Raw genomic sequence first — 461,373 nt, forward strand, 5'->3', positions numbered from 1 at the left:
TTTATCAAAGGCATGAGTGAATCCATTCAAAAATGGCCAAATACCATTGGAGCTAGAATGCTTGGAGATATGAAATTTAAGCCTACTCGGCAGTGGTGTGGACAAAGCATGAGTCAAAATGCGGCTATGGCTTTGTTGATGCATGGGAATATTAAGATGGATTCTCAGATTATGCATGGCTGTCAACCTGCAAGTGCTTACCATAAAGTAACCGCAGTAAAGGGAGCTAATATTTTGGAATTGGACCATAAACCGGCTTTAGAAGTCGTGGGGAAGATTCTGGGGCCTGATCTAATGGAGAGACCACAGGAATTAAAATTTTTTGTAACCCTCGGAAAAAACGTGGGGGATAAATGGGAAGCTTTCAATCCGGGGAATTACATCAACAGAATGTGTGTGGGAGTGGATACTCAAGGGAAGGGGATATACATGGCGGAGATGGATATTGAGACCGGGATGGAAGTCCAATTGATGCGTAGAAGTTTTGAAATGGAATATGTTTCAGTAAGGACTAAGAAATTGATCCAACGAGTGAAATCCCAAAACCGGAGGATTATTTTTGGGTTATATATTAATTGTTCTGGTAGAGCTGCAGCCTATTCTAATCATACGGACGAAGATGTAAGGTATGTGCAAGAGGCAATAGATGGGGAGTTCCCGCTGATGGGAATTTACGAAGCAGGAGAATTAGCAATGATTGGTGAAAAGCTTCAGGTACTGGATTGGACAGGGCTCTTTTGCATTTTTAGTGAGGAAATAAACTAACCATAAGTAAAAGATTGGAAGCTAAGGATAAACATATCGAAGAGCTGCAGCGGCAAGTTGACTATTACCGAAAACTCTCGGATGAAGTAGCAGGTCAAAATATCCGTAGTGACTCTCAAATATCCTTGTTAAAAAGAAAGCTGACTCAAAAAGAAAATGGCTTTACCATCTTGTCAGCTTTACATGATTCTTTTGGGCAGCAAATTTTTGAAGATGAGTTTTTTAATAACACCTTGATGTTGATCAATACCACCCTAAAGATGGATAAGACAGTGGTGTTGTGGAAATCCCCAAATAACTTTGATTCTTTCATCCCAAAATTCAATATGGGCTTTAATAGAACAGAGGTTGAGAAGCTAAAGCAAATCGAAATTGATTTCCAGCAAGAGGAAGAAGTAATCCAAAGACCATTTATTAAAAACAAAAGGTTGGTGCCCAATGAGGTGTCAAAAAAGATTAGTGCCAAAATTCAGATTCCCTATTTCATTGCTGTACCGATTCGTACCCATGGAAAAATAGTTGCTTGGATCATATCTGGAAGAGAGAAAGAGGCCTGGCCTTTTTATCCCACTTTGGACGAGGGAGATTTGGATACGATGGTGTCAATATCCGGTTTTTTGGAAGCGGGGATTTCGAATGCAAACCTTTATTATAGCTTGGAAAAAGCAAATGAAGAGTTGGAGGCATACAATCAGGAACTGGAAAAAAGGGTGGCAGAACGCACCAAAGATTTGAGGATCAAAAACCAAGAACTCACGGTAGAGAAAAAACGATCAGAAGATTTACTTCTCAACATTCTTCCTGAAGAAACAGCTGAGGAACTAAAAAAATATGGTTTTGCCAAAGCTAAGCTCCAGGAAAATGCAACAGTCATGTTTACTGATTTCGTGAACTTTACCAAATTTTCATCTAGTATTTCCTCGGAGGAATTGGTGTCTGAGTTGGATCATTGCTTCAGGAATTTTGATGCGATTACGACCAAATATCGATTGGAAAAAATTAAAACAATAGGTGATGCCCATATGAGTGCCTGTGGAGTTACCGGAGATGGTGGGGATGTGGCTGATGTAATTCGAGCGGGAATAGAAATGCGTGATTTTGTTCAGTCTTATGCTAAAGAAAAACCCAAACATCTCCAGGAATATTTTCAGATTAGAGTGGGTATTAATACAGGCCCTGTGGTGGCAGGTGTGGTGGGGTTAAAAAAGTTCTCATTTGATATTTGGGGAGACACTGTCAATACTGCAGACCGGATACAATCAGGGTCAGTTGCAGGAAAAGTAAACGTTTCGGAAAGCACCTATTTGTTGACCAAAGACCTTTTTGACTTTGAAAACAGGGGCAAAATTTCTGCAAAAAACAAGGGTATGATTCCCATGTACTTTGTAGAAAATCTGAAAAAGGATTAACTACTAGGTTTTTTCTCAAGGACCACCCGAGTTTTTGGTAAGCTATCAGGGTAATTTTTCTGAATGAATTCAATCATTTTTTCCCTAACATAAACTCTTAAATCCCAAGCGATAGGAGAGTTCCTGGCGCTGACCAAAATTCTTGTTTCTACTGTAAACTCCTTAGCATCACTGACTTGTAAGACTTTCACTTTCTTGTCCCAAAGATCTGTAGTTTCGAGAATTCTATCGAGTTCTTTTCTAAGTTCATCGAATGGGATTGTATAATCTGTGTACAGAAATACGGATCCTAATAAATCTCCTGATGTCCTCGTCCAATTTTGAAATGGAGTTTCTAAAAAATAAGTTGTAGGTAAGACCAGTCTTCTTAGATCCCAAATCCTGACAACAATGTAGTTTAAGTTGATTTCTTCTATCCAGCCCCATTCACCTTCTACTACAACGGCATCTTCTAATCGAAAGGGTTGTGTAAATGCTATTTGAATACCTGCTATTAAGGTTCCAATGGCTTTTTGGGCAGAAAAGCCGATGATAATACCGGCGACTCCAGCTGAAGCAAAAAACCCTACACCTACTTTCCTGACAGATTCAAATGACAATAGTACTAAGCCAATTGCCAAAAGAATAATGATGAAATTGGCGATTTTAACAAGGATATTAATCTGTGTGTAGACTTTCCTAGCCCTTAAATTATCCTCTTTTGAAATGTCGTACTGCTTCAAAAACATACTCTTGAGGATTTGCATTGAAGCAAGAAGACACCAAGTAAAACCACTGATGATTAACACGGTATTGATGTGCGGGATATAAGCCATCAAGCCCTCCCATTCTTTTGCCTGAGCTCCAAAATAGAACTTAGAAAATCCCAATATTAATGTTACCAACAAGGGTAAAATCAGTCGTTTATAATATTTCATGATCTTAGGAAAAAAGAGTTCGGAATAAACAGATCAGCTTTGGCTAATCATTCAAAAAGGCGACTTTGGGATTTATTAAGATCAGAAATTAGGTATTTGAAAGCAGAATGTCAAAAGTAAGAACCTACAAATCACATGGAACAGGACTGAGTTCATACGAATTGCTGTAATCCAAAGAGTCTAAATTTACCTGAACAGGCACTCCATCGACCACCTTCATTTCTCCAAAACCTTCTTCCCATCCTTCAGTAGTTTTTTTGAAAACAACCTGTCGGGTAGAACTATCACCTTCAGCCAAATAATTGTATTCAGCTATCAGTAAATTATCTCTTACCTCACCTTGGATAGTACCAAAGGTTTTATCTTTTTCATAGAATAGGTAGTCTAGGGTTCCTGTTACGCTCGTTCCATCAATTTCTGTACTTAGTTTGATAGTATCTTGATCGTTTACGTATTGGAAGCAGTTGATATTCAGATCTCTTTCGGATTCTGGGGAAAATGCTTCTTCTATTGGGGAATCTTTTTTCACTCCGTTGCAGGCTACTAGTAATAAAGCAACGAAGAATAGTGTATAATGTCCTTTCATAGCTGATTTATAGTTAGTTATAGTATTATAGCGCAAAAAAACCGCCAGTTTCCTGATGGATTTGCAGATGTTTAAAATAACTCAACTAATTAAGGGATAATATATAGGTTTGGATACCGTTTTTTCTTCACACCCAAAGTATCTTTTCTATAGATAGGAAAGAGCTGTAGGAATCAAATAAAAAAATCAATTATAGTTTTAAGGCTTCATCAGCTAAAAATTCAAAAATTTAGTTTGGAGTTTTTATAATATAAAATCTTTTCATATTGATGTCCAGTGATTTGTATTTATTTTATTATCCGGAATCTTGCCAGTGCCCAAAATTTCTTTGCTCAACTTGCCAGTAGATAGAAGACAGAAGCAGGCAAAATTTTTATAATCTCATTATCATATGATGCTTTTGAATACTTACTAGTAAAAATTGGTGATACATACAATTAATTAAGAAATTCTAGACCCAATTGGGGTCAAAGCTTCATTACCCAGGGTTTCAACCCTGGGTAATAATGGATTAGATTTCTCCAAGCGCTGGCCAGGGATTTTATTTCTGAGACAGATCGTTTTGCCAGCAAGATGGAACCAAATCTTATAATGTTTTTGGATAATTACTGGAATAAAAGCTGATTTTTATATTATTTTATTTCTAAATGAAAAATCCAGCTGCATTTAATACAGCTGGATTTCAAAAAAAGGCTAGGACTTTAAAGTCTTTATTGGATAGGGTTAGCTTCAACTCCCTCGAATGTCATTTTGATTGGTTTGATCGTTCCGTCTTCATTAAACTCCATTACATCAATACTTGTGACACGGTGATCTCTTCCTTCGTTAGGAATAGGGCGGCGATGATATACCATGTACCAATCATCTGATCCAGGCTTTTGGAAGGCCGAATTATGTCCAGCTCCAGTGGCAATGGTGGTATCTGACTCTAGTATAGTTCCGATTCTTTCCCAAGGCCCTGTGATTTGGTCAGACATGGCATAGGCAACTTTATAGCTGTCATTGGTCCATCCACCCTCAGACCACATAAAATAGTATTTTCCATTTCGGATAAATACAAAGGGTCCTTCTACATAGCCTTCCGGAGTAATTTCATGAAATAATTCCCCATCTTCCCATGGCTCGAATCCGGTAAAATCATCGTTCAGTTTGCCAATATTACAGTGACTCCATCCACCATAGAGCATGTAATAGGAACCATCGGTATCCTTAAATACAAATTGGTCAATGGGTTGGGCATCGTTATAGAAATCATCAATGAGAGGCTTGCCCAAATAATCCTTAAATGGGCCACCTGGATTATCTGCCACAGCGATACCAATCCCACCATAATGATTGATGTCATTATCTGGATCCCATCCCGGTCTGCTTGGTCGCTGTACATCATTCGCTGCAAAAAAGAAGTAATACTTACCGTCTTTCTCTATTGCTGCTGGAGCCCACATGGCTTGTTTTGCCCATTTGATAGCTGCTGTATCCAAGATGTTTGCATGCTTTTCCCAGGTTACGAGATCCTTGGAAGAAAAGGCATCAAAGTGGAGCTGGTCTGTATAACCTGCCGAATAGGTTGGATAAATCCAGTATTCATCGCCAAATACGATGCCCTCTGGGTCAGCATACCAGCCTTCAAAAATGGGGTTCCCGGATAGTTCAACAACCTCTTCTTCCTTTGTTTCTTTTGGAGATGAGCAGGCAAAAGCCAGAGCTAGCGCTCCGAATAGTAATTTATGATTGAGTTTCATAAGTTGACATAATTGAATGAAATCGAAAAATAAGAAGTACTTAAGTAAAGTTCTTGCTATTGATGTAAAACTGATAAACAAAATCAATAAAAGAGACCTTTAATGGGAAATAGAACATCAATCGAGTCTGTATTAATAGGAGCTATGGAGAATTCAGGTTTTGAAGAAAGTATACTGTTAAAGCATTTTTTCCCTTTTACCCTCCCAAAAAGGGGGATTTCTCCTATCTTTGTGCCTGCTTTTGAGGAGGATGCTTCCTAGAAAGTGATGTGGATGAAATGGTATTTATTTTGCAAAGCAAAGTAAATCAAAATAGCATCCCCGCTTTGCGTTTTCTATCAAAGCGATCCCAGAAATAAATGAACACCTACTTGCCCCCAAGAAAGGATATTGTGAAGACATATAAAGAGTTTAAACAGGTTGATTACCCCGGAATAGGGGAAGATGTACTTCAGTATTGGAAGGACAAAAAGATATTTGAGGAATCCGTTGCTAATAGAGAAGGAGCAGAAACCTTCACTTTTTTTGAAGGTCCACCTTCTGCCAATGGTACTCCAGGGATTCACCATGTGATGGCGAGAACTTTGAAAGATATTTTCTGCCGCTATAAAACCCTACAAGGATATCAAGTTAAAAGAAAAGGAGGCTGGGATACGCACGGGTTGCCTGTAGAGCTTCAAGTAGAAAAAGAATTAGGCATTACCAAAGAGGATATTGGTAAGAAAATATCCGTTGAGGAGTACAATAAAAAGTGCCGCGAAACGGTCATGCGCTTTAAAAATGAGTGGGATGATCTGACTGAGAAGATTGGGTATTGGGTAGATTTAGATGATCCGTACATCACTTTTGATTCCAATTACATTGAAACCCTTTGGAGCCTTCTCAAAAGATTATACGAAAAGGGCCTACTTTATAAAGGATACACAATCCAGCCTTATTCTCCGGCAGCAGGTACGGGGTTAAGTTCTCATGAATTAAATCAGCCGGGTACCTATAAAGATGTAAAAGATACCTCCATCACCGCTCAGTTTAAATTGAAAGGTGAAGAGAATACTTATATCATCGCCTGGACGACGACTCCTTGGACATTGCCTTCAAACTCAGCTTTAGCAATAGGTGAAAAACTGGATTATGTAAAAGTAAAGACCTTCAATCCTTACACTCATGATCCATGTTTTGTGATCTTGGCAAAAGCTAGAATGAATGCCTATCTCAACCCAAAAGCAAAGGATATCAAGTTGGAGGATTATACTCCTGGAGATAAACTGATACCTTTTGAAGTGGTGGATGAGTTCAAAGGAAAAGATATGCTGGGCTGGGAATACGAGCAGCTATTTCCAATTGCAGATTTAGCTTTACCGAACCCGGCTTTCACCGTAGTGTCTGGAGATTATGTAACCACAGAAGATGGTACTGGAATCGTCCATCTCGCTAAGGCTTTTGGTGCAGATGACTTTAGAACTTTGGTTCAAAATGATGTTCCTGGAGTTTTCGTAAAAGACGAAAAAGGAAATGAAATTCCAGTTGTAGATAAGCAAGGGAAATTCCTCCCTGTAGTAGGAGAATACTTGGTAGCAAAAATGGAAGAGCATTCCATTACTGCTCATAAGACTTATTCTGCTAACGATTTCTTTGTTAAAAACTATCTGGAGGATGATGAAAATGCCTCTGATTATAAGAATACGGATGTCATTATTTCGATCATCCTCAAAAATGAAAACAAGGCTTTTAAAGTAGAAAAATACGAACACAGTTATCCGCACTGTTGGAGAACTGATAAGCCTGTACTTTATTATCCTTTGGAAAGCTGGTTTATCAAAACCACTGCTTACAAAGACCGCTTAGTAGAACTCAATAAAACCATCAATTGGAAACCAGAAGCGACAGGAACTGGACGTTTTGGTAACTGGTTGGAGAATTTGGTGGACTGGAACTTGAGTAGATCGAGATTCTGGGGCACACCTCTTCCAATTTGGAGAACTGCCGAAGGAACAGAAGAAAAGTGCATTGGTTCTATCGAGGAACTTCAGGCTGAAATTGAGAAGTCTGTTGCCAAGGGCTTCATGGAAAAATCACCCTATGAAGGAAAGGAATTAGATCTTCACAGACCATTTGTGGATGATGTAGTTTTGGTTTCTGAAAGCGGTGAAAAGATGTTCCGTGAGCCTGATTTGATAGATGTGTGGTTTGATTCCGGAGCAATGCCTTATGCACAATGGCATTATCCATTTGAGAACGAAGATATCTTTAAGGCTAACTATCCAGCAGATTACATTGCGGAAGGAGTGGATCAAACCAGAGGTTGGTTCTTTACCCTTCACACGATTGCAGTCATGTTATTTGATAGCATTGCATTCAAGAATGTCATTGCCAATGGTCTGGTTTTAGATAAGAATGGAAACAAAATGTCTAAGCGATTAGGCAATGCAGTAGATCCATTTAAAACCATCAAAGAATATGGGCCAGATGCTGTTCGTTGGTATATGCTTAGCAATGCTAATCCTTGGGATAATTTAAAATTCAATTTAGAAGGAGTAGCTGAAGTCCAAAGAAGATTTTTTGGAACACTTCAGAATACCTATAATTTCTTTGCCTTGTATGCAAACTTGGATGAGTTTGTCTATGACAAATCAAAGGTGGTTCCAGTCTCTGAAAGAGCAGAACTTGACCAATGGATTGTTTCTAAGCTTCAATCCCTGATTGTCGAGGTGGAAGAAGCCATGGATAATTATGATGCAACCAAAGCAACAAGGGCTATCATGGGCTTTACGGTGGATCAGCTATCCAACTGGTATGTAAGATTGGCGAGAAAACGTTTCTGGAGAGGTGAAATGAATGCGGATAAGCAAGCTGCTTATGAGACGCTTTACGAATGTTTATTGTCACTTTCTCAGTTGATGTCTTCTTTTGCGCCGTTCTATTCTGATTGGTTGTATCAAAACTTAACAGAGGCGAGCCAGGATGGAAAAATTTCTGTTCACCTAACAGACTGGGCTAAAGGTAACAGCAGCTTAGTGGATACGGATCTTGAAGAAAGCATGGCTTTGGCACAGACCATTTCCTCTCTTGTACATTCATTAAGAAAGAAAGAGAAAGTCAAAGTTCGTCAGCCGTTACAGCGTATTTTGATTCCTATCTTGAAAGAAAAAACCAAAGAGCAGATCAAACATCTTTCTGAGTTGATCAAATCTGAGGTTAATATCAAGGATATAGAGTTTATCGATGATGCCTCTGGAATCCTTGTTAAAGATGTAAAGCCAAATCTTCCAGTATTGGGTAAGAAATTAGGCCCAAAAATGCGTTTTGTTGTTGCTGCTATCAAAAGCTGGGGACAAGAACAAATTGCAGAAATCGAACGTGAAGGAAAAATCAGCGTAGATGTGGAGGGTGAGCCTTTGGAATTGCTGCTTGAAGAAGTTTTGATCAGTTCACAGGATATCCCAGGTTGGTCTGTAGCTTCCGATGCTGGAGTGACAGTAGCCTTGGATGTGACCATTTCAGATGAATTGAAGCAAGAAGGTGTTGCAAGAGATTTGGTCAATAGAATTCAGAACCTCAGAAAAGATATGGGACTGGAAGTTCAAGATAAAATCAATATCTCTATTGCCGCTGGGATCGATGTTGTTCAAGCTTCTGTTGAGAGCTTTGGAGACTATATCCAATCAGAAACACAAGCATTGAGTTTGCAAATTGTTCCAGAGTTAGAAGGTGGTTCATTATTAGATATGGATGATTTTGAAGTCAATTTAAAAGTGGAAAAGGCCTGAGGGCGAAAAGGAAAGAATGAATAAATACATCAAATATTTTGGTATTGCCTTCTTAGTGATTTTGATTGACCAAGCGGTGAAAATGCTCGTTCATTTCGAAATGGATTTTGGATCCCCCGGGCAAATAAAAGTTTTTGGCGATTGGTTTAAACTACATTATACAACGAATCCTGGGATGGCTTTTGGGATGGAAATTGGATCGGAATACGGGAAACTTATTCTGACTTCTTTTAGATTAGTAGCCATGGCCGGTATAGGTTATTATTTATATACGATCATTAAGGCTAAGAGTCATCCGACTTTCATTGTATGTATTGCCATGATTCTAGGTGGAGCTATTGGTAATTTGGTAGATTCTATCTTCTATGGAGTTTGGTTAAATAATGCACCTTACAATGCACCATCTCCTTGGTTCCACGGGCAAGTAGTAGATATGTTTTACTTCGATATTTGGGAAGGGTATTTGCCTGATTGGCTTCCTATATGGGGAGGTGATTATACTGCACTTTGGCCTATCTTTAATGTGGCTGATGCTTCTATTTTTATTGGTGTTGCTATCATCTTGATATTTCAAGGGAGCTTTTTTCCAGATCCAAAACCTAATCCCAAAGCTGAGGAAAAGGAGGATGAAAGAATCGAAACCCCGCAGGAAAGTAACTAATTAAAAGGCTTCATCTTATATTTTTAGGTTGGAGCCTTTTTTATGGGATTATGATTTTTTGTCACATTTTTTGAAAAAAAAGGGCTCTAAAACTCCTTTCTGAGCAATTTTTATGTAATTTTCAAACTGCATTCATCGCAAAATGTGATGATCATGTCACTTTTGGTCACTTTTAAGAATTTCTTTTTTAAGAAATGACCTTTCATTATTCTAGTACCTTTTATGATAGTTGATCCAGAAAAGCCATTTGAGATAATTTATTCCCTTTTTAGCCATGAGTATTTAGGATTGCTGCTAGATTCCTATGTTATCCAACTGGATGAACAAGGAAGGCTTTCTTTAGCCAATCAAAATATCAGTTCTGTCAATGCCCATGAATTCTCTTCCAAATTGGATAAAGCTGATTTTGAGCTGATCAAGTTGATGGATAGCATGCAGCAGGATCAGGTGGTCAAGAAATACAATAAGCGAAACCTAAAGCCAAAAGAATTCCTTAGAAAAATCTATGAGGGTAAAGGTGTGAATGAATCCATTCAGAAATTGATTGAGGAGAATCTGGAAATCACACGATCAAAGATTTTTCCTTTGTTGAAAGGGAAAAGGTTTTTTGAAATGGGGAATGATGGCAATCCTATTTGGAAAGAAATAGAAGTGGCAGATGAAAAGGCAACTGTCCTTTTCCACTTTCGCAAGAATGAAGAAAATACGCATTACTTTCCTACGATCAAGTATAAAGGAACGAAGCTGGAATGGCAATACAGGCATGGCTTTCTAGTTTGTCATAACCCTGCATGGCTCGTGGTAAATAATATGCTGTTCAGCTTTGCAAAAGGTATCGACGGTAATAAGTTGAAGCCATTTTTAAATAAGAAATTCATTGTGATTGATAAGCGTTTTGAACGCGAATACTATCGAAAATTCATCACACAGCTTTTATCGGTTTTTGATGTTTATGCAGAAGGTTTTGATATCAAAGTAGAACGTGGAAACCCACAACCGATCCTGTGTATAGCAGATCTTCCCGGGAATTTAGGGGTTGATATGTTTGGGGATGCTGTAGAAAATAAAGTGGAGGACCAAGTCGTATTTTCACTGAAATATCAATATGGAGATTACACATTTGACTCGGCCGAATCCATCAATAATTCGGTAAGGCTGGAAGAAAATGGTGAGCATTATATATTTCATAAAGTCATCCGAAGCAAGGAAAAAGAAAAGGCCATCATCAAATACCTAGAAGAGAGAGGACTTGATTTTGATCATGGAAAAAGGGGGATGTCCAAAACAAAAGCTTTCGATTGGATCAGCCAACATTTGGATAGGTTGGAAATCGAAGGATATAAATTTGAGCAGAAAGAAAGTCCAAGAGGAAAAGTATACCATATTGGACAAGCACAGATTTCTATTGAAGTTCAAGAAAATATTGATTGGTTTGATGTCAATGCACAGATTAAGTTTGGAATATATTTAGTCCCATTTGCCAAGCTTCGGAAGCTGTTAGTTCAAGGGAAAACAGAGTTTGAGCTCCCAAATGGTGAGTTTGCAGTGATTCCAGCCTCTTGGTTTGTCAATTACTCTGAGCTATTCTCTTTCTTAGAGGATAAAGGAAATACAGGGCAGCTAGTGATGAGAAAGCATCACTTGGCTTTGGCGAAGACCTTAGAATCTGGAAACTTGGTTCAGTTAACACTCAGTAGAAAACTGGAGCAACTTCGAGATTTTGAAAGTATTGAAGACTACGAGATTCCAGGCAAATTTGCTGGGACCTTACGTCCTTATCAGCATGCTGGATTCAATTGGCTCAGGTTCTTAAACGAATTCAAATTTGGTGGCTGTTTGGCGGATGACATGGGTCTGGGTAAGACGGTACAAACTCTTGCACTTTTGGCCCATGAAGCGGAAGTTAATCAAGGTCAAACATCGCTTTTGGTAATGCCTACTTCCTTAATTTATAACTGGGAGTTGGAGGCAAGGAAGTTTACGCCAGATTTGAAAATCCTAGTCTATACCGGCACCCAGCGAGTTAAAGACCCCTATCGATTCAGTGATTACGATTTGGTTTTGACATCCTATGGAATCATTCGTCTGGATATCAATATTCTTAAGGAGTTCTTCTTTAATTATGTGATTTTAGATGAGTCTCAGGCAATCAAAAATCCAGGAAGTAATATCGCTGCAGCTGTGAATCAGCTAAAGAGCAAGCAAAGGCTGATCCTTACCGGTACGCCTGTGGAAAATGGTACGATGGATCTTTGGTCTCAAATGAATTTCATCAATCCAGGGCTCTTGGGAACGCAGCATTCTTTTAAAAAGCAATTCCTGCTTCCAATTGAGAAGCAAAACGATAAGAATAAAGCACAGAAGCTTCATTCGATGATTAAGCCATTTATCTTAAGAAGGCTTAAATCTCAAGTAGCAACAGATCTTCCAGAAAAAATCACCAATGTGAAGTATTCTGCCATGACGACAGAGCAGGAAAATGTATACGAAGAGGTGAAGAATTATTACCGGGAGAAGATTATTTCCGATATCAAGGCGACAGGAAGAAATACGCAGCAGTTTACTTTGCTAAGAGGTTTAACTCAGTTAAGACAAATTGCCAATCACCCTAAGATGGTCAGAGATGACTATGAAGGTGAGTCAGGAAAATTGGAGGATATTACCTATATGCTTCAGTCCACTATTTCTGAAAATCACAAGGTGTTGGTGTTTAGTCAATTTGTCCGTCATCTTTCCATTGTTAAGGAATACCTGGACAAGGAAGGAATTCCATATTCTTACCTAGATGGGTCAACAAAAGATAGACAAGCTCAGGTAGAAGCATTTCAGGAGAATGATGACATTAAAGTATTCCTGATATCCTTAAAAGCAGGTGGTGTTGGTTTGAATTTGACCAAAGCAGAATATGTGTTCTTATTGGATCCATGGTGGAATCCAGCAGTTGAGGCTCAGGCAATCGATAGAGCACATAGGATCGGTCAGGAGAATAAAGTGATCATCTATAAGTTTATTAGTAGAAACTCGGTAGAGGAAAAGATCATGGCGCTTCAAAACAGGAAGTTGGCTTTGGCTGGAGAGTTGATTGGAACAGAGGAGAGTTTTATGAAAAGTTTGGATCAGGATGATATTGCTGCATTGCTTGCTTAATTTTTGAACTAGAAAAGGAAAAAAAGGATAGGAATTCGATTTCTATCCTTTTTTTATTGACTTGATTGTCAAACAAATAGCTGAATCAGGTCAATTGTTAATCATAATTTATTGTCAAAAGAGAGGCAATACAAACAATATTTTTCTAAATTATACTAACTCAGTACCATTAGAACCTACCACGCGCATGCCAAGAGCAAAAGCCGATAAAGATCGGAAAATCTTTGTGCTGGATACATCAGTAATCCTTTATGCACATAACTCCATTATGAATTTTGCCGAACACGATGTGGTCATTCCGATCACAGTTTTGGAGGAACTAGATCAGTTCAAAAAAGGCAATGACACCAAAAACTTCGAGGCGAGGGAATTTATTCGATTGCTGGATAAGCTATCCAAAGATCAGATGATTCATAACTGGACTCCACTGAATGGGAAAACGAAAGGGAACTTTCGGATCCTGATGAATCCAGAGAATCAGATCAATGCCAATGAGATTTTTGGGGAGGAAAAGAATGATCATAAAATATTGAATGCCGCCCTCTACCTCAAGCAGCATGAAAAAAACCGAAAGGTCATTCTGGTTTCCAAGGATATTAATCTCCGATTGAAAGCCAAATCTTTGGAGCTCCTTGCGGAAGATTATGAAACTGGGAAGATCAAGAATATCACTGAACTTGAGAATACAGGGAAGTATTACTTGGATAACATCGACCCTGATTCTATTAATAAACTGTATGAGCAAGGCTTTATTGAGGCAAAGGCCGTATTGGGGACAAGGAAAAGAAAGGCAAATGCTTATTATATATTAAAAAGTGATAAGAATTCTGTCTTGGCTTATTTCAACCCTGAGGAAAATATACTGGAAAGGGTTGATAAAAAGCTTGCCTACAATATTAAACCAAAAAATGCTGAGCAGACTTTTGCCCTCAATGCCATTACCAACCCAAGAATACGCTTGGTATCAATACAAGGTGTAGCAGGAACTGGGAAAACACTTTTGGCATTAGCTGGAGCGCTAGAACAACGCAGGGATTACAAGCAGATTTTCTTGGCAAGACCGATCGTGCCATTAAGCAATAAAGATATCGGTTACCTACCAGGGGATATTAAGTCCAAATTGAATCCGTACATGGAGCCACTTTGGGATAATCTGAAATTTATACAAAATCAATACAAAGAGACTGATAAAGAATTCCAGAAAATTACGGAGCTGGTCAACCAAGAGAAGCTCGTCATTCAGCCTTTGGCCTATATTCGAGGTAGATCGCTGTCGAATATCTTCTTTATCGTGGATGAAGCCCAGAATTTGACTCCGCATGAGATCAAGACGATTATCTCAAGAGCTGGTGAAAACACCAAAATCGTATTTACTGGGGATGTTCACCAGATCGATACGCCTTATTTGGACTCGCAATCCAATGGACTTTCGTATTTGATTGATCGAGTAAAAGATCATCCTCTTTATGCGCATATCAAGCTTGAAAAAGGAGAAAGATCTGAATTGGCAAACTTGGCCAATGAATTACTGTAGTATTTTATAAAAAGTTGAGGAAAAAAGAAAGGTAGGCTAGTTTTTCTAGCCTACCATAGAATTCAAAGGATAGGTAATTCTTGAATTGATTTTTTAAACTAGCCTAGTGTTTTTTCATCTCAAAGTTGGACACCAATGGCCAGCGAATTGATCCAATGATAGCTGGCTTTTTCATAGGTGTAAGAAAGAACTAAAGGTATCTTTATAGGTATAATATATCCTAATCTTAAACCAAAAACTTCTTGACCATGATCAGTAGTATTATACTGTAACACCTCCCCATTCCCGTCTATTTAAGTAGCCTCATTTCTTTCAAACCCTACCCGCCTATAGCGGAGTTGAGCCATAAAAGTATCTTTAGACTTGATTTGGATCGTTTTGGAAAGTCCGATCCCCATCCAATATCCATTTTGAAACCATTCTGAATAACATATTGAACAATCAAGCAATTTTTCATATCCAATTCCACCTAAGCCATCAAGTCCGATTTTTTTAACAATAGGAAATCGGTACTCAACTCCAAGCCCTACTCCGGCATCAGAAAATCCCCTTAATCTACTTTTTACTTGTTGATAGCTTAAGTTGACCTGAAATCGCTCTTAGTTGTAACCTGAAATTATAAGTCTATTTGTGAATATTTAGACTTCTATACTCCATGGAATAAATCAGTAAGGTTGTCATTTTACACCTTTTGAAGATCGATCCTAAAATTTAGCAACTCCTTTTATTTCCTAATTTCTGCTAATAAAAGGTTAAATCTTGCATTTGTCTGTAACCAAATTTTGTATTGTTTTTTGTCCGACCCTGACTTTTATGTGTACGGAAGTGGACAGGTGTAAACTGTGAAAAGTACCTCTAATGCGAAATCAGGCTGTTTTTTCAGTTTGGGTCACTTTTTGGCATATACCTATCACGAATTTAAACCAATTATTTACTGCCATGATAGCTACATACTTATCCCAAAAAAACATTTGTGCTGTACTTGGCTTACTAATGGCTTTCACCATTGTTTGGAAGGCCAAAACAGAAGCAAGTTCTTACACACAAGATCATACTGCCCGATTTGAAACTACTAAACCAACGAAGTCTATCGGACAAAGCGAAGGTGTATATCACCTTAATCAAAAAACAATAAAGCCTGAAATCTCAAGCGAAATGCTGGAACTCAGGCCTGTAAAATCTTAAAGATAATTACTCGTAAGGGTTAATTTGGTTGATTGTTTGGTTATTCAAAAGAGGTGGGTTTTGCCCACCTCTTTTGTTTTGATCAACTCTCTGTAATGGTGTTCAGTTTCGCTAAGAAACTGTTATAATATTGTCGACCTACTTGGACGATAGCCCCACCTTTGAGGGTGATTTCTTTGGTGGTGAAGTGTTCTATCTGTCCAAGATGGACAATGTAAGATTTCTGTACTCTTAGGAAAATATGGGATGGAAGGATTTCTTCGATTTCCTTCATGGACTTACGGATGCTATAATCCCGGTTTTTGGTATAAATAGTCACCATATTACCATTCGCTTCTACATAGTAAATGTCCTCATAAGGTACTTTCTCAAATGCATTGTCTGCCTTGATAAATACCGCGTCTGTTACTAGGTATGGGCTGTCAGTAGTGTTATTAACGACTGCTGTATCTGTACTTGGTTTTGTCCTTTTATTATAAAGAACAATCTCCACGATCGCATGGATATCATTGGTGTTGAATGGCTTCACAATGAACCCTGCTGGGTTTATTCTCTTAGCTCTCTCGATAATGGTAGGGTCGCTGTAAGAAGTAACATAAACTAATGGCGCATCTACCATTTGCTTCACAATCTCCCCGAGTTCAATTCCATCTTTATCTCCTTTGAGTTTGATATCCATGAAAATCAAATCCGGTCTGAATTTCTTGATTACTTTGATACACTGATTGGCCGAGTTGGCTATATCAATATTTGTGTACCCTAGGAGTTCAAGAATTTCCTGGATGTTTTCAGCGATGCTTAATTCATCTTCGACTATTAATATCCGCTCTTCTCTCATAAGTAGCTTTAGGCAATCATTAAAGGTTTGACAAGCTCCAGTTTAAATCTAGAACTTTAGTATACACTAATTACAGAATTTAATTCTGGAAATCAAATGCTTTTTAATGGATACGAAATATTTTAATCCTTAAAGACTCATCATTTCCTTAAATCTAGCAGCTTGTCTTCTGCTGACTTCTATCCTATCTCCACCTTTAAGAGTCACTACAAGACCACCATTAAACCAGGGTTCTATACCTTCAACCCAACCTAAATTGATAATGTGTTTTCTACTTGCTCTAAAGAATGATTTCTCGTCCAATCGCTCGTCCAAAGCATTTAAGGATTTATGGATCATAGGCTTAAAGTTGTCAAAATAAACCTTAATGTAATTACCATCAGATTCAAATAACCTCACATTAGAGAGCCTTACAAACCAGCAGCGATCCCCGTCTTTGACAAATACTTGATCTTGCAGGGTTAATTTTTTTTGATTGACAGGAAATTCTTCCTCTTCCTTTTTAGCAGACCCATCAATTTTGGCAGTGAGTTTTGTAATCGCCTCCTCTAATCTCTTTGGCTCAATTGGTTTTAATAAATAATCCAAAGCATTTACTTGGAATGCTTTTAGGGCGTATTCATCATAGGCTGTGGTGAAAATCACGTGAGGAACATTGTCCAGTTCTTCAAGTAATTCAAAACCTGTCTTTTCTGGCATTTGAATATCAAGGAATATGACATCCGGGCTTAGCTGATCAATTTTCTCTTTTGCATCGTCCACATTCACTGCTTCTCCTACAACTTCAACACTTTCCAATTGATTTAAAAGGGTGATTAGCTCCTTTCGAGCTAGTCTTTCATCATCTATTACAATCGCTCGCATTTTTATATATGGATTTTGTTATTCTAAGTTAACTCTGTTCTTAGGAATTTTTATTTCAGTGATCACATACTGTGTCCCAGAGTTAAAGATACGTAAAGTGCCTTTATCTCCATAAATAAGTTTTAACCTTTGTTGGGTGTTACTAAGGCCATGTCCTCCTTCACCTTTGGGCTGAAGGCTTGGTTGGGACAACAATCGACCACTGTTTTTGACTTGGATGTATAAATCATCATCTACTCCTTCTCTACATTTGATCTCTATGATTCCCCCTTTGAGGAGGTTAGAAATACCATGTTTGATGGCATTCTCGACAATTGTCTGAAGCATCATAGGAGGTATTTTATAACTATAGGCCTCATCTTCTATGATGTAAGAAACCTGTAGCCTTTCTTCAAAACGAATGGATTCTAGAGCAAGATAGTCTTTGACAGTATTCATCTCATCATTGAATTCAATGACCTGCTTTTTGTCCATCATTAAGGAAAAACGAAGAATATTAGAAACTCTGGTAATTGCAGATTTTGCTTTGGCAGGATCCTCATCTACTAGAGCACGAACGCTATTGAGCGCATTGAAAATAAAGTGAGGATTCAATTGACTTTTGAGGTGATTTAGCCTGATCTCGTTGATTTTAGCCTCGTATTTTAATGAAGTGTTATAGTTGTCCAGGAAATGAAATAGAAAATAAGACAGGAACCAGATGGCATAAAACAGGAAACTCAGGAATAAGTTGGCGAAAATCACCAAAAACTTAAAGTCTTCCTCCGGGTTCAATGTGCCAAAGGCAATATTAATAAAGACTTGGGCAATGGTATTGATAAGGCTGAGCGCCAAAAGGGCTATTAATGCCTGAAGAAGTAATTGGGGGATTTCTAATTTAAACCATCCATAGCTTTTGACTATAAATCTTAAGAAATGGGTGGAAATCAGGTAAAAAGCCGACAAGACCACAAATGCCCAAATCTGCACTGGAGATAGACCTCTGGAAAGCTCTGCAAAGAAAATATTGACAAAGGCAAAGAAGCCCCAACCCAATATTTGTAATATCCAATATAGACTGAATCTGTTCATTCAATGCCAAAGATAGCTATCAACAATAATTGATATTCTTTAATGTGATAAATGGAATAAAGCCTTGATTATGATACAGATCGTTAGTTTAACTCCAACCGAAGGAATTTGGCAGTATGGCTCTCTTGGTTCTTGGCTACTTTTTCTGGGCTGCCTTGATCGACAATATTTCCACCTTTATTTCCTCCTTCTAAGCCAAGGTCTACAATATAATCGGCCATTTTCACGACGTCCATGTTATGCTCAATGATCAGGACTGTATTGCCTTTGTCTACCAATCGATTCAATACCAACATCAATAAATCAATGTCCTGAAAGTGTAATCCGGTAGTAGGCTCATCAAGGATATAAAACGTCTTCCCAGTATCTTTTTTAGATAGCTCGGTTGCGAGTTTTACACGTTGAGCTTCTCCCCCTGAAAGTGTAGTGGCATGTTGACCTAAAGTGATATAACCAAGGCCAACGTCGTTTAAGGTTTTGATCTTCCTAAGAATCTTGGGTTGATTTTCAAAGAAATCTACCGCCTGCTCCACAGTCATATCCAATACATCTGCGATAGATTTACCTTTGAAGCGTACCTCCAAGGTTTCTCTGTTGTATCGTTTCCCTTTACAGGTTTCGCAAGGAATATGTACATCAGGCAAGAAGTCCATCTCGATCAATTTCATTCCCGCTCCCTCGCAATCCTCGCATCTTCCTCCTTTTACATTGAAAGAAAAGCGACCGGGTTTATATCCCCTGATTTTGGCTTCAGGAAGTTCTGTAAATAATGTTCTGATATCTGAAAAAACACCCGTATAGGTGGCAGGGTTAGATCTAGGGGTTCTGCCTATAGGAGATTGATCCACTTCGATTACTTTGTCCAATTCTTTCAGCCCATCGATACTCTTAAAAGGCATAGGTTCCTTTTTTGATCGATAAAATTCACGATTCAAGATGGGATAAAGGGTTTCGTGTATCAAGGTACTTTTACCGCTTCCTGACACTCCTGTGATACAAATCATAGTGCCCAGAGGTAATGTGAGGTTTACGTTTTTGAGGTTATTCCCCGAAGCCCCCTTAAGAACCAAGTTCTTTTCTTTGCCTTTTCTTCTAGTGCTTGGGACAGGCATACCTATTTCTCCACGCAAATAACTAGCAGTGGTGCCATTGGATTTCAAGATTTGCTCAGGTGTGCCAGCTGCCACCACATGACCTCCATGTCTACCTGCGCCAGGCCCCATGTCTAGCACATAGTCAGACTCTAACATCATATCTCGGTCATGTTCTACAACCAAGACAGAATTGCCCAAGTCTCTTAGGCTTTGCAAGGCTTTGATCAATTTCACATTATCTCGCTGGTGCAATCCAATGCTAGGCTCATCCAAAATATATAAAACCCCCACTAGTTGGGTCCCTATCTGTGTGGCAAGTCTGATTCTTTGGGCTTCTCCACCAGAAAGCGTTCGTAAGGGGCGGTTTAAGGTTAAATAGTCAAGGCCAATGTCCAAAAGGAAACCTATTCGCTTACGTATTTCCTTCAGCACTTCTGCGGCAATAATATTTTGTTTGTCAGTAAGTCGACTTTCTATCCCTTCAAACCATTCTCCTAAAGCTCTGATGTCCATCTGAGCCAACTGACCAATATGCTTATTGTCTATCAAAAAATGGAGAGATTCTTTTTTAAGACGATATCCGTCACAATCTGGGCAGACTTGCGTGGTTGTAAATTCACTTACCCATTCCTGAATTTTATCTGAACTACCTTCTTGATATTTAGTGAGGAAATTGATGATCCCTTCAAAAGTAGTGTGCCATTTAGTTCCCGGATGTTTGATCGAATCGACAGCAACCTCTATTTTATCTCCATGTAATAGTATATCAATTACTTCCTCAGGAAGGTTTTTAATAGGAGTGCTTATGGAGCACTTATAATGTTTGAGAATAGCCTCTATCTTTTTGAAGATCCAAATGTTTCTGTATTCTCCAAGTGGAGCAATTCCTCCTCGGGTAATACTTAACTCTGGATCAGGAATGATGCTTTCCCTAGTGATTTCTTCTGTGATTCCTAAGCCGTTGCAGGTTTGACAAGCACCATAAGGACTATTAAAAGAAAAGTTGTTTGGAGCAGGTTCATCGTAAGAAAGGCCAGTTTCTGGATCCATCAAGTATTTGGAAAAATGATGGATTTCACCTTCTTCATCTCTAATCATTATGACGCCTTTTCCATGCTGAAGAGCAGATTTTAAGGATTGTGTAATCCTAAAACGATCTGATTCGTCTGCGACAATCCTGTCTATGACGATTTCGATGTCGTGTATTTTGTATCGGTCCACCTGCATTTTAGGTACCATCTCCAGAACCACTCCATCCACTCTTACTTTTGAGAAGCCCATTTTTCGGATTTGCTCAAAAAGCTCCCGATAATGCCCCTTTCTACCTTTGACTACAGGAGCAAGTATGTAGAGTTTTTTATCCGAAAACTTGGCAAAAAGCTGATCAATGATCTGATCTTCTGTCTGCCTTATCATTTTAGCCCCTGTCATATAGGAAAATGCTTCACCGGCTCTTGCATACATCAAGCGCATGAAATCATAAATCTCGGTGACGGTTCCTACTGTTGATCTTGGGTTTTTGGAAGTCGTTTTTTGCTCAATCGCGATGACTGGAGAAAGTCCATTGATTTTATCAACGTCAGGTCGCTCCATTCCCCCCAAAAATGATCTTGCGTAGGCAGAAAAAGACTCCATGTAGCGTCTTTGGCCTTCCGCATAGATTGTATCAAAAGCGAGAGAACTCTTTCCACTCCCACTCAGGCCTGTCACTACCACAAGTTTATTTCGTGGTATTTTCAGGTCTAGGTTTTGAAGGTTATGCTCGCGCGCACCAAAAATTTCAATAAATTCTTCCTGATGAGAAGTAGGCTGACTCATAAATCATTAGGCAAATTCAATCGGCAAAGGTATGAAATTTAGAGGGTAAGAGGTAGGTGAATTCCAAAATGGATTCAATGTTTATTCAAAACCGAAAGAAATATGACAATTACCCTCTCATATTTTTCAATTTAGAATTTTTTCAATCCTAAAACCTTCTGAAAAACCATAGAACTCTTGAATTGTTCATGGATTCAAAGCACTTCCCAATTTATTGAGGAAGTACTATTTGGTATGACTTACCTCTTTTCACATTAAGGTCCCTATCTCTCAGCCAAGGATTGTATAATTTTAGCTCCTTATAGCTACTGCCATTTTGTTTTGCCCAAGCGGCCAGGTTTTTAATATCATCATCCACTTCTATGGTTTTAAGTGGAGGGTTTTGATAAAAATCACTCTCTTTCAGGTGAAAGCCAAAGGCTCCGGGATTTTCAAAAATGACTTTAAAAGCTAAAATCCGAAACATGTATCTGCTTGTTTCATCATTGAGGTATAAGTCGTAGTAATTGTCAATTAATTGCTCGGATTGTCTTCTGCTAAAACCAGTTTGACCCATATTGTAACTTGCTGCAACTGCAGTCCAGTCTCCGAATTTTGCATGAGATTTATTCAGGTATTTGGTAGCTGCCAAAGTAGCTTTCTGCAGGTGATACCTTTCATCGACGTCCTTGGAGACTTCTAACCCATATTCCTTTCCGGTAGAGGATAGAAATTGCCAAAAACCCTTTGCTCCTGCAGGAGAGGCAACATTCATTAAAGCAGACTCAGCCATAGCTAAGTATTTGAAATCATCAGGAACCCCATTTGCTTTCAGGATTTCCTCTATTTCTGGGATGAACTTTGACGAACGCTTCATAAGGAGAATCATATTGGATTGCCAATAGGCATTCACATATATTTCACGCTCCAGTCGCTCTTTGACATCCGCTATTTCTAACGGGACTTTTTCTCCTGCAAAAGTCAATTCTGCGGGTATATCAAATAACATGACCGAATCTCTCGAGGGTCTAGGCATGCTCTGAAGCATTTCCTCACCAGCCACTGGATTGGCTAATGGGGAACTTGTTGATGGAGATTTGAAAATCGCATAAGCGGACATCCCAATACTCAAAATCAAAAGAAAATAAATAAGATAAAAATGGGTGTTCTTCATTAGAAATTAGGGCTAAGCAAGTATTTGCTGTAGAATTCATCAATAACTTTTACGGCTTCTGTTGCATCTTCTACGATACAAAAAAGGTCTAAGTCTGTCTCACTAATATATTGGTGTTCCAAAAGCGTGTTTTTAATCCAATCCAGCAAACCTGTCCAATAATCTTTTCCTACTAAGACAATCGGGAATCGGCCAATTTTATTGGTTTGAATTAAGGTAAGTGCTTCAAAAAACTCATCCATGGTACCGAATCCTCCCGGGAGGACGACAAATCCCTGAGAATATTTCACAAACATCACCTTTCTCACAAAGAAGTAATCAAAGGTCATGAGTTTATCCCTGTCAATGTAAATATTGTTGAATTGTTCGAAAGGCAGCTCAATGTTTAATCCAACAGATTTACCACCTTCCGAATGAGCTCCTTTGTTACCGGCTTCCATGATTCCTGGTCCACCACCGGTGATGACCCCGTAGCCATGCCTAACTAGCTTGGCAGCAATTTCTTCAGCAGTTTTATAATGTTTATGATCTCTTGCAGTTCTTGCCGACCCAAAGATGGATACACAAGGACCAATTTTCGCTAGTTTTTCAAAACCATCAACAAATTCAGCCATCACTCTAAAAATCACCCAGGAATCTGAGCTTTTTATCTCATTCCAATCTCTTTCTTTAAAAGCCTGTCGGATTCTTTCTTCCTGTTTTTGTTCTTCCTTATTGCTCATATCATTCTTCATTTACTTAAAGAAAACGATCTCTATTGAAAAAAGGATAGTTTCAGTATAGATATCTGGCTTTTTGATAATCTAAACAGCTGAAATTCAGCTGGAAAAATATAAATGGCACTAAGAGAATCTTATGTGAATCCTTTGTCTACCTTCGCAGGAAATTTACATAGGGATGAATCTAGCTGATAAGTCTCAGGCCGTTCTGAATTTATTCGGAGACCTTGAGGAGGAATCAAAATTATTTACCTCCAAAAGTGGCTTAGGCTGTCTGAATGGATGTGGTGCGTGTTGTTCCAAGCCTGAAGTTTCGGCGAGCGCATTAGAATTTTTACCTCTTGCTTTTGATTTATATAAGAAGGGGTTGGCTGAGTCCAGCTTAGAATTGTTAGATAAAGAAGGGGAGGGTGCTAGTTGCTTAATGTATAAGTCCCATTCTTTGGATGGGAAAATGGGCTTTTGTGGCAACTATTCCAACAGAGGGATGATCTGCAGACTTTTTGGAGCTTCCTATCGGAAGAATAAATATGGTCAGAAAGATATAATCACCTGTAAAATCCTGAAGGAAAATAAAGAGGAAGCATTTTTAAAGGCCAGTATCTCGATAAATGATGAATTGCCAATACCAAATGCCACTAAATATTACATGCATTTAGAGGAGATAGATGAAGCCTTATGTAGGCAGGTTCCCATTAATCTTGCTATTGGTAGAGCTTTAGAACTTGTGCTTAGGTTTAAGTTTTATGAAGAAGAAGAAATAGAGGTGCTCACCTAATTTTTTTGGTCCTACGATTTGAAGTATATTGTGATTCAAATTTGAACCAAATTTTACTATATGTTAAATATTGGAGATATAGTTCAGACAGTCAAAGGAATTGTTGAGACTAAAATCGATATTGTTAAGCATGACATTCAAGAAGAGTTTCTAGGAATTATTTCCAGACTATTGCTGCTTTTCTTTATGGCAGCAATCTGTTTACTAGTGCTTTTGTTTTTCAGCTTTTCACTTGCTTTCTATCTCAGTCAATTTACCAACACGCCTTTCATGGGCTTCTTGTTAGTAGGTCTGATTTACTTGGCAATTTTAGGCTTTCTTTACGTTAGTAGATATTCTAAAAGTATTCAGAGAAATATTCAAAGTGGTATGAAGGTATTCATTTTCAATGCCCGGAAGATTAAGAATAATAAAGATGAGCAAGGAACTTGAAGACAAAGCTGAGGAGTTAGAGCAAACGCTTTCAAAGCAGCTTGACTTATTAAAGAAGGATTCTGAACAATGGGTGAAAATAGGCGCAGTGGCTCTTGCCGGTGGCTTGATAGCCTTTGCGATTACCAGTAGAAAGAGTCGTAAAAAGAACCGGGATACTGAAAAAGCAATTGCAGTTCTGGAAAAAGAAGGCCTTTTGACTGAAGAGCTTGAGCATAAATTAAAAAGCTCGAATAAATCTGGAGGGTTTTGGCCTAGCTTAAGCCAAAGGTTAATGATTCTGGGACTAGCCATGGCCAAAGAAAAGCTATTGCCAAATTTATTTAGTAACCCCTCAGAGGATGCTGAAGAAATCGAAAAAGGTAAGTAAACTCCTCAAGGATCTGCACCAGTCGAAAAGTAAAGGTTTGGCTTGGTTAATAGATCCTGATAAATGGCAGGGAACCGATCATTTTCTAAAAAATTTCTCTTGGGTTCAAGAGTCAGGTTTAGATCTGATATTGATTGGGGGAAGCCATTTAGAAAAGAATAATTTTGATAAGGTAGTTTCTACTATTCGGCAACATACTGGTAAGATTCCGATTGTTATTTTCCCAGGATCTCAAATGCAGCTTTCGGAGGCTGCAGACGCTATTTTATTTTTATCTCTAATCTCAGGTAGAAATCCAGAGTTTTTGATTGGTCAGCAGGTAGCGGCAGCTCCCCTTGTAAATTCTATGGGGTTGGAAGTGCTGCCAACAGGCTATTTACTTGTTAATGATGGTGAGATTCACAGTGTTCATGCAGTAAGTCAAACCTTGCCCATCCCTAATTCTAAATCGAAGCTGGTAAAGGCCACCGCTTTGGCAGGTTACTTTTTGGGAATGAGGTATTTCTTTTTAGATGCTGGAAGCGGTGCTCAAAAGCCTGTTTCAAGTCAAGTGATCGAAACCCTCTCAAAAGCCATTTCATGCCCTTTGATTATTGGTGGAGGTATTGATTCTCAGGAAAAAGTAAGAGAAGCCTATGAAGCGGGAGCTGACTTAGTTGTGCTTGGTAATAGCATAGAAAAAGACCCCGACTTTTTAGCCGAGGTCTTAAATTTTAAGGCTTGGTATAATTCTACGTTAAACGTTAATTAAGGATTCTCTCCTTCTCATTTTACCAGCTGGTACTCCGTACATCATTTTAAAACGTCTACAGAAGTAAGCGGTATCTTTATAACCAACCTCTTTCCCGATATCCCGGATTGATTTCTTGGTTGTTCTCAAAAGCTCAACTGCAGCCTCCATTCTTTGATATTCTATGTAATCCTGAGGATTAATACCTGTTAGCATCTTGAAATATTGACCTACGTAGTCCTCGGAAACATTGGCAACTTTGGCTAGAATCTTATTTGAAAGGTCTCCGCCAAGGTTGGTCTTGATGTAATTGAACAGGTCTATTAATCTAGGATCTTTGAAGTAGGTAGAATTGGTGGACAATTCCTCAAGAAATAATCTATTTTTGAGAATATGTCTCAATAATTCGATGACCAATAATTCAGTTTGTGATTTTAAAGCGCGTTCTTTTCCAACATTGCTTTGCTCCATTTCCTTCATCAAATCTTCTATGATCGTAGCCAAACGATCGTTGAACCTAATGATGAAAGGAGGGATATCAAGAGAGTTGAAGAAATTAACAACATCAAACACTTTAGATTCAAAGCTGACCATAGAAATACAGTCATCTTCAGTGTTCTTAATCTCTCTGAAACTTAAACTTTGAAGGTGCTTTCGCTTGGATTCCGTAAACTGATCTAAGCTCATTTCGCTTTTTTTGGCGCTTCCGCCAAAAGTCAGAACAGTTTTCTGGCCTCCAGGTAAGAAAAGTACTTCGCCTTCGTTAACTAATTCTTGGTCTTCACCAAATTTCAAAGAACCATGATGAAGCAGGACTAGCGTATTTTCAGGTTCCTCGTAGTTAACTATTGTTGCAGGCTTTTCCACCTGATAATTATTGCCCTTTAAAAAGCGGACATTAATCGATTCAATAACTTTATTGTAGTATTCCATTAATTTTTTGAAGAAAAACCAAAAATCAAAAATATGATTTTTCTTACTTAATTACTAAAAAATTTGATAAATGGTTATAAAAAATAAAAAAAGGCGTAATTTCTTGTAATTATACCTGTTCAATAAAGCTTGAAACTGGATTATCTTAATAAACTTCTGGATATTACTATTTTTTGTATCTCTGAAGTGCCCTCGTAGATCTGAGTGATCTTAGCATCTCTCATTAATCTTTCTACGTGATACTCTTTGACATAGCCATAGCCTCCATGAACCTGAATCGCTTCTACTGTGACATCCATCGCAACTTGAGAAGCATATAATTTTGCTATCGCCGAAGCTTGAGAGTAATCTTCGCCTTGATCTTTGGTCCAAGCGGCTTTGTAGACTAACAGACGAGCCGCTTCAATTTGGGTTGCCATATCTGCAAGTTTAAATTGAATGGCTTGATGTTTACTGATGGGTTTGCCAAAAGCTTCGCGTTCTTTTGAATAAGCCAAAGCCAATTCATAGGCTCCTGCAGCAATTCCAAGAGCTTGAGCAGCAATGCCAATTCTGCCTCCATTAAGTGTTTCCATGGCATAAGTAAAACCAAAGCCTTCTTCTCCAATTCTATTTTCTACAGGAACTTTGACATCGGTAAACATGAGTGAATGGGTGTCAGAGCCTCGAATTCCTAGCTTATCTTCTTTTTTACCTACGACAAATCCATCCCACTCTCTTTCTACAATAAATACAGAAATTCCTTTATGGCCTAATTCCGGATGAGTTTGGGCAATGACCAAGTATATACTGGCAGAATTGCCATTGGTAATCCAATTTTTCGTACCATTTAAAATGTAATGATCTCCATTAAGTTTGGCCTCTGTTCGCTGGGAGGTGGCATCCGAACCAGCTTCTGGCTCCGATAAACAAAAAGCTCCTAAAACTTCTCCTGATGCCAAGGGTCTTAAGTATTTTTCTTTTTGGGCTTCGGTCCCATATTTTTCAAGTCCCCAGCAGACCAAAGAGTTATTGACAGACATGGCTACTGAAGCAGAAGCATCAATTTTGGACAGTTCCTCCATGGCTATCACATAGGATAAAGTATCCATTCCGCCGCCATTATTTTCAGGCTTGACCATCATTCCCAAAAATCCCAGTTCCCCCATTTTTTTGACCTGTTCTTTTGGGAAAATCCCATGGGTATCTCTTTCAATTACACCTGGTAAAAGCTCAGTTTGGGCAAATTCTCTGGCCGCTTCTTTTACTGCAAGATGCTCTTCTGTCAATTGAAAATCCATAAAATACTTGGTTTATTGTAACTATATGGAAGATATGGCAAAAAAAGAAGAGGGACAAAAGCTTGCCCCTCTTCTCAATTCTTATTTGATCTGTATCAATCTCTTCCTCCGAAAAACACCATGATATAGTATGCTAAAGTGGTGATAGAGGCTAATGCCGCAACCACATAAGTCATGGCAGCCCATTTAAGAGCATCTTTAGACATCTCATACTCACTAGGCGTTACGATGTTTCGGGTTTTTACCCATGCCAAAGCCCGGCTACTTGCATCAAATTCCACAGGAAGCGTAACGATGGTAAATAGTGTGATGACACTATAGGAACCAACCACAATGTAGCCTATAAAAGGAATGGGGAGTCCCAAAGCAAAACCTCCAAATAGGGAAGCGATCAAGACAATATTTAAAATCTTGCCAGCACTATGCTGAATTGGAACTAGGGTAGACCTCAGGTTTAACCAAGTGTAAGAAGTTGCATGCTGCACCGCGTGCCCACACTCGTGCGATGCAACTGCTGCAGAAGCTGCATTTCTACCATAATAAACATCTGGGCTCAAGTTGACTGTTCTGTTTGCTGGGTTGTAATGGTCTGTTAATTGACCTTCCACACAAACTACCTGAACATCTGAGATGTTATTATCTGCCAACATTAATTTGGCGATTTCAGCCCCTGACAGGTTTGCCTGCAAAGGAGTCTGAGAATATTTTTTGAATTTGCTTTTTAGCCTTGAACTGACCGCGAAACCGGCGATGGCAAAAAGGATTACAATGACAAAAATCATAGCTTTATTGTTTGCTTGTTGATAACGTATTAATGACTTTCAGGTTGTTTATAGGTCGGTAATTTCATCATGGTTAACCAACTTATTAAACCTAATACAATAACCAGAATTAACTGTGTTCCATGGATGATGGCTGCGAAAATTTTACCATCCACTTCTGATACTCCAAATTGGATCAAAATAAAGGCCACAAGTGCGTGAAAGGTACCAATTCCCCCTTGAACAGGCGCTACCATGCCAATACTTCCCATAACCATGACTAAAAGGACTTCTCCACTGGACAAATTGGCAGTGCTACTTATACCCAAAGATACAAGATACATGGTCATGAAATAAATGATCCAAAGCACAATTGATCCTATCCAAAAGCCCCATGGATTATCCATCTGGCCAATTCTTTTTAATCCTCCACCAATTTCCCGAAAGAAGTGTTGGATTTTATTAATGATACCATGATCAGAAAACCTTTTGAAGATTAACCTGAGAATTAGGATTAGCACTAATAATCCTCCAAAAACAATGGGCAAATTGGATTGTAAGCTTGCTAAAAGTGAATCTATATTCACTAATTGGCCTGCTAGCTCAATAAATAATTCGTTTTGTAAGATGAATGCTAGAAAAATGGTAGCAATAAGGCAAAGCAAATCTACACTTCGCTCTAAGATGACGGTGCCTAATAAATGTCCTAAAGAAACCCCATTCGTTCGCGTTAACACCCCGCATTTTGCAACTTCACCTGCTCGAGGAATAAGTAAGTTTACCAAGTACCCAACCATGGTGGCATGATAACCTCGGTTGGGAGTGACTTTCTTTCCTTCCACCTCATGAATCAATAAAGTCCATCTCCAGCCTCTTAAATAATAGCCAAAAAAGGAGATAAATATAGAAGCTCCAATCCATAACCAATTACTGGTTTTAATTTGCTGAATCAGGCTTTCAATGGCAATATCTTTATATAAAAACCAAAAAATCCAGACGGCTATCCCTAAGGAAATGGCCACCTGGATCCATTGTTTAAGCTTTTGATTGTTCATCAAATGATTTTGTTATTATCGTCTGGGAAGATAACGATAGGTTTATGTTGCTTGGCTTCCGACTGCTCCATGCCTGCATAAGAAATAATGATGACTACATCCCCAACTTGTGCCTTTCTTGCGGCTGGGCCATTTAAGCATATCTGTCCGCTACCTCTCTCGCCAGTAATCACATAGGTTTCTAATCGTTCCCCATTATTGATATTGACAATTTGAACTTTTTCATTCTCGATCAAATTGGCTGCATCCATTAAGTCTTCATCAATAGTTACGGAACCTACATAATGTAGTTCTGCCTGGGTTATTTTAACTCGATGGATTTTAGATTTTAATACTTGGATTTGCATTGCTTGAAATTTGCCGCAAAATTAAGGAATTATTGGAAGGTTATCTATTAATCTGATATTTCCAATATAAGAAGCTACACAGATACTGGAAGCTTTTGACTGTGCAATGGATTCAATGACTTGAAAATTATCTGGGTTGATAAGCTCAAAATACTCTAAATTGGCCAGTGGCTCATCCTCAAATTTTTGCTGAATTTGGTTTCGAACTGCCAACCAATCTTTACCAGCTAAAAGTTCATTTTTAGCAAGATTTAAACTTTCTATCAGGATTAAAGATGCATCTCTTTCTTCTTTACTAAGTCTCAAGTTTCTGGAGGACAATGCTAAGCCGTCTTCTTCCCTGCGAGTGGGCACAGTGATAATTTCTGTCTGAAAGGAAAGGTCTTTAACCATTCTTTTGATTACAGCCACCTGCTGTAAATCTTTCTGACCAAAGAAAGCCTGATGAGGTCGGATAATATTAAAAAGTTTAGAAACGATAATGCCTACCCCACTGAAATGTCCCGGTCTAAAAGCGCCTTCTAAAACAGATTCCAAGTCACCAAAATGCATGCTTAGAACTGGTTTTTCAGGGTACATACTTTGGGGATCGGGAAGGTAAACTACGTCCACATTTTCTTTCTCCAAAAGGGCTAAATCCTCCTTGATTAGGGATGGATAATTGTCAAAATCCTCTTGATTATTGAACTGAATGGGGTTTACGAAGATAGAAACTACTGTAATATCATTTGATTTCTTGGAGTTTCTAATCAGATCTAAATGCCCTTCATGTAAGGCGCCCATTGTAGGTACGAAACCGATGATTTTCTGGCTTTGGAGCGATTGGAGCCATATTTTTTGCCATTCTGCTCCCGTTTTTAAAACCTGCACGGAATAGGGGTATTTAATAGGTAAATAGCAGCAAAACTAGATTAATATTTAGAAAAACAAGGCTTATAAGGCTTTTTTTATTATCTTTGTGCCGTTGTTTATCACCATAATAACGATAAAATCCAAAGAGCATGTCTAAACTACGTATCCTCTACGTTGCAAGTGAAATCAACCCTTTTCTCCAAACTTCCGAAGTAGCCAATTTCCTAAGATCTCTTCCTCAAGCGATGCAAGAGAAAGGAATGGAAATTCGAATTTTGGTGCCAAGATTTGGTTTGATCAATGAAAGAAAAAACAGACTTCACGAAGTAGTTCGTCTTTCAGGAATCAATATTGCAGTGGGAGAAGAAGAAAAACCTTTAGTAATCAAAGTGGCTTCCATTCCGAATGCGAAATTGCAGGTCTACTTCATAGATAACGAGGATTACTTCCAGCGTAAGAGCGTGTTCCATGACAAGCAGCAGAAATTTTACGAAGATAACGACGAAAGAGCGATCTTCTTCTGTAAGGGAGTTATAGAGACTGTTAAGAAATTGGGTTGGGCTCCTGATATCGTGCATTGTAATGACTGGATGACCAGTTTAATTCCAATGTATTTGAAAACGACCTACAAAAACGAACCTTTATTTAAAGATACTAAATCTGTTTTTGCTATTTATAACAACGGATTTTCTCATACCTTTGGCGACGATTTGTTAAACAAGGTTAAGATGGTAGACATAGATGATACTATTTTAGCACCTTTGAAAAGCAAAGACTTTGAAGGCTTTATCAGCATGGGAATGCAGTATGCAGACATGGTGGTGAAAGGCGGAGAAGTGTCAGATAAATTGAACCAACTAATAGAGGATTTCTCAAAAGACAAGAAGTTTGAAATCAGCATCGAAGCAGAAGAACAGGCTCATGAAGAGCTCTACGGCATTTACACAACACTCGCCGGCTAAATTGGCCCTATGGGCCCTCTTGTCCATCATTTTAACTAATTCTTGCAGCGACCCTGCTACGGTGGGTATCGAACTTGCTCCGGGAAACAACCAGATTGGTACGTTTTTCGAAGAGTTTGAATTACCTGCTGAGGTTGTGTTAATCGATTCATTCAATACCACCAAGAGAGGTAATCTCGTGGTGGGTATTGAGCAAGATGATTACTTTGGCCGTACTGAAGCAACAGGATACACTCGTTTACACGTGGATGTAAATAAAGAGCGACCAACTCCTGAGGCATTTTTGGACTCCATGTTTTTTGACGTGAGAGTGATCAGTGTGGATGGGGAAAATTTGGATGAAGGAAAAACCTTAAATATTTATCGCTTAACTGAGCCTATTTTAGATACGGCTTACTATAGCTTTGATAAGTTAATGTTTGAGGAAAATCCTATCGCCACAGGAGAATTTACTTTTGGTGAAGTGAAAGACACCATTATTTCCTTACCTCTAAATGAAGAATTTCGTGAAGATTTCTTTGGGAAAATGAAGCGTGGGCTTGAGTTTCAAGACCTGTTTTTATTTAGAGATTATTTTCCTGGTGTAGCTTTTAAAGGAAAAGAAGGGGATAATACCACTCTTGGTATTGCTCTAAATACCGATACCAAAATCGCTACTTATTATCATTACCCGGGAGATACAGCGTCAACTTTATATGAAGTAAGTACTGCGGTTTCTACTGCAGCCTCCTCAAGATATTTTACTGGAATTGAAAGTGATAGAACAGGTACTCCAACTGCCGTTGTCACAGAGCCATCAGAAAATTATTCAACAGGCCCCAAAGTAGGCTTAAAAGCTGGCCTTGGCATGATGATCAAATTGGATACTAGTCCAATAGATAGCTTTCTCGACACCTTGCCTGGAGTAACGTTCAATCAGGTAAATATTATGATTGGAGAAGTGGATGAATACCCAGAAGGACAAACAGCCCCACAGAAACTATCGTTATATTTTACTGATGACTCCAATCAGTTTATAGAAAGTGGAACGTCCGTTTATTTTACGGTTCAGGCCGATGGCCAATCTCAGGTCTTTACCAATGAGGATGGTGATGAAGTGCCCAACGTTTCTGCTCCAGCAGCAATTAATTTTGATTCGGAAAAAGGTTCTTATAACCAATTGATAACTTCTTACTTGAATGCGGTTTATCGGGGTCAATTACTTCGAAAAGATTGGCTAGTTTATGGTGGTTTTGTAAGTAGTCCCATTGCTTCGGGCCAAGACCCTTTTAGACAATCTTTACGACAGTTTATAGTAGATAAAAATAAAATTAAACTTCAGGTAATCTATTCTAAGGTTAGATAAAGCCAGATTTATAAAATCAGATTTAGCCCACTTATTAAATTTTAATAAGTGGGCTATTTTTTTTGGCATGAAACCTGTTTCTTTACGGAAGTTCTAAAAAAGAAACAGAATTTTTAATTATGTGTGGAATTGTCGCGTATGTGGGCCAGCAGGAAGCTTTGCCTATCATCTTAAAAGGACTCCGAAGATTGGAATATAGAGGGTATGATAGCGCTGGAGTCGCTTTATTAAACGAAAAGGGTTTAGGAGTATATAAAAAGAAGGGAAAAGTCTCTGAATTGGAGAATTTTTTGAGTTCCAATGAAGGCCTAACTTCCAAAATTGGAATTGGCCACACTCGGTGGGCGACTCATGGAGAACCAAATGATGTCAATGCACATCCTCATTATTCTTCTTCTGAAAAATTGGCAATTATTCACAATGGGATAATTGAAAATTATGAAGTACTAAAAAAAGACTTAGAGAAAAGAGGCTATCAATTCCAAAGTGATACTGACACAGAGGTTTTTGTCAAGTTTATTGAGGATATCTACGTCAACAATGACTGTAGTCTGGAAGAAGCCCTAAGACTTGCTTTACATAAAGTAGTAGGTGCATATGCGATTGTTTTGATCAACAAAGAAGAACCTGATACCTTAATTGCCGCTAGAAAAGGATCTCCTTTAGTGATAGGAGTTGGAGAAGATGAGTATTTTTTAGCTTCTGATGCTACACCGATTATTGAGTATACTAATAAAGTGGTATATCTAGATGATTATGAGATTGCAGTGATCAGAAATAATAGGCTGCAAGTCAAAACTATTGAAAATATTGAGACCAGTCCTTATATCAATCAGCTTGAACTAGAGCTAGAGGCCATAGAAAAAGGTGGGTATGAGCATTTTATGCTCAAAGAAATTTACGAACAGCCAAAATCAATAGCTGATTGTCTTCGAGGTAGGCTAGATGCTAAATCAGGAAGATTGGTCTTAGGTGGATTGAGGGATTACATGAATAAATTCCAAAATGCAGAAAGGATTATCATTACTGCCTGTGGAACTTCCTGGCATGCCGGATTAGTAGCAGAGTACCTTTTTGAAGAATTTGCTAGAGTTCCTGTGGAAGTAGAATATGCTTCGGAGTTTCGATATAGGAATCCAGTGATCAATGAAAAAGACTTTTTGATAGCAATTTCCCAATCTGGTGAAACTGCAGATACCTTGGCTGCCATAGAGCTGGCGAAATCTAAAGGAGCCACCATTTTTGGAGTTTGTAATGTGGTAGGTTCTTCTATTCCGAGGGCAACGCATGCGGGTTCTTATACTCATGCTGGGCCGGAAATAGGTGTGGCTTCAACCAAAGCATTTACTGCTCAAATATCCGTTTTGGCAATGATGGCCTTGAAATTAGGATATCAAAGAGGAACGTTGACAGAAAGTAAATACGTTCAATTGCTACATGAATTGGCTTCGGTACCATCTAAAGTGGAAGAGGCATTGACTAGTAATGAAGCAATTAAATACATTGCTGAAGAATATAAGGATGTTAGAAACGCGCTTTACTTGGGAAGAGGGTATAATTTCCCGGTGGCACTAGAAGGTGCATTGAAATTGAAAGAAATTTCTTATATCCATGCGGAAGGGTATCCGGCAGCAGAAATGAAGCATGGACCCATTGCTTTGATTGATGAGGAAATGCCGGTGATTTTCATTGCTACTCAAGACAGCTCTTATGAGAAAGTGGTCAGCAATATTCAAGAAGTAAAAGCAAGAAAAGGGAAAGTGATCGCTGTAGTGACTAAAGGGGATACACAGGTGAAAAATATGGCAGACCATGTGATTGAAATACCTGCAATCCATGAAGCATTCGTGCCGCTGGTAGCAGTGGTGCCTCTACAATTGCTTTCCTATCACATTGCCGTTATGAGAGGCTGTAATGTAGATCAGCCTAGGAATCTGGCAAAGTCTGTTACGGTAGAATAAAATCAATAAGGCCACTTCAATTTGAAGTGGCCTTATTGATTACAAGCTCCCTCTGTCCAAGAAAGGAGTCCAGAGGTTTCTGCTACGCATGAATTCCCATATGTTTGACCATCACAGCCGCAGACAGGTTGGTATTCCATGGTGCATCCATCATTGCTAATTTTTTCTGGATCGATGCAGGTTTTTATTGGTTCTTCTTTTTCACAACTGCTTGCAGCTATCCAAACCAAGAGAAAGGTTGCTGTTTTTATATAGTTCATGATCTATGGACGAGACTTCTATGGTAAGCGCTACTAGTCTATGGATTATTACCTCGGGCGGTGGGTCACAGACCGAAATCTAATTCCAATTTATAAAGAGTTCTGTATTCGAGTTTACTAGGTAAAGGGTTTAGCTGGCGTTGTTTCTGAGTTTCTCGATCATGGTTTGTTCCTGACTGTCCGAAAGCTGTTCTCCACATCTCGTTGTCCTGCTTCTCTAGAAGCAGGACTATCCATTGTTCACCTTCATCTTGCTGGCGAAATGTTCTCGCCTCCAAATGACGATCCCGGGCCAGCGCTGGGGGATTCAAGGTTTTTATTTACCTGGCATTTCAGCCTTCCTTCCTCAGGCTTTCATACCAGGCTATAAAGCTTTGACCCCGATGGGGTCTGTCGATTAATCCTCACTTGGACTATTTGCCATTGGGTATATGAGGTTTTTGGTGTGCCGTCTGGACCGTTAAAAAAAATCGGCTAGCTCGCGAGCTTCGATTGAGATCCGCCGATTTTTAGGTAAAGACAAGCTCCAAAAATCAAATCGGTCGAAAATCGATTTGTTTTCTCATAATAAAGACAGATTTGAAGCATAGACGCTGGCAAGAGGTTTTGCCTGCCTGCCGGAAGGCAGGGGTACTTTTGCCTTTCAAAAGTACCAAGAAGATATTCCTGTTTCTATCTTGCTGGCGAAATGTTCTCGCCTCCGAATGATGATCCCGGGCCAGCGCTGGGGAAAATACTGCATCTTATTACCTAGGGTTGAAACCCTGGGCTAGGCTAAAAGCTTTGATCCCGAAGGGCTTTTCCAACTAGACGTCACTTGAACTAGTCGTGATTGATTGTTGGAGATTTTTTTGGTTGATTCGTGAGACAGGAGTCAGAGCGATTGGAGAATGTGGAAGATAATCATGAGTCACAAAAAATTATTAAATCTATCTGCTTTTACCTTAAGAAGGGCTTGGTAGTCTTTGAATTTTTATCATTATATGGATTATTTCCGCCTTCTAAAAAATTGGTACTACTAGTACTGTTGGAATGGGACGATTTAATAATTGTATTGGGTTAAGCTACTACTTCTGATTTTCGAGTAATAATCCCTATTTTTGCATCGCAAAAGTTTAATTATGCTGGATAAATTACAGGCCCTAAAGGAACGTTTTGAGGAAGTTGGGCAACTGATCATCCTGCCGGATAGTATGGCAGATATGAGTAAGTACGCAAAGCTGACGAAGGAATATAAGGATCTTGAAAAAATCGTAAGTGCTTACGATGAGTATAGCTTGGTATTGCAAAATATCACAAGCTCTAAGGAAATGCTCGACAAAGAGAAGGATCCCGAGTTCAGAGAAATGGCCAAATTGGAAATAGATGAGCTTCGAAGTAGAAAGGATGAATTGGAAGAAGAGCTCAAGCAGCTATTAATTCCTAAAGATCCCAATGATTCCAAAGATTGTATCCTGGAAATACGTGGTGGATCCGGTGGAGATGAGGCATCTATTTTTGCAGGAGACTTATTCAGAATGTACGAGAGGTTTTGTGAAATGCAGGGCTGGAAACTGACAGTTCTGGATTTAACATTTGGATCAGCAGGTGGATATAAAGAGATCATTGCTACCGTTTCTGGAGCAGATGTTTATGGTATGCTGAAATATGAGTCGGGAGTACATCGAGTGCAGCGGGTTCCCGCTACTGAATCCCAAGGAAGAGTTCATACTTCTGCAGCTTCTGTGGCAGTTTTACCCGAAATGGATGAAGTAGAGGTTCATCTTGATATGAATGATGTCAGAAAAGACACTTATTGTTCCTCTGGTCCAGGTGGACAGTCTGTCAATACCACCTATTCTGCTGTTCGTTTGACTCACAATCCTACTGGATTGGTAGTTACTTGTCAGGATGAAAAGTCTCAAATTAAAAACTTCGAAAAAGCCCTGAAAGTACTTCGGTCCAGATTGTATGAAATCGAACTGGCAAAACATAATGAATCAGTAGGTGCCCAAAGGAAATCCATGGTTGGAAGTGGAGATCGTTCTGATAAAATCAGAACCTATAATTATTCCCAATCTAGGGTGACTGACCATAGAATCAATAAAACGGTTTATAACCTACCTGATGTCATGGATGGACACATTGAGGAATTTATCTCCGCATTGAGACTGGCTGAGAACCTAGAAAAAATGCAAAACAGTGGTTTAGCAGAATAGGCAAGCTATTTGTCTGAATTATTTTTCGCAATTTTATACATTCTGAAATAAGCCTATTATCTTAAGGGATTAACCAAAGGACTTTTATGATCATCGCAGGAGAAAGAGCAATTAGTTTAGTGACTTGGAATGAGTCGCATTTTCATCAACTCTATCCTCTCGCTAATAATCCAAAAATTGCCATGAATTTAAAGGATAGCTTTCCGCAGCCTTATACGATTCATGATGCACGTTATTGGATTGAACACAATCAAAAATTTAATCCGCCTCAAAATTTCGCAATTGAGTTTGAAGGAAAGCTTGCTGGAGCCATTGGTTCAGATAGAGGGAGCGATGAACTTCGAACTAATATGGAATTGGGGTTTTGGATAGGAGAACCCTATTGGGGGAAAGGTATTGCCTGTGAGGCCGTAAAGCTTTATACCAAGTTCATTTTTGAAAAATTCGATATTCAGCGGATTTTTGCTCAGGTATATGATTTTAATGGGCAATCCATGAATGTTTTGGAAAAAGCAGGTTACATACCTGAAGCAATCTTAAAGAGAGCCTTTATTAAAAATGGAGTGATTGGAGATATTTTCCAATATGTAATCGTAAGAGGAGAAGACGGAAACTAACTTTTTCCCTTACTTACTTAACGATCACTTTTCTAATTTGAATTCCTTTTTTACCTTTTAAAACAACCATCCAAAGACCTTTGGGCATTTCTGTGAAATTCACTTCTCTTTGCCCTTCAAGTATCGTCTTTTGCATGACTTCTTGACCTAGCGCATTGACTAGATTAATCTCTTGATAGTGGGATAAATTCTCAGAGGATATAGTTATCGAACCCTGGCTTGGATTTGGAAAGATTTTGAGATTAATATCCGCAGCTGGTTCCAGCCCGGTAATAATATTTACATTAACCGCTATCTCCCTTGATTCTCCATCATTACATTGGTTTTGGGGCGTTACACTGATAGAAAAATCCCCTTCTACCAGCCATTCCACCTGTATTTTGGAGTTCCCCTGACCAGAAATAATTCTTCCTCCTTCGCCAATTTCCCATTGATAATCTACCTCTGAAACTTCTTCTACTTCATAGAAATATTCTCCAATTCCTACTTGAGCTTCCCCTATAATTGGACTTGGCTGCATTGGAGGAGCATTTACCAAAACCGGCATCACAATTTCTGAGGACTGTCCACAGCTATTTGCCAAAATTACTGAAAGAGACGTTTCACCTTTTTCTGCCCAAAGTACCTCAATTTCAGCTGTACCTTGTCCAGAAATAATTTCTCCACCTTCTACTGACCAAGTATAGTCGGTAGCCATTTCACTTTCAATCGTGTATGTTGATTGCTGATCTATGCAAACCGAACCTTGACCATCGATTTCCAAGTCACTTGAAGGTATTTTGGATACTAGGACTTCCAAAGCCGAAGTTTCTCCATTTCCACAAAAATTCTGTCTACTGACAAAAACCCCTTGTCTTCCTTCCTTGGTCCAGTTGATCTGTATGCTATTGGTGCCTTGCCCGGAAATGATTTCTCCTCCATCCACTCTCCATACAATTTGAGACCCTTCGCTTGAATCGTCTATAATTGAATAAGTACTTTCTCCCAAACAAACATTTTCGTTTCCTGAAATCTCGCTTATTCCAGATGGGGGCACGCAGTCATATTTTAAAATGGTCCCATCATCACCCACTGTAAAAGCCACTAAGGAATTACCCATGCTCACACCATATAAATCGCGTGTCGTACCACTATTTAGTTTAAACCAGTTTTCCCCTCCATCTTTGGTGAGAATGATATGCCCTCCTTTTCCCACTGCCATTCCCAAAAACTCATTCCAGAAATCTACATCTAACAAATCCGTGTCAAATGGCGTATTGATGGCTTTCCAGGTTTGGGCTTTATCCTCAGATTTTAAAATAGCCCCTTTGTTTCCTACTATTACAGCCGTATTGGAGTCTAGTTTTGCTAATGCATTTAAATTGCTTTCCGTTAATTTTGGAAGGTTTTCCCAGGTATTTCCTCCATTGGTCCAGCTAATTTGTCCATTATCTCCCATGGCAAAACCTACCTGAAAATCGTAATATGTGACATCATCTAAGTTTTCATTGGTATTGGTGACAATATCCGAATCCCAAGTTCCTCCTGAATCAAAAGATCTTGCGATATAACCATTGGTTCCAGTGACATACAGCACTGATGGAGCAAAAAGATACATTCCTGTAATGGTCTCAGGAGTTTGAGCTGGCACAGAAACCCAGGCACTTCCTGCATTGCCTGTTCTGAAAATTTGTCCATTTGCTCCAGCGGCATAGCCAAAACTTGTGTTCCAAAAATCCATGCCTTTTATATCCATTTCTACCGGTAAGGATCTGTTGACCACTGTTCTTGCGCCATTTGTGGTGATATAAAAGCTTCCTTTTTCACCTCCAATAAAGCCTCTGGCATCTGATTTAAATTCAGCTTCTCTGAAATTTGATCTTATTCCAGCTAAAAGAGTACTCCAAGTACTCCCAGCATTATTGGATCTTATGAGATAACCATCTTTTCCTACAGCAAATACCACATTTTGGTTCGGGGAAAAATTTAAACCATAAACATCTCTTGAATTCCCGTTGCCCAAATTGGCTTTGCCAAAGCTACTTCCTGAATTGGTAGACCTTAAGGCAACTGCCTCCCTACCCACTACGGTAACCAGGGCAGGGTTGATTGGGCTAATAGCAATGGAAGTCAATTCCGAATTGACCGTAGAATTAAGAGCTGCCCAATTCTCACCCCCATCTTCCGTCTTAATAATGATTCCATTGGCTCCAACGGCATAACCTATCTCTTCTGAGCTAAAAGCCAAACTGTTAAGATGAGTCGATGTACCAGTACTTAGTTTCTCCCAGCTTGTCCCTTTATCCTCACTTTTTAATATGCTTCCATTGTCTCCAGCTATATAAATGAGTTGCTCGTTGAGTACTGAAATAGACCTTAGATCATTTGTTATTCCAGAAGATATTTGGGTCCAATTTCCCCCCTGATCCTTAGAATGAAGTATTTTCCCCCCTTCAGCTACTGTTAAAAGGCTGTTTTCACTTATGAATTTTAGGTCGTAATAAGTAGAGGGAACCAAATTGCCTAAGGCTTCCCAGCTTTTACCCCCATCATTGGTTTTTATTAAGGTGCCTTGATTTCCCAACGCGATCCCCTGATTTTCATCCCAAAAGTCAATAGCTTGTATCCTATTAAAGTCAGGGGTTTGAATTTCTTCCCAAGTTATTCCTCCATCTTGGGTTCTTATCAATAAATTTTCACCTGCAGCAATGCCAGTTTCAGAGTTAATCCAATGAATAGCATGAAGGTCTAGGCCCCAGCTTTGCATTCTTTCCCAGCTTTGAGCAAATAGGGAATTGCCTGAAAGGAAAAGTAGTAAAAAGAAGCAAAAAAGCTTTCGCATAGCTAAAGGCATTGTTCAAACAAAAATACGTGAATTCCTTACTTGACAAAGAGAAGTATAATTCAATAGTTTGCCTTTCTCAGTTTTTCAAGAGAAATAAAGGAATGATTCGTAATTTTAATTATAAAGAAAAAGCTATGGAAAGAATAAGCATATATGCCTGGGTGTTCACTTTGTTGGTCTTTTCCTGTGGACCTAGAGAGAGAATCCCAAAAGAGGCTTTTGAAGAAGTGAACAAGAATATGGAGATCAAGAGGATTTCTGAAGTAGAAATTTTGGAGAGTGCCATGGAATGGGGGGATTCATTGACGACCAAAGCGCAGAAAAATTTAATTGAGAATTTGCAACAGGCAATTGCTGATGGGGGCTTTGGAGAGGCAATCAAATTTTGCAAAACCAATGCAACAGAATTGGAGAATGAGCTATCCGGAAATGAAGAAATTCTTATCCGTAGAGTTTCTACCAAACACCGCAACCCCAGCAATGCTCCGACGGAAGAAGAAGCTATGATTTTGGAGGCCTATGCCTACAATTCTGAGCAAGGTTTAGAGAGTGATCCCAATATTCAAAAAATAGAAGGTGGAGAGGTGTTTTTGTACACCAAGGCAATCATATTTCCTGGTGGTTTGTGCAATAATTGTCATGGAAAACCTGAGGTGGATATTTCAAAGTCAACATTAGAGGTTATTAGTTCAAATTACCCGGAAGATATGGCAACGGGATTCAGAAAAGGAGATTTGAGAGGTATGTGGTCAGTCAGAATTCCGAAGAAAGAAGTGGTAAAACGACTATAATTCTGCTCAAAAAAAGGAAAAGCTAATTTTCATTCGAGAAAAATAATTTAAATAAAATATTATCAATATTTAGAAGGGAATATTAAGTAATTAATAATAAATGTTAGGGATTATTATTTAATCCAAAATGATCAAATGAATAAATTGATAGTTTGTTATAATTTTTCTTTAAATAATTCAATAAAACCAGATATTTTGCTAGTGCAATCGATTGAATTGAGCAAGATTCAGTCAGTAAATAAAATGATTCAGTAATAAATTGGTTAGATTTATCGAGAATATTGATTGTTAAATTTTATTAATGCAACCCAAACCAATAACCGCGTATGAAAAACTCTACTCGATTTAAGCTTTTTGGCTTAACATTTTTAATGTACTTGGGCTTGATGAGCTCAGTATTGGCTCAGACCCGGGAGGTGTCTGGTGTCGTAATTTCAGGAGAGGATAATTTGCCGCTCCCAGGGGTTTCCGTCTTAGTGAAAGGTACCACTGTAGGTACAGTCACGGATGTTGACGGGAAATTTGCAGTTAATGTAGATGGATCCGATGCTACATTAGTTTTATCATTTATCGGATTTACAACTCTTGAAGTTCCTGTTGGTGATCGAAGCACATTTGATCTTACTTTATTACCAGACACCAAATCTTTGGAAGAGGTAGTTGTCGTAGGTTATGGTGAGCAAAAGAAAGAAACCATTACAGGTTCGGTAGCAACCGTAAAAGGTAAAGACCTTGTAAAGTCTCCTGCAATGAACCTTTCCAACTCCCTTGCGGGACGTATGGCGGGTGTAGTTGCAGTAAACCGTAGTGGTGAGCCTGGTTACGATGGATCTGGTATTCGGATTAGAGGTAGTAACACCTTAGGTAATAATGATGCATTGGTAGTAATTGATGGGATCCCTGCAAGAGCGGGTGGTCTTCAGCGTTTGAATCCAAATGATATTGAGAACATCTCTGTATTGAAAGATGCATCTGCTGCTATTTATGGTTCTCGTGCTGCAAACGGTGTAATTTTGGTAACCACCAAAAGAGGATCTACAGGAGCACCTGAATTGACATTTCAAGTGAATCAAGGATGGGCTCAACCTACTGTAGTTCCAGATTTGGCAAATGCAGCACAGTATGCTGGTATGCTAAATGACTTAAGTGTTTATGAATTACCAACAGAAGAGTGGGCAGCAGCAAATGAAGCTTACAAGCAAAATGGTGAATATACTCGACCAAATGGACAAGTAAGATCTGCTCCTTACACTCCAGATGAGTTAGAACTTTATAGAAATGGTTCTGACCCATGGTATTATCCAAATACTGATTGGTATGGAGAGACTTTAAAAACTTGGTCTCCACAGAGTAGATATAATTTGCAATTAGTAGGTGGTAGTGAGAATGTGAAGTATTTGACTTCTCTTGGCTATCAAAATCAGGATGCCTACTATAAAGATGCCGCAACTGGTTATAAGCAGTATGATTTCAGAATCAACTTAGATGCAAATGTCAATAAGTACGTAAAAGTAGGATTGGGTATCTTGGCGAGAGAGGAATTTAGATTCTTCCCAACAAGAGGTGCCGGTGCTATTTTCCGTATGCAAATGAGAGGTAAGCCAAATCAGCCAGCATATTGGCCAAATGGATTACCAGGTCCTGATATCGAAAACGGTGAAAATCCTGTGGTAATTACTACCAACAAAACAGGATATGATCGTGACAAAAGGGATTACATCCAAACTACTGGTACATTGGAAATCAAGATTCCTGGAGTGGAAGGCTTGAAATTCACAGGTACTGCAGCGATTGATAAGTACATTCAATATCAAAAAAGATGGGAGATTCCATGGACTCTTTATGAACTAGGAAATGGTTTTGAAGCCGATGGTGTTACTCCTCAATTGGTAGGTACTCAAAGAGGTCCTGCAGAACCAAGATTGAGAGAAGCAAATGCGCAACAGTTAAATATCCTATTAGGAGGTGTAATTAACTATGACAAAACTTTCAACGAAGACCATACAGTTAACATTGTAGCAGGTGTAAACCGTGAAACTGTAGAAGGCAACAACTTTAATGCTTATAGAAGATTCTTTATCTCTACTGCAATCGACCAGATGTTTGCAGGTGGTGACTTGCAAAAAGATAATGGTGGAGGTGCCTTTAATAGAGCTCGTTTGAACTACTTCGGTAGAGTTGCCTATAACTACAAGGAGAAATACCTTGCAGAGTTTCTTTGGAGATATGATGGATCTTACATCTTCCCTGAGGACACACGGTTTGGTTTCTTCCCAGGTGTGATGTTGGGATGGGTAGTTTCGGATGAAGGTTTCTGGAAAAATTCTTTGGGATCTACATTTGATTTCTTCAAGATTAGAGGTTCATGGGGTCAGCTAGGTAATGACCAGATTGGTGAATACCAGTTCTTGTCTACTTATGGTTTTAGCTCTTATATTATTGGAGGTGCTCAGACGAAGACTCTTTATGAAACTAGAATTCCTAATAGAGATATTACGTGGGAGATTGCAAATAATTCCAACTTAGGATTTGAAGGTCAGTTCCTTCAAGGAAAAATATTCTTCGAATTTGATTTGTTCTATAATAAGCGTACTAACATCCTTTGGCAAAGAAATGCCTCTGTACCACAAACTACTGGTCTTTCTCTTCCAGCAGAAAACATCGGTGAAGTGGAAAACAAAGGTTTTGACTTGAACTTAGGAGTAAGAGGTGGAAAAGGAGAATTCCAATATTCTATCTCTGCAAATGGTGGATATGCTAAGAACCAAATCCTTTTCTGGGATGAGTCTCCTGGAGCTCCAGAATGGCAACAATCTACTGGTAGCCCAATGAACACTTTCTTGGTTTATCAGTATGACGGAGTATTCCCTGATCAGCAGTCAATTGATGCGGAAACTTTGGACTACACTGCGATCACGAATAATCTTCGTCCAGGTGATATGAAATACAAGGATTACGATGGCGATGGTGCAATTACTCCAGATGACAGAGTGCGTATGGATGAAAATAACATTCCAACCTTCCAAGGTGGTGTAAATATCTCTGCAAATTGGAAAGGATTTGATTTAGCAATCCTATTTCAAGGAGCAACAGGCGCAAGACAGTACGTAAGTGCTGGTGAGTCAGGAAACATTGGTAACTATTTCTTAGACATCTATGAAAACAGATGGACCATTGATAATCCAAGTAGCACTCACCCAAGAATTGCTAATAGAAATGATCAGTATTATTCTGGTGGAAACACTTACTGGTTCAGAGAAACAGACTACATAAGATTGAAAAACTTAGAGATTGGTTATAACCTTCCTGCAACAATTACAGAGAAAGTTGGTATCAGAAACGCAAGAATTTACGTAAATGGTTTAAACCTTCTTACTTGGGATAAGTTAGGAGTAATGGATCCAGAATCAAGTAATTCTACTGGACAGTATTACCCACAGGCTAGAGTAATCAATACTGGACTTTCTGTTTCATTCTAAAAAACCCGAAATAATGAAAAGAAATATAAAACACTTATTTGTCATGTTGGCAGCTTGCTTTACCATAGCAAGTTGTAATAGCGACTTTCTAAATACAGAACCATTGGGCGAGATTTCTGAATCTGCCGTATGGTCTGACCCAGCACTGGCGGAAGCCTTTGTTACTGGAATTTACCAGGGATTTGGTATGGGTGGATTTGATGAGCAAATGCTTGCTTCCCTTACTGATGAAGCGATATTTACACACCCTGGACGTGGTATTACGACCATTACTGAAGCTAGATCAAACCCAGCAGATATTGGATGGGTTAACTACTCTCACGAATGGGGTAATATGTATAGCTACATTAGAAGAGCAAACCTAGCGATTGAAAATTTATCCGAGCCACAGTTTGAAAATGATGGTGGGATCGTAGATCGATTGATGGGTGAAGCTAAATTCATGAGAGCTTTCTATTACCACCAGTTAGCAAGATATTACGGTGGTGTACCAATCGTAGATCGCCCATATGAGCTTGGTGAGGAGTCATATGATATCCCGAGAGGAACTTGGGAAGAAACAATTGATTTTATTGTCTCAGATTTGAATGATGCTGCATCTCTTTTAGAAGGGAAATCTCTTGCAGATGGAAGAGCTACAGAATTGGCAGCTTTGGCATTAAAATCTAGAGTTTTATTATATGCTGCAAGTGATCTGCATGATGCTGGTACTGCACAAGCAAATTCTTCCGTATTGGCTGGATATCCTAATATTGAGTTAGTAGCCTATACAGGAGGAAGTCAAATGGATAGATGGCAACAAGCACAAGCTGCTGCTAAAGCAGTGATTGACAAAGCTTCTGGTAACCTGTATGGACTTTCTGAGCCAGTTTCTCATGAAGAAGGTATTCAAAACTATATCAATAATTCGCTTTCCAGAAATGGTGGAGAGAATGAATTGATTATGGCTAGATACTTTATCAATGCTAATCAGGAAAATGGAGGTCGTCAAGGTCTTTACAATGGTCCAAACGGTTATAATAACTGGGCAGGAAATAGCCCGGTTCAATTGCTTGTTGATGACTATGAAATGATGGACGGAACCAAATTTGACTGGAACGATCCAGAGCAGGCAGCAAATCCATATGAAAATCGAGATGCAAGATTCTATGCTTCTATCCTATATGATGGATCTCAATGGAAGCCAAGATCTACTGCAAACCAAGCAAAAGATCCATTAGGTCAAATTCAAACTGGTACTTATGAGGTGATAGATGCTTCTGGTGCTGTAGTTCCTCACTTTGGTTTGGATACTAGAAACAGTTCTATTGAGGATTGGAATGGTAGTTATACAGGATATTATATCCGCAAGTTTATCGATCCAGATCCAGCAATTGTAGATCAAAATACTTGGCAAGAGGTTCCTTGGCCAATCTTAAGATATACCGAGGCAGTCTTGAATTATGTTGAGGCTTCTCTGGAATTAGGTCAGGAAGATGAAGCCAGAAATTGGTTGAATCAAATCAGATTTAGAGTTGGGCAGCCAGCTACCACAGCTTCTGGTGATGAATTGATGGAACTGTATAGAAATGAGAGAAGGATTGAAATGGCATATGAGGAGCAAAGATATTTTGATGCTCGTCGTTGGATGATCGCGGAGGAAACCCTTGGTCGTCAGGCAAATGTCATCAATATCACGGGTACTTTGAAGCCTGGAGCTTCTGTTTCCATCTATAGATATGATCCTGATTCTTATAATTATGTGTATAAGGTTCAGCCAATCGATCCAGGTAAGGAAAATAGACTTTGGTTAGATAAGATGTATTACATCCCAATTCACCGAAATGAAATAAATAGAAACGCTGCTTTGGTCCAGAATCCTGGATTCGAATAAGTTTCTTGAAATAAGTTTCTTAAATTTCCAAGCCACCCATTTTTTGGGTGGCTTGTATCTTTAATACCATTATGAAAAAACTAGTACCCAGCATAGCCCTAATTACCCTTACATTTTTTTCTTGTTCAGAAAATGGAGAAACACCTGAATCAAGTCAAACTACACCCCCTCCTCTTTTTAATTTAGTTAAGTCTCAAGAATCCGGTATCGATTTTCAAAATAAGCTAGACGAGTCCCTCAATCTAAATGTCCTGATGTATGAATACCTCTACAATGGAGGAGGTGTCGCTACAGGAGATTTAAATGGTGATGGATTAGAAGATATTTATTTTTCAGCTAATGTTTCCGGAAACAAACTCTATCTGAATAAAGGAGGTTTTAAATTTCAAGATATCACAGATCTTTCAGGAGCATTAGGAAAACCAGGGCCCTGGAAGACAGGAGTGACCATGGTAGATATCAATGGAGATAAAAAAATGGATATTTATCTTTGCTACTCGGGTAATCTTCCCCCAGAAAAACGTCAAAATCAACTTTTTATTAATCAAGGTAATAACGCTGAAGGTATTCCACAGTTTGAAGAAAAAGCTGCTGAATATGGAATTGCATCCGGATCCCCTAGTACCTCGGCTAGTTTTTTTGACTTTGATAAAGATGGGGATCTTGACCTGTTTCTTTTAAACCATAATACCAAGTCCACCCAGATTTTGGACGTTTCAGTGACTAAATCACTGATGAAAGAAAAGCATGAAGCTGGACCTCAGTTGTTCGAAAACGTGGATGGTAAATTCGTCGAAGTAACGCAGAAAGCAGGTATTTCTAGTTCCAGTCTCTCTTATGGGCTAGGTTTGGCGATATCAGATATTAATGGAGATGGCTGGCCAGATATTTATATTGGAAATGACTACACGATTCCAGACTATCTTTATATCAACCAAAAAGATGGCACATTCAAGGATCAAATTCTTGAGATGATGGACCATGTTTCCAATTTTTCTATGGGGAATGATATTGCTGATATCAATAATGATGGATTGGTAGATATCATGACTTTGGATATGATGCCAGAGGATAATACCCGTCAAAAACTGCTCTTGGCTCCTGACAATTACGAGGTATTTGACTTAAATGTCAAAAAAGGGTTTCATCATCAGTACATGAGAAATATGCTCCATGTGAATAATGGTGATGGGACATTTTATGAGATTGGGCAAGTTGCTGGAATCTCAAATACAGATTGGAGCTGGTCTAGTTTGTTTGCGGATTTTGATAATGATGGATGGAAAGACCTTTTTGTCAGCAATGGTTATTTGAGAGATTATAACAACATGGATTTTCTCAAATACATGGACAATTACGTCAAAACTGCCGGAGGTAAACTAAAGCGGGAAGATTTACTTAGCATGGTAAAAAACATGCCATCCTCCAACCTGACCAATTACATGTACAAAAATGATAACAACCTTACGTTTGAAAATGCTACAGAAAATTGGGGACTAAGTCAACCAGCAAACAGTAATGGTGTTGCTTATTCCGACTTAGACAATGATGGGGATTTAGATTTAGTAATCAACAATATAAATGCGGAAGCATTTGTCTATAAAAATCTTGCTGTCGAGCAAAAGAAAGGAAATTACCTCAAAGTTCATTTAAATGGTTCTGATAAAAATAGCATTGCTTTAGGTGCAGTTGTCAAGTTATATGCCAATGGATACACTCAACTTTTAGAGCAAAATATTTATAGAGGTTTTCAATCTTCTGTCAGTCCGGTTTTACATTTTGGACTTGGAGATGCTAACAAGGTGGATTCCCTTGTAGTTACTTGGCCTAATGGAAATCAATCCCGACAAGTAGATATTTCTGTCAATCAGGATTTAGTCTTGGATCAATCAGATGCCATTAGCCCTAAAAATTATAACACTGAGAATGAAAATGTATTGTTCACTTCAACTCAGGATTTACCTATTAGAGGTGAAAAAACCATCAATGATTTCAAGCGTCAACCTTTACTGACAAATGCAATTTCCGGGAATGGGAATGCAATGGTTGCTGCTGATTTCAACGGTGATGGAAGAAATGATCTATTTGTAGGTGCAGGACCGGGAGCAAGCGGTAGAGTATATTTTCAAAATTCCAATGGGGAATTTAGCTATTCTGATTCTACAGCATTTATGGCTGCAATGCAATCTGAGGATGCAGTAGCCTTGGCTTTTGATGCCAATGGTGATGGAGCAATGGATTTATATGTAGGAAGTGGAGGAGTTTATAGCTTCCCAGAAGGAGCACCTGTTTTTGCTGACCGACTTTACCTAAATGATGGCAAAGGAAGATTCTCTTTAAGCAATGGAAGTTTGCCAAGAGAATATTTTTCTTCTGGAGCAGTAGTAAGCTTGGATATCAATGGAGATAGTTTTCCTGATTTGGTGGTAGGAGGTCGTGTCGTTCCAGGGCAATACCCACTCTCTCCAGGTGCAAGAGTCTTGATCAATGATGGGAAGGCTTCATTTTCTGATCAAACTGATGAAATAGCTCCAGAGCTCAAAAATCTAGGTATGATTACAGATGCTCAGGTTGCCGACTTAGATCAAGATGGAACAGAAGAGCTTATAATAGCGGGAGAGGCAATGCCTATCCAAGTGTTCAAAATCATGAGTGGAAAATTGACTGAAGTGACTGATCAATATTTTTCTCAACTGGAGGTAGGCTTTTGGAATCATTTAGAAATTGATGATTTCAATGGAGATGGTCAATTGGATATTTTGGCTGGAAATTTGGGACTGAATTCTCAATTGAAAGTATCTGATGAGAGACCAGCAGAGCTACTCTACAAAGACTTTGATAATAATGGGTCTATAGATGCGATCTTGAGCTCCTACATTGGAGAAGAAAGATATCCTACTGTCAGTCGAGATGAGCTTTTAGGTCAGGTGAATTATTTGAAAAAAAGATACCTGGATTTTAAATCTTTTGCATCTGTCAAGACAGACGATATTTTCACCAGTGAAGAACGAGAGGGAGCTAAAAAAATCTACATAAATAGACTAAAATCTACCCTATTTGTAAGGAATGAAGAAGGTATGTTTGAGGAGCAAAAGATGCCAATTCAGTTGCAGTTTTCTCCGGTTTTTGCATCTCAGTTTTTAGATGTCAATGGAGATGGAATCAATGACATTGTTTTGGCAGGAAATATGAATCAAACCAAGCTCAGGTATGGTAAATATGATGCAAATCACTCCATGGTTTTCTTGGGTGATTCTACTGGTAGTTTCCGATACCTTTCTAAAACGAAATCTGGCATTTCAGTGAAAGGAGATGTAAGGAATATCCTTCAGGTTGACAATAAGCTTTTGTTTTTGGTCAAAGGAGAAGGAGTTAAGTCCTTTGCCTTCCGTTCATCAAAAGGCGAGCTTTAAAAATTTTAATTATTAGTATTTTAACCTTTCAAAGTTTTTACCGATTAACATGAAAAAAGCAATTGCGCCAATTATTCTAATTGGAATACTGGCCTTTTATAATTTACAAAAACCAGCTTTTGAAGCTTATACTCAAAATATTCCAGGGTCTCCGGTGTCTTTTGATATGACGCCAATTGAAGGAGGTACCTTTGATATGGGATCTGCCAATGGGAATGAAGATGAAAGCCCAGTACATGAAGTTTCCATAGAACCTTTTTGGATGGGAACTCATGAAGTTACCTGGGATGCGTTCGAAATGTTTCTAGATAAAAACTATGAGCTAGCCATTTCAGAAGGTCCTATTGGCGAGGTAGTGGATGGGTTGACAAGACCTAGTATTCCATACCTTGATATGACATTTAACATGGGGAAAGAAGGTAAGCCAGCCATTGGAATGACTCAGTATGGAGCAATTCAATTTTGTCATTGGCTATACCTAAAAACCGGGATATTTTACAGACTTCCCACAGAGGCAGAATGGGAATATGCTGCAAAAGCAGGAACAGAAACTCCCTATTTCTTTGGCTCTGATGTTTCACAAATGGATGAGTATGCATGGACTCAAGAGAATTCAGATGAGTTGACGCATATTGTTGGCAAGAAAAAGCCAAACCCTTGGGGGCTTTATGATATTTATGGAAATGTCTTAGAATGGACCTCTGACCAATATGATCCGGATTTTTATAGTAGTTCTCCAGCAGAAAATCCAAGCAACCCATCTACAGAGCTTTATCCTAGAGTAGTTAGGGGTGGGAGTTATGATACTCCTGCAGAAGAAATTACTTCTTCGAAAAGATTTGTAACAAAATCTGATTGGAAGAGGATTGACCCTCAAATTCCAAAAAGCCAATGGTGGTTTCCAGAAGCTCCATTTTTAGGGATGAGGCTGGTAAGACCACTCAATCCCCCAAGTCCAGAAGAAATTAAAGCGTATTATACCGCTGCACCTATAACTGATTATTAAACCTAAAAACAACCAAAATATGAAATTAGATAATACTAGAAGAGACTTCATCAAAGCTTCTGCCTTAGCCACTGGCGGATTGATGGCATCTTCATTTGTAGTACCTGGTGCTTATGCTGCACCAGTAAACGAATTAAAACTAGCACTGATCGGCTGTGGTGGCCGTGGAACAGGTGCTGCTTTTCAAGCTTTAAACACAGGGCATAATATTAAGTTGGTGGCTATGGCCGATGCTTTTAGAGATAGGCTTGATAACAGTCATAAACCACTTTTGGAAAAATATGGTGCTGACAAAATTACTGTAACTGAAGACAAGAAGTTTGTTGGTTTTGATGCGTACAAGCATGCTATTGCCGAAGCTGATGTGGTTATTTTAGCGACACCTCCTGGGTTTCGTCCTATGCATTTCGAAGAGGCTGTGAAGCAAGGAAAACAAGTTTTTATGGAGAAGCCAGTGGCTGTAGATGCCGCAGTATTCGAAAGTATTAAAGGCAGCTGAAGAAGCAAAAGCGAAAAAGCTAAATGTAGTAGTAGGTTTACAAAGACATTATCAAGCGAACTACGTGGAAACAATTAAGAGAATCCACGATGGTGAAATCGGAGATATTATCAATGGACAAGTTTATTGGAATGACGGTGGAGTTTGGGTAAGAGAACGCCAACCAGGCCAAACAGAAATGGAATACCAAATGAGAAACTGGTATTATTTCAACTGGCTATGTGGTGATCATATCAATGAGCAACACGTCCACAATATTGATGTCGCGAACTGGGTGAAGCAGGGACCACCTGTGAAAGCTGAAGGAACTGGTGGTAGATTGTTAAGAACCGGTAAAGAAAACGGTGAAATTTTTGATCACCACGTGCTTACCTTTACCTACGCTGATGGTTCGGTGATCCATAGTGAATGTCGTCATTTCCCTGGTGCACAAAACCGTGTAGATGAAAGCTTCCAAGGAACAAAAGGAACAGCCTACTTGAGTGCAGGTAACTATGGAACATTGAAAGATTGGAAAGGGAATGTATTATATGAGCATGATCGAAAAGATCAGCCAAACCCTTACCAGGTAGAGCACGATAGACTTTGGGAAGCGCTATTTAATGGTGATTATAAGTTTGCAGATGCTGAAAACGCGGCAAACAGTACTATGACTGCCATCATGGGTAGATATGCTACTTATTCTGGAAAGCCATTGACATTTGATGAGGCGATCAATGGAACTGTTGATTTGATGCCAGAAACTTTGGCTTGGGATGCTATGCCTAAAATAGTGCCAGGACCTGATGGATATTATCCACATGCTATTCCTGGAAAAACCAAAGTTATATAAGCTATGGAAAGAAGAGGATTTATTAAGAAAATTGGCTTAGGAAGCACCCTTTTAGGGGCTTCCGGTGCTATGAGTATTCCTTCGTTTGCAGCTCAAAAAGCGGAACCAACTTTCAATATGGACTTTGCTCCACATTTTGGGATGTTTAGAAATTCTGCTCCTGATGGAGTAGTAGATCAGTTGAAGTTTATGGCTGATCAAGGTTTCAGATCTTTGGAAGATAATGGAATGCTAGGCAGATCAGTGGAAGAGCAGACACTAATTGCTAAAACCATGGAGTCTTTGGAGATGAGAATGGGAGTATTTGTCATAGACGGAGGAGAAAACTGGAAGGTGTCTTTGACAAGTGGCAAACAGGAGTTTATGGATAACTTCTTAGCAACCTGTAGAAAGTCTGTTGAAGTGGCTAAACGGGTAAATGCAAAATGGATGACCGTTGTTCCAGGGTATTTTGAAAGAAACCTACCGATTGGCGTTCAAACGGGAAATGTCATTGAAGCATACAAGCGTGCAGCCGAGATATTTGAGCCACATGGTTTGGTTATGGTTATGGAACCATTAAGTGATAACCCTGATCTTTTTCTTAGACATGCCGACCAATCTTACATGATCTGTAAGGCTGTGGATAGCCCTGCTTGTAAGATTCTTTATGATATCTACCATATGCAGAGAAATGAAGGTAATTTGATTGCGACCATGGAAAAGACCTGGGAGGAAATTGCCTATATCCAAATAGGAGATAATCCTGGAAGGAAAGAACCTACTACCGGTGAAATCAATTATTCCAATGTTTTCAAGTATATCCATGATAAAGGGTTTACAGGAATTTGTGGAATGGAGCATGGAAATGCCAAGCCCGGAGTAGAAGGGGAAAAAGCTTTGATTGAAGCCTATAGAAAAGTAGATATATCTTAAATTCGCCCATGCGAAAAATCTTATACTTGTTGTCTCTTGGAATCTTATTTTCCTGTCAGACAACTGAAGAGAAAGCTCCTGAAAGCCCTCTGGGTTGGGAAGTTTTTGAAACTCCAGTGAAAGCCTCCCTTAGGGGGCTTTCGCCTGTTACAGCTGAAATTGCCTGGGCTGCCGGAAGTGGTGGTACTTGGTTGCGTACCATAGATGGAGGACAAAATTGGGATTATGGTGTTGTAGCTGAGCTAGATACCGTAGATTTCAGGTCTATTCATGCATTTGATGCCATGAAGGCAGTGGTAGTTTCTGCAGGCCAACCATCTGTAATTTATAAAACAGAAGATGGAGGGAAAACCTGGAAGCTAAAACATCAAGAATTAGACGAAGCAGCATTTCTTGATGGAATCACTTTTACAGATGAGGAAAATGGATTTGTCATTGGTGATCCATTAGATGGAAAGTGGACGATTTTGAAAACAGCTAATCAAGGGGACTCTTGGTATTCTTTATTGAATTTACCGGCTGCAGAAGATGGTGAAGCGGCTTTTGCTGCAAGCGCTACTTCTTTGATTGCAGATGGAATGGAACTTTGGCTAGGTACTGGAGGAGTGGTTTCTAAACTTTATTACTCTCCAGATCTCGGAGAAACTTGGGAAGAATGGAAATCTCCATTCATGCAAGGTGAGTCCACCAAAGGTATTTTTTCCCTAACTAGTTTAGGTAAAGGTGAAGTTTTTGCCGTGGGAGGAGATTATGTGGAAATGGCAGACACCACTTCCACTGCAGCCTCTTTTGTTTTAGAAAAAAAGGAGTGGGTATTACCAAAAAAATCGACCAAAGGTTATCGATCAGGAGTGGCTTACTTTTCAAAACTCCATTGGTTGGTGGCAGTGGGTCCTACAGGGTCTGACTATTCTAAAGATGGAGGCATGAGCTGGGAGAATTTTCCGAAGTGGGTTTCATTCGGTTAAAATAGGCCATACAGATGCGGCAATCTGGGCCTCAGGATCGGAAGGTCGAATCGCCAGGTTAATGTTTTAAAATTTAATCTTTTGAGATGAATTAATCCAGAAGAAAATTAAAGTATAAATCATTTTTGCCAATAGAGAAACTGTATTCTGTATTATCTTTAAGGAAAATTCGGTATACTAACCAATCAATTTTATTATATTCTATTCTATGTTTGAAGTTATTCCATCCATTTGGCTCATTAATGGGAAGTGCGTTCGCCTAAAAAGGGGGGATTTTGCTACTGAGGAGGCCATTTCTAATAACCCTTTGGAAATTGCCCAAGGGTTTGAATCTATTGGAATCAAAAGACTCCATTTGGTAGATTTGGATGGAGCCAGACGTGGGGAGCCAAAAAACTACCATATTTTAGAAGCAATTGCTGGGTATACCAATCTCCATGTTGATTTTACAGGTGGAGTTACGACTGATGGTGACGTGATTAAGTCTTTTGAGTTTGGCGCAAAAACAGTGACTATTTCATCTGCTGCGGCTAATTACCCAGAACGTTTCAGTCAATTTATCCTGTCTTATGGTAGAGAGAAAATCAATCTTGCTGCTGATACCAATCCAGCAGATAGGAAAATAAAGATTCGAGGATGGCTTAAAAAAACTGAAATAGACCTATATGATCATATTGAGTTTTTCTATGATAGAGGTTTGAAATATTTGAAATGTTCTGACGTGACAAGAGACGGAGTAATGGTCGGTCCTAATTTCGAACTTTATGCAGACTTGGTAAAAAAGTTTCCAAACTTAAATATTGCAGCGAGCGGTGGGGTGAGATCTATTGAAGATTTTAAAGAGCTAAAGAAACTTGGAGTAAATGCAGCTGTTTTTGGAAGGGCCTATTATGAAGGCATGCTTAAGTTGGAAGATTTAGCTGATTTTATTTCCGAAAAGTAAGGTTTGGGAATTTTTATAAGACATAAAAAAAGAGGCTATCAGCCTCTTTTTCTTTTTAGTATGTATTTGCCTTAATCGGCTTTAAATTTATCAACGATATAAAGGAAAATGTTGAAAGACAAAGTAGAAGGAGTTGCCTCTTCTTTCTTAGAATCTTTTTCTACTCCTCCGGCTGGAAGGTCTCTTTTTACAAGAGTTTTTTGTTGAGAGTTAGCTTCAGTCTTCGGAGTCAAAATTTTTGGAGATAAATTACTGGAATTTGGAGTTGAATCCTCCAAAATTGGTTTATCTACACGTTTTGCATTTTCCAAATCGACTCTTTCTTGCTCGCTTTGGCCAAAAGAATCTTCTGCATAAAAGCACATTGCCATTACTGCAATAGTACAAATGCCGAATTTTTTGAATGGAAAAGAAGATGTCATAAATTTCGCAGAATTATATTCTAACCTTATTAACCTTTTTTATTCCAAAAGGTTCCTAAAATTATAAAAAAATTTGTCTATGCAAACGATTGATCCAGAAGAATTCTACAAAATTGAATTAATAGTAGGGACAATAATACGTGCAGAAGTTTTTGAGAAAGCCCGTAAACCGGCCTATAAAATTTGGATTGATCTTGGTGCAGATCTTGGTATCAAAAAGTCTTCTGCACAAATCACTCAACATTACTCCACGGAAAATCTAATAGGAAAACAGGTCCTTTGTGTTTGTAATTTAAAGCCAAGACAAATAGCAGATTTTATGTCAGAAGTATTGGTGACTGGTTTTTCATCTTCAGATGGAGGGATAATACTTGCAGGAGTAGATGGACCTGTAGCCAATGGATCTAAACTTCATTAAGGTAAAATTATTTCCAATCCATTTTCCTTGAGTTCGGTCCTGTAGATTTCTAAATCTCCGCAAGACCCAGCTTTGACATCTCCCGTGTTTAAATCAAATCGGTAGTGATGAAGTGGGCATATTATTTCTCCCCGTTGGTTAAAGGTGCCTTCTAAAAGTGAAGCTCCTCGATGTGGGCAACTGGCTTGAAATGCATGGAAGTTATCTTCTATCCTTAAGAGGGCAATCTTATGTTCTCCCACCAATACTTTTTTAATCGATTGTTTAGGAATCATGTTAAGCACTTGTTCTTTAGAATTTCCTAAAGTGAATTTTTTCATCTCATCTACCGAATTAATTGAGTGCGTCGAAATTTCTTTCGCTCTTTGAATTGATCCTTGTGTATTGCCTTAGGACATGGCCTAGCTATCATGCAGCCTTCAATAAAATAAACAGCTCCTTAAATAGCAATAACCTTAAAAATGATTGGTTTTTTGGGAATTCTTAGTGAATTTCAGAAGAAAGAAATTTTTAACCCATCAAAACCATGAAAAAATTTGTACTAATACCTCTTTTGATGATTTTATCTTGGGGCTATGCACAGGATTTGGAAGGCTCTTGGAAACTAACACATCAAAATGGAGCAGAAGTGACCGATGAAGAATATATCAAAATCTACGAAGACGGTTATTTTTCATTCGGGGCAAAAAAAGTGGCTGACAATCATTTTATCAGTGCTGGAGGTGGTCCCTACGAATTTAAAGATGGCAACTATTATGAAACGCTTGATTTTTTTACCCTTGATCCATTTCAAGTTGGGACAACCAACAAGTATAAATTGGATTTGACCAATGGGAAAATGGTTATCAGCTCAGAAATTAATGGACGAATGCTTGTCGAAATCTGGGAGAGAATATCAGATGAGGACAACGCCTTAAGTGGAAACTGGGTGATTACAGGAAGGAAAAGGAATGGTGAGATATCCAGGTCTACGCCGGGAGCTAGAAGGACGATCAAAATCCTGGGCGGCGGAAGATTTCAATGGGTTGCATTTAATTCGGAAACCAAAGAATTTAGTGGAACAGGCGGAGGTGTCTATACTGCCGAAAATGGAAAGTATGTAGAGAATATTACATTTTTCTCTAGGGATGATAGTCGAGTGGGAGCAAGTCTAGGATTTGATTTTGAAGTGGTTGATGGTGAATGGCACCACAGTGGGCTCAGTTCCAAAGGAGATCCTATCTATGAAATTTGGACTCCGTATGCTATTGGCTATAAACCTGCTGAAAAAATGGCAGAAAAGGATTGATCAATTTTGAAATAACATGAAATAAAAAAGGAGCTTTTTAGCTCCTTTTTTTATACCTGCTGTTATGTGCAGCAAGTCTTCAGACTTATAACTATAAAGTCTTTTTTTATGCCTCTACTGTATATAATTCTTTCAATTTTGAGATGGTGTAATCGACTTCCTCAATGGTGTTATATCTGCTAAAGGAAAATCTTACAGCGTCCCTTTCAGGCTGATGGTTCAACGCTCTTAAGACATGTGAACCCACTGTAGCTCCTGAGCTGCATGCGGAGCCTCCAGACGCTGCGATGCCCTCAAGGTCAAGGTTGAATAGCAACATGCCTCTGTTAGGCTCAGAAGGCGGCATACTAGCATTCAGCACCGTGTATAAGCTTTGATCCATATCTCCGGATAGTCCATTGAATGAAACTCCCGGAATGGCTTCTTGAAGTCCCTTTATGAAATGCTTTTTAATGGAAGAAACATGATTATGATGATTCTCCATCTCAGAATATGCCAATTCTAAAGCTTTGGTAATCCCTATAATGCCAATGACATTTTCAGTACCACCCCGCATATTTCTCTCTTGTGCCCCTCCGTGAATAAACGGATGGATTTTTTTATCTTTTCTGACATATAAAAAACCAGAACCTTTAGGTCCATGGAATTTATGGCCTCCTGCTACAATAGCATCTACGGGAAGTGATTTCAAATCATGGACATAATGCCCCATGGTCTGAACCGTATCAGAATGGAAAAAAGCATTGTATTCTTGGCATAGAGAACCAATTTTATGAAGGTCATTAATGTTACCAATCTCATTGTTTGCATGCATAAGCGAAACAAGAGAATTTGGATTGTTTTTCAATAAGTCTTCGAGTTGGGCTAAGTCCAGTTCGCCTTTTTCATTTACATCCAGTTTACTCAACTGGATCATTCCTTTCTTCTCACAAATTTCAAGGGTGTGCAAAACTGCATGATGCTCCAAAGGGGAGGTGATGGCATGTTTGATGCCATGACTTTCAATTCCACATACCAAAGCGGTGTTGTCCGCCTCGGTGCCCCCTGAGGTAAAGAAAATCTCTGCTGGCGTGGCATTTAGTAATTCTGCTACTTTCTTTCTTGATTTTTCAATCGCAGTCCTTACCTCTCTTCCAGGACTGTGAACTGAAGAAGGATTGCCATAATGAGATTTCATAAATGGGATCATCGCTTCAATGACACGTTCATCCATGGCCGTAGTGGCAGCATTATCTAAATAAACTTTCATCTTGTGGTACTATTATACTTGGGGTTATATACTAGATAAGAGACTCGCTGACGATCTCTTTGATATCCTGCATGATTTTCTTTGCCAGATGTTCTGCAGTCGCTTCAGACTCAGACTCTGAGTATATCCTGATAATCGGCTCAGTGTTAGATTTTCGCAAATGTACCCATTCTTTTTCAAACTCGATTTTTACACCATCGATATCGTTAATGGGATGCTTCTCATATTTCCTCTTGATCTTATCTAAAATCCTGTCTACGTTGATTTCTGGAGTAAGCTCAATTTTGTTTTTGGAGATGTAGTAATTAGGATAGCTGGCTCTCAATCGGGAAATGGTCTTACCAAAATTTGCCAGGTGAGTCAAAAACAAGCCAATACCTACCAAAGCATCTCTTCCATAATGTGAGGTAGGGTAAATAATCCCACCGTTTCCTTCACCACCAATGATTGCATCTACTGCTTTCATTTGGTTTACAACATTTACTTCCCCAACTGCTGAAGCAGTGTAAACTCCCCCATGCTTTTCGGTTACATCTCTCAATGCCCTGGTCGAACTTAAATTGGAGACAGTATTCCCATTTGTTTTAGAAAGCACATAGTCTGCCACTGCCACTAAGGTGTACTCTTCTCCGAAAGCTGAGCCATCTTCATTGATAAAAGCCAGTCTATCTACATCAGGATCTACCACGATCCCGAGGTCAAAACTTCCTTTATCCAACTTCTGAGAGATGTCTCGAAGGTTTTCAGGTAATGGTTCAGGGTTATGAGGGAAATGCCCATCAGGCGTACAGTACATTTCTTCTACCTCAGTTACTCCTAAAGCCTTCAGTAATTTCGGTACAGCTATCCCTCCTGTGGAGTTGACAGCGTCTACCACTATTTTGAAGTTTCTGGCGGCAATGGCTTCCTTGTCCACTAACTCTAAATCCAGAACATGTTGGATATGACGGTCTATGTAGTCGTCAATCTGAGTGTATTCGCCTAATTTTTTTACTTCTGCAAAAGTGAAATCTTCTTTTTCGGCTTTCTCCAAAATGCTTTTTCCTTCAGCATCCGAGATAAATTCGCCTTTCGCATTTAAAAGTTTTAATGCGTTCCATTGAATTGGATTGTGGCTGGCAGTCAAGATGATGCCACCGCCGGCTTTTTCCAGTGGAACAGCAAATTCCACGGTTGGGGTAGTGCTCAATCCCAGATCTACAACATGAATCCCCATCCCTTGAAGGGTGGCGGAAACCAACTTTGAAATCATCTCACCAGAGATTCTCGCATCTCTTCCGATAATGATTTTTGGATTACCGGTGTTTTCCAGTACCCAAGAACCATATGCTGAAGTGAATTTTACGACATCTAAGGGAGTCAGACCTTCTCCTGCTTTACCTCCTATTGTACCTCTGATCCCAGAGATAGATTTGATTAACGACACGTACGGTAATTGATTTAGTTGATATTAGAAAAACTGATTCTTAGGCCAGAAAATTTATTTGAATTTAGCCATTACTTTATCCACCTCATTGTCTGGATTTCCGCAGCTACTATTTGCATCTACGGTTTTTCCACAATAACTGCAGGTTTCTCCATCTTTATTTAAATATGGGTTTTGCGAAGCACAAGTGCCTTTAAATTCTCCATTTTTAAGGAAAATCAGCCTTACTGACATCAAAATGAAGAATAATGCTACGAAACCAAGGGTTAGATATACTGTTGCCATAACGGATTAATTTGCGCAAATTTAAAGCTTTACTTCGAAAACGTCCATAAATCCAGCATAGTTTCCTTAAGCATGTCTAATTTGAGTACCAGAGCCGAAAAGCTTGAAGCATTTGACCGATTATTAACCATCATGGATGAGCTTCGTGCTCAATGCCCTTGGGATAAAAAGCAAACTACTGAAAGTCTGAGGCATTTGACAATCGAAGAAACCTTTGAATTATCCGATGCGATATTGGAAGGAAATCCGGAGGAAATTAAAAAAGAGCTGGGAGATATTCTCTTGCACATTGTCTTTTATGCCAAGATTGGTTCCGAAGAAGAGACCTTCGATATCAAAACGATGATCGATTCTCTTTGTGAAAAATTAATCAGGAGACATCCGCATATCTATGGTGACGAATCTGCAGAAAACGATACTGAGGTCAAACAGAATTGGGAAAAGATAAAACTGAAGGAAAAGGGCAATGTTTCTGTACTAGGAGGCGTTCCAAAATCACTTCCAGCTTTAATAAAAGCCATGAGAATTCAGGATAAAGCGCGGGGAGTAGGATTTGACTGGGAAGAGAAAAGTCAAGTTTGGGAGAAGGTCGAGGAGGAAATGCAGGAATTTAAAGAGGAGTTTAATGTAGCAGATAATGCTCCTATTGATAAAGCCAAGGCTTCGGGTGAGTTTGGTGATCTCCTATTTTCTTTGATCAATTATGCTCGCTTTATCGAGATTGATCCAGAAGAAGCCTTAGAAAGAACCAATCTCAAGTTTATCAAGCGATTTCAATATTTAGAAAGTGCTGCGAAAGAAGCAGGAAAAAATTTAGCTGATATGACTTTGTCCGAAATGGATGTGTTTTGGAATGAAGCAAAAGCAAAGTGAAAAGATTACCAATTTAGAATTAGAATAATACCCATGGCAAATCAGATTATTTACACAAAAGAAGCTCCTGCTCCTATCGGACCCTATTCTCAGGCCGTATTGGCAGGAAATACCCTTTATGTTTCAGGCCAAATCCCCTTGGACCCTGATACCGGTGAATTGATTAATGAAAACATTACCGAAGAGACACATGCGGTGATGAAAAATCTCGAGGCAGTGTTGAGGGCGGCAGGTTTTTCCTTTTCAGATGTGGTAAAATGCACGATTTTTATCAAAAGTATGGATGAGTTTGGTACGATCAATGACGCTTATGGGCAATACTTCAAAACAAACCCTCCGGCCAGAGAAACAGTTGAAGTAAGTAAGCTTCCAAAAAATGTAAATGTGGAAATATCCTGTATTGCAACTAAATAAATCGATTTGAACCTATTGCCCTACCATAGTGAAACACTAGTAAGTGCCCTTTCAAAACCTGAGGTCTTGGGGCATTTAATTCGGGTAACAGCCGAGGTTAATTACCTGGATGTAAGGACTCGTGGGGATCATACTATCTTATTTAATGGGATGGTGGGGCAAAAAGGCTTTAGAATTTCAAGAAAAGTAGATAAAGGAGATACCTTCCTTCCTTTGGTGCTGGGTCATGTGGAGGAAACCCCTAGAGGGAGCATCATTTTTTTGAAGTATAGATTGTTCCCCGGAGCCATCTTTTTTCTGGCTTTTTGGAGTTTGGTTTTATTGAGCTTCACTGGCTATTATTTTGGAGTGGATCAAAACTATTTCTATGGAGGTATTTGCTTATTGTTGGCCATTCTTAATTATGGATTGGCACTTTATTTTTTTAATAGGCAGTTGAAAGCTTCCCGAGCGATTTTTTACAAATTGATCAATTTCCAGTTAAAGGATTAATCTCCTGCTTTCAAGGAAAAAAGCCGCTAATAGCTTAATTTAGCGCCCGATAACCAATAAAAAATTCCTAAAATAATGAGCATACGTATCGAGAAAGACACGATGGGGCCTGTAGAGGTGCCTGCTGACAAATACTGGGGCGCCCAAACTCAGAGATCTATCAATAATTTCAAAATTGGTGGAGAAAAAAATCAAATGCCCATCGAAATTATTCGTGCTTTTGCAATATTGAAAAAAGCTGCTGCTTTTACCAATGCAGAGCTTGGCGTTTTAGATTCCACAAAAGCTGATGCAATTGCTTCAGTTTGTGATGAAATCCTGGAAGGTAAATTAGATGATCAGTTTCCACTAGTTGTTTGGCAAACTGGTTCTGGTACCCAGTCTAATATGAATACCAACGAAGTGATTGCTTATAGAGCTCACGTGAAATTGGGTGGTTCTCTTGAGGATGCCAAAAAGAAAATCCATCCCAACGATGATGTAAATAAATCTCAGTCTTCCAATGATACTTTTCCAACGGCCATGCATATCGCTGCCTACAAAATGGTTGTGGAAACCACATTGCCAGGAATGGAGAAGTTGAGAAACACGCTTCAGTCGAAAGTTGAATCTTTCCAAGAGGTGGTGAAGATTGGTAGAACGCACTTCATGGATGCTACACCTCTTACTCTAGGACAAGAATTTAGTGGTTATGTAGCTCAACTTGATCATGGAATCAGAGCGATCAAAAACACCTTATCACATCTTTCTGAGTTAGCTTTAGGAGGTACTGCAGTGGGAACTGGTTTGAATACACCCGCCGGGTACTCTGAATTAGTGGCTAAAAAGATTGCTGAAATTTCGGATCAGCCATTTGTTACAGCACCTAATAAATTTGAAGCACTAGCGGCTCATGATGCTATGGTAGAAACTCATGGTGCGCTAAAGCAAGTTGCTGTTAGCTTGATGAAAATTGCCAATGACATTAGAATGCTTTCTTCAGGACCTAGATCAGGAATCGGTGAGATCTTGATTCCTGAAAATGAGCCGGGTTCTTCTATCATGCCAGGAAAAGTAAATCCTACTCAGGTGGAAGCCTTGACCATGGTGGCAGCTCAAGTAATGGGAAATGATGTAGCGATTACTATTGGTGGAGCGACAGGACAATTTGAATTGAACGTATTTAAGCCATTGATCGCAGCAAACTTCTTACAGTCTGCAAGATTGATTGGAGATGCTTGCGTTTCCTTCAATGATAATTGTGCTGTGGGTATTAAGCCAAACATGCCGATGATCAAAAGACATCTTGAGAATTCCCTGATGCTTGTAACAGCATTGAATACTCATATCGGATATGAAAATGCAGCAGCTATTGCCAAGAAAGCGCACAAAGAAGGGACAAGTCTTAGAGAAGCAGCGATCGCATTAGACTTGTTAACCTCTGAGCAGTTTGATGAGTGGGTACGTCCAGAAGATATGACTGGAAGCTTGAAATAAGTGATTTCAATACACGAAAAAAGCCTGGTTCTGAATAGAGCCAGGCTTTCCTATTTTTTATACTAGTGTGGTCTATTGATTGGGGGTCAATGGATTAGACTTTCTGATTAATCCATCAGGAAGTTCTCCTTCTGTGCTTGCCACGATGGTACAAACCGTCGCATCTCCAGTAACATTTACGACCGTTCTAAACATATCCAATATTCTATCAGGAGCAATGATCAGGGCAATGCCAGCCGCTGGGACACCAATAGATTCAAGAACAATGATTAGCATAATCAATCCTGCTCCAGGCACACCTGCAGACCCAATGGAAGCTAAAGTGGCTGTTAATACGATCATCAATTGCTGTGTAAGGGTCAAGTCCATTCCTAATGCCTGAGCAATGAATACTGCTGCAACACCTTGATAGAGACTTGTACCGTCCATGTTGACGGTAGCTCCCAAGGGAAGCACGAAACTTGAAATCTCTTCAGAAACTCCAAGCTCTTCTTCTACCTGCTTCATGGTCACGGGTAATGTTGCAGAACTTGAACTTGTGGAAAACGCCAATAGTTGAGCTGGGCGAATTGCTTTGAAAAAATCCTTGTATTTCACTTTGGTGAAAGACATTAAAATGGAAGGATAAATTACCAATATCATGGTAAATAACCCTGCTACCACGACCAAGCTATATTTCAATAAAGCTAGAAGCAATTGAACTGCAGATTCTGGATTATCTCCAGCAATCTCCACTATTAGTGATGCCATCAAAGCAAAAACACCATAAGGGGCAATCAGCATGATGTAATTAACTATTTGTATGATCACATCATTCATTCCGTCGAAGAATGCTATGACGGGTTCTGCTTTGGATTTCTGAATCTTCAATAAGGAAACTCCGACGATAATTGCAAAGAAAACAACCTGAAGCATGGCTCCATTGTCTGTTGCTGCTTGGAAAACGTTTTGTGGTACAATATCTACCAAAGGCTGTAATGGACTTTGCTGTTGTAGTTCGGCTGCCTGTCCTACTCTAGAACCAGCATCCCCCTCATACAAAGTCATTAAGCTTTCCCTGGTTTCTGGAGGTAAGCTTTTACCTGGAGCAAAGATATTTACCAGAATTAGACCGATGGAAATAGCTACCACCGTAGTCAGTAAATAGGTTAATATCGTTTTACCACCAATTCGACTTAATTTTGAAATATCTCCTAAGTTGGAAACCCCTACAATCAGTGAGGCGAAAACCAAGGGAACAGCGATCATTTTCAGGGAGTTGATAAAGATCGTTCCTATAGGTTTTATGTAATCCAGAGTGAATGAATTAGGGATAGCAGTTTTGATCACCACTAATCCAAAGATTAAACCCAGGACTAGGCCTATGATGATTTGAGTGTGTAAGGGTATTTTTTTCAACATGTATTAGGCTTTTAAAAACTTACAGTTTATTGCTTTTTGCCAATAATATATAATCAGCTATTACCAAGGCCGCCATTGCTTCCACAATCGGTACCGCTCTTGGCACTACACAGGGATCATGTCGACCTTTACCCGAAACGGTTACAGATTCTCCAGACTCATTGACAGAGTCCTGATCTTTCATAATCGTTGCCACTGGTTTGAAAGCCACACGGAAATAAATATCTTCTCCGTTGGAAATTCCACCTTGGATTCCGCCAGAATGATTCGTCGCTGTTTTGATATGGTCACCCTCTTTGACAAAAGTGTCATTATGATCTGAGCCTCTCATTTTCACACCCTCAAAGCCACTGCCGTATTCAAAACCTTTTACTGCATTGATGCTAAGCATCGCTTTGCCTAGTTCGGCATGTAATCGATCAAAAACAGGCTCTCCAATCCCAGCAGGAGTATTTTGGATTACACAGGTAACGACACCGCCTATGGTGTCCCGATCAAGTCTTACCGAATCAATCAACTGGATCATTTTGTCTGCCATCTCAGGATCTGGGCATCTGATAATATTATCTTCTGCTGAAGCCAAGTTCATTTCCTGATAGGGTTTCTCTAGTTTGAGTTCGCCTACCTGAGTGACAAATGCTTGTAAATTGATGCCATAATGATCTAACAATTGCTTAGCTATTGCTCCAGCTGCTACTCTGGCTGCAGTTTCGCGAGCACTACTTCTTCCTCCACCACGGTAATCTCTAATCCCATACTTTTCAAAATAAGTGTAATCTGCATGGGAGGGACGAAATTTATCAGCAATATGAGAATAGTCTTTACTCTTTTGGTCTGCATTTCGGATGACAATCCCTATAGGTGTTCCAGTTGATTTTCCTTCAAAAACTCCAGAAAGCACCTCGATTTCATCCTCTTCTTTTCGTTGCGTAGTGATTTTGGATTGTCCAGGTTTTCTCCTTTGCATTTCCAGACGAATCTTCTCTTCATCAATAGGAAGTCCTGCCGGACAGCCTTCCAAAATTACTCCTAAAGCTACTCCATGAGATTCACCAAAAGTGGTGATCTTGAATAGCTTACCAAATGTATTACCCATTATTTCTTTCTTATGATCAAAATTGCCAATAAAATGACGGCTGCTAACAAAAGCATGTTGATCGCTGTGGTAAAATAGTATTTATATTGCTCGTTTAAAAACCGATTATCTTCAACATCGATTCGATCATATAGCCCTCCTAATCGTTGATTGGATAAGGCTTGGTTTACTTTACTTTCTCCTACAACCTTAATTGCAGCTTGGGGTCTCAGCGTATCATACACAGCTCTTGCTGGGTCAAAATAAATCCATTCAAAATGATCTGCCAAATTTACATCACCTGCTTCATTGATTGTGATGTAATAATTAAACTCCTTGATTCCAGAAACTCGCCCATATCCACGGTTGATTTGTTGGCGGACATTGGGGTCATAAGTATTTAAATTGGTGGTAGAAATCTTTCTGGGAGCTTGAATCGCATTGATATTCCCTACACCGCTGATTCCAAAGCTGTAGTCAAAACCCTGTCCAGTTTCCACTTCAATGTTTTTGATGTTTTCCCTGATTTGGTACTCACCAACGCTTACATCATTCTTAAGAGGATGTGGAGGTAGAGGTTTTACTTTGATTTTTTTAGCGCTGGAATAAAAGGTCTTGAAATCTTCCTGACGATTGGCACCAAAGAAGGTCGGGTTTTTAGCCACTTTGTACTTTATCATTTCCCAGGAAATCGGAGGAACTTCGATTTCACCTTCTGAAAATGGGAAAAATGTAGCTTCAAATACTTTGTATCGTACCCAGCGTTTTCCATTGATGGTTACCTGCTCAGGCTCGATATTGGTGATATTATAATTTTCCTCCCAAACTTCTTTTGGTTTTACTTTTTTGAGAATCTCATCCAATTGCCTGCCGGGCTCATAAAATTGAAATGGGGCTTGGTTCGTTTCAGACATATAAAATGCCAAAGTGAGGTTAAATCCTTCACCTACATAAACCTCCTCTTTATCTACTGCCAAAGAAAAGAAAGCATCGTCATCGACTTCTACATACTCAGGTTCCTCCACTGCAGACCTACCAAAGAAATCTGCAAAAGGATCCTGGGCTCTGCTTGCAGAAGACTGAGCATCTCCTACGGTAATGGTTTTCCCTTGAGATGAATAGGCTTGTCCATTTATTGTGACCTCAAATGAGGGTAAACTGAAGTTTCCTTTTCGAGTAGGTTTATAGTATTGGATAATACTGTTGGAACTACTCATTTGTCCATTGATCAGGTTCATGGAAGAAGATTGCGAAATCCCCTGCTTTTGAAAGCTTGGTATTTCAGGAAACTGATCGTAGGATTTTATTTTGTCATTTGATAAGGTTACTTTAATAGTAAATGTTTCATTCAATCCAATTTCATCGGGGCCCAGTTCGATTTGAACATCCTGGGCATGGGCTTTACTAAAAAATAGTAAAGTCATGCATACCAAAGTTGTTTGAAGAATCGTTTTTATCATGGTTGCGAAATTAGGAAATATTCTTTTTTAAGATGTCTTAATTAACGTAACAAACGGAGAAAACCATCCGTACTTCTAGATAATTTCAGTTAATAAACCCTAAACTCTTTAAACTATGATAGAATATGTGAAGACCATCCTACAAAAAGTCAGCTTTAGTACATATTTGTTTGAGCGTGAATTGAGGAAAGGCCTGAAGCTTATTTTACCTGATGAGCTAGAAGATTTTAGAAATTGGTGCTATGCTAAATTTGGTAATGTGCACCAAAGTACGCTCAATCGATGTTTTGTTCCAGCTTAAAAATGATAAAAGCCCCATTCCATTAAAGGTCCGGGGCTTTTCTTTGGTTGGTGGTTTGTGGTAGTATTATTTTTAATCTTTTGTTGAAAAGTCAGGATAAGCACTCATAGAGTGTTCATTGATATCCAATCCTTCGGTTTCTTCATTTTCAGGGACTCTAATTCCAATGGTCTTTTTCAAAGTGAAGAAAATGATCCAGCTAAAGGCTACACAAAATACTCCTACAGCTGCAACCCCGATTAATTGGGAAACAAATTGACTCATTCCTGCAAGGTCACCGAAGATGCCTACTGCTAAAGTTCCCCAGATACCTCCTACCAAGTGAACAGAGATGGCTCCTACTGGATCGTCAATTTTAACTTTGTCGAAGAAAACAACCGCGAAGACGATCAATGCTCCTCCAACGAATCCGATGATAGCAGATTCTCCTACGCCCATTTGATCAGCACCTGCTGTAATTCCTACAAGGCCTGCAAGAATACCATTAAGTACCATGGTGATATCATAGGTCTTAAACTTCAAATAAGAAATTATTAATGCTCCGAAAGCTCCTGCTGAAGCCGCGATACATGTGGTCACAAATACTTTAGAAACTAAGCCAGGGTCTGCACTTAATACAGATCCACCGTTGAATCCAAACCATCCAAACCAAAGCAAGAATACGCCTACTGTAGCCATTGGGATGTTATGTCCAGGGATAGCTTTCATTCCTCTTTCTGTGTATTTTTCAATTCTTGGACCTAATAAGGTAGCTCCAACCAATGCTCCCCAACCACCGACAGAGTGGACAATTGTGGAACCTGCAAAATCGTAGAATGGGGTAGAAAGCGCATCAAGGAACCCACCTCCCCATTTCCACATGCCCACGATAGGATAACAGATCGCTACATATAAAATGGAGAAAAAGATGAATGGGCCTAATTTTACACGTTCTGCTACCGCACCTGATACAATCGTAGCTGCAGTAGCCGCAAACATGGCCTGAAAGATAAAGTCTGTAAAGAAGGTGTAACCTTCATTATAATTGCTGGTGTCCCAACCTTCAGGAAGAGGAAGTCCAAATCCTGCAAATCCAAAGAAGGATCCTGCATAATCAGATCCTGGGTACATTAAATTAAACCCTACAAATGCGTAGGTTAAAAGTCCGATTGCTGGAATAATCGTGTTTTTAAATAGTATGTTAACCGTGTTTTTTTGCCTTGTCAAGCCAGCTTCCAAACTGGCAAATCCCAAGTGCATGATAAAGACCATCGTAGTGGCCACCATCATCCAGAGATTATTGACGGTAAATAATTCTTGCATAGGTTTGATTGTCTTTGAGTGAAAATGATAGAATTAAAGCGCTTGTTCGCCTTGGTCGTTATTTCGGATTCTATGAGCTTCCAAAACATCATAGACAAAGATTTTCCCATCACCAACCTCTCCAGTTTTACCTTCTGTTAGGATGCAGTTGATTACGGGTTCTACCAATTCGTCTACAGTGACTATTTCCAATTTGGTTCTTGGAATGTAGGTTGGTTCATAAGCAACACCTCTATAGGTTTGCTGCTTTGCATGCTCCAATCCCATCCCTTTCACTTCATAAAAGGTCAAGAACTTCACGCCCAATCCTGCCACGCAAGAATGGATCTGCTCAAATCGTGAAGTCCGAATGATTGCCTCGATTTTTTTCATTTTTCACAATGGGTTTAGTGGTTTATTGAAATATCGGCATGAAGGTAATAGAAAAATTAAATCTAAATCAATACCAAGTTATTTTTTTAACTGAGAAAATCAAAAGAAACATAATTCAGGAAATTTGTGGGTTAAAAAACTTAGTGATGAGCGTTTAGAAGTGATTTTTTTTAAAATTCAGGGTGTTTCAATAGCTGCAATTAATGAAAATGATGATTTTTTGAATTTGTGTCCCGTGAATAAAAAATTATTTTTGCCATCAGATTATTAATTAACTATGATTCAGAAACCAACACTTTTAGTACTTGCTGCCGGAATGGGGAGCAGATATGGAGGCGATAAGCAGATCGATGGCTTTGGACCTAATGGAGAAACTATTCTTGAGTATTCTATATACGATGCAATCAATGCAGGCTTTGGAAAAGTAGTTTTTATCGTCAGGAAGGAGATCCTTGAAGAAGCTAAGGAGATGTTTATCCCAAAAATGGCAGATAAGATTGAGCTTGATTTTGTCGTTCAGACACTGCAAAGTCATGTTCCAGAAAACTTATTACAAGCTGACAGGAAGAAACCGTTTGGGACAGCACATGCTGTTCTTTGTGCCAAGGATGCAATCAAAGAGCCTTTTGCAGTGATCAATGCAGATGATTTTTACGGGAAAGAAGCATTCCAAGAGATCGCTAAATTTTTGATGTCAGAGGTTAAGCCCGATCGCCATGCAATGGTTGGTTATGCTGTGCAAGATGTACTTTCTGAAAATGGGACTGTTAGCCGGGGAGTGTGTGAAACCAATGAAAAAGGCCAGCTAATTGGTATGGTAGAGCGAACATCCATCGCAAGAGAAGACGGAAAAATTCTAAGTAGAGGTGAAGGGGAAGTTTTTGAAATCCCTGAAAACACGCCTGTTAGTATGAATTTCTGGGGATTTCATCAGGATGTATTTTCTGATATTGAAAAGATGTGGAGTGAATTCCTACCTGCCAATATGGAGAATTTGAAATCTGAATTTTATATCCCTACCGTTGCCAACAACCTGATCCAATCAGGCGAGGCTGCTTTTGATATCCTCAAAGGTGGTAAAATATGGTTTGGAGTAACTTACTCAGATGATAAGCCAGTAGTGATTAAGGCATTAAAAGAGTTGCATGAACAAGGAGAATACCCTTCCAAACTTTGGTAGGAAATAATAAAGAGGCTTCGGCCTCTTTTTTTATTTAATCACATTCCCTTTTTCCAGTTCAAAGAAAAAAACTTCGCTATCCAATTGGGATAGTATTTTTTGTGAGCGTTCCGGTCGGGCATCTGTTAGGAATATCTGCCCAAATGTATGCTGGGAGATCAGTTGCATCATCTGCGCAATCCGAGTGTCATCTAACTTGTCAAAAATATCATCTAATAAAAGAAGTGGTTTTTCACCTTTAGCATTCTCGAAGATTTGAAATTGCGCCAACTTCAAGGAAATGATGAAAGACTTTTGCTGGCCTTGACTTCCAATCTTTCGAATGGGATGATCACCTATTAAAAAGCTATAATCATCTTTATGGATACCGGCATTGGAATTTTTGGTGATAAAATCCTTTTTTCTCAGACTGGAGAAGTAGTTAGAGAAATCTTCTCGCAAGGCTTCAGTTTCATAAACAATGGTCACTTTTTCCTGCCCTTGAGAGATTGCAGCATAATGGGACTGAAGCATAGGAGCCACTTCCTCTAATAATTCAGCACGTCTTGTTGCAATAGCTTTGCTCAAGATGATCATTTCCTCGTCATAGCTTCCTAGAAGCGTGAGATCTCTTCTTCCTGTTTCTGCAAATTTTTTCAATAGGGCATTTCTTTGCTTTAAGAAATGATGGTACCGGATCAGTTGATTTAAGTAATTTCGATCCAATTGGGATAATAAGCCATCAAAGAATTTTCTTCTTCCATCACTTCCTCCTCTAATCAAGTCGGTATCATCTGGAGCAATCAATACTAAGGGAAGGAGACCTACATGTTCGGAGGTCTTGTCAAGTGCTTTGCCATTTTGAAAGATCTGCTTTTTCTTGCCTAGCTCCACAGTACAGCGAACTTCTAAAGGCTTGCTTTCGATTTCAAAATGTCCTTTGATAGCAAAGAAATCTTTATCATGCAGCACATTTAAACTATCACTGGATTGCACTGCACTTTTTGTCAAAGACAAGTAATGTATACCGTCCAAAATATTGGTTTTACCACTGCCGTTGAGGCCTACGATGCAATTGATCTGGGGTGAAAACACCAGTTGGGTCTTCTCATGATTTTTAAATTGTAAGAGATCCAGAGACTTGAGGTGCATGAGATTGGGGAATTATTTCGGCGGCAGCCTGATTTTTAGGTCGGGATGATTATATTTGAGGCCTAAAATAGCATATTTTGATCATTACGATATGGCAAAGAAAACTGCAGCGACCAAGTCTAAAGTAAAATATTCGAAAGAAACCTATTCTTATTGGTATGAGAGCATGCTCTTAATGAGGAGGTTTGAAGAAAAAGCTGGACAACTTTATGGTCAACAAAAAATCAGAGGATTCTGTCATTTATATATTGGACAGGAAGCATGTGCATCCGGAGCGATCACCGCATTGGAAAAAGACGATAAGTGGATAACTGCTTACCGTTGTCATGCCCACCCATTAGGGTTGGGGACTGACCCAGGTGCTGTAATGGCTGAACTTTTCGGGAAGGCTACGGGTACCACCAAAGGTAAAGGAGGGTCCATGCACATTTTTGATAAAGAAAAAAACTTCATGGGAGGCCATGGGATCGTAGGTGCTCAGGTGCCAATGGGTCTCGGGATTGGTTTTGCTGAAAAATACAAAGGCTCCAAAAATCTATGTATTTGTTACATGGGGGATGGTGCTGTTCGTCAAGGAGCTTTTCATGAGGCAATGAACCTGGCGATGCTTTATAAAACTCCTGTGATCTTTGTGATTGAAAACAACGGTTACGCAATGGGTACTGCTGTGAAGCGTTCTTCTAATGTAGATGACCTTTCTACGCTAGGTGAATCTTATGATATGCCTTCTTTCGCAGTTGACGGAATGAATGTAGAAGCTGTTCATGAGGCAGTAGCAGAAGCAGCTGATCGAGCAAAAAGAGGTGACGGACCAACATTGCTTGAAATGAGAACCTACAGATACAAAGGACACTCTATGTCAGATCCTCAAAAATATAGAACCAAAGAGGAAGTAGAGGAGTACAAGCAGCGTGATCCAGTAGAACAGGTCTTGAAAACAATTCAGGATAACAAGATTCTTTCAGAAGATGAGATTAAAGAGATCGTAGATAAGGTTAAGAAAAAAGTAACCGATGCTGTGAAATTTGCTGAAGAATCTCCTTGGCCTGATGGACAAGATGCATTTAAAGATGTTTACGTTCAGGAGGATTATCCTTTCGTAATGGAATAGAGATATAGTTGAACTTCCAAAAAGCCATGAAGTAAGGCACTTCATGGCTTTTTTATTGGAAAAATTATAAAATCTATTATCATAAAAGTACATTGCTAACACCCTGTTCCACATAAAATCACCTTTTAGTAGTTAGTGAAGCACTAGGTTTTACTTGATAATGTGAAACTTAAGCATTTCTGAGGCCTTGATATGGGCTATCTCAAGATGAATGTTTTATTAATCTTTGTGGAATTCATAAAAAGCGTATATTTGCGGTCGAAATTTGAGTATCATGGCAACAAAACAATCCAAAAAAGCAGAACCTCATCATCAGTCTGATCTTCTGGAAAAACCAGAAGAGATCGCAGACAGATTGACCCAAGGGGAAGTTTTTTTAAAGAAAAACAGTAAGGTATTGGGAGGCGTATTGGTCGCCGCGATCATTTTGATCGGAGGGATTCTGTTTTTCCAGTACAATACAGCGAATAAAAACAAAGAAGCCCAAGCAGAAATGTTTCAGGCAGTGTACTTCTATGAGCAAGATTCAACAGATTTTGCTTTGAATGGAGACGGAATCAACCAAGGCTTTTTGTCTATTGTGGATGAGTATCCAAACACTGAGGCTGCTAACTTGGCTCACTTCTATATTGGATCGATCTATTTATCTGAAAAGAATTTCGATAATGCGATTAACCATTTAGAGCAGTTTTCTGCAGATGACTATTTAATCCAGGCTCAAGCATATGCCTTGACGGGTGATGCTTATTTGGAGCTGGGAAATACAGATAAGGCGATTTCCTTATTTAGTCAAGCAGCATCTTACGAACCAAATAAATATTTTACTCCAAGATATTTGACCAAGTTGGCTATTGCCTATGAAAAAGCTGGTCAAATTCAAGACGCGATTGATGCTTATGCTGAAATCGAGGAGAAGTATTTTGAATCTTACGAGTTTTCTGCAGCACGAAAACACAAGGCACGATTAGAAGGCCTTGCCGCTAAGTAATGCTGCTTATCAAAGCATACTATGAAGAGTAAGGCCAAAAGTCTTACTCTTTTTTTGTTTAAACCTCTTTAATAAAAGACCAATATGGCAACTTCCTTAAAAAGCCTCAGCGCCCATTCCTCAAAAAACGTAACCGACATGGGGTCCAAGACTTTTGGAATCATCGTTTCAGAGTGGAATGAAGAAGTAACAGAAGCTTTATATTCTGGCGCATTACAGACATTGCTTGAAAATGGAGCCAAGAAGGATAATATCATCCGTAAAAATGTTCCAGGCTCTTTTGAGCTTACTTTAGCAGCTCAGTGGTTGGCACAAGAGGAAAGCATTGACGCAGTGATTTGTTTAGGCTGTGTGATCCAAGGAGAGACGAAGCATTTTGATTTCATCTGTGATGCCGTAGCTCATGGGATTACCAATGTCTCATTGAAATATAATAAGCCTGTGATTTTTGGAGTGTTGACACCCAATACTCAGCAGCAGGCACTAGACCGTGCTGGTGGAAAGCATGGCAACAAAGGTGATGAAGCAGCGATCACTGCTGTGAAAATGCTTGGATTTTAATACGCTTACAAACCTATAGAATAAACCTATTATGAAAATCATGAAATTCGGTGGGACCTCCGTGGGTCGCCCCGAGCGAATGCATCAGGTAAAGGACCTGGTGACCATGGGAGATGAACCCAGAATTGTTGTCCTTTCTGCTCTTTCCGGTACGACCAATGCATTGGTTGGAATTGGTGAAGCTTTAGCAGCAGCTGATAAGGAATTAGCAAAACAGAGAATTGATGAGCTCAATGCTCATTACCTGGTTTTTTATAAGGAGCTTTTGAAATCTGATGAAGCGAGAGCTAAGGCTGAAGGGATTATCAAAGAGCACTTTGAGTTTTTGAATATTCTTTTGAAAATTTCTTTCAATGAAGCTATCAACAGAGATATTTTGGCTCAGGGAGAATTATTATCAACCAAGCTCTTCTACACACTTTTAGAAGAGCTTCAGATTCCTGCAGTTTTCCTTCCAGCTCTGGATTTTATGAGTATTGATGAAAACTCAGAGCCGGAGTTAGGAAAGATTTCTGAAAAATTGAAGAGTATTTTGGCGGATTATTCTGATGAAACTCTTTTTGTCACACAGGGATATATCTGTAAAAACCATAGAAATGAAGTGGATAACCTGAAGCGAGGAGGAAGTGATTATACAGCTTCTTTAATAGCTTCTGCAATTCAGGCTTCTGCATGTGAGATTTGGACGGATATCGATGGAATGCATAACAATGATCCACGAATTGTAGATAAAACTCGGCCAATTGCAGCACTGTCCTTCGATGAAGCAGCGGAGTTGGCTTATTTCGGCGCGAAAATTCTACACCCAGCTTCTATTTGGCCTGCTCAACTATACAATGTGCCGGTGAAGTTGTTGAATACCATGCAGCCTGAAGCTCAAGGAACCCTAATCAAAGCGGAGGTAGATGCGATTGGTGTCAAAGCTATTGCTGCTAAGGATGGAATCACAGCTATCAAAATCAAATCAAGCCGCATGTTATTGGCTTATGGATTCCTGAGAAGGGTTTTTGAAATATTTGAGAAATATAAGACTCCAATAGATATGATTACGACCTCAGAGGTCGCAGTATCTGTTACGATTGATGATTTAACTCATTTGGATCAAATCCTGGGCGAATTAGATGCTTTGGGGTCTGTAGAAGTAGATAAAAATCAAGCCATTGTTTGTATCGTGGGAAATGAGATTTCGGAAACGAAAGGTGTGATCAAGGCTGTAATGGATGCCTTAGAAGATATACCGGTAAGGATGGTGTCTTATGGTGGAAGTAGACACAATGTTTCTCTTCTGATCGATGCGAAGTACAAAAATGAAGCTTTACAGAAATTGAATACTGATTTATTTTCTTGGTAAAATAAAAAGCCGGCCTTGTGCCGGCTCTTTTATTTAGATTCATTCTATTACTTTTGCATATGCCAGAACCAAAAGACCGCAAAGGATTCTTAGAAAGACTTCAAGCCAAGTGGCAATTGAATAGTATTTTCCAAGTAGTATTGGTTTTGGTTGTTTTTGCTTGTACTGGATTTACCATACTTTTTATCAAAGCCCCGATATTGGATTTCTTTGGTGTGGAAAAAGGAGGTTTTTGGAATACCTTTCTTTATCTCTTATTGGTGCTGCCTCTTTATCAGATTTTTTTGCTGATTTATGGTTTTATTTTTGGGCAATTTAGCTTCTTCTGGGAGAAGGAAAAGGCAATTTTTAGAAGGATTGCAGGCTTGTTTTCGAAAAAGAAATAAAACTTGACCTGATATATTACCTATTAGATTTTAAATAAAGGTGAAACTCAATTTTTCAATTTCTATGAAATCCTACTCCAATTCACAGCTGTTTTCTTCTGCTGCTTTACCTGTCTAAGAACCGGAGCGTTTTCGGGTAAACTCAAACTTGCATCTTTTGCCAACAACTGCTGTGCTGCATCTCTAGCCAAAGTCAAAATTGGAGCATCTTTGCTCAGGTCTGCGATCAATAAATCTGTAATACCACTTTGTTGAGTTCCCATCAGATCTCCCGGTCCCCTAAGCCGTAAATCTACATCGGCAATCTCAAAACCATCATTGGTTCTAACCATGGTGTCAAGACGAATTCTACCTTCTTTAGAAAGCTCGTATTTGCTCATTAACACACAATAACTCTGTTCTGCCCCTCTACCTACTCTTCCTCTAAGCTGATGCAGTTGAGATAGGCCAAATCGCTCTGCATTTTCAATGATCATCACAGAAGCATTTGGCACATTGACCCCTACCTCAATCACAGTAGTAGCTACCATGATTTTGGTTTCCCCTTTCACAAAACGCTGCATTTCATAATCCTTATCTTCAGCCTTCATGTCACCATTGACGATGCTCAATGGATATTGAGGAAAGGCCCTAGCGATACTTTCGAAGCCATCCATGAGGTTTTTTAGGTCAAGTTTTGCTGACTCCTGAATCAATGGATAGACTATGTAAACTTGCCTTCCTTTTTTGATTTCTTCATTGATAAAGCCAAAGACTTTTAGCCGGTCCTTGTCATAGCGATGCACCGTTTGAATGGGTTTTCGCCCTGCTGGGAGCTCATCGATTACTGATACATCAAGGTCTCCATAGAGAGTCATGGCCAGTGTTCTCGGGATGGGTGTTGCAGTCATGACCAGGACATGTGGGATAAACTCTTTGTTTTTGCCCATAGTTTTGCTCTCTGAGCTACTCCAAACCTATGCTGCTCATCCACTATAGCTAGCCCCAAGTTTTGAAACTGAACAATATCTTCCAAAAGGGCATGCGTTCCAATCAATATTTTCAGTTCTCCAGAAAGAAGCTTTTCGTGAATGACTTTTCGCTTGGACTTTTTTACTGAACCGGTTAGAATATCAATTTCTAAACCCATCATATCTGCAAACTCTTTCAAGCCTTCATAATGCTGATTTGCCAGGATTTCAGTAGGAGCCATCAAGCATGCCTGAGCTCCGGATCCAATAGCAATCAGCATACAAATAAAGGCAACCATGGTTTTCCCACTGCCCACATCGCCTTGGATCAGTCGGTTCATCTGCTTACCAGACTTCAAATCAGCGAAAGCTTCCCGAATCACCCTTTTTTGAGCATTGGTAAGTTCGAAAGGAATGTGATTTTGATAGAATTCAGTCAGTAGTTCTGTATTACTCAGGACCTGTCCTTTGAACTTTTCGGTTCTTGTGACTTTCATCATCAGCAACCTCAGTTGGAGAAAAAAGAATTCCTCAAATTTCAACCGCTTTCTAGCTCTTTGCAGTAGATCAGGTTTTGTAGGAAAGTGGATTTGTCGAATGGCCTCTTGTTTACCGATCAACTGATATTGCTGGAGGATTTCTAATGGAAGTGTTTCATGGATTTGAGAGAAACAGGCATGCAAAAGCACCTCCATGATTTTAGAAATTCCTCTGGAATCCAGGAATCGAGCCCGGAGTTTATCTGTTGTGGAATAAACAGGCTGAAAATTATTTCGCTTCTCGTTAGCAGAGCTCAGGGGTTCCATTTCGGGATGGGCTATGCTCCATTTACTTCCAAATCTTGCCGGCTTCCCAAAAAAGATATAAACTGCCCCTGTGGGTAACTTTTTCTGAACCCATTGGATTCCTTTGAACCAGGTCATTTCCATCTCCCCAGTTTCGTCTCCCACATAAGCAACAAGCCTACGCTTATTGCCCATTCCAATTAATTCTACTCTTTTTATTTTGGCGACTATCTGAACGTTCTCAAGGTTGGGGGCAAGTTCCTTGATCTTAAAAAATTGCGTTCTGTCCTCGTAGCGAAAAGGGTAATGCTGAAGAAGCTCCCCATAGGTGAATATATTCAATTCCTTATTGATCAGAGCGGCTCTTTGAGGACCAACTCCTTTAAGAAACTCAATTTTAGTATCAAATATTCCAGGCAATGGGCTTGAGGTTAGTGAAGAGCAAAATAAAGCCTGCCAATTCAATTGCCAATAGAAAAGACAGGAAATGTCTCAATTCAGTTTTCCAGACCTGTGATTTTTTTCCAGATGGATTCTAGAGCTTCCGCTTGATTTTGCTGGCTCTCAAGAAATATCATTTGGTTTTTAGCTCGATGGAAATTTTGCTCTGGGTATTGAACCTTATAATACACATTGCCTTGAAGATGGTCGGTCAAAAATCGCAATCCCATGATACAGGTCATCACTTCGCCCGCGATCAATAATGATTTGGCTTCCTCTTCTGTTGCCATTTTGGAAACCCCTTCCCAATAGCCTTTTAGAAGTATTTCAAAAATTTCAGGTTTTAAAGATAAATTGTCCCAGTTTTGACTGGTCTCGGCCTCTGAACAAGCTACGGTCCTAACTAAGTCTCCAAAATCGAAAAGTAACAGTCCGCCCATCAAAGTGTCCAAATCAATGACTGCGGCAACTTCGTCTAAACTTTCTGAAAAGATCAAATTATTGATTTTGGTGTCATTATGGGTGATCCGGAGTGGGCAAGTCTGGGAGAAATGAAGGTATTTCTCTACCAAAGGCTTTTGTGACAGGTAGAAATTTAGAAGTTCCTGCTCTTCCTCATTTAAACCTGAACTATCCTTAGCCGCTTTCTCCAAGTTTTCAAATCTCCAGTCCAGATGATGGAATTTTGGAATTGACTCCTGTAGTTCTTCCGCTGGAATATTTTTCCCCCATTCTGCAAAAATCCCATAGGCTTTGGCCGCTATGAAGGCCTGATTAGGAGTATTAATTTCTTGAAGTGTTTCTCCTTTGACAAAGTCGAAAAGTCGGAATAGCTTATCTTCAATTTGGGTTAAAGAGTTTCCTGTTTTATTGAGTCTCGGGAGGGGAAGTGCAAAGGGAAGCGTGGAGGAATTACCTTGTTTACTTAAAATAAGGTGATTATGCGCTATCCTCTCTGGATACCAAAATACGGAATTGTTAAACTCTTGAAGGATATACTTTCCCTGTGTCGTTTCGATTAAAAAAGTGCCATGAATCAATCCAGACCCGAATATTTGAAATTCGAATTCTTGACCTTTTAAAAAATCGTATTGATTCAATATTGTAGAAATGTACTCCTTGTTCATCCTGCAAAGCTAATTTTTAAAGCAAGATTTATCCAAAACTTGTGAAAAAAATAGCTTTCTCATTCGCGTCATTCAAAAGGTTTTGAAGCATGGATGCTTTTCAAGAAGTCCATTCTTTGTTTCCTTAGAATAAACCTATAATGAAGTGAATATTTTTTCGTCGAAAAGAAAAATTATAAAAAATTAGCTTTAAACTACCTAGCCATTTGAAGATGAGGCTGTAAGCGACTGATAATCTTTGTAAAGAAAAGTCATTGCTTGAAGTTTCTTTCTTAGTATTTGGGTAATATTCGGAATTCCACCTTTTGAAATAGGTGAATTGTCCGGAAGTCAAAAGAATGATTTGGAGATGGAATTCTTGAGCTTTTATGCTTTATTCTGAATATTTTCCTCACAGTTAAAAAAAAATAAATACTTTAGTGAAAAATATTAATTAAGTTTCTTTCATTATTTAAAAAAATGAAGAAAATAAAGTTTAAAAACCCGACCCTATGAATGTAACGGCCTTAGACTGGGGCATCATTGCCGCTTTCTTTGTTATCTCACTGTTAATTGGACTTTTCACCGCCAAAACTGCAGGTAGTTCTGCAAAGGAATTCTTTTTATCTGGAAGAAATATGCCATGGTGGTTGCTAGGCGTATCCATGGTGGCAACAACATTTTCTGCAGATACACCAAACTTGGTGACTGATTTTGTAAGAAAAACCGGTGTAGCTGGAAACTGGGCATGGTGGGCGTTCTTGCTTACTGGTATGATGACGGTTTTCGTGTATGCAAAACTTTGGAGAAGATCAGAGGTAACCACAGATTTAGAGTTTTATGAATTAAGATACTCTGGAAAAGGAGCTGCATTCCTAAGAGCATTTAGAGCCATTTATTTGGGGGTGTTCTTTAATGTGGTCATAATGGCCTCTGTATCACTTGCTGCTATTAAGATCGGTGGAGTCATGCTGGGATTAAGCCCTGTGCAAACACTCTTGATCGCTTCCGTCGTGACAGTGATTTATAGTTCCTTGGGTGGATTGAAAGGGGTTCTTCTAACAGACTTTTTTCAATTTTTCATAGCAATGATCGGTTCTTTTGGAGCGGCTTATTTTATACTTGACTTACCTGAGATTGGATCTTTAAGTAATTTATTAGCTCATGAAAATGTGTCTGATAAATTGAATTTCCTTCCGGATTTCGAGGATCCTAACGTCTATATTCCATTATTCATCTTACCTATTGCCATCCAATGGTGGGCAACTTGGTACCCGGGTTCTGAGCCTGGAGGTGGCGGTTACATCGCTCAGCGTATGCTTTCTGCAAAAGATGAGAAAAATGCTATGGGCGCTACCTTATTTTATAATGTTGCTCATTATGCTTTAAGACCTTGGCCATGGATTATTATTGCCTTGTCATCTCTTGTACTTTATCCGAATATTTCAGATTTACAGGAGGCTTTCCCAAATATTCCTGTAGATAAATTGGGAGATGATTTAGCTTATTCAGCCATGTTGACCTATTTGCCAACAGGTTTGATAGGGATTGTTTTAGCTTCCTTGATTGCGGCAGTTATGTCCACGCTTTCTACTCACCTCAATTGGGGTTCATCTTATATTGTGAATGACTTTTACCTAAGGTTCATTAAGCCAGAGGCTACTGATAAACAATTGGTAGCAGTAGGTAGAATTTCCACGGTTGTCTTGATGACCTTATCAGCAATTTTGGCTTTGGCACTATCATCTGCCATTCACGCCTTTAATATTTTGCTTCAAATAGGTGCGGGAACAGGTTTGATATTTATTCTAAGATGGTTTTGGTGGAGAATTAATGCGTATACAGAAATTTCTGCAATGATCATTTCCTTTGCCGTTGCAATTTTCTTTGAAGTCATTAATCCTAATCTGGAGTTGATAGCCATTCCTGAAGAACAGTCTTATCTAAAGCTGATCTATAGTGTAAGTATTACTACAATCGGTTGGTTATTGGTGACCTTTTTCACACAGCCAGAAAAAGATGAGGTGCTTCTATCTTTCTATAGAAAAGTAAAGCCTGCTGCTTATGGATGGAAGAAAGTATTGGATAGATTCCCTGCCGAAAAGCAAGAAATTGGTCAGTTGCCAAAGGAAATTGGACTGATGTTGGTCGGTACAGTGATGATTTACTCAGCTTTATTCTCTACAGGATTCTTTATCTACAGCAACATGCTGGGAGGAATAATCGGGGCTGTAATCTCGATCATCTGTACGGTAATCATCGTTAGAGCCTGGAAAAATCTTAATTAATTTTGAAATTTGACGGAATTCATCAGGTGGGCTAAGTCCACCTTGATGTATTCTATCACAGGAGCAAGCGAATCATTTTTTACGGCTGTATTGAAGTATAAAGCTCCCCGAAGGAAATTATCCGTAGAATCAGTAACGAAAAACTGAAATTGACTGGGAACTTCGCCGGTAAGTTCTGCTACCACTCCAGAATACCCATTAGGAGTAATCGTCACAGCCTCTTGGATACCATAGGCCTTCACTTGATGTTTGGAAGTAAGCTTAAAGGCGTCTTCTGATAAGGCTCTAAAAGTTACATCTCCACCAATCTTTTTATAGGTCAAATGAACTTTGGCGCCGAAGTCAACATAGTGCAAGTTGATCCAATCTTCTTCAGCCAAGTTAAATGAATCAGCCTCTACCCGGCTGTATTTTGAATAATCAAGGGTGTATGGATATCCTTCCTGTAATTCATTAAAGTCATGTGGAGGAAGGTCAATTCTATTATATCCGGGAGGTTTTGGCAAGTAAGACTCTTGACAAGAAATCAGAATAAAGAAGATTGGAAGCAACAAATAAATTTTCCGCATGGCTTAAAATTAGGTATTAGGTTTGAAATGATCTGAGAATAGTTGAAATTTAACAGACAAATCAAACCCTAAAGTCGATGAAAAATATAATACGATTATTTTCAGGTGCTGCCTTTGCAACTTTTTTCTTAATGATGACACAAGTTGCTTCCGCTCAAACTACAGTGGAAGAATTTATGATGAAATGGGATAATAGCAAAAAGTATACATTAGATGTATTAGCAAAAATGCCTGATTCAGGAATGGATTATAAGACAGATCCAGAAGCAATGTCCTTTAAAGAGCAAATCCACCACATTGGTAATGCCATCGTAGGAATTTCACAAGGGTTTTTAGGAGGTGGAGATCCAGGTTTTACCATCAACCTAGAATCTGCAAGTAAGGCGGAACTAGCAGAATACGTAGGAAAATGCTACGATTATGGTAAAGGTGTCATGTCTGGACTGAGCCCAGAGCAAATGGCTGAAAAGAAAGATGTATTTGGAAATAACGTGTCTGGAAGACAAGTGATGGCTTTGTTAATGGATCACAGCACACATCATAGAGGTACTGCTATTGCTTATCTTCGTGTACAAGGAGTTGAGCCTCCAGCATTCGTAGGTTTCTAATTTTCAAGTAGTAAAAATTCAAAGGCCGGTCATTGACCGGCCTTTTTTGTTATTCAGTTATCCAAGCTACTTTTTCATCCATCGAATCTCTTTTGCCTGCTGGCCAATTCTCTATGGCGGGCTTTGCAACATAAAAGAAGCCCATTAACATATCTTCTCCTTCAAGTCCGAAATCTTCTTTTGCTTCAGGCCAGAACGTAGGTCCGCCTGTTCCCCAATACCCCGCTAATCCATGAGCAGATGCTGTCAGGTACATGTTTTGAACAGCCATCGCTACTGCCGAAATCTCCTCCATTAAAGGGATCCCTTCAGATCTCTTCATTAAAATCGCGATTACATGAGAGGCTTTCTGAGGATTGTTTAGAAACTTATCATAGGTAGCTTCAATAAATGGGGTTCCATTTTTTTCAGCTCTCTTTTTATATAGTTCTGCCTGGTATTTTCCAAAAGTCTTTAGGCCTTCTCCCTTGTAAACAATAAACCTCCAAGGTTGCGTAAGCTTATGAGTTGGTGCCCATCTGGCATTTTCTAACATTTCTTCAATGATCTGATCATCGATAGGGTCATTCTCCTTGAATTGTGCCACAAACATGGATCTACGCCCACGGATTATTTTATTGACTTCTTCAATATTGAAATCAGGTCTCTGCATGTCTATTATATTTATTCTTTACCTCAAATCGGTTTTTAGGGTATAAAAGTTCAGGGAAATGGAAAGATTTTTATGGGATTAACTTCGAAATAAATTCTCTGATATCTTTTGCTAAAGCATCAAAATCCTCCTGGTGGTTGTACATCATGTGACCTGCTTCATAATAAGTCATTTGAATCCTGTCTTGAGGGAAGTCATGCCTTGCAAAGGTGTACTCTGCATCAAAGAATGGAGTGATTAAATCATAGTATCCATTGGCAACCAAAACTTGCATGGCCGTATTTCTGTGCATGGCCTCACTTAATGATCTTGCCGTACTCACATAGCTTGGCTCCCAATAGGATCCATCAGGAACAGGTTTCCAATTCCAATTTCCACCCATTCCTACGGCTGAAGAATAATAAGGTCTATCCATTTCTACTCCGAGTTCGCTTCGGAGGTAATCATTCCAGACTGCTGTATAGGCAGCTCCAGTCATATAACTACTAGGATCTCCCAAGACAGGGCCTTCGGAAGATTGATCTGTCTCAGTAGCTAGGTAGCGTCCATCAAGAGTCCCGATTGCTTTTCCTTCTTCTCTAAGTAGCTCTTTTTTGAATCGATGCATTAAAATTTGATTGTCAGATCGGAGAATATAATCCTTATCAAGTCCTGTGAAATAGGCTAATTTATCGGCAATAGTAGATTTTTCAGCGGCAGTTTGTAATTCTCCTTTATATAGTGCGGTAAGGTAATCTCCATAAGCAAACTCACGCGCTTCAGCTACAAAGTCTTCCAGCTCTTTCCCTTCGCCTGCTTTATTATGATACCAAGCAGTGGCAGCCATGGAAGGCAAATAAGTGAAAAAGGAAGTCAAATTATCGGCCCATGAGGAGGAACCTGCATAGTCCAAAGCCTGCGAAATCAAAATGATGCCGTTCAATGCCATGGTTTGTCCACCACCTTCCAATACCTCTGCAATTTTTGCTGCACGGGTGGTGCCAAAACTTTCCCCTGCAATAAATTTTGGAGCCTGCCATCTACCATGTTTTGTGACCCAAATTCTCATAAACTGAGCAATAGATCTCGCATCTTCATTCAATCCCCAAAAATCCTCATTCTTACCAACTCCTTCTACCTGGCTAAAACCTGTTCCAATAGGATCAATAAAGACAAGATCGGTGATATCTAACAGTGCCTGTGGATTGTCTACAAATGTGTATGGTGCAGCTCCATCATCTATTTTGGCATCACTGTCAGTTTTTACCACTTTCGGCCCAAAGAACCCCATATGCAACCAAACGGAAGCTGAGCCTGGACCTCCATTGAAAATAAAGGTGACGGGGCGCTTGGAGGATTCCACTCCTGTTCGAATATAAGAAGTACTCCATAGCCCCGCAGTAACCTCTCCTTTGGAATTGCGAAGGAAAGTTTCCCCCATCACAGACTTATATTCTATATTTTGACCGTTGAATGTGCCTGAAAATGTTTTTTCAAATTGAATAGGTTCCCTGTTGACTTTTGGAACTTCAGACCCTTCCTCCTGTGCAAAGCAAGGGAGGGTGATAATAAATGCTAAAAGAAAATAGGTGAAAACTGATTTCATGTTGGCTGGCTTTAAATGAACTTAGAATTTACACTTAATAATTGAATGCTGCTTTGATTCCTCCATACCAATTGCTGGTAGGTGCAGGCTGGTAATACCTGCCTCCAAATGGATTTAAATCATTTCCTAAGGAGTAGCTTTCATTCAGTAAATTGTCCACTCCTCCGAAAACTTCCAGCTCCCATGATGTTCCAAGCCATTTGGCCCATCCAAACCTAAGATTCACCAAATTATAAGCGTCTTGATAAACCGTATTAGAATCATTTAATGGGATTTCATCTGTGAACTGGTGGGTGAAATTGAGATAAATCCCGGGTTTGGTTCTCAAATCCAGTCGAGTAATCAAGTTATTAGGAGGGACTCCCGTCAAATCATTTCCGGAATAGTCATTGTCATTATTCTGGTAGTCTTTGAATTTGAAATAATGCCCTGTAAATGCTGTGCCTATTTGCAGGTTGCTGAAGAAAGAATCCGAGTTTTGAATCAGTGTATAATCCAAAGCTAGTTCTATTCCTTTTTGATCCGTGGCTCCAGCATTTCGGAAGAGTACGACTCCCTGCTCATTAGTATAAGTTGTGATGGTCTGTTTGAGCTGAAAGTAAAAAACCGTAGCGTCGACATTGAGGCGATCCTTACCAAGTCGATAACCAAGCTCAGAATTTAATCCTTTTTCGGCCTCCAAGTCAAGGTTTAAACTTCCCTCATTTGTTCGTACTTCATCAATTGTTGGTGGTGAAAACCCTGAGCTTATGGAAGAATACAGGGAGGATGACTCATTGATGCGGTAGTTAAAAGCCAATCTAGGCACCAAAATAGGATCAAAAGTTCTTTTCTGTAGTCCAATTGGCCCTCCAGAGGCATCAATTTGTCGGTCTATTTCAAAACTTGAGAAATTTTCACTTAAGCCTAGTGTAATTAGTAATTCTTTGCTGCCTTGCCATTCCGCTTGTTGGAATAGGAAGCCTTGACTTGCTTTAAGTTTGTCAGCAAATCGGATGGTGTCTGCGACTCCACCCCGATTCCCGAAATTTTGGGCTTCCGTTCTGCTTGTTTGATATTCAGCACCAGCGATTAATCTTAAGTCTTTACCTCCTAGCTGGGTGTTGATTGTGAATTTGGTTCTACCACCATAACCATAGCTAAGCTCCTTTTTATAATCCAGGTTAAATGGATTTTCGAAGTCAGTAGTAGTAAGGTAAAGAGTGGTGTTATTAGATGTGGCATTAGAGAAGTGGTACAAATGTCCCAAAGAAGCATAAACTGATTGCTGGGCTATGGAGCTGTTTTGTTCTACAGACCCAGGTCTGGCCTGTGTAGGGTCTTCAGCTACCTGATCCGCATTGAGGCCTCCAGGGATTTGATAATTCAAATCTGAAATCAAAAGTTGGGTTCGGATTTCTTGCGCTTCAGATGCTTTAAATAATCCTCCCAACTGAAATACTTTTCTGTCCATGGCAGATTGCTCCCGGTACCCATCCGATTTTTGGCGAACATAAGAGGCCTCTATCCCTCCATTTCCAATGGGCTGATTCAGCGCTAATCTATAGCGGCTTAGGCCAAAACTACCCGTCATCAGGTCTGTGCTTATTTTTCCTCCTTGAGGCTCGGCTTGACTTCTCAAATCCACTACTCCGCCATTTCCTGCTCCATAAATACTTCCTGAAGGACCTTTGATGATTTCTGCCGCCCGAATATTACTAAGATCAAGAAGGTTCAATGGTGTGGTGCCATCTGGAGCGGTGAAAGGGACATCATTCCAATATACTTTCACATTTCTGACGCCGAAAGGAGCTCTCAGGGAGCTTCCTCGAATGGAAACCCGGTAAGAAGCTGGAGCTCTTTCCTCGATTCGTATTCCGGGTTTGGTATTAAAGGAATTGACAATGGAAGTTTCGTTGAATCGGTTAAAATCTCGCTCAGTGACGATTGCTATTGCTGAGGATTGCTCTAATAAGGGTCTTTCTGACTCAAAAGCAGAAACCGTGACAGAAGCTAGGTTAATGCTAATAGGGGTCAAGTGAACCTCATGATCACCGGGCTCAAAATTTCTTGACAAGGTCTCATAACCTTCTAAAGCAAAGATGATTTCTGTTGATTCAGTAAAGTCTAAAGTTATTTTACCTTCTGAATTTGAATTGACAATTGGAGAATTTCCTGCCTTTACACGCACGTTTTTCAGCGAGTTTCCGGTCTGTTGATCCACCACATGGATATTTATTTGAGCATGAACCTGAAAAGCCAGGAACAGGAAAACCAATGGTAAGAGTTGTTTCATAATGGAAAAATAAAAGGAATCTTGGAGAGTAAAGCCAGATTTTAAGACAAAGGTTTCATTCAGACTTCTTAAATAGGTTGTCAAGAGTGTAAATTGAAGCGGGATGAGACTAATTGTTTGGAAAATAGGGTGAAATAAGATACTTTCTATGGGTTTTTATACTGAGATAAAATTTATTGGTATAAAAACCTATTCGACCCAAAATATCCAGTTTGCCGATGAAATCTACCTTCCTATGTTTCTTAGGATTTACATTCTTATTTGCTTGCCAACCTAAAGAGCAAAAAGAATACGATCCAGATTCCTTCATAGACCCCGAACTTTTCAAAGATCATATCCGCGTTACGGATTATCAGACACCTGAAGAGGAAATGGCAGGATTTCATTTGCCCCCTGGATTTGAAATAAACCTCTATGCTTCCGAACCGGATATTACCAAGCCTATCAACATGGAATTTGATGACAAAGGAAGGCTTTGGGTGACCCATTCAATTGAATATCCTTATGAGGCTTCTACAGGTTCGGGGACGGATAAAATCACAATTTTAGAGGATACAGATGGTGATGGGAAAGCCGATAAATTCACGGATTTTGCCAGTGATTTAAACATCCCAATTGGCATCATGCCAGTGAAAGGTGGAGCAGTCGCATACAGTATTCCGAATATTTATTTTTTCGAAGACAAGGATGGAGATGATCGATACGATGAGAAAAAGGTGCTTTTGGGACCTTTTGGGCACGAAGACACCCATGGGATGATCAATAATTTTATGCGGGGAATCGATGGTTGGATCCATTCTTCCCACGGTTTTCGAAATACCTCTCATATCGCAGGAGCAGATGGGGATAGTATTCATATGACTTCAGGGAATACTTTTCGATTTAAGATTGATGGGAGCAGAGTTGAGCAAACTACCTATGGCAGGGTTAATCCCTTTGGCTATGCTGTAGATGATTTAGGATATATTTATTCAGCGGATTGCCATTCGATGCCGATTTACCAAATTATCAATCAAGGCGATTATCCTCATTTCGGCAAAAAATCTCCTGGACTTGGTTTTGGTCCGCAAATGATGGATTACCAAATTGGGTCTACGGCACTTTCAGGCTTGGAGTATTACACGGGGTTGGATTTTCCAGAGGAGTATCGCAATAGTTTCTTTTCTGGCGATGTGGTAGCATGTCGAGTGAGTAGAAACTCAGTAGAATACATTGGTTCTACACCTCAGGCGATCAAGGAGAAAGATTTTTTGGTCAGTGAGGATCCTTGGTTTAGACCTGTGGATATCAAAATTGGTCCTGACGGAGCCTTATATATCGCGGATTTTTATAACCGCATTATTGGGCATTACGAAGTGCCTTTAGACCATCCGGGAAGGGATAGAAAAAGCGGAAGAATCTGGAGAATCACTTACAAAGGTGAGTCGGGAGATAAAACGGATTGGTCTCAGGCAACCATAGATGAGTTGGTAGAAGGATTGGGAAGTGAGATTTTTCATCATCGAATGTTGGCTTCGAATCGTTTGGTAGATTATTCTGGCCAAGACGCCATTGCGCCGACGAAAGGAGTTTTGGCAGATTCAAAAACCAATTCCAAACAGAAAGTCCATGCACTTTGGGTGTTAAAAAGGTTGAATAATTTAAGTTTTGATGAGTTGAGAAAAGCAGCAGAAAGTCAAGATCAAGAGTTGAGAGTTCATGCTTTTCGGATTTTGGGTGAGTATCCTACCTTGGGAGAGGACTATAAAAAGCTGGCTTTAGCAGGACTTAAAAATTCAGATCCGCATACGCAACGTGCGGCGGCTGATGTGTTGGTCAAGCATCATGATCAGATGGATATTCAGCCATTGATAGAAGCAGTGGAAAAAACTCCGATGAGTGATACACACTTGAAGTACACCTTATTGATTGCCTTGCAGGAACATCTTAGGGAGAATGATATTTTGGATCAGACCGTTACTCAAAACTGGAGCACTGAAGATGCTTCGGTGTTGATGGATGCTATGACTGATGTGCCATCGTCAAAGGCTTCAGAGTTTATTTTCGCCAATCTGAAAACTCAAAATCCAAGTCATGATCGTACCGTGGCATATCTGGAGCATGTGGGAAGGTACATTCCAGAAGCACAGCTAAATCAAGCTATCTCTTTTATTCGGGAGAAATTTAAAAACGATCCTGCCGCTCAGTATTCATTATACCTAACCATTCAGTCAGGACTAGGGCAGCGTGGAGGAAATGCAGGCAATAATCAAATGAAAAATTGGGCAATATCTTTTGCAGGAGATTTTCTAAAAAATCTGGAAAATAAGCCTACAGCCATCAAAGATCAGCCTTCGGCACATGCAGATGAAGAATATGAATACTATGAGGAAATAGCGAGACAGCAGGAGTTTGCGACCCAGATTGCAAAAGAGAATAAGCTGGATTCCTACGAGCCTGGTCTTCGGGATTTATTAAATTCTTCCTGGGCAAAAAACCGTCCCAGGGCGATGGCTGCTCAAGCTCTTATGGAGTTGAATCCTTCAGGGAATGCGAGTTTGGTAGAAAGTAAACTTTTGGACAAGGATTCGGATCCTGCTTTCCGGGAAGAATTGGCCAAAGCGATTGGAGCTTCGTCTTATTCAGGAAGTTTAGCCATGCTAAATGAAGCCCTTCAAGAAGCCCCAAATGGCTTACAAGTAGCAATAGCTACGGTATTTGTCAACTCTAATCCGGGAAGAAATAGCTTGCTTCAAGCTGCACAGGAAGGGATGATTTCACCTAGAGTGCTTTTGGATCGACGCGTAAATGAGCAATTGCTTTCGGAAATGAACCCTGCTCAAATTCAATCCTATGAAGCTTTGACTGGAGGAATGGCTTCTGTTGTTGAAGAAAGACAAGAGCTGATTGATGCTCGTTTGGCTAGGTTTGTCCCTAAACCAGACATAGAAAAAGGAAAAGCGATTTTTATCAATACCTGCACGGTTTGTCATCAAATTGAAGGTCAGGGAGGCATTATTGGTCCGCAACTGGATGGAATTGGCAACTGGGGAAGAAGGGCGTTGACGGAAAAGATTTTGGATCCGAACAGAAATATTTCTCAGGCATTTAAAACCTATACCATTACCACAAAAGATGGCAAGGTGCTCAGCGGCTTGTTTAGAAGAGAGGAAGGTGAACAGGAGATTTATGCAAATGCTGGGGGGCAGGAGTTTTCAGTTGCCAAATCAAATATCAAAGAGAAGAAAGTATCTCAATACACTTTGATGCCTGATAATTTTAATGAGACCATTTCAGAAGAGGATTTTGACGCATTGATTGGGTTTTTATTGACTCAAAAATAAAGTGAACAGTAGGCAGTCTCAGTACCCAGTCAAAGTGTCATCTCAATTAAAAAACTATTGAATATCACGGACTCTTTACCCAAAAACCATGAGAAAAAATCAAGTTGTTTTCCTGATATGTTTAGGATTTGGTATAAGCCATTTCTGTGAAGCTCAATTGATGGCCGATCGAGATAAAAGTCAGGATATTCCTTTCAAAAAAACCATATTATTCTCTGATTTTGTATCCGAGGGAGTTGCTGTGGGAGATGTTAATAATGATGGGAAATTAGATGTGATGGCTGGGCCATTCTGGTTTGAAGCGCCCACTTGGGAAAAGCATGAGATTTATGAGCCGAAATTATTTGTGGCTGAAAAAGAATGGAGCAACTCGATGTTGAATTTCGATCTGGATGTAAATCTTGACGGTTGGGTTGATTTGATACGGGTGGACTTTCCTGGGAAAGCAGTGTATTGGCATGAAAATCCAAAGGGAATGGAGGGTCATTGGAAAGTTCACATGATCCACGAAACCGTCGGGAATGAGTCCCCGAATTTTGTGGATATAGATGGGGACGGAAGGAAGGATATTCTTTGTGGAGATGTGGCCAATAAACAAATGATTTGGCTGAAAGCTCCTACAAAACCAGGAGAAACAGAGTGGGAAAAATATACAATAAGTCAGCCGGGAACACCGGGAAGTGAGAATTTTTCACATGGTCTAGGTTATTCAGACATGAATGGAGATGAGAAACCTGATGTGGTTATCCGTGAAGGATGGTGGGAAAACCCAGGCGATCCAACTCAAAAGGATTGGAACTGGAACCTATCCAATTTGGGTGAGCCTGTTTCACACATGTATTCGTTTGACTTCAATCAAGACGGTTTCATGGATGTATTTGCCGCTTCTGCTCATGAGCGAGGAGTTTGGTGGTACGAAAATGTAGGGGATGGTTCCAATCAAAAATTTGATAGGCATTTGCTTACTGAGGAGATGTCTGAAACCCATGCTGTCGCCTTTGAAGATCTAAATGGTGATGGTCAAAAAGATTTCATTACAGGCAAACGATTTTATGCCCATATGAGGGAAGGAACCGGGGCTTTGGAGCCAGCTTATTTGTATTGGTTTGAGTATGAACTTGGGGCAAACCCGAGGTGGGTAGCCCACCAAATTGATGATGATTCAGGTGTGGGGCTGAATGTGGTGGCGCAAGACATCAATGAAGATGGATTGCTGGATGTGGTGATTGCCAATAAAAAAGGAATCTTTGTTTTTGAACAAATGGGGAACTCATCAAAATAATAGGGCAGGTAAAATCGTATTCTCAAAGATAAAGAAAGTGCAAAAACTGAAAAACTAATTTCTTTTATTATTTTTTCGAAAAACTATCTCGCTCTTCTTATATTTTTTTCTTTATTTTCTAAGGTATTTTAGGTAGTATGCTCCCTCAAAATCAGAATTCATGAAAAAGTATGTCTGGCCATTTTTGGCATTGGTATTAAGTTATTGTCAAGAAAAAGGCACTCCCCCAGCACCTGTTGAACCCACTCCAGCACCTCGTCAAATTGCATGGCAAGAACTGGAATATTACGGGTTCCTACATTTCAATATGAATACTTTCTCTGATCGGGAATGGGGTTTTGGGGATGAAAAACCGGAACAGTTTAACCCTACTGAGCTAGATGCCAGACAATGGGCAAAAGTAGCCAGTGAAGCAGGTATGAAAGGCTTAATTATCACGGCAAAGCACCATGATGGTTTTGTGCTTTGGCCTTCAGCATACACAGAACACTCTGTGAAAAACAGCCCATGGAAAGATGGAAAGGGAGATTTGATCAAGGATTTATCGGAAGCTTGTAAGGAATACGGGTTGAAATTTGGGATTTATTATTCCCCATGGGACAGAAATCACCCCGATTACGGGAAGCCAGAATACATTACTTACATGAGAAATCAGTTGACCGAGTTGCTGACGAATTATGGAGAAATATTTGAAGTCTGGTTTGATGGAGCCAATGGAGGTGATGGGTATTATGGTGGAGCCAATGAAACCAGAAAAGTGGATAAACTGACCTATTATAACTGGCCGGAAGTCTATGAACTAGTAAGAGAATTACAGCCAAATGCTGTGATGTTCAGTGATGGTGGTCCAGATGTAAGATGGGTTGGTAATGAGCATGGAGAGGCCTTTGAAACGAACTGGGCTAATTTGATGCGAGATTCTGTCTATGCAGGGATGCCTGATTACCCTCAGAAATATGCACCTGGTCAGGAAAATGGGACGCATTGGGTGCCTGCTGAGACCAACGTTTCGATTCGTCCGGGATGGTATTACCATACTTATGAAGATCATAAGGTCAGAAGCTTGGCCAACTTGGTCGATATTTACTACAATAGTATTGGGCGAAACACTTCTTTGCTAATCAATTTCCCGGTCGATACTCGTGGGTTGATTCATGAAAATGATGAGGAAGCTATTTTGAAATTGGGAGAAAAGATAAAAGAAGATTTTGCTGTGAATTTGGTCTCCCAGGCAGTTGTCACTGCTTCAGTTGAAAGAGGATCAGATTATCAGGCAGAAAATGTTCAAGATGAGGCTTATGAAACTTATTGGTCTGTTCCAGATGGTCAGACTTCCGGAGCAATTGAAATAGATTTTGGTAAACCAACTGTTTTCAACAGGCTTCTGATTCAGGAATATGTTGTTTTAGGACAGCGCATCAAGGCTTTTTCTTTAGAAAAAGAAGTAAATGGAAACTGGGAGAAAATTACAGAAGCCACAACAGTAGGGCATAAGCGGATTTTGAGATTTCCAGATGTGGAGGCTCAAAAAGTCAGAGTTAATTTCTTAGATGCAAAGGATGTCCCTGTAATTGCTGAGGTTGGGATTTACCATGCGCCAAAATTGTTACTCCCTCCCACGACTAAGCGTTCAACCTCCGGTGAAGTGACTTTGACTGCTCCCGATACTGATTTGGAATTGTATTACACCTTAGATGGCAGCACTCCAACCAAAGAAAGTCAAGCCTACAGTTCCCCAATTCCTGTAAATCAAGCTACCACTTTGCTGGCAAGTTCTTATGATCCTGCCACGGAGAAAATGAGTGACCCAGTTCGTTTGGATTTGGATTTGCCAAAAGCAGGCTGGAAGGCAATAGGAACAGCTGATATGAAGGCCATTGATGAAAACTCCAACAGCTATTTCACAAGTGAAAATGGCATGCTGACGATTGATTTGGGGCAGACTATAGAAATCCAAGGCTTTAGTTATATGCCGATGCAGGCGCGTTATCCAAGTGGTATCATAACCAATTTCCAGTTCCAAGTGAGTCAAAACGGAAGCAATTGGGAGACCATGGCTTCTGGTGAATTCTCTAATATCGTGAATAGTCCTATCGAGCAATTGGTAAGATTTGACCCAGTAAATACCCGGTATATTCGGTTGAAGGCGACCAAAACAGCAGATGGAAACGGGGCGACTTTCGGTGAGCTTGGAGTTTTGACGAAATAATTTTTCTTGGTGAGGAAGGCGAATTTTACCTTAAGTCATAAATGAATAGAATTATTATGGCTTTTTGGTTACATTATTTGCCCGAAAATACCTCACCCAAAATAATAGAATTATGAACAGAAGAATTGCGCTCAGGCATTTGGCGTTAATCTCAGGAGGCTTAGCTTTTATCCCTTCCTGCGATTTTAGCTCGGATGATATCCTGGCTGCCTATAAAAATTTGCAAGTTACCCAGTCTCAAAAGCAGTTATTGGGGGAAATCTCAAATACCATTATCCCAGCAGGTGAAATCAAAGGTGCTTTGGATATAGAAGTTCCTGATTTTATTTTGGTCATGGTCAATGACTGCATGAATTCAGAACAGCAAAAGCAATTTACCGAAGGCTTAAAAAATTTCCCTTCCTATGTGAAAAGCGCTCAGGGAAACAATTTCACATCCCTTGCCACAAAAGAAAAAGAAAGCGTAGTCCTTTCAGGGCAAGCCTTAGAAGGAGATGAAACTGAAGAGGGGCTAAAAAACAAGGCAATCTCTTATTTCCTGAATACCACCAAGCGATTTACCATTCAAGGCTACATGGCCTCAGAATACATTCAATCCGAAGTAATACCCTATTCTTTAATTCCAGGTGCCTACAATGGTTCTGTGTTGATTTCGGATATTCAAAAACCAAGAATCAATGGCTAATTTAAATATCAAAGATAAACAGGAACGTACTTACGAAGCCATTGTGATTGGTTCAGGAATCAGTGGTAGCTGGGCAGCAAAAGAACTCTGCGACCTTGGGGTGAAAACCCTGATGCTGGAGCGAGGTAGAAATGTCGAGCACAACAAAGATTACCCGACAACCAATATGCTTCCTTATGAATTTGAACACCGTGGGCAAATTACCCAAGCGGAAAAAGAAGCAAATCCAGTAGTCAGTAAGTGTTATGCCTTTCGTGAAGATGCCAAACATTTCTTTGTCAAAGATGCCGAGCATCCTTATGTGCAAGAAAAACCATTTGACTGGATCCGAGGCTATCAGGTAGGAGGAAAGTCTTTGCTTTGGGCCAGACAGGTTCAGCGCTGGTCAGATTTTGATTTTGAAGGACCGGCAAGGGATGGGTTTGCAGTGGATTGGCCGATTCGATACAAGGATATTGCTTCTTGGTATAGCCATGTGGAAAAATTCGCAGGAGTTTCAGGTAACAAAGACGGATTACCGAATTTGCCTGATGGGGAATTTCTTCCGGGATATGATCTAAATATAGTTGAGAAGCATTTTCAGGAGCAGTTGAAAAAAACTTATGGTAACGACCGTCATTTGATTTCTTCTCGATGTGCCCATATTCATGAGGCTAGACCAGAATTTACAGCGCAAGGCAGAGCTTTTTGTCAAAACAGAAACTTGTGTCAAAGAGGATGTCCATTTGGAGGTTATTTCAGTTCCAATTCATCTACCATTCCATGGGCTCTGAAAACAGGGAATCTGACATTGAGACCCGATGCGGTGGTTCATTCCATTATTTATGATGAGCAAGCAGGAAAAGCAACCGGAGTAAGAATCATCGATGCGCATACCAAGGAAATGGAAGAGTTTTATGCACCGGTGATTTTCTTGAATGCGGCCGCTTTGAATTCCAACCTGATTTTGATGAATTCCACTTCCAATCGTTTTCCAAACGGTTTAGGAAATGACAATGGATTGCTTGGCAAATACGTGGCATTCCATAATTACCGTGCTCAAGTTTCTGGTCAATATGAAGGGTACCAAGAATACACGACTTCCGGAGGAAGACCAACCAGTGGATATTTTCCAAGATTCCGAAATGTGTACAAACAGGAAACGGATTTCTTGCGGGGTTATGCCGCTGGTTTCTCAGCAAGCCGAGGCGTTAGACCAAATACGGAAGGCGTCGGAATGGATCTGAAAAACAACTTACTGAACCCAGATCAATATGGGCCTTGGTATGTGGGGTCGCATATGATGGGAGAGACTATTCCTAAGGAAAGTAATTATGTGGCTTTGGATCCTGACCTAAAAGACCCTTACGGTATGCCACAGCTAAAAATTAGCGTGGATTATGATGACAATGACGAAAAGATGATCAAGGATTATCAGGAGCAGATGTCAGAGATGTTTGAGAAAGCAGGATTTACGAATATCCGTGTGAATGACGATCATCGTCAGCCGGGATTGGATATCCATGAGATGGGCGGCGTAAGAATGGGAAAAGACCCGAAAACTTCCTTGTTAAATGGGAATCATCAGCTTCATGCGGTCCCAAATGTCTATGTGACAGATGGAGCAAGTATGACTTCCACTTCTACGCAAAACCCTTCTTTGACTTATATGGCTTTTGCAGCGAGAGCAGCCCATCATGCGGTTGCGGAAAGCAAAAAGTAAAGTCAGAATTCTAAAGTATGAAATCTGAAAATGGGCCCAAGTCGAGAGATTTGGGCTTTTTTGTTAATTTAAACTATGATTTATAAATACAGAACTGTAGAAGTTGGGCTGAAAATTCTCAAGAATCAATCCATAAGATTTTCTTCTCCTAGCGAATTTCCAGATACAATGGATGTTGCACCTTTATTGATAGATTTTCAGTTCAGGTTGAATGATAAAATTGGGGATGAACAAAAAAAGGATTTGGAGATTCTTTTTGAAAAATGGCCCGCCTTGAAAATAAGAAGCATAAATAATGAAAGATTAATAAGTGATGCTTATCAAGACATGCTACTTAAAAAAAATAAAATTTTAAAGATTTGTTCTTTTTCGACAAACGGAAATTCCAATCAATTATGGAAAAATTATGGTGATTCTGAAAAAGGGATTGTTTTAGGTTTTGAGCCAGATTTGCAAAAAAAATTTCTTATAGAGTCCCCCGAGTTCTTTTTTGGAGGACTAGTAGAATATGTTGATGAGTATCCAACTATAAAGTACCAGGAATCTCCCAAGGAAGAAATTTATTCTTCTTGGGTAAGAACTAAGCTCAAAAAGGAGTTTGATTGGGAAGAAGAATATCGAATTGGATTTTTTAAAAATGATTTGTCCCTTTTAAATGAGAGAAACATTGAAGTAAAATTTGATCCTACTTCACTCCTAGAAATTAGATTTGGGAAATTGATAAGTAATGGTGATAAACACCAGATTTTATTTCTATTGGAAAAAAAGGGCTGGAGCCATATTAAATTGATTGGATGACCATTTTCAAAACGGCAACTTCCCTAAATCTACATTTCCACCAGAAAGGATAATCCCCACTTTTTTTCCAGCAAATCGATCCTGATTCGCTAATAAAGCTGCCAAAGGTACGGCGCAAGAAGGTTCGATTATCTGCTCTTCGGGATTTGTAATCCCGAAGTTCTTTCCGAAGATTTTTAATCTTCGATTCGAAATCAGCTTGACCCTGAACATCCTATTAGCTATAAAAAAAGGGATTAATTTACTTATTTAGGAAAAGCTAGAGCGCATTTGAAATCCTATGATCTCAAGTTCAGGATTGCATCCTCGATATAAATCGGGACCTGAACAGCTAGAAGACTCTATCGGACAATTAAATAGAGAGTTTAAATATGGAAATAAAGGGACAAAGTGTAATTAGAACAATTCTATTTTCAGTCTTTATTTTATGTTCAAAAGCATTATTAGCACAGGAACTTCCAAACCCAAGAATTATCAATGAGGAGAACTTCATTAAGTCAATGCGAGTAAATACCCCTCGGATTTTTGCGATGAGTCCTCTCGGTAATATAGATAGTGTAAAGTATGAAGGCTACTATGCAGTTTTAAAGATAAATAATAGAAAAGTCAGCGAAATAGTTTACCCAACTGATATAGAGCCTTTAATTTCCAGAATGAGCGATTTTGCAAAAAAAGATATCAACGAAAGGATTGGCTTAGGAGAATTTAAGTTTTTGAATATTGATCAGATCATAGTTCCTGCAATAGTTGAATATATTCACTTTGAAACTGAAGACCTCCGTTTGGATGTGGTATTGGAAAAAATACTCCCTAAAATAGGTTTTACACCAAATACTTATGTTTTATCTCCTGTCTTTATGCAGGTTGGAAACCCAAAACGATAGCAGTTTTTAAAAAATACAGAATCAATAGAACACCGATGAAAATACTTCTAAAAGTTAACCTTGCATTTAGTGTTTTATTTGGTTTAATGGCATGCTCCAGTCAAAAAGATGTTCAAAGTAAAAGCGACGAATATGACTTGATCAATTATTTAATAGAGCAGGATGATAATTATAAAGTAAGTCAAGATTTTCTAAGTTGGGAAGAAAATAGCTATTCGACTTATCATGATTTTAATCCTTCCGAACTTGAAGAAGTTGACTTTTTGGCAATCAATAAAGAGCTTGATTTAGACACCTTACTTACATCTGATGAATTAGATCAATTGAAAAGTAAGATTGCTTCAGTAAAGCCTAAAAAGCTTAAAAAAAGTGGAGTTGTAGCATCATCAAAATTAGTTAATAATAAAATGGATGTTATTTACCCCGCTTCCATAATGGGAGTTGCTTATCCTTTAATTATTCATGTGAATGGTGGTGAAACTTTTGGGTTTATTTTATCTGTTTTCAGTGAGAAGGGTACCTATTATTCTATTTATAAAAAGGAGGTTAGTGGTGATTGGGAAATAATCCATAAAGCAATGATTTCAATTCAATAAAAGAATTATCCCAATTGTTTTGAGTTCAGCTCTTCGGGCTTGCTGAAAGTAAGTTGTGACGGATGAAGTCTAAAGCCTGCCTACCGGAGGTAGGTGAAAAGTCAAAAAAATAGAAAACCCTCCTGGAAGAGATTCTGGGAGGGTTTTGTGTTATAGGCTCTTGGGTACTTAGAATCAAAAATCCCCGAGAATTTCGGGGATTTTTGGGTATTTAATTTAAAACCTTCGGGGAGATCTCTCCTCTTGTCGAGATGACACCCCAAAGGTTGGATCGTTTATAGCAATTCTACGCTTCTTTTTACAAAGGCAGTCAGGTCTTTACCAGTTAGTAAGCCTTGGGAAAGTAGCGCTAGATCAAATGATTGCTTCGCTAAGCTGATTTTTTCCTCTTCAGACTCCGCTTTCAATACCTTATCTACCACAGGGTGGTTTCCATTGATCGCTACTTTATAGGCATCTGGAAGCTGGCCATAGAAGCCCATTCCTCCGCCACCAGTGGCAGCCATGTCCTTCATTCTACGCATAAATTCTTCCATGGTGATCGTCACAGGAAGTTCCTCTGGGCTCAATCCTTCTACTTCCACTGAGTAAGTTTTATTATTAATCGCTTTTTCGAAGATTTCCTTCACCTCTTTACTTTGATCTTCAGTAAGTAGGTTGTCATAAGTATCTTCCTTTTGGATCAATTTTTCTGCTACGTCCGCATCCACACGCTTCAGTTGGGTTTTCTCCAGCTTAGATTCCAAGTTTTGGATAAAATGGCTGTCGATTGGAGAATCCATTACCAAAACATCATAATCCTTTTTATTGGCAGACTGGATAAAGGAGTCTTGTTTTTCTAAGTCAGTAGCATATAGAATGACAGTTTGCTCATTCTTATCTGTCTGATTAGGCTTTACTTTCGCTTGATATTCTTCTAGCGTAAAGTATTCTCCATTGGTGTTTTTAAGTAAAGCGAAGTCTTTTCCCTTTTCGTAGAATTTATCTTCAGAGATCATTCCGTATTTCACGAATAGCCCGATGTCATCCCACTTCGCTTCATAACTTGTTCTGTCCTTCTTGAATAGTTCGGCAAGTTTATCCGCCACCTTTTTGGTGATGTAAGAGTTGATTTTCTTTACATTTCCATCTGCCTGTAAGAAGCTTCTGGATACATTCAAAGGAATATCTGGAGAATCAATCACACCATGAAGCAACATCAAGAACTCAGGAACAATGTCTTTTACCTCATCGGTAATAAATACCTGACGAGAGAATAACTTAATCTTGTTTCTCTGAAGTTCGAATTCGTTCTTCACCTTTGGGAAGTAAAGCACACCAGTCAAATTGAATGGGTAGTCTACATTTAGGTGAATCCAGAAAAGTGGATCCTCAGACATAGGATAAAGCTCCTTGTAGAAATTTAGGTAATCCTCATCTTTCAAATCACTGGGTGACTTAGTCCAGATGGGCTCTGTGGTATTGATGAAGTTTTCGACCTCAACAGATTTCCATTTCTTTTCACCTTTGTCATCCACTCCATCTTCTACAGATTCGGTTTTGGTTCCGAATTTAATTGGCACTGGAAGGAATTTGGCGTATTTGTCAAGGATACCCTGAAGCTTAAATTTATCTACAAACTCTTCTGAATCTTTGTTGATGTGTAAGATTACATCTGTTCCGCGTTCTTTTCTTGAACCTTCAGAAATTTCAAAAGAAGTGGAACCGTCACAAGTCCATTTGGCTGGTTCAGCACCTTCCTGGTAAGAAAGTGTATTGATCTCGACCTTGTCTGCCACCATAAATGCCGAGTAGAAACCTAATCCGAACTTACCAATGATTTCATTGGCATCTTTGGCGTCTTTGAATTTCTCTACGAATTCTTCTGCGCCAGAGAAAGCAACTTGGTTGATGTACTTTTTGATCTCCTCTGCAGTCATTCCAAGACCTTTGTCAGAGATGGTGATCGTTTTTTTCTTTTCGTCAAAGCTTACTTCTACCGTAGTGTCACCAAGCTCACCAGTATACTGACCTAATGTCGCCAGTCTTTTGATTTTTTGCGTCGCATCGACAGCATTTGATACAAGTTCTCTGAGAAAAATCTCATTGTCAGAATAGAGGAACTTCTTGATAATCGGGAAAATGTTCTCGGTATGGATCGAGATCGTGCCTTTTTCCTGCATGGCTATAATTTAATTTAGTTAAACACAATTTGATGAAATGAGGATTGCAACTGTTGTTCCAAAGCGGAATTGGTGTCATTTTGGCAGGAACACAAGTCAGAAATCAAAAGTGATAAATCTAAAAATTCTCGATAGATCTCAGCTTGAAATCGTAACTATATTTGTCAGTTCTAGCAAATTCAAATATCCTTTGACTTTGCTACCAAAGACAGATTGATTTAATGGCACGATATGCGGGTCAGTCCGAGCACTTGAGAGACGGGAGTCTCGAAATCGAGGACCCTTCGACTTCGCTCAGGCTGACAACCTTGCATTCCACGAATGCTTTAATTTTTCAATTTTTCAAGCTTATAATTTTCTAATCCATCTATCTTTGTCTGATGCTAAAGGAAATCTCAGTCCTCATTCAGAAAGAGCTTACCCTCGAGTGGCGCCAAAAATATGCGCTCAATGGGATTTTACTTTATGTGGTTTCTGCAGTTTTTATTACTTATCTCAGTGTAGGTGCAAGACAGGGGAATATTTCAGCTCCCACCTGGAATGCGCTATATTGGATAATTATTCTTTTTTCTGCTGTGAATGCTGTGGCCAAGAGTTTTGTTCAAGAGCATCAGGGGCGACAACTTTATTATTACATGATTGCATCCCCAGAAGCAATTATTTTATCCAAAATCATATACAATACCGGACTTACGCTTGTTTTAGCATTATTAGGGTATGGAGTTTTTTCGGTGATTTTGGGTAACCCCGTAGAGGATCAAGGCTTGTTTATCCTTAATTTGATTTTAGGGGCTATGGGCTTTTCTGCCAGTTTGACCATGGTCAGTGGGATAGCTTCCAAAGCTGGAAATAATGCCACACTCATGGCAATTTTAAGTTTTCCGGTGATTATCCCTATACTATTGATGGCGATTCGTATTTCTAAAAATGCCATGGATGGTCTGGACTGGAGTGTCAGTGCGGATAAAATCATCTCACTTCTTGCGATCAATGCGATTGTTGCGGCCGCGGGATATATCTTGTTCCCTTATTTGTGGAGGTCGTAGGCTTGAAATTGGAAGATTATGATCTCCAATTGATATACCCTCAATAAGGATTACTGACTATTGTGGACCCAGAGTTCAAAAGACTTTAGAAAAAGCAGCGAAATCAGGAACTTATGCCTTATTTTTGCGCTTGAATTAGCAAAAATACCCTATGCGCCAAAGCTGGTGGAAAATCCTTGCCATCGCCCTGCTGCTGTATACCTTAACTGCAGGTTTGCTGATGGATGTTCCTCGACTTCCGATCTTAAATGAAACGATACGAGCACTTCATTTCCATGTCACCATGTGGTTTGGAATGATTCTGATGCTGGTGGTTTCTGTATATTACAGTATTCGGTATTTAAGAACCAACGACATCAAGAATGATGACATGGCTATTGAATTTGCTGGAGCAGCGATTCTTTTTGGGGTCCTGGGCATCGTGACAGGAATGCTTTGGGCAAAATTTACCTGGGGAGAATATTGGAGTTCGGATCCAAAACAGAATGCAGCTGCCATAGGAATCTTAATGTATTTCGCCTATTTGATTTTGCGGAATTCTTTGACGGATACTCAGCAAAGAGCAAGGATAGGTGCTATTTATAACATCTTTGCTTTTGCCGCATTTATCCCTTTAATATTTGTCTTACCAAGATTGACGGATAGCCTTCACCCAGGTAATGGTGGAAATCCAGGCTTCAATGCCTATGACCTTGACTCTAAATTGAGGATGGTTTTTTACCCGGCAATTATTGGATGGACACTTTTAGGCAGTTGGATTGCAACTGTGCGCGTCAGAATGCGTAGGGTGGAAAGAGTATTAGAAGAACGAATGATTAATTCCTGATCGATGAAAAAACTAGTGTTGATTGCATTGATGATTTTCTCCTTGAGTGCTGTGGCGCAAGAGAAGATCCCTGTAACAGAATCTGACTACTCCAATAATTCTGTGGAGATGGCAGATGTAATGAGATCCAATGGCAAAATTTACGTATTAGTAGGTGTGATCGTATTGATCTTTGCAGGAATAACCGTATACCTAATTAGTACGGATAGGAAAATCAGTAAACTGGAACAAAACATTCAATCCTAAATTTCGAAAACGATGAAAAAAGGACATATCATAGGAATAGGAATTATTGCTGTAGCAATTGTCATCATCATGACTTCCATTGGTGATGCAAGTAGCTATGAAAGCTTCAGTACTGCACTTGAGATGAAACAAGAAGGGGATGATCAACCGATACACGTTGTTGGACAGCTGAAGAAAAATCAAGCAGGAGAAGTGACCGGATTGAATGTCAGAGACGATAAAACCTCTTTTACATTTGTGTTAGTGGACAATGATGGCACTGAACAAGAAGTGTTTTATAATGAGCCTGTACCTGCGGATTTCACCCGATCCGAATCTGTGGTGGTGATAGGGCAATACAAGACAGAAGAAATTTTCATCGCAGACAAAATCCTGATGAAGTGCCCCTCTAAATATCAGGAAACCGACGTGCAGGCGGCTGGAATGTGAGTTTGACTAGTTAGAACAAAAAATCCATGATCAATACCTTTATCGGTAATTTTGGCCACTTAATGACCATAGTGGCCTTTGTCAGTTCATTGGTGACTGCCTACGCCTACTATCAGTATTTTCGTGCCAACGAATTAGAAAAAGCGAGTTGGAGAAAATTTAGTCGCTTCAGTTTCTATATCCATAGTGTTTCAGCCACTTTGATAGCGGTTTCACTTTTTGAGATTATTTACAATCATCGCTATGAGTATTTTTATGCCTATTCGCATAGCTCAAAAGCATTGCCTGTACATTACATGATATCCAGTTTCTGGGAAGGACAGGAAGGAGCCTTTATCCTGTGGATCTTCTGGAACGTAGTTTTGGGGATTACCGTCATCAACACCAACAAGTTCTGGGAAGGACCGGTAATGATCGTATTCTCACTGGTTCAGGCTTTTTTGGTTTCCATGATTCTAGGAGTCGTTATTGGAGATTTAAAAATTGGTAGCTCACCATTTATTCTTCTAAGAGATGCTACGCAGGCTCCTATATTTCAGATGAACCCTGACTTTGTACCTGAAGACGGAACAGGGCTTAACCCGCTATTACAAAATATTTGGATGGTGATCCATCCCCCGACCTTGTTTTTGGGATATGCATCGACTTTAGTGCCATTTGCTTTCTTAATGGGAGGCTTAATGATGAAAAGGTACTCTGAGTGGATCAGACCTGCTTTGCCATGGGCGATTTTCTCTGCCATGATCCTTGGAATGGGAATTATCATGGGAGCTTATTGGGCTTATGTGACATTGAACTTTGGCGGCTATTGGAACTGGGATCCGGTGGAAAATGCCGTATATGTTCCTTGGTTGGTCTTGGTAGCAGCCATTCATACCATGATTACCTTTAAGAAAAGTGCGACTGCACTCAAGACTTCGATTGTTTTGGTGATTATGACCTTTATTTTGGTGCTTTACGCGACTTTCCTTGTTAGATCCGGGGTATTAGGTGATGCTTCGGTACACTCTTTTACAGATTTAGGGCTTTCTGGTCAATTGCTGATATACATGCTATTCTTCTTGGTAGTAGCAGTCTTTTTGGCAGCAAGAGCATGGAAGCATATTCCTTCATCCGAAAAGGAGGCTTCCGTTTACTCTCGGGAGTTTTGGGTGTTTATCGGAGCGACTACCTTAGGTTTGATGGCTTTTCAAGTTATTCTTCCCACTTCCATACCGGTTTGGAATACTTTGGTAGAAAGTTTTGGTGGGATTTCTAATATGGCTCCACCAGCAGATCAGATTGAATTCTATACAAAATTCCAATTATGGTTCGCTGTAGTTTTGGCCTTATTAACTGCCGTAGGCCAGTTTTTCTGGTGGCAGAAAATGGACAAGCAAACCTTGAAAAACACGCTGGTCACACCTTATATAGTTTCTGTATTGATTTCGGCAGGCATTATTGTTTTAGCAAAAGTTTACGATTGGAAATATATCATTATCGTATTGGCAGCAACTTTCACAATTGTTGCCAACTCTGTAATTCTCGCTAAAATCCTGAAAAAGTCAACATTCAAACTTGCTGGAGGATCACTGGCGCATATAGGTTTAGGAATGGCCTTAATAGGCATTATGTTCAGCTCAGGTTATTCTGATGTCATTTCTATCAATATGTCAGGATTGACCTATAGCAATAGCTGGGAGGATGAACTTAATAAAGAGCATGTCCTTCTTTGGATCAATAAACCTACTCAAATGAAAGACTACACGGTGACTTACCGTGGTAGACAGAAAAAGGTGGTAGGAGTTCCAGAATATGTGCCTGCCAAACTATTGGAATCGACGGGAAATGTCAATGAGGCCATTGCTTTGGAAGATTATAAAAATTACTTCCAGCATGGAGACACCTTGGACTTGGTTTTAGAAGAAAATGACTATTTCAAAATCGACTATTACCAAAATGAAAAGCTTCAGTTTTCTTTGAACCCGATGTCTCAGTTTAATTCTAGCATGGGAGGTTTGATTTCTTCGCCAGATTCAAAAATCTATTTGGACAAGGATCTTTATACCTATGTCGCGGCTATGAACGACTATGAAGACCCAGATTGGAAAGAAGAAGAAATCTACGAAGCAGCTCCTGGAGAGCAATTCCATGTTGCAGATTTTGTCACCTATTTTGATGGTGCTGATGTGATGGAGGAAATTGATGGCTACGTGCTACAAGAAGGGGATGTTGCTGTAAAAGCAAAACTGAGAATTTTGGATTACGATGTAGAAAAAGTATTAGAGCCTACCTTTATCATCAGAAATAATCAAGTGGGTAAAATCCCAGTAATAGACTCAGAATTGGGGATCAAAATCACCTTAGATAATATCCTTCCAATGGAGAATAAATTTGTCTTTAAAGTCAATCAATACCAAAAGGATTATGTAGTGATGAAAGCCATTGTGAAACCTTACATCAATGTACTTTGGATTGGGACAATCATCATGCTGACCGGCTTTACAGTCGCAATCTTTAGAAGGTTTGATGAGTTCAAAAAAATGAGAGACAAGGGTCTTGAATAAGATCAACTTGCTATAAAAACAGAAAAGCCCGATTTCAATCGGGCTTTTCTGTTTTAAAGATGTTTTTATCTATAATATCGGCCTAAACTGCTTTAGGAACCGGACATCGTTTTCTGTAAATAATCGAAGATCTTTGATCTGGTATTTCAACATGGCGATTCTTTCTATTCCCATTCCGAAAGCAAATCCAGTGTATTTTTTGGAATCGATACCACAGTTTTCCAAAACATTTGGATCTACCATTCCAGAACCACCAATTTCTACCCATCCTGTACCTTTACAGACGTTGCAGCCTTTTCCGCCACAAATCATACAGGTGATATCAATCTCTGCGCTAGGCTCAGTAAATGGGAAATAGGAAGGTCTGAATCTGACCTTGGTTCCTTTCCCAAACATCTCTTTTGCAAAGTGGTATAGGGTATTCTTTAAATCGGCAAACCCAACGTTTTCATCTACATATAAACCTTCCACTTGGTGGAAAATACAATGTGCGCGAGCAGAAATTGCCTCATTTCTATACACTCTTCCCGGAGAAAGTGTTCTGATCGGAGGTTTTTGATTTTCCATCACACGAACCTGCACCGAAGAGGTATGCGTACGCAAGGCGATATCAGGATTTTTTTCAATGAAGAAGGTGTCCTGCATCTCACGGGCTGGGTGGTTTTCAGGGAAGTTTAAGGCAGTAAAATTATGCCAATCATCTTCTATTTCTGGTCCTTCAGATAAGTTGAAACCGATTCTCTCGAAAATCTCAATAATTCTCTGTCTGGTTGCTGTTAGAGGATGAATACCACCAATTTCATGATTGGAGGGCGGTAAAGTCAAATCAATATCAGCAGATTTTGACTTTTTATTGGCTTGATTAACTTTCTCGATTAATTCCTGAAATTTTTCTTCAGCAATTTGCTTCACTCCATTTACCAATTGTCCAAAAGCTCGTTTTTCCTCATTTGGGATTTTCCCCATTTCGGCAAAAAGTCCACCCACTACGGATTTCTTAGAAATAAATTCCATTCGGAAAGACTCTAATTCTTCGGGTGTATTTGCGTCTGCCTTCGCAATAGCAGCTTTTATTGCTTCAATTTTCTCCTGATACATGCTTTACCAATTAATCAAGCCACAAAGCTAAGGGTTTTAGGCTTTTTAAGACAAAAAAATGAAAAGGGATTCGCATCCTTTGCCAGCCAAAAAAGGAGAGTTCTTACAATTCTTTCAAATCTCCCTCAATCCAACCCATCCATATGCTTCGTAATTCACTTCAAATAGGAAATAAAAAATCATCAAAACTTACAACATTATGAAAATTCAAAATCTTTTAAAATTCGCCATGTCGGCATTTATTTTCTTGTCTGCAAATATTGCTTTTGCTCAAATGGAGAATACCGTGATGGTGGGAGGAGCAGAAATGTATCCTTCTAAAAATATTGTGGAGAATGCAGTAAATTCTGCAGATCACACGACATTGGTTGCCGCAGTAAAAGCTGCTGGTTTGGTTGAGACATTACAAGGTGCAGGACCATTTACCGTATTTGCTCCGGAAAACTCGGCTTTCGAGAAACTTCCTGAAGGTACTGTAGAGACTCTTTTGAAGCCAGAGAACAAAGCGCAATTACAAGCGGTTCTTACTTACCATGTAGTAGCAGGTAAAATGGGCTCTAAGGAGATTGCTGCTGCAATTAAAAAAGGGAAAGGAAAAGCGGTTCTTACTACTGTGCAAGGAGGTAAATTAACTGCTTGGATGAAAGGTAAAGACCTTTATATCACAGATGAAAACGGGGGTCAATCTAAAGTGACTATCGCAGATGTTTGGCAGAAAAATGGAGTGATTCACTCTGTGGATACCGTAGTTCTTCCAAAAATGTAATAGTAATTTGTTACCCAATCGAAGGCCGGCTCTAGTATTAGAGTCGGTTTTTTTTGTTTATAAAAGCTCCTTCGGGATCTGAAAAACAGCAATGCCTGGATCTTCCCCAGTGGTCAAGGCATAGATTTCATTGGCCTGTTCGTTGATTGAAATATAAGAAACTGACCTATCCAATAACAGTCGCCATTTTGGTTTTCCCTTTAAAGTGAATACCCTGATTTCTTTGGCTGTCAACCCTGATTTTGCATAGTCGTTATAAGAAAATCCGGAGTAGAGTGCAAAAATGAATTTTTCACTTACAGCCACCTCTTGATATTTCTTTGGATAGTTAGGGGGAAAACTCATCATTCCTCCGAATTTACTGTCTATGTACTCAAATTCAGGTACCTTCAGGTCGGGCCCGATCACGGAAATAAAATCTTTAGTTTTATAATTGAATATTTCCAGCTTATCTCGATACATACTCGTTAAGACATAAACCTCATTTTCCTGATTTCCACCAAACCTACCTTTGTTTAGAAGGCTTATTTGATTTATTGGTAAATCTGGCATTTCAGCAATTTTTTCTAAGTCACCATAATGTCCAATTAGTTTTCCTTCTCGATCAAATTCCAAAATTTTGCTTTCGCTTTCACTTGCCATTCCCAGATAGTTTCCATTAGGAATTAAAATCAGATCCAAACGTCCCAGACTTGGATCAGGAATATTGTGATCCTTACTAGCCAATAAAGAGGTGTCATTCATCGAAAATGAAGAGATCTTTCTGTTATTGTAGTCATTTACCCAAAAATTGTCTTTGTCCTGTGATTCTATAAAAGAGGGTACATTATTTTCTAATGGACCTTGGCCAACTTTACCTTTGGGTTTATCATAAGTCCAGTCTACCGTATTGATGATATGAAAGCGAGGATATTCATCTGGAACATTATGGTATTCACCAATCAGTATTTTATCCCCTTGATGCATAAAACTTGAAGGATTTATTATCTCTTCAAAAAAGTGTAATTCAGAACTGATTTCGATCTCTTTAAAATCATCGAGTTCTATTGATATTATCGAGTTCTTCTCGGATTCTGATGTACAGGAAAAGAAAAAGATGGATAGAGCAAGGTGGTATAAATATCTCATATAAATAACAATTTAGTTATCATTACTAATATTTAGTAGAAGGGTAAATAAAAAAACCGACTGAAAATTTCCAGTCGGCTTAAAATCGTATGATCTCGTAATCTTAAATCCTATTTGGTAATTCTTTTTACCAAGTTCTACCGCCTCGTCTTGGTCCTCCCCAAGGTCTATCTCCACCATTATTTTCAGGTTGTTTAAAATTACCTATGATGTAAGTGAAGGTCAGCAATCCATATCTTGTCAAAACATTGGTATAAACATCCGTAACAGCCACATCAGAAATTGTTCTCTGAATGCTGTTATTCTGATTTAACAAATCGAAGATGACGACTTTCAATTCAGCTTTATTGTTTTTGGCAAAGCGGTAACCTGCTTCAATATTCCATAACCAAACGGATTGATCAAACCCTTCAGAAAGTCCACTATACAGGGAGTTGTTGATGTTATTACCCACAAATAACTTCCCATCATTTGGAGAATAGTAAAGGCGTAGATTTGATTCTTGGATATAATAGTTTTGATCTAAATTTTCCTGAAGACTTGAGTTGACAATGGTGTAAGTACCCGTTGTGCTAATGGTGAAATCAAAGTCCTTACTGATATTACTTGTCAGGGTAAGTCCTTGGCTTAAATCGATGTTGTCATTTAAGTTTCTCTCTCCATTAATCAAACCTGGATTACGAGTAAAACCAAGCCTAGTATTGAAGTTGATTTTTGACTTGATTTTTTGAATCGGTGTGCCATAACTCATAAACAAGCGCGTGTTGAAATTTCCATCCAAATTCACTGGCATCCTGATTTGTCCACCTTTTCTCAGTAATACATCCCCATTGATCAAAGTATCTTGTTCCGCTATAAAAGTGCTACTACCGATGTAATTATTGGTGCTAGAATAGTTGAGGAACATAAAGAAAGAACGATTCTTCTCCATGTTGAATTTACCGATGTTGGCAAAGATGCTATTCTGAAAACTTTGGCTCAAAGTAGGGTTACCAACACTAAGGTTTAGAGGGTTTTGGTTGTTTACCACATTCTGTAATTGGCTTACAGAAGGTTCATCTGTATTGGTACGGTAGCGAATTCGGAAATTCATTCCTGTTTCACGGTTTCTGAAACTCACATGAGCACTTGGTAGGATGTTATTAAAGTCTCTATTAAAAACACCTGGGTTTGGGAAAGTAGCCTCATTGTCCAATCTGGCGTTTTGATAATCCAAGTTGACGTTAAAGTTCCAACCTTCGTTATTATAAGCGTATCCGGTACGAAGTCTTTGAGTGATAAATTTGTTTTCAAAAACATTACTTAATGCAGTGTCCAAGACGGGTTGCATTTCTTCGTTAAATACTCGTGTTCTCTGGTCAGAATCAGTTTTGTTATTTCCAATTTGGTAACCTACCGTACCAATAGATTTTTCTCCCAAAGGTTCTGTCCACGTCATGTTGACACGATAATTAAAGCCTTTTGATAACACGTCGGTTTCTTGCAAGGTTGTGTCTACTGCGTTTCTATCATAGTCTACACTTGCTGCCAACAGTTCGGAATATTGGTCATTATTATTCCAATTGGTAAAGATGTCCGTAGAAAATGTTCTTCCCTTTTTGTCAAACTTATATCGGTAAGTGATGTTGTTTGAGATATTGTATGAATTGTTTTCTGCATCCGTAATTGATCTTAGTGCAGATAGGGAATCGCCTGCATTATTAGAGGTGAAGGCATCTCGATCACTAAAGGTCTTCCGGGTAGAGAAAGAAATATTTGGGGTGATGATCAGAGAGTTTTTATCATTTAAGTCTGCTTCAATTCTCGCATTTGCTCTGTGGTTGTAATTTTCCACGGTATTGACCAAGTTCTCTTGATAATACTGAGTCAGACTTTCGTTGATGACAGTTTCACGATTGGTGATTTGTCTCAAGGAGTTATTGGAGTTATTGAAGAAATAACTTCCGGTTAAATTTACTTTGGAACCCAGCTTGTCACTATAGTTCAAACCAATCGCGTTGGTGGTAATCGTTCCAATATCATTGCCACCGTAGAAGCTTCCGCCTCCACCTCCCCAGCCGCCACGACCACGTCCTCTTCCTCCAGAAGCGTTGGCATTTACACCTGCTAGGTCTTCGCTTGAAAAGTTTTGCTGATTGACATTATTGAATAGACCTAAAATAGAAACTCTTCGGTCTCCATTAAATAGGTTCACACTTCCTCCAGCCGAATATCTATCGTCTGTTCCATATCCTCCGTAGACTCTACCAAACTTTCCGTTTTTACGGTCTTCTCTCAGGATGATATTAATGGTTTTGGTATAGGTTCCATCATCAAAACCCGTTAATCGGCTTTGGTCAGACTTCTGATCAAGAACTTCTACACGGTCAATCGCATCTGCGGGGAGATTTCGAAGAGCGATATTCGGATCCGAACCGAAAAATTCTCTTCCATCTACTAATATCTTTTGAACGGCTTCGCCTTGGGCTTGAACTTCTCCATTAGCGATGGTTACTCCCGGTAATTTTCTTACCAGGTCTTCAGCCATTCCATTTTCTTTTGTTTTAAAAGCTGAGGCATTGAAAGAGGTAGTATCTCCTCTCATTTCTCCTACCGGAGATTGGCCTTCAATAATCACTTCTCCTAAAGTCTGGGTATCTTCTTTTAACACTAAGGTTCCCAAATCAGATGGGTCTCTTAGGTTGTGAGTTTTGGTAATCGTTTCATAACCGATGAATTTAATCTCAATCTTTACTTGTGGAATGTCAGGTCGGTTTACTTCAAATTTTCCTTGAGCGTCAGTCACTCCTCCTACCAACAAAGAATCGGTCACGGTTTTAATTAGGATGTTTGCACCATTCATTGGCGTTTGAGTACTGCCATCCATGACAGTTCCGCGAAGCTTGATCTGGTTTTGTCCCTGAGTACGTTGCCCATACGCTTCAAAAACTAGAAACAGGCATGAAACAATAAAAATGGTCTTGTATAGGTTTCTCATAATTGCGTAAATCTATCTCTTTGACCTAGATACTTGGTCAATGGTTTACTGCAGATGAGAAGAAAAATTAGAGTGGAAAAACAAAGGGATAAAAGGCAAAAAAATCATTTAAACTTCCATGCTATTTTAAGTGCTCCATGATCTCGGAATAAGAAATTCCATAATGGCTGTTGTCATAAACAGCTTTTCCATTTTTAACCAAAATGACTTGAGGAGATTCATGAGGAATTCCAAAATCAATACTCACCTGATCTGAAAGTTGACGATTGGCAATTAAATCCAAAAAGTAAGGTGCTACTTGTTGATTATCTTCATCCTTCCAATTCCGCTGAAGCCTATTTAAAGACATGCTGCTCAAGGAACAGCGGGTACTATGTTTATAAATTAACACAGGGGTTTCTTCGCTCAATTGCTTGATCGCATCTATTTGACCTTCTTCTGTAAGTTTATTCCAATTCATTGATCACAATTTATAACTGGGCAATATTTTTGGGGAGAATAAAGTTCCCTGATTTAATATGAATTTTATCGCATGAAAATACAATCCAAAAAGCTTCCATACCAAATTCTTCAATTTATGTTTTTAGGAGGATTGCTTCTTTCTTCCTGTAAGTCTTTCAATCCTCATCAAATTCCAGATTCTCCGCTTCCCCCTCCGGCATATTCCAGTGTTAATGTGCCTGTATCCATACCTCAACAATCTCTCAATAAAATCTTAAACCAAGTCATCCCTGCAGTTATCATTGATGATGAAAATCTGGATATGGGAAATTTAGAGGGAGAGTTAAAGTTGAACAGAAATGGAATGGCTTCTTATACAACGTTAGATAGCCAGAGGATGCAACTTACCCTTCCCCTGAAAATCGAAGGAGAGTTAGGTTTAAAGAAAAAAGGCTTAGGTAACTTGATTCAAACTCGAATTCCTCTGGATGAAACTGTTTCTCCTGTATTTATTATCAACCCAACCATCAATCCTGATTGGTCAATCTCTGTCCAGGATTTTGAACTTGTGGATCTTGGAGGGGAGCTTTCCCTGGATGTCTTTGGGATGAAAGTAGATTTATCGGGCTTATTAGAGAAAGAAATAAATAAATGGGGAGAGGAAAACCTAAATTCAAACTCTTCCATATTTTCTTTAAAGTCATTTATAGACCTCGCTTGGAATCAAGTAGGAAGACCATTTACCATCAATTGGGAAGAAGAAAAATCAGCATTTTCTATTCAGCCGGATTCCCTGAAACTCAAAGAATACTTTGGAGCCAATCAGGATTTGAATTTATGGCTTGGGCTAAATGGTAAAGTCAATACCCACCCAGGAGACGCTGCGCCAAGCAGGGCATTTCCATTGCCTGAATTGTCCGAAAACAGTGATTCTGAAAATCACCTGGAAATTACTCTGCCTTGGACGATTTCTTATGAACAACTAGATGAACTTCTGGGTGAAAATTTTAATGGAAAGCAGATCAGAGTTGATAAGAAAACCATGATGACGCCAAGTAACCTGAAGAGTTATGCCTACGGAGAATTTCTAGGCATCTCAATGGATTTCTTTGCTACCCAGACCAATGGGAAAAGTTTGGAGGGTAAGATCTATGTGATCGGAAAACCTGCTTATGATGCAGTGAATGAGACTCTTTATTTTGAGGACATTAATTTCAAAATGGAAAGCGGAAACTTTGGAGCTCAAACAAGCGTGGGTTTGAAGAAGCGAAAAATCATCAAAAACATAGAAAAAAGGGCTGTTTTTCCTATTGGTGAAACCTTAGTGGAAAGTCTTGTGACAATTGAGGATAGGCTGTCACTGAAAACAGGAATTGCCAACTTAGAAATAGAGGGTCTGGAAGTAAGTCCAGAGGATTTCTTCCCTTCCAAAAATGGATTGACAGTTCATATGAAGGCCAAAGGGAATGTAACAATTGACTGGAAATAATTAATATCCTTCGGAAGTGAGGTAGTTATTTTCTAAGGGTACCCCAGTTCATGATCCCTTTTTTTTGAGCAGCTTTTAATAATTTTAGCAACAGGTTCGCCGTAAGAAATGCATCACCTCCTGCGGTATGCCTGTCATCCGTTTTGATGTCATATCGCTGACAAAGGCTGTCAAGAGAATAGTCTTTAAAATCAATATAATTCCGGTCAGCCATGAGACCATGGTCTAGTCGAATCGCTAAGCTCATGGTATCAATACATTTGTTTTGAATTTTATCCAGCCCAAAAGGCTTCAAGGCCTTTTCCAACATCTCTAAATCAAATCCCAAGTGGTGCCCCACCAGGATATTGTTTTCAAAGTATTCCAGTACCCGCTTAGCAAACTGTTCTAGCGGAACTGCTTCTTCATTTCCGATGAGCCCATGAACAGGAATTGTTTTAAAATCTTTTTTTGAGGACTTTAAATACCACTCTACACCCGTAGAAATTTGGATCATTTGATCTTCAATTTTTACAGCTCCAAAAGATAAGATATGATCTACTGATGGGTTTAGACCTGTAGTCTCTGTGTCCAAGACCACAAATGACAGCTGGTCCAAACTTCGGATTTCAGGGATGCTGACATTGACCTTTGTAAGGTAATCCTTGACGAAGGGTTGCTGATTTGGGGTCTTATTGTCAAAGGGCCACCAACTCATTTTGAAAAGTAATCTAGTTGAAATCTGATTTTCACTAACTCCTGAAGCTCAGAAAGGGGGGAGAAGGTGGTTTTTAATATTTGTTTTTGGAGCTTCCCGAGCTTTTCCGGGTCGATAAAGCGCCCATTATTTTCATTTTGAAAACCTTCCAAAGCCCTCATTCTCATTAATATCTCATAAGCTTTTCCTGCCTGAATAAAAAGTTCTCTGTTGTTAGGTTCCAATTCGGCGAGTTTCTCAAATCGCTTAAAAGTATTGTTGATTTTCACGACTCCATGGCCTAAAATTAACAGTCTTGCCAAATCAGCTAAAGGCATCATTGCCCGACCTTTGATGTCAAATTGGTTTCTGTGTTCCCCGGATTTTTCAACCATAAATCCTTTAAAGAATCCCAAAGGTGCTGGATTTAAGTAGGCGTTTTTTGCCAGAAAGTTTAGGAAAAAATGCTTCTTTTCAACTTCCTCGTAAATATGATCTGTCAGTTTTTCAGCCAGTAACTTCGTCCCTGTGATAGGTCGAAAATCAAAGAAGATAGCAGACTTTAATAGCGCCTCTTCATTAGGTCTTAAGATCCATTCTGAGAATAATTTCTTCCACTCGGTCAAGGGTTGAACCCATAAAGGATTTGTTGCCATGATTTTTCCAGGACAGGGGGAAAAACCAGCATTCAGTAAAACCTCTACTATCTCAGTTCCGATTTTCAAGAAGTACTCCGATGCTTTCTTTTCCAATTCAAGGGGTACATCCTCATACAGTAAGGCATTATCCTGATCTGTTCTAAGTAATTGCTCCTCTCTTCCTTCACTTCCTAATGCCAATATGCAGTACTTGGTATCTTTAAATTCTGGATAAAGGGCTGCATATTTTTTTTCGGCTATGACCCTTGCTTGCCCAATGATTACATCATTGATCTCAGTCACAACCGAAGCGATAAAATCCATAGCCACTTCATTTTCCAAATAGTACCGAAGCATTTGTTCAGCTCTATCTCTGATGTGTCTAATCTCTTTTAAATCTAGGGTATTTAGCAAACCATGAATTAACACAGCGGGGCTATTTCCCATAGATAACAGCACATCGTGGTCAGAAATAATTCCTGATACTGGACTGTTGACGCTTCCATCTTCTGTTAGAATCAGATGATGTAGGCGATTTTTGATCATAGATAGGTACAAATCCGCAAATGCTTCTCCACGCTTTTTTACGATCAAGGAATTGCTCATGATTTCACTGGCTTTTGAGCTGAGAGGCAAAGCTTCGGTAACGACTTTTTTACGCAGATCTTTATCCGTTATAATTCCAAGCGGATGCTTTTGCGTATCTACAATAACGATACTGCTCACATCTGCTTTAGTCATTGCAGATGCTACTTCTTGTATGGTCAGATTTTTATGCCCAGTCAGTACATTTTCAGAAATGCTTATAACTGAAGGGTCTGAAAAAATCAATAGGGAGTGATCTTGGGGATTGCCCCGAAATATTCCTCGGGCCTTCTGAGTTTGGGAGAGATCCTGCCGGACGACCACTTGTCCACTAGCGAATCCCGCAGCAAAAAACAGAGCTACGCGGCTATTTTGCTCCATTATCGATTCAAAGATCGACACCGGAATATAGTAGAGAAGGCTGTCTTCTCCAGCTCGGGCATTTAGCACATAGGGTCTTTTTCCCAATAAAGCCAATACACCAAAGACATCTCCCTGATCACAATATTCAACGATTTCTTCTCCTGATTCACCGTTTTCGGTTAGTTCAATGGCACCGTCTTTGACAATAAAGAAATGTGGCTGAGCCGGATCTCCTTGATGAAATAAGGTCTCTCCTTTTTCTAAAAATTGGATGCTGACATTCCTTGCTACGGTTTCTAGATCTTCTATTCCTAAGAATGAAAATGGAGGGAAACTCCTTAAAAATTCCGCAACTCGGTGGATGATAACATTGGCCATATTCGAAATATACTAATTCAAATCACTGATTTTTAAGAGTCTGCCAAAATGGCAATAAAAATTTGTGGTACGGAAATTGGCAAAATAAAATTTTAGTGATCTGTAAAATGAGAATAATTCATCAGGTAGTTAGGTATTTTCGAAGGTTAACTTGGGCCTTGATTGTGGCTTTTATGGTTGGAGTTCATAATTTCTACAAACAAGAAATGGACTCTCCAGACACTATCAAAACATCGATAGAAGTTGATGCCACTGAAGAGGATTCTAGACCAAAAGTTTAATCAGAGGTTGTCCTGAAAATCCCCAATAAGTAAAATGAGCGTCCTTCGTTAGAAAGACGCTCATTTGAAGTAAAGCCCAATTCAATTGATTATTAAACGGGCTTATATTCTTATAGCTTCCTTAATTATTTTCTGCCATCAATAATTTTCTCCACTACATCTGGGTCCAGTAGGGTACTGGTATCACCCATATTATCTAGGTTGTTTTCAGCTACTTTTCTTAATATTCTACGCATGATTTTACCCGATCTTGTTTTTGGTAAACCAGGAACGAGCTGGATTTTATCAGGCTTAGCAATAGGGCCAATAATTTTAGAAACCATTTCCTTGATTTCATTTACCAGATTATCCTCAGTTCTATTGGTTAAATCACAGATGACATAGGCATAAATTCCTTGTCCTTTGACATCATGAGGGTAGCCGACCACGGCAGATTCAATGACTTTTGGATGTTCGTTGATTGCATTTTCTACTTCCGCAGTTCCCATTCTATGCCCAGAGACATTGATTACATCATCTACTCTTCCGAGGATTCTATAATATCCATCATGATCTCTCTTGACTCCATCTCCTGTAAAGTACATTCCTTTGTAAGTGGAGAAATAGGTCTGCTTACATCTATCATGATCCCCATAAGTGGTTCTGATCATAGATGGCCAAGGAAACTTGATACATAGGTTTCCTTCTACAGAGTTTCCGGTTAGTTCATTTCCTTCTGGGTCTACAATGCAAAGTTGAACGCCAGGCAAGGGAAGTGTTGCATAGGCAGGCTTCGTTGGTGTGATTCCAGCAATAGGAGAGACCATGATTCCCCCTGTTTCTGTTTGCCACCAAGTATCCACTATTGGGCATTTATTTTTACCTATGTGAGTATGATACCAATGCCAAGCTTCTTCATTGATTGGCTCACCAACGGAACCGAGTACCTTCAAGGAGCTTAAATCATACTTTTCAATTTCTACTGTTCCATATGCTTGCAATGCTCTAATTGCAGTCGGAGCAGTATAAAATTGGTTCACTTTATATTTTTCTACGATAGCCCAAAACCTCCCGCAATCCGGGAAAGTGGGAACACCCTCAAACATTATTGTTGTAGCTCCTGCCAATAATGGACCATAAACGATGTAGGAGTGACCCGTGATCCAGCCCACATCCGCTGTACACCAATACACATCTCCAGGAGAGTATTGAAATACATTTTCGAAGGAGTATTTGGAATAAACCATATATCCTCCTGTGGTGTGTACTACTCCTTTTGGTTTTCCTGTAGAGCCTGAGGTATATAGAATAAATAGCATGTCTTCGCTATCCATTTCTTCTGCTGGGCAGTCCTTTGATTCATCTGCCACGACATCGTGCCACCAATAATCTCTTCCATCCTGCATGGTGACATCTTGATGAGTCCTTTGGTAAACGATGACAGTTTCCACAGAGCTTTTTGTCAAAGCTTCATCAACTACGGCTTTGACTGCTATTTTTTTGCTGCCTCTGAAGTTTCCATCGGAAGTTAAAACTGCCTTTGCTTCGCAATCATTGATTCGATCTGCCAAGGCATTACTTGAAAATCCTGCAAAGACTACTGAATGGATGGCGCCAATTCTCGCACATGCCAACATAGCTACAGCTGCCTCCGGCACCATAGGCATGTAAATAATGACCTTGTCACCTTTGCCGATTCCTTTGCTTTTTAGGGCGTTGGAAAATCGAGAGACTTCCTCAAATAATTCACGATAGGTCAATGTCCTACCAGCTTCATTTGGATCATTAGGCTCCCAGATAATGGCAGGCCGGTCTCCAATAGTAAAAAGATATCTCTCAAAAATATTTTCGGTGATATTCAATTTTCCATTTAAGAACCATTTGACATCTGGTCCTTCAAAATTCCACTTTAACGTTTTGTCCCACCGTTTTCGCCAATGGAATGAATCAGCAATTCTTGCCCAAAATTCTTCTGGCTGCGCGACACTTTTTTGGTACTCGTGTAGGTACCCGCTAAGGGTATGTATTCTATCACTCATGATACTGTTGGGTTATCGATAATCTAATTTTTACTGTTGCACTAAGTTACAATTAATGATCTACTGCTTTTCCTGCTCCTCTTGGAATTCGAATTTCTTGAATCATATCCTGAACGTCCTGTGGAGGTGCTGGTGTTACTCTTGAAACGAGCACACAGACCACGAAGTTGATCAACATCCCGATGGAGCCAATCCCTTCTGGAGAAACCCCAAACCACCAATGGTCACTCGTATTAAATTCGGGAGAGATGAATTTAAAATAAATGATGTAAGCAAGGGTGAATATTAATCCCGAAAGCATTCCTGCGATTGCCCCCTCTTTATTTATTCTGGAAGAGAAAATTCCCATGATAATTACCGGGAAGAAAGAGGCTGCTGCCAGCCCAAAAGCGAAAGCCACTACCTGAGCGACAAATCCTGGAGGGTTGACACCAAAATATCCTGCTAATACAACTGCTCCAGCAGCAGCGATTCTTGCTATTCTTAGTTCTTTTTTCTCTGAAATTTCTGGTCGGAAGGTTTTAAATAAGTCTCTGGATACTGAAGTAGAAATAACCAAGAGTAAACCCGCTGCCGTGGAAAGTGCAGCAGCCATCGCACCTGCAGCAACAAGTCCTACCACCCAATTGGGTAACTCGGCAATCTCTGGACTCGCCAAAACCATGATATCACGATCGATGCTTAGCTCATTGGCATCAGAATCTGCTACATATTGGACTTTTCCGTCTCCATTTTTATCGTCTACTGAAATCAAGTTGGTTTTTTGCCAGGTAGAAACCCATGCAGGGAGTTCTGATATGTTTTTTTCTGAGGTGCTTTCTATCGTGTTGAATATCCCAAAGGCTGCAATGGCAGGAGCCGTAGTATAGAGGATGGCAATAAAAACCAAAGCATAGCCTGCTGATAATCTTGCATCTTTAACTCTGGGTACGGTGAAAAATCTCACAATCACATGGGGTAAACCGGCAGTTCCAACCATTAAGGCCAAAGTGATCATAAACATGTCAGTAATGCTTTTTCTACCGGAGGTATAAGCCGCGAATCCAAGTTCGGTCAATACTCCATCTAATTTGTCCAAAAGCGGTGTTCCATCAGCAACAGCCCCTCCTAAACCTAATTGAGGGATTGGATTACCCGTTAGCTGCATGGAAACGAAGATTGCCGGAACCATGTAAGCAAAAATCAATACACAATACTGCGCTACTTGGGTATAAGTAATTCCTTTCATGCCTCCTAAAACCGCATAGAAAAACACGATACACATTCCTATCACCACTCCCCATTCGATAGGAACTTCCAAGTATCTAGAAAATACGATGCCGACACCACGCATTTGCCCTGCCACATAAGTGAATGAGATAAATAAGGCACAAATGACAGCCACCACCTTTGCAGTTTTGGAGTAGTATCTATCTCCGACGAAATCAGGGACGGTAAATTTCCCGAATTTTCTTAGGTAAGGAGCCAAAAGGAGTGCAAGGAGTACATATCCTCCAGTCCATCCCATCAAGTAAACTGAGCCATCATAACCTGCGAAGGAAATGATCCCGGCCATGGAGATAAAAGAGGCTGCAGACATCCAGTCAGCAGCGGTAGCCATTCCATTGGCAAGAGGGGAAACTCCGCCCCCTGCAACATAAAATTCTTTGGTGGAGCCTGCTCTTGACCAGATAGCTATACCTATATATAGGGCAAAAGATAATCCTACGAGAAGATAAGTCCAGGTTAAAATTTCCATTAATTCAGGTGATTTTGGGTGATTGATTTATTCCTCGTCGACGTCAAATTCTTTATCTAGCTTATTCATGCGATAGACATAAATAAAAATTAAAACAACAAAAGCATAGATAGAGCCCTGTTGGGCAAACCAGAAACCTAACTTGTACCCTCCTAATCTGATCGTATTGAGTTCTTCAACCAATAATATTCCAAAACCAAAGGAAACAACAAACCATACTAACAGTAAAAAAAACAGAGTTTTGAGATTCTTTTTCCAGTAGGCTTTCATTTTGCCCGGATCCTGCGCCATGCTATTTGGGGTTTGTTTATTAATCAGTACTAAAAGTAATGGGAGATAATGCCTAAAAGCAACTCCTTTTCCATGAATTAATAAAAAATTAAGGTAATTACAGCACATTACCTGATATTATTCCGAATGCTTAAAAAATCCCCAAATATTTCCGAGCCTGTATCTGGGAAATCGAACGCTTTAGAAGAAAAATTCTGATAATATAGCCAAGCCTGCAGCAAGAAAGCTGACGATTAATTTGTTCCAATTAAATTTATGGTGTGGGCTGCTTTCAAAGAAGATCGTAGTGGAGATATGCAAGAAGCCTCCTGCCACTAAACCAAATAACATTCCGGCACCTTGGGTTTCCAAGAAACCATTTTGGAATAAATAGGCACTGGAAAACATTCCTAATGGGGATGCCAAAGCAAAAAGAGTCAGCAAGATCAAGGACCATTTCTTGGATAAAGTACTGCTCAATACTGCTGCCAATGCAAATGCAGCTGGACCTTTATGCATGATGACACCAAAAAGTACGGTTTTGCTATTATGTACATGGCCTAAAGCTTCAGAGCTGTTACCAATCAAGCTGCCATGAGATAAAAGAGTGCCTTCCAAGAATGCATGAATAAACAATCCAAGCATAATAGTAAACACTCCAGTCGAAGACTCTTTGTGGTGATGATGGATATGCCCATGCTCTACACCGCTGGATAAAACTCAAGTAATTGCTGAAGTAGAAATCCTATTAAGATAAAAAGACCCATTTTACCTCCCTCAAATCCACTATGGAAAAGCTCAGGTAAAATGTGTAAAATGGTAATTGAAAACAGGTAAGATCCTGCAAAAACGAGCACCAGTTTAAAGTACTTATCCCGAAATTTAGGAGCTACAAAAACCAAAGAACCAGCGCCTAAGGCAGTAAGGAATAAAAGAAGGAAATTTAAGGCCATGAATTAATTTGGATCCCCTTTAAATGGAAACTCGTTGTATAACCGTGGCAAAGGTAATAAAATTCAATAATGTTGCATTTATGTTTTGAAACTCTAGCAAAATCTTGATTGTAAAGGCTTTATTCTTGAACAAAAGAAAGGTAAGGCTTTAGCTCCTCACTCGCATAAGTTTTATAATCCCCCTTCTCATCGCTATAAATTAGGAAAACCTTAATTTCATCCAAAGCGGAGTCCAAAGCAATCGCTTTATCTGTTCCCATAACCATTAAAGCAGTAGCATAGGCATCTGCCGTCATGCAGTCATTTGCCACCACAGTCGCGCTTAATAAGTTCTGGGCCACAGGGTACCCTGTCTTTGGGTTGATGGTATGAGAAATTTTCACTGAATCTCTCACATAAAAGTTCCTGTAATTTCCTGAAGTTGCCATTCCCTGATCCTGCAGTGCGATGATACTATAAAGATCCGCAGAGTTTGCAGATTCTTCGGGTCTATTGACTCCCACTTTCCATAATTCACCACTTTCATTAAGCCCTCTAGCAACAAGCTCTCCACCGATTTCAATCAAGTAATTGTCAATTCCTTTTTGTTTCAAAAGATCTGAAACTACATCTACTCCATAACCTTTGGCAATCGAACTAAAATCCAGATAAATCCCCTGAACTTTTTTTCTAACCTGGTTGGCATCAAAATCTATTTTTTCAAAACCCACAAGCTTCAATAAGTTTTGAATATCTACGCTGTCTTTGAGTTCAGGTCCAGTGGGGCCAAATCCCCAGATATTGACAAGTGGACCTACAGTTGGATCAAAAGCTCCTGAAGTTTTGGTGAAAATATCTTTACTGGCATTCAAGACTTCAGGAAAATAAGGAAGTTCAAAGTCTAAAGTGTCTGAATTATTAAATCGAGATAATTCAGAATCTTCTATATAAGTGGATAAGCTTTGGTTAAAAACGACCAAAACAGAATCAATTGAAGGTTGGAAATCCCTACCTTCTTCATCTAAATAGGTAATGTTATAAGTCGTGCCCATCGTTTTTCCGGATAGGGTAATCTTTCCGGAGGACTGAGGTTCTCTACTTTCTTCAGTCTCACTATTATTTTGATTCCTCCAAGTATAGACCAGGAGTACCATCGCCAGTAAGACAAGAGAATAAATAATGTTTTTTCGAGTATTTTGACGCATACCAATCTGAATTTCGCTGCGAAGTTAAGAGTTATTTCCTAGTTTCAGGAGTTTTACTGATGGATCAAAATTCCCAATTCCCGCATGGGTATTTTTTTATCTTTGTAGGTGTAAGCAATTGGTATGAGAGAAGATTATCTAAAAGGGGACGATGAACACCTGAGTTCGAAAGACAAAGAATACGAAAAGGCATTGCGTCCTTTGAGTTTCGAAGACTTTACAGGACAGTTTAAAATCATCGAGAATTTACGAGTTTTTGTGCTCGCTGCTAAGAAACGAAGTGAGCCATTGGATCATGTATTACTTCATGGACCTCCCGGACTAGGTAAAACTACCCTAAGCCATATTATTGCAAACGAACTTCAATCCGGTATCAAAATTACTTCGGGTCCCGTCCTTGACAAACCTTCTGATTTGGCTGGTTTGCTTACAAATTTAGAAGAAGGTGATGTTCTTTTTATTGATGAGATTCACAGACTAAATCCTATCGTGGAGGAATATCTTTATTCTGCCATGGAGGATTTTAGGATCGATATCATGCTTGATTCCGGTCCCAATGCCCGTTCCGTTCAGATTTCTCTTAGTCCATTTACTTTGATTGGAGCTACCACACGGTCTGGACTTTTGACTTCTCCACTTCGTGCAAGGTTTGGGATCAATTCCAGGTTGGAATATTATGATGCTAAATTATTAACAGATATCGTATGCCGATCGGCTGGGATTTTACAAACACCCATTGAGGAGGTAGCGGCTTATGAAATAGCGAGAAGAAGTAGGGGGACACCTAGAATTTCCAATATGCTACTTCGAAGAACCCGTGATTTTGCTGAGGTCAAAGGCGATGGAACTGTCACCTTGGCTATTGCAAAAATGGCTCTGGATGCCTTGGATGTGGATGAACATGGGCTTGATGAAATGGATAATAGAATTCTATTGACCATTATAGATAAATTTAAAGGAGGCCCTGTTGGGCTGAGCACAATTGCCACCGCCTGTGGGGAAGAAGCAGAAACAATAGAAGAGGTCTACGAGCCATTTTTAATTCAGGAAGGTTACCTGAAAAGAACGGCAAGAGGTAGAATGGCTACAGAAATGGCTTACAAGCATTTGAATATCAAGCCTGCCCAAGGTTTGGGTGGATTATTCGATAATATGTAAAAAGTGAAAAGCTTTATTAAATAAAAATGCCCGATGATCATCGGGCATTTTTGTTTTTATATCAACCGAGTTTCTCGGCAGCATCTTCATCCAGGTACCAGGTTAAGTTTTCAGAACTTGGCTGGACCAGATGGGCTGGGTATTTGGCAAAATCGCCTTCTTCCATTACAATCTCCCGCACTTTTTCCGCTTTATTTACTCCAGTCACCAAGAAAGCTACTTCTTTGGCATTGTTTACGATTTTTCCTGTAATAGTCACTCGCTTTTGCCCCGAATCAGGATGAGTTGCCACAACGCAGTTTTCTTCAGCATCCCAAAGCTCAATTGAATTTGGGAAAATAGAAACTGTGTGACCATCATCTCCCATACCTAACATGACTAAGTCAAATTGAGGGATTCCATTTACTTGTGGCAGTTCCTTATCAAGGACATTTCCATAGCGAATGGCTTCCAGACTGGGATCTTCTTCTCCTAAAACCCGAAAGATATTAGACTCAGGAATATCCACTTTTGAAATCAAGTGATCTACCGTCATTTTATAATTGCTTTCAGAGTCAGTTGGGGGTACGCACCTTTCATCTCCCCAGTAGAAATAGATATTCTGCCAAAGAATCTCATTTCCAAGGTATTCAGCCATGTAATCAAAAATCACTTTGGGAGTGCTTCCCCCTGAAAGGGCAACATGAACTTTTTCTCCCTTGTCAGCTAGCTCCTTTAGATAATAAGAAAACTCTTCCGCTAATGCCGTTTTGGAGCTTGAAATCGTGATATTCATCGTGTAGTTTTTGCTTGTTTGGATAAGATTTTATCAAAGGATACAGAAGCCAGTTTCGTCTGTTAGAAGTTTGCCTGGATTCCTCCATCCGAAATGCCCGTCGAACATTTCATCTGAGTTTCTTGGCCCCCAGGTTCCTGCCGCATATCCATAAGTAGGAACATCCTCATTGCTCCAATATTCCAAAATAGGATCCACAAATTTCCAGGCAGCTTCCACTTCATCCGCTCTGGCATAAAGCGTCGCATCTCCCTGCATAGCGTCCAGCAATAATCTTTCGTATGCGTCCATCACTTGGGCAGAGTCCAAATCTGAGTAATAGAAATCAAGATTGGCTTGCTCTACATTGAAACCAAGCCCAGGGACTTTTACTCCAAATTTGATTAAAATTCCTTCGTCTGGCTGGATACGAATAATCAATTTGTTGTCTTTACGATAGGCATCCTGACTTTTAAATACCTCATGGGCCGGAGATTTGAAGTGGATAACTACTTCTGTCACTTTGGTGGGCATGTATTTAGCCGTTCTTACATAAAACGGCACGTCCTTCCATCTCCAGTTGTCAACAAAGAATTTTACGGCAGCAAATGTTTCAGTCTTAGAATCAGGATCAACACCCTCTTCTTCTCTATATCCTTTTACTTTTTTTCCTTTGATGGTGGAAGCCACATATTGACCTTTCATCGTATGAGTAGCCAAAACATCTGGGTCAGTCATCAAACGAAGAGATTTTAGAGCTTTTACTTTCTCATCCCGGATTTCCTCTGCGCTGGCGTTGATTGGAGGCTCCATCACTATTAATGAAAGAATTTGAAGTAAATGACTCTGGAACATGTCTCTTAGCGCTCCAGACTTATCATAGTATCCACCTCGTTTTTCCACCCCAACGGTTTCCGCATTCGTGATTTCCACATGATGAATGTATCTACGGTTCCATGTCGGTTCAAAAATGGAGTTGGAGAATCTTGTAACCAATAAGTTTTGTACGGTCTCTTTTCCTAAGTAATGATCGATTCGGTATACCTGAGATTCGTGGAAATATTTATGCAAACCATCATTTAGTTCTTTGGCAGATGCCAAACTATAACCAAAAGGTTTTTCTACGATAATTCTTTTCCATCCATTCTCCTCTTTAGTTAAGCCAGCTTCACTGAGGTTTTTAGCGATTGCTTCATAAAGGCTAGGTGGAGTAGAGAGGTAAAAAATGTAATTTTCATCACAGCCATTTTCTCTATTCAGTTGTTCGATTCTTTTAGTAAGAGTGGAGTAATCGCCATCATATTTATCTCCTAAATCCTGGTAATAAAGTTTGTCTGCAAAATTTTTGATGAATGCAGCATCTTCTTTACCGATCTCCTCTTGTAAGAATTCACTTTCCTGGACTACTTTCTCTCGAAATTTTTCATCCGTCATATTACTACGACTGGCTCCTAAAACAACAAAGCTGTCAGGTAAATGCTTTCCTTTATATAGGTTAAAAAGGGCTGGAACCAGTTTTCTAGCTGTCAAGTCTCCAGAAGCTCCAAAAATGATGAGCATCTGGTTCAATGTTTTTTTCATGCGCTTGAGTATAGGTTTGAGACCTTATTTTACTTTTTTTGTGATTACTTATGCCAAAAATGAGATAAAGGTCATCGGTATAATTAATTTTGGGTAGCGGACGTAAAATTAAACCTTATTTACGATTCAGCTAAATGAACGGAGAAATTGCTTCGAAAATCTATTGAAAAACAAAAATTGAAGATGGACAATCCTGTATATGATTTTGGTTTGGTCGGCCTGGGCGTGATGGGCCGTAATTTTATTTTAAATGTTGCCGATAATAATTTTAAGGCATTTGGATACGATCTGGATGCAGAAAAAGTAGAGGCACTAAAACAAGAAGGAGGTAATTTAGATCGAGTGAATGCCTCTACTGACATTAAGACTTTTGTAGACTCATTGACGCTTCCAAGAAAGGTGATGTTGTTGGTTCCTGCAGGTAAGATTGTAGATCAGGCAATAGAAAGCCTCCTGCCTTATTTGGATAAAGATGACATTATCATTGATGGAGGAAATTCATTTTTTACAGATACCGATCGTAGAGAGACTTATCTTAAGGAAAAAGGGGTTCACTTCTTCGGTTCCGGAGTATCTGGAGGTGCCGAAGGAGCTAGGAAAGGGCCAAGTATCATGCCTGGAGGAGATAAAGCTGCCTACCAGCATGTGAAACCTATTTTTGAGGCGGTTTCTGCCAAATATAAGGGTGAACCTTGTGTCGCTTATTTAGGGCCAAAATCCGCTGGAAATTATGTCAAGATGGTGCATAATGGTATTGAGTATGCCATGATGCAGCTGACTTCTGAGATATATGATTTGTTGAAAAAATCCTGTGATCTTTCCAATGAAGAATTACATCAGGTCTATTCCAAGTGGAATGATGGCAGGTTACAATCTTTCTTAGTAGAGATTACTGCAGAGATTTTCACTCAAAAAGATGACTTGACCTCAGCAGATCTAGTGGATATGATTTTGGATAAGGCCAAGCAAAAAGGGACTGGTAAATGGACTTCTCAAAACGCAATGGATCTGGGTATTCCTGTGCCAACCATTGATATGGCAGTGAGTATGCGTGAGATTTCTGCTTTGAAAGATGAGCGTGTTCAAGCCGATATTCTTTATTCCAGGCCTGAAGTTGAAGATAAACCAAAGGAGGAATTGATAGAACAAGCGGAACAAGCCTTGTATTTCTCTTTTATCATTGCTTATGCACAAGGATTGCATCAGTTGATGTATGCTTCCAAAGATTACGGATATGACTTGGATATGTCGACCATTGCCAAGATCTGGAGAGCTGGATGTATTATCCGAGCAGGTCTTTTGGCTGACATCGCCGAAGCCTATACTGCAGATAATTCTATCCCGAATTTATTGCTATCACCTTCATTTGTACCCAAAGTACAGGGGACATTGCCAGCAGTTCGTGAAGTAGTAGCCTTTGCAGCAAAAAATGGAATTCCTGTCCCGGGTCTTTCGAGTGCATTAAGCTATTTCGATGCTTATACTTCTACTAAGCTTCCGCTAAATCTTATTCAGGCTCAAAGGGATCATTTTGGTTCACATACTTACGAGCGAACTGATAGAGAAGGAATTTTCCATACGGAATGGGGGAAATAACAGTAAGCAGTCTCAGTAGGCAGTTTGCTGATTACCCCAAAAAACAAAAGCTCGTTGAAATGGATCAACGAGCTTTTGTTTTTACTCCTTATAAGTTTTTAGGATTACCCTACTTTCAGCTTCAGTTCACCATGCCTTTTGATCACTTTGAGTTCAAAGAATTGATTGATAAATGCTTTGCAGTGGTTTTCGGCCCATTCTGCACGATTTTCAGTATCAAATAGCAGTGTCATTCGCAACATGGTTTTTACATATTGTTCATGCATTCCTAAATCTTGGACATATCTGAGCATTGCTGCTGACCAGTCTTCTTTAAATTTGTCAAGGTGGGTTCTGCCGTCAAACAGCATTTCCAACTGATTGTCGCCATGTCTAAACCTGTAGATCCCGCAAAGCTGTCGATAGATTAACCTAATTCGTTCTCTTGGGACATCATAGGTGTCTAAAATCTTGGCAAAAGTATGATCCATTAAGCGCAAAGGGTTGTATAAAAGAGTGTAGGAGCGCTTAAGTTCAAAAATCATTCGATCAATTAACTCCTCCTCCAGCTCAGATTGAGCTTGTCTAAGGATGTAATTTTTATCGAGTGGGAATAACTTCTGGATCATTTTTGACATGTTGCACCGCAAAAATAGCAAATTATCTTTTTAGGATAGTTTTAAATTAAGCTAAATGTGAAAGGTTTGATGGGCGAAAGCCAATTCTCACTTCTTTTTACCTGAATAGAAAATTGCTATGGGTACTTAATTGTGGAAAAGGGAATTAAAATCAACTACCAATCCGAAGGTCTTTTTGCCTGGTATTGCCCCATTTGATCTAATATTTCCACCGGGTCATCTGAAACAATTAATAACTCCTCCTGCTCTGGGTATAAAAAGCCTTGCTCCATCGCATGATTCAAAAAGTCAATTAGCTTATCATAATAACCATTGACATTATAAAGTGCCAATGGCTTTTGGATGTAATGCAGTTGGTTAAGTGTCATAATTTCAAAAAGCTCCTCCAATGTCCCTATTCCGCCTGGCATAGCGATAAAACCATCTCCCTGCTCTGCCATAAGCCACTTTCTGTCCCGCATGGTTTCCACAACAATTAGTTCTGTGCAGCCAGTATGTGCAACTTCTCTATCAACAAGTTTCTGAGGAATAATGCCAGTGACCTCTTTTCCTGCATTTAACATTTCATCGGCTATGATGCCCATCAAACCCACTCTGCCCGCTCCATAAATCAATTCATGGTCTCTTTTAATCATTTCCTGAGCCAAAGCTCTTACAGCAGCTTCGTAAACTGAGCTTTCTCCTTTTCTAGATCCACAATAAACAGTGATTTTTTTCATGGCTGGATTTGATAAAAATATGAGACGAAATTACTGTTTTCTATGCTGAATGCATAAGTTGATTGCGATTAATATTTATTCCTTTTTAGAATCCATTCAGACTCTTAGGGAGTTTTATTTTGAACCCTTATTTTTGGGATATGAAAATTTGCTTTGCTACAAATAATCAAAAGAAGATAGCTGAAGTTCAGGCTGCTTTGGTTGACACGAATATTTCTATTCTTTCTTTGGAAGAAATTGGTTGTAAGGAAGAAATCCCTGAAACTGGTGACACATTGGAGCATAATGCCTTTCAAAAAGCTGAATATGTAAAAGAGCATTACGGCGTAGATTGCTTCGCAGATGACACTGGGTTGGAAGTGGAGGCCTTAGAAGGAGAACCTGGCGTTTACTCTGGCAGATATGCCGGTGAGCCTAGAAGTGATCAGAGAAATATGGATTTGTTGCTGAAGAAGCTTGGAGATAGCTCTGATAGAAAAGCCAAATTCAAAACCGTAATTGCCCTATTAATTGATGGTGAAAAGTACAAATTTGAAGGGGTTGCCGAAGGAGAGATTTTAAAGGAGAGAACTGGGGAAGGAGGGTTTGGATATGATCCTATCTTTTTGCCTTCAGGATTTGATAGAACTTTTGCTCAGCTTAGCATGGAAGAGAAAAATGAGATTAGCCATCGGGGTAAAGCTGTTAGGCAATTGATAAATTTTTTGGCAACTAGATAAATTCCTTCCAAAACGAGTTTTACATTAACTTTGTCTTATGAAAAAACCATTTATCGTCGGGATCACAGGTGGTTCTGCTTCAGGGAAAACTCTTTTTCTGGAACGCTTGCTTAGTACTTTTGAATCTGACGAAGTGTGTTTGATTTCTCAGGACAACTATTATAAGCCTCGACATCAGCAGCCCATTGACGCTCATGGGGTTCATAATTTTGATACTCCTCATAGTATAGATTTTGAAGAGTATGCAGCTGATATCAGAAAAATTCAAGCAGGGGAATCTGTTGAAAGGGAGGAATACACTTTTAATAATGCCTCCAAAACTCCCAAAATGCTAAAATTCAAGGCTGCTCCAGTTGTAGTTGTGGAAGGGATTTTTGTTTTGTATTACCCAGAATTGGCGAGTCTTTTAGATCTGAAGGTTTTCATTGATGCGAAAGACCACATCAAGTTGAAAAGAAGGATCATCCGTGATAAGGTGGAAAGAGGCTACGATCTGGATGATGTATTATATAGATATGAAAAGCATGTAATGCCTACTTACGAGAAGTATATTGAGCCATTTAAGGATGAGGCAGACCTTATCGTACCTAACAATGAAAGCTTTGATAAGGCCTTGGACGTAATCCGTACCTATCTGAGAGCCAGGTCTTAAGGTTGTAAAATTCCAAAAAAGTCCCTTGACTTCTATTTATTTCAAATAATGGCTATATTTGCGCCGAATGAAAAATAGAAGTCAACATAGCAACATCTTACAACAGCGCATTACCATGGTGCTGGCTTTGCTATTCTGTCTTTTCATTTCCAGTGTTGAATATGTACCTGAAACTATTTCAGAGAATACTATTGAACACCAGCAAGATCATTCAGAGGATCAAAATCAAAACCAGACTTTTTTGAATGTCGCAGTAGATGCAGTCATTCCATTTGTGGTGCATGTGTCCCACACCGTTATGCATTTGATCTATCAAATTGATCTTGAAGAAAATCAGGGTTTTCATGTTGAAACGGCTGTCATTCCGCAGGTAAATCAGCTTTCAGAAATCCTGTTTGAGCGCATCATATCGACCAAAGGGCCCTAATTAATCCCAGAATTCCGTCTTTCTATTTACTTTCTGATCCTCAGAGAAGTAATCAATCTGTATTTATAATAAATCAATTAATATCTAATCCTTATGCAAAATAAAGGTGTCATTGTGTTTTTGACAGTGATTGTTACAGCGCTTTGTCTGTACTATCTGTCATTCACATTTGTATCAAATAACGTCCAGAATAAAGCGGAAGCTTATGCGACGGACGCCTCTGGCAACGTAGATTTCGCCCAGAGAAGAGCTTATCTAGACTCCGTTTGGAGAGAGCCTGTTTATAACTTCTTAGGTGCTGATTATACATATCAGGAAGTAAAAGAAACTGAGCTTGGTCTTGGTCTAGATCTACAGGGTGGTATGCATGTTACTTTGGCGGTATCTCCAGTGGAGATCGTGAAAGGACTTGCTGGTAACCCAAAAGATGTAGCTTTCAACAAGTCTGTAGAAGAGGCAAGAGAAGCTTCCAAGACTTCAGATGAGAAGTATGTTGACTTGTTTTATTCTGCTTGGCAGGCCAATAGTTCTGGTAAAAACTTAAGTTCCATTTTTGCTACTGCAGCAAACAGAGGAAGAATTTCTTTGGAATCTTCTGATTCTGAAATTCTTGATATCATCGATACTGAAATCGAAAATGCTATTGAGCGTTCCTTTAATATCCTAAGAACTCGTATCGATAGATTCGGTACTTCTCAGCCTAATATCCAGAGAATTCAAGGTTCAGGAAGAATTCAGATCGAACTTCCAGGGGTAGATAACCAAGAGCGTGTAAGAAACTTATTACAAGGAGTTGCAAAACTTCAGTTTTGGGAAGTTACTGAGATAAATGAAATTGGAGCTTCCCTTGAAGCAATCAATAGTGCATACCTAGCGGAGCAGAAAAATACTGCAAGCACAGAAACTGCTGCAACAGACTCTCTTTCTACAGAGAACCTATCTCCTGAAGATTCTTTGAGAAATGCCTTGGATGAGCAGTTGAATCAGATTGACCCAACAAATCCAGATGCCAGCACTTCACCAATTTTTAGCTTACTAAAAGCTAATTATGGCTTGGTTTACGACATCAAAGATACGGTTACTATCAACAGAATCTTGAAGAGAGACGAATACAAGGCACTACTTCCAAGAGATGTGAAATTACTTTGGGGAGTTAAGCCAACCGTCGCTGAAGATGGATCTGAATTATTAGAACTATATGCAATCAGTACTCCAAGAGGTACTGACCAAGCGCCATTAGAGGGTGATGTGGTTACAGATGCTCGTCAGGTTCTTGACCAAACTTCAAGACCTGCAGTTTCTATGCAAATGAATGCAGAAGGTGCTAGAAAATGGAGAAAATTGACGGCTGACAATACAGGTAGAAGAATCGCCGTAGTATTGGATGATTATGTTTACACGGCGCCGGTAGTAAATGGAGAAATCCCAACTGGACAATCCGAAATTTCTGGCAACTTCACGTTACAAGAGGCTCAAGATTTGGCTAACATCCTGAAATCAGGTTCTCTTCCTGCTCCAACTCAAATTGTAGAAGAAAGTATCATCGGTCCAACCTTAGGTAAAGAAGCTCTTAATCAAGGTTTGATTTCTATGGTAGCTGGTTTAGCTATCGTTGTTCTATTCATGGTGGCATATTATGCTAAAGGTGGATTGATCGCGATCGCTGCTTTGGTTTTCAACATCTTCTTTATCCTAGGGATTTTAGCTCAGCTTCAGTCATCCTTGACTTTGCCAGGTATCGCAGGTATTGTACTGACCATAGGTATGTCCATTGATGCCAACGTCCTGATTTTTGAAAGGATTAAAGAAGAACTCAGGAATGGGGTAGGCCTTCTGGCAGCTATCAATGCCGGTTATAACAAAGCCTTCTCCGCAATTCTTGACTCCAATGTTACAACTTTCTTGACAGGTGCTATTCTATATGCTCTAGGTCAAGGTCCTGTAAAAGGATTTGCAATCGTATTGATGATTGGTATTGCTTCTTCTTTCTTCTCTTCGGTATTCATCACTAGAGTGATTGTTTCTTGGATGAGCAAAAAAGGAGATAAGAGTTCTATTAACTTCTCTACACCATTCACAAAGAATGCATTGAGTTCTTTGAACATCGATTTCTTAGGCAAGAGAAAAGTTGCTTACTTGATTTCTACAAGTATCATCGTTCTTGGATTAGGTGTTGCAGCCATTAATGGCTTGAAGTTCGGTGTGGATTTCACTGGAGGTAGATCTTATATTGTAGCTTTTGCTGAGCCAGTTGCTGCTTCTGAATTGAAAACTGGCCTAGACGGTGAGTTTGATGGTTCTGTAGAAGTTAAAACATACGGCGCAACGAATGTTTTGAAAGTAACGACATCCTATTTGATCAATGAAGATGATGATGCTTCCAATAAAGAAGTAGAATCAAAAGTAAAAGAAGGTATTGCTTCAGTGACAGGACTTACTTTTACGGAGGATGCAGAAGACCTCACAAACCAAGAGTTTGCAATTACTGGATCTTCTAAAGTAGGAGCAACCGTGGCAGATGATATTAAAGCTTCTTCAGGTGAAGCGATGATTGTCGCTTTGATTGCGATCTTCCTTTATATTTTGATCAGATTCCGTAAGTGGCAATTCTCATTGGCATCTATCATTGCATTGATTCACGATACGTTATTTGTGATTGCTGCATTTGCCATTGCAAGTGCCTTTGGAGCGACCTTTGAAATTGATCAGGTGTTCATTGCTGCTGTCTTGACCGTAATTGGTTATTCGATTAACGATACTGTAATTGTATTTGATAGAATTAGAGAGAATCTGGATAATAGAGGAACTAACCGATTGGTGAAAACATTCAACGATGCCATTAACCAAACATTAGGAAGGACTTTGATTACCTCATTTACTACTATGATCGTGATTATCGTATTACTATTATTTGGTGGTGAGGTATTGAGAGGCTTCTCTTTTGCCTTATTTATCGGTATCCTAGTGGGTACTTACTCATCGGTTTACATCGCTACTCCAATTGTCGTTGATTTGATGAAAAGAGAAATTGATCAAGAAGAATTAAAAGAAGCTAAGAAGGTAGCTTAAGCCTTTAAAATATGACCTTTAAAAGGAGCAGGGTAATCCCTTGCTCCTTTTTTATTGCTCTGTAGGTGAAAAATAACTTATCTTTTCCATGAAATTAATTTCACACTTAACGGACAGCATTTTTCTATGAAAATTACAAAAGAGGACTTCAAGTCTATGCAAGAAAAGTATGACAAAGAAGTCAAAAAAGGTAAGCCTGCCAAAGGCAAAGGTGACAAGGATAAAAACAACCAAACCGATTGGATTTTTATAGATAGAGGGACATTAGAGGGGTTATTGGAAAAAGTGGATCAAGACCCAAATGTTGGTGGGATCCAATTTTATTTCACGGAGTACACTGAAAAAATGGCCAAAGAACGGTACCCAGAGGGATCAGATAAATATGTCGGGCAAATGACCCTTGTCATGCGAGCGGCTAACCTTAAAGGAAATAAATTGGTAGCTGTCGAGTTAACCGGAAGAGAAGGTGAATACGAAAACGATGGGGTAGAGTGCCCATTTGTCTGTGAGCCGGAACCAACAGACACCTAAACATGGACAGTAAAATTTGGATTGCCTTTGGACACTGGTATCTTCTTGTTTTAGATGTTTTTCTAATCCTGGGCGTCTATTTTTTCTTTAGATTACCAAAAGAAATGAGAGCCAATAGCAATTATTGGCTTCCATTTTTAATTTTATGCTTCATCTTTTTATATAACAATTTCGCAGGTTATACCAATTACAATTTTGAGTTTAAGAAGGCAGTTAATGCCTATTTAGGGAACACGGAATTCCCCAAATTCAATCTTTGGCTTTATAATATAACCAGAAGGCAAATCCAGGTAGTTCTTTATTTGTTTTTAGTAAAATCTTGGTTGGAGCCTTCCAAGAGGAAATACATCAACTGGATGATTTATGCTTTTATATTCCTTGCACTCCTATTGCAAATCTTTGGAGTTGAACTCATGTATCTTCAGCAGCCGATCATTTATTCCATCGGTGCTAACATGATCCTGATTGCCTGTGGACTTTATTTTATTGGTATGATCACAACCGATAATTATCTGAATTCAAACCCCATTCGCTTAGTATCTTTTTGGGCCACAACCTTATTATTATTTGACTATTCTATTACATACATCTATACTGTCTCACTCTTTTACTTGTATCAAGTAAACCCAACTTTTGGGGCAAGTCTGGGAGGTGTAGTAAATGTGATCAATCTTATAAATACCTCAGCTTTACTTTTGTTAATTGCCTCACCTTATCTATCAAAAGTTTTTGACAAGGAACCGTTTTTTAAATTGAACTATTGATAGAGCAATTGATCAAAAACTCAAGACCCTGACCCGCCTAGTATGTTGTCTATCCTATTGATCCTACATCACTCAAAAAAATTGACTTAAAGGCAATAATTATAGTATATTTTCAGGATCATCCTTATGATGAAATTGATTTTATACTTAACGAAAAACATTTTTCTATGAAAATTTCAAAAGAAGACTTCAAGTCTATGCAAAAAAAGTATGACAAAGAAGTCAAAAAAGGGAAGCCTGCCAAAGACAAAAAAGGGAAAGATAAAGTAGATCAAACCAATTGGATTTTTTTCAACAGAGAGACTTTGGAAGGTTTATTGGAGAAAGCTGATAAAGACCCAAAAAAGGGTGGAATTCAGTTTTACATTACAGAATATACTGAGGAAGTTGCCCAAAAATATCATCCTAAGGAAGTAGAGCAATTAACAGGAGCACTTACTATTGTGATGAGGCCGGCAAATTTGGAAGAAGACCAACTTACCTTGACCGCAGGCGAAGAAGATTATGAAAATAATGGAAGAATTTGTCCTCCATTCTGTGATCCCGAGCCTACCAATTCCTGATAATGGATAGTAAATTCTGGGAGGCCTATAGTAATTATTATACAATCACCATAGATTGCATATTGATCATAGGGGTCTATTTCTTTCTAAAATTGCCAAAGGAAAAAAAAGCCAATAGTATCTATTGGCTTCCTTTGTTGATTTTAGGTTTTTCCGTTTTTTATGAAGCTTTGGGAGCTTATGCTAATTACAACTTTGAATTTAAAAAAGCTGTCAATGCCTTTTTAGGCAATACTGAGAACCCAAAATATAACATTTGGATATACAATATTACCAACAAACAAATCTCAACTTTACTTAATTTGTTTTTGATAAAAAAATTAATTGAGCCAACAAAGAAGGTATATTTAACATGGATGATCTTTTTTTTTATTATAGTAGCCTTCATTTTACAAGTTACAGGTATTGAACCCTTATATTTAAATCAGCCCATTATTGCAGTCATGGCTGCTAGTATGATTTTAATCGGGAGTGGTCTTTATTTTATAGGATTGATCAGCAATGAACAATATTTAAATTCCAAACCAATCCGATTAAATTCATTTTGGATCATGACCCTTTTACTTTTTACCTATGCACTGACCTATATAAATTCTGTAGCACGCATCTATATTTATGAGTTTAATCCTCAAACAGCATTGAGTTTAGCCCATATTGATAGAATCCTTGGGATTTTACTCAGGTTAACTCTCCTATTAATTATTATTTCTCCTTTTCTCCCTAGAGTTTTTGACAAAGAACCATTTTCCCAATCCAAAAGGAAGTTTAAACTTCAAAGTAGTTTTTAAGATCTTGTTTTAACATTTAATCCCATATTTTGTGTCTTAAAATAAAGGAATGGAATTCCACCTGAGAAATGAGCGATAGATTTATAGAAGCCTTTTTTACTGCCTATCCGCAATACTCCATTCCACCTGACCTGTTACTCCTGATTGGAATATTTATCTTTATTAAATTACCAAAGGAAAAAAAACGAAATATTCACTTTTTGCTTCCTTTTGTGATTTTGTGCTTCACCGTTTTTTATGGAAATCTGGGCAGTTACACTAACTACAATTATGAATTTAAAAAATCAGTAAACGCATACTTGGGAAATACCGAGTATCCTCAGTTCAATCTCTGGCTTTTTAATATAGCTGAAAGACAAGTAGGCACTATTCTTTATTTAATGCTGATCAAATCTTATTTGAGACCTTTCAAAAGAAAAATTATCAATTGGATGATTTTTCTATTTATAGTGACGGCATCGATACTTCAATTTTCAGGAATTGAACCTATCTATCTGAACCAGCCTATCATTTTTGCAATCGGTGCAAATATGATCTTGTTTGGAGGCGCTTTGTATTTTACTGACTTGATTACCCATCCCTCATATCTAAATGGCAATCCGTTAAGATTAACCTCATTCTGGCAAATGACAGCTATTATCTTCATGTTTACCTTAAGCTACATAAGTTCTGTGGCCTTAATTTATCTATATGAAGTCAATCCAGTATTAGGTAGTGCCTTGCAATCTATTGGTATTTATCTAGGGATATTAACATTAGCAGTTTTAACTATTAGTATTGCTTCTCCCCTCCTTCCAAATATATTTGATAAAGAACCATTTTAAAAATTCATATAGGTAGCCTTTTAATCAAAAAAGAATGCCAAACATTCTACTAATACTAACTTGGCATTTAGATCCCTCTATAAATCTACTTCCTAATTTTAATTGACTTAAAGGGAAAAATTATAGTATATTTTCAGGATCATCCTTGGAATGAAATTGATTTATCACTTAACGAAAAACATTTTTCTATGAAAATTTCAAAAGAGGACTTCAAGTCTATGCAAAAAAAGTATGACAAAGAAGTCAAAAATGGAAAGCCTGCCAAAGACAAAAAAGGGAAGGATAAAGTAGATCAAACCAATTGGATTTTTTTCAACAGAGAGACTTTGGAAGGTTTATTGGAGAAAGCTGATAAAGACCCAAAAAAGGGTGGAATTCAGTTTTACATTACAGAATATACTGAGGAAGTTGCCCAAAAATATCATCCTAAGGAAGTAGAGCAACTAACTGGAGCACTTACTATTGTGATGAGGCCGGCAAATTTGGAAGAAGACCAACTTACCTTGACCGCAGGCGAGGAAGATTATGAAAATAATGGAAGAATTTGTCCTCCATTCTGTGATCCAGAGCCTAATACCTGATTATGAGAGGTGATTTCTGGGAGGCCTTTGGGGGTTGGTATATGATTTCGATTGATCTTATTTTAGTGATCGGTATTTACTACTTTTTTAGGCTTCCGAAAGAAAAAAGGGCCAATAGTTTCTATTGGTTACCTTTTTTAATTTTGACTTTTACTGTTTTCTATGAAAATTTTGGAGCCTATACTTTATTTAACTTTGAATTTAGAAAAGCTGCGAATGCTTTCTTAGGGAACACAAAAGATCCAAGATATAATATTTGGATTTTCAACATTGCTAATAAACAAATCTCAACAATACTTTATCTTTTTTTGATTAAATCTTGGTTGGATCCATCAAAGAAGATTTATATCAAATGGATTATTATTTCGTTTTTTATCATCACTCAAGTCATACAGTTTTCTGGTGCTGAGCCCGTATATTTAAATCAACCCATCATTTTTAGCATTGGGGCTAATATGATATTAATATCAAGTGGGCTTTATTTTATTGGATTAATGACTAATGAAAATTACCTATCCTCCAACCCACTTCGATTGCTTTCATTTTGGCAGATGACTTTTATACTATTTACATATTCATTGACCTACATAACCTCAGTTTCAATGATGTATCTCAATACCCACTATCCTCAATTTTTGTATTCCCTATTAAAAATTGATTGGGTCATGGGAGTAATAAATTTAGCTATTTTGGGATTGACAATTGCTTCTCCAAAATTCCCTGGCCTATTTGAAAAAGAACCATTTTATGAATCCCACTGAAGATCAAATTTACGTCATCATTTTCAGCACCCTATTTTTAGGAGGCTTAATGTCCACTTTTGTTGTGGCTATGGTTTTTATCCATAGACAAAGACAGGCGCAGAACCGCCAAAAAATGGATCAGATCAAATCTGAACACGAAAAAACTTTGCTGAATATAGAAAATGAAATCCAGCAGGAAACACTAACTCATATCGGTAGGGAGCTACATGATAACATTGGTCAGTTACTTTCCCTGGCGAAGCTTTACCTGGGCTCTTCCAAGCCGGAAAAGCAAGCAGAGGGTCGATATACGATCAATCAAGTGATTACGGAGGTCCGTGCCCTATCCAAAACGCTGAATTTAGACTGGGTAGAAACTTTGAGTATAAAGGATTTTATAGAGCAGCAACTTGAAAAGATCCAAACGACAGGGTTTTGTGAGACCAAACTAGAAGTAGAAAAAGATTTAGGTGAGTTGCCTAAAGATCATAAACTTGTTCTTATTCGAGTGATCCAGGAAGTATTAAATAATTCTATCAAACATGCCTCACCTGATGAGATCAGTGTGAAAATTCTAGAAAAAAACGGCGTGAGGCAAGTGGAAATAAAAGACAATGGGAAAGGGTTTGATACTTCAATCAAGTCACAAGGAAGTGGCATGTACAATCTTGAGAAGAGAATGGAGACGATAGGAGGAGAGTTTAAAATTTCTTCTCAACCAGGAAAAGGAACACTTATCCATTTATTGTTGCCAAATTAAAATTCAAGGCGTAATTTCATTTTTGAATTATTTCAAAAGCGTGATCCCCCTAATTACCCAATTAAATGATCAGAATAGCTTTAGCTGATGACCACAAACTATTCGCTAAAGGAATAGAAAGTTTGTTGGATGAATATGACGACTTACTCATCACGGGTATTTACCCGAATGGGAAAGAACTGATTGATTCGCTCAAAATGGATCTTCCTGATGTTATTTTGACAGATTTGAATATGCCAGTTTTAGATGGTTTTGGAGTCCTAAAATCTTCTAAAAAGGCTTTTCCCAAGATTAAGGTCATAGTACTCTCTATGTATGATGATGAGAAAATCTACAAGAAATGTATGAAAGAAGGGGCGGATGCTTTTATTCTTAAAGATGCAGATCCTGACGAATTAGTCTATACCATACACGAGGTTTATGATGGCAGGCACATCGCCAACTTTCAAAGGGTAATACAACAGGCCAATCAAAGTTCTTTTTACGATGCATTTAGAGAGAAATTTAAACTTTCCAGAAGGGAAGTGCAGATCATTAAGTTGATTAAAGATGGAATGCAGAATAAGGAAATCGCAGATGATCTCAGCTTAAGCGTTCAAACAATAGAAACCCATCGAAAAAATATCCATTCTAAACTTCATGTTTCTTCCAGAATCGAACTGGTAAACAAAGTTCAGGATATGAATCTTTAAACTCACTATGAAATCTCCAATCAAAACAGCAATTGTCGGCTACGGATCTGTCGCTGAAAAAATGCATGCGCCTCTGATAAGCGTTTGTTCAGATTTGGAATTGATAGCTGTGGTTGAACGTCATCAAAACAAGAGTCAAGAGAAATATCCAGAAGTAACAATTTATAGAAGTTTAGAGGAACTACTCGAAAAAAGTGATGTTGATTTGGTCGTGATTACCACCCCAAATACTCATCATTTTCCGATGGCAAAACAATGCCTTTTGGCGGGGAAGCATGTGGTAGTAGACAAGCCTATCACGATCCATTCTTGGGAAGCTGAGGAATTGAAAGTCCTATCTGAGAAAGTAGGGAAAATTTGCACCGCTTTCCAAAACAGAAGGTTTGATGGAGATATTTTGACTCTTCAGCAATTGGTAGAAGAGGAGACATTAGGGGGCTTGGTTTACCTGGAGTCACATTTCGATAGGTTTAGGCCCGATTTGTCCGGAAATTGGCGTGAAGAAGTAGGAGCTGGGAATGGGATCACTTATGATTTAGGATCTCACCTGATTGACCAGGTGTATATAACCTTCGGAGCTCCCGACAGTATACAGGCTGATATCCGAAAGCAAAGGACCGATGCGATCGTTGATGATCATTTCGATATCACGATGGATTATGGGAGGTTTAAAGCTCGGTTGACAGCTGGTGTTTTAGTCAATGCGCCTACGCCAAAATATCTTCTTTTAGGTCAAAATGGCTCCTACCAGAAATTCGGAATGGATGTTCAGGAGCAAGCCTTTAAAGCAGGGGTTCAGCCAGCAGGGGATTCTTGGGGAGTAGAACCTGAGGAGAATTGGGGGAAAATATTCCTCAAAGATGGCACGAAGCCCTACCCTTCAATTCCTGGAGATTACAGAATTTTTTACAATAATATCGCGGATGTTTTATTGCGTGGAGCTTCTCTCAAAGTAACTATTCAGCAAGCAATCAGTGTTTTAAAGATGATTGAAGCTTCTTTTTTAAGTGCTTCTGAAAATCGATCCATTGCCAGAGAAGAGGGGAATTGGTAAAAACTTAAGTTTGGCTCATTCTTGGTTTAGGGTATAGAAAAAACTAAACCACCATGAAAAAAGTAATCTTACTCGCATTTGGTCTATTTGCTTTTATTTCAATCACGCAAGCGCAAGTTTCAGTAGGGCTTAATTTCCAGACTTCTGATACTTTTATCACAGTAGGAACAGACCCTGACAAAGAATTCTTTGGAGAAGCGAGACTAGGTATAGGCCACGATATTGGTCTAGAACTAATGGGAGGATATAATTTCGTAAGAAAAAGTGAAGTCAATGCCTATGTGGGCGCAGGCTTAGGATTGTTAGGAGATCATCATCACAAGCATCATGACGACCATAATGATATCTATGTCGCTATTCCAGTTGGGGTTTTGATTAAACCGTTTTCTAATACCAGGAATCTTGGCTTTTTAATAGAAGCCGCTCCGGTTATTGCCAATCACTCGCACACTTACCTAAGAGGTGGGGTTGGAGTGAAATACACTTTCAGGTAAAAAACACAACCACCAATAACCAGAAAAAGGTCAACTCAGCATTTGAGTTGGCCTTTTCTAGTTTAGAGTTTATTACTTGTTGTTCAGGAAAAAAGAGACGCCCAGGTTGATGCTGGATGTACTCATTCCAAAATCGAATTTGTTAGAATTTGCTTTTTGAATATTATCCTCATTTTTCCTTTTCGAATGGGTGAATGACAATAAGTTGGAAGATAGTTCTACTGCCAACCAGTTTTTTGGGAAATAAGCGATCCCTGCAAGCATATTGGATTGTAATTCATTGTACTTAGTTTCACTTATAGTGGCTTCACTATCAGTCCTCTCATAGTTACTCTCATGGTTTTGCCAAACAGAGCCAGAATTGAATTCAGCAAATCCCGAAAACTTTTCGCCAAATGGAAAGTATTTTCGAATAAATAAAGCTCCACCAAAAGCATGATCATTTGTGGTTAATCTATCGGAGGTTGAACTAGAACTTGTTGATGAATTTTGATTCACCACTGTTTTTCCGGCCTTAAAAATAAGCATGGTACCTAAGGTCCAGTTGTTTCCTAATGTATAGCCTATTTGCGGATGGAAATTAAACTCGATCGATTTTGATTCTCTACCTGAAGTATTTGGTAAATCCCCAAACCATTGATCAGAATTTGAATTGTTGAAATTAAGCTTACCACCAATCAAAATGCTGCCTTTCTCGATTTGAGCATTTGCTGTAAAGATAAAAAGTTGAGATAAGGTCAGTAGAATCAAAAGTTTCTTCATAGAAATTATTTTTTAGTTTAGTTGTGTGAGTCTTACGTCATATTTAATCAATTAGTTTTTTAATAGTTCATCAATTAGTTAAGACATTGATTTTTATATCGAGATTCATTCATTTTCCCTATTTTTGCGCCTATGGCAAAAACAGCAACTCCGGCGGAAAACGCCCAACTGAAAGATATTATTTCCCATGCCAAAGAGTATGGTTTTGTTTACCCTAGTTCTGAGATCTATGACGGCCTTCAGGCAGTTTATGATTATGGGGCTTATGGGGTTGAATTAAAAAATAATCTGAAGCGTCTGTGGTGGGAAACTATGACAAGGGTTCAGGATAATATTGTGGGAATCGATGCAGCTATTTTTATGCACCCTACTACCTGGAAGGCTTCTGGACACGTGGATAGCTTTAACGATCCAATGATTGACAACAAGGACTCTAAAAAGCGTTACCGTGCGGATGTTCTCGTAGAAGAACATGCAGCAGTATTCGAAAGAGCAGGGGATATCGAGAGAGCAAATGAGTTAACGGGTGCTTTGGCAAGATTGCTTGAAGCAGAAGATCTGGCAGGAGTGCGTGACTTGATCATCAATGAGGATATTAAGTGCCCTATTTCAGGTACTTCTAACTGGACCGACGTTCGGCAGTTCAACTTGATGTTTTCTACTCAAGTAGGTTCGGTAGCGGAAGATGCTTCTACAATTTTTCTAAGACCAGAGACTGCTCAAGGGATTTTTGTCAACTTCCTGAATGTACAGAAAACTGCCAGAATGAAAGTTCCCTTTGGGATTGCTCAGATTGGTAAGGCATTCCGAAATGAAATCGTAGCTCGTCAGTTTATTTTCCGTATGCGTGAATTTGAGCAAATGGAGATGCAATTTTTCGTTCGTCCCGGCACTGAGTTGGAATGGTATCAAAAATGGGCTGAGACCAGAATGAAATGGCATTTGGCATTGGGTACCACAGCTGAAAAGCTAAGAAAGCATGACCATGAAAAATTGGCTCACTATGCCAATGCTGCCATGGATATTGAATATGATTTCCCATTTGGATTCAAAGAAGTGGAAGGGATTCATTCCAGAACTGACTTTGATTTGAAATCACATCAGGAATTTTCTAAAAAGAAGCAGCAATACTTTGATCCAGAGGTCAATAAAAATTATATTCCTTATGTGATTGAAACCTCGATTGGGGCGGATCGACTTTTCTTGATGACTTTATGCAATGCATATACGGAGGAAAAAACTGAAGAGAAAAGCCGAACTTATTTAAAATTCCATCCTGCAATCGCGCCTGTGAAAGCAGCAATATTGCCAATCACTAAAAAAGATGGTTTACCAGATAAGGCAAAAGAAATCGTGGACTTGTTGAAGTATGATTTCAATATCATCTATGAAGAGGCAGCATCTATTGGTAAACGTTATGCTCGTCAAGACTTGATCGGTACCCCTTTCTGTATCGCAGTAGATCACCAGACTTTAGAAGACAACACGGTAACGATTCGTCATCGAGATACCACCGAGCAAGAGCGAGTTCCTATCTCAGAACTTCATGGTAGAATCGCTGAGGCTACAAGCTTTAGAAGAGTATTTGAGAAGTTGTAAGAAATGATATGGTATAAAAAAGGGCTTGAGAATTAATCTCAAGCCCTTTTTTGGTTTTAGAAACCTTGCTCTTCAGAATTGTAATACCATTACCCAAGGTTTTCAATTACTTTTTTGAGTTTGCTTTGCACCTCAATTGCGATTTCTCCTAACGATTCATTTTGAACTGATGACATGCTGGATATTGGGTCAACAGCAACGACTTCTATCAGCCCGTCCTTTTTTTCTTTTACTAGGACATTGCAAGGAAGAAATACACCGATCTTATCTTCTTCGGAAATGGCTTTATGCGCAAAATGTGGATTACAGGCTCCTAGTATTGTATATCGTTGAATATCAACATCTATTTTCTTTTTCAGAGTCGCTTGTACATCGATCTCAGATAGGATGCCAAATCCCTCCTTTTTCAGTTCCTCTGTTACCAACTCCTTGGCTTCATCATAGGATTTTCTTGGTAATACTTTTGAAAAATAGTAACTCATAAGATTAGTATTTGATTTAGAGAAAAGTTAATAAAGGCACAGTTAGATCTTGGTAACTAAAATCACATAAGAAAGACATAAAAAAACCTCTGAGATTATTCTCAGAGGTTTTTTTATTAGAAATTTTCTCCTATTCTTCAGACGAGCAAGATTGTACATCTAAGTGGATTACATAATAACGATCTCCATTTGTGTCAATTACTAAGTCTGTATTTTTGTTCGGTGCATGACCAGGTGTAGGGCGGCCATCTGTGGGTAAAGAACCATCTGCATAGCTATACCATTTAACTGATTCAGTAGAACTTTCAACAAGAGAGTATGCCGCTAAAAGATTTATAGTAATAGTACCATCAACATCATTATAAGTTGCACTTCCTATTACATTTTCATTTTCATAAACATTTTGAGTTGATTCACCTTCAGTATCAAAAGCATACCACCAAGCACCATTATTTCCATTCCCTTGCCCTGGATCATTTCCACCTTTAAGATCTCCTACATACCCTGTGTCTTCAATAATGGTACATTCCTCGGAACAGTCCTTAACTACAACAATAAATTCAATATTCTGAACGCCATTTCGACCACTTACTTTCCATCGAAATGTATAAGATCCAATTCCATAATCTGATAAAGACCCTGAAACTCCCGAAGATGCTTGAGCCTCTTGAAAAACTTGGACCCAATCACCATTAATAAATTGTTGGATTTGTACAGTTCTTTCATCCGTAAAGGCAACTCCACCAAATGAAAAATCGATTGTCTCTCCAAAACAAATTTCACTATTATAGGTAAGATTTAAATCTCCACTTACAGAAATAGAAGCATTCTCAAATCCACTTGTTCCATAAGGACTCAATTTGAATCCGGACTGATCTGCTTTATCCAAACCTAAAGTAAGATCTTCATTATCATAAGTAGCCATTTGGCTACAGGCTCCTAGGAGCAATGCTGAGGTCACTAACGCCAGCAATTTTGTGTTAAAAATTTTCATATTTGTGAGAAGGGTTTAAAATTTCGAATAAATATAAATGTAATTTATACCATAAAAAAAGCCGATTGTGTAATTTTTATTAAAATATTACAATTCTTATTTGAATTTTCTCAAAACCTTTATCCCTTCGACCAACTTATTAATAGTTGTACCTTTAAAATCTAAATGAAAAAGAAAGCCCTTATCATAGGTTCTGGAATTGCTGGGATTGCATCCTCAATTCGTTTAGCTCAAAAAGGCTTCAATGTGGAGGTTTTTGAAGCCAATCCATATCCTGGAGGCAAGCTTTCCGAAATTCAAATCGATGGGTACCGGTTTGATGCGGGTCCTTCACTTTTTACCATGCCGGAATTGGTGGAAGAGCTTTTTGAATTGGCAGGTAAAAACCCAAAAGACTATTTTGAGTACCAAAAACTGGAAGTCAATTGTCATTATTTTTGGGAGGATGGCACCAGACTTCAGGCTTATTCAGATCCGGATCTCTTTATTCAAGAAGCTGAAAAAAAATTAGGAGAGCCTTCGGACCATGTAAAAGAAGCACTTTCAAAGTCGGAATACATTTACGAGCACTTAGCTCCATTATTTATGCAGCGTTCTCTTCATGAGTGGAAAACCTGGACGAATCCTGACGCTTTAAAATCCTATCTCCGCATGGGAAAACTTGGGATTTTTTCTACCATGAATGAAGCCAATAAAAAGCTTTTTGATAGCCCCAAATTAGTTCAGCTGTTTAATCGCTATGCTACATATAACGGTTCAAACCCTTACGAAACTCCAGCTACTTTGAATATTATCCCCCATTTAGAGTTTAACCAAGGTGCCTTTTTTCCAAAAAATGGGATGCATGAAATTACCTCAAGTCTGTTTAAGCTATCCAAAGACCTAGGTGTTCAATACCATTTTAATAAAAAAGTGGAGGAGGTTTTAGTGGAAAACAAGCATGCGATTGGGGTTCAGGTAGCTGGTGAGCAATATATGGCTGATGTAGTGATCAATAACATGGACATGGTCAATGCTTACAAAACGATATTAAAAAAGCAAAGCCAGCCCAAAACCTTGTTGAAACAACCGAAATCTAGTTCGGCACTGATTTTTTATTGGGGAATTCGTAGAACCTTTCCCGAGCTGGATCTTCATAATATTTTCTTTTCTGAGAATTACCTGGAGGAATTTGATCATATTTTTAAGAAAGGAAGCATCTACCATGATCCTACCGTCTATGTGAACATTACCTCTACCCACAACTCAAAAGATGCTCCTGAAGGGAGTATGAATTGGTTTACGATGATAAATGTCCCCAACAATCAAGGTCAAAATTGGGATCAAATGATTCAAGAGGCTAAAAAGGATATTATCCACAAGCTTAATAGAATTTTGAAAACAGATGTGGAGTCGTTGATCGAAGTAGAGGAGATTCTAGATCCAAGGAAAATAGAGTTTAAGACCTCTAGTGCAAATGGAGCCCTTTATGGTAATTCATCCAACAATAAATTTGCGGCCTTTTTAAGGCATGCAAACTATTCATCGAAAATTAAAAACTTGTATTTCTGTGGTGGATCTGTTCATCCCGGAGGTGGGATTCCACTTTGCTTGCTTTCCGCAAAGATTATGAGCGGAATGTTTCCAGAATTGGAAGATTGAAAATTTATCCTCCTAGCACGATTAATTGCCCGGATTTCATCTTTCGACAAACGGGATAAGGAAAATGAAGAACAGAGAATAAACTGTCCTAAAAAACTTCATCATGTTGAATTCGAATTTGAAGAACCCTCCTAAATCTCCTCTGATGCATGTGAATCGTACTCCAAGAGTCATTGCGACTGCAGACTTTCTATCGCTTCTTTTAATAAGTCCATTTCAAAGCCTTTACCCATCAGGTAATTGATTACTTTATACTTCTTTTTATATAGATCAGGCTCTTTAATTCTTTCCCAGTGCTTTTCTGTCTGGGCCAATAGCGTATCATAATATTCTTCCGGCTCAATCTCCATCATCCCAGACCTAATATGGTCTTGACTGATTTGCCTCATCTGTAATTCCCTTCTGATTCGGTTTTTACCCCACTTTTTCTGCCTGAATTTTCCCCTAACAAAGGATTGAGCATACCTTTCTTCGTTGATAAAATTCGTGTCAATCAGGTAATCGATTAACTCATCCGACTCTGGTTCTTGGATCCCTTTCTCATATAATTTGCGGCGTGTTTCCCAAATGCACCTCTCCTGATAGGCGCAATAGGTTGAAAGCTTTTCCTTTGCTTCATCCAGAGCCCAGTATTTTTTTGAGGACTGTTCTTGGTTATTTTTTCGCCAGACGGACATTTTCTGTAATTTTAAGCCAAATTACTTTTGAAAACTTTTCTTTCAAACCTGAATTCTTAAACAAACCAAAATCATGCGTAAGAAAATCGTTGCCGGCAACTGGAAAATGAATATGACTTTTGACGAAGGTCAGAAACTGACTTCTGAGATTGTCAATATGTATAAAGATGAAAATGTAAAGGATGTTGTGGCAATCTTAAACCCTCCTTTCCCACATATTTTTCCTGTTAAAAAACTGATTGGTGGAGTAGAAGGGATTTCTCTTGGTGCACAAAACTGCTCAGATAAAGAAGCTGGAGCTTTTACTGGAGAGGTATCCGCTAAAATCATTGCTTCCTTTGGGGTAGAATATGTAATTCTTGGCCATAGCGAAAGAAGAGAGTATTTCCAGGAGGATAATGAGATTCTAGCTACAAAAGTAAAAGAAGCTTTAGCCAATGGGTTGAAACCAATATTTTGCTGTGGTGAATCTTTGGATATCAGAACTGCTGGAACCCATGAGCCAAATGTGAAATTTCAATTGACTCAAAGTCTTTTTGATTTAAGCCCTGAGGATTTCAGTAAAATCACCATTGCTTACGAACCAATTTGGGCAATCGGAACAGGTAAAACGGCTACAGCTGATCAAGCACAAGAAATGCATGCTGCATTGAGAAGACATATTGCTAGTCATTATGGTAAGGAGATCGCTGACAACACTTCCATTTTGTACGGTGGTAGCTGTAACCCAAAAAATGCTCAGGAGATTTTCTCTAAGCCAGATGTAGACGGTGGATTAATTGGAGGAGCTTCCTTGAAGTCCAGAGACTTCGTAGACATTATCAAATCATTCTAAAAAATCCCATGGATTACCTGGAATTTAAAATTGCCTGCCTGGAAGAATACCGGGAAATCCTAATTGCAGAATTAGCAGAAATAGGCTTCGATTCCTTTCTTGAAACAGAGGAGGGAATTGAAGCCTATGCTCCTGAAAATGACTTTGACAGAAGTTCATTTGATGAACTCATCGATAAATATGTGGTCCCAGCTCATATTTCTGTTCAAGAAAACATCATGTCAAAAGTTAACTGGAATGAGGAATGGGAAAAAAACTACGATCCCATTGCCGTAGAAGATTTGGTGTATGTGAGAGCCTCATTTCACCCTGCACAGCCTGAATTTAAGTATGATATTGTAATCAACCCCAAAATGTCTTTTGGCACGGGGCATCATGCTACAACCTATCAAATGCTTTTACATCAAGCCGAGTTGGACCATCAGGGAAAACGTGTACTAGATGTGGGTTCGGGAACCGGTATTTTGGCAATAATGGCTAAACTTCTTGGGGCCGATCAAGTAGAAGCCTTCGATATTGACGAATGGTGTGTAGAAAATGGTAATGAAAATTTTCAACTCAATGAGGTGGAAATTAAAATGGACATTGGTACTATCAGAGAGGTCGATCCCCAAGGTACATTTGATATCATTTTAGCGAATATCAATAAAAATGTATTGCTTGATGAAATGGAGATTTATACAGAGCTTTTGGCTCCTGAAGGTCTTCTTTTATTGAGTGGTTTTTATACCGAAGACATCGAAGATTTATTGGAGAGGTGCACACCTTTAGGTTTCAGCCTGGTGAAAAAACAAAGCAAAGACAATTGGGCAGCATTGGTTTTAGAAAAAAAGTAGCATGACAGAATTGATTATTTATGCCATCGTTTTTGCGGCATTAATCGGCCACTGTCTTCTAGCTGGAAAAATGTATCGTCATGTTCATCAGGACGAAAGCCTCAGCTTAAAGGATAAAAATGATTGGAAGTTGAAAGCCTTGGTGTTTCCAGGGTATTTTTGGTTTCAATATAAAAAGAGAAAAGCTTAGTGCCATTTTCGATTTTGAAGAACTTTTTTACCACATTAGAGGATTAAGGTAAATACACATTTATCTTTTTAACCCCAGAAATAACCCATGGAGTACGTTTGGAAACAGAAACCAAGAGCGACAGGAACACTTGTCGAACAACTAGGACGGGAAATCAATGTCAATCCCATTCTTGCCAACATGCTCATCAATCGTGGGGTAGATAATTTTGATACAGCCAAAAATTACTTTCGACCCAGCTTAAGCAAATTACATGATCCTTTTTTGATGAAGGATATGACCGAAGCGATCGAAAGAATTGAAAAGGCAATACAGCAAGATGAAAAGATTCTTGTTTACGGTGATTATGATGTAGATGGCACGACCGCTGTCGCATTGGTTTACAGTTATCTTCAGAGCTTTTACTCTAAAGTTGATTTTTATATCCCGGATCGATACAAGGAAGGGTATGGTATTTCTTCCAAAGGCGTCAGGTTTGCAGCAGAAAACAATTATAAACTGATCATTGCTCTTGACTGCGGAATTAAAGCAATCGAGAAAGTAGCCTTAGCCAAAGAACTGGGGGTGGATTTTATTATTTGTGACCACCACACACCAGGAGATGAATTACCCCAAGCAGTAGCCGTCTTGGATGCAAAGCGGAAAGATTGTGAATACCCTTACAAAGAGCTGAGCGGTGCTGGAGTAGGCTTTAAACTTATTCAAGCGCATGCAAAAATAAGAGAGATTGAAGAGTCTGCGCTTTATGCTTATTTGGACCTGTTAGTTGTAAGTATCGCGGCAGACATTGTTCCGATTACAGGTGAGAATAGAATTCTTGCCTATTATGGCTTAGAGAGAATCAACAATACCCCAAGACCGGGTTTAAAAGCGTTGATGCTTAGTGCCAAAATCGAAAAGGAGATTGGTATTTCGGACATTGTTTTTAAGATAGGACCTAGAATTAATGCCTCTGGTAGACTGGAGCATGCCAAAGCTTCTGTGGAACTTCTGATTTCAACAGACCTTGATTTGGCCATAGAGCGAGCTAAGGTAGTGGATGAGGTAAACACGACTCGTAGGAATTTTGACGAAAATATTACCAAGGAGGCCTTTGAAATGATCGCCGAACGTGAAGCGTCCAATGAATGGAATTCCACGGTGCTTTTCAAAGAAGATTGGCATAAAGGTGTGATAGGGATTGTAGCAAGTCGCTGTATTGAAAAATACTACAGGCCTACAATTATTTTGACAGAGTCTAATGGCAAGGCGACAGGTAGTGCTAGATCGGTAGTGGATTTTAATATCTACGAGGCCATTTCTGAATGCGCAGGATTGCTAGACCAATTTGGAGGACATAAATATGCTGCCGGACTTACTTTGTCTGTAGACAAGGTGGAGGATTTTCAGATTATGTTTGAAAAAGTGGTTAAAAGCCGCATCGAGGAAGTCCATAGGAAACCTGTTATTGAGATAGATGATGAGTTACTTTTGGATCAGATCAACTATAAGTTTTATAACATCCTGAAGCAAATGGCTCCTTTTGGACCAGGAAATACAGAACCTGTTTTCAGAATTTCACAGGCATATGCTGAAAACGTCATTATATTGAAGGACAAACACCTAAGATTTAATATTGTCCAAGATGGTCAGGTGACAAAACCCGTTTGTTTGGGGTTTGGCCTGGCAGATAAAACCAAAGACCCCGATCATACGATAGTAAAGATGTTGCAAGGGAAAATGCGTTTCGATATTGTAGCAGAAATGCGCGAGAATTTCTTCCGTGACAAATCTAGTTTACAACTCTATGTGAAAGACATCAAATTTGATTGATATGCTGCTAAAAGCCGATAACCTAGTCAAAATATACAAAGGTCGCCGTGTGGTGAATGATATTTCTGTGGAAGTGGAGCAAGGAGAGATCGTAGGTCTTTTGGGGCCAAATGGAGCAGGGAAAACCACTTCTTTTTATATGATTGTGGGGCTTGTTCAGCCAAATGAAGGGAAAATATATCTGGATAAGGATAATATTACCAGCCTTCCCATGTACAAAAGAGCAAAGCTTGGAATAGGCTATTTGGCACAGGAGGCTTCTGTATTTAGAAAATTATCGGTAGAAGAAAATATCATGGCTGTTTTGGAGATGACCAAAATGCCCAAACAGGAAAGAAAGGAAAAAGTAGAAAGTTTGCTGGAGGAATTTAGCTTAACCCATGTGAGAAAAAACTTGGGGATGGTATTGTCTGGGGGAGAAAGAAGAAGGACAGAAATAGCTAGAGCTTTGGCTGTAGATCCTAAATTCGTTCTATTGGATGAGCCTTTTGCCGGAGTAGATCCGATTGCTGTAGAAGAAATTCAAACGATTGTTGCTAAATTAAAGAATAAGAACATCGGGATTTTAATAACTGACCACAATGTCAATGAAACGCTTTCTATCACAGACAGGGCATATTTGATGTTTGAAGGGAAATTATTAAAAGCAGGTACTGCGGAAGAACTTGCTGCTGATGAACAAGTAAGAAAAGTGTATTTGGGAAGTCAATTTGAGCTAAAAAGAAAAATTTTTAATTAATGGAAGTCCTTAATTCTTTTATGTCCTGGATTTTTAAAAACCGCTTGGGGCAAATCGAAAATTTCAAGAACCACCCGATTCAGGTTCAGGACACTATATTTTTTGAATTAATAAAAGCTGGAAAAGAGACAGAGTTCGGTAAAGAGTATAATTTTAATTCTATTCGCAATTACGATGATTTTGCGAGGCAAGTCCCAATTTTGGATTATGAAGGGATCAAGCCTTACATAGATAAAACCATGAAAGGAAACCAAGGGGTTCTTTGGAATTCGGACATAGAATGGTTTGCTAAATCTTCAGGAACTACCTCATCAAGAAGTAAATATATTCCAGTCACCACCGAATGTCTGGAAGAATGTCATTATAAAGGGGGGAAGGATTTGGTTTCACTTTATATAGCCAATTACCCAAATTCTAGACTTTTTGCAGGAAAAAGCCTCACTATAGGAGGGACTTTAGAAAAGAATCCTCTAAATCCACAAGGAACTGCTAAAGCTGGTGATATTTCCGCAGTGATCATGCAAAACCTTCCTATTTGGGCTCAGTTTGTAAGGACTCCTTCCTTGGAGACGGCACTTATGAGCGAGTGGGAGGCAAAGATCGATAAGATGGCCAGAGAGACCATGAATGAAGATGTAACCTGTATTGCAGGAGTTCCCACCTGGACTATCGTCTTGATCCAAAAGATCATGGAAATCAAAAAGGCCAATAACATATTGGAAGTATGGCCAAATTTGGAAGTTTTTTTCCATGGTGCCGTCGCGTTTGGTCCTTATCGTAGTCTTTTCAAAGAATTAATTCCTTCCTCAAGAATGCGGTATGTAGAAACCTACAATGCCTCGGAAGGCTTTTTTGGAATTCAAGATCAAGCTAATTCAGAGGAGCTTTTACTGCTTTTGGATTATGGTATTTTCTACGAATTTATTCCCATGGAAGAATGGGAGAAAGAAAACCCCAAAGTGGTACCATTGGCGGGTGTGGAAGTAGATAAGAATTATGCTATGGTCATTACTACGAATGGTGGACTATGGAGATATAAAATTGGCGATACGGTTAAGTTTACTTCGACTACCCCTTATCGATTTAAAATCACAGGCAGGACCAAGCATTTTATCAATGCATTTGGAGAAGAAGTGATCGTAGAAAACGCAGAAAGAGCAATACAGTTTGCAGCTGAGCATACCGGTGCCACGATATCTAATTTTACAGCTGCCCCAGTTTATTTTGAGAATTCTGAATCAAAAGGAGCTCATGAATGGCTAATAGAATTTCATAAGGGCCCCTCTGATTGTAATAAATTCAATTCCTTACTCGATAAGCATTTAAGAGAAATCAATTCTGATTACGATGCCAAAAGGTATAAGGATTTAGCTTTGACTGCGCCTGTAATTCATCATGCTCCTCATGGTCTTTTTGATCTTTGGTTAGGAGAAAAAGGCAAACTTGGAGGCCAACACAAAGTGCCTAGACTTTCGAATAATAGGGAGTATTTGGATGAAATTCTGAAATTGATGGAAAGTGTAAATTCCGTAAAAAATTAAAATCATTTTCGCAGTGGTAGAGAAATCAATGTTTGGAAGCAAAATAGGTTTGTTGCTCCTCTTTTTCCTTTCTGCCCATTTCCCCATTCTTGCTCAGAAGAATATCAAGATTTACACTGAAGAAGATAATAATCTCATCAAGCTATATGCTGATAACATGGAGTATTCTCCCATCAGCATGGACTTGGTTTTGGATCTGGATAATTTTAAAGCTGCTGATGGAGAGAACCAATCTTTTACTCTTCCTGCTAGGTCCACGAAGTTTCTGTTAACGGAACTGGAGATTTCCGATCGAAGGAAAGTATCCAAGTTTTCTTACAATTTTAAAACCTGGTTTGGGCCAAAAGAATTGATAGATGAAAACCCTGACTTTGAGTATTCTTTGCCTTTTGAGTCTGGTAAAAGTTTTATTTTATCCCAAGGTTATGACGGTAAACTTTCTCATAAGGGGCAAAATGAGTTAGATTTCACTATGCCCATTGGTACCATAGTTACTGCCATCCGAGATGGGGTGGTCATAGATTTTGTAGAGGAGAATGATCGGGGATGTCCTACGGAGGATTGTAAGAAGTTAAACAATTACATCTTGGTGTATCAGAGTGATGGCACGCTCGCTGAATATGTTCATTTAAAAAAGGATGGAGTTGATGTTGAAATTGGAGATGAGATTGAGCAAGGCCAAGCCATAGGTTTCAGTGGCAACACCGGCTATAGCTCAGGACCTCATTTACATATTTCTGTTTTCCAATTTCGTGAGGGAAGGAAAGTTACTTTCCCTACCAAATTCAAGGTAGCAAATGAAGAGCAAGCGATTTTTTTGGAGGAGGGCAATTTCTATGAGAAATAAAAAAAGCGATCTATTTAGACCGCTTTTGCTGTTTCCATCTGAAAGATGATTTCCTCATAATCGAGTTTATTCCAATTTTCAGTAATGAGAGGATCTCTCATCACGCGGTCCATAATTTCTTCCTGTAGTTTTCCTTGAGCATAAGCTTCAGAATAACTAATGTCAGAAAAAGTCACCATAGTATATAACGGAATCCAATCGTTTGGATAAAGCTCATGAAGCTTGGCTTCAATTTTCTTTCTTAAAATAAACTTAGGGTCTGCTACGGAATCACGCATCTCTACAAAATTCTCCATAGCAAGCTGGCAGATCGCATCCGTATCTCTTTTTCTGACCTTCTGGAATTTTTCAAATACCAAGTCCCAGCTATTGGTTCCTAGTTTTTCGATGAGCTCATTTAAGATAAAGCAATCTTCGAAGCCACAGTTCATACCTTGACCATAGAATGGTACCATCGCATGAGAGGCATCACCAATTAAGAGGCTATTACCTTGAACCCATGGATAGCATTCCACATTGACCAATGCAGAGGTAGGGTTTTTGAAAAACTCCTCGGCTACCTTAGGCATTAACTGGTAAGCGTCGTCAAAGTAATTTTTGAAAACACTTTTAAGGTCTTTTTCATCCCGGATTTTGTCAAAGCATACTTTTGTCCCTTCAAATGGGAGAAATAAAGTACAAGTGAATGACTTATCTGGATTAGGTAAGGCAATCAGCATGAATTTACCTCTTGGCCAAATATGCAGAGCATTCGGGTCCATGGCAAACTCACCATCTTTAGTAGCTGGAATTGTTAATTCCTTATATCCATGCGAGATATACTCTTGCTTGTAATTAAAGCGAATTTGCTTTTGCATGGAAAGCCTTAATGCTGAATAGGCACCATCAGCTCCTACAATGACAGGGGCTTGTAATTTTTTCTCGCCGGCAGGAGTTTCAAAAGAGATTACCTGATCAGAAAAATCTACCTCTTGGCATTTATACTCAAATTCAAAATGAGCACCTAATCGCTCACCTTCTTCAGCCAATAACTGATTGAACTTACCACGCGAAATTGAATAAATGGCTTGCTCCTCCGTTCCGTAGGGAATAAAGGTGGTGCCTCCATGTTCATCGTGTATTTTTCTTCCATACATCGGGATTGCCAGCGGAAGAACTTTGTCTTTTAGACCAACCTGCTCCAGGCTTTTCCAACCTCGGTGGCTCAAAGCCATGTTGATTGATCTTCCTCCTTCATCATAAGGAGTTTTTCGCTTATCCGGGCGTTTGTCGTAGACAGTTACATCCAGTCCGTGACGCTTCAGGTAGATGGCCATTAATGAGCCAATTAATCCTGCTCCCAGTATGGTGATTTCATTCTTTTTCATTTGGATAATTTTTATCCCAGTTTCTTTAAGCGAATTTTTTAAGACTTTGTTCCAAAATCAGACCAAAGCTGAAAACATCCATGAAACTATTATACAGCGGAGTAGGTGCTAATCGAATTACATTTGGATTTCTCCAATCACCCACCACTCCTTGACTATACCACTCATCGAATACGGCCTTGCCTCCTCGATGAATGTGCAAAGATAGTTGACAACCTCTCTCGGCAGGGTCTTTTGGCGTAATAATTTCCAAAATCCCTGATTTTCCGCTTATTTCCTGAATTAGATACTCCAAATAGCCGGTTAATTTTTCGCTTTTTGCCAGTAATTTTTCCATTCCGGCTTCTTGAAAAATATCTAAAGAAGCCTGATGTGCTGCCAAAGCAAGTACATTTGAGTTGGCTACTTGCCAACCATCCGCGCCATGCATAGGGATAAATCCTTTTTCCATAAGAAAACGCTGCCCTTCATCATGTCCCCACCAACCAGCAAAACGAGGAAGGTCTGGTCTCTCGGCAAATCGCTCATGAACAAATATTCCTGAAATGTTTCCTGGGCCTGAATTCATGTATTTATAACTGCACCAGGTAGCAAAATCAACATCCCAATCATGCAGCTTCAAACTTGCGTTTCCAGCGGCATGAGCTAAATCAAATCCAGCATAGGCTCCCACAGCATGTGCGGCATTGGTGATTGCCTTGATGTCAAATAATTGACCTGTATAATATTGTAGCCCTGCCATATTTACTACGGCCAGGGAATCACCCAGTTCATGGATTTTAGCAAGAATATCCTCAGTTCTTAGATTGTGCTCGCCGGCTCTTGGTTTTAGTTCTATAATAGTGCTTTCTGGATCTAGCCCATGAAATTTAACCTGAGTTTCGAGCATGTATTGATCCGATGGAAATGCTCCTGCTTCCACCAATATTTTATTTCTTTTTTCTGTTGGCTGGTAGAAAGAAACCATTAAAAAGTGGAGGTTAGAACTCAAATTATTCATTGCCACCACTTCATGTGTATGGGCTCCCACAATTTCAGCTAATGCAGGTTTGGATTTTTTTCTTGCATAATACCATGCGTCTTCTCCATGGAAATGACCATCAACAGCTAAATTTTCCCAGTTGGAAAGCTCTTTGTCGAGATAAGACTTTACCGTCTTTGGCTGTAAGCCAAGGGAGTTTCCACAAAAATAAATGGCTTGTTTTCCATTCACCTTTGGGAAATAAAATTGATCTCTAAATTTCGCCAATGGATCATCTTCATCCATTTTTTTGGCAAACTCTGCTGTAAACTGATATTCGGTTGGGTTCATAATTATTCTCAAATAAATAAAGCAGCCTGAACACTCAAGCTGCTATAATTTAAACTTATAAAAAGTGTCAAAACGTTCACTTTTTACTTTTTCATCACGGTTCCACACTTTTTGCAGGTCGTATTCTCTGGGTTGGACCAAAAACGATCCATGATAGGAGGAAGCTGATTTACAATATCTGTTACCTCTGCATATTCTTCATACAGCTTTTCACCGCAATTTTCACAGTGCCAAATAAACCCATCCTTTTCTCCTGCATTTCTGTATCTCTCCACGACAAGTCCAATTGTATTGGCCGGTCTTCTTGGAGAATGAGGGACTTTTGGAGGCAATAGGAAAATCTCACCCTCGCGTATGTGAATATCAACAGGCTTACCGTCTTCGATGATTTTTAATACAATATCACCTTCAAGTTGGTAGAAAAACTCCTCTCCTTCATTGTAATGGTAATCCTTTCGAGAGTTGGGTCCTCCCACCACCATGATGATAAAATCCTCATTTTCTACATAGACTTGCTTATTGCCAACAGGGGGCTTCAGCAAATGCCTATTTTCATCAATCCAGTTTTTAAAGTTGAATGGTTTAGCGACTGCCATGAATAATTATTTTTTAGTTAAAAAGGGACTTTGCTTTTTACTAGGGTATCTCATCTCAAGCTTAAAAGTATTAAAAAACATGCGCATTTTTGGCTTACTTTGTTCCAAAGCCCAAAAACATGCAAAATCCAATAATTGACTTGCATTGCGATATGCTTTCCTATCTGGCAAAAGTACCCGCTGCAAGCCCATTTTCTAAAGATGATATTGCCTGCGCAATTCCCTTCCTTAAATCAGGAGAGGTTCGCATGCAAGTGATGGCTATCTACACGGATGTCAAAGAGGAATCTATGAATTTAGCTTTAAAACAAGCTACAATCTTTAGTCAGCTGCTTGAGAAACATACCATTGATCTGGAGCTGGTGACAAAGGCGTTTTTACAGAATTGGGAAAATCAATCTAAAATTGGAATCATCGCTTCAATAGAAAATGCTGCGGGTCTTGGCAATGAATCTGCCTCCATGAAGGAAGTTTATCAGCAGTTTGATGATATTTTAGAAAAGACGAAGGCTTTAGCCTATGTCTCATTGACTCATCATACTGAAAATCGATTTGGAGGGGGAAACTATACCGAAGGAATAGGTCTCAAAGAAGATGGGAAAAGGGTTCTTGATTATATGCATGGAAAAAAAATCCCTATTGACCTTTCTCATACTTCAGATTTACTTGCCGAAGGTATTTTCAATCATATTGATCAAGCAGGATTGGATGTGCCAATTATTGCCAGCCACTCCAATTTTAGATCCATTTGGAATCATAAAAGAAATCTAACCGATGAGTTTGCAAAGGAAATCTCGAAACGAGGAGGGATAATCGGTGTGAACTTTCTCCGTGCTTTCTTGGATAATGATCATCCAGAGAGGATTCTCGAGCACCTGTCGTATGGTTTTGAGCTTTGTGGAGATGATACCATCTGTTTTGGTGCAGATTTCTTTTACACCAAGGATTTTGGAGATCCTTCGAGAATTCCCTTTTATTTTCCAATGGTAGAAAACTCAAGTAAATACCCATCCTTATTAGAAGCTTTGTCAAGTGATTTGAATGAGCAACAGCAGAGCAATTTGGCTTATGGGAATGCACTCAATTTTTACAAAAAACTCTGGAGCTGATATGTCTTCCCATCATTTTGTCAAAGACCAACAAGAGCCTGCCGTTTTTATTCTAAAGGGTGAAGGCTTGAAATTAGAGCAGATTAGTCCATTGCTGGAGTGGGTACCAATGGTCTTGGTAGCTCAGGAAGCATTAGATCAAGTGCTCAGTTGGGGGATAAAAATTGATGTGATTTTAGCCACAGAGTCTTTTCAAAAAGAGAATATCCATTTATTGGAGGAACAGTATCCAGTTAAATTTTTAACCGCAAAACCAGAAAATACACTTGAAGAAGGGATCCAGTTCCTTTTGGCTAGTAAGTATTTTGCGGTGCATCTGATTGGCTTTTCACATCAAGGCGCATTGACATTGGGAGAAAAAGTAAAGTTGATGGATTTGACCTTGATGGATGGAGATTGGAAATATTATCCCGTGAAGTCAGGAGTTTTTAAGAAATGGCTTCCAGAAAGTGATATCCACATTCATGGAAAAGAAGGGATGCCCATAGAAATTCAAAATGAAAATGGAACGTTGCTTTTGCCCATTACCTATGCCACTTTTATTGAGGTTCCTGAAGGGATAACAGAAATTAAAGGATCTGAGATTTTTTGGATTGGAGAGAAGGTCGGTTCATCCACTTAAAAAACATGAGTGTGCCTGTAGCATAACAAAGCACATCCAGAGGGTCGGCAGTATAAGTTGTAGAAACCCTAGGCAATACCAATTCAAAAATAATTGAGAAATAGAGGAGGCCGATAAACAATTGTTTTTTAGTAAATACCAGTTCCATTTTTGATGGATGAATCCATCGCATTACTTGTAGACAAATTCCAAAAACGACAGGCATTGCCATCAGATCATCTCCATAGGAGTGGTAAAATGGAATAAATACCCCAAGAGATTTTTCAAAATACTGATTGAGCCAAAAAGCAAGGGAAGCAAAAATGAATAAGGGATTTTTGAAAAGTTCTATCATCCTGGCAAAGCTGCTATTAGCCACATTAGAAAAGTCATAATGGTCATGAAAACCATATAAAATAGGTTTCCTGATTTTTTGAAAAATTTTACAATACTGCTGTCATCTGGATGGACATAAAACATCCAGTTTTTCTCATTCTGCTCTTTCTCATTCGCTATCTTTTGTGCCCTATCCAGTTCTACTTTGGACAAGGGCTCTCCGCAGTGTTCGCACTTGTCTTGAAAGTTATTACTCCATTCCGACCATTGGCCGCAATGAGGGCATTTCTTCTGACTCATGATTCAATTGGTTTTTTTCAAGTATTTGCCGCCACCATTCGGTCTTTGCCATTCAGGTCCTGTACCAAGTCAATATTTTTGTAGCCTAAACTTTCTAAAAGCTTGACTGTCTGAGGACCAAAATTATTATGGATTTCATAGTATAATTTTCCTCCGGGTTTCAATAATTTCAGTGCCTTTTCTGCAATCACCCTATAAAATAAGAGAGGATCATGATCAGGAACAAAAAGTGCTAACCCGGGCTCGAAATCCCTAACATTACTATGCAATTCATCCCATTCTGCTTCCGGCACATAGGGAGGATTGCTCACAACAATATCCAATTCAGATAAGGCTGGAGTATCTTTCAATATATCTAAATGGAAAAACGTAACCTGAGCCCCCAAGTGTTCGGCATTTTCTTCAGCAACTTCCAATGCCTCTTCGGAAACATCCGCTGTATAAATTTCAGGCTTATTCAGCTCCAAAGCCAAGCTGATCGGGATACAGCCAGAACCGGTACCGATATCTAAGACTTTTAGACCAGCACTTGGATTTTGTTTGATGATCATATGGACCAACTCTTCCGTTTCATTTCTTGGGATTAATACTGATTCATCCACAAAAAAATCCCTGCCATAAAAAGGAGCCTTGCCAATGATGTACTGTACGGGTTCACCAGACTTGAGTCGCTGCAAATCTTCAAACAAGTCTTCCGATAAGCTGTCTTCTTTTACTTCATTCAGTCCATCAACTTTTCTCAAGCCTAAATGGTATTCCAGCAACCATTGAATTAGGTTGTTTGCTTCTTCCGGTGAATATAAGGTGAGCTCATTCGCCCATTGTTTTACTAGTTCGTTGTAATTGCTCATGCTGATGCGAATGCCCTTAGTTTGCAGCAAAGGTAGCAAACCCCGATCATGATTTCTGAAAATTTTGACCAAAAATGATTGAGAGTTAACTCTTATTGCCTTACAATCAATTCATTTTAAAAACTGATTCTGAGAGAACAGAAAGAAAACCTACCTTTGTGAAGAATTTCTTTCTCATGAAGCTACATAACAATACCATCCGCGGGGTTCATTCTGCACTCGCTGCCATATTCGAAGAAGGTCAATACGCAGATAAAGTGATCGAAAGGACACTTAAATCTAATCCTAAATGGGGATCCAGAGACCGTTCATTCATCGCAGAAACTACCTACGAGATGGTCCGATGGTGGAGGCTGATTAATTATCTCAGCCCATCAAATAATCCATATGATCTTTTCGGAACCTATTGGTTGATGCAGGGGCATAGTTTACCACCTTGGGAAGAGTTTGAAAAAATAAATCCAGACAAGTTAAAAGATCGATACGAGAAGTTGGAAGACCCCGCTTTGATAGAGTCAATTCCAGACTGGCTTCAGGAATTAGGTGAAAAAGAGTTGGGAGACCTTTGGGAAGCTGAGATCCATAGCCTTAATCAGGAAGCGGAAGTAGTACTTCGAGTAAATACCCTGAAGGCGACCAGAGAAAGGCTTAAGAATTTATTAGCTGAGGATAATATCAGTACCCATATCATCAAAGGCTATAAAGACGCCTTGATTTTGGATGAGCGACAAAATGTATTTAGGCATCCTTCATTTAAACAGGGGATGTTTGAGGTACAGGATGGATCTTCTCAGCTAGTTGCGGAGTCTTTGGCTGTAGAGCCAGGAATGCGAGTTATCGATGCCTGTGCAGGAGCTGGAGGAAAATCTTTGCATTTAGCTGCACTGATGGAAAATAAAGGGAAAGTTCTTTCGATGGATGTGGAAGAATGGAAACTACAACAAACCAAGCTAAGAGCCAGAAGAGATGGAGTATCAATTATTGAGAGAAAGGTCATAGAAAACTCTAAAACGATTAAGAGACTGAAAGAGTCAGCAGATCGTTTGTTGCTGGATGTGCCTTGCTCAGGGTTAGGGGTTTTGAAAAGGAACCCAGATACCAAATGGAAATTGAATCCAGAATCCATCGAAAAGGTAAAACAAACTCAACAGGAGATTCTCCAAAATTACCCATCCATGTTAAAGCCTGGAGGCCAAATGGTTTATGCAACATGTAGCATTTTGCCTTCGGAGAATCAGGAGCAAGTACAAAAGTTTCTAGCTTCAGAAGCTGGGAAAAACTTCGAATTGATAGAAGATCAAAAAGTGCTTTCTCACGAGAGTGGCTTTGATGGATTCTACATTGCGAGACTCTTGAAAAAATAGTTATTAGAGATATATCTCTCAAAATCAAAAAGTTATTTCTAACTTCATAGCTTAATTTTTATTCTATGAAGTTGGAATTAATTTTTACTATAGTCAATACCATAGCCTTCCTCTGCTGGGTTTTTCTATTTGCTTTATACCAAAAGCGATGGGTTTACCAGTTACTTTTTAGCATCACATTTGTGATTTTAGGAATCGCCTATTTATTCTTTATCATTCGTGGGATGGGAGCTGGCACAGGAGGAAACTTCGATTCTTTGGCGCACGTCCGATTGCTGTTTGAAAGCGATGAAGCCTTATTGGCAGGATGGATTCATTACTTGGTTTTTGACCTTTTTGTGGGAATGTGGATCTCTCATAATGCCGATCAGCGAAAAATCAACCGTTGGATTCTTTTTCCATGCCTTGTTTTGACATTTATGGCTGGGCCCGCAGGGCTTTTATTGTATATAATTATCCGGGTGGTACACTCGAAAAAATGGATTCAGGAACCATTTTCCAATCGGTTTACCTCTTGATTTATAGAAGATTCTTTAAGTTTTGACAAAAATTATTGCCTGATTCGATATTAATTTTGTCAATGATTAGTTTCATAATGATTTTTGTTTGTAATTTTGACGGGCAAATAGGGTTACCAACAACCAATATTTGCCATGAATAGAAACTCCGACAAGTTCCTTTACGAAGCACTCACCTACGACGACGTGCTTCTTGTTCCAGGGTATTCAGAAGTCCTTCCACGCGACACGAATACTTCCACTCAACTCACCAAAAAAATCAGACTAAACATTCCCTTGGTTTCCGCTGCAATGGATACGGTTACTGAAGCGGAATTGGCAATTGCTATTGCCCTTGAAGGTGGTTTGGGATTCGTTCACAAAAACATGTCTATTGAGCAGCAGGCTGCTCAAGTACGCAAAGTGAAGCGTTCGCAAGCAGGTATGATCTTGGATCCTATCACCCTGCATATTGATTCCTTTGTAAAGGATGCTGAGTCAATTATGAGAGAATTTCATATTGGCGGAATTCCTGTAGTAGATGAAAATCGAACCCTCAAAGGAATTATTACAAACAGAGACTTAAGGTTTATTAAAGATCAAAATCGTCCAATCAGAGAGATTATGACGATTGATAACCTGATTACTGCCAAGTCTGGTGTTTCTTTAGAGCAAGCAGAAGAAATTCTTCAAGAATATAAAATCGAAAAACTTCCTATCGTTGACGAGGATAACAAGCTGACAGGTTTGATTACCTATAAGGATATTCTCAAAAGAAAGGACAAGCCAAATGCTTGTAAAGATGAGTATGGAAGATTAAGAGTAGGTGCTGCTGTAGGGGTTACTGCAGATATTGTGGAGAGAGTTGAAGCATTGAAAGCAGCAGGAGTAGATGTTGTTTCTATCGATACAGCTCATGGCCACTCCAAAGGAGTAATAGAAACTTGTAAAAAGATAAAAGAGGCATTCCCTGATCTGGAAGTTATCGTAGGAAATATTGCGACTCCAGAAGCAGCAATTGCTTTGGCAGATGCCGGTGCCGATGCTGTAAAAGTAGGTGTAGGTCCAGGTTCTATTTGTACTACTAGAATTATTGCGGGGGTCGGGGTACCTCAGCTTTCTGCAGTATTCGAGTGTTCGCAAGCCTTAAAAGACCGTGGTGTCCCAGTTATTGCAGATGGTGGTATCCGATACTCAGGAGACTTAGTTAAAGCTATCGCAGCCGGAGGAAGCTCGATCATGATTGGATCTTTACTTGCAGGAACAGAAGAAGCACCTGGGGAAATGATTATTTTCCAAGGAAGAAAGTTTAAATCATACAGAGGAATGGGCTCTCTGGAAGCTATGGAGTCTGGTTCCAAAGACAGATACTTCCAGGATGCAGAAGATAATATCAAAAAATTAGTTCCTGAAGGAATTGTTGGAAGAGTACCTTACAAAGGATTGGTAGCAGAAGTGCTTTACCAGTTGGTAGGTGGACTTCAGGCAGGAATGGGCTACTGTGGCACGCAAACAATTGAAGACTTGATGAGAGATGGTAAGTTTGTGAAGATTACCGCAGCTGGTGTGAAAGAATCTCATCCACATGATGTGAGTGTCACGAGAGAAGCTCCTAATTATAGTCTTAAGGGATAATCCCAAAGAATTTTAAGTATAAAAAAATCCGGCCTTCAAGCCGGATTTTTTGTTTATGAATACCGATCCTTAAAATTCTGAGATCGTTTTTCTTCTTCAATTAGGTAAGATCTTTGATTTCATAATCCTGAAGGTGAACATTGTACCAGCCACCTTCGAGCGTAGCGCCATACTTTTTGTAAAAATTGATTGCTGGCTCGTTCCAGTCCAATACTTGCCACATCATTCCAGTACAACCATCTTCTATGGTTTTAGCCATCACTCGGTCAAACAATAATTTTCCTGCGCCATTCCCTCTTTCTGATTCCGTCACAACCAAATCCTCCAAATACAATCTCTTACCTTTCCAAGTACTGTAACGATAATAATAAACTGCAATCCCTATGATTTCATTAGTCTCATCTTTTTCGCAAACAAACATTCCATAAACAGGATTTGGACCAAAACCATCCTTTTTCATCATTTCTACCGTATTGATGACTTCCTCTGGAGCTTTCTCATAAAGTGCCAATTCATGGATTAACTCAAGTGCTCTCGGTAGATCCTCCTCGCGGCAATTTCTTATTGAGTACATTACTATGTTGTTTAAGGTAAATTAATTTGCTTTTTCCTCCAATGAAGGGCTAAATTTAATCAAATCCAATAAACAATGTTTTTAGCCATCGACGCCGGTAATTCCAATGTGGTTTTTGCACTTTTTGACCAAGAGAATGAAACTTGGACAAATCATTTTAGGGTGGAAACCAAAGGGAGTAAACTTACTTCACAATTGAGTAAGAAAGTCCCACTATACTTTTTGGAACACGATATTTCTCCTTCCGAAATCAGTGAAATTGGTTTTAGCTCGGTAGTGCCTGAAGTGAATCCTGTCATTCAGCAGTTTTGCAAAAACTTTTTTGGTATTTCACCTTATCAAATTAGCCCAAAAAGTTATAAGAAGCTTCCAGTGTCTTCTTTACGACCTAATGAAATAGGCACTGATCTCATGTGCAATGTCATGGCAGCCTATGATAGATATCAAAAGGCAATACTGGTTGTGGATTTTGGGACGGCTTTAACTTTTACAGTGGTGGATCAGGAGGGTAAAATCCTTGGGGTCAATATCGTTCCAGGATTGAGAACAGCAATCAATTCCCTGTTTCACAATACCTCCAAGCTGCCCAATGTAGCGTTGAAAATGCCAGATTCAGCTTTGGGTCAAGATACGATCCATGCCATTCAGGCAGGTATTTTATACGGCTACACAGGTTTGGTGAGAGGGATGATAGAAAGTATAGAAAAGGAGACCAAATATAGCTATCAGATCATTGCCACTGGTGGCCTTTCTTCGGTTTTAACTCCCTTGGCAGAGGTGTTTGACGAAATTGATTTGAATTTGACCTTGGAAGGTTTGAGGTTAATTACCAAAGCAAACACCTAAATCAGAGGACATTGGATGATCCTATTTGGGTCCGGGCAGATCGCTCGATATTTCTCAATTTCTTTTTGTGAACATACGCCCGGGAAGTCCCCTTTTTTGCCAAGCATGTCTCGCATTAACTGAAAGTGGAGGTGTGGAGGCCAGTCTCCATTTTCTGGATAAGGGCCTATATGACAAAGTAGTTCTCCGGCCTGTACAGCTTTTCCAACTTGAAGATTATCTAAATCGCTTTTTAACAAGTGACCGTATAGCGAATAAAAATGTTCTCCTGCAATGGAATGCTCCAAGATGATGGTTGCTCCGTAATCACCGAAGCCAGCATTATCTTGAAAAGAGTGAATCTTACCTTCTAAAGGCACAAAAACTGGAGTTCCTGATTCCGTCCAAACATCTACTCCTAAATGGATATTTCTGAAATCAGCTTCTTTCGTGGCAAAAACTTCCGATCTTCTGTATATCGCCCGATGCTCAAAATATCCCCCAACACCATATTTCTTTCCTTGGTCCTTAAGCTGATGGAAGACATACCTATTAAAAGCATTTGTGTTTGATAAATCTACGATTGCTAAATCAGCGTTAGCTGGACTAAAGTCCAACTTCATCGTGTTTTTTTCAGTCAGAGCCTCTCCCATCAAAGGGTAGAAGTCAATTCCATTCCAATTCATTTCTCAAGATAAAAAATGAATTTTTCTATGCTAGTACCTTCCATAAACTTGGAATAAATTTCAATCTAATTATTCCTAATTCTAGCCAAATGTCTAATTTCATTTTATGAATCCTAACTTCCCCTCATTAGCTGGAATCAAGGCAGCACACCGGCGCATTCAACCTTTTATTCATAGAACTCCCATCCTTTCTTCAGAGGCAATCAATGAGATTGCTGGATGTGAAATAGTTTTTAAATGTGAGAATTTTCAAAAAGTGGGAGCATTTAAAGCAAGAGGGGCAGCAAATGCGGTGATGAAGCTTAATGAAGAGCAAAAGAGAAAGGGAGTGGCTACACACAGTTCGGGGAATCATGCAGCTGCATTGGCGAGAGCGGCAGGTGTTGCAGGAATCCCTGCCTATATCGTCATGCCATCCAATGCTCCTGAAATAAAAAAGAAAGCAGTCAAAGGATATGGTGGAGAAATCATAGAATGTGAACCCAATCTAATGGCTCGAGAAACTACTTTGGAGTCAGTGGTGGCTAGGACAGGGGCTACTTTTATCCCACCTTATGATTTTATGGATGTGATCGAAGGGCAAGCCACTTGTGCTTTGGAGTTCCTGGAAGATGAAGAGGGAATCGAACTATTGATGGCCCCTGTCGGTGGTGGTGGGCTTTTAGGTGGAACGGCTTTGACGGCCTATTACATGTCGCCTGAAGTAGAGGTTATTGCTGGAGAGCCTACGGGAGCAGATGACGCATATCAGTCCTTTCAAGCAGGAAAAATCATCCCTCAGTCCGGGCCCAACACCATTGCTGATGGTTTATTGACTTCTTTGGGTGAATTGAATTTCGAGTTGATTCAAAAGTATGTTTCAGATATCCTATTGGCAACGGACCCTCAAATTATAGAAGCAATGCGACTTATTTATGAGCGAATGAAGATTGTCATCGAGCCTTCCTGCGCGGTACCGCTGGCCGCACTTTTGGCCAATAAAGATCGATTTAATGGAAAAAAAGTAGGGATAATTCTTTCAGGAGGAAATGTAGATTTAGGGAAACTTCCTTTTTAATTTCCTGATTACTTCAAAGTTGAATATTATAGGATTTGGACATAAAGTGAAGGATGGTTCTAAATGAGGCTTATATTTTATAAATAAGATAATAATTGGCCGGAAACATCTGTTTTATTATGAAATTTATAAAAGCCTACCCCTGTACTAGGGTATTTGCCTAAAAAGGTTATTTTTGCTTATGCTTTCTAAAAAGACGAAATACGCCCTGCATGCCCTGACTTACCTAGGTAAGCATAAGGATGAAAAGACAGTTCTGATTCATGAAATAGCTGAGGAACATGGGATTTCTCATAAATTTTTGGAGAATATTCTTCTCGAACTGAAAAAGGCTGGCCTGCTGGGTAGTAAAAAGGGGAAAGGTGGTGGATACTATTTGATTAAAGAACCAAAAGATATTCCCCTCTCGAAAGTTATTCGGTTGTTGGATGGACCGATTGCGCTGCTTCCTTGTGTGAGCTTAAATTACTATGAACCCTGCGATGAATGTAAAAATGAAGCTCAATGTGGTATAAATAAGGTATTGATTAAGGTCAGAGACGAAACCCTTAAGATACTGGAAAACAAGACATTAGAGGATATTTTAAAAACGAGTTAAAATTTTTTTGGCATAAACCCTATAAATTAAATAGGGTTTGTATACTTTTGTGCTTTACGCTCGTATAAATCTCATATGATTTTAGATCAACCACTTAAGAAACTGTTCAGCAACAAATCTGGAAAAGACAGCAATGCCAAGAGCTTGTTAAAGTCTATTTCCTGGAGGATAGTTGGGACCATTGATACAATAGTGATTTCCTACTTTGTTACAGGGGAGTTTGTGATGGCTCTATCGATTGGATCTGTAGAGGTCTTCTCAAAAATCATATTGTACTATTTACATGAACGTGTTTGGGAATCAGCACCTAAAACAAAAGCCGATGACACTCAACAAGAATATGCATGAATTAGAGGCTCAGTTAAATGAGCTTTCTGCCCAAGAAGGACTGGCTTTAATCGCAGACCTCTTTCCAGGAAAAGTTACTTTCTCTACCTCTTTGGGGCAAGAAGATCAGGTGATTACTCAACTGATTGCAGAAGCACATTTGCCGATTTCAATTTTTTCCTTGGATACAGGTCGACTGTTTCCGGAGACTTTAGACTTGCTTGCAAGAACTGAAGCGAAATACAAACAAAATATCAAAGTCTATTACCCAAATACTGAGTCAATAGAAAAATTGGTTTCAGAAATTGGAATCAATGGTTTTTATGAATCAGTTGAAAATCGAAAATCCTGCTGTTTTGTAAGAAAAGTGGAGCCTTTGAAGCGTGCTCTTGCAGGTAATGAGGTTTGGGTGACAGGACTCCGGGCAGAGCAATCAGCCAACAGGTCTGATATGAATAGAATCGAATGGGATGAAGGAAATCAGATTCTGAAATTCAACCCATTGTTGGATTGGACTTTTGATGAGATGATTGAATACATCAATGAAAAGAAAATTCCATACAATCCTCTTCATGATAAAGGATTTATCAGCATTGGCTGTGCACCATGTACCAGAGCTATTTCAGCTGGAGAAGACCCAAGAGCCGGCAGATGGTGGTGGGAAGACTCGAAAAAAGAATGCGGCTTGCATGCGAAGTAAGACCTGAGATTTAAGACAAAATAAGACATTAGAACTTCGGTATTCATAATTCAACATTCGATACTATTTGATTAATTAAGAATGTCGAACGCCGAATTACGAATAATGAAGTCAATCAGAAGATATAAACAGTAAGGAAATGAGCAACCTATTAATACCTAATCCAAAAGAAGCAGAATCGATCCACATCATTCGAGAGGTGGCGGCGCAATTTGAGCGTCCGGTTTTGCTTTTTTCGGGTGGAAAAGACTCCATTACCCTAGTAAGACTTGCCCAAAAGGCTTTTTACCCAGCTAAAATTCCATTCCCATTATTGCATGTGGATACGGGACATAATTTTCCGGAAACCATAGAATTTCGGGATAAACTGGTAGAGGAACTTGGACTGGAGCTGATCGTGCGAAATGTGCAGGACTCTATTGATCAAGGGAAAGTTCGTGAGGAGCGTGGAAGGTATTCCAGTAGAAACTCTTTGCAGACGACCACTCTTTTAGATGCCATTGAAGAATTAAAATTTGATGCTTGTATTGGAGGAGCGAGAAGAGATGAGGAGAAAGCAAGAGCAAAAGAAAGAGTCTTTTCTGTGAGAGATGACTTTGGGCAGTGGGATGAGAAAAACCAACGTCCAGAATTATTTGACATGCTCAATGGGAAAATTCATTTGGGACAGAATGTACGTTGTTTCCCGATTTCAAATTGGACTGAACTCGATGTTTGGGAGTATATCAAAACGGAAAATATAGAGATCCCTTCTATCTACTTTGCCCATAAGCGAGAGGTGTTTTTCAGGGATGGAATGATTTGGACCGCTAATGAACACGTCTTTAGAGAAGAAAATGAAGAGGTGGTAGAGAAGATGGTCAGATTTAGAACGGTGGGTGATATGACTTGTACAGCTGCTGTTTTATCTGAGGCAGTTTCCTTAGATGATGTAGTTGGAGAAATACGTGAGTCTACGATTTCTGAGCGAGGAGCTCGAATCGATGATAAGCGTTCGGAGGCTGCGATGGAAACCAGAAAGAAAGTCGGGTACTTTTAGAATGGTGCGAAGTACGAAGTACTAAGTACAATGTACCAAGTACAAAGTAGGCTTAGCCTCGTTATGCTGCTTTTCCAAAAGCAGAATTTAACCTAGTCCAGCTTCTGGAGAAACAGGATAATAGAATAACAAAAAACTGAACAACATGTCTGAAAATAGAAAACTTATAAAAATCGCCACTGCAGGCTCTGTCGATGATGGAAAGAGTACTCTGATTGGACGATTACTATACGATACGAAATCATTAACAACGGATAAAATCGAGGCAATCGAGCGTAGTTCAAAACAACGTGGTTACGATTACTTGGATTTTTCCTTGGCAACAGATGGCTTGGTGGCTGAGCGTGAGCAAGGCATCACGATTGATGTTGCGCATATTTATTTCAATACTGACAAGACCAATTTTATCGTAGCAGATACTCCTGGGCACGTGGAATATACTCGAAATATGGTGACGGGAGCTTCTACTTCTCAAGTGGCTATTATTTTGATCGATGCCAGAAAAGGAGTTATTGAGCAAACCTACAGGCATTTCTTTATTGCCAATTTACTTCGAATCAGCCATGTGGTGGTAGCGATTAATAAAATGGACTTGGTGGATTATGAGGAGGATGTCTACCTTAAAATAAAGGCTGACTTTGATGAGTTAGTAGAAAAGTCAGACTTTTCTGAGGACCAAATTACATTTATTCCTGTTTCAGCTTTGAAAGGGGAAAACATTGCTAGACAATCTGAAGAGATGCCTTGGTATGTCGGGAATACACTTTTAGATCACTTGGAAGTGCTTGAAACTTCTGATTTGGAATTGAGTACAGTTGCAAGATTTCCTATCCAATACGTGATTAGACCTAAAACGGAAGCTTTCCACGACTTTAGAGGCTTTTCAGGAATGCTCTATGGAGGTAACCTGAAAGTTGGTGATGAAGTGACCTTATTGCCTTCATTGAATACCTCAAAAATAAAAAGCATTCATTATTTCGATCAGGAAGTTCAAGAAGCGACTCAGGGAAGTTCCATCACCTTGACCTTGGAAACGGAAGTAGATTTAAGTAGAGGAGATATGTTGGTGAAAAGTGGAGAATTGCCAACTAGTCAAAAGCAGATCGCGGCAACTATTTGTCAAGTGAACAATAAAGCCCTCACAGTAGGTCAGAAATATATTTTACAACACGGAGTGAATAGAGTGCTGGCCAAAGTGGCTCAAATTGAATCTAAAATTCAAACCGATTTTAGCGGTTCCGAAGAAGCAGATTCTTTAAAATTAAATGACATAGGTCGGGTTCATTTCAGATTGAGCAATCCTATTCATTATGATTCCTATAACTCAAACAAGTCAAATGGAAGCTTTATCCTCATCGATGAGGCAGAATACGATACCGTTTCGGTTGGATTTATTGATTAATTCTTGACTTAGCGGATTAGACCTGAAAACCCTACAGCTTTTCCACTTTTCAAACTTCCAGCTCTTACAAAAAACCTATTAAGCCATGCAAAGCTTTAGAACAGAATTAGAAAACCATATTGTAGAACAAGATATTATTGACTTAGAAAAGAAAATTGCTCTTTTCAATGGAGGTAATATTGACGAGGAAAAATTCCGTAGCCTTCGTTTGGCAAGAGGAATTTATGGTCAGCGTCAGCCTGGAGTTCAAATGATCCGAATAAAGCTTCCTTATGGAAGAGTTTCTTCTGATCAGCTTCGAAGAATTTGCAAAGTATCTGATGAGTACTCCACTGGGAGGTTGCATATCACCACACGTCAGGATATACAGATTCACTATGTGAGCTTAGATAGAACTCCCGAGTTGTGGGCAGAATTAGAGCGAGATGATGTGACGATTCGCGAGGCTTGTGGTAATACCGTAAGGAACGTCACCGCTTCTGAAACGGCTGGAATTGACGCCAATGAGCCATTTGATGTTACACCTTATGCGGATGCTACCTTTAAGTATTTCTTAAGAAACCCTATCTCTCAGGAAATGGGGAGAAAGTTCAAGATTTCATTTTCGTCTTCAGATGAAGATACGGGATTGAGCTATCTACATGATTTGGGATTTATCCCTAAAATCAAAGTGATCAATGGACAGGAAGTACGAGGTTTCAAAGTAATGCTGGGTGGAGGATTAGGTTCTCAACCTCGGCATGCGGATGTGTTCTCTGAATTTGTAGAAGCAGATCAGATTATTCCTTTTGCAGAAGCTGTCATTAGAATCTTTGACCGCCATGGTGAAAGAGCTAAGAGAATGAAAGCCAGAATGAAATTTCTGATCAAAGGGATTGGTCTAGAGGCATTTTTGGAATTGGTGGAAAATGAGAAAAAAGCACTTCCATTTAAGTCTTATCCAATAGATCATGAATCATATGATGCTGCCCAAAAGCTTCCTGATGCTCCCTCAGCAGTAGTTGAGGAAGAACTTGGACTTGATTTTGAGCATTTCAAATTGACCAATATTTTACCTCAAAAGCAGAAGGGGTTTGTCTCAGTGGGAGTGAGAGTTCCTTTAGGCGATTTTTATACGGATCAAGCAAGAAAGCTCGCTGATTTGGTAGAAAAATATGCAAGTGCTGAGGTACGCTTTACACTTCGCCAAAACTTCTTAATCCGTGATGTTCGAGAAGATTTGGTTCCTTATTTCTACAAGGAGTTGAAAGAAATAGGTCTGGCCTCTGCTGGGTATAATTCTCTTGGAGATATTACTGCCTGTCCAGGAACGGATACCTGTAATTTAGGTATTGCAAGCTCGACAGGGATTGCAGCTGAGTTAGAAAAAGTAATACTTGCTGAATACCCACAATACCTTAAAAATCAGGATTTGGTCATCAAAATTTCTGGCTGTATGAATGCCTGTGGCCAGCATAATATGGCTCATATTGGTTTCCAGGGCATGTCTATGAAATCAGGAAAAGTAGTAATTCCGGCCCTTCAGGTATTGCTTGGAGGAGGAAATATGGGAGATGGAAATGGTCGTTTCGCAGATAAAGTGACAAAAATCCCAAGTAAGAGAGGTCCACAGGCTTTAAGAATATTATTGGATGATTTTGAAGCAAATGGAAATGGGCAAGACTTCTTAAGTTATTACGACAAAAAAGGTCAAATCTATTTCTATGAATTGCTGAAAGAACTGGGAGATGCTTCTACCGTAACTCCAGCGGATTATGTGGATTGGGGAAATACCGAAGAATATAAAATTGCAGTTGGAGTAGGTGAATGTGCAGGGGTAGTTCTTGACTTGGTAGCTACACTGCTTTTAGAAGCGAAAGAGAAGATAGACATCGCTCAGAAATGCCTTGAAGAGCAACGCTGGTCTGATAGTATTTATCATCACTATGCAGGTTTGATCAATGCTGCAAAAGCGATTTTGCTTAGCGAAAGTGTGAGCACAAACTCCTATGCAAATATCATCAAGCAATTTGATGAAGTGTTTGTTGAAACTGGAAAAATAGAACTTGGTGGAACCTTCTCTGACAAGGTTTATCAAATCAATAAAAATGAACCTACTGAAGCTTTTGCAAATAGCTATGCAGACCAAGCTTTAGAGATTTACGGGAAACTGAAAAGCTTTAGAGAGCAGGAAGTAGAGGTATGAAAATAGAAATTAAACCTAAAGTAACGCTTGTAGGTGCAGGTCCGGGAGATCCGGACCTGATTACCTTAAAAGCAGTACTGGCTTTAAACAATGCGGATGTAGTGCTTTATGATGCTTTAGTGGATCCAGTCTTGTTAAAGCATGCCCCGGATACCGCTAGCAAAGTGTTTGTAGGTAAACGGGTTGGAAAGCATCATTTCCCTCAGCAAGATACCAATGAACTATGTGTGACCATGGCGAAGAAACATGGACATGTGGTTCGACTTAAAGGTGGCGATCCTTTTGTTTTTGGAAGAGGAGCTGAAGAATTAGATTACATCGAAACTTTCGGGATAGAAACTGAAGTAATTCCCGGGATCACTTCAGCGGTTGCAGTCCCTGCGTCAGTTGGAATAGCTGTGACCAAACGCGGTGTTTCAGAAAGCTTTTGGGTAATTACCGGTACTACTTCCGCAGGGAAACTATCTAATGATTTGAGCTTGGCTGCTCAATCCACAGCGACGGTAGTGGTTTTGATGGGGACAAGAAAATTGGAAGAAATTGTTGGGGTATATAAGAACTTTGGTAAAGCAGATCTACCTATTGCAATTATTCAAAGAGGCACAACAAAAGATGAGAAAATCACTGCTGGATTTATAGGAGATATTGTAGAGAAGGCTTTTGAAAACAAGGTTGAAGCTCCGGCGATAATTATTATTGGAGATGTAGTGCGAGAAAGCATTAAATTAGCTGAAGTCTACAGAGAAGCAATATCAGTAGCTGAAAGACAATAGCATGAAGGAAGAAAGTCTGAAAGCTTAAAAAGCAGCTTTAGTCAAAGTTTTCAGGTTTCAAACCTTCTTTCTTGATACTTACCTCTATTATCTTGATACTAATAAAATGAATCATCTATATCCCATATTTCTGAAAGTCCATGAACTGAATATCCTGCTTGTAGGAGGAGGAAATGTAGGGACTGAAAAACTGGAGTTTTTACTCAAGTCTAGTCCTGAGGCACAGGTGACTGCTGTTTCAAAGGAATTCTCTCAAAGTTTTTTAGACTTGGCTCGCGATAGAAAATCGGTACAAATGGTCGAGGATTCGTATGATGAGAAATACCTTAGCTCAAAGCATATGGTGATTGCAGCTACGGATGATAAGGAAGTAAACAAACAAATCAGAGATGAAGCAAAGGCTAGGTTTTTATTGGTAAATGTCGCTGATACTCCTGATCTCTGTGATTTTTATCTGGGTGGAATCGTGACCAAAGGGAATTTAAAAGTTGCGATTAGTACCAATGGAAAATCACCCACTGCAGCAAAACGCCTTCGACAATTGCTAGAAGAAGTACTTCCAGAGGAAATGGACGAATTACTAGATAATCTCAATGCTTATAGAGATACCCTAAAAGGAGATTTTGAATACAAGGTGAAAGCCATGAATAAAATCACCAAAGGGCTAGTGGGAAAGCGATAAACCTTTCCCTTTTTGATTTTGTCCTTACTATAATTGTTGATCTACTCCTGTCATTTCCCAATGACTCAAAGAAACAGGAATACTTCCGATGGAATTGAGTAAATCAAAAAACTTTTTCAGTTCAAATCCAGAAGATTCATTGATTCTGGCGTAGTCTGCCAAAGCATTTTCCAATAAATATTTTCCAGTGATATAGCTGCTGCCATATCCAGGCTGTCTCATGTACAAATGCTGCTCAAACAACAGTAATTCTTTCTCAGTCTTCATCCATCCTCGGGGCGTGTATTCTGAATGGATTTTTCCTGCTTCTACCATAGTCATTTCATTTGCTTGGGCATAAAGAGAACCAAGGCCTCTTGCAGCTCTTTGGGCAATCATGATATAGACAATTTCCCGGGATCTTGGCGAGTCTTCATATAGTCCCGCATCCATGAAAATCTCCTCAACGGCGGTGGCAGTGCCTTCATTTCTAGAATCCCAAATATTATACAAAAGTGGTTTTCTTCTGATCTCGCTAGCGTGAGGTTCATTATCCATTCTTGCAAGTTCAAACCAATGGTAAAAATGAGAATACAAAGGTCTTGGGTCATAATGCATTCCTATAGTAAAGAAGTTTCTGTTCTCTTCAGGAATAAATGACCCCATATGTTCTCTTAGTGCTGGTTCAAAATAATCTTTAACCGTGACAATGTTTTTTTCATCAAGAAATTCTAAAAGGCTTTGGGCAGACTTTTCAGCCATTGCATCAAATTCTTCAGGTGAACTGGCATCCTTCAGTTCTGGTAATCCCCTATTTCTATGCTCCTCAAGTTTCAGCGATGCCCAGGCTCTCGCTAGCTCTCTTTTGAGAATCATTACTTCATCCTCCCAGGTCAAAGGAACCAAATGTACGTTTTGCAAATACCAGGTGTAATTGCTTTTCCCTATTCCAGATTCTCCAGTTTTCTTAATTGCCTCACTTTTCAGCCAAGTCACAAATTCTTGGGTAGAAATTTTTGCTTCTTCAATTGATTTGACCAACTCATCATTTTCAGCAATTCCCTCAAGCTTTAAAATGCTTTCAAGGTTACTCACTTGTTCTTGAATACTTGGGATACCCGCAGCCCAAAGCTCTTTCGCATTTCCTGTAAGGTTTTGTCTTGCCTGATTATTTAAGGCTGGAATGGACTTTATTTCTCCTAAAAACTTCTCTTCTTCCACAGTTCCTAAGGGGAAGGTATACTGCCACAATTCTAAAATTCCGTGGTGAGTGGGCCCCTCATGCGCTGGGACATCACTTCGTTCCATCCAAACAGATTTGTAAAATGCAGGGTCTCTTTCCCAGGGTTTAAGCACTCTTTGATTAAAGTCATAGCCATTCATTTCTGCCCATACGATCCTGTAATCTACTTTTTGAGGTATAGACCATCCAGTTGTGTCAATTGATAAGAGTTGTTCTTGTAACTGGCGAAACTGGGGTAACCTTTTTTCAAAAGTTTCTTTTCTATAATCTGGCGCACCATCAAATTTTGGAGGGTTTTCAAATGTTCTCCAAGTTTTAAAAAGAGAAACCAGATCGCTGTACTGCGCCTTATCATCATTGGCCAACAAGTGGAATTGGGATGATATAATGAGAAAAGGGACGAGTAAAAAAGGAGCTAATTTTTTAAGATGCATGTTTGGTGGTGGTGTTTTTAGATAAAGAAAGATAGTACTTGAAGCTTGTTTTTCCTGACGAATCCAAAAACAAAAAATTCAGTTGCTTAGACAGTTCTATTAGAATTCATTCGTTTGAAAAGTATAAAATTGAAAATCAGCTTAGCAACACTTACACATTGGTTTTTTATTTCGTCGAGTTCCTGTATTTTTGTGCTTCCTTAAAATACGCATCACAAATTCATTTATATGGCATATTTATTTACCTCAGAGTCAGTATCTGAGGGGCACCCAGACAAGATTGCAGATCAGATTTCCGATGCATTGATCGATAATTTTTTGGCATTTGATCCAAATTCTAAGGTTGCTTGTGAAACGCTTGTCACCACTGGTCAAGTAGTTTTGGCAGGAGAAGTGAAATCCGAAACCTATCTGGATGTCCAGAAAATTGCCCGGGATGTTATCAATCGAATTGGATACACAAAATCTGATTACATGTTTGAAGGTAATTCCTGTGGTGTTTTGTCTGCCATCCATGAGCAGTCTCAGGATATCAATCAAGGAGTAGATAGAAAAAGCCCAGAAGAGCAAGGTGCTGGTGACCAAGGGATGATGTTTGGGTATGCTACCAATGAAACTGAGAATTATATGCCTTTGGCATTGGATCTATCTCATATGATCCTTCGTGAGTTGGCTGAGTTGAGAAGAGAGAATAAGGAGATTTCTTATTTGAGACCTGATTCCAAAGCTCAGGTGACTATCGAATATTCTGATGACAATGTTCCTCAAAGAATTGAAGCGATTGTAGTTTCTACACAGCATGATGATTTTGATGAGGAAGAGACGATGCTGGCAAAAATCAAATCTGACATCGTTTCTATTTTGATTCCAAGAGTGGTAGCTCAGTTGAAGCCTGAAATTCAAAAGCTATTTACATCAGATATCAAATACCATATCAACCCAACAGGGAAGTTTGTAATCGGTGGGCCGCATGGTGACACTGGTTTGACTGGTAGAAAGATCATTGTGGATACATATGGAGGCAAAGGAGCACACGGTGGAGGAGCATTCTCTGGAAAAGATCCTTCTAAAGTGGATAGATCTGCAGCTTATGCTACTCGTCATATTGCCAAAAATATGGTAGCAGCTGGAATTGCAGATGAGATGCTTGTTCAAGTTTCTTATGCAATCGGAGTTGCAGCGCCGATGGGAATTTATGTAAATACCTATGGTACTGCCAAGGTAGATTTACATGATGGTGAAATCGCAAAGAAAATCGAAGAACTGTTTGATATGCGTCCTTATGCAATTGAGCAACGTTTGAAACTTCGTAACCCGATCTATGAAGAGACTGCAGCCTATGGTCATATGGGAAGAAAAAATGAGGTTGTAACCAAAGTTTTTTATTCTCCATATACGGAGCCAATTAAAAAAGAAGTAGAATTATTCACCTGGGAGAAATTAGATTTTGTAGATAAAATCAAATCCTCCTTCGGATTATAAAAAACAAAGCCTTTCGATTAATTTCGAAAGGCTTTTTTGCTTTACCTGTTTGTGGCTTGATTAAGAATTAGAGGTTTCTGTTTTCAAATCACATTTTGTTTTAAGCTCATTAACTTTTATTGTCCACAGATCTACATTGGCCTTAACTTTCTTGGCTTCTGTAGCAAGTCTTTCTAGATTTTCATCATCTTCTGTTGTCCATTTTCCTGAAGACATGTGGGTAGTCAAATCTTCCACTTCATTGGAGTTTTCTTGCCAAACGCCGATTAAATCATCGACTTTTTCTTTTAATGCAGCATATTCAGTTTCACAATTACTCGATTCACCATTTACGCTGATCGTAATTGCCTCTGAGGCCTGACCTTCTTCTTTTTTTGTTTCCAATAAATACATTTGATCTCCAAGATCTTTAGAAAGATCTCCAATCATTTTGGAAGTGGTTTTCCATTCATCTAGAAGGCCTGTAAGCTTATCTACTTTTTGTTCTGACGGTCCGCAACTAAAAATCAGTCCAGTAAGAACAAAGAATACCATAAATTTTTTCATGTCAATACAAATTTTTCGGATGAAGTTCACTGACCAAATTTTTCCCAGGATTGAGAAATTATTTACTCATATAGGTCTCTTTCGCAGACTAAAATCACCTTTTAAAGGTTGTTCTAGCGAATTAATGAACTGTAGAATTATTTACCTTAAATTTGTCCAAATAGCATTCCAAGCTAGTCAGGGGAACCTTATTCGGTGTCTAAAATTGAAAATGGAATAGGCTTGAAGCTTATGAAAACATTTCTTCAATCAATTGGGTGTAGAAGTCCCTTACCTCCATTCCATAAGCACGAACCTGCTGGGAAATTAAGCTAGTTTCTGTTTGGCCCGGAACGGTATTAATTTCGATAAAGTAGAATTTTCCACTGCCTTCCTGTAAGAAGTAATCAATTCTCACAGAGCCTTTGCAATTAAGCTTTTCATAAATTTTTGCCGCAATCCTATTTACCCGAGAGATTTCTTCCTCGTTCATTCTACCTGGAGTGATTTCATTGGTCACCCCGGCAACATATTTAGCCTCAAAATCAAAAAACTCTTTGCTACTGACGATTTCTGTGGCAGGAAGTACTGTTACTTGGCCTTTACCTTTAAAAACTCCAATCGAAAACTCCCTCCCTGAAACAAATTCTTCTACAAGTACTTGGCTGTCTTCATCAAAGGCTTTGTCTAGTGCTTCTCCAAGTTCATCCCAAGTTTTTACTTTGCTCATCCCTATGGAGCTACCACCATTGTTTGGTTTAATGAAAAGCGGTAATGTCAACTCCTCTTGAATTCGATTTTGATTCAGGCTTGAGTTATCAAAAAGTTGGATGGATTTGGCAATATGTAATTCCTCAATATCATCAACCACTGCTTTGGTGTAGCCTTTATTCATAGTGATTGCAGAGGTGAGTTGATCACAAGTGGTATATGGAATGCCAATCATGTCAAAATATCCGGCAAGTTTCCCATCTTCTCCAGGTGAGCCATGAAGTATATTGAATACCCCATCAAAAGTGATTTTATCATCACCTATTCTGATGCTGAAGTCATTGAGATCTACTGGGATTTTTTCACCAGAAACACTTAAAAAATGCCAATCTCCTGGGTAAATCAGAATTTTATAAACCTCATATAATTCGCGGTTGATAGTCTTCTCTACTACTGCAGCGCTTTTTAATGAGATGACAGATTCGCCGGTATATCCACCGGTTACAAGGGCTATTTTCTTTTTCATCGAGGTAAAAATTCAAAGTACGAATTACTTGATTTTTATTCTATTTCCCGCAAATTTCCATAGATAACTCTCGCAGATTTTCGGGGATAATTAACGCAGATGTTCGCAGATCAAAAAAAAGAAATCCGACTTAAAGGATAAAATTTGGAATGCTTTCGTATATCAATTTTCGATGGCACTTAAGCCAGTTTTATCTGATCCAAGTAAAACTTCATCCTTGAATGATCTCTTGGCAAGAAATCAATCTTGTCAATTTTATCATGTTTGTGGTTGTAGAATACCTCCACGTATTCATTTTCTAATAAATAGAGGTTGATTTTATGCTTGTAGTATCGAATGCCCACTACAAAAGTGCCTTCCGTGTAGAGGGTATTTATTTTTTTATGAAAAGGGAGGTTGATAAATTCTTCTCTGCTCATATCCTTCATTCAATCAACGAATATACTAAATAGAAAGGCTCTTTTTGATAAATAGCTCTTGATTACTTGACTCAAGAATCTTATACTTGAAAGACTAAATACGAGCATGAGCACTCAAAGATTCCTTCAAGTACTAATTTTTTCGATTTTCATAGTAGCCACAGCCGCTTCTTGTGCCTCAAAGAAGAAGATGGCCAAAAATGATCCTTTCGATGTGGTGATCAATACAGCAAGAAGTTATACGGGAACTCCTTACAAATACGGGGGGACTACCCGTGCTGGGATTGATTGTTCGGCCTTAATTTATCACGCATATTATTCTGTAGGCATAGCTATGCCCCGTGTTTCAGCAGATCAAAGTGAGGTGGGAAAAAAAGTGAATGCTAATCAATTGCAAAGAGGGGACGTTTTGTTTTTTGCCACAGGAAAAAGAAAGAAAAGAGTAACCCATGCCGGTATTGTGACGGAAGTCTCTAAAAATGATATTAGGTTTATACACTCTTCCACTTCCTTAGGTGTTTCGGAGGATTTTTTAAGTAACCGCTATTGGTCAAAAGTATTTTTGTTTGGGAGAAGGATTATGGAATAAATTTTCTGGAAAAAGAGGGGCTTAGAGAGGATTGGTGATCAATTTCTAAATAAGGTCAGGATTATTTTCCAAATATCCTTTGGTGTTAGGCTTTTCTTCTTAATTTTGCGGACGAATTCAAAAAGCATATCCTTTTTACATTTCATTCTATCAAATGGCAAATATTGGAAAGATAACGCAGGTAATTGGACCCGTAGTGGACGTTTCCTTCGAAGGCGGTAAGCTGCCAAACATCCTTGACGCACTGGAAGTAACCAAAGAAAACGGCCAAGTAGTCGTGATGGAGGTACAACAGCACTTAGGCGAAGATCGCGTAAGAACTATTGCAATGGACTCATCTGAAGGGATGGTTCGAGGCATGGAAGTAACAGACATGGGGCAACCTATCTCTGTACCTACTGGCGATGCGATCAAAGGACGACTTTTCAATGTAGTAGGCGAGGCGATTGATGGTCTTCCAAAAATACCAGAAGGTAAGAGACTACCGATTCACAGATCTGCACCAAAATTTGAAGACTTATCTACTTCTACAGAAGTACTTTTCACAGGTATCAAAGTAATTGACTTGATCGAGCCTTATGCAAAAGGTGGTAAGATCGGTTTGTTCGGTGGTGCTGGTGTAGGTAAAACTGTATTGATTCAGGAGTTGATCAACAACATTGCGAAAGCATATGCTGGTCTTTCTGTATTTGCAGGTGTAGGAGAAAGAACAAGAGAAGGAAATGATTTGCTTCGTGAAATGATCGAGTCAGGTATCGTTACTTACGGTGAAGACTTTGTCCATAGCCTTGAAGAAGAAGGTGGATGGGATCTTTCTAAAGTGGATTTGAAAAAATTAGAAGATTCTAAAGCAACCTTTGTTTTCGGTCAGATGAATGAGCCTCCAGGGGCACGTGCTCGAGTGGCCTTGACTGGTTTGACTTTAGCTGAATATTATAGAGATGGTGATGGTGAAGGTGCTGGAAAAGACATTCTTTTCTTTATCGATAACATCTTCCGTTTCACTCAGGCAGGTTCTGAGGTGTCCGCACTTCTAGGTCGTATGCCTTCTGCGGTAGGTTACCAGCCAACTTTGGCAACAGAAATGGGTGCCATGCAGGAACGTATTACTTCTACTAAGAGAGGATCAATTACTTCAGTACAGGCTGTTTATGTACCTGCTGATGACTTGACTGACCCGGCTCCAGCGACGACTTTCGCCCACTTGGATGCTACTACGTCTCTTTCTCGTAAGATTGCCGAGCTAGGAATTTATCCAGCTGTGGATCCATTGGAGTCTTCTTCAAGAATTATGTCAGCTGACATTATCGGAGAGGAGCACTATAACTGTGCACAAAGAGTGAAGGAGATTCTTCAGCGTTACAAAGAATTGCAGGATATCATTGCGATCTTGGGTATGGAAGAACTTTCTGAAGAGGATAAGCAAGTCGTGCAAAGAGCAAGACGTGTACAACGTTTCCTATCTCAACCTTTCTTCGTAGCAGAGCAGTTTACAGGCTTGAAAGGTGTGTTGGTAGACATCAAGGACACGATCAAAGGATTCAACATGATCATGGACGGTGAGTTAGACCACCTTCCTGAAGGAGCTTTCAACTTAGTAGGTAACATCGAAGATGCTATCGCTAAGGGAGAGAAAATGTTGGCCGAAGTTAAATAAATAGAAAATAAAGCGGCGGCTAAGAAATCTTGGCCGTTTGCTTTTTTATAAATCCGAATCAGATGCATTTAGAAATCGTCACACCGGACAAAAAAGTATTTCAGGGTGAAGTGACCGAGGCCAGTTTCCCTGGTGCCAATGGTTCATTTCAGGTGCTGAATAATCACGCTCCTATCGTTTCGGCTTTAGCAAAAGGAACTGTTTCTTTTACGACAGATGAAGGAAAACAATCCATGGTTGTAGATGGTGGAGTGGTAGAAGTAAAAGACAATGTGATTGTATTGCTGGCTGAGAAAGTAGTCGCTTAAACAATTCAACCAAATTATTGTAAAGGTCTCCTATGTAAATGGGAGACCTTTTTTAATTCCTTTTAGGTAACGCCTATATCTCATTTTTTAATTGGGACAAAGAGGAGGTCCTTTTGATACTAGTTTTATACTATATTCGGCTATGAAATTTCTCCTTTTTCTCCTTCTTATGTCGACAGCTTTTTTTATGAAAAGTGATTCCCAAAAGTCTCATAAATCCTTTCATGAGGACTTTTCTAAATCAAAATCGAGGTATTTTCACTATGGTTCGACGGGTACAAAAGCCGATTTTAAGTTTAACATGGGAGTAGATTCTCCAACTGATCCAGAAAAGAAAATCCTTTCTTTTAAGCTTGATCCTTTAGATGAAGCTGGCCCAGGTAAAGGCCCAGAAATTATTTCGAAGAAGTTTACTCATTTCGGAACCTATTCCACTCGTTTAAAAGTGCCTGATGTAAAAGATAAACAACCCAATGTCGGTGCAGTTGTAGGGTATTTTACCTATCATGATGATGATCAGGAAGGATTGAGCGAAATCGATTTTGAATGGTTGATTGCAGATCCTAGAATAATCTATGTGGGAACCTGGACAGGTGAGCATGGAAAGCTCCAGCGCATCGGGAGGATAATTAATTTAGCCAAAGGAGAAATTATTGAGACGATTTCCAAGATCAATTATGATGGTGCTCCTACGGCTTTAGAAGGAATGCAAAATATGCCTGAAACAATTCAGGCAATCAAAAATTACGATGCTTCCTCCCAGTTTTATACTTATGGTTTTGATTGGGATAGTGATCGAATGAGATGGTGGATGATCCATCCGGAAACTGCAGATACGGTTACACTTTGGGATTATCAAGGTTCAAAGCTTGGGATTCCGCAGCATGCTTCAAAGTATCGAATGAACTTCTGGCATACCAAAGATTGGGCGGTTGAAGGAAATCCGAATTCCTTGGAAAAACCTAACTTTCCATTTGAATTGGAAATTGACTGGATGGAGTATAGTCCAGAAAAGAACTAGCTAATTCTATAAGTTTGCGAAAAATGAGTCTAGCCAGTTTATAGTTTAAGTCACATTGAAAACCATTGCAGCTGAACGACATCGATCGGAATAAACTTTGATGCCGCTATCAATGTCGAATTTTATAATACATGTCAGTCCGAGCGGAGTCGAGGACCTTTCAATTTTGAAACCCTCGTCACTAAAGTGCTCAGTTTGACAAATCTGTATTTTTAAAACATCTTTTTTACTTATCAATTACTCTCAATTACCTGTCCTTTTTCTCGATAGAGATCTACAGGACCGTCTAATAATACCGCAATTACCGTGATATCCTTGTCATAGACATTGTCAGGAATATCGATGTATTTCATTCCCGGCACTGCGCTCCAGTACATTTTGCCTACTTCTCTGGATTGAAGTTTGGTGCCATTCCCTACGACCCAGACACGCTGGATTTTATTTTTTAGGCCTTTGATCGCTAGAGACTCATTGACTTTGTAGTCTAAGTAGATATATAGGATGGTTTTATCCTTGGAAAGTGTGGTTGGTGCATACACGTGGCCGTCAGGAATACCCGCTTGAGTTTCGTAGATCGCTGACTCATGCTTGGAAGTCCAGCGCCCAAATTCATTAAGGATGTTTACAGCTTCTTCCGGAATCGTTCCGTCAGGCTTTGGTCCAAAATCCATCAATAAATTGCCACCCATGTGAAGACAGTCTACAAAAATACGTAGGAGCTCACTAGGAGATTTATAAGCATGATCATTTCCTTGATAGCCCCAACTATTGTTCATGGTCATGCAAAGCTCCCAATATTCGCTAGCTGGTCTTGTAACCGGAACTCCTTGCTCAGGAGTTTCATAGTCGCCGAAGCCCGGACCAAGTCTAGAATTGATTATGAGATTTGGGTTGTACCCCAATAATTTCTTTTTGAGCTCTGCGCTTCTCCATTCTTCTGGCTTATGTTCCCAGTCCCCGTCAAACCAGTACAAGTCTGGGTTGTATTGCTCGGAGAGTTCACTTAGCTGAGCAAAGTTGAAATCAGTGAATTTCCTGAACCTCTCCGGATCGTTTTTATAGCGATAGGTTTCTCTGGTATTTCTATCGTAATCCGGATGAGACCAATCCAAAACTGAGAAATAGATTCCTTTTTTGATGTCCTCTTTTTCTAAGGCATTCATCAATGGGCCTACCAAGTCTTTTCCTGCTGGAGTTTTTTTCACAACAGAAAGATCCGATTCTTTGGTGTCCCAAAGTGCTACTCCATCATGATGTTTTGCTGTGAGCACTGCGTACTTGGCACCGCTTTGCTTGATTAACTTTGCCCACTTCTCAGGATCATATTTACTGGCAGTAAATCCATCGAGCTGCTTCATGTAATCCTCATAGCTGATGTAATCATTGAAAAAGGACCAGGATTCATCGATTCCATTGACAGAATAAATTCCCCAGTGGATAAAGATCCCAAGTTTGGCATCTTTAAACCATTCCATTTTATCTGGGTTCTCCTGTGAAAATGCTTTGGTAGATCCTAAAAAAAAGAATAGAATAATGCATCCTGCAGCAAGGATACTTTTGAGTTTAGTAGAGGTATTCACGTTTTAATAGTTATTGGGATTTAAAATTAGGTATTTCGCCCTAATAATCAATAATCATGGTATCCGTTTATTTGAAAGTCTGGTATTGTTTTTAAAATAATATCCATACCTTTGCAGTCGCGAAAGGAGGTGTAAAAATATGATCGTAGTTAACGTAAAAGAGAACGAATCTATCGAAAAAGCGCTAAAGCGTTTTAAAAAGAAGTTTGATAAGACTGGTGCAGTCAGAGAACTTAGAGCTAGACAAGCGTTCACAAAACCTTCTGTTAAAAGAAGAGCACAGGTCATCAAAGCGGCTTACAAGCAGCATCTTCAAGAAGAAGCTAACAAGTAATCAGCAATGACTTAAAAATATAGCGTACTCTCTGAAAAGAGGGTACGCTTTTTTTGTGACTACAATTACCAAGAATCCCTATTTTTTCATGTAACTTGATAAGAGTAAATCCGATTCATGATCGACTCGTTTATAAATTATTTAGAATTTGAGAAAAAGTCCAGCAGCCATACGGTGCTTGCTTACAGGAAGGACTTGGAGCAATTTCTTGAGTTTGTATCAGTTTCCTTCGGCGAGGAGGATATTTTGTTTGTTGGCCATTCTGAAATTAGGGCTTGGGTAATCGATTTAGTAGAGAACCAGCTGAGTACCACTACGGTAAACAGAAAGATCGCTACCCTGCGTTCTTATTATAAGTTTTTGCTTCGTTCCAGAGTGATTTCAAAGGACCCGACTTACAAGTTAAAAAGCCTTAAAAACCCAAAAAAACTTCCTGAATTTTTGCAAGAATTGACCATCTCTTCCGTTCTAGAAGAAAGCGTTTACGAGGAAAATTTCGAAGGTCAAAGAGACAAAATGGTTTTGGAATTTCTTTACCTCACCGGAGTCAGACTTTCGGAATTGACTGGATTAAAATGGGGAGATATTAATCTCTCTGAAAAAGTTGTTAAAGTATTAGGGAAGCGTAAAAAAGAAAGAATTATTCCACTCACAAATGGCCTTGCCCGAAATATCATTTCGTATCAAAAAGTATTTGAAGAAAGGTTTTCAAAAGTAAGCCAAAGTGACTATTTTATTGTGAGCAATAACGGAAAGCCAAGTTACCCTATGATGATATATCGTGTAGTCCGAAAATACTTGGACATTTTTGCACAGACTTCCAAGCGTAGCCCTCATGTGTTACGTCATACTTTTGCAACTCACTTATTAAATAAAGGAGCAGATCTTAACGCTGTAAAAGATTTGCTCGGCCATTCCAATCTTGCGGCAACGCAAGTTTACACTCACAATTCATTAGAAAAACTCAAGGCTGTGTTTGAACAGGCACACCCTAAAGCGTAAATAAATTATTGTTCAACCATTAAATGCAAATCAATATGAAACTGCAGATGCACTCAATCCACTTCGATGCTGATCGAAAATTGATCGATTTTATTCAGAAAAAAGCAGACAAGCTGGACACCTATTATGATAGGATCATAGATGGGGAGGTTTTTATGAGGCTCGACAAAAATGATAACAACATGAACAAGGTTGTCGAAATTAAGCTCAATGTGCCGGGGAAGCAGTTCTTTGCAAAACATCAAACAGATTCGTTTGAAGGGGCCGCGGATGAAGCAATCGAGGGATTAAGAAGACAGATCAAAAAATACAAAGAGAAAGTAGTGCTGGTCAGGCAGTAATTAAACCCAAATTCTAATTGAAACCCTCGGAACTCCGAGGGTTTTTCTTTTTCTTGCCAGTCATTTCTATGTGGGCAAAATTTTCATACCGAACTACTTTCTGGATCGCAAGTTTAGCGATCGTACTCGTTAAAATTATTTTTCTGTTTCGGCCTGAAATTGACCTGTTTACCGAAGAGGCTCAATACTGGCTTTGGTCCCGCAATTTGGCTTGGCATTATTATTCAAAGCCCCCATTGGTGGCTTATCTTAATCTCATTACTACCTCCGTTTTTGGAATCACGGAATTTGCAGTACGGTTTAATGCAACTGCCTTTGGATTGGGAACCGCATGGATCGCCTATCGATTCGGGACTTATTTATTTAATCCCAAAGTAGGTTTTTGGGCAGCAATGATCCTCCAGGCTATGCCATTTTGGTGGCTAATATCTACGTTTCATACCACAGATTCTTCCGTAACTTTCTTCTGGTCTCTTTCTATTTATATGCTTTACCGAGGGATTAATGAAGAGCAAAGGAAATGGTGGATAATCGCGGGCCTTTCAGCAGCTTTAGGTTTGATGGCAAAAGTGGTTATGGTCCTAATATTTCCATTGATCTTTCTTTTCTTACTGCAGGCAAAAACCCTCAAAAAGCATAGTAAGAATTTAGTGATTTTCACTTTGGTTTCCTTCCTCGGCTTTATTCCGGTTTTGGTTTGGAACTTTGAAAACAATTTTGACACCTTTAAGCATATTGCGAACCTCGCAGGAGCTGGAGAAGGAGAGTCAAAACCATTTGATTTTGGAGCCGCTATGCTACAGTTTTTAGCATATCTAGGTGGTCAATTGGCGATGTTTTCCATTTTTTTACTACCACTCGTTTTTGCTTCACTTAGCAAACTTTTTAAACCTTTAAGCCAGATAAAAATTTACTTGCTACTCCCAGTAGCTGCTACTTTTATGGCTTTTGGAGCACTTAGCTTTTTGACAGAAGCTTTGGTGAACTGGCCTATTTTTACCTACATGACCTTTTCCGTTTTTATTAGTTCATGGCTGGTGAATCAAACAGGTGCTTGGCTTAAATGGAGGAATTGGGGAATTGCTGTCAGCCTTGCTTTTCCTTTATTGCTATTGCTTCCGGATTTTACATTTATCAAATCCATACCTGCAGTTAAAAAGGGGGAAATGGCTGCATTTAAAAGGATGTCTGGCTATGAACCATTGGCAAATCGGATAGAGTTTTTAAAAGATAGTCTTTCCCTGAAAGAAGAATTCATCTTTTCTGATACTTACCATATGGCATCGGAGCTTTCGTTTTACCTGGAAGGAAATCCACAGACCTTTATGGTTAATATGGGGTCTAGAAAAAATCAGTTTGACCTATGGGAGGGAATGGAGCAGTTTGTGGGGCAGGAAAATGTAGGAATCTTTGTCAGTTGGAATTACGATAGCCCAGGAGATTTTGCCCGTTTCGATTCATTGCTTTATGAAGAGAGCTTCCCGATTGCATTCAGAGGAGAACCCTTTCGGGTAGCGAAAATTCAAGTATGGAAGAATTTAAGTGATTTCAACCCATACCAGCCAGAAACCTACTAGTTCTGCTTTCTTTCTAGCCAGTAATAAATCTTACCATTCTCTTTGACGAGTTCAGGGAACCCCGACTGATTTACTTGCTGGATTAAATACGGAATCTTTTTCGAATCCCAGTTAATAGACGCTACCTCGATTGTGTATGAATCGGATTGAAATTCAGGTAGGAAATCATCCTCAACAATGAGTTTAGAAAAGTGTGAAGCTTTTACTAAGATTTCTTCTTGGGTCAGGTTTTTCTCACCTGTAATGTCGGTCATGTAAAAATCAGGGCCTAAACCGATCCTAATCTTGCTGCTGACATGAATATTTCCAATAAAGCCGATTTCATCTGAAGGTTTGATTTGATTGGTTTTAACAAAATCTGCTAGCTGAGAGCCTTGATCTGGAAGAGAGATTTTAAGTGTTCCTATAGAAAGGGTAAAAAAGATCAGTAAGATTGAATAGCTAAGGGCTTTGGGAAGTTTCTTGTTAGACAATGTCAAGCGTAGAAGGTAGAGCCAAACCAAAGCTGCAAAGACGACTTGAAAATACACCCAAATACCGCTGCCTAGATTTATATTGATCCATAGGCCTAAAGCAATCAAAATCAGATTGAGAAGTAAGAAGACAGCGATAGCGATTTTTAATCCTAGTTTCTTAAACTCTAGGCCTGCTCTATGCAAATTCCATCCTAAAAATACCGCCACAACGGGAGCAACTGGTAATAAATAGCGTTCATAAAATTTAGCCGTCATGGCACCCATCGCTACGATACCCAAACCCCAAATTAATGCAAATAAGAAGAAGGCCTTATTTTCGTTCCAAGTAGTTTTTAAGGTCTTTTTCAGTTTGGCCGTGGCAAATAAAAGCCAAGGAAGAAAGACCGCTAAAAGGGTGAAAAAAGCGATCGTTCCATTCTTTAAAATTAACCAGATTCTTGCTTGAACTCTGTTGCCCACCTGGTCGGATAAAAAGCTATCCAGATAGGTTGGCCCGTGAATTTTCCACATGGCCACGAACCAGAACAGCCCGATGAATAAAGAAAGTATTAAAGCAGGAAAATGAAAAAGTGTTTTAAGATGGATTTTTTGCCATGGGTTTGAAATTAGAAAGATAAATCCAAGCCCTCCTAAAGCGAGGGCTGGTAATCCTTTTACTTCGAATGCTAATGCTAAACTTAAATAAAGAATCCAGAGGAATTTTTTAGGGACTTTATCTCCATATCGAATAAGGCCTGCAAAGCCAATAGCACTGGCAGTCATGGTTAATCCCAATAAAACATCAGGTATAGACCTAGTGGCAGCAAAAATCAATACAGGGTTTGAAGCGATGATTAAAGCGGAAATTCCAGCAACTTTCTTATTCTCAAAAAGTACTTTGGAAAGCAGATAAGTCAAGCCAACAGTCAAAGCACCAGCAATCAGGAAAAAGATCCTAGAGGAAAATGCGCTTACTCCAAATAGCTTAAAACCTGCAAGTACCACCCAATAGGTGCCAATTGGTTTTCTAAACCTTAACTCTCCATTGCCAAGGTAGGTGGTAAGATAGTCTCCATTTTGAAGCATTTTCACAGCGGCATCGCTGTAGTACATTTCATCTGGGAAATGCATGTGGAAATTTAAGGCAAATGGTCCCACCAGCAATGTAAAGACCGCCATGATTACCCAAGGATTGATTTGAGCTTCTTTCAGAGACATGCTGCAAAGATATACTGATTGCTCATTGTCTCATCAATTTTATAGTTTGGAAGACCATGTCTAGGTGTAGATTTTTGTCGTAGGATTTAATTTCATGTATTTTTGTCCAAATTTAACAAGCATGAGTAAGCCATTACTATCTGTCGTTATAACCATCTATAATGAGCAGGACAATATCAAGCCTTTATTAGAAGCGACCTACGAATCCCTAAATGGGATGGATTATGAAGTGATTTTAATAGAAGATGGATCCACAGATGGTACCGTTTCGGAGGTAAAGAAATATGCCAATGAACGTACGAAGCTGATTATTTTTAATCGGAACTATGGGCAGACCACTGCTCTAGCCGCCGGGATTGATATGGCGATAGGAGAATATATTGCCACTATGGATGGTGACCTTCAAAACGATCCTAGCGATTTGCCAGTAATGCTTAAAAAGGCAATGGATGAAGAATGGGATGTGGTTGCCGGACGTAGAGCGAATCGACAAGATGGCTTTGTGCTTCGAAAAATTCCAAGTAAGATCGCAAACTGGATTATACGAAATACCACGAAAGTTTACTTAAAAGATTACGGTTGTACACTAAGAGTATATAAAGCTGAAATCGCACAAGGAATGGGATTGTATGGAGAGCTCCATCGCTTTATTCCAGTGTTGGCGAAGCAGCAAGGTGCTTCCATGACGGAGATGGATGTGAAGCACCACCCTAGAATCCATGGAGAGTCAAAGTACGGTTTGAGCAGAACCTTTAAGGTTTTGGCAGATCTGATTTTGATGTTGTTTTTTCAGAAATACTTCCAAAGACCCATTCACCTTTTTGGTGGGATAGGAATCGTATCATTTATGATAGGGATGCTGATCAACTTTTACCTATTGATCTTAAAACTCTTAGGAGAGGATATTTGGGGAAGGCCTATCATGATTCTCGGGATAGTTCTGGTCTTAGGTGGAATCCAGTTTATAACCACAGGAATCATAGCTGAGATTATCGTAAGAACCTATTTCGAGTCACAAAACAAAAAAACCTATACTATCAAATCTGTATTCCAAGGTGAATAAAAAGTTGCTAAAAACCTTGTTAAAGCTAGTTCTGACTGGGCTAGCCATTTATCTGGTTTTTCGCAAAGTAGATACCTCACAGCTTTGGGAGATTGCTCAGTCCATTCATTGGGCATGGCTTGTCCCTGCGGTTTTACTTTTTGTAATCAGTAAAGTATTTACTTCGGTTAGGTTAAACCTGTACTATCAGGTGCTCGGACTTACCATATCCGAAATGAAAAACTGGAAGCTGTATTTGATTGGAATGTTTTATAACCTTTTTCTTCCGGGAGGAATCGGTGGGGATGGTTATAAAGTTTATTTGTTGAATAAAAGCTTCAAAACCCCTGTTAAATCCCTAATTCAAGCTTCTTTATTAGATCGTTTGGGTGGTCTGGTAGCCATCGTTTTTTTACTGCTGCTGCTTGTTCTGCCCGTGGATTTGACCTTGCCATTTGAATCTGAGATTCCGTGGGAAATTTTGGTTGGGGTATTAGCTTGCTTGGTGTTGCCTGGCTTTTGGCTTGTTCAAAAGTTGTTCTTTAAGGAGTTTTTGCCAGTGTATTGGAAAGGAAATGGCTTGTCGTTTTTAGGGCAGTTGTCACAGTTGATTTGTGCTTGGTTTATTTTGAAAGCCCTAGGCGTGGACGGTAATTTCTTAGCCTACCAATTAGTATTCTTACTCTCTTCAATTGTTTCAGTCTTGCCTTTGACAATTGGTGGAGTAGGAGCAAGGGAACTGGTTTTTATTTATGCTCATGGATACGCAGGGATCGATGAAGCCATTGCAGTAGCTTTCAGTTTGATCTTTTTTATAATAACGGCAGCAGTGTCTTTAATTGGCGCTGGATTGAAAGTGGAGTTTCAGGAAGATTTGAAAGAGACTAATTAGGGTCTACTTTTTCTAGAATTGCATGGTAGGGAAAGTAAAATTGACCTTCGCCTTTTGTGATTTGCCATTCTAATTGTTTTTCCTTTGGATTGTATGCTATGGTAAGCTGTGATTTTTTTCCAGAATACGCACTTTGAATCGTCCCAATCCACAGATTTTCGGATTCCTGGTTTAAGAAAATTGATAGCTCTTCAGCACAGTCTATTCGGCCACCGTTGTAGTATGTGCCACAATGCGATCCTTCTAAATCAAATGCTTTGGAGCTGCTTTGAATGAGTTGAATGCTAAATGATCTATCGGAAGGATTTTGAGCCCATTCCCAATTTCCCGAGAGGTTTTGCCCAAAGCCCGAAAAGGCAAGGGATAATTGAAGAATGAACCAAGCAAGAACCTTCATAATTGAAATTTCCCAAAAATAGCTAAACTGCATTTCTTACCTTTGTGCCAAATCAGAAAATTCATGACAAAAGCCGAGCTATTTTCCCAGATTAAGAAAAAATCATCCTTTTTATGTGTAGGCCTAGATGCGGATATCAATAAGATTCCAAAACATTTATTAAAAGAAAAAGATCCAATATTTTCCTTTTGTAAAGAGATTATTGAGGAGACAGCGGATTTTGCCGTAGCCTATAAACCAAACATTGCATTTTTTGAAGCTTTGGGAACTGAAGGTTGGGAGACGCTACAGAAAGTATTAGAGTTAATTCCAAAGGAGATTTTCACGATTGCTGATGCCAAGCGTGGAGATATTGGGAATACTTCTAAGTTGTATGCCAAAGCATTTTTTGAAAAGATGGATTTTGATTCAGTCACAGTTGCCCCTTACATGGGGGTAGATAGTGTGACTCCTTTTTTAGAATTTGATGAGAAGTGGGTGATTCTTCTTGCATTGACCTCCAATGCCGGCTCAATGGATTTTCAGTTGATCAAGGATGAGCAAGGAAAGCCTTTGTATCAGACTGTATTGGAGAAAAGCCAATCTTGGGGCTCTGATGAAAATATGATGTATGTGGTAGGAGCCACTAGAGGAGAACTGATTGGGGAAGTAAGAAAAGTTGTTCCTGACCACTTTTTCTTGGTTCCAGGTGTGGGTGCTCAAGGAGGAAGTTTATCTGAAGTAGCAAAATATGGGATGAACTCTACCTGTGGTTTATTGGTGAACTCTAGCCGTGGGATTATTTATGCTTCTGAAGGGACTGATTTTGCCAAAGTTGCCAGAAAGGAATCTGAAAAGCTTCAGATTGAAATGAAGGACTTGTTGGAAAAGTACCTTTAAGAACCATTCGATTTTAAGAAATTCGAAGCCAGCTTATTGCTGGCTTTTTTTATTTTTAACTTTTTCTTATTTTGAATAAGTTTTTAGGTTGATTTTTTATGGATTTTAAAGAGGATTTTTTACAACTCGTCTGGAAGTACCAGTATTTTGATAAAAAGGGACTTCAATCGGTGGCGGGAGAAAAAGTGTCAGTGATTCAAATAGGCTTTCATAATCTAGGAGAAGGTCCAGATTTTCTTGACTCAGTCATAGAAGTAGATGGAGTCAAGTTACATGGTCATGTGGAGGTGCATAAATTTGCTTCGGATTGGAAAAATCATGCTCATGGAAATAATCCCGCGTATAATTCGGTCATACTTCATGTGGTCTGGGAAAATGATCAAAAAGTAGATAGGAATGATGGCACTAGTATGCCTACCCTGGAGCTCAAAGGAAAGATATTTTTAAATGTGTGGAGGAATTATGAGAAATTGCTCGATTACCAAGCAGACCTTCCATGTGCCTATGCGGTTCGAAATGTCCCTGAGATAGTCAGGTTTTCTTCCTTGGAAAAGGCCTTGGTGGAGCGATTACATGAAAAGTCTGAATTGATTTTGAAACTACTGGAGGAGTCTAAAGGTGATTGGGAGGAGACTGCCTATCAATGGCTCTTCACTTGTTTTGGATTTAAGACCAATGCAACTCCTATGTTGACCTTGTCAAAGAAGGTCCCTTACAAAATCCTCCAAAAGCATCGGAATCAGCTAGGGCATTTGGAAGCACTCCTCTTTGGTCAAGCAGGTTTATTGCCTAAAGAATCTGAGGAGCCCTACGTGCAATATTTAATCAAGGAGTTTGATTTTTTTCAGAAAAAATACCGGTGGAACAATTCCATGACTCGACAGGAGTGGTCATTTATGGGTGCAAGACCGAGTAATTTTCCTTCCCTGAGAATTGCTCAATTGGCTGCGATTTTGTCAAAAGCTCCAAGTCTATTTCAAGTGGTAATGGAAGAATCTAAAGACTTCATTTCATTCAAGAAAATCCTCCAAGTGGGGCCAAGTGACTATTGGAAGTATCATTTTTCATTTGGAAAATCGGCTTCGAAACAGGTTTCAAAAGGTGTTTCCAGTACAGCGCTACAACTTCTAATAATTAATTATGTCACTCCACTTTGGTTTGCCTATGGGAGATATTTCCAACAAAGTGAATGGCAAGAAAGATGCTTTGACCTACTTCAGGAAATTCCTTCAGAGAAGAATAATATCATCCGGAAATTTCAAAACGTTCATTGGCAAGCATCCAATTCTTTTGACACCCAAGGTATGATCGGGCTTTACAAAAATTATTGCCAGGCAAAAAAGTGCCTTCAATGTAAAATTGCCCAAAGCCTGATTAAGTCAGAAAGCGAATGATTTTTGTGTAAGCTCATGAATTCCTGTATTTTTGCACTCCGAAAAGGCAAAAACTATGGATAAACCAGTAATTATTTTGGGCGCAACAGGGATAGCTCAGTCAGCACTTGAAATATTTAATAGCAACCAAGTCATGGTCTATGGATTCCTTGATGAGGATGAAAGCATGCACGGTACCGAGATTAATACAGTTTCAGTATTGGGGAACCCTGAGGATGATGGCTTTCTGAAATTGATAGGCAAGAAGTCTGAGGCGTTTGTAGCGGTAGATGATGTCAAGTACAGAAAGTATTTGGTAAAGATGCTCAATGAGAAAAGAAAGGTTCAGCCGGTTAATGCTATTCATAATACAGCCAATATCTCTACCGATGCCGTGATAGGACATGGTAATTTTATCAATGCAAGAGTGGTAATTGGAACTGGAGCTGAAATTGGCCAACACTGTATCTTCCATACCGGAGCGATAATAGATTATAAAGCTAAACTGGGAGATTTTGTGCAGGTGGGAGCTGGTTCTGTGATCAATTCCGAAGTGACGGTTGAAGAAGGAGCCTTTATTGGTTCTGGTGTTACCATTGTTTCAGGAGTAAAAATTGGTAAAAATGCACGAATTGGAGCTGGGTCTGTGGTGATCGCCTCTGTAGGTGATAATGAAACTGTTTTTGGGAACCCTGCTCAAAAAGTAAAGTAGAACACCATCAATAAAAGGAAATCAATACTTAAGGTTTTCTTCAATATATTTATATCAAATTCTAAAACACCCTGCCGAAACAGGGCTCAAGTTATGGAAGCAAACAATTATAACATCCTCCTTTATTACTGCTACGCAAAAATTGATAATCCGGAGGAATATCGAGAGCAGCACCACTTATTTTGTGTAGAAAACAATATCCGCGGTCGTGTCATTATTTCTGACGAAGGCCTAAACGGTACTGTTTCAGGTCTTAAGGAAGACTGTGAAAAGTACATGGAATTTGTTCATGGAGATCCACGCTTTGCCAAAACAGAATTTAAAATTGACGCGCACGACAAGCATGCGTTTACCAAAATTCACGTTAGGTATAAGCCGGAAATTGTGCACTCTTCTTTAAGACATTTGGATCCCAATGTCAAAACAGGAAAACATCTTGACCCGGAGGAATTCCGAAAATTGAAAGATCAGGAAGATGTGGTAATCTTGGACGTCCGTTCTAATTACGAACATGAGCTAGGTCGTTTTAAAAATGCATTAACTCTTGACATTGATAACTTTAGAGACTTTCCTGAGAGAGTAAAGGAGCTTGAACATCTAAAAGGAAAGAAAGTACTGACTTACTGTACTGGAGGAATTAAATGTGAAAAAGCTTCGGCTTACCTTTTGGAACAAGGGTTTGAAGATGTATACCAATTGCATGGGGGAATTATCAAATATGGCAAAGAAGCCGGAGGAGAAGACTTTGAGGGGAAATGCTATGTGTTTGATAATAGAATCGCTGTAGACGTTAATCAGGTAAATCCAAAGGTTGTCTCTGCTTGCCATGTTTGTGGAACAAAATCCGATAGAATGGTTAACTGTGCCAATCCAACATGCAATGCCCACCTTCCAATTTGTGAAGAGTGCGGATGGAAAATGGAAGGAACCTGCTCGGAGGAATGCAAAGAGAATCCAGAGAAAAGAGAATATGATGGTACTGGGTATTATCAAAAAAACACCAACGGCTATAATCCTTACAAAGGATTGAAGCGCAGCTCGAAAACAGATCAAATTCAAAAAGTGTGAGCCGACTGATTCCAGAATCTGAACTTATTCTTAATGAGGATGGAAGCATCTATCATTTACATTTGAAGCCAGAAAATCTGGCTTCACTTGTTTTTACAGTTGGAGATCCAGATCGAGTGGATTTGGTCTCACAGTATTTTGATCAAATTGATTTCAAAACCCGAAAGAGAGAGTTTGTTACACATACCGGTTGGATCAATGGACAGCGAGTGACTGTGATGAGCACGGGTATGGGAACGGATAATATCGAGATCTTAATGACTGAGCTAGATGCTTTAGTCAATATTGATTTAGAGACCAGAAAAGTCAAAGAAAATCATACTGCTCTTAAAATTATTAGGTTAGGAACATCGGGTGCCATGCAGTCTGATATCCCTGTTGGTTCCTTACTAGCTTCAGAAAAAGCTGTGGGAATGGACACCTTGATGCAGTTTTATGACAGCGAGGGTTTCCCTCAAAGCTGGGGAGATAGTGTCCGAGAAGTATTGAATGTAGGTTTTACTCCTTATGAAGTCGAAGGCAGTTCAATGCTTCTTCAAAAACTTGATGCCAGTTTTTCAAGAGGGATCACACTGACCAGTCCGGGCTTTTATGCTCCTCAAGGCAGAGAAGTCAGGCTGAAACCCAAAATTGACCAAATGATAGAAAAGTTAGCGGCTCTTGAAGTTGATGGAAGTAGGCTGACTAACTTTGAAATGGAGACAGCTGGGTATTATTGTATGGGGAAATTACTTGGGCATGAGGTGTTGAGTCTAAATGCCATTGTAGCTAATAGAATCACTCAGGAATTTGATAAAGAGGCTGCAAAAACCGTGGACTTACTTATCCGCACAGCTCTGAAGTTGTTCTGAAAAAGTGATCACCCTTACGCTGAATACCTTTTGCTGGCATTTTGATCTCTCATATTGAATTCTTCCCATTCATTGAAGTCCACGGCCATCAGTAGTTCACTGATGAATTCACTACATTCTTGTTTGCAGAGGTAAACTCCAAATAAGCCTTCTGACTTATTGACTAAAAAAGCTCGGTTACTTCCAAACTGCTGTGCAATATCGTTCCAGCTGGCAAGTACCAATAATTCATCCCGATTTTTAATCGTCTGAATAATTTTAAATGTTCCTTTTCGGCTAGATATCTTCATGAGAAAAAAAGTTGGTTTATTATAAATCTCTTTTCAAAACTAGTCCTAAAAGCTGCCGAACTCAATACGTAGAAACACGTATTTTTCACCCTAATTAAAATAAAAAGAGAACTAATTAATGATTTCTCGGTTTTTTTGGGCCCACAATAACAGGGAGTTATGTTTTTTCTCAAGATTTAACTTTGAAATCATATTGCTTCGATGTTTGTCCACCGTTCGCTCCGAAATAAAAAGTTTCTCTGCAATTTGTTTGGTAGATTCTCCTTGGGCGATAAGCCGTAGGATTTTCTTTTCAGATGGTGTCAGTGGACTGCTTTCTGTTTTTAAAGTGTCTGATTCTTGATTTTTGAAGATGGTTTCGCTAAAAAATGTTTTTCCTGCCAAGATTGAATCTATCGCTTGGGAGACTTCTCCTAAAGCAAATTCCTTAAGTATGTAGCCAGATAGATTTAACTCCTTTGCCTGATTGTATAGATACATCTCCTTATGTAGAGTCAACAAAATAATTTTTGTTGGCAATGCTCTTTTTTTACATTCCGAGGCTATTTCCAAGCCTGTCATGTTTGGCATTTCCAGATCCAGTATCGCTAGTTGAGGTTTGTGTTTGATGATTTGGTTCAAGGCATCTTGCCCATCTGTGGAAGTGGCTAAAACATCAATTTCCTGCTCCAACAAAAAGTCTTTTAAACCTTTTAGCAAGAGTGGGTGATCATCTGCTATTACGATTGTGGTCTTAGACATAGGTGATAAAACTTAAACTGGTTCCGTTTCCTTTATGGCTTGTGACTTTCATGCTTCCTTGAATAGAAGCAATTCTTTCTTTTAGGGTTTTTAGACCCAGACTTTGGAAGTCGTTTAACTTTTCCGAAAAATCAAACCCTTTTCCATTGTCTTCAATTTTCATTTCCACTCCAACTGAGGTTTTACGAAAGATAACTCTAAGTGCACTTGCCTCTGAGTGTTTCAAAACATTATTAATAGACTCCTGGAGAATTCTATAAAGTTGCAGTTCTTTTTCTTTGCTTAAGACACCATTTAAATCCTCAATTTCTGAGGAGACAAAAATGTCTGTTTCATTATCAATTTGGTCAAGTAAATGCGTCGCCGCTTTACTTAAACCTAGCTTTTCCAGTTGCATTGGGTGCAAGGATCTCGCTATGGCCCTTAATTCACTAATTGCTGTATCCAGCAGCTCTCCCGTTCCCACATCATCCTGAGTGAGAGCGATCTTGTTTTTGATTAATAATAGACTTTGTCCTAGCCCATCATGTAAGTCTTTTGATATACGTACTCTTTCAGCCTCTTGGTTTTTTAGCAACTCCTGCGAGAAATGGGCTTGAAGTTCTTTCTGTTTCTTTTGGTATTGATAGTTTTTCCATAGAAATATAAAAGCTCCTAGACCGATCAAAATAACAGCAAATACTCCTATGACCCGCATTCTGGTCTTGTTTCGTTGGCGTACGGTCTCTAGCTCTAGATTTTTTGCCAATAGCTCACGCTCTTTCTTTTCTGTTTCGTAAAGCGTTTGATAATAAGAAAAAGTTGTTGCCTTGTTGACGGTAAAAAGTGAGTCTTTATAAAAAGTCAGGTTTTTTAGAGCCTCTAGAGCATCCTTCGGTTGGTTCATCTCCGTGTAGGTTTCAAACAAGAGCTCGTAAGATCGAATAAGATGATCCATATTTCCAGAAGCTTTAGCAGACTCCAAAGATTCCTTTGCAAGCTCATTGGCTAGCCTGATATTTCCGGTGTTTTTAGCTAAAAGAGCCCTGGATTTCAAATAAGTAGGGTTGGATAATTGAAGGTCAGGAGCTTTTTCTGCAAGCGCTTTAGCTTCCAAAAAGGTTTTTTCCTGAGATTCTATCATCCCCTGTTCTCCATAAGCACTGCTAAGAGCTAGCTTTATCATAGCTTCCACATAATAATTTCTTTCATCAAAAGGAGTCAATGAATCAGCTTTTTGTAGCACTAATAACTGATCATCAAACTTTTTTTGCTTTCTGAAGTCATTTGCCTTGTTGTATAATTGGATACTTAGGTCATAGTTTTCACCGGCTTTTTCAGCCTTTTCAATTAAAATATCACGGATTTCCTCTGCCTCATCAAATAGTTCATACTTACTATATAATATGGCCATGCCCCCATAGACATAATCGACATAAGCTTCGTTACCTAATGCCTCATAAATCTTTTGTGCTTCCTGGTAATCGTTCATTCCATCGATAAGATTCCCTTGGTAATCTCTGGCTTGACCTCGAAAGAAATACGAATCTGCAATGAGAAGGGAGTCATTTTGCTCAAATCGATCCAATGCAGCAGAATATTCCATGATAGCGGAGTCATACTGATTGAGGTTAAAGTAGGCACCTGCAAGTTTCAGGTGGAGTTCACCTTTGATCGTAGTGCTTTCAATCTTATCCTCATAGGAGATTGCCTCATGAAGTACACTTTTTCTTTTTTCAGGAGAAATAACGTCGTAGTGAGGGTGTCCAAATGCTTCAATAGCATAGTTTCCCAAATCATCATAGGCTTGCGCAGCCTTGGCTTCAGGGAAGATCTTTTTTAAAGTGACTCCATATAATGAGTCACCATAATCCAATTCTGATAGGCTTTCGATAAGCTCATTAAGGTTTTGGGGATTTGATTGAGAAAAAGTGAAAGAGTATATACCAAATAAGAGGCTTGTCAGAAATAAAGCTTTTCTAATCATTTTTAAATATAAAAGTTAAACGGCAATCAATGGAAATGAAAAAGAGATTGAAATCTAAAATTAGCCCCAAAATTGATTTATTACCCGTTCACATTGATTTTAGTTTATTCATCAGCAGATAATTCCAGCTAGCAAGTAATTCCGGAAAAGTAAACATTGCCTTGTGATCACAGGTTTAATATAAAAGGTAGTTGGTGAAACCTGTTGATTGTTAAACCTTTACCTTTTTTTAAGTCCAACTCATACTTCCAACACAAAAAAATTATGCTACGCGGTTTAACGCTTTATTCTTTGGCTTTACTGTTTTGCCTTTTTTCCACCATCGAACTTCTTGCCCAAGAGACTAGATTAAGAGGGAAAGTGGTTGATGGAGGCAAAGAAACCCCTTTAGAGTTTGCAAATGTCGCACTTCTAAATCAATCAGATTCTACTTTGGTTACTGGAGGAATGACAGATCTAGATGGTCAATTCGATTTTAATGTGGCTTCGGGAAGCTATATTTTTCGAGTGGGGTTCATTGGCTATTTAGAATACTTCGAAAATATCAATTTAGGGGAAAAGAAGAATGTCAATTTTGGAACGATAACCCTAGCTCCAGATGCTCAAAACCTAGATGAAGTAGTGGTAGAGGGAGTGACTTCTATGTTTGAATCAGACATTGACAAAAGATCCTATAATGTAGAAAATAGTATTGTCGCAGAAGGAGCAACAGCTTCCCAGTTGCTAAGTACTTTACCTTCTATCCAAGTGGATGAAGAAGGTGGAATTACTATGCGCGGTAGTGGAAATATATTGATTTATATTAATGGCCGTCCTTCCAATCTGTCAGGTGATGATGCGGAAAGCATTCTCTCTCAGTTTCCAGCTAATAGCATCAAATCCGTGGAGTTGATTACTAACCCATCCTCAAGATATGATGCTACGGGTGTGGGCGGTATCATCAATATCATTTTAAGAAAAAATGAAAACTTAGGCTTTAATGGACAAGTCAATGCTTCCATTGGTACAAGGGATAAATATCAAGCAGGAATCAACCTGAACTATGGAACTGATAAAGCAAATTTTTATGCTTCTTATAATTGGCAAAATAGATGGCAAAAAGAGTGGGGTTCAGGTACAAGAAGCACCAATTTGCCTAATTTCTCTCCTTCTTTAAATCAAGATCAAGATGGATATGAGAAAGAAAAAACACACTTAATTAGAGCTGGAGTAGATTATAATGTTTCTGACAATGGGACCTTGGGAGTATACTTTCAGGGGAATTTTGATGACGAAGTAGAGTTCGCTCAAATTGATCAGGATAACATTAGTAGTACAGGCTCCTTGGATTCCAGTTTTGTTAGAATAAACAATGAGTTGAGCAATAGTGCCAACTATGAAGGTGGAATTAATTATACCTGGAACATAGATTCTTTAGGGCAAAAACTTTACACCTCTCTTTCTTACGCCTATGACAATAGAACCCAAGTAGAATACTATGATCAGGATTTTTTCACTTCTGAGGGTACTTCTGATCCTACGAAACGCCTAAGTCAAGTAAACGATAGACCAAGAGAAAGTCACCTTTTTGTTGGGCAGATGGATTATGAAAAACCATTTAATGAAAATGCCAGCATTGAAGCAGGATTGAAAGCTACCATGGGGGACTGGACCTGGGGTCAGCAATTCTCTCAAGGGGATGAATCTAATGGTTTTAACCCAACACCTGTAGATACATTGACAGATACCTATTACTTCGATCAAAATGTTTATGCGGCCTATTTAACGTTTAGAAATAAAGCAGGGAAGTTTGGGTATCAATTAGGTTTAAGAGGTGAATACACCGAAACTTTAGGAGAAACGGAGCGCGAAATGGAAAGCATTCCTTCTGATTACCTCAATCTGTTTCCGAGTGTGTTCCTAAGCTATACTTTGGCTCCTGAGAATGAGCTGACCTTAAATTATACCAGAAGAATATCGAGACCAAGCATATGGGATTTGGCTCCCATTTATAGAGTGAGAGATCAATATAATTTGAGTATAGGGAATCCTTACCTGAAACCAGAGTTTACGGATAGCTATGAAATGGGCTATATGAAAGGCTGGGAAAGGTATTTATTAAACGCGACTGTTTATCATCGATTTAGTACCGATGTGGAGACGAGAATTACCACTTTGACGGATGATAACGTGGCTATTCAAAGCAGAGAGAATGCAGATACCAGAGCGAGTACAGGTTTTGAATTGATTAACCAGTTTCAGATTTCAAATAATTTTGATGCCACGCTGACAGGAAATTTCTTCTATTCTAAAATCAATGCAGACAATGTAGAGGGAAGGGATTTGAGCAATGAAAATTTCAGTTGGACGATCAGTCTACTGGGAAATATTTTAGTTCCGAAATGGTTTAGCATTCAACTTCAAGGAAACTATAGAGGTCCGATTGTTTTGCCTCAGGGTCAGATAGAACCTCAATACACCCTGAATGTGGGAATGCGAAAAAATATATTGGATAATAAAGCTACGATCAGTCTAAACGTGAGTGACATTTTCAATACACGAAACTTTAGAATTACCACAAACGATGAGCGGTTCACCCAATACCGAGAATTCCAGAGAGAATCGAGAATTGCCACATTGTCCTTTACTTATAGATTTGGAGGCTTCAAAGAAAAAGGAGATAGCAGAAGTCGAAGAGAAGGAGGAGATGATTTTGGAGATGATTTCTAATTCGAATGATTAAATTCGGGAATGACACTACTTGTTGAACAAATCAAAGCAGCTTTGGCGGATAAGGCTATTCCCGAAAAAGCTGCTTTTTTTCCTAGATTTTTTAAGTCTGGACCTGGGGAATATGGAGAAGGGGATAAATTTTTGGGAGTCAAAGTCCCTGAACAGCGGAAAATTGCCAAGAGTGTTTTCAAGGAGATAAGCCTTAAAGAGATCAGTACTTTGATGAAAGATCCCTATCATGAAGTGCGCTTGACTGGGGTGCTAATACTGGTCTATAAATACCAAAAAATCAAAAATGAAGAGGATCAGAAAGCTATTGTAGATTTTTATCTAGATCATCTTCCATGGGTGAATAATTGGGACCTTGTGGATAGCTCATGCCATCATATTTTAGGCCATTATTACCTGAATAGGGATAAGAGCTTGTTTTATGAATTGGCGGAAAAAGACCATTTGTGGAGTCAAAGAGTGGCCATGGTGACAAGCTATTATTGGATCAAAAGAGGAAAGTATGAAGATGCATTGATTTTAGCAGAGAAATTTATTTCACATCCGCATGATTTAATGCACAAAGCGGTAGGTTGGATGCTTCGCGAAATTGGAAATCAGGATTACGAAGTAGAATACGAGTTTTTGAAAAAACACTACCGCCAGATGCCTAGAACTGCCCTCCGCTATGCTATCGAGAAGTTTGACGAAGAGGTAAGGCATGATTTTTTGAAGGGAAGGGTTTGAAAATTTAAATCAGAAGTTTGAATTCAGAAAGTTTATCTTTTGAAAAAGACAGCTCTTCGAGCAGATATCAAGTAAGATAGCTACGCAGATAGGAAAGGGATTTATCTCGCGGAGCGTATCTCGCCGAAGGTATATCTTTATTTTTTATCTTTTTTTGAAAGACAGCGTTCGAGCAGATATCAAGTAAGGTAGCTATGCAGATAGGGTAGGGATTTATCTCGCGAAGCGTATCTCGGTGGAGGCATATCTTTATTTATATCTTTTTATGAAAGACAGCTCTTCGAGCAGATATGAAGTAAGATAGCTACGCAGATAGGAAAGGGATTTATCTCGCGAAGCGTATCTCGGTGGAGGCATATCTTTATTTATATCTTCTTGTGAAAGACAGCTCTCCGAGCAGATATGAAGTAAGATAGCTACGCAGATAGGGAAGGGGTTTATCTCGCGAAGCATATCTCGCCGCAGGCATATCTTTATTTATATCTTCTTATGAAAGACAGTTCTTCGAGCAGATATCAAGTAAGAAAGCTATGCAGATAGGGTAGGTATTTATCTCGCGAAGCGTATCTCGCCGCAGGCATATTTCACGAAGTGTATCTCCCTTTTCTAGACTTATTCAATCCCATCCAACTCACTTAATTCTAACCAAACTAATTCTAGCTCCTCCAGTTCTGCGTCAATTTCCGCAATACGATTGGACTGCTTGATCAATTCTTCATGATCATCAATTCCTGCAGAGATTTTATCCGTGATGTCAGCTTTCTCTTTTTCAAGTTTGGAAATCGAGGTATTCACCTCTTTAAACTCTTGCTTTTGTTTATAGCTTGCCTTTGCTTTTGTCTGGCTGAGCGGAGTCGAAGCCTCATTTTTTGTGTCGACAATTTTATTTTCTGGCTCTTGAATCTTTCTGCTTGAATCTTGATTCTTATTTTCCTTTTCCCATTCTCTGAATTCACTGTAGTTGCCCGGGAAGTCCTTGATTTCTCCTTCTCCCTCAAAAACAAACAAATGCTCCACCAATCTGTCCATGAAATACCGATCGTGAGATACGATGATCAAACAACCAGGAAATGTGTCCAAAAACTCCTCCAAGGTATTTAAAGTCATCAAATCCAGGTCATTCGTTGGTTCATCCAGAATCAGGAAATTCGGATTCTTAATCAGTACCATAAGCAGCTGAAGTCTTCTTCGTTCCCCTCCGCTGAGTTTTGCGATTGGAGTATGTTGCTGCTTGGGAGGGAAGCCAAATTGAGTCAAAAACTGGGAAACAGTGATCGTTGCTCCACCGGCGATGTTGACTACTTCTGCCACATCTTTGACGATGTCGATGAGACGTTTTTCCTCATCAAAGCTACTTTCTTCCTGACGGTAATATCCAAAAGCAGTGGTCTGACCTATAGAAATTTTCCCGGAATCTGGAGCCAATTGCCCAGTTATCATATTTAGGAAAGTAGTTTTTCCAGCCCCATTTGGCCCTACAATACCCACACGATCCTTCTTTCTAAAAGTATAGGAGAAGTCCCTGATGATGTTTTTGTCACCAAAAGACTTTTTCATCTTTTCGATTTCGATGATTTTGTTTCCAAGACGCTGAGTCGTTACTGTCAATTGGATATCACGTTCCTCTCGTTTCTGCGAAGCTTTTTCTTTGGTTTCTTCGAAAGCATCTACTCGGTATTTTGCTTTGGTACTTCTAGCTTTTGGTTGACGACGAATCCAGTCCAGTTCTTTCTTATAAAGACTTTTTGCTTTTTCTAGCTCAATATCCTCGATCTCCATTCGCTCAGCTTTTTTATCTAAGAAGTAGCCGTAGTTTCCGAGGTAGCGATGCACTTTCCCTTGATCAAGTTCCAGGATTTCATTGGTGACCTTTTCTAGGAAATATCTGTCGTGAGTAACCATGAATAGCGCAAGATTTGCTTTCGCTAAGTAATCCTCAAGCCATTCTATTGTTTCTAAGTCCAGGTGGTTGGTAGGCTCATCAAGAAGCAACAAATCAGGTTTTTCTAGAATAGCTTTCGCCAAAGCCACTCGTTTACGCTGACCACCGGAAAGTGTTCCTACCGGAAGGTCGGTGTCATGAAGGCCTAATTTGCCAAGTACTTCTTTTACCTGATATTCAAAATCCCAGGCTTGGAAGGCATCCATTTTCTCGAAAAGTGTAGCCATTTGATCGGAGTTGTCAATACCGCGTTCTGCTTCCAACATGGCCTTATGATAATCTTCGATGACTTGGAGAACTTCAGAATTACTTTGATCAAAGATCGTTTGATAGATGCTTAGGCTTCCTTCAAAAACGGGGTTTTGATGTACATAAGCCACTTTTACCTGCTGGTTGATTCCTACCTGACCTGTATCAGGAATCTCCAGGCCCATGATGATTTTCATCAGCGTGGATTTGCCCGCACCATTGATGCCGACCAAGGCAATTTTCTGACCTTGGGAAATGCCAAAAGAGATATTGGAAAAAAGCTTGCGTTCCCCGAACGCTTTACTGAGGTTTTCGACCGAAAGGTAATTCATGCCGCAAAAGTAAGGAAAAGAAGGGCAAGAAATGTGAATATTTAAATCATGTTTATTTCGGCTAGAGGCTTAGTACCTCTATTTGAAATTGAATCGGCTCAAAATTGTAGAGAAGTAAGCGTTATCTTGTGGCCAGAGGTCTTGTTTTATCTTGCTTTAAGTTTTAAAATATATGGATTTTCGTAGTTATCAAACTGGTCTATGATCTTCTTAATAAGAGGATTCTCTAACATAAATTGATCATAATTGGGATCATCCTGTAATTTTTCTGCTTCAGATTTAATAGCATAGGGATCAACGCTGAAATATAAAAACTCACCGTCAGAATCTATTGGCATATTGATCAAAAATGAGGAAAGTTTACTAAATCCTTCACCGTACTGATTTTTCCAGTTGGCAATAATTTTGGTGGATTTATTTTTTATGCTGTACACCGCTGAAATCGGCTTCCCTTCATAAAAAAATCTAAAGAAAATGTTGCCCTCTGAAAAGTAAATGCTATTAATAAGATCTACGAATCCATTTTTTTCTAATTCTTGTCCAAACTCCATAATATCCTTGAAATCCTGAGAAAATATTTCAGATGGAATCCGATTTGGACCAAAATTAAGTAAGTAGGTTGGGTATAAATTATCATTTTCTATGGAATAGATCGTATCATTGTAGGTATGGAAGAATAACAAGCTTTTATTATAAGCAATAAAGTTATTTGGCTCAATTACGTTTAGGTAATTCCTTTCATCTCCAAGTGGAAAATACGTATTCAGTTTCTTGTCATTTTGATAGTCCACCACCACTAGTCGACCGCCATCACCATCAAAAAATGTCCCACCGTAAATCCAGTATTTGTTTTCTTGGGGATAAAAAGAGGAAGCTAATCTTAAAAATTTATTTTTCCATTCATTCTTTGCTACGCCATTTTTGTCGTAACGAATTATTTTGCCTTGATCAGAATCCAAAATCTCAACTAAGGACAGATATGGATTCCAATGAATGTCACTGAGTTTTTGATATTCCAGTGGGCCATACCCTTGGGATTGGATGACATTATTTAAATTCCCTTCAAGATCAGTAATCAGAACAATTGAAGATGTCAAAATCCATAGATTATCTTCTATCTTTTTAATTTTATTAATCTTTGATATTGGGAAATTTTGCGAATTCTTAATAGTTAATAAGTCAACTACTTCAAAAATCTCGTCAAAAGCATAAGTAGTTTTATTTTCTACTTGGACAGGTATTTTTTGAATCACTTGATTTGAGATCTTGCTTTTTTTGTCCGAGCAAGAGAAAAGGATAGGTATATATAATAGGAAAAGGGTCTTTTTTAATAATTTCATATTTTAGTATTAATAAGATGGAAAGGGGTAACCCTCTCCATCTATTCAGATTAATCAGAACACTCTACACCAGTGCATGAGTTTAACTGGTTAGTTGTTTCAATGCAACAATACTCTCCAGTTTCTAAATTTCTAGCTCTTGCATAATAGGCTTCGTTTTGACAGTTACCATCTGGACAAGGGTCTTCCGTCGCCATTGTATTCTGTGGACCAAAGTAGGCGAAGCTTAAAGCAAACAATCCAATTCCTAAAATTACTTTTTTCATAACCGTTAAAATTTATGGTTAAAATCATAATCCCCTTGGCCAAGAGCTGCTAACCGACTGATTAGTTAATCGCAACATATTATTATTATTATGCAAACATTTGGACGAATAAGATAGGTTATTGACTAAATATACATTATATAGGGCGTGAAATGCTAATTTATCAGGTGATATGAAAACCATCCATGACATCCTCAAACTCGGAGACCCTAGGTTATACGAAGTTTGTGATCCAGTTTTAAAGTCAGAGTTGGAGCAAGTGCCAATTTGGACTCAGCAGCTACATGAGGCCATGGAGGATATCCGAAAAGCCTATGGGTTTGGTAGAGGAATCGCTGCTCCTCAATTGGGAATCATGAAACGGATGTTTTACCTAAATCTGGATAAACCCTATATCATTCTTAATCCAGAACTAAAAAATCCAAGTGAGGAAATGTTTGAATTATGGGATGATTGCATGAGTTTTCCTAAGCTATTGGTAAAAGTGAGGAGGCATCAATCGCTTACTTTGTCCTATAGAGATCAAAATTGGACGCTTCAAGAATGGAAAGTTTCAGGAGAAAATTCCGAGTTAATTCAGCACGAATATGATCATTTGGACGGTGTGTTATGCACGATGCGTGCGATAGATCAGAAAAGCTTTCGTTGGAAAGAATGATTAGGTAGGTCCATTTATTTTGTTTGAGTAGGTTGAATTGAGGGGGCTTTTCCATTTTAATCAGAATTTCCCCTTCCTCTTCGGGATTTTTTTCTAATTTTGCCCCAATTTGGACGTAAGTAATTTCATCTCTCTATTCCCCTTTTGTAATGCCAAAAGAAAGTAGCATCAAGCACGTACTCATCATCGGTTCTGGTCCCATTGTCATAGGTCAAGCTTGCGAGTTTGACTATTCAGGTTCTCAGGCCGCCAGGTCTCTTCGTGAAGAAGGGATCACCGTGACATTGATCAATTCAAACCCTGCCACGATCATGACAGATCCAGTGACAGCAGACCATGTGTATTTGCTTCCATTGGAGAAAAAATCCATCGTGAAAATCCTCACTGAACATCCTGACATTGATGCAGTCTTACCTACTATGGGAGGACAGACAGCATTGAACTTAGCGATTGATTGTGATAAAGCCGGTATCTGGAAAAAATTCAATACACGCATGATTGGTGTAGATATCGACGCAATTGATACCGCAGAAGACCGGGAGAAATTCAAGGAGCTGATGAAGAAAATTGGAGTGTCTGTCTGTGAAGGTAGCACTGCAACCTCTTTTCTTCAAGGTAAAGAAATCGCTCAGGAAATTGGTTTCCCATTGATCATCAGAGCTTCCTATACATTAGGAGGTGCTGGAGGTGCCTTTGTGGAAAAAGCAGAGGACTTTGAAAAACTCCTAAGCGCTGGTCTTCAGGCTTCGCCAGTTCATGAAGTATTGATTGAGCAGAGTATCCTGGGATGGAAAGAATACGAGCTCGAAGTGATGCGTGATAACATCGGGAACATGATCGTGATCTGTTCTATCGAAAACTTTGACCCAATGGGGGTTCACACTGGTGATTCCATTACAGTGGCACCAGCAATGACACTACCAGATACTGTTTATCAGCGCATGAGAAATTATGCGATTACGATGATGAACAGCATCGGGACTTTTGCAGGTGGTTGTAATGTTCAATTCGCCGTAAGCCCTGATAATGAAACTATCATCGGGATCGAAATTAACCCTCGAGTATCTAGATCTTCCGCTTTAGCCTCTAAAGCTACAGGGTATCCTATTGCTAAAGTGGCTGCTAAGCTAGCGATTGGCTATAATTTGGATGAACTTCCTAATTCAATCACAGGAACTACTTCAGCGTATTTTGAGCCATCCATTGACTATGTGATTGTGAAAGTTCCACGTTGGAATTTTGATAAATTCAAAGGTTCGGATAGAAGACTGGGTCTTTCTATGAAGGCTGTTGGAGAAGTGATGGGAATCGGTAGAAACTTTCAGGAAGCCCTCCAGAAAGCATGTCAGTCTCTTGAGATCAAAAGAAATGGTTTAGGAGCTGATGGGAAAGAATTGAAGGATCAGGAAAAGATTCTTTATTCTTTAGCCAACCCAAGCTGGAATCGTTTATTCCATGTTTACGATGCCTTTAAATTGGGGATCTCTTTCCGTACTATTTATGATTTGACAAAAATCGATAAGTGGTTCTTGAGACAAATTGAGGAGTTGATCCACTTAGAGCATGAAATTGATAAGTATGACATCAATAACATTCCTTATGAGATCATGGATATGGCCAAGAAAAGAGGCTATGCCGATCGTCAATTAGCTCATTTATTGGGATGCTTAGAGAGTGAAGTATTTAATAAAAGATACCATGAGATGGGTATCAAGCGAGTATACAAACTTGTAGATACCTGTGCAGCTGAATTTGAAGCGCAGACTCCATATTATTACTCTTCCTTTGGTGAAGAGAACGAATCCACTACGACAGACCGTAAGAAGGTGGTAGTCTTAGGTTCAGGGCCCAACCGTGTAGGACAAGGGATTGAATTTGATTACTCTTGTGTGCATGGGGTTTTGGCTGCCAAAGAATGTGGCTATGAAACCATCATGATCAACTGTAATCCTGAGACAGTTTCTACAGATTTTGATATCGCAGATAAATTATATTTCGAACCAGTATTCTGGGAGCATATATATGAAATCATCTTGCACGAGAAGCCAGAAGGCGTAATCGTTCAGTTAGGTGGTCAAACTGCCTTGAAGCTTGCAGAAAAGCTTGAGAAATATGGTATCAAAATCATCGGAACTAGCTTTGAGGCTTTGGATCTTGCTGAAGATAGAGGAAGATTCTCTACCTTATTGAAAGAGAATGACGTTCCTTATCCAGAATTTGGAACAGTTCATACTACCGACGAAGCATTAGAACTCTGCAAAACGATTGGCTTCCCACTATTGGTTAGACCAAGTTATGTATTAGGTGGTCAAGGCATGAAGATCGTGATCAACGAGAAGGAGCTGGAAGAGCATGTTGTGGATGTGTTGAGAGATATCCCAAATAATGAGATCCTACTCGATCACTTCTTGGAAGGTGCTATTGAAGCTGAAGCAGATGCGATTTGTGATGGAGAAAATGTGTACATCATCGGAATCATGCAGCATATTGAGCCAGCGGGTATTCACTCTGGGGATTCTTACGCAGTTCTTCCTCCCTATAATTTGGGAGACTTGGTGATTCGACAGATTGAAACTTACACTGAGAAAATTGCCCTTGCATTGAAAACTGTCGGTTTGATCAATATCCAATTTGCGATCAAAAACGACAAGGTGTATATTATTGAGGCAAACCCAAGAGCTTCTCGAACCGTACCATTTATCTGTAAGGCTTATCGTGAACCTTATGTGAATTACGCCGTAAAGGTGATGTTGGGCGAGAAAAAAGTAACCGATTTTGAATTCAATCCGGTGAAAAAGGGTTATGCTATCAAGGAACCAGTTTTCTCATTCCATAAATTCCCGAATGTAAACAAAGAATTGGGGCCTGAAATGAAGTCTACCGGTGAGGCGATTTACTTTATCGATGACTTGATGGATGATTATTTCTTGAAAATTTACTCTGAGAGAAATCTCTATTTGAGTAGGTAATTAATATAAATCAAAAAGAATAGTTTTGGTAAAATTTCTTGTAATAGTACTTGGAGTAGGCTGGCTTTTGGGCCAGCTGATCCGTTATTTTCTTCGATCAAAACTGGCCAAATTTGCGCAGCAAGTAAATGAGGTGGCTAGGGAACAGGAGCGAGAGCAAAAGCATGCTTCTCGTCCGAAAGATGAGGTGATAGTGGATTACGTTCCGAAAACTTTTAAAGAGAAATCAAAAAAAGATGTTCAAGGCGGCGATTATGTCGACTACGAAGAAGTGAAGGAGTAATCCTTCACTTTTTTTTATCTCCTAGACTGTTAAGTCTTTGCAAAGTTTTTAGAAATCATCGTTTCTGGTGTTTTCCAGCTTCTCCAGAAGCTGGACTATGGTTGCTTAATTATAGGCTATGCTAGCCTGCACCAAAAAATCTTAAAACCGCTTTGGGTTTTGGTTCCAATCAAATAATTATCTCCACCGTCTTTTAACCCTAATTTTTTCTTTAAAGCCTCAGATCCGCTGGCGTAATTTCTGGTAATTACATTCACTTTCCCTGAAGGAAATAGCTTCTTGATCTCTTTCTTTTTTGGAGAAACTTCCCTTATAACCTCAAATACCTTCCCCGGGATTTTTACTGGATACTCTTCTGAGGTATACAGATGGCTGTTGGTTTCTAACTTTTGTAAGCCAAGTCTCTGACCAAACAACTTAAAGGCTCCTGCTTTTAAAATACCGCTATGAGGCTCGATTAGAAATCTCTTAGGTTCAGAATATAGTGTTTGGGCTAATTTTTCTTCTTGTAGAGAGAATGAAAAATCAGGATACCCAAGGCCGATATCCTGAACAAGCACTTGTTGGTTTGGAGTAGCTTCGTTTTTATTCCAATGAATTAAAAGCTCCTTCACCTCATTTTTAACTGAAAGAATGGTGATTTTCTGGATGTCTTGAATTTCATTCCATGCTTGGGAAATGTCTAGCATTGGAGAATATTTCAGGATAATTTGGGATGATTTTTCTTTTAGTACCTCCCATTCTGAAACTAAGTCAGGTTCACAATCTTGAATTTTATAAAGTTTCTGATTCCCTTTCCCTCTACGGGCAGGATCTGCATAAATCAGGTCGAAATACTGGTTTTGTTCTTTCAAAAAAGTTAAACCATCTCCCTGATAAAACTGGAATTTCCCTGGTGCTAATATTTCGAGGTTTTGCTTTGTCAGCTTAAAAAGCTCAGGTTGATACTCGCAATAAATTCCTTGTTTAAAGTTTTTGCTCAGGTAATAGGCGTCTACCCCAAAGCCTCCTGTCAAATCTACTATCAAATTTCCTGACAAACCTTGGGCTTTGTGCCTGGCAGTTTCTTCAGAAGAGCTTTGTTCCAGGGACAGGGAAGGAGGAAAAAACAAGGCTGGGTTTTGAGTCCATTCTGGAAGCTTTTTGGAGGCTTTTTGACGGGCTGAGATTTGTTGCACCGCAGTTTTTAAGTCAAAATCAACTTTCCCGGCAAACTTTAAAAGCAAAAGTGCAGGATCTTCTCTGAGATGATCCTGCACAAATTTTTTGAGTTCAGCGCTATGAAGCTCGCTGAAATCCATTAAACCAATTGATTGGCTACTAAATATTCTGCGATCTGTACAGCATTGGTAGCTGCTCCTTTACGGAGATTGTCCGCCACAACCCACATGTTTAATGTGTTTGCTTGAGACTCATCTCTTCTTAAACGGCCCACAAAAACTTCGTCTTTCTTATGCGCATTGATGGGCATAGGGTAAACGAAATTTGCTGGATCATCCTGAAGGATAACTCCTGGAGTTTCGCTTAGAAGTTTTTTCACTTCTTCCAGATCGAAATCCTCTTTAAATTCCACATTGACTGCTTCAGAGTGACCTCCCATAGTCGGGATTCTCACAGTTGTGGCGGTTACTTTGATGGTATCATCAGAGAAGATCTTCTTGGTTTCGTTTATCATTTTCATTTCCTCCTTTGTATATCCATTTGGTTGGAATACGTCAATGTGAGGAAGGACGTTCATGTCAATCTTGTGTGGGTAGACCATTTGAGGGGTCTCTCCCGCACGTTCTGCCATCATTTGATCTACGGCAGCTTTACCGGAACCGGTCACTGACTGGTAGGTAGAAACCACTACTCTTTTGATGCCGTAGCGCTCACGAAGAGGCTCCAATGCCAAAACCATTTGAATGGTTGAACAATTTGGATTGGCAATGATTTTATCGTCTTTGCTTAGTTCTTTTCCGTTGATTTCAGGGACTACCAGTTTTTTTGTTGGATCCATTCTCCAGGCAGAAGAATTGTCTACCACGATGGTTCCAGCTTCCGCAAACTTAGGTGCCCATTCCATAGAAGTGCTTCCTCCTGCGGAAAAGATGGCGATTTCTGGTTTCAATGAAACTGCCTGATCCAGGCCGATGACAGTGTAAGGTTTACCCTTATACTCGATCTGTTTACCTACAGAGCGCTCGGAAGCGACTAATAGAAGTTCGTCAAAAGGGAAGTTGTGCTCGTCCAGCACCTCTAGAATTTCGGAGCCTACTAATCCTGTAGCTCCTACCACTGCTAATTTCATCAGACTGGTTATTTTATAGATAATATTATTTTGGATTGCAAAAGTAAGGTCTATCCATTCATTTTCAGGATATTCTCCTAAAATTTTTTCATGTTCAGCTATAAAATTCCATTTTTCATCTACTAACGATTTGGTTTAAAATTCTTATATTAAAGAATACTTTTTAGGTAATACATGGTTGGATTAGTTGATTTTTTCTGGAAACTTCGGTTTTTGGCCTTTTTTGTTTGGTTTGAAATGGCTGCTTTGCCCTTATTTTCTCAGGGTCAGGATTTCGAAAGCCAGTTTTTAATTCAAAGTTACCCTGAAGAATTTCTCCCTGGTTGGTATGCCAATGAACTTAGGGAAAGCAATTCTCGAGTGTTTCAGTATCCCGGTTTTGGAATAGGAGGTAGTAATGCGATTGCAATGCAGCCTATTTCTAGTTTCGATGGTGAATTGATAGTGAAACTTGAGCCTAGCCAATACGAAAGCCCAAGTTTAGTATTTTGGGCGAGGTCGATGAAAAATGGATCTGGAGACCGCGCGGCAGTAGTAGAGTTTTCATGGGCAGACAAAATTGATGGGGATTATTCCGAAAAGCGGCTTTTAGGTAATGAGGATGAGTTTGGGAATGTGGATCAGGAATTTCGGAAATTTGAATTGGAACTTCCGGAGGAAACTAAAAACCTTGATTTACTATTTTTAAAAATCACAGTGTCTTATGGCGCTGGTTCCGGTACCTGCGCAAGATGGATGATGGATGACTTTGAATTTGGGGATCAAGTAAAAGACTTGACTCCACCAAGTATAACTCGTGTTCGTGGCTATGAAGAGCATGTGGTGGAAATTCAGTTTTCTGAAAGGCTTGACCCTGTGTTTTCTCAATTTCTATTAAACTACAGGTTAGATGAGGAGGTGCCTGAGGAAGTTAGTGTTCTGAATGATTCTTTGGTTTACTTAAGCTTTCCCAAACCACTTTCTTTTAAAGAATTTCAATTGAAGGTAAATCAAATACCTGATTTGGAAGGAAACTTCCTTTCCGACACCACATTGGTTTTTGAGTTTTCTGACCCGACTAATATTCCTTATAAAAATCTAATCATCAACGAACTCATGCCAGCACCTAAGCCAGACATGGACTTTCCGAATGTTGAGTTTGTGGAATTGTTTAACGCAGGTGATCATAAAATTAGGCTGGAAGGTGTGAGTTTATCTACCAGTAAAACAGAAGTTCAACTTCCTGAATATTGGATGGAGCCTGGGGCTTATTTAATCCTTTTTCCCCAGAATAAATTGGAGGAAATGAAAGATTATGCTCCTTTTCTCGCTTTAAACTTTTGGCCAACACTTTTGAACTCTGGGGAACGGATAATTCTCCAAAATGACCGAGGGGAGCTAGTGGACCAATTAGAGTATTCCAGTAGCTCTTGGGGGTCTAATGAACTGGCTACAGGAGGATATAGCTTGGAGGTAGTCAATCCTTTTTTGAGTTGCGAACAGACGGGCTTTTTAAAAGCATCAATAGACCCATTGAGAGCAAGTCCTGGAAGGGAGAATTCGGTTTTAGATCTAAGTCCTGATACTATTTCTCCCGTCTTAGTACATGCGGCATTTTTGGATTCTCTGCAGATTCTGTTAAGATTTTCAGAACCGATAGTACAGCTTGATTCCCTTGACAGCATTCATTTTACTCCGCAGCTAAAAGTAGAAACTGTGAAACAGGTGGAGTCAAATGCAATTCTAATTGAGCTTTTGGAACCGGCTAAGCCTTCTCAAAAATATCAGCTTTCAATAGGTCAATTTGCTATGGACTGTGCAGGTAATTTATTGGAAAGCTCAGGTTCAACGCAGCTTATTTTGCCTGAAGAGGCTCAGATGGGAGATATTAAAATTAATGAGCTTCTTTTTAATCCTAAGAGTGGAAGGCCAAAATTCGTGGAGTTGTACAATGATTCAGATAAGTATTTGGAGGTAGGGGCTTTGAAACTTGGCAATCTGGATGATACCAATATGCCAGGTCAATTAAAGTTCATTGCAGAATCTGGTTTAATATTAGGGCCTCATGAATACTTTGCTGTGACAACTGATGCTTTGAAACTTAAAAGTGATTTTCCTCAATCTCCTTCCTCCCAATTTTATCAGATAGCCTCTTTGCCCAGCTATCCTATTTCAGGGGGTGCAGTGGTGTTGCTATCAGATAAGGATGAGATTTATGAAGTCTTTGTATATGACGAAGACCTTCATCATCCACTGCTTCGAGATCCTAAAGGAGTTTCCTTGGAAAGAGTTTCTACTGACTCCCCTTCAGACTTAGATTACAATTGGCATTCAGCAGCTTCAAATGAAGATTTTGGTACACCTGGCAAAAGGAATTCCAATACGCGGGAGGAGAGTTTGGAATTGGATATGATCCTGATTAGTCCTGAAGTTTTTGATCCAGAGGGAAGTAATGGTAATACGTTTACCACTATCTCCTATCAGTTAGATCAAAGTGGTTGGATGGGGACATTTGAGATTTATGATATAGCGGGAAGGCTGGTGACCATGCTGGATAATAATGGGCTATTGGGGTTGAAAGGAATGTATACTTGGACGGGTACAAATGATTCTGGGCAAAAAGTTAGGCCGGGATATTATATTCTCAGAGTTAAACTCTTTGATTTACAGGGCGAAGTTATTGAGTTGAAGAAAACGATTGTTGTGGGGACTCATTTTTGACTTTATTAAAAAAATCCTATTAGTTTCTTACAAAAATTAATAAATTGTAATAACAAAACCCGGAATTATGGAAAGAGACCTTATCACCCAAGCTCTGCAAAAGATTTGCGTTCAAGAAAACAAACACCTTCGGGAGGTGCAGCAATATTTGATTATGAAGTATCGAATAGATGCGGATCAACCCGTGCTTAAAAGGCGTTTAGAGAAATTATTATCTGAAGAAAAAGCTGTCGCCTGACAGCTTTTTTTGTTTAAACAGGACCTGATTTTCCTCATGATTCTTTAGTAGGTAAATGGTAAAAGCTTGATAATGAGAGCGCTCACATTGAGAGGGTTTTTAGTGCTGCTTTTTTAAGGAGTATTTTTGGTTTAATCCGATTGAATGGGCTTTGTAATTATGCCATCTAAATGTATTTTAGGGAACATTTTGGGATATTGTTCGTCCCAATACTTAATACTAAACCCAAGCGAATTATGAGTCAGGAAGGAAAAACAGCATACTCAGCAGAGGAGCTAAAAGAATTTGAAGGAATTATCCTCCAGAAATTGGCTGTAGCCAAAGAAGAATTGGGTTCGTTGAAGGAATCATTGAGCAAGAAAAATGATAGTGGTACGGATAATACAGCTTCTACGTCGAAATTACTAGAAGATGGTGCTGACACCTTGGAGAGAGAAAGCCAAAGTCAATTGGCAGCAAGGCAGCAGAAGTTCATTATCAACTTGGAAAATGCCTTGGTTCGAATTAAAAATGGGACCTATGGTGTTTGTGTGGATACAGGTAAATTGATTTCTAAGGAAAGATTAAAGGCCGTTCCGCATACCATGCATTCTATCGAGGCTAAATTAGCTAAAAAGTAGGCTTGGAGTTTCTCCACAGGCATATTGAAGCGTTGATTTTTTGCGCTCCCTCGCCCTTAGGGACGGGAGAGATAGGGAAATGCTTGACTGAAATGTTTGAGGCTGAAGTTCCCGAAGACCATATCCTTGGAGCACTCGAGGATATAAAAGTCAAGTATGACTCTGATGATTTTTCATTCACTTTAGAAAATCTGGGTGGGGGATATCAGTTTTTGACCAAACCTGCATACCAAACTAGTATTAGCATTTTGCTAAAACAACAGTCTCAAAAAAGACTGTCTACCGCACAAATGGAAACCTTGTCTATTATTGCTTACAAGCAGCCTGTTACGAAAGGTGATATTGAGCAAATTAGAGGGGTTAACTCTGACTATTCTGTTCAGAAGTTATTAGATAAGGAATTGGTAGAGGTAAAAGGTAAGTCTGAAGGGATCGGTAGACCCTTGCTTTTTGGGACTTCGGAAAAGTTTATGGAATACTTTGGGATTAATTCTATCCGTGATTTACCCCAGCCTAAAGATTTTTCCAAGCCTGATAACGAGATAGGAGAGGAAAGAGAATAAATTTTCTCTTTTTCAATTAATTTAAGGTTTGAATTTTTGCCATTTGAGCTACTAAAAACTTTTTCCCTGTTTTCACTTCAAGGCAAATTACCCTAGTTCTCTTTGTTTCTCCTTTTTCAAATTCTCTACCAGAGAGCATAAACCGGCTTCCTGGCTTTAGGTCAGAAAGGAATGTTGTTTTGATCAGAGGTTCGGCATTGTCATATTTACTGAGTTCTTTCATCAAAAATAGGTCTCCGGCTGTACTCGCTTTCGGGTTTTTCATGTGCTGCCTCAGTGGAACCAATAGGTCTAAGGGGAACACTTGTTCATTCAGGATGGGAAAAAGCAATTGCTGAAACGTGCTTTTCCATTCTTTACCATGGGGTGGTATAGAAATGCCAAACTTCATAAACGCATACAGGTGAGCTACCTCGTGAGTATAGGTGAGCAGGAACTGGTAGGGATTTAAATCTCCGTTAAGAGTGATGGTTTGAATGCTGCGATCTCTTCTATATCGGAAATCGCCCAGCTTGGTTTTTCTACTGGAAGTGATTTGAAAGTTGAAAGGCTGTTTTTGCCACAACTGGAGGCAATAAGAAATTGCTGGAGGAGGAAGGTGTTTTGATAAAATTGTTTCCAGACGGGAGGACTCAAGCATGGCGAAAAATACAAAAAAAAGCCCCGAATTATTCGGGGCTCTAATCTTTTTTGCTTCAGGTGAATTACTTCACTTCTTCAACAGTCTCCTCAATGATAACTACTTCTGTAGTGTCAGTAGTAGCTTCTTCGATGATAACTTCTTCCTCAACAGTCTCAACTGTTTCAGTTACTTCGATAGTCTCTTCTTTTACTTCTTTGTTACCGCAGGAAGTAGCGAACATTACGCCAGAGATTGCGAAAATTGCAAATACCTTTTTCATTTGTTGTGATTTTCTTAATTACCAAGCAAAGGTATTGAGGATTTATTTAATAAAACAAGAAACCGCTAATATATTTTTATTTGCTTTTGTAAATAATTTTTATCGGCACTCCGTCGAATTCAAAATTCTCTCTCAACCTGTTTTCAAGGAACCTTGTGTAAGGTGGTTTGATATATTGTGGAAGGTTACAGAAGAAAGCAAAAATCGGATTTTTTGTAGGTAACTGCGTGACATACTTGATCTTAATGTACTTTCCTTTCCATGCTGGTGGAGGGTATCTTTCCATTTCTTGTTGCAGCACATCATTTAGTTTAGAGGTCTGAATTTTGCGTGTTTTATTTTCATAAACCTTCACTGCAAGTTCGATGGCTTGAAAGATTCTTTGTTTGGTCAAAACTGATGTAAAAATGATCGGGATCCATTTGTTTTCACCCAATCTTTCCATCATTTCCTCTTTAATTTTGTTCATGGTTTTATGGTCCTTTTCGATCAAGTCCCATTTATTTACCATGATGACAATCCCTTTATTGTTTTTAATTCCGAGGCTGATCAAATTAATGTCCTGGGACTCTAATCCTCTACTCGCATCAACCATCACAATGATGACATCAGATTCTTCGAGTGTTCTTAGAGAACGCATCACGGAATAAAACTCAACATCTTCTTTGACCTTGGCTTTTTTACGAATTCCGGCAGTATCAGTAATAATGAAATCCTGACCGTAAAGCTTGTAACGGGTATGGATCGCATCTCGGGTGGTTCCTGCCTCGTTGGTGACGATGGATCTTTCTTTACCCAAAAGTGCATTAAGGAAAGAGGATTTACCTACGTTAGGTCTGCCTAGGATGGAGATTTTTGGTGTACCCTCGTCCGGATCTTCTTCACCTTCTTCTTCAAACTGCTCGACAACTTTATCTAAAAGGTCTCCTGTACCACTACCACTCACGGCTGCGATTGGGAAAACTTCAAAGTCACTTATTCCCAAGGAGTAAAACTCAGCTGACATAAAGCTTTGTTCTTGATTGTCAGCTTTATTGGCTACGACCAGAATAGGCTTCTCTGAACCTCTTAGCTCATTGGCAAATTCAGTATCCAAATCGGTAAGGCCATCATGGCAATCCACTACAAATAAGATTACATCTGCTTCCTCAACAGCAAGTTTTACCTGCTTTCTGATTTCTGCTTCATAAACATCGTCTGAGCCGGTTACGTATCCGCCAGTGTCGATCACAGAGAAAAACTTCCCAGTCCATTGGGCATGACCATAATGACGGTCACGAGTCACCCCACTCATGTTGTCTTCAATCGCTTTTCGCTCTTCCACTAATCGATTGAAAAGAGTGGATTTCCCAACATTTGGTCTTCCTACAATTGCTACAATATTTGCCATAATCAAGTGGGGTCGTACCCGAATTTTTTCAGTTTTGATTTATTTTTTCTCCAATTGGCTTCCACCTTCACAAAGGTCTCTAGAAACACTTGTTTGCCGAAGAATTTTTCCAGTTCCTCACGTGCTTCAATGCCAACTTTTTTGAGCGCTTTTCCCTTATCTCCGATGATAATGCCTTTCTGGCTATCTCTTTCGACATAGATGGTTGCTCTGATCCGGATGATCTTATTTTTTACATGAAAGTCTTCAACATTGACTTCTGTGCTGTAAGGAACTTCCTTTTTATAATTGTTGAAAATCTTTTCACGGATAATCTCAGAGGCAAAGAACCGTTCGGAACGGTCTGTTAGTTCCTCTTTATCATAAAAAGGTGGGTGTTCAGGTAATCTTTCCAGAATTTCCTGAAGGACTTTATCTGTATTGAATTCCTCTCCGGCAGAAATAGGGATCACCACATCTGCTTTTATTCTGGAAGTCCAGTATTCAGTAACTTTTTCAAGCTGTCCTTCTTTAGCAAGATCGATTTTGTTGATAGCTAAAATGATCGGAATGCCTGATTGGTTGATTTTATCGATTATCTCTACGATCTCCTCGTCTGTTTCATAAAGGTCGGTCACAAATAAAACCACGTCTGCATCCTCTAATGAGATGTTGACAAAGCTCATCATGTTTTTATGTAGCTCGTACTGTGGTTTCAACATGCCAGGTGTGTCAGAAAACACAATCTGATAATTTTCAGTGTTTGTCAGACCAAGGATCCTATGGCGAGTAGTTTGTGCTTTCGAAGAAATGATCGAAAGTCTTTCTCCCACGAGGATATTCATCAGGGTAGATTTCCCGACATTTGGCTTGCCGATGATGTTTACAAATCCTGCTTGATGCTTGGTTTGAGTCATTCTGTTAAATTTTTTGACAAAGGTACTTGATTTTTAGATAATACTGAGGATTTGAGAGGTTCTGCAAAATAAAATTTGGTAAATAAAAACTGAATAGGTAAGATTTCCATTAAAATGGAGAAGGTATTGCGCGTGAAGGACTTACCCTATTGACTAGTAGTTAAGGGTTGGTTGTTTTTGTGAAAACTAGGTAGATGCAATAATTTTTTTTCGATTGTGATTTTGCATTAGAAAAATAAACCACTACTTTTGTATCACAATTCGCCGCAAGGGCAGTTTTGATAAGAAAAAAGAAGCAAAAAGCTTTAAAAATATATCGCGGGATGGAGTATCCACGATAGTTATCGGAAGGTAGCTCGTAGGTCTCAATCAAGCAAAAGACATATCGCGGGATGGAGCATCCACGATAGCTATCGGGAGGTAGCTCGTAGGGCTCATCAAGCAAAAGAAATATCGCGGGATGGAGCAGTTGGTAGCTCGTCGGCTCATAACCCGAAGGCACAGGTTCGAGTCCTGTTCCCGCTACTACAAGGACACTAGAAATGGTGTCCTTTTTTTTGTTTTATGGTTTTTTTTCTAAGATCAGAGATTCTATTTCAATTTTGTTTGATCTCTTTTTAGATTTTTTCAGTAATCATTCTTGATTCTTTTAATTTCCTTTAAGGAAAAAAATCAACCATCATTAATTTCATATAAAGTAAAAAATATTCATTTAAAGAAATGATAATATTTATTTTAGCCTTAATTAGGAATAAAAAATCTAATTTTGAACTAAGTCTAAGAAGATGAATTTATTTTAAAAATTTCATATAAGGAAAATATTCTATAGCGGTTTTATAGAGTTTACCTGGGAATAGAACTATCAGCCCATGTTTGATGCTCCTAAATACTATTATCGGCCGATTCCTCAACAGCAACTGATATTGAATCCAAATTTGGGTCTGACTAGATTTTGGGAATAAGACATATAAAAAAAAGATAGATTGGATAAATAAGTTAGAGCAACCTTCTCAATGTTAGAAGCTTGTTTTTTAGTTATCCAGTCAAAAAGTTACATTCATTTTTGTTACATGATTTCTACGATCCAACTACAAATTTCAATAAAATTGAAAACTCCCCTCTTGCTTTTAGTTTTGATTTGTCTTGGCCAAGCTTCATTTGCTCAGCTAAAAGGAAATGTCTATTGGGATGAAAATAGCAATGGGAGAAAAGATCCTTCCGAAAATGGGGTCGCTAATGCCGTGATCTCTGATGGTTTGCATGTTATTAGAACAGATAAAGATGGATCATTCCAATTGGAAGGCTGGGAAAAACAACAGTTCGTGACGATTTATCCCGCAGCTGATTTTGATTCGCCAATTAGGTATCAGGCAATTCTCCCTAATATTAATTCTTATGACTTTGGGGTTCTAAAAAAAGCCAAAAATGATCAAGTATCTTTTGCACATATCAGCGATACGGAGACTTTTGAATACGGTGATTGGGTGGATAATCTTAAAAAATATGTCAAAACAGAAAAGCCTGATTTTATAGTCCATACCGGAGATATCTGCTATGAATCAGGAATGAAATGGCATAGCGAAAACCTGACTGAAAAGGAGTTGGGTGTCCCTATTTATTATTGTCTGGGCAATCATGACCTGATCAAAGGTGAGAGGGGTGAGGCTTATTTTGAGTCTAAATTTGGTCCTGCTTGGTATGCATTTGAAGCAGGAAATGTGCTCTATGTGATTACCCCTATGATGGGCGGGGATTATCCTCCCGGGTTTGATCATCAAGATATCGGTACCTGGATGAAAAATCTATTTGAAACCTATCCTTCGAGTAAGACCAAATTCTTTTTCAACCATGATTTGTTGACAAGTGAGGAGAAATTTGAATTTAAAATCAACGATTCCGAAACACTCGATCTTAATGAACAAGGATTGAAAGCCTGGTTTTTTGGGCATCTACACATGAATATGACAAAAGCGCATGGGGCCTCTGGAATCAGGTCCTTTGGCACCGCCTCCCTCCCTCAAGGCGGGATTGATCATTCTCCTTCTTCCTTTCGTGAGGTCCATGTCGATTCTGCAGGCAATATTGAGAGTCAAATGCGCTGGACTTATCTGAACCGGGAACTAGAAGTAGTCAACCCAAGCAGAGGAATAGGGATGGTCAATGAACAAAATGAAATTTCGCTATCGGTCAATGTTTATGACACTGGCTCCAAGGTGGATAGCATTCGCTACAAAGTCTTTGGTCCTGAGGGTTTCAATTGGACCAACTCCATCAATCAGGATAATTGGGAAGTGATGAGACCACAATCTGATTGGAACTGGCAAGCAAAAGGAAAAATTGACACATTGGGTCCTCATACTTTAGTGCTTGATGCTTATTTAAGCAGTGGTGAAGTCATCCATAGAAGAGCGAGATTTTCTGCTGAGAGGCAAAAGATAGCGAATCAAAACTCACTGGACTGGAAAAATCTAGGAGGAAATGAATCGCATCAAGCATTTCTTACTGAAAGTTTAAAAGCTCCTTACCAACTCCAATGGACTGCTAACATCGGTAGTAACATTTACATGAGTTCTCCTCTTTTGGCAGATCAATTTGTTATCTCGTCTAGCTTCGATGATGGCAATGCAAGAGAGTGCTACGTTGTCTGCTGGGATGCGAATACCGGGAAGGAAATCTGGAGAAACAAGACAAGGAACGGTGTGAAAAATCAAATGGTCATTGCCGATGGTCAAGTCATTGCCACAGACATGGAAGGGATCACCTATTCCTTTTCTCTTGATCAAGGGTTGAAATTGTGGGAAAAAGATTTAGGGTATAGGCGAAAATTTGGCTTTGTTTCTGGGATAGTTACAGATGGTGAGACGGTCTTTACTGGCTTTGCCGAAAGCCTTACCGCTCTGAATCCAACCACTGGTCATGTCAAATGGAAAGCAAATAAATCCAAAGGAGGTTATGGGTCTACTGCTACAATGACCTTGGCTGGGAAGTTACTCCTCGTCAATCGACAGTGGGGAGGGATGGATGCACTGGACAAGGAAACAGGGGAATACCTCTGGAGTAGAGAAGATGATGGACTCCGATTTAGAGACGGGGTTTTGACCTTTGCTGATGGCTATCTTTGGGTCGCGGGTAGATCAGGGTCTGGCGAAAGCAAATTGTTTCAGTTGTCAGTTGAGACCGGCGAAACTATCAGTAGCATGGAAACTGGAATGATGAATACGGGGACTTCAACTCCGATCGTCTTAAAAGATCAGTTCATATTAGCTGGCTCGCATCCAGGAGTGGTATCCTTTGATAAAGATTCTGGCAAAAAACAATGGGAGTTTGAAGTTGATCCTGCTCTTTTTTACACTCCTTCTTACTTTTCTGACCAGCAACAGAGTATAGAATCTACTCCAATACTTGTCGGAGATCATCTGATATTTGGAGCGATGGATGGAAAACTCTATGTTTTGGAAGCTAATTCTGGGAAATTGATTTGGAAGACGCATTTAGGTGCTCCTATTATGACCTCAGCGGCAATCTCTGAAAATGGCTTTTTTATCTGTGACTTTGCTGGAAATATCTATTATTTCCTTGCCATGGGAAACACTCAGCCTTAATTCACCTTTTAAGTTCTAAAAAGGTGAATTAAGAGCTGGAAAGACTTAAAATTTCGATTTCAATAAATTTAAAAATGTAACATTAAAAAAGTTATTTTTGATAGGTTCATTCCCGCTACTACAAGGACACTAGAAATGGTGTCCTTTTTTTGTTTTTGGACTGGAGATCGATTGACCAAATTTGATCTTGTGGCGGTTTTCGCTATTTCAGAACTTGTCAAGCATGATCTTTTTTTGATTTGATCTATTGGAAATCTGTATAAGAGAAGTAAAGTTTTTGCTAATTTCTTTTCCTTTCAAAGAATCGGAGCCATTCATTTTTACTAAGAATCAATTCTTCCTCAAATTTTTTTAGTAGTATTCTTAAAGAAACGGGGAAAATAATTTCCAGAATCTGAACAAGCTTACTCAAAAGGACATTAGTATACTATGGAAGAAAAGATAAATCAACTGAATATTAACCTATACTGGTTAAGGGAAAACCTCAAGAAAATTGTTCTTGGGCTACTGGTGTTACTGGCCCTTTTTACCAGTATTCGTACGGTGGGGCCTGAGGAAGAAGGGGTTGTAATCCAGCTGGGTCAATACAACCGAACTGTCAATCCGGGGCTAAATTTTATAGTTCCATTTTGGATTGAACGCATGTATAAAATCCCGGTGCAGCGCCAACTAAAGCAGGAATTTGGCTTTAGAACCACCAAAGCGGGTCAGCGATCAGATTATACTAAGGAGGGATTTGGAGATGAGAGCATGATGCTGACGGGAGATCTAAATCTGACTGACGTGGAATGGGTGGTTCAATACAGAATCACAAACTCCTATAATTTCCTTTTCAAAGTCAGAAATGCAGAAAAAACCCTGCGGGACATGTCTGAATCGGTGATGAGAAAAGTGGTGGGGGATAGGACCGTGAATGAGGTGCTAACTGTCGGAAGACAGGAAATAGCTACTACTGTAGAAGGCTTATTGCAAGAGCTTTGCGATGAATACGAAAACGGAATCCGAATCGATCAGGTGGTTCTCCAGGATGTCAACCCACCAGAATCTGTCAAACCATCTTTTAATGCAGTCAATCAGGCGCAGCAGGAAAGGGAAACGCTAATCAACCAAGCAGAAGCAGAATACAATAGGGTAATCCCTAGAGCCAGAGGTGAGGCAGAAGAAACAATTCAGCTGGCAGAGGCTTTTGCCCTTAACCGAGTGAATCGTGCAAAGGGAGAAGCAGAACGTTTTAATGCCCTATTCAATGCCTACATTAAATCTCCGGAAGTAACCAAACAAAGAATTTATCTGGAAACAATGGAGAAGATCTTGCCTAAAATCGGGAACAAAATTATTGTAGATGAGAAAGGCAATAATGTATTGCCTCTTTTAAATATTGATCAAGTAAAAACTCCGCAAAAATGAGCAAGAGAAAGATAAGTTCTATCGTTTTGGTAGTTGTATTAGTGATACTATCCTTCAACAGCTATTTTGTGTTGGATGAAACACAGCAGGCAATCGTCACCCAGTTTGGAAAGCCTGTGGGTGAGCCAAGGACATCCCCTGGGGTCAATTTTAAAATACCTTTCCTTCACAAAGTTCAATTCTTTGACAAGCGCTATTTGGAGTGGGATGGAGATAGAAATCAAGTCCCGACTAAGGACAAGAAGTTCATCTTTATAGATACCTATGCCCGTTGGGAAATCACGAACCCTTTGCAATTCTTTATTAGGTTAAGAGACGAACGCTCGGCACAATCCAGATTGGATGATATTTTGGATGGTGAAACCAGAAATGCTATTGCAAGTCACGATTTACTTGACATTGTAAGATCCAGCAATAGGGAGCCTGAGATCACGGAGGAGTTTTTGGAGGAAATAGAGGTCTTACAGGACATTTCGGTAGGAAGAGATAAAATTGAAGAAATCGTTCTAGAAAAGGCGAACCAAAGAACCGCTGACTTAGGAGTGAGGATTTTGGATTTTCGATTTAAGCGAATGAATTATGTAGACGATGTCAGAGATCGTGTGTACGATCGAATGATTTCTGAAAGAAACCGAATTGCAGATCAATTTAGATCAGAAGGCCAAGGAAAGGCCCGGGTAATTGAAGGAAATAAGGAAAGGGATTTGGCAGAAATACAGTCGGAAGCCTTCCGTGAAGCTGAGGAAATAAAAGGTGAAGCGGATGCTGAGGCAACAGAAATTTATGCCTCAGCCTACAATAAAAACCGGCAATCTATTGAGCTGTATAAATTTCTCCGAACCATGGAAAGCTTCGAAAAATCTATGGACGAAAAGACCAGTATAATTTTATCTACTGATTCTGAATTTTTCAGATATTTAAGAAAGCTGAATCAGTAATTAATCAGTCTAAATCATACCAAGTTAAAAGCCGGTCATCACTGATCGGTTTTTTTCTTTTTAGGATCGTACTGTAGGTTGTGCCTTAAAACCGATTTCTATTTGTTTTAAAATATGCTCCCCTTTTTTCTCTTTGTTTTTATATTAAAGCTTTACTGAACTAAGAACCTATTGAGATTTAAGAGAGGATTTAAATGAAACTCTTCTTCAAATATTTTTTTAGGGCAATATTTAATGTAAAAGCTGAGTACTTTTAAGATAATGAATCAAATTATTCCAACAGCAGGTTTAGTATTAGGGCTTTTGGTCAGTTTAGTGCTGATCATTTTTGCTAAGAAGAATCAAAATGGAAATTGGCTCTTAGGAACCTCTCTATTTTTTCTCTGGTACGGACTGGTGACCACTGAGATTTATCGCTCTGGACTCATCTTGGAATATCCTGCCTTTTCCAGGACTGGAAATATTTTCTCCTACCTCATTGCTCCATTTTTATACTTTTTTATCAGACAGATCATTGATAGAGGAATTGATTGGAAAAGATGGTACTGGTGGTCTGTTTTTCCAGTCATCTTTTATATGGTGGATTTCTTGCCTTATTTTTTATTGCCCAATTCAGAAAAAATAATGCTCATTAAAGACCAACAAATGGGGGTGTCCAATTTCAGTTTTTCTGAGGGTTGGATCACGCCGGATTATTTCCAATATCATTTTCGACAAATTTGGTCTTTTGTTTTTTTGATACTGGTATATCAGATGTTTTATAGCCGCAGAAAATTAATACTGCCCTTAAATAATAAGATTAATTTTAAGTTATTCTCCTTCATTTTTGTTCTCACCTGCTTGTATTCTGTTTCCATTATTCCAGGTTACATCAAGAATTTCATCCCTATGAATTGGTATAATCTAACATACCAAAGTTTGACTTTATCCACCACTTTAATATCAACAGCTATCTTTTTGATATTCAACCCTGGGTTTTTGTATGGTTTTTACTGGGATAAAGAGCCTCAAATTAATGTGGATAACTCTATAAAAAAATCTCAAAAAGAGCCAGAAATTAATTCATCAGATCTTTCCATTTGCAAGGCAATTGGGAGTTTTTTAGAGATGAAAAAAGTATTTTTAAATCCTGCCTATTCGATCCATGATTTAAGTAGGGAAATTGAAATACCTGTATATAAACTCTCGCCAGCCATTAATTCAGTACATGGGGTGAATTTCAACGTTTGGTTAAATACCTTCAGGATAAGAGAATTTGAAAGATTGGCTGAGATAGAAAGTTATCAACAAATGGGGATGGACTTGCTTGCTGAAAAATGTGGGTTTACTAATCGAGCGACTTTTACCAATGCCTGTAAAAAAATTAAGGGAATGACTCCTGGAGCATATTTAAAAGAGAAGATAAATACTCGTGTCTCTTGACAAATAGATGTAAAGTTTTACTGAATCGTTACTATTTTTTGAAAGTTGACTTAAAGCCTTACTATATTTTTTTAAATTTAATCTAGGTATTATATTATTTATTCGTTTCGCTGAAGGAAGAAGGTATGATTAATCGATAGAAATTAATACCTGCTTGAATTTTTGTTTCTGAGTTTTTATCAATCAACTATTTAATAAATCATGAAAAAGTATTTTGTTTCACTTTTCACTGCATCTGTTCTTTGTGGCAGCCTAATCATATCTGGGCAGGCTCTGGCTCAAAAAAAAGAAGCTGTCAAAAAGCTCCCATATGATGACCCTGCATTCAAAGGCAAAATAGGAAGAACTTATAAAGACTCCGAAATGGACTGGCCGGAGTTTCCTTCCCCTCCTGAGGGAGCACCAAATGTAATTGTCATCCTACTGGACGATGTTGGCTTTGGTATGACCAGTACCTTTGGAGGTTCGGTGCCTACCCCTTATTTGGATTCCTTGGCCAGCGAAGGATTACGCTACAACCGTTTTCATACTACAGCGATTTGCGGTCCCACCAGAGCTGCTTTATTGACAGGAAGAAATCACCATAATGCCGCCAACGGATTTCTGCCGGAATGGGCTACGGGATATCCAAGCTATAATACCCTGATTCCGAGAAGTACTGCTACCATCGGAAAAATGGTAAAATACAATGGAATGAATACAGCCTGGTTTGGTAAAAATCATAATACTCCGGATTGGGAAACATCTGCTGCCGGGCCTTTCGATCGTTGGCCTACAGCCCTTGGTTTTGATTATTTCTACGGATTTAATACCGGGGAAACCGATCAGTATAATCCAGTACTTTTTGAAAATACGGTACCAGTAGAGCCGGAAACATCTCCAGAAGAAGGCTATCACTTCATGACCGATATGACTGATCGGGCTATTTCATGGATTCATGGTCAAAAAGCCATTGCTCCTGATAAGCCAGTATTTATGTATTTCGCTCCTGGAGCTATTCATGCGCCTCACCATACTCCTAAAGAATGGAGAGAAAAATTCAAAGGTCAGTTTGATCATGGCTGGGACCGTGAGCGGGAAATTGTCTATGCGCGTCAGAAAGAAATGGGCGTAATCCCTGCTGATGCCAAGCTTTCACCGAGAAATGAAAATATCAAAACATGGGATTCCCTCTCTGAAGACGAGAAGAAGTTTTATGCCCTTTTGCAAGAAAATTACGCAGGCTATATGGCATTTACTGACCATGAAATCGGTCGTTTGTTGGAGGCGATTGGCAAACTTCCTGACGCAGATAATACCCTGATCATGTATATCGTGGGAGATAATGGCGCCAGTACTGAAGGGGGATTAGAAGGAACGCTGAATGAAATCAAAGCATTGAATGGGATCCAAAGCCAACTTTCTGATAATTTGAAAAGAGCCGATGAAGTAGGTGAACCAGGTTCTGAACCGCACATTCCCGTCGGTTGGGCTATGGCCGCCAATACGCCGTTCCCATGGGCTAAGCAAGTGGCTTCTCACTTTGGCGGAAGCCGAAACCCAATGGTAGTTACCTGGCCTAAAGTGATCAAAGATAAAGGTGGTATCCGGTCTCAATTCTTACACGTGATCGATGTGTTGCCAACCATTTTGGAAGCGACCGGTTTGGAGATGCCGCAATATGTAGATGGTGTGGAGCAAAAACCACTGGATGGGAAATCTTTCCTATCCACTTTTATCGATGCTGATGCTCCTGAAATTCGGAATACGCAATACTTTGAGATTTTATCCAACCGTGCCTTGTATCATGAGGGTTGGGTGGCAGCACACCAACATACCTTGCCTTGGAGACAGGATATCGCTCCGGGTTACCAAAATGAAGTTTGGGAACTCTATAATATTGAGGAAGACTTTTCGGAGGCTGTCAACGTAGCCGATCAATACCCTGAAAAATTGGAAGAGTTGAAAGCTATGTGGGAAGAGGAAGCTCAGAAGTACCATGTCTATCCTTTGGATGATCGAGGAGCTGCAAGGTTGACCGTTCCAAAGCCTTCACTCATTACAGGACGTACTTCCTTTACTTACTACGAGGGGGCAACACGTATTCCAGAGCCTGTGGCGCCGAATACGAAAAATACTTCATGGACTATGGAGGCAATGTTGGAAACTGCCTCTGGGCATAAAGATGGTGTGGTCAATGCTATTGGGGGTTCCAGTGCAGGCTATGTGCTGTATGTGAAGGATGGCTATCCGACTTTCGAGTACAATTTCTTTCAGGATAAAATCACCACGATCAAATCCAGTAAAAAACTTCCTGATGGAATGGCTTCTGTGAAAATTGACTTTGCATACGATGGTGGAGGTGCTGGAAAAGGAGGCATGTTTACGCTTTACCTCAATAATGAAAAAGTCGGAGAAGCTCGAGTAGATGCTACCGTTCCAGCGCGCTTCGGTATCGATACGTTTGGAATAGGCGAGGATACGGGTTCACCGGTGACAAAAAGTTATCCTGCACCATTTGAATTCCAGGGTAAAATTGCAGAGGTGAACATTGAATTGAAACCTGAAAAGTAGTCTTAATAGATTTCAATCCGAGAATTTTTGAATTATGAAAAAGCACATTTTAAACTTATCTCTGGCGGCAGCTGTCCTAGTGACGGCTTGCCAGCCACAAGAAAAAGAATCTACAAACGGAAACAACGAAACGTCCAATGGAATGGCACTGGAAAATGCCACTTTAGAAGGAGATGAAACCATCACTACGCCTTATGGAGAGATAACATTGACAGATAATTATATTTCAGATGAAAGTTCCGAGAAGTTGTTTAATGCAATGGACTTGCAAAGGGCTTCTCAGGCGTACATCTGGTCTACTCCGCTAGTGAGTATAACTACCTGGAGAGATAATCAGGGTGAGGTGTATGGCTCAGATCAATTTGGAACTTTCGCTGTTCTGCAAAGTTTTAATGAAAAGTTAGGTATTGTTACCGCAAACCTCACAACACCTTATATTTTTTCATTTGCAAATTTATCGAATGGCGTGCTTGAGATCGATTACCCAGTAGGTCAAACTGCCGGAGGTATTCTGGATTTTTGGCAACGTCCAGTAGCCGATTTGGGACTCACAGGCCCTGATCAGGGGAAAGGTGGAAAATACATCATAGTTGGTCCTGAAGACGATTTATCAAAGTATAAGAAAGATGGCGTTTTTCTATTTCAATCTGCCACAAATAATATCTTGATTGCCACCCGTATCATCAACCCAGACCCTGCCTTTAGTAAAAAGTTTCAGAGCGAATTGGGAATGACCCAGGGGGGGACAAAAGCCGATATCAAGTTTACGGAAGGTTTGGACAAAGCATGGTCTGCCACTGCGCCAAGAGGTTTAGACTATTGGAAAAAGCTAAGCGACATCATCAACGATGAACCTGTAAGAGAACAGGATAAAGTTTGGTTGGCCATGTTAGAGCCTTTAGGAATTGAAAAAGGCAAGGATTTTAATCCCAATGAAAGACAGAAAAAAATACTTCTGAAAGGTGCAGCAATGGGGGAATTGATGGCCAGAAACAACCAGATTAATCCAAGGTTTACCAAACCTTATTGGGAAGGAACCTATTGGTACAAAAGCTTTGATTTCACAACAGCTCAGGAAACAGTTACAAAAGTTCAGTTAGACGAACGGGCCACTTGGTTTTATGAAGCGGTAGGAAGCTCTGAAGGCATGGTAAACCCTGTACCAGGAAAGGGTCAGGTGTACATGACATCTAAGCGGGATAAAAATGGGGAGCTTTTAAGAGCAGACAAAACCTATAAACTAAGAGTACCTAAGGATGTGCCTGTTGGGCAATTTTGGTCTATAACCCTTTATAGCGAAAACACCAGAAGAGCGTATGAAAACGGTACAGGAACCATTCGCGGATCGGGGCTTAATAGTCGGTTAGAGGATTTGGTGGTGAATGAAGATGGCAGCATAGATATTTACATCGGGCCAAAAGCTCCTGAAGGATTTGAGAAGAACCACTTAAAGACCGTTGGGGATGATGGATGGTTTATCTATTTCCGATTATATGCACCCTTAGAGCCATTTTTTGATAAATCCTTTCAACTACCCGATTGGGAAATGATCGACTAGAATATGAACTGTTTCAGATAAAGCAGAAAAAACTTAGGACCATACATTTTAAAATTATGAACAAACATATTTTAAACTTATCCATAGGATTGGCAATTGTTTTTACCGCTTGCCAGCCACAAGAAAAACAAACTACAATTGCTGAAACTGACCATTATGGAACTTTGGCAAACCTACCTTTTGAAAATGATTTCCCTACCAAGGAAACGGTAGAAACATTAGAAGACGAAGTTTATTTTCAACGTGCGGTACAAGTGTACCACTGGGCTCTACCTGCCATGAATATGTATTCCATGAAAGAGGCGGTAGCAAATGAATTTGGTAGTGGCTATGAGGTGTTGGCGGTGTATAAGGATAGGCTAAATGCAAAAACCATCATCACTACTCCAAATTCTGATGTGATATATGGAATAGGTTTTCTGGATCTAAAAGCGGATGGCCCGATGGTGATTGACGCTCCGCCCATGTTGCAGGCGTTGATTGATGACATGTGGCACCGTCCTATTGATGGGCCTACAATTGATGGAAAAAAATATTCGGCGGATATTGGTTTGCCTGGGCCTGACAAAGGCAAAGGTGGAAAATACCTCATTTTGCCTCCCGATTATTCCGGAGATATTGATGCCAAAAATTATTTTGTTTACAACAGCCGAACGAATGGGGTGTTTGTGTTTTTAAGGTCCTTTTTTGAAGACCCTAACAATTTGAAACCTGCTGCTGAAAATATGATGAGGATAAAAATTTATCCTTACGGTAAAGAAAGTGAGGCGAAGGAAATGAAATTCCCAAATGCGTCTAACATTCCCGTTAATATGGTAGCTCCTCAGGATATCACCTATTTCGAAATGTTGAATCGATTTGTCCAAAATGAAGTGGTTGATGAATCTGATAGTTATATGCGGGGAATGCTCGCGGCAATCGGTATAGAAAAAGGGAAACCATTTGAGCCTACTGATCACCAGAAAGAATTGCTGAACGATGCCGCGCAAACGGCCTGGAAAATGGCCAAGGTCATTGCATTTAATACTTGGGAAACCCTTCCAAAAGCAAAATGGTATAGTGACCGCCAATGGAATTCGCATATTAGGGATGGAGGGGAAACATTTGGAAAAGCATACGACGATTTTGAATTCAAAGTAGCTGGTATGGAGGAAACTGATGTGGATGCAAGACTACATATGTTCTTAAATGCCTATTCCATTAGCCCGGGTATGGGAAGCACCACACCAGGTGTCGGTGCCAAATATCTTGAAGCTGCAAAAGATTCGGACGGCAATTTCCTTGATGGCGGCGAGACTTATAAGCTGACATTACCAGCAAATATTCCTGCGAAAAACTTCTGGTCTATCACGGCTTATGATCCTGTTACGGCTGCAGGGCTTGATAATGGGCAAGCTTTTCCTTCTCTAGGTTCAAGAGATATGCCCAAGAAAAATGAGGATGGTTCTACTACTATCTATTTTTCTCCAGAAGCTCCCGAAGGTATGGAAGGCAATTGGGTGAAAACAGTACCGGGTAAAGGTTGGTTTACCTTACTTAGATTGTATGGTCCTGAAGAAGCCTTTTTTGACAAAAGTTGGGTTCCGGGAGATTTTGAAAAGGTTGAATAAACCTGGCCACCACTATGTGTATTTTGAGGTTGAATATTAAAAAGGCATGGTCTAGGCGTAATTTCTAATTACGCCTTCCTTTAAATACAAAATTGAAATTTGCTATTTTAAAAACATGACTTTGTGGGAGAACATCAGATAAGAAATCAAGAACTACCTTTTTTTCTAACCTTCCATGTTGTGGGTCGGGCAGATGTTTTAGCAGAAAAGTACATCATGTTTTGATTTTGGAGAACCTTTAGGATTGCCGCATTGAAAAAGGCTTGATTGAAGTGGATTATTGGATAGGGTACTAAGGTGAAGTTTCAAAATTTAACCAGCCCCTCTAAGCGTAGATTGTATCTACGCTTTTTTATTTTATAGAATTTGTAATTCGAAGTTACCGGTACTTTTCGGCCTTTGCGCCTCCCGATAGCCACCGGGAGCGGGAGCCTTTGTGATCTTTGCAGTTAAGAAGAAAAAAAACCTCAAAGGTTATTTGTAAAGGCTTTTCTTACTGGTCGTGCCTTTGGCACTCAATTTTATAAAGAGATCTTTATACCCAGCATGGCGCTATGCTGATGCTGGGTTGAAACGAATCGCACCTTTGGTGTTTAGATTAAGGCAGCATTCAAGAGTTTTGCACTACGCCTACACAGGAGCCTTTGTGTTCCTTTGTGATCTTTGCGGTTAAAAAAAAGTAAACCTTCGAGGTTAGAAAAAACCCCAACTGAAAATCAGATTTCTCCAGCTTCAAATTATTGATTTCCCTAAATTATTTTTGGATTCACCTATGATTTCCCTCAAAACCAAAATCCAACTATCCGCTCTATGGTCCAAAAAGTAGCGATTGAACCTATTGCATAGGCCGGAATCTGTTTAACATGAAGAGACCAGTCTTTTTTCATTGCTAATAAACTCATCGCTCCACTGGCAACAATAACAAAAATAATCTGTCCCAGCTCAACTCCGATATTAAAGAAGGCTAATGCAAGAGGAATCTCAGTTTGCGGTAAACCGATTTCTGAAAGAGCTCCAGCAAATCCAAAACCATGAAGAAGGCCAAATGAGAATGCTACTAGCCATGGTTTTTTACTGGTAAGAGTTGGTGTTCCCTTCTCTAGTTTAATGATTTCCATGGCCAAGAACACAATGCTCAAGGCAATGACAGCTTCTACTGGAGGTCCGGGTAAGTTAGCTATTCCCAAGACTGAAAAACTGAGAGTAATACTATGTGCTAAAGTAAAAGCAGTAACTGTTTTTAAAAGTTTTTTGAAGCCGACAGAAATAATCAATAAGGCCAATACAAACAACAAATGGTCGAAGCCAAATAAAATATGCTCAATCCCTAAAATTGAATAGGTTTTTGCCACACCCCATTTACTAGTCTTTCCCGGCAAAAGTATTTGTGGTTGATCTGGCTTTAGCATTAAGGTGATTTTTTCACCGTTTAGGTATTCTATATTCACCAATACATCGACCATCGTTTTTTCTAGATTGTTGATGGTCAATTGGGAACCCGGTAATCGACTTGAACCTTCAAGATTGAAATGAAAGACAAGGGCATCTGCAGACATCGTTCTTTCAGAAGCTTCCGTCAAAGTGAAATTTTCAGAAAAAATAGGCTGGAGGCTAATGACCATATCTCCTTTGCGGGGAACTTTCCAAAGTACCTGGTACGAATTTTCAGAGATTTGTTTGATCTGAAGATAGGCTGGACGAATTTCATGAGCCCAGGAATTAGTTGAAAAGCCAAGGATGAAAAACAAGAGACCTATGACTAAGTATCTTTTCATTCCGTGACTTTTAGAAGTGAGGAAATTTTTCCTATTTGATCCTCATCCAATGATTCAGAATCAATGACGATCTCATAATTCTTTTTTATTTCCTGGTATATAACCTCTTTACTTTTTTGTTCCATATCATACTCAAAATCTCGCTGGACTTCATCTCTGATCTCAGCTAATTCAGGTAGATAGGCCTCTGTTTTATGAGTGATAAATAGAAGATGTTCTCCATACCCAGAATGAATGGGGCCTACCCATTGGTTGATAGGAAGCTCATTCATGGAAGAGTGAAATTCAATGCCTAGTTCTCGATCAACTTTTTGTTTCGAAGCTTCTTCAAGTTTGGTTGGTATTTGTGTTATATCCCCCTTATTCAAAAGTGCCTCTAAATTGGACGGGTCTGCATCCCGAAGCAGGCTTTGGGAAAAATCTTTTGGATTGTCATGATTTGAAGAAGTAAAGGTGAGTATATGGAAAGAATACTTTGGGGGGTATAAGAATTTTTCAGGATGTTCTTCCAAGTATTTTTGTAAAGCCTCGTCTGTTGCTGGCGCAATTAATTTGGTGAGATCGCTGGCCATAAACTCCATCTTTTGTGATAGCCTGCGCTTTACTATTTCATCATTATGATCAAGATTCATGCGGAGTGCCTCTCTATATAGAACCTCTTGTTCGACATAGTCAGCTATCAGACCTTCCAGTTCCTCAAAAGTTGGCTTTCGTTTCCACTGCAACTCCCAAAGGGCGCTGATATGTGTAAGAGTTTCATCGTTCAAGACGATTTGATCATCACCGGAACTCTCTCCAGCGTCTGTGATTTCATAAACAAAAAAATCACCGCCCCTAGAATGATAAAATGCAGGAGCGGTTCTTTTAACCAATTACTCATATGTTTACTGTTGACCTGAATTGTACCAGATAGGAGAGCTATAGACTCTTTCTTGAATAGTAGCGGGATGCCCTGTCTCTTTTACATCTATGCCAAGGTAAATTGCATCAAGCAAAGAATATCTAGGAGTTGGGATTTCCAATACTCTGACATAATAAAAAGCATTTTGATCTGAGTTGAAATCAGGGTCAGTCCAAAATACTTTTAATTCCGGATCTCCAATTGTATTGGTGTATTTGCCTGTTTCAAGGTCAACGGTATTTCCCACTTTAACTTTTCCATCTGTTCGGTCATCAGATAAAGCTACATCATATACTTTCTCTTCCGAGGTTCCATCCGCTTTAACCCATCCTTTGATTACCTGAACTCGGTCCAAATTGGCACCATCCGGGTCTTTGATTGCTGAAATTAAAAAACCAGGAGCTTTTTGGGAATTGGCAAGATCACCTCCCATTGGGACACCTTTTTCATAGCCATTTTTCACCATTTCACCATTCAGATCAGCTTCGTTAAAATTATACCCTCCAAATACTCGTAATGTGATTCTTGGGCCGGTTGTGGCATATACTTCTTTACGCTGGAAAGCATCAACTAGGCTTTGGCGGGTATTGCTTTCGGCCCAAACACCTACCCAGCCGGCTGCACCCATATCCCAACCTTTGGAAGAACCGATTCCGGTTGGATGAGGTCGTTTCTCGGGGGTAGCATCGTGCTGACCTTTTCCGGCAAAGTTGGTTTCCTCAATCGCTGTTAATCCTGTATGCGAATCAGTACTTCCGACAAACCCAACTTTATAAGGATTACTGCCTATTTTTTTCTCCAATTCCAACCCGCGTTTTAATCCTGATCGAACGTAATCTGCTTTTGTGGGGGCGGGTCTAGCTCCATCGGGAGTTAGAGCAAAGTCATAGGTTTCAAAGTTCGCAAATTCATCATTGGGAGATAATACCGGATGAGTCTCTGAATCTCCTTTGATTTGAGTGATCTCCACTGATCTTTCCCATTTCATCCGTTTTTCTGCATAGTCTTTGTCAATCGGCTCACCATTCAATCTGGTTTCCGCAAACATCAACCCCAAACTAATATTCGGGTTGTGTGGAATGGCAACAAATTCAGCTCCTGTCTGTTGGCTGGTAGCTTCAAGCCAAGTCCAAAGGTCTTCTGGATCATCACTTTCAAGTGAACTGTAAGGGATAAATTGTTTAGCTACATCACCTCCTTGGGGCATAAAAACCACACGGTGCAAATTGGCTCCCCGGTTATTGGAAGTCCATTCCCAGCCGATTAGTGTAGTGAATTTTCCAGGGTCGTTATATTTCTCAGCTGTTTCGATATATCTCGTCCAGGCTTCTGTGACCTTTGCTCCTCCAAAATCCTGAACCAGATCTTTGGCACCCAGGTTGGCCTCGTTGGGTTGATCGAAAGCGGCATAATTGAGAATGTCGTATATTTTTTGCAATCCAGCTTCATCATTTTTGTCTGGAGCTATTTCCAAAAATGTTTGGCCCGTCTTTGTGTCCGTTATCCCAGGTGTATTCGAGTACATCAATGGAATAGAACCTAATAGTTCGGCATGGTCTGCAACTACCAAAAAATCTAAAGGCTTGGTCAGTTTCCAAGGCTTGCCAGTTGTCGGACTTTCCACTTCTTCCCCCATTGCAAAACGATAGGCAATTTCCGGTGTTGAGTTAGGAGTTCCAAAAAGAAAAACATCAAAGGAGTTTCCAGTATGATTATGAGTGTCACCCCAATAAACATCTTTTAAGGGGTTCTCTGATATTGATTCTTCTTTAGATGAAGGAGAACTTTCAGTTTCATCTCCTGTACTTTTGGATTCATTTGTACAACTAAAAAATGATAAAAATGAAATAGCAATGAGCGAAAATTTGATCTTTTTCATATGCCTCTAAGGTTACATGTTTCACTTCAAGTTATGAATTTATTTTTGCTTTCAATTTATAGTCAGTACCATATGATTTGTTTTCTGCTTTTGAATTAGTTCTCAAAGATCCTTCAAGCCATACCTTACATAAGCGAACTTTGTTCCTTCAGGATTCCAGGATGGAACATTGATGGTTCCTTGACCTCCATAAAACTCTTCGGTCAAATCGGTCACTTCTTTGGTCTCCAGGTCAAGTAAGCGCAGCTTTACCTGTCTCCCAAAAGGATGTCCTTCTTTCTGGTCTTCGAGATAGGTGATGATTGTAGCTACTTTATTATTTGGCGAGATATGCGCAAACCAATTGGAGTGATTATCGAATGTCATCTGTTCGGGATCTGAGCCGTCTGGTTTTATTCTCCAGATCTGCATCATCCCTGTTCTGTAAGAATTGATGTAAATATATTTTCCGTCAGGAGAATATTCTGGACCATCGTCGAGACTTTCTTCAGAGGTCAATCTGATTTCTTCCCCTCCATTCACACTCATTTTATAGATATCGTAATTTCCATTCCTGGGTGCGCAGTAAACAATGTCTTTCCCATCTGGCGAAACTCCATGCCAATAAGAAGGGGAAAGAGGTGTGATCAGGGTAGGGTTTCCTCCCTCGGCTGCTACTTTATAAATATAGGAGCCTCCTCTTTCTACATCGGGCTTTCCACTAGATATAAACAAAGTCTTACCATCAAAAGAATAACCATGGTCATTGTTGGCTCTTTGAATAGGTCCGGTATTAAGAAAACCTAAGTTTTCTCCTGTGGGACTTATTTTTTCCAGTTTCCCCTCGCTGTTTATTAGTAGGAAGGTTCCGTCAGGAGACCAATTTGGAGCTTCAAAATGACGATCTTCTTTTAAAATCATTTCTGATTTACCAGTTGCCATATCATAGATATAAAGTGAGCTGATGACTTGCTTCCCTTCTGGCACTTGTGCAAACACGCCAGAACTAAGTAAGAAGAAATAGACCGCTAGCTTTTTCATAGGTAAATTGGGTTAAATCAATTGTCCCTAAGCCAGATTCAACTTTGAGTCTTATTCATCTATTCACGAATTGCTCAATAGGATCTGACGAAGGATGTATAGAAAGTTAAGATAATGAACATTTTATGTTTGGGGATAAATGAATATAAAATTCTGGCTTAAACTTAAAAACAAAATTTTTAGTAAATATTTTTTAAGATAATCTTAATGATTGCTAAAGGATGCTCTAATTGATTTTTCTTGAACTTGTCAGCGAAATATCATCCTGTTTAATATGAAAAATAAAATTTCAAGAAATGAATTCCTTAAATCCTTAGGCTTTAAGGGAGCATCTTTGCTGGCTATTTATTGCGGAGCATCAACTTTGACATCTTGTATCAATGAAGCTGGAGATCCTAGCGGTCCTGCAGCTCTTGATTTTACTTTGGACTTGACTGATTCTGCCAATTCTGCTCTGAATACGGTCGGAAATTACCTAATCATCAACAAAGTGGTGATTGCCAGGATATCTGCGAATGAGTTTGCGGCTGTGACCCAAATCTGTTCCCATGAAAATAGGTCGAAGGTAATTTATCAAGGTTCAGGGTTTTATTGTACCGAACATGGGGCAAAATATACTACCGAGGGAGTTGGTTTAAACTCAGAGGGTAAAAGAGGAATTAAAGCTTACAATACCGAATTTTCCGGAACTACACTTCGGGTTTTTGCATAATTATCAAGGAATTAAACATTGCCTTAAATGATCAAAAAACTAACAGTTGCGCTCTTATTTATTTTGATGTCCGGAGTTTCTTTTGCTCAGGATGATTTATTAAATCTGCTCAATGAGGACCTTGAAAAGGAAACTGTTTACACGCAGGCTACTTTCAAAGCAACTCGCCTCATCAATGGTCAAACTATTGAAACAATTTCCAAAAAGCATTTAAACTTCTGGATTTCTCACAGATTCGGTTCCGTAAACAGTGGCTTTCTTTCCAACTTTTTCGGTTTAGATGAAGCAAGAATACGCTTGGGATTAGAATATGGATTGACGGATCAGTTGCTGATTGGCGTAGGAAGAAGTTCGGAGGAAAAGACCTATGACTTCTATACCAAATACAAATTGTTGAGGCAATCAAATTTGTTTCCCATTACCTTATCGGCTTATGGAAGCTTGGCAGTGAATACGATGCCCACAGGCTATGTTATGAACTCGGGAAGCGAGATGAAGTTCTTCAATAACAAAGAGCGCTTGACCTATACTACCCAGGCTTTAATTGCTAGAAAATTTAATGATAAGTTTTCTTTTCAGTTGATGCCCACTTTCATTCACATCAATAAGGTAGAAAATAACCTGTTCGATAATAATTTATTCTCCTTAGGAATGGGAGGTAGGTATAAAATAAGTTCGAGGGTTACTTTCTCTGCTGAATACTATTATAATTTCGTGGACAGAGATTCTTACCAACTCGAAACAGGAGTGCCATATCCTTTTCATAATTCGCTTTCTCTTGGATTTGATATCGATACTGGTGGCCACGTTTTTCAGCTTCACTTTACCAATGCAAGGGGAATGGTAGAAAGACATTTTATTGCCTTGAATACAGGGACTTGGGAAAATGCCGATATCTTTTATGGATTCAATATTTCAAGGACTTTCAGCTTTGATAAAAGAAGAAAATTTTAAAAACTATGAGAAAGAGAATTATCCATTTAGTCCTTATTTTCTGTGCTGTAACCTTTACAGCTTCAGCTCAGACATTGTATTCCACTTCTAATGGTGATATTTCGTTTTTCTCTGATGCACCTTTGGAAAATATTCAAGCAGTCAATAAAGCAGTAGCTTCTATCATCAATGCTGATAATAATGAGATTGCGGTGCAAATGAGGATCACTGATTTTGAATTTCCCAATAAATTAATGCAAGAGCATTTCAATGAGAATTACCTCGAAAGTGAGAAATATCCGACGGGAGTATTTAAAGGAAAAATCAAAGAAACATTGGATCTGAAAACAGCAGGGACTTATAAAGCAACGGCTGAAGGAACCATGACCATTCATGGAGTGACTAAATCAGTGACTATTCCCGGTACGATTGTTTCCAATGGAAATCAGCTAAAACTTGATTTTAAATTTCCCATAAAATTGGAGGATTATAAAATTGACATTCCAACTATCGTTTTTAACAAAATCGCAGAAGTGGTGGATGTGACAGGTTCGATGACCTTAGTGAAAAAATAATAAGCTGGCTCAATTTTGGGCCAGCTTATTGTATTTATTGCGGTATTCCAGAGGGGTTAAACCAGTAATTTTTTTGAAAGTGTTTCTAAATGCTTTGGTATCTGAATATCCCACATCAAACATCACTTCTGAAATATTCTTCATGGTCGATTCAAAACTTCTTTTGGCAGCCTCTATTTTGACACGTTGGATATATTCCAAAACCGAATTGTTGGTCACCCGCTTAAATCTTCTTTCAAAACTTCTTCTACCTACTGCTACTTTTTCCGCCAGTGTTTCTACAGAAATCTTGTCTTCAATCATTTCTTCTATCAATTCCTGTGCTTTTTTAACCGCCTCATCTTGATGTTTTTTTTGACCTGAGAAAATTGTAAAAGGGGATTGGCTATTTCTGTCAATATCAATAGCAAAATATTTAGCCAATGTAATAGCAGTTTCCCGATCCGTAAATTTCTCAACCAAATGCAATAGTAAGTTCCAATAGGAATTCGCTCCTCCGCTGGAGTATATCCCCGATTCTTCTGTAACTATACTCCCATCCTGGACATCAACTTCCGGATACATTTCCCGAAATAAATCGGTAAAGCCCCAATGGGTAGACACTTTTTTTCCATCCAGCAATCCCGTTGCACCTAACAGAAATGCTCCAATGCATAGGGAGGCGATTTCTACCCCTTGATGGTATTGCTCGTTGATCCAAGGAATGAATTTTTTATTGGCGTCTATGGCGGTAGGTAAATCACCGAAAAGCGGTGGAATTATGATCAGGTCAGCACGGTCTGCGTCCTTCAAAAGAATATCTGGTGTTATAGAAAAATTTGGTCCAGATGGGAATACCTCGGTTTTTAAGCCTAATAATTGAACTTCAAAGAGAGCCTCTTTTCCAGATTGGATTAAGAAGTTGTTTACTGTATTGAAACAATATTGAGTCCCCGCAATTACCTGAAGGACAGAGTGCTCAGGAGTTAAGATATATATCCTCTTCATATTCAAAAATAATTATCCTTGTCGTATTTCACCCCATTATTGTCTAATATGTACATCCAAAATTCAAAATGGGATAGGTACTTTTGAAAAGTAAACAGTAGCCTAATTTAAACAAGCGAGAAATGACAACCTCTGAAAAAACAAAAATCACAGTTCAAGTGGTGGTGGATAAAACCCTGGAAAAGGTTTGGGAAAGTTGGATTAAACCAAAGCACATCGTGAATTGGTATTTTGCTTCTCCGGATTGGCACTGTCCTAAATCTGAGAATGATTTGCAGCCAGGAGGAAACTTTGTTTTCAGAATGGAAGCGAAAGACGGGAGTTTTGGATTTGATTTTGGTGGAGTATATCAGGAAGTCAAAAAGCAAGAACTTATTACCTACATCATGGATGATGGAAGGGCTGCGAGGATCGAATTTTCTGAATTACCTGATGGCATTCTTATCAAAGAAACTTTTGAAGCTGAATCAACCAATTCTGTAGAAATCCAGCGTGGAGGATGGCAGGCAATTGTGGATAATTTTAAAAGCTATACTGAATCGCTGTGAAAGATTTTAAAAAACTGTCTTTTGAAATTTTGATCAATGCACCCGTGGAGAAAGTTTACAGGATCATGATCGAGAAGTCTTCTTACGAGGTGTGGACGTCAATATTTTCCCCGAGTTCAACTTTTGAAGGAAGCTGGAGTGAAGGAAGTAAAATTCTTTTTGTGGGAATTGATGAAAACGGAAAAAAAGGAGGAATGGTCAGTAGAATCGATAAGAACATTCCTAATGAGTATTTAAGCATCGAGCACTTGGGAGAGTTAAGAGATGGAATGGAAATTTTGGATACTCCCGAAGTTCAAGCTTGGTCTGGAGCGCATGAAAACTACATTTTCGAGGTAAAAGGGGATGAGACTTTACTGAAAATTGAGCTGGACACTAACCAAGAGTATGAGGATTACTTTGCTGGAATGTGGCCAAAAGCTTTGAAAAAGCTAAAAGAAATCTGCGAACGTTGATCCCAAAAAGATGAGTAATACGATTTTTCCTTGCTTTTGGTGCGATGGTAACGCCAAAGAAGTGGCTGAATTTTATTGCCGAGTTTTTAAAGATTCCCAAATCTTGGAGGAGAATCCGATGGTGGTGACTTTTCAGGCTTCGGGAGAGAAGTTTATGTGCTTGAATGGTGGTCCTGAATTCCAGATCACACCGTCTATCTCTATTTACACCATAATTGACTCGGAGGAGGAAATACAAGCAATTTGGGATTTGTTGATTCAGGGAGGTTCTGAAATGATGCCTTTGGATACCTATCCTTGGAGTAAAAAATATGGTTGGGTAAAAGATAGATTTGGAGTTACCTGGCAATTAACTTTAGACAAGCCGGAACATTCAGATCAGAAATTTATTCCCTGCTTGATGTTCTCAGAGGGTAATTTTGGGAAAGCTGAAGCTGCAATCAATTTTTATACAACAATTTTCGAAGGCTCATCGCTCGTTTTTGCTGCTAATTATGGGAAAGAACATGGGGAGCAAGAGGGCAAAATTATGCATGCCCAGTTCTTTTTGAGAGGGAAGCTTTTTGCGGTCATGGACAGTTCCATCGTCCATGGATTTAATTTTAATGAAGGGTTCTCCTTAGTTGCGAGTTGTGATCAGCAACAGCAAATAGATCACTATTGGGATATGCTTACCAAAAATGGAACCGAAAGCATGTGTGGCTGGCTTAAGGACCAATTTGGCGTTTCCTGGCAAATCGTGCCTGCTAATTTGGGAAGATTAGTTGCCGACCCTATTCGTGGCAAAGAGGTCATCACAGAATTTATGAAAATGAAGAAGCTTGACCTTGCCCAATTGGAAAAAGCAGGGACTTGATTTAAAATAAGCTACGTTTTTTATTATTGTTAATACCATCAATGGAATAATCACCTGCTCCTAATATTAGGGTGCCCAGGAAAAGGACGAAAAAGAGTAAAGGTTTTTCTTTAGTGCCAAAAGGGTCATCGGCATGAGCATAAAGTGCTGCGGTAAGCATAGTAATCATTAAGGGGATAGAAGCCAGTCGGGTTTTAAGTCCTATTATGATTAAAACCGCACAAATTACTTCGGCAAAAGTGGCTAAAGAAAGAGAAATCGCAGGACCTAAACCAAATGGATCCGAAAACCTGATTGGGCCTTCGCCAAACAATCTACTGATTTTAGGGATGCCATGCGTGAGGATCAAAGCTCCACTTCCAAGTCTAAGTACTAATTTTCCGAGATTATTTAATAATTCCTGATTCATGTAGGTTTATTTTTTCTTTCTTTAAAACTACAATTCCTTATCAAAAACAAAATCAAATTTATAACAACAGTGATATGATTAAATTACTGGTTGGATTTTTCAGGAAAGAAGACCTATTATAATTTAACCCCATTGTTTTTCTAAAGTTTTTGTTTTCCCAAAATGGGGATTTTTTTAAAAGTCTGCCCATTTTTCGTATGACAGCTTGTCACCAATCTTTGGGGTTAGTAGGATTTTTCTAAGTATTGATTATAATTTTATTAATTGTGTCGGTGTATTTGGCAAATATCCCATTTCGGTACGAAGCTTGTTTCAATTTGTCAGGTTAAACTATTTTAAACCAATATTCTTTTTATTTCCAACCATTAAAAACACTAATTCAATTCTGATTTCTTTCGAATAATGAAGCTTCATAAGGGGACTTCCGTGTTGAGAAAAAATCAATTTAATCTAAAAAAAGTAAAAATGTCTAGGCAAAGAATTCTCATTAAATATGGTGGGAATGCGATGATAAATCCGGAGTTGCAAAAAGAAATTGCAGCTCAAATTTTTAAACTTCAGCAGAGTGGATTTGAAGTAATTATGGTTCATGGCGGAGGGCCTTTTATCAACAAGTCTCTAGAAAAAGCAGCTATCAAATCTCAATTTATAGATGGCTTGAGGGTCACTGAACCGATTGCTTTCGCAGAAATCCAAAAAGCACTGATAGGGGAAGTTAATGCCAACCTTATTTCAGTACTAAATCAAAATTCACTTAGGGCAGTTGGCTTGTCCGGAAAAGATGCCGGAATGGTAACTGCAGTGAAATATCAACACAAGGATGCCGAAGGTAAAGCGGTAGACTTAGGTTTGGTAGGTGAAATTACCACAATTGATCCAGGCTTGATTAATGTGCTTTGCAAGGAAGGCTTTGTTCCTGTGGTGGCTTGTATTGCTGATGGCAGTGATGGGCAATCATACAATATTAACGCAGATACTTTTGCTGGGAAATTGGCAGGCGCAGTAAATGCCGACCAGTTTATTGTTTTAACAGACGTGGATGGTCTATTCTTAAAATATCCAGATCCGGATACTATTATACGCCAGTTGAATGAAAAGGAAGTGGCCGAACATATGGGGACTACCATCCTAGGAGGAATGATTCCGAAAATCCAATCCTGTGTGCAATCACTCAAAGAAGGAGTGAAAAAAGCGATCATTTTGAATGGAACTCAGCCACAGCAAATCACGGAATACGCGATAGAAAAGAAAGAAATAGGAACCACATTGACTATTAAATAAAGATCATGAATAATCAAGATTTATATACCAAAGACAAAGAGAACTATTTACCCACCTTCAACCGCTTTCCCATCGCTTTTATAAAAGGTAAAGGCAGTAGAATTTGGGATGCTGACGGCAAAGAATACATTGATTTGCTTGCAGGAATTGCTGTTAATAATGTAGGTCACTGCCATCCTAAGGTGGTCTCTGCGATTCAGAAGCAAGCAGCTGAGCTGATGCATATTTCCAACTTTTTTGTTAGCCCACAACAAGTAGCACTAAGTGAGTTACTTGTTAAAATTTCTGGGCTTGACCGTGTGTTTTTGAGCAATAGTGGAGCAGAATCAGTAGAAGGAGCAATAAAAATTGCCAGAAGGTACGCCCACAAGCATGGTAAGGGCGGAAAAGTCATCTCAATGGAAAGCTCTTTTCATGGTCGTACTTTGGCGACGATAGCTACCGGACAAAAGAAGTATCAAGAAGGCTTTGGTCCTATCCCAACAGGCTTTGCTCAAGTCCCTTTTAATAATTTGAAAGCGCTTGAAGAAGCAATTGATGATGATACTGCTGCAGTAATTCTGGAACCTGTACAAGGTGAAGGTGGGGTGATTCCAGCACAAAAAAACTATCTTAAAGGCGTTCGGAAGTTATGCGATGAGAAAGGTGTTTTATTGATCTTTGATGAGATTCAATGTGGGATAGGTCGTACAGGAAAATGGTTTGCAAAAGATCATTTTGGAGTTCAGCCTGATATTATGACACTTGCAAAAGGCCTGGGAGGCGGTGTGCCTATTGGAGCTTTTTTGTGTAACGAGAAAGTAGCCAGTGCTATTGAATTTGGAGACCATGGAACTACTTTTGGAGGAAATCCATTAGCAGCTGCAGCTTCCATAGCTACGATCGAAACCATAGCGGAAGAAGGATTGTGCAAGCAAGCAACTGAAACAGGAGAGTGGCTAAAAGATAAAATTAAAGAATTAATAAAAGATCATAAGGAACTGGAATCCATTCGGGGTTTGGGCTTGATGCTAGGAATTAAGCTTAAATCTCCTGGAGCACCTCTTGTCAAAAGATTATTGGAGGAAGGGATTGTTGCGAATGCCACGGCAGGGAATATTTTAAGACTGGTTCCTGCATTAAATGTCAGTAAAGCCGAGCTCCAGATTTTTATAGAGAAGTTGGATGAGATTTTAGTAGAAACCAAAACCACTGCCTAATTATGAGTCATCAAAAATTAAAAGTTGCGATTGTAGGAGCATCAGGATTTACAGGTTCGGAATTGGCGCGCCTTTTATTAAATCATCCAGATGTATCTATCTCTATAATTACATCCGAGTCACACGTCGGAAAGCCTTTTTCAGATTTACATCCTCAGTTTTTCAATAGATTAGATATTCCTTTAGAAAGTGCTGATCAAGTTTCCAAAATGGATTTGGATGTTATTTTCTTGGCCTTACCACATGGAGTTTCCATGGATTTTGTGGCTAAATGGAAAGATTTAGGAGCAAAAATTATTGACCTTTCAGGTGACTTTAGGCTATCTTCCAAAGATGTTTACGAAGAGTGGTATCAAAAGAAGCACAGCTATCCGATTGGTTTTTCTGAAGCAGTTTATGGCTTACCTGAATTGTTTGCCAAAAAGATTGCTGATGCGAGGTTAGTGGCGAACCCGGGTTGTTATCCAACAGCCTCTATTTTGAGTTTAGCGCCTCTTTACGCCAAGCAGTTGGTGGAGGAAGGCTCTGTGATCATTGATGCTAAATCTGGTCTCACAGGAGCAGGTGTGAAAGCCAATCCGACCACTCATTTCTCCAATGTCAATGAGAACTTTAAAGCTTATGGAATAGCTGGGCACCGTCATACCATAGAGATAGAAGAGCAATTGGGAGGAATAGCAGGAAGCAATACGACTGTTCAGTTTACTCCGCACCTTTTGCCAGTAGATCGAGGGATTTTGGTAACTTCTTATGCGAAACTGAAAACAGAAATGAATCAGGAGAAGTTAACAGAAATCTATGCGGAATATTATCAGGATAAGCCCTTTGTAAGGTTAAGAAATCAGGCACCTGGTATCAAAGATGTCCGAGGAAGCCATTTTTGTGATGTGTTCCCTACTTGGGATGAGCGAACGCAAAAAGTGATTTCTATCTCAGTAATAGATAACTTGTTAAAAGGAGCTGCAAGTCAGGCAGTTCACAATATGAATTTGATGTTTGATTTACCTGAAGCCACAGGCTTAAATCATATACCACTTAAACCTTAATGGTAGAATAAAATGATCCAAAATATTACGAATGTTAGAGGCATCAAATGTTGGGGTGCCCATACTGGTGTAAAATCCATGAAGAGGGATTTGGCCATAATTTACTCTGAGGTTCCGGCTGCAGCTGCAGGGACTCTTACGCAAAATAAAGTGAGAGCAGAACCTATTAAAATCACAGAAAAGAATCTCAAGAATAATAAGGCGCAGGTGATCATTTGCAATGCAGGAAATGCTAATGCCTGTACGGGTGATCAAGGTCGAGAAGGTGCGGAAGCTATGGTGAAAACCACTGCGGAAATGCTAAAAATTCCTGAAGAAGATGTAATCGTTGCTTCTACTGGAATTATTGGGGTGGAATTTCCTACCGAAGATGTAGTAGAAGGGCTGAAAGTGAATATCCCGAAGCTAAGTGATGAGTTGAAGGCCGGTTCTTTCGTTGCGAATGCAATATTAACTACAGATACCTTTGCCAAAGAAGGTTTTGTAGAGTTTAAGCATGAAGGAGAGACTATAAATCTTGGTGGTGTTGCCAAAGGTTCTGGGATGATACACCCGAATATGGCGACGATGCTGGCATTTATTGTGACGGACTTTAATATTGATGAAAAGCTTCTTCAGGAGGCAGTGACATATTGTGTAGATCGTTCTTTCAATATGATTACTGTAGATGGAGACACCTCAACGAATGATATGGTAGCTGTGATGGCCAATGGTCTTGCTGGTAACAGAAAAGTAGAAAGCAAGGATGATCCGGGTTATGAGCTGTTTCAATCCAAATTGTTGGAAATTCTTACTCACCTTGCCAAATTGATCGTTTCTGACGGCGAAGGAGCTTCTAAGTTTATTGAGTATAAGGTGACCAAAGCAAAGTCTGAGGTAATTGCACGAACATTGATCCGTGCTATTTCTGATTCTACCTTGGTCAAAACAGCGATGTTTGGGAGAGATCCAAACTGGGGTAGGATTGTGGCAGCTTGCGGGAATGCTGGGGTGCCTTTTAACTATAGGAAAGTAAACCTCTTTATAGGAGATCAAAACCATCTCGTACAAGTACTAGAAAAAGGAAATCCAGTCGAATTTGATAAAGCTTACATGAAGAAATTGCTTCGTGAATCTCATATCCAAGTTTTGCTTGAGGTGAACTCAGGTGAAGAAGAAGGAATAGGGTGGGGATCTGATTTGACAACTGATTACGTCATGTTTAACTCAGTCTATACTACTTGATATAGATGTTTTTCTAATCAAAAAAAGGCTTCTCTGAATTTTAGAGAAGCCTTTTTTGCTTGCAGTGGAAATAGCTACTATTGGTATCTCCCAACTTCAAAACCTGTTATTTCCAGGCTTGAGTCCTTTTTTTGATGCAACTCACTAATGATTTTTCCAGAAGCTGGAGCCAAACTAACACCCATCATGGAGTGGCCTGAATTCACCAGCACATTGGTTAGACCCGGAGCATATCCGATATAAGGAAGCCCATCTGGAGAGCAGGGTCTCAAGCCTTTCCATATTTGATCCTTTTCAGGGAATTTTGCTTCAAAAGAGGGGTAATATCGATTAATGGATTCGTAAATGCCTTTGACCCGATTGATATTTATTTTCTCGTTAGTTCCGGCAATCTCCATCGTTCCTCCAAAGCGAATATGGTTTCCATAAGGGCTTACAGCCACTTTCATTTCTGTCAAAATGGAAGCTTGCTTGATTTCAGGCTTGTTTTCTTGAAGAAAGGAATAACCTTTTCCACCCATCATTGGCATGCTGAAGCCAAGCATTTTAGCAAGTTCTCCTGACCAGGATCCACCGCAAAGGATGATTTTTTCTGCTTCAATTTTACCTTGGTCAGTTAAAACAGATTTCACCTGACCATTGGTTTTTTCAAACCCATGTACGGAAGTATTTGCTAAGAATTTAACTCCTTTTTCCTGAAGGTAGCTTTTCAAGAAAGAGTAAAGCTGGCCGGGATCTAAATGAGCATCTCCCGGGAAGCGAACGGCGCCACGGGCCTTCACTTCTAGGTTGGGTTCAAAAGTTTTAATATCCTCAGGGCTTAAAATATCTGCCTCCAACCCATTTTTTCTAGCTAAATGAGCAAATTCCACTTCTTCCGTTTCCATGGCTTTGCTCTGATAAACCATCATTAAGCCTTTTTTCTTCAAGGCAATGGATGACTCCGGGTGCTCTTCACTAAATTCTTGATAGAGTGCTTTGCTAAGTAGACTTAGATTTTTCAAAAATGGGATACTTCGTTCTACATGAGCTGGGGTTGCTGCTTTGTAAAATAGTAGACACCATTTTAGAAGCTTCGCATCGAGTTTGGGCTGTATGTAAAAAGGGCTTTTGGAAGAAAACATCCAGGAAATCCCCTTACTGATCATTCCAGGTGCTGCCAAGGGAATGATATGGCTTGGTACAATCATTCCTGCGTTACCCGTCGAGCAATTTTCATTCATGTCACCTTTATCGATAACCTGAACTTCAATTCCTTCTTTTTGAAGGAAATAGGCTGAGAATAGTCCGACTATTCCTCCTCCGATGATGATGGTTGGTTTCATTTTTAGAATCAAGATGTAAGAATCAAGAATCAAGAATTAGAGCTAAACCCGCATTGGTTCATGGCTCTTTTCTCTTGGTTCTTAAATGACTTGGAATCCGTGTACGTAAGGGTCATCATCGTCCAAGATGATGGTATTGTAACCATAAACTTTTGCCCAGCCTTCAATACTAGGGATGATCGCTGGTTTTCCGTTTATTTCTGTTTCTTGTTCAATCCTACCAATGAATTTTGATCCAATGAAGCTTTCATGAATGAAATCTTCTTCTGGCTTTAACAAGCCTTTGGCATACCATTGGGCAAGTCTTGCAGAGGTTCCAGTACCACATGGTGAGCGATCAATGGCTTTGTCACCATAGAAAACAGCATTTCTTGCAGTACTGCTGGAGTCCAGAGTTTTACCTGTCCAAAGGATATGAGAAACCCCGCTAATTTGTGGATGCTCTGGGTGAACGAACTCATATTTCTCATTCATTTTTTGGCGGATGGATCGAGCCATTCGAATCAGTTGTTCTGCCTTATAATGCTCCAGTCCAGGGAAGTTTTCCTGAGGATCAATAATGCAATAGAAGTTGCCTCCATAAGAAACGTCAACAGATAGTTTTCCTAATTCCTCAGATTCTATCTCTAAATTTTCTGCTGCTAGAAAACTCTTTACGTTGGTAAGTTTTACTGAAGAGACTTTTTTGCCTTCTTGTTTATATTCTACTAAAACCAATCCTGCTGGAGTTTCTAGCCTCAGCTGCCCGGGAGTTTTCGGGTAAATTAATCCCTCTTCAATAGCAATGGTTACAGTACCGATGGTGCCATGACCACACATGGCCAGGCAACCACTGGTTTCTATAAAGAGAACTGCTACATCGTTTTCAGGATTATGTGGAGGGAATAGCATAGACCCTGACATCATATCATGACCTCTGGGTTCAAACATGAGTCCAGTCCTAATCCAATCGTAATTTTCAAGGAAGAATTGCCGTTTCTCAAGCATGTTTTTTCCATCCAAAAAAGGAACTCCTCCTGAAACTACTCGCACCGGGTTGCCACAAGTATGGGCGTCGATGCAAGAGAAAGTGTGTCTTGTTGACATGTAGTTGATCAGTATTGGATTGTCTTAAGACCCTCCAATTTTTTAAATTGTTTTAGCTAGGAATTTAAATCTTTTCAGAGGTGAACTTTCCATTGACTTGACGCATGATACCTAATGGATTTCCATTTTTCAATGCTTCAGGAAGTAGTTCTTCAGGCATATCCTGGAAAGCGATAGGTCTCGCAAATCTCTTGATCGCATGTGCACCAACAGAAGTACTTCTCACATCTGTAGTAGAAGGGAATGGTCCACCATGTTGCATGGCATATCCTACTTCCACACCTGTTGGAACGCCGGAGAACAATAATCTTCCGCACTTCTCTTCAAGGATATTAATCAATTCTTCATTGGATTTTAACTCAGACTTATCAGCCCAAAGCGTGATAGTCAGTTGACCATGAAGCTTTTTGGCAACTTCAAGAAGTTCGGCTTCATTTTCATAAACCACCATCAAGGCGAAAGAGCCAAATACCTCTTGTTGGAAAAGGTCGTCAGCAATCCAGTCTGAAGCTTTAATTTCGGCAAGTGCAGGACTCACATTAATCAAGTGCTTCGCGTTTGGAACTTTCACCCAGTTCAATTCAGAACGAGTTTTAAGATTGTCCAAGGCGGTATAATAAGACTCAGCGATGCCTTCATGAAGCATGGGAGAATCAGGAGCTTTTTTGATGGCTTCTGACACTGCATTTTCAAAATTTTCAGCCAATGCTCTAGGTACGAAAATCAAACCTGGGTTGGTACAAAACTGTCCAGATCCCAAAGTCAAAGAACCTACAAAGCTTTCTGCTAAAGGAACCAACTCATTGGTCATTCGCTCCTGAAAGGTGAAAATAGGGTTAACTGAACCCATTTCTGCATAAACAGGGATAGGCTCATCACGATCGCTAGCGATGTTAAACAAGGATTTTCCTGCTCCATAAGAGCCCGTAAATCCAACTGCTTTGGCAGCAGGGTGCTTCACTAAATCCTGTCCCATTTTTACTCCGCCCACAACATGAGTAAATACTCCAGCGGGAAGGCCGGATTTTTCAACCGCTTGGGAGATACACTCTCCAATGAATTTAGAAGTATCAGGATGTGCAGGGTGCCCTTTATAAACCACTGGGCAGCCAGCCGCTAATGCAGATATGGTGTCTCCACCTGCAGTAGAAAATGCCAAAGGGAAATTACTGGCACCAAAAACCACCACTGGGCCTAATGGAGTCAGCATTCTTCGGATATCAGACTTTGGGAGGGGAGATCTGTGAGGGTCGGCTGGATCGATCGTGGCTTCAAGCCAACTGCCTTCTCTGACTTGATTGGCAAATAGCTTGATTTGGCCTGTTGTACGACCAAGCTCTCCATTGATTCTTCCTTCTGGAAGATTTGATTCTCTACAGGCCATCAGGACAATGGCCTTTCTATTTTCTTCGAGGGTTTCGGCGATTTTCTCTAAGAAATCAGCCTTTTTGCTTCCAGAAAGGTTTTTATAAGATAGAAATGCTTCTTGTGCTGCTGAAAATATGGTGTCGAGATTCATATAGGTTTGTTAATTGGTAAATTGAAAAGATAAGAATTCAAAATTGGCAAAGACGCCAGGCCATAAGTTACAATTTTTTGCTCCTATGCCCTGACATCATACCGTCAAATTCAGTTAAGATTAAAGATTTGGTCTTTTAGCGATTCCATCTTTGATAATCTTTTCTATTCTTTCTCTTTCTTCTCCTACTAGAGTTAATCGAGGGGCACGAACGTATTCAGAGCCTATACCACAGTGGTACTCGGCAAGTTTGATGTACTGAACCAATTTTGGGTGAATATCCAATTCAAGCAAAGGAAGGAACCAACGGTAGATTTCGCGAGCTTCTTCTATTTTACCTTCATTTACTAAATTGAAAATGGTAACTGTCTCTTTTGGGAATGCACAAACTAATCCTGCTACCCAACCAACAGCGCCCATCAATAACTCTTCCATTGCCAAGGTGTCAACTCCACATAGCATTTGGTAACGATCTCCAAAACGGTTGATCATTCGAGTTACATTAGAGATATCTCTGGTAGATTCTTTGATCGCCTGGATGTTTGTGCAATCAGCCAATTCTGCAAACATGTCAATTGTTACCAAAGTTTTATAATCTACTGGATTGTTATAGATCATGATTGGTAAATCAGTGCTATTTGCTACTGCCTTGAAATAGGCAACTACTTCTCTTGCATCTGCTGAATATCTCATTGGAGGTAAAATCATCAAGCCTGATGCTCCAAGTTCTTTTGCTTTAGCAGCCCAAAATAAGGCATCTTGCGTTGCACCTTCAGCAATATTCAAGATCACAGGTACTTTTCCTGCTACATAGTCGACAGTCTCCTTAGTAAGAGTGATTTTTTCTTCCTGACTTAAAACAGAGCTTTCGCCTAATGTTCCTCCCAAGATGATACCATGCACACCTGATTCTAATTGAAAATCAATGTTCTTGAAAAACAAATCCATGTCAAGACTTCCGTCCTCATGAAATTTTGTTGTTACTGCGGGGAATACGCCTTTCCAGTTCATATCGTTTTTTTTGTTTCAAAATTAGTAGCTATGATTTTGAGATGCGTTGGCTCATTTAGTAAAAAATGGTACTATATTGATCAAAAATTTGGCATATTGGAAAATAATGTAACAATTTAATATCATTGGTACTTATGAGTAAGGTTATTTCATTTCAAATCCCCAAAGCTGGAACTACATTTATCCAATATCAAGAGGATCGAGGTATGCACTTCTATAATAACTTGCATCAGCATCCTCAATGTCAGCTAACAGTCATCATAGAAGGGAGAGGACAGTTATTGGTCGGAGATTATGTAGGAAGGTTTGAACCTGGAGATTTATTTCTATTAGGAGAAAATATACCTCATGTATTTAGAAGTGATGCTGAATATTTTGACGAAGAAAATAAGCTTTCCTCTTCTGGAAATACCCTATTCTTTGATTTTAAAGCAATTGAAAAATCCTTAGGCGAGGTGGATGAGTTTAGAGAACTGATCCATTTAAATGAGCAAATCAACGGCTGTTTTAAAATTGAGGGAACTGCCAAGAAATCCATTTTAGAACTATTTCAAAATTTTTCAAGCTGCTCAGGACTTGAGAAACTCCAAAAGGCTATTCACATGCTTTCCTTAATTAAGGTTGGCTCGAAAGAAATAATCGCTTTAAATTTAATTCCTGTGACAAGGTCACTATCAGAAAGGGATGGGAAGAGAATGGATCAGGTTATGCGATATATTTTAGAGAATAGTGCTAAACCTATTTCACTGGATGAAATTGCAGAACAGGCTTATATGAGTAAAGAGGCCTTTTGTCGTTTTTTTAAGCTAAGAACCCGTAGGACATTTACTCAATATTTGCAGCAACTTAGGATTACAGAAGCTAAAAAGCTTCTTTTGGAAACAGATCTAGGAATTTCTCAGATATCCTATCAAGTGGGTTTCCAAACCTTATCCCATTTTAATAAGACTTTTAAATCCATGACCAACCAGACCCCAAAGTCATGGAGAAAGCTGAATTAAAGCTTGATTTAGGGGATTTTCTTCCCCGAAATAGGGCTACGAATAGCTAAAAATCTATTCATGTTTATTGGATAATCTCAAGTATGATTTTTTATTAGTGGTCATAAGTATCAGTAATTCAAATAGTTATAATAATTGTCTGAGTTTGGGACAATATTTTTTTTAATAGGGCATTGGCTTTGGATTTACAGGGGAAAAACAAACCAACTATGAAAAAGCTATTCTTATGTTTCACCTTCTTACTAGGAGGTTTAGCAGTTCAAGCTCAAGAGATGAGAGATTTAGACCAAATTAATGAAGATAACTCTTGGTTAAAATTGGGAGTCAATTTGGGAGTTCCAGTGGGTGATGTTAGTAACATTTCATCCCTTGCCCTAGGATTAGATGTTGCCGCACAATTTATGCGAACAGATAATTATGGATTGGGTGTAGCGACTGGTTATACCAACTACTTCAAAAAATCAGATATCGGCGAAGGTACAGGTTTAACAGATGGTTTTGGAGCTGTTCCACTTGGACTAATGTTTAGATATTATCCGCAACCATCAGGCCTCTTCGTAGGGACAGATGTGGGTTATACTTTCTTGACAGGCGCTAATTCTGCAGATGGAGGAGCTTATATCAGACCTCAAATAGGTTATCACAATTATGACTGGAATATTTTCGGTTATTACAATCAGGTGTTTAGAGGTGATCCAGGCATAGACATTCAGAGTGTTGGGGTCGCAGTGACCTATAATATTCGATTTAAATAATTTTTACATAAACCATATCAACCATGAAAAATCAAGTAATTAAGTACACGCAAAATTTATTGTTGTTTTTTCTTGCCATGACTGCAAGCATTGCAACTTATGCACAAGATGGAGGGCTTGACATCGATGTGAATATCGGAGAGCCTGAATGGTATCAGCAACCTTGGGTATGGATCGTCGGAGCAGCGATTTTCGTATTAATTTTAGTTGCGCTACTCAGGAAGAAAAAATAGAAAAAAGGTCGTTTCATATTTGAAACGACCTTTTTTTTATAATATGTCTACACTTATTGTATTGTCATCCGGTATTCGGTCGATCAATTTATTGTAAGGATCAATCCCTGCCTTAGCTGGTTCTCCTTTAACCCGAATTGTAATGGATGTTTCCCCTGGCTTAAGCTTATATTTTTTAACGTATAGTGGGTTTACCCGGTCTTTGCCTGCTTCATCCTGATCATCTGCAGCAAAAACGCCTACATCTATATAGTCGCCTTCGTATTCAGCATTTGATTCTTCTCCTGAGGGAGTTGCATAGAGTTTTTGAGATCTCAACTTTATAGTGACATCGTATTCCCCTTCAGAAACTTTAGTGGCAGTCACTTCCTCTGCTTTATTATCATACAAAGTGATTTTGTTCCAAGTGTCATCCAAGTAATATTTTAGACTGTCAGGAGTAACAGCTTCCAAATGTCTGTACAAATCAGAACTTCCAGGGAATGGTGGTGCAGTTCTCAATCCATACTCTGCATTGAAGTTGTACAGCGCACTATCAATTGCTTCCTCACCTATCAAATCCCGCAGTCCGTAAAGAATCAAACTACCTTTATTGTACCACTGATATGCACGGTTACAATTGATGAAAACATTCTCTTTCTTGCTTTCATTGGACCTTCCGCGGAGGTAATCATCAAGCTCATCCTTTAAGAATCGTTTCATATTTTCTTTTCCATATCTTCTTTCGGAAAGAATCAAGGCTGAAAATTCTGCCAAAGCTTCTGAAGTCAAATTTGCTCCTCTGGTATAATTCGGAGTGATCTGGTGCCCCCACCATTGATGGGCGAGTTCATGGGCTGTGACATAATAGACATAGTCAAAACTATTAGGATCGGAGAAGTCAGCGACCCATCCAAAGCTTTCAGCAAAAGGCACCGTGTTTGGAAAAGATTGTGCAAAACCGGCATACCGAGGGAATTCCAAAATTCTCATTTGCCTAAACTGGAAAGGTCCATAAGTTTCAGAGAAATAGGTCAAGCCATCTTTGTAAGACTGGACAAACCGATCCAGATTATATTCATGACCCTTTTGGTAATAAATTTCAATGTCAATCTCCTGACCACTGGGCAATGAAGTTTTGTCTCTTAATACCTCATAATCTGCCGAAAGAACTGAGAAAAATGACTGAATTGGGGTGTCTTGGATGTAATGAAAATACCTTCTGTCACCTTCAGTCCATTCTTTTTGCAGGTATCCCGGCGCAATTGCGATTTGACTTGGGATGGTACTGACAGTCGCTTCGAATTGGATTAAATCAGCTTCATCAGAGAAAAGAAGAGTGTTTCTTCCATAAGGATCATCATGCGGAGGAAGATCATCTGGTTTCTCAGGAAGTTCATGTTCCCGACGTTTCTCATCACTGCTTATTTCTCTACTGGCAGAATACCCTATATCAGGAATACCCCCGGAAATAAAACTTCCATTGTAAACCAACTCTCTCCCAAATCCTGAATTTGGAAATCCTTCATTAATCACTTTACTCTTGATCACGATTTCCAGCGTATCACCTGGCATCATTGTATTTGGCAAGGCCGTAATTTTATACCATTCAGTATCAGGCTTTTTGCCGAAAATCTGGAATTTGTATGGTTTATTTGTTAAAGGATATCGATAGCTAAGTTCCTCACCTTGAAATAACACTTCAAAATCTGTCAAGTCAGTACTATTGAAGTGAACTGAATCAATAGGCTCATTGGTTTTGTTAACCATTTGAATTTCAGCTTCGAAATAAGCGTCACGCTCCATAGGATAAAGATCTGCTTTAAGATTTACCTTCGTGATTTTTGGCTGGGGCATAAATTCATATTGCTTCAAGCTCTTTTCATATGTCACCTGCCTCAATTCAAATTCCTCTGTTGTTCTGTAATTGTTTTCATACACCACCGTATGATAGATGTATCCTGCGCTCGCAAGACCTATAACTAAACAGACATAAGAGGCCAATGCAGTCTTTTTGCCTAGCTTTTCCTTTGCGGTTCTAAATCGGCTTTTTATGGAATTATCGGTGCCCCTACTATAGAAAATGCTAAAGAATAGAATGAGGAATAATCCAATGGCAGTCCAATAGAGATTAAACCAGAATAATGGTTCTGCAAAATGCCCTATGCCATTCATGTCACTCCATCGATATCCAGGTTTATAGGAAAAGAAAAACAGGTTGAAATTATATCCTGCAAAATCCCTTAAAACTATTATCAAAACCCAGATTCCTATAGCAGCGGCGTGACCCGCAAACTTGTTGTTTACAAATAAATGGACAGCAAAGACCAACATGACCATTTGTAAGTAATCTGGAAGTGAAATCAGATAACTGTCTATTAGATATACTCCTAGATCATAATTGAAATATCCCTTCAAAGTCTGGATAATGATGCCTACGATAATAGGAAGGGTAGTCAAAATCAAACAGATAAATGCCATTCCTGAGAATTTGGAAGCGATTACCGCCCCGTCTTTTACTGGAAAGGTGTCGTTGATGACAGAATATCCAGAAGCCTTATCCCGATGCAAAGTTTCACCGGTAAAAAACACGATAATGATGAAAACGAAGATGTTGTAATCAAAAGTCTTATACTCCATCAAGAAAGATGTGGAGGGGAAATTTGGGACAGAATAAAGCGTGTTTCCAATCCAAAAATCCAATATTAAAAAGACCATTCCGCCCAATAAAATGGATCGAAAATAAACGTCCTTCAAAATATTTTGTACTTCGATTTTGGTCAAAGTTTTAAAGCTGTTCCACTGATAATTTCCAGCAAAACTTGCCTTTGCAAAGACTTTTGACAGGTTAGGGACAAAGGTAGCTTCCTCCTCTTTCTTACTTTTTTTCTGGTCTGTTCTAAAGAAATAAGCAAAACTAAATCGGAAATAGGCAGCGATGAAAAATGCCAATCCAATCCCTGACCACAATAAGCGATTCCAAAGTAGGTTTCCCGCTAGTGGAAGAATAAAATTATTCTGCTCAAAAGGAGTCAAATACCGAGTCTGGTAATCAAATGTATTTAGTCCAAATGGGTCTAAAAGCTGAACCAGATCTTTATTTTCAATGTCACTGGCAAGGAAGTTTGCCAGTAGATAGGCGATGAAAACGACAATTCCTCCGGAATAAATGGATTTAATATTTCTGGTGAAAACAATCAGCGCAAAGAATAATGTTGATGCAAACCATAAATTCGGTATCGTGAGCGTCAGCCAAGGATGTAAATAATTCATCAGTGGGTTTGGCCCATATCTCAGTGCATCAGTTCCAAAGGACGGTCCCAAAATACTACCCAGATAGATCCCCACGATACTTCCGAAGGAGATGAAAAGTAAAGTCACGAAAGAACCCCAAAATCTCCCCATAAAGTAGGCGAATTTGGAGATTGGGTAGCTGAAAAGGAAGGTTCCAGTTTTATGTTCCAAATCTCTGTAGAGTGGGACACCCATTACTGCCGAGGCAAGAAGAATCCCAAACAAAGAAATTATAAGCTGAAGGTTAGCAATCACTATAGGAGCATTGTGAAATACTTTTTCGGAAGCAGGAGTGTTTCCGAAGCCAATCAAAAGCATTGCTACTACAAGCAATAGTCCGAAGTAGATATAGGTGGCCGGTCGACTAAACCGGTATCTCAATTCAAAAATGAAAATATCAAAAAACATATCTGATAGCTTAGATAGTAATAGGATCTACTTTTTTAGAAATATAGCTGAAGTAGACATCTTCCAGGTCAGCTGGAACAGATGCAAATCCATTTCCTGGATCTGTTTCACTTTCCACTCTCAGACTGAGTCTTCCTTCGATCAGTTTTGTTGAGATTAAGTTGTAATCATTTCTATAGGATTCAAGGTCTCCTTTGTCAATTGACTTCTGATAAATTCTTCCTTGAACAGTGGCTATTCCTTCTTTTGGCTTTCCTTGCATCAGTACTTCTCCTTTGCAAATGATCGCCATATTAGAGCACAGCGTATTAACGTCCTCTACAATATGAGTAGATAGAATGACAATGGTGTTTTCGCCTATTTCAGAGAGTAAATTATAGAACCGATTTCTTTCTGATGGATCCAAACCAGCGGTAGGTTCATCTACAATAATCAAGGATGGATTTCCTACCAGTGCCTGAGCGATTCCAAATCGTTGTCTCATTCCGCCAGAATAAGTCCCTAAGCCCTTTTTTCGGTCTTTATATAAATTGACTTTTTGAAGTAAACTTTCTACCAAAATCTTTCGGTCAGATTTATTCCCGATACCTTTCATTTGTGCAATATGATCAAGCATGACCTCTGCACTAATTCTTGGGTAGAGCCCAAAATCCTGTGGTAGGTAACCTAACTTTTCTCTTACTGCTTGTTTATCCTCTAAAACATTGATATCATCTAGCATGATGCTTCCCTGATCTGCATCTTGAAGAGTGGAGATTGTTCGCATCAATGTGGATTTGCCAGCACCATTGGGGCCGAGTAAACCAAACATCCCTTGGGGGATTTCTAAAGAAATGTCATTCAAAGCCTGAACTCCATTGGGGTAGGTCTTTGAGAGGTTTTTAATAATAAGTTCCATTTTTTTATTAGTTGTGGTTTTTAGTGAGTAGTTAAAAAAATGTTTTTACTATCCTTAAAATTCTTTGCTTTTGGAATATAAGGAATTGTTTTTAAAAGGTTTAGAAAAGAATTACATGTCCTGTTTTGTCATAATAGATGCTGGATTTACCAAAAAGGTTGCTCACAAGTGAAAACTTATTCCTAAACTCAATCTTTAAACAAATGAAAAATTGAAAATGGATTCTTTGAAAAGCATAGGAAGGTTGTTGATCCCAATCTTGATTATGGCCGTCTTTTTTTCTTGTCAAAAAGTAGACTTCCAAAAAGAGGCGGGTGCTTTTGAGTCTTTTGCAGAAATGGTTCATGCGGGGGTGAAACCTATCGCTTTGAGCGAGCCTATGGAACCTGCCGAGCTGGACTTGTTTATGCCATTAGCGGAGAAGCTTTCTGAAAAATATGATATATCAGTTTATAGAGAGTCTGATTTGATAGGTACAAGTTTATTTGATTCCTCGGTAGTGCAAGATAAAGAGGTCTTGATCCTTTATACAGGAAATCATCTAGAAGCCTATCAAATGCTTAAAACCAAAGCGAGTGAACTGGTGAATTCCAATGAATATTCTGGAAAGAAAAAAGAGGAGGTTTCCAGATCTTTTGGAAGATTGCTAGGATACCCTGAATCAACTATCAATGACTTACTTTCGCAAAATTCAACATTTAAAGATCTGGAGGATTTTGGGATACAAGGGCAGGAGTTAATTTGGTTTTACAAGGATCTTCCCGCAGCAAAGACGTTTTACAGAGAAACCTTGGGGTTGAAATTGCTTGAAGAAGGAGAGGGAGCTGTTACCTTTCAGATCGCTGGTGATTCTAGATTAGTACTCAAAAGCTTGACTGGTACAGAATATTCTGGAGGTGAACCGAAGTCTGTTGCCCTTGCACTCCTGACAGACCATTTGGAAATATGGTATGATCATCTTCAAGCATCAGGTGTAAAAATAAAATATACTTTGAAAGTAAACCCAGAAGGAGCTCATGATGGGTTTGTGGCGGTGGATCCTGAAGGATATTTATTAGAATTCGAGATGTTTCGAATGCATCCTGAAAATGAAAAGTTTATTCCTGAATTAAAAAGTATGCAACCCATGGTGACCACTTTGGGACAAGGATTTGATTTTTACGCAAGTATCACTTGGCTTTATTATCAGGACATGCTTCCAATGGAAAATTTCATGAATCAAAATCTCGGTCTAGAAATGTCTGCGGACCAAGGCTGGGCAAAAATCTATCGGCTTACGGGAAATAGTTATATCGGATTGGTGGACGAAAAACGGGGGATGAATTCTTTTTCTGAGGAAAAGTTGGTGGAGGTGAAAATTAATTTATCGGATCCAGACTCATGGGAAGAGTATCTCAAAAATCAAGATGCTGGCATGGAAAGGGATGCTGGTACTTTTGAAGATCCTGGAAGATATTTGTTTCGCTTTTGAGGGTAAAATCCCCTCTTTTTTTTTACCGCATAGTTGCATAGGTCACATAGTTTTTTGATGGAGTGAAAAGAGGTGTTTTGGGATTCAAATCGATGTTTGGGTTATAAAAATCTGAAAAAATCTTTTACCAGTTAGATCAGTTTATCATTGTTAAATCCCATTGCTCTGTTCACTATGTGTCTATGTGGTTTTGTTTTTTTTACAGCAAAGTGTCGTAGTTCTAAAAGTTTTTTAACTATCTCTGACACATATGTTTTAACTAATTTATAAATTAACCTAAGAAGTGTTAATTTCAGTTGTATTTAAACCACTTTTTAAGCCTAATGGGAATTACTAGAAAAGAACTCGATGATTTGACTTATCGTGTTGTAGGAGCAGCAATAGAAGTGCATAAACATATTGGGCCAGGATTGCTTGAAAGTGCTTACCAGAAATGCCTTTCAATTGAGCTCAAAAATCGTGATATTATCTTTATTGAAGAATTTCAAATCCCCTTAAATTATAAAGGGAATATGATAGAAACACTTTTTAGGTGTGATTTTTTGATTGAAGATATAATTGTTTTAGAGTTGAAATCGGTTTTTGAAATTATGCCAATTCATCAGGCTCAAGTCATCAACTATATGAATCTTCTAAAAGTCCCCAAAGGTATCCTTATCAATTTTAATGTTGTAAATTTATTTCATCAGGGGCAAAAGACTTTTGTCAATAAATACTTTGATCTTTTGGATTGTTAGTAAATTTTCAAGGAAGTAAGATACTAGATGCCAAATACCCTAATGCATAGAATTGCTTGAAGTTAGGTTTACGATTTTTTATTAATTCTTTTCTCTCTGTTACTATAAGGTTACTTTATTTTTTTGACCGCATAGTTTCATAGATCACATAGACATTGATCTGGCCCGAATAGTTAATTCGTATTGATTGAAACGTTATGGACTAATTAAGCCTAATAAATTATCTATTTCATAAAACTGAAGGCTATACATTAGACTACCTTCTCTGTTCACTATGTGTCTATGTGGTTTTACCTTTTTTAAAGCACAATTGGTATTTTCTAAATGCTTTCACTTTTTTAACTAAAAAGTATACCCTCTTTTAAAAACAGGAATTCGATCGCTTATCAAAAAACCAAATGGAATAGGCTTAAAAAGAGTAATTTAATGGATTCACTACACCACCAACAATTATGAGAAAAACATTACTACTAATTTTATTAAGCTTGACGGTGAGCTTAGCCTCGGCCACAGAGCTGGTAAAAATCATTGAGACCTACCAGGCAGATTGGGGAGCTCTTCGAAGACTTTATACCAATAATATGTCTTTGGAATATTTTGATCGGATGGAGGAATTCAATAAACAATATTTGGAAGACCTTCAAAAGATGAATTATAATGGCCTTTCTGAAGATGGGAAGATCGATTATGTGTTATTTAGAAACTTTTTGGAGAAGGAAGTTGCCGAGCTAGACCTAGAGCGAAGAGCATTCGAGGAGATTTCATCTGTTGTTGCTTTTGGAGTTCCTCTGGAGGAATTTGTTATAGGAAGAAGAAGAGCAAAAATCCCTGAATCCCAGGAATTGGCAGCCACATGGAATGAGGTGGCAGATAAGGTAGATGCACAACGTGAAAACCTGTCAAGCAGTCCAAAATATACAAGTTGGCAAAAAGCGGATCTTGCTGCTTCAGCTGTGGAACGACTGGATAGAGTAGTAGAGGAAGCTTATAACTACTATTATGACTATGATCCTATGTTTACCTGGTGGATGCCCGAGCCATGGAAAAGATTGGATGAAAGCATGAAAGCTTATGCAAAAGCTTTGCGTGAGCATTATACCAATTCTGTCAAGGATGATGGAAGCGGAATCATCGGAAAGCCGATTGGAAGAGAAGCTTTACTAAATCAACTGGCATTTGAAATGATTGCCTACAGCCCAGAGGAATTAATCGCAGAAGCTGAAAAGCAGTTCGCTTGGTGTGAAGAAGAAATGCTGAAAGCTTCTAATGAATTGGGATTTGGAGATGATTGGAAAGCTGCTTTGGAGATGGTGAAAGAGACTTACCTTCCTGCAGGTGAATGGCCTGCTGAAGTGATCAGACTGGCAGAGGAGGCTACGGAATATGTTGAGAGCAGGGATTTGATTACAGTGCCACCTTTGGCAAAAGAGACTTGGAGAACGACCATGATCTCCGCTGAGCGCCAAAGAGTAAGTCCATTTTTCTTGGGTGGAGAAACCATCCAGATTTCTTACCCTACCTCTGAAATGAGCCATGAGGATAAAATGATGAGTATGCGTGGAAATAATCCGCATTTCTCAAGAGCTACCGTACAGCATGAGTTAATCCCTGGGCACCATTTACAGCAGTTTATGAACCAGCGGAATATGACTCACCGCCGCATGTTCAGAACTCCATTCTGGACTGAAGGTTGGGCATTGTACTGGGAGTTTATTTTATGGGATAAAGGTTTCCCAAGAGATGCCAAAGATAAAATAGGGATGCTTTTCTGGAGAATGCACAGATGTGCAAGGATCATCTTCTCATTGAGCTATCACTTAGAAGAAATGACCCCTCAGGAGTGCATTGATTTATTGGTAAATAAAGTAGGACATGAGCCTGCAAATGCTGAAGCAGAGGTAAGGAGATCCTTTGAAGGTAGATATGGACCGCTTTATCAAATCGCTTATATGATCGGAGCTTTAGAGATATACTCTCTAAGAGATGAAGTGGTGAATTCTGGTGAAATGGGAGAGAAAGAATTTCATGATTTGATCATGAGCCAGAATGCTATGCCGATTGAAATTCTGAGAGCGAAAGTCACTGGCAACTCCCTCAAAAGAGACCATAAAGCCAGCTGGAAGTTTTTGGATTGAAAGAGACCCTAAACAAAAAAAGGAACCCAATTTTGGGTTCCTTTTTTAATTCCTATCAACCAAATAATTTACTTAGGTTCGTTTCTCAGCTTAATTAAAATTGCTCCGTTTTCAGCCTTTTTTCCGAATTTCTCTATCGCTTTTTCGCCTTTAAAAACTTCCATACTTTGGATGTCTGAAGGATCAATATTATCTAAATTCTTAACCTCTTTCAAACCGTCTTTGGTGTCAATATAGAATACTGGTTTTTTGTTTTCATCGGCACCAGCCACCATTACAGATACTTTTGGGCTATAGGCCTTAGTTCCAGAAACTATTTTGTCATCATTCCACGTGATGACGGATCCAGGAGAAGCTGTATATCCAGTTACCACATTAGAACCTTTAATACTGGATGCGCCTCTAACACCATTTACTTGGCCTACTCCACGAATGATATAGATATTGTTTTTTTGCAGAAGTTCCTGTTGTTCTGAGCTTAGCTCATTCTTAATGGCAACAAGGTTGTCCAATTGCATTTTCTTCAATTGGTTTTCCAGTTTCAGAACCACATCCATTTGCTTTTGAACCGCTGTCTGATCTATTTTGGATTGGTCTATAAGGCTTTTTAATTTCTCAGTTTCCTCATCCAAATCCCATTTGAGGGTGCTAAATTCCCCCGCATTTTTACTGTAAGCTTTTTTGATGTTGGCAACTTGAGAATCTGTCAGGTCTAGTTCCTCTCGCATCTTCATTACTTTGTCAGCGGAGTATAGGTTTTTTTGAAAGAGGTCTTGGCCTTTCACTATTCCTGCACTCAGGAAAAAGAATAAAAGCAATAAATTTTTCATAATAGTTGGTTTAGTATTCAGTAAGTAATGATGCTGTAGGAGATTCCCATACATCAAGGTATGCCTTCTCCTCAATAATAAATTCCTGCTCCTCATTTGGTCCATCTTGTAGGGTGATAACGATGACTTCTGAGGGCGCTTCTGATATCGCTCTAGGCTCTTGCATTACCCAGCCAAATAGCACCAAGGTTGCTGCAATTCCTGCGGGTATCCAAAAGTTGATTTTTTTTGATTTATAACTTGGTACAGGTGGGATCTCCAATTGTTGATCCTCCTTTTTCATATTTTCAAAAAACCGTTTTAATTCTGCATCATTTTCCATCTTATTCCTGCATTTGGGTTTTTGTGATTAAATCTTTTAGTTTCATTTTACCGCGACTGTAATGTGTTCTGGCGGTTCCTAGGCCAATTTGCAATACTTCGGCACTTTGCTCTATGGTCATTTGATGGTAGAAAACCATCAATAAAACCTCTTGCTGCATTTTAGGCAATTGCTTGATCATCGCTTGATAATCGGTATGATCTATTTCCTCCTGGACATCTTCAAAATCATATGAATCTTCCAGTGAGAGTAACTTTCCTGAGACTCGAAGTGCATCAATGGCTGTATATCTGATTATCGAGAATAACCAGGTTTTGGCCTTGCTGGGATCTTTTAACTTAGCCCGGCCTTCTAGTATCTTGAGGTAAACTTGTTGTAAAACATCTTTGGCCAGCTCGTCGTCAAACATAGCGCATTGCCTTGCCCAGATATATGCTTCTCTGTGATAGGAATGGATAATATGATCTAGCTGCTTCCGATTCATTTACATAGGTTAGTCGAAGAAAGCATCTTATATATGACAAAGCCCTAAAAAAAATGAAAATTTATTTTCGGCGAAGAAATCAATCTTCCGTATTGGAGCTTTTTAACTCTCTTATTCTAAATAAGTACGCAAGAGTAAATTCTAAGGTCGTGAAATTCATATCAAAAATCCGTTCTTGGGATTCTGGGTTTGTAAAATCATAACCAAATCGAACTTCACCTGCGAGGGTACTTTTGCCAAAAAGTTTGGAGATTCCAGCTCCAGCAGTCAATCCATACATTAGTTTCTTTGGCTTATCATCAGATCCTCCATAGGTAGGGATTTCTGGAGGGTTAAAGCCTGAGGTTTCTCTGGTTACATCATTGGCACTTAATAAATAGCCAAGATGTGGACCAAATTTGATCTGAAATCTTCCAGATCTCCCCGCATAAAAACTCGCCATAATTGGAATTTTCAAGTAATTCAGTTCGGTCTCATTGTATGAAATAGCGTCTTCTGAATCTGTAAAAGACTGTCTGAACCCCGTAGATAAATATTGGAAGTTTACTTCTACTCCGGCATTTTTTGCACTAAAATGCTCTACTACCAAGGCAAAAGTAGGAGAGGCTAATCCATCTACCGAAATGCTCCTGATGTTCAAAGCAGGAATATAGTTAAAAGAAGAAGTGGTGTATCCTCCTTTGATACCAATGCTAGTTTGGGCTTTGACACTAAAGGAACTGATTCCGATTAGCAATAGCAGAATGAATCGATACATGTTCAAAATTAATGAAATCCTGAGAGCCTTGGTGAATTATTTGGGATTGATTGTGAAAGTACCCGAAAGTGGCTCTCCATTTACACCAAGTCCTCTTACGTAAACTGTCATAGGCCCTCCATTATCATTTGTATAAAATGAAAAAGTTAAAGTGCCGTTTTCATCAGTCACTAAATATGGATTCCAATACAAAGTTTGCCTTTGGTCTATCAAATTTGGGTCATTTTCTTGTTCATAGTCTACTTGATAAAAAGAGCTGGCAGAAGTATACCCCTCAATGGTATAATTATTCATGCCTTTTCCTGATTCAAAAAGATTCTCCCCGCCTTCTTTGTATTCTTTTAGATAAACAGAGATAACACCATTTCTACCTTGATCACCTAACATAGAAACTGTTTTGTTAACGATTTCTACCCGATCGATATTATCTACATTGATGTTTCGTAAGTTATCAGCAGCAGTAGTTCCTCCTGTTTGAACCATGATCGTGTTATTAACCATTACAATGGGCTCCATGGAACCTGATAATGTCATGGCTCCACCTCTTAATCGGATTTGCTGTTTTCCGCTGACACCAGCCACAGTGACGCGCATTCCCGGTACATTTCCAGCGAGGCTGTTGACTAAATCCACAGTGTTTCCCGTAGCCATCAATTTATCTCCTTCCACTACATAATCTGGTTTGCCATAAATTGCCTCTTCCTTGGTACTTTCTTTATCCTCTTCCTCATCATCTTCAGCTTCGGTTATTTCTTCCTCTATCACAGGTCTAATAGGCGTTTGAACTGTTTCCTTTTTGGGGAAATACGGGTTTGCAGGAAGAGCGATCGGTGCTTTTAGATCATCGATAATCTGCACTTTTCCAGCAGGCTTTCCTTTTTTATCAGTTGCCTGAAAAGTAATATTCAATGGACCATAAAACTCCATGTCCTCCATAAGAAACTCTCCTTTTCGGTCGGATTCTAAGTTGATAAGCCCCTCAAAATTATTGACGAAAGCTGTTACATCCGTAGCCGTAGGTTTTCCTTTATCATCTGTCACAAAGCCCCTGAGTGAAATTGCCTTTTCAACTGGATAAGAAAATCTGTCCAAGCCTATGCTGGAAGAAATATCTTCTAATTTCAATGAAGTGAAAATATCAGGTTGAGTGGAGATTGGGACGATCTGTTCTTGGTCAAGTACTGCTACAGATAAGCTTGCTGCCAAGGCTTTTTGACTTTCCGAAGAAGCCTTGATTGTCAAGGTTACCTTTTCTCTTTTCCCATAAGTTTCCTTGTCGCTTTTTAATGAGATTCCTTTAGGCTCGCCCATTTCTTCCTCCTCAAACTCCACAACCCGCTGGTAGGGAGATAGAATGCTTAATGGCTGCATGTAATAGTGGTCTGGACCATAATTTTTTTGCCAGTTGGTATAAGCTCTCAAATAGTAGTTTTCCTGAGATAAGCTGTCAGGTAAAACAAAGTTTCCTACCGCCACGCCATCTCGGATTTGAAGTTTTTTCTCCAGAATATAATCTCTATTGCTATTGATAAGCTCAAGGTGAAGTACTGAGCTCAGTTCTTCTCTCAGGTATTTATTTCCATAATTGAAATAGGCTTTGAAGAAGATTTCATCCCCTGCATAATAGTAAGGCTTGTCAGTATGCACATAAACCTTCTCTTGGTAATTTGCCGCAGTTTTATCAAGGTTCTGTAATTGAATTGCTTTCTCAGCGTCATAATCTAAGGGTAAGAGAGTGGAAATACGCTTGGTGTCCATATCTCCTGAAAAGACCAAATCCTGTGGATTGAGAATCATTCCATTTTCGTCCACTCTTACCGTATTATTAGTTACTTCAAGCCATGAAACAGGATAAGGAGCATCTCTGTAAGTATTCACTTGAGAATAACCTTTTTGATAATGGATCTCAATTCTTCCTTTCATGTTGATCAGATATTCACCCGCTTGATCAGCAGGTCTAACCAATTGATCAGGCTTGTAAGGGACCACAGAGTTTCCTAGCTCATTGGCAAAAATATCAGACCTCATGTTTCTGGAGGCTGATCCTCCGGCCTTGTCCCCGTAGAGATAAAACCCTTCTTGCTCTTGGGTGCCAGTAATCATAGCCCGGAACATATTCATAGGTGATTTCCTGTAGATTTCGGCCCGATTGTTTTCCCAAGTAGTGCGTTGTTCTTCTGATTCAGGTTTCATTTCCTCAAATCTTGCTGCGCCAACTATTCGGTAATTGGTCGGGGAGTCAAAAAACTCTTTCAAGTTAAAGGTGATCTGATAGCCCAGGTAATTATTTATGATCTCTATTGGAATGTCTGCAGATGCAATGAAATTGTTTTTTCTTCACTCTCAGGGAAGTCAATAACCCATGGGTTCTCAATGGTAGATTTACTGGCTATTTCATCGTTTCCCAAGAATAGATTTTCAAATTTCCTTAAGTCACGCTCCCAGCTTTTATCTCGGGATGCTTTGATTTCCACATCATTCAATTCCTGAGCAAAAGGCTTCATATTAAGGTTTAGGGTAGCTGTGCCACCAGGGTTGACAGTTATTTTTTTCGTGTCCGCGATATAACCCATAAATGAAAACCCAATTTCATAGGCCCCAGGTTCTAAACCTTCCAATGTATAGCCTCCCTCCATATCTGTAACCGTGGAAATGGTGGTGTTATTCACAAATACATTACAATAGGGAAGAGTTTCTCCTGTCTCTGCATCTTTAACTGTACCTGTGATGTTGCCAGATTGAGCAAATACTGTAAATAGTAGCCCAAGGAATAAATAGAGAGTTGTAAAAATTTGCTTCATCTTATAAATAAATAAAAAAAAGCCTCATCATGAGGCTTTTAGTTTGTTAAATTTTCTTTGAGGGGATTACTTTTCCTCATTATCGTCCAAATCCAAGTCATCTCTGTCTTTCAGCTTCTTATCTTCTACATTCTTGTTGAGAAACTCATTGATCTTATCAATAGGGAAGCTGCTTGAAATCTCTCCAAAAGAATTAATATCCATTTTGAAGCCTTTCAAGTCATCGTGAACTTTAGGATCTATCGCTTTCTTTTTTTTCTTCTTAGCCATAATTATAGGTTTTAGGCAACTACTGGAAGTGTATCTAACGCATATTGGATACGCTTGGATACTTCTTCAGCACCTAAAATAGCAAAAACTTCCATCAAATCCGGGCCTGCACCTGATCCAGTTACGGCTAGGCGTACGGCTTGCATGACTTTTCCAAGCTTTACTCCTTCACTTTCTGCTGAAGCTGCTAATAAGGATTTGGCGTTTTCTGCGTCATAGGTTCCTTCATATTGGTCAATAGATTTGGCGTAATTACTTAAAACTTTGACCGCATCTCCATTCCATTTCTTATCGGCAACGTTCATGTCAAAGGTTTTAGGAGCAATGACAATAAATTTGCTGCCATTCCAAAGATCGGCAGGGAAGGTTGCTCGGTCTTTTGTCAAATTGGCAATGGACTCTGCTAGCTCTTTGGAGATTTCTGATCCTTCAGCGAGCGCATCCTTCATTATGTATTCTGCTAACTCCGAGTTGGACTTTGCTCTCAGGTATTGTTCGTTAAACCACTTGGCTTTAGCGATGTCAAATTTTGTCCCTGACTTTCCGATTCTCTCTACGGAGAAGGCTTCTACTAATTCTTCCAAGCTAAATATTTCTCGGTCGTCACCTGGGTTCCATCCTAAGAATGCCAAGAAGTTTAAGAATGCATCAGCAAGGTATTCTTGCTCTCTGAAGCCAGCAGCAGTTTCGCCAGTGGCTTTGTTTTCCCAGTTTAAAGGGAATACCGGAAAGCCTAGCTTATCTCCGTCACGCTTAGAAAGTTTTCCATTGCCATCAGGCTTCAGTAAAAGAGGTAGGTGCGCAAACTGTGGCATGGTATCTTCCCAGCCAAAAAACTTATACAAAAGAACGTGGAGTGGAGCTGAAGGCAACCATTCCTCACCTCTAATCACATGTGTGATTCCCATCAAATGATCATCGACAATATTTGCCAAATGATAGGTAGGCATTCCATCTGATTTCATCAAAACTTTATCATCTAAAGTGGAGGTGTGTACCATCACCCAACCTCGGATCATATCATTTAATCTAACTTCTTCCTTTCGCGGGATTTTTACTCGGATTACATAAGGGTCTCCAGATGCCAAGCGTTCTTTGACTTCATCCTCAGAAAGTGTCAATGAATTCTTCATCTGCATTCTAGTGATGCTATTGTATTGCGGCTGAACTACACGAGCAGCGGTCAGTCGCTCACGCATGGCTTCCAGTTCTGCTGAGGTGTCAAAAGCATAGTAAGCATGCCCTGCTTCTATTAAATCCAAGGCATATTGCATGTAATCTGGTTTACGTTCAGATTGGCGGTAAGGACCCACGGAACCAGGGTTCCATGGACTTTCATCAGGAGTGATACCTAACCAATCTAAGGATTCTTTGATGTACTCCTCGGCACCGGGCACAAATCGGGTTTGATCAGTATCTTCAATTCTCAACAGGAATTTACCTCCCATTTTTTTTGCAAAAAGGTAATTGTAAAGTGCTGTACGAACACCTCCGATATGCAATGGCCCTGTGGGTGAAGGGGCAAACCTTACTCTAACTTCTTTACTCATGCTTGGCTGTTATTTCTTATCGAGGTACATGACCTCAAGGATTCAATTAAATCAGCTGCAAAGATAGGGAAATGTATGCCTTTACGCATGGAGGAAGACTATAATCTGAATTTACTGCCTTATTTAGGCTGATCTTATACAGCTAGGAAAGGGTCAAGATTCCAAATCTTGATCTGGAGACATTGAACCAGGAGGGAAATAAAAATTCTTGGTTATCAGGATAAAAATGAGAAACAATAAAAAAAATATTATTTCGGAAAAAAATCAAAAACAGAATAAAACAATTGTTTTTTCAGGCTGCAAAAAAGGTAATGAGCTGAGGTCTGGTCTTATTCTGAAATTAAAAAATAGCAAAACAAAGTGGTTTAGCTGCCTGAGTATTAGAAGATTAGTTTAAAAGAATTTATAAGTTTACATTTGCGACACAAAACCAAACCAATTATTATTTACTGCAAAAAAATAAATTATGAACTCAAAAAATCACAAAAAATCACAAAAATTTTATTTTTGTTGATGATGGTAATTTCATTTTCATGTGTTGAAAATGAAAACTTACCTTTGAATCAAAATCAGGAGTCAATATCTGCTTCTTCCGAAAGCAGTTTAGAATATGAAAAAAAATTAACGGAACTCACTTTGGTGTTCGGAGAAGTTCTAAAAGACAAAAGTGCCATGAAGGAACTTTTTTCCTTTTCGGAAATTGAGGGGAATTCTGGGAGTATAAAATACAATCTCAAAACCTTGTTTCAATAATCAAAAAGCCCAAACTCGAGAAGAAGTTCTGCAATTGTCGAGCGATTCAAAAGTTTGGATTCCCAAAATGCAAGATTGTCCAATAGTGTTTCAATCAATGAACTAATAAGCTTTATTGAAGAGAATAATATTTCTGTGACAGCTCCTTATTTCACCCTAGAAACATTATGATAAAATTAAGATTTCAAGTGCTTCTTTTGTTTTATTGTGGTTTAGTCTTTACCACCTATGGACAAACTGAAAGCGATTTAGGAAAAAACAATCTGACTTATGATTATTCCTTTTACCAAGGTGAAAGAGCCGCAGGCGGTGAAATTTTATCACAAGGATTCGTTTTAGGTTTCTCCAGATATTTGACAAAAAAAGTATATGGTGATATCACACTAGGATTTATGAATTTTGAAGGAAGGAACAGTCAATTTTTTTTAGATCCTGAAGAAATGAGTTTCTTAAATATGAGAATTTTAACCATTGGGGGAGGGTATGATATTTTCCAATCAAGAGAATTTATTTTGTCTGGAGAATTGGCATATTTAAGACAATCTAATGAAATGTTATTAGTTAATGAACCAAATTATCGAGAAACAGGAATATCTATTGATTCTAGTGCCAGATTAAGGCTAAAATCGAGGTTTTTTATAACGGAAAACTTGCAAGGATTAATTTCATATTCGCATGGATTTGGATTAAGTAGATATAAAAGCGATTGGCTAAGTCTGGGAATTGGCTATAGCTTTTAAGGACTGACAAGTCCTGAATAAGCGATACAGTTTAACAATAATAATTTGATCAGATAGCATCGAGATGGTTCTCGGTGCTATTTTTAGTTTTATAGGTTTTTATTTCAAGTCTCGATTAGCTGAGCGGGATAAAATCGATCTGAAATCTTGCTTCTTATTCTTTACGGATCACTTTTCCTAAATAAGCCAAAAGAAAAAACGCAATAGTGGAGATCAAAGCAGGGATGGCAAAAAACATTGTTTGCCAGAAAGTAGTACTGCCAGACCAGTAGATTTCTCCATCAGATAGTTCATGAACGATATGCCAGTCTGGGAAAAGATCTAAATACGTCAGGTACCCTAAATAAATAGAGAGGCAAAAAAGCAAAACACAGAAACCTTGAAATATCCGGATAGATACAGCCGCTAAGTTTTTTGCAGGATCAATGGTGCTAAATGTGTTCATTTCAGAAAAAGTTTAAATAAAGCTAGTGGATATCCTTCAGTAAATCAATGGCTTGAATCTTAAAATGCGTTAAGGTAATTTTTTGTTTAAAAGCCAGAGAAGCGTATTGATAACGAGCTGGTCTTGTATTTTATTTCCAAAAGTATGGGAAAGAGTTTCATTTGTGCCTCCATCGTAATCCATGTCATTATGGCCCATATTGAAATAGACCATGTGATAGTTTTTATTGGCCCAAACCGTTGGGTAGTATCCTTCGTGCCAGATTTCATGTGGTTTTGGGCCTGTACCAAGAGGAAAACTAACAGGATCGATTGATGCCAAAATTTCTATTTCTGGATTATTTCTAAGGTCATGTTCCCAGTTATACCACTCGTTTGGAGAAGCTTGAAAGGTATTTGGGATTTCATTAAATATAGGATGATTAGGGTTTTCTACTTTTAAAATAGCGGAAGTGGGTCTCCAGGTATTGCTTGCATATTGACCTGAGCCGAGAAATTCCTCATGGTACCAATCCCAGTTTTGAGGGAAATCCGATGGAGTTAAGGCGAAAGCAGAAAAATGAAATCCCATCCATGCACCACCATTTTTCATATAATTTTCAAAAGCCAAGCGCTGATTTTCATTTTTGGGTCTTGTATCTAAAAAGACTACCAAATCAATGGTTTTTAATTCCTCGGAATTCAGGCGGTCCCAATCCTGGGTTGCTTCAAAGTCAAATCCATTCATTTCTGCTTGTTTTCCAAACCATGGCAAAGCTTCATTTACAAAAGAAATATGTGCTAAGTCATTTTTGGCGGTGTAGAATGCCAATACATGTTTAGATTTTTGTGCTATTGCAAAAAGAGGGATAAAAAAGAATACAAGAAGAATTAAGAGATTTTTCAATGACGTAAGATTAATAGGGATGAAATTAAAGCAAAAAAAGGAACCCATTGCTAGGTTCCTTTTTTATCGAAAGAGCAATTGCTCTTAGTGCTTCACTCTGATTTTCTCCTTGATACGTGCAGCTTTACCCTGACGTCCTCTCAAGTAGAATAGACGAGCTCTTCTCACTCTACCTTGTCTCAATAGATCGATTTGCTCGATTGCAGGAGAGATGATAGGGAAAATACGCTCTACTCCGATACCGTTAGAGATCTTTCTTACTGTGAAAGTCTCACCATTGGTATTCGGGTTTTTACGTTGGATCACAGTTCCTTGGAACTGCTGAACACGCTCTTTGTTACCTTCTTTGATACGTACGTGTACGTTGATGGTATCACCAGCTTTGAAAGTAGGGAACTTAGCTCTAACCTCGCTGTATTCTGCCTCTACTATTTTAATTAGTTCGCTCATAGCTTTATCTTTTTATGCTTTCGCTTTATGCCATCTCGGTGGCTTTTTTAATTACTTCTCATTCGATGCTGTATCGCTTCCCCCATTTTCCTGTTTGTTGAGCAAATCAGGTCTTCTTTCTTGGGTTCGGCGAACCGATGCCTCAAATCTCCAATCATTTATTTTGGCTTCATGTCCGGAAAGCAACACTTCAGGAACATTCATTCCTTCATAGTTTGCAGGCCGAGTATATACTGGCGGTGCCAATAAGCCGTCTTGGAAAGAGTCTGTCAAAGCTGATGTTTCGTCATTTAATACCCCTGGAATTAATCGGATCACGGCATCAGCTACTACTGCTGCTGCTATTTCCCCTCCAGAAAGTACAAAGTCACCGATGCTTATTTCTTTGGTGATGTATTTTTCTCTCACTCGCTCATCAATTCCTTTGTAATGACCACAAAGGATCAAAAGATTTTGATGAAGTGAAAGAGCATTTGCCATGGGTTGGTCAAAAGTCTCTCCATCAGGCGTCATATAGATGATTTCATCATAAGTCCGCTCTTTTTGGAGTGCTTCGATGCATCGGGCTATTGGCTCGATCATCATGACCATTCCGGCTCCACCACCAAAAGCATAGTCATCCACTTGCTTTTTCTTGCCTACTGCATAATCCCGTAAATTAATCACCTGTATCTTGGCGAGACCTTTATCTTCTGCTCTTTTCAGAATAGAATGGGAGAAAGGGCTTTCCAATAAACCGGGGACCACCGTGATAATGTCAATATGCATGGCTCAGTCTTCCAAATAAATTTCAAGTAAACCTTCGGGTAAATGACAGAAAACTTTTTTTGCTGTCTTGTCCACTTCCTGGATTATTCCGTCTTGAATCGGTATCAAAACTTCCTTTCCCTGATGTGTCACCCCGAGGAGATCCTGGGTTTCCAGATCGTAAACGACCTGAACAGTTCCGATCAGTCCTATGGTCTCGTCAAAGACCTCAAATCCGATCAATTCGTGGAAGTAATATTGGTCATCTTCTAATTCAGGTAAAGCTGTCAGTGGAAGATAAACTTCCGATCCAACGAGTTCCTCTGCCTGGTTAAGTGAGTCATAATCCTCAAATTTTGCCAGTACTTTATTTCCAGGCTGGAGTACAAAGTGCTCCAAGAAAAAAGGTACTAAGCGGGATTTCTGCTCAAGAAATAGGTGCTCAAGATCTTCATAATCTTCTGGATTATCTGTATCCAGCACCACAACCACTTCTCCACGAAGTCCATGAACCTTGGCGACATAGCCTAATTGAAAGCATTGCTCCTTGTTCATGGGGAGGTTTCTATATTAAGATTTTGCTTCTTCGCCGTCTGCGGAAGCCTCAGGAGCTGATTCTTCAGGAGCTGCCTCTTCAGAAGCTTCTTCTGTAGTTTCTTCAGTTGGATTGTTTGCAGCTTCAGCAGCAGCAAGAAGAGCTTTTTGCTCATCTTCTCTTGCTTTGATAGCATCCAATCTCGCCTGGTTTTTAGCAGTTTCTGCATCCAATGCTTTCTGACGAGCATCAGCTTTCGCTTTATTGATACCTTCAGTCTTACCAGCAATTTTTGCGTCTTTTTCTTCTAACCACGCTTCAAACTTCGCGTCTGCTTGTTCTTGTGTGATCGCACCTTTTAATACACCAATTTGAAGGTGTTTCTTCAGCATGATACCTCTGTAAGAAAGCATAGCTTTTACAGTATCGGTAGGCTGAGCTCCGTTCAACAACCATTTAAGAGCGCGCTCATTGTTGATGTTGATAGAAGCAGGATCTGTGTTTGGGTTATATGACCCGATTTTTTCGATGAAGCGTCCATCACGTGGAGCTCTTGCATCAGCTACAACCACGTCGTAGATAGCCATTTTCTTTCTACCTCTTCGTGCTAATCTGATTTTTACTGACATATAATTTAGTATGTTTAGTGAGTGGATGGAACCCGTCCATCCTAATTTTGGAGTGCAAAGATAGGTTAAATACTTGTAAAGCCATAAGTTGGCTAAAGAATATTTGCCTAAAAGAGCTGTTTTCTTTTATCTTGCAAGCCGATTTCATGGATGTTAACTTGAAAAAGGGTAAAAGCGTTCATTGGCAAGTACATAGCCTACTTTTTATCAAAAATCTTGGCCCTGTACCTGCCTGCCGGCAGGCAGGGTTCAACGCCGGCTCAGTCAAGACCAGTCGGACAAGGATAGAGGAAGCACAATAGAATTGATAATTCTACCTTTATATGGAAGGTGAATGGATTATGGCCCTGTACCTGCCTGCCGGTAGGCAAGGGTTCAACGGATATCTACCTGTCGGTAGACAGGGAACAAGCGTTTCCTAAACGCTAGATCTAGGTTCCCCGCCTGCCGGCAGGCAGGGATTCTCAACAAAAGGATAAAAAATTGAATATGTTCACCGTGTATGCCTTAAAAAGTGAAAAGGATGGTAGGATTTATGTTGGTTTTACCCAAGATATTAACAGGAGGTTGAAGGAACATAATTCAGGTAAAACCAGATCGACAAAAGGTTGGGTGCCTTGGTTTATTATATTTGCCGAGGAGGTAGAAACTAGAGAAGAAGCCCGAGCTAGAGAAATTTATTTGAAATCTGGTGTAGGAAAAGAATATTTGAAGTCATTATGAATATGGCCCTGTAGTTCAACGGATAGAACAAGCGTTTCCTAAACGCTAGATCTAGGTTCGATTCCTAGCAGGGCTACTTCCTTTTTTTATATCACTTTAAGGGAACCGAATTTTCATCTTTTGGGATATTCCTTCCAATCATCGGGAATTGTTCTAGATCCACAACTTGACCACTGATAGGGCCACTTTCATCCGCCAGCCAATAAATGGTTGCTGCAGCTATTTCCTCCGGTAAAATAATTCTCCCCGCAGGAGCATAGTTTTTCGGAAGGTTTTCATACCAGGTATCAGATAAACCGTGCTCTTTCTTTCGGGCGATTTCATTTTCCGTTAATACCCAGCCTGGGTTTATTTGATTTACACGAACACCGTTTTCACGAAAAAGTGAATCTCCCAGATTTCGGGTCATAGTCATTAAGGCTCCTTTGGAAATACTGTAGGCCAATAGATTATGCTCTCCACTATAAGCGTTGATAGAGCCAATATTTAAGACTGCGCCTTTGTTTTGGATCAACTGGGAAATAGCTGCTTGGGTCAATAAAAATGGAGATATGGTGTTGACTTCCAGAATTCGATTTAAAAATGCTTTATCTGTATCAAATAAAGTGGAAGCTGCTACTATAGCGGCATTGTTTACAATGGAGTCAAGTTTTCCCCATGTTTTGACAGCTATATCTACCAATCTTTGTGCAGCACCTTCATTGGAAATATCCTCTATGTGCAATTTGGCATTATCTGCTCCTAATTCAGATACTACCTGTTGGCCTAAGTCTTCTTCCAATCCATGGATGATGACTTTAGCGCCTTCAGATACCACTTTTTTTGCAATGGCCTTCCCGATGCCCGTAGTACTCCCTGTGACGATGATGACTTTTCCTGTTAGTCGCATATATTTTGGATTTATGGTGAACTATACTTTTCCAGAACCCTAAAGATGGAAATCTCAGGAATTTTAGAATAGAAATAGATCAATAGAATTGTTTAGAGTTTATAGTTAGGATAAAATTACCTATGCTGGTCTATTAAGATATTGTTCCCATCAGGATCTGTAAGTGTAATGCTACCTGGCCCAGAACCGTTTTCATCCACTTCAGAAATCAATTCTATGCCCTTTCCTTTAAGATGCTTTTGGATATCCCTTACATCCTTAAAATTCTCTAGATTCTCTGCATTTTCATTCCATCCCGGATTAAATGTCAAAATATTTCCTTCAAACATCCCTTGGAATAAGCCGATAAGCGAGTTTCCATTTTTCATGATGAGGTAATTATGTTCCATGTTTCCTCCAAATTTCTCAAAACCTAAATTCTCATAAAATTTCTTTGATACCTCTAAGTCCTTGACACTTAGACTTACTGAAAATGCTCCTAGTTCCATGGCTTTTTTGAGTTTAATCTGTGGTATCAAGAAGTTCTCTTTTAAAGCTCATCTAAAAATTGTGTTGAGGAAGAGAAGCTTATTCCCGATTTCCAAAGAATGATGTTTTTCCTTTTTAAAATAAACTAGATCGTCCATTCTAATCCCGTTCATCTAATATAAAACCTAGTTTTAAAAGTTAGGGGTAACACCTTTGATTTTATACTCTTTAAAGTCATGATATAGTTACCTCTTTTTAACAATCTTCATAATCTTATTGAAAATAGACTCATGGATACCCCAAGCCTTTCCTCCACTTGTGTTGACAAATTGAATCACCACAGCATCAATGTCTGATTGATACCTAGCAATGCTTTGGTAACCAGGGAGAAGGCCAGTATGCCCATATTCATATACTGAAGAATAGATTTTTTGCTCTTCTCCATTGAATATTGTTCCATCATTTAATGCCCTGAGGAAAGTGCCTACATCTTCTGCGGTAGCCACCATGGAACCACCTGGTGTGATGTAATCATTGGGCATCACGTCAAATTCATACCCATCTACATAGCCACTCGTCATTTTATCCAAATCCACCTCACTTAGCAGACTGTAGGTTTCATGTAGACCCAAAGGTTCTAAAATCACCTCTTTAATGTATTGATGATGGCTATAGCCAAGCGTCTGATCCAGGATTTTACCTATCAATAGATAGTTGGTATTTGAGTAGCTATATTTTTCGTTGGGAGGAAAATAGGCGGGTTTGTCCAAAGCATATTCCAAAGTACTTTGATTGTCCTTGGGTAAATTGTCCCAAGGGAATTCTTGTTGATCGGTGAAGTTTGGAATTCCAGAGCGATGCTGAAGTAACATTTTCAATGTGATCTCCTCAGAATTTTCAATTCTATTTGAAACCGCTGGCAAATATTCCGTTAAGGTTTGATCCAATGACAAGCGATTTTCAGCTACTAGCTTGGTAGCAGCAAGAGCAATGTATAATTTACTGATGCTCGCAATTTTAAATAAAGCATGTGGGTCAGCAGGAATTTGATTCTCTCTATTTTTCCACCCGGCAGCGTAAAATTCAGGGTCTCTACCCGCTTGATCAACATAGACTATGATGCCATCTAAACCATAATCTATCGCTTTTTCCACTTGCTCTTGAACTGTGGCCTGTTGAGGCGCTAGCCATACTCTGAGCAAACCCCAGGGGATGAATAGCGATGAAATAATAATGACCAGACTTGGGATTAGTATTTTTTTTAAAAGCGTCTTGTTTTTCATTTCGTTAAGCAAAAAAAGATAGACTTTATTTGAATTCAGTAGTTAAATGCTGTCGGAAGTATGAGTGTTTTTTATTGAAACGTTAGAAGGATAAAGGAGACTTTTCATTTTATCCTCACCCAATTTCGGATTTCTTTTTGACAGGAGGTTTCCTTTAAGTCCAAAAAATGGCCGAAGCAGTTTCATCCTTTTGATAAATATTTCATACATCCCCAAACAGCCAATACCTGTAAATACCACCAATAGTAGAAATTTCAATATAACGGGAATCGGTAATGGTAAAATGAGCATGGCACCTGCATACAAAACAAGCATGTGGATTATGTAAACCGGATATGCAGCTTGGCTTAAATAATTTAATGCTTTACTGGGTTTGTTCAAGTACTTGAAACCAAATCCGAATACTGAAAAGATCCAACAATTCGATTCGATGGCCATAAGATACCCGGGCGAAGCAAGGTCATACACAGTCCATCGAATCAGGTAAAAACCAAGTGCCAAAACCAAGTAAATCCATCGATACTTTAGCACTGTTTGCCAGAAATTTTTGCCACTATAAACCAAGATGAATCCAAAGAAGAAAGCCAAAAACCCAAGGAAGAACCCATGCCAGGTCATTGCATACATCTCGAAAACCTGTGGTTTGACAAGGGTCGTTTCCAGGATAAAAAGGGCTGAAATGGATAAGGGACCAAAAATATGGCTCATATATCTTTCCAGTCCTTTTTGAAAGGAACTACCTTCTGTTTTTTTCAAGTAAAAAAAGAGAGGGAAAAGGATCAAAACATACAAGAAAATATTGCCTAGGAACCATAAATGTGCAGGGTGCGCTACGTAGGATAAAGGTAGGCCAACATGTTTTTGGAATAGCAGAAAATGCAGAGGGACTATCGCTATCATTCCAAACAGAAAAGGGATTAAAATCCTTTTACTCCTTTCTAGCAACAACTGCTTCCAGTTTCTTCGACGAATAGCAAAATACACTCCCATTCCAGAAACGTAAAATAGAAATGGAATTCGCCATACGTTAAGAAGTGTCATAGGCTTCCACAGGCTTTCTATCGCCTTATCACTTTTAATAAAAGCTAGAAACATTGCCCATGGTTGAAAAACGATAGCGATGTGGTAGATCAGTAGAAGCCCAATCGCTATCACTCTAAGCCAATCTATATCATATCTTCTTTGAGTGTCCATCGTGGTTTAGTTTTAGAAATGATTACTGAAGCATCATCGCAACAACAGGAAGGCTTTTTTGGAGCTCCTCCATGTCCAATTGAAATCCTAGCGGCTCCAATTGTTGCTTCATCATTTCATAAATTGGTTTCATGTCTGCGAACGGAGCCATTACGGTTTCCCTAGGTGTTGCACCATAATTGTTTTTCAAAGTTTTGTCTGCCTTCGCGTCAATGAGCATTTGGACGATTTCGGTTCTTCCAAAAAATGCGGCAGAGTGTAATGGAGTTGACCCATCATTATTTGCAATAGAAAGGTCTGCGCCTGCTTCGATCAATGCCTTTGCAATATCAGTTTTGTCAAAAGTGGCAGCAGAAATTAAAGGAGTGGACCCGTTAAAAGGCTCTTTGGTGTTCAGGTCTGTTCCTGCTGCAATATGTTGCTTGACTACCTCTATGTTATTGCTTAATACTGCGGTATGAAGATCCATTTCCGGAGCTTCCACATTGGATTCATTATTGGCTTTTTCTTTTGTTTGGCTGCACGCAGGTGTTATTATGATAATTGCGAATAAGCAGGCAAGTGTTACGAGTGATTTGAATTTGAATGATTTCATGATGTGATTTTTTTAGTTTTTACTTTTTTGATTTTGTTTCTCACAAAGCTAGGGTGAGTGCCAGAGCTAGGTGTAAAAGGCAAGTTGCCAAAAGCATAAAGTATCAAGCGAGCATAAAAATTATGATGCAGTCATATAAACTATGATGCAAAAGGCGCTCTTTAGCTGCGTTTGACTGCAGTTTTTCTGGATTGGGTTTAGGTAAATTTTTCTAAATTCACTTTCCAAATAGAATCATGTCAGAAAATCCTATCAACAGGGAGAATTTCCTAAGTCAAGCCACCTCCATCATTGTAGAAAATGCCTCCAATGAACAATTTGGAGTATCTGAGCTTGCAGAAGCGATGAGTATGAGTCGATCCAACTTGCTGCGAAAAATCAAAGGGGCTACGGATCTATCGGCAAGTGTTTTTATCCGTCAAATCAGACTGGAAATTGCCATGGACTTGTTAAAGGAAGGTTCGCAAACTGTTTCTGAGGTTTCTTACCAAGTGGGATTTGGGTCAGCTTCTTATTTCATCAAATGTTTTCGAGAGCACTATGGTTTTCCTCCAGGCGAGGTAGGGAAGCATGAGCAAACATTACCAGAGCAAACATTAAATACCCCACCATCATCAAAGAAGCCAAGAGATAGGAAAATTTCTCTCCCGATGATTTTGTTGGTCCTATTTGCAATCACAACAGTTGCCTTTTTAACACTATATAAATGGCCAGCAAGTAATACTCCGTCCAACCAAATTGAGAAGTCGATTGCTGTTTTGCCATTCAAAAATGAAAGTAGCGATTCCTCAAATCTCTATTTTGTCAATGGGCTGATGGAGTCAACTCTAAATAATCTACAGAAGATAAAAGACCTCCGAGTGATCAGCCGAGCCTCAGTTGAAAAGTATAGAAACAGCGAGAAAAGCCTAGTGGAAATAGCGGAAGAACTTCAGGTTTCTTATTTCGTGGCAGGCAGTGGTCAAAAGGTAGGTGATCAGGTTTTACTTAATATTCAATTAATTGAAGCCACGGGAGATCGGCAACTTTGGGCAGAACAATACAACCGACAGGTGGTGGATATATTTGCTATACAGAATGAAGTTGCTTTTCAAATTGCTGAAGCAATAGAAGCGATTGTCACACCTACCGAATTGGAACAAATTGAAAAGCAGCCCACTGAAAATCTTTTGGCTTATGATTATTACCTGCAAGGGCTTGATCCATTTCTTTCCCGGACAACAGAAGGATTGATTCAAGCCATTGGGCTATTCGAAAAAGCTATTGAGCAGGATCCTGAGTTTTCTTTGGCTTATGCGGATATTGCGATCTCTTATTATTTGCTTGACATGTTTCAAGTGGATAAGCAGTTTACAGAGCAGATCAATTCCAATGCTGATAAAGCCTTGCTATTTGACTCTAAATCTGCTGAAAGTCTATGTGCCAAGGCTTTTTATTACATCCAATCTAATGATCTAAAGCTTGCTCAGCCTTATTTAGAAAAGGCATTGGAATACAATCCCAACTCCTCTTTAGCGATTCAAATGCTTGCGGATTTTTATTTTCGATTGGTTCCGGATAATGAGAAATATTTGGAGTATGCCTTAAAAGGAGTACAGCTTCAGGTGGGCGCTTCTGATTCGACGACACAGAGTTATAGTTATTTGCAGTTGGCAAATGCATTGATTTCATCTGGCTTCATAGATGAAGCTTTAACTTATGTAAACAAGTCACTGGATTTCGATTCAACAAATTATTATTCTCCACATTTGAAAGCATTTATACTTTTTGCAAAAGATCGAAATGTAAAAAGAACCCAACAGCTTTTGATCAAGGAATTGAAAAAGGATCCTTCTCGTTTAGATATTTCGCAGGATTTAGCCAAGCTATATTATGGAGAGGAAAATTATGATTCTGCCTATTTCTATTTTGCAAAGGTGGTCAAAGCCAGAAATGAAGGTGGCCTGGATATTTATCACTCAGAGGATGTTAAGATTGGTGATGTTTACCAAAAGTTAGGTTTTGAAGATGAGGCAGAGAAATTATTCAAATCCTTCTCAGAATATTGTGAGCAAGATCAGTCTATCTACAAAAACTTAAATCTTGCTATGAAGTATGCGCATGATGGCAAGTTGGAGGAGTCCATGGATCAGCTCAAACTTTTCGCCAATGAGGAAAATTATCTCTATTGGTTTTTGCTCATAGAAGATGACCCTATTCTTCAACCATTGAAAAGTCATCCAGATTTTGATAAGACTATTCAAAAAATCAAAGACCAATTCTGGCAAAAGCATAAAAGGATCAAAGAAAACCTTATCGAGGAGGACTTGATTTAGTGCTTTATTCCTTAAAGTAATTTCTTATCAGTAGTGATATTTATTCGCTTCAAATCCTCTGGTGTTAGTTTTTACCATAAACACATCCCCGCTCATCGGGTATTCTAAGAGTTGTTGCTCACTTAAATTTTCCTGTGCAGTGGTAATCAAAAGCGTATCCAGATTCTCTCCACCAAAACAACAGGATGTCACATGAGGTACAGGAAGTTCGATTTTGTCTATCATTTCACCCGTTGTTGGGTCCCATCGTATGACACCGAAGCCTCCATAATGTGCTACCCAAAGCATGCCTTCCTGATCTATACACATGCCATCGGGGAATCCAAGTTCTTCTGGAATCTCTACAGCAATTCGTTCAAATCTTATGTATCCACTTTCTAAATCAAAAGAAAATGCCTTGATCTCCCTAGTTGGAGTATCAATGAAATAAAATGTTTGGTTATCCTCTGTCCAAGCCATTCCATTGGAAATGGTCAATTGATCTAATTGCTTAACCGGCTTCAAATCCTTGCCAACTCTATAAAGTGATCCGGCGCTTTCCGTAAATAAGGTACTCAAAGTCCCGATCCAAATTCTTCCTTTCGGGTCGACTTTTCCGTCATTGAAACGATGAAGAGGGAATTCCTGCTCTACTTCAGCAATCCAAGTCAGTTCTTTTGATTCTAAGTGATACTTGGCCAGCTTGCAGTCTAGGCCTAAAATCAATTCATTTTCTTTTCCTTCCAAAACCACCGTGAGCCGGTGTGGGAAATTTATTGTATTGGTGTCTCCAGATTTAGGGGAATGTTCAAAGAGATTTCCGTTTTCGATATCTACCCAAAAAAAGCTTTGTCGATCGGAATGCCAATAGGGGCCTTCAGCAAGAAAGCACTGGGAGGGAATGGATGTGTAGTTATAGGTTTTCAATATTTTAGATTATTTCAATTTAAAGAAGTGATTATACAAACCTTCGAGGTTTCAAAAACCTCAAAGTTTAACTCTATCACGTATTTCACTTTTCTTCATTTAGGGATGCCAATATTGTGAAATTTTCTTTTTCAAGAAACCAACGCTTCTCGCTAATTGGTCCATACCATCCACCCCATCTTCAATGCTGATCCAGGAATCAAAGTCCACCCTTCGAAGCTCAGTGAAAATGGCATCGTAATCATTCATTCCCTGTCCGATTTCTCCATGACTCAAACGCTTTGCATAACCTTGAGCTCCTCCTTCTTCCTTTCGTAAGTCCTCAATGGTGCCATATTTTAAAAATCTATCGCTGGCATGCATGGTGACAATTCTTTCAGAAACATCATAAAGTAAGTCCAAAGGATCTTCACCTGCCAAAAAAGCGTTGCTCGGATCATAATTCACCCCGAAATTAGGATGATGAATGCTATTGACAAGTTGAGTGAAAATGCTTCTTTTTTGAGCAAATTCAGGGTATTCCCAGAAATCATCTTTGTAGTGATTTTCAATAATTAAGGTGATTCCCAAAGATTGAGCATAGGGGAGACAGGATTCAATACAATCCTTTGCCAATTTTATTCCTTCATCTATGGATAATTCCGGTCTAAATTGGCCTGAAAGGACCCTGCAATACTTGCCTCCTAGCTCATCAGTCATTTCTATCCAATGCTTTTGTTTTTGAATTTCCTTCTCCCGGAAAGCTTTGTCCCGATGAGTAAAGTCAGGAGAACAGCACATCATGGGGATTTCCATGCCTTCATCTTCCACCATCTTTCGAAAGAGGGACCAATTTTTTCTGTCTTCCATCTCCAAAAAACCCGCATACCATTCTAAGCCGTCAATGTCGAGAGGGGCAGCTAGTTTGATCCATTCAGAAATTTTCATGCTTCCATCTTTGCACAAGGCATGCATAAATGCTTTAGGAAAAGCGGCTAGTTTGGGCATTTTCTATTATTGTTAATGGTTGTACTTCAAAAAAATAGGGATTCATTATCTAGAGCTTTTTGAACTCAGTCATGCATTTAAACTGGTTTAAGAACGGATTTGACTACCTCTCCATGATGCATTTTGGTAAATGCTTCCTTCCAATCAGTAATAGGCCAAACTCCGCCGATAATAGGTTTTACATCTAAAGCCCCACTTGCCAAGAGCGCAATCACTCGCTCCCAAATAGGCCAGTTATGGCTAAAGCTTCCTTGAAGGCGTACATTCTTTTGAATGATAGGATCTAAAGAAAAATTACAAGGCTTAGGTCCCCAGCCAACTTTCGTAATTTGACCATTTGGCCTTACGAGCTGCATGGCGATTTTCAATGTTTCACTGACTCCAGCGGCATCGATGACCAAATCGGCTCCCATTCCATCTCTTTTTCTTGCCCAATTTTCAGCATTTCCTACTAAGGTTTCGCATCCATATTTTTTGGCAATTTCCAAGCGTCCTTTATCAGCTTCTAATCCCAAGATGGCGACTTCTGCTCCGCAAAGTTTTGCTACAGCGGCACATAAAATTCCGATGGTGCCCGGTCCAATTACAATCACACGATCTCCCGGTTGAATAGAGGAGTTCCCTACCACAGCATTATAGGCGACGCAGCAAGGTTCCGTTAAGCATGCTTCTTCGAATGAAAGTTGTGCTGGCACTGCGTGCAGGCAGCGTGCCGGAACTCTCACGAAACGGGTCATTGCCCCATTTACACCATAACCAAATCCTTTTCGGGTAGGATCTAAATTATATAACCCAACTTTACTCATGGGGTTTTCTGAGTCAATAATGGCCGCGGTTTCACTGACAACTCTGTCTCCAATTTTCCAGGTTTTTACGCCCGAACCTAGGGCAGCGATTTTCCCTCCAAATTCATGGCCGAGAACGACGGGATAGTTTACTGGCCAACTATGGTCAGAAGTCCACTGATGCAAGTCGCTTCCACAAACGCCCACATTGGCTACTTCCATTAAAATATCATCTACTCCAATTTCAGGTATTGGTATTTCTCTGATTTCCACAGAGAATTTATCTTCTGCAAAGTTGACGACAGCAGGGGTTTTTGTACTTGACATAGCTTAGGCTTTTAATGGGGGAATGGTGTCTTGACTGTGAATGGCTTCGCAGATCATCCGAAGTGAACTTTCCAGGTCACCAGAAGCGGTTTTAAAAGAGTCTGCATCTATTGTCAATGGTGCTCCAAGAACCACTAGAGGCGCACCATATTGGGGACATTGGATGGCTTGTTCTAAGCTTAGCCCACCAACAGCCTGAACGGGCACATCGACTGCTGCAACTACTTCTCTGAGTTGATCCAAAGGGCTTGGCATTCTTTTGCCGGAAGCTGCAATTCCTCTTCTTTCATCGTATCCAATATGGTGGATGACATAATCACAGCCTAGGTCTTCTAAAAATTTCGCCCCTGAAATCATGTCCTCACTTACCATATTATCTCCCATGACTTTTGCTCCAAAATCTCTTCCAGCTTGCACGACGCATTTGATAGTTTCCGCATGAGCTCTAGCCATCACGACTACATGAGTAGCACCTGCTTTTGCCATCATCTCTGCTTCTAAATAACCGCCATCCATCGTTTTGAGGTCGGCAACAATGGGGACATCCGGAAAAGCCTCACGGAGTTTTTTGACGCCATGAAGGCCTTCGGCCAAAATTAGGGGAGTTCCTGCTTCCAGCCAGTCTACACCAGCTCTCATTGCCATAGCGGCTGTTTCCAGTGCTTCATCAATGTTTGTAAGATCTAAAGAGATCTGTACAATTGGTTTCATAGTAATTGGGTTTTATTGAATTGAAAAAGTGAAACCTTAATATAAGTCTTTTTTGAAAGGGGACTTTCTGTGTGTTTCCTGTTTGTACTCAGATCTTTTAAAAATTGAAGGCCAAAAAATAAAAAACCTCAGCCTGGAAAGACTGAGGTTTTACTAAAATCTTTAATGATTACTGCTGTAACCTTGCCTGCACTTCTTCTATCAGGCCTTCGTATTTTTTGAGGATTCTAGCCCAGTCTTCAAACTTCTCATCGTCTTTTACTGTGACTTGGTTTTGGCCATCTAGGAAAGCTTCCTGACTGATTAATTTGATGACATAGGTCAGTTGATCCGAATTTCCTCCACTACTCACGATAACTCTTGTTCGGATGATACTTGACTGGAAATTTTGAACCTGCCAAGAGCTCGTCAAATAACCCGTATTATAATCTACCGTTTCCAGAATATCGAAATATCTGGTGATAATAGAGCTCAAAATTCTCCAAGCTTCTTCAGAGCTATGGGCAGAGTTTACAGGTACTGTGATTCTCACATTGGCTAGATCAGATGAAACTGAGGATGTATAAGCCTCATCAATATTCATCTCCACAAAGTCAGTTACCGGAGGCTCCTGCATGTTTGTTTGGTTACAGTAGTTTTTCACATATCTAACATATCCCTCTTTGGAGATTCGGACTTCCACACATCCATTTTTAGGAACCATCAGATCATATCCACCTGTACCTACTCTTTTCCCTGCGAGTTCAATGACTGCATCATTGGGGTTGGTGGTGATTTTCACTAACCGATCTTCCAAAAGTGCTTTTTCTCTCACTGGTGGTTCTGGATCAGTATCAGGTTTGTTACAAAAAACTTTGGTGTACTCTACGTAACCATCTTTGTTTACAGAAACTGTAACACATTCATCGAGGGGAACATTGATGTCTTGGTTTCCTTTTCCGACGCTGATCCCGTTTGAAGTAACATTGGCATCTGCTGGACTAACTTCCAAACGAACCTGTCTGTCTTTTAATTGAAAATAATCTCTTGCTGGTGGTGTCTCTCTATCTGAAGAATTGTAATAACTCTTTGTGATTGGAGCAAATCCAGGCTTTTTAACTTCTACCGTATGGAAGCGGTCTTTTTGGATGATTAGGTAAATGGATTTGGAGCCGATCATTCTACCATCAACATAGATTTCAGCATCATAGGGCTCTGCAGTGATTTCTACTCTTCGAGCATCCAAAGAGACGTATTGCTCTTTATCCCACTTGAGGCTTTTGTTGAACTCCTTGATGACAGGTTCATATCCTGGCTTGGTTACTTTGATTCTGTTCCTGCTATCTTTTTCAAGTTTGTACTCGATAGCTCCCATTCCCAATTCTTGTTTGTCAGAATCATCATAATCATTTAGCAAAATGAATTTTGCATCGGAATGGTTAGCGGTGATTTGTAGTTTTTGAGAAAAGGAAAGACTGGTTGAAAGAAGGAAAAAGAAAATTAGAGTGAGTAAATTTTTATACATCATAGGTTGGTGTTTAGCGTTTAGCGATCGCTAAATAATTCAATATGAAGTATTAATCCAACCTATTTGAAAAGGAATTGTCCAATTATTCCCCAATTATGACCATTTTTTTCTTAAAAATTGAAGCCAATTTCCGTGCATAACTTTGGCGACATCTTGGTCTGAGTAGCCTCTTTCTCTCAGTAAATCAGGGACTTTCGTGAAGTCTGCGATGGTATCAAGATCCCAAGGCGCCTGCTCTTTTCCGAAAGCACCATCCAAATCCGAGCCAATTCCTATATGATTGGCATTTCCTGCAACTTGACATATATGATCCAAATGATCCAAGACGGTATTTAAAGTGACATCCCGCTCTTTGGGTGTGGTTTTCCCTCTTTCCCAATTCGGACTTAGCATCCAAGCATCCATAGCTCCTCCGATTACTGCACCTCTGTCTATCAAAGCTCTGATCATGTCGTCGGAGAATTGCCTGTTGTGATCTACCAAGGCACGGCAATTATTATGACTGGCCCAAACTGGCCCTTGGAAAATCTCTAAAGCATCCCAAAATGCCAAATCACACAGGTGGGTTGCATCAAGAATAATCCCCAGTTCATCCATTTTGCGAAGCAACTCTTTACCGTTTTGGTTTAAAGGAGCTGATGCATCTGTGCCATGAGCATATCTTCCGGGACCATAGTGAGCAGGACCCAAGGCCCTTAGGCCTGAATCATAAGCATTTTCAAGATAATCCAAGCTAATAATGGAATCAGCCCCTTCAAGTGATAAAATGAATCCGACTGGTTTTTCGATATTGCTTTCCCCATTTTCCCAAAGGGAAATATGTGAGTTAAGTTCCGATAAATTTTTTATTTGAACCATTTCTCCCTGAGCGACCATCGCTTGATACCAAGCCAGTTGACCTTGAGTTTGTGCCCAAGCCTGAGCGGGAGAATGCCATCCGGGAAGTGAATTATCTGGAGCGACATACCTCGCGATTTGGGTGGCTACAACCAAACCCACATTTCCCTTTCTGAGCGCTGGAAGTGAAACCACCGCATTGCCTCGGTCGGGTTTATCTGTCAAACCTTTTTCTCTTTCATTTATTTCTGAAACTGGTCTCGTCAGGTCACGATTCCATTCCAAGGCATTCATACTTAGGTCTAAATGGGCATCTATTGTTAGCATAGTCTAAAAACTTTGGAGGACGAATACGGTTGGGATTTTATGAAGATCTAAAGGCAGCTTTTTCCATTCTGCAATGGTTTTGGTTAGGATAAGTTCATCCGAACCGGTAATGTTTTTAGCTACGCAGAGTTTTGTGTTAGGAGAAAGTGTTCGCAAGGCATCCTCAAAAAGCTGGTTATTTCGGAAAGGAGTTTCCATAAAGATTTGAGCCCTTTTTTCTCGTAAAGATTCTGATTCCAGCCCTTTTAAAGCAGCTGATCTTTCTTTTTTATCTATTGGCAGATAACCGTGGAAAGTAAATGATTGGCCCGAAAAACCAGAACCCATCAGTGCTAGAAACATGGAACTTGGACCAGAAAGAGGAACCACTTGAATTCCTTTAGTATGAGCGTGTGCTACAGCAAGTGCCCCAGGGTCCGCAATTCCAGGACATCCTGCCTCTGAAATGATTCCTACATCAGCTCCATTTAATAAGGGTTGCATGAGTCGGTTGATGCTTTCTGGACGAGTTTTTTTATCCAGAATTTCCATATGGATTTCTTCGATATTGACTCCCAGTTTTAAACTACTGATATATCTTCTTGTGGTCCTTAAATTCTCCACAAGATATACTTTTGTGTTCTTGACAACCTCTCTGATTTGAGGGCTAATGACATCATTCACAGTGTTGTCAGCCAGTATGTTGGGGATTAGAAAAAGTTTTCCTTTGGGCATGATTGGGTATTTAATTGGTTCAAATTACATTGAAAACCAACGAGTTTGTGATTTTAGAGGAGGAACTTTTGGATTTCTTTGACTACTGCTTCGGGCTTTTCGGCATGAAGCCAATGTCCGGTATCGGAAATAAATTCTACTTCATATTTTGGGAAGAATTTTTCCATATCTCCCAAATCTGATTGTTGAATATAATTTGAGTTGCCTCCAGCCAAAAATAAAGTAGGACCTTCATACTGGTTTTCACCAGCTAACGCTTCACCGACTTGATTTATTTTTTCAGTAATGACAGGTAAGTTGATTTTCCAAACGAACCCATCTGAGTCTCTGCTTAAGCTTTTTAGTAAGAATTGCCTCGTTCCCAGTTCTGGAACATAAGAAGAGAGGATGTCATCAGCCTCTTTTCTAGACTTGGTGTTTTTTAAATCTATGGCGTTTAGACCCTCCAAAATTGTCTGGTGGTGAACCGGGTAATACCTTGGTGCAATATCAGCGATGATCAATTTTTCTACTCTTTCTGGATATTGAAGGGCAAAGTTCATTGCAGTTTTTCCTCCCATGGAATGTCCCATCAAAAACACCTGATCCAATTTTTCATCGTCCAGAAGTTCTTTCAAGTCTTCGACCATGACTTGGTAATTCCATTCTTCGGAATGGGGAGAATCTCCGTGATTTCTTTGATCTACCAGATATAAGGTAAATGTTTTCTGAAGTTCTCGGGCGATACTAAACCAGTTGTCCGCCGAACCAAAAAGTCCATGAAGAATGACTAATGGTTTTCCAGATCCGAGTTTTTTAAAGTTTAATTCCACTGAAATTTATGATTTAAGAAATACGATTTACGAGATCCGCTGAACCTCAAATCTTAATTCCTGGTTTCTAAAATTTTCAAATATTTAAAATTGTAAATCTTCAATTAAGAATCACAATTCAAGTTGACGTCGATACATCTGAATGGTGTTCTCTAATCCATAATAAAGTGCATCGCAGACTAAAGCATGACCAATGGAAACTTCATCTAAATAAGGGATGGATTTCTTCAGGAAAGCAAGGTTATGAAGGTCTAAATCATGTCCTGCATTTAGTCCTAGGCCTAATTCTTTGGCGATTTCAGCTACTTCTACATAAGCTTTTACTGCCTTTTCTTTGTCTTGATGAAACCCCACAGCATAGGGTTCGGTGTATAATTCCACCCGGTCAGTTCCTGTAAGCTTTGCCGGTTCGAAATATTTTATCTCCGGATTAATGAATATGGAAACTCTAATTCCAGCCTCCTGAAGTTCGGAGACAATATCCTTCAGCATTCCTTGATTTGAGATTGTGTCCCAACCGGTATTGGAAGTGATGGCATTAGGAGGATCTGGAACCAAGGTAGCTTGAGCAGGCTTTACTTCTTTGACCAAATCCATAAAACGTTGGTCTGGATACCCCTCTATATTAAATTCGGTCGTTACTACTTTGGCTAAATCAAAAACATCCTGATGCCTGATATGCCTTTCATCAGGACGTGGATGAACCGTAATTCCCTCTGCACCAAAGCGCTCGGCATCTAATGCAACTTGTACGACATTTGGGTTATTTGCCCCCCTTGCATTGCGCAAAGTGGCTATCTTATTAATATTTACACTTAGTTTAGTCATTTACAGGTCGAAAAAGGTATTTTTGTTAGATCATTTACCAATAACACAAACTTAGGACTTATGAGTTTAAAGCAGAAAATAGATAGCGAAATTAAATCCGCTATGATTGCCAAAGATAAGGATAGATTGAGAGCATTGAGAGCGGTGAAATCTTTGATACTACTAGAGGAGACTAAAGGGAGTGCAGGAGGAGGCTTGACTGAAAACGAAGAAATGAAGATTTTGACGAAAGCAGCTAAGCAGAGAAAGGATTCTGCAGATATTTATAAAGAACAAAACAGGGAGGATCTTTATGCCGTGGAAATGGCTGAACTTTCTATCATTCAAGAGTTTTTGCCAAAGGCCTTGACGGATGAAGAGTTAACAGCAGCAATTCAGGAAATCATTACTCAAACAGGTGCTTCCAGCCCAAAAGAAATGGGGAAAGTAATGGGAGTAGCGAGTAAGCAGTTGGCTGGAAAAGCAGATGGAAAAGCCATTGCAGACAAAGTAAAAGCCATATTGAATAGTTGAGCACGGTAGACATCATATTGATTGCCATCTTAGGCTTAGGTGCCTTTGAAGGATATAGGCAAGGATTCCTGATGGGGATCCTTGGCCTTTTTGGCTTTGTGATTGCCATAATTTTGGGAGTGTATTTAATGGACTCCATGACGGATTGGCTTAAATACAATGTCACAGAATTCAATTTAGGCTATCCTGCTATAGGTTTCTTGGTAATTTTTCTAATTACTCTTTCGGTCATCAAAGTTCTTGGGTACATCTTGAAAAAAGCTATGGATATAGTCTTGCTGGGTTCCTTAGATTCTATCGCGGGGGTGTTTCTTGGGATTGTTAAAGCGGCTTTCTTTGTGAGTTTATTTCTCTGGCAAGCCAGTCTTTTTAAGCTTGATATGCCAAAGCAATGGACTGCAGATTCTGATTATTTAGGCTTCATTGAGCCAGTGGCACCTGCAATCGTTGAGGCAATAGAACCTTTATTTCCGCAAGTGGAGACCAATTTAGAAAAGCTTGAAGAGATCGTAGATGATATTTTAAATGATTCTGCTGATTGATAATTTTGATTCCTTTAGTCATATGTTGGCCGATTTGGTCCGACAGACAGGCGCGGAATTGAAAATAGTCAGAAATGACTGCCCTCTGGAAGAGGTTCAAAAAATTAATTTCTCAGGACTTATTTTATCTCCTGGACCGGGAAGACCTTACCAAGCTGGAAACCTTATGGAAATACTTGAAAAGTATCATGATCAAGTTCCAGTATTAGGAGTGTGCTTAGGCCATCAGGCAATTGGTGAATTTTTTGGTGCTGATCTGGTGAAAAATGAGTTTCCTGTACATGGGAAAGTTCATGAGGTCAAAAAGACAATAGCGCATCCCTTCACAGAACAAATTCCTGAAAAATTCAGTGTTACCAGATACCATTCCCTTCAATTGGAGCATGTTCCAGATGATCTGAAAATAATCCTAGAAACAGAGAAAGGAGAAGTAATGGGGGTTGTTCATAAAGAGCTTCCCATTTTAGGGATTCAATACCATCCTGAAGCGCATTTAACGCAATATGGTCTCGAATTGATAAAGAATTGGATTAAGGCTATTCCACAGAGAATTAGCGTAAGTCAATGACTTCTACTCCCGCATGTTTTTTGGTGTCAAAAACAAAGTGGCTGTCTGGGATATTGGGATCAGCCTTTAGATTTTTGAAGGCATAAGCAAAGGTTCCACCTTGATCATCAAACATTTCCCAGCCCAATAAATCCTTGGTGTTTTTGTCGATCATCAACTTCACCTTTTGAAAAGGTGCATTCGATTTTTCGGCTTCTAATTCCACTACATTAGCTGTTTTTCCCTGATAGGATTTATCTGCCAATAACTTGTAATCATATCCTTTCTCATACATCTTATAGATGTTTGAAGGCGTTAATTCTCCTTCCATTTGAGAAACATCATTGATAGTGACTTCCTTGTAAGTGGAGGTTTCTATGAAAGTCCATACGGTCTTTCCATCGTTAAAAATCTCTTGATCTGGAAGCTTTAGTCTGTATTGGTTTCCCTTTACAGCAATTTCGCCACTTTGGCGATCACCTGTTCCTGCTATATCAGAATAGGTATAATCAAAGCTTGCGGTAAACCCTTTCATGCTTTGGTATTTTTGGCTCATGCCATCCAATACTTCTTTTGCTTTCGGGTCTTTTTGTGCAGCGGCGTCAAGAGTGATAAATGCTGCAAATACTATGGTGAATACTAGGGCTATTTTTTTCATGTAATTTCAGCTGAATGAACTCTATAAATCAGCTATTACAAGCTATTCAATAACCGTTCCAAACTAGCCTCATCCTGAACTAAGACTTCTCTTGCCTTTGATCCTTCAAATGCTCCTACGATCCCTGCAGCTTCTAATTGGTCAATAATTCTACCGGCTCTGTTGTATCCTAACTTCAGCTTTCGCTGAATCAAAGAAGTACTTCCTTGCTGGTGCATTACAATCAATTTAGCGGCATCATCAAAAAGTGGATCACGATCAGATAAATCTACTTCACCTATACTACTGTCACTGTCTTCTCCCTCGAATTCAGGTAAAAGATAGGCGTCAGAATAGCCTTTTTGCTCTCCAATCCAATCACAAATAGCGTCTACCTCAGGGGTGTCCAGGAAGGCGCATTGAATACGGATCATGTCCGAGCCTTGAGACAGAAGCATATCACCCATACCGATCAATTGATCGGCTCCTCCTGCATCTAAAATTGTTCGGCTATCTATTTTTGAGGTAACACGGAAGGAAAGTCTTGCTGGGAAATTGGCTTTGATAATACCCGTGATCACATTTACAGAAGGTCTCTGAGTCGCTAATACCAAGTGAATACCAATGGCACGTGCCAGCTGAGCTAGCCTTGCGATAGGACCTTCGATCTCCTTTCCTGCAGTCATCATCAAATCTGCCAATTCATCAATAACGAGGACGATATAAGGCATGTAGTGATGCCCGTTTTCCGGGTTTAATTTTCTGCCAATGAATTTCGCATTGTATTCTTTTAGGTTTCTCGCTCCGGCGTCTTTCAGCAGGTTATAGCGATTGTCCATTTCAATACAAAGGGAATTAAGCGTATAAATTACTTTTTTGGTATCCGTAATGATAGCCTCCTCAGCTCCGGGAAGCTTGGCTAGGAAATGTCTTTCTATCTTGTTGAAAAGTGAAAGTTCTACTTTCTTCGGATCGACAAGCACAAACTTCAATTGAGATGGATGCTTTTTGTAAATCAAAGAAGCGAGAATCATATTCAGACCCACCGATTTACCTTGTCCCGTAGCACCTGCCATCAACAAGTGAGGCATTTTCGCTAAATCGGCAACAAATACTTCATTGGATATGGTTTTACCCAAAGCCACAGGCAAGTCCTTATCAGAACGCATAAATTTCTCCGTGCCCAATACAGCTCTGGCAGGAACGAGCTCCCTATTTTTATTTGGGACCTCAATCCCGATCGTACCTTTGCCAGGAATTGGAGCAATGATACGAATACCCAATGCAGCTAAACTTAGGGCAATGTCATCCTCCAGATTTTTGATTTTGGAGATTTTTACTCCGGGCTCAGGGACGATTTCGTAAAGTGTCACAGTAGGGCCAATCGTAGCTTTAATCTCCTGAATCCCTATTTTAAAATTGATAAGGGTTTCAACAATCTTGTTTTTGTTGTCTTCCAGTTCTTGTCTGGACACCGTGACTTTCTGAACGTCATATTCATTCAGTAAATCCAAGGTTGGGTATTTGTAGCGAGGTAAATCTAGCGTAGGATCAAAAGGGTCTAAATTTTCAACTTCTGAAGCGGTCTTTTCTTCTCCCTCAGCTTTGGTTACAGAGAAGCTTTTTTCCTCAACAGGTTCTTTGGGCTTTTCTACAATTTCATCCAAAAGGTTGACTTGATTGACCTTGAAAATATCATCTTCCTCCTCAACGGGTTTTTCATCTTTTGCTGGTTCATCAACCAGATCAACAGATTCATTCTTCACAATCCAATCGCTGCCGTCATCTTCAATGTCTTCTTCCTCTTCTTCTATCGCTGAATCGTTTTGCTTAGAGCTATCAAATGGATTTTTGGCTGTTGAGTTAGTTTCATCCAACTCATCAAATGTTTTGTCAAGTAAGTCTTCTTCAGACTCTGCCTTTGGTGTAAACCATTCCAGTTTATCAATGTCGAAAAAGAAGATTACGAATATCAAGAGAGCTGCTCCAATCAAGATGAATGTTCCCCAGCTTAGGAAGTCGGCAGATAATTTTGCCAATTCATACCCAAAACCTCCTGAAAGGAAGCTCCAATAAGAATATCCTTCTACTAAAATGACGATATATCCAGTGAGCAAGCCTAACCAAAAGGTGAAGAATAAAGCAAAAGTGGTGTATCTCGTTAAGGAAACTAAAGAGGTTTTAAAGCTCCATTTGAAACCTAGGAAAAACAAGAAGGGTGGAAATAGAAATGCTGCTATTCCAAACCATCTGTAAATCATCCAGTGAGCAGCCTGTGCCCCTAAATATCCAAGCCAATTGCCGGAGTTTCTTGCGGTTTCACGGATTTCATCATCAATTGGAGTATTCATCACTAAACTTTGATCTGAAGGACCATTGAGTAAATAGCTGATGAATGCAATGAAAAGGAAGATCCCCATGGACATGAGAAGAATTCCCATGGTTAAAACCAATTTGGAGCTCTTTATAGAGCCAAAGGAAAACTTAGGCCCTTTTGAATTAGAGGCTGTTTTCTTCTTCGGTTTTTCTCCTTTTTTCCTAAAAGTATTGGTCCTTGGTGAATTGGTGGCCATGTATTCGATTAAATCCGATTTTAAGATAAGATGATTGGATTGAGTTTGGCTAATTACCGCGAAAAATAAGCCAATAATCCTTTCTTGATCTTTTTGATCAACCCAGGTCCCTCATAAATCATGCCCGAGTACACTTGAACTAAGCTTGCACCAGCCTCAAGTTTCTCAATAGCGTCCTCTGCGGAGAAAATTCCGCCAACCCCGATGATTGGAAAGGATTTATTAGATTTTTCGGATAGATATCGGATGACCTCAGTACTTCTCTTGCCTAAAACTTTGCCAGAAACACCGCCTGCTCCTATTGCCTCAACTTGGGACACCGGAGTGCTCAGTTGCGAACGGTCAATAGTCGTATTGGTAGCAATCACCCCATCAATTTTTGTTTCTAAAACAATATCCACAATATCGTCCAATTGCCCATTGGTTAAATCGGGAGCTATTTTTAGTAAAATAGGTTTTGGGTTTTCTTTTTGATCGTTGGCCTTTTTTACTGCCAAGAGTAATTTAGTCAAGGGTTCCTTTTCCTGAAGATCACGCAAATTGGGTGTGTTTGGAGAACTTACATTGACTACAAAATAATCCACATAAGGATGAAGAGCTTCTAGGCAAATCAAGTAATCGTCAACAGCATTTTCATTTGGAGTCACTTTGTTTTTACCAATGTTTCCTCCTACAATAACATCCGATTTTCTCTTTTTTAGGCGTTTGACAGCCTCGTGTACTCCGCCATTATTGAACCCCATACGGTTAATTAATGATTCATCGGATGGAAGTCTGAAAAGTCTAGGTTGAGGATTTCCATCTTGGGGTTTTGGAGTCAAAGTTCCAATTTCAATAAAACCAAAACCTAACATGGCCATTTCATCGATCAACTTGGCATCTTTGTCAAAACCCGCTGCCAATCCTACGGGATTTTTGAATTTTAAACCGAATACCTCTCGCTCAAGGCTAGGATGATCCAATTGAAAAGTAGACTTGACAATGGATTTAGCAATGGGGAAGTTGAAAGTAAATTTGGTTAGATCGAAGGTGAAATGGTGGGCATCTTCCGGTTTTTTAAGGAAGAAAAGAGGTTTTAGGATGGATTTGTACACGGTCTTATTTGCTTTTCAGACCGTAAAGTTAAACAATGAGGAATTGGATTTCTTTAAAAACAGAAAATTGAATTGGTCGATACGGTAATTTTGTGTTTTTGTAAGCCACTAAAGATGACACGAACAGTCCTTGAACAAAAAAAATGATCTCTTTTTTTATTAGCATTAAATTCCGGGAAAACCTGGTTGTCAAATATGATATGTTAATTGGCTGTTTAGATAAATGCCAATCGCATCGTTGCTGAAAAACCCGAACCTAAAGTTTGAGGTGGGACTTTATTTCCGCGGATGAAAATCGGTAAGAACCTGCCTTAAATAATCCCGATCGAGATGCGTGTAGATTTCCGTGGTGGTAATGCTTTCATGACCGAGCATTTCCTGAACAGCACGAAGATCAGCTCCGCCTTCAATCAAATGTGTGGCAAAAGAATGCCGAAAAGTATGCGGAGAGATGTTTTTTTCGATTCCAGCCAATTCAGCTGTTTTTTTGATGATTAGAAAAATCATTACTCGAGAAAGCTTTTTACCCCGACGGTTTAAAAAGACAAATTCTTCGTGACCTTTTGCGATGGATTGATGCACCCGTACTTCATCTTTATAAATATTTAAATACTTCAACGCGTCTTTCCCTATCGGAACAAGTCGTTCTTTGTTTCCTTTCCCTATCACTCTCAGAAACCCAATATCCTCGAATATCTGTCCTTTTTTAAGTTCGATAAGTTCGCTTACCCGTAAACCGGAACTGTAAAGCATTTCCAGCATGGCGCGATTTCGATGGCCTTCCGGTTCTCCCAAAGGAATAGCTTCAAGGAGTTGCACGATTTCTTGATAACTGAGTGTGTCAGGAAGTTTTCTCCCAAGTTTAGGTGCTTCCAATAGCTGGGCAGGATCTTCTGTGATTTTATCCTCATACATTAAAAAGCGATAAAAAGCCTTGATTCCAGAGATAATTCTGGCCTGGGTGTAATCTGAAATTTCGAGTTGAGCGAGTTCATTCACGAATTTTCGTAAATGCTCTAACTCTAAGTTTAAAGGGTTTTTGTCAGGGAAATTCTTCGAACTATAGGCTGCCAGTTTTTCTACATCACGCGTGTAAGCTTCAATGGAGTTTTCACTAAGCGACCTCTCTAATTTCAAATAGTGTCGAAATTGTTTGATGTGATTTTCCCAGGTTTTGGTCATTGTCAGATTTAAAAATTAAAATATTGGAAAATTAGGTGCTAAAGTTGGAAGGTTCAAATGTGGAAAGGTTTTAACTTTCCAATCAGAAACAGATTACCTTTGTAGCATCTTCATTAAACCGAATTTTGTTTTGAAAATTTTGATTATTAACGGTCCAAATCTTAATCTTCTTGGAAAAAGAGAACCAGAAGTCTATGGAAGCACTTCATTCGAAGAATATTTTGAAGAGCTAAAAAGTACTTTTCCAGACATTGAGTTACACTACTTTCAAAGTAATGTGGAGGGTGAGTTGATCAATAAAATCCATGAAGTAGGTTTTTCTTTTGATGCAATATTGCTCAATGCTGGCGGATACACTCATACTTCAGTAGCAATTTCGGATGCTATCGCAGGAGTCAATACTCCGACTCTGGAAGTGCATATTTCTAATATTTATAAACGAGAAGAATTCCGACATAAAAGCATTATTTCTAAATCCTGCGTGGGGATGATCTCCGGATTAGGCCTCAAAGGCTACGAACTAGGAATTCGCTATTTTCTATAACTCAATAAAACCTATGCTCACATTTGCACCTGGGCCATCTAAAGTCTATGATGCCCTACCAACCTATTTGCAAGATGCCTACAAGGAAGGCATCCTGAGTGCTAATCACCGAAGCAATGCTTTCATGCATTTGTATCAGGAAACTGAGCAATTGATGCGTGACAAGCTTCATTTGCCGGAGGATTACAAATTGTTGTTTACATCTTCTGCTACTGAAAACTGGGAGATCATCACGCAATCCATCGTGGAGAAGGCGAGTTTCCATATTTATTCAGGTTCATTTGGAAAAAAATGGATCGGCTTTGCAAAGCATATCAACCCAGCAACTGATGGTTTGAAGATAGAGGCAAATAAAGCGGTTCAAGTTTCAGATTTGGATATTTCAGAGGATTTTGATCTAATCGCACTGACGCAAAATGAAACGGCCAATGCTACTCAGGTACCTATGGCGGTGATTGAAGAGATCAAAGAAAAGTACCCTGAGAAAATGATTGCTGTGGATACCACATCTTCAATGGCAGGAATTGAATTGGACTTTTCATTAGCAGATATTTGGTATGCATCAGTTCAGAAATGTTTTGGCTTACCTGCAGGTCTTGGGATTTTGATTCTTTCGCCAAAAGCAATTGAAAAATGCGAGTCCAAGGGAGAAAAGGGCAGGTATAATTCACTGAGCTTTATCCTTCAAAATGCAAGTGGATATCAAACACATTATACCCCAAATGTTTTTGGAATTTATCTTCTAAATCGAGTTTTAAAAGATCTGGAAGAAATCCAACATGTAGATGCGAATCTTCGGGAGAGGATGCAAAAACTTGAAAATGCCGTTGCCCAGTCTCAATCATTGAGGATGCTAGTCGATAATTCAGAAACAAGAAGTACTACTGTACTTGCAGTAACAGGTCCTGAAGATTTGATTGCTTCTGTAAAAAAGGATGCCGAAAAAGAAGGGATGCAGCTGGGGTCTGGATATGGTCCATTGAAACCCACTTCTTTTAGGATTGCCAATTTCCCGGCGATCACAAATACCGAAATGGATAAATTGATTGGGTTTTTATCGAGATATTAATAGGAAGACCTTTGGGGTTTTAAAAACCCCGAAGGTCTTATGTTTTTTAGCCTTCGAAGTCTTTTGATTACTTTGGAGGCTTACAATGGTTCAAGTTTATAAACTTGGACCATTTTTTTTCACATTATCTCAATTGTCGAATGTAGCCTTATGCATTCACTATTTCTTAAATCTGAAATCATATATCCACAATCATAAATTCTTTATTTTTGCGGCATGTTTGATCTGAAAGAAATTTTATCCGTTTCTCTTATCCTTTTTTCAGTGATTGATATACTCGGTTCGATCCCGATTATTGTCAACCTGAGACAGAAGGTAGGCCATATCCAATCCGAAAAAGCAACTTTGGCGGCAGGGATTCTCATGATATTATTTCTTTTCGCTGGAAAGTCAATTTTAGGGCTTTTTGGGATAGGAGTGGAGGATTTTGCGATAGCAGGTGCGCTGATCATTTTTGCAATAGGCGCTGAGATGATTTTGGGAGTAGAACTTTTTAAATCTGACCCTGAGGCTAAAGATGGCGCCTCTATTGTTCCTATTGCTTTTCCACTGATTGCCGGTGCAGGTACGTTAACCACAATATTAACTTTGAAAGCAGAATTCGACCAGATCAATATCGCTATTGGGATTTTGCTGAATTTGATTTTGGTTTATATCGTGTTGAAAAGCACTGGTTGGCTGGAACGAAAAATAGGCAAAACGGGATTGGATGTTTTAAGAAGAATCTTTGGCATTATTCTACTTTCTATCGCTGTTAAGATTTTCAAGACAAATGCTTTTCCAATCGGTGTAGATTCTGGGATTTAATATTTTTGTCTAGTTCATTTTCCTTTACTTTGTTCCATGATTTCTATTTATACTGACGGTGCTGCCAAAGGCAATCCAGGTCCTGGCGGATACGGTGCTGTTTTACTTTTCAATAATAAAGGATCTATCCTTAGAAAAGAGCTTTCTGAAGGCTATAGGTTAACCACCAATAATCGCATGGAACTCCTAGCTGTGATTCGTGCTCTTCAAGCGCTGAAAGTCACGGGAATTCCTGTTCAAATCTACTCTGATAGCAAATATGTGGTGGATGCCATTGAGAAAGGGTGGCTTTGGGGCTGGCAGAAAAAAGGCTTTAAGGACAAAAAGAATCCGGATCTTTGGTTGCGATATATCCCACTTCATTTGAAGTATAAACCTAAGTTTATTTGGGTAAAAGGACATGCAGGAAACCCTGAAAATGAGCGATGTGATCAGCTAGCGGTAGAGGCTGCTGAAGGAAGAAATCTTCCTGCTGATGTAGGATATGAAGATAGCCAAAAGTGAAAGTTAAAAATCTATAGTCTGAAATTTGATTTAATGCATTTCAGACTATAAATCCTATAATTTCTCCATTGTCATCAATGGAATGTCACTTCGATTAACTTCCAAAAGGGATTTGTATTCTGACTCAGGATATTGCCAGCCTTGATCTCCCAAATCATAGAGTAGTGGAGCCAAATTTTGAATGGCAGCTTTGCAACCTTGGACAATCGCGCCCATATTTCCTGTCTGTTTAGAAAGGACTGCTTCATTTTCGATTTCGAAAGGGCCCGAGAAATTTCGCTCTTTCAAAATGTTTACAAAAGCTCTCCAGTCCATAGAGTCACCTAAGCCAAAACCTGGTAAGGTGGCTTCGTAGTGGTGTCTGTCCCATGGGTTATCACTATTGGGAATTCCTGCTTTTTTTGCCCATTCCTCAGGGACTTGCTGCATGGCATACATATTTCCCCAAAATGGATCAGGATTATTTCGGGTGGATTTGACATGGATCCTTTTGAGGCGATTCATATCAGTGTTTTTAATGACTTCAATGGGATCTGTTTGCTGCCAAATGTCATGAGAAGGGTCATAAATTTCTCCATGGTTGCTTTCAGGTACAAGTTCATACATGATTTTCCTTGCCGCCAATACCCCGGGCAGGTTGTTGTAGGTGCCAAAGTACCCAGAACTTCTCCAGCCTTCCATAGGGCAGTTTTCATAAAGAACAGTAACCCCCAGACTGTTTGCGTATCGAATGATAGGGCCAAAGACTCTCTGGTATTCCAATAAATTTTTCTCGAAACCTCCCTCCTGAATGCCGAGTTCGTGGTTATAGCCTACGAATGTTCCTACTTTCACATCATTTTCATCTCCTCCGAGAAGGTGGGCCATTCGAATTAGTCGTAATAAATGATTTTGGTTCTTAATGCGTTGATCAGGGTCACCACCAATCAGATTATCAAAAGCACCGATTGAAAGCCTCAGTTTGGCTCCATTAAATTTCTCGATCAGTTTGCTTGCTTCCTCAGGTCCAAAGTTCTCATAATCCAAATGTGTGGCTACGAAATCATCACGGGTGCCATCCTTTCTGAAGACACATAGATCCAGTCCTTGAGCGCCAATTTCTAATGCTTTTTCTAGGGTTTGATCTAAGTTGAGTTGATCAAATGCGGATGTCATAATCCAGATTGGGTTCGCCATGGGGAAGAGTTTAAAGTTTGGAGTGAAAAAATAAGAATTGATTTGGGAAAATCAATAATTGATGTCAATCCGAACGCCTGCCTGTCCGGTAGGCAGGGAGTCGAGGACTTAAAGTAGTTCTTTGGAAATGGGCTTCGATTCCGCTCAGCCTGACAAAAAAAATCTAAAATCTAAAATCATAAATCTTACATCATAAATCCTCCATCAAGAATACCTTCTTCGGATCTCCACTTTCATTTTTTGCCTTTCCCAAAGCGCACGGGCCAAATCGGGAGCTACTTGGTCAGGCTCAGACTCATGAAGGATTTTCTTTAATTTTTCCTCTCCCAAATCGATGCGATAGCAAATTTGAAGAAGCCTTTCAAAATCCCTATCCAACATATGACGAATGATTTTGGCCAAAAAACTTAGCGCCTCCGCCTCATTGGTTGTGGGGATAGTCTCGGGAAACTGAAAATCTTTTTCCAGTAGCTGAAAAGTTTCTTGGATCAGTGCTTTCTCCATAGGTAATAAAAAAGCCCCGCATGTGCGAGGCTAGTTTTAGTCTTCTTTTTCTTCTTCGCTGGATTCCTGAAGCGTTTCGGGAGCCTGAACACGGATAATTCCATACCAAGTGATTAATTTCTTGATGTCTGAAGTATACACTCTTGATTCGTCTACTTCAGGAAGAATGTGTTTCATAAAAGCTCTAAGCTCAGTATCATCAGGATTGCTTTCCAGGCCAAGGTCTCCCTCAAATTCAGTCTCAATTTTTTTCATGATAGACTCCAAAGGCTCTGCTCCTTCTTCTGTCAAAGTATAAATGGAGATATCACTAAGGATAGAAACGCGCTGGGACATGCCTGCCACCAGTTTCGCTTTTTTATCATCCATACTTTCTAAGATCACTCCAGACCTAGATGGTTTTAAAACTTTGAATAAGCCAGGCTTCCCGGCTACAGTGGCGATGTCTTTAAAATTCATTGGTTTAAGTTTTTTCAGGCTGCAAATATAAGATTATAGCTTAAATGATCTCTCCAGATTCATATTCTTGTACGAGTTCTTCGATAAAACTGGTTAGTTCTTCTTTTCCCTGTGCACTTTCTGCTGATGTTACAAAATACTGAGGGGCCTCTTCAAAGATGTCAACCATCTTTTTTAGGAATTTTTGAATATTTTGATTGGTCTTGTTTTTAGACTGTTTGTCAGCTTTGGTAAATACCAAAACTGCAGGAACGCCTTCTGTTCCACACCAGTATAAAAACTCCAAGTCAATCTTTTGGGGTTCGAGTCTGCTATCAATCAGCACAAAAACGCCGCAAAGGTTTTCCCTTTTAGTCAAATAAGTACTGATCATGCTTTCCCATCCCTGTTTAACTTTCACGTTAATTTTGGCGAAACCGTAACCAGGTAGATCGACCAAGTACCATTTTTCATTGATCATAAAGTGGTTGATCAACTGGGTTTTACCGGGCTTTTGAGAGGTTTTGGCTAAGCCGCTTTTTCCGGTTAGCATATTGATCAAGGAGCTTTTCCCGACATTGGATCTGCCGATAAATGCGATCTCTGCCCGGTCTGGTTTTGGGCAATTTCCCGGATTCGTATTACTGATGACAAATTGTGCTTGCTGGATCATAAACTATGGTTTGAATGCAAAAGTACGACTTTCTATTTTAGATCGATAAGACTCAATTCCTGTAACAATTTTCCAATCCTCAGGTTTCTTGAGTATTATTGCGCCTCCAAAGAACGAATCGTGATGGCTGTATTACCATACAAAGATAAAAAAGACCCTAAAAAAGCTCAGGTTGCTGAGATGTTTGACAATATCAGTCATCGATATGACTTGCTCAATCATGTGCTCAGCATGGGCATTGATATTACTTGGAGAAAAAAGGCAATCAAGCTTTTAAAAGAAGACCAGCCTAAGTTGATCCTGGATATTGCCACAGGTACCGGTGATTTTGCCATCGAAGCCTTAGCGCTAAATCCAGATAAAGTGATCGGAGTGGATATTTCTGAGGGAATGCTTTCCGAAGGAAGAAAAAAAATGACCAAAAAAGGTCTGGATGATAAAATCGAACTTCAAATGGGTGATTCGGAAGGATTACTTTTTGAGGATAATAAATTTGATGCGGTCATCGTTTCCTTTGGAGTTAGAAACTTTGAAAATTTAGAAAAGGGTCTGGCAGATATGTATCGCGTATTAAAGCCTGGAGGTAAGACAGTAATTGTGGAATTTAGCAAGCCTCGCAAATTTCCCATGAAGCAAGCCTACGGATTTTACTCCAATTTTATCCTACCACAAATAGGTAAAATTGTATCCAAGGACAATTCTGCTTATACTTATCTTCCTGAATCGGTTCAGGCTTTTCCTGATGGTGAAGATTTTCTGGCTGTATTGAAAAAGGTCGGATTTACACAAACAGTATGCAAACCTCTAACATTTGGTATCAGCTCCATTTACGTAGGAGTAAAATAGGCCTAACAATTTTTTTGTTCGCCCTAATGACTTTGCCTTCTTTTGGGCAGGGGATGTTTGGGCTTACCTCAGGATCTGGATCAGATAATCGAACCATTTCCTATGGTTTTTTTCTTGCTGCTCATACCAATAGGTACCAGATTAAGTACTCAGATGCATTTATGAATCCAGCCACCACTAGCTCAGCTGGAGTTCAAGGGATTTATGCACAGAATAATCCCGGCTTTTCTTTAGGCTTTATAGGGATTCTGAGATTTCATGATCAGGTTCAATTGCTATTTACCCCAAAAGTGGGTTTTTATGAGTACAAAACAGAAGTGAGGTATTTTGGTTCAGAGGATCCTTCCTTGATCAATACTGATGGATATACAGACGGTAACATCAATACATCGCAAGTTCTGACCTCAGAAGCTACGATGGTAGAGCTTCCTTTACTTTTTAAATATAGATCCCAGCGTTTCAATAATACTCGAATGTATTTTATTGGAGGAGCTAGCTATAACTTCCGTACCAAAGCTCAAGATGAGGCTGACATTGAAGATCTGGTGACCACTGGACAGGATGTTTCTCTGGAAATGGGAATGGGTTTCGAGATTTATTTCAAGTACTTCAAGTTTGCGCCTGAAATTCGTTTTTCACATGGCCTTACCAACGCCTACCGAAGAGAAAACACTATTCCTGAGATCGCTGATGCGATATCTTCTATCAAGCGTAGAAGTATCACACTATACTTGAACTTTCAGTAAGCTGAGAGTTTAAAGCGGGAGGTCCACGTTTTACTTAGCTTGTTCAAAATTACCAGGAACTATTAATTTCTAAATTCTTCTTGGTATTGATTATTGCTCATTGAGGATTGCCCATTGATAATTTTTTTATCTTTCAGCATGAAAAATAAAATTGCTTTGGTCACTGGTGCGACCTCAGGTATCGGAAAAGCTTGTGCTATTACCCTAGCCAAACTAGGCTACAACATCATCGCTACAGGTCGGAGATCGGAAAGATTGACTGACTTGGGATCCGAATTGCCAAAAAGTATAGATTATTTACCCTTGGTTTTTGATGTTAGAGAAAGAGAAAAAGTCCTTGAAATTTTAGGTTCCTTGCCAGAGAACTGGAAGGAAATAGATGTTTTGATTAACAATGCTGGAAATGCTCATGGAATGGACCCAATCCAGAAGGGAAGTTTGGATGATTGGGATGCCATGATGGATATCAACGTCAAGGGTTTACTTTACGTCTCAAAAGCAATCATTCCAGGAATGACTGAAAGAAATTCCGGGACAATCATTAATATTGGGTCTATTGCAGGTAAAGAAGTGTATCCAAACGGGAATGTTTATTGCGGTAGTAAGCATGCAGTAGACGCGATTACCAAAGGGATGCGGATTGACCTAAACCCATATGGGATAAAAGTAATGGCTATTCACCCAGGCTTAGTGGAAACTGAATTTTCTTTAGTGAGATTTAAAGGGGATGAAAAAAGGTCTGAGTCAGTATATCAGGGATTTGAGCCACTCCATGCTCAAGACATCGCTGACATTGTTGAGTTTTCTGTTACTAGACCTCCCCACGTGGTTATTGCAGATGTGGTAGTTTTTCCTACTGCTCAGGCAACATCAACAATTGTAAAAAAAGATTAATGAAGAGTTTTAAGAGATTTAGTATCGTTTTGGCCTCAGCTTCTTTACTGTTGGTGGCGAGTTGCAATCAAAAAGAAGTAGGTGCGATTGAATCTGAATTGGAAAGGAAAATTGCGGAGGAGTTAGGGTCATCTTCTACAATATCTTCGGAAGAGATTCCAGTTTTGGAAAGTCAAATGATCGAACAAGGCCTGGTGAATGTAGAGGAAGTTATCCCGGGAGTAAGAGTGGAATTAAAATATTCTACAGAAGATAATTTCTTCGGTCAGGATGTTTATGGGGAGTTGATACATGCTTATTTACAGCCAATTGTTGCTGAACAATTAGCCAATGCTCAAAAATTGCTTCAGGAGGAATATCCTGATTATACTTTATTGATTTATGATGGAGCAAGGCCAAGAAGTGTACAGCAGATTCTTTGGGATAATTTAGACAAACCAGATAGCATCAAACCATTATATGTGGCAGACCCCAAAATAGGGAGCTTGCATAATTATGGGGTGGCTGTGGATTTAACGATTTTTGATACTACTATTTCAGAGCCTTTGGATATGGGCACGGGGTATGATTTCTTCGGTTTTGCTGCCTACCCGGATAGGGAAGAGCAAATGCTCGCCGAAGGAACCTTGACAGATACTCAAATTGCCAATCGAGAAATCCTAAGAAATGTGATGACACAGACGGGTTTTATGGGGATTGGCTCGGAATGGTGGCATTTTAATGCCTATTCAAAAGCCCAAGCAGCTGAACAATTTAAAATCATCGAATAATAATTACTTTTAATACCTATTTCAAATTTAAAAAACCAATGAACCTAAAACGATCCATTTTCACACTGGGGCTAATCTTTAGCATTGCGCTAGTTGCGCCAGCCCAACAATTCAAAGCCCTTGTTTTCACCAAAACAGCAGGCTTTAGACACCAATCCATTCCTAATGCTGTGACAGCAATGAAAAAAATGGGTCAAAAACAGGTGTTTAGCGTATACACTTCAGAGGATCCTAGAGTATTGTCTGAGGAAAGTCTAATGAAATACGATGTATTGATTCTAATCAGTACTACAGGGACCATATTTGATGAAACTACACGTGCTTCACTTCAGAAGTTTGTTCAAAGCGGAAAAGGTGTCGTAGGAGTTCATGCAGCGGCTGATTCGGAATACGACTGGCCTTGGTACAATAAAATGATGGGGGCATATTTTCTTGCGCATCCAGCTCAACAAACCTTACGTTTAGAGGTAGTGGATCAAGATCATCCTGCTACTTGGCATTTGCCAAAAAACTGGATGTGGACAGATGAGTTATACGAATACAAAGACATCAACCCTGACCTAAATGTGCTAATCAAAGCAGATGAAAGTACTTACAACGTAGCCAAAGGAAATGGTGATAACCATCCTATGGCTTGGTACCACGAGTTCGAAGGTGGTAGAGTATTTTATACGGCTTTGGGTCACGTGGATTCTGCATGGGAAGATGATGTCTTCTTGAAGCACCTTTATGGCGGCATTTGGTATGCAGCTACGGGGCACCCTATGAAATAGCAGATTTCTTTAAGAAATTTGTATACACTGGAACTTAATCTACTGGATTGGGTTTTCTAAACAAATAAAATGAGAATACCATGTTGAAAGCACAAGCGAAATCAGTTCACCTCTACATGGAGGCTAATCCAAATCCAAATTCACTAAAATTTGTTGCCAATTTCATGTTGGTAGACGAAGGGGTAAGTTTTGATTTTCCGGATGCAGCAAGTGCTGAAAATAGCCCTTTGGCTCTGGAGTTGTTCAACTTCTCAGCAGTAGATAGAGTTTTTGTGGCTTCAAATTTCGTGACTGTTACTAAAAAGGAAGATGTAGAATGGTCTGAGGTTCAGAATATATTCCGTGATCATATCAAAAAGTATTTGGAGTCAGGTCAAGCTGTGGTAAAAGCAGATTTTGATAAGGATCCTTTATTTGATGAAAATGATTCCGAGACCGTAAAAAAGATCAAAGGAATTTTGGATGAATATATCCGTCCTGCTGTAGAGCAAGATGGCGGAGCAATTGTATTCCATTCATTCCATGATGGAGTGGTAAAAGTCCTTTTGCAAGGATCTTGCTCAGGATGTCCTTCCAGTACAGTTACACTAAAAGCCGGTATTCAAAATCTTTTGACAAGAATGCTTCCTGAAGTGAAGGAAGTAGAAGCAGAAGGAGTTTAATTTAAATCAGTTCATGGGGAAAAGAGACTGGTCTTGGGCGATTCTCGGCATTATTGCCTTGGGGATTCGATATTTGGCAGCCTTAAATCCTGATGCTACTGATGAAATATATTCAAGAAAATTCTTTCCGGTAATTCGGAATGTAATAGATAAGACGCTGGGATACTTGCCTTTTCCCAGCGTCTATTTTTTTATAGCCAGTGTCCTTCTCGTGCTGGGGATTTATATTTATCGCCTCAGAAATAGAAAAGGATGGAAAAGGAAATCATTGTACACTCTTCGTGCTTTTGCAAATGGACTGGGGGCTTTGATTTTTTTCTTTTTGATCCTTTGGGGATATAATTATCAGAGAACCCCCATATTCCAGCAATTGGGACTGAATCCCAAGCCTTTAAATCTGGAACAAATTAAGGAAGAAGCTAATATTACCAAACGACTTGTCGAGCAATATAGAGCAGCAATCACTACAGATACTGCAGCTATTACGGGCATTTTGCCTTATCCAGAACTCGAAAAGCTGGTGAGAAAAGACATGCAGGAAAACTTGGACTTGCTAGGGTTGAATTTTACTGGTAGACCTAGAACCAAGCTTTTTCCGCCTCCTGGGTTTATGCGTAAAATGGGGATTTTGGGAATCTATTTTCCGTATACTGGTGAGAGCTACATTGACCCTACTTTGCACCCTTTGGAGCAACCTTTTACTGTGGCACATGAAATGGCTCATAGTTATGGAGTGACCAATGAAGGAGAGGCAAACTTTATCGCTTGGGTGATCTGTGGAAATAGCGAAGATCCTCTATTACGTTACTCAGCCCAATTGAGATTGCTGATGTACCAGATTAGGGATTATTATAGAATGGATGCAGAGAGCTATAAAGTATTTTTAAAAGACTTAGGAGTTGGAGTCAAAAATGACTTGATTTCAATTCGTGAGGCAAGTCAGGCTATTCAACCTTTTTCCTACGAGCTCAGCCGTAAGTCCAATGACATCTTCCTCAAATCTCAAGGCGTAAAAGCTGGGGTGAACAGCTATCAACAAATGCCTATGCTAGCCTATGCTTGGAGAAAAAGAATGAATGGAGAATGAATTCTTGTTTTTTAGTTTACTAAAAGTATTTTTAGGATAAAATCCCACCAATCAACTCCATGCTAAAATCAATTCTTTCTATTTCAGTATTTCTTATTTCGTTTCAGTTATTTTCTCAGATATCTACAGAATCAGAGCGAGACAAAGACGGAAACATTAATTTTTTTACCGTAAACACTGATGTGATTCCTTATACCGTCATGTTTCACTTTTCAAGCTTACAAAACCTGAACACCTCAGGAGGGGATGTGGTAACCGTAGTAGCGATGCCTGGAAGGTCCAGAGCAACAACTCTGAAGCCCCGTCAACAGAATATCTCAACGAACTACCAGTATAAAGTAAGTTATATAAGAGGTAATTTATATGGTAAGACGAAGACCGAACCTGTTTATTTTCTGCCAGTTCAGGAAGGGACAATCGTCTTAGCTCAAAATATGACTCATTTAGAGAACCGATTGCAGCCAAAAGAAATGAATGATGATTATGTTGGGGTTTCATTTAGACTTAAAGAGCCTACAGAGATTGTTGCGCCCCGAAAGGGGATTATTGCCGGCATCCATATGAGTGAGCCGGATGAAAAGGATAATTTAGACTTCCGAAGAGATGAAAATTACATTGAAATCTATCATCAGGATGGAAGCATTACCAAAATTATGGTGCTTAAATCTGGTAGCCAGAAAGTAGAATTGGGAGAGTTGGTGCTGCCTGGTCAGGTCATTGCTTCTTCTGCGGGCGAGAATTACAATTCTGGTTCTCATGTAAGAATGGTGAATATAAAACCCAAAAAGGAAGAGGACGATAAATTGAAATACGAGCAGTTCCCTGTTAAATTTATTACTGAAGATGGAGCTATGTTTATCGAGGAGCCTTTGAGTGTAATGGCGGTTCACCCAGATGAGCTGGTTACTGCTGAAATGAGTAAAAGAGAAGTCAAAAAGTATAAATCAGGTAAGCTTTAAGTTATTTTCTATTTCCATACCAAACTCCTAGAATGACGGCTGCGATACCGATGTAATGGCCAAAAAGCAATACCTCACCATCCAAAACTCCCCAAATAATTGCTACAATAGGTATCAAATAGGTCACGGAACTGGCAAAAACCGGGGTAACTCTTTTGACCATCATGTTAAAAAGGATCAATGCCAAGGCTGTTCCCAATACTCCAAGCAAGGTCACATAGCCCAAAGCTTTCCAAGCACCGGGGACATTGGCTACTTTATAAGAAAAATCTGTTCCTAAAATCAAATAAAATAGCGCAACAGGTAATACCAGTAGTAATGAAATGGCTGTGATCTCGATAGGCTTCAGTAATTCAAATTTGAATTTGATGATGTTAAGGTTGAAGCCATAGCAAATACAGGCAAGGATGACAAAGAGTGCATAGGTATTGATTCCTGCAAAAGAGGTTAGTCCAGCTCCTTCTTTTACTATTACTAGAATAAAAACTCCAATGAAAGCTATAGCCAGACCCAAGCCATTTCTTTTGGTAATTTTTGAACCGAAAAACAAGGCTCCAATCACCACTACTGCTAAGGGAGTCAAAGCATTCAGTACACCCGTCAAAGAACTGCTCAGCTGAGTTTGGGCTTTGGCAAAGAGGAAAGCCGGGATAAAGCTTCCGACCAATCCCACAATCACCAGATAAAAGAGCTGATGTTTATTCAGGTTTTTAAATCTTGGAAGTGAAAGAGGTAAAAGGAATGAGGCTGCAGCGACAATGCGATAAGCACCTACTTCTCCTGGTGTGAAAACTTCAAGACCTCTTTTGATCAAAATAAATGAACTTCCCCAAACCAAAGCCAATAAAATCAGCATTCCCCAATTTTTGAGAGAGTCGTCGTTTGTGATTTTTGACATGAATTTATTGGCTAGGGTAGAGTCAATACAAAGGAACTAAAGGATCTGAAATATGGCGCTAAAATAAAGGCTCCTAAAGTATTTTTAAGGAGCCTTTCAATTTTATTTATTAAAAAACATGGTCGGCATATATGTCTGCTACTTGATCGAGTAAGCTGCAGACATGCTGATAACTATCGGCAGTGACCATTTCAGTCCTAATCGGCTTGAAATTGGGCATTCCACGGAAATAATTCGTGTAATGTCTTCTCATTTCCAGTATTCCCTGCTTTTCTCCTTTCCACTCTACCGAGAAGTCTAAGTGCTGCTTTGCAACCGCTATTCTTTCTTCTATGGAAGGAGCTTCTAATTTTTCGCCAGTTGCCAGGAAATGTTTGATCTCGTTGAAAATCCAAGGGTACCCAATGGAAGCTCTTCCAATCATCATCCCGTCCACATTGTATTTGGTTTTGTATTCTAAGGCTTTTTCGGGCGAGTCAATATCTCCGTTTCCGAAGACTGGGATATGAAGTCTGGGGTTTTCTTTTACTAAATTTAAGTAAGACCAATCGGCTTCCCCTTTGTACATCTGCTTACGAGTACGTGCGTGGATGCTGATTGCTTGTATCCCTACGTCTTGGAGCCTCTCTGCCACTTCTACGATACGAATGGTATCGTTATCCCAACCCAACCTAGTTTTGACCGTGACGGGGATGTCTACTGCTTTTACTATCTCAGCAGTCATGGATACCATTTTATCTATGTCAAGTAAGATACCTGCACCAGCACCTTTACAAGCCACCTTGTTTACCGGACATCCATAATTAATATCCAAAATGTCTGGGCCAGCCTCCGCAGCAATAGCAGCTGCCTCTCGCATAGATTCAATGTCATTCCCGAAAATCTGTATCCCAATGGGTTTTTCGTAATCGTATATATCCAGTTTTTGGACACTTTTAGCCGCATCACGAATCAGCCCTTCGGAGCTGATAAATTCTGTGTACATCAGGTCTGCCCCATTTTGTTTGCACACCGCTCTAAAGGGCGGATCACTCACATCTTCCATGGGTGCCAGCAACAAGGGAAATTCCCCTAAATCCAACTTTCCTATCTTTACCACTTCTGTATTATAAATTTGCGCGTAAATTTACCTCAAATATGGAGATTTACGAAACCCACTCTGAAATAGCTCAACGAAAAAGCTGGCTTTTATCCCTGATAGTCATTGTTTTAGTAGCATTTGGAGTATTAATACTGCTTCAGGGAATAGCATTGGCTTTAGTGCCGATTCTATTTAATATCCCTGTTGAACAGCTTTTGGGCCTATTTAACGGGGATTTGGATGTGCCAAATGGAAGAATGGCCATGTTATTTGTCCAAGGATTAGGATCTGGCTTAGGATTCTGGCTTGCTGCTTGGATCATTACTAATTTTATTGAAAAAGCAAACCTTCATTGGGATGTTCAAATCTCAAGGTTTCAATGGAAAGCCTTGGCGGTAGTATTGATTGCTACAACTGGTGGCATGCTTTTCAATTCACTCCTGATTTTTTTTAATTCCAATCTGGCTTTACCGGAATTTATGTCAGAAGTGGAAAACTGGATGCGATCCATGGAAGATCAAATGATGGAGTTGACGAAATACCTGACAGACTTCCAGACTATTCCTGAGTTAATAGCAGGTATTTTTGTGATAGGGATATTGGCAGGAATAGGAGAAGAAATGTTTTTTAGAGGATTACTTCAGCCCAAAATGCATCAATACTTTAAGTCTGGGCATTTAGGGATTTGGGTTACGGCCATTATATTTTCCTCTATTCACTTCCAGTTCTTTGGCTTTTTGCCACGAGTATTTTTAGGAGCAATATTTGGGTATATGTATTTGTACAGCGGTAGTCTCCTATATCCAATTCTGGGTCATATTTTTAATAATACCTTTACCGTGATCATGGTATATATGGCTAAGCAAGGGATGATAGATTTTGATCTGGAGTCTACGGATGAGGTTTCATATGTTGCTTCATTACTTGGCTTATTGGTTCTTGTTGCAGGAATCTATTACCTTAAGAAAATGAAAATTCCCAAAGATGGAAAACTGGATCAAAGTATTTGAAAGTGACGTGCAGATTAGAGCAGAAATTGTGAAGGGAGTATTAGAAGAAAATCAAATTAATGCAGTGGTTTTAAATAAGAAAGAAACGGTCTATCATGTGTTTGGGACCTATGAGGTGTTGGTACAGAGAGAAGATTTACTGCTAGCCACCAATATTATCCAAAATGAGATCTCGTTTTAACATCAATAATTACAGTAACCTTGGACAAAGAGCCATCACCGCATTTATTGGTGCTTTAGTAGTAGTTCTTGGTTGTATTTATTCAGATTGGACCTACTTTTTAGTTTTTGCTGTCATTCTGGGATTCTCTCAAATGGAGTTTTATAAACTTTCAGGTTTGGATGGAATGCTGCCTTTGAAAAGTTTCGGAACGTTCCTGGGTTTATTGATTTTTACTTTGACCTTCTTGATAGAAAAAGAGCAGTTTAGGCAGGAATATCTTTTCCTGATGTTTCCTTTGGCTTCTTTGACTTTCTTTATCAAGCTATATCGAAAGACGGATAAAAAACCATTTACCGGTGTTGCTTATACCTTTTTGGGTATTTTTTATGTAGCGGTGCCTTTTTCATTATTAAACCTAGCAGTGTTTTCTGTGGGTGATATTTACCATTATGAAATATTGATTGGCTGTCTATTAATCCTGTGGGCATGCGATACTGGGGCCTATTTTGCCGGAACAAAATTTGGTAAAACCAAGTTGTTTGAACGAGTGTCACCTAAGAAGTCTTGGGAAGGATTTTTAGGTGGGGCTTTTTCAGCGATTGCGGTTGCATTTGTACTGACCCGATACTTTCACGTGATTGAAGATTGGAAGTGGCTGGTGATAGCTGGGATTATCATTATTGCAGGGACTTATGGAGATTTGATAGAGTCTTTATTTAAGCGATCTATCGAGATTAAGGATAGCGGACAAATCCTTCCTGGACATGGAGGTTTTATGGATAGATTTGATGGTTTGTTGCTTTCTGCTCCATTTATTACTGCTTTCTTGAAAATATTCTGATTCCTGCCTTCGTATCCTGAAAATCTACGTAATTTTGCGTCGAATTTGATATTCTAAATAAAAACCCAATATGGCTTATATCGAACCGGCTCCTATAGTGGATAAAGAAAATCCGCTGGAGTCAATGATGGAGAGATTTAACATTGCCGCAGAGAAGCTTGGTCTTTCAGATGAAGTGTATAGCGTCTTAAAAAATCCCGCAAAACAAGTGATCGTTTCCTTGCCGATTACCATGGATAATGGTAAGATTCAGGTTTTCGAGGGGATCAGAGTAATTCATTCAAACATTCTTGGACCTGCCAAAGGAGGAATTCGTTTTGCTCCGGATGTTCATTTGGACGAGGTGAAAGCCCTTGCCGCATGGATGACATGGAAATGTGCTGTAGTGGATATCCCTTATGGCGGAGGAAAAGGAGGGGTTCGATGTAACCCAAGACAAATGTCCAAAGGTGAGATAGAGCGTTTAGTACGTGCTTATACCTTGGCAATGATTGATGTATTCGGTCCGGATAAAGATATTCCTGCTCCGGATATGGGGACAGGACCAAGAGAAATGGCTTGGCTGATGGATGAGTATTCCAAAGCGCAGGGAATGACGGTCAATGCAGTAGTAACCGGAAAGCCTTTGGTTTTAGGAGGATCGTTAGGAAGAACAGAAGCGACGGGTCGTGGGGTGATGGTTTCTGCTTTGGCAGCAATGCAAAAATTAAAAATCAATCCTTTCCAGGCAACCTGCGCAGTTCAGGGTTTTGGTAATGTGGGCTCTTGGGCTGCAATGCTTTTAGAAGAACGTGGGCTTAAAATTGTTTCGGTTTCTGATATTTCTGGTGCTTATTACAATAGCAATGGAATCAATATTCAAGAGGCTGTCGCTTATAGAGATAATAATAATGGCACCTTGGAAGGTTTTAAGGGAGCTGAAAAATTATCAGATCCATCAGAACTACTGCTTTTGGAAGTAGATGTACTTGTCCCAGCAGCGGTAGAAGATGTGATTACCATTCATAATGTAGATAAGATCAAGGCAAAGCTAATTGTGGAAGGGGCCAATGGACCTACTTCTGCCAAGGCGGATGCGATAATCAATGAAAAAGGAATTATGGCTGTGCCGGATATTTTGGCCAACGCTGGTGGAGTTACGGTTTCTTACTTTGAGTGGGTCCAAAACCGTTTAGGTTATAAATGGACTGCGGACCGTGTCAATAGAAGATCAGACCGTATCATGAAAGATGCTTTCGATCATGTGTATCAGGCTTCTCAGAAGTATGATGTTCCCATGAGAATTGCAGCTTATATCGTCGCAATTGATAAAGTTGCGAAAACTTATACCTATCGTGGAGGTTTCTAATATTTAATCAATCGATAGAATAACGTATCTTTGAGGCGTGGATCGATATCCACGCCTTTTATTTGACCCGATATGACAATACACAGAGAAGGAAGAGTTTTGCTGTTTTGGATGATGATCATCCTCGTGGCATTGAATTACCTGCTTTACTATTTTCTCCCTGAGCAATCTTTATTATTAAATATATCCATGCTAGGGAGTATCATTATCTACCTTTTGGTACTTCAGTTTTTTAGAAACCCTGTGTTTCCTTTACCCAACGAAGATGGAGTGGTCTTTGCTCCTGCGGATGGGAAAGTAGTAGTGATTGAAGAAGCCTTTGAGGATGAATACTTAAAAGAAAAGAGAATTCAAGTTTCCATTTTTATGTCTCCGATCAACGTTCATATCAATCGTTCTCCGATCAAAGGAGTGGTTGATTTTTTTCAATATCACCCTGGGAAATACCTTGTTGCATGGCACCCAAAGTCAAGTACCGAAAATGAACGTACGACCATGGTCTTGAGAAACGAACAAGGAACCAAAATCTTGGTTAGACAGATTGCTGGTGCTGTAGCGAGAAGAATCAAATGGTATGTGAAGGAAGGTTCTGAGTTAGATCAAGGAGGAGAGTTTGGTTTTATAAAATTCGGATCCAGAGTAGATTTATTTCTCCCTTTGGATGCTGAGATATTAGTAGACTTAGAGCAAAAAACCAAAGGAGCCAGAACCCCTATTGCAAGATTGAAAAGTTAAAAGTTAGTTGAGTTGTAGCGTTCGGTTTAAGCTATTCGTTTTGTCTATGACTTAACTGAGCTATAACCATGAAATATCTTTCTTTTCTATTTCTGATTTTCCTTTCCTTAACTTTTTTATCCTGTAATGATGAGGATAATCTTCCTATCCAATTATCAGGAGTATGGGAGGAACGTAAATATGTGGATTCAGTAGATTTTTGGGTGGTAAATACCTTGGAATTTAAAAATGATTCTGAATTTCAGTTCAGGACTACGGTAAGAGAAACTGAAACAGGGAATGATTTAGGGTATCGGTTCTATTATGATGATACCTACGATTGGGATGGCAAGACTTTTAATTATTCCCCGGATATGGCCTTCTGGATTGATTATCGAGAGGAAAAATTTTATACAAAAAAGGAAGATTTGAAAGCTGGGGTCATTGATTTTGTCAGTTGGCCTTCAGCGAATATTACATTTGTTGAGGGTAATTCTAAGTTGATTTTCCAAAATATTTGTACTTCAACTAACGCTGATTATTGTGAGAATGCTCAATACCCAGAACGTGAATATATTCGGGTCAATTAAGATTTTTTCATTCTATAAATCCAAAAACCCAGCCCTAAAGTAGTCAGGAAAAAAATTGTAGTGGTCCATTCAAAGGTCCTACGAGTGCTTAGCATGTCCTCGATATTTTTGTCCCGTTCAGCAAGTGCTCTTTTCAGCGACTGAACATCCTGTTCGAGTTTTAAGGTGATCGCTTTATAATCGTCTCCTGTTTGTGTGGCTACTGTGGTCTCTATATCGCCAATCATCCTAAGCTCATCCATGATCAGGTTATCCTTGGCTAAAATTCTTTCCAGCCATTCATTGGTTTTGATCATGTCTTTTTTCGTTCTATTCCCAAAAATGCCTGATTTTTCAGTTTCAGAACGCTTCCATTCCGCGGTCAAGGCATCCCGCTCTTGAACCAGTTTTTCGAGCTTGGCTTGGCCAGCCTCCGAAAACTGTGGAGGAAGTATATTGAGAAATAGAAGGAAGAGTCCGAAAATCATTTCTTTTCTGTGAGGATTGGGATGAAGTTAACGATTTTAGGCATTTCGAATGCCACTCTTTCTTTGACAAAAAGCCAACCAAAAATCATGGTTCCCACGAAAAAAATCAAAGATGCCAATTCAAACTTTCTTTTTTCCAGTTGACTTGCTCTCACCTCGTATCCTTTTTGTGCCAGTGCATTTTTAAGTTTTTGGATATCTTGCTCTTGAGAAAGTGTAATGGTTTTATAATTTTCATTCTCAGAAATTACAGCCGATTGATCTATTCTGTCTTGAAGCTGAAGTTTTTGAATGATTGCATTGTCCTTCTCAAGAATTCTCATCGCCAACTGATATTCAGAAGTAGGTCTTCCTTCAAGTGAGACTCCAAATATAGTTGCCTTCTGCGTTTTTTCACTTTGGAGATTTTGAATCAAATGTAGACGTTCTTGCATCAATTGATCAATAGAACCTTGAGCAAAAATTTGTAGGGGGAGTAATAATAGCCAGGTAAATAAAATCGCTTTCATAAAATTAAGGTTGGTTGTGCCAAACCATAATCCAAAGCTTATTCCAAAATCCGAGATTATTTTTTCCAGCCTCTCGTCATTTCTTTTTTTCCAGGAGGTCCAGGAAGAGTTTCTACCTCAAATCCGAGATCTTTTAAATCCCGCTTAAGTTGACCTTGTGCACAATAGGTAGTGAATAATCCACCGGGTGTCATTGCGTCATAAACCTTGCTCAGGAGCGGTTTTGCCCATAATTCAGGTTGTTTGCTTGGAGCAAAAGCATCAAAAAACACCACGTCAGATGGATAAAGTATCACATCTTCTAGCGTAGCAATTTCCTTTTTCATGTTAAAATATTCTGAAACTACTTCGCCTTTATTCCATTCCATTTTATGTAACCTTTGTAAATAGGGTTTGTAATGAAAAATGGCATCGTCTATATCTCCGTAGTTTAACTGAGAATAAATTTCCTCAGAAAGTGGAAAGGGCTCAATGCTATGATAAAGTACAGGAATCTGATTTTGCTCTGCCCAAACCAGAGTTAACCAAGCGTTTAATCCTGTTCCAAAACCTACCTCAAAAATCCTGATAGGTTTTTTCTTAGGGTTGTTCATTAACCATGAATCCAATCCATAAAGCATAAATACATGGATGGACTCTTTAAAAGCACCATGAAAACTATGGTAAGTCTCTTTCAACCCTTCATGGTAGAGTGAATGAGAGCCATCTTCTGTGGTGATGATTTTTAATTGTTCCTTCATACTTTATAGATTAAAGCTACGCAATATGCTGAGATGCCTTCCTCTCTTCCTACAAATCCCAGCCATTCGGTCGTCGTGGCCTTAATAGAAATGTCATGCTCGGCAAGATTCATGACCCCAGCCAAACATTTTTTCATACCTGGAATATGTGGGTTTACCTTAGGTACTTGAAGACAAATAGTGGTATCCAGATTACCAATTTCATAGCCTTCTGCACGGATTAACTCCATTACTTCTTTAAGGAGAATTTTACTGTCTATTCCTTTAAACTTTGGGTCTTTATCGGAAAAGTGATAGCCTATGTCGCGCATATTTGCAGCACCTAAAATAGCATCGCAAATCACGTGAATGAGTACATCTGCATCGGAATGTCCTACAGCTCCTTTTTCGTGTTCTAGTTTGATACCACCAAGCCAGAACTCTTCTCCTGTTTTGAGTTGGTGAACATCGTAACCAAATCCTATTCTAAATGGGTTCATACGGTAATGGATTGATAATGTAAAACGGAGGATTTTTCTGCCTGAAGAATTTCATTTGCCCAAGTAGAAAGCTCCTCAGCTTTAATGTTTGATTTGTTGTTGAATTCTTCAATATAGAGTTCGGGGCTTCCCAAGCTAGCGTAGAAGGCCAGGTTGAATACCCTATTTAGCAACTGGATTGACTCATAGGACTTCATAGCGAGCCCTTGATTTTTGATCTTTTGGAGCGCGTGTTCAGGAAGTTCTTGTTGAAGAAATTTTGAGATCTCAGCATCCAATGCCGCCTCGGCTTCCTTGGAAGAAACGCCAGACTCCATTTTACCAGAGAATATTAAAAGTCCAGGGTCTAATGAGCCCAAGACGTAGGCGCCTACTGAAGCGAAAATTTTTCCTTTCTTCACCAAATTTTGTTCAAGAATCGATGATTTCCCAAAACCCATTAAGTCAGAAATTAAATCTGCTGCGACATAACCTTTATCAGTTTTACCAGACATTTTGAAAGCTTTGTAAAGCGCATCCGTTGGAACTTTTGCCTCTATTGTTTTTTCGCGCTTCTCTTTTTGCTCTGGCTCCTGGGGGATTCCATTTGCTTTGGTTTTACTGGGAGGAATGTTTGAAAACCATTTTTTAGCAAGGTTTTCCACCTGGCTAAGAGTAACATTTCCACCTACTACCAAAATAGCATTGTCTGGACTGTAATTATTTTCATAAAAGTCCAAAACATCCTCTCTTGTAAACCCTTCAATATCCTGCAAGTTCTGACCTATGGTTGGCCAGCGATAGGGATGCACTTCGTAAGCTATATCTCTTAAGTGGTGAAAGACATCACCATAAGGCTGGTTTAAATACCGTTGTTTGTATTCTTCCATGACCACTTTTCGCTGAGTTTCGATGGTCTTGTTGCTAAGAGTCAATTGTAGCATACGGTCTGACTCCAGCCAGAAGGCTGTTTCTAAATTTGAAGCAGGAAGAGTGATGTAATAATTTGTGATGTCTGGACTGGTAAAGGCATTGCAAGAGCCTCCAACTCGCTCAAGTTCTCTGTCAAAAACAGGGACATTCTTGGAGCTTCCAAACATGAGGTGTTCAAAAAAGTGAGCTAAGCCGGTTTTTCCTTCTTTTTCATTTCTGGAACCCACTTTATATAATAGGTTGAAAACAGCTATTTTGCTGCTCGGATCCTCATGGACGATCACTTCAAGCCCATTCTGTAAGTAAAATTTCTGGTAGGATAACATGCTATTTGGAAGGCAAAGCTAAGCTTTTCCTTGTTTTGGGTGAAACTGATTTAGTACAAGTCCGTTGGAATTGTTAAAATAAAGCTCAAATACTTAAGAAAATACCCTTGATGGAAGCTTTTGAATTTTTTTGTAAAAAAAACCGAACTTTGGATTAAGTCAGTAAGTTAGCTTCCCAAAATATATATCACCCCACCCAACCATGGATAAACACTGCGTAGCGTTAGAAAATACAGGCCAATTTTCAGATTTTTTCCTAGACTATCTCGAAGGTAAAGAAGAATTAAAAGCATTTTACGCACATAGGCCCGAGTTGGAAAGCTTTAGTAAGGCGATCAAAGCCAAAGAATTTTCAAAAGATAAACGCAAATCATTGGTTGAAGCTCTGCGAGGGCAATACGAAGGAATAGATGTTCAAGAAGCTGTAACAGCAAATATCAATGCCTTGAGTTCCGAAAATACGTTTACGGTAACGACCGGGCATCAACTCAATCTTTACACAGGGCCGCTTTATTTTATATATAAGATAGTATCGACTATCAATTTGGCCAAAAAGTTAGAAGCCGCTTATCCTGAAAACAAATTTGTCCCTGTGTATTGGATGGCTTCAGAAGACCATGATTTTGATGAGATCAATTATTTCAAATTGGATGGGCAGAAATATCAATGGAATACGGATCAAAGCGGTGCGGTAGGAGATTTTATTCTGGATCAAAGTTTTAAAGAGTTTTCTAAGACTGTTCCCTTTGCAGCAGATGTTTTCAAAGAAGCTTATGGGAGTTCTAAAACATTGGCGGAAGCAGTAAGGAAATATGTTAATCAACTTTTTGGAGCACAAGGGCTAATCATCCTAGATGGGCATGATCCTATATTGAAAACAGAATTAAAGGAAGTAATGCATGCTGATATTTTTGACCATTCAGCTCATGCACGTGCACAAGAAGCCACGGAAGGTTTAGAGAGCTTGGGTTATAAAGGACAGATTTTCCCAAGAGATATTAATTTTTTCTATTTAGATAAGGGATTGAGAGAGAGGATTGAAAAACATGGAGAGGAATATGTTGTCTTGAATACGGAATTGAAGTTCTCCAAAGAGGAGCTTCAGAAGCAGATCGAGGATAATCCTGAGAGGTTTAGTCCCAATGTGGTTTTAAGACCTTTATACCAAGAGATGATATTACCTAACCTGGCCTATTTAGGAGGTCCTGCGGAGGTGGTTTATTGGCTACAGTTAAAAGGAGTTTTTGACCAATTCAAAGTACCATTTCCTATAGTGCTACCCAGGAATTTCGCTTTATTGATATCTGCTCAGATTCGAAAGAAAATCCAACAGCTGGGATGGAATGATGAAGCTATTTTTCAGGATTTTGCTAGCTGGAAAAAAGAGTTTGTGAAGGAAGAATCCAATTTTGATATTGAATTGAACAAGGAAAGGAAAGAGCTTTCCAGTCTCTTTAATCAAAAAGGGAAGGAAGCTGCGTCCCTTGATAAGAGTCTTGGAGGTGCATTTGAAGCTGGGAAAGTAAGAGCTTTGAAGATTTTGGATCAAATGAGTGTGAAGCTTCGCAAAGCGGAAGAACGCAATTTGAATGTGCAGATAGAAAGAGCATTGGCTATTCAGGAGTTTATTAAGCCAGGAGGAGCACCTCAAGAGAGGGTTGTAAATATGATGCAGTTTTATTTGGCTCAGCCCGATTTATTGGATGAGCTTTTAGATTGTTTTGATCCCCTTGATTTCCGGATGATGGTGCTGGATTTATGATAAGCGAAAAAGAACAGCTTAGAAAAGAATACAAAATCAGGAGAAAATCCTTATCTGCTGAAGAGTTAGAAAGGAAATCCCTCGCAATTAAAAAACATTTCGAGACTTGGATTTCAATGTTTCCAAAATTTCAGCATGTTCATATTTTTTTACCAATTGCGCGGCAAAAGGAAGTAAATACAATCCCGATTCTAGAATTTTTATTGGAGAAGGGTAAAACCCTTTATACTTCATTAGTGGTTCCGGATACTGATGAAATGAAAACAGTTGAAATAAATAGGGAGACTGATTACCAATTAGACACTTGGGGAATTCCTGTACCTAAAAATCCTGTTTTTGTTTCTCCTGAAAAGATTCAGGTGATTTTAATCCCTTTATTGGTCGTCGATCAAAAGGGAAACAGAATAGGGTTTGGTAAAGGTTACTATGATATGTTTTTATCGAAATTATCAAATGATATTTTAAAAGTTGGTTTAAGTTTATTCCCTCCAGTGGCTCAAATAACAAGTGAAAATCACGATATCCCATTGAGTTATTGTATTACTCCTGAAAAAGTACTTACTTTTTGAGTATTATCTATTTTCAAGTCTACCTTAATCTATGAAGAAGTTCTATTTGTGTGCAGGTTTTTTGATTGCTGCATTCTTTTGTTTTAGCGGCTCTGCACAAGCTCAGTTTAAAGCTTATAATACATCAATTGGAATTCGTGGAGGAACCAGTGTTGGAGGTTCTGTTAAGCGTTTTGTAACAGATCGGGATGCAGTAGAATTAATGGTTTACACCCGGTGGAAGGGTTGGGTAGGAAATCTCTTATATGAGCGCCATATGGACATCAGAGAATTTGAAGGTTTAGAATGGTATGTGGGAGCCGGAGGACATTATGGCGTTTGGAAAATGGGCAAGAGCGAACCGCCATGGGTTTATAAAGCAACTCAGGATTATGCGGCTTTTGGGGTGGATGCAATTGTGGGTTTGGACTATAATTTAAACCGGTCTAACTGGTTTATCAGCTTTGATTGGAAGCCTTCCTATAATTTCCAAGATTTTACCAATTTGTGGTGGGATGAGGCAGCCTTTACTTTAAGATTTGCCTTTTAATTTTGTGGAATTACAAGATTTTTTAACCGGTTTTTAAATTTTTGACAAAAAATCGGGTCAAATGATGAATTTTTTAACCCACTAGAAGAAAAAAAAGTGATTTTTTACACTTTTAATTGGTGTGTTTGATTTAGATCAAAACAATATTCCGAATAAACTGCATAAACTTTAAATAGTTTTGATTTAGGGTGAAAATAACCTTGTAAATTTCCTTTTAATTTTTTTTCCGATTGAAAATTTTTTTTTCATTGTTAAAAATTAGATCGAAACACGAAATATTGTTTTGTAAAACATAATAATTCCCTGTATTTCAGTTAAAATTTGTTAATAATACGGTAGGCCACCAAATTATTACTGTTTCCCGCCGTTAAAACAAATTTTCAACCGCTGATTGAGTATTTTACGTATAAATATGGTTTAAATACAATAAAGTATCATTTATACATGATAGAAATTATTTATTGTATTTTTAAAAGTTAAAATTATAATAATAAGGTGTTTTGTTCTCTTTTGCTGCTATTTTGAAATTAGGGGCAAATAATTTTTCTTTACGCTTATCAACTAAACTAAATACCTTATGAGAAAAGCTTTACTCTTTGTTGTTGCGCTTTTCACCATGGCCCTCAGTTATGAGGTGTCGGCGCAACAACGGGTAATTACCGGTACGGTAATTTCCGAGGAAGACGGACTAGGTTTGCCAGGTGCAACTGTCCTCGTCAAGGGTACGACAGTGGGTACTACCACCGATTTGGATGGTAATTACTCCATTAACGTACCAGCAGGTTCCGATGTGTTGATCTACTCTTTTGTGGGGTTAAAATCCCAGGAAGAAGTGATTGGCGATCGGTCCATTATCAATGTCACCCTTACTACAGATGCTGCACAACTTAATGAAGTTGTAGTAACAGCGATCGGTATCGAAAGGGAGAAAAAAGCCTTGGGTTACGCAGTTACCACAGTAGGTGACGAGCAACTTGAGAATCGTCCAGAGCAAGACGTTGCCCGCGTATTGCAAGGAAAAGTGCCGGGTGTGAACATTACCTCTACCAATGGTATGTCAGGTTCTGGTACAAACATGGTGATTAGAGGTTACTCTTCAGCGACAGGTTCTAACCAACCTTTGTTCGTGGTTGATGGGGTTCCTTTTAACACTAGTACAAACAACACAAACGGATTTACAACAGGTGGTGCTACCACTTCTTCTCGATTCTTGGATATTGATCCAAACAACATTGAGAGTATGTCTGTTTTGAAAGGTCTTTCTGCAACGGTTCTTTATGGAGACCAAGGTAGAAACGGTGTGATCTTGATCACTACCAAATCAGGAGCTTCTAAAAGAAAAGCTGCTGAAGTAACAATTAACCAATCATTCTTCTCAAACAAAGCTGCTTCCCTACCAACTTACGGTTATGAGTATGGTAATGGTTTCCAGCAGGCTCCAGGATTCTTTTTCTCTAACTTCGGTCCGAGATTGGATGCTGGTATCACTGTAAATCACCCGTATGCTTCTTCTTCAGTAGCTTCTGTAAGAGAGGCTTTCCCAGAGTTTTGGGTTGATGGCGTAGTAGGTGGAACACCTGTTCAGTATGATTATAAAGCGTATGAAGATCCTTCTACTGCTTTCTTTAGAACTGGATTAGTGGCTAACACTTCCGTTCAGATTTCAGGTGGTTCAGATAGAACCGGATTTAATGCAAGTTTCGGTTATACTGATGACAAAGGATTTACTCCAGGTAACGAGTTGGTTAAGTATAACTTCGGATTGGGTGTTAACTCATCTATTAATGATAAGTTATCTGTAAGATCATCCTTCACATTTGCAATTACTGACCTAGAGTCTCCTCCAGTGAATGCTGCTTATGGTTCAGGTCCTTCTGGAGGTATTCCTTCAGTGTTTGCTCACGTATTGTATACTCCTAGATCTGTGGATTTAGCGGGACTTCCATTTGAGAATCCAGTAGATAACAGTTCTGTTTACTATAGAGGTGGTAATGATATTGTTAACCCACGTTGGTTGGCGAAATACTACAAAAACACATCTGATGTAAACAGATTCTTCAACTCTACTTCATTGATTTATGATGTAAATGATAATTTCTCTATTACTTATAGATTAGGTTTAGATACTTATACAGAAAAGCAGGAGAAATTATATAATAAAGGAGCAGGATCTGGTAGCGCAGCTATTCAGTCAGGTATGTATACCACTGCAAACATTACCAACACCATCTGGAACCAAGATTTGGTTTTAAACTGGAAAAAAGAATTCTCTGAAAAGTTTGGAATGAGTGCATTGCTTGGAGGTAACTCTAGATACGATTCATTTGTCCGTGACGGTATAGAGTCTCAAGGTCAGTTGGCTTTCGGATTATTTAGACATAGTAACTTTACTAGTGCATCTAACGGTGGTCTTAACTTTACTAGTGAGCAAAGAAGAATGGGTATTTATGCAAACTTAACGTTTGACTATTCCAACTTCCTTTATTTCACGCTATCAGGTAGAAATGACTGGACTTCTACAGTGGAGAAAGAAAATAGAAGAATCCTTTATCCAGGAGCATCTGTTTCTTTCATCCCTAGTACTGCTTTCAACTGGAACTCAACTACAATCAATGATTTGAAATTGAGATTAGGTTACGGTACTTCTGCAGGTTTCCCAAGTCCATATAGAACAAGAAATATCTTGGATCAAGATTCTCAAGCATTCTTGAGAGATGGTCAGTTGACTCAAACTCACTCAGTAAACAACAGATTAGGTAACCCTAACTTGAAGCCTGAGTTAATTGAGGAATTAGAATTTGGTGTTGAAGCAGTAATGTTTAACAACAAGTTGAGATTTGATCTTTCTTTGTTTGAGAAAAATACCAATGACTTGATTACTTCTGCTCCGATTGATCCTGCTACAGGATTTACATCAACAGAAATCAACGTAGGTAAGATCAGAACTAGAGGTATTGAATTTCAGGCAAATGTAACTCCAATTTCTACTGCATCAGGTTTCACTTGGAACTCAACAGTAAACTGGAGTTTGTATAGATCAGTTACTGTGGAATTAGGTGAAGGACTTGAAGAAGTTGTTGTTGCTGGATTTACCACGCTAGGTAACTTTGCTATTCCAGGTGAGCCATTCAACATTATCAAAGGTATTGGATTTGCTAGAGACGAGCAGTCAGGTGAGCCAATTGTACTTTCTGATGGTATTTACCAAGCAGATCCAGATCTGAAGATCCTAGGTGACCCAAATCCAGCTTGGACTGGTTCATGGATTAACACCTTCTCTTGGAAAGGATTCACATTGAATGCTATGCTTGAGTACAGACATAAGGGAGCTGTTTTCTCTAATACTGTAACTGCAACTCTTGCAAGGGGTGTAACAAAAGATCCTGTTGCTGATAGAGAAATGTCCTTCATCATGCCAGGTGTGAAAGAAGATGGAACTCCTAATGATATTCAAATTTCTGCTTCTGACTATTTCTTCTCTGGTTACCAGGGTAGAACTGATGAGCCAAACGTGTTTGATGGTTCAATGATTCGTCTTCGTGAAGTGTCTTTAGGTTATGAATTACCTACAAGCCTTATGGCTAAGACTCCTTTCAAGAGAGCTTCAATCGCTGTCAGCGGAAGTAACTTGTGGTTTAAAGCCTTGAATTTCCCTCCAAACATGAACTACGATGTGGACGTGTTGGGTACTGGTGTTGGTAACGGTTTAGGTTTCGACTTTGTGACTGGTCCTAGCTCCAGAAGATTTGGTGGAACTGTAACTCTTGCATTCTAATCCCAAAACTGATACAAAATGAAAAAATATATATATAGTTTGTTGTGTGCAGCAACCATGTTATTTGCGTCATCCTGTGATTTAGATTTGCTGGATAACCCTAATGCGGTAACTGCTTCAACAGCTTCTCCGGATTTCTTGCTGAATCAAATTCAGATAGATTATAGAAACTTCTACCAAGGCATCAGTAATACTGGAATGTCCTTGACTAGAATGGTAAACCAAGGTAGTGCTCAGTATGAGAGTGCTTATACTCCTCAATCAACTAATGGTTGGTGGACTAACTCTTATGCAAATATCCTTGCTGATATCGATTTTCTTGAGCCTTTGGCAGTAGAAGCTGATTTACAAAAGCACTTGGGTATTGCTAAGACCATTAAAGCAATGCTTCTATTCAACTTGGTGGATATTTATGGTGATGTACCATATTCTGAAGCGATAGATCCTGCTAATTTCAACCCTGTAGTTGATTCTGGACAAAGTGTATATGATGCGGCATTTGCTTTATTAAATGAAGCAGCTACTCACTTTACTACCGCAGGTTCTGGTTCTCCAAATGATTACTTCTACGGTGGTGATTATGCTAAATGGGGTAAATTGGTAAATACGCTTAAGTTAAGATATTTCCTTAACCTAAGATTAGTAGATGCTTCAGGTGCCAAAGCTGGTATCGATGGATTGAAAGCAGGTGGAATGTTATTAGGTGAAGGAGATGACTTCGTGTTCAGATTCGGAACATCTAATGCAAACCCTGATTCAAGACACCCTAACTTTGCTGGTTCTTATACTTCAGGTGGTGGTACTTATCACTCTACTTATTACATGTGGCATATGACTGAAGCTAAAGGATTTGATGATCCTAGAGCTAGATTCTACTGGTATCGTCAAGTATTGGTGAATTCTACCAATGTTGATGAAATTGAGTGTATCGCTCAGATTGCTCCTCCTCACTATTTGGCTGGTGGATTTATCTACTGTCTTCCAGGACAAAGAGGATATTGGGGTCGTGATCACTTAGATCCTGATGGAGTTCCACCAGATGGTTTGAAAAGAACTATGTGGGGAATTTATCCAGTAGGTGGAAGATTTGATGATGATTCAGCAATGCCTACCAATGATCCTTCTTTAGGAGCTCAAGGCGCAGGACTTTACCCAATGATGCTTGCTGCTTATGTTGACTTTATGTTGGCAGAAGCTGCTTTAGAGTTGGATAATGATAATGCGATGGCAAAAGAATACTTATTGTCAGGTATAGAGAAGCATATGGATTTTGTGACTGACTATGCCTTGGGTACTAGAGAGTCTGCATCTATCACTGCTTTCTTTGACAGTAAGGATACTTCTTTAGATGATGATATTGAAGCTTACTTAGGTTACGTTGGTGCTGATTTCGATAATTCTTCTAATAAGATGCGTGTGATCGGTCGTGAGTACTGGTTGTCTCTTTTCGGTAATGGTGTAGAGTCTTATAACCTTTACAGAAGAACAGGTGAGCCAGGAAACATGCAGCCTGGACTTGAGCAGAACCCGGGTTCTTTCCCACGTTCTTTCTTGTATCCAAACGTGTATATGGTAACTAATACTAATGCAAGTCAGAAATCTGGACTTGAGGCACAAGTGTTCTGGGATAACAATCCTGCAGGTAATGCTTGGGTTTACTAACCAAAAAATAATCGAGATAATATGAAAATGTTAAAATATACTTTTGGTTTACTGGTAGGTGCCTTAGTGTTACTAAGCTCATGTAGAGATTTCGTAGATCCAAACATCCCTTATTCGGAGTTTGATACGGGAGCTTATTTGAGAACGATCTCCAGGACCAGCACAACTTTCAACTATTTTAGTTTAGGAAGTTCAAATTTTGCCTTAACTCTTGAGGCAGTAGATATCGAAGATGGCGCTACAGTGGAAACTGTAGAAATTGAAGTTCAGCACAGAAGATTGATTCCGGGTGTTGGTTTGGAGTACACTCCATCTGAGCCTGTAAATATCATGACCCTTTCTGCTTCAGATTTTGCACCTAATACAGATTCTCGTTTCTTGAGAACTTCTTTTGAAATTTCAGCAGCTGATGCAATTGCAGCAGTGGGATTAACTCCAGCTGATATTGAAGGAGGAGATGTATTTGAATTTAGTTTGATACTGAATGATGTAAACGGAAGGTCATTCAATCGTGAAAATGTTTCTGGTAATATTGCTGGTGCTCCTTTCTATGATTCACCTTTCCAGTATTTTGTAAGTGTGATCTGTCCTTCTGATTTGGGAGGTACTTATGAGTACACTGCAACTAACATGGATTCAATTTATGGATCATGCGATGGTACTATTTCAGGTACTACTACATTAACTCCAGTATCTAGTTCTCCTGGATCTTACAGAGTAACTGATGGAACATTCGGTTTCTGGGATTGCTATGGTGATTCATGGGGCAGTGGAAATGTTAGAATTAATGATGCATGTAACACTCTTTCTATGTCAGGTTCTGATAAGTATGGAGCAAGTTATTCGATGACTGTAGTTAGCAGTACTCCAGAAGAGCTTGTGTTTGTATGGTTGAATTCTGACGGTGAAACCGGAGAGGTTACCATGAGTGCAATGGATGGCACGCCACTTCCAATTTTCAATTAATTTAGAAATTGATTTATATAAAAAGGCAGCGCGATAGCGTTGCCTTTTTTGTTTTTATTTAGATTTTAATCTTTCTTATTTTATTTGTTTCAGGCTAAATAAAATTGAGTGAATCAAAAAATTATTTCATGGCTCATTATTCATAATATTTTTTTTACTCATTTTATTTTTAAATGAAATTATTATATAATTAAATTAAGAATTAGTGATTTTTTATATCCTGTTGAGGATTTCAAATTCTTGATAAAATACCCTCCTAGTAGGTTATGGGGTGTTTTTGTGTGTTCAAGAGGAAATAAGGTTCTTGAAAAATAATGTATTATTAGGTTTGTTTTTGTACTTTTTATAGTCCTGCTATTTTGTTTTACCGCTTGTAAATAATTCTTTTTTATATGGTGTTTATTTCTTTTTTTTAGAGGAAAATTAGACTTAATTGGCAAGTATGCAAAAATATCTATTACTATACATGATGATCCTTATGTTAGGGTTGTATAGTTGTACAGAAGAAGTCTCCGATGCTACAGCTTTGGTAACCGAAGAGGTGCTATATACAAGTGGTGAAAATGTGAGGTTGTTAGGTAGGCTTATAACAAACCAATCCATCAATGTCAGTGATCATGGGTTTTACCTTTCAGAAGATGAAAATTTTGCTTCGCCCATCATTGTGTCCTTAGGTGAAAAGGATGGTCCAGGTAGGTTTATTGGAGAAGCAAATGGCTTAACGAATTCCAAAACTTATTTCGCAAAAGCATTTATGGAATTAGGTGGTGAAACCCAATTTGGAAACGTCATCGAATTAGAAACACTGTCTCCGAAGCTGGGAGACTTTACTCCTTCCTTTGGCCAGGTAGGGCAAGAAATGGTGATTGTTGGACAGAATTTTACAGAGGATACGCGGGTGTTTTTTGGGGAAAATGAAGCTAACATTACAGGGATTGATTTTGAATCTAGAATTCATTTGATCATCCCAAATCCTTCAAAAATGACAGTTCCATTGAAAGTGATGGTTCAAGATACCATGTTAGAGTTTGAGACTTCTTTTGAATATCAAATAGGTACTTATGAAATAATCAGCAGCTTTCCTGAGGCTGTTAGATTATATGGTACAGCTTTTTATAGCATTGGAAATGGTTTGAATATAGGTTTAGGTACTATTTCTAAGAATTCATTTTATTCAAAAATTCAACGATTTGAAATTGGTTCCGGTACTTGGGATGAAGTTGATTTCCCAGGTAGTCCAAGAGCTTTTGCATTTGCTACATCTAATTTCCTTGGAGGTGGAACGGCTGATTTGACTCCCAATCCTTATGATATCAATCGTAGTTTTTATAGGGTTAAAACAAATGGGTTTGAACGATTGCCTGACCTCAATTTTGATAGTCGAGAATCAATTGCCTTCGAGTATATGGGAAACCTCTATGTATTAGGCGGGAAAGAAGGGAATCCAAACGCAGTTAGATTGTATAATGCTTCTTCTGGTTCATGGACTTCTCTTCCTGACAGTCCAATAGCCCTTTCCACCGAATATGCTTTTTTTAATTATGAGGATAAATTATTTGTGATTGACGATGAAAAGAAAGTCTGGGAATATTTGATCCCTTCCAACTCGTGGAATATTGTTTCTAATTTCCCTGGTAGTCTGGGGCAAGGTTATGGTGTAGGAGAGGTATTAGGAGAAAAAGCCTATGTTGGCTTATATAATAGGGGTACGGAATTATGGGAATTTGACCTTAATTCTTTTAAATGGAAGCCAAAAAATGATATTCCAGGTACTCCTTCAGATGTAACGGTAGCTCACTTCTCAACTGGGGGATATATCTATTTCATGAGAATGCCAGATATATCCATAGCTGGTAATTACCCAATGAACCTATTCAAGTTTGACCCTAATGGATTTTAATTCTGCTATATGAAAAAATTGTTACTTATTTTCTTTTTGCTGATTAGTCATTTGGGCTTCTCTCAGACTGAAATCAAACGTGAGGTGATAGGTCGGGACATTGGCCAACTCAAAGGAATTAAGATCGTCGGAAGAATCATTGATGAAATTACAGGGGAAGCATTAGTAGGGGCTACGGTCACTATTCCTGAATTGGATCAAAACAAAATCACTGATAATAACGGAGGTTTTGAGCTTACTTTAGAAAGAGCAGAGTACAATCTTCAATTCCGATATGTAGGCTATGAAACCATCGACTACCCAATTACAGCAGTGGGTGATGGTAGATTATCTATCAAAATGATCCAAGAGGATTTTCAATTGGATGATGTGGTGATTTATGGAAGCGATCCAGAAAAGAATATTAGATCCACTGATATGGGAGCAGTGACTATTAGCATGAACACCATGCGAGAATTGCCTCCATTTTTAGGAGAGGTAGATATTATTCGATCCATGGCTACCCTTCCTGGAGTAAGTCAAGTGGGTGAAGCGTCAGCAGGGCTGAATGTTCGTGGAGGAGGAGCTGATCAAAACTTGATCCAATTTGCGGGAGCTCCTATATATAACCCTACTCACCTCTTTGGTTTATTTACATCATTTAACCCTGAGGCAGTAAACGGAGTGACTCTATATAAATCAGTGATTCCTCCAAAGTTTGGTGGGCGAGGTTCATCTATTTTGGATATTCAACCAAAAGCCGGGTCTATTGCCAAGTGGGGAGGAGAAGCAATGGTCAGTAATTTCTCTGGAAAAGTAGGATTCAATGGGCCATTGGTGAAAGATAAGGTTTCTATCCGTGGAGGGTTTAGAGGCTCTTACATTAATTGGTTTTTAGGGGCTTTGAAAAATCCTGATTTAAAGAATTCCCAAGCCAATTTCTATGATGGAAACTTAGTGATTTCTGCACCAGTTTCTGAGAAAAATGAATTTACCTATAGCTATTATACTTCTTATGATGACTTTGCTTTTGCTTCGGATACCACAGTTTCATGGAAAAACAACAGTCATTCTTTACAATGGAAAAGTATTGTAAACGATAAGATGGGCTTTGAAGTACTGGGCTATTATACCCAATACGATTATAGCATTTTCAACCGCTCTGGGATCAATGATTTTGACCTCAACTCAGGTATAAAGGACATCGGAGCAAAAGCTTTTTTCTATTATCAATTTAATGAAACAAACAAGCTGACCTTTGGTGGTGATTTCAAAACAATCGCTTTACAGCCTGGGGAACTTATCCCATCCCAAGGGCAGGAATCAGGGATTTTGCCTCAAAAAGTTCAAGATGAATCAGGTAGAGAATCAGGAGTACACTTCCAACATGAATTTGAAATAGGAGAACGCTTTGGGATGTCTTACGGGCTCAGGTATGATATGTATGGTTATTATGGGCCCAGAGTTGTGCGAGAATATGAAGAAAATCAACCCATTTCTGATGGTACGGCAATCAGTGAAACTACCTATGGTGATGGTGAAGAAATACAGACATACAATGGTTTAGGTCCAAGAGGTTCCTTGCGATATTCCTTTTCTAAATCAAGTTCTGTGAAAATTGGCTACAATAAAATGTACCAATTTATTCATCTAATTTCCAATACAGCCACCATTGCTCCAACGGATGTTTGGAAGTTGAGTGATCAATACTTGAAACCTCAAATCGTGGATCAGATTTCTTTGGGATTCTACAATAATTTCAAAGGCAATATTTTTGAAACCTCTGTTGAGGTTTATTACAAAGACATTCAGAATGTCATTGAATACAAAGATGGGGCAAACTTGATTTTGCAAAATCACTTGGAGACCGAGTTGGTTCCTGCAAATGGTAGAGCTTATGGAATAGAATTGTATGTGAAGAAAAACTTAGGGAGGTTGACTGGTTGGGTGTCCTACACCTATTCCAGAAGTCTAAGGCAAGTGATCACTCCATTTGAAGAAGAGATTATCAATGATGGGGAATGGTATGCATCCAACTATGATAAACCCCATGACTTTACCTTCATAGGAAATTACAAGGTAAGTACCAATACTTCTGTATCTGCAACTTTTGGGTATAGCACAGGAAGGCCAGTGACTTTTCCAGAAGCCAAATTTGACTACGGTGGTAATAGTTTAGCTTATTTTAATAGAAGAAATGAAGAGCGTTTGCCTGATTTTCATCGCCTTGATTTATCTGTAAATTTTAAGATTCCTGGAGATGGTAAATTTTGGGATGGCGACTGGACTTTTTCTATCCTGAATGTGTATGCTCGTAAGAATCCTTTCTCTCTATTCTTTGTGGATGAACTAGGTGCTCCGCCACAAGCCATGAGATTAGCAGTTTTAGGCGTTCCTTTACCTAGTTTGAGTTATTCTATTAAATTCTAATGCAGATGTTGATTAGAAAATCGCCTTGGTTTTTCCTTATGTTGATTATGTTTTCCTGTATAGATCCATATGCTGTGGAAGTCGAAGAGGGAGTCCAACTCCTTACGATAGATGGGATGGTTACTAGTGGGAAAGGTCCTCATGTTATTCGCTTGACAAGAAGTGATACATATGGAAGCGTATTTGAAGGCTTGGTAAGGCCTGTTTCCAATGCTACCGTTATTGTCCGAGATAATGAAGGGGTAGTGACTTTCTTTGCTGAAGATAAAGATGATCGTGGTATGTATTACTCGCCAGATGAGTTTTCGGCGATTGTTGGAAGGTCTTATACATTACAGATTCAGTTAACAGATGGAAAAGTATATACCTCTCTTCCAGAAAAAATAGAATCAGAAATAGCGATTCAGGATATATATTTTCGATCTGAAACTAGTCCTGTGGAAGGAGAAATAAATTTGGCTTCTGGTGTTGGGATATATGTGGATGTAGAGGATCCTGCTGGCCAAAATAATTTCTATTATTGGAGAAATGGTCCTTCGGTTTATGAATTACATACACGACCTGATCTTTATGTGGACCGAGAAACAAGAGCTCCGGCGCCAAAGGATTGTTGTAATCTCTGCTATGTGCAAGAAGAAGTAGGGAATTATTCTGTTTTTCTGTCAAACGATGATGTTTTTGATGGGTTGAGTACTCGAATGAAAGCAGGCTTTATTCCTGATGATGGATTAAGGTTTGTCACAACTTTTAGAGTTGATCTCAAACAATTGAGTATTACTGCTGAGGCCTATCGATTTCTTCGATTAGTGAAGCAGCAAGTTGGGATTTCAGGATCCGTATTTGATCCTCCGCCTGCGAATATCAGAGGCAACATGATTAGCTTGGACAATCCTAATGAAGTGGTTCTAGGTTACTTTATGGCTGCTGGAGAAGTTGAGGAGAGAATTTATATCAATGGGGCAGATCTTGATTTTCGTCAACAGGATGGTTTGATCCCAGATGATTGCCGTGTGGTAGATGACACTACATTAGATCCTCCTGCTGATTGGCTCCCATAGAAACATTTTCTGTGTAAAAGAGTTAAAGAATTAACATTTGTTCTTTAAAAAGAATTGATAGCGATACTTACTAAGTATCGTTTTCTTTTCTGCAACAAATATTCGGTAAAGCAAATAAGCGGTTTTTTTAAATCAATATAACCACATAGTTTTGTGGAGATCTGAATAACCCATCATGGATAAATTTTCATTTATAGCAAACGCTCATATTTCATACATAGATGAGCTTTACGCTTCTTATAAAAGCGACTCAAATTCAATAGACCCAAGCTGGAAAGAGTTTTTCGACGGATTCGACTTTGCCTTGACAAATTACGATGTTGAGGCAGGAGAGACTCCAGTTTCTAGCAACGGCCAACCTACTCCTAAGAATGGGGCATTGGCAACTCCTGGGACCATTATGGACATGGAGCAATTGCCTAAGGAAATTAAAGTTCGTGCTTTGATTCATGCGCATCGCTCCAGAGCACATTTGAGATCTAAAACCAACCCAGTAAGAGAAAGAAGAGATCGGAAGGCACTCATTGACCCAAAAGATTTTGGTTTGGGCCAAGAGGACATGAATACTGAATTTCAGGCTGGAAAAGAAATCGGGATAGGAACTGCTAAGCTTTCGGTGATTATCGATGCTTTAAAGAAAATCTACGAAGGAAATATAGGTTTTGAATATTTGTATATCAGGGATCCTGAAATGCTGGATTGGTTCAAAACGAAAGTTGAAAAAGAAGCATTAGCTTTTGATCCATCCACAGAAGAGAAAAAACGAATTCTTTTCAAATTGAATCAGGCGGTTGTTTTTGAAAACTTCCTACATACAAAATATCTTGGTCAGAAGCGTTTCTCTTTAGAGGGCGGTGAAAGCACCATTCCATTTCTTGATGCTGTAATCAATACCTCAGCTACATTAGGTGTAGAGGAAGTGATGATAGGCATGGCACACAGAGGAAGACTTAATGTGTTGGCAAATATCATGGGTAAAACCTATGAGCAGATTTTTTCGGAATTTGAGGGTACTGCCAAGCCTGACTTGACTATGGGTGACGGAGATGTGAAATACCATATGGGGTATTCCAGTAATATCGTTACGCCAAACTCTAATAATGTCCATCTAAAATTAGCTCCAAATCCATCGCACCTAGAAGCTGTTAACCCAGTGGTGGAAGGATTTATTAGAGCAAAAATTGACTCCGAATATAAAGGAGATAAGAAAAAAGCACTTCCAATACTCATCCACGGGGATGCAGCTGTAGCTGGTCAAGGGATCGTTTATGAGGTAACTCAGATGGCAGATCTTAAAGGCTACAATACTGGAGGAACCATTCACTTTGTTATTAATAATCAGGTTGGGTTTACCACTGATTTTGATGATGCTCGTTCGTCGATATACTGTACGGATGTTGCTAAAATTATCGATGCACCCGTCATTCACGTCAATGGGGACAGTGCGGAAGCGGTTGTATTTGCTGCTAAGCTAGCTGCAGAATTTAGACAGAAATTCAGCAGAGATATTTTTGTAGACATGGTTTGTTATAGACGCCATGGACATAATGAGTCGGATGAGCCGAAATTCACCCAGCCGGAGCTATATAACTTGATCTCTAAGCACCCAAATCCAAGAGAGATTTATGTAAAGCGATTGACAGAAAAAGGAGACTTAGATGCTAAAATCGCCAAGCAGATGGATGCAGAGTTTCGTCAATTACTTCAGGATCGCTTGAATATGGTGAAGGAAAAACCATTGCCTTATCAAGCAACCAAGTTTGAAGAAGAATGGGGAACATTAAGAAGATCAACCCCTGAAGACTTTAATCAGTCACCAAAGACAGGAATAAGTGAAGAGGATATCAAAAAGGTTGCTGATGCTTTAACAGCTATCCCAAAAGGATTTAAGCCAATCAAGCAGATTGAAGCTCAGATGAAGCAGCGAAAAGATATGTTCTTTAATACGAAAGAATTGAACTGGGCCGCTGCAGAATTGTTAGCCTATGGATCTCTATTGATTGAAGGGAAACAAGTGAGAATCACAGGCCAGGATTGTCAGAGAGGGACATTCTCCCACAGACATGCAGTTCTTCACGATGCTACTACTAATGAACCTTACAACTCACTTTTAGAGATGAAGGAAAGAATAGGGATGTTTCAAATCTATAACTCCCTGCTTTCTGAATATGCTGTATTAGGATTTGAATATGGTTATGCGATGGCCAACCCGAATGCCTTAACTATTTGGGAAGCTCAGTTTGGAGACTTTGCCAACGGCGCACAAACGATGATTGATCAGTTTATTTCTTCTGGTGAGTCCAAGTGGCAGCGTATGAACGGTCTGGTCATGTTACTTCCTCATGGTTATGAGGGACAGGGTCCAGAGCACTCCAATGCAAGACCGGAACGTTTCCTTCAATTATCAGCAGAGTACAATATCGTGGTAGCTAATATCACAGAGCCATCAAATTTCTTCCATTTACTAAGAAGACAATTGGCTTGGGATTTCAGAAAACCATGTATTGTCATGTCTCCTAAATCTCTATTGAGACATCCAAAAGTGATTTCTCCAATTTCAGAATTTACTTCAGGTTCGTTTAGAGAAATTCTACCAGATACTACTGTAGATGCCAAGAAGGTGAAAAGAGTGGTACTTTGTTCTGGTAAAATTTACTATGATCTAGAAGAAGCCAGAGAAAAGGAAAAAATAGATAACGTAGCAATAGTTAGAATTGAGCAGATTCACCCACTTCCCAAGAAGCAGATGATTGAACTGTTGGCAAATTATAAAGGTGCTGAAGTAATCTGGGTACAAGAGGAACCAGAAAACATGGGCTATTGGAATTACATTCTAAGATTACTTTATAAAGAATTGCCAATGGATGTCATTGCTAGAAAATCTTCTGCATCACCAGCTACGGGATATAATAAAGTTCACGTAGAAGAACAAAAGGCGATTGTAGCGAAAGCCTTAAAAATCAACTAATCCAATCCAAAATAATCATATCATTTTGTTCCAACTCTCACTGTAACCAGTAAGGGTTAAAAAGAAAAACTCATGAGCAAAGAAATTAAAGTGCCAGCAGTAGGCGAATCCATTACCGAGGTTACCGTAGGGCAATGGTTTAAAAATGATGGAGATCAAGTTCAAATGGATGAAGTCCTTTGTGAACTGGAATCTGATAAAGCAACTTTTGAATTGCCTGCAGAGGCTACAGGAATTTTGAGAATTAAAGCCCAAGAAGGAGATACATTAGAAATTGGAGCTGTCATTTGCAGCATAGATGAAGATGGAATTCCTTCCGAAAGTAAAGAAGAATCAAAAGAAAAGACTGCTGACTCACCAGCCCCTTCATCTGGCCCTTCAAAAACCGGAGAAGTAAAAGAAATGGTTGTTCCTACTGTAGGAGAATCTATTACAGAGGTGACTTTGGCGAATTGGCTCAAAGAGGAAGGTGAATATGTGGCATTGGATGAAATTATTGCTGAAGTGGACTCTGATAAAGCAACATTTGAGTTGCCAGCTGAAGCATCTGGTATCTTGAGACATGTTGCCGCTGAAGGTGATACCTTAGAAATAGGTGGCCTGATCTGTAAGATTGAGGTGACTGATGGTGAACCTGAAGCTGCTGCTGAACCAGAGACAGAAACGGGTTCTGGTAAAGAGTCTGCACCTGCATCAGGAAATACAAATTATGCTACAGGGCACGCTTCTCCAGCAGCATCAAAAATATTATCAGAAAAAGGGATCTCTCCAGAATCTGTTAGCGGTTCCGGTAAAGACGGACGCATCACCAAAGAGGATGCACAAAATGCGAAGAAGCCGGCTCCAGCTCCAGCAGCTTCCTCCTCCAAACCTGCATCGCCTGCAGAGGCAGCTCCAGCTTTAGGATCCAGAAATGAGCGTAGAGAGAAAATGTCTTCCTTGAGAAAGACGGTTGCTAAGCGATTAGTTTCTGTGAAAAATGAAACGGCAATGCTTACCACCTTTAATGAGGTGAACATGAAGCCAATCATGGATCTGAGAAGTAAATACAAGGAGAAGTTCAAGGAGAAGCATGGCGTAGGCCTTGGCTTTATGTCTTTCTTCACGAAAGCTGTTTGCGTAGCTCTTCAGGAGTGGCCAGCAGTAAATGCTAAGATTGATGGCAATGAAATGGTATTCAATGACTATTGTGATATTTCCATTGCAGTTTCTGCGCCAAAAGGATTGGTTGTTCCAGTAATCAGAAATGCTGAAACGCTTAGCTTCGACGAAATAGAGAAAGAAGTAGTGAGATTGGCTACCAAAGCGAGAGACAATAAACTTTCTATTGATGAAATGACAGGTGGTACTTTCACTTTGACCAACGGAGGAATCTTCGGGTCCATGATGTCTACTCCGATCATCAATGCACCTCAGTCTGCCATCCTAGGTATGCACAATATTGTACAGCGCCCAATGGCTGTTGATGGAGAAGTAGTCATTCTTCCGATGATGTATTTGGCACTTTCTTATGATCACCGAATCATCGATGGACGTGAGTCAGTTAGCTTCTTGGTAAGAGTTAAACAATTACTAGAAGAACCAGAAAGATTGTTGTTCGGAGTGTAAGATGGTATATGGTATTTAGAATTTAGTATATAGAATTGGGGCGGCATAGATATGAAGATTTGGAAGTATATAAAAAGTCTGTAGATCTTGCTGTTTTAGTCAGTTTAAGGACACGCAAATATCCTGATTTTGAAAAGTTCTCTTTGGTGTCCCAAACAAACCGTGCAGTATATTCTATTTCAAATAATATAGCAGAAGGTGCTGGTAGGGGTGGGAATGCAGAATTCAGAAATTTTCTACATTATTCATTAGGTTCTTTAAATGAAGTAGAAAATGAGCTTTTACTAGCTCAAAAATTAGGGTACTTGGAAGATAAGGAGTATTTAGATTTTAAAGACAGGGCTGAAATAATAAAGAAAATGCTAATTAATCTGATTAAGGCTCTCTAAATACTAAATACTAAATACAAGCAGTTTGATCTATTACAAAAAACTCAAATTGATCTATTAATAGAAAAATATTCGAAAATGAATTATGATGTTATAGTTATCGGTTCTGGTCCTGGAGGATATGTAGCAGCGATTCGCTGTGCGCAACTTGGGATGAAGACCGCCATTGTTGAGAAATATCCGACACTGGGAGGAACTTGCCTGAATGTAGGCTGTATTCCGTCCAAAGCTTTATTGGATTCCTCAGAGCATTATCATAATGCGGCACATACTTTTAAAACTCACGGAATCAACCTGAGCAATCTAAAAGTAGATTTGAAGCAGATGATTACCCGCAAGAATGACGTGGTAAAACAAAATACCGATGGCATTCAGTACTTGATGAAGAAAAACAAGATTGAAGTTCATCAAGGTGTTGGTTCATTTGTGGATAAAACCACTGTGAAAGTGACTAAGGACGATGGGTCCTCTTCAGATATTCAGGGTAAAAACATCATAGTAGCTACAGGTTCTAAACCTTCTAACCTTCCATTTATTAAGTTGGATAAGGATAGAGTGATCACCTCAACGGAGGCGTTAAATCTAAAAGAAACTCCGAAGCACTTGGTTGTTATTGGAGGTGGAGTAATCGGACTGGAATTAGGCTCTGTCTATGCTCGATTAGGTGCAAAAGTTTCTGTGATTGAATTTATGGATTCTTTGATTCCAACAATGGATAGAACCATGGGCAAGGAACTTCAAAAATCTCTGAAAAAAATCGGTTTTGAGTTTTTCCTGAAGCATAAAGTAACTGCTGTTGAGAAAAAAGGTAAAGAGGTTACGGTTAAAGCTGACAATGCTAAGGGTGAAACCGTGGAGATCAAAGGAGATTATGTCTTGGTTTCTATTGGAAGAAGACCCTATACCGATGGATTGAATGCGGAAGCAGCAGGTTTGAAGTTGACTGATAGAGGTCAAATAGAAGTCAATGATCACTTGCAAACTAATGTTCCGAATATCTATGCTATCGGAGATGTGGTAAAAGGTGCGATGCTGGCACATAAGGCTGAAGAAGAAGGTGTATTTGTAGCGGAGACGTTGGTTGGTCAAAAGCCTCATATCAATTACAACCTAATTCCAGGAGTGGTTTATACTTGGCCAGAGGTGGCTGCAGTAGGATATACTGAAGAGCAATTGAAGGAAAAAGGTATTAAATATAAAGCTGGTAAATTCCCATTCATGGCATCTGGCCGTGCGCGAGCTTCCATGGATACGGATGGGTTGGTGAAAGTTTTGGCAGATGCTGAGACGGATGAAATCCTTGGTGTTCATATGATCGGTCCACGAACTGCTGATATGATCGCTGAAGCTGTTGTAGCTATGGAATACAGAGCATCTGCAGAAGATATTGCTCGGATGTCACATGCACATCCAACTTATACAGAGGCTTTCAAAGAAGCTTGTTTGGCAGCGACTGACAATAGAGCATTGCATATTTAATGAAATACTTAAATGGATATTGAAAAAGCCATATGGAGGAATCCATATGGCTTTTTTTGTTAAAAGTGAAGTTCCGAGAGCTTTGGTTAATTATTTCAAAAATGGGCACGACCTTCAGTACTATTTAAAACTATATATTTAAATTATGTGGATTTAGTTTTATGAAGCAATCAATTCTACTTTCTCTTTTTGTGTTCATCTTTTTCAAGGTTGGTGCCCAAAATCAATCTGTTTCTGGTGTGGTATTACATGGAGATACTAAGCTTCCTGTTTCCGAGGCACATGTTTTTATTCCCAATACAAGTTTTCAAACTTTTACGGATAGCCTTGGCCAATATTCTCTTAACAATATTCCTCTCGGGGAGTGGAAATTGGTTTTTGCGAAGAGAGGGTTTAAACTAATCCAAAAAGAGGCAATCTTAAAGGGGGGTATTCCAATTTCAATAAGTTCTACCATTTATGAAATTGAAAATGACCAACAGAAAGAATTAAAGCCTTCGAAGATAAAAAAGGCAAGGGCTGACTTTGAAAGTTTAATAAAAGGAGGGACAAAAAACGAGAACTTGGTAATAGTAAACCCTGAAGTTGTTTCTTATTTCACGGATATGGAAACTGGAGAAATTTGGGCAAAGACGAAAGACCAATTGATTGTTCAAAACCTAGACCTTGGGTATGTTGTCTCTGTCTGGCTGAATTCACCAATTAACATTTCTCAGCCTATTACTGAGGGAGAGCTTTTGTTAGCATTTTTTGAAATGGACTTTGGGACCTTAGAAGAAAAGGATTTTTTTAATACCAATCGGGTTGAGGCTTATCAAAACTCTTTAACGTATGAGTTGAGGAGATTAATTGGCGAGAAGGGAGATAGCTTGGAGTTATTACCTACCAACCAAGAAGGAGAGTTTCTTATCAAAGTTGTTAGCCCATTTCAGTTTTCAGTAAATCCAAATAAATCAGTTGAATTCAAAGGAGAAGGGATTAGGATAAGAAGTAATGGGACAGTTGTGAAAACAAATTTGTTGAGGATGGAAGGGTTTCCATTTTCAGATTCACCACTTGGACAGCTACCGATAGATTTTAATTTTGACAGAGCCCTAGCATTAAATGAAATTGAAAAGTCACCGGAAGCTCTTCAGGAGAAGATTTTTCTACATACAGACAAGGACATATATCTCATTGGAGAAGAATTATATTTTAAAGCTTATTTACAGCTTGGAAATCCCATGTTGATTGACGAAGCTAGTCAAGTATTGCATATTGAAATTGTGGACCCCTCTGGGTATAGCATGATTCATAAAGTGTTTCCTTTAGTAAATGGGGTGGCAGACGGGAAGATTTTTCTATCTCCTGAATTGAATACAAAAGATTTTATTGTAAAAGCATATACCCTATGGGGGGCAAACTATGGTATAGAATCTGAATTCTATAAACCAATTCAAGTGTTAGGTTCATTGTGGGAAACAAATAACACTATTCAGGAAACAAGGTCTGAAAGAGTGAAATTATTTGCTGATAAAGAAGCTTACCAATCGAAAGATAGTGTAACCCTGAATGTGATGGTAAATAATTCTAAAGGAGCAATAGCTGCTGCCAATTTGTCCCTCTCTGTGGTTAAAAAGAATGGTGTTTATTTTAAAAACTTAAGTAATGAGAATTATGTGACTTACTTTTCAAATGATCTTAATTCCACTTCTGTTGACACTTCATCATTTTCATTTGAGAAGGAGTTTGGTCTAACTATAAAAGGTCAAATTGTAGATAAAAAAGATCAGATATCTAAATCTAAGTTGGAGGTTCTTGTTGATGGCTTATTAGATAAAAGAGAGCTTTCTCCCGATCAAAATGGACAGTTTCTCTTGAAAGGAATTCATAAAGAAGGTGAGTTTAGTGTGTTGGTAAAAGGTATAGATGCTAAAGGCTTACCAATAGAAGGGGTTGAATTGGGCTTGATGAGTTCAATAAATCACCCTGATCCCTTGACTTTAGAGTTTCCTTCAGTTCAAACTTTAGATACAAGACCCAAGGGTGTTGACTCTTTGATGTCTGCCTATTTAGAATTGAGAGAAGGTGAAATATTATTAGATGCTGTGGAAGTGGAAGATGTCAAAGAAAGTGGTTTTGGGACGATGCCTTATGGGAAGCCACAGCAGGTATTGGAAATGGATGGGGTGTTTTTGTCAGGGGATACTCAGCAGTTTATTTACTCTTTTTCAAATAGAGTAGGGTTTAAAGTAGCAGGTGTTCCGCCAATGATTCTAAATCAACGAGGTGCACAGCCAGGCCCTCCTCTCATTCTACTAAATGGGTCTCCAATTACAAGCATCACAGGCCCAACCATAGGAAGTGATCCAGGAGATGAACAGTTTAGAGCACTTCAAAGTATCAACGTATTTAATATTGAAAGAGTGGAGGTAATAAAGTCTGTAGCGGTAGCGTATGGTGATGCAGGAAAATATGGAGTGATAAATATTATTACAAAAACTTCAAAAGATCGAGAAAACGATGTGAATACTTTTGAGGAATTTAAATTGATGGGATTGGAACAAAGTGCAGTTGAAGCTATAAATAATTTCGATTCCGAATCTCATACCATTTTTTGGGATCCTAATGTTCGAATCTCATCCAACCAAACTTCCACAAGTATCAAATTTAAACTTCCAGATGACCCAGGGCCGTTTTGGGTATTAGTAAATGGATTGAACTCTTCTGGAGAACCCGTTTCTGGCAGATTTTTGCTGAATCAAAATCAGTTGAGTGACAATTGATTAGGTTTTTCATAGCTGAAAACTTCTTTTTTCATTCTTCCAAAAATTTACCTTATTTCGATTATGAAGTTTAAAATTGCCATCCTTGGAGCAGGGAATGTCGCTTGGCATTTGGCTCCTGCTTTGGAAAACGCCGGTCATGAAGTCACCGAGGTATATGCCAGAGATATTTCTGAAGCCATCAAAATTACTGAAAGACTTTACGCCTCTGAGTCCAAAGATGATCTTGATTTTTCTGAGTCTGAAGCTGAGATTTTTATCATGGCAGTCAAAGATTTGGCTATTCCTGAAGTTGCGGATGAAGTAATTTTACCAGAAGGAAGTATTTTGGTACATACTTCCGGAACAATGTCTTTGGATGTTCTGGGGTATAGTTCAGCTAGTTATACAGGAATATTTTACCCGCTGCAGTCATTTTCTATTGGAAGAAAACTCGATTTTGAAGATGTGGCCTTTTTGCTGGAATCGGAGGATGAAGAAACCTTACAAAAACTCCGAAAGCTGGCGAAAAGCCTTTCTTCGATGAATTATATGGTCAAGTCAAAAGATCGCAAAGCCATTCATGTGGCAGCGGTTTTTGCCAGCAATTTCTCTAATCACATGATTAGGATCAGTGAGGAAATCATGAGAAGGCAAGGGCTTGATTTCGAAATGATGAAGCCTTTAATTATTGAGCAAATCTCAAAAGCATTGCAGATAGGTGCCAAAAATGCCCAAACGGGGCCAGCTATTCGTGAAGATTATGAAACCTTGGAAGACCATCATAGATTTTTGGCCTATAATGATTCATTTGCTGAAATTTACCGATTGATCTCCCAAGATATTGTGGATAGTTAATGAGACCAAGTACCAAATTTTCCATTTTGGTAATCATCGTATGCCCCCTGAATTTGCTCCACAGTATTCATTACAAATGGACCTTGAACAAATTAGATAAGGTTGTGTGACCTTCTACAGTTTATAGGTGTCTTTTAATTAAATGGATTGAGTATATTTTTAATTAAACTAAAATTTATTTTAAGATATTTTTTTTTAGATTTCTATAAATCTTGGAATTATGAAAAATCACTTATTTCTGATAGTTGTTTTGATTGGCTTAAGTTTAGGTTGTACATCTGTAATCTCAGAGAATGATCAATTGATTGATTCTAAACTGGATTTGAATGCTTTTTTAAGTGAAGTTTCATTGCCTCCCCTTGATAAGCCCATCAAAGAATCTGTTTACCAATTTGATAACCATTTATATGAAATTCATAAGTTCTATGATTCCTTTGGAAAGGAACTGTTGAATATTTACACAGATATTTCAGGTTTAGATACTACTATTATTACAACCTATGAATACAACGTTAATGATTTAAGTAGGAAAACGGAGTTTTACCTAAAAGATAATCAAGAAGAAATTCATTATTTCGATTATTTATATGATGATTCACAAAAATTAATTCAAATAAAAAGGGATGATAAAAACTTTGAGTTATATGATTATGATTCTTTAAATCAAGTTGAGTCAATAATTCTTGGGGGAAATCTTCAACTTGCAGATGTTTATGAATTTACTTATAAATCGGATGGTAAGATAGATACTCAAACATTAAAGAGTTTAAATGGTGGTGATTCTCCTTTGCGATATTGGGTTTATTTTTACGATGAAGAGGGGAAGCTGTTGTCAAAGCAAATTCCTGAGAAGCCATCCAATGAATTAAGAGAAATATTTGTTTATCTTTATGATAATAATAACAGACTTAAAGAAATAAAAGAGTTTTATCCGGAATATGATTTTTCACTTTGGGGAAAGTCAGTTTTCACCTATTCTTCGGGTATTTTAAATAATTAATTTTCTTTATGATGGCACTTACTTTTTTTAACTTTTAGATAAATTCCTTTCTTAAGTGTCAGAAATAAAGCTTTATCCTACAATATTAAAAGTCTTGCCTATTTTTATGTAAATGATAAAACTGTTAGATATAAAATAGAGTTTTTACATTCATCTTGAAAAATCCTCCAAACGGTGCTTTGTTTTGGTTCATAATTTTTCAGAGAAAATTATGAAACCTTGGAAGACCATCATAGATTTTCGGCCTATAATGATTCATTTGCTGAAATCTACCGACTGATCTCCCAAGATATTGTGGATAGTTAATGAGACCAAGTACCAAATTTTCCATTTTGGTAATCATCGTAGGCCTCCTGAATTTGCTCCACAGTATTCATTACAAATGGACCTTGTGCGACAATGGGTTCGTTGAAAGGTTTGGCATGACCCAAGATTAAGATGGAATCAGAACCTGCCTGTACCTCTAGATTTACTTCGCCCGTTTCAAATTCGACTAGGTTTCTATAAGGTACTTCTTGCCCGTTTACTTTTAATTCACCTCTCACTACATAGAAGAAAATGTTCTCTCCAGCAGGTATGGTTTTTTGAAATTTACCACCTTCCTGTAGATAAATGGTGCTCATGTTTAGAGGGAAGGAAGCTTCAAATGCGCCTTTTGCATCATTCCAATTACCAAAAAGTTGTTGAACTTTTACTTTCCCATCATCAAGTTTAAAGTTGGTGATTTCATCCTCCTGTAAACCCACATATACCGGCTTAGTCATCTTAAGTTTAGCCGGTAAGTTCAGCCAAAGTTGAAGAATCTCTAGGTCTCCTCCTTTTTCTTTAAACTCGGAACTGCTGACTTCGGAGTGGATCAATCCGCTTCCAGCTGTCATATATTGCACTCCTCCTGGGCCAATCACTGATTCACCGCCTGAAGAGTCTAAGTGCATAATGTCCCCTTCAAGAATAAATGTGACGGTCTCCATTCCTCTATGGGGATGTGGACCGAATGGTAGCCCATTATTGTGTGGAGGGTAGGTCTGAAATCCATGATGATTCAAAAAGATGAAGGGATCTATTTGCTCTAGTTGTCTGGTGGGCATTGGACTATAGGTGACCAGATCAGCAATAGGTCTATATTCTGCTTTATGTATTTTTTTAATAGTACTCATGATAGTTCATTTTTGATGTATATACATGTAATTGCATTCGAGCTAAAAAAGTTTGATTCAAACAGCTTTTTTTACTGAAGTTTTTCGTCTAACATCAATAGGGAGTTTAGCAGAACATTAGCACCATTTGCAATAGCCTCAGGTGAAGAAAATTCTTCAGGGGAATGACTGATTCCGTTTTTACTAGGGATGAAAATCATACCGATAGGAGCGATATTTGCCATTTCCTGGGCATCATGTCCAGCTCCACTCGGGAGGTATTTATAAGAAAGCCCAAGCTCCTTGCTGGCATTTTCAATAACAGCCTGAATTTCAGGATTGGCTAATGCAGGTTTACTTGCTACTTCCGTGTGTTCAACAGAAACTTCAGTACCACTCTCTGCCGCAAGTTCCTTTGCCTTCATTGCTATCACCTCATAGATTTCCCATATTTTTTCTGAAGATAAATCTCTGATTTCCACATTGAGTTTTACTTCCCCCGGGATCACATTGCCTGCACCCGGGAAAGCTTCAATTTTACCGACTGTTGCAACCTGCGCTCCCTCAAAGGACTTGACTATTTCATTGACAGCCAAAATCAGTTTAGCAGCAGGAATCATCGGGTCTTTGCGCATATTCATCGGAGTAGTTCCAGCATGGTTTGCAAACCCCTTGAAAGTAAACTCCCACCATTCGATTGCTACAATTCCTTCCACAACCCCAATATCTAGGCCTTCACGGTCTAAATTGCCTCCTTGTTCAATATGTAGCTCTAAGAATGCAGCTATATCACCAGGAGCTCTTTCCATTTCAGAGATCCTATCTGGATTGCCTCCTAATGCAAGGATTCCCTCGTATTGTGTAAGCCCACTGCTACTTTTTACCTTCAGTGCTTCTTCGGTTAATTGGCCTACAATAGCTCGACTTCCCACAACTCCCCCTTCTTCATTACTAAAAATGATTACTTCCAGAGGATGTTTTGTTTGTATTTTCTGATCATTTAAAGTCTGTATGACCTCGATAGCACTCATAGATCCTACGGGTCCATCATAATCTCCTCCATTGGGTACTTCATCTATGTGAGAACCAAAAGCTATGGCCTTTAAACCTGCTTCAGTTCCATTTCTTTTCCCAATGATATTGCCAGCAAAATCCACAGAAACTTCCATGTCTGCGGCTTCCATCAATTCCATGACATAGGCTCTACCTTCAATATCGTATTCACTAAAAGCGATTCGGTCCGAACCTCCAGCTTCATTTTTTCCAAAAGTGGCGAGCTTTTGAATAGAGCTGTTTAATCTATTGGCGTTGACTTGTAGCTTAGATTGAGCGGCTGAAGTGCTAATAGAAGCAATGAATAAAAGGGCGATAAAAAGTTTAGACATAATCGTTTTGTATTTCTTCAATTTCAAGAATTCTTACTTATGTTCAAATAAACCATAAAAAAAACCTCTTCAGGTTTGAAGAGGTTTTTGCTGTTCGATTGGCATTACTTAAGCCAAGCAAGCTGAATTTCATCTGGAGCTTTAATTCTATCCGCTACTCTCATGTATCTATCAGAGAGTTTAGCAAGGTAGACTTGGGCTTTTGAAGCGGCATCATTCAAGCCCGTTAAGCTTTCGATCTTCCATAAGCTAACCAAGTGGTCTATTATTCTTGCATAATCCCAGCCTGTGTAGATTCCCACTTTTTGTGTAATCTCCGAAAATCTTGTGTAGATCGATGGGTTAGGACCACCTTCTCCCATTAAGACTGCAGGCATCACAATTTGTTTTTTCATCATTTTTTCAAAAGCGAGAATGGCTCCGTTAGGGTCAATCTCAAAGATTTTTGACATAAATGATTTGTAAGCCTTTTCATGTCTAGCTTCATCTCCAGCAATTGTTTTACAAATTCTGGAAAGTACAGGGTCTCCTGCCTTGTCTGCAAGTTTTCCTGTGTTGACGTGTGATATTTTTGTTGCTCTTTCCTGGAAAGAGGTATAAATCATGGCTTGATATGGATCGCTTTCTGATTTTGGATCGAAACCATTGGATAAAAGTCTGTGAATCGTGATTTCAACAGCCTTCATGTCCACCCGGCCAGTCATGTATAAATATTTGTTTAGAAGGTCTCCATGACGGTTTTCCTCTGCCGTCCAGGATTTAGACCACCTTACCCAGCCTGATGGGGAAAGAAGGCTTCTTTCTTCATTGATTCCTTCAAGAAGGTTGAAGTATGTTTGATAAGAAGGTAAAGCTTCCTCTGTGATCATATTTCCCACTAGGGAAGTTAGGACAGTGTCTGGAATGCCTTCAGCTCTCTTTTGCAATAGCTTGATTTCATCATGAATATCAGGATTGCTAAAATCAGGTAAGAAATCTGTTGGTTGCCAGCAAGTCTCAGGATCAACCAAGATATTGTCAACAGCATCTCCCACAAAGTCATCTAATTGGCTGATAACCTCCATGTTTTTCTCCAGCTCGTAATCTATAGGTTTTGAATTTCTCATTGTCTAAAATTCTTTGGTTGAAGTATTTTGAGTTCGGTCTTAGTATATTTTCTGCAGAAGCAGATTGATATAATATATCTAACGGCTAATTCAATGGCAAGATACAGACAAATTATCAGATTAGGGAGATTGCCGCTTATACTGATACTAGTTTCTACCGCTAAAAAATGAAAAAAGCCTCCAATAGGAGGCTTTCAGTGGGTTTTTCTTGAATTAGTAGTCCAATTTATAGGCGACAACTTTATTTTTCATAAAAGTTGGTACCAAGACTAAATTTTCCTCTGGAATAAATCCTACATCGGCCGTATTGGATTCTTCAGCTTTTGTGTCAAGCAGTAAGGTTTGGCCATCGCCAGAAACAAAATAAATTTCACCAGCCCATCTTGAAGCAACATAGTTATCATCGCCCAAGATGATCAGACCATCTCCTCCGGTCACCGTGCTGTTTAATACAGAGGATGAGCCATCTGCATTGAACATCTTTAATCCCGATCCATCCAGTCCGTAAATAGAACCATTGCTGGAAACGGCTACACCATTGAGTGAAGCATTTTCTTCAGAGATCGTAGAGATTTCTCCTCCTTCCATCACATGAAGTAAACCTTTGTTCATGTCAGTAAAATAAATCTTTCCATCATGAGCGTCAGCATCATTTAAGAATTCCGCTCCCTCTACCAGATATTTATTGGTAACCTCTCCTGTACCTAAATCAATTTCTACTAATTCATCAATGTCGGTTACATATAACTTTCCGTTAGAGATCGCCATACCCTTAGGTGCATTCAACCCTGTAACAAACTCTTGATTAACGATATTTCCTTCTTTATCAATAATTGAAATCGATCCCTTACCGTCCTTTTCTGTTGGGGAACCTTCAATATTGGAAACATACAGATTTCCAGAGTTTTTATCGTATAAGACGGATTCACAGGTGGTCAAAGTGGCTTCTGTTTCCCAGACCTTGGTTAAGGTTGGGGTTTTAACATCTTCCACCACGATCTCTTCTTCAGAGCTTTCTTCAGTTTTTTGAGGGCCACATTGGGCAAATAGTAAGGTTGCAGACAATCCTAGTAAGCTGCTTTTTAAAAGGGTTTTCATTTTTCGTTAGTTTTTGGTTAGTGTCCAATTTTGTTGATTAAATCCTGCCGGAGCAGTTTCAAGTAATCTTTCTTCAATTTTGTCAAGGTACATCGTATTGTACCTTAGGCGGGTGATGTAGTTGGGTAAATCAGGGTCTCCATTCCAACAATGTTCAGCCCTGTCTCCGTAGGCTACTTCCCCTTTATAATACGGATTTTGTGTTTGTTCTAAAAAATTCTCGGTCAAATAAACTGCATTGTTTAGGTAATAGTTATCCATGTCGCCACAGTAGATGTTTACTTTTCCTTCCAGCTTTGGACCGAGCTCCTTCCAGTCTCGTTCCATGATGTATCGAAGATCGTAATTTTCCTTCCAATATGAAGCTACAGAAGGATCAATTACACCAGTTTTTTTATCCCAGATAGGCTTGGGGTACCCGTCATCGCCCACTGGAGAATAAACTGCTTGCCAAATATCAAATTGCTCACCGGATCTAGAAAGGGGGCCACCTATCGCGAGTTCACGATGGTTCATGTCTTGGACAGTAGAGGAAACATGCCCTAAATAATCCCTATGTCCAGGACGTAGCGTCTTTCTGAACTCACCTTCCTGATAGTATGCGTTTTGATCCTCATATAAATTAATGGTAGTAAATGCCCTAAAATCAATTGGGTCTGGACAAGCAGCAAAACAACCATTGTATTCATCTGGGTAAAGAACCTGTGCGGCTAAAGCTTCCCAGCCCCCAGTGGATCCACCGTAAAGAAACCTGGACCAACCTTCCCCAATTCCTCTAAATTCCTTCTCTATAAAAGGGATCAATTCATAAGTCAAAGCATCACCATATGGGCCTAAGTTTTCAGAATTGACTGCATAGCTATCATCATAAAATGGATTGGCATGCTGTATCTCAATGATGATGAATCTTTTAAAGTCTGGAGAAATCCATTTTTGGTAAAAATCATAGGCTTCTTGTTGCTGAATTTTTTGATAGCCATAAATTCCAAACCTTTCCGAATATTCATCTTCAGGCAAATCTGGATCTGGTGGGCTGGTTCTAAAGCCTCCAAAATCATCTGGGAAATGGCCATGAAAAATCATCAAAGGATAATGTTGATTGGGGTTTTCTTCGAAACCTTCGGGAAGTAATACGTGGGCGCCTAAAAACATATCTCTACCCCAGAATTCGGAAAGCATTTCAGATTTCATTTTGATATGCTTGATATATTCAGTGTCCTCAGCTACCGAGATAGGTGGGATTATTTGATCGATAGTTAATTCAATAGTAGCCCCTTTTTTTAACCTAACAGAAATTGGTTTGGAATATAGGTTTCCCGGAGTTCTTCCCCATTTTCTTCCTTCACCTTGATCCATCGCAAGTTTCACGGTATGACCATCGGATCTATTAAATGTTTCATATTTGATGATGAAAGCTTGCATCATATATTCACCTTCAGGCACTTCTTGAATGCTTTTCAATGGATAGCCAAAGCTGTCGGTGTCAAATTTTATCACATCACCAGCCTGATAGTTTTCTAAATCCATTCCAAAAACTTGGGCTGTTCCTACATTATCAGAAATCGAAAATCTGGGTTCTTGATCCCTTTTATCTGAAAAAATTAGAAGTAACCTTCCGTCTTTAAGATCTGAAGCGAGTGTTGGGTCAACCTTAATAAGAAAAGGACTTCCTTTTTCGGGCTGATTGCAGGCGAAGACCAGGCTAGCAATCACTAGGTGAAATAAAAACTTCTTCATGATATGGTGGTTTTTCAATTAAAAGTTAATCAATAACAGTCAAATGTTTTGATTACAGGGTTTTAATTCATTGAAATTGAGATAAAAATTTGCGTTTCATCTCTTTTAAGGAATTTCTTTCCAGTAGTGCGCAAAAGGGATTATCTTACTTGCTTAATTAAACCACCAACATTTATGAAAAGAAACTATTCCTACCTATTAATCGGGCTGATGGCCTGGGCTTGTCAACCCAAACAAGTTGCTGTTGACTACACTCAAATGAGTGATGCAGAACGACTAAAAGCTGCAACTGAAATTGCTCACAATACCATCATGGTTGATGGCCACGTGGATTTACCTTATAGAATGAAAGTAGGCGGATTTACACTTCAAAGAGAAATTCTCGATGTATCTGTAAGAACCGATGGAGGTAATTTTGATTACCCGAGAACCAAAGAGGGAGGGCTAGATGCTCCTTTTATGTCCATTTATATTCCAGCTTCGAATCAGCAAATTCCAGGTGCTTCGAAGGCATTGGCTGATTCGCTTATTTTAATGACGGAAAGACTGACGGAAACTTTCCCAGACAAGTTTGCCATGGCTTATAGCCCTGCGGACATAGAAGCAAATTTTGCAGAGGGAAAAATTTCTCTCCCTATGGGAATGGAAAATGGAGCAGGTTTGGAAGATGATATTTCAAACGTAGAGTATTTTTATAATCGTGGAATCCGCTACATCACATTGACGCATGGCAAAGCAAACTTGATTGGAGACAGTAGTTACGATACGGTTAGGCTATACAATGGATTGAGCGAATATGGAAAGCAGGTAGTGAAGGAAATGAATAGGGTAGGAATCATGGTAGATGTATCCCATGTTTCAGATGATACATTCTTAGATGCTTTGGCTACGACTGAAGTTCCAGTAATTGCTTCCCACTCATCCGTAAGGGCATTTACTCCTGGGTTTGAAAGAAATATGAGTGATGAGTTGATAAAAGCTATGGCAGACAATGGTGGTGTCATGATGATCAATTTTGGGGGAAGCTTTATTGATTCTGCTTATGCTTCTGGAAGTGCCAAAGTTAGAGAACACCTTGTCAACTGGCTGGCTGAAAATGAGCTAAGTAGAAGCGACTCGGCAGCTCAGGCCTACATCGCTGAATATACAGCTGCTAATAACCCATTTCCGACAGTTCAAAAAGTAGCAGATCACATTGATCATGTGGTGGCTTTGGTAGGTGTTGACTATGTGGGGTTAGGTTCTGACTTTGATGGAGTAGGAGATTCTCTACCTACAGGCTTAAAGGATGTTTCAATGTACCCTAATTTGATTGCAGAATTGTTGAAAAGAGGTTATTCTGAGGAGGATATAAAAAAGATTTGTTCTGGTAATATCTTTAGAGTCTGGAAAGCTGTGGAGGATTACGCTGCTTCTCAATCTTGAGGGCTTTAACCAACTGAACAATATAAAATTCAGAGAATTGATTTTTTTTAAATTAAAAAAGAATCATTTTCATCCTGGAAATTTTTAAAAATTAAACTTGAATTTAAAAAATAGATTATGAAAATAGTTTGTACACTTGCGATGTTTTTTCTTATGCTTTCAGGGGTTTTTGCTCAGGAGAAAAGTATCTTTTCACAGGGAGTGGAAGGTTGCTATGAGGATTATTACATCGCTTTTCATGAGCGGGGTGCTGATCCAATTCCAGACGGTGAGCATGAGGTAGTATTCGTTGTGTTGAACCAAGGAAAAAGTGACTGTTTCATGGGTAAAGCTACTGTGAAAGATGGGAAAGTAGCTTTACCTGTTTATATTCAGAAAGATGATGAAGCTTACGTTCCAGCTGAAAGAATGTTTAAGAGTTTAGATATGGAATGGGTAGCTAAGCAGGATATTAATAGGTTGTACGAAATTACAGATGGAATGACCAATATTTTCCAGACCCAGGAGAAATATCATATACGCTTGTTCTTTCACACTTTTATCCATCCTGACCATAGAAATAACAAGAAGGCACCACCTGCTCAAGAGCTCCTAAAAGAAGAGGAAAATTGATCAGTATTATCTGACTATTTGAGGGCTCTACTTTATAGGTAGAGCCTTTTTTATGTCATTATTTCCGAAATGTCTATAAAAAAGGTCAAAATACAGTCATTTTGGCTTGAAGTTAAGCTTGGCGAAAGATTTGATTAATAGCTGTCAAATACAACCACGTAAAAAAACGACTAGCAATACATATGGACTTTAAACAATTCACAATAAAATCTCAGGAGGCGATACAAAAGGCAGTAGAGTTGGCTTCAGCTTCGGGACAACCGAATATTGAGCCCTCGCATTTGCTGAAAGGTATTTTCTCAGAGGATGAGAATGTCACCGACTTTCTCTTTAAAAAGCTCGGTACAAATAAGCAGTTGCTCAGCCAGAAAGTTGATGAGCAATTAGATAAATTACCAAAGGTAAGTGGGGGGCAGCAGCCTTATTTAAGTAATGCTTCCAATCAGGTTTTAAACAAAGCTAAAGATTATCTCAAGTCCTTTGGTGATGAATATGTAGCCATTGAACATTTACTCTTAAGTATTTTGGCGGCAGGAGACCCTGCATCAAAGATTTTGAAAGATCAGGGGATTACTGAAAAACCTTTGATCGAAGCGATAAAAGAACTTAGAAAAGGTAATAAAGTGACCGATCCAAACGCAGAAAGCAAATATCAGGCATTGGAAAAATATTCCAAGAACCTGAACGAAATGGCCAAAAAAGGGAAGATAGACCCTGTCATTGGTCGAGATGAAGAAATCAGGAGGGTACTTCAGATTTTGGCTAGAAGAACCAAAAACAATCCGATCCTTTTGGGTGAACCCGGTGTGGGTAAGACGGCGATTGTAGAAGGTTTAGCACAGCGAATTGTATCTGGAGATGTTCCCGAAAATCTAAAATCCAAGACTTTGATCTCTTTGGACATGGGATTGCTAGTGGCAGGTGCCAAGTATAAAGGTGAATTCGAGGAAAGATTAAAAGCCGTTATCAAAGAGGTGACCGATGCCGAAGGAGAGATAATTCTCTTTATCGATGAAATCCATACGTTGATTGGTGCTGGAGGCGGAGGAGAAGGAGCTATGGATGCAGCGAACTTACTAAAGCCTGCTTTGGCTAGAGGTGAATTGCATGCAATCGGCGCGACTACCCTGAAAGAATACCAGAAGTATATTGAGAAGGATAAGGCTTTGGAGCGTAGATTCCAGGCTGTTATCGTTGATGAACCAGATGCTGCAGATGCAATTTCAATCTTGAGAGGTATCAAGGACAAATATGAATTGCACCATGGAGTGCGAATCAAAGATGATGCTGTGATTGCAGCCGTTGAGCTGTCTCAGAGATATATTTCTGATCGATTCTTGCCAGATAAAGCGATTGATTTGATGGATGAGGCTGGAGCAAAGTTGAGAATGGAGATTGACTCCTTACCTCAGGAACTCGATGAGCTGAATCGTCGAATCATGCAGTTGGAAATCGAAAGAGAGGCCATTCGCAGAGAGAAGAACAAGGATAAGGAAACTGTCCTAAGTAAGGAATTAGCTGAGTTGGCTGAGAAGCGTGATAGTGTCAAAGCCAAATGGGAAAGCGAAAAGGCAGTGATTACTGGAATTCAGCGCGAGAAAGAACGAATTGATAATTATAAGGTGGAAGCCGAGCAGGCGGAACGTTCCGGGGATTTCGGCAAGGTAGCTGAAATCAGATATGGTAAAATCGGTGAAGCAGAGCAAAAACTGGAGTCTTTCAAATCTCAGTTGGCAGAAATGCAGGCCGGTTCGCCATTGCTAAAAGAAGAGGTGGATCAGGAAGATATTGCAGCGGTAGTTTCTAAATGGACAGGAATTCCACTTTCCAAAATGATCCAATCTGAGCGCGAGAAGTTGTTGCACTTGGAGGAAGAGTTAGGAAAGCGTGTGGCTGGGCAGAAAGAAGCGATTACTGCGCTTTCAGATGCAGTAAGAAGGAGCCGTGCAGGTTTACAAGATCCAAAGAGACCTATTGGTAGCTTTATCTTTATGGGAACCACTGGGGTCGGTAAAACTGAATTGGCGAAAGCTTTGGCGGAGTACCTCTTCAATGATGAAAATGCCATGGTAAGAATAGACATGTCTGAGTATCAGGAAAGACATGCGGTCAGCCGATTGGTAGGAGCGCCTCCAGGATATGTAGGTTATGATGAAGGTGGACAATTAACAGAAGCGGTAAGAAGAAAGCCTTATTCTGTAGTGCTCTTGGACGAGATAGAAAAAGCCCACCCAGATGTCTTTAATATTCTCTTGCAGGTCTTGGATGATGGAAGGTTGACTGATAACAAAGGTCGTATAGCAAGCTTCAAAAACACCATCATCATCCTGACTACAAATATTGGTTCCAGCTTAATTCAAGAGCGATTTGCTGAGATTGAAGAGTGGAATAAGGAGGAAATAATGGACAAAACTAAAACAGAAGCTTTTGATTTATTAAAGCAATCTGTGCGTCCTGAATTCCTTAATCGAATTGATGAAGTGATCATGTTCGAGCCGTTGAATAAGCAAATCATCCGTAAAATCGTGGACATCCAATGGGGAGAAATCCAAAAGCGATTATCGGAGGCTAATATTGAGATTGAAGCAACGAAAGAAGTCTTGGATTATCTAGGAGAGGTTGGGTTTGACCCAAACTTCGGAGCGAGACCTTTGAAGAGAACCATGCAAAGATTGGTATTAAATGAATTATCGAAACAGATTTTGTCTGGATATATCAAAAACGATTCTGCTGTATTAGTGGATTTGGATGCCGATAAGCAAGTTTACTTCAAGAATATCGATACACCAGTGGAAGTATAAAAAATAGTAATTCGGTAAAACCCTCGGAGAGTTTAGGCTTCGAGGGTTTTTTATTTTTAATTAACTTGTCATATGCTCGAACATTTCTTTCAATGCCCTTATTGTCTTGCAGAAATCTCCATGTTGGTTGATCCCTCAGTCTCCTCGCAAAAGTACATTGAGGATTGCGAGGTTTGCTGTAATCCTATAGAAATTCAAGTCTCAATAGACGAAGGGGAAATCATTATTTTCGAAGCAAATTCAATTGAACAATAAATTACTTTGCTTCTTTTTTTAAAGTGATTTTACCCAAATCCTTAGGCAAGTTTTTTGTCTTTAAGACTACATCAGTTGATTCGTGATCAATCATGGAAATTTGTAAGGTTATCTCTTCCGATGTGAAATCTTCTAAATCTAAATAAAAGTTCCCTTTTATATCGGTAACAGTTCCTGTGTCTTCATTTTTGACGATAATGATTGCGCCCGGGAGTGGACTTTTATCCTGGGAAAGAACAATGCCTTTTACTATTTTTTTTGCTTCTAAATACGCTCCATCCCCGGCAGATGTAAGCTGGGTTATTGAAAACGCTAAGCCTCCTAGGAAGAGAAAGAGCACTGTGAGAATACTAAACTTTAATTTTCTCTGGTAGAGTTTGTGGGCCTTGTTGATTGAGTTTTTCATATCATTACGAAATTTTAATAACAATATGATATAATTAGTTTTTAAATCCTAATTACCTGAAAATTAATTCACTGGAGTGTGCTTCATCAAATAGTTAGTAAGCAAAGTATATAAATGAAGTGAGGTTCCTTCACCTTCCCTAATCCCATGTGACCTGTTAGGGTAAGGCATCATCTGGAATTGCTTGTTATGCTTAATCAATTCGTTGATCAGCATTTCTGCACTTTGATAGTGTACGTTATCATCACCAGTTCCATGGACAACCAATAAATTTCCTTCCAGATTTTTGGCATACGTAATTGGAGATCCGTTCACAAAATCTTCCATGTTTTCCTGAGGAAGTCCCATGTAGCGCTCTTGATAGATGTTGTCATAAATCAACTGATTTGAAACTGAGGCGACAGACATACCAGTCTGATAAACTTCCGGGAATTTAAACATCAGGTTCAAAGTCATGGATCCACCACCACTCCAGCCCCAAACTGCTACTCTTTCCTCATCTAAATAAGGGAGCTTTAATAATTCTTTTGCTGCCAAACCTTGATCTTGGGCATTGATCACACCGATTTTTCTATAAATGATTTTTCTCCAATCGCTACCTTTGAGAGTCGGCGTACCTCGATTATCCATGTCGATGATGAAATAACCCTTTTGCGCCAGCATAATATTGAAAAGACCGACCTGTGTATCTGTAGCCACGGTACTCCAAGGTTCGCCATAGACGTGGAAAAGCACTGGATATTTCTTCGATTCATCAAAATCCACTGGATAGATTACCCGTGCATCCATAGTAACTCCTTCAGAAGTAGTCACAGTGGTAAACTTGATTTCAGGCGTTTTAAGAGAAGCCAGTTTGGTTTTGTAAGCCTGATTCTCTACCAATGATTTCAGCACCTCATGCTTCGGCAAAGAGACCAATCTCGTGGTCAATGGATCCGAAGTGCTTTGATGATTATGTACTGCAAATTCACCGTTTGGAGCGATATCATAAGTATTTACTCCTTCAAAAGCCTCTGGAGTCACACGTCGAAGTTTTCCTTTTCCTGCCAAATCAATGGCATACAGATAGCGCTGCGTCGCATTTTCAGGAGAAGCGATAAAGAAGACTTCTTTGTCAGAAAGGCCTCCAAAAGAAGCAACATCATATTCTCCTGGAGTAAGTAAGGTCTTGTTTCCAGTGGAGATATCGACTTTATAAAGATGTCTCCAGCCATCATTTTCGGTCATGCGGAGAAAAGCTTTTCCATCATCTACCAGTGGCAAACTATTATCACTCCAGCCATATCTGGATAAGTCAGGATAAGCCAAATCCACCCAAGTCTTTTCAGTTTCTACATAAACCTTCTTTAGTTCTTCATTGGATGGTTTATAGGTCCAGATAGTCAATTGATTTTGCTTTCTATTCATCTGCTGAATCAAGAGTAGATCCTCATTGATCCACTGCATGCCAGGCAGGTAATTTTCTTTTTCGCCTCCGGGAATAGGAAGCCATTTGGTCTTTTTGGAAGCAATGTCGACTAGGCCAATTTTCGCTCCGGCAGGTTCTTCACCCACTTTTGGGTATTGTAAGGGAATCGGTCTGGAATAGACTGAATCCGTATTGTTGATCATGTAAAAGGTTCCGATTTTGGAGGCATCGATTTGCCAAAAAGAAATGAACTTGGCATCTGGACTCCAAGCAAAACCATCCCGTTTTCCAAACTCTTCTTCATAAGCCCAGTCGAAAGTTCCGTTAATGATTTTGTCAGTCCCATCAGAGGTCAATTGAGTGACTTCCCCTGTTTTAAAGTCCTCTAAATACAAATTGAATTTCTGCACATAAGCGACTTTGGAATTGTCTGAAGAGAACTTCGCAAACATCAAGGAGGAAGATTCAAATTGTGCCCCCAACTTCTTCAGAAGTTTTGTATCCAGATCATAAACGTAATAGTCTCCTTTGGTATTGGATCTCCAGACCCTGCTGGAATTGGTGAAAATCAAGACCTTGCTACCGTCTTCTGAAAGGCTGAAAGATTCGATTCGTATAGGCTTACCATTGCTTTGTAAAGCAGATCCCGGCACAAAAACGCTCTTCTCTAAACTTTTGCTATCCCATCTTGCCAGTTCATTTCCATTCTCCACAGTGACATAAGCCGCTCCATTTTCAATCCATTGGATCGGCTGGAGCCTTTCTTGGCTGAATTCATTGGAAGCGTAGATTCTCTCTAGTGTGAGAATATCAGAAGTTTGGGCTTGGATGCTTTGAGTGAAAACAGAAAAAAGGATTCCTAAAAAAAGGAGGTGAATGGGACGTTTCATGATGATCTCTGAGATATGATGTTCTCAAAAATAAAGGAATATCCCAAGACTTCTCATAGAAGGTTAATACAAAGAATAAACAGGTCAATTTGACCTGTTTATTAAAGTTAGTTTGAAATATTTCTCTGTTATTCTTTGAATGCTGCGTCTGCCAGTTTTATCTGTCCATAGGACTTTGGTAAATCCTTTATCACCACCTCCATAGTTTTTCGGGCATGTTCCCAATGGCTAAAAACCAAGGTTACTTTCTTTTCTGTAAATTGGCTGAGATCCAATTCAAAAAATCCATTTGCATCGGACACTATTCCTTTGGTTGTTCCGTCCACTATTACGGCGACCCCTATAATAGGAGAACCATTTTTGGTGACAAACTGAGCTCGCACAATGGGTTTTGAAGGCGGTTTAATATGTTTTTCTTGTTGTGCACTGACCTCATGAGTCAATGTCAAGAAAAAAAACGAACTAAAAATCAGGAATAACCGAAAGAAATTGGAGGAATTCATCTGATAGAAATTTAGAAACTAAAAAAGATTTAATATCAATTAACTAATTCTATCTCAGAAAATCAATTTTCATTTTTTTATTTAATGATCAAATATTCCACCAATAAGTAAATTTCAATACCACAGATCGGTTCTTAGTGTAGAATGGCGCTGGTAAATAGTTATCCGTATAGACTAAGAAAATGTCTGATGCCGGCTTAAATCTCCATTGAAACCTCGTGTTCAGGTTGATGTTTTCGATTTGCTCATTGTATTGTACAAATGCCGTAAAGAAAAGCGTATTGGTCATCGTGACATCAACTCTTGGTCCCACCAACCAGAAGTTGGTATTGTACCAAGGCTCAGGCAAATGAATGGAATTATAATTGGCACTTAAGGCAATGCTGACATAGGGTTGAAACCTGTAGCCGATATCTGCAGTGACATTATACCGCTTGCCATCCGCATAATATCCTCCCAATCGGGTAGTGAAGGCATAGGTAAATACACTTTGTGGCTTGGAAGTAAACTCTGCACCTGTGGCATACCATTGATGTTCTGTACCTCTGGCAAGTGTATCACCGCTGTAATTTGTCGGGTCAAATGGGCGCTGAAGTAATACATAGTCCGTAGAGACCCATGCTTGAAACGTACTTTGACTCCTCCATTTGATGTTATAGGCAAGAAAAGTGGTATTATCTGTTTTCTCACCATCGGTATTGAAGAAATAACGTACCCCAACTTTGGGTCCGTGATTCAGGATTTTTTCACTTTTAGGAAAGAACAAGTAACTCGCTTCCGGATTGATTTTATAAAATCCGTTTCTAGGAACGTAGCCTACTTCTGCGGTATAATTTTTAGAGACATATTGATGCTCCCAGTTCCAAGTCAGGTTTCCGGAACTGTATTTCAAGTTCGCTGCATGGACAAATCCATCGCCAACCTGGTTAGGAGCAAAGCTCTTCATAAACATGGCTTTTCCAGTCCAAAGATTGTTGGAAGAAGCCAAGTTGTATTCCAGTCCAGCATTTCGATTGAATTGGGAATAAATGGGTTGTTCCGCGTCAGGATCCGGATTGTAGTTCAGAGACTGCTTATTGATAAACATCCCGGTTATATTGGATCTGGCACCAACTTGTCTCTGTAAAGCAAAAACGGTAAAGTTTTGAGAAGGTAATCCGTCTTCCTCCACTTCTCCGGTTTGCATGTTCATTGCCCCGATTCGCCAGTCCTTATTGATTTTTCCGCTCAATCTTGCTCCAAACTGAATAGGTGCATTTAAGCCAATTCTTCTGGAGAAAAACGGACGGATAGTCTCGTATCCAAAGCTGGCAAAGAGATCTCCATTTTCTAGAAAGAACTGCCTTCTCTCGGGAAAGAAAAGTTCAAATCGATCCAAGTTTGTGACCTGCCTATCCACTTCTACCTGAGAAAAATCAGGATTCACGGTCAAGTCGAGATTAAGAGAGGAAGTCAAGCCAATTTTGGCATCCAGGCCTACTTCTCTTCTGTATTCGGTATCCTCATTTCCTTCAATATTTTTTCTAATGCCACCTAAAGCATAAGGGATTAAAGAGACGTTCGCACCTGCTTGTGGCGGGGGCTGATCCCAAATCAAACTTCCTGTGTAGGCTAAGGATGCTGAAGGGAACTGTCTCGGTACAGGAGCCCAACCAGATTTCTCAGTAGCTTTGAGATCCAATCTTGAGAAGTTGATTCCCCATTCTGTAATGCCTTTTTTATACCGAATAGATTTGAATGGGATTGCTGCCTCAAAAACCCATTTGTCATCGTAGTTGGTGACTTTTGATCGCCACTTATTATCCCAGCTCAAATCCACACTTCCTCCATTGTACATAATTCCGTCCCACTGAGCTCCCGCTGCATTGGCGCCAAAAGTAAACCCATTGGTCTGGTCATCAAAAGGGTCCATGAAGAGCAGGAAGTTGTCATTTTTGCCAAAGGAAAAGTCTCTCCGTAAGGACTCTACCATATAAGGACCTGGAAGTAGGTGGAAATTTTCTACAATGAGGTAAAGGTTTTCATCATCGTAGGTCATTCTTACATCTGTTCTCACTTGGGCAAAACTGGTGTCCATCGGGGTGATCATAAAAAAGTCAGTTGCAACTTCAGCATCCATCCAAGCCTTTTCATCTAAGACACCATCGATGATGATTTCAGAGCTCGCTTTTTTGATATTTAGCTGATAGGAGGAATTGATTTTCTGTGCCGATAGGTAGAAAGAATTTGCAATGCCAAGGAGCAATAAAAGAATAAGTTTACGCATTGGATTACAATACTTTAGAATTAGGGTTCATTAATGGAATGTGGACGAGGTATTAAATGATATCTCAAATCATGGTCTGAAATATCTGTTTACCTTATTGCTTCAATCGATAGCTTACAGTTAATATAATTTGTCTTCTTTGGTACTGTGAATTCCCTTCAGTAAAGAAATTTTCTCCCTCGCTGATGTATCGGTTTCTTCGGGAATTGAAAATATCGGTGGCATTGAAAACCAAATTTCCTCTGTCCTGAAAGATACTTTTACTGGCAGAAAGATCCATAAAGAATATTCCTTTTCTAACTCCTTGAACAGTTTTTTGACGGGCATCGTAATTTGCTCGAACTTGGATATCAAAACCTTCTGCCACAGTAAATCTGGATGTCTGGCGGAATAGCCAGGAGGTCGTTTTAGTTTCGTAGCCATTTTGAAAATTAGTTCCATCGATTTTAGCATGGAAAAAATTCAGATTGAAATCTATTTTCCACCAATCACGGATTTGATAGTCACTGGTAAGCTCTACGCCAAATGAGTTTTCACCATTGAGGTTATAGGGCAATGTTCTGGAGTTTCCATTTTCATCAACCGTGCGAAGTCTCTCAATTTTGTCATCTGTACTTCGGTAATAAACTGTCGTAAATAAGGTTCCTTTATCAAAGTATTTGATGTGACCTAACTCGAAAGCATTTGTATACTCTGGATTAAGGTCTGGATTTCCACTGAAAAAATTTCTAGCGTCTGAAAGTGTGACATAAGGACTGAGGTCATTGTAAACCGGTCTGCGAACGCGTCGACTGTAGCTAACCTGAAAGGCATTTTCAGGAGTAATGTTATAAGTCAGGTGGGCACTTGGGAAGAGGTTGGTGTATTTTCTGGGATTCACTTCATTCGTTTCTTCCAAAGTGGTCTTTACATCGGTATGTTCTACACGGAGTCCCCCCTGGTAGCTCCACTTTCCTGATGTATTCCCTACTATCCCATAGGCTGCCAGTATGTTTTCATCGTAAAGAAAAATATTATCCAATCCAGGAACTGGTTCGAATTCCCCCGATTCATTTTCTTCCTCTACCAAGTAATCATTTTTCATTTCCCGAAAACTTGTTCTAAAACCTGTTTCAAACTTTCCTTCTTTGGCAAAAGGCTGAACATAATCCAGCATGGCCAGGTATTGGTTTTCGTACTCATCATTCAGGGAGGTTTGGACCAGAGAGGAACCCGCTAGTGATGTGCCATCAGGTAAATAGGAACTTTGGGTAAAGGTCTGGTCAGAATTTTCCCAATAATTAAGATAAGTGAGGGTTCCGGTCAATTCATGCCCTTCACGTTCAAAGCTTTTCTTGTAATTCATGGAGATTTCCGAGTTGGGCTCCTGCTCCGTTTCGTCTTGATTTCTCAAAGTATAGCCCTGCAGGTTTTCAAGAGTATTCCATGAATCCTCGTATCGAATATCGGTATTTCTATGTGCATCAGATCTTCTCCATAAGTAGGAAAGCGTAAGGATGCTGTTTTCGCTGAAATAGTAATCCAAACCTCCTCTGATGTTATTGTTCATGCTTTTTACTAAGCCTTCATTCGTTTGATTGAGGATAAAAGTGGTGTCTTCACCATAAGTTTCTTGATAAAGCTCGCCCACATTTGGAGAATGTCTGTAGGTAAGTCCGTAGTTGATAAACCAGTTGATTCGCTTATGACGGTAATTCAGGTTGGCGGTAAAACCAAGATTGGTAGGTGTTCCTCCTACTAATTCAAAGGAGCCATTAAACCCTTGATTGTTGTCTTTTTTCAGAATAATGTTGATCACCCCGGCCATTCCTTCTGCCTCGTATCGTGCGGAAGGGTTGGTGATCACTTCTACCCGCTCGATCATATTGGCAGGCAATTGACGAAGTCCTGCACTACCTTTGAAACTAACCAATCCGGATGGTTTTCCATCGATCAGAATTCGAACGTTTTGCGATCCTCTCAACCGTACATTTCCTTCGGGATCCACGGCAATGGAAGGTAGATTCATTAGAATGTCACTGGCATTTCCTCCCGCATTTGCCAGATCTTTACCCACATTGAAAATCCGCTTGTCCAGTGAAAGCTCCATAGTTGTTTTTTCTCCTTGGACGACCACCTCGTCTAGATCTCCTGCTGTCGACTCAAGTGAAATAATACCTAGATCAATTTGATTGTTTGCCCTTGAAAAATCGATTACTTCTGTTTGATGGGGTTCAAATCCCATAAACTCCACCAAAACATAAAAATTACCATAGGGAAGATCTACAGAGAATTTCCCTTCCTCATCAGATATTCCTCCAGCAACCAAGCTGTCAAGAGAGGTGTAAACTGCCACTGTCGCAAAGCCTAAAGGGTTTTCAGTAGACTTTTCTTGAATCGATCCTGTGATTCTAGCTTTATTTTGTTGGGAATATCCGGTACTAATGCTGAAAAAAACAAAAAGAAGTATTCCGAAAATCCCAGAGCGAATTCTTGAGGAGGTATACATTGGTAATAGGCAAGATCAAATTTTGGGTTCTTCCAAATCAGAAATCGAGATGGCTTAATTAATTGAAAAGATATTCTGAAAAGCTGGAAAATACAGTTATTTATTTACTAAAGGTGGAATATCACGGTTGAATAGATTAAAGGTAGTAGTACCTTAGGAGTAAACGCTTTTTACTATCAAATGGGCTTATAATTCTTTGCTAACCAAATAAGCTATGTAGACTAGATAAGTGAGGAGTAAAATTCCCGCTTCCCATCTATCCAAACTTTTCCTTTTTCCGGTAAACATCGCCAGAAAGAGGAAAATTGTTCCTCCCAATAAGATGTAAAGGTCTTTGTTGAAAGAAAGCTGATAATCCAAGGGATTAATTATTGAGCTGACACCTAGAATTAGAAAAATATTAAAAATATTAGATCCGATGATGTTTCCGATTGCGATGTCATTGTTCTTTTTTAAAGATGCCACTACTGAGGTTGCCAGTTCGGGTAGAGAAGTTCCCGCTGCTACAATTGTTAAACCTATTATTTTTTCGCTGACTCCAAAAGATTGCGCCATCACTACAGCATTATCTACAACAAGTTTACCTCCTATAACAAGCCCTGCTAATCCAGCTAAAATCAGTCCCCAGATTTTTAGATTGGAATAATCTTTAATGATGATTTCACTTTCATTTGGCTCTGACTTGAGCTGGGTAAAAACATAATATAGGAATCCCACGAAAAAGACTATCAGAATGAAACCATCTAAATGGGAAAGGGATAGAGCATAATTGTGGAAGTAACCATTAGCTAGGATTAACAGCAGGATAATAGCTAAAAAAGAGAAGGGGATCTCTTTCCAAACTGTGCTTGACTGAACGGATAATGGGGCGATTAGCCCTGCAATACCCAAAATGATAAATAAATTGAAATTATTTGAGCCGATGACGTTTCCGAAAACTAGGTCTGGTAAATGATCAGAGGAAGCAATAGAATTAACCACTAGTTCAGGGGCGGAAGTACCAAAAGCGACGATTGTCAAGCCGATTGCTAAGTCAGAAACTTTGTGCGTTTTTGCTAAAACAGATGCTCCATCCACAAGCCAATCCGCTCCTTTTACTAAAAGAAGTAAACCACCAATTAAAAGAATTACAGAAAGGGTCATTGCAGATATTTAGTATAATGATGAGTTGATTTTACTAATTAAGTTTAGGGAAATCAGACAAATGTAGCGTTAAACTGACCCAATAAATCCAGAGGTTCATTAATTATTTTAGGACATTTTTTATCCGAACCTAGCCTTGAAATTGAACGAGTTTATGCTAAAAAATTGTTTTGCGAAAATTTATAATTAGTTTTCTAAACAACTTCAAATCAAATTTTTATGAAAAAGTTACTTGCACCTTTATTCATGATGTTTTTTTTATCATGCATGACATGTTTTGCCCAAGGAGAAATACCACCCCATATTAAAGAACATATTACTTATCCGGTATTGGATTTTCATCCTTGGGTGGGAGTGATGCCTGTAGATAATCCGAAAATGCCATATGATCCTTCTTTGGAATATAAGGTTGCAATCGACTTATATGGCTCGTTAAAGGATTCTACTGAGATTCATTCTACCTTTTTGGAAGTGGCAAGAACATATAACTTGAATATTGCCAACGGTGTCCCGGCAGATAAAATAAAAATTGCCGCGGTCATCCATGGGGGATTGATCCAAGCGATTTTAAATGAAAGTGAGTACGAAAGCAAATACAGTACGGAAAACCCAAATTTGGCTGCTATCAAAGCATTGGAAGAGGTGGGGGTGAAGTTTTATGTTTGCGGGCAAAGTATGGGATTCTATAACATGAAAGCTTCACAAATCACACCTATGGTTAATATGGCTGTTTCTGCAAAGACTACATTTATCACTTTAGACCAAATGGGATACTCTTACCTCAACGTGAGCGAGGATTAATTTGTCTTCGATAAATTGGGTAAATAAAATTATGAATTTTCTAAAATCGCCTTTCTCACATTTCCATGAAATTCATTGATGGCTTTGGTGTGGAAATATGGATAAATGATCTTATCCCTGAACCAGGAGCCACTTCTATAAAACGTTTTATGAGAAACTTCGGTCTTTCCATTGGCCAATGTTTTAAAACGAATAAACTGACTTCCTTCGGATTTTGAGTTTTCTAAATAGCATGTTCGGATTAATCTTTTATCCGCATCTACATCCATAACTTCATGGCCCACGGTAAGCTTGATCGCACCTCCAAAAACATGCAGGTTAAGTATGATGACTTGACCAACTCCCATTCCATCCAAATACACTTCCCCCGGAAAAACTTCTTCACCAGTTTCTCGAGAATAAAGCTGATTGAAATGGATCATTTTTCCCGACCAGGCCCTTTCAGGATCTATTTCTACATAAGCTTTCCATACCTCATCAATTGATTGATCGTATTCGTACTTTTCGAAATGCACATGGTAATCAGGATCAGATTCCGAATAACAAATGGAATTCATTTGAGAGTAGGCTGAGCTGTGCTCAAGCTCTTGGGCTGGTGTTGAAGTACTCATGAAGGGGGAAATCCTTTAGAAAATGGATTTAAATAAAGGGCTTGCGAACGGTTTTGACAAGTGAAAATAAAAAAAAAGAGGCTTTTTAAAAGCCTCTTTTTGATTCTTAAAATGCTCTTTCTTTTAGATGTTCCTCAAGGTCAACTTTGTCAATGCCCTTGGATAGCCATTCTGGCGCCTCTTCACCTTTTAGGTGGTGGTTAAAGAATTCCATCATTCGAACGCTATAATCTTTTCTGTTTTCCGGTTTGCCCAATCCATGGTTTTCACCTTTGTATTGAACTAAAACAACTGGTTTTTTCAAACGTCTAAGAGCTGAGTAATATTCAATTCCCTGGGTGAAATCTACTGCACCATCTTTATCATTGTGTAGCATCAGAAGTGGTGTATTTACATTTTTCACATGGTAGACAGGGCTATTTCGCTCATAGGAATCCCAGTTCTCCCAAGGTCCTCCAGTAAATCTTCCTTGCGAAGCTTCGAAGATGGACATGTTTCCGCCTCCAGAGTTCCAATAGATCAAGTCATACATGGATATCATGTTCGTCAATGGAGCTCCAGCAGCAGCAGCTTTAAACATATCCGTTTGGGTAATCAAGAATGCGGTCTGATAGCCGCCCCAAGAGTGCCCGTGAATACCGATGTTGTCTTCGTCTATTACACCTGTTTTAATGGCTTCTTTAACTGCCGGGATTACACACCAAACTGCAGACATTCCTGGGTCATCCATGGTGTAGACGATATCTGGAATAAATACTGCGAAACCATTGCTCGTATAGACATTAGGATTCCATCCAGTACCACTAAATGACGGTTCGGACCAATTATGTCTGGTTTGAGAAAGTTTCTCATAATAATATACCATGGTAGGGTATTTTTTTCCTTCCACATAACCAGCTGGAAGGAATAGAGTTCCTTGAAGGCTATCCCCCTTATCTGAAACATAATCTACAAGTCGAGTTCCTGCTGACCAAGAGTACTTAGATGCATCAGGGGCATTTTCTGTCACCTGTTTTGCATCACTTAAATCAGCATCTGCAAGGTAATACTGAGTAGGCTCGTTAAATTTTTCTTTGGTGTAAAGATAAACTGGAGCTTTGTCAGCTTTTTGAAGAGAACCAATGGCTGCATCCTCCCAAATAAGTTTTTCAGCTCCTGGCTCCAATCCTTTTTTAGCTGGATCTAACTTGGCAATACCACTTTTTTTAGTCCACTCTCCGTAAATTCTAAAATATTGAGGCTTACTCAAGTCAAAGCCTTTTTCATCAGGATCTAATCTAAAACGATATTGATATCTGATCTTTTCAGATCTTCCATCCTGCGTCAAGTTAACGGGACTTTCTTTGCCTCCCTCTACTGGAACCTGCCAGATATCCCATCCATCACTGATCAATACATATTTGCTGTCCGAAGACCAACCTAATAAGTTGTGTAATGGTTTTTTGACATTATGATCATCTTCTACGTCGACTACAGAAACTGGAAGACTTGCAGTTAAATTAGTCTCTTCTCCGCTGGCAATATCATAAACATAGTAATTGCCATCATACCCATAATTAAGCTTTGTTCCATCAGGGGAAGGTCTTGGGTAGGAAGAATAACTTGGTAAATAGAAGTTTGTAAATAAGGTTGATTTCTCACCTGTTTTTAAGTCAACTACATAAAAATCACGATAATTTTGACCATTTAAATTCGTCTCTAGCTCGTATTTCTGTAAGTCTGAACCCAAAGCGAAATGTTGCTTTGGAAGTAAGCTTAAGTCTTTCATGGAACTGTCCTGTAGGGCAGTGTGCTTTTTAGAAGCGACATCATACATAGCCCAAAAACTATAATTCTTGTCCATGTTTTCCATGACTTGTTGTCTGGACTGAAGTCTGCTATCATTCCAATGCCAAATGGTCATGTCAGGAGTGTCGGCATCTTTTTTCTTCGCTTCAGTTTTGGTTGTGTCAAGGTTGGCAATGGCCTTCTTAAGATCTTTGATAGAATGGATAGATGTGTCAGCCATGATTTTTTTCATAGCTTCAGATTCTGCCATAGCTACAGAATCTTTATCCAATTCTTTCTTGGCTTCCTCTTTTTTCGCTAGCACCAGCGGGTGAATTCCGTAAAATAGTCGAGTCAAATCTTCAGACCACATAGGACGTCTGTTAGGACTGATAGTATAAGCCTGGTCAAATCCAGTAGAATCTTTTTGAGGATCATACACCGTCACTTGAGGAGCTGTTAAATTTTTCACGCCAATGATCTTGCCTTGATCCTGCTTGTACTTTTTATCTTCTACCATTTTCAAAGCAGCAAAAGCATCACCTTTTTCTGTCCAGCTTAGTGATTTGTAGCTGGCTTTGTCATTGTCAAGAATCTGCGTGCTATTGTTTGCAAGGTTGAGAAGGTAAATGCCATTCCCGGATTTATTGCTGGCGTCAACGGTATATGCCAAATAAGTTCCTGGTTTGTTAAATGAGAACTCCAAAACATTCCCCAGGTTTAGTGCTTTTTCTGTCGATAGGTTATAAATCAATAAATCTGAACCTTTTCCTTCTCCATTACCATCTTTGGGTAGGTTAATGGCTAATACAGAAGAACCCTCATTATTGAATGAAAATGTACCCACCTTTTCAAAAGTCTTTTTCTCATCTGTACCTAATTTTATTAGATGAAGCTTATCATGTAAAGGCTTGCCTTTGGATTTTTTATTTTTCTCGGCTTCTTCAAACTTAGGGTCTTCCTTAAATGCTAACCATTTGGAGTCCTTACTGAAAACCACTTGTTGGCTTCTTACACCACCAATATCATAGGTTTTTTCACTTTCAGGATCACCAACTTTCTTCACATAAAGCTTGCCGTCTCCTTCCATTTGGACAATGGTGTATGCGATCCATTGTCCATCTGGAGAAATATCAAAACCTCCTCGGTTTAAATATTTCCAGGTGGGGATATCCTGCCAGGTAATGGGTTTTAAGTCTTGGGCTTGGGCACTAATAGCCAGAAAGGCAAGAACCCAAAAAGCGAGTAAGTGTTTACGCATAATTTTGATCTTTTTTTAGAATCTGAAAATAGGGAAAAATACTTAATTAAGATTGTTAAGGTTTCTTTAATGCCACAATGTGTCAAGTAAATAGGGATAGCAGATCGAATTATTTAAATAGTTAGTTATATTTATCAGAAAAGTGCCAGTTATGAAAAAGTTTACATTTTTTTCATTGCTTTACAGATGGCGAAGTGATTCTAATTCCTTTTATTTTAAAAGTTAAATCGGTATTGATATGATTAAAAAGTATCCTTTTTGCCTGCTTATTTTGATTCTATTTTCATGTAATCAAAATAGATATCCCGTAGGTCATTTCCCTGATAAGGCGGTGAATTTAGATGTTCTTAATTCTGCAAAAGATGATATCAACTCGGATATTATCACAATTAACCATGAAGTAGAGCTGGTTTTTTCATCTAACAGAATTGGTTCTAATCCAAATCACTTCAACCTGGTTGAGGGAAGGTTAGTTTTTTATTGGGATAGAAAAGAAGGTTTTTTGAGTGTAAGTGAAGGGGACAATTTATTCGATACAGAACTGAGAGATTGGGTAAGAAAAACAGAAACTCCCTTTAATGAAAAAGGCCCTTATAGCTTTCAAACGCCTGAGGGAAATCGAATTTTGTTGTTTAGTCGAGATAATGATCAAGGTTTTTATTCTATCCATGTTGAACCTCAAGTTTCCAATTCTTCCGAACTGGAACTTCAAAACGTTAGAATCATGGATGAATCATCCAATGAAATGTATCCGAGTTTTTACGGGGCTGACTATTTGAAAGGGGGGAATGTAGAAACCCAAGGAATCCCTGAAAAACTATTGTTTAGCTCAGATAGAGATGGGCAATTTGATGTTTATGAAATGGATATTCCTTCAGATCAAAGCCCGGTTCCTTATTTAATCGGAGAAACAGAAAAGAATATTCAAAAAATTTCTATCAATTCTTCCGCTTCTGACCACATGCCATTTGTTTATGGTGAGATGTTGGTTTTCTCTTCGGATCGAGTTGGAGGGATTAGGTGGTTTTGATTTGTATTATGTGGGAATTCCGAAATTCTGATTAAAGTTCTTTCCTATGGTCAATAGCTCGAGAGATTTTCTTTGGTATTTTGGCTTGATCCAAAAGAACCCCGCCTACTGAAAAGCAAAAGGTCAAGACGAAGTCCCGATAGCTTTCCGTGTACTCCTGCCGCACAAATATGGGCGATGGCTCAATGCTGCGTCAGCCCACCTAGTACTAAAATATAATATTGTATGGTTAATTTTTAGATGAATAGAAATGGCTCTTTAGGCCATTTCATATTGGAGTGTTTAGGTTTGGGGCTTTAGCCAAAGATTTTCGTTAAAAATAAAGAGGTGGAAATTCAGGATTGAAAATTCTTAAGAGCAAGATATTTGGTTGACCAATGTTTGAAACTTTGGTTTTTAATCTAGAAAATGAAAAACTAGATTTATTGTTAAGCCTGTAAAATTTATTAATGAATGTAGTATTATAGAATGAATGACGTTATACCTAATAGCTACAATGCCAAAGATAAAACCCGAGAAAATATAAGGTATAATAGATATTAATAGGAAAAGAGGGCTATTAAATTGATAATTAAGACCCGAATGAAAGATTCCAAAAATAAGGGAGGAAATAATTAATATAATTATTCTTTTTCTTTTTAATAATTCCTGATCAATTGAAATATTTTTGCTGATGAGGTAAATAGAAACAGCTATTAAATAGGTTAGGGTTATATCTATCCAAAAATTAATATTTAAAAAATACTCTAACACTTTAAATACAAAAACAACTAGAAAAAATGAAAAGCCAAGTTTAACCAGTTCCTTGTTTTTCGAAAAAACGGCACGAAAAGATAGTTCCTCCAGAACTGGAGTTAGTATACAAAATGCGGCAAAGGAACTAAGTATGCCAAAAAGGTTGAATTCAGAAAAGAATACCCTCTCTATTTTAGTTAGATAGCTGGATCCTGTAAATTCTTTAAGAAAAAAATTAAATAATGAAGTGAAAAAAATGATGTACAGATAAAAAGGATATATTTTTTTTAAAATCATAAAAAGGTGGGAGCCTTAATCTCCCACATTAAGATTAATTAAGTTTAACTTTTTAAATCTTTAATCGCTTGTACCCCTTCTTTTACCCCATCAGCAAATGCTACCATTGCATTTACTGCATTTGAGGTCATGGCACCTAAGAAATAACCGATATTATATCCTAATGTATAGGATTCCTCTGATCCTCCATGAATAATGAGGAGCTCATTTTGACTTAAGTTTTCGAATTTTTTCATCTCTTTACCATTTTTGGTTTGTGTCCTTAAAGCCATTTACAAATCCATCACCAAAACCAGAAATTGAATCAGCTATATTATTCATTGCATTCAAAATGTCATAGGCCCAATGATCAAATATTTTATCTGTGAAAAAATAATCATCTTGACCGCCACCTATTTCAATCAATTCTATGTTTTTCAATTCTTTAAACTTTTCCATAAGTTTATAGCATTTTCGTTCCCTCGAAATTTAACAGTATTCGAATAAACTCATCACAGCCCTTCTATGATCGTTAACTAGCATTGGATCAATGTGACTGATCATATTTCTAATTAAAGTTCCTTCCGTCTAAAATAATGGACGGAAGAAAATAAAAGTATTTTTCACCTGCATTTTTTAGTAAAAGGTTAATGCACCAAGATTATTCAAATGAACCTTGCTTTTAATTTTAAATGCTTAACCATTGTTTCTATTGGTTTTGATTAAAATTAAGACTTTCTTCCTCTGAAACCTGCAACTGCTTTACGGGACTGAAACACTGTTTACATTCCTACTGAAGACTGTAAACAATTTTTCCACCCATAACAGTCATCATGACTTTGCTATTTAAAATCTCCGATTCTGGGATTTCCATAATGTTTTTATCAAAAACAGTGAAATCCGCTGCTTTTCCTACTTCTATAGAACCTTTAAAATCTTCTTCGAATTCAGCATAAGCTCCATCCAAGGTGTAAGACTTTAAAGCCTCTTCTCGGGTCATTTTTTGACTCGATTCATAACCACCCTCTGGAGTGCCTTCCAATGTTTGTCGACTTACTGAAGCAAAAAAGGAAGGTGTCGGATCTACTGGTTCCACTGGTGCATCTGTTCCATTGGTTACTACAGCACCGCTTTGCATTAATTTTTGCCAAACATAAGCTCCATCCACAATTCTTTTTTCTCCCAATCGATCGATCGCCCAAGGTCTGTCTGAACTCAAATGAATCGCCTGCATGGCGGCAATTACGCCCAATTCCCCGAATCTTGGAATGTCTTCTGGATCGATATGTTGAGAATGTTCAATTCGGAATCTCAAGTCTTTCGCATCCGGAAATTTTGCAAATGCCGCTTCGTATTGATCTAAAACTTCCCTGTTTGCACGATCTCCAATAGCATGGGAATTAACCTGGAATCCTGCTGGAATGGCTTTTTCGGATACTTGTCCTACGACTTCCATTGGAAGCGTCTCATGTCCAAAATGCCCAGGCCTGTCAGTATATTCTTCCAAAAGCCAAGCTCCTCTAGAACCTAAAGCTCCATCACAGAATAATTTGATGGATCTTACAGAAAATAAATGATCTACGCTGTCGATCATGGGACCTCTTTTGTACCAGTTTTCTAAAAGTTCAGGCTCACTTCCCGCCAGCATCATGTAGTGCCGAGAAGTCAATTTCCCTTCGTTCTTAAATTTCAACAATAAATCTATTGTCTCCTGACCACTTCCTGCATCATGAAAACTGGTGATCCCCTTTTCTGCCAATTCTTTCAATGCCAAAGTCAAGGCTTGTTCGGCTCTTTCTGGCGTTTCCTCAGGAACCAACTTGCCTACTAACCAAGAGGCTCTTTCTGTCAAAACACCTGTTGGATTTCCTAGTTCATCCAAAATGATTTCACCTCCTTCGACTTCACCAGGTCTTTCTCCTTTGAGATTACTGATGCCTGCCAGTTCCAACGCTTTCGAATTTGCAAAAGAAGCATGACCTGAAGCATGTCTTAGAAATACCGGATTGTCGGGTGAAACTTCATTCAAAAGGTCATTGGTCTGAAAGCCTTTCACCATTTTTTCCGGCTTTTCGATCCATTTGTCTTGATGCCAACCTCTTCCTGTGATCCAGTCTCCAGGTTTTGCTTTGGCTACAGCCTCAGCCACTTTTTCCACAAGTTCGTCGTAGGTTTTGACATACATCAGGTCAAGTTCGAGTTTATTATAGCCGATTCCCATCAAGTGTGCATGGGATTCGATCAGCCCCGGAGTCATGGTCATTCCGAGGAGGTTCACTAGTTGAGTTTCCTCAGAGAGGTATTCATTAATTTCCAGGGAGCTTCCCAAAGCCAAAATCATCCCGTCTTTCACTGCGACAGCTTCAACTTTAGGGTTGGAGGCATCAACTGTGTAAATTGTGCCATTGGTGAAGATCATATCAGCAGACTCTTTTTGTTGAAGACAACTTTGAAAAAGGAGAGTTGCGAGAAGAAGTGTAAAAAGATTTTTCATGGAGAAGGTGGTTAACCTAAGTAAGCTAGCCTAATTCCTTCAATTCACAAAGAAAGCAATGCCTACTGCATCCAAACTTTTCTAGAAGTGGTGAACTTGCCATCAATTTGTAGGTGAAGGATATACAGCCCCGGATTTAAAAAACCACTTTGTATTTCAAGGGGTATGTTGGCTTCAATTGCGATATTCTCTAACATCACTTGACCCAAAGAAGTGATGAGGGTTGCTTTTGCAGGTAAATTAGAGAGGACCTTGATTGGGCCATCGCTTGGGTTGGGATAAACTTTAATCCTAAATTCATTTTCTCCTGGACTTTGAGAATCTTCCGTATTTAAGTAAATCAATCCTCCTGCTCTTGTTCCAAGGATTAAATCTGGTGCTTCCTCAAAGAGAGGGTTGACAATGCTTATCCAAGTGTTCCTTCCCAATCTTGTTGGGAAATTCTGATTAGCTGTTTCTATTAGAACCTCAGAACGTATAGCCAAATTCATGAAATCTGTAATCTTGATGATTTGCCCATTTTGGTCAACAGCAAACAAGTCGGGATTGGGTTTTTTATGGACAGCAACACTGAGGTTTCTGTTGGCAGGATTATCTGAAAAATCCAGGAAATTTTCCTCCTGAATACTAGCTGTAAAGGTGCTGAAATCTGTTTGATATAAATCCAAACTTCCGTTTTGAGCTGCGACGAGCATAAAGTCTTCTCCTTCGTAATGGAATAGCTGCAAATAATCGCTTCGACTTGGCTCATAACCTGTGAGTTCAAAAGGGAGGTACTCTGTTTGGGACTCATTTAACTCAAAAAGCTTTTGACTAGGAATATTATCCGAGATGGAAATACCTGAGATAATATTATGATGCTTACCCTGCAGATCATTGAACAATAAGTTTTGTACATCAATCAGATTTAGCTCATCCAATAAGTTATTGGATACATCAACTCTATTGAAAGTGCCATTCTCTAAATGAAAGATAGATTGTTTACTGATCACCTCGCCATTAACCAATTGGTTGGAAGTGACGAAGACTGAGCCTTCACTTTTGTTTCCTATGTACAATGGGTTGCTGTTTTCCCCTAAGTCAATCATCTGATTTTGTAGAAAAGTGAAATCAGAGTTTCCTTCTGGGGTTATTTTTACGATTGAGTTTTCGAAATCAACTCCATAATTGATTGATATTTCATTGGTGTTTAAACCAATAATCAGGTTTTCGTCAATTACCTGTGCTGTATGAAAAATTGGAAATTCAGGAAGGGTGCCGTATTCGGGAAGCTGTTGTTCAATTTCTGTGAAAATAGGGGTGTTTAAAGTCCCCGTGTTCGGTAAAAAATACAGCGAGCTGCATTCATCTCTTCCTAATAAAAGATCGGGAATCCCATCTGAGTTAAAATCGCGATAAAGAATAGAATGTCCACCTGCGTGTTGGATTTTACCATTAATGTCTTCTGCTATTCTCAAATCTATCCCACTGCAGGTTCTTCCCACTGCTATCTCTCCACAACCACAAAACTCAAAATTTCCCCAATGGGTAATTGGGAAAGCAAAACCGTCCACATCTGGACTGTCTTTTCGGTCCATGCTTGTGTTTTCATAAAACTCCAAATAATCCCCTGAAGCAAAATTGAAAATGACTAAATCTAAATCTCCATCGCCATCCAAATCCTTGATCAAAGGCGTGTCCAGATTATTGGCTTGAATATTCCCTGAACCATCAATTTTTAGGAAATTCTGGGCTACTTCCCATGAAATCTGACCATTTGATGAGGTGTTTTTATATGCTTTTATCCCCAAAGGAGTTGAAGTGAATAGGTCTTTTTTGCCATCCAGATCAAAATCTTCCAGAATCAAAAAACCTGCAATATCACTAGGAAAAAAATAACTTAGCTCTGGTAAGTGGATCATCATTTCCCCCTCTTTTTTATAAACCTGAAGTTGTCTTGAATTGATATCCCAAATCACCCACTCATCTACTTGATCTTCATCAAGATCTATGGTTTGAATCTGGGAAGAATTAATTCCCCCGCTAAATGGAGCGCTTAGGTTAATGCCGTCTTGAGTGACCTCAGGGCTGTTTTTAAAAGAATAAATTTCTTGTGCTTGGGTGCGAAAAGCCAAAAGAAGAAAAAGGTATATATAGAGTTTTCGCATACGGGATGAAGGGGAAATCTAAAATTAATACGGAAGTATCAGTCCAAAGATGTGAATGATTCATTTATTTTGGAGTAAAATAAGTCGAAAATGAATATTTCTATCCTGTACAGCCTTTTCAAAAAAAGTACCGGTGTCAGCACAGATACCAGAAAAATTGGGAAGGGGAATGTCTTTTTTGCCCTTAAGGGGCCGAATTTTGATGCCAATGAGTTTGCCCCCAAAGCATTGGAGCAAGGAGCTTCATTAGTAGTGATTGATGATCCTAAGTACTTTATAGAGGATGATGAACGCTATTTTTTGGCTAAGGATGCCTTGAAAATGTTGCAGGATTTAGCTAATTATCACAGGAAGCAATTGACGATACCTATTATTGGATTGACGGGTTCTAATGGGAAAACCACCTCCAAAGAATTGCTTCATGCTGTACTACAAACCAAATTTAAAACTGTAGCCACGGTCGGTAATCTGAATAATCATATTGGTGTTCCGCTTACTTTACTTTCTATTCCTGAGGATGCAGAAATGGCAATCGTTGAGATGGGAGCAAATAAACAGGGTGATATTGAGGAGTTATGCGAAATAGCTGAACCAACGCACGGATTTATTACCAATATTGGGAGAGCTCACCTAGAAGGGATGGGTGGTCCTGCGGGAGTTTTGAAAACCAAGACTGAATTATTCCAGTTTTTAAGAGCGAATAAAGGGACGGTTTTCATCAATTCTCAGGACCCTGTATTGTCGAATATGGCGAAGAGATTTGATAAGCCTGTTTTGTACCCTGCAAAAGGAGATTTTTGTGAAGTAGGTTTCGTGGAGGCAAATCCTTTTGTCAAATTCACAGTGGAAGGTACAGAAGAAGTTTATTTGAGTTCACTAATCGGCGCCTATAATTTTGGGAATATTGCCAATGCATTGGCAGTAGGGAAGTATTTTGAAGTAGAAATGAAAGGCGCAATTGAAGCGATCGTGAACTACCAGCCTTCAAATATGCGATCTCAACTTCTTGAAAAGAGGAGCAATCTGATTATTCTAGATGCTTATAATGCAAATCCATCAAGTATGGAGGTAGCTATCCGAACATTTGGTGAAATGACCGGGAAAAAGCATAAAATGATAATCTTGGGAGATATGTTTGAATTGGGAGAGCATGCAGAAGAGGAACACGCAAAGCTTGGTGAGATTATCAGTGAATATGAGATTGAAAAGGTGTGTTTCACTGGTAAACTGATCGTTTCCGCTTTAGCCAGATACCCTAAAGCACTTTATTTTCCTGATCCATTTTCTTTTAGAAATTGGCTTCAGGATAGCCAATTAGAGGACTATTTAATTTTGATCAAAGGAAGCCGGGGAATGAAGCTAGAAGGTCTGGTTGACTTTATTTAAACCAAAACCAGAATCTGCTTGTTTAAAATGACCAAATTCGATTTTAACCAATTCCAATAAATTCATGAGACCTTACCTGAAGTTTTTATCTGAGCTAGCCAATCATAATTCTAAGGAATGGATGGATGCGAATAAGAAATGGTATCTCGAATGCAGAGGTGAATTTTTAGAAGATGTACAGGTGATTTTAAAAGGTTTGTCGGAATGGGAACCTGCATTCGAAGTTTTTCAACCAAAAGATTGTGTTTTCAGACAGAACAGAGATATCAGGTTTTCGGCAAATAAGGCTCCTTATAAAGTCAATTTTGCTGCCTATTTTTCTCCAAAAGGAAAAAAATCAGAGGGACCGGGATACTATCTTCATATTCAACCAGGAGAATCATTTATTGGTGGGGGGATCTGGAATCCCATGGGAGAAACGCTCAAAAAAATCAGAAAGGAAATTGATTATTCAGGAGCAGAAATGGAACAGATTTTAGCAGACCCAAACTTTAATAAAACCTTTGGAGAGATGAGAGGGGATAAGCTTAAAACTAGTCCTCGAGAATATGAAGCGGATCACCCATACATAGAATTACTTAGGATGAAGAGTTTCACAGTGATGACTTCTTTGATGGATTCCCAAATTGACAATGGCCAATTTATCCAGCTGGCATTGGAGAAATTCAAGATCATGCTTCCGTTTCAGGAATTCTTAACAAAAGCTGTGGAAGAAGTAGAAGACGGCTCAGGGATTTTGTAAAAATAATTTTTCTAAAACTATTGCTACGCCATCCTCTTTATTGGTTGTGGTGATTTCTTTCGCAACTGCTTTTACCTCAGGTCTGGCATTCCCAACGGCCACTCCATAACCAACAGATTGAAGCAAATCAATGTCATTGTAGTTATCCCCGAAAGCTATCACTGACTCCATTCCGAAGTCAAAAGCATGGTCCAGGATTTTGATCAAACCAGTCGCTTTTGAAATGGATCTAGGTGCGATTTCCAAGTAAGTGTCACTAGATCGATAAAGATGGAGATCGTTTCCATGTTCGAAATGCAACTCCCCAAATAGCCAAGAGATCTCTTGTGAATCCCCCATGCACATCACTTTATGAGCTCCTGAGTCTCCTTTTGACCATAGCTGAACTACTTCATTTCCAGGCAGCCAAGTGCAATTTGTTTTGGTGTTTCTAATTTCTCGTTGGGACCAATAATCGTCCTTTTCTTCATACCAGTCCTCTCCTTGATAAAGGCTGACATGGATATTGGTATTTTTACAGAGGTCCAAAATCTTCGCGACCAATGGTACAGGGATCGTTACAGAATCTAAGATTTCTCCTTCAGCGCTGATCACATAGCCTCCATTATAGCAAATCAAAGGTTGCTCAGGTTTCTGCAAATCTCTGACCAGATGACGCATAGCATTTGGCATTCTAGAGCTTGCAAGAATTACAGGGAAATCTGAAGGAAATTTGTTGACCACAGATTTCAGTCTAGGGGATAGATCACGATCAGCATTGAGGAGGGTGCCGTCAATGTCTGAACAAAAAGCTTTAATATTCATTAATCAAATTCTGACCAGTCAATATCATTAGCAAAGTTGGTGAAAAAGCCAAAGCCAATGATAGCAATGAAAATCATTACAGCTGCGAAAATAATAAGTTTTACTATTAACTCAGCCTTCGCCCAATTGGCCTTATCTGGATCAGTGCTTTTATCAGTTGCCCAAATGATGAGCATAACTAGTCCAATTAATGGAAGGCGCTTGATTAGTACTGCAATCACCCATTCTCCCAGCGAGGTAGGTTGTTTCTTGAATTCAGGTGGCATTTCCATAATTATAGGTTTTGTTTAAAAGTCTTTGGTCTCAAAAGTGTATTCCTGCATAGCAATATTCTCTGGGTTATTCGGATCACTCTGAATAAATTGAACCGTAATTTGCCGGTAATTTTCAGAGTTTTCGAAATCATGCAAGTAGATTTCGGCGCATTTTCGGGCTAGAATTTCAGGCTGACTCCCAATTTTGACAGGGTCTCCATTTTCAAGTTTAAGAAAAATGGTGGATTCGACGTGATTTTCAGCTTTGGAACTGTTAAGTGAAACGCTCATTCCTCTAAAATCACCTAATGCACGAATTTCTTCAGAGGGCATAAAGCCTTCTCCCATCATGCTTTCCATTCCCTTAAAAGCAAATTTTGCAATGTTTTCAGGGTTGCATGAGCAGGAAGAAAATAAACTTATGATGCTGGCAAATAGAAAAACCAGTAAGAAATTCTTATTAAACATTTGAAAAGATTTAAAGCAAGATACAATTACTCGCTTGTCTTTTCAACTAACATCTGAATAGAGTAGTCCTTTTCTTTGTGTGAGACTTTGGTGTTTGGATATGGGCTGACTCCCTCTAATTTAAAAATATAGCCTTTAAAAGTTACTTCTGAGGGTACATCCTGAAAAGTTGGGAAGGTGCTTAAAAGGTATTTTTCTTCAGAACCATTTACCTCTATCAGCAGCTCCACTTCGGCTAAGCCTTGCCAAATACACACCACATCTTCTGGGCATCTAGAGTCTTGGGTGACCTTTGTAAATGTGATGCTCACTGCTCTTTCACAAAAGGTCGCAGTTTCCTGAAAATTGACATCAAAGACTTTGTCTAACTGATAGCTAGTACAAGGCTCTTCATTTTGACAGGAGAGTAGCAATAGGATGATTGCAGAAATAAAAAGCTTGCTTGTTTTCACTTTTATGATGTCTTATTGGAGTGTTTGTTTTTTGTCATTAAGACGGATAAATAGTTGCTTATGCAACAGGATTTGAAGAGTGAAATTTTGATTGTCTGAGAAAGTTGGTAAATTCTAGTGCTTTTTAAAAATCAATTTTTTGCCTTCTAAATCAAATTGTTATGCCTAAAATTAAATTTAAGTTTGAGGGGACTATCGAAATAGAGTCTTCCGATGTTTTAAATCTAAAGAAGAATCAGAAATACAGAGTTAATGCCATCTTAGGTCCAGAGAGTATTGAGATCACAGAAATAAAACCAGAGATAGCGCATGATCCACCTGAAGAAAAAGAAGTAAAGGAGAAACAGAAAGATGAAAGCACCGTTGTTGTTCCTATTAATGAAGAAAAAGTTACCGAAGAAATTGAAATGGATAAACCCTGGAGTTCTGAATATGTAAGCCTTGAGCAATATGGTGGTGAAGGATATTATAAATTGATCGAAGAAGGTTTAAAATATGAGGGGAATAAAGTAAAAAGTAATCAGCCTGTTTTTTCGCCAGAAGATGAGGGGAAAAGTTTTTGTGGGTTGTTTGCGCATAAAAATCCAAATACTCCATCAAAAGATGAGTATTATCCTGGGATTATAGGTTCAAGGTATTCTATTATTACATCCTATATCTCACCAAATGAAATAGAGGTTAATTTTAATTACAATCATCAAAGCGACAAAGGTTATGTGTTTTTTGATAACACGATGGCATTTAAGCTTGCTGTTGATGCTACTAAAAGGTCAGCTTCCAAAGTGCTGGAACTTCAAGATGGAAAAACTTATGTTGTTCCCCAATATGAAAAGGCAGATGTTCGAAGTGATTTTTACCTCATAGCTAAAAATGAAGCAAATCTTAAAATTGGATGGGAAGACTTTTTTCAATGGTCAGATATACATACGATTAAGCAGTCAGCTCATTTGTTTGAAGTGGGTGGGAATTCTCTGGATTTCGGAATCAGAAATGTAAATTTTTTACCACCACATAGGCGGGTTAGTGGAGCACAGTTGTTTTTTGCTAGTTTGTTTAAGGGACAACCGAATCCTGATCAGCAGCTTAATATTGTTGTTGACAACATGGATACGACCAAAGAAGTCAATGAAAAAGATGCCAGGTACAATCAGTTTGGTTTTGGTTATGGATTTCTTTACTCAAGCGAAAAAGGGAATTATGTCATAGGAAAGAACCTCAAGCATAGAGGACCTGGATTCATGGATTTTAAAGCCAATTTTGGAGGAGGTTTATATGCGATTTTTGAAAATGTTGAAACCAACTTTAAAGATGAAAATAAGTTTGCTTCAACCAAGGTGAAGGTGAAAGGTAAATTAGAAAATAATGTCTTTACAATTACCTCTGATAACACAGTGTTTCAAATTTATAGCTATGATTTTGGAAGGGGGAATGTGGCACATATTCTGCATTTTGACCGTTTTACGTTTATGATTGATGGAAAGGACGCGATCCTTAATGCCAATCAATTTAAAGTGAGACCCTTTGCCAAAGGAAAAATAAAACTGAAGGTGAAAAACAATCAGTTTGTTTATGCTAAAGAGGTAGAGCTTCATGCTGGTGATACATTGACGTACAATGGGGTTACGTATAAGATCATTGAAAAAACACGAACTTATGTGACTGAATGGATGGAGGGTGATGAAAATACCCAATACGCAATGGGCTTAAAATTGGATAAGCCAATGCCTGTGGATTCAGGGATTGTTGAATTTGACGTCAACTCTATTGGAGAGAGACTGGATAATGGGCAAGAAGTTGAAGCTTACCTAATTTATAAAGCAAATTATGAATTCAGGTCCTATGAAAACACCAAGTTTGAGGATAGAGAAATATTAGATTCTACCCCTGTAGGCCATCTTTCCTATAACCACAAAGAAATTACACTTTGGGCCAAGAATTTTAAACATAACGGCTTTTACAGGCAATCGCTAAGTCATGTGGGAAAAAGTAATGGATATACATTGATTGATTGTGAAGGTTTTGGAGGACAGTTTTCGCCAGAAATAGAAGTTAAAAAAGAGGGTGTATTACCAAAAAAAGCAGAAGAGCTAATTAGAAATTTAGAAAAAAGGTAAAGCTCCACATTTCTGTGAAGCTTTGAAGTGGAGAATACCGGTCTGCGATAGCTATCGGGACGAACCGGTGGCCAAGAGTTTGGGAAGGTTATAAAAAGAAAGCTCCACATTTCTGCGAAGCTTTGGAGTGGAGAATACCGGATTCGAACCGGTGGCCTCTACACTGCCAGTGTAGCGCTCTAGCCAACTGAGCTAATCCCCCATTATTATTTTGCTCCTTAAGAGCTACCCGCTTAAGGGTCTGCAAATATAGAAAGGGCTTTCATTTGTGCAAAGGAATAAATTACTCTGAGGAATAATTAATCCTGGTCATGATGCTTCTTCCCAAAGTGATTTCATCTGTATATTCTAATTCACCGCCAACGGGGATTCCTCTTGCAATGGTACTGACTTTTATGCCTTTCTCATGAAGACGTTTTGCCAAGTAGAATGAAGTGGTGTCCCCTTCCATTGTCCCGCTTAAAGCCATGATAACTTCTTTTACGGGTTCCTCTGAGTCAGTACTGACGCGTTCGATTAGGGATTCTATAGTCAATTCCTCTGGTCCTATTCCTTGAATCGGAGAAATAACTCCTCCCAGCACATGGTATAAACCTTGGTATTGATCTGTGTTTTCTATAGCTAAAACATCTCTTATGTCTTCAACGACACAAATTACCCCATGATCTCTTCTGTGACTTTTGCAAATGCTGCAATGCTCATCATCTGAGATATTATGGCAAATTTTGCAGTATTGGACTTCTTCCCTCATGCGAGTCAAAGCTAAAGTAAGTGCTTCAGTATGAACTTCGCTTTGTTTCAATAAATGTAGGGCAAGTCGCAATGCAGTTTTCTTTCCTATTCCTGGAAGTCTAGATATTTCTGTAACTGCGTCTTCAATAAGTTTGGAAGGGATATTCACGCTTTTTTATTAAACGATGGCTGCTTGGATTCCGGCATCTAGAATTGCCTCACACATAGGTTTTAACTCCTCAATACTCCCTTTTTTTACGGCGCATTTTCCTTTAAAATGGATAATTAGGGTGCACTGCTCCGCCTGTTCGGGAGAATGTTTGCAGACTTTAATCAGGATAGTTGATACGTGGTCGAAAGTATTGACATCGTCATTGTAAACAATTAGGTCAGAGGAATCTAAATCTACCACTTCCTCCAATAATACTTCTGACTCTTCTTGATATGGATGTGTCATGCTCAATCGATTCATTTTGCAAAATTAATAATAATAGACAACTTAGCGGCTAATCCAAGCTGCATTTATGAATTCGCAAGTAGTTCTGCTCGTTATTTCCTGCTACTTTTTACTGCTCTTTTTGATTTCATGGTTTACTTCCCGTAAAGTATCCGAAGATACTTTTTTTACAGGAGACCGTCAATCCCCTTGGTTCCTAGTGGCTTTTGGAATGATTGGAGCATCACTTTCAGGTGTGACCTTTATTTCTGTACCAGGGGAGGTTGGTAATTCTAACTTCTTTTACTTCGAAGTTGTTTTAGGCTATACTCTTGGTTACTTCACGATTGCCAAAGTTTTACTCCCTCTTTATTACCGTCTAAATCTCGTTTCTATTTATTCTTACCTAGAGGATAGGTTTGGGTTTTGGTCCTATAAAACAGGGGCTTTCTTTTTTATTCTTTCTAGGACAGTAGGCTCATCCTTACGAGTGTTTTTGGTAGCTTCTGTATTACAGTTGATCCTATTTGATTCTTTAGGTATACCTTTCTGGGTTTCCGTGTTAATTACTGTGGCTTTGATCTGGCTTTATACCTTTAGAGGGGGGATTAAGACTGTAGTGTGGACAGATACACTCCAGACATTTTTTATGCTGGCAGCAGTAGTAGTCAGTATTGTATTGATTGGAAGAGAATTAGAGCTTTCCAGCCTTGGAGAATATTTTAAGGTGGTTTCTGATGACCCTCGATCTACCATCTTTAATTGGGACTGGAAAGACGGGACGAATTTCTTCAAGCAATTTATTTCTGGAGCATTTATTACCATAGTAATGACTGGGCTGGATCAAGATATGATGCAGAAAAATCTGACTTGTAGAAATATCGGGGATGCTCAGAAAAACATGTTTTGGTTCACTACCAGTCTTGTGATTGTCAACTTATTGTTTTTAGGACTAGGTGTAATGCTTTACCTATTTGCAGAGACGAAAGGGATTCCGCTTCCAGAAAGAACTGATGAATTGTTTCCTCTTTTAGCTACCCAATATTTCACCCCTTTTGCAGGAATAGTCTTCGTCTTAGGAATCACGGCGGCAGCTTATTCAAGCGCTGATTCTACACTTACTGCCTTGACAACATCCTTCTGTGTGGATTTCTTAGAGTTGGAAAAAAAATACCCCAAGGAAAAGCGAGTATGGATAAGACAGCGCGTTCATATCGCATTTACCTTTGTGATGTATTTTGTGATTCTGGCATTTTATTGGGTCAATGACCAAAGTGTAATCAACTCCGTTTTTGTGATTGCAGGCTATACCTATGGGCCTTTGCTAGGGCTCTATTCCTTTGGTTTATTTACAAAAATGAAAGTGCAGGATAAATGGGTGCCATACTTAGCGGTGCTAGCTCCCACGGTCACATATATTTTGGCTTCAAATTCTGAAGAACTCTTTTGGGGTTACAAGTTTGGGTTTGAAGCTTTAATATTGAATGGACTTCTCATGTTTATTGGACTTTGGCTTCTACGGAAAAAATAAGTCAGATGCTTAATTCAGTTTCTGGATCCCAAAAAACTTTATCAAAGTCTTTTATCTGATCATTTTCAATTTTTACACCTTCGCTTTCTAAGGCTTCTTGCATTGCTGTAGGTGTAGAGAAATGATGTCTGCCTGTAAGCATGCCAAGTCTATTGACTACTCGGTGAGCTGGAACATCTGGTAAGGCATGAGCGGCATTCATGGCATAACCTACCATTCTTGCCCCACTTTTTAAGCCCAAATAATGAGCGATGGCTCCATAACTGGTTGCTCTTCCAGTTGGGATTTCTCTTACAACTTGATATACTAAGTCAAAATAATTAGGCTTCTCCTTTGGCATGATTCAGGTTTAAAATAGCTTGATTGATCAATTTTCTGATTTCTTTCTCGGTGACCTTTTCTCCGGTTTTAATAGGGAATTGGAAACGGAGTAAGTTATGTTCAGCTTTCCTATCCAGCACTGTAAGTTGAGAGCCTTTGAGAAACACCAAGTTTGAAAAGGGCTCCAGTTCTTTTGTAAGGCTTTTTTCTAATTCATCCAATGGCGTTTGGAGTGAGTTATTAAGCTCAAAATCAAAAATCATTTGATGCGAATTATTTCGTGAATAATTGGTGATTTCTGATGAGAGCACCATTGAATTAGGTACTATCACTGTTTCTCCCGTCTCACTTTTCAAAACTAAATTTATCAATGTGATATCCCGAATGAAACCCGTGGTTTTACTGATTTGTATTTTATCCCCTATTTCCAATTGATCTGAAAACATGATGATCAAGCCATTGGCGATATTGGTAATGTAATCCTTGGTGAGTAAAGCAATTGCGGCAGCCACAATAGTGATACTGGTCAAGAACTCCAAAGGCTTAATTCCAAATGCGAGCATTAATGAAATCAGGAAGATCAGAACATTTAGTATCCAAGAAATACGATTTATTCCAATAACAAAATTAGGCTGTACTCTCTCTTCCTTGGTTTTATTTAAGTAAAACCTCAACGCAGCAAACCTTCCCAAAGAAATGATCAGGTTACTACTCAACAAAAAGATAGTTGCTGAAAGAAGGTTATTCAGTACAGGGTATTTTTCTAGAATTGGACTTAGCATGGTGTTACCAACAAAGACGTATTCCAATAATAGTAGCAGGATCAATTTGAAAACGAAGTTCCTCCGTTTGGCGTTTTCTTTGGTTTGGATGCTGCTTTTTAAGTGATTCATGTCTTATTCAAAAATTAAAGGTAATTTTAAGGATTATCAGATAGAATTTTCCAAAAGTATGAGTAGAAATATAATAATTACAGGAGCGAGTGGAAATTTAGGAAAAGCCGTTGTTGAAAAATTTAAACGAGAGGGATATCATATCATCGTCTTGACCCGGCCTGATGCCGAAGAATTTATTGAAGAAGCTGATGATAGTTACGAAGTAGACGTCACAGATGAAGAACAGGTAAAAGCTTTTGTTTCGGAATTCCAGCTTCAGTATGGTGAATTAGATGCTTTAGCATTATTGGTAGGAGGATTTAGTATGGGTGGATTTGATAAAACGAGCCATACGGATATCGAAAAAATGTTTCAGCTGAATTTTTTCAGCGCATTTCATCTTGTCAAAGGATTTCTTCCCTTTATGAAAAAACAAGATCGAGGTACTTTCCTTTTTGTTGGAGCAAGGCCAGCACTAGAATTAGAGTCTGGAAAGGATATGCTTGCATATTCCTTGAGTAAAAGGTTAGTGATCACCTTAACAGAGATTCTTGGAGAAGAAATCAAAGATTCTTCTGTTCGTTCTCATGTATTTGTTCCAAGTGTAATTGATACACCTCAAAATAGAGAAGCCATGCCTGATGCAGATTTTTCCAAGTGGGTGCGTGCGGATGAGATTGCTGAAGCGATGCATTATTCTGTAAATACCTCAGCTTTGAGAAACATGACTTTTAAACTGTATGGAGAGGTTTAATTTGAATTTTATGAAATCTAAATTCTCAGGTATTCTTTGTTTACTCCTCCTTGTAAGCACAGTCAGTTTTTCTCAGTCCGAACCCGAGCAAATCAAAGAAGTTATCAATGCCATGTTTGATGGGATGCGAGATAAAAATGCTGATCAAATCAAAGCGGCATTTTCTGAGCAGGCAATAATGCAGACTATTGTGAAAAAGCCCGAAGGGACCAGCATTGCCAGTAATTCTGTGGAGGAATTTGCAACTCAAATCGGAAAAATACCAGAGAGTACCCAGTTGGATGAACGATTAACTGATTACATAATTCAGGTGGACGGGGATATGGCTACGGCCTGGACCCCTTACGAATTTTATGTGAATGAGGAGTTTAGCCATTGTGGTGTTAACTCATTTCAATTGGTGAAGTTTGATGGGAAATGGAAAATCGTTTACATCATCGATACTCGTAGAAAAGAAGCTTGCGTAGAATAGATGAACGAGTTTAAATCCTCTGTATATCAGTCAGTTTTTGACCTTTTGACTGAAAGAGAGAAACTTCTTTCCGAAGAATTAACCTCTTTAAACCTTAGTATAAGCGAGGATACAAAGAGTTCCGCAGGGGATAAGTATGAAACGGGAAGGGAAATGATCCGTCAGGAAATCGGGAAGGTTCAAAAGCAGCATCATCAGACAAAAATCTTCAAACAAAAGATACAGCAATTTTTTGAACAAGAGAAATCGAGTTCTCAAGTAAATGAAGGTAGTCTGCTTCAATATGGGGGAGATTGGCTGTTTATCTCGGTGAGTTTAGGTCAGGTTAAAGTAAATGATGAAAAAGTATTTTTACTGAGCAAAGCTTCTCCATTAGGTCAGGCTCTGCTTGGGAAAAACAAGTTGGATCAAGTCAATTTTAGAGGCAAAACAAAACAGATTGAAGAGCTATTTTAACTCTAATCCTTTGGGGTAAAACTCATCAAGGTGCCGGCTTCTCCCAATAGATCAATTTTATTTTTTGAGCCAGTGAATTTTGTGACTTTCTGTAGAGCCTCGATAAAGTCATTTTCATCAATTCCGGGACAGGCTTTTTCTGTCATCGCCCCAGGATTTAATTTAAGGTCTTTACCTTCTAAGCTGTAGATGCCGCTAAAGTTGTTGCAACCTGTAAACCCTGCAAGGTAGCCGGCTTCCTTAAATTCTAAGGTAGGTAGTCCGTTTGGAAAGTTCTCTGTATTTATGGCAGTTTCTCCTAAGGTCTCTAATTCCCAAGTTTTATTGCTAAGCAAACCCATTTGGGTTTTATAGATAGTTTTACATTGAGTGAATACCAATACCAAAAAAACGATTGAAATTGACCTAAATACATTCATCATGTTTTGTTTTTGTTCGATTGATAATTTAGAAATTTTTTCAACCAAATACTCTTTTGTCTTTTAGGGAATCTGTAGTGTTTCGAATAATTGTTTTGGATAAAAACTTGATTTTTGATCTATTTTTCAAAGAATATGACAGTTTTCTGAAAATCTCTATTGGATTGTTTGGCTTATAAAATTTTTGGCAGTAAGATTGCCCTGTCAATTCTCCAGATATGGTATTTGCAGCAAACATTTCATTCACAGAACCCCTGTATATTTTACGTGGAACAGTTGCGCGTACATCTTTTTTCATGTCAACAGGGATGGACACCACCATGACGGGGTTTCCCGTTATACTTTAAAATACTCCCGCCTCATTTGGTCTATTTAGACCCATTTTAGTTTTAAAAACATTCCAAGATTCTTTATGAAAGTTCTCAAGTTTGGAGGTTCATCCGTAGCGAACCCCGAAAACATCAGCAAGGTATTTTCCATCATTCAGGATAAGCTTAAAAGACATGAAGTAACCATCGTTTTTTCTGCCTTTGGTGGTGTCACGGAGAGTCTTCTCAAAATTTCACAGTTGGCCAGAGAAGGGGATCAGGCTTATAGAGATACCCTACAAAGCTTAGAAGAAAAGCATTTGGAGATGGTTAGGCAGTTGATCGCAGTACAAAATCAATCCACAGTGATGACTTATGTAAAAGTGCGATTCAAAGAGCTTGAAGACCTTTTTCATGGGATATTCCTGATCAAAGAAAACTCCGCCAGAACATTAGATTATGTAGCAAGTTTTGGAGAGCGTTTGTCAGCCTTTATTCTTGCTGAATCCCTTGCAGGTAAAGGGTTAAAAACTCAGTTTTTGGATGCTAGAGAGGTAATCCGAACCAATGATAGATTTGGTCAGGCAAGAGTAGATTTTGACACTACAAATGCTTTGATAAGAAGTTATTTTGCTAAAAATGACGGTATAAAAGTAGTGACTGGGTTTATTGCTTCCACGGCAAAAGGAGAAACCACGACACTGGGTCGATCTGGATCTGATTACACTGCTTCCATTCTCGCTGGAGCACTTGAAGCGGAGGATATGGAAATTTGGACTGATGTGTCAGGAGTTTTGACCTCCGACCCTACATTGGTTTATACTGCGTTTACAGTGCCTCAATTAAGTTATAATGAGGCAATGGAGCTTTCTCATTTCGGAGCCAAAGTGATATTCCCTGCGACTATGCAGCCGGCAATGAAACGGGATATTCCGATTTATATCAAGAATACATTTGATCCTGAAAACCCAGGTACTAAGATTAATTCTGACGTCACTAAAGAGGCCTTGATCAAAGGGGTGAGCTCGATGTCAAATATTTCGATCGTAACCGTTCAGGGGGCAGGGCTTATCGAATCAGTTTCTGGAACTAGCCGTGTTTTTAAAGCTTTGGCTGATGCCCAGGTTAATATTGTATTGATTTCACAGGCTTCTTCTGAACACAGTGTTTGTTTAGCGATAAAAACTGATGAGGCTTATTTGGCAAAAGAGGCCGTAGAAAAGGAGTTTCACTATGAAATCAAATCTGGTGAAATGGAAGAAGTAGTGCTGATGCATGGCTTTTCTACAGTGGCAGTTGTCGGCGAAAATATGAAGCATAACCCCGGAGCTTCTGGACGCATGTTTAGAGCTTTAGGTAGAAATAATATCAATGTTGCAGCAATTGCACAGGGAAGTTCAGAATTGAATATATCTGCAGTAATCCCACAGGCGGATTTACAAAAAGCACTTAATGCGCTTCATGAAGCTTTCTTCCTTTCTGAAAATAAAGTGTTACACGTCTTTTTGATCGGAACTGGCTTGATTGGCCAGGCCTTGATAAAGATGATTGCCTCTCAGCAAGAAAAGTTGCAGCAGGACAGTATGCTGGATATTCAGATTCACGGCCTTGCCAATAGTAGGTATATGGCCTTTCATGAGGATGGGTTCGATTTAAAAAATCCTTATCAATTGAGTGATAAGGATGAAAAAATGGATTTGAATGCATTTATCGAAACCATGGATCAGATGAACTTCTCTAACTCTGTGATGGTGGATTGTACTGCTTCTCAGGAAGTGGCAGATTCCTACAAGCAGATATTGGAAGCTAAGATTGGGATCGTAACGCCTAATAAAAAAGCAAATTCCGGTTCTATGGATCAGTATTTGGCTTTGAAGAAAATAGCGAAAAAGCGAGGCGTAAAATTCCTTTATGAAACGAACGTGGCTGCAGGTCTTCCTGTGATCAACACGCTGCAAGATTTAATGCTTTCAGGAGATCGAGTGATTAGAATAGAAGCTGTTTTGAGTGGTTCTATGAACTTTATTTTCTCTGAATTTGAAAAAGGAGCTTCATTTTCCGAAGTGGTAAGAGTAGCCAAAGAGAAAGGGTATACAGAGCCTGACCCAAGGGATGATTTGAGTGGAATGGATGTGGCGAGAAAGATTTTGATCCTGGGGAGAGAAGCAGAACAACACCTTGAGTTTGACGCTGTGTCAATAGAAGGTATGGTTCCTGAAGATTGCGTGAATACGGCATCTGTTGATGAGTTTTTTGAAAAACTCAAAGGTCATGATGCAAGTTTCTCAGAAATAAGAGCGAAGGCTAAAGAAAAAGGAGAAGCCCTTCGATTTATGGCTACGCTAGAAAAAGGTGCTGCTAAGGTTGGGCTTAACTCGTTAAAAGAAGAACATCCATTCAGTAGCTTACAAGGGAGTGATAATATGATCTTGCTCACTACCGAGCGCTACCATGATTTCCCAATGATCATTAGAGGTCCAGGTGCTGGAGCAGATGTTACTGCTGCCGGAGTTTTTGCAGATGTCATTAGAATCGGTAACTATACTCGGGAGTGATGAAATCAGTAAAAGCTTTTGCACCGGCTACTGTTGCTAACGTTTCCTGCGGATTTGATATCCTTGGGTTTGCGATAGACGCCATGGGAGATTATGTAGAGGTATTTCGTAAGGAAGAACCTGGCTTGAAAGTGATTTCAATAGAAGATGATGGAGGAAAGCTTCCTTGGGAAGTAGAGAAGAATACTTGTGCGGTAGCCATCCAAGCAATGCTGGATGATTATGGACAGGAAATAGGGATGGATATTGCTTTAAAAAAAGGTTTGCCACTTGGCTCGGGAATGGGTTCAAGTGCTGCAAGTGCTGTAGCTGCTTTAGTGGCTGCCAACCGACTTTTAGGTGATCCATACGAAAGAAAAGATTTGTTGCCATTCGCTATTGTAGCAGAAAAAGCTGCTTGTGGCGCAGGGCATGCTGATAATGTAGCTCCCAGTTTATTAGGTGGATTTGTTTTGATCAGAGATTATCATCCTTTAGATGTGATCAAATTACACGTGCCAGATAGCTTGTATTGTACCTTGTTGCACCCACATTTTCAGTTGAATACTTCTGATTCAAGAAGTGTGTTAAGAGATGCCATTCCTTTGAAGCATTCTACCATACAGTCTGGAAATGTGGCGGGATTTGTCTCAGGATTGTATCAGGAGGATTATGAATTGATTTCCAGATCTATGCGGGATGTGATTGCAGAACCGTATCGTGCGGTTTTGATTCCAGGGTTTTATGAAGTTCGAGAAGCGCTTAAAGCTGCTGGAGCCCTAGGTATGGGGATTTCAGGTTCGGGCCCAACTCTTTTCGCACTTTCAAAGGGTGCAGAAAAATCAAAAGAAATAGCAAAGGCTGCAGAAGAGATTTACCAAAATATTGGGCTTGGGGTAGATGTGTATTATTCTGCCATCAATACCAGAGGGGCTTATGTTCTTGAAGAAAATAAGTGATAGATGAGATATTACAGTACCAATAATCCAGAGCACAAAGTCAGTTTAGAAGAAGCAGTTGTCAAAGGGCTAGCTTCTGATCAGGGGCTTTATATGCCAGAAAAGATTCCTTCTTTATCAAAGGAATTGATTGAGCAATTTTCTGAGATGAGTTTTCAAGAGATCGGGTACCGTGTCATGGGAGCCCTTTTTTCTGAAGATTTGACAGAAAAGCAGATTCGTGATCTAGTGGATCATACGCTGGTTTTTGATGCACCCATCGTTGAAGTAGAAGAGGGTGTTTATAGTCTTGAGCTTTTTCATGGTCCTACCTTAGCATTTAAGGATTTTGGAGCCCGTTTTTGCTCTAAATTGATGAGCTTACTTCTTACCGATTCAGAAAAGAAAGTTCGTGTTTTAGTCGCTACTTCTGGAGACACTGGTAGTGCAGTAGCCAATGGTTTTTTAGGGGTGAAGGGAGTAGAGGTGATCATTCTTTTTCCAAAAGGAAAAGTAAGCGAATTGCAAGAAAAGCAGTTTACAACCTTGGGGCAAAATATTACTGCGCTAGAAGTAGATGGGGTATTTGATGATTGCCAGAGAATGGTAAAACAAGCTTTCTTAGATGAAGAGCTCAATCAGAGCTTGCTTTTGACATCGGCTAATTCCATCAATATTGCCAGATGGATTCCTCAGGCATTGTATTATTTCTATGCTTATTCCAGACTTCCCAAAAACGGTAAAAAATCGGCTTTTGCTGTGCCTAGTGGGAATTTCGGAAATATTGCGGCTGGAATTTTAGCTCAGAAAATGGGCTTGCCTATTGATCATTTTGTTGCGGCAACAAACGTAAATAAAGTAGTTCCTGAATTTTTGAATGGAGAATCATTTAAAGCAATGCCTTCAATTGCAACCATCAGTAATAGTATGGATGTAGGAAACCCTAGTAATTTCCCAAGGCTTTTGGCGCTTTATGACAATAGTGAAGAACTTCTAAAAAGTCATGTGACAGGGTATTATTATTCTGACGAAGAGACGAAAAAAGTGATGCAGGAAGTAAAGACCAAAGGCTATACATTAGACCCTCATGGAGCGGTCGGTTACCTTGGTTTAAAGAATTTTATGAAGAATTATCCTGACTACCAAGGTGTCTTTTTAGAGACGGCTCACCCGGGTAAATTTAGAGATGTAGTGGAGGAGACATTGGATGAGAAGGTGGTATTGCCAGAACGACTGGAAGCATTTATGGTTGGAGTTAAAAAATCCGAACCTCTGGCAAATGATTATTCAGCGTTCAAGGATTTTCTGAAGTCCCTGGAGGATTGAGTCTTAGGTTAGCGGTGTGTGAGAGGTATTGAAAAATTATTTCTTTCTCTCAATGGTATAGCTCACTAAATCTTCTAGAGAGGTTTTGTACTGCGAGTCAGGGAACTGGTTTAGTATGGCTAAAGCCTCTTGGAAGAACATGTTCATTTTTTCCTTTGCATACTCTAAACCACCACTCTTTTTCACAAAAGTAATTACTTGGTTCACCGCCTTTTTATCATCTGATTTATTTCTGATCAGGCTGATAATTCTTCTTTTTTCAAGCCAATCGGTATTGTTTAGAGCAAAAATTAAAGGAAGAGTCATCTTTTTCTCTTTGATGTCTATTCCTACAGGCTTGCCTATTTCTTCTTCTCCATAATCAAATAAATCATCTTTGATCTGAAAAGCCATACCCACTTTTTCGCCAAACTCCTGCATTTTGCTTACTACCTCGATGTTACCTTCCACGCTGGAAGCTCCCACTGCACAACAAGAAGCAATTAGGCTAGCCGTCTTTTGACGAATGATTTGATAGTAAACTTCCTCTGTAATATCCAATTTTCTAGCTTTCGCTATCTGTAGAAGTTCGCCTTCAGACATTTCCTTTACGGCGTTGGATACAATTTGAAGTAATTTAAAATCTCCATTGTCCACAGAAAGCAGCAAACCTCTGGATAAGAGGTAGTCACCTACCAAAACAGCGATTTTGTTTTTCCAAAGTGCATTGACAGAAAAGAAACCTCTTCGGTAGTTGGCGTCATCCACCACATCATCATGAACGAGAGTCGCTGTATGTAATAATTCAATCAAAGCAGCACCTCTGTGCGTGGACTCATTGATTTCACCACATACTCCAGCAGTCAAAAAAACAAACATCGGGCGCATTTGCTTGCCTTTGCGCTTCACGATGTAATTCATGATATGGTCTAAAAGTTTGACCTTACTTTTCATCAAGCCCCTAAACTTGAGTTCAAACTCAGTCATTTCTGATGCAATGGGGACTTGTATTTGTTTGAGGTCTGCTTTCATCCGGTGAATTATGCCGTAAAAATAATACCCTTTCTTTCATGGGCAAGAGAATATCGCTACAGAGATTAAGTTTCCTAAGGATAGTCCAATCTTTTTTACTTTTTTGTATTTTGTGTAGTGAAGTTTCTGTTTAAACCTTTTTATCGCGTCTATGAAAAATATAACTATCGAAATTAAATGGGCTGTAATTTTTGCTGTCACCGCCCTGGCATGGATGGTTCTCGAGAAATCTCTTGGCTGGCATGATGTTCATATTGATCAGCATGCTACACTAACAAATATTTTCGCTGTTCCGGCGATCGTAATTTATGTTCTCGCATTGCTGGATAAGAAGAAGAACTACTACAAGGGAGAAATGACTTACCTACAAGGATTCTTGTCAGGCGTGATAATTTCTGTCATAGTTGCAGTTTTAAGTCCATTCACTCAATATATTACCCTGACGTACATTACTCCTCAATATTTTGAAAACATAATTGAATATTCAGTAACTACAGGAGAACTGACAAGAGAACAAGCCGAGGATTGGTTCAACATGCAAAGTTATATTGTCCAATCTGTCATAGGAGCCTTAATTATGGGGGTGATTACTTCTGCTATCGTGGCGATTTTTGTAAAATCCAAGAAGCAATCTTGAGTAAGCCTTGAAAGTGAAGTCTAAGCCAAGGCTTTTGTTATCTTTGTGGTGTTTTAAACCAGCATCCACTTGGAGGAAAAATATATAAAACATAAGTACGAGCCGATTATTCCGAGTAAGAATGAATGGCCTGTGGTAAAACTGGCAAGAGAAAGGAAAGACTTTGTGATAAAAGTTTCCAATCTCGCAGAAGAACGAATTTTAAAACTCGCCGATAATAATCCTGAAATTTTAAAAGAAGAGTTGGAGACGACTCTTTACCGAGAAAAGCTTCGAATTAAACAGAATCCTTGGGTCGTTGATCCGGATGATGAAAGTAGTTTTTGGGGTGAGGTGAAAGCTTCCATGCTTCAAATAAATTCTGCTACAGAGCTTACCAAAGAGAAAAAGGTGCAGCAATACAAAGAAGTTTTGCACCGCATCACTTCTCGTTATGCAGAGGAAATAGCAAGTAATTTTAACCATTCTCATTACAAGTTCACCAGAAGAGTAGTGACTTATGGATTTTCCAGGCTACTGAATGCTGCAAGGGTAAAGGGTTTTCGGTCGATTTTTAGTAATCAATATAGCCTACAAGATAAAATTCAGATCACAGGAGAAACTGAGCAGTTGCGGGATTTGGCTACAAAAGGAACTATTGTAATGGTTCCTACTCATTTCAGTAATTTGGATAGTATTCTGATCGGATGGATTATCTCTGTTCTTGGCCTTCCTCCTTTTATATATGGGGCGGGACTCAACTTGTTTAATATCTCCATCTTCGCATATTTTATGAATTCTTTGGGGGCTTATAAAGTGGATAGAAGGAAGAAAAACCTCTTGTATCTAGAGACTTTAAAAACCTATTCAAAGGAAGCGATCCAGTTTGGTTGCCACAGTTTGTTTTTCCCTGGCGGCACTCGATCTAGAAGTGGGATGATTGAATCTAAGTTGAAATTAGGTTTGTTAAGCACCGCTATTGAAGCGCAGAGAGCGAATTATCAAAATGGAATCACAGATATTTCAGGAAAGATTTTCGTAGTGCCTGTTACGATCAATTATCATTTTGTTCTGGAGGCTCCAAGTTTAATTAGAGATCACCTCAGCATCACAGGGCAAGAGAGATACTACAAAGAGAATGATGAATTCTCGAACTCATATAAAATCTCCAAGTTTCTTTTAAAGTTCTTTACCAAAGGTTCTGATATCTCAGTGTCAGTAGGTAAGGCCATGGATGTCCTAGGTAACTATGTAGATGAACATGGAGATAGTTTAGATAAGAATGGGAGGAAGATCAATACCCATGATTATTTTATTTCCGATGGGAAAGTGACTGTTGATCAGCAAAGGGAAGAGGAATATACTCATATGCTGGGAGGAAGGATTGTTGAGGAATTCCATAAAATAAATAGGGTCTTTAGTTCTCATTTAGTAGCATTTACAGCTTTTGAAATGATCAAAGAGTCTAATAAAAAATTGGATTTATTTGACTTAATCCGATTGCCTGAGGAAGATATTGTGATTCCTTACGATGAATTTAAACAGAATTGTAAACGGGTGATGGATCAAGTATACCTATTAAAAGAAAGAGGAATGATCAATGTGGCTCCTCACCTTCAAAATGATCTAGATACCATTATCAAACATGGTTTAGAAAATGTAGGTATGTATCATGCCAAACGTCCTTTGATCAAGGATCAAAATGGAAACATTGTAACTCAAGACATGAGCTTACTGTATTTTTATCATAATAGATTAACTGGATATGGTCTCGAAAAACTCTTCTGAGACAAAAGATAAATGGATAGGCGTGATCGGGGTAGGAAGCTTCGGTACTGCGATTGCCAACATGCTGGCTGAAAAGAGTCCGGTGATGGTGTATGCCCGTAAGGAAGAAGTGGTTCATGAGATCAATGAAAAACATTCTGCTCAAGGGAAACCTTTAAACCCTAAGATTAAAGGAACTTATAGTCCGGCTGAAATCTGCGAAAATTGCGACATTCTTTTCATGATGATCTCTTCATCGGGATTTCAGGATGTGGTGAAAACATTTGCACCTTTTTTATTCCCCTACCATCTGATTATTCACGGGACCAAAGGATTGTGTTTGAATTTAAATCCAGGAGAGACACTCGATTCGGTTCAAAAGATTAAGAGATCTCAAATACTGACGATGAGTGAAGTGATCCTTCAGGAATCAGTTGTGGTAAGAGTAGGATGTCTTGCTGGGCCCAACCTTTCCAAAGAGCTGGTCAAAGGGCAACCTGCTGCTACTGTAATCGCCAGTAAGTACAACGAAGTGATTATTGAAGGCCAAAGTCTATTGAGGTCAGAGAAATTTCAAGTATATGGAAATTCCGATATCATTGGGGTGGAGTTAAGTGGGGTTTTGAAAAATATTATTGCAATTGCTTCAGGAGCATTAGCTGGACTTCAGTTAGGTGAAAATGCCAAAGGTCTTCTTATTTCCAGAGGAATGGTCGAGATGGTGCATTTGAGTAATGCCTTGGGAGGTAGTGTCAAATCCGTCATTGGCTTGGCAGGGATTGGTGATTTAGTAACTACTTGTAATTCTGTTGATTCCCGGAATTTTACCGTTGGATTTCGATTGGCAAAAGGAGAAAAATTAAACGAAATCTTAGCAGATATGGAAGAGGTGGCTGAAGGAATCAATACCATTCGAGTCATTAAAGCATTTTTAGAGACTGCTGATTTGAGAGCGCCAATTACTGAATATTTGTACAGGGTTTTATTTGAGGATTTTGATATAAAAGAAGCTCTTCAATTCTTGATGAAATACCCATTCAATGTAGATATTGACTTTGTGTAAAAGTTTGCTTTCGAAGTAGTCAAAAAAAAGGCCTTTAAATTCAATTAAAGGCCTTTTTTGATAGGTGTTTTAATTACTTAACAGGGAGGATTTTCACTAATAATCCTGTTCCTTCTGTGATAGCGTAAAGGTAGCCGTCAGGGCTTTCTTTCACTTGTCTTACTCGACCAATGTCTTGAAGCATGATTTCTTGTGAAAGTGCTTCTGTTCCCTCCATATCAACTCTATTGATATGAGTTTTAGCTAGAGCTCCTATCAGAATGTCGCCTTTCCATGCTGGGTATCTATCAGAAGTAACCATGGTAATACCTGCCGTAGCAATAGATGGCACATAATAGGTTGCTGGTTGCTCCATTCCTTCTTTTTCTGTGAATTCAGTTAAAACAGTTCCATCATAGTTGATTCCGTAGGAGATCTCTGGCCAGCCGTAGTTATTTCCTTTTTCAATAAGATTAAGCTCGTCTCCACCTTTAGGTCCATGCTCTGATTCCCACAAGCGATTGTTGGCTTTATCAAAATATAATCCCTGAGGATTTCTGTTTCCATATGCCCAAATAGAAGCAACTGCTCCTGGGGTATCTACAAATGGATTATCGGTAGGAATTCTTCCATCGTCATGAATTCTGTGGATTTTACCATGGGAGTTGGTTAAATCCTGGGCATTTCCAGGTGTGTCAAATCTATCTCCACTGGAATAGTATAAATACCCGTCATTGTCAAAAACGATACGACTCCCGAAGTGATTACCGCCTTTCCAAGCTGGTTGGGACATAATCAATTCTTCTTGGTCCACCGCATTATTTCCGTCTAATCGGAAACGCATGATAGTGGTGGTGCCCTCTTCTTCCGTGACCTTTTTGGCGTAGCTTATATAGAGCCATCCATTTTCACCATAGTTGGGATGTGCTTGAATATCCAATAATCCGCCTTGTCCAATGGTACGAACTTCTGGTAGACCTTGGATTTTTTCTCCTGTAAACTCATCCTCTCTGAAAATGAGAATCTCTCCTTTCTTTTCAGTTACTAGTAAAGTTCCATCGGCAAGCCAAGTCATCCCCCAAGGGTTTTCAAGGCCGGTATGAAGCGTGTCTACAACAATGGTCATTTTTTCAGTTGAAACGGAATAGGTGTCGTCTATTTCCTGTTCCGGGATTGTTGTGGATGCTTCCTCTTTTTGGCTACAAGCATACATTGAACATGCAGTAATTGCCAAAAAGGAAATTTGTAAGAGTCTTTTGTGATAAGTCATAAGTGCTAATTAAAGCTCCAAGATACTATTTGTTACGCAATAAGTTTTTGAAATTTATACGAAGAGAGAATCATTGACTTTTTATGGAAACAGATGCAAGGGTCATTGCCTCTTCAACCATCTTTTTGGATCCAATAAATAGTGGAGTTCTTTGGTGTAAGGATTCTGGTTTAATTTCTAAAATCCTTCGGTTCCCATCGGTAGCTACTGCACCTGCTTGTTCCGCGATAAAAGCCATAGCATTAGCTTCGTATAGTAGACGAAGCTTTCCATTTGGATTCTTTTGTGTAGCTGGATAAAGATAAATTCCTCCTTTTAGGAGATTTCTATGAAAGTCAGCAACCAGACTCCCTATATATCGAGCGGAATATTTTCTTGATTTGCAGGTATCAATGTAATCCTTTATCCCAAGCTCCCATTCGTCCTGAGTACCTTCATTGATCGAATAAATCTGCCCATCTTCAGGGGATTTTATACATGGATGGGACAAGAAAAATTCTCCTAGGGATTGCTCATAAGTAAAACCATTGACCCCAAAACCTGTGGTATAGACAAGCATCGTGGATGAGCCGTACAATACATATCCCGAGGCCACCTGCTCAGTGCCTGGTTGCATAATGTCTTCTTTTTGGATAGGGCTGCCCACCTGGGTTTTTCTTCTATAAATAGAGAAGATGGTTCCTATACTGATATTCACATCTATATTCGAACTACCATCCAAGGGATCGATGGCTACCACGTATTTTCCTGATTTATTTTGAAGATCTATCACTGCATCTTCTTCTTCAGAAACTATGGCACAGACTTCGCCCCCTTTACTCAAAGCTCTTATAAATCTAATATTAGCAATGATGTCAAGTTTCTGCTGTTCTTCTCCTTGAATATTGGTTTGGCCGAATGCTCCTCCAATGTTAGATAAGCCGGCTCTGTTGGTTTCTCTATTGACTATCTTTGAGGCCAATGCAATGTCTCTTAGCAATTGGGAAAGTTCTCCTGAAGCAAAAGGGAAGTCACTTTGCTTGGACTTGATAAATCGGTCTAGGGTAGTGCCGACAGAATAAGCAAGACCACTTTGATCTGGTTGGTAAGTTGAGATTTTCATGTATTGGAATAGTGCAATAAATGGTTTAGTATTTTAGAAAATTAGGAAATAATTTTTATGTCAAAAACAATTGTTTACAAATTTGGTGGAGCTTCTGTGAAAGATGCTGATGCAATGAAAAATTTGCTTGATATTCTCCGTAATCGATTGCGAAAAAATATGGTTATTGTTGTTTCGGCAATGGGGAAAACAACAAATTCATTGGAGGAGATTTTAAGATTGAAAATGGAGGGAGAAGATTTTTCTTCGAATTATACAATTTTAAAAGAGTTTCATTTGAGTATTTGTCATCAATTATTTCCTGATTCACATAGAGTTTTTGCAGTTCTGGATAATTTATTCACCAGTATGTCAAAGCAACTTAATGCTGAGCTTTCGGAAGATAATTATGATGAATACTATGACTCAATTATTGGGTTTGGAGAACTTTTTTCTTCCACGATAGTGATGGAATATTTATGTGAAAATGACTTGCTGGTTTTATGGCAAGATGCCAGAGAACTGATTAAAACCAACAGTGATTTTAGGTTCGCGAAAATTGATTGGGCTAAAACACGTAAGAATTGCCAAACTAAATTGAAAGCTAAAATTGAAAATTTCCCTGTTGTTACGCAGGGGTTTATAGGTTCAGATTCTCAATCACGACCGACAACCCTAGGCCGTGAAGGGTCAGATTTTACTGCAGCAATTTTAGCTAGCTGTTTAAAAGCATCTTCGGTTACTATTTGGAAAGATGTTCCTGGGGTGTTGAATGCTGATCCAAAGAAATTTTCATCTTACTTTTTATTTGAAGAGCTCGATTACAAACAAGCTGCAGAAATGACTTATTATGGAGCCTCAGTGATTCACCCAAAGACAATCATGCCTTTGGCGAATGCAAGGATTCCTTTATTTGTCAAATCCTTTATTAGCCCCGAAGATCCAGGGACAAAAATTCATTCTACAAGCAGTAACTCGAGCATCTCAACCTATGTGTTGAAGGAAAAACAGCTTTTGATCAGTTTTCGTGTTACCGATTTTACTTTTATTGAAGAGGAACAAATTCATCGTGTTTATGAAGAGCTTAAATCACTAAAACTGCGGGTGAATATGCTTCAGATTTCAGCGATCAGTATCTCAATTGTATTGGATGAACAGCCTTTTAAGCTGGATAGGCTACTAAATCGATTAAAGAATGATTTTGAAATAAGGTATAATTCCAATTTAGAGCTACTGACCATTTTACATCCAGAAAAGTCCGGGATGGATTCTGTTATGAAAGATTATGAAGTGTTTCTAGAGCAGCAAACGAGAAATACATTTCAAGTAGTTAGAAGAAAGAACATGTTGAGTTAGTTTTAACAATATAAATTCTATGCATGTGGCTGGAATTCATTATTTTCAACAGACCTAAAATATCAACTTATGAAAACCAGAAGAAACTTTCTTCAGAAAGCCAGTCTTTCTGCATTGGCACTTCATCTTTCACCTTTTACACCTATTTCAGCTATGTCCAAAGAGTTTTTAAATACCCAAAATGATGATACCCCATTAAGAGTTGCAATAATGGGACTCGGGAGTTATGGTACGCGAGTTGCCAAAGCTATGAAGGATTGCAAAAGGGCTAAACTAGTGGGAGTTATCAGTGGGACGCCCTCCAAAATAGAGGCCTGGCAAAAGGAATATAATATTCCCGCTAAGAACTGTTATAATTATGAAAACTATCATCAGATAAAGGATAATCCAGATATAGACGCAGTTTATGTGATTACTCCAAATGGACTTCATAAGGAACATGCGTTAGGAGCTGCCAAAGCTGGAAAACATGTGATCAGTGAAAAGCCCATGGCAACCAATGCAGCGGAAGCAAAAGAAATGGTAGACGGTTGTAAGGCTGCTGGTGTTAAGCTATTGGTAGGATATAGGATGCATTTTGAGCCAAAAACCCAAGCTGTAATCAATATGCGGAAAGATGGAGAGTTTGGTAAAGTTTTGTTTTTTCAAGGTTTGAGTGGGTTTGTAATTGGAGACCCTAGTCAATGGAGATTGAACTATGAGCTTTCCGGGGGAGGAGCAATGATGGATATCGGTATTTATTCTATTAATGGTGCTCGATATATGATTGGGGAGGAACCGATTTGGGTGACGGCTCAAGAGACGAAAAACAATCCTGATAAATTTAAAGAAGGTGTAGATGAAACGATACAGTTTCAGCTTGGATTTCCTGGAGGAGCAGTGGCTTCTTGCCTTTCTACCTACAGCATGAATAATCTGGATAAGTTCTTCCTAAACGGAACAAAAGGCTTTGCCGAAATGCAGCCTTCTACTGGCTATGGGCCTATTGAAGGGAGAACGAATAAAGGACCCTTGACTCAGCCTCATGTGACCCATCAAACACTTCAAATGGACGCTATGGCAGATATTATTTTGGATGGTAAGGAGCCTTTAGTACCTGTAGATGGTGAGGAAGGTCTTCGCGATATGGTGATCATCGACGCGATTTATAAAGCAGTGAAAACTGGAGGAAAAGTGAGTTTGATCTAAGGAATTAGCGAAACACATTTACAAATTAATCTATCGAATATACCGATGAATGATCCTTTCAATTCCAGGTAAATAGCCGGTTCCGAATAAATTAAGGTGGACAAGAAGGGGGTAGAGATTGTATATCCCCATTCTACTTTCGAATTCAGGTTCTAGTGGGATGACAGATTCATAGGACTCGTAAAACCTATTATCAAAACCTCCAAAAAGTCGACTAAAAGCAATATCCATTTCTCTATGCCCAAAATAGACTGCCGGATCGATTAAGCAGGGTTGTCCTTCTGAATTACATAGCACATTGCCTGACCACAAATCCCCGTGAAGTAAGGCTGGTTTTTCCTTTGGGAGGATGTTTTCTATAACCTGATAAATGGATTGGAATTTCTTTAAAAAGTCAAGAGGAATCAATCGGTCAAAATAGGCCTTTCCTAATAGTGGTTCTAGCCTCTGTTGAATATAAAAGTCTGTCCAGTTACTGGCGTGAAGGTTTTTTTGCTCTAGAGAAGCGATGAAATTATCTTCATTTAAACCGAATTCTGCCTGCGTTTTGAGATGTAAATCCGCTAGTCCGTATCCTAAAGTTTCCCAGTAATCCAGTTGAAATCTCCCCGAGGATACAAATTCTGAAAGAAGGTAATTATAGTCTCCAATTCGCCCATGTCCAAACGTCTCGGGTACGTGAATAAAAGTGTTTTTTCGCAGGTAATCGAGTCCTTGGGATTCTTTGGCCAATATATCTTTTTCATGGTCAAAGTTTAATTTGAGAAAGTAAGTGCCTTCTGTGGAATCTAATCGGATGCCTTGATTATGGTTTCCAGCAGCCACAATAGATGCGGATTTTAGTTGAGCCTTGGGGCCTAGGCTCTGATATAGTACTCGTTCGTAGATTTCATTCAGATCATACATAGAGTTGGTGAGTCTCCTTGATTTGGGCTAGAAAATGATCTAATGCCTCATCAAGAATCGTATAGATTTCCTCAAATCCTTCCTCACCTCCGTAATAGGGGTCCGGTACTGATTGACCTTTGGTTCCTGGTACAAAGTCTCTGATCAGGAAAATTTCTTTTTCATCAAAACCACACCTAGCCTTCATGTTGTTGAGGTTTCTGAGGTTATGGTCATCCATGGCTAGGATATAATCGAAATCCCTAAAATCAGTTCTGTTTACCTGCCGGCCTCTATGCTGAATCGGTAAATTGTATTTTTTAGCAATGGATATTGTTCTTTCGTCCGGAAGTTCTCCAATATGGAAATCAGAAGTGCCAGCACTGTCGGATTTAAAAGCACTAGGGAGTTTTGCTTTTTTGATTTTTGCGTCAAAAATTGCCTCGGCTAAAGGAGACCGACAAATATTACCTAAACAAACAAATAAAACTTTAATCATACTGAACTATACTCTCGGAATTTTTTTTTGATAACACAGCGCCCTTTGAAAGTAGTTAATTTTCAGATCAATTGCACGGGGCTGATTTTATTTTTCGCAGAGGAACTAAGAAATTTTGGCAATTTTGATGAATTGATTCCAGCTGGACTTTCATCATGACTTATAAGTCAGCTTGATTGGCTACTTTTGGCAAATGAAATTGCTCTATCGAATAGCACTTGCCTTTATTACATCACTCCTGCCTCTGGCGGCTTTGTTTAGTGCAAAGATTGACCATTTTTTGAAAGGAAGAAAAGGTTTAATGAAGAAACTACAGGATTTTAAGAGAAAGAATCCGGAGGAAATAGTTTGGTTTCACGTGGCTTCATTAGGAGAATATGAGCAAGCAAAACCAGTAATCGTCCAATGGAAAGAGAGGAATCCTCACACCAAGATCTGCCTAAGTTTCTTTAGTCCATCAGGTTATGATATTGCTGTAAGAAAGCCTCAGCCTCATATAGATTTCTTGACTTATATTCCTTTGGATAGAAAATCTTGGGCATTTGACTTCGTTTCAGTGTTAAATCCAAAGCTTACTTTTTTTGTGAAATATGACCTTTGGTATCATCATATTTTGGCCTTAAAGCAAAATAATATACCTATCATCTTATTTTCTGCTTCTTTCAGGAAGGACCAAAACTATTTTAAAAAGGATGGTTTTTTTAGAAATATCCTTTTTGACCTGGATTGGATTTTTACGCAAAATGAGGAAAGTATAAGGTTGCTGGATTCTATTGGATATGAGAATGCAGAGATGGCTGGAGATACAAGATTTGATAGGGTGAAAGAAACAGCAGAGTCTCCAAAAGATTTTCCTGAGATTAAAAAATGGGTTGAAGCCAAACCTGTGATGGTATTAGGGTCTGTTTGGGAAGAGGATATGCAACTATTAATTCCCTTGATCAACAAGAATCCGGACTACCTTTGGATAATAGCTCCTCACGATTTGAGCCCTGAACCAATGGCTAAATGGCAGCAAGAAATTCAGTTTGAGGCCGTTTATTATTCCAGAACAAATGAATTTAGGGATGCTCAAGTCTTGTTTATAGATAATATTGGGATGCTTTCATCCTTGTATCAATACGCTAGACTGGCTTATGTTGGGGGTGCATTTGGTAAAGGGCTTCACAATATTTTAGAGCCTTTGGGTTTTGGAGCTCCCGTTATTTTTGGTGATTTGAAAAATGTCTCCAAGTTTCCCGAGTCTCTTGAAGGTGTGAAATCGGGTTGTGCTTATTCGGTGAAGGATGAGGTGGAATTGATTCAGGTTTTTGATAGCTTGAAAGATAAGGAGGCTTATGAAAAGTCCCGAATAGCTGCAAATCAATGGGTCAATGCGAATTTGGGTGCAGCAGATAAAATAGTAAATAAGGTTTTAGTAAATTTCCCGTCCAATGGAAGGTAGAGTTATCAAATCAACAGGCAGCTGGTATGTGGTCAAGTGTGATCAAAAATATATTTCTGCAAGATTGAAAGGGAAATTTAAGCAAAGCGAACTCAAATTGACTAATCCGATTGCTGTAGGAGATTGGGTGACTTTGGACTTAGAGCAAAACCAAGAAACAGCCGTAATTTCTGATATTCATCCCAGGGAAAACTATGTAATCCGTAAATCCACCAGGAAGCAGCATTTCTCACATATCATCGCCAGTAATCTGGATCAAGCTATATTGGTGATCACCATGAAAAATCCCAGAACATCCATGGGTTTCATAGATCGTTTTTTGGTGAGTACTGAAAGCTTCAGAATTCCAGCGATTTTGGTTGTTAATAAGACAGATTTATTGGATGGACCAAAGGCTGAAGAATGGCTGCAAGATATTCATGAGATTTATGAGCCTCTTGGCTATCAGGTCTTGGAAGTTTCAGCGCTTCAGGAAGATGATTTGCATGAAAAGTTTCAAACCTTGCTTCAAGATAAGTCGACTTTGATCGCTGGGCATTCCGGGGTAGGTAAATCAACACTGTTGAATAAATTGGTACCGGATGCAGAGCAGAGTACCAAAGAAATTTCAAGCTTTAGTGATAAGGGAGTTCACACCACCACCTTTGCTGAACTTTTCAGTTTGAGTTATGGAGGGGATTTGATTGATACTCCAGGAATTAAGGAATTTGGAATTTTGGATGTAGAAGATGTGGAATTGTCCCATTACTTCCCTGAAATGCGAAACTATTTGGGGCAGTGCAAATACAATAATTGCCAGCACCTTCATGAACCAGGCTGTGTAGTTAGAGAAAAAGTTGAGGCAGGATATATTCACCCCTATAGATATCATAGTTATTTGAATATCTTGAATGAAGAGGATTCTCACCGATAAGAGGATTCTAATTTTGAAACCTTAGAGAATTGGCCTAATTTTCATTTTTCAATTCTATCCCATGAGCGAAGTACTCAATCATCAACAAATCAAGAAGAAAATCACCCGTATGGCCTATGAGATTTACGAAAGGAATCTCCATTCGTCAGGAGTAGTTATTGCCGGAGTCACCGGAATGGGGACAATATTGGCAGATCTATTGGTGCAAGAACTCAAGAAAATATCCACTTTAAATCTTGAGGAGGTGGAAGTCATATTAGATAAGAGTAATGTGGTTTCGGAAGAAATCGAGCTTTCCGAAGAAATCGAGTTGTCAGGAAAAACTCTGATTCTGGTAGATGATGTGTTGAATACAGGAAAAACCCTTGCTTATGCGATGAAGCCTTTTTTAGACAAAGAAGTCTTCAAAATGGAAATTGCCGTTTTGGTAAACAGAAGCAATGGTCTTTTCCCTTTAAAGCCTGATTATACCGGGTATGAACTTTCTACTACCCTCAACGAGCATATTAAAGTAGATTTCTCCGGAAATCAATATTCTGTTCATTTACACTAAGACATGTCTGTTCATTCTTCAGCTAATATCAAAAGGATTACCACCCATATTCTTCAGGAAATGAAGTCCCGGGGTGAGAAGATTTCTATGCTTACAGCCTATGATTTTTCAATGGCTAAAATTGTTGATTCAGCAGGCATAGATATCATTTTGGTAGGTGATTCTGCCTCCAATGTGATGGCAGGCCATGAAACAACTCTGCCGATAACACTAGATCAAATGATTTATCATGCGACTTCAGTGGTTAGGGCAGTAAGCAGAGCTTTTGTCGTGGTGGATATTCCTTTTGGATCTTACCAGGGAAATAGCTCTGAGGCGCTAAGATCTGCTATCAGAATTATGAAAGAATCTGGAGCACATGCAATCAAGGTAGAAGGTGGAGCTGAGATTAAAGAGTCCGTAGTAAGGATTTTAAGTGCCGGTGTTCCAGTCATGGGGCACTTGGGATTGACTCCTCAATCAATTTATAAGTTTGGTACCTATAGCGTCCGAGCAAAGGAGGAATCTGAAGCTGAAAAACTTATAGAGGATGCTAAGATTTTGGAAGAATGTGGCTGTTTTGCGATTGTACTCGAAAAGATTCCAGCTTCATTGGCTAAGAAAGTTGCTGAAACTGTTTCTATACCCGTGATTGGAATCGGAGCAGGTGGTGATGTGGATGGCCAAGTCTTGGTTATGCATGACATGTTAGGAATTACTCAAGAATTTAAACCAAGATTTTTGCGACAGTATGCAGATTTGCAATCCGTAATGATGGATGCTTTTGCCAATTATATTAAAGATGTGAAGAATAGGGATTTCCCTAATGAAAGAGAGAGCTATTAAATATAAAACGGCCTATCACAATCGGATAGGCCGTTTTATTTTAAATTATTTAATCCTTAATAAGATCCTTAAAATTAGTAATCCCACTGTCAATCATTTCCTTCATAGAGCCTTTTGCAGCCGTAATGTATTTGTCATGATCGCAAGCCACATAATGTGAAGCAAGAGTCATCTCTCCTCCAGATACCATTACTAATTGGGGATATGCAGTTTTGGAAAAAGTGGCAACCTCGGCAGATGAAACTTCCACTAGTTTGGTTTCAGCGAAAATTTCCTCAAAATGTACATCTCTTTTTAAGGATGTGGAGGAATCAAATAAAGGGGAACTTGCCATATGGCCAGCAAGGAATCGAACACGCGAAAAAATGTTTTCCTGAGTTGGAGAAGTTGTAAATCTTTTTGCAATCTTATTTAATCCCATTTGTTCATTATCCGATGCTCCTACAGAAGCGGCTAGTCTCAAGCTAATGTCTGCCTTTACTTTTGAAGAGGCATAGTTTGCAAAGGAGGTAGAGCTTGCATCCAAATTGACGAAAGGGAAAATGAATGTAGCTTCGGCAACATAAGCATCATTGAGGTCTTTAGATAATTTAGAACTTGTATCTGTGAATGTACCTTTCTCACGGCCATTATTTGAGACTCCTTTTACCCAATACTCATAGCCTGTAGGGGTGACCATAACATATCCTGTTGCTTGATCTGTGGAAGAAGCTCCTCCTTGAATTTTTGTGTAGCCGGAATAATAATCCGTCTTTCCAGCCTCTTCCGCTGTAATTATTTCAAAGCCTTCTGATTCAAGTTGTGCCACAAAGTCAGCGTATGCCTCATCTACAATTTTCTGAAAATCGGGCACGTCTATGCCACTTAGCTGAACGCCCATGCTTGTTTTAGTACCAGAAACTGTTGTAGTTCTATTGGCACGTTCATTTTTAGAAGCCGAAGTTTTGGCCGATGCCTCTTCGTAAACTTCGAATAATGCTCTGAATTTTTGAATATAGACTCGTTTTGGAGATTTTGAAGATTGCTTTCCTCGATGGAATTTGTTGACATCATAGTCTTTTGAAGTGATGAATGGATCTGCTGTATTGATCATTCCCATGCAAAAAAGCAGAATAGTTAAAATAGAAGTTTTCATAAAATAGAGTTTCAAGCCTTACAATTTTTGTCATTTGTAACGATGAAATTAAATGATTAAAAAGGATAATTTGGATCTGGGTGATTTTTGGGGATTGAAAGAAATAGCAAATTCAGTTTTGTAAATCCCTGTTAAATAGTCGGTTGTGGCGATTTGTTTTAAAAAGCTAGTTCGGTTTTCAGTGAAAAAATAGGGCAAATGGCGTATGAAAAAATATGATAAGAGGATCCAAAACCAATCAAAAAGAGAAAGTAAATCAGTGTTTAGATTGATTTTTAGACAAAAAAAAGACCGAGAAACTCGGCCTATCCAATTTTGATTAACTAATCCATTAAACTTCTACTTTGATAGATTTTTCCTTTAGCCTGATCATAAAATCGCTTAGCACATTCATGTAGTTAATAAAGGCATCATAGGGAGAATCGTATGGGCTAAAATAAGAGTGGATATCTCCGTCAGAGAAGAATTTCGTACACATATAATAAAAATGATCCGATGTCTGAAGGTATCTCCAATCCCTTTGGATTTCCTCATCATCGATCGTATTGACTAGTTTCTCTAAATCGTATAAACGATCAAAAGCTTCATCCTGTAAATCATTTCCGAGCCAAGCGGTTAAATCTCTTTCTTCATCGGCCCATGAAATAGGGATTGGAACGTGGATTTTTCCTACAGGTGAGATCTTTTTTGCCACTTCAGAAGGGGTGGAGAAATTGAAATCGGTTTTATTGAAAACTGCCTCAGGAAGGTGTTTCATGAAATCGAAAATTCCTGTTTCTGCCCATTGATGTTCCCCAAAAGTTTCATAATCCATAAATAGATTTAGTGTCTCGTCTTCTTTAGGGATCTCATTTATCCAATCAATAAACTTGTCGACCGTCAAAGGGTAATCATCCCAGCTCTTATTCCCAAATCGGAAAGCAATGTCATCACTAAGCTGGAAATTTTTAAGTAAAATTTTCAATTTGGGTTCGACACTATTGACATACACATAGTTCGGGCTTTTCCATCCTAGGATGTGTTTAGCACCCTCTGTAAGCATGGCTTCATATCCCATTTCTGCGATCATTGCCCCTATTTCATCTGAATAAATTAATTCGGTATTTCTAAAGACTGTTGGTTTATAGCCATTAAACAAATTGCTTATTTTCTCCTGATGTTTATTAACCAAGTCCTTGAATTCATCTTTACTTTTAAGCGAAGCAAGAGAGTGTGAGTAGGTCTCGTTAAGAAGTTCTACATGTCCTGTAGCCACTAGCTTTTGAAAGCTTTCCAAAACATCAGGAGCATAGGCCTGCATCTGATCCATAAAGGTTCCAGAAATCGAGAAACTAACTTTAAATGCCCCGTCATATTTCTGAATCAATTCCAAAAGCAGGGCATTCATAGGTAAATAACACTTCTGAGCGACTTTCCTCATGATGCTTCTATTACTGAAATCATCCCAATAGTGATGATCATCTCCTATATCAAAAAAACGATAGGGCTTAAGGCGAAATGGCTGGTGTACCTGGAAGTAAAAACAAATAGTTCTCATGATGTTTCGGATAAAGTTTTTTCGTAAACAGTGATAAGCTTAGAGGCGACATGCTCCCATTTTAATTTTTTCAATTCCTCGCTCCCCAACTCTTTGAACATTCGAGATATTCCTTGGTAATGTAAAAGCGCAAAAATTGCATCGGCCATCGCATCGATGTCCCAAAAATCAATTTTAATGGCATTGGTAAGGACTTCAGCAACCCCTGATTGCTTTGATATAATCACTGGAGTATTATGTCTTACAGCCTCTAAAGGAGAGATTCCAAAGGGTTCTGAGACAGAAGGCATCACATAAACATCTGAAATGGCAAACATATGATCCACATCTTTGCCTTTCAGGAATCCTGTGAAATTGAATTTTGTCCCAATTCTTAATTCAGCCACACGGTCAATCATTCTATTGAGTAAATCTCCGGATCCAGCCATGACAAAACGTACATTGGGGTCTCGATCGATTACTTTTTTGGCAGCTTCTACAAAATATTCTGGACCTTTCTGGAATGTGATTCTACCTAAGAATGTAACGATTTTTTCAGGGACTTTTTTCTGGAAAGAAGAAATGATGATGCTGGCATCTAAAACAGCATTGTGGACTACCGTTACTTTACTGGCGTCTATGCCATACTTTTTTACAATCGTGTTTTTAGTCAATTGACTGACCGCAATGATATGGTCTGCAGCATGCATCCCCGCTCGCTCTATATCATATACTATCTGGTTAACAGATTCACCTGAGCGATCAAATTCTGTAGCATGTACATGAGCTACTAATGGTTTGCCGCTGATTTCTTTGGCAGCAATACCTGCGGGAAAAGATAGCCAATCATGTGCATGGATTATTTCAAAATCACTTCTGTCTCTTGCGATCTGTGCCCCTGTTAATGCATATCGGCTTACTTCCTCCATGAGGTTTTTGCCATATTTTCCACTAAACTGGTACTTGGTAGTAAAAATACTTTCGTTTACATCAGATCGATCATGTAAAGCATAATCTGTGAATTTTTGATATTCTTCAGGGCCCAGGTAAGGCACCAAAAAACTACTGACCTCTAAATAAGTGAGGTTTTTCCAGATGGATTTAAATCGCTTTTCCCGGTAGTCAATGGATATATCACTTGCATTGACAAAATCAGCCATAGGCTCTTCATCTCCCCAAAGTTTTGGTACCACAAAAATGATGTCTTGATTATGGTGGGTCAGCCCCTTAATCAAGCCATAACATGCTGTTCCAAGTCCTCCAGAAATATGTGGCGGGAATTCCCAGCCAAACATTAATACCTTCATAGAAAAATTATTTATATCCGCTTTACCAAATCCATCATTCGAAGTAGCTCTGCTACACTCCAAGCTTGGGAGATTGCTCCCTTAGGTCTATGGGGAGGATCTCCATCATATAATTCTGCAACAGTGCCTACTCCATATTGGGTCATAACCCCATCAAATCCATCTACAATTTTTTTGATGAAATTCAATGAGGACTTTCCATGAAGTTTGATGTATCCTTCGACAAAATGCCCTAAAGGCCAGGTCCAAACTGTACCATTATGATAGGCCTCATCTCGACTAATCTGGTCTCCAAAATAATATCCTTTATAGGCGTAATCATCTGGTGAAAGAGATCGCAACCCTCTTGTGGTCAATAACTTTGATTTTACTATTTCCAGTACCTGATCTTTCTGACCTTCACTTAGCATAGTATACGGTAAAGATGTCGCAAAAACCATATTTGGCCTTACTGACCAATCTTTTTTATCTCCCGATATGTAATCCGCTAAATATCCATGCTCCTCTGACCAAAATTCCTTTTCGAAAGTTTCCTTGGTTTGTGCGGCATGGCTCAACATACTCTCGTCTCCTGTCAATTCGTGATAAAAGCATAGCGCATTATACCAAAGCGCTTGAATCTCTACCGGACAGCCAGTTCTCGGCGTTACAGGACCCTCTGGAGTAACTGCATCCATCCAGGTAAGAGCTTTTCCTTTTTCACCTCCATAGACGAGTCCATTTTCCTGCACTTTAATATTGAAATCGGTACCGTTGAGATAGCCATCTATGATGCCTTTCATTTTACTTAGGTACCGTTCCTTGATCGTTTTACTGTCTTTAGTATATAATACATACTGCTGCAATGCCCAGAAATACCAGAGTGGGGCATCGATTGAGTTCATATTTGTCATTACTCCACTGCCAACATTGGGAAATAATGGGCCATTTAAATTATTGGACATGGAGTCCATGATTTCCAAAAATGTACTGTTTTCACCCACGGTAAGCGTTAGACCTGGAGCAGCAACAAAAGTGTCTCTTCCCCACCAGCCAAACCAAGGGTATCCCGCAATAACTCGTGTCTCTCCATCTCTTTTTCGGATGAATTGGCCAGCTGAATTTTTAAGGCAGTTTTCGAAATTGTTTCTAGGGATCCTTCTGGCAATTTCTTTTTTGAATGCAGATTCACGGGTTTTGGGGTCTGCCTCTGTCAGTCCTGCTGAAAAAATGACAGACTCTCCCTTTTCTATGTCAAACTCAAAATACCCAGGAACATATAGATCCTCTTGATAATCGTACCCTCGTTCTCTTTCCTGAATATACTCTATGTTGTAGTACCAATCTGGAACTGGGACAAACTCGCATTTTTTTGACAGCTGTAAGAAAAGAGGATCGTACTTTTCGTAAAGCTGGCATTTTATTCCATTTGGAGCTTTACCATATTTTTTATTGATGAAAGTATTCGCCTTCATTAAGTTATGATAGGGGCGAAATGCTAAAAATGGAGAAATTCTGATCTTGGTAGGAGAGTGTGCATCCAGTAAAGTGTATCGAATCATTACCCTGTCTCGGTTGGTGTCCAAGATCAACTCTTTTTGTAAAAGAACTCCTCCTACTCGGTACGTAAGTTTTGGAATGGGCTCTGAATCAAAGTCTTCTAAATACTTATGTCCTCTAGGGGAATAGTTTCCAGGGTATTTGCTGATTCCAAGGTTAAAGCTAGACCCTCGTTGGATGACAGTTTCATGGACAGTAGAAAGAAGGACATGGCTTTGAGAGTCTATTTGTGGTTGGGGGACAACCAATAGGCCATGGTATTTACGAGTGTTACAGCCAATGATGGAGGTGCTGGTATAAGACCCCGCTCTATTGGTTCGGAGGATCTCTCTATCCAGCGAATAGTTAAGATTGATCAGCTGGGTTTTATCAAAATGGATGTAACTCATATTTTAAATCATTGGATTGATTTAAAATTAGAGTTTTGCAGCCATAAGAAAAATATTCTTGAAAAAATTTAAGGTTATGTTTCCATAACCTTTTGTTTTTTTTAAAATAATTAGGAATGAAAGTCCTCTTTTTGAATTTCTTCGAAATTTTTCAAGGATTCTTCAAATTTTGAAATGTAGTTATGAGCTAGCCTAACATTGATGCGCTGCACAACCGGGAACCTAGGATGGGATTGGAACAAAGTGAACATCATAAATTGGTTTAGTTTAAGAGCTTAGTGACAAATGTTGTGCCAGTATAAACCCTTTAAAACAAGAAAACCCCTCATAATGAGGGGTTTTTTGGGTGAAAGACCGGGTTCGAACCGGCGACCTCTGGATCCACAAACCAGCGCTCTAACCAGCTGAGCTACAATCACCATATTTCATTTGAAGTACTTTTCTTCCAAATGGTCTGCAAAAGTAATTATTAAGATTTTCCAGTGCAAGGTCCAGCTTAATAATTTCTTAAAAATCTTAATCTTTCTCCATTTTTCTCTTCGTGGAATGTTCCTTCTTCGTACGCTAAATGTCCAGAAACGATCGTATGCGTAACTTTTGACTTGAATGTATGTCCTTCAAATGGAGACCAACCGCACTTGGAAAGTATATTTTCTTTACTGACAGTCCAGGGAGAATCTAAGTCTACCAGCACAAGGTCAGCAAAGTACCCTTCTTTGATAAAACCTCTTTTCTCTATCTCGAATAGGATGGCAGGGTTGTGACTCATTTTCTGAACGATCATTTCGAGACTGATTTTTCCCTGATGGTAAAAATCGAGCATGGCCACCAAGCTATGTTGATTTAAAGGGCCGCCAGATGGAGCTTTAGTGTAAGGATTTGATTTTTCTTCCAGCGTATGAGGAGCATGATCTGTAGCTATGACATCAATTCGATCATCCAAGACCGCCTGAAAAATAGCATCCCTGTCTTTTGACGTTTTGACAGCTGGGTTCCATTTGATTAATGTGCCCTTTTCCTCATAGTCCTCCTCCGCAAACCACAGGTGGTGAATACATGCTTCAGAAGTTATTTTCTTTTCTTGTAAAGGAATGGTGTTGTCAAACAGTTCCAGTTCTTTGGCTGTACTGATGTGGAGGATATGTAGTCTAGTGCCATATTTTTTTGCCATGGCAACAGCCCTGCTTGATGCGTCATAGCAAGCCTCTTCAGATCTAATCTTAGGGTGGAATTTAACAGGGATATCTTCCCCGTAAATTTCAAGGAATTTATCTAGATTGGCCTTGATGATGAAATCATTTTCACTATGGATAGCGATCAGTGCTTTACATTCTTTAAAAATTCCCTCCAAAGACTCGATGTTGTCAACTACCATATTTCCTGTGGAGGAACCTTGGAAAATCTTAAGTCCACAAACATTCTTGAAATCAATTTTCAGAATTTCGTCTAGGTTATCATTCGTAGCCCCCATGAAAAAGGAATAATTGGCTAAGGAAACTTCTGCCGCTCGATCATATTTGTCCTCTAGGAGTTCTACGGTAGTCGCTTGGGGGATGGTATTCGGCATTTCCATGTAACTGGTTGTGCCTCCAGCGACTCCAGCTTTCGCTTCAGTGTAGATTTCTGCTTTGTGAGTTAAGCCAGGCTCTCTAAAGTGTACTTGATCGTCAATTAATCCCGGGAGGAGGTATTTTCCTTTTGCCTCAATATGGGTATCTGCTTGTTCAGAACTCAAGTCAGAGCCGATTTTTGAGATTCTTCCATTGATTACTAAAACATCGCCCGGACTTATCCGGCCTTCATTGACTATATTTGCGCCGGTGATTAGTATACTTTTCATCGATTCTATCAGATTCATTTTCAAATTACACCCTAAAATTAACGAATCATGAGCAATGAGGCCTTAGGTTTTGAAGCATTTAAGCTAAATCGTCAATTGTTAGAAGCAATTGGGGAGGCAGGATATGCTCATCCCACTGCGATTCAAGAAAAAGCTATACCTCTGGCTCTTGCCGGACATGACGTCTTAGGGATCGCTCAGACAGGAACAGGGAAGACTGCTGCCTATGTATTGCCTATCTTGATGAAGGTGAAGTATGCACAAGGGCTTCATGCACGTGCCTTAATATTAGCTCCTACCAGAGAGTTGGTGATGCAAATCGAGGAAGTCACCAAACAACTTGCGACCTATACTGATTTGAGAGTTGTGAGCCTTTATGGAGGCTTGGGGCCCAAAACTCAGATAGAGACCATTCAAGCTGGAGTGGATATTATTATTTCTACACCGGGTAGGTTTTTAGATATCTACCGAAAAAACATGCTTTATACCAAGGCATTAAAAACCATGGTGCTAGATGAGGCGGATAAAATGATGGATATGGGTTTTATGCCTCAGATTCGGTCAATTTTGGAAGTGATCCCGGTAAAGAGACAGAACCTTTTGTTTTCTGCGACATTTGGGACTAGGATAGAAAAGTTAGCTCATGAGTTTTTGGAGTTTCCTGAGCGAGTAGAGGTGACACCTCAAGCTACAACAGCCGAAACGATTGATCAAGTCATGTATTTTGTTCCAAATATTAAGACGAAGATCAATCTGCTTGCAAAGTTATTGGAAGAGGAAGCTGTAAATAGGGCGATAATATTTACCAGGTCCAGGAAAAATGCAGAGGAAGTTTTTCACTTTTTGGAAAACAGACACTTTGGGGAAGTTCGTGTGATTCATGCCAACAAAGGTCAGAACACCCGAATCAATTCCATGGAGGATTTTAAAGGTGGTGAAGTCAGAATTTTGGTCGCTACAGATGTTGCCTCTCGGGGTCTGGATATTACGATGGTTTCACATGTGATTAATTTTGATATTCCTCTGATCTATGAAGATTATGTGCACAGAATTGGTAGAACAGGCCGAGCAGAGCATGAGGGGAAGGCTATCAGTTTTGTCAATCCTGCAGAAGCCTACCATTTCGAGAAGATTGAGGAGATCATCCGAATGAAAGTGGTGGAGAAGCCCATTCCCAAAGGAGTGGATGTTACCAATACTCCATTTGAAGAAAAACAAGCCTACGAAAGGGAATTAGATCGCCTTAAGCAAAGAGATAATCCAGATTATAAAGGAGCATTTCACGAGAAAAAAGCTCAACCAAAAAAGAAGAATATTGGTAAAGGAGAGAAGGCGCGTTCTAAAAAATCAGGGAATAAGAAGAATAGAAATCAAATGAAAACTAAGAATCAGAAGAATAAGGGGAAATAAAAAGGAGGAGAATATCAAAATCCTCCTCCTTCAATATCTATTAAAGAGCCTGTCTTTAGTTTTAGACAGGCTCTTTTTATTATTTATCTAGTACCTCTGGTATTTGTGCCATCAACACGAAGTCTGTTTTCTCTGTTGGCTACATCCCAAGCTGTATAGAAAATCAATCTAGCTCTTTTCTCCATCAAAGGGAATTCGATTTTGTCCACGGTATCAGTAACTTGGTGGTAATCGTCATGTACTCCATTGAAAAAGAAAGCGATCGGAATATTGTGTTTGGCAAAGTTGTAATGATCAGATCTATAGTAGAATCTGTTAGGATCATCTTCTGCATCGTATCTATAATCCAGAATCAAGTCAGTATACGTGATGTTGTTATACTCTAGGATCTTTTTCAGGTCAGTAGAAAGCATATCAGATCCGATTACATAAACGAAATCCGTATTGGTTGAATCTTGATATTCATAATCAATTCTGCCTACCATGTCCACATTAAAGTCTACCACAGTGTTTTCCAATGGGAAAATTGGGTTGTCAGAGTAAAATGCCGAACCCAATAGACCTTTTTCTTCTCCTGTTACATTTAGGAAAAGGATAGATCTTCTTGGTCTATGGCCATCCTTAGCAGCAGTAGCAAAAGCTTCAGCTATTTCCATGACAGAAACAGTTCCGGAACCATCATCGTCTGCACCGTTAAAAATTTCTCCTGTGCTGCTTACTCCTACGTGGTCATAGTGAGAAGAAATAACCATGATTTCTTCTTTTTTGTCTGTTCCTTCTAAAAATGCAAGGATGTTAGAGGATTCCACTTCCTCAATTTTCTTTTTGATTTGATAGGAAGCTTTTTGGGCTTTAATGGATTCAGGATTGGATTTCGCTGCTTCTTTTAACTCTTCAACTGGAGTGTCAAACAATTCAGCCATTTTGTCTGAGCTCACCATGAACATCGGTCTCTGTTCTACTTCTGAAGGGAAACCTACTCTGCCTTTTCCGGCTAATGTTTTGTAACGGTTTGCGACTCTATCGAAGTTGGCTTGACCTTCCATAGAAACTATTACAATGCCTTTTGCACCAGCATCCATCACCTTTTTGATCAAATCGTTTGATCTAACACCTACTGCCCAGATACCTACTAATTTGTCAGCTACTTCTACTTTTGCTAGGTTCTCATCACTCACAAGTCCCAAGAACACCAATTCGGTTTTTTCGGTTTTTTTCATGTCACCGTCGCCAACGAAGACAAAATCCTCGTTATTGACTAGTTTGTTTCTGCCGATTTTTAGGTTCACTTCTTCAAAAGAAGTACTCACCAAATCAACCTTTTGAAGGTATCCACCATCTACAGGCCCTTCAAGTCCTAGATTTTTATAGAAGTTTACGATGTACTCAGCAGCCATTTTTTGTTCTTCTGAGCCAGTATCACGTCCCTTCATCTCATCTGAAGCCAGATAAGTAAGGTTTTTGGTAAGATCTTCTGCAGTAATGGTGTTTGCATACTTTACTTGCAGAGGAGTCTGAGCCATTGATGGAACAGAAAGGCCAAATGCCAATGCTCCCATCAGAAACAAGCTTTTATTCATCTTGATTATAATTAGGGTTTTATTTTCAGTGTAAAAGATCTTTTCAAAGGGCCAAAAATAGGCTTTTCAAGTAGATCTATTTCACCGGTCGAAATTTTCTGCTTCAAAACTAGATAAATTTTTAACCCCGCAAACAACCGTTTGTCAATATGGTTATAAAGGTTGTTAAAATTTTGAATCTCTAAAAAGCTTTATCTCTCAAGAAATTGTACCTTTGCACTTTGAAAAACAAGGGCAAGTTTTAACCCAAATATTCATTCTACCCTACGTTCTTTATGAAGATCAACCTGTCAAACGCTGTACCATTCGAAAACAGACACAATGCACCAACTGAGGCGGAAATCGCTGAAATGTTGGAGAAAATCGGAGCTAGCTCACTCGAGGAGTTAATCGACCAAACAGTTCCAAAATCCATTCAACTTGAAAAACCGCTGGATTTACCTTCCGCGCAGCTTGAAACGGATTTTTTGGTGGAGTTTAAAAAACTCGCATCAAAGAACAAGGTTTTAAAATCCTTCATTGGATTAGGGTATTACGACACATTTGTACCAGGGGTTATCTTGAGAAATGTGCTCGAAAATCCAGGATGGTATACTGCTTATACTCCTTATCAAGCAGAAATAGCACAAGGTAGATTGGAAGCTTTGATTAATTTCCAGACAGTTGTCATGGAATTGACAGGGATGGAATTAGCAAATGCCTCTCTTTTAGATGAAGGTACTGCAGCAGCAGAAGCTATGGGTATGTTGTTTTCTTCAAAAGCCAGAGATAAGAAAACTGCCAGCAAGTTTTTTGTTGATGAAAAAGTCTTCCCACAAACCAAAGCTGTTTTAGAAACTCGCGCTGAACCTATCGGCGTAGAGATTGTTTATGGATCGATTGATCAATTGGATGTGACTGACCCAAGCTTATTTGGTGTTTTATTCCAATATCCAGATTCAGATGGATTAGTTCGTGATTATTCTGCCATTGTTGCCGCAGCTAAAGAAAATAATGTAAAGACAGCTTTTGCAGCTGACTTACTTGCTTTGACGATATTGACACCTCCAGGGGAAATGGGGGCTGATGTGGTAGTTGGTACTGCACAGCGACTAGGTGTACCAATGGGTTATGGTGGGCCTCACGCGGGATACTTTGCTACAAAAGAGGAGTTCAAAAGACAGATCCCAGGAAGGATCATCGGAGTTTCTTTGGACCGTGCAGGAAACAAAGCCTACAGAATGGCTCTTCAAACTCGAGAGCAGCATATTAAAAGAGAGAGAGCAACATCCAATATTTGTACCGCGCAGGTTCTATTGGCGGTAATGTCAAGCTTTTATTCTGTTTATCATGGCCCTCAAGGCTTGAAAAATATTGCATTAAGAACACATGGCCTTGCTAAGTTAACGGCTAAAGGTTTGGCGGAATTAGGCTTCGAGCTTGGGAATAAAGAGTTTTTTGATACGATCAAGGTAACATTGAGTTCTCATGATCAAGCGCATTTTTCTTCCATTGCTGTTGGAGCAGGAATGAATTTCCGATATGCTGAAAATGAGGTTTTTATCGCTTTTGATGAAACAAAATCATTGGAGGACGCTCAGGCTGTTGTCGATGTATTTGCAAAAGCATCTGGCAAAGACACGGTTAATTTAGCCCCTCATGCAGAAGAGTTGACTTTGGAACTTCCAGAAAGTTTGACAAGAACTTCTGAATACTTAACGCACCCTGTGTTTAATAGCTTCCATACAGAGCATGAGATGCTTCGCTACATCAAGCGTTTGGAAGCGAAGGATCTTTCTTTGGTTCATTCGATGATTTCATTGGGCTCTTGTACTATGAAATTGAATGCTACAGCTGAAATGATTCCTGTTACCTGGCCAGAATTTGGTCAGATGCATCCTTTTGCTCCTATGGCTCAAACAGCAGGATATCAAGAGTTATTTGCGAATTTAGAGAGATGGTTATCTGAAATTACCGGTTTTGCAGGTACTTCCCTTCAGCCTAATTCTGGAGCGCAGGGAGAATTTGCAGGATTGATGGTGATAAGAGCCTATCACCAAAACAATGGTGATCACCATAGAAATATAGTGTTGATTCCAACTTCAGCACATGGTACCAATCCGGCTTCTGCAGTAATGGCAGGAATGAAAGTGGTGTTGGTGAAATGTGACGAAAAAGGAAATATTGACATTGAAGACCTGAAAGCAAAAGCAGAAGCTCATTCTGAAAACCTTTCTAGCTTAATGGTTACTTACCCATCTACTCACGGAGTATTTGAAGAGGCGATTAAAGAAATCTGTGCTACCATTCATCAGCATGGTGGTCAGGTTTACATGGATGGAGCTAATATGAACGCTCAAGTTGGTTTGACTAGCCCAGGGAATATTGGGGCTGACGTTTGTCACTTGAATTTGCATAAAACCTTCTGTATTCCTCACGGTGGAGGTGGACCAGGCATGGGCCCAATCTGTGTGGCGAGCCATTTAGTACCCTTCTTACCAGGAAATCCTTTAGTCAAAACAGGAGGTAAAAACCCGGTAAGCTCTATTTCAGCCGCTCCTTACGGTAGTGCAAGTATTTTACCGATCTCTTATGCTTACATCGCAATGATGGGTGGAGAAGGCCTTAAAAATGCTACTAAGATGGCGATTTTGAATGCTAACTATATCAAAGAGAGATTGAGTGGGTATTATCCTATACTTTATACTGGAACGCAAGGAAGAGCTGCTCACGAGATGATTGTAGATTGTCGAGGCTTTAAAGAAGTTGGTGTGGAAGTTGAAGATATCGCTAAGCGATTGATGGATTATGGTTTCCATGCTCCTACAGTTTCTTTTCCCGTGGCAGGAACCTTGATGATTGAGCCAACAGAGTCAGAAACAAAAGCTGAATTAGATAGATTTTGTGATGCATTAATTTCGATCAGAGCTGAAATTCAGGAGATTGAAGATGGCAAAGTAGATAAGGAATTAAATGTATTGAAAAATGCACCGCATACAGCTTCCATGGTGTTGGAAGGCGAGTGGACCATGCCTTACTCAAGAGAAAAGGCGGTATTCCCTATTGATTATGTAAAAGAAAACAAGTTCTGGCCAAGTGTAAGAAGAATCGATTCTGCTTACGGAGACAGAAACTTAGTTTGTAGCTGTATCCCAGTAGAAGATTATGCAAGTGAAGAGGCATAACCTTCATTGATTACAGATTGTTTAGATAGAGAAAGGCTGCCAATTGGCAGCCTTTTTTGTTAGCTTTTTGATGGCTCGGTTATCTAAACTCGTATTCGAAATCTCCAGTATTCTTCAAGCCAATATTATACCTTGAAGCAAAAAAAAGCACATTGTGAAATGTGCTTTTTAATAAATCGAATAAAATATCATTTAGACATTGACATGTCTTTCGGCATGGTATGAGGATCTCACTAATGGGCCTGATTCTACGTATTTCAATCCTCTTTTTAATCCTTCTTCTCTATACATATCAAAGATCTCTGGGTGAATAAATTCAGCTACTTCAATATGCATTTTTGTAGGTTGAAGATATTGGCCTAAAGTTAGGATGTCACAGCCATTTTCAGCCAAATCATCCATTGCTTTAAAAACCTCCTCTTGAGTCTCTCCAAGGCCTAGCATAATCCCAGTTTTGGTTCTCTTACCATATTCCTTGGTCAATTTGATTTGTTCCAAAGATCTGGCATATTTTGCTTGAGGTCTTACTCTTCTATATAAACTCTCTACAGTCTCCATGTTATGAGAAACTACTTCCTGGCCTCCTTCAATCATTCTGTAAAGAGCTTCCCATTTTGATTTCACATCAGGAATAAGAGTTTCTATGGTAGTTTCAGGACAAAGTTCTTTGGTTTGAACAACTGTCTGATACCAAATTTCAGCACCTCTATCTTTCAGTTCATCTCTATTGACGGAAGTAAGTACAGCATGCTTCACTCCCATGAGCTGGATAGCTTCAGCAACGCGTCTTGGTTCGTCTTGATCATATTCAGGTGGTCTTCCTGTGGCTACGGCACAAAAAGAGCAAGATCTGGTACAAACATTTCCCAAAATCATAAAAGTAGCGGTGCCAGCTCCCCAGCACTCACCCATATTTGGGCAATTCCCACTTTCACAGATTGTGTGTAATTTATGTTCATCTACCAATTTTCGGACCTTGGCATATTCTTTTCCGATAGGAAGCTTCACTCTCAACCAATCTGGTTTTTTTCTACGAGTAGCCTCTTCAGAAATAACAGGTAATTCGATCATGGGATTGTGATTTTTTGCAAAGTTACGCTAGCAAGCTGGAAAACCCAATTTCCATTACTGTCTAAATCCGTAAAAGAAGGTGAAATAGACTGATTGGAATAATTGCCTGTTTTCAGCGGTAGGTATTAAAGGTATTTCTTTGTTGAAACCCTCAAGCATGTATCCAAGTTCCAATCCGGTTACATTACTTCTAAAAACACCAAATTCGAAATTTAAAGCAGCTTTTAGATTGGCTCCTATAGCAAATTCAGATTGGCCTATTCCTTGAAATAAACTACCTGTTCCCAATATGTTAAACCTGCTTTGGTGGACTTCAGGGTCATATTGCTCAGTCACAGTTTCTACCCGATTTAGTGCGTATTCTATATAATATGGGGCAATTAGTCCAAATGAAGGGCCAATAGCTGCAAGGGCAGAAACTTGTACTCCTTGGTTTGGGGCTTTCTTAAATAAGACGATTTCCCTACCGTACTGTGGACGAATGGAATAGAGGTAATTAGATTTGCCGTAGATATAGCTGTTTCCTAATACAGTATTGTATCTTTCTTCCTTAGGGTTCTTGACATTGGATAGCTCAATAGCCAGGAAACTAAACTGATCATCAGTTATTCTTGTTCCTACTTTAAAAACAAAGCCACCAATAAGTCCTCCATTCGTGTTTTTGTTTACACCCAAGAGGTATTCTTTATCGTAATCATAATTACCAATGTCCTCTCTCTGGGCGAAAGAGTCAATCGTTGATAAGATGATAAGTAGTGGAACTATTAATTTCAGCTTGGTCATTCGATTTGGACGAAAATATTACCCTATTTTTGGAATATAATTATTTAAACTGATTTTAAAAGTAAGAGTTTATGCCAACTATAAAAAGTTCATATTTAGGAAATTTAAGGACAGAGTCAGTGCATGTACAGTCTGGAACAGAGATTTTGACGGATGCACCGGTGGATAATAATGGGAAAGGAGAGAAGTTTTCTCCTACAGACTTGGTTTCCAGTGCATTGGCATCTTGTATGGTAACCATTATGGGTATCGTTGCTGCACGTGATGGTGTAGAGCTTACTGGATTGTCATGGGAAGTGACAAAAGTGATGCAAAGTGCTCCTCGTAAAATACAGGAGATCATTGTTGATTTTAGTTGGGAAAACCCGGTTACTGAGCCATCTATGGTTCAGAAATTGAAAAATGCTGCCAAAACATGTCCTGTGGCATTGAGTTTGGACCCTTCTATAAAGCAAACAATAAATTTTAATTTCTAGAAATTCTAGATCTAAAACCTCATTAAAACTGTTGGTCTATGTGTTATTTATTTGAGTCATTTAAGGGGTGGAAAAGCTATTGCGAAGAAAAGCAGGTTTCACTGCCAGAATCCGTAATAGAGTATGAAGTAGAGCAGAAAAATGCCGAATCAGAGACGATCAAGGCCGGTTTGTTGAATGCCTATCAGGTGATGAAGGATGCTGTGAAGACTGGGCTAACCGAAGAAATGACATCCAGATCGGGAATGATAAATAACGGGGCTAAAAAAGTATTTAATCATCCACTATCAGTTCTTTCCCCAGAATTCCAAAAATTAATCGCCAGAGCTTTGGCAGCTAAAGAAGTGAATTCATGTATGGGGAGAGTAGTTGCTGCTCCAACAGCAGGGGCATCTGGGATTCTACCAGGTACTTTGGTGACTTTACAGGAAATTCATGGATTTGAGGATCATGAAATAGTGGATGGCTTACTGGTAGGGGCTGGTATTGCGCTCATTATTGAGGAGAAAGCGAGTTTAGCAGGTGCTGTAGGAGGCTGTCAGGCTGAAACAGGTTCTGCCGCAGCGATGGCCGCAGGGGCGATGGTATATTGCCTAGGAGGAAGTACTGATCAGGTGTTTAATGCTGTGGCCATCACGATCCAGTGTATGCTAGGCCTAGTCTGTGATCCAGTTGCCGGACTTGTTGAAGTTCCCTGTGTGGTAAGAAATGCCAGTGCTGCTTCGATAGCATTTAGCTCTTCCCAAATCGCCATAGCTGATGTTGACTCAGTAATCCCTGTTGATGAGTGCGTAGACGCGATGGGAGAGATTGGAGCTTCCATGGAAAGCAGATATAAAGAAACTGCTATGGGTGGATTGGCTGCCACTTTAACAGGTCAAAATATTTCTAAAAAGGTGCTTATTCAGGATATAGAAATATTGCCTGATGAGGAATTACCGGAGTAGATTTTGGAATAGAGGGATTTCTAAAATCTGATCAATACTTAGGCTAAAAATAGACGCCCAGAATAGTGCACTAAAGAGCATATTTAAATAGATATGCCTTTTTTTTGCTCCAAATGAAACCATGATCAAGGTGCCACCGATTGGAGTTAATACCAAGGGGGTGATGATAGCAATTCCAATTTCGCCATACTTTTTCCACAAGCTTACTAGTCTCCGGTTTTTTTTGGAGAAGATCGGTTTGTCTTTACTGAAGCGTAGTTTTAGGTACTCTTTAAATTTGTTTCCGACTAGGGTAAAGAGCAAAACACTGGTCATCATCCCTGCAACGGTTACAAAAATAGAACCTAGGACTCCATAGCCAGCAGCTGAACCTAGCACGGGTCCAGCAATAAATTTGAAAAGGCTTAAAAAGTAAATTCCCAGAAATTTAATGAGAGATTCACTCATAGTAAGAAGAAGAGATAGGTGCAATAACCAATAAGTAAAATCAAGCCTTCGATGAAGCTGATCCTCATTTTAGTTCTTATCAATGGAAATAAAATCAAAGTAAATCCTATCATCCAAAGGAAATCTGACTGAAGGAATTCATCAGATACCCCAATCGGTTTGATGATGGCTGTGATTCCTAAGATGGATAAAACATTCATGATATTACTTCCTAAAATGTTTCCTATCGCCATATCGGTTTTTTTAGAAAGTGCGGCCATGATAGAAGTGATTAACTCAGGAAGGCTTGTTCCGATTGCAATGATGGTAATGCCGATTACTCTTTCAGAAACCCCGAATTCTCTGGAGATTTTTACCGCATTATTAACTAATAATTCAGATCCAATATAAAGTCCTACAATTCCTCCTAGAAACAAAGAGATGGCAACCAACCAGCTATAACCTTTGACTTGTTCTACTTCTTCTTCTCCCTCAGATCCTTCGGCTAATCCTTGGTCTGTGTATTTAAAAAGGTAAAGGTTAAAGCCTATAAATAGGGAAAACAATAAAATTCCTTCCCATAGCTCGATCATCCCATTATAGCTGACAGCATAAAATAGAAGTGTTACTAAAACAGTGATAAAGTAATCGAAACGTAGTGTGCTTTTCCTTATAAGGATAGGGTAAAATAACCCGCTAATTCCTAGCACCATACCAATATTGGCGATGTTGGAACCAATAACATTTCCTACTGAAATATCACTATTCCCTTTCAAAGCAGCATTAACACTGACTAGTAATTCAGGGGCTGAAGTACCAAATGCAACAATAGTTAAACCTATAAGGCCGGCGCTCATTCCTAACTTTACAGCGATGGCAGAAGCTCCATCAACAAGGATTTTTCCGCCATAAAGCAAAATGATAAGGCCTAAGCCCAATAGAACATATTCCATCATATTTATTAAAGTTTCGGGCCGAATGCTAAATCTCCTGCATCTCCAAGACCTGGGACAATATAGAAAAGCTTGTTGAGCTTCTCGTCTAAGGTTCCTAGCCATAAAGAATAAGGGATTTCTTTAAGGTTATTTTGAATATGGGCTATTCCCTCAGGTGCTGCAAATGCAGCAGCTATATGTATTTTTTTTGGCTTTCCGTGAGTTAGGAGCGTTTCAATAGTTTTAATAATGGACTTTCCTGTAGCCAGCATAGGGTCAGCTATGATTATTTCCTTACCTTCTAAAGAAGGACTAGCGTGATATCCTAACTTAATGCTGACCTCATTTTCATTGCTGTCTTCCTCTCTGAAAGCTCCAATAAATCCGCTTTCCGCTTTATCAAAGAAATTTAAGAAGCCTTGATAGAATGGTAGAGACGCTCTTAGCACAGAAATAATGACAGGCTGGCTAATTAGTGAATACTCTTTTGTTTTTTCTAAAGGGCTTTCTACCTCCACTTGAGTAAAGTCCATGTCTTTTGAAATCTCATAGGCCAAGACTTCTCCTAGTCTTTCCAGATTTTTCCTGAAGCGCATACGATCCTTTTGTAGCTCTTTATCTCTCAGTTCCAAAAGGAACTGGTTGGCGACAGAAGTATTTTGCGAAAGAATAAACATGGTACGAAGATAAAATAAAACCCGGCTCTTTTGAAGCCGGGTTTTATACTTATTGAAATTTATCTCACTTTACTTCAAAACTTACTCTTCTAGCCATCTGCCTAGCATCTGCAGAAGATTTGTCTACACTAGTATCTTCTCCATAACCTTTAAAACTTAATCTCGAGGCATCAATTCCTGTAGCAATTAGAAGGTCATAAACCGCTTTGGCTCTTTTTTCTGAAAGTTGGATATTATAATCTTCTGACCCTAGCTCATCTGCGTATCCTTTTATTTCAACTGATACTCCCGGGTTCTTTTTCAGGAAGTTGGCAACATAATCAGCTGCGCTAGCGGAATAAGCCAGAGGCTTAGAGCTATCAAAAGCATAATAAACATTGACATAGCCCTCATTGATGGCTTCCTTGAAGTAATCAACCTGCTGAACAGTTTCTTTTATTGGACAACCCTTTGATGATGCTGGACCAGGTACGAAAGGACATTCATCTAAATGATCTGGGGTCCCATCACCATCTGAATCAAGAGTTTGACCAGAAGTATTAACTCTTGCTCCCACAGGAGTATTTGCCTCTTTATCTAAGTAATCAGGAATTCCGTCTCCATCACTGTCTTTCAACATATCTTTAATCCCATTGATTTGCATGGCAAGTTCATCTTTGGTTACATATTTATCTTCTTCAATAAACCAATCGGCATGCTCATCAGCTTTTCCTAGATAAACATTTAAGCCTATTGTTCCAGACCACCATGTGCCTGTCGCGTGAACGTATGGAATCTCAGGAGCATCAGGCCTTCCAGGAGATATAAAGTCATTACCGTCAAAGGTGTAGCGCTGTCTACCATTGACTATTAGTGAAGTGTTACCTGTCAATGATATTCTATCCGACAATTTATATAGTAAGGAAACTCCTGTATTAATGGAATAAACATAATCTGGGTCAAAGTCTCCAATAGGGCGTGTGTCTTGTTTCAAATATCCAAATCCAGGTCCAAAATAGCCTAATAGACCTAATTTATTGGAGAATGATTCAAAATTTAAAACCCTTGCCAGATTGACAACTCCCTCGAAACTTACGTTGATATAGTTGGAATTAAATTCAGGGCTTTTGTCTTTGACTTCTGAAAATGAGCCAAAACCAAATTTTCCTTTCACTCCATACTTACTATTTAGCATATAACGAAGGCCCAGTTCCCCATGACCTAAATTTAGCGTGGGACTGTAATAACCTTGCGTCAAAGGACCCATTGATTTGTTGAAGCCATATCCAGCTTCTAAGGACCATTTGTTGAAATCTGATTGGGCGTATGTGGTGATACCCAGGCTAAAGAAAGCTAAAGCCAGCAGAGTTTTTTTCATGAAAATTTGAATTTTGGGTGTGGCCGCAAAAGTAGAAAAAATCGTTCCAAATTTTCATGAATTGGGAGCAAAAAAAAAGCCCGGAATAACCGGGCTTTAAATATTGATATTAAGTGGAGCTTATTTTACTTCGAAACTTGCTCTTCTTGCCATTTGTCTTGCGTCAGCAGAAGACTTATCTACACTAGTATCTTCTCCGTAACCTTTGTAAGAAAGTCTTGATCCGTCTACACCTGAAGCGATCAATAGATCATAAACAGCTTTCGCTCTTCTTTCAGAAAGTTTCATGTTATAATCTTCTGGACCTAATTCATCCGCATAACCTTTAACTTCTACATTTACACCTGGGTTCTTCTTCATGAAGTTAGCTACATAATTTGCAGCACTTGTAGAGTAACCTAGTGGCTTATCGCTATCAAATGCATAGTATACGTTGATGTAACCGTCATTGATTGCTTTCTGTAAGAAGTCAACTTGTTCTACAACTTCCTCAACTGGACATCCATTAGTAGATGCTGGGCCAGGAAGGAATGGGCATTCGTCCATGTGATCAGGAGTACCGTCACCGTCGGAGTCCATAGTAGTACCTTGAGAGTTAACTCTTGCTCCAGCTGGAGTGTTTGGCTCTTTATCTAAGTAATCAGGTACACCGTCACCGTCAGAATCTTTCAACATATCTTTGATACCATTGATCTGAGAAGCTAACTCTTCTTTAGTAGCATACTTGTCAGCAGCAATATACCAGTCAGCGTGCTCTTCAGCAGAACCTAAGTAGAACTGAAGTCCTAAAGTACCAGTCCACCATACACTATTCGCTCCGTAATATCCGTTACCAAGATCTGGTCTAAGTGCAGTAGCACCATCCCAAGTTACAGTCTGACGACCGTTAATGATAGCAGAGATATCACCTACTAAAGCTATGCTCTTACCAAGTTTTAATTGTGGAGTGAAACCAACGATGAAATTATAAACATCATCAGTAAAGTCACTATAAAGATTTTCTTCTGGATTAACGTTTCCAATACCTGCACCACCGTGAACTAAAAGTCCAACTGATCTAGTGAAAGATTCAAAGTTTAAAACTCGTCCAGCATTCATTACACCCTGAAGGTTCAGTCTGTAATATTTTGTGTCGAATGTAGGAGATTCGCCATCTACTTCACTCATGGAACCAAATCCATAATCGAGCTTCATACCGAACTTTTCGTTGAACATGTAACGTGCACCGAAATCAATATGACCAAAGTTAGCAGTTGGTGAAAGGTAACCAGGAGTTAAAGGGGCCATTGGTTTGTTGACACCTCCGTTGATTTCCAAAGAGAATTTATCAAATTCCTTCTGGGCATTTGCGCTGATTGCCAAGGCACCAGCCATTAGTGTTGAGAGTATTAGTTTTTTCATAACAAAAAATTTTTGTTCAAATTTTAAGTGTTTGATTGATGTGATTACAAATTTAGAAACTTTTAACTTACTGCAAATCTAGCTGAATTATTTAATTCGCAATTCGGTAAAAGAAATATTTCCTAACAATTTTAGTGTTTATTACAAGATTTACTACACAATTAATGCCAAAATGAAAATATTAAATGATTTGCTAGCATTAACTGGAGTCTCCGGTGATGAAGCAAATACAGCTAAATTTATTAACGATTATGTTGAAAAACGAAAGAATAGTTGGAAAGTTTTACCAAAAATTTATTCCGGGGAAAAATTTCATGACTGTATCCTACTAAAATTTGGAAATCCTGACATTGCAGTATTTGCCCATATAGACACAATTGGCTTTATGTCAAGGTATTATAATCAGTTGATCCCCGTGGGTGGTCCTGAGGTTATTCCAGGGACTAAAATTATCGGAGAAGATAGTCTAGGAGAAATAAGATGTCAGGTCCAAGGGGATGAAGAGGGTATTTATCATGATTTTCCTCGAGGAGTAGATACTGGGACCTATTTTTCCTTTGAGCAGAACGTTAGAATAGATGAAGATTTTATCCAAGCAGCCTACCTGGATAATAGAATTGGAGTATATAATGCCTTAAAGCAATGTGAAACAATTGAAAATGGTTGGATAGTTTTTTCCACCTATGAGGAGCATGGAGGAGGGAGCATGCCTTTCCTTTTGAGATTTATCCAAGAAACAGCACCCATAACCAAGGCTTTGGTTTCTGATATTACTTGGATTACAGATGGGGTGAAGCACCATGAAGGGGTTGTAATTTCAATTAGAGATAGATTGATTCCTAGAAGGAGCTTTTTAAATAGAGTTTTAGATTTGGCTAAGGAGAGTGAAATTCCTTTTCAATTAGAAGTAGAAGAGTCAGGGGGGAGTGATGGACGTGAAATCCAATTTTCACCCTATGCAATTGATTGGTGTTTTATAGGTGCTGCAGAAGGTAACGTTCACTCTCCAGATGAAAAAGTGTCATTATCGGACATTGATTCGATGATAAGTTTATATAATTACCTACTCGCAAATCTTTAAAATTCGGAAAATGTCTGTTCAGTTAAAGGATAAAAATTTCAAACCCTTTATCAATCGAAAACAAATTCAGGAGAGAATTTCTCAAATTGGGGCTGAAATATCTCAGAAGTATAAAGGTGAAGACCTTCTATTAATAGGTGTATTAAATGGTTCATTTATTTTTATGGCAGATCTTTGCCGTGCAATTGACCTCCCTTTAGAATGCTCATTTGTTAAGATTAGCTCTTATCAAGGGACAGAAAGCACTGGAAAAGTAAAAACTTTGATTGGGTTGGGAGAAAATTTAACAGGTAAAAATATTCTAATTGTGGAAGATATAGTTGATACCGGAATCAGCATGAATCACATGCTAGAGCAGATTTCTGACTATAATCCAGCAAATATTTCTATCGTTACCCTTCTCTATAAACCTGAGGCTTTTCAGTTTAATTATGCAATTGATTATGTGTGTTTTGAAATTCCCAATAAATTTGTCGTCGGCTACGGCCTTGATTATGATAGTTTGGGTAGAAATCTGCCGGAGATCTATCAGCATGATACTCCTTAATTAATGAAATCAGGAATGTATAACATCGTATTATTTGGCCCTCCGGGTGCGGGCAAAGGCACCCAAAGTGAAAAATTAATTCAGAAATATGGATTGACCCATTTATCAACAGGGGATTTGTTCAGGAAACATTTGGGAGAAGGCACTGAGTTGGGGCTGCTTGCAAAGAAATACATGAACGAAGGTCATCTTGTGCCAGATGAAGTGGTGATTAAGATGGTGGAGGAGAAAATCAGCGAAACGAAAGATTCTAAAGGGTTCATTTTTGATGGGTTTCCTAGGACCACCGCTCAAGCTGAGGCTTTGGATAAGATGTTGTCGCACCATGATCTGGTTATTTCTGGTATGATCGCCTTGGATGTCCCACAGGATGTTTTGAGAGAACGTATCAAGGAAAGAGGAAAGACTTCGAATAGAGCCGATGATCAGGACGATGAGAAAATTAATACTCGAATTCAGGTTTATATGAATGAGACTTTACCAGTGGCTGGATACTATGAGCAGCAAGGTAAGTTTCAAAAAATCAATGGAGTAGGTGAGATCGATGAGATTTTTAATCAGATCACTTCGGTAATTGATAGCTACTGATTGCCTATAATTTCCTAATTTTGCAATTCACAATTTGGCTAGGCTTCCAGCTTAGCCTTTTTTCTTTCTAGAAATGGCTGATTCTAATTTCATTGATTACGTAAAATTTTGTTCACGATCCGGAGCAGGAGGTGCAGGTTCTTTGCATTTCCGCAGGGAAAAGCATGTTCCTAAAGGAGGCCCAGATGGAGGTGACGGTGGACGCGGTGGTCATATTATATTAAGAGGAAATGCACAGCACTGGACACTTCTTCATTTAAAATATAAAAAACATGTCATTGCTGAATCAGGAAAAGGTGGAGAAGGTGGTCGAAGGAAAGGAGCAGATGGGAAGGATATTATTTTAGATGTTCCTTTGGGTACAGTGGCCAAAGATGCAGAAACCGGTGAAAAGAGATGTGAAATCACAGAAGACGGTCAAGAAGTTATCCTGACCAAAGGAGGTAGAGGAGGTCTTGGAAATGATCATTTCAAAACTTCCACCAATCAAGCCCCACATTACTCCCAACCCGGAGAAGAAGGGATTGAGGAATGGATTATTCTTGAATTAAAATTACTTGCCGACGTAGGATTAGTAGGTTTTCCAAATGCAGGAAAGAGTACTTTGCTTTCTTCTATTTCAGCAGCCAAGCCTGAGATAGGAGATTACCCTTTTACTACGCTCGTTCCAAATTTGGGTGTGGTTGGTTATCGAGATGATAAATCATTCGTGATGGCGGATATCCCAGGAATCATTGAAGGAGCATCGGAAGGGAAAGGACTTGGGATTAGATTTTTGAGGCATATAGAAAGGAATTCTATCCTATTATTTATGGTGCCTGTAGATGCTCCAAGTATCCAGGAGCAATACCAGATATTGTTAGGTGAATTGGAAAAGTATAATCCTGAACTTTTGGATAAGCAAAGAATACTGGCTGTCTCAAAATCAGATATGCTGGACGAGGAGCTCATGGGTGAAATGAAGTCAGATTTACCGGAAGGCGTCCCTTACGTTTTCATTTCTTCTGTCAGTCAATTTAACCTAGATAAGTTGAAAGATCTGATTTGGCAGGCAATTCACCAGTCTTAAAGTGTCAGATTGTCAGTTTAGAAAGGATGGCAACAATATTGTTAAAATGCTGGAGCCAACTATTGCAAAATATTTATGAAAAATAAAGAACAAGTGGATAAGGAACTAGATCAAGCAGAGGAGCAGCTAGTAAAAGAAACACAAGAAGCACAGGAAAACGAAGAAGCGAAAGCTGAATCGAATGAAGAAAATGTTTCGGCAGTAGATAAACTTGAAGCTGAAAATGCTGAGTTGAAGAATAAGTATTTGAGGTTGTATTCTGATTTTGAAAACTTCAGAAAAAGAACTTCAAAAGAGAGGTTGGATTTAATCACCAACGCTTCTGAGGAAGTTTTAAGAGAACTTATTCCTGTGGTAGATGATTTTGAGCGTGCTTTTAAAGTGAATGAAACGGAAGAAGATGCTTCTAAGATCAGAGAAGGTAACCAATTGATCTTTCATAAATTGCTTAAAATCCTTGAGAATAAAGGACTTAAAGTGATGGATGATTTAGTAGGAAAGCCTTTTGATGCAGATACTCAAGAGGCAATTTCTCAAATTCCTGCTCCAAATGAGGAAATGAAGGGAAAGGTAATCGATGTAGTAGAAAAAGGTTATACACTAGGAGACAAAGTAGTACGCTTTGCGAAAGTGGTAACGGGAGCTTAATTAAATTATGGCAAAAAGAGATTATTACGAAGTATTAGGTGTGTCTAAGTCGGCCTCTCCGGAGGAGATCAAAAAAGCATACCGTAAACTGGCAATAAAGTATCACCCAGATAAAAATCCTGACAATCCTGAGGCAGAGGATAAATTCAAGGAAGCTGCGGAAGCCTACGAAGTCCTAAGTAACCAGGAAAAGCGTCAGCGCTATGATCAATTTGGTCATCAGGGCGTTTCTGGAAACGGTGGCTACGGAGGTGGAGGTATGAATATGGATGATATCTTCTCTCAATTTGGTGATATTTTCGGTGGAGGAGGATTTGGTTCTTTCTTCAGTGGAGGAGCTGGTGGCGGAGGTCGCCGAACCAAAAAAGGAACAAACCTTCGCGTCAAGCTTAAACTCAACCTTGCAGAAATTGCAAATGGAGTTGAGAAAAAAATAAAGGTTAAAAGACATGTCGTTGCTCAAGGGGTGACATTTAAATCATGTTCTACTTGTCAAGGAAGCGGTCAGATCAAAAAGGTAGTCAATACGATGCTTGGTCAGATGGTTTCAGCAAGTACCTGTGGAGTTTGTGGTGGTAGTGGTCAAATAGTTGACAAAAAGCCAGCAGATGCAGATTCCAGAGGTTTGATCGTAAAAGAGGAGGTGATCTCTATCAACATTCCTGGAGGAGTAGCTGAAGGCATGCAGTTGAGTATGTCCGGAAAAGGAAATGAAATTCCAGGAGGAATAGCCGGAGACCTTTTGATCGTCATCGAGGAGGTAGAAGATCAAATTTTACAAAGAGATGGCAATAATGTCATTTATGATCTTTACGTTTCATTCATCGATGCAGCTTTGGGTGCTTCTGTAGAAGTTCCTACGATCGAGGGAAAAGTAAAAATTAAAATTGATGCTGGAACCCAAAGTGGTAAAATGCTTCGATTGAAAGGAAAAGGGATCAAAGATATCAATGGCTACAGCCGCGGTGATCAACTGATCATGGTGAACGTGTGGACACCAACACATTTGAGTAAGGAAGAAAAACAATCTTTGGAAAGTCTGAAAGATTCAGAAAATTTCAGGCCTGACCCAGGGAAATCGGATAAAACCTTTTTCGATAAGATGAAGGAGTTCTTTTAAAAAATCAATTAGCCAGAATCATTTCTGGCTTTTTTTATATTTTTAAAAACCTTTTGAAAGCCTCCCCGTAACTTATCCGTATGCTTAAAAAATTGTGTCTACTGTTTCTCGGAGTTTTTGGATGGGTAGGTGTGAACAAGGCACAGCTTGTAAAAGAGTTTAAAGTCACTGATACAAAGGGGTTTGAGATGGTAAATCTCGGATTCTCTACTTATAAAAGCACCACTCATCTTAAAAGGATCAAGTCCATGGAGCCTCTCTATATCCATGGTCACCTCCAGAAAACGAATATTCTTCCGGTTTTTTCTCAAGAAATTAAAAATAATCTTCTTGAGGCTTCTTTGGTGCACAAAAACGTAGAAGCAGATAACCTAGGTAAAAGCATTACTTCCAAGTTATTTTCGGGTAGCAAAGATGATTTTGATCATACCTGGGATCTTGGCTTAGCTTCCAATTTTCTGTACAACTTGGATTTTACCCTAGGGATGGGGAAAGCCGAGTTTGATTTGGCACAACTCCCCATCAGTAAGATGAAAGTGAAAAGTGCCAGCGCAGACGTGTTAATTCATTATGGCACAAGAGACCCCAATCAAGTCCAAATGGACACCCTTTTGGTAACTCTGAATATGGGATCAGTAAAACTAAATGATATCAATTTTTCGAATGCTAGAAAAATGATCTTTGAGGTTAACTATGGTTCATTGGATCTTAATTTTTCCGAAGCCATGCCTTCCAAGTGCCAAGTAATTGCTGCCGTGGGAGCTGGAACACTCAATTTACTCTTGCCGGATGAATCCAACCCCGTAAAGATTAGAGTGAAAACTACTGCCATGTGTCGAACCACTCTTCCCAAATATTTGAAATCTATCGATGAGCATACTTATATTACCAAAGGCTATAAAGAATCTGATCCACGATTGCTCGAATTGATCGTTGACGTGGGTGTAGGATCTTTAACGATTGAATAGAATAGTTTTTTGCCTTTATGCTTCAAATAAATAACCTCAATAAAACTTACGGTTCGAATAAAGCGCTTACAGATGTAAATCTGTTTGTTCCGAAAGGCGTCATTTTTGGTTTGTTAGGTCCCAATGGTGCCGGAAAAACCACCTTGATACGAATCATTAACCAAATTATCGAGGGAGATTCAGGAGAGATTTTAATCGAGGATGTTCCTTTAAATCCATCTCATATTTCTAAAATAGGTTATCTCCCAGAAGAAAGAGGACTTTACAAGAAAATGAAAGTCTGGGATCAGCTATTGTATTTTGCCAGATTAAAAGGTTTGTCCCAGCAAGATGCCAAAGACAAAATAAAATTCTGGCTTGAGAAAATGGATATTGCTTCCTGGAAGGAAAAGAAGATAGAAGATCTCTCCAAAGGAATGGCTCAGAAAGTACAGTTTATTTCCACCATTATTCATGAGCCACCTTTACTTATTTTAGATGAGCCTTTTTCAGGTTTTGATCCGGTAAATGCGGAGTTGATCAAAAACGAAATTCTAGAACTGAAGACAAAAGGGACTACTGTCATCCTCAGTACCCACCGAATGGAGTCTGTGGAGTTGCTTTGTGATCAAGTAGCGATGATTAACCGTTCTAAGAAGATTCTAGACGGCACGATAAAAGAAGTGAAGAAAAGCTTTAGACCTGAGGTTTATAGCATTTCACTTTCGGATCCTAAAAAATTAATACCCCAGGAATGGACCGCTAAAGAAGAGGATGGTGTCCATCACTTTACCTTGCCGCTCAGTGGGAAATCTCCCAATGAACTTTTATCTGAATTAATGCAATATGGACAAGTTCGGGTGTTTCAGGAAATGACACCCAGTATGGAGGAAATTTTTATTCATCAGGTAAAAGCAACAGAAAATGGATAAAATCTGGCTTGTGATAAAGCGGGAATATCTCGCTCGTGTGAAGAAGAAATCTTTTTTGCTGGCCACCTTATTGACGCCATTGATCTTTCCGGCGATCATGGGAGTCTTTGTTTGGATTGCCTTGGAGGATGATACCAGTCAAGGGCTTCGCATTATCGAAGTGGTGGACAAAAACAAAATGTTTTTTCTAGAAAGTTCCGAGCAATATGCTTTTTCATTTTCCGACTCCAATGTGAATGAAGCCAAACAGAAAGTAATGGATGGAGACCGGTATGGGTTTTTGCTCATTCCTGAATTTGACCTTAAAGACCCGAAAGGGATTGTTTTCTATGGGGAGGAAAATCCCAGTATGAATTTGATTAACTACCTCGAAAATAACCTAAAAAAGAAGATAGAGGAGCAACGGTTGTATGAAAGTGGTATTGACCCTAAAATAATCAATGAAGTCAGAACAAAAGTGGGAATTCGCTCTATTACTCTTGGTGATGAAGGGGAAGAAACTGTCAATGATGCCACGGTAAACTATGCTTTAGGCTTCTTGACAGGCATCTTGATCTATATCTTTATTTTTGTTTACGGCAATCAAATCATGCAAGGGGTGATTGAAGAAAAATCCAGCCGAATTGTAGAAATTCTGGTTTCTTCATTAAAACCTTTTCAATTGATGCTTGGTAAAATTGTTGGTATTGGAGCAGTTGGGTTAACACAGTTTCTAATCTGGGTGGCATTAATAGGGACGCTATCTACAGTGGTAATGGGCTATCTGGGAATGCAGATGCCTCAGCAAACAGCAATGGAATTAGCAAATCCTGAACTGGCAGGAAGTATACCTCCAACAAGTGATTTTGCAGAGATCATGCAGGTGATTTCAGGGATAGATTTCGTGGGCTTAGTTCTGTGCTTCCTTTTCTATTTCTTGGGAGGGTATTTACTCTATGGAGCATTGTTTGCTGCAATAGGATCTGCAGTGGAAGCTCCTTCAGAAGCCCAGCAATTTATGTTTCCAGTAACAATTCCGCTCATAGCGGCATACATGGGCTTATTTGTCTTTGTCCTAAATGACCCTAACAGTTCAGCTTCATTCTGGCTTTCCGTGGTGCCATTGACCTCTCCAATCGCAATGATGGGTAGAGTCAGTTATGGAGTGCCTTGGACAGAGCTTGCACTTTCCATGTCATTATTAATTGCTGGGTTTTTATTTACAACCTGGATGGCTGGGAAAATATACCGAATTGGGATATTGATGCATGGAACCAAGCCTTCTTATAAAACGCTTTGGAAGTGGATCAGAATGAATAATTAGAATCAAGAACCAAGAATCAAGAGCAAAGAACCAAGAACTAAGAATCAAGAACCAAGAACTCTAGAATTTGGAATAAAAATCAAATGCAATGTTCTTGGATACAAGTTTTAAGATGGTAATGCAAAAAAAATCCCGATTCAGAATAGAATCGGGATTTTTCAGTTTATGGGTATTATCTCAAGTAAGCCGATAACATCCAGACAACTTTTTCTTTAGCAGTAATGTAATCACTCATCAAAGAAGAGGTTCCTTCATCATCAAAGCCTGAAGCGGCTTCTAGTGTTTCTCTTTCAAGTATTAGCAAAGTGTTTAGATTCTCTTTTACGATCTCTACCATGTTGGTTGGATCGGTTATTACTCTTGCTTCCTTGATTTTAGCATTTTCGATGTACTCTTCATAAGAGGATAAAGGCCTTGCACCTAAGGTTAAAATACGTTCAGCTACCTCGTCAACTCCTGCATTTGCTTCATTATATAACTCTTCAAATTTCGCATGAAGCTCGAAGAAGTTAGGGCCTGTTACATTCCAGTGGAAGTTTCTCAGGTTTTGATAGTAAATCTGGTAGTTTGCCAATAACTCATTCAATTTATCTACTAAGATTTTACTTTCTTTTATCTCTAGTCCTATTTCGTTTGTTTTCATATTGGTCATAATTTTCTCATATATTGAAGTATAAATTTACGATTTGGCTAAGTAAGTTGCCAACTGAAAAATTCTATGGGAGGTTTATACGATCTATCGGATTGAGCAGTTTGTACTTTTAGGAATTAAATTCAAGAATGAAAAACCGTTTTCAGGATCTTACTACAGTTGATCTATACAAAAACAGGAAGCAGGTCAAATGGCTCGTTATATTTGTTTCGATCATCATTGGTGGAGGATCAATTTTATATACCAATATTCTCGTAGAGGAGCTTCGAGAGCGAGAAAGGAGACAGATCGAATTGCTCTCCTCCGCTTTGGAGTATGCAGCATCCACTGCAGAAAATCTTACTTTCATCAACCAAGAGATTATTCAGCAAAACTATTCCATTCCGATCATCATGGTGGATCAGGATGAGAACCCAATTGAATTTAGGAATATACCTTTCAAAGCCAATTCAAATGCAGAGGACTCTGTCAAAACATTGGCAAAGGAACTGGCAGAAATGAGAGCCGAATATGAACCTATTTTACTGAGAGAAGCGGATATAAATGTTTTTTATCGCAACTCGGAACTGCTGACCAATTTAAAATACTATCCTTATATCCAGCTCGCAGTGATATTGGTTTTTGGGGTGTTGGCTTATACGCTCTTTAATCAAAGTAAAGTTGCTGAGCAAAATAGGGTTTGGGCAGGCCTCACAAAAGAAACGGCGCATCAACTTGGAACCCCTATTGCCTCACTGATGGCTTGGATTGATTATCTGAAAAATTCACCCGTTTGGGAGGAAAACAAAGAGATTATCACTGAAATGGATAAGGATGTGGTCAAATTGAGAATGGTCACAGAAAGGTTTAGTAGTATCGGAAGCAAACCGGTGATTCAGACAGAAAATTTATACGAAAGCATTGAGGAAACTATAAATTATCTTCGACCTAGAATCTCTACCAAAGTAGATTTGATCATCAACGCTGACACGAAAGATTTGGATGCAATGATGAACCGCCCCCTATTTGAATGGGTAGTAGAGAACATTTGTAAAAATGCAGTGGATGCAATGAAAGGAAAGGGTAAGATCACCATCGATGTGATTCAGGACTCAGATAAGTTTGTCATCGTTGATATTACAGATACAGGGAAAGGGATGGAGAAAAGGATGTATAAAAAAGTCTTTAATCCCGGATTCTCTACCAGACAAAGAGGTTGGGGCTTAGGGCTCACATTGGCAAAAAGAATCATTGAAGGTTATCATGGAGGAAAAATCTTTGTCAAGAATTCTGAGGTTGGGGTAGGGACCACATTTCGAATTGTTTTGCATTGCAGCATCGAAGGAGCTTCGCAGTTTATTACGGAAGGAATCCTGGAATATTAGGGATTTACGAAGTTAGAAATACGAATTACGAGATCTATTTGAATTTCGGGTAATTTCTATATCAGTTGCCTTTTATGAAAGTAGAATACAAGTTGATTATGATTTCGCTTATTTCAACTGTTTAAAATTGGAGAAGGAATTTACCTCTCTCAAAAATCTCGTCAATCGTATTTCGTAAATCTTATTTCCCCAAATTCTACTTTAGAACTTCTGTCTCACTTTTAGTGGTTTTTCCCTACCTTTGCCCGCTGAAATACATTTTCTTATGAGTTTGACAGACCAAATCAAGAAGCGCAGAACATTTGCCATTATTGCTCACCCAGATGCAGGAAAGACTACTTTGACTGAAAAGCTGTTGCTTTTTGGTGGAGCGATCCAGACTGCCGGAGCTGTGAAGTCTAATAAGATCGATACGGCCACCAAATCTGACTGGATGGCAATTGAGAAGCAAAGAGGTATTTCTGTTGCCACTTCTGTGATGGGTTTTGAATACAAAGACATCAAAATCAATTTGCTCGATACACCGGGTCACCAGGATTTTGCGGAAGATACCTACCGAACGTTGACTGCGGTTGATTCAGTAATTATGGTAATTGACTGCGTAAAAGGCGTGGAGATTCAGACCGAAAAGCTCATGGAAGTTTGTCGGATGAGAAATACTCCTGTGATCTGTTTTATCAATAAGTTGGATAGAGAAGGTCGAGATCCTTACGAGTTAATAGAGGAAGTAGAACAAAAACTCAACATTCAATGCCGCCCACTTTCCTGGCCGATCGGTATGGGAAAGACTTTCAAAGGAGTATATAATTTGTTCGACCATAAACTCAACCTTTTCACACCTTCTCAGAGGAAGTTAAGTGATGTGAGACAGGAATTTGAAAATGTGGATGATCCTAAACTGGACGAACTGATCGGGAAAAACTATGCTGAGCAACTTAGGGAAGATGTGGAATTGATCGAAGGAGTTTATCCTGACTTTGATCCTACAGAATATTTAGAAGGTAAAGTGGCTCCGGTTTTCTTTGGCTCTGCAGTGAATAATTTCGGGATCAATGAGATGCTGGATACTTTTATCAAAATCGCTCCTGCTCCTAAAAGCCGTAGAACTGAAGATCGGGAAGTGATGCCTGATGAGAAAAAATTCTCAGGTTTCGTGTTTAAAATCCACGCGAATATGGATCCCAATCACCGAAACAGAATTGCTTTCTTGAGAATTTGCTCTGGTACTTTTGAGCGAAATAAACCTTACAACCATGTGCGTGGCCCGAAACCTTTACGATTCTCTAATGTGACCCAATTTATGGCACAGGATAAGGAGATGATCGATGAGGCATTTCCTGGAGATATTGTGGGTTTGTACGATACAGGTAACCTGAAGATCGGTGATACTTTGACCGATGGAGAAAACATGCAGTTTGTTGGGATTCCTAGTTTCTCGCCCGAGATTTTCCGTGAGGTGGTAAACAAGGATGCGATGAAGACCAAGCAACTGGAAAAAGGACTTCAGCAATTGATGGAAGAAGGGGTTGCACAGCTATTTACCTTTGATATGGGTTCTAGAAAAGTAGTGGGTACGGTTGGCCAACTTCAGTTTGAAGTAATCCAGTTCCGTCTGAAAAACGAATACAATGCGACGGTGGAGTTTCACCCGATGAACCTCTACAAAGCCTGCTGGATCACAAGCAAGGACAAGAAGCAGTTAGATGAATTTGTCCGATCCAAAAACCGTCACATTGCCCATGACAAAGATGGCAAGCTGGTCTTTATGGCCGAATCAAAAGCCTGGCTTCAGATGGTGATGGATAATTATCCAGAGATTGAGTTTCACTTTACTTCTGATATTTAAAAACAAACCCTTCAGAATTAAATAATCTGGAGGGTTTTTTACTTTTTATTTTTTCAAAAGATGGAATTATTTAGCTAAAATCCTCAGGTACTTTAAATGAGGAGGTTCTGTTTGATCGACTAGGAAATCTTTGAAAGTCATTGTATAAGCCTTGATTATACCTGAATTAAACTCATGCTCAAGACCTGTTCGGATAGTCCTCGGTAATGATGTTATGCCTTGGGAATAATGTCCTAAAGAAGCGATGATGATTTTTGTGTCATTTTTCTGAAAGGAGGGGTCAACAAAAATTAATTTTACTTTTTGATTGTTTCTTATAGCCTCACCGATAGCTGAATTTATGTGTTCGTCTCCATAAGAATAGCCAATAATGTAGATAATATCGGCTGTAATGCAATCTCTATCAAACGCATATTTCATTTGGCGAAATGGCGTTATTGCAGATTTTTGAAGCTTTTGATAGCCTGCTATAAAGTTTGAAATAAGTATGGTTTTTCCTTTTTCACTTTGAACTATTGGGTAATCATTGTTAATAGTAAGATTTCCATATCCAGTTAAAAAATATCTAGGGGCCATAAAGCCATTTTCATTTTCAGACTCTATATCCCAATATACTGAGCCATGTAAATTGTAATGGCAATGGGTTTCAAAATCTGTTAATATTCTGGTAGCATTTGGAGGGATTCTATCTTCATAATTTATGTCAGCTGCCGCTTCAAATCCTTCAAAGATATTCATACCCGAAATTCCTTTTTCCAAAATCACTTTGAAATTTCTCTCGTAGTTTAATGAAAACATCCTGAGGATTCCATTTTGGTTGATTTTTTCAATCCAATCACAGAATAATTTATTCAGTTCTTTTTTGTCTTCACATATTACGTTGGATTCGTTTAATCTGTGATCTCCGTATTTTTCTATAAAATTATAAATGGTTGTTAACAAAGTTTGAACTAACTCCTGAAGGAAAAGCTGATTTGCATTTTCTCCGTGTTTGGCTAGAGGACTAAAATCTTTATTTAATCCAGGTATGTGAATTTTGAAACTATGTGAGAAGTTTTCCTCTTCGAAATTCAAAAGATCTTTTTCAAAAGTCGAGGTAAAAAAGGAAGCTATATATGAAGGAAGTTTTTTGCTGCCAGCTTGGTTTGCATAATAGGAAATCAACTCTTCTAGTACGTTGAGAATTGTTTCAAAATTGACTTCATCATCACTAAAGCCAGATTCTAGTAGTTTTTGATATATGAATTCAGTAATTCTCGTTTTCCCGTCTTTAGTCCAAAATCCATTATTACGAATTAGGGCTGTGATATCAGGGGTTTTTGGGCCACCCCAATCAATTACTGCCCCAGCCCCAAAAAGTATTACAGTTCTTTTTCTATTCATTTATTGGGAAATATTATTCATTAAGAAAAGTATCGATGAACTCAAACTTTTGCCCATTAAACAGTCCTTTGTCGCTCAATTTCAAATCTGGTATCACCAGCAAGGCCATAAAACTCAAAGTCATAAAGGGAGAATTCAGCGTAGCTCCCATTTCTTTGGACATTTTGTCTATTCGAGTGTAGGCTTTGGCAACTTCATATCCGTCCGAAGCAGACATAATTCCGCCGACTGGAAGTGAGAGAATATCTTCCTGGTCTCCGGAAACTGCAGATACGCCACCTTTGGCTTCAATGATTAAGTTGACCGCTTTGCAGATGGATTCATCATCGATTCCTACCGCAATGATATTATGTGAATCATGTCCCACTGAAGAAGCGATCGCTCCGGTTTTCAGTCCAAAGTTTTTGATAAACGCCACCGCCGGAGCAGCATCTTCGTAGCGATTGACTACAGTAATTTTTAAGATATCTTGTTCTGGATTTGATTCTGCAAAGCCATCTTTGATCAAAATATCTCCTGAGATTTCCGGAGTGATCAATTGACCATCCAATGCTTCGATGACTCTGACTTTATTTCCTTTGGCTTTGATTTGAAATTCTTCGGGCTTTTTTAGGGAGGTATTGAAATTATTGATGATGTCGTTTTGGATTGGTTGGATCAGTGTCCTTCCATTTTCTGCTACTTTTTCTCCATTGATATAAGTGCTGATCACTTGGAAGTCTTTCAGGTCTTTCACTAAAATAAAATCAGCTGGATCTCCTTCTCTAAGTTGCCCAACATTCATCGCATAGTGAGCGATAGGATTCAGGCAGGCTGCCTGGAGTACCTTGAATAAATCTTTACCTTTTGCGACAGCTCTGGCAGCTAGTTCATTGATATGGGAAATGGCGAGATTATCCGGATGTTTATCATCCGAGCAAAACATAATTTGATCCGGGAATTCATCGATTAGATCGATCAGGGCCTCAAAGTTTTTTGCAGCGGAACCTTCCCGGATGGCGATTTTCATTCCCAGTTTGATTTTGCCTAGTGCCTCTTCATAGGTAAAACACTCATGATCGGTGCTAGGTCCTGCAGAGACGTATTTCTCTGCCAATTCGCCTTTGAGTCCAGGAGCATGACCATCGATGGGTTTCCCATATTTCTTCGAGATCCGAATTTTCTCCATGACCAATTCATCCCGGTTCACCGTTCCTGGCCAGTTCATCATTTCCGCCAAGTAATGAATCTCAGGTCTGGACATCAGGTTTTCTATGTCAGCTGCATCGATTTCTCCACCTGCAGTTTCAAAGGGAGTAGCAGGAACGCAGGAAGGCGCACCAAAGTAGAATTTAAAAGGAACCTGTCTTCCATTTTCGATCATATAGTCCACCCCTTCCATTCCGCAGACATTTGCTATTTCGTGTGGATCAGAAATGGTGGCCACCGTTCCATGTACTACCGCCAGCCTAGCAAACTCAGATGGCACCAGCATGGAGCTCTCCACGTGGACATGAGCGTCGATAAATCCCGGCATGAGATAGGGTAAGGGTTTATTTGTTTTTAATGAACTTACTTTTTGAATAACTCCATTTTCTATCTCGATTGAAGCTGGGTAAATAGATTTATTTGGGATGTCAACGAGTTGTCCTTTTATGATCATAAAAAATTTGTTCTGTGGATTAAGGGGATGGTTTTTTCTCAAGGTGGATGAATTCGGCCATCCACGAATGGTTTAGATTAAAACTACTATATTTGTGCCTGAAATAAAAAGCGAACTTAGCTGGTTTTTGGATGGGAAAAATCGTCATCGCCATCGATGGATATTCAGGTTGTGGTAAGAGTTCGACAGCAAAAGCTGTTGCAAAGGACTTAGGCTACACTTATATAGATACTGGAGCCATGTACCGGGCGGCAACCCTACACTTTTTAAATAACCACCTTTCCGCGACCAATCCTCAAGATGTTGAAAAAGGCCTTAAGTCTCTGGAAATATCCTTTCACTTAAATCCAGAAAATCAATTACAGGAAACCTATCTTAATGGTCTTCACGTAGATGACGCTATCCGTTCGATGCAAGTTTCTAATAATGTCTCACGCATTGCTGCTTTACCGGCAGTTCGTAAGGATTTGGTAGCTCAACAACAGCGCTTGGCGAAGAAAAAAGGTGTGGTCATGGATGGTAGAGATGTAGGATCAGTGGTTTTTCCTGAGGCGGAATTGAAGATTTTCATGACAGCCGATTTGGAGACTCGAGCGATTCGTAGACAGGCAGAGTTATTAGAAAAAGGAGAAACCATTCCTTTAAAAGATATTATTGAAAATCTTGCCTCCCGTGATGAGATTGATTCCACTCGGGAAGTTGGTCCTTTGATAAAAGTGGAAGATGCTATCGAAGTGGACACCAGTAATATTACCTTTGCCGAGCAGGTGGCTTTTATAGTTAATAAAGCCAGAGAAATTATAGATAAAGAGAAAAGCTATGCAAGTAACCATAGATAAAAACTCAGGGTACTGTTTCGGAGTAGAGTTTGCCATAAAAATGGCAGAGGATGAGATGGAGACCAGTGAGAAACTTTATTGTCTGGGGGATATCGTGCACAATGATATGGAAGTGAGAAGACTGAGCAATAAAGGCTTGGTAGTCATTGACCGAGAGGAACTGCAGGAACTGAGAGATTGCAAAGTCTTGATCAGAGCACATGGGGAACCACCGGAAACCTATAAAACGGCAATAGAAAATAATATTGAGCTGATTGATGCTTCTTGCCCAGTTGTATTGAAATTACAGCATCGTGTGAAGACAGCGTTTGATCGGATGGAGAGAGAAAATGGCCAAATTGTCATTTATGGCAAAAAAGGTCATGCGGAAGTAATTGGATTAACTGGTCAAACATTGGAGAAAGCCATTGTGGTGATGGAGGATAGCGATTTGGATAAAATTGACTTTCAGAAGCCAGTGACTTTGTTTAGTCAAACCACCAAGAGTACCAAAGGATTTTATGAATTGTCCCATAAAATCCAGGAAAGAATCAAAAACAGTAATTCTGAATTTGAGGAAGTACCGTTTAACGCAAATGATTCGATTTGTAGACAAGTTTCCAACCGAGAACCACAGCTTCAGAGGTTTTCTCAGGAAAATGATGTGATACTCTTTGTGTCAGGAAAGAAAAGTTCGAATGGAAAAGCTTTGTATCAGGTTTGTCTTGGTCAAAACCCGAGAAGTTATTTCATTGAAAATGAGACAGAACTAGACCCAGAGTGGTTTAAGTCAAATGATAAAGTGGGTGTTTGTGGAGCTACTTCTACGCCTATGTGGCTGATGGAGCAAGTGAAATCGCACCTTGAAATGATGTCTGAAAATGCTTTGCCGATCTGAATCAAATATTGCCTTCAGAAATAATTGGCAACCATTCTCTTAAAAAGTGAAACATAATATCTTGATTACCCCCTAAATAAAATTTGTATTTATTAGATTTGGGGCGTTTTTCAAAGGCTCATAGTTCAAAAACAGATATGTCTAAAATAGTGAAGCTTAAGAAGGGTTTTGATATAAAACTGGAAGGAGAGGCTAAAAAAGAATTAGCTGACTTCACGCCAGCTCAGACCTTCGCCATTAAGCCGACGGACTTTATTGGTCTCCAAAGGCCGAAAGTGCTAGTCAACGTTGGAGATACCGTTAAGGCAGGTACTCCCGTCATGTTCGATAAAGCCATGGATCAAGTTATCTACGCGGCTCCGGTTTCCGGGGAAGTGGTGGATGTCAAGAGAGGAGAGAAGCGAAAGCTTCTTGAAATCACGATCCTTGCTGATCAAACTATTTCCCACGAAGATCTAGGTAAAGCTGATCCAAAATCTCTTGATAGAGATGCTTTGGTGGCAAAGCTAGCAGCAGGAGGAGTTTGGCCTCAATTGATCCAACGTCCATACGGCGTCGTGGCAAATCCAGAAGATACACCAAAAGCAATTTTCATTTCAGGTTTTGATACCAATCCTCTAGCGGCTGATTATGGCTTTATGTTAGAGGGGGAAGAAAAATACTTCCAAGCTGGAATTGATGCTTTAGGCAAGTTGACTTCAGGAAAAGTACATTTGAATTTGAATGGCGCTTCAGCAGCACCTTCTGTATTTGCCAATGTGAGCAATGCAGAAATCAATAAGGTTTCCGGACCACACCCTGCAGGGAATGTTGGTGTTCAGATTCACCATATTGATCCAATTAACAAGGGCGACTTGTTATGGACAATAAGTCCGTATGGGGTTATTCAGATTGGTAAATTGATGGTAGAAGGTGTTTACGATGCCTCTAAAACAATTGCAATCTCTGGATCTGAAATCACAAATGCTGCCTATGTGAAAACATATATGGGGGCTAATGTGTCTTCCTTTGTGAAAGGAAACTTAAACTCAGGCCATGTAAGAGTGATCTCTGGAAATGTATTGACTGGTGAAAAAATCTCAATGGATGGATTTGTTGGTTATTACCATAATCAGATAACAGTTATCCCAGAAGGAGACTATGAGGAGTTTTTAGGTTGGTTAATGCCTAGTACCTCCAAATTGAGTTTCCATAAAGCTTTGGGAATGTTCTCTTTCTTGAATAAAGGGAAATTTAAAGTAGATACAAATACCCACGGAGAGGAACGACCATTTGTTGTTTCAGGGGTATTTGAAAAAGTGCTTCCAATGGATATTCTTCCTACTTATTTGTTTAAAGCGATTCTCGCAGAAGACTTTGACGAAATGGAAGAGTTAGGACTATATGAAATTATAGAAGAGGATGTAGCACTTTGCGAGTTTGTGGATCCTTCTAAAAATGATTTACAGAAGTTGGTAAGATCAGGGGTTGAATTATTGATGTATAGTTAAGATATGAAGGCATTAAAAAATCTTTTCGATAGTGTAAAGCCAAACTTTGAGAAGGGCGGCAAATGGGAAAAGTTCTACACTCTCTATGAGGGCCATAGAACGATTGTATTTGCTCCAGACTTGACTACCAAAGCCAAGGGAGCTCAAATTAAGGATGCAACAGACTTGAAGCGTGTGATGATCACAGTGGTAATAGCCATGATCCCAGCATTGCTTTTCGGTATTCTAAATATTGGACACCAGCATTTCTTAGCCGTAGGCGAAGAAGCTACTTTCTTGGATAAAGCAATTTTTGGGTTGATCTCAGCATTGCCTATCCTGGTTGTGTCTTATGGTGTCGGCTTGTTGACAGAGTTTATTTTCTGTGTTGTAAGAAATCATCCGATTTCTGAAGGATTCCTGGTTTCAGGGATGTTGATTGCTTTAGTCATGCCTCCTCATATTCCATTATGGCAGGTTGCGGCAGCGACTATCTTTGCCGTAGTGATTGGTAAAGAGGTTTTTGGTGGTACAGGGATGAACATTCTTAATGTGGCCTTGACTGCTAGAGCTTTCTTATATTTTGCATATCCTGCGAATATTTCTGGTGACCAAGTATGGACTTACCTAGGAGATAAAATGGCAGTTGATGGTTTCTCTGGAGCGACTGCTCTTGGAGTTGCTTATAGCGCAAGTAATGATGGAACCCCGGTAGTGGAGGCTCTTGCTTCTCACAATGCCAGTATAGGTGCAGATTACAGCTTCATAAACATGTTTATGGGTTGGATTCCTGGATCTATCGGAGAAACATCTGTTTTGATGGCTTTGGTGGGAGCAGCAATTTTAATTGGTACTGGAATCGGAAGCTGGAAAATCATGCTTTCCGGATTTTTAGGAACCTACGTAATGGGTACTATCATGAACCTGTTGGCAGTCAATGAATACATGGCTATGCCAGCTCATTACCATTTAGTAATGGGAGGTTTAGCCTTTGGAATTATCTTCATGGCTACGGACCCAGTATCAGCTGCGCAAACAGAAACTGGTAAATGGATTTACGGATTGTTGATAGGTGTTTTGACCGTCATCATTCGAGTTACAAACCCTGCGTATCCAGAAGGGATTATGCTGGCAGTGTTGCTTATGAACGTATTTGCTCCACTGATTGATTATTATGTAGTAAAAGCTAACAAAACAAGGAGGTTACAACGTGCAACAGTCTAACGCATATATCATTACATTTTCGGTCATTTTGACCGTCGTGCTAGGTTTGCTTTTATCAGGCACCTCGCAAGTATTGGGGCCTTTGCAAAAAGAAGCCCAGGCTTTGGATAACAAGAAGCAGATTTTGGGAGCTGTGATTCCTTTAGAGCAAATTGATGGAATGACACCTCAGGAAATCAATGAATTCTACGCAAACCGTGTAGGTTCACTTGTGGTGAATATCAATGGTGAGGAAGTGACAGAACAAGACGGTGTAGCTGTGACTGCCGACTTGGTAGATGTTGCCAAAAACTATAAGAAGCCAGCTGAAGAGCGTCTTTTCCCTGTTTATATTTTCCATAAGGAAGGTAATCCTGAGGCTGTAGATAACTACATCTTGCCATTATACGGTGCTGGACTTTGGGATGCTATCTGGGGATATATTGCCTTGGATACTGATATGAATACTGTAGGTGGTGTTACTTTTGGTCATGCGGGTGAAACTCCAGGACTGGGAGCAAGAATCACTGAGCCAGGAGTTCAGGAAAGATATGTAGGTAAAACTATATACAATGAATCTGGTGAATTGGTAGCTGTGGAAATGCAGAAAGGTGAAGGAAAAGATTATTCTGATGACCCACATCAAGTGGATGGAATGTCTGGTGCTACTATTACTGGTAAAGGAGTGAATAATATGCTTAAGAACTACTTGAGTTATTATGAAGCTTACCTTAAAAGTCAGAAATCATCTTCAGCGGTAGCCACGCTTTAATTAGAACATCAACTCAATAATTATTTTAAATATGAGTGCTGAAACATTAGAAAAATCAATAGAGAAAAAGCCGGCGGAGGCGTTACTCTCCAAACGAAGGAAGAAGCTCGTTTCCGATCCTTTGGTGGATGATAACCCAATCACCATTCAGGTATTGGGGATTTGTTCTGCTCTTGCAGTAACAACTCAAATGAAGCCAACCTTGGTTATGGCTATTGCGGTAATCTTCGTAGTAGTAATGTCCAACTTGCTTATTTCTCTTCTTAGAAATACTATCCCTAGCCGTGTTCGTATTATTGTCCAGTTGGCAGTAGTAGCAACCTTGGTAACCTTGGTAAATGAGGTGTTGAAAGCTTTTGCATTTGATATGTACAAAGAGCTTTCTGTATTCGTTGGATTGATTATCACCAACTGTATTGTAATGGGGCGTTTAGAGGCATTTGCTTTAGGTAATAAGCCATATGACTCTATTCTTGATGGATTTGGATCTGCCTTAGGGTACTCCTGGATTATTTTGACCGTTGCTTTCTTTAGAGAGTTGCTTGGTTCAGGATCTGTTTTTGGAATTCCAATTTATGATTATGTCTCTAGCCTATTCGGATCAGATTTTAGTTTGGCTACAAACGGTCTTATGGTATCTCCGGTAGGTGCATTTATGGTTCTTGGATTAATCATCTGGATCCAGCGTACCAAAACAGGATATGTTGAACACTAAAACCAACTGAAGAAATGGAATTATTTAACTTAGGTATTCGGTCGATCTTTATCGACAATATGGTTTTTGCTTACTTCCTTGGGATGTGTTCTTTCTTGGCCGTATCCAAAAAAGTAAGTACTGCGATCGGTCTTGGTGCTGCAGTAATCTTTGTATTGACAGTGACTGTTCCAGTAAACTGGTTATTGAATGAATTTGTATTGAAAGAAGGAGCCCTTTCTTGGGCAAGTGCCAGCTTGGCAACTATTGACCTTACTTTCTTAAGATTTATCATGTTTATCGCGATCATCGCAGCGATGGTACAGTTGGTAGAAATGGTAGTTGAGAAATTTGCTCCAGCACTTTACGGTGCCTTGGGTATTTTCCTTCCATTGATTGCTGTAAACTGTGCGATCCTTGGTGGATCACTTTTCATGGCGCAAAGAGATTATACTTTAGCAGAATCTGCTGTTTACGGATTCGGATCAGGTACAGGTTTCTGTCTTGCTATTGTAGCACTTGCTGCAATCCGTGAAAAATTAAAATACTCCAACGTGCCAAATGGTCTAAAAGGATTGGGTATTACCATGCTATTGACAGGGTTAATGGGATTAGCGTTTATGTCCTTCATGGGAATTGACCTTTAATCTTATTTTAAACCTACGTTTAACATACTTAAAACCCGAAGAAGTAATTCTTCGGGTTTTTGTTTTTAGAAGCTAGGGTTTATTCAAGATTTGAGTTTAAATTTCAGAAATATTAAACAAATACAATTGCTATGAAAAACCTATTTTCATTACTGGCTTGCTTTTTAATTTCCCTATCACTTTCTGCACAAAGTGGAGAATGGGTGGAGCTATTTAATGGTCAAAATTTTGAAGGATGGAAAATTTCTGAAAATCCAGATTCTTTTTCCATTGAAGATGGAATGTTAAAAGTAAATGGACCTAGAGGTCACATGTTTTATGAAGGTGAAGTTGGAGACCATGACTTCAATAATTTCGAATTGGAAGTGACCTTGAAGACTTTACCAGAAGCCAACTCTGGGATTTTCATCCATACAAAATATCAAGAAAGAGGATGGCCAAACATCGGGCATGAAATTCAGGTTAATCAAAGCCACGGTGACTGGAGAAAAACAGGAAGTGTTTATTCATTCAAAGACGTGAGAGATACTTTTGTAGAAGATGGAGAGTGGTATAAAGAAACCATCATCGTTCAAGGTGATAAAGTTACCGTGAAAGTAAATGGAGAAGTAATCAACGAATATGATGAGACAAAAGACCGTGAAGGTGATTTAGGTACTAAAAAACTAGATCATGGTACTATTGCTCTCCAAGCCCATGATCCAAACTCTGTGGTTTACTATAAAAGTGTAAAAATTAAAATTCTTCCAGATTAAGAAAAAATTTAACTGAACCCAATTTCTATAAAAATCCTGATTATTATTGAACGATAATCAGGATTTTAATTTTCCAGCCATGGCATTTACTTATAAACGAATTCTTTCCTACTTCCTACGGGGATTGTTGTTTGTCACTCCAGTGGTAGTGACCATTTATATCATCTTCGAAACGATTCTGTTCTTAGATAACCTGATTCCGGTGCCTTTGCCAGGGATTGGGATCTTGATGGTTTTGGCTTTGATTACGTTTGTTGGTTACCTAGCAAGTTTATTCTTTGCAAAACCGATTTTTGATTGGTTTGAAAGAGGATTAATAAAAATCCCATTGGTTAATTTGATATATACCAGCATCAAGGATTTGATGGGTGCATTCGTTGGAGATAAAAAGAAATTTTCTTCTCCAGTAAAAGTTCAGCTTACCGATTCATTGATGCGATTGGGTTTTATTACTCAAGAAGATATGTCCATAGTAGGAGAGGCTGATCTAGTAGCTGTTTACTTTCCTCATAGCTACAATGTTTCTGGAAATGTGTTCTTGGTTCCAAAAGAGAACGTTACTCCATTAACTGGAGTTAAGAGTTCAGATGTGATGAAGTTTATGGTAAGCGGAGGAGTGTCTCCATTGGTTTAAATTCACAAAACAATAAAAAGGGAAGCCAGCTTTAAAGCTGGCTTTTTTAGTTTACTGCCACGGTAAACTCATTTTTCTCAGTAAATTTTCCAATCTCCCAGATTACTTGATTTTGTTGCTTCATTGCATTTTCAAACCAAGACTGATTTTCAGGATCTACCGCCAGCATTAATCCACCGCTAGTCTGAGGATCGCATAGTTTGACCAAATCCATGCCCTCTACACCTTTGGTTTTGGCACTATATGCATTCCAATTTCGGTAGGTGTTATCCGGGAAAATGAATTGATTGATATATTCCTGTATCCCTTCTATCAAGGGAAGTTTGTGGATTTCAATGGCTGCTGAAACTTCCGATCCCTCGCACATTTCAATAAGGTGTCCTAGCAATCCAAAACCAGTCACATCAGTCATCGCATGAACCTCCTCATGATTTCCTATCAGCTCGCCAATTGAATTTAGACGACAGGCAGTATCAATCAAATGGGCATAATCCTTGTCTTGAATCTTTTGTCTTTTCAGCGCAGTGGCCAAAACGCCAATTCCCAGTGGTTTGGTTAGATAAATGATGTCTCCAGATTTTGCTCCTTTGTTGGTTTTAATCTTTCTAGGGTGGATTATCCCGTTTACAGAAAGCCCAAAAATCGGGTCTTTTGCAGCGATGCTATGACCTCCTGCCAGTTCGATTCCAGCAGTTTTACAAATGCTCTTAGCACCTTCCATTACCTTAGCTGCGAGTTCAGGAGCAAGTTTCTCTACGGGCCAGCTTAAAATAGCATTGGCGAAGACAGGCTTCCCACCCATAGCGTATATATCAGAAATGGCATTCGCAGCGGCAATTCTTCCAAAATCAAATGGATCATCTACAATCGGGGTGAAAAAGTCTACGGAATTGATCATTGCAAGATCATCCGAAACCTGATAAACTGCTGCATCATCTTTTCCAGAGTTGCCCACCAATAGATTTGGATCAACTTGGGTGAAAGAGCCGCTGGAGCTAAGAATTTGGTCAAGAATTGCTGGGGCTATTTTACAGCCACAACCTGAACCTTCACTCCATTCAGTGAGCCGGATTACTGATTTTTCCATTTAGTTGGTTTTTAATTTCCATTATTAATTTGACTGATTCTTCCACTCCTATTCCTGTAAGGTCAATCCTTTTTAATTTGTTAGGGTCATGACGCTCCAAATCAAATTGGTATGTTTTGTCATAATAGATCAACAGGTTG

421 protein-coding genes, 4 tRNA genes and 4 pseudogenes (2 of these 429 cut by a window edge) are annotated in these 461,373 nt (G+C 39.2%); 237 read left to right on the forward strand and 192 right to left on the reverse strand.

Annotated features, from left to right (window positions below):
• On the forward strand, window positions 1-765 hold the 3' portion of the coding sequence (locus tag ALPR1_RS02360) for an FIST C-terminal domain-containing protein (protein WP_008198157.1). It extends 474 nt beyond the left edge of the window; the window shows 765 of its 1,239 coding nt (coding positions 475-1,239); its start codon lies beyond the left edge, outside the window; its stop codon occupies window positions 763-765.
• Window positions 766-779: 14 nt separating this feature from the next.
• A complete protein-coding gene (locus ALPR1_RS20190) occupies window positions 780-2,174 on the forward strand; it encodes an adenylate/guanylate cyclase domain-containing protein (protein ID WP_008198158.1) in 1,395 nt (464 codons plus the stop codon).
• On the opposite strand, the gene ALPR1_RS02370 is transcribed toward ALPR1_RS20190, so the two are convergent.
• From ALPR1_RS02370 to ALPR1_RS02380, 3 genes are all read right to left on the reverse strand, one after another.
• Complete coding sequence (locus ALPR1_RS02370) at window positions 2,171-3,091, reverse strand: mechanosensitive ion channel family protein (protein ID WP_008198159.1); 921 nt, start codon at window positions 3,089-3,091, stop codon at window positions 2,171-2,173. The genes ALPR1_RS20190 and ALPR1_RS02370 overlap by 4 nt on opposite strands.
• 124 nt (window positions 3,092-3,215) lie before the next feature.
• Window positions 3,216-3,677: a hypothetical protein gene (locus tag ALPR1_RS20195; RefSeq protein ID WP_008198161.1), complete on the reverse strand. Its 462-nt coding sequence runs from the start codon at window positions 3,675-3,677 to the stop codon at window positions 3,216-3,218.
• Window positions 3,678-4,387: 710 nt separating this feature from the next.
• Window positions 4,388-5,419: a glycoside hydrolase family 43 protein gene (locus ALPR1_RS02380; RefSeq protein ID WP_008198163.1), complete on the reverse strand. Its 1,032-nt coding sequence runs from the start codon at window positions 5,417-5,419 to the stop codon at window positions 4,388-4,390.
• Between the two features lie 102 nt (window positions 5,420-5,521).
• On the opposite strand from ALPR1_RS02380, the gene ALPR1_RS20780 reads away from it, so the two are divergent.
• The 6 genes from ALPR1_RS20780 to ALPR1_RS02405 all read left to right on the forward strand — a co-directional run bounded on the left by ALPR1_RS20780 (window position 5,522) and on the right by ALPR1_RS02405 (window position 15,713).
• Window positions 5,522-5,680 (forward strand): hypothetical protein, encoded by a 159-nt coding sequence (locus ALPR1_RS20780; protein ID WP_153231758.1) that lies wholly within the window; start codon window positions 5,522-5,524, stop codon window positions 5,678-5,680.
• 131 nt (window positions 5,681-5,811) lie between these two features.
• Window positions 5,812-9,186, forward strand: a complete 3,375-nt coding sequence (ileS, locus tag ALPR1_RS02385) for an isoleucine--tRNA ligase (RefSeq protein ID WP_040303158.1) — start codon at window positions 5,812-5,814, stop codon at window positions 9,184-9,186.
• Window positions 9,187-9,202: 16 nt separating this feature from the next.
• Window positions 9,203-9,847 (forward strand): lipoprotein signal peptidase, encoded by a 645-nt coding sequence (locus ALPR1_RS02390; protein ID WP_008198167.1) that lies wholly within the window; start codon window positions 9,203-9,205, stop codon window positions 9,845-9,847.
• Window positions 9,848-10,069: 222 nt separating this feature from the next.
• Window positions 10,070-12,994, forward strand: coding sequence for a DEAD/DEAH box helicase (locus ALPR1_RS02395; protein ID WP_008198170.1), 2,925 nt, complete (start codon window positions 10,070-10,072; stop codon window positions 12,992-12,994).
• Between the two features lie 187 nt (window positions 12,995-13,181).
• Window positions 13,182-14,528: a PhoH family protein gene (locus tag ALPR1_RS02400; protein WP_008198172.1), complete on the forward strand. Its 1,347-nt coding sequence runs from the start codon at window positions 13,182-13,184 to the stop codon at window positions 14,526-14,528.
• A 939-nt stretch (window positions 14,529-15,467) separates the two neighbouring features.
• Window positions 15,468-15,713, forward strand: coding sequence for a hypothetical protein (locus ALPR1_RS02405; protein WP_040302477.1), 246 nt, complete (start codon window positions 15,468-15,470; stop codon window positions 15,711-15,713).
• Between the two features lie 82 nt (window positions 15,714-15,795).
• Here ALPR1_RS02405 and ALPR1_RS02410 read toward each other — a convergent pair whose 3' ends face one another.
• From ALPR1_RS02410 to ALPR1_RS02435, 6 genes are all read right to left on the reverse strand, one after another.
• The gene (locus ALPR1_RS02410; RefSeq protein ID WP_008198173.1) at window positions 15,796-16,551 is read right to left on the reverse strand and encodes a LytR/AlgR family response regulator transcription factor; all 756 of its coding nucleotides are present in this window, start codon (window positions 16,549-16,551) and stop codon (window positions 15,796-15,798) included.
• Window positions 16,552-16,680: 129 nt separating this feature from the next.
• Window positions 16,681-17,415, reverse strand: coding sequence for a LytR/AlgR family response regulator transcription factor (locus ALPR1_RS02415; RefSeq protein ID WP_008198174.1), 735 nt, complete (start codon window positions 17,413-17,415; stop codon window positions 16,681-16,683).
• A gap of 18 nt (window positions 17,416-17,433) precedes the next feature.
• Window positions 17,434-18,486 (reverse strand): sensor histidine kinase, encoded by a 1,053-nt coding sequence (locus tag ALPR1_RS02420; RefSeq protein WP_008198175.1) that lies wholly within the window; start codon window positions 18,484-18,486, stop codon window positions 17,434-17,436.
• A gap of 83 nt (window positions 18,487-18,569) precedes the next feature.
• Entirely contained in the window at window positions 18,570-21,398 is a 2,829-nt protein-coding gene (uvrA, locus tag ALPR1_RS02425; protein ID WP_008198176.1) for an excinuclease ABC subunit UvrA, read from the reverse strand.
• A gap of 211 nt (window positions 21,399-21,609) precedes the next feature.
• Window positions 21,610-22,551, reverse strand: coding sequence for a lytic transglycosylase domain-containing protein (locus ALPR1_RS02430; RefSeq protein WP_008198177.1), 942 nt, complete (start codon window positions 22,549-22,551; stop codon window positions 21,610-21,612).
• Complete coding sequence (locus tag ALPR1_RS02435; protein ID WP_040303161.1) at window positions 22,551-23,273, reverse strand: LOG family protein; 723 nt, start codon at window positions 23,271-23,273, stop codon at window positions 22,551-22,553. The genes ALPR1_RS02430 and ALPR1_RS02435 overlap by 1 nt, the downstream gene beginning before the upstream one ends.
• Window positions 23,274-23,448: 175 nt before the next feature.
• Between ALPR1_RS02435 and ALPR1_RS02440 the strand changes: the two genes are divergently transcribed.
• Genes ALPR1_RS02440 through ALPR1_RS02455 form a run of 4 tightly spaced genes read left to right on the forward strand, consistent with a single transcriptional unit; the run spans window position 23,449 to window position 25,601 of the window.
• Window positions 23,449-24,048: a YkgJ family cysteine cluster protein gene (locus tag ALPR1_RS02440; RefSeq protein ID WP_008198180.1), complete on the forward strand. Its 600-nt coding sequence runs from the start codon at window positions 23,449-23,451 to the stop codon at window positions 24,046-24,048.
• A gap of 60 nt (window positions 24,049-24,108) precedes the next feature.
• Window positions 24,109-24,480, forward strand: a complete 372-nt coding sequence (locus tag ALPR1_RS02445) for a phage holin family protein (protein WP_008198181.1) — start codon at window positions 24,109-24,111, stop codon at window positions 24,478-24,480.
• A complete protein-coding gene (locus ALPR1_RS02450) occupies window positions 24,464-24,850 on the forward strand; it encodes a hypothetical protein (RefSeq protein WP_008198182.1) in 387 nt (128 codons plus the stop codon). Before ALPR1_RS02445 ends, ALPR1_RS02450 begins: the two co-directional genes overlap by 17 nt.
• Complete coding sequence (locus tag ALPR1_RS02455; protein ID WP_040302479.1) at window positions 24,822-25,601, forward strand: phosphoglycerol geranylgeranyltransferase; 780 nt, start codon at window positions 24,822-24,824, stop codon at window positions 25,599-25,601. Before ALPR1_RS02450 ends, ALPR1_RS02455 begins: the two co-directional genes overlap by 29 nt.
• Here the strand turns inward: ALPR1_RS02455 and ALPR1_RS02460 are convergent.
• The 6 genes from ALPR1_RS02460 to panC form a co-directional block, all read right to left on the reverse strand.
• Entirely contained in the window at window positions 25,587-26,513 is a 927-nt protein-coding gene (locus ALPR1_RS02460; RefSeq protein ID WP_008198184.1) for an AraC family transcriptional regulator, read from the reverse strand. The genes ALPR1_RS02455 and ALPR1_RS02460 overlap by 15 nt on opposite strands.
• Window positions 26,514-26,653: 140 nt before the next feature.
• On the reverse strand, window positions 26,654-27,793 hold the full coding sequence (locus ALPR1_RS02465; protein ID WP_008198187.1) for an acyl-CoA dehydrogenase: 1,140 nt from the start codon (window positions 27,791-27,793) through the stop codon (window positions 26,654-26,656).
• 95 nt (window positions 27,794-27,888) lie between these two features.
• Complete coding sequence (locus ALPR1_RS02470; protein WP_008198189.1) at window positions 27,889-28,575, reverse strand: zinc metallopeptidase; 687 nt, start codon at window positions 28,573-28,575, stop codon at window positions 27,889-27,891.
• A gap of 29 nt (window positions 28,576-28,604) precedes the next feature.
• Window positions 28,605-29,609, reverse strand: a complete 1,005-nt coding sequence (locus ALPR1_RS02475) for a lysylphosphatidylglycerol synthase transmembrane domain-containing protein (RefSeq protein ID WP_008198190.1) — start codon at window positions 29,607-29,609, stop codon at window positions 28,605-28,607.
• Entirely contained in the window at window positions 29,609-29,956 is a 348-nt protein-coding gene (gene panD, locus ALPR1_RS02480; RefSeq protein ID WP_008198192.1) for an aspartate 1-decarboxylase, read from the reverse strand. The genes ALPR1_RS02475 and panD overlap by 1 nt, the downstream gene beginning before the upstream one ends.
• 21 nt (window positions 29,957-29,977) lie before the next feature.
• On the reverse strand, window positions 29,978-30,826 hold the full coding sequence (gene panC, locus ALPR1_RS02485; RefSeq protein WP_008198194.1) for a pantoate--beta-alanine ligase: 849 nt from the start codon (window positions 30,824-30,826) through the stop codon (window positions 29,978-29,980).
• Between the two features lie 131 nt (window positions 30,827-30,957).
• Between panC and ALPR1_RS02490 the strand changes: the two genes are divergently transcribed.
• The 3 genes from ALPR1_RS02490 (at window position 30,958) to glmS (ending at window position 35,076) form a co-directional block, all read left to right on the forward strand.
• Window positions 30,958-31,770 carry a glycogen/starch synthase gene (locus ALPR1_RS02490; RefSeq protein WP_008198195.1) on the forward strand — a complete coding sequence of 271 codons (813 nt, stop codon included), beginning with the start codon at window positions 30,958-30,960 and terminating at the stop codon, window positions 31,768-31,770.
• The gene (locus tag ALPR1_RS02495) at window positions 31,730-33,115 is read left to right on the forward strand and encodes a DUF4270 family protein (RefSeq protein ID WP_040302480.1); all 1,386 of its coding nucleotides are present in this window, start codon (window positions 31,730-31,732) and stop codon (window positions 33,113-33,115) included. Before ALPR1_RS02490 ends, ALPR1_RS02495 begins: the two co-directional genes overlap by 41 nt.
• A 119-nt stretch (window positions 33,116-33,234) precedes the next feature.
• Window positions 33,235-35,076, forward strand: a complete 1,842-nt coding sequence (glmS, locus tag ALPR1_RS02500) for a glutamine--fructose-6-phosphate transaminase (isomerizing) (RefSeq protein ID WP_008198197.1) — start codon at window positions 33,235-33,237, stop codon at window positions 35,074-35,076.
• Window positions 35,077-35,108: 32 nt separating this feature from the next.
• On the opposite strand, the gene ALPR1_RS02505 is transcribed toward glmS, so the two are convergent.
• Complete coding sequence (locus ALPR1_RS02505; protein ID WP_008198198.1) at window positions 35,109-35,336, reverse strand: Kazal-type serine protease inhibitor family protein; 228 nt, start codon at window positions 35,334-35,336, stop codon at window positions 35,109-35,111.
• A 1,121-nt stretch (window positions 35,337-36,457) separates the two neighbouring features.
• Between ALPR1_RS02505 and prfA the strand changes: the two genes are divergently transcribed.
• Window positions 36,458-37,534, forward strand: coding sequence for a peptide chain release factor 1 (gene prfA / locus ALPR1_RS02520; RefSeq protein ID WP_008198199.1), 1,077 nt, complete (start codon window positions 36,458-36,460; stop codon window positions 37,532-37,534).
• 86 nt (window positions 37,535-37,620) lie between these two features.
• The gene (locus ALPR1_RS02525) at window positions 37,621-38,151 is read left to right on the forward strand and encodes a GNAT family N-acetyltransferase (protein WP_008198200.1); all 531 of its coding nucleotides are present in this window, start codon (window positions 37,621-37,623) and stop codon (window positions 38,149-38,151) included.
• A gap of 13 nt (window positions 38,152-38,164) precedes the next feature.
• Here the strand turns inward: ALPR1_RS02525 and ALPR1_RS02530 are convergent, their stop codons facing one another.
• Window positions 38,165-40,972 (reverse strand): YCF48-related protein, encoded by a 2,808-nt coding sequence (locus tag ALPR1_RS02530; RefSeq protein ID WP_161599214.1) that lies wholly within the window; start codon window positions 40,970-40,972, stop codon window positions 38,165-38,167.
• 29 nt (window positions 40,973-41,001) lie between these two features.
• On the opposite strand from ALPR1_RS02530, the gene ALPR1_RS02535 reads away from it, so the two are divergent.
• The 9 genes and pseudogenes from ALPR1_RS02535 to ALPR1_RS02575 all read left to right on the forward strand — a co-directional run bounded on the left by ALPR1_RS02535 (window position 41,002) and on the right by ALPR1_RS02575 (window position 55,694).
• A complete protein-coding gene (locus ALPR1_RS02535) occupies window positions 41,002-41,766 on the forward strand; it encodes a Tll0287-like domain-containing protein (RefSeq protein ID WP_237701609.1) in 765 nt (254 codons plus the stop codon).
• 326 nt (window positions 41,767-42,092) lie between these two features.
• Entirely contained in the window at window positions 42,093-45,245 is a 3,153-nt protein-coding gene (locus tag ALPR1_RS02540; RefSeq protein WP_008198204.1) for a SusC/RagA family TonB-linked outer membrane protein, read from the forward strand.
• Between the two features lie 13 nt (window positions 45,246-45,258).
• Window positions 45,259-47,118, forward strand: coding sequence for a RagB/SusD family nutrient uptake outer membrane protein (locus tag ALPR1_RS02545; RefSeq protein ID WP_008198205.1), 1,860 nt, complete (start codon window positions 45,259-45,261; stop codon window positions 47,116-47,118).
• Between the two features lie 71 nt (window positions 47,119-47,189).
• Window positions 47,190-50,531: a VCBS repeat-containing protein gene (locus ALPR1_RS02550; RefSeq protein WP_008198206.1), complete on the forward strand. Its 3,342-nt coding sequence runs from the start codon at window positions 47,190-47,192 to the stop codon at window positions 50,529-50,531.
• 49 nt (window positions 50,532-50,580) lie between these two features.
• On the forward strand, window positions 50,581-51,537 hold the full coding sequence (locus tag ALPR1_RS02555; protein ID WP_008198208.1) for a formylglycine-generating enzyme family protein: 957 nt from the start codon (window positions 50,581-50,583) through the stop codon (window positions 51,535-51,537).
• Between the two features lie 19 nt (window positions 51,538-51,556).
• Window positions 51,557-52,868 (forward strand): annotated as a pseudogene (locus tag ALPR1_RS02560) (Gfo/Idh/MocA family oxidoreductase).
• Window positions 52,869-52,871: 3 nt separating this feature from the next.
• Entirely contained in the window at window positions 52,872-53,783 is a 912-nt protein-coding gene (locus ALPR1_RS02565) for a hydroxypyruvate isomerase family protein (RefSeq protein ID WP_008198210.1), read from the forward strand.
• A gap of 8 nt (window positions 53,784-53,791) precedes the next feature.
• Window positions 53,792-54,751: a WD40/YVTN/BNR-like repeat-containing protein gene (locus tag ALPR1_RS02570; protein ID WP_008198212.1), complete on the forward strand. Its 960-nt coding sequence runs from the start codon at window positions 53,792-53,794 to the stop codon at window positions 54,749-54,751.
• 208 nt (window positions 54,752-54,959) lie between these two features.
• Entirely contained in the window at window positions 54,960-55,694 is a 735-nt protein-coding gene (locus tag ALPR1_RS02575) for a 1-(5-phosphoribosyl)-5-[(5-phosphoribosylamino)methylideneamino]imidazole-4-carboxamide isomerase (protein ID WP_008198214.1), read from the forward strand.
• A gap of 71 nt (window positions 55,695-55,765) precedes the next feature.
• Here the strand turns inward: ALPR1_RS02575 and ALPR1_RS02580 are convergent, their stop codons facing one another.
• Window positions 55,766-56,116 (reverse strand): hypothetical protein, encoded by a 351-nt coding sequence (locus ALPR1_RS02580; RefSeq protein ID WP_008198215.1) that lies wholly within the window; start codon window positions 56,114-56,116, stop codon window positions 55,766-55,768.
• Window positions 56,117-56,195: 79 nt separating this feature from the next.
• On the opposite strand from ALPR1_RS02580, the gene ALPR1_RS02585 reads away from it, so the two are divergent.
• Entirely contained in the window at window positions 56,196-56,534 is a 339-nt protein-coding gene (locus ALPR1_RS02585) for a tRNA-binding protein (protein WP_008198217.1), read from the forward strand.
• Here ALPR1_RS02585 and ALPR1_RS02590 read toward each other — a convergent pair.
• A complete protein-coding gene (locus tag ALPR1_RS02590; protein WP_008198218.1) occupies window positions 56,531-56,854 on the reverse strand; it encodes a Rieske (2Fe-2S) protein in 324 nt (107 codons plus the stop codon). The two genes, ALPR1_RS02585 and ALPR1_RS02590, sit on opposite strands and share 4 nt — an antisense overlap.
• A gap of 206 nt (window positions 56,855-57,060) precedes the next feature.
• Here ALPR1_RS02590 and ALPR1_RS02595 point away from each other — a divergent pair, with 206 nt between their 5' ends.
• A complete protein-coding gene (locus ALPR1_RS02595; RefSeq protein ID WP_040302487.1) occupies window positions 57,061-57,822 on the forward strand; it encodes a hypothetical protein in 762 nt (253 codons plus the stop codon).
• 106 nt (window positions 57,823-57,928) lie between these two features.
• On the opposite strand, the gene ALPR1_RS02600 is transcribed toward ALPR1_RS02595, so the two are convergent.
• From ALPR1_RS02600 to ALPR1_RS02610, 3 genes are read right to left on the reverse strand one after another with little or no spacing between them, the layout of a single operon-like run.
• On the reverse strand, window positions 57,929-59,071 hold the full coding sequence (locus ALPR1_RS02600; RefSeq protein WP_008198220.1) for a cysteine desulfurase family protein: 1,143 nt from the start codon (window positions 59,069-59,071) through the stop codon (window positions 57,929-57,931).
• A 31-nt stretch (window positions 59,072-59,102) separates the two neighbouring features.
• Entirely contained in the window at window positions 59,103-60,497 is a 1,395-nt protein-coding gene (gene glmM, locus ALPR1_RS02605; RefSeq protein WP_008198221.1) for a phosphoglucosamine mutase, read from the reverse strand.
• A gap of 54 nt (window positions 60,498-60,551) precedes the next feature.
• The gene (locus ALPR1_RS02610; RefSeq protein ID WP_008198222.1) at window positions 60,552-60,782 is read right to left on the reverse strand and encodes a hypothetical protein; all 231 of its coding nucleotides are present in this window, start codon (window positions 60,780-60,782) and stop codon (window positions 60,552-60,554) included.
• Window positions 60,783-60,854: 72 nt separating this feature from the next.
• Here ALPR1_RS02610 and mazG point away from each other — a divergent pair, with 72 nt between their 5' ends.
• From mazG to fumC, 4 genes are all read left to right on the forward strand, one after another.
• A complete protein-coding gene (mazG, locus tag ALPR1_RS02615) occupies window positions 60,855-61,655 on the forward strand; it encodes a nucleoside triphosphate pyrophosphohydrolase (RefSeq protein ID WP_040302489.1) in 801 nt (266 codons plus the stop codon).
• Between the two features lie 33 nt (window positions 61,656-61,688).
• A complete protein-coding gene (locus ALPR1_RS02620; RefSeq protein ID WP_008198224.1) occupies window positions 61,689-62,069 on the forward strand; it encodes a RidA family protein in 381 nt (126 codons plus the stop codon).
• 15 nt (window positions 62,070-62,084) lie between these two features.
• Entirely contained in the window at window positions 62,085-62,561 is a 477-nt protein-coding gene (locus ALPR1_RS02625; protein ID WP_050776359.1) for a hypothetical protein, read from the forward strand.
• A gap of 75 nt (window positions 62,562-62,636) precedes the next feature.
• Window positions 62,637-64,037, forward strand: coding sequence for a class II fumarate hydratase (gene fumC, locus ALPR1_RS02630; protein WP_008198228.1), 1,401 nt, complete (start codon window positions 62,637-62,639; stop codon window positions 64,035-64,037).
• Window positions 64,038-64,109: 72 nt separating this feature from the next.
• Here fumC and ALPR1_RS02635 read toward each other — a convergent pair whose 3' ends face one another.
• From ALPR1_RS02635 to ALPR1_RS02645, 3 genes are read right to left on the reverse strand one after another with little or no spacing between them, the layout of a single operon-like run.
• Window positions 64,110-65,438 carry a dicarboxylate/amino acid:cation symporter gene (locus ALPR1_RS02635; protein WP_008198230.1) on the reverse strand — a complete coding sequence of 443 codons (1,329 nt, stop codon included), beginning with the start codon at window positions 65,436-65,438 and terminating at the stop codon, window positions 64,110-64,112.
• 19 nt (window positions 65,439-65,457) lie between these two features.
• Entirely contained in the window at window positions 65,458-66,534 is a 1,077-nt protein-coding gene (gene aroC, locus ALPR1_RS02640) for a chorismate synthase (RefSeq protein ID WP_008198232.1), read from the reverse strand.
• A complete protein-coding gene (locus ALPR1_RS02645) occupies window positions 66,534-67,973 on the reverse strand; it encodes a BatD family protein (protein WP_008198235.1) in 1,440 nt (479 codons plus the stop codon). Before ALPR1_RS02645 ends, aroC begins: the two co-directional genes overlap by 1 nt.
• Before the next feature lie 115 nt (window positions 67,974-68,088).
• On the opposite strand from ALPR1_RS02645, the gene ALPR1_RS02650 reads away from it, so the two are divergent.
• Window positions 68,089-68,274, forward strand: coding sequence for a hypothetical protein (locus ALPR1_RS02650; RefSeq protein WP_040302491.1), 186 nt, complete (start codon window positions 68,089-68,091; stop codon window positions 68,272-68,274).
• Between the two features lie 72 nt (window positions 68,275-68,346).
• On the opposite strand, the gene ALPR1_RS02655 is transcribed toward ALPR1_RS02650, so the two are convergent.
• Both ALPR1_RS02655 and ALPR1_RS02660 read right to left on the reverse strand, forming a co-directional pair.
• On the reverse strand, window positions 68,347-69,576 hold the full coding sequence (locus ALPR1_RS02655; protein ID WP_008198237.1) for an ammonium transporter: 1,230 nt from the start codon (window positions 69,574-69,576) through the stop codon (window positions 68,347-68,349).
• A 33-nt stretch (window positions 69,577-69,609) separates the two neighbouring features.
• On the reverse strand, window positions 69,610-69,948 hold the full coding sequence (locus ALPR1_RS02660) for a P-II family nitrogen regulator (RefSeq protein ID WP_008198238.1): 339 nt from the start codon (window positions 69,946-69,948) through the stop codon (window positions 69,610-69,612).
• A 277-nt stretch (window positions 69,949-70,225) separates the two neighbouring features.
• On the opposite strand from ALPR1_RS02660, the gene ALPR1_RS02665 reads away from it, so the two are divergent.
• The gene (locus ALPR1_RS02665; RefSeq protein WP_008198240.1) at window positions 70,226-71,128 is read left to right on the forward strand and encodes a nucleotidyltransferase family protein; all 903 of its coding nucleotides are present in this window, start codon (window positions 70,226-70,228) and stop codon (window positions 71,126-71,128) included.
• Window positions 71,129-71,158: 30 nt separating this feature from the next.
• Here ALPR1_RS02665 and recF read toward each other — a convergent pair whose 3' ends face one another.
• The gene (gene recF, locus ALPR1_RS02670; protein ID WP_008198242.1) at window positions 71,159-72,259 is read right to left on the reverse strand and encodes a DNA replication/repair protein RecF; all 1,101 of its coding nucleotides are present in this window, start codon (window positions 72,257-72,259) and stop codon (window positions 71,159-71,161) included.
• Between the two features lie 91 nt (window positions 72,260-72,350).
• On the opposite strand from recF, the gene pdhA reads away from it, so the two are divergent.
• The 5 genes from pdhA (at window position 72,351) to ALPR1_RS02695 (ending at window position 76,656) form a co-directional block, all read left to right on the forward strand.
• Window positions 72,351-73,370, forward strand: a complete 1,020-nt coding sequence (gene pdhA / locus ALPR1_RS02675) for a pyruvate dehydrogenase (acetyl-transferring) E1 component subunit alpha (RefSeq protein WP_008198243.1) — start codon at window positions 72,351-72,353, stop codon at window positions 73,368-73,370.
• A gap of 274 nt (window positions 73,371-73,644) precedes the next feature.
• A complete protein-coding gene (locus tag ALPR1_RS02680) occupies window positions 73,645-74,358 on the forward strand; it encodes a tetratricopeptide repeat protein (RefSeq protein WP_008198245.1) in 714 nt (237 codons plus the stop codon).
• 84 nt (window positions 74,359-74,442) lie between these two features.
• Window positions 74,443-74,919, forward strand: coding sequence for a 6,7-dimethyl-8-ribityllumazine synthase (gene ribH, locus ALPR1_RS02685; protein WP_008198247.1), 477 nt, complete (start codon window positions 74,443-74,445; stop codon window positions 74,917-74,919).
• Between the two features lie 31 nt (window positions 74,920-74,950).
• A complete protein-coding gene (locus ALPR1_RS02690; RefSeq protein ID WP_008198248.1) occupies window positions 74,951-76,270 on the forward strand; it encodes an aspartate kinase in 1,320 nt (439 codons plus the stop codon).
• Window positions 76,271-76,329: 59 nt separating this feature from the next.
• Window positions 76,330-76,656 carry a DUF6787 family protein gene (locus ALPR1_RS02695; RefSeq protein ID WP_008198249.1) on the forward strand — a complete coding sequence of 109 codons (327 nt, stop codon included), beginning with the start codon at window positions 76,330-76,332 and terminating at the stop codon, window positions 76,654-76,656.
• 62 nt (window positions 76,657-76,718) lie between these two features.
• Here the strand turns inward: ALPR1_RS02695 and recG are convergent.
• A pseudogene (recG, locus tag ALPR1_RS02700) lies at window positions 76,719-78,811 on the reverse strand (ATP-dependent DNA helicase RecG).
• A gap of 77 nt (window positions 78,812-78,888) precedes the next feature.
• Entirely contained in the window at window positions 78,889-79,959 is a 1,071-nt protein-coding gene (locus ALPR1_RS02705; protein ID WP_008198250.1) for a phosphotransferase enzyme family protein, read from the reverse strand.
• A gap of 491 nt (window positions 79,960-80,450) precedes the next feature.
• Between ALPR1_RS02705 and ALPR1_RS02710 the strand changes: the two genes are divergently transcribed.
• A complete protein-coding gene (locus ALPR1_RS02710; protein WP_008198251.1) occupies window positions 80,451-82,226 on the forward strand; it encodes a sodium:solute symporter family protein in 1,776 nt (591 codons plus the stop codon).
• Here ALPR1_RS02710 and gldD read toward each other — a convergent pair.
• A complete protein-coding gene (gldD, locus tag ALPR1_RS02715; RefSeq protein WP_008198252.1) occupies window positions 82,223-82,795 on the reverse strand; it encodes a gliding motility lipoprotein GldD in 573 nt (190 codons plus the stop codon). The genes ALPR1_RS02710 and gldD overlap by 4 nt on opposite strands.
• 77 nt (window positions 82,796-82,872) lie before the next feature.
• Between gldD and ALPR1_RS02720 the strand changes: the two genes are divergently transcribed.
• On the forward strand, window positions 82,873-83,403 hold the full coding sequence (locus ALPR1_RS02720) for a DinB family protein (RefSeq protein WP_008198254.1): 531 nt from the start codon (window positions 82,873-82,875) through the stop codon (window positions 83,401-83,403).
• A gap of 49 nt (window positions 83,404-83,452) precedes the next feature.
• Here ALPR1_RS02720 and ALPR1_RS02725 read toward each other — a convergent pair whose 3' ends face one another.
• From ALPR1_RS02725 to ALPR1_RS02735, 3 genes are all read right to left on the reverse strand, one after another.
• Window positions 83,453-84,055: a nitroreductase family protein gene (locus ALPR1_RS02725; protein WP_008198257.1), complete on the reverse strand. Its 603-nt coding sequence runs from the start codon at window positions 84,053-84,055 to the stop codon at window positions 83,453-83,455.
• A gap of 70 nt (window positions 84,056-84,125) precedes the next feature.
• Complete coding sequence (locus ALPR1_RS02730) at window positions 84,126-85,640, reverse strand: S10 family peptidase (RefSeq protein WP_008198258.1); 1,515 nt, start codon at window positions 85,638-85,640, stop codon at window positions 84,126-84,128.
• A gap of 34 nt (window positions 85,641-85,674) precedes the next feature.
• On the reverse strand, window positions 85,675-87,915 hold the full coding sequence (locus tag ALPR1_RS02735) for a TonB-dependent receptor (protein WP_008198259.1): 2,241 nt from the start codon (window positions 87,913-87,915) through the stop codon (window positions 85,675-85,677).
• Window positions 87,916-88,133: 218 nt separating this feature from the next.
• On the opposite strand from ALPR1_RS02735, the gene ALPR1_RS02740 reads away from it, so the two are divergent.
• The 6 genes from ALPR1_RS02740 to ALPR1_RS02765 all read left to right on the forward strand — a co-directional run bounded on the left by ALPR1_RS02740 (window position 88,134) and on the right by ALPR1_RS02765 (window position 97,914).
• The gene (locus tag ALPR1_RS02740; protein WP_008198260.1) at window positions 88,134-91,238 is read left to right on the forward strand and encodes a PVC-type heme-binding CxxCH protein; all 3,105 of its coding nucleotides are present in this window, start codon (window positions 88,134-88,136) and stop codon (window positions 91,236-91,238) included.
• An 88-nt stretch (window positions 91,239-91,326) separates the two neighbouring features.
• Entirely contained in the window at window positions 91,327-92,520 is a 1,194-nt protein-coding gene (locus tag ALPR1_RS02745) for an FG-GAP repeat domain-containing protein (protein ID WP_008198261.1), read from the forward strand.
• A gap of 160 nt (window positions 92,521-92,680) precedes the next feature.
• Window positions 92,681-94,729: an alpha-L-fucosidase gene (locus ALPR1_RS02750; RefSeq protein WP_008198262.1), complete on the forward strand. Its 2,049-nt coding sequence runs from the start codon at window positions 92,681-92,683 to the stop codon at window positions 94,727-94,729.
• Between the two features lie 112 nt (window positions 94,730-94,841).
• The gene (locus ALPR1_RS02755) at window positions 94,842-95,414 is read left to right on the forward strand and encodes a gluconate 2-dehydrogenase subunit 3 family protein (RefSeq protein ID WP_008198263.1); all 573 of its coding nucleotides are present in this window, start codon (window positions 94,842-94,844) and stop codon (window positions 95,412-95,414) included.
• On the forward strand, window positions 95,407-97,116 hold the full coding sequence (locus tag ALPR1_RS02760; protein WP_008198264.1) for a GMC oxidoreductase: 1,710 nt from the start codon (window positions 95,407-95,409) through the stop codon (window positions 97,114-97,116). Before ALPR1_RS02755 ends, ALPR1_RS02760 begins: the two co-directional genes overlap by 8 nt.
• A gap of 207 nt (window positions 97,117-97,323) precedes the next feature.
• A complete protein-coding gene (locus tag ALPR1_RS02765; protein ID WP_153231759.1) occupies window positions 97,324-97,914 on the forward strand; it encodes a DUF2971 domain-containing protein in 591 nt (196 codons plus the stop codon).
• Window positions 97,915-97,920: 6 nt separating this feature from the next.
• Here the strand turns inward: ALPR1_RS02765 and ALPR1_RS20785 are convergent.
• A pseudogene (locus ALPR1_RS20785) lies at window positions 97,921-98,046 on the reverse strand (threonine/serine dehydratase); the annotation flags it as partial.
• 239 nt (window positions 98,047-98,285) lie between these two features.
• On the opposite strand from ALPR1_RS20785, the gene ALPR1_RS02775 reads away from it, so the two are divergent.
• Both ALPR1_RS02775 and ALPR1_RS02780 read left to right on the forward strand, forming a co-directional pair.
• On the forward strand, window positions 98,286-98,798 hold the full coding sequence (locus ALPR1_RS02775; RefSeq protein WP_008198266.1) for a hypothetical protein: 513 nt from the start codon (window positions 98,286-98,288) through the stop codon (window positions 98,796-98,798).
• 35 nt (window positions 98,799-98,833) lie between these two features.
• On the forward strand, window positions 98,834-99,394 hold the full coding sequence (locus ALPR1_RS02780) for a hypothetical protein (RefSeq protein WP_008198267.1): 561 nt from the start codon (window positions 98,834-98,836) through the stop codon (window positions 99,392-99,394).
• A gap of 275 nt (window positions 99,395-99,669) precedes the next feature.
• On the opposite strand, the gene htpG is transcribed toward ALPR1_RS02780, so the two are convergent.
• Window positions 99,670-101,556: a molecular chaperone HtpG gene (gene htpG, locus ALPR1_RS02785; protein WP_008198268.1), complete on the reverse strand. Its 1,887-nt coding sequence runs from the start codon at window positions 101,554-101,556 to the stop codon at window positions 99,670-99,672.
• Between the two features lie 380 nt (window positions 101,557-101,936).
• Here htpG and ALPR1_RS02790 point away from each other — a divergent pair, with 380 nt between their 5' ends.
• The 5 genes from ALPR1_RS02790 to ccsA (ALPR1_RS02810) all read left to right on the forward strand — a co-directional run bounded on the left by ALPR1_RS02790 (window position 101,937) and on the right by ccsA (ALPR1_RS02810) (window position 106,649).
• Complete coding sequence (locus tag ALPR1_RS02790) at window positions 101,937-102,602, forward strand: heme exporter protein CcmB (protein ID WP_008198269.1); 666 nt, start codon at window positions 101,937-101,939, stop codon at window positions 102,600-102,602.
• 151 nt (window positions 102,603-102,753) lie between these two features.
• On the forward strand, window positions 102,754-103,428 hold the full coding sequence (gene ccsA / locus ALPR1_RS02795; protein WP_008198270.1) for a cytochrome c biogenesis protein CcsA: 675 nt from the start codon (window positions 102,754-102,756) through the stop codon (window positions 103,426-103,428).
• A 3-nt stretch (window positions 103,429-103,431) separates the two neighbouring features.
• The gene (locus ALPR1_RS02800; protein ID WP_008198272.1) at window positions 103,432-103,674 is read left to right on the forward strand and encodes a CcmD family protein; all 243 of its coding nucleotides are present in this window, start codon (window positions 103,432-103,434) and stop codon (window positions 103,672-103,674) included.
• A gap of 12 nt (window positions 103,675-103,686) precedes the next feature.
• The gene (locus ALPR1_RS02805) at window positions 103,687-104,103 is read left to right on the forward strand and encodes a cytochrome c maturation protein CcmE domain-containing protein (protein ID WP_008198274.1); all 417 of its coding nucleotides are present in this window, start codon (window positions 103,687-103,689) and stop codon (window positions 104,101-104,103) included.
• A 26-nt stretch (window positions 104,104-104,129) separates the two neighbouring features.
• Complete coding sequence (ccsA, locus tag ALPR1_RS02810; RefSeq protein ID WP_008198275.1) at window positions 104,130-106,649, forward strand: cytochrome c biogenesis protein CcsA; 2,520 nt, start codon at window positions 104,130-104,132, stop codon at window positions 106,647-106,649.
• Between the two features lie 69 nt (window positions 106,650-106,718).
• Here the strand turns inward: ccsA (ALPR1_RS02810) and pheS are convergent, their stop codons facing one another.
• Window positions 106,719-107,747: a phenylalanine--tRNA ligase subunit alpha gene (pheS, locus tag ALPR1_RS02815; protein WP_008198276.1), complete on the reverse strand. Its 1,029-nt coding sequence runs from the start codon at window positions 107,745-107,747 to the stop codon at window positions 106,719-106,721.
• A gap of 199 nt (window positions 107,748-107,946) precedes the next feature.
• On the opposite strand from pheS, the gene ALPR1_RS02820 reads away from it, so the two are divergent.
• Entirely contained in the window at window positions 107,947-108,513 is a 567-nt protein-coding gene (locus ALPR1_RS02820) for a fasciclin domain-containing protein (protein ID WP_008198277.1), read from the forward strand.
• Window positions 108,514-108,570: 57 nt separating this feature from the next.
• On the opposite strand, the gene ALPR1_RS02825 is transcribed toward ALPR1_RS02820, so the two are convergent.
• From ALPR1_RS02825 to ytxJ, 3 genes are all read right to left on the reverse strand, one after another.
• A complete protein-coding gene (locus tag ALPR1_RS02825; RefSeq protein ID WP_008198278.1) occupies window positions 108,571-109,641 on the reverse strand; it encodes a BF3164 family lipoprotein in 1,071 nt (356 codons plus the stop codon).
• Between the two features lie 127 nt (window positions 109,642-109,768).
• Complete coding sequence (locus ALPR1_RS02830; RefSeq protein ID WP_008198279.1) at window positions 109,769-112,618, reverse strand: TonB-dependent receptor; 2,850 nt, start codon at window positions 112,616-112,618, stop codon at window positions 109,769-109,771.
• 121 nt (window positions 112,619-112,739) lie between these two features.
• Window positions 112,740-113,078: a bacillithiol system redox-active protein YtxJ gene (gene ytxJ / locus ALPR1_RS02835; RefSeq protein ID WP_008198280.1), complete on the reverse strand. Its 339-nt coding sequence runs from the start codon at window positions 113,076-113,078 to the stop codon at window positions 112,740-112,742.
• A 72-nt stretch (window positions 113,079-113,150) separates the two neighbouring features.
• On the opposite strand from ytxJ, the gene ALPR1_RS02840 reads away from it, so the two are divergent.
• Window positions 113,151-114,548 carry a DUF4403 family protein gene (locus tag ALPR1_RS02840; protein WP_040302494.1) on the forward strand — a complete coding sequence of 466 codons (1,398 nt, stop codon included), beginning with the start codon at window positions 113,151-113,153 and terminating at the stop codon, window positions 114,546-114,548.
• A gap of 25 nt (window positions 114,549-114,573) precedes the next feature.
• Here ALPR1_RS02840 and ALPR1_RS02845 read toward each other — a convergent pair whose 3' ends face one another.
• Both ALPR1_RS02845 and ALPR1_RS02850 read right to left on the reverse strand, forming a co-directional pair.
• Complete coding sequence (locus tag ALPR1_RS02845; RefSeq protein WP_008198282.1) at window positions 114,574-115,245, reverse strand: 3'-5' exonuclease; 672 nt, start codon at window positions 115,243-115,245, stop codon at window positions 114,574-114,576.
• On the reverse strand, window positions 115,242-117,188 hold the full coding sequence (locus tag ALPR1_RS02850; RefSeq protein ID WP_008198283.1) for a DUF294 nucleotidyltransferase-like domain-containing protein: 1,947 nt from the start codon (window positions 117,186-117,188) through the stop codon (window positions 115,242-115,244). Before ALPR1_RS02850 ends, ALPR1_RS02845 begins: the two co-directional genes overlap by 4 nt.
• A gap of 107 nt (window positions 117,189-117,295) precedes the next feature.
• On the opposite strand from ALPR1_RS02850, the gene ALPR1_RS02855 reads away from it, so the two are divergent.
• Window positions 117,296-117,469, forward strand: coding sequence for a hypothetical protein (locus ALPR1_RS02855; RefSeq protein ID WP_153231760.1), 174 nt, complete (start codon window positions 117,296-117,298; stop codon window positions 117,467-117,469).
• Window positions 117,470-117,594: 125 nt separating this feature from the next.
• On the opposite strand, the gene acs is transcribed toward ALPR1_RS02855, so the two are convergent.
• From acs to ALPR1_RS02880, 6 genes are all read right to left on the reverse strand, one after another.
• Window positions 117,595-119,487 (reverse strand): acetate--CoA ligase, encoded by a 1,893-nt coding sequence (acs, locus tag ALPR1_RS02860; RefSeq protein ID WP_008198284.1) that lies wholly within the window; start codon window positions 119,485-119,487, stop codon window positions 117,595-117,597.
• A gap of 52 nt (window positions 119,488-119,539) precedes the next feature.
• The gene (locus tag ALPR1_RS02865; protein ID WP_008198285.1) at window positions 119,540-121,225 is read right to left on the reverse strand and encodes a sodium:solute symporter family protein; all 1,686 of its coding nucleotides are present in this window, start codon (window positions 121,223-121,225) and stop codon (window positions 119,540-119,542) included.
• Window positions 121,226-121,252: 27 nt separating this feature from the next.
• Complete coding sequence (locus ALPR1_RS02870) at window positions 121,253-121,516, reverse strand: DUF4212 domain-containing protein (RefSeq protein WP_008198287.1); 264 nt, start codon at window positions 121,514-121,516, stop codon at window positions 121,253-121,255.
• 180 nt (window positions 121,517-121,696) lie between these two features.
• Complete coding sequence (locus tag ALPR1_RS21055) at window positions 121,697-122,140, reverse strand: ZIP family transporter (protein WP_316929466.1); 444 nt, start codon at window positions 122,138-122,140, stop codon at window positions 121,697-121,699.
• A gap of 56 nt (window positions 122,141-122,196) precedes the next feature.
• Window positions 122,197-122,448 carry a hypothetical protein gene (locus ALPR1_RS21060; protein WP_316929467.1) on the reverse strand — a complete coding sequence of 84 codons (252 nt, stop codon included), beginning with the start codon at window positions 122,446-122,448 and terminating at the stop codon, window positions 122,197-122,199.
• Window positions 122,449-122,567: 119 nt separating this feature from the next.
• Window positions 122,568-123,632 (reverse strand): FAD:protein FMN transferase, encoded by a 1,065-nt coding sequence (locus ALPR1_RS02880; protein ID WP_008198289.1) that lies wholly within the window; start codon window positions 123,630-123,632, stop codon window positions 122,568-122,570.
• Between the two features lie 123 nt (window positions 123,633-123,755).
• Between ALPR1_RS02880 and ruvB the strand changes: the two genes are divergently transcribed.
• A complete protein-coding gene (gene ruvB, locus ALPR1_RS02885; RefSeq protein ID WP_008198291.1) occupies window positions 123,756-124,790 on the forward strand; it encodes a Holliday junction branch migration DNA helicase RuvB in 1,035 nt (344 codons plus the stop codon).
• Between the two features lie 61 nt (window positions 124,791-124,851).
• On the opposite strand, the gene pgl is transcribed toward ruvB, so the two are convergent.
• Window positions 124,852-125,565, reverse strand: coding sequence for a 6-phosphogluconolactonase (pgl, locus tag ALPR1_RS02890; RefSeq protein WP_008198293.1), 714 nt, complete (start codon window positions 125,563-125,565; stop codon window positions 124,852-124,854).
• Window positions 125,566-125,598: 33 nt separating this feature from the next.
• Window positions 125,599-127,125: a glucose-6-phosphate dehydrogenase gene (gene zwf / locus ALPR1_RS02895; RefSeq protein ID WP_040302498.1), complete on the reverse strand. Its 1,527-nt coding sequence runs from the start codon at window positions 127,123-127,125 to the stop codon at window positions 125,599-125,601.
• 183 nt (window positions 127,126-127,308) lie between these two features.
• On the opposite strand from zwf, the gene gndA reads away from it, so the two are divergent.
• The gene (gene gndA / locus ALPR1_RS02900; RefSeq protein WP_008198296.1) at window positions 127,309-128,721 is read left to right on the forward strand and encodes an NADP-dependent phosphogluconate dehydrogenase; all 1,413 of its coding nucleotides are present in this window, start codon (window positions 127,309-127,311) and stop codon (window positions 128,719-128,721) included.
• Window positions 128,722-128,825: 104 nt separating this feature from the next.
• Here the strand turns inward: gndA and ALPR1_RS02905 are convergent, their stop codons facing one another.
• A complete protein-coding gene (locus tag ALPR1_RS02905; RefSeq protein WP_040303169.1) occupies window positions 128,826-129,329 on the reverse strand; it encodes a hypothetical protein in 504 nt (167 codons plus the stop codon).
• Between the two features lie 164 nt (window positions 129,330-129,493).
• Complete coding sequence (locus ALPR1_RS02910) at window positions 129,494-130,057, reverse strand: LOG family protein (protein ID WP_008198298.1); 564 nt, start codon at window positions 130,055-130,057, stop codon at window positions 129,494-129,496.
• 140 nt (window positions 130,058-130,197) lie between these two features.
• Between ALPR1_RS02910 and ALPR1_RS02915 the strand changes: the two genes are divergently transcribed.
• The 14 genes from ALPR1_RS02915 (at window position 130,198) to ALPR1_RS02985 (ending at window position 142,718) form a co-directional block, all read left to right on the forward strand.
• A complete protein-coding gene (locus ALPR1_RS02915) occupies window positions 130,198-130,776 on the forward strand; it encodes a non-canonical purine NTP diphosphatase (RefSeq protein WP_008198299.1) in 579 nt (192 codons plus the stop codon).
• A gap of 37 nt (window positions 130,777-130,813) precedes the next feature.
• Window positions 130,814-131,428 (forward strand): uridine kinase, encoded by a 615-nt coding sequence (udk, locus tag ALPR1_RS02920; RefSeq protein WP_008198300.1) that lies wholly within the window; start codon window positions 130,814-130,816, stop codon window positions 131,426-131,428.
• 67 nt (window positions 131,429-131,495) lie between these two features.
• Entirely contained in the window at window positions 131,496-131,855 is a 360-nt protein-coding gene (locus ALPR1_RS02925) for a hypothetical protein (protein WP_050776360.1), read from the forward strand.
• A 93-nt stretch (window positions 131,856-131,948) separates the two neighbouring features.
• Window positions 131,949-134,924, forward strand: a complete 2,976-nt coding sequence (gene secDF / locus ALPR1_RS02930; protein WP_008198302.1) for a protein translocase subunit SecDF — start codon at window positions 131,949-131,951, stop codon at window positions 134,922-134,924.
• 126 nt (window positions 134,925-135,050) lie between these two features.
• Window positions 135,051-135,455, forward strand: coding sequence for a hypothetical protein (locus tag ALPR1_RS02935; protein WP_008198303.1), 405 nt, complete (start codon window positions 135,051-135,053; stop codon window positions 135,453-135,455).
• Window positions 135,456-135,457: 2 nt separating this feature from the next.
• Window positions 135,458-136,219 carry a hypothetical protein gene (locus tag ALPR1_RS02940; protein ID WP_040302501.1) on the forward strand — a complete coding sequence of 254 codons (762 nt, stop codon included), beginning with the start codon at window positions 135,458-135,460 and terminating at the stop codon, window positions 136,217-136,219.
• A gap of 167 nt (window positions 136,220-136,386) precedes the next feature.
• Entirely contained in the window at window positions 136,387-136,782 is a 396-nt protein-coding gene (locus ALPR1_RS02945; RefSeq protein ID WP_008198307.1) for a hypothetical protein, read from the forward strand.
• Window positions 136,783-136,784: 2 nt separating this feature from the next.
• Window positions 136,785-137,570, forward strand: a complete 786-nt coding sequence (locus ALPR1_RS02950) for a hypothetical protein (protein ID WP_008198308.1) — start codon at window positions 136,785-136,787, stop codon at window positions 137,568-137,570.
• Window positions 137,571-137,638: 68 nt separating this feature from the next.
• The gene (locus tag ALPR1_RS02955; RefSeq protein WP_008198309.1) at window positions 137,639-138,394 is read left to right on the forward strand and encodes a hypothetical protein; all 756 of its coding nucleotides are present in this window, start codon (window positions 137,639-137,641) and stop codon (window positions 138,392-138,394) included.
• Window positions 138,395-138,582: 188 nt separating this feature from the next.
• Window positions 138,583-138,975, forward strand: coding sequence for a hypothetical protein (locus tag ALPR1_RS02960; RefSeq protein WP_008198311.1), 393 nt, complete (start codon window positions 138,583-138,585; stop codon window positions 138,973-138,975).
• Between the two features lie 747 nt (window positions 138,976-139,722).
• Window positions 139,723-140,478, forward strand: coding sequence for a sensor histidine kinase (locus ALPR1_RS02970; protein ID WP_008198314.1), 756 nt, complete (start codon window positions 139,723-139,725; stop codon window positions 140,476-140,478).
• A gap of 65 nt (window positions 140,479-140,543) precedes the next feature.
• Window positions 140,544-141,170: a response regulator gene (locus tag ALPR1_RS02975; protein WP_008198316.1), complete on the forward strand. Its 627-nt coding sequence runs from the start codon at window positions 140,544-140,546 to the stop codon at window positions 141,168-141,170.
• 7 nt (window positions 141,171-141,177) lie between these two features.
• Window positions 141,178-142,224, forward strand: coding sequence for a Gfo/Idh/MocA family oxidoreductase (locus ALPR1_RS02980; RefSeq protein WP_008198318.1), 1,047 nt, complete (start codon window positions 141,178-141,180; stop codon window positions 142,222-142,224).
• 53 nt (window positions 142,225-142,277) lie between these two features.
• Window positions 142,278-142,718: a hypothetical protein gene (locus ALPR1_RS02985; protein WP_008198319.1), complete on the forward strand. Its 441-nt coding sequence runs from the start codon at window positions 142,278-142,280 to the stop codon at window positions 142,716-142,718.
• Between the two features lie 72 nt (window positions 142,719-142,790).
• On the opposite strand, the gene ALPR1_RS02990 is transcribed toward ALPR1_RS02985, so the two are convergent.
• Window positions 142,791-143,480, reverse strand: a complete 690-nt coding sequence (locus tag ALPR1_RS02990) for a porin family protein (protein ID WP_008198320.1) — start codon at window positions 143,478-143,480, stop codon at window positions 142,791-142,793.
• A 132-nt stretch (window positions 143,481-143,612) separates the two neighbouring features.
• Here ALPR1_RS02990 and ALPR1_RS02995 point away from each other — a divergent pair, with 132 nt between their 5' ends.
• Window positions 143,613-145,079: a glycine--tRNA ligase gene (locus ALPR1_RS02995; RefSeq protein WP_008198321.1), complete on the forward strand. Its 1,467-nt coding sequence runs from the start codon at window positions 143,613-143,615 to the stop codon at window positions 145,077-145,079.
• An 89-nt stretch (window positions 145,080-145,168) separates the two neighbouring features.
• On the opposite strand, the gene ALPR1_RS03000 is transcribed toward ALPR1_RS02995, so the two are convergent.
• Both ALPR1_RS03000 and ALPR1_RS03005 read right to left on the reverse strand, forming a co-directional pair.
• Window positions 145,169-145,561 carry a DUF302 domain-containing protein gene (locus tag ALPR1_RS03000; protein ID WP_008198322.1) on the reverse strand — a complete coding sequence of 131 codons (393 nt, stop codon included), beginning with the start codon at window positions 145,559-145,561 and terminating at the stop codon, window positions 145,169-145,171.
• Window positions 145,562-145,691: 130 nt separating this feature from the next.
• Window positions 145,692-146,555 carry a hypothetical protein gene (locus ALPR1_RS03005; protein WP_008198323.1) on the reverse strand — a complete coding sequence of 288 codons (864 nt, stop codon included), beginning with the start codon at window positions 146,553-146,555 and terminating at the stop codon, window positions 145,692-145,694.
• Window positions 146,556-146,720: 165 nt separating this feature from the next.
• Here ALPR1_RS03005 and crtD point away from each other — a divergent pair, with 165 nt between their 5' ends.
• The gene (crtD, locus tag ALPR1_RS03010; protein ID WP_008198324.1) at window positions 146,721-148,196 is read left to right on the forward strand and encodes a 1-hydroxycarotenoid 3,4-desaturase CrtD; all 1,476 of its coding nucleotides are present in this window, start codon (window positions 146,721-146,723) and stop codon (window positions 148,194-148,196) included.
• Between the two features lie 170 nt (window positions 148,197-148,366).
• Here crtD and ALPR1_RS03015 read toward each other — a convergent pair whose 3' ends face one another.
• Entirely contained in the window at window positions 148,367-148,873 is a 507-nt protein-coding gene (locus tag ALPR1_RS03015; RefSeq protein WP_008198325.1) for a regulatory protein RecX, read from the reverse strand.
• Between the two features lie 73 nt (window positions 148,874-148,946).
• Between ALPR1_RS03015 and tpiA the strand changes: the two genes are divergently transcribed.
• The 7 genes from tpiA (at window position 148,947) to ALPR1_RS20200 (ending at window position 155,673) form a co-directional block, all read left to right on the forward strand.
• Window positions 148,947-149,708 (forward strand): triose-phosphate isomerase, encoded by a 762-nt coding sequence (gene tpiA, locus ALPR1_RS03020; protein ID WP_008198326.1) that lies wholly within the window; start codon window positions 148,947-148,949, stop codon window positions 149,706-149,708.
• Between the two features lie 8 nt (window positions 149,709-149,716).
• Entirely contained in the window at window positions 149,717-150,544 is an 828-nt protein-coding gene (gene prmA / locus ALPR1_RS03025) for a 50S ribosomal protein L11 methyltransferase (protein ID WP_008198327.1), read from the forward strand.
• A 1-nt stretch (window position 150,545) separates the two neighbouring features.
• Entirely contained in the window at window positions 150,546-150,734 is a 189-nt protein-coding gene (locus ALPR1_RS03030; RefSeq protein WP_040302503.1) for a hypothetical protein, read from the forward strand.
• An 87-nt stretch (window positions 150,735-150,821) separates the two neighbouring features.
• The gene (recJ, locus tag ALPR1_RS03035) at window positions 150,822-152,546 is read left to right on the forward strand and encodes a single-stranded-DNA-specific exonuclease RecJ (RefSeq protein ID WP_008198328.1); all 1,725 of its coding nucleotides are present in this window, start codon (window positions 150,822-150,824) and stop codon (window positions 152,544-152,546) included.
• Between the two features lies 1 nt (window position 152,547).
• Window positions 152,548-153,285, forward strand: coding sequence for an LPS export ABC transporter ATP-binding protein (gene lptB / locus ALPR1_RS03040; protein WP_008198330.1), 738 nt, complete (start codon window positions 152,548-152,550; stop codon window positions 153,283-153,285).
• On the forward strand, window positions 153,285-154,826 hold the full coding sequence (locus tag ALPR1_RS03045; protein ID WP_040302505.1) for a GH3 auxin-responsive promoter family protein: 1,542 nt from the start codon (window positions 153,285-153,287) through the stop codon (window positions 154,824-154,826). Before lptB ends, ALPR1_RS03045 begins: the two co-directional genes overlap by 1 nt.
• Window positions 154,827-154,839: 13 nt before the next feature.
• Entirely contained in the window at window positions 154,840-155,673 is an 834-nt protein-coding gene (locus ALPR1_RS20200; RefSeq protein ID WP_008198333.1) for a M23 family metallopeptidase, read from the forward strand.
• Between the two features lie 14 nt (window positions 155,674-155,687).
• On the opposite strand, the gene ALPR1_RS03055 is transcribed toward ALPR1_RS20200, so the two are convergent.
• The 3 genes from ALPR1_RS03055 to ALPR1_RS03065 form a co-directional block, all read right to left on the reverse strand.
• Window positions 155,688-157,040: an FAD-dependent oxidoreductase gene (locus ALPR1_RS03055; protein ID WP_008198334.1), complete on the reverse strand. Its 1,353-nt coding sequence runs from the start codon at window positions 157,038-157,040 to the stop codon at window positions 155,688-155,690.
• Window positions 157,041-157,065: 25 nt separating this feature from the next.
• The gene (gene kynU, locus ALPR1_RS03060; protein ID WP_008198335.1) at window positions 157,066-158,352 is read right to left on the reverse strand and encodes a kynureninase; all 1,287 of its coding nucleotides are present in this window, start codon (window positions 158,350-158,352) and stop codon (window positions 157,066-157,068) included.
• 83 nt (window positions 158,353-158,435) lie between these two features.
• Entirely contained in the window at window positions 158,436-158,948 is a 513-nt protein-coding gene (locus ALPR1_RS03065; RefSeq protein WP_008198336.1) for a 3-hydroxyanthranilate 3,4-dioxygenase, read from the reverse strand.
• A 119-nt stretch (window positions 158,949-159,067) separates the two neighbouring features.
• Between ALPR1_RS03065 and ALPR1_RS03070 the strand changes: the two genes are divergently transcribed.
• The gene (locus tag ALPR1_RS03070; RefSeq protein WP_008198337.1) at window positions 159,068-160,057 is read left to right on the forward strand and encodes a dipeptidase; all 990 of its coding nucleotides are present in this window, start codon (window positions 159,068-159,070) and stop codon (window positions 160,055-160,057) included.
• 1 nt (window position 160,058) lies between these two features.
• A complete protein-coding gene (locus ALPR1_RS03075) occupies window positions 160,059-160,679 on the forward strand; it encodes a hypothetical protein (RefSeq protein ID WP_008198338.1) in 621 nt (206 codons plus the stop codon).
• Here the strand turns inward: ALPR1_RS03075 and ALPR1_RS20490 are convergent.
• The 3 genes from ALPR1_RS20490 to prmC are packed head-to-tail and all read right to left on the reverse strand — an operon-like array spanning window position 160,627 to window position 162,145.
• Window positions 160,627-161,013 (reverse strand): hypothetical protein, encoded by a 387-nt coding sequence (locus tag ALPR1_RS20490; protein WP_008198339.1) that lies wholly within the window; start codon window positions 161,011-161,013, stop codon window positions 160,627-160,629. The two genes, ALPR1_RS03075 and ALPR1_RS20490, sit on opposite strands and share 53 nt — an antisense overlap.
• Window positions 161,010-161,294, reverse strand: a complete 285-nt coding sequence (locus ALPR1_RS03080; protein WP_040302507.1) for a hypothetical protein — start codon at window positions 161,292-161,294, stop codon at window positions 161,010-161,012. Before ALPR1_RS03080 ends, ALPR1_RS20490 begins: the two co-directional genes overlap by 4 nt.
• Before the next feature lie 17 nt (window positions 161,295-161,311).
• The gene (gene prmC, locus ALPR1_RS03085; protein ID WP_008198340.1) at window positions 161,312-162,145 is read right to left on the reverse strand and encodes a peptide chain release factor N(5)-glutamine methyltransferase; all 834 of its coding nucleotides are present in this window, start codon (window positions 162,143-162,145) and stop codon (window positions 161,312-161,314) included.
• A gap of 176 nt (window positions 162,146-162,321) precedes the next feature.
• Here prmC and ALPR1_RS03090 point away from each other — a divergent pair, with 176 nt between their 5' ends.
• The 3 genes from ALPR1_RS03090 (at window position 162,322) to guaB (ending at window position 165,641) form a co-directional block, all read left to right on the forward strand.
• Window positions 162,322-163,509 (forward strand): RsmB/NOP family class I SAM-dependent RNA methyltransferase, encoded by a 1,188-nt coding sequence (locus tag ALPR1_RS03090; RefSeq protein ID WP_008198342.1) that lies wholly within the window; start codon window positions 162,322-162,324, stop codon window positions 163,507-163,509.
• 65 nt (window positions 163,510-163,574) lie between these two features.
• Window positions 163,575-164,027 (forward strand): ABA4-like family protein, encoded by a 453-nt coding sequence (locus ALPR1_RS03095; protein WP_008198344.1) that lies wholly within the window; start codon window positions 163,575-163,577, stop codon window positions 164,025-164,027.
• A gap of 135 nt (window positions 164,028-164,162) precedes the next feature.
• Window positions 164,163-165,641: an IMP dehydrogenase gene (gene guaB / locus ALPR1_RS03100; protein ID WP_008198346.1), complete on the forward strand. Its 1,479-nt coding sequence runs from the start codon at window positions 164,163-164,165 to the stop codon at window positions 165,639-165,641.
• Between the two features lie 100 nt (window positions 165,642-165,741).
• Here the strand turns inward: guaB and ALPR1_RS03105 are convergent, their stop codons facing one another.
• On the reverse strand, window positions 165,742-166,215 hold the full coding sequence (locus ALPR1_RS03105; RefSeq protein ID WP_008198348.1) for a GNAT family N-acetyltransferase: 474 nt from the start codon (window positions 166,213-166,215) through the stop codon (window positions 165,742-165,744).
• Window positions 166,216-166,290: 75 nt separating this feature from the next.
• On the opposite strand from ALPR1_RS03105, the gene ALPR1_RS03110 reads away from it, so the two are divergent.
• Window positions 166,291-167,061 (forward strand): type III pantothenate kinase, encoded by a 771-nt coding sequence (locus ALPR1_RS03110; RefSeq protein WP_008198349.1) that lies wholly within the window; start codon window positions 166,291-166,293, stop codon window positions 167,059-167,061.
• Here the strand turns inward: ALPR1_RS03110 and ALPR1_RS03115 are convergent.
• Complete coding sequence (locus tag ALPR1_RS03115; RefSeq protein WP_008198350.1) at window positions 167,058-167,726, reverse strand: peptidoglycan DD-metalloendopeptidase family protein; 669 nt, start codon at window positions 167,724-167,726, stop codon at window positions 167,058-167,060. The two genes, ALPR1_RS03110 and ALPR1_RS03115, sit on opposite strands and share 4 nt — an antisense overlap.
• A 106-nt stretch (window positions 167,727-167,832) precedes the next feature.
• Here ALPR1_RS03115 and ALPR1_RS03120 point away from each other — a divergent pair, with 106 nt between their 5' ends.
• From ALPR1_RS03120 to ALPR1_RS03160, 9 genes are all read left to right on the forward strand, one after another.
• The gene (locus ALPR1_RS03120; protein WP_008198351.1) at window positions 167,833-168,783 is read left to right on the forward strand and encodes a pyridoxal-phosphate dependent enzyme; all 951 of its coding nucleotides are present in this window, start codon (window positions 167,833-167,835) and stop codon (window positions 168,781-168,783) included.
• A gap of 181 nt (window positions 168,784-168,964) precedes the next feature.
• Window positions 168,965-169,381 (forward strand): RrF2 family transcriptional regulator, encoded by a 417-nt coding sequence (locus ALPR1_RS03125; RefSeq protein WP_008198352.1) that lies wholly within the window; start codon window positions 168,965-168,967, stop codon window positions 169,379-169,381.
• Between the two features lie 75 nt (window positions 169,382-169,456).
• Window positions 169,457-169,729, forward strand: a complete 273-nt coding sequence (locus ALPR1_RS03130; RefSeq protein ID WP_008198353.1) for a DUF2061 domain-containing protein — start codon at window positions 169,457-169,459, stop codon at window positions 169,727-169,729.
• Window positions 169,704-170,408 carry a phosphoadenylyl-sulfate reductase gene (locus ALPR1_RS03135; RefSeq protein ID WP_040302509.1) on the forward strand — a complete coding sequence of 235 codons (705 nt, stop codon included), beginning with the start codon at window positions 169,704-169,706 and terminating at the stop codon, window positions 170,406-170,408. Before ALPR1_RS03130 ends, ALPR1_RS03135 begins: the two co-directional genes overlap by 26 nt.
• A 139-nt stretch (window positions 170,409-170,547) precedes the next feature.
• A complete protein-coding gene (gene cysD, locus ALPR1_RS03140; RefSeq protein WP_008198355.1) occupies window positions 170,548-171,447 on the forward strand; it encodes a sulfate adenylyltransferase subunit CysD in 900 nt (299 codons plus the stop codon).
• Between the two features lie 145 nt (window positions 171,448-171,592).
• Complete coding sequence (locus ALPR1_RS03145) at window positions 171,593-172,849, forward strand: sulfate adenylyltransferase subunit 1 (RefSeq protein WP_008198357.1); 1,257 nt, start codon at window positions 171,593-171,595, stop codon at window positions 172,847-172,849.
• 85 nt (window positions 172,850-172,934) lie between these two features.
• On the forward strand, window positions 172,935-175,034 hold the full coding sequence (locus ALPR1_RS03150) for a HEPN domain-containing protein (protein WP_008198358.1): 2,100 nt from the start codon (window positions 172,935-172,937) through the stop codon (window positions 175,032-175,034).
• Entirely contained in the window at window positions 175,031-175,807 is a 777-nt protein-coding gene (gene cobA, locus ALPR1_RS03155) for a uroporphyrinogen-III C-methyltransferase (protein ID WP_008198359.1), read from the forward strand. The genes ALPR1_RS03150 and cobA overlap by 4 nt, the downstream gene beginning before the upstream one ends.
• 106 nt (window positions 175,808-175,913) lie before the next feature.
• Complete coding sequence (locus tag ALPR1_RS03160; RefSeq protein WP_008198360.1) at window positions 175,914-176,489, forward strand: precorrin-2 dehydrogenase/sirohydrochlorin ferrochelatase family protein; 576 nt, start codon at window positions 175,914-175,916, stop codon at window positions 176,487-176,489.
• 27 nt (window positions 176,490-176,516) lie between these two features.
• Here the strand turns inward: ALPR1_RS03160 and ALPR1_RS03165 are convergent, their stop codons facing one another.
• On the reverse strand, window positions 176,517-178,145 hold the full coding sequence (locus ALPR1_RS03165) for a DUF885 domain-containing protein (RefSeq protein ID WP_008198361.1): 1,629 nt from the start codon (window positions 178,143-178,145) through the stop codon (window positions 176,517-176,519).
• Window positions 178,146-178,373: 228 nt separating this feature from the next.
• Between ALPR1_RS03165 and metK the strand changes: the two genes are divergently transcribed.
• Window positions 178,374-179,627 (forward strand): methionine adenosyltransferase, encoded by a 1,254-nt coding sequence (gene metK, locus ALPR1_RS03170; RefSeq protein WP_008198363.1) that lies wholly within the window; start codon window positions 178,374-178,376, stop codon window positions 179,625-179,627.
• 60 nt (window positions 179,628-179,687) lie between these two features.
• On the opposite strand, the gene ALPR1_RS03175 is transcribed toward metK, so the two are convergent.
• The 3 genes from ALPR1_RS03175 to ALPR1_RS03190 all read right to left on the reverse strand — a co-directional run bounded on the left by ALPR1_RS03175 (window position 179,688) and on the right by ALPR1_RS03190 (window position 181,808).
• The gene (locus ALPR1_RS03175) at window positions 179,688-180,173 is read right to left on the reverse strand and encodes a hypothetical protein (RefSeq protein WP_008198365.1); all 486 of its coding nucleotides are present in this window, start codon (window positions 180,171-180,173) and stop codon (window positions 179,688-179,690) included.
• A gap of 229 nt (window positions 180,174-180,402) precedes the next feature.
• Window positions 180,403-181,389, reverse strand: a complete 987-nt coding sequence (locus ALPR1_RS03185; protein ID WP_008198366.1) for a D-alanine--D-alanine ligase — start codon at window positions 181,387-181,389, stop codon at window positions 180,403-180,405.
• 179 nt (window positions 181,390-181,568) lie between these two features.
• Window positions 181,569-181,808, reverse strand: coding sequence for a hypothetical protein (locus ALPR1_RS03190; protein ID WP_008198367.1), 240 nt, complete (start codon window positions 181,806-181,808; stop codon window positions 181,569-181,571).
• A gap of 106 nt (window positions 181,809-181,914) precedes the next feature.
• Here ALPR1_RS03190 and ALPR1_RS03195 point away from each other — a divergent pair, with 106 nt between their 5' ends.
• The 4 genes from ALPR1_RS03195 (at window position 181,915) to ALPR1_RS03210 (ending at window position 185,383) form a co-directional block, all read left to right on the forward strand.
• Window positions 181,915-182,397 (forward strand): C40 family peptidase, encoded by a 483-nt coding sequence (locus ALPR1_RS03195; RefSeq protein ID WP_008198368.1) that lies wholly within the window; start codon window positions 181,915-181,917, stop codon window positions 182,395-182,397.
• Window positions 182,398-182,551: 154 nt separating this feature from the next.
• Window positions 182,552-184,054, forward strand: coding sequence for a F0F1 ATP synthase subunit beta (gene atpD, locus ALPR1_RS03200; protein ID WP_008198369.1), 1,503 nt, complete (start codon window positions 182,552-182,554; stop codon window positions 184,052-184,054).
• A 62-nt stretch (window positions 184,055-184,116) separates the two neighbouring features.
• Entirely contained in the window at window positions 184,117-184,362 is a 246-nt protein-coding gene (gene atpC / locus ALPR1_RS03205; protein ID WP_008198371.1) for an ATP synthase F1 subunit epsilon, read from the forward strand.
• Between the two features lie 187 nt (window positions 184,363-184,549).
• Window positions 184,550-185,383: a glycoside hydrolase family 16 protein gene (locus tag ALPR1_RS03210; RefSeq protein ID WP_237701611.1), complete on the forward strand. Its 834-nt coding sequence runs from the start codon at window positions 184,550-184,552 to the stop codon at window positions 185,381-185,383.
• A 233-nt stretch (window positions 185,384-185,616) separates the two neighbouring features.
• Here ALPR1_RS03210 and ALPR1_RS03215 read toward each other — a convergent pair whose 3' ends face one another.
• Window positions 185,617-186,963: an alpha-L-fucosidase gene (locus ALPR1_RS03215; protein WP_008198373.1), complete on the reverse strand. Its 1,347-nt coding sequence runs from the start codon at window positions 186,961-186,963 to the stop codon at window positions 185,617-185,619.
• A 139-nt stretch (window positions 186,964-187,102) separates the two neighbouring features.
• Between ALPR1_RS03215 and rpsU the strand changes: the two genes are divergently transcribed.
• From rpsU to ALPR1_RS03235, 4 genes are all read left to right on the forward strand, one after another.
• Complete coding sequence (gene rpsU / locus ALPR1_RS03220; RefSeq protein WP_008198374.1) at window positions 187,103-187,297, forward strand: 30S ribosomal protein S21; 195 nt, start codon at window positions 187,103-187,105, stop codon at window positions 187,295-187,297.
• A 117-nt stretch (window positions 187,298-187,414) separates the two neighbouring features.
• Complete coding sequence (locus tag ALPR1_RS03225; RefSeq protein ID WP_008198376.1) at window positions 187,415-188,299, forward strand: tyrosine-type recombinase/integrase; 885 nt, start codon at window positions 187,415-187,417, stop codon at window positions 188,297-188,299.
• A gap of 35 nt (window positions 188,300-188,334) precedes the next feature.
• A complete protein-coding gene (gene hpf, locus ALPR1_RS03230) occupies window positions 188,335-188,640 on the forward strand; it encodes a ribosome hibernation-promoting factor, HPF/YfiA family (protein WP_040303183.1) in 306 nt (101 codons plus the stop codon).
• A gap of 17 nt (window positions 188,641-188,657) precedes the next feature.
• Window positions 188,658-190,217 carry an ArnT family glycosyltransferase gene (locus ALPR1_RS03235; protein ID WP_153231761.1) on the forward strand — a complete coding sequence of 520 codons (1,560 nt, stop codon included), beginning with the start codon at window positions 188,658-188,660 and terminating at the stop codon, window positions 190,215-190,217.
• Here the strand turns inward: ALPR1_RS03235 and ALPR1_RS03240 are convergent.
• The gene (locus ALPR1_RS03240; protein WP_008198382.1) at window positions 190,214-191,890 is read right to left on the reverse strand and encodes an ArnT family glycosyltransferase; all 1,677 of its coding nucleotides are present in this window, start codon (window positions 191,888-191,890) and stop codon (window positions 190,214-190,216) included. The two genes, ALPR1_RS03235 and ALPR1_RS03240, sit on opposite strands and share 4 nt — an antisense overlap.
• A gap of 121 nt (window positions 191,891-192,011) precedes the next feature.
• Between ALPR1_RS03240 and ALPR1_RS03245 the strand changes: the two genes are divergently transcribed.
• Entirely contained in the window at window positions 192,012-192,953 is a 942-nt protein-coding gene (locus ALPR1_RS03245) for a glycosyltransferase family 2 protein (protein WP_008198384.1), read from the forward strand.
• 16 nt (window positions 192,954-192,969) lie between these two features.
• A complete protein-coding gene (locus tag ALPR1_RS03250) occupies window positions 192,970-193,824 on the forward strand; it encodes a lysylphosphatidylglycerol synthase transmembrane domain-containing protein (RefSeq protein WP_237701612.1) in 855 nt (284 codons plus the stop codon).
• On the opposite strand, the gene ALPR1_RS03255 is transcribed toward ALPR1_RS03250, so the two are convergent.
• Window positions 193,817-194,221, reverse strand: a complete 405-nt coding sequence (locus ALPR1_RS03255; RefSeq protein ID WP_153231762.1) for a hypothetical protein — start codon at window positions 194,219-194,221, stop codon at window positions 193,817-193,819. The genes ALPR1_RS03250 and ALPR1_RS03255 overlap by 8 nt on opposite strands.
• Before the next feature lie 63 nt (window positions 194,222-194,284).
• Here ALPR1_RS03255 and pyrF point away from each other — a divergent pair, with 63 nt between their 5' ends.
• The 5 genes from pyrF to ALPR1_RS03280 all read left to right on the forward strand — a co-directional run bounded on the left by pyrF (window position 194,285) and on the right by ALPR1_RS03280 (window position 199,104).
• Window positions 194,285-195,100, forward strand: coding sequence for an orotidine-5'-phosphate decarboxylase (pyrF, locus tag ALPR1_RS03260; RefSeq protein WP_008198390.1), 816 nt, complete (start codon window positions 194,285-194,287; stop codon window positions 195,098-195,100).
• A 98-nt stretch (window positions 195,101-195,198) separates the two neighbouring features.
• Entirely contained in the window at window positions 195,199-196,494 is a 1,296-nt protein-coding gene (locus ALPR1_RS03265) for a DUF2851 family protein (RefSeq protein WP_008198392.1), read from the forward strand.
• Window positions 196,495-196,549: 55 nt separating this feature from the next.
• A complete protein-coding gene (locus tag ALPR1_RS03270; protein WP_008198394.1) occupies window positions 196,550-197,185 on the forward strand; it encodes an acetyltransferase in 636 nt (211 codons plus the stop codon).
• A gap of 93 nt (window positions 197,186-197,278) precedes the next feature.
• On the forward strand, window positions 197,279-198,253 hold the full coding sequence (gene trhO / locus ALPR1_RS03275) for an oxygen-dependent tRNA uridine(34) hydroxylase TrhO (RefSeq protein WP_008198395.1): 975 nt from the start codon (window positions 197,279-197,281) through the stop codon (window positions 198,251-198,253).
• Complete coding sequence (locus ALPR1_RS03280; protein ID WP_008198396.1) at window positions 198,250-199,104, forward strand: nucleoside phosphorylase; 855 nt, start codon at window positions 198,250-198,252, stop codon at window positions 199,102-199,104. The genes trhO and ALPR1_RS03280 overlap by 4 nt, the downstream gene beginning before the upstream one ends.
• 14 nt (window positions 199,105-199,118) lie before the next feature.
• Here ALPR1_RS03280 and ALPR1_RS03285 read toward each other — a convergent pair whose 3' ends face one another.
• From ALPR1_RS03285 to ALPR1_RS03295, 3 genes are all read right to left on the reverse strand, one after another.
• Window positions 199,119-199,394, reverse strand: coding sequence for a hypothetical protein (locus ALPR1_RS03285; protein WP_008198397.1), 276 nt, complete (start codon window positions 199,392-199,394; stop codon window positions 199,119-199,121).
• A gap of 111 nt (window positions 199,395-199,505) precedes the next feature.
• A complete protein-coding gene (locus ALPR1_RS03290; RefSeq protein WP_008198398.1) occupies window positions 199,506-200,135 on the reverse strand; it encodes a response regulator in 630 nt (209 codons plus the stop codon).
• Window positions 200,128-202,101: a tetratricopeptide repeat-containing sensor histidine kinase gene (locus tag ALPR1_RS03295; RefSeq protein ID WP_008198399.1), complete on the reverse strand. Its 1,974-nt coding sequence runs from the start codon at window positions 202,099-202,101 to the stop codon at window positions 200,128-200,130. The genes ALPR1_RS03290 and ALPR1_RS03295 overlap by 8 nt, the downstream gene beginning before the upstream one ends.
• 264 nt (window positions 202,102-202,365) lie before the next feature.
• Here ALPR1_RS03295 and ALPR1_RS03300 point away from each other — a divergent pair, with 264 nt between their 5' ends.
• Window positions 202,366-204,810, forward strand: a complete 2,445-nt coding sequence (locus tag ALPR1_RS03300) for a TonB-dependent receptor domain-containing protein (protein WP_008198400.1) — start codon at window positions 202,366-202,368, stop codon at window positions 204,808-204,810.
• Between the two features lie 21 nt (window positions 204,811-204,831).
• Window positions 204,832-205,548, forward strand: coding sequence for a DNA alkylation repair protein (locus tag ALPR1_RS03305; protein WP_008198401.1), 717 nt, complete (start codon window positions 204,832-204,834; stop codon window positions 205,546-205,548).
• 612 nt (window positions 205,549-206,160) lie between these two features.
• On the opposite strand, the gene ALPR1_RS03310 is transcribed toward ALPR1_RS03305, so the two are convergent.
• The 3 genes from ALPR1_RS03310 to ALPR1_RS03320 all read right to left on the reverse strand — a co-directional run bounded on the left by ALPR1_RS03310 (window position 206,161) and on the right by ALPR1_RS03320 (window position 209,677).
• Window positions 206,161-208,071 (reverse strand): ABC-F family ATP-binding cassette domain-containing protein, encoded by a 1,911-nt coding sequence (locus ALPR1_RS03310; protein WP_008198402.1) that lies wholly within the window; start codon window positions 208,069-208,071, stop codon window positions 206,161-206,163.
• 146 nt (window positions 208,072-208,217) lie between these two features.
• Window positions 208,218-209,411, reverse strand: coding sequence for a 6-bladed beta-propeller (locus tag ALPR1_RS03315; RefSeq protein ID WP_008198403.1), 1,194 nt, complete (start codon window positions 209,409-209,411; stop codon window positions 208,218-208,220).
• A 50-nt stretch (window positions 209,412-209,461) separates the two neighbouring features.
• Complete coding sequence (locus tag ALPR1_RS03320; protein ID WP_008198405.1) at window positions 209,462-209,677, reverse strand: hypothetical protein; 216 nt, start codon at window positions 209,675-209,677, stop codon at window positions 209,462-209,464.
• Between the two features lie 172 nt (window positions 209,678-209,849).
• On the opposite strand from ALPR1_RS03320, the gene ALPR1_RS03325 reads away from it, so the two are divergent.
• The 3 genes from ALPR1_RS03325 to ALPR1_RS03335 all read left to right on the forward strand — a co-directional run bounded on the left by ALPR1_RS03325 (window position 209,850) and on the right by ALPR1_RS03335 (window position 213,587).
• Window positions 209,850-210,335 carry a peptide deformylase gene (locus ALPR1_RS03325; RefSeq protein WP_008198406.1) on the forward strand — a complete coding sequence of 162 codons (486 nt, stop codon included), beginning with the start codon at window positions 209,850-209,852 and terminating at the stop codon, window positions 210,333-210,335.
• 149 nt (window positions 210,336-210,484) lie between these two features.
• On the forward strand, window positions 210,485-213,304 hold the full coding sequence (carB, locus tag ALPR1_RS03330; RefSeq protein ID WP_008198408.1) for a carbamoyl-phosphate synthase large subunit: 2,820 nt from the start codon (window positions 210,485-210,487) through the stop codon (window positions 213,302-213,304).
• Window positions 213,305-213,329: 25 nt separating this feature from the next.
• Window positions 213,330-213,587: a DUF4834 family protein gene (locus tag ALPR1_RS03335; protein ID WP_008198410.1), complete on the forward strand. Its 258-nt coding sequence runs from the start codon at window positions 213,330-213,332 to the stop codon at window positions 213,585-213,587.
• A 116-nt stretch (window positions 213,588-213,703) separates the two neighbouring features.
• Here the strand turns inward: ALPR1_RS03335 and ALPR1_RS03340 are convergent, their stop codons facing one another.
• Window positions 213,704-214,888 (reverse strand): class I SAM-dependent methyltransferase, encoded by a 1,185-nt coding sequence (locus ALPR1_RS03340; RefSeq protein ID WP_008198412.1) that lies wholly within the window; start codon window positions 214,886-214,888, stop codon window positions 213,704-213,706.
• Window positions 214,888-215,877, reverse strand: coding sequence for an aspartate-semialdehyde dehydrogenase (locus tag ALPR1_RS03345; RefSeq protein ID WP_008198414.1), 990 nt, complete (start codon window positions 215,875-215,877; stop codon window positions 214,888-214,890). Before ALPR1_RS03345 ends, ALPR1_RS03340 begins: the two co-directional genes overlap by 1 nt.
• Window positions 215,878-216,051: 174 nt before the next feature.
• Here ALPR1_RS03345 and ALPR1_RS03350 point away from each other — a divergent pair, with 174 nt between their 5' ends.
• The 4 genes from ALPR1_RS03350 to scpB all read left to right on the forward strand — a co-directional run bounded on the left by ALPR1_RS03350 (window position 216,052) and on the right by scpB (window position 219,998).
• Window positions 216,052-218,577, forward strand: coding sequence for a lamin tail domain-containing protein (locus ALPR1_RS03350; protein WP_040302514.1), 2,526 nt, complete (start codon window positions 216,052-216,054; stop codon window positions 218,575-218,577).
• Window positions 218,578-218,644: 67 nt separating this feature from the next.
• On the forward strand, window positions 218,645-218,815 hold the full coding sequence (locus ALPR1_RS20790) for a hypothetical protein (RefSeq protein ID WP_153231763.1): 171 nt from the start codon (window positions 218,645-218,647) through the stop codon (window positions 218,813-218,815).
• A 236-nt stretch (window positions 218,816-219,051) separates the two neighbouring features.
• Window positions 219,052-219,435 (forward strand): TraR/DksA family transcriptional regulator, encoded by a 384-nt coding sequence (locus ALPR1_RS03355; protein WP_008198417.1) that lies wholly within the window; start codon window positions 219,052-219,054, stop codon window positions 219,433-219,435.
• Between the two features lie 2 nt (window positions 219,436-219,437).
• The gene (gene scpB, locus ALPR1_RS03360) at window positions 219,438-219,998 is read left to right on the forward strand and encodes an SMC-Scp complex subunit ScpB (protein ID WP_083796120.1); all 561 of its coding nucleotides are present in this window, start codon (window positions 219,438-219,440) and stop codon (window positions 219,996-219,998) included.
• Window positions 219,999-220,014: 16 nt separating this feature from the next.
• Here the strand turns inward: scpB and ALPR1_RS03365 are convergent, their stop codons facing one another.
• The 4 genes from ALPR1_RS03365 to era form a co-directional block, all read right to left on the reverse strand.
• Window positions 220,015-220,638, reverse strand: a complete 624-nt coding sequence (locus ALPR1_RS03365) for a SprT-like domain-containing protein (protein ID WP_008198420.1) — start codon at window positions 220,636-220,638, stop codon at window positions 220,015-220,017.
• Window positions 220,639-220,702: 64 nt separating this feature from the next.
• On the reverse strand, window positions 220,703-220,900 hold the full coding sequence (locus ALPR1_RS03370) for a hypothetical protein (protein ID WP_008198421.1): 198 nt from the start codon (window positions 220,898-220,900) through the stop codon (window positions 220,703-220,705).
• 76 nt (window positions 220,901-220,976) lie between these two features.
• On the reverse strand, window positions 220,977-222,290 hold the full coding sequence (der, locus tag ALPR1_RS03375; RefSeq protein WP_008198423.1) for a ribosome biogenesis GTPase Der: 1,314 nt from the start codon (window positions 222,288-222,290) through the stop codon (window positions 220,977-220,979).
• A gap of 2 nt (window positions 222,291-222,292) precedes the next feature.
• A complete protein-coding gene (gene era / locus ALPR1_RS03380; protein WP_008198425.1) occupies window positions 222,293-223,186 on the reverse strand; it encodes a GTPase Era in 894 nt (297 codons plus the stop codon).
• A gap of 454 nt (window positions 223,187-223,640) precedes the next feature.
• Between era and ALPR1_RS03385 the strand changes: the two genes are divergently transcribed.
• The 8 genes from ALPR1_RS03385 to ALPR1_RS03420 all read left to right on the forward strand — a co-directional run bounded on the left by ALPR1_RS03385 (window position 223,641) and on the right by ALPR1_RS03420 (window position 236,276).
• A tRNA-Met gene (locus ALPR1_RS03385) sits at window positions 223,641-223,711 on the forward strand.
• Between the two features lie 581 nt (window positions 223,712-224,292).
• Window positions 224,293-226,788: an outer membrane protein assembly factor BamB family protein gene (locus tag ALPR1_RS03390; protein WP_161599215.1), complete on the forward strand. Its 2,496-nt coding sequence runs from the start codon at window positions 224,293-224,295 to the stop codon at window positions 226,786-226,788.
• Between the two features lie 429 nt (window positions 226,789-227,217).
• A complete protein-coding gene (gene hflK / locus ALPR1_RS03395; protein ID WP_008198429.1) occupies window positions 227,218-228,195 on the forward strand; it encodes an FtsH protease activity modulator HflK in 978 nt (325 codons plus the stop codon).
• The gene (gene hflC / locus ALPR1_RS03400; RefSeq protein WP_008198431.1) at window positions 228,192-229,133 is read left to right on the forward strand and encodes a protease modulator HflC; all 942 of its coding nucleotides are present in this window, start codon (window positions 228,192-228,194) and stop codon (window positions 229,131-229,133) included. Before hflK ends, hflC begins: the two co-directional genes overlap by 4 nt.
• 261 nt (window positions 229,134-229,394) lie before the next feature.
• Window positions 229,395-230,555 carry a helix-turn-helix domain-containing protein gene (locus ALPR1_RS03405; RefSeq protein WP_008198433.1) on the forward strand — a complete coding sequence of 387 codons (1,161 nt, stop codon included), beginning with the start codon at window positions 229,395-229,397 and terminating at the stop codon, window positions 230,553-230,555.
• 201 nt (window positions 230,556-230,756) lie between these two features.
• Complete coding sequence (locus ALPR1_RS03410; protein ID WP_008198435.1) at window positions 230,757-233,108, forward strand: arylsulfatase; 2,352 nt, start codon at window positions 230,757-230,759, stop codon at window positions 233,106-233,108.
• A 34-nt stretch (window positions 233,109-233,142) separates the two neighbouring features.
• Complete coding sequence (locus ALPR1_RS03415; protein ID WP_008198436.1) at window positions 233,143-234,666, forward strand: DUF1254 domain-containing protein; 1,524 nt, start codon at window positions 233,143-233,145, stop codon at window positions 234,664-234,666.
• A 56-nt stretch (window positions 234,667-234,722) separates the two neighbouring features.
• Window positions 234,723-236,276 carry a DUF1254 domain-containing protein gene (locus tag ALPR1_RS03420; RefSeq protein WP_008198437.1) on the forward strand — a complete coding sequence of 518 codons (1,554 nt, stop codon included), beginning with the start codon at window positions 234,723-234,725 and terminating at the stop codon, window positions 236,274-236,276.
• 782 nt (window positions 236,277-237,058) lie between these two features.
• Here the strand turns inward: ALPR1_RS03420 and ALPR1_RS03425 are convergent.
• The 4 genes from ALPR1_RS03425 to ALPR1_RS03440 form a co-directional block, all read right to left on the reverse strand.
• Window positions 237,059-238,051 (reverse strand): HupE/UreJ family protein, encoded by a 993-nt coding sequence (locus tag ALPR1_RS03425; RefSeq protein ID WP_008198438.1) that lies wholly within the window; start codon window positions 238,049-238,051, stop codon window positions 237,059-237,061.
• Complete coding sequence (locus ALPR1_RS03430) at window positions 238,048-238,923, reverse strand: peptidyl-prolyl cis-trans isomerase (RefSeq protein ID WP_008198439.1); 876 nt, start codon at window positions 238,921-238,923, stop codon at window positions 238,048-238,050. Before ALPR1_RS03430 ends, ALPR1_RS03425 begins: the two co-directional genes overlap by 4 nt.
• 12 nt (window positions 238,924-238,935) lie before the next feature.
• Window positions 238,936-240,831: a DUF3604 domain-containing protein gene (locus ALPR1_RS03435; RefSeq protein WP_008198440.1), complete on the reverse strand. Its 1,896-nt coding sequence runs from the start codon at window positions 240,829-240,831 to the stop codon at window positions 238,936-238,938.
• 102 nt (window positions 240,832-240,933) lie between these two features.
• On the reverse strand, window positions 240,934-241,851 hold the full coding sequence (locus tag ALPR1_RS03440; RefSeq protein WP_008198441.1) for a TolB family protein: 918 nt from the start codon (window positions 241,849-241,851) through the stop codon (window positions 240,934-240,936).
• Between the two features lie 274 nt (window positions 241,852-242,125).
• Between ALPR1_RS03440 and ALPR1_RS03445 the strand changes: the two genes are divergently transcribed.
• Genes ALPR1_RS03445 through ALPR1_RS03455 form a run of 3 tightly spaced genes read left to right on the forward strand, consistent with a single transcriptional unit; the run spans window position 242,126 to window position 244,071 of the window.
• Window positions 242,126-242,563 carry a Rieske 2Fe-2S domain-containing protein gene (locus tag ALPR1_RS03445; RefSeq protein ID WP_008198442.1) on the forward strand — a complete coding sequence of 146 codons (438 nt, stop codon included), beginning with the start codon at window positions 242,126-242,128 and terminating at the stop codon, window positions 242,561-242,563.
• 27 nt (window positions 242,564-242,590) lie between these two features.
• Window positions 242,591-243,517, forward strand: coding sequence for a DUF5777 family beta-barrel protein (locus ALPR1_RS03450; protein WP_008198443.1), 927 nt, complete (start codon window positions 242,591-242,593; stop codon window positions 243,515-243,517).
• A gap of 5 nt (window positions 243,518-243,522) precedes the next feature.
• The gene (locus ALPR1_RS03455; protein WP_008198445.1) at window positions 243,523-244,071 is read left to right on the forward strand and encodes a YceI family protein; all 549 of its coding nucleotides are present in this window, start codon (window positions 243,523-243,525) and stop codon (window positions 244,069-244,071) included.
• Between the two features lie 9 nt (window positions 244,072-244,080).
• On the opposite strand, the gene ALPR1_RS03460 is transcribed toward ALPR1_RS03455, so the two are convergent.
• The gene (locus ALPR1_RS03460) at window positions 244,081-245,058 is read right to left on the reverse strand and encodes a GlxA family transcriptional regulator (RefSeq protein ID WP_008198447.1); all 978 of its coding nucleotides are present in this window, start codon (window positions 245,056-245,058) and stop codon (window positions 244,081-244,083) included.
• A 122-nt stretch (window positions 245,059-245,180) separates the two neighbouring features.
• On the opposite strand from ALPR1_RS03460, the gene ALPR1_RS03465 reads away from it, so the two are divergent.
• The 3 genes from ALPR1_RS03465 to ALPR1_RS03475 are packed head-to-tail and all read left to right on the forward strand — an operon-like array spanning window position 245,181 to window position 246,917.
• Complete coding sequence (locus ALPR1_RS03465) at window positions 245,181-245,606, forward strand: SRPBCC family protein (RefSeq protein ID WP_008198448.1); 426 nt, start codon at window positions 245,181-245,183, stop codon at window positions 245,604-245,606.
• On the forward strand, window positions 245,603-246,061 hold the full coding sequence (locus ALPR1_RS03470; protein WP_008198450.1) for an SRPBCC family protein: 459 nt from the start codon (window positions 245,603-245,605) through the stop codon (window positions 246,059-246,061). The genes ALPR1_RS03465 and ALPR1_RS03470 overlap by 4 nt, the downstream gene beginning before the upstream one ends.
• 10 nt (window positions 246,062-246,071) lie before the next feature.
• Window positions 246,072-246,917 (forward strand): VOC family protein, encoded by an 846-nt coding sequence (locus ALPR1_RS03475; protein WP_008198451.1) that lies wholly within the window; start codon window positions 246,072-246,074, stop codon window positions 246,915-246,917.
• 1 nt (window position 246,918) lies between these two features.
• Here the strand turns inward: ALPR1_RS03475 and ALPR1_RS03480 are convergent, their stop codons facing one another.
• Window positions 246,919-247,326 carry a DoxX family protein gene (locus ALPR1_RS03480; RefSeq protein WP_008198453.1) on the reverse strand — a complete coding sequence of 136 codons (408 nt, stop codon included), beginning with the start codon at window positions 247,324-247,326 and terminating at the stop codon, window positions 246,919-246,921.
• Window positions 247,327-247,791: 465 nt separating this feature from the next.
• Between ALPR1_RS03480 and argB the strand changes: the two genes are divergently transcribed.
• The 4 genes from argB to argJ are packed head-to-tail and all read left to right on the forward strand — an operon-like array spanning window position 247,792 to window position 252,076.
• Window positions 247,792-248,607 carry an acetylglutamate kinase gene (gene argB / locus ALPR1_RS03485; protein ID WP_040303197.1) on the forward strand — a complete coding sequence of 272 codons (816 nt, stop codon included), beginning with the start codon at window positions 247,792-247,794 and terminating at the stop codon, window positions 248,605-248,607.
• 5 nt (window positions 248,608-248,612) lie between these two features.
• The gene (locus tag ALPR1_RS03490; protein ID WP_008198456.1) at window positions 248,613-249,806 is read left to right on the forward strand and encodes an acetylornithine transaminase; all 1,194 of its coding nucleotides are present in this window, start codon (window positions 248,613-248,615) and stop codon (window positions 249,804-249,806) included.
• Window positions 249,807-249,808: 2 nt separating this feature from the next.
• Window positions 249,809-250,852 (forward strand): N-acetyl-gamma-glutamyl-phosphate reductase, encoded by a 1,044-nt coding sequence (argC, locus tag ALPR1_RS03495; protein WP_008198457.1) that lies wholly within the window; start codon window positions 249,809-249,811, stop codon window positions 250,850-250,852.
• Between the two features lie 12 nt (window positions 250,853-250,864).
• A complete protein-coding gene (gene argJ / locus ALPR1_RS03500) occupies window positions 250,865-252,076 on the forward strand; it encodes a bifunctional glutamate N-acetyltransferase/amino-acid acetyltransferase ArgJ (RefSeq protein ID WP_008198458.1) in 1,212 nt (403 codons plus the stop codon).
• A gap of 77 nt (window positions 252,077-252,153) precedes the next feature.
• On the opposite strand, the gene ALPR1_RS03505 is transcribed toward argJ, so the two are convergent.
• The 4 genes from ALPR1_RS03505 to ALPR1_RS03520 all read right to left on the reverse strand — a co-directional run bounded on the left by ALPR1_RS03505 (window position 252,154) and on the right by ALPR1_RS03520 (window position 257,017).
• Window positions 252,154-253,401: an NAD(P)/FAD-dependent oxidoreductase gene (locus ALPR1_RS03505; protein ID WP_008198459.1), complete on the reverse strand. Its 1,248-nt coding sequence runs from the start codon at window positions 253,399-253,401 to the stop codon at window positions 252,154-252,156.
• Between the two features lie 81 nt (window positions 253,402-253,482).
• Window positions 253,483-254,487: a 4-hydroxyproline epimerase gene (locus tag ALPR1_RS03510; protein WP_008198461.1), complete on the reverse strand. Its 1,005-nt coding sequence runs from the start codon at window positions 254,485-254,487 to the stop codon at window positions 253,483-253,485.
• A gap of 64 nt (window positions 254,488-254,551) precedes the next feature.
• Window positions 254,552-256,006: an aldehyde dehydrogenase (NADP(+)) gene (locus tag ALPR1_RS03515; protein WP_008198462.1), complete on the reverse strand. Its 1,455-nt coding sequence runs from the start codon at window positions 256,004-256,006 to the stop codon at window positions 254,552-254,554.
• A 120-nt stretch (window positions 256,007-256,126) separates the two neighbouring features.
• Window positions 256,127-257,017 (reverse strand): dihydrodipicolinate synthase family protein, encoded by an 891-nt coding sequence (locus ALPR1_RS03520; RefSeq protein WP_008198464.1) that lies wholly within the window; start codon window positions 257,015-257,017, stop codon window positions 256,127-256,129.
• A gap of 134 nt (window positions 257,018-257,151) precedes the next feature.
• On the opposite strand from ALPR1_RS03520, the gene ALPR1_RS03525 reads away from it, so the two are divergent.
• From ALPR1_RS03525 to ALPR1_RS03535, 3 genes are all read left to right on the forward strand, one after another.
• The gene (locus ALPR1_RS03525) at window positions 257,152-258,018 is read left to right on the forward strand and encodes an AraC family transcriptional regulator (protein WP_008198465.1); all 867 of its coding nucleotides are present in this window, start codon (window positions 257,152-257,154) and stop codon (window positions 258,016-258,018) included.
• 209 nt (window positions 258,019-258,227) lie between these two features.
• Window positions 258,228-258,773, forward strand: coding sequence for a hypothetical protein (locus tag ALPR1_RS03530; RefSeq protein WP_040302519.1), 546 nt, complete (start codon window positions 258,228-258,230; stop codon window positions 258,771-258,773).
• Window positions 258,774-258,796: 23 nt separating this feature from the next.
• Entirely contained in the window at window positions 258,797-259,006 is a 210-nt protein-coding gene (locus ALPR1_RS03535; protein WP_008198468.1) for a hypothetical protein, read from the forward strand.
• Between the two features lie 36 nt (window positions 259,007-259,042).
• Here the strand turns inward: ALPR1_RS03535 and ALPR1_RS03540 are convergent, their stop codons facing one another.
• Window positions 259,043-262,687: a M1 family aminopeptidase gene (locus ALPR1_RS03540; protein ID WP_008198469.1), complete on the reverse strand. Its 3,645-nt coding sequence runs from the start codon at window positions 262,685-262,687 to the stop codon at window positions 259,043-259,045.
• Between the two features lie 10 nt (window positions 262,688-262,697).
• The gene (locus ALPR1_RS03545) at window positions 262,698-263,585 is read right to left on the reverse strand and encodes an ABC transporter ATP-binding protein (protein WP_008198470.1); all 888 of its coding nucleotides are present in this window, start codon (window positions 263,583-263,585) and stop codon (window positions 262,698-262,700) included.
• Between the two features lie 217 nt (window positions 263,586-263,802).
• Here ALPR1_RS03545 and ALPR1_RS03550 point away from each other — a divergent pair, with 217 nt between their 5' ends.
• The 3 genes from ALPR1_RS03550 (at window position 263,803) to ALPR1_RS03560 (ending at window position 267,928) form a co-directional block, all read left to right on the forward strand.
• Complete coding sequence (locus ALPR1_RS03550) at window positions 263,803-265,056, forward strand: VOC family protein (protein WP_050776362.1); 1,254 nt, start codon at window positions 263,803-263,805, stop codon at window positions 265,054-265,056.
• Between the two features lie 323 nt (window positions 265,057-265,379).
• A complete protein-coding gene (locus ALPR1_RS03555) occupies window positions 265,380-265,793 on the forward strand; it encodes a GxxExxY protein (protein WP_008198472.1) in 414 nt (137 codons plus the stop codon).
• A gap of 452 nt (window positions 265,794-266,245) precedes the next feature.
• On the forward strand, window positions 266,246-267,928 hold the full coding sequence (locus ALPR1_RS03560; RefSeq protein ID WP_008198473.1) for a DUF885 family protein: 1,683 nt from the start codon (window positions 266,246-266,248) through the stop codon (window positions 267,926-267,928).
• 68 nt (window positions 267,929-267,996) lie between these two features.
• Here ALPR1_RS03560 and ALPR1_RS03565 read toward each other — a convergent pair whose 3' ends face one another.
• The 8 genes from ALPR1_RS03565 to gltX form a co-directional block, all read right to left on the reverse strand.
• Entirely contained in the window at window positions 267,997-268,758 is a 762-nt protein-coding gene (locus ALPR1_RS03565; protein WP_040302521.1) for a Spy/CpxP family protein refolding chaperone, read from the reverse strand.
• A 10-nt stretch (window positions 268,759-268,768) separates the two neighbouring features.
• Window positions 268,769-269,041 (reverse strand): hypothetical protein, encoded by a 273-nt coding sequence (locus tag ALPR1_RS03570; RefSeq protein WP_153231764.1) that lies wholly within the window; start codon window positions 269,039-269,041, stop codon window positions 268,769-268,771.
• A gap of 40 nt (window positions 269,042-269,081) precedes the next feature.
• A complete protein-coding gene (locus ALPR1_RS03575) occupies window positions 269,082-269,564 on the reverse strand; it encodes an RNA polymerase sigma factor (RefSeq protein WP_008198476.1) in 483 nt (160 codons plus the stop codon).
• A gap of 79 nt (window positions 269,565-269,643) precedes the next feature.
• Window positions 269,644-270,321 carry a porin family protein gene (locus tag ALPR1_RS03580; protein ID WP_008198477.1) on the reverse strand — a complete coding sequence of 226 codons (678 nt, stop codon included), beginning with the start codon at window positions 270,319-270,321 and terminating at the stop codon, window positions 269,644-269,646.
• A 36-nt stretch (window positions 270,322-270,357) separates the two neighbouring features.
• Window positions 270,358-272,577 carry a TonB-dependent receptor gene (locus tag ALPR1_RS03585; protein ID WP_008198478.1) on the reverse strand — a complete coding sequence of 740 codons (2,220 nt, stop codon included), beginning with the start codon at window positions 272,575-272,577 and terminating at the stop codon, window positions 270,358-270,360.
• A 41-nt stretch (window positions 272,578-272,618) separates the two neighbouring features.
• Window positions 272,619-273,122, reverse strand: coding sequence for a carboxypeptidase-like regulatory domain-containing protein (locus tag ALPR1_RS20205; RefSeq protein WP_008198480.1), 504 nt, complete (start codon window positions 273,120-273,122; stop codon window positions 272,619-272,621).
• Window positions 273,123-273,188: 66 nt separating this feature from the next.
• Window positions 273,189-273,392: a hypothetical protein gene (locus ALPR1_RS03590; protein WP_008198482.1), complete on the reverse strand. Its 204-nt coding sequence runs from the start codon at window positions 273,390-273,392 to the stop codon at window positions 273,189-273,191.
• An 11-nt stretch (window positions 273,393-273,403) separates the two neighbouring features.
• On the reverse strand, window positions 273,404-274,942 hold the full coding sequence (gene gltX, locus ALPR1_RS03595) for a glutamate--tRNA ligase (protein ID WP_008198483.1): 1,539 nt from the start codon (window positions 274,940-274,942) through the stop codon (window positions 273,404-273,406).
• 513 nt (window positions 274,943-275,455) lie between these two features.
• Here gltX and ALPR1_RS03600 point away from each other — a divergent pair.
• On the forward strand, window positions 275,456-275,695 hold the full coding sequence (locus tag ALPR1_RS03600; RefSeq protein WP_153231765.1) for a hypothetical protein: 240 nt from the start codon (window positions 275,456-275,458) through the stop codon (window positions 275,693-275,695).
• Between the two features lie 167 nt (window positions 275,696-275,862).
• Window positions 275,863-276,435, forward strand: coding sequence for a hypothetical protein (locus ALPR1_RS03605; RefSeq protein ID WP_040302525.1), 573 nt, complete (start codon window positions 275,863-275,865; stop codon window positions 276,433-276,435).
• A gap of 154 nt (window positions 276,436-276,589) precedes the next feature.
• Here ALPR1_RS03605 and ALPR1_RS03610 read toward each other — a convergent pair whose 3' ends face one another.
• From ALPR1_RS03610 to ALPR1_RS03635, 6 genes are all read right to left on the reverse strand, one after another.
• Window positions 276,590-276,880, reverse strand: coding sequence for a hypothetical protein (locus ALPR1_RS03610; RefSeq protein ID WP_008198486.1), 291 nt, complete (start codon window positions 276,878-276,880; stop codon window positions 276,590-276,592).
• 69 nt (window positions 276,881-276,949) lie between these two features.
• A complete protein-coding gene (locus ALPR1_RS03615; protein ID WP_008198487.1) occupies window positions 276,950-277,813 on the reverse strand; it encodes a ThuA domain-containing protein in 864 nt (287 codons plus the stop codon).
• 36 nt (window positions 277,814-277,849) lie between these two features.
• Window positions 277,850-278,215: a 50S ribosomal protein L19 gene (rplS, locus tag ALPR1_RS03620; protein WP_008198488.1), complete on the reverse strand. Its 366-nt coding sequence runs from the start codon at window positions 278,213-278,215 to the stop codon at window positions 277,850-277,852.
• A 51-nt stretch (window positions 278,216-278,266) separates the two neighbouring features.
• Window positions 278,267-278,983 (reverse strand): tRNA (guanosine(37)-N1)-methyltransferase TrmD, encoded by a 717-nt coding sequence (gene trmD, locus ALPR1_RS03625; RefSeq protein WP_008198489.1) that lies wholly within the window; start codon window positions 278,981-278,983, stop codon window positions 278,267-278,269.
• Window positions 278,984-278,986: 3 nt separating this feature from the next.
• Window positions 278,987-279,517, reverse strand: a complete 531-nt coding sequence (gene rimM / locus ALPR1_RS03630; RefSeq protein ID WP_008198490.1) for a ribosome maturation factor RimM — start codon at window positions 279,515-279,517, stop codon at window positions 278,987-278,989.
• 15 nt (window positions 279,518-279,532) lie between these two features.
• Window positions 279,533-280,126 carry a 30S ribosomal protein S16 gene (locus ALPR1_RS03635; RefSeq protein WP_008198491.1) on the reverse strand — a complete coding sequence of 198 codons (594 nt, stop codon included), beginning with the start codon at window positions 280,124-280,126 and terminating at the stop codon, window positions 279,533-279,535.
• 489 nt (window positions 280,127-280,615) lie between these two features.
• Between ALPR1_RS03635 and ALPR1_RS03645 the strand changes: the two genes are divergently transcribed.
• Both ALPR1_RS03645 and ALPR1_RS03650 read left to right on the forward strand, forming a co-directional pair.
• Window positions 280,616-280,849 (forward strand): GIY-YIG nuclease family protein, encoded by a 234-nt coding sequence (locus tag ALPR1_RS03645; protein WP_008198492.1) that lies wholly within the window; start codon window positions 280,616-280,618, stop codon window positions 280,847-280,849.
• A 4-nt stretch (window positions 280,850-280,853) separates the two neighbouring features.
• Window positions 280,854-280,925 (forward strand) — tRNA-Arg (locus ALPR1_RS03650).
• Between the two features lie 15 nt (window positions 280,926-280,940).
• Here the strand turns inward: ALPR1_RS03650 and ALPR1_RS03655 are convergent.
• The 5 genes from ALPR1_RS03655 to ALPR1_RS03675 all read right to left on the reverse strand — a co-directional run bounded on the left by ALPR1_RS03655 (window position 280,941) and on the right by ALPR1_RS03675 (window position 285,278).
• Window positions 280,941-281,738 (reverse strand): SDR family oxidoreductase, encoded by a 798-nt coding sequence (locus tag ALPR1_RS03655; protein ID WP_008198494.1) that lies wholly within the window; start codon window positions 281,736-281,738, stop codon window positions 280,941-280,943.
• Between the two features lie 116 nt (window positions 281,739-281,854).
• Window positions 281,855-282,226: a VOC family protein gene (locus ALPR1_RS03660; RefSeq protein ID WP_008198495.1), complete on the reverse strand. Its 372-nt coding sequence runs from the start codon at window positions 282,224-282,226 to the stop codon at window positions 281,855-281,857.
• Between the two features lie 225 nt (window positions 282,227-282,451).
• Window positions 282,452-283,489 (reverse strand): serine hydrolase domain-containing protein, encoded by a 1,038-nt coding sequence (locus tag ALPR1_RS03665; RefSeq protein ID WP_008198496.1) that lies wholly within the window; start codon window positions 283,487-283,489, stop codon window positions 282,452-282,454.
• Between the two features lie 42 nt (window positions 283,490-283,531).
• The gene (locus ALPR1_RS03670) at window positions 283,532-284,683 is read right to left on the reverse strand and encodes an acyltransferase family protein (protein WP_008198497.1); all 1,152 of its coding nucleotides are present in this window, start codon (window positions 284,681-284,683) and stop codon (window positions 283,532-283,534) included.
• Between the two features lie 22 nt (window positions 284,684-284,705).
• Window positions 284,706-285,278 carry an ankyrin repeat domain-containing protein gene (locus ALPR1_RS03675; protein ID WP_008198498.1) on the reverse strand — a complete coding sequence of 191 codons (573 nt, stop codon included), beginning with the start codon at window positions 285,276-285,278 and terminating at the stop codon, window positions 284,706-284,708.
• A gap of 236 nt (window positions 285,279-285,514) precedes the next feature.
• Here ALPR1_RS03675 and ALPR1_RS03680 point away from each other — a divergent pair, with 236 nt between their 5' ends.
• The gene (locus tag ALPR1_RS03680; protein ID WP_008198499.1) at window positions 285,515-287,593 is read left to right on the forward strand and encodes a helix-turn-helix domain-containing protein; all 2,079 of its coding nucleotides are present in this window, start codon (window positions 285,515-285,517) and stop codon (window positions 287,591-287,593) included.
• Window positions 287,594-287,620: 27 nt separating this feature from the next.
• Here ALPR1_RS03680 and ALPR1_RS03685 read toward each other — a convergent pair whose 3' ends face one another.
• The 9 genes from ALPR1_RS03685 to ALPR1_RS03725 form a co-directional block, all read right to left on the reverse strand.
• Window positions 287,621-288,499 (reverse strand): SMP-30/gluconolactonase/LRE family protein, encoded by an 879-nt coding sequence (locus ALPR1_RS03685; RefSeq protein WP_008198500.1) that lies wholly within the window; start codon window positions 288,497-288,499, stop codon window positions 287,621-287,623.
• Window positions 288,500-288,598: 99 nt separating this feature from the next.
• Window positions 288,599-289,486 (reverse strand): sugar phosphate isomerase/epimerase family protein, encoded by an 888-nt coding sequence (locus tag ALPR1_RS03690; RefSeq protein ID WP_008198502.1) that lies wholly within the window; start codon window positions 289,484-289,486, stop codon window positions 288,599-288,601.
• 77 nt (window positions 289,487-289,563) lie between these two features.
• Window positions 289,564-290,598, reverse strand: coding sequence for a zinc-binding dehydrogenase (locus tag ALPR1_RS03695; protein ID WP_008198504.1), 1,035 nt, complete (start codon window positions 290,596-290,598; stop codon window positions 289,564-289,566).
• Between the two features lie 3 nt (window positions 290,599-290,601).
• Window positions 290,602-291,309 carry an orotidine 5'-phosphate decarboxylase / HUMPS family protein gene (locus ALPR1_RS03700; protein WP_008198506.1) on the reverse strand — a complete coding sequence of 236 codons (708 nt, stop codon included), beginning with the start codon at window positions 291,307-291,309 and terminating at the stop codon, window positions 290,602-290,604.
• 169 nt (window positions 291,310-291,478) lie between these two features.
• Window positions 291,479-292,816, reverse strand: coding sequence for a PEGA domain-containing protein (locus tag ALPR1_RS03705; RefSeq protein WP_008198507.1), 1,338 nt, complete (start codon window positions 292,814-292,816; stop codon window positions 291,479-291,481).
• 93 nt (window positions 292,817-292,909) lie between these two features.
• Entirely contained in the window at window positions 292,910-293,980 is a 1,071-nt protein-coding gene (locus ALPR1_RS03710) for a dipeptidase (RefSeq protein WP_008198509.1), read from the reverse strand.
• Window positions 293,981-293,983: 3 nt separating this feature from the next.
• Complete coding sequence (locus ALPR1_RS03715; RefSeq protein WP_008198510.1) at window positions 293,984-294,694, reverse strand: SAM-dependent methyltransferase; 711 nt, start codon at window positions 294,692-294,694, stop codon at window positions 293,984-293,986.
• Between the two features lie 53 nt (window positions 294,695-294,747).
• On the reverse strand, window positions 294,748-295,506 hold the full coding sequence (locus ALPR1_RS03720) for an alpha/beta fold hydrolase (RefSeq protein WP_008198511.1): 759 nt from the start codon (window positions 295,504-295,506) through the stop codon (window positions 294,748-294,750).
• A gap of 111 nt (window positions 295,507-295,617) precedes the next feature.
• Complete coding sequence (locus ALPR1_RS03725) at window positions 295,618-296,334, reverse strand: pyridoxine 5'-phosphate synthase (protein WP_008198512.1); 717 nt, start codon at window positions 296,332-296,334, stop codon at window positions 295,618-295,620.
• Between the two features lie 60 nt (window positions 296,335-296,394).
• On the opposite strand from ALPR1_RS03725, the gene ALPR1_RS03730 reads away from it, so the two are divergent.
• The 3 genes from ALPR1_RS03730 to ALPR1_RS03740 are packed head-to-tail and all read left to right on the forward strand — an operon-like array spanning window position 296,395 to window position 297,957.
• A complete protein-coding gene (locus ALPR1_RS03730; RefSeq protein ID WP_008198513.1) occupies window positions 296,395-296,847 on the forward strand; it encodes a GatB/YqeY domain-containing protein in 453 nt (150 codons plus the stop codon).
• Window positions 296,844-297,389 carry a CvpA family protein gene (locus tag ALPR1_RS03735; protein ID WP_008198514.1) on the forward strand — a complete coding sequence of 182 codons (546 nt, stop codon included), beginning with the start codon at window positions 296,844-296,846 and terminating at the stop codon, window positions 297,387-297,389. Before ALPR1_RS03730 ends, ALPR1_RS03735 begins: the two co-directional genes overlap by 4 nt.
• Window positions 297,373-297,957, forward strand: coding sequence for an anthranilate synthase component II (locus ALPR1_RS03740; RefSeq protein ID WP_008198515.1), 585 nt, complete (start codon window positions 297,373-297,375; stop codon window positions 297,955-297,957). Before ALPR1_RS03735 ends, ALPR1_RS03740 begins: the two co-directional genes overlap by 17 nt.
• On the opposite strand, the gene ALPR1_RS03745 is transcribed toward ALPR1_RS03740, so the two are convergent.
• The 4 genes from ALPR1_RS03745 to xerD form a co-directional block, all read right to left on the reverse strand.
• Window positions 297,941-298,594: a LolA family protein gene (locus ALPR1_RS03745; protein ID WP_008198516.1), complete on the reverse strand. Its 654-nt coding sequence runs from the start codon at window positions 298,592-298,594 to the stop codon at window positions 297,941-297,943. The genes ALPR1_RS03740 and ALPR1_RS03745 overlap by 17 nt on opposite strands.
• Before the next feature lie 35 nt (window positions 298,595-298,629).
• Window positions 298,630-301,146 (reverse strand): FtsK/SpoIIIE family DNA translocase, encoded by a 2,517-nt coding sequence (locus ALPR1_RS03750; RefSeq protein WP_008198517.1) that lies wholly within the window; start codon window positions 301,144-301,146, stop codon window positions 298,630-298,632.
• Window positions 301,147-301,199: 53 nt separating this feature from the next.
• A complete protein-coding gene (locus tag ALPR1_RS03755) occupies window positions 301,200-302,240 on the reverse strand; it encodes a quinone-dependent dihydroorotate dehydrogenase (RefSeq protein WP_008198518.1) in 1,041 nt (346 codons plus the stop codon).
• A gap of 276 nt (window positions 302,241-302,516) precedes the next feature.
• Window positions 302,517-303,422, reverse strand: coding sequence for a site-specific tyrosine recombinase XerD (gene xerD, locus ALPR1_RS03760; RefSeq protein ID WP_008198519.1), 906 nt, complete (start codon window positions 303,420-303,422; stop codon window positions 302,517-302,519).
• 130 nt (window positions 303,423-303,552) lie between these two features.
• Here xerD and aroQ point away from each other — a divergent pair, with 130 nt between their 5' ends.
• The 4 genes from aroQ to rnhA all read left to right on the forward strand — a co-directional run bounded on the left by aroQ (window position 303,553) and on the right by rnhA (window position 306,346).
• The gene (gene aroQ, locus ALPR1_RS03765) at window positions 303,553-303,966 is read left to right on the forward strand and encodes a type II 3-dehydroquinate dehydratase (RefSeq protein WP_008198522.1); all 414 of its coding nucleotides are present in this window, start codon (window positions 303,553-303,555) and stop codon (window positions 303,964-303,966) included.
• Between the two features lie 13 nt (window positions 303,967-303,979).
• Window positions 303,980-305,035 carry an aminotransferase class V-fold PLP-dependent enzyme gene (locus tag ALPR1_RS03770; RefSeq protein WP_008198524.1) on the forward strand — a complete coding sequence of 352 codons (1,056 nt, stop codon included), beginning with the start codon at window positions 303,980-303,982 and terminating at the stop codon, window positions 305,033-305,035.
• A gap of 216 nt (window positions 305,036-305,251) precedes the next feature.
• Entirely contained in the window at window positions 305,252-305,842 is a 591-nt protein-coding gene (locus ALPR1_RS03775) for a MarC family protein (RefSeq protein ID WP_008198526.1), read from the forward strand.
• 36 nt (window positions 305,843-305,878) lie between these two features.
• Window positions 305,879-306,346, forward strand: a complete 468-nt coding sequence (rnhA, locus tag ALPR1_RS03780) for a ribonuclease HI (protein WP_008198528.1) — start codon at window positions 305,879-305,881, stop codon at window positions 306,344-306,346.
• A gap of 54 nt (window positions 306,347-306,400) precedes the next feature.
• Here the strand turns inward: rnhA and ALPR1_RS03785 are convergent, their stop codons facing one another.
• The 4 genes from ALPR1_RS03785 to yihA all read right to left on the reverse strand — a co-directional run bounded on the left by ALPR1_RS03785 (window position 306,401) and on the right by yihA (window position 309,137).
• Complete coding sequence (locus tag ALPR1_RS03785) at window positions 306,401-307,522, reverse strand: sugar phosphate isomerase/epimerase family protein (protein WP_008198529.1); 1,122 nt, start codon at window positions 307,520-307,522, stop codon at window positions 306,401-306,403.
• Window positions 307,523-307,726: 204 nt separating this feature from the next.
• Window positions 307,727-308,026 carry a hypothetical protein gene (locus ALPR1_RS03790; RefSeq protein ID WP_008198531.1) on the reverse strand — a complete coding sequence of 100 codons (300 nt, stop codon included), beginning with the start codon at window positions 308,024-308,026 and terminating at the stop codon, window positions 307,727-307,729.
• A gap of 36 nt (window positions 308,027-308,062) precedes the next feature.
• Window positions 308,063-308,485 (reverse strand): DUF5606 family protein, encoded by a 423-nt coding sequence (locus ALPR1_RS03795; protein ID WP_008198533.1) that lies wholly within the window; start codon window positions 308,483-308,485, stop codon window positions 308,063-308,065.
• 40 nt (window positions 308,486-308,525) lie between these two features.
• A complete protein-coding gene (gene yihA / locus ALPR1_RS03800; RefSeq protein WP_008198535.1) occupies window positions 308,526-309,137 on the reverse strand; it encodes a ribosome biogenesis GTP-binding protein YihA/YsxC in 612 nt (203 codons plus the stop codon).
• 123 nt (window positions 309,138-309,260) lie between these two features.
• On the opposite strand from yihA, the gene ubiE reads away from it, so the two are divergent.
• The 8 genes from ubiE (at window position 309,261) to ALPR1_RS03840 (ending at window position 315,874) form a co-directional block, all read left to right on the forward strand.
• On the forward strand, window positions 309,261-309,983 hold the full coding sequence (ubiE, locus tag ALPR1_RS03805; protein ID WP_040302531.1) for a bifunctional demethylmenaquinone methyltransferase/2-methoxy-6-polyprenyl-1,4-benzoquinol methylase UbiE: 723 nt from the start codon (window positions 309,261-309,263) through the stop codon (window positions 309,981-309,983).
• Between the two features lie 26 nt (window positions 309,984-310,009).
• Window positions 310,010-310,729 (forward strand): type IX secretion/gliding motility protein PorT/SprT, encoded by a 720-nt coding sequence (gene porT / locus ALPR1_RS03810; protein WP_008198538.1) that lies wholly within the window; start codon window positions 310,010-310,012, stop codon window positions 310,727-310,729.
• Between the two features lie 138 nt (window positions 310,730-310,867).
• Window positions 310,868-311,623, forward strand: coding sequence for an SDR family NAD(P)-dependent oxidoreductase (locus ALPR1_RS03815; RefSeq protein WP_008198541.1), 756 nt, complete (start codon window positions 310,868-310,870; stop codon window positions 311,621-311,623).
• Complete coding sequence (locus tag ALPR1_RS03820) at window positions 311,623-312,393, forward strand: M15 family metallopeptidase (protein ID WP_008198542.1); 771 nt, start codon at window positions 311,623-311,625, stop codon at window positions 312,391-312,393. Before ALPR1_RS03815 ends, ALPR1_RS03820 begins: the two co-directional genes overlap by 1 nt.
• A 38-nt stretch (window positions 312,394-312,431) precedes the next feature.
• Window positions 312,432-313,166 carry a ThuA domain-containing protein gene (locus tag ALPR1_RS03825; RefSeq protein WP_008198543.1) on the forward strand — a complete coding sequence of 245 codons (735 nt, stop codon included), beginning with the start codon at window positions 312,432-312,434 and terminating at the stop codon, window positions 313,164-313,166.
• A gap of 80 nt (window positions 313,167-313,246) precedes the next feature.
• Entirely contained in the window at window positions 313,247-313,828 is a 582-nt protein-coding gene (locus ALPR1_RS03830; protein ID WP_008198544.1) for a NifU family protein, read from the forward strand.
• A gap of 13 nt (window positions 313,829-313,841) precedes the next feature.
• On the forward strand, window positions 313,842-314,915 hold the full coding sequence (locus tag ALPR1_RS03835) for a DUF3810 domain-containing protein (protein ID WP_008198545.1): 1,074 nt from the start codon (window positions 313,842-313,844) through the stop codon (window positions 314,913-314,915).
• A gap of 59 nt (window positions 314,916-314,974) precedes the next feature.
• Window positions 314,975-315,874: a M23 family metallopeptidase gene (locus ALPR1_RS03840; RefSeq protein WP_008198546.1), complete on the forward strand. Its 900-nt coding sequence runs from the start codon at window positions 314,975-314,977 to the stop codon at window positions 315,872-315,874.
• Window position 315,875: 1 nt separating this feature from the next.
• On the opposite strand, the gene ALPR1_RS03845 is transcribed toward ALPR1_RS03840, so the two are convergent.
• A complete protein-coding gene (locus ALPR1_RS03845; protein ID WP_040302534.1) occupies window positions 315,876-316,772 on the reverse strand; it encodes a DMT family transporter in 897 nt (298 codons plus the stop codon).
• Window positions 316,773-316,881: 109 nt separating this feature from the next.
• Complete coding sequence (dusB, locus tag ALPR1_RS03850) at window positions 316,882-317,871, reverse strand: tRNA dihydrouridine synthase DusB (protein ID WP_008198548.1); 990 nt, start codon at window positions 317,869-317,871, stop codon at window positions 316,882-316,884.
• Between the two features lie 38 nt (window positions 317,872-317,909).
• Here dusB and ALPR1_RS03855 point away from each other — a divergent pair, with 38 nt between their 5' ends.
• The 6 genes from ALPR1_RS03855 (at window position 317,910) to ALPR1_RS03880 (ending at window position 322,519) form a co-directional block, all read left to right on the forward strand.
• Window positions 317,910-318,863 (forward strand): CPBP family intramembrane glutamic endopeptidase, encoded by a 954-nt coding sequence (locus ALPR1_RS03855; RefSeq protein ID WP_008198549.1) that lies wholly within the window; start codon window positions 317,910-317,912, stop codon window positions 318,861-318,863.
• Window positions 318,838-319,044, forward strand: coding sequence for a putative signal transducing protein (locus ALPR1_RS03860; RefSeq protein ID WP_040302535.1), 207 nt, complete (start codon window positions 318,838-318,840; stop codon window positions 319,042-319,044). Before ALPR1_RS03855 ends, ALPR1_RS03860 begins: the two co-directional genes overlap by 26 nt.
• Entirely contained in the window at window positions 319,028-319,867 is an 840-nt protein-coding gene (locus ALPR1_RS03865) for a phosphatidate cytidylyltransferase (RefSeq protein WP_008198550.1), read from the forward strand. Before ALPR1_RS03860 ends, ALPR1_RS03865 begins: the two co-directional genes overlap by 17 nt.
• A 70-nt stretch (window positions 319,868-319,937) precedes the next feature.
• Complete coding sequence (locus ALPR1_RS03870; RefSeq protein ID WP_008198551.1) at window positions 319,938-321,215, forward strand: Glu/Leu/Phe/Val family dehydrogenase; 1,278 nt, start codon at window positions 319,938-319,940, stop codon at window positions 321,213-321,215.
• Window positions 321,216-321,287: 72 nt separating this feature from the next.
• Entirely contained in the window at window positions 321,288-321,950 is a 663-nt protein-coding gene (locus tag ALPR1_RS03875; protein ID WP_008198552.1) for a phosphatidylserine decarboxylase family protein, read from the forward strand.
• A 68-nt stretch (window positions 321,951-322,018) separates the two neighbouring features.
• The gene (locus tag ALPR1_RS03880; protein WP_008198554.1) at window positions 322,019-322,519 is read left to right on the forward strand and encodes a hypothetical protein; all 501 of its coding nucleotides are present in this window, start codon (window positions 322,019-322,021) and stop codon (window positions 322,517-322,519) included.
• Here ALPR1_RS03880 and ALPR1_RS03885 read toward each other — a convergent pair.
• Genes ALPR1_RS03885 through ALPR1_RS03905 form a run of 5 tightly spaced genes read right to left on the reverse strand, consistent with a single transcriptional unit; the run spans window position 322,516 to window position 325,952 of the window.
• Window positions 322,516-322,986, reverse strand: coding sequence for a hypothetical protein (locus ALPR1_RS03885; RefSeq protein ID WP_008198556.1), 471 nt, complete (start codon window positions 322,984-322,986; stop codon window positions 322,516-322,518). The genes ALPR1_RS03880 and ALPR1_RS03885 overlap by 4 nt on opposite strands.
• Entirely contained in the window at window positions 322,983-323,495 is a 513-nt protein-coding gene (locus ALPR1_RS03890; protein ID WP_008198558.1) for a hypothetical protein, read from the reverse strand. The genes ALPR1_RS03885 and ALPR1_RS03890 overlap by 4 nt, the downstream gene beginning before the upstream one ends.
• A gap of 56 nt (window positions 323,496-323,551) precedes the next feature.
• Window positions 323,552-324,235, reverse strand: coding sequence for a tRNA (5-methylaminomethyl-2-thiouridine)(34)-methyltransferase MnmD (mnmD, locus tag ALPR1_RS03895; RefSeq protein ID WP_008198560.1), 684 nt, complete (start codon window positions 324,233-324,235; stop codon window positions 323,552-323,554).
• Window positions 324,232-324,714, reverse strand: a complete 483-nt coding sequence (gene ispF / locus ALPR1_RS03900; protein WP_008198561.1) for a 2-C-methyl-D-erythritol 2,4-cyclodiphosphate synthase — start codon at window positions 324,712-324,714, stop codon at window positions 324,232-324,234. Before ispF ends, mnmD begins: the two co-directional genes overlap by 4 nt.
• Window positions 324,711-325,952, reverse strand: coding sequence for a M16 family metallopeptidase (locus tag ALPR1_RS03905; protein WP_008198562.1), 1,242 nt, complete (start codon window positions 325,950-325,952; stop codon window positions 324,711-324,713). The genes ispF and ALPR1_RS03905 overlap by 4 nt, the downstream gene beginning before the upstream one ends.
• A 202-nt stretch (window positions 325,953-326,154) precedes the next feature.
• Between ALPR1_RS03905 and bshC the strand changes: the two genes are divergently transcribed.
• The 15 genes from bshC (at window position 326,155) to ALPR1_RS03980 (ending at window position 350,628) form a co-directional block, all read left to right on the forward strand.
• Entirely contained in the window at window positions 326,155-327,714 is a 1,560-nt protein-coding gene (gene bshC / locus ALPR1_RS03910; protein ID WP_008198563.1) for a bacillithiol biosynthesis cysteine-adding enzyme BshC, read from the forward strand.
• Window positions 327,711-328,283 (forward strand): 5-formyltetrahydrofolate cyclo-ligase, encoded by a 573-nt coding sequence (locus ALPR1_RS03915; protein ID WP_008198564.1) that lies wholly within the window; start codon window positions 327,711-327,713, stop codon window positions 328,281-328,283. Before bshC ends, ALPR1_RS03915 begins: the two co-directional genes overlap by 4 nt.
• Window positions 328,284-328,314: 31 nt before the next feature.
• Entirely contained in the window at window positions 328,315-328,812 is a 498-nt protein-coding gene (locus tag ALPR1_RS03920; protein ID WP_008198565.1) for a hypothetical protein, read from the forward strand.
• Window positions 328,813-329,389: 577 nt separating this feature from the next.
• Complete coding sequence (locus ALPR1_RS03925) at window positions 329,390-332,587, forward strand: SusC/RagA family TonB-linked outer membrane protein (RefSeq protein ID WP_008198566.1); 3,198 nt, start codon at window positions 329,390-329,392, stop codon at window positions 332,585-332,587.
• A gap of 18 nt (window positions 332,588-332,605) precedes the next feature.
• Window positions 332,606-334,249, forward strand: coding sequence for a SusD/RagB family nutrient-binding outer membrane lipoprotein (locus tag ALPR1_RS03930; RefSeq protein WP_008198567.1), 1,644 nt, complete (start codon window positions 332,606-332,608; stop codon window positions 334,247-334,249).
• A 21-nt stretch (window positions 334,250-334,270) separates the two neighbouring features.
• The gene (locus ALPR1_RS03935; RefSeq protein WP_008198568.1) at window positions 334,271-335,215 is read left to right on the forward strand and encodes a hypothetical protein; all 945 of its coding nucleotides are present in this window, start codon (window positions 334,271-334,273) and stop codon (window positions 335,213-335,215) included.
• A 442-nt stretch (window positions 335,216-335,657) separates the two neighbouring features.
• A complete protein-coding gene (locus ALPR1_RS03940) occupies window positions 335,658-337,115 on the forward strand; it encodes an IPT/TIG domain-containing protein (protein WP_008198569.1) in 1,458 nt (485 codons plus the stop codon).
• A 9-nt stretch (window positions 337,116-337,124) separates the two neighbouring features.
• Window positions 337,125-339,524 carry a TonB-dependent receptor gene (locus tag ALPR1_RS03945; protein WP_008198573.1) on the forward strand — a complete coding sequence of 800 codons (2,400 nt, stop codon included), beginning with the start codon at window positions 337,125-337,127 and terminating at the stop codon, window positions 339,522-339,524.
• 5 nt (window positions 339,525-339,529) lie between these two features.
• A complete protein-coding gene (locus tag ALPR1_RS03950) occupies window positions 339,530-340,582 on the forward strand; it encodes a DUF4249 domain-containing protein (RefSeq protein ID WP_193352727.1) in 1,053 nt (350 codons plus the stop codon).
• A gap of 175 nt (window positions 340,583-340,757) precedes the next feature.
• Window positions 340,758-343,550: a 2-oxoglutarate dehydrogenase E1 component gene (locus ALPR1_RS03955; RefSeq protein ID WP_008198578.1), complete on the forward strand. Its 2,793-nt coding sequence runs from the start codon at window positions 340,758-340,760 to the stop codon at window positions 343,548-343,550.
• 72 nt (window positions 343,551-343,622) lie between these two features.
• Entirely contained in the window at window positions 343,623-345,158 is a 1,536-nt protein-coding gene (gene odhB / locus ALPR1_RS03960) for a 2-oxoglutarate dehydrogenase complex dihydrolipoyllysine-residue succinyltransferase (protein WP_008198580.1), read from the forward strand.
• 59 nt (window positions 345,159-345,217) lie between these two features.
• On the forward strand, window positions 345,218-345,547 hold the full coding sequence (locus ALPR1_RS03965; RefSeq protein ID WP_161599216.1) for a four helix bundle protein: 330 nt from the start codon (window positions 345,218-345,220) through the stop codon (window positions 345,545-345,547).
• A gap of 78 nt (window positions 345,548-345,625) precedes the next feature.
• On the forward strand, window positions 345,626-347,026 hold the full coding sequence (lpdA, locus tag ALPR1_RS03970; RefSeq protein ID WP_008198582.1) for a dihydrolipoyl dehydrogenase: 1,401 nt from the start codon (window positions 345,626-345,628) through the stop codon (window positions 347,024-347,026).
• 161 nt (window positions 347,027-347,187) lie between these two features.
• Window positions 347,188-349,791, forward strand: coding sequence for a carboxypeptidase-like regulatory domain-containing protein (locus ALPR1_RS03975; protein ID WP_008198583.1), 2,604 nt, complete (start codon window positions 347,188-347,190; stop codon window positions 349,789-349,791).
• Window positions 349,792-349,854: 63 nt separating this feature from the next.
• On the forward strand, window positions 349,855-350,628 hold the full coding sequence (locus ALPR1_RS03980) for a Rossmann-like and DUF2520 domain-containing protein (RefSeq protein WP_008198584.1): 774 nt from the start codon (window positions 349,855-349,857) through the stop codon (window positions 350,626-350,628).
• Here the strand turns inward: ALPR1_RS03980 and ALPR1_RS21065 are convergent.
• Window positions 350,625-350,705, reverse strand: a pseudogene (locus ALPR1_RS21065) (pirin family protein); the annotation flags it as partial. The gene ALPR1_RS03980 and the pseudogene ALPR1_RS21065 overlap by 4 nt on opposite strands.
• Window positions 350,706-350,848: 143 nt before the next feature.
• Between ALPR1_RS21065 and ALPR1_RS03985 the strand changes: the two are divergent.
• Window positions 350,849-351,628, forward strand: coding sequence for a hypothetical protein (locus ALPR1_RS03985; RefSeq protein WP_008198585.1), 780 nt, complete (start codon window positions 350,849-350,851; stop codon window positions 351,626-351,628).
• A 302-nt stretch (window positions 351,629-351,930) separates the two neighbouring features.
• On the opposite strand, the gene ALPR1_RS03990 is transcribed toward ALPR1_RS03985, so the two are convergent.
• The 5 genes from ALPR1_RS03990 to ALPR1_RS04010 form a co-directional block, all read right to left on the reverse strand.
• On the reverse strand, window positions 351,931-352,785 hold the full coding sequence (locus ALPR1_RS03990) for a pirin family protein (RefSeq protein ID WP_008198587.1): 855 nt from the start codon (window positions 352,783-352,785) through the stop codon (window positions 351,931-351,933).
• A 71-nt stretch (window positions 352,786-352,856) separates the two neighbouring features.
• Window positions 352,857-354,149, reverse strand: coding sequence for a Zn-dependent hydrolase (locus tag ALPR1_RS03995; RefSeq protein ID WP_008198590.1), 1,293 nt, complete (start codon window positions 354,147-354,149; stop codon window positions 352,857-352,859).
• Between the two features lie 104 nt (window positions 354,150-354,253).
• Window positions 354,254-355,255 carry an acyl-ACP desaturase gene (locus ALPR1_RS04000; protein ID WP_008198593.1) on the reverse strand — a complete coding sequence of 334 codons (1,002 nt, stop codon included), beginning with the start codon at window positions 355,253-355,255 and terminating at the stop codon, window positions 354,254-354,256.
• 213 nt (window positions 355,256-355,468) lie between these two features.
• Window positions 355,469-356,353, reverse strand: coding sequence for an SMP-30/gluconolactonase/LRE family protein (locus tag ALPR1_RS04005; RefSeq protein WP_008198595.1), 885 nt, complete (start codon window positions 356,351-356,353; stop codon window positions 355,469-355,471).
• Between the two features lie 6 nt (window positions 356,354-356,359).
• Entirely contained in the window at window positions 356,360-358,090 is a 1,731-nt protein-coding gene (locus ALPR1_RS04010; RefSeq protein ID WP_008198596.1) for an alpha/beta hydrolase-fold protein, read from the reverse strand.
• Window positions 358,091-358,264: 174 nt separating this feature from the next.
• Here ALPR1_RS04010 and ALPR1_RS04015 point away from each other — a divergent pair, with 174 nt between their 5' ends.
• From ALPR1_RS04015 to ALPR1_RS20500, 4 genes are all read left to right on the forward strand, one after another.
• A complete protein-coding gene (locus ALPR1_RS04015; RefSeq protein ID WP_040302541.1) occupies window positions 358,265-359,515 on the forward strand; it encodes a dipeptidase in 1,251 nt (416 codons plus the stop codon).
• 117 nt (window positions 359,516-359,632) lie between these two features.
• Window positions 359,633-360,127 (forward strand): hypothetical protein, encoded by a 495-nt coding sequence (locus ALPR1_RS04020; protein ID WP_008198599.1) that lies wholly within the window; start codon window positions 359,633-359,635, stop codon window positions 360,125-360,127.
• Window positions 360,128-360,309: 182 nt separating this feature from the next.
• Entirely contained in the window at window positions 360,310-362,928 is a 2,619-nt protein-coding gene (gene clpB, locus ALPR1_RS04025) for an ATP-dependent chaperone ClpB (RefSeq protein ID WP_008198600.1), read from the forward strand.
• A 72-nt stretch (window positions 362,929-363,000) separates the two neighbouring features.
• Complete coding sequence (locus ALPR1_RS20500) at window positions 363,001-363,183, forward strand: CPXCG motif-containing cysteine-rich protein (RefSeq protein WP_083796125.1); 183 nt, start codon at window positions 363,001-363,003, stop codon at window positions 363,181-363,183.
• 1 nt (window position 363,184) lies between these two features.
• Here the strand turns inward: ALPR1_RS20500 and ALPR1_RS04030 are convergent, their stop codons facing one another.
• The 6 genes from ALPR1_RS04030 to ALPR1_RS04055 form a co-directional block, all read right to left on the reverse strand.
• Window positions 363,185-363,589: a carboxypeptidase-like regulatory domain-containing protein gene (locus ALPR1_RS04030; protein ID WP_008198601.1), complete on the reverse strand. Its 405-nt coding sequence runs from the start codon at window positions 363,587-363,589 to the stop codon at window positions 363,185-363,187.
• A 63-nt stretch (window positions 363,590-363,652) separates the two neighbouring features.
• Window positions 363,653-365,887 carry a S9 family peptidase gene (locus tag ALPR1_RS04035; RefSeq protein WP_008198602.1) on the reverse strand — a complete coding sequence of 745 codons (2,235 nt, stop codon included), beginning with the start codon at window positions 365,885-365,887 and terminating at the stop codon, window positions 363,653-363,655.
• A gap of 128 nt (window positions 365,888-366,015) precedes the next feature.
• On the reverse strand, window positions 366,016-366,390 hold the full coding sequence (locus ALPR1_RS04040; protein ID WP_008198603.1) for a carboxypeptidase-like regulatory domain-containing protein: 375 nt from the start codon (window positions 366,388-366,390) through the stop codon (window positions 366,016-366,018).
• A gap of 88 nt (window positions 366,391-366,478) precedes the next feature.
• Window positions 366,479-368,656 (reverse strand): DUF5916 domain-containing protein, encoded by a 2,178-nt coding sequence (locus ALPR1_RS04045; RefSeq protein ID WP_008198604.1) that lies wholly within the window; start codon window positions 368,654-368,656, stop codon window positions 366,479-366,481.
• A 94-nt stretch (window positions 368,657-368,750) separates the two neighbouring features.
• Window positions 368,751-371,144 carry an outer membrane beta-barrel family protein gene (locus tag ALPR1_RS04050; protein ID WP_008198605.1) on the reverse strand — a complete coding sequence of 798 codons (2,394 nt, stop codon included), beginning with the start codon at window positions 371,142-371,144 and terminating at the stop codon, window positions 368,751-368,753.
• Window positions 371,145-371,330: 186 nt separating this feature from the next.
• Window positions 371,331-372,287, reverse strand: a complete 957-nt coding sequence (locus tag ALPR1_RS04055; protein ID WP_008198606.1) for a calcium/sodium antiporter — start codon at window positions 372,285-372,287, stop codon at window positions 371,331-371,333.
• A gap of 219 nt (window positions 372,288-372,506) precedes the next feature.
• On the opposite strand from ALPR1_RS04055, the gene ALPR1_RS20210 reads away from it, so the two are divergent.
• The gene (locus tag ALPR1_RS20210; RefSeq protein ID WP_050776363.1) at window positions 372,507-373,088 is read left to right on the forward strand and encodes a DsrE family protein; all 582 of its coding nucleotides are present in this window, start codon (window positions 372,507-372,509) and stop codon (window positions 373,086-373,088) included.
• Between the two features lie 29 nt (window positions 373,089-373,117).
• On the opposite strand, the gene ALPR1_RS04065 is transcribed toward ALPR1_RS20210, so the two are convergent.
• A complete protein-coding gene (locus ALPR1_RS04065; RefSeq protein WP_008198609.1) occupies window positions 373,118-373,699 on the reverse strand; it encodes a hypothetical protein in 582 nt (193 codons plus the stop codon).
• A gap of 106 nt (window positions 373,700-373,805) precedes the next feature.
• Window positions 373,806-376,727: a S9 family peptidase gene (locus ALPR1_RS04070; RefSeq protein ID WP_008198610.1), complete on the reverse strand. Its 2,922-nt coding sequence runs from the start codon at window positions 376,725-376,727 to the stop codon at window positions 373,806-373,808.
• A 238-nt stretch (window positions 376,728-376,965) separates the two neighbouring features.
• On the opposite strand from ALPR1_RS04070, the gene ALPR1_RS04075 reads away from it, so the two are divergent.
• A complete protein-coding gene (locus ALPR1_RS04075; RefSeq protein WP_008198611.1) occupies window positions 376,966-377,757 on the forward strand; it encodes a TolB-like translocation protein in 792 nt (263 codons plus the stop codon).
• Window positions 377,758-378,153: 396 nt separating this feature from the next.
• On the opposite strand, the gene ALPR1_RS21090 is transcribed toward ALPR1_RS04075, so the two are convergent.
• The 5 genes from ALPR1_RS21090 to ALPR1_RS04100 all read right to left on the reverse strand — a co-directional run bounded on the left by ALPR1_RS21090 (window position 378,154) and on the right by ALPR1_RS04100 (window position 383,409).
• A complete protein-coding gene (locus ALPR1_RS21090) occupies window positions 378,154-378,789 on the reverse strand; it encodes a CPBP family glutamic-type intramembrane protease (protein WP_008198613.1) in 636 nt (211 codons plus the stop codon).
• Window positions 378,790-378,833: 44 nt separating this feature from the next.
• Entirely contained in the window at window positions 378,834-379,025 is a 192-nt protein-coding gene (locus ALPR1_RS04085) for a hypothetical protein (protein ID WP_008198614.1), read from the reverse strand.
• A gap of 4 nt (window positions 379,026-379,029) precedes the next feature.
• Complete coding sequence (locus ALPR1_RS04090) at window positions 379,030-379,227, reverse strand: hypothetical protein (protein WP_008198616.1); 198 nt, start codon at window positions 379,225-379,227, stop codon at window positions 379,030-379,032.
• A gap of 331 nt (window positions 379,228-379,558) precedes the next feature.
• Window positions 379,559-381,262, reverse strand: coding sequence for an amidohydrolase (locus ALPR1_RS04095; protein ID WP_008198618.1), 1,704 nt, complete (start codon window positions 381,260-381,262; stop codon window positions 379,559-379,561).
• Window positions 381,263-381,324: 62 nt separating this feature from the next.
• Window positions 381,325-383,409, reverse strand: coding sequence for a T9SS type A sorting domain-containing protein (locus tag ALPR1_RS04100; RefSeq protein ID WP_008198620.1), 2,085 nt, complete (start codon window positions 383,407-383,409; stop codon window positions 381,325-381,327).
• A 90-nt stretch (window positions 383,410-383,499) separates the two neighbouring features.
• Here ALPR1_RS04100 and ALPR1_RS04105 point away from each other — a divergent pair, with 90 nt between their 5' ends.
• Complete coding sequence (locus ALPR1_RS04105; protein ID WP_008198623.1) at window positions 383,500-384,795, forward strand: UDP-N-acetylmuramoyl-tripeptide--D-alanyl-D-alanine ligase; 1,296 nt, start codon at window positions 383,500-383,502, stop codon at window positions 384,793-384,795.
• A gap of 64 nt (window positions 384,796-384,859) precedes the next feature.
• Entirely contained in the window at window positions 384,860-385,537 is a 678-nt protein-coding gene (locus ALPR1_RS04110) for a DUF2461 domain-containing protein (protein WP_008198624.1), read from the forward strand.
• Here ALPR1_RS04110 and ALPR1_RS04115 read toward each other — a convergent pair.
• Genes ALPR1_RS04115 through ALPR1_RS04130 form a run of 4 tightly spaced genes read right to left on the reverse strand, consistent with a single transcriptional unit; the run spans window position 385,523 to window position 387,515 of the window.
• Window positions 385,523-386,341, reverse strand: a complete 819-nt coding sequence (locus ALPR1_RS04115) for a Cof-type HAD-IIB family hydrolase (RefSeq protein ID WP_008198625.1) — start codon at window positions 386,339-386,341, stop codon at window positions 385,523-385,525. The two genes, ALPR1_RS04110 and ALPR1_RS04115, sit on opposite strands and share 15 nt — an antisense overlap.
• Complete coding sequence (locus tag ALPR1_RS04120) at window positions 386,341-386,613, reverse strand: hypothetical protein (protein WP_008198626.1); 273 nt, start codon at window positions 386,611-386,613, stop codon at window positions 386,341-386,343. The genes ALPR1_RS04115 and ALPR1_RS04120 overlap by 1 nt, the downstream gene beginning before the upstream one ends.
• 15 nt (window positions 386,614-386,628) lie before the next feature.
• On the reverse strand, window positions 386,629-387,063 hold the full coding sequence (locus tag ALPR1_RS04125) for a hypothetical protein (protein WP_008198627.1): 435 nt from the start codon (window positions 387,061-387,063) through the stop codon (window positions 386,629-386,631).
• Between the two features lie 26 nt (window positions 387,064-387,089).
• On the reverse strand, window positions 387,090-387,515 hold the full coding sequence (locus tag ALPR1_RS04130; RefSeq protein ID WP_008198628.1) for a hypothetical protein: 426 nt from the start codon (window positions 387,513-387,515) through the stop codon (window positions 387,090-387,092).
• Between the two features lie 161 nt (window positions 387,516-387,676).
• On the opposite strand from ALPR1_RS04130, the gene ALPR1_RS04135 reads away from it, so the two are divergent.
• A complete protein-coding gene (locus tag ALPR1_RS04135) occupies window positions 387,677-389,629 on the forward strand; it encodes a hypothetical protein (protein WP_008198629.1) in 1,953 nt (650 codons plus the stop codon).
• 128 nt (window positions 389,630-389,757) lie between these two features.
• On the opposite strand, the gene ALPR1_RS04140 is transcribed toward ALPR1_RS04135, so the two are convergent.
• The 3 genes from ALPR1_RS04140 to ALPR1_RS04150 all read right to left on the reverse strand — a co-directional run bounded on the left by ALPR1_RS04140 (window position 389,758) and on the right by ALPR1_RS04150 (window position 390,818).
• Window positions 389,758-389,831: transfer RNA gene (locus tag ALPR1_RS04140), tRNA-Ala, on the reverse strand.
• Between the two features lie 81 nt (window positions 389,832-389,912).
• Window positions 389,913-390,530, reverse strand: coding sequence for a recombination mediator RecR (gene recR, locus ALPR1_RS04145; RefSeq protein WP_008198630.1), 618 nt, complete (start codon window positions 390,528-390,530; stop codon window positions 389,913-389,915).
• Window positions 390,531-390,539: 9 nt separating this feature from the next.
• The gene (locus tag ALPR1_RS04150) at window positions 390,540-390,818 is read right to left on the reverse strand and encodes an ATP-dependent Clp protease adaptor ClpS (protein WP_008198632.1); all 279 of its coding nucleotides are present in this window, start codon (window positions 390,816-390,818) and stop codon (window positions 390,540-390,542) included.
• A 67-nt stretch (window positions 390,819-390,885) separates the two neighbouring features.
• On the opposite strand from ALPR1_RS04150, the gene ALPR1_RS04155 reads away from it, so the two are divergent.
• Window positions 390,886-392,328 (forward strand): sodium:solute symporter, encoded by a 1,443-nt coding sequence (locus ALPR1_RS04155; protein ID WP_008198633.1) that lies wholly within the window; start codon window positions 390,886-390,888, stop codon window positions 392,326-392,328.
• A gap of 1 nt (window position 392,329) precedes the next feature.
• Here the strand turns inward: ALPR1_RS04155 and ALPR1_RS04160 are convergent, their stop codons facing one another.
• Both ALPR1_RS04160 and ALPR1_RS04165 read right to left on the reverse strand, forming a co-directional pair.
• Window positions 392,330-392,668, reverse strand: a complete 339-nt coding sequence (locus tag ALPR1_RS04160; RefSeq protein WP_008198635.1) for an MGMT family protein — start codon at window positions 392,666-392,668, stop codon at window positions 392,330-392,332.
• On the reverse strand, window positions 392,649-393,542 hold the full coding sequence (locus tag ALPR1_RS04165) for a mechanosensitive ion channel family protein (protein ID WP_008198636.1): 894 nt from the start codon (window positions 393,540-393,542) through the stop codon (window positions 392,649-392,651). Before ALPR1_RS04165 ends, ALPR1_RS04160 begins: the two co-directional genes overlap by 20 nt.
• Before the next feature lie 58 nt (window positions 393,543-393,600).
• On the opposite strand from ALPR1_RS04165, the gene ALPR1_RS04170 reads away from it, so the two are divergent.
• From ALPR1_RS04170 to ALPR1_RS04180, 3 genes are read left to right on the forward strand one after another with little or no spacing between them, the layout of a single operon-like run.
• Window positions 393,601-394,278 (forward strand): SDR family NAD(P)-dependent oxidoreductase, encoded by a 678-nt coding sequence (locus ALPR1_RS04170; RefSeq protein ID WP_040303210.1) that lies wholly within the window; start codon window positions 393,601-393,603, stop codon window positions 394,276-394,278.
• Between the two features lie 10 nt (window positions 394,279-394,288).
• Window positions 394,289-394,750, forward strand: a complete 462-nt coding sequence (locus tag ALPR1_RS04175) for a nuclear transport factor 2 family protein (RefSeq protein ID WP_008198640.1) — start codon at window positions 394,289-394,291, stop codon at window positions 394,748-394,750.
• Window positions 394,751-395,206 (forward strand): hypothetical protein, encoded by a 456-nt coding sequence (locus tag ALPR1_RS04180; RefSeq protein WP_008198643.1) that lies wholly within the window; start codon window positions 394,751-394,753, stop codon window positions 395,204-395,206.
• A 2-nt stretch (window positions 395,207-395,208) separates the two neighbouring features.
• Here the strand turns inward: ALPR1_RS04180 and ALPR1_RS04185 are convergent, their stop codons facing one another.
• Together ALPR1_RS04185 and ALPR1_RS04190 are read right to left on the reverse strand one after the other, a co-directional pair.
• The gene (locus ALPR1_RS04185; RefSeq protein WP_040303214.1) at window positions 395,209-395,628 is read right to left on the reverse strand and encodes an META domain-containing protein; all 420 of its coding nucleotides are present in this window, start codon (window positions 395,626-395,628) and stop codon (window positions 395,209-395,211) included.
• 37 nt (window positions 395,629-395,665) lie between these two features.
• A complete protein-coding gene (locus tag ALPR1_RS04190) occupies window positions 395,666-395,923 on the reverse strand; it encodes a hypothetical protein (RefSeq protein WP_153231766.1) in 258 nt (85 codons plus the stop codon).
• A gap of 114 nt (window positions 395,924-396,037) precedes the next feature.
• Here ALPR1_RS04190 and thrA point away from each other — a divergent pair, with 114 nt between their 5' ends.
• From thrA to thrC, 3 genes are read left to right on the forward strand one after another with little or no spacing between them, the layout of a single operon-like run.
• Window positions 396,038-398,488 carry a bifunctional aspartate kinase/homoserine dehydrogenase I gene (gene thrA, locus ALPR1_RS04195; RefSeq protein WP_008198648.1) on the forward strand — a complete coding sequence of 817 codons (2,451 nt, stop codon included), beginning with the start codon at window positions 396,038-396,040 and terminating at the stop codon, window positions 398,486-398,488.
• Window positions 398,488-399,426, forward strand: coding sequence for a homoserine kinase (locus ALPR1_RS04200; protein ID WP_008198650.1), 939 nt, complete (start codon window positions 398,488-398,490; stop codon window positions 399,424-399,426). Before thrA ends, ALPR1_RS04200 begins: the two co-directional genes overlap by 1 nt.
• Before the next feature lie 3 nt (window positions 399,427-399,429).
• Window positions 399,430-400,731: a threonine synthase gene (gene thrC / locus ALPR1_RS04205; RefSeq protein WP_008198652.1), complete on the forward strand. Its 1,302-nt coding sequence runs from the start codon at window positions 399,430-399,432 to the stop codon at window positions 400,729-400,731.
• Window positions 400,732-400,767: 36 nt separating this feature from the next.
• Here the strand turns inward: thrC and ALPR1_RS04210 are convergent, their stop codons facing one another.
• A complete protein-coding gene (locus ALPR1_RS04210; RefSeq protein WP_008198655.1) occupies window positions 400,768-401,742 on the reverse strand; it encodes a polyprenyl synthetase family protein in 975 nt (324 codons plus the stop codon).
• A 151-nt stretch (window positions 401,743-401,893) separates the two neighbouring features.
• On the opposite strand from ALPR1_RS04210, the gene ALPR1_RS04215 reads away from it, so the two are divergent.
• The 3 genes from ALPR1_RS04215 (at window position 401,894) to ALPR1_RS04225 (ending at window position 405,188) form a co-directional block, all read left to right on the forward strand.
• Entirely contained in the window at window positions 401,894-402,379 is a 486-nt protein-coding gene (locus ALPR1_RS04215) for a DUF4199 domain-containing protein (RefSeq protein WP_008198657.1), read from the forward strand.
• A gap of 69 nt (window positions 402,380-402,448) precedes the next feature.
• Window positions 402,449-404,146, forward strand: a complete 1,698-nt coding sequence (locus ALPR1_RS04220; RefSeq protein ID WP_008198658.1) for a glycerol-3-phosphate acyltransferase — start codon at window positions 402,449-402,451, stop codon at window positions 404,144-404,146.
• Window positions 404,124-405,188 (forward strand): NAD(P)H-dependent glycerol-3-phosphate dehydrogenase, encoded by a 1,065-nt coding sequence (locus ALPR1_RS04225; protein ID WP_008198660.1) that lies wholly within the window; start codon window positions 404,124-404,126, stop codon window positions 405,186-405,188. Before ALPR1_RS04220 ends, ALPR1_RS04225 begins: the two co-directional genes overlap by 23 nt.
• 73 nt (window positions 405,189-405,261) lie before the next feature.
• On the opposite strand, the gene ALPR1_RS04230 is transcribed toward ALPR1_RS04225, so the two are convergent.
• Window positions 405,262-406,437, reverse strand: coding sequence for a PQQ-dependent sugar dehydrogenase (locus tag ALPR1_RS04230; protein ID WP_008198662.1), 1,176 nt, complete (start codon window positions 406,435-406,437; stop codon window positions 405,262-405,264).
• Window positions 406,438-406,507: 70 nt separating this feature from the next.
• Window positions 406,508-407,539 carry a class 1 fructose-bisphosphatase gene (gene fbp / locus ALPR1_RS04235; RefSeq protein WP_008198663.1) on the reverse strand — a complete coding sequence of 344 codons (1,032 nt, stop codon included), beginning with the start codon at window positions 407,537-407,539 and terminating at the stop codon, window positions 406,508-406,510.
• Window positions 407,540-407,596: 57 nt separating this feature from the next.
• Here fbp and ALPR1_RS04240 point away from each other — a divergent pair, with 57 nt between their 5' ends.
• Both ALPR1_RS04240 and ALPR1_RS04245 read left to right on the forward strand, forming a co-directional pair.
• The gene (locus ALPR1_RS04240; RefSeq protein WP_008198665.1) at window positions 407,597-408,874 is read left to right on the forward strand and encodes an aspartate kinase; all 1,278 of its coding nucleotides are present in this window, start codon (window positions 407,597-407,599) and stop codon (window positions 408,872-408,874) included.
• A 69-nt stretch (window positions 408,875-408,943) separates the two neighbouring features.
• Window positions 408,944-410,062: a Gfo/Idh/MocA family protein gene (locus ALPR1_RS04245; RefSeq protein WP_008198668.1), complete on the forward strand. Its 1,119-nt coding sequence runs from the start codon at window positions 408,944-408,946 to the stop codon at window positions 410,060-410,062.
• A 30-nt stretch (window positions 410,063-410,092) separates the two neighbouring features.
• Here ALPR1_RS04245 and ALPR1_RS04250 read toward each other — a convergent pair whose 3' ends face one another.
• Together ALPR1_RS04250 and ALPR1_RS04255 are read right to left on the reverse strand one after the other, a co-directional pair.
• Window positions 410,093-410,968, reverse strand: a complete 876-nt coding sequence (locus ALPR1_RS04250; protein WP_008198669.1) for a fructosamine kinase family protein — start codon at window positions 410,966-410,968, stop codon at window positions 410,093-410,095.
• Window positions 410,961-411,446 carry a low molecular weight protein-tyrosine-phosphatase gene (locus tag ALPR1_RS04255; RefSeq protein WP_008198670.1) on the reverse strand — a complete coding sequence of 162 codons (486 nt, stop codon included), beginning with the start codon at window positions 411,444-411,446 and terminating at the stop codon, window positions 410,961-410,963. The genes ALPR1_RS04250 and ALPR1_RS04255 overlap by 8 nt, the downstream gene beginning before the upstream one ends.
• 193 nt (window positions 411,447-411,639) lie before the next feature.
• Here ALPR1_RS04255 and ALPR1_RS04260 point away from each other — a divergent pair, with 193 nt between their 5' ends.
• The 4 genes from ALPR1_RS04260 to panB all read left to right on the forward strand — a co-directional run bounded on the left by ALPR1_RS04260 (window position 411,640) and on the right by panB (window position 415,181).
• On the forward strand, window positions 411,640-412,890 hold the full coding sequence (locus tag ALPR1_RS04260; protein ID WP_008198671.1) for a 3-deoxy-D-manno-octulosonic acid transferase: 1,251 nt from the start codon (window positions 411,640-411,642) through the stop codon (window positions 412,888-412,890).
• Window positions 412,880-413,803, forward strand: coding sequence for a ribosome small subunit-dependent GTPase A (rsgA, locus tag ALPR1_RS04265; protein WP_008198672.1), 924 nt, complete (start codon window positions 412,880-412,882; stop codon window positions 413,801-413,803). The genes ALPR1_RS04260 and rsgA overlap by 11 nt, the downstream gene beginning before the upstream one ends.
• 61 nt (window positions 413,804-413,864) lie before the next feature.
• Window positions 413,865-414,356: a phosphoribosyltransferase family protein gene (locus ALPR1_RS04270; protein ID WP_008198673.1), complete on the forward strand. Its 492-nt coding sequence runs from the start codon at window positions 413,865-413,867 to the stop codon at window positions 414,354-414,356.
• Between the two features lie 3 nt (window positions 414,357-414,359).
• A complete protein-coding gene (gene panB, locus ALPR1_RS04275; protein ID WP_008198674.1) occupies window positions 414,360-415,181 on the forward strand; it encodes a 3-methyl-2-oxobutanoate hydroxymethyltransferase in 822 nt (273 codons plus the stop codon).
• A gap of 49 nt (window positions 415,182-415,230) precedes the next feature.
• Here panB and ALPR1_RS04280 read toward each other — a convergent pair whose 3' ends face one another.
• The 6 genes from ALPR1_RS04280 to ALPR1_RS04305 all read right to left on the reverse strand — a co-directional run bounded on the left by ALPR1_RS04280 (window position 415,231) and on the right by ALPR1_RS04305 (window position 422,907).
• The gene (locus ALPR1_RS04280; RefSeq protein WP_008198675.1) at window positions 415,231-416,316 is read right to left on the reverse strand and encodes a hypothetical protein; all 1,086 of its coding nucleotides are present in this window, start codon (window positions 416,314-416,316) and stop codon (window positions 415,231-415,233) included.
• Window positions 416,317-416,647: 331 nt separating this feature from the next.
• Entirely contained in the window at window positions 416,648-417,853 is a 1,206-nt protein-coding gene (locus ALPR1_RS04285) for a glycoside hydrolase family 57 protein (RefSeq protein ID WP_008198677.1), read from the reverse strand.
• On the reverse strand, window positions 417,850-419,139 hold the full coding sequence (locus tag ALPR1_RS04290) for a glycosyltransferase family 4 protein (RefSeq protein ID WP_008198679.1): 1,290 nt from the start codon (window positions 419,137-419,139) through the stop codon (window positions 417,850-417,852). Before ALPR1_RS04290 ends, ALPR1_RS04285 begins: the two co-directional genes overlap by 4 nt.
• An 11-nt stretch (window positions 419,140-419,150) precedes the next feature.
• Complete coding sequence (locus ALPR1_RS04295) at window positions 419,151-421,067, reverse strand: amylo-alpha-1,6-glucosidase (protein WP_008198682.1); 1,917 nt, start codon at window positions 421,065-421,067, stop codon at window positions 419,151-419,153.
• Between the two features lie 344 nt (window positions 421,068-421,411).
• Window positions 421,412-421,487 (reverse strand) — tRNA-His (locus tag ALPR1_RS04300).
• Window positions 421,488-421,563: 76 nt separating this feature from the next.
• On the reverse strand, window positions 421,564-422,907 hold the full coding sequence (locus ALPR1_RS04305) for a dihydroorotase (protein WP_040302555.1): 1,344 nt from the start codon (window positions 422,905-422,907) through the stop codon (window positions 421,564-421,566).
• 48 nt (window positions 422,908-422,955) lie between these two features.
• Between ALPR1_RS04305 and ALPR1_RS04310 the strand changes: the two genes are divergently transcribed.
• Window positions 422,956-424,317 carry a DEAD/DEAH box helicase gene (locus ALPR1_RS04310; protein WP_008198695.1) on the forward strand — a complete coding sequence of 454 codons (1,362 nt, stop codon included), beginning with the start codon at window positions 422,956-422,958 and terminating at the stop codon, window positions 424,315-424,317.
• An 83-nt stretch (window positions 424,318-424,400) separates the two neighbouring features.
• Here the strand turns inward: ALPR1_RS04310 and ALPR1_RS04315 are convergent, their stop codons facing one another.
• Window positions 424,401-425,897, reverse strand: a complete 1,497-nt coding sequence (locus tag ALPR1_RS04315) for a M28 family peptidase (protein ID WP_008198697.1) — start codon at window positions 425,895-425,897, stop codon at window positions 424,401-424,403.
• A gap of 275 nt (window positions 425,898-426,172) precedes the next feature.
• Here ALPR1_RS04315 and gcvP point away from each other — a divergent pair, with 275 nt between their 5' ends.
• Window positions 426,173-429,061, forward strand: coding sequence for an aminomethyl-transferring glycine dehydrogenase (gene gcvP / locus ALPR1_RS04320; protein ID WP_008198699.1), 2,889 nt, complete (start codon window positions 426,173-426,175; stop codon window positions 429,059-429,061).
• 192 nt (window positions 429,062-429,253) lie between these two features.
• On the opposite strand, the gene lipA is transcribed toward gcvP, so the two are convergent.
• Window positions 429,254-430,132: a lipoyl synthase gene (lipA, locus tag ALPR1_RS04325; RefSeq protein ID WP_008198701.1), complete on the reverse strand. Its 879-nt coding sequence runs from the start codon at window positions 430,130-430,132 to the stop codon at window positions 429,254-429,256.
• A 54-nt stretch (window positions 430,133-430,186) separates the two neighbouring features.
• Window positions 430,187-430,915: a hypothetical protein gene (locus tag ALPR1_RS04330; protein WP_008198703.1), complete on the reverse strand. Its 729-nt coding sequence runs from the start codon at window positions 430,913-430,915 to the stop codon at window positions 430,187-430,189.
• A 71-nt stretch (window positions 430,916-430,986) separates the two neighbouring features.
• Between ALPR1_RS04330 and ALPR1_RS04335 the strand changes: the two genes are divergently transcribed.
• Both ALPR1_RS04335 and sdaAA read left to right on the forward strand, forming a co-directional pair.
• Complete coding sequence (locus tag ALPR1_RS04335) at window positions 430,987-431,391, forward strand: OsmC family protein (RefSeq protein ID WP_008198705.1); 405 nt, start codon at window positions 430,987-430,989, stop codon at window positions 431,389-431,391.
• 38 nt (window positions 431,392-431,429) lie between these two features.
• The gene (gene sdaAA, locus ALPR1_RS04340) at window positions 431,430-432,338 is read left to right on the forward strand and encodes an L-serine ammonia-lyase, iron-sulfur-dependent, subunit alpha (protein WP_008198706.1); all 909 of its coding nucleotides are present in this window, start codon (window positions 431,430-431,432) and stop codon (window positions 432,336-432,338) included.
• Here the strand turns inward: sdaAA and ALPR1_RS04345 are convergent.
• The 5 genes from ALPR1_RS04345 to ALPR1_RS04365 form a co-directional block, all read right to left on the reverse strand.
• On the reverse strand, window positions 432,327-432,785 hold the full coding sequence (locus ALPR1_RS04345; RefSeq protein WP_008198709.1) for a hypothetical protein: 459 nt from the start codon (window positions 432,783-432,785) through the stop codon (window positions 432,327-432,329). The genes sdaAA and ALPR1_RS04345 overlap by 12 nt on opposite strands.
• Window positions 432,782-433,720 (reverse strand): calcium/sodium antiporter, encoded by a 939-nt coding sequence (locus tag ALPR1_RS04350; protein ID WP_008198711.1) that lies wholly within the window; start codon window positions 433,718-433,720, stop codon window positions 432,782-432,784. The genes ALPR1_RS04345 and ALPR1_RS04350 overlap by 4 nt, the downstream gene beginning before the upstream one ends.
• 5 nt (window positions 433,721-433,725) lie before the next feature.
• Window positions 433,726-434,376, reverse strand: coding sequence for a uracil phosphoribosyltransferase (upp, locus tag ALPR1_RS04355; protein WP_008198713.1), 651 nt, complete (start codon window positions 434,374-434,376; stop codon window positions 433,726-433,728).
• Window positions 434,377-434,440: 64 nt separating this feature from the next.
• Window positions 434,441-435,733, reverse strand: a complete 1,293-nt coding sequence (locus tag ALPR1_RS04360) for an OmpA family protein (protein ID WP_008198715.1) — start codon at window positions 435,731-435,733, stop codon at window positions 434,441-434,443.
• 120 nt (window positions 435,734-435,853) lie between these two features.
• Entirely contained in the window at window positions 435,854-437,134 is a 1,281-nt protein-coding gene (locus ALPR1_RS04365) for an OmpA family protein (protein WP_008198718.1), read from the reverse strand.
• A gap of 172 nt (window positions 437,135-437,306) precedes the next feature.
• On the opposite strand from ALPR1_RS04365, the gene ALPR1_RS04370 reads away from it, so the two are divergent.
• The 9 genes from ALPR1_RS04370 (at window position 437,307) to ALPR1_RS04410 (ending at window position 445,369) form a co-directional block, all read left to right on the forward strand.
• Window positions 437,307-438,215: a zinc-binding metallopeptidase family protein gene (locus ALPR1_RS04370; protein WP_008198719.1), complete on the forward strand. Its 909-nt coding sequence runs from the start codon at window positions 437,307-437,309 to the stop codon at window positions 438,213-438,215.
• Window positions 438,216-438,225: 10 nt separating this feature from the next.
• The gene (gene hpt / locus ALPR1_RS04375) at window positions 438,226-438,762 is read left to right on the forward strand and encodes a hypoxanthine phosphoribosyltransferase (RefSeq protein ID WP_008198720.1); all 537 of its coding nucleotides are present in this window, start codon (window positions 438,226-438,228) and stop codon (window positions 438,760-438,762) included.
• 15 nt (window positions 438,763-438,777) lie between these two features.
• The gene (locus ALPR1_RS04380; protein WP_040303220.1) at window positions 438,778-439,350 is read left to right on the forward strand and encodes an adenylate kinase; all 573 of its coding nucleotides are present in this window, start codon (window positions 438,778-438,780) and stop codon (window positions 439,348-439,350) included.
• Between the two features lie 73 nt (window positions 439,351-439,423).
• The gene (gene obgE / locus ALPR1_RS04385) at window positions 439,424-440,419 is read left to right on the forward strand and encodes a GTPase ObgE (protein WP_008198723.1); all 996 of its coding nucleotides are present in this window, start codon (window positions 439,424-439,426) and stop codon (window positions 440,417-440,419) included.
• 75 nt (window positions 440,420-440,494) lie between these two features.
• Entirely contained in the window at window positions 440,495-441,067 is a 573-nt protein-coding gene (locus ALPR1_RS04390) for a nucleotide exchange factor GrpE (RefSeq protein WP_008198726.1), read from the forward strand.
• Between the two features lie 7 nt (window positions 441,068-441,074).
• Window positions 441,075-442,187, forward strand: a complete 1,113-nt coding sequence (gene dnaJ, locus ALPR1_RS04395; protein ID WP_008198728.1) for a molecular chaperone DnaJ — start codon at window positions 441,075-441,077, stop codon at window positions 442,185-442,187.
• 80 nt (window positions 442,188-442,267) lie between these two features.
• Window positions 442,268-443,155 (forward strand): hypothetical protein, encoded by an 888-nt coding sequence (locus ALPR1_RS04400; protein WP_040302557.1) that lies wholly within the window; start codon window positions 442,268-442,270, stop codon window positions 443,153-443,155.
• Between the two features lie 17 nt (window positions 443,156-443,172).
• A complete protein-coding gene (locus tag ALPR1_RS04405) occupies window positions 443,173-444,066 on the forward strand; it encodes an ABC transporter ATP-binding protein (protein WP_008198730.1) in 894 nt (297 codons plus the stop codon).
• Window positions 444,059-445,369, forward strand: a complete 1,311-nt coding sequence (locus tag ALPR1_RS04410; protein WP_008198731.1) for an ABC transporter permease — start codon at window positions 444,059-444,061, stop codon at window positions 445,367-445,369. Before ALPR1_RS04405 ends, ALPR1_RS04410 begins: the two co-directional genes overlap by 8 nt.
• 172 nt (window positions 445,370-445,541) lie before the next feature.
• Here the strand turns inward: ALPR1_RS04410 and ALPR1_RS04415 are convergent, their stop codons facing one another.
• The gene (locus ALPR1_RS04415) at window positions 445,542-446,012 is read right to left on the reverse strand and encodes a Dps family protein (protein WP_040303223.1); all 471 of its coding nucleotides are present in this window, start codon (window positions 446,010-446,012) and stop codon (window positions 445,542-445,544) included.
• A gap of 137 nt (window positions 446,013-446,149) precedes the next feature.
• On the opposite strand from ALPR1_RS04415, the gene ALPR1_RS04420 reads away from it, so the two are divergent.
• Together ALPR1_RS04420 and ALPR1_RS04425 are read left to right on the forward strand one after the other, a co-directional pair.
• Window positions 446,150-447,385 (forward strand): sensor histidine kinase, encoded by a 1,236-nt coding sequence (locus ALPR1_RS04420; protein WP_008198733.1) that lies wholly within the window; start codon window positions 446,150-446,152, stop codon window positions 447,383-447,385.
• 265 nt (window positions 447,386-447,650) lie between these two features.
• Entirely contained in the window at window positions 447,651-449,231 is a 1,581-nt protein-coding gene (locus ALPR1_RS04425) for a peptide chain release factor 3 (protein WP_008198734.1), read from the forward strand.
• Window positions 449,232-449,297: 66 nt separating this feature from the next.
• On the opposite strand, the gene ALPR1_RS04430 is transcribed toward ALPR1_RS04425, so the two are convergent.
• Both ALPR1_RS04430 and ade read right to left on the reverse strand, forming a co-directional pair.
• Window positions 449,298-450,614, reverse strand: coding sequence for a hypothetical protein (locus tag ALPR1_RS04430; RefSeq protein WP_008198735.1), 1,317 nt, complete (start codon window positions 450,612-450,614; stop codon window positions 449,298-449,300).
• 13 nt (window positions 450,615-450,627) lie between these two features.
• Window positions 450,628-452,256, reverse strand: coding sequence for an adenine deaminase (gene ade / locus ALPR1_RS04435; RefSeq protein ID WP_008198737.1), 1,629 nt, complete (start codon window positions 452,254-452,256; stop codon window positions 450,628-450,630).
• 131 nt (window positions 452,257-452,387) lie between these two features.
• Here ade and cmk point away from each other — a divergent pair, with 131 nt between their 5' ends.
• From cmk to ALPR1_RS04480, 9 genes are all read left to right on the forward strand, one after another.
• The gene (gene cmk, locus ALPR1_RS04440; protein WP_008198738.1) at window positions 452,388-453,095 is read left to right on the forward strand and encodes a (d)CMP kinase; all 708 of its coding nucleotides are present in this window, start codon (window positions 452,388-452,390) and stop codon (window positions 453,093-453,095) included.
• A complete protein-coding gene (locus tag ALPR1_RS04445) occupies window positions 453,076-453,972 on the forward strand; it encodes a 4-hydroxy-3-methylbut-2-enyl diphosphate reductase (protein WP_008198739.1) in 897 nt (298 codons plus the stop codon). Before cmk ends, ALPR1_RS04445 begins: the two co-directional genes overlap by 20 nt.
• Window positions 453,973-454,109: 137 nt before the next feature.
• Window positions 454,110-455,462, forward strand: coding sequence for a Na(+)-translocating NADH-quinone reductase subunit A (locus tag ALPR1_RS04450; protein WP_008198740.1), 1,353 nt, complete (start codon window positions 454,110-454,112; stop codon window positions 455,460-455,462).
• Window positions 455,463-455,465: 3 nt separating this feature from the next.
• Window positions 455,466-456,665, forward strand: coding sequence for an NADH:ubiquinone reductase (Na(+)-transporting) subunit B (locus ALPR1_RS04455; RefSeq protein WP_008198741.1), 1,200 nt, complete (start codon window positions 455,466-455,468; stop codon window positions 456,663-456,665).
• Window positions 456,652-457,416: an NADH:ubiquinone reductase (Na(+)-transporting) subunit C gene (gene nqrC, locus ALPR1_RS04460; RefSeq protein WP_008198743.1), complete on the forward strand. Its 765-nt coding sequence runs from the start codon at window positions 456,652-456,654 to the stop codon at window positions 457,414-457,416. Before ALPR1_RS04455 ends, nqrC begins: the two co-directional genes overlap by 14 nt.
• Before the next feature lie 31 nt (window positions 457,417-457,447).
• A complete protein-coding gene (locus ALPR1_RS04465; RefSeq protein WP_008198745.1) occupies window positions 457,448-458,131 on the forward strand; it encodes an NADH:ubiquinone reductase (Na(+)-transporting) subunit D in 684 nt (227 codons plus the stop codon).
• A 14-nt stretch (window positions 458,132-458,145) separates the two neighbouring features.
• The gene (gene nqrE, locus ALPR1_RS04470; RefSeq protein ID WP_008198747.1) at window positions 458,146-458,757 is read left to right on the forward strand and encodes an NADH:ubiquinone reductase (Na(+)-transporting) subunit E; all 612 of its coding nucleotides are present in this window, start codon (window positions 458,146-458,148) and stop codon (window positions 458,755-458,757) included.
• Window positions 458,758-458,888: 131 nt separating this feature from the next.
• On the forward strand, window positions 458,889-459,512 hold the full coding sequence (locus ALPR1_RS04475; RefSeq protein WP_008198749.1) for a 3-keto-disaccharide hydrolase: 624 nt from the start codon (window positions 458,889-458,891) through the stop codon (window positions 459,510-459,512).
• 79 nt (window positions 459,513-459,591) lie between these two features.
• Window positions 459,592-460,146, forward strand: coding sequence for a DUF502 domain-containing protein (locus tag ALPR1_RS04480; RefSeq protein WP_040303226.1), 555 nt, complete (start codon window positions 459,592-459,594; stop codon window positions 460,144-460,146).
• A 46-nt stretch (window positions 460,147-460,192) separates the two neighbouring features.
• On the opposite strand, the gene selD is transcribed toward ALPR1_RS04480, so the two are convergent.
• Both selD and mnmH read right to left on the reverse strand, forming a co-directional pair.
• Window positions 460,193-461,233, reverse strand: a complete 1,041-nt coding sequence (selD, locus tag ALPR1_RS04485) for a selenide, water dikinase SelD (protein ID WP_008198751.1) — start codon at window positions 461,231-461,233, stop codon at window positions 460,193-460,195.
• A protein-coding gene (gene mnmH, locus ALPR1_RS04490; protein WP_008198752.1) for a tRNA 2-selenouridine(34) synthase MnmH crosses the window boundary here: on the reverse strand, window positions 461,205-461,373 show its end. The gene runs 887 nt beyond the window's last position; 169 of the gene's 1,056 nt are visible here — the last part of the coding sequence; the start codon falls outside the window, past its right edge — the gene reads right to left on this strand; the stop codon is at window positions 461,205-461,207. The genes selD and mnmH overlap by 29 nt, the downstream gene beginning before the upstream one ends.

The organism is Algoriphagus machipongonensis (assembly GCF_000166275.1).
GTDB classification, from domain to species: Bacteria; Bacteroidota; Bacteroidia; order Cytophagales; family Cyclobacteriaceae; genus Algoriphagus; species Algoriphagus machipongonensis.

Coding starts and splice junctions, on each gene's coding strand:
- ALPR1_RS03325 (WP_008198406.1), top strand. CDS start 209,850: ATGAAAACCATCCATGACATCCTCAAACTCGGAGACCCTAGGTTATAC.
- ALPR1_RS03750 (WP_008198517.1), bottom strand. CDS start 301,146: ATGGCCACCAATTCACCAAGGACCAATACTTTTAGGAAAAAAGGAGAA.
- ALPR1_RS03860 (WP_040302535.1), top strand. CDS start 318,838: ATGGAAAACTGGATCAAAGTATTTGAAAGTGACGTGCAGATTAGAGCA.
- ALPR1_RS03460 (WP_008198447.1), bottom strand. CDS start 245,058: ATGAAGAGGATATATATCTTAACTCCTGAGCACTCTGTCCTTCAGGTA.
- ALPR1_RS20210 (WP_050776363.1), top strand. CDS start 372,507: ATGAAAAAGTTACTTGCACCTTTATTCATGATGTTTTTTTTATCATGC.
- ALPR1_RS03090 (WP_008198342.1), top strand. CDS start 162,322: ATGAAGCTACATAACAATACCATCCGCGGGGTTCATTCTGCACTCGCT.
- ALPR1_RS03285 (WP_008198397.1), bottom strand. CDS start 199,394: ATGAAGATATCTAGCCGAAAAGGAACATTTAAAATTATTCAGACGATT.
- ALPR1_RS02465 (WP_008198187.1), bottom strand. CDS start 27,793: ATGGATTTTCAATTGACAGAAGAGCATCTTGCAGTAAAAGAAGCGGCC.
- ALPR1_RS03185 (WP_008198366.1), bottom strand. CDS start 181,389: ATGAAAAAGAAAATAGCCCTTGTAACCGGTGGATATACCGGCGAATCT.
- acs (WP_008198284.1), bottom strand. CDS start 119,487: ATGAGTGATAGAATACATACCCTTAGCGGGTACCTACACGAGTACCAA.
- ALPR1_RS03055 (WP_008198334.1), bottom strand. CDS start 157,040: ATGAAAAAGAATGAAATCACCATACTGGGAGCAGGATTAATTGGCTCA.
- ALPR1_RS02370 (WP_008198159.1), bottom strand. CDS start 3,091: ATGAAATATTATAAACGACTGATTTTACCCTTGTTGGTAACATTAATA.
- ALPR1_RS03440 (WP_008198441.1), bottom strand. CDS start 241,851: ATGAAAAAGCTAGCGGTCTATTTCTTCTTACTTAGTTCTGGCGTGTTT.
- zwf (WP_040302498.1), bottom strand. CDS start 127,125: ATGAAAAAAACATTGAACCAGATGCTCATCATTTTTGGAGCTTCTGGA.
- ALPR1_RS02935 (WP_008198303.1), top strand. CDS start 135,051: ATGAAAATTACAAAAGAGGACTTCAAGTCTATGCAAGAAAAGTATGAC.
- trhO (WP_008198395.1), top strand. CDS start 197,279: ATGGAAGCAAACAATTATAACATCCTCCTTTATTACTGCTACGCAAAA.
- ALPR1_RS03165 (WP_008198361.1), bottom strand. CDS start 178,145: ATGCATCTTAAAAAATTAGCTCCTTTTTTACTCGTCCCTTTTCTCATT.
- ALPR1_RS03855 (WP_008198549.1), top strand. CDS start 317,910: ATGGAGATTTACGAAACCCACTCTGAAATAGCTCAACGAAAAAGCTGG.
- obgE (WP_008198723.1), top strand. CDS start 439,424: ATGGCTGATTCTAATTTCATTGATTACGTAAAATTTTGTTCACGATCC.
- ALPR1_RS03110 (WP_008198349.1), top strand. CDS start 166,291: ATGTTTTTAGCCATCGACGCCGGTAATTCCAATGTGGTTTTTGCACTT.
- ALPR1_RS04310 (WP_008198695.1), top strand. CDS start 422,956: ATGAGCAATGAGGCCTTAGGTTTTGAAGCATTTAAGCTAAATCGTCAA.
- ispF (WP_008198561.1), bottom strand. CDS start 324,714: ATGAACCCATTTAGAATAGGATTTGGTTACGATGTTCACCAACTCAAA.
- ALPR1_RS04430 (WP_008198735.1), bottom strand. CDS start 450,614: ATGAATAGAAAAAGAACTGTAATACTTTTTGGGGCTGGGGCAGTAATT.
- ALPR1_RS04345 (WP_008198709.1), bottom strand. CDS start 432,785: ATGAGTGAATCTCTCATTAAATTTCTGGGAATTTACTTTTTAAGCCTT.
- ALPR1_RS04250 (WP_008198669.1), bottom strand. CDS start 410,968: ATGTATGATCTGAATGAAATCTACGAACGAGTACTATATCAGAGCCTA.
- ALPR1_RS03560 (WP_008198473.1), top strand. CDS start 266,246: ATGAGAAAAACATTACTACTAATTTTATTAAGCTTGACGGTGAGCTTA.
- lipA (WP_008198701.1), bottom strand. CDS start 430,132: ATGATCGAATTACCTGTTATTTCTGAAGAGGCTACTCGTAGAAAAAAA.
- ALPR1_RS04370 (WP_008198719.1), top strand. CDS start 437,307: ATGAAAATATTAAATGATTTGCTAGCATTAACTGGAGTCTCCGGTGAT.
- ALPR1_RS04100 (WP_008198620.1), bottom strand. CDS start 383,409: ATGCGAAAACTCTATATATACCTTTTTCTTCTTTTGGCTTTTCGCACC.
- ALPR1_RS04465 (WP_008198745.1), top strand. CDS start 457,448: ATGAGTGCTGAAACATTAGAAAAATCAATAGAGAAAAAGCCGGCGGAG.
- ALPR1_RS04035 (WP_008198602.1), bottom strand. CDS start 365,887: ATGAAACGTCCCATTCACCTCCTTTTTTTAGGAATCCTTTTTTCTGTT.
- ALPR1_RS03715 (WP_008198510.1), bottom strand. CDS start 294,694: ATGCCCAAAGGAAAACTTTTTCTAATCCCCAACATACTGGCTGACAAC.
- ALPR1_RS03890 (WP_008198558.1), bottom strand. CDS start 323,495: ATGAAAGCGATTTTATTTACCTGGCTATTATTACTCCCCCTACAAATT.
- ALPR1_RS20500 (WP_083796125.1), top strand. CDS start 363,001: ATGCTCGAACATTTCTTTCAATGCCCTTATTGTCTTGCAGAAATCTCC.
- ALPR1_RS03665 (WP_008198496.1), bottom strand. CDS start 283,489: ATGAAAAACAAGACGCTTTTAAAAAAAATACTAATCCCAAGTCTGGTC.
- ALPR1_RS02955 (WP_008198309.1), top strand. CDS start 137,639: ATGAGCGATAGATTTATAGAAGCCTTTTTTACTGCCTATCCGCAATAC.
- ALPR1_RS04065 (WP_008198609.1), bottom strand. CDS start 373,699: ATGAGTACTTCAACACCAGCCCAAGAGCTTGAGCACAGCTCAGCCTAC.
- ALPR1_RS02430 (WP_008198177.1), bottom strand. CDS start 22,551: ATGAAGAACACCCATTTTTATCTTATTTATTTTCTTTTGATTTTGAGT.
- ALPR1_RS02405 (WP_040302477.1), top strand. CDS start 15,468: ATGATAGCTACATACTTATCCCAAAAAAACATTTGTGCTGTACTTGGC.
- ALPR1_RS04010 (WP_008198596.1), bottom strand. CDS start 358,090: ATGAAGAAGTTTTTATTTCACCTAGTGATTGCTAGCCTGGTCTTCGCC.
- ALPR1_RS02845 (WP_008198282.1), bottom strand. CDS start 115,245: ATGAGTTGGTGGCCCTTTGACAATAAGACCCCAAATCAGCAACCCTTC.
- ALPR1_RS02710 (WP_008198251.1), top strand. CDS start 80,451: ATGAATGTAACGGCCTTAGACTGGGGCATCATTGCCGCTTTCTTTGTT.
- ALPR1_RS03945 (WP_008198573.1), top strand. CDS start 337,125: ATGAAAAAATTGTTACTTATTTTCTTTTTGCTGATTAGTCATTTGGGC.
- ALPR1_RS02410 (WP_008198173.1), bottom strand. CDS start 16,551: ATGAGAGAAGAGCGGATATTAATAGTCGAAGATGAATTAAGCATCGCT.
- gndA (WP_008198296.1), top strand. CDS start 127,309: ATGGACAATCCTGTATATGATTTTGGTTTGGTCGGCCTGGGCGTGATG.
- ALPR1_RS04315 (WP_008198697.1), bottom strand. CDS start 425,897: ATGAATAAAAGCTTGTTTCTGATGGGAGCATTGGCATTTGGCCTTTCT.
- ALPR1_RS03150 (WP_008198358.1), top strand. CDS start 172,935: ATGCAAAGCTTTAGAACAGAATTAGAAAACCATATTGTAGAACAAGAT.
- ALPR1_RS03655 (WP_008198494.1), bottom strand. CDS start 281,738: ATGCGACTAACAGGAAAAGTCATCATCGTCACAGGGAGTACTACGGGC.
- ALPR1_RS02575 (WP_008198214.1), top strand. CDS start 54,960: ATGTTTGAAGTTATTCCATCCATTTGGCTCATTAATGGGAAGTGCGTT.
- ALPR1_RS04105 (WP_008198623.1), top strand. CDS start 383,500: ATGAATATTTCTATCCTGTACAGCCTTTTCAAAAAAAGTACCGGTGTC.
- ALPR1_RS03015 (WP_008198325.1), bottom strand. CDS start 148,873: ATGTCCGTCTGGCGAAAAAATAACCAAGAACAGTCCTCAAAAAAATAC.
- ALPR1_RS03555 (WP_008198472.1), top strand. CDS start 265,380: ATGGGAATTACTAGAAAAGAACTCGATGATTTGACTTATCGTGTTGTA.
- ALPR1_RS03605 (WP_040302525.1), top strand. CDS start 275,863: ATGATAAAATTAAGATTTCAAGTGCTTCTTTTGTTTTATTGTGGTTTA.
- trmD (WP_008198489.1), bottom strand. CDS start 278,983: ATGCATATTGACATTATCACGGTGGTCCCCGGTTTATTGGAAAGCCCT.
- ALPR1_RS04075 (WP_008198611.1), top strand. CDS start 376,966: ATGATTAAAAAGTATCCTTTTTGCCTGCTTATTTTGATTCTATTTTCA.
- ALPR1_RS02545 (WP_008198205.1), top strand. CDS start 45,259: ATGAAAAGAAATATAAAACACTTATTTGTCATGTTGGCAGCTTGCTTT.
- ALPR1_RS03315 (WP_008198403.1), bottom strand. CDS start 209,411: ATGAAATTATTAAAAAAGACCCTTTTCCTATTATATATACCTATCCTT.
- ALPR1_RS03590 (WP_008198482.1), bottom strand. CDS start 273,392: ATGGCTAAGAAGAAAAAAAAGAAAGCGATAGATCCTAAAGTTCACGAT.
- yihA (WP_008198535.1), bottom strand. CDS start 309,137: ATGATCCAGCAAGCACAATTTGTCATCAGTAATACGAATCCGGGAAAT.
- tpiA (WP_008198326.1), top strand. CDS start 148,947: ATGCGTAAGAAAATCGTTGCCGGCAACTGGAAAATGAATATGACTTTT.
- atpC (WP_008198371.1), top strand. CDS start 184,117: ATGCATTTAGAAATCGTCACACCGGACAAAAAAGTATTTCAGGGTGAA.
- ALPR1_RS03095 (WP_008198344.1), top strand. CDS start 163,575: ATGAAGTTGGAATTAATTTTTACTATAGTCAATACCATAGCCTTCCTC.
- ruvB (WP_008198291.1), top strand. CDS start 123,756: ATGAGAGAAGATTATCTAAAAGGGGACGATGAACACCTGAGTTCGAAA.
- cmk (WP_008198738.1), top strand. CDS start 452,388: ATGGGAAAAATCGTCATCGCCATCGATGGATATTCAGGTTGTGGTAAG.
- ALPR1_RS03865 (WP_008198550.1), top strand. CDS start 319,028: ATGAGATCTCGTTTTAACATCAATAATTACAGTAACCTTGGACAAAGA.
- ALPR1_RS03660 (WP_008198495.1), bottom strand. CDS start 282,226: ATGGAACTAGGAGCATTTTCAGTAAGTCTAAGTGTCAAGGACTTAGAG.
- ALPR1_RS03525 (WP_008198465.1), top strand. CDS start 257,152: ATGAGTAAGGTTATTTCATTTCAAATCCCCAAAGCTGGAACTACATTT.
- mazG (WP_040302489.1), top strand. CDS start 60,855: ATGTCTAATTTGAGTACCAGAGCCGAAAAGCTTGAAGCATTTGACCGA.
- ALPR1_RS03935 (WP_008198568.1), top strand. CDS start 334,271: ATGAAAATGTTAAAATATACTTTTGGTTTACTGGTAGGTGCCTTAGTG.
- gldD (WP_008198252.1), bottom strand. CDS start 82,795: ATGCGGAAAATTTATTTGTTGCTTCCAATCTTCTTTATTCTGATTTCT.
- crtD (WP_008198324.1), top strand. CDS start 146,721: ATGAAAAAGAAAGCCCTTATCATAGGTTCTGGAATTGCTGGGATTGCA.
- ALPR1_RS03545 (WP_008198470.1), bottom strand. CDS start 263,585: ATGGAACTTATTATTAAAAACCTCTCAAAGACCTACCCCAATGGAGTT.
- ALPR1_RS03245 (WP_008198384.1), top strand. CDS start 192,012: ATGAGTAAGCCATTACTATCTGTCGTTATAACCATCTATAATGAGCAG.
- ALPR1_RS04225 (WP_008198660.1), top strand. CDS start 404,124: ATGGTCTCGAAAAACTCTTCTGAGACAAAAGATAAATGGATAGGCGTG.
- ALPR1_RS04180 (WP_008198643.1), top strand. CDS start 394,751: ATGAACGAGTTTAAATCCTCTGTATATCAGTCAGTTTTTGACCTTTTG.
- ALPR1_RS03870 (WP_008198551.1), top strand. CDS start 319,938: ATGGCTTATATCGAACCGGCTCCTATAGTGGATAAAGAAAATCCGCTG.
- ALPR1_RS02555 (WP_008198208.1), top strand. CDS start 50,581: ATGAAAAAAGCAATTGCGCCAATTATTCTAATTGGAATACTGGCCTTT.
- ALPR1_RS04165 (WP_008198636.1), bottom strand. CDS start 393,542: ATGAATCACTTAAAAAGCAGCATCCAAACCAAAGAAAACGCCAAACGG.
- ALPR1_RS02780 (WP_008198267.1), top strand. CDS start 98,834: ATGAAAATACTTCTAAAAGTTAACCTTGCATTTAGTGTTTTATTTGGT.
- ALPR1_RS03875 (WP_008198552.1), top strand. CDS start 321,288: ATGACAATACACAGAGAAGGAAGAGTTTTGCTGTTTTGGATGATGATC.
- ALPR1_RS02805 (WP_008198274.1), top strand. CDS start 103,687: ATGAAAAAAGGACATATCATAGGAATAGGAATTATTGCTGTAGCAATT.
- ALPR1_RS02595 (WP_040302487.1), top strand. CDS start 57,061: ATGAAAAAATTTGTACTAATACCTCTTTTGATGATTTTATCTTGGGGC.
- ALPR1_RS04330 (WP_008198703.1), bottom strand. CDS start 430,915: ATGACCAAGCTGAAATTAATAGTTCCACTACTTATCATCTTATCAACG.
- ALPR1_RS03070 (WP_008198337.1), top strand. CDS start 159,068: ATGCAAAATCCAATAATTGACTTGCATTGCGATATGCTTTCCTATCTG.
- ALPR1_RS03270 (WP_008198394.1), top strand. CDS start 196,550: ATGGATAAACCAGTAATTATTTTGGGCGCAACAGGGATAGCTCAGTCA.
- ALPR1_RS03645 (WP_008198492.1), top strand. CDS start 280,616: ATGTTCACCGTGTATGCCTTAAAAAGTGAAAAGGATGGTAGGATTTAT.
- ALPR1_RS02570 (WP_008198212.1), top strand. CDS start 53,792: ATGCGAAAAATCTTATACTTGTTGTCTCTTGGAATCTTATTTTCCTGT.
- mnmD (WP_008198560.1), bottom strand. CDS start 324,235: ATGAAGGAACAATTAAAAATCATCACCACAGAAGATGGCTCTCATTCA.
- ALPR1_RS03465 (WP_008198448.1), top strand. CDS start 245,181: ATGACAACCTCTGAAAAAACAAAAATCACAGTTCAAGTGGTGGTGGAT.
- bshC (WP_008198563.1), top strand. CDS start 326,155: ATGGATAAACACTGCGTAGCGTTAGAAAATACAGGCCAATTTTCAGAT.
- ALPR1_RS03265 (WP_008198392.1), top strand. CDS start 195,199: ATGGATTTTAAAGAGGATTTTTTACAACTCGTCTGGAAGTACCAGTAT.
- ALPR1_RS03835 (WP_008198545.1), top strand. CDS start 313,842: ATGGGGAAAAGAGACTGGTCTTGGGCGATTCTCGGCATTATTGCCTTG.
- ALPR1_RS03930 (WP_008198567.1), top strand. CDS start 332,606: ATGAAAAAATATATATATAGTTTGTTGTGTGCAGCAACCATGTTATTT.
- ALPR1_RS02530 (WP_161599214.1), bottom strand. CDS start 40,972: ATGCGAAAGCTTTTTTGCTTCTTTTTACTACTTTTCCTTTCAGGCAAT.
- ccsA (WP_008198270.1), top strand. CDS start 102,754: ATGCGCCAAAGCTGGTGGAAAATCCTTGCCATCGCCCTGCTGCTGTAT.
- ALPR1_RS02445 (WP_008198181.1), top strand. CDS start 24,109: ATGTTAAATATTGGAGATATAGTTCAGACAGTCAAAGGAATTGTTGAG.
- ALPR1_RS03405 (WP_008198433.1), top strand. CDS start 229,395: ATGAATCAAATTATTCCAACAGCAGGTTTAGTATTAGGGCTTTTGGTC.
- selD (WP_008198751.1), bottom strand. CDS start 461,233: ATGGAAAAATCAGTAATCCGGCTCACTGAATGGAGTGAAGGTTCAGGT.
- ALPR1_RS03310 (WP_008198402.1), bottom strand. CDS start 208,071: ATGAATTACCTTTCGGTCGAAAACCTCAGTAAAGCGTTCGGGGAACGC.
- ALPR1_RS03365 (WP_008198420.1), bottom strand. CDS start 220,638: ATGCTTGAGTCCTCCCGTCTGGAAACAATTTTATCAAAACACCTTCCT.
- ALPR1_RS03885 (WP_008198556.1), bottom strand. CDS start 322,986: ATGATTTTCGGACTCTTCCTTCTATTTCTCAATATACTTCCTCCACAG.
- atpD (WP_008198369.1), top strand. CDS start 182,552: ATGGCAAATATTGGAAAGATAACGCAGGTAATTGGACCCGTAGTGGAC.
- ALPR1_RS20195 (WP_008198161.1), bottom strand. CDS start 3,677: ATGAAAGGACATTATACACTATTCTTCGTTGCTTTATTACTAGTAGCC.
- ALPR1_RS03435 (WP_008198440.1), bottom strand. CDS start 240,831: ATGAAAAAGATCAAATTTTCGCTCATTGCTATTTCATTTTTATCATTT.
- ytxJ (WP_008198280.1), bottom strand. CDS start 113,078: ATGAATTGGAATAAACTTACAGAAGAAGGTCAAATAGATGCGATCAAG.
- porT (WP_008198538.1), top strand. CDS start 310,010: ATGACTTTGCCTTCTTTTGGGCAGGGGATGTTTGGGCTTACCTCAGGA.
- ALPR1_RS02420 (WP_008198175.1), bottom strand. CDS start 18,486: ATGAACAGATTCAGTCTATATTGGATATTACAAATATTGGGTTGGGGC.
- ALPR1_RS20780 (WP_153231758.1), top strand. CDS start 5,522: ATGGGAAATAGAACATCAATCGAGTCTGTATTAATAGGAGCTATGGAG.
- ALPR1_RS02990 (WP_008198320.1), bottom strand. CDS start 143,480: ATGAAGAAACTTTTGATTCTACTGACCTTATCTCAACTTTTTATCTTT.
- ALPR1_RS03775 (WP_008198526.1), top strand. CDS start 305,252: ATGTTTGATCTGAAAGAAATTTTATCCGTTTCTCTTATCCTTTTTTCA.
- ALPR1_RS02585 (WP_008198217.1), top strand. CDS start 56,196: ATGCAAACGATTGATCCAGAAGAATTCTACAAAATTGAATTAATAGTA.
- ALPR1_RS02995 (WP_008198321.1), top strand. CDS start 143,613: ATGGCAAAAACAGCAACTCCGGCGGAAAACGCCCAACTGAAAGATATT.
- ALPR1_RS03080 (WP_040302507.1), bottom strand. CDS start 161,294: ATGAGTCAGAAGAAATGCCCTCATTGCGGCCAATGGTCGGAATGGAGT.
- ALPR1_RS02850 (WP_008198283.1), bottom strand. CDS start 117,188: ATGGCCAATGTTATCATCCACCGAGTTGCGGAATTTTTAAGGAGTTTC.
- ubiE (WP_040302531.1), top strand. CDS start 309,261: ATGGCTGTATTACCATACAAAGATAAAAAAGACCCTAAAAAAGCTCAG.
- ALPR1_RS04255 (WP_008198670.1), bottom strand. CDS start 411,446: ATGATTAAAGTTTTATTTGTTTGTTTAGGTAATATTTGTCGGTCTCCT.
- recJ (WP_008198328.1), top strand. CDS start 150,822: ATGGAGTACGTTTGGAAACAGAAACCAAGAGCGACAGGAACACTTGTC.
- ALPR1_RS03195 (WP_008198368.1), top strand. CDS start 181,915: ATGAGCACTCAAAGATTCCTTCAAGTACTAATTTTTTCGATTTTCATA.
- ALPR1_RS20790 (WP_153231763.1), top strand. CDS start 218,645: ATGGAAAGAGACCTTATCACCCAAGCTCTGCAAAAGATTTGCGTTCAA.
- hpt (WP_008198720.1), top strand. CDS start 438,226: ATGTCTGTTCAGTTAAAGGATAAAAATTTCAAACCCTTTATCAATCGA.
- ALPR1_RS03450 (WP_008198443.1), top strand. CDS start 242,591: ATGATCAAAAAACTAACAGTTGCGCTCTTATTTATTTTGATGTCCGGA.
- ALPR1_RS04270 (WP_008198673.1), top strand. CDS start 413,865: ATGAGCGAAGTACTCAATCATCAACAAATCAAGAAGAAAATCACCCGT.
- ALPR1_RS03675 (WP_008198498.1), bottom strand. CDS start 285,278: ATGAAATCATTCAAATTCAAATCACTCGTAACACTTGCCTGCTTATTC.
- ALPR1_RS02660 (WP_008198238.1), bottom strand. CDS start 69,948: ATGAAAAAAATCGAGGCAATCATTCGGACTTCACGATTTGAGCAGATC.
- ALPR1_RS02540 (WP_008198204.1), top strand. CDS start 42,093: ATGAAAAACTCTACTCGATTTAAGCTTTTTGGCTTAACATTTTTAATG.
- ALPR1_RS04125 (WP_008198627.1), bottom strand. CDS start 387,063: ATGTTTAATAAGAATTTCTTACTGGTTTTTCTATTTGCCAGCATCATA.
- ALPR1_RS02720 (WP_008198254.1), top strand. CDS start 82,873: ATGAAAAATATAATACGATTATTTTCAGGTGCTGCCTTTGCAACTTTT.
- ALPR1_RS04190 (WP_153231766.1), bottom strand. CDS start 395,923: ATGAAAAAAGATGTACGCGCAACTGTTCCACGTAAAATATACAGGGGT.
- ALPR1_RS04480 (WP_040303226.1), top strand. CDS start 459,592: ATGGCATTTACTTATAAACGAATTCTTTCCTACTTCCTACGGGGATTG.
- glmS (WP_008198197.1), top strand. CDS start 33,235: ATGTGTGGAATTGTCGCGTATGTGGGCCAGCAGGAAGCTTTGCCTATC.
- ALPR1_RS04400 (WP_040302557.1), top strand. CDS start 442,268: ATGCTTAAAAAATTGTGTCTACTGTTTCTCGGAGTTTTTGGATGGGTA.
- ALPR1_RS03145 (WP_008198357.1), top strand. CDS start 171,593: ATGTCTGAAAATAGAAAACTTATAAAAATCGCCACTGCAGGCTCTGTC.
- ALPR1_RS03065 (WP_008198336.1), bottom strand. CDS start 158,948: ATGGCAGTCGCTAAACCATTCAACTTTAAAAACTGGATTGATGAAAAT.
- ALPR1_RS03075 (WP_008198338.1), top strand. CDS start 160,059: ATGTCTTCCCATCATTTTGTCAAAGACCAACAAGAGCCTGCCGTTTTT.
- ALPR1_RS03845 (WP_040302534.1), bottom strand. CDS start 316,772: ATGTCAAAAATCACAAACGACGACTCTCTCAAAAATTGGGGAATGCTG.
- argC (WP_008198457.1), top strand. CDS start 249,809: ATGAGTCATCAAAAATTAAAAGTTGCGATTGTAGGAGCATCAGGATTT.
- ALPR1_RS02635 (WP_008198230.1), bottom strand. CDS start 65,438: ATGTTGAAAAAAATACCCTTACACACTCAAATCATCATAGGCCTAGTC.
- prfA (WP_008198199.1), top strand. CDS start 36,458: ATGCTGGATAAATTACAGGCCCTAAAGGAACGTTTTGAGGAAGTTGGG.
- ALPR1_RS04155 (WP_008198633.1), top strand. CDS start 390,886: ATGAATTCGCAAGTAGTTCTGCTCGTTATTTCCTGCTACTTTTTACTG.
- pyrF (WP_008198390.1), top strand. CDS start 194,285: ATGACAAAAGCCGAGCTATTTTCCCAGATTAAGAAAAAATCATCCTTT.
- ALPR1_RS03695 (WP_008198504.1), bottom strand. CDS start 290,598: ATGTCAAGTACAAAAACCCCTGCTGTCGTCAACTTTGCAGAAGATAAA.
- ALPR1_RS03955 (WP_008198578.1), top strand. CDS start 340,758: ATGGATAAATTTTCATTTATAGCAAACGCTCATATTTCATACATAGAT.
- ALPR1_RS02975 (WP_008198316.1), top strand. CDS start 140,544: ATGATCAGAATAGCTTTAGCTGATGACCACAAACTATTCGCTAAAGGA.
- ALPR1_RS02760 (WP_008198264.1), top strand. CDS start 95,407: ATGGCTAATTTAAATATCAAAGATAAACAGGAACGTACTTACGAAGCC.
- ALPR1_RS03975 (WP_008198583.1), top strand. CDS start 347,188: ATGAAGCAATCAATTCTACTTTCTCTTTTTGTGTTCATCTTTTTCAAG.
- hpf (WP_040303183.1), top strand. CDS start 188,335: ATGAAACTGCAGATGCACTCAATCCACTTCGATGCTGATCGAAAATTG.
- sdaAA (WP_008198706.1), top strand. CDS start 431,430: ATGTGTTATTTATTTGAGTCATTTAAGGGGTGGAAAAGCTATTGCGAA.
- ALPR1_RS02650 (WP_040302491.1), top strand. CDS start 68,089: ATGATAGAATATGTGAAGACCATCCTACAAAAAGTCAGCTTTAGTACA.
- ALPR1_RS03510 (WP_008198461.1), bottom strand. CDS start 254,487: ATGTCAACAAGACACACTTTCTCTTGCATCGACGCCCATACTTGTGGC.
- ALPR1_RS04160 (WP_008198635.1), bottom strand. CDS start 392,668: ATGCCAAAGGAGAAGCCTAATTATTTTGACTTAGTATATCAAGTTGTA.
- guaB (WP_008198346.1), top strand. CDS start 164,163: ATGAATAGAAACTCCGACAAGTTCCTTTACGAAGCACTCACCTACGAC.
- ALPR1_RS03985 (WP_008198585.1), top strand. CDS start 350,849: ATGAAAAATCACTTATTTCTGATAGTTGTTTTGATTGGCTTAAGTTTA.
- ALPR1_RS02880 (WP_008198289.1), bottom strand. CDS start 123,632: ATGCGTCAAAATACTCGAAAAAACATTATTTATTCTCTTGTCTTACTG.
- ALPR1_RS03915 (WP_008198564.1), top strand. CDS start 327,711: ATGATAAGCGAAAAAGAACAGCTTAGAAAAGAATACAAAATCAGGAGA.
- ALPR1_RS04020 (WP_008198599.1), top strand. CDS start 359,633: ATGAAAATAGTTTGTACACTTGCGATGTTTTTTCTTATGCTTTCAGGG.
- clpB (WP_008198600.1), top strand. CDS start 360,310: ATGGACTTTAAACAATTCACAATAAAATCTCAGGAGGCGATACAAAAG.
- ALPR1_RS04210 (WP_008198655.1), bottom strand. CDS start 401,742: ATGAAAGCAGACCTCAAACAAATACAAGTCCCCATTGCATCAGAAATG.
- ALPR1_RS03995 (WP_008198590.1), bottom strand. CDS start 354,149: ATGTCTAAACTTTTTATCGCCCTTTTATTCATTGCTTCTATTAGCACT.
- ALPR1_RS02580 (WP_008198215.1), bottom strand. CDS start 56,116: ATGACATCTTCTTTTCCATTCAAAAAATTCGGCATTTGTACTATTGCA.
- ALPR1_RS04425 (WP_008198734.1), top strand. CDS start 447,651: ATGAGTTTGACAGACCAAATCAAGAAGCGCAGAACATTTGCCATTATT.
- ALPR1_RS03680 (WP_008198499.1), top strand. CDS start 285,515: ATGTCAGAAAATCCTATCAACAGGGAGAATTTCCTAAGTCAAGCCACC.
- ALPR1_RS03745 (WP_008198516.1), bottom strand. CDS start 298,594: ATGAAAAAAATAGCCCTAGTATTCACCATAGTATTTGCAGCATTTATC.
- ALPR1_RS03475 (WP_008198451.1), top strand. CDS start 246,072: ATGAGTAATACGATTTTTCCTTGCTTTTGGTGCGATGGTAACGCCAAA.
- ALPR1_RS02550 (WP_008198206.1), top strand. CDS start 47,190: ATGAAAAAACTAGTACCCAGCATAGCCCTAATTACCCTTACATTTTTT.
- uvrA (WP_008198176.1), bottom strand. CDS start 21,398: ATGAGTCAGCCTACTTCTCATCAGGAAGAATTTATTGAAATTTTTGGT.
- fbp (WP_008198663.1), bottom strand. CDS start 407,539: ATGAAAATCTCAACTTACCAACCAGATCAAAGTGGTCTTGCTTATTCT.
- ALPR1_RS03520 (WP_008198464.1), bottom strand. CDS start 257,017: ATGAACTGGAAAGGCGTATTCCCCGCAGTAACAACAAAATTTCATGAG.
- hflC (WP_008198431.1), top strand. CDS start 228,192: ATGAGCAAGAGAAAGATAAGTTCTATCGTTTTGGTAGTTGTATTAGTG.
- fumC (WP_008198228.1), top strand. CDS start 62,637: ATGAGCATACGTATCGAGAAAGACACGATGGGGCCTGTAGAGGTGCCT.
- ALPR1_RS03130 (WP_008198353.1), top strand. CDS start 169,457: ATGATTTTAGATCAACCACTTAAGAAACTGTTCAGCAACAAATCTGGA.
- ALPR1_RS02665 (WP_008198240.1), top strand. CDS start 70,226: ATGATTCAGAAACCAACACTTTTAGTACTTGCTGCCGGAATGGGGAGC.
- rplS (WP_008198488.1), bottom strand. CDS start 278,215: ATGAGCGAACTAATTAAAATAGTAGAGGCAGAATACAGCGAGGTTAGA.
- ALPR1_RS03550 (WP_050776362.1), top strand. CDS start 263,803: ATGGATTCTTTGAAAAGCATAGGAAGGTTGTTGATCCCAATCTTGATT.
- ALPR1_RS03420 (WP_008198437.1), top strand. CDS start 234,723: ATGAACAAACATATTTTAAACTTATCCATAGGATTGGCAATTGTTTTT.
- ALPR1_RS03700 (WP_008198506.1), bottom strand. CDS start 291,309: ATGAAACCAATTGTACAGATCTCTTTAGATCTTACAAACATTGATGAA.
- prmC (WP_008198340.1), bottom strand. CDS start 162,145: ATGAGCAATTACAACGAACTAGTAAAACAATGGGCGAATGAGCTCACC.
- ALPR1_RS04185 (WP_040303214.1), bottom strand. CDS start 395,628: ATGATGAATGTATTTAGGTCAATTTCAATCGTTTTTTTGGTATTGGTA.
- ALPR1_RS04200 (WP_008198650.1), top strand. CDS start 398,488: ATGAAATCAGTAAAAGCTTTTGCACCGGCTACTGTTGCTAACGTTTCC.
- gcvP (WP_008198699.1), top strand. CDS start 426,173: ATGAAGATCAACCTGTCAAACGCTGTACCATTCGAAAACAGACACAAT.
- ALPR1_RS03530 (WP_040302519.1), top strand. CDS start 258,228: ATGAAAAAGCTATTCTTATGTTTCACCTTCTTACTAGGAGGTTTAGCA.
- ALPR1_RS03795 (WP_008198533.1), bottom strand. CDS start 308,485: ATGAATTTTAAAGACATCGCCACTGTAGCCGGGAAGCCTGGCTTATTC.
- ALPR1_RS04090 (WP_008198616.1), bottom strand. CDS start 379,227: ATGGAAAAGTTTAAAGAATTGAAAAACATAGAATTGATTGAAATAGGT.
- xerD (WP_008198519.1), bottom strand. CDS start 303,422: ATGACCAAAACCTGGGAAAATCACATCAAACAATTTCGACACTATTTG.
- ALPR1_RS03295 (WP_008198399.1), bottom strand. CDS start 202,101: ATGATTAGAAAAGCTTTATTTCTGACAAGCCTCTTATTTGGTATATAC.
- ALPR1_RS02775 (WP_008198266.1), top strand. CDS start 98,286: ATGGAAATAAAGGGACAAAGTGTAATTAGAACAATTCTATTTTCAGTC.
- ALPR1_RS02610 (WP_008198222.1), bottom strand. CDS start 60,782: ATGGCAACAGTATATCTAACCCTTGGTTTCGTAGCATTATTCTTCATT.
- ALPR1_RS03880 (WP_008198554.1), top strand. CDS start 322,019: ATGAAATATCTTTCTTTTCTATTTCTGATTTTCCTTTCCTTAACTTTT.
- ALPR1_RS04045 (WP_008198604.1), bottom strand. CDS start 368,656: ATGCGTAAACTTATTCTTTTATTGCTCCTTGGCATTGCAAATTCTTTC.
- ALPR1_RS03045 (WP_040302505.1), top strand. CDS start 153,285: ATGGAAGTCCTTAATTCTTTTATGTCCTGGATTTTTAAAAACCGCTTG.
- ALPR1_RS02735 (WP_008198259.1), bottom strand. CDS start 87,915: ATGAAACAACTCTTACCATTGGTTTTCCTGTTCCTGGCTTTTCAGGTT.
- ALPR1_RS04095 (WP_008198618.1), bottom strand. CDS start 381,262: ATGAAAAATCTTTTTACACTTCTTCTCGCAACTCTCCTTTTTCAAAGT.
- ALPR1_RS02620 (WP_008198224.1), top strand. CDS start 61,689: ATGGCAAATCAGATTATTTACACAAAAGAAGCTCCTGCTCCTATCGGA.
- ALPR1_RS03540 (WP_008198469.1), bottom strand. CDS start 262,687: ATGTTTTTTGATATTTTCATTTTTGAATTGAGATACCGGTTTAGTCGA.
- ALPR1_RS04085 (WP_008198614.1), bottom strand. CDS start 379,025: ATGAAAAAATTCGAAAACTTAAGTCAAAATGAGCTCCTCATTATTCAT.
- ALPR1_RS03830 (WP_008198544.1), top strand. CDS start 313,247: ATGTTGAAAGCACAAGCGAAATCAGTTCACCTCTACATGGAGGCTAAT.
- ALPR1_RS02505 (WP_008198198.1), bottom strand. CDS start 35,336: ATGAACTATATAAAAACAGCAACCTTTCTCTTGGTTTGGATAGCTGCA.
- aroC (WP_008198232.1), bottom strand. CDS start 66,534: ATGGGTAATACATTTGGTAAGCTATTCAAGATCACCACTTTTGGTGAA.
- ALPR1_RS02730 (WP_008198258.1), bottom strand. CDS start 85,640: ATGAAATCAGTTTTCACCTATTTTCTTTTAGCATTTATTATCACCCTC.
- ALPR1_RS02495 (WP_040302480.1), top strand. CDS start 31,730: ATGAAGAGCTCTACGGCATTTACACAACACTCGCCGGCTAAATTGGCC.
- ALPR1_RS21060 (WP_316929467.1), bottom strand. CDS start 122,448: ATGGCCTTAAATTTCCTTCTTTTATTCCTTACTGCCTTAGGCGCTGGT.
- ALPR1_RS04280 (WP_008198675.1), bottom strand. CDS start 416,316: ATGAAAACTTCTATTTTAACTATTCTGCTTTTTTGCATGGGAATGATC.
- ALPR1_RS03225 (WP_008198376.1), top strand. CDS start 187,415: ATGATCGACTCGTTTATAAATTATTTAGAATTTGAGAAAAAGTCCAGC.
- udk (WP_008198300.1), top strand. CDS start 130,814: ATGAAAAAACCATTTATCGTCGGGATCACAGGTGGTTCTGCTTCAGGG.
- ALPR1_RS04175 (WP_008198640.1), top strand. CDS start 394,289: ATGAAATCTAAATTCTCAGGTATTCTTTGTTTACTCCTCCTTGTAAGC.
- hflK (WP_008198429.1), top strand. CDS start 227,218: ATGGAAGAAAAGATAAATCAACTGAATATTAACCTATACTGGTTAAGG.
- ALPR1_RS03670 (WP_008198497.1), bottom strand. CDS start 284,683: ATGGACACTCAAAGAAGATATGATATAGATTGGCTTAGAGTGATAGCG.
- ALPR1_RS02435 (WP_040303161.1), bottom strand. CDS start 23,273: ATGAGCAATAAGGAAGAACAAAAACAGGAAGAAAGAATCCGACAGGCT.
- ALPR1_RS04350 (WP_008198711.1), bottom strand. CDS start 433,720: ATGATGGAATATGTTCTATTGGGCTTAGGCCTTATCATTTTGCTTTAT.
- ALPR1_RS02950 (WP_008198308.1), top strand. CDS start 136,785: ATGGATAGTAAATTCTGGGAGGCCTATAGTAATTATTATACAATCACC.
- ALPR1_RS02705 (WP_008198250.1), bottom strand. CDS start 79,959: ATGAACAAGGAGTACATTTCTACAATATTGAATCAATACGATTTTTTA.
- ALPR1_RS02460 (WP_008198184.1), bottom strand. CDS start 26,513: ATGGAATACTACAATAAAGTTATTGAATCGATTAATGTCCGCTTTTTA.
- ALPR1_RS03415 (WP_008198436.1), top strand. CDS start 233,143: ATGAAAAAGCACATTTTAAACTTATCTCTGGCGGCAGCTGTCCTAGTG.
- ALPR1_RS02790 (WP_008198269.1), top strand. CDS start 101,937: ATGCTAAAGGAAATCTCAGTCCTCATTCAGAAAGAGCTTACCCTCGAG.
- rsgA (WP_008198672.1), top strand. CDS start 412,880: ATGGAAGGTAGAGTTATCAAATCAACAGGCAGCTGGTATGTGGTCAAG.
- ALPR1_RS02590 (WP_008198218.1), bottom strand. CDS start 56,854: ATGAAAAAATTCACTTTAGGAAATTCTAAAGAACAAGTGCTTAACATG.
- ALPR1_RS02395 (WP_008198170.1), top strand. CDS start 10,070: ATGATAGTTGATCCAGAAAAGCCATTTGAGATAATTTATTCCCTTTTT.
- ALPR1_RS03575 (WP_008198476.1), bottom strand. CDS start 269,564: ATGAATCGGAAGCAGCTAGATCATATTATCCATTCCTATCACAGAGAA.
- ALPR1_RS02980 (WP_008198318.1), top strand. CDS start 141,178: ATGAAATCTCCAATCAAAACAGCAATTGTCGGCTACGGATCTGTCGCT.
- metK (WP_008198363.1), top strand. CDS start 178,374: ATGGCATATTTATTTACCTCAGAGTCAGTATCTGAGGGGCACCCAGAC.
- ccsA (WP_008198275.1), top strand. CDS start 104,130: ATGATCAATACCTTTATCGGTAATTTTGGCCACTTAATGACCATAGTG.
- ALPR1_RS04335 (WP_008198705.1), top strand. CDS start 430,987: ATGCCAACTATAAAAAGTTCATATTTAGGAAATTTAAGGACAGAGTCA.
- recF (WP_008198242.1), bottom strand. CDS start 72,259: ATGCACCTCAAGTCTCTGGATCTCTTACAATTTAAAAATCATGAGAAG.
- kynU (WP_008198335.1), bottom strand. CDS start 158,352: ATGAACCCAACCGAATATCAGTTTACAGCAGAGTTTGCCAAAAAAATG.
- ALPR1_RS03815 (WP_008198541.1), top strand. CDS start 310,868: ATGAAAAATAAAATTGCTTTGGTCACTGGTGCGACCTCAGGTATCGGA.
- ALPR1_RS03370 (WP_008198421.1), bottom strand. CDS start 220,900: ATGAAAAAGGTATTTGCAATTTTCGCAATCTCTGGCGTAATGTTCGCT.
- ALPR1_RS03455 (WP_008198445.1), top strand. CDS start 243,523: ATGAGAAAGAGAATTATCCATTTAGTCCTTATTTTCTGTGCTGTAACC.
- ALPR1_RS03350 (WP_040302514.1), top strand. CDS start 216,052: ATGGTTGGATTAGTTGATTTTTTCTGGAAACTTCGGTTTTTGGCCTTT.
- ALPR1_RS02740 (WP_008198260.1), top strand. CDS start 88,134: ATGAAATCTACCTTCCTATGTTTCTTAGGATTTACATTCTTATTTGCT.
- ALPR1_RS03740 (WP_008198515.1), top strand. CDS start 297,373: ATGATTCTGCTGATTGATAATTTTGATTCCTTTAGTCATATGTTGGCC.
- ALPR1_RS03950 (WP_193352727.1), top strand. CDS start 339,530: ATGTTGATTAGAAAATCGCCTTGGTTTTTCCTTATGTTGATTATGTTT.
- ALPR1_RS02865 (WP_008198285.1), bottom strand. CDS start 121,225: ATGGAAATTTTAACCTGGACTTATCTTCTCGTAGGATTATCTTTTGCC.
- ALPR1_RS03790 (WP_008198531.1), bottom strand. CDS start 308,026: ATGGAGAAAGCACTGATCCAAGAAACTTTTCAGCTACTGGAAAAAGAT.
- lptB (WP_008198330.1), top strand. CDS start 152,548: ATGCTGCTAAAAGCCGATAACCTAGTCAAAATATACAAAGGTCGCCGT.
- ALPR1_RS04260 (WP_008198671.1), top strand. CDS start 411,640: ATGAAATTGCTCTATCGAATAGCACTTGCCTTTATTACATCACTCCTG.
- ALPR1_RS20205 (WP_008198480.1), bottom strand. CDS start 273,122: ATGAAGCAAATTTTTACAACTCTCTATTTATTCCTTGGGCTACTATTT.
- ALPR1_RS04040 (WP_008198603.1), bottom strand. CDS start 366,390: ATGAATTCCTCCAATTTCTTTCGGTTATTCCTGATTTTTAGTTCGTTT.
- rimM (WP_008198490.1), bottom strand. CDS start 279,517: ATGAACAAGGAGCAATGCTTTCAATTAGGCTATGTCGCCAAGGTTCAT.
- ALPR1_RS03030 (WP_040302503.1), top strand. CDS start 150,546: ATGACAGAATTGATTATTTATGCCATCGTTTTTGCGGCATTAATCGGC.
- ALPR1_RS03535 (WP_008198468.1), top strand. CDS start 258,797: ATGAAAAATCAAGTAATTAAGTACACGCAAAATTTATTGTTGTTTTTT.
- ALPR1_RS02830 (WP_008198279.1), bottom strand. CDS start 112,618: ATGAGAAACCTATACAAGACCATTTTTATTGTTTCATGCCTGTTTCTA.
- ALPR1_RS04405 (WP_008198730.1), top strand. CDS start 443,173: ATGCTTCAAATAAATAACCTCAATAAAACTTACGGTTCGAATAAAGCG.
- cobA (WP_008198359.1), top strand. CDS start 175,031: ATGAAAATAGAAATTAAACCTAAAGTAACGCTTGTAGGTGCAGGTCCG.
- htpG (WP_008198268.1), bottom strand. CDS start 101,556: ATGCAGGAAAAAGGCACGATCTCGATCCATACCGAGAACATTTTCCCG.
- carB (WP_008198408.1), top strand. CDS start 210,485: ATGCCAAAAGAAAGTAGCATCAAGCACGTACTCATCATCGGTTCTGGT.
- ALPR1_RS03305 (WP_008198401.1), top strand. CDS start 204,832: ATGACACTACTTGTTGAACAAATCAAAGCAGCTTTGGCGGATAAGGCT.
- ALPR1_RS03820 (WP_008198542.1), top strand. CDS start 311,623: ATGAAGAGTTTTAAGAGATTTAGTATCGTTTTGGCCTCAGCTTCTTTA.
- ALPR1_RS03445 (WP_008198442.1), top strand. CDS start 242,126: ATGAAAAATAAAATTTCAAGAAATGAATTCCTTAAATCCTTAGGCTTT.
- ALPR1_RS02750 (WP_008198262.1), top strand. CDS start 92,681: ATGAAAAAGTATGTCTGGCCATTTTTGGCATTGGTATTAAGTTATTGT.
- dnaJ (WP_008198728.1), top strand. CDS start 441,075: ATGGCAAAAAGAGATTATTACGAAGTATTAGGTGTGTCTAAGTCGGCC.
- ALPR1_RS03730 (WP_008198513.1), top strand. CDS start 296,395: ATGAGTTTAAAGCAGAAAATAGATAGCGAAATTAAATCCGCTATGATT.
- ALPR1_RS02915 (WP_008198299.1), top strand. CDS start 130,198: ATGAAAATTTGCTTTGCTACAAATAATCAAAAGAAGATAGCTGAAGTT.
- ALPR1_RS03300 (WP_008198400.1), top strand. CDS start 202,366: ATGCTACGCGGTTTAACGCTTTATTCTTTGGCTTTACTGTTTTGCCTT.
- ALPR1_RS04000 (WP_008198593.1), bottom strand. CDS start 355,255: ATGAGAAATTCAAAACCTATAGATTACGAGCTGGAGAAAAACATGGAG.
- ALPR1_RS04170 (WP_040303210.1), top strand. CDS start 393,601: ATGAGTAGAAATATAATAATTACAGGAGCGAGTGGAAATTTAGGAAAA.
- ALPR1_RS04445 (WP_008198739.1), top strand. CDS start 453,076: ATGCAAGTAACCATAGATAAAAACTCAGGGTACTGTTTCGGAGTAGAG.
- ALPR1_RS02565 (WP_008198210.1), top strand. CDS start 52,872: ATGGAAAGAAGAGGATTTATTAAGAAAATTGGCTTAGGAAGCACCCTT.
- ALPR1_RS03980 (WP_008198584.1), top strand. CDS start 349,855: ATGAAGTTTAAAATTGCCATCCTTGGAGCAGGGAATGTCGCTTGGCAT.
- ALPR1_RS03785 (WP_008198529.1), bottom strand. CDS start 307,522: ATGGCGAACCCAATCTGGATTATGACATCCGCATTTGATCAACTCAAC.
- cysD (WP_008198355.1), top strand. CDS start 170,548: ATGAGCAACCTATTAATACCTAATCCAAAAGAAGCAGAATCGATCCAC.
- ALPR1_RS03505 (WP_008198459.1), bottom strand. CDS start 253,401: ATGAAACCAACCATCATCATCGGAGGAGGAATAGTCGGACTATTCTCA.
- argB (WP_040303197.1), top strand. CDS start 247,792: ATGTCTAGGCAAAGAATTCTCATTAAATATGGTGGGAATGCGATGATA.
- ALPR1_RS21090 (WP_008198613.1), bottom strand. CDS start 378,789: ATGATTTTAAAAAAAATATATCCTTTTTATCTGTACATCATTTTTTTC.
- ALPR1_RS02490 (WP_008198195.1), top strand. CDS start 30,958: ATGTCTAAACTACGTATCCTCTACGTTGCAAGTGAAATCAACCCTTTT.
- ALPR1_RS03565 (WP_040302521.1), bottom strand. CDS start 268,758: ATGAAAAATTTATTGCTTTTATTCTTTTTCCTGAGTGCAGGAATAGTG.
- ALPR1_RS03905 (WP_008198562.1), bottom strand. CDS start 325,952: ATGTTATCCTACCAGAAATTTTACTTACAGAATGGGCTTGAAGTGATC.
- ALPR1_RS02825 (WP_008198278.1), bottom strand. CDS start 109,641: ATGAGATATTTATACCACCTTGCTCTATCCATCTTTTTCTTTTCCTGT.
- secDF (WP_008198302.1), top strand. CDS start 131,949: ATGCAAAATAAAGGTGTCATTGTGTTTTTGACAGTGATTGTTACAGCG.
- ALPR1_RS03690 (WP_008198502.1), bottom strand. CDS start 289,486: ATGCCCAAACTAGCCGCTTTTCCTAAAGCATTTATGCATGCCTTGTGC.
- ALPR1_RS02910 (WP_008198298.1), bottom strand. CDS start 130,057: ATGAAAAAAATCACTGTTTATTGTGGATCTAGAAAAGGAGAAAGCTCA.
- ALPR1_RS03920 (WP_008198565.1), top strand. CDS start 328,315: ATGAAGAAGTTCTATTTGTGTGCAGGTTTTTTGATTGCTGCATTCTTT.
- ALPR1_RS21055 (WP_316929466.1), bottom strand. CDS start 122,140: ATGCTTGGATTGTTTATTCATGCATTCTTGGAAGGCACTCTTTTATCT.
- ALPR1_RS02940 (WP_040302501.1), top strand. CDS start 135,458: ATGGACAGTAAAATTTGGATTGCCTTTGGACACTGGTATCTTCTTGTT.
- ALPR1_RS03725 (WP_008198512.1), bottom strand. CDS start 296,334: ATGACTAAACTAAGTGTAAATATTAATAAGATAGCCACTTTGCGCAAT.
- ALPR1_RS03240 (WP_008198382.1), bottom strand. CDS start 191,890: ATGTCTCTGAAAGAAGCTCAAATCAATCCTTGGGTAATCATGGCGGTC.
- argJ (WP_008198458.1), top strand. CDS start 250,865: ATGATCCAAAATATTACGAATGTTAGAGGCATCAAATGTTGGGGTGCC.
- ALPR1_RS03125 (WP_008198352.1), top strand. CDS start 168,965: ATGCTTTCTAAAAAGACGAAATACGCCCTGCATGCCCTGACTTACCTA.
- ALPR1_RS03320 (WP_008198405.1), bottom strand. CDS start 209,677: ATGAAAAAAGTAATTTTAGGAATTGGATTGTTTGCTTTAAGCTTCGCC.
- ALPR1_RS03345 (WP_008198414.1), bottom strand. CDS start 215,877: ATGAAATTAGCAGTGGTAGGAGCTACAGGATTAGTAGGCTCCGAAATT.
- prmA (WP_008198327.1), top strand. CDS start 149,717: ATGGATTACCTGGAATTTAAAATTGCCTGCCTGGAAGAATACCGGGAA.
- odhB (WP_008198580.1), top strand. CDS start 343,623: ATGAGCAAAGAAATTAAAGTGCCAGCAGTAGGCGAATCCATTACCGAG.
- ALPR1_RS02450 (WP_008198182.1), top strand. CDS start 24,464: ATGAGCAAGGAACTTGAAGACAAAGCTGAGGAGTTAGAGCAAACGCTT.
- ALPR1_RS04050 (WP_008198605.1), bottom strand. CDS start 371,144: ATGTATACCTCCTCAAGAATTCGCTCTGGGATTTTCGGAATACTTCTT.
- ALPR1_RS02725 (WP_008198257.1), bottom strand. CDS start 84,055: ATGCAGAGACCTGATTTCAATATTGAAGAAGTCAATAAAATAATCCGT.
- panD (WP_008198192.1), bottom strand. CDS start 29,956: ATGCAAATCCAAGTATTAAAATCTAAAATCCATCGAGTTAAAATAACC.
- ALPR1_RS03925 (WP_008198566.1), top strand. CDS start 329,390: ATGAGAAAAGCTTTACTCTTTGTTGTTGCGCTTTTCACCATGGCCCTC.
- ALPR1_RS02905 (WP_040303169.1), bottom strand. CDS start 129,329: ATGATCCAGAAGTTATTCCCACTCGATAAAAATTACATCCTTAGACAA.
- ALPR1_RS04055 (WP_008198606.1), bottom strand. CDS start 372,287: ATGACCCTTTCTGTAATTCTTTTAATTGGTGGTTTACTTCTTTTAGTA.
- pgl (WP_008198293.1), bottom strand. CDS start 125,565: ATGAATATCACGATTTCAAGCTCCAAAACGGCATTAGCGGAAGAGTTT.
- ALPR1_RS03840 (WP_008198546.1), top strand. CDS start 314,975: ATGCTAAAATCAATTCTTTCTATTTCAGTATTTCTTATTTCGTTTCAG.
- ade (WP_008198737.1), bottom strand. CDS start 452,256: ATGATCATAAAAGGACAACTCGTTGACATCCCAAATAAATCTATTTAC.
- ALPR1_RS02985 (WP_008198319.1), top strand. CDS start 142,278: ATGAAAAAAGTAATCTTACTCGCATTTGGTCTATTTGCTTTTATTTCA.
- gltX (WP_008198483.1), bottom strand. CDS start 274,942: ATGAGTAAAGAAGTTAGAGTAAGGTTTGCCCCTTCACCCACAGGGCCA.
- ALPR1_RS04450 (WP_008198740.1), top strand. CDS start 454,110: ATGTCTAAAATAGTGAAGCTTAAGAAGGGTTTTGATATAAAACTGGAA.
- ALPR1_RS02745 (WP_008198261.1), top strand. CDS start 91,327: ATGAGAAAAAATCAAGTTGTTTTCCTGATATGTTTAGGATTTGGTATA.
- ALPR1_RS04365 (WP_008198718.1), bottom strand. CDS start 437,134: ATGAAAAAACTAATACTCTCAACACTAATGGCTGGTGCCTTGGCAATC.
- ALPR1_RS03210 (WP_237701611.1), top strand. CDS start 184,550: ATGAAAAGTGATTCCCAAAAGTCTCATAAATCCTTTCATGAGGACTTT.
- thrA (WP_008198648.1), top strand. CDS start 396,038: ATGAAAGTTCTCAAGTTTGGAGGTTCATCCGTAGCGAACCCCGAAAAC.
- ALPR1_RS02690 (WP_008198248.1), top strand. CDS start 74,951: ATGAAAATCATGAAATTCGGTGGGACCTCCGTGGGTCGCCCCGAGCGA.
- ALPR1_RS04455 (WP_008198741.1), top strand. CDS start 455,466: ATGAAGGCATTAAAAAATCTTTTCGATAGTGTAAAGCCAAACTTTGAG.
- ALPR1_RS03610 (WP_008198486.1), bottom strand. CDS start 276,880: ATGAACACATTTAGCACCATTGATCCTGCAAAAAACTTAGCGGCTGTA.
- ALPR1_RS02800 (WP_008198272.1), top strand. CDS start 103,432: ATGAAAAAACTAGTGTTGATTGCATTGATGATTTTCTCCTTGAGTGCT.
- ALPR1_RS03600 (WP_153231765.1), top strand. CDS start 275,456: ATGATGGTAATTTCATTTTCATGTGTTGAAAATGAAAACTTACCTTTG.
- ALPR1_RS04240 (WP_008198665.1), top strand. CDS start 407,597: ATGTCAAAAACAATTGTTTACAAATTTGGTGGAGCTTCTGTGAAAGAT.
- ALPR1_RS03580 (WP_008198477.1), bottom strand. CDS start 270,321: ATGTATCGATTCATTCTGCTATTGCTAATCGGAATCAGTTCCTTTAGT.
- ALPR1_RS03135 (WP_040302509.1), top strand. CDS start 169,704: ATGACACTCAACAAGAATATGCATGAATTAGAGGCTCAGTTAAATGAG.
- ALPR1_RS02970 (WP_008198314.1), top strand. CDS start 139,723: ATGAATCCCACTGAAGATCAAATTTACGTCATCATTTTCAGCACCCTA.
- ALPR1_RS03190 (WP_008198367.1), bottom strand. CDS start 181,808: ATGAGCAGAGAAGAATTTATCAACCTCCCTTTTCATAAAAAAATAAAT.
- ALPR1_RS04230 (WP_008198662.1), bottom strand. CDS start 406,437: ATGACTTATCACAAAAGACTCTTACAAATTTCCTTTTTGGCAATTACT.
- ALPR1_RS02855 (WP_153231760.1), top strand. CDS start 117,296: ATGAGAATAATTCATCAGGTAGTTAGGTATTTTCGAAGGTTAACTTGG.
- ALPR1_RS03340 (WP_008198412.1), bottom strand. CDS start 214,888: ATGGATTTCAGCGAGCTTCATAGCGCTGAACTCAAAAAATTTGTGCAG.
- rnhA (WP_008198528.1), top strand. CDS start 305,879: ATGATTTCTATTTATACTGACGGTGCTGCCAAAGGCAATCCAGGTCCT.
- nqrE (WP_008198747.1), top strand. CDS start 458,146: ATGGAATTATTTAACTTAGGTATTCGGTCGATCTTTATCGACAATATG.
- ALPR1_RS03005 (WP_008198323.1), bottom strand. CDS start 146,555: ATGAAAATTTTTAACACAAAATTGCTGGCGTTAGTGACCTCAGCATTG.
- ALPR1_RS02645 (WP_008198235.1), bottom strand. CDS start 67,973: ATGATAAAAACGATTCTTCAAACAACTTTGGTATGCATGACTTTACTA.
- ALPR1_RS04110 (WP_008198624.1), top strand. CDS start 384,860: ATGAGACCTTACCTGAAGTTTTTATCTGAGCTAGCCAATCATAATTCT.
- ALPR1_RS04015 (WP_040302541.1), top strand. CDS start 358,265: ATGAAAAGAAACTATTCCTACCTATTAATCGGGCTGATGGCCTGGGCT.
- ALPR1_RS03410 (WP_008198435.1), top strand. CDS start 230,757: ATGAAAAAGTATTTTGTTTCACTTTTCACTGCATCTGTTCTTTGTGGC.
- der (WP_008198423.1), bottom strand. CDS start 222,290: ATGGCAAATATTGTAGCAATTGTAGGAAGACCAAATGTTGGGAAATCC.
- ALPR1_RS03705 (WP_008198507.1), bottom strand. CDS start 292,816: ATGATGTATAAAAATTTACTCACTCTAATTTTCTTTTTCCTTCTTTCA.
- pheS (WP_008198276.1), bottom strand. CDS start 107,747: ATGTATCAGGAGAAAATTGAAGCAATAAAAGCTGCTATTGCGAAGGCA.
- ALPR1_RS03000 (WP_008198322.1), bottom strand. CDS start 145,561: ATGAGTTACTATTTTTCAAAAGTATTACCAAGAAAATCCTATGATGAA.
- ALPR1_RS04115 (WP_008198625.1), bottom strand. CDS start 386,341: ATGAATATTAAAGCTTTTTGTTCAGACATTGACGGCACCCTCCTCAAT.
- ALPR1_RS04360 (WP_008198715.1), bottom strand. CDS start 435,733: ATGAAAAAAACTCTGCTGGCTTTAGCTTTCTTTAGCCTGGGTATCACC.
- ALPR1_RS04120 (WP_008198626.1), bottom strand. CDS start 386,613: ATGGAAATGCCACCTGAATTCAAGAAACAACCTACCTCGCTGGGAGAA.
- ALPR1_RS04245 (WP_008198668.1), top strand. CDS start 408,944: ATGAAAACCAGAAGAAACTTTCTTCAGAAAGCCAGTCTTTCTGCATTG.
- ALPR1_RS04420 (WP_008198733.1), top strand. CDS start 446,150: ATGAAAAACCGTTTTCAGGATCTTACTACAGTTGATCTATACAAAAAC.
- ALPR1_RS04295 (WP_008198682.1), bottom strand. CDS start 421,067: ATGAGTTACATCCATTTTGATAAAACCCAGCTGATCAATCTTAACTAT.
- ALPR1_RS02415 (WP_008198174.1), bottom strand. CDS start 17,415: ATGCGAGCGATTGTAATAGATGATGAAAGACTAGCTCGAAAGGAGCTA.
- ALPR1_RS02840 (WP_040302494.1), top strand. CDS start 113,151: ATGAAAATACAATCCAAAAAGCTTCCATACCAAATTCTTCAATTTATG.
- ALPR1_RS02455 (WP_040302479.1), top strand. CDS start 24,822: ATGCTGAAGAAATCGAAAAAGGTAAGTAAACTCCTCAAGGATCTGCAC.
- ALPR1_RS03710 (WP_008198509.1), bottom strand. CDS start 293,980: ATGCTAACAATAGATGCCCATTTAGACCTAAGTATGAATGCCTTGGAA.
- pdhA (WP_008198243.1), top strand. CDS start 72,351: ATGGCAAAGAAAACTGCAGCGACCAAGTCTAAAGTAAAATATTCGAAA.
- upp (WP_008198713.1), bottom strand. CDS start 434,376: ATGTTTATTCTTTCGCAAAATACTTCTGTCGCCAACCAGTTCCTTTTG.
- ALPR1_RS20490 (WP_008198339.1), bottom strand. CDS start 161,013: ATGATAGAACTTTTCAAAAATCCCTTATTCATTTTTGCTTCCCTTGCT.
- ALPR1_RS03115 (WP_008198350.1), bottom strand. CDS start 167,726: ATGAATTGGAATGGAATTGACTTCTACCCTTTGATGGGAGAGGCTCTG.
- ALPR1_RS02925 (WP_050776360.1), top strand. CDS start 131,496: ATGAAAAATAGAAGTCAACATAGCAACATCTTACAACAGCGCATTACC.
- ALPR1_RS04290 (WP_008198679.1), bottom strand. CDS start 419,139: ATGAAGGTATTAATGTTTGGCTGGGAATTCCCGCCACATATTTCTGGA.
- ALPR1_RS04150 (WP_008198632.1), bottom strand. CDS start 390,818: ATGACACATCCATATCAAGAAGAGTCAGAAGTATTATTGGAGGAAGTG.
- ALPR1_RS02380 (WP_008198163.1), bottom strand. CDS start 5,419: ATGAAACTCAATCATAAATTACTATTCGGAGCGCTAGCTCTGGCTTTT.
- ALPR1_RS03355 (WP_008198417.1), top strand. CDS start 219,052: ATGAGTCAGGAAGGAAAAACAGCATACTCAGCAGAGGAGCTAAAAGAA.
- ALPR1_RS02945 (WP_008198307.1), top strand. CDS start 136,387: ATGAAAATTTCAAAAGAAGACTTCAAGTCTATGCAAAAAAAGTATGAC.
- ALPR1_RS03160 (WP_008198360.1), top strand. CDS start 175,914: ATGAATCATCTATATCCCATATTTCTGAAAGTCCATGAACTGAATATC.
- ALPR1_RS04005 (WP_008198595.1), bottom strand. CDS start 356,353: ATGAAAACCCTTTTAAAAAGCAGCTTACTAGGATTGTCTGCAACCTTA.
- ALPR1_RS02870 (WP_008198287.1), bottom strand. CDS start 121,516: ATGGCGCAGGATCCGGGCAAAATGAAAGCCTACTGGAAAAAGAATCTC.
- ALPR1_RS02440 (WP_008198180.1), top strand. CDS start 23,449: ATGAATCTAGCTGATAAGTCTCAGGCCGTTCTGAATTTATTCGGAGAC.
- ALPR1_RS03290 (WP_008198398.1), bottom strand. CDS start 200,135: ATGTCTAAGACCACAATCGTAATAGCAGATGATCACCCACTCTTGCTA.
- rpsU (WP_008198374.1), top strand. CDS start 187,103: ATGATCGTAGTTAACGTAAAAGAGAACGAATCTATCGAAAAAGCGCTA.
- ALPR1_RS04415 (WP_040303223.1), bottom strand. CDS start 446,012: ATGAAAACAAACGAAATAGGACTAGAGATAAAAGAAAGTAAAATCTTA.
- ALPR1_RS03120 (WP_008198351.1), top strand. CDS start 167,833: ATGAATCCTAACTTCCCCTCATTAGCTGGAATCAAGGCAGCACACCGG.
- ALPR1_RS02820 (WP_008198277.1), top strand. CDS start 107,947: ATGAAAATTCAAAATCTTTTAAAATTCGCCATGTCGGCATTTATTTTC.
- ALPR1_RS02475 (WP_008198190.1), bottom strand. CDS start 29,609: ATGAACAATCAAAAGCTTAAACAATGGATCCAGGTGGCCATTTCCTTA.
- ALPR1_RS03255 (WP_153231762.1), bottom strand. CDS start 194,221: ATGAAGGTTCTTGCTTGGTTCATTCTTCAATTATCCCTTGCCTTTTCG.
- ALPR1_RS02400 (WP_008198172.1), top strand. CDS start 13,182: ATGCCAAGAGCAAAAGCCGATAAAGATCGGAAAATCTTTGTGCTGGAT.
- ALPR1_RS02680 (WP_008198245.1), top strand. CDS start 73,645: ATGGCAACAAAACAATCCAAAAAAGCAGAACCTCATCATCAGTCTGAT.
- ribH (WP_008198247.1), top strand. CDS start 74,443: ATGGCAACTTCCTTAAAAAGCCTCAGCGCCCATTCCTCAAAAAACGTA.
- ALPR1_RS02695 (WP_008198249.1), top strand. CDS start 76,330: ATGCCAGAACCAAAAGACCGCAAAGGATTCTTAGAAAGACTTCAAGCC.
- ALPR1_RS02960 (WP_008198311.1), top strand. CDS start 138,583: ATGAAAATTTCAAAAGAGGACTTCAAGTCTATGCAAAAAAAGTATGAC.
- ALPR1_RS03770 (WP_008198524.1), top strand. CDS start 303,980: ATGCTCACATTTGCACCTGGGCCATCTAAAGTCTATGATGCCCTACCA.
- ALPR1_RS04070 (WP_008198610.1), bottom strand. CDS start 376,727: ATGCGTAAACACTTACTCGCTTTTTGGGTTCTTGCCTTTCTGGCTATT.
- ALPR1_RS03825 (WP_008198543.1), top strand. CDS start 312,432: ATGAACCTAAAACGATCCATTTTCACACTGGGGCTAATCTTTAGCATT.
- ALPR1_RS03480 (WP_008198453.1), bottom strand. CDS start 247,326: ATGAATCAGGAATTATTAAATAATCTCGGAAAATTAGTACTTAGACTT.
- ALPR1_RS04305 (WP_040302555.1), bottom strand. CDS start 422,907: ATGAAAAGTATACTAATCACCGGCGCAAATATAGTCAATGAAGGCCGG.
- ALPR1_RS02470 (WP_008198189.1), bottom strand. CDS start 28,575: ATGATTTTTGTCATTGTAATCCTTTTTGCCATCGCCGGTTTCGCGGTC.
- era (WP_008198425.1), bottom strand. CDS start 223,186: ATGACTCAAACCAAGCATCAAGCAGGATTTGTAAACATCATCGGCAAG.
- ALPR1_RS03990 (WP_008198587.1), bottom strand. CDS start 352,785: ATGAGTACTATTAAAAAAATACATAAAGCAGAATATAGACCTATTGCT.
- ALPR1_RS03570 (WP_153231764.1), bottom strand. CDS start 269,041: ATGAAAAAGGAGGATCAACAATTGGAGATCCCACCTGTACCAAGTTAT.
- ALPR1_RS04380 (WP_040303220.1), top strand. CDS start 438,778: ATGTATAACATCGTATTATTTGGCCCTCCGGGTGCGGGCAAAGGCACC.
- ALPR1_RS03175 (WP_008198365.1), bottom strand. CDS start 180,173: ATGAAAAAATTTATGGTATTCTTTGTTCTTACTGGACTGATTTTTAGT.
- ALPR1_RS03635 (WP_008198491.1), bottom strand. CDS start 280,126: ATGTCAGTAAAAATCAGATTAGCACGAAGAGGTAGAAAGAAAATGGCT.
- ALPR1_RS02390 (WP_008198167.1), top strand. CDS start 9,203: ATGAATAAATACATCAAATATTTTGGTATTGCCTTCTTAGTGATTTTG.
- ALPR1_RS03615 (WP_008198487.1), bottom strand. CDS start 277,813: ATGGGTTCCTTTTTTTGCTTTAATTTCATCCCTATTAATCTTACGTCA.
- panB (WP_008198674.1), top strand. CDS start 414,360: ATGTCTGTTCATTCTTCAGCTAATATCAAAAGGATTACCACCCATATT.
- ALPR1_RS03515 (WP_008198462.1), bottom strand. CDS start 256,006: ATGAATCTCGACACCATATTTTCAGCAGCACAAGAAGCATTTCTATCT.
- ALPR1_RS03490 (WP_008198456.1), top strand. CDS start 248,613: ATGAATAATCAAGATTTATATACCAAAGACAAAGAGAACTATTTACCC.
- ALPR1_RS04135 (WP_008198629.1), top strand. CDS start 387,677: ATGCCTAAAATTAAATTTAAGTTTGAGGGGACTATCGAAATAGAGTCT.
- ALPR1_RS04410 (WP_008198731.1), top strand. CDS start 444,059: ATGGATAAAATCTGGCTTGTGATAAAGCGGGAATATCTCGCTCGTGTG.
- ALPR1_RS04030 (WP_008198601.1), bottom strand. CDS start 363,589: ATGAAAAACTCAATCAACAAGGCCCACAAACTCTACCAGAGAAAATTA.
- lpdA (WP_008198582.1), top strand. CDS start 345,626: ATGAATTATGATGTTATAGTTATCGGTTCTGGTCCTGGAGGATATGTA.
- ALPR1_RS02525 (WP_008198200.1), top strand. CDS start 37,621: ATGATCATCGCAGGAGAAAGAGCAATTAGTTTAGTGACTTGGAATGAG.
- ALPR1_RS03940 (WP_008198569.1), top strand. CDS start 335,658: ATGCAAAAATATCTATTACTATACATGATGATCCTTATGTTAGGGTTG.
- ALPR1_RS02755 (WP_008198263.1), top strand. CDS start 94,842: ATGAACAGAAGAATTGCGCTCAGGCATTTGGCGTTAATCTCAGGAGGC.
- ALPR1_RS02655 (WP_008198237.1), bottom strand. CDS start 69,576: ATGCAAGAATTATTTACCGTCAATAATCTCTGGATGATGGTGGCCACT.
- ALPR1_RS03425 (WP_008198438.1), bottom strand. CDS start 238,051: ATGAAAAGATACTTAGTCATAGGTCTCTTGTTTTTCATCCTTGGCTTT.
- ALPR1_RS04215 (WP_008198657.1), top strand. CDS start 401,894: ATGAAAAATATAACTATCGAAATTAAATGGGCTGTAATTTTTGCTGTC.
- ALPR1_RS02600 (WP_008198220.1), bottom strand. CDS start 59,071: ATGAAAGTTTATTTAGATAATGCTGCCACTACGGCCATGGATGAACGT.
- ALPR1_RS04390 (WP_008198726.1), top strand. CDS start 440,495: ATGAAAAATAAAGAACAAGTGGATAAGGAACTAGATCAAGCAGAGGAG.
- ALPR1_RS03105 (WP_008198348.1), bottom strand. CDS start 166,215: ATGTACTCAATAAGAAATTGCCGCGAGGAGGATCTACCGAGAGCACTT.
- ALPR1_RS04475 (WP_008198749.1), top strand. CDS start 458,889: ATGAAAAACCTATTTTCATTACTGGCTTGCTTTTTAATTTCCCTATCA.
- thrC (WP_008198652.1), top strand. CDS start 399,430: ATGAGATATTACAGTACCAATAATCCAGAGCACAAAGTCAGTTTAGAA.
- ALPR1_RS04285 (WP_008198677.1), bottom strand. CDS start 417,853: ATGAGAACTATTTGTTTTTACTTCCAGGTACACCAGCCATTTCGCCTT.